The sequence below is a fragment of the Methylotenera versatilis 7 genome, assembly GCF_000799165.1.
GTDB lineage: Bacteria > Pseudomonadota > Gammaproteobacteria > Burkholderiales > Methylophilaceae > Methylotenera_A > Methylotenera_A versatilis_A.
Genome location: NZ_JUGF01000002.1, coordinates 461,373 through 922,745, shown reverse-complemented (window position 1 = coordinate 922,745; position 461,373 = coordinate 461,373). Strand labels below are relative to the sequence as shown.

The following is a 461,373-nucleotide window of genomic DNA, read 5'->3' as shown; positions in this document are numbered from 1 at the left end:
TTACTATGCAATAGCTGTAAACCGATTTCATCGTCTTCAGAAATTTTATGCGATAGTGAGCTGGTGATGGATAAATTGCTATATCCATCATCATCTTTAAGATTTGGATTATTTGTTTTTAGTGCAGAAAATCCATCGGTATCTTGACTGCTGATACCAAATGCAAAGCTAGTATCATTAATTGTGCCATGAACACCAGCTTCCGCTGTTTTTGTATCATAAGTTCCATAGCCTACACTCGCATAAAACTGTGGTTTACCACTACCTTTTTTAGTGAAAATTTGAATGACGCCGCCAATGGCATCTTGGCCATATAAACTTGCTGCTGGGCCACGTAAGATTTCTATCCTATCAATCAGCGCAACTGGCAAATTTTCAAATGCAGTGGTACCAGTTGTTGCAGAATTAAATCTAACGCCATCAACTAAAACCAATACATGGCTAGTATTTGTACCTCGCATAAAAATACCAGAACTCTTACCTGCTCCACCAGTGTTAGTAATTTCAATACCAGGCTGAGTCTGTAAAATCTCGACTAAAGAAGACTGGCCAGCACGCTCAATTTGAGCACGGTCAATGACAGAAACATCTGCAAGCGTTTTGCTCAATGATTCGCTTGTACGGCTTGCCGTGACAATGGTGTCATCTAAAGAAGCGGCTTCATCCGCAAATGTAGAGGCATTAAATGCCACACTGGCTAAACTAGCACTTACTAGACTAGCGATAATAGATTGTTTCATGATGGTGATATCCCTGTTTATCACGCGACCCCGCGTGCTTTTTATAATGAGGAATACCGGAAATGTTTGAATAAATCAGAACGAAGTTGCAAAAAATTAATACTAATTTTGACTGCAAATTGTGTCTTGATTACCGTCACCCCGCGGTATTTCCTAACGAGTTTGTTGTAGGCCGGTCTCCGGGCTTGTGAGGAATGATTTGCGCCTTCCCAAGTTAAATTCACCCAGTGGCTTCATTTGCAAAACTACACTCACTTACCGTTGCGGGGGCAGCATAAGCATTGTTTTAGTATTAAATAATTAAAACCAAACGCACTTATTTCCCAGTTTCACCCTTGTTAATTGATTATTAACTTCAGGCACCTATCAACTAAGCGCAATTATATCTTTAATTTTATTGTGCCTGTTATTTATTCAATTACGGCCTAGGTACTTGGCCTAGCCAGTTAAATGTTTACGCAACAAGCGTGTTAAAACATATTAAATTACTTTGAATAATGAACGTTAGCTATTGACTATAATGATTTTTTTCAATTATAGTGGGGCATGGATGCAGATTTAAAAAGATTAGAAGACAAAATCAATAAACTCGTTTCTTGGTGTACATCGTTGCGCGAAGAGAATGCACAACTGCGTAACGACCTATGCCAAGCACAGCAAAACTCAGATACCTTAAAGAATAATATGCTTTTAGCGAGTCAAAAACTTGAAGTCTTGCTTGCAACAATGCCCGCTGACTTGACATCCTCTGATGAAGAAACATTATGAGTGAAGCAAAATCAATCGATTTAACCATTATGGGACGCGAATTCACTGTCGCATGTACTGATGAAGAGCGCGCAGGTTTGCTTGAGGCCGTGCGTTATTTAGATAAGAAAATGCACGAGATTCGTGATACCGGCAAAATAATTGGTATTGAACGCATTGCGATTATGGCAGCCCTTAATTTATCGCACGAATTACTGCACACCAAGACTGGCGATGTTGACATCGGCGATTATAAGCGTAGGATTAGTCTCATGCAGAATCAAATCGATGAAGCAATAGCTGGTCAAACTAAGTTGCTATAAATCAGTTGATCAATTATTAGCTAGTCTGTTTTAATCAGTTATATTCATCCGTTCGTCACAAGTTAGTTTTAACATTTAACTTGTTTTCTGTGGTGTTGCTTGAGTCTTAAATTCCTTGAACTAGTTTTCGTTATAGGTTTCAGCTATTCAAGTCGCTGTGAGAGCGCTCTAAATTGGGATATCTTTTAAGATACCCTTGGCGAGTGTACCTAATGCGCTTTAGGTTGTTACCACTTGGACCTTTTTGGTTCAGGATAACGGCTCAGGCAACACCACAGAAAATAGGTTTTGTTTTTTAAAGCGAAATTTCCGCGTTGTTTTTCGCTTGGCGTACTACTTGTACTGCCTGCGCTCAAACGCCTTGAACTTTCGCTTTAAAACTCAAAACCATCAACTCTTTAAAAATTTTGTGAGCGTGAAAATCCATTCTGAGTATCTAAACTCAAGTTTTTAGCGCAGTTCGTGATATTTTAAATCAGCCAAGCTGACAATTTCCAGACATTTTTCGTGGCAAGCCTCTAACACCACTGGTGGTGCGAAACCTGCTTCACTGGCCTCTAACCAACGCGCTGCACAGACACACCAACGGTCACCCGCAACCAAACCTTCAAAGCCATACTCTGGTCTTGGTGTGCTCAAATCGTTACCACAGGAAATTGAAAAAGCTAAAAATTCATCTGTCATTTGTGCGCAAACAGTATGACTGCCTTCATCCTCATGGCCTGTTTCGCAACATCCGTTACGCGTGAAACCCGTTACAGGATCTAAACTACAGGTTTGCAGAGTTGTGCCTAGTACGTTTCGTGCCATGTTTCTTCCAAATTGATGAATTTCAATTATCATACCCAAAATTAATAGTTTACGTTTTAAATTAAGAAAGATGGATTGCAATGCGTTATTGGTTAATGAAGTCAGAGCCTGCAGATGTATCGATTGACGATTTGGCAGCGAAGCCGAATCAAACGGTGGATTGGTATGGTGTACGTAATTACCAAGCGCGTAATTTTATGCGTGACCAAATGCAGATTGGCGATGGTGTACTGTTTTATCACTCCAATTGCGAGACGCCAGGTATTGCAGGTATCGCAGAAGTCAGTAGTTTGGCTTATCCAGATCGCTTACAATTTATCAAAGGTCACAAGTATTTTGACGAGAAAGCCACACAAGAAACACCGCGCTGGTTTAATGTTGATGTAAAGCTGGTGCGAAAAACACGCCTGCTCAGTCTCAAAGAATTACGCGAAACGCCAAAGTTAGCCGATATGCGGATTCTGCAACGCGGGAATAGACTATCGATTACACCAGTAGATCCGAGAGATTGGTTGTTTATTTTGGATTTGTTAAAAGATTAACCATATTAAGATGATGAGTTTTATTCTTAAGTAAACATTAAATCCTAATCCAATTAAAAAGCCCGCATTCGCGGGCTTTTTAATGATCAAGCAAAATATGAATACTAAGGCTGATCTAAACTGCCCATCGCTTTAGGATAAGTCACCAAACCCCAAGGCATACCTTTTACTTCAATCTGTTTGGTTACTTCCAGCTTGTCTGCATCAATCACATAAACTGCGTCTGATTTTCCACAAGCCAACAGAATCTGTTTGTCGTCTGGCGTAAAACTAAAGTGCCAGCAGCGATTACCTGTTGGGATTTCTTTAATTTTTTCATACGTTTTTGCATCGAATACTTGTAGCAATTTAGCTTTATTGGTGGCAACAAAAATACGCTCACCTTTTTTGTCATAAGCAATGCCGTAAGGTGTTTCTGCCGTATCTACGGTACGCACTAAATTATAGTCTTTGTCCAGCACCATAAATTTGTTGCCATATTCTAATGTGGCCAAATAGGTTGTGCCATCTGGCGATACTTTAATACCACGTGGGCGGTCACCCAGTTCATGTGTTTTGATCGTTTTAACCAACTCACCCGTTTCAATATTATGTACTGTCACCGTGTTATCGGCTTCATTGGTAATCACGAGTTGTTTGCCATCAGCTGAAAATTCAATACCTTCTGTTTCCGGTCCGCCAGTTATTTCGCGTACTTTTTCACCTTTGGTTAGGTCGATCACAGCAATTTTTGCTGGAATCAATTCATCATCATCGTCGTCATCTTCTTCTACTTTAGCTTTTTCACCCGGTTTTGGCGGAGGCCCACCTTTCGAACTAGGCTCGGATGAGACATAAGCAAAATTGCCACTAACACGTACAAATTCCGGATTTTTACCCACTTTAATTTGCTGTAACACTTCACCGGTAGCGGTATCAACCACAGAAACACTTTCATTCTCACGTGTAGCTACAATCAATTTTTTACCGTCATCTGTCACACCCAAGCCACGTGGCGATTCAGCTTTAATATCAAGTTGCTTGACCACTTGCAACGTAGCTAAATCAATCACACTCACAGCCGCATCCTGGCTGGTTACGTAGGCTAAACCAGCAGGTGCCGCCTGTGCGGGCTCATCTAACTTAGACTCGGTCTCTGGCGCTTTCTCTTTGCTACAGGCACTAACACCCGCAATTAAAGCAATGAGAATCAGGCTGATACGCGTTTTATTAAAGGCTGATGTTAATTTCATTCAAAATCTCCAAAATTTGACTTAGGTATGTATCACTATTAATAACAAGCAAAAACTATACTCATTAGTATATACTTTAAAGCTCAATAAAAACAAATGCTTATTTTTATCTAAAACCAGAACTGGCTGAATACAACCAATATGGTGGTGGTTGAACCAATTAAGTCCGCACTAATGATTACCCCAAAAACAGCTTATACGCAGGATTCTGCGTCTCATCCCAGTATGGATAATCCAAGGCCTGTAAAAATGTAGAAAACTCCTGTAATTGGTTCGGCGGTACTTGCATGCCCACAAGTACACGTCCATTATCGGCACCATGATTGCGATAATGGAATAAACTGATATTCCAATCGTGCCCCATCGTATCTAAAAATTTCAAAAGTGCACCTGGCTTCTCAGGAAATTCAAATCTATACAACACTTCATTTTCCGCCTGAGGCGCATGTCCACCAACCAAATGCCGCAAATGCAATTTTGCAACTTCATTGTCGGTTAAGTCCAATACGGGTAAGCCATGTGTCTGTAAATCCTGCACCAATTGTACAGATTCAAGGGGGTCAGCAATCGCCACGCCCACAAAAATATGTGCCGCGACCGGGTCAGAATAACGATAATTAAATTCAGTGATATTGCGGTCACCCAGCAAGCGACAGAATGTCTTAAATGCGCCAGCCTTTTCAGGTATCGTCACCGCCAATACCGCCTCACGCTTTTCACCAATTTCTGCACGTTCCGCAATAAAACGTAAACGGTCAAAGTTCATATTGGCGCCGGAAGCAATAGCAACCAGTGTTTTGCCAGTAAGATTATTGCGCTTGGCGTATTCTTTAATGCCAGCCGTGGCTAATGCACCCGCTGGTTCTAAAATACTGCGTGTATCTTCAAACACATCTTTTACCGCCGCGCATATTGCATCGTTATCGACCACAATCATTTCATCTACAAACTGTTGGCACAACTCAAAAGTATGCTCGCCCACCTGCTTAACCGCCGCGCCATCAGCAAATAGTCCCACTTGATCCAACATCACGCGCTTGCCCTGTTTAAGCGATTCTGACATCGCTTCCGCATCACTGGCCTCTACACCAATCACTTTTATTTCCGGGCGTAGCGCTTTTATATATGCTGCGATACCCGCAATTAAACCGCCACCGCCCACACAGCAAAAAATAGCCTCTATTGGCTCCGGGTGGCTTTGCAGAATCTCCATCGCAATCGTACCCTGCCCGGCAATCACATCCGGGTCGTCATAAGGATGCACAAAAGTGAGGCCTTCGGATTGCTCTAAGGTTAAGGCATGCACGTAAGCGTCGGAATAACTATCACCGAATAGCACGACTTCTGCGCCCCTACTTTTAACCGCATCAATCTTAATTAATGGCGTAGTAGTCGGCATGACAATCACTGCGCGACAACCCAATTTTTGTGCACTCAAAGCAACGCCTTGTGCATGGTTTCCCGCACTGGCCGCAATAACACCGCGCGCCAACACTTCCGCAGGCAAACTCGCCATTTTGTTGTATGCACCGCGCAACTTGAACGAGAACACAGGCTGCATATCCTCGCGTTTTAGCAATACACGGTTATGGATACGTGCAGATAAGTTGGGTTGAAACTCTAATGGTGTTTTTTTAGCCACATCGTAAACGTGGGAATTTTCTATTTTCTGTCTGTAATTTATCGTCATGCGCAGTTTTTAGTAATGTCTAAACGTGTGTTTATTAGGATTATCTTTATTATAAAACGCGCTATTTAGAAATTAAGTAGCGCAGTGTATGATAGTGAGTTGTTTGTATTATAAAGAAATTATTAGGGATTTACGAAAATGGCATTCACACAAGACGAATTAAAACAACAAGTAGCAAAAGCAGCAGTTGAATATGTAAAAAGCGGCATTATTGGTGTGGGTACAGGCTCAACCGCCAACTTTTTTATTGAAGAATTAGCAAAGGTTAAACATAAAATTGATGGCGCCGTAGCCAGCAGTGAAGCCACTGCACAACGTTTACGCGGCCATGGCATTGAAGTATTTGATTTAAACAGCGTAGATAGTTTAGATATTTATGTAGATGGCGCAGATGAAATTACGGAACATTTGCATATGTTAAAAGGAGGCGGCGGTGCATTAACGCGCGAAAAAATCGTGGCGGCCGTGGCTAAACAATTTATTTGTATTTGCGATGCCAGCAAATACGTACCGGTTTTGGGCAAATTTCCACTACCAATAGAAGTGCTGCCAATGGCTAAAAGTCATGTTGCGCGTGAATTGGTTAAATTAGGTGGCCAGCCTCAATTGCGTGACTTCACAACGGACAACGGCAACCTCATTTTAGATGTGCATGGTTTAACTATTAGCGATCCGATTGCCTTTGAAGCCAAAGTAAATCAAATTGTAGGTGTAGTAACCAACGGTCTGTTTGCTGCGCGCCCTGCGAATGTATTGCTTTTAGCCACGGCAGACGGTGTTGTGACTTATAAAAAATAATACTTTTAATATATTAATATCCAATCATATTACTGTCACAATTGTTAACTACCATTAGCGTGGATAATATTTAGCAATGAATAAGGATAGCAGACATGCAATTTGAACATACCTCTAAACAATACGATGCCGAACTGGAATCCGTTCGCGCTAAAGTGCTTGAAATGGGCGGCTTGGTTGAGCAGCAAATTGTTAACGCATTAGAAGCATTAACCAAAGCAGATATTAAACTCGCCAAAGAGGTTATGGATAACGATGCGCGCGTTAATACCCTTGAAGTGCAAATTGATGAGGACTGTAGCCATATTATCGCTCGCCGTCAGCCGGCGGCAGGCGATTTACGCATGGTTATGATGATAGTAAAAACCATCACCGATTTAGAACGTATTGGTGATGAGGCGACAAAAATTGCCCGTACCGCACAACGTATTTTTGATGAAGATCGCATGTACAAGCCGCGTTTTACTGAAATCAAAGCGATGGTTAAAATCGTACGTGAAATGCTGCGTACATCATTAGACGCATTTGCACGCTTGGATGTAAGCCAAACGGTAGAAGTGGCAAAACAGGATGAGTTGGTCGATGAGCAATTTCGTGCCGCGATGCGTCAATTGGTGATGTACATGCTGGAAGATCCGCGTACGATTTCCATGTCATTAGAAGTATTGTTTGTGGCAAAAGCGATTGAGCGTATCGGCGACCATGCTAAAAATATCGCTGAATATGTGGTGTATATGGTGAAAGGCAAAGATGTTCGCCATAGCAGCCTGCAAGAAATGGAACGTGAGACCTTAGAGCCTTAAGCGTTATTTCTGCTGGCAATCTCAGGTTAGTGAGCTGTTTAATAAAAAAGCACCTTTATCAGGTGCTTTTTTATTTATTTACGCTTACTCAATCACGCCACACAACATGCGCTTCCCGCCACCACCCAATGGTTTAGGATGATCGGAATGATTGTCTCCACCCGCGTGAATCATGAGTGATTTTTTTGATAAGTCTGTCAATTTAAGTCGTGGTGCCAATACTGGCTGATTAGCTACGCCATCGGCATTCACAAAGAGTGGCGGCAAATCACCTAGATGCCCATCACCCCAAGGATAATCATGTTTAGCTGTTTTCTGTGGATCCAAATGCCCACCCGCGGCCAAACCAGCTACTTTTTGCCCGTCTTTTTCCAGAGCATTACAACTGGGATTTTCATGCACATGAAAACCATATGACCCAGGTTTTAATCCTGCAAGATCAGGTGTAAAAACCAATCCATATTCAGATTCAGTCACCACTACTTGACCAGCTTTTGCACCAACAGCGGATTCATCAATAAAGTTGACTGGGATAGTAAGGTTATTTCCGGCTACTGATAAAGTCGAGTAAGAAAAAAACAATATTAATGTGTGTAGCTTCTTCATGTAGGTTCCTATTTTTATAAATACTTCAGCTTCGGCTGTGAAATGTGAAAAACGTTCTGTTTCTTAAAACAATTAAGTATCCAACCAATACATGCCAAGCGGCGGAATGCTTAACATTGAAGTGGATAAATCAATGATGTCATCTGAAAGCAGATTTTTTACCACAGCATGTGACAATAAGCCAAGCTTACGTAAACCGTCAATATCGCATGATTGTTCTGCGTGGTCAAAGTTACAAATCACTAGCACGCGCGGATATCTTCCTGCACCATCAAACCGCACAAAACAAAACAGGTGTGGATTATCCAATGCAATTAACTCACGATTATTATGATCTGCAAATGCGGTAATTTCTTTTCTAGTTACAATCATCTTTTTTAGACCAGAAAAGATGCGCTGTTCAACAGTGCCTTTTTCGTTGCGCAGCTCACTTCGCTGCCAATTCATTATTTGGCGGTGAATCCAGCGATTATCGTTTTTTTTATACTCATCCTTTAAATACGCTCTATCGTTTAACGTGCCAATCGCATCACCATAATAAATCAACGGTATGCCACCAAAAGCCAATATAACGCCATGTAGTAGCAAGATGGTGTCAATACTGCGTTGAATTGCATCGGCATCATTTTGTTCAATTGCCGCTTCTAATCCTGCCAGCGAGGCGAGCGAACCTGCAATACGTGCATCGCCATTCTTAATATTAGTACCAAAGGCAATACCCTTAGCGGTAGAGCTTGCAGATTGCCCTGTGTAATAATTCAGTAAAAACTGACGGTGCAATGCAGGGTCATACCCAGCGAGGCGAATGTCATTATCATCAAATCCCAAGCCAATATCATCATGGCAGCGCACATAGTTAAGCCAGGTTGCACGTTCTAATTTATCTGGAATTGACCTAATGGCACGATTTAGTAGCAGGGCATTTTTTGTGGCTACGGCCTCCCACAGCAGCGCCATTAATGTCGCGTTATAAGCAATTTCGCACTCTTTGGCGTTAATCGCATCTTCGCCAAAATACTTAATCACTTCAATTGGTGCAACAATCGCCTCGGCAATAAATAAGACGCCGGGCGCGGTTACCTGGCAACAATCTTTCATCAATTGTAATATCCAGTGTGCTTCGCGCTCATTCTGGCAGGTACTGCCGATTTTCTTCCATAAAAAAGCAACTGCATCCAGCCGGATAATATCCGCACCGTGATTAGCCCAATATAAAATGATGTCTACCATTTCAATAAAAACGGCGGGGTTTTGATAATTTAAATCCCACTGATAATCATTGAAAACGGTCATCACCCATTTGCCCATTTCCGCGTTCCATGTAAAGTTACCCGGCGCATTTTCCGGGAATACTTCAGGCATGGTTTCCTCATACAAATCGGGCATACTACGGTCATCAAAAACATAGTAATAATCTTGGTATTTTTTATCCCCTGCTATCGCTTGAAGCGCCCAAGCATGTTCATCAGACGTGTGATTCACCACCACATCCAGCACTAGCAATGTATCGCGTTTTTTAAGATTAACTGCCAGCGCATCCAGATCTTCAACCGTACCGATTTCTGCATTGATATTTCTAAAGTCGCGCACCGCATATCCGCCGTCACTCTTACCTTTGGGGCAATCTAAAATCGGCATGATGTGCAGCATATTGATACCAAGCTCTTGCAGGTAGCCCAGCCTTTTATCCAAGCCTTTTAGATTTCCGGAAAATTCTCTGCAATAAATTGCATAGCCTACCCATTGCTGACTTAAAAACCAGTTATGGTTTTTTTCGCGCGCCAGATCAAGCTGACGCAAATCTTCTGAGCGTGCGATATATGAGCGCGTGAGTATTTTAACTAACTGATGTAGTTGTAATTTGAAGTCGTCACGATGACCGTACAATTGATGGAATAGCGAATAAATCGCATAAAAGTTCGCACCTAATCGCGTATAAAAATACTGCAGGTTTTTATCTTTAATTTCCGCTTCAATTTCGGTCAGAATGTCGTTTAACAACGAATGTGAAACTTGCTCATACATAGCCTTATGCCTTATTTCACCACAATAGAAGCCTGTAAGCCATAATGCGCCAGGCCTTCTAGAATACCCGCCGCATAATGTTGCGAGGCAAAATAGATATGCTCGCTGTGGCGCAATCTTTCTAACTCCTGACTATAGTTACCCACCACAATCGCACGCGTATCGCCAATCAACATTTCAAAATCGTTACCAGAATCTCCCGCCACTACAAAGTTTTCCAGCGGCAGGCCCCATTTATAAGACAGATAACGAACGGCATGACCTTTAGAAGCGCGCACCGGCAATATATCTAAAAACTCCTCATGTGAGTAAATCAGTTGAGCGTGCAAGTTGTATTGACGCAGATGGTTTTTAATTTCACTCAAAGGCGGCATTACCGCTGGTTTTGCGATATAGCTTAATTTAAATTCACGCTGATTCTCTGGTGCTTGTAAAGTCAATCCCGGGAAATGGGCTAACGCTTTTTCAAGTGCATCTTTTCGCCACATGTACCGAATATGCGCTGACCAGCCAGTATCTGGCACTAATTTTTTACCATAATGAATCTCAGAACCGACAGAAGTAATCAGCACATCCGGTATGTTAACCTGATTTTTTTTAAGGATTTCCACAGCACTTTCAAGCGATCTCCCCGTCGCTACACCAAAAACACAGCGCGCTTTATTCTTATCTATCCAGCCTGTTAAATCTTTTAGCGATTTTTTATTACCCACCAGCGTATTATCAATATCACTAATAAGCGCCATGCTGGCCAGCGGTATACGCGATTTTTCCGTGTTTGAGATTTCTGCGTTTAAATTTAAAGCCTGTTGACGACGCAAACGTTTTTGATCGCGACGTAACAATCGGCTGACTTCTTTCATATATTTATCCACATGCGCAGCCCAACTATAATGCCGCCAAACTCCAGCCAAGCCACTAGTAGCCGATTTGCGCCAGCGTTTTTTATCTGCTAATACGGACAATAAACCATCCGCAATCGCGCTACTGTCCAACGTATCTACAATCACCCCATTGCGGCAATTGTCCAATATATCGCGCGGGCCGCCATCATCTGGCGCCACGAAAGGTAAACCACTTGCGGCGGCCTCAATCAAGGTTAGGCCAAACGGCTCTGTAAAAGCCGGGTTAACAAATACGCCGCGACGCCTTGCCGCCAAGCGATACAATTCGGGCACATCTTCTTGCGCGACGAATTTTGGAATTGCCACTTTCCCCCATAAATCATAGCGATCTAAATCGAACAATAATTGCGTCATGACCTTTCGCTGCGATTCTTCTAAACCTCTGATATCTTCGCGCTCGCCCGCCACAATCAATAAATTAGCTGCCGCCTGCAACGCCGGGCTATTGCCATACGCTTCAATTAAACCGTGTATGTTTTTGCGATCATCTGGCCTGCTCATGGCAAAGATAAGTGGTTTTTCAGGGTCCGCTAAATAACCATCAATTTTTTGCTGTATCGGTGTTTCTTGTTTCAATCGACCAGGCGGAAAGAATCTTGACGTATCCGTGCCTGGCGGAATCACGCTAAAACGTGATTGGTTAAAATTATTGTACATGCCATATTGCTGCTCAATCTCTTGCTTGGTGCTGGTCACAATCAATGAGGCATGCTGAATAATATCTTCTTCAATGGCAATGCGGCGTTCAAAATTAAATTGCTTTTCAATGGCAGATGCTTTTCTGCCACTTGCCATTAAACGATCTCGTTTAGGGTGCCCAAGTGAATGACCAGTATGTATTTGCGGTATACCAAGTAGCAATGATAATTGCTGCCCGACATAGCCGGCATCCGCATAATGCGTATGGATTAAATCGGGGATCCTGGCCTGCTGCCTTAGAAAATGTAATGCTTTATCAACCACTTGATCTAAATGTGGCCACAACACTTCTTTTCTTAAATAGCGTTTCGGCCCGCAGCGCAATCGTATAATGCGCGCGCCTGGGTCCAGTGGTTCTTCTGTTGCGGCATATTCCGCAGAAATGTTCTTATCTTCAATTAATCTGGTGAGCAGGTCGACTTTATCCACGCTTTTATGTTTTGCCAGCGCACGCGCCAATTCCACCACATAAGTGACCTGTCCGCCTGTATCGGCATCTTTCCCCAGCTCCAAATCATTCGCACGAATCAATCCATGCATGCTAATCATCAGCACGTAAATAGGATTTTCAGACTTTTCCTGTTGTTTATTCAAATTATGATTAACTATAGATTCCAATGATTAACAAAAGGCGTGTAAAAACCAGTATCTGTTGGCGCACCGCCACGAATGCTGCAAACTGCACCAGCAAATTCATTCGCACGGTTAATCATAGTGGCATGATCCCAATTTAGTATGTTCGCTACCATACAGACAGATGAAAATGCATCACCTGCACCAACCGAGTCTATAAATGGAGCTTGCATGCTAGATACAGCTGTGGTTTCAATGATATTCTCATCTGCCAGCACCCAGGCACCTTGCGCACCTGCGGTGACAATCACTTGTTTAATGCCAAATTCAGTCGCTAATTGTTTGGCTTTATCATGCAGGCTTGCGGCATCCATTTTGAAATACTTAGCAATAATAGCTAACTCTACTTCATTCATCTTAACGATATCACTGCGCAAAATAGAGCGTTTTATCATATGCTTATTGTAAAAGGGCGCCCGCAGGTTAACGTCTAGAAAGCGCGGGCATTTGCCATCTTCTAAAAACTTATCCAGCGCCAGACGAGAGGGCATACTACGTTGTGCCAGGGTGCCAAAATAAACCATTTCCGGCTTCAGTGACATGGTCACCATATGCGTAATACCGGCGTGGATATGGTCATACGCCTGGTCTTCCAATATATCAAACTGATGCCCGTCACTGCTCATTTCTACTTTGACTTGCCCTGTCGGATACTTGGCATCGATTTGCAGGCCGGATACATCCATTTTTAATCGCTGCATTTCTTGCAAAAACTGTTTACGCAAGGCGTCTTGGCCAGTTCTGGTAATCATCACCGGATGCATACCAAATGCCTGTAAATGGCGCGCCACATTAAATGGTGCGCCACCAAGAACTGTTTGATCAGGGAAAATATCCGCTAATACTTCGCCAAATACGCCAATGACTTTTTTTGACTTGGCATGTATTTCATTTAATGACAATGTCGTTCCTTTGTTAAGTGATATGGAATTGGTTAAGGCATGGCTTGAGCCTTGCACTCCATTTAATGCTTATTAATGCTTTGTATTTAAAGCAGATTCAACTACTCAATGCTACAAATCGGTCAATGGAATTAAGCCCGCATTAACATCCTTGCTGTTAATTTGCAGCGACAGCAAGGCTAAGCTTTGCGTTAAATTTTCCAGCACATCTGCATCTAAACGATCAAGCGCGTCTCGTAACACGCCTCTAGGTGATGGCGGTGCGTTTTTGATAATGGCCAACCCCTGCTCTGTGAGCGACAGACGCACAACGCGCTGATCCGTTGTTTCGCGCTTTTTGACAATCAGCATTTTTTTAACCAGTTTTTCAATTAAGTTACTTGCTGTCGATTGATGAATCGCTAAGTTAGTTGCTAGCTCAGACACTTTTAAATCTGGCGCTTTATGCAACTCGTATAGCACCCAAAGCTGAGAGTTGCTAATGCCGCAAGCAGACTCCGTATCGCTTGAATGTTTCTTAACCGAGCTAAAAATCACCCGAAAATGCTGTAATGAAGCATTAGCTAATTTGGCCTGTAATTCCTGATTTACTAAAAGTGCTGGTTTTTCTGTCATATTCTTAAGTTAAGTAAAAAGTTAGTTAATACGATTAAAACGCGCAAAACTGAAAATGAGTGTACGCCACCAATTACATTTGTACAAATATATTTTGTATAAATGTAATTGACCTTATTCATAATTTTCTAATCCATTTAAATAAAAAAAGTTATCGCCTCAGAAAGCAAAAAACCATACTAAGACTAGTATGGTTTTTTTACGCTACACCTACTCAATTAATTATTTTGGGGCGGCATATATTATTGCGGCACATAACCACTCGCCGTATCGGCACCGTCACCAAAAAAGTATTTCTCCGTTTGCTCGCTTAAATATTTACGCGCTGCCGGATCTGCCAAGCTAAGGCGATTTTCATTCACTAGCATGGTCTGTTGTTTTAGCCATGCCGCCCAAGCTTCTTTAGAAACTTGCTGATAAATACGTTTGCCCAACTCACCTGGATAAGGAGGAAAATCCATGCCCTCCAGCTCTTTACCTAATTTAATACATTGTACTGTGCGTGCCATCTGCAAACCTTTTTAGATTAATTAACTTGAAACAAAACAATATGATAACGCATGTTAAAATAATCCGATTAATTTTAATGAATGTTATTGCGCAATGAAAATAGACCCGACTAATTCAAACCAATCGTCAAACCAAGCGCATACTGAAAGTCCTTTTAAAGGCAAAACCGGTTTGCGCCGCCTGTTCAATGCATTTGGTTATTCACTGGATGGCTTTAAAGCCGCATATAAACATGAAGATGCTTTTAGGCAAGAAGTGTTACTGGCAGCGATATTCATTCCACTGGCATTTTATTTAGAACAAGCGGCTTTAAATCGTGCTTTAATGATAGGCAGTGTTTTACTGGTGTTGATTGTAGAGTTATTGAATTCAGCAATTGAAGCCGTTGTTGATCGCGTTTCCATCGAACGCCACGAACTGGCCAAACGCGCGAAAGATATTGGCAGTGCGGCCGTGTTTATTGCACTGGCAAATGTAGTGATTATTTGGTGCTTAATCCTGATTAACTAGGTTTTCATATCAATCCAGTACCAAATAATTTTCAGCAATTATTCTTTAAAATGCCAGCCATGGTTACCATAGCCGTCATCTCTGTACTCTAATAAAGTTAACCAACCTGCCGCTACTGAAATAAAAAATACCAACCCTAATACAATATATTTCACTGGACTTATATTTACCCTAACTTAATTGAAGTTACTTTATTGATTTTTTAAAAAATCATTTGGTTCAGTTAGCTAGCGTTAAAAATCCCCACGCAAGCCAATTAACAGTGACCGCTGACCTGCTGGCGAAATGTCTTTTAAGAACGATGTATGCTCACGAATCTCATCATTGAGCAGATTATTGGCTTTGGCAAACAATTCCAGATTAAGCTTGGTCGGCAATTTATACGCCACTAAAGCGCTCACATTGGTGTAGCTATCGGTTGCCAATTCATTTTCAGCTGTATTGTCTTGTTTAAAGGCGTGCAATGCATCCAGCCTGATACTAAAGCGATTTAGCTGATATTGCAGGCCAGCGCCTAGTCGTAGCGGCGAGATACGTGGCAGATATTCATTTGTACGCTTTTCTTTAGCATGCACATAATCACCGCGAATCGTTAAATCCAGATTATTGGCAACGTTGAATTTACCTTCTGCCTCCAACCCTTTGAATACCGCTGGCACCGCTCTGAATTGCGCCACAGGTAGATTCTCAACTGGCTCAATTTCACCCGTATCAAAAAGCCCGATGAAATTATTAAATCGTGTGTAATAAGCGCCTAGACTGAATGAATTTTTACCTTGTTTCCAACGAATCTGCGCATCGATACCATTCGATTTTTCGACATCAAAATTACTATTACCCAACTCAAATTGACCTGTCGCGATATGCGCGCCATTGGCATATAACTCAAAATAACTCGGCACGCGCTCGTTGTGCGATAAATTGCCGGTTAACGACCATTGCTCGTTCAAACTGTACAAGCCACCTAGCGCAAAGCTGTTTGGATTAAAGCTGTTATTTTGGCCTATGCCAAAATTGGCATTGTCTTTTGAATCAACCGATGTATGGCCTAAACGACCGCCAAAAGTGATTTTATGCTGTGTTTTTTCATTATTACCTATCGGCAACTCTTCATACAGATATAAAGCATGACTTTGTGAGTTAACACCCGGCACAAACGCCTCTTCGCCCAATGCTTCAAAATTAGTATTGCTGAACTGATAACCAATAACGCCGTTCAAATTGCCTAAGCCGGTTTGAATTGGCGCATGCCCAGCCTCAAATGAACCTTCAACGCCACGATTTTTAAAAGTCGTACCAACTTCGCCATCTTCTAATTCGACATGTTCATAATCGGTATGCGCCATGCGAAATTTCACGCGATTAATCACATTTCCCAAGTCAGTAAACTCACTCGCTACATCCCAGCGGTCACTTTTCATATCAATGCGCACAGCTTCTTCCGCCACAGTGCCATAGTTATTATTCATAGTGGAATACGAAATACCAGCGTAGCCGTTATCAAATGTCAGCGATGCACCCAAAGCACCGCCATCGCCGTCTGAGCTACTATTCACCAGCTTGCCACGATTTTCGCGTGGTGTGCCATCCGCTTCACTTTTACGTTTTGATACAGCAAAACCGTCAATATCCAGATCATCCGTTTTACGCTTGTACACATCCGCGTGAATCGCAAACTGTCCATTACCCAGGTCTACAACCGCCGCACCGTTTCGCGTATTATCCGGCCCACCAAAACGTGTTTCGGCACGTCCAGTAATTCCATCTAACTGCTCTTTAGGAATACGATGATCAATCGCATTCACCACGCCGCCAACAGCACTGCCGCCATATAGTAGTGCGGCTGGTCCGCGCACCACATCAATTTGTTCAATAATCAGCGGGTCTACACTCACGGCATGGTCAAAACTTAACGATGAAGCATCTAAAATACCGACACCGTTTTGCATGATGCGCACACGTTCTGCGTCTAAACCGCGAATCACCGGACGTGAGGCATTCGGCCCAAATTGAGTCGCCGTCACACCAGGAATACCATTTAACGTTTCGCCAATTGTGCCTTCACGCCTAAGGCTTAGTTCGCGCCCATTCAGCACGCTCACTGGCACAATCAACTCATCAGAATCGACGCCTAAAGGATTGCCAGTAATCGCCACTGGCGCTATTTCAATATTGGTTTCTTCAGCGAATGCATTGCTGGTAAATAATGCTGCAAGCGCCAAAATAATAGGTTTACATGCAAATGCCTTACGCATTTGCGATTGATTGATGTCGTACATGGAAATTCCTCAAAAAATAGTAATAGCCAGCAACAAGTTGCTGGAACATGAATATTTATGAGGTTTGAGGTGGCGCGCGCGCAGCGTAATGCTGGCTGGTGGTGTTGAAAAAATTGGCTTTTAGACTAATTACAGCAATTGAAACTGCTTGCTGTAAAACAAAAACATAAGCTTGCGAACTCAAGCCATTATCAATACCTGCATGACTAATGCACTGCTCACATTGATGATTCGGAGTATTTTTATCCTGCTGTGTTTGTTGCGTTAAATCGGCAAAATGACTAATTTCATGCGTTGCAATGCCCATTTGCGTGAAAGCAAATAGCACAACTAAGCTTAAATGAACAAAAATCCTATGCAACATAGTTGCAATACTAGCAGAAAATAAGGTTAAAAAATAATTAAGTTTAAAAAAAGGCCGCTAAAGCGGCCTTTTAAACACACATAAATTGACCTAATTAGCGAATTAATTAGCAACGTTCCACACTTGTGACTGCGTTAGCCATTTACCATCAGCACCTTTAATCAAGACACTTGTTGTGATTCCACCAAAAGCCGGCACTTTGCCATTAGCCTCTGCTCCGTTAGCACTCCATTTAGATATTTGGTAAATCATATTGCCAGAACCGCCCACATTAACGACTTCTAGCGTATGGTTGTGCACACCATTTGCAACAAAACTCTTGAATAGACTCTCAATTTCAGTTCTGCCAACCAGAACCTTTCCATCTCCAGGAGATAGTGTTGCATTTTCTACATATTGGTTTGACAACGCTTTTGCATTGCCAGTGTTGAGCGCTTGATTCCAAGCTGTGTTTGCTGATTCAACAATTGATTTAATGTTGCTATCCCCAGCCACTGCACTAGTCGACAACCCCAAAGTTAATAGCAAAGACACACATGTACTACTTAACAAGTTTTTCATTTTAAAATTTCTCCTAATTAAACTGTGTAAATAACAACCCTAAAAAATATTGGCTTTAATTCAATAATCTTTAAAACCAAATTGATTAGCATCATTATAGTTAGCTAACTAACTATGTCAATATAATAAACTAGATTCCTTTAGATTTTCTTAACATACGCCATCATTTTATTAATCACCAGGTAACAAACTGTACATAAATTTCAGGCTAAAAATAAAAAAGCCCAAGGTTCTCCAAGGGCTTTTTCATACAATGTCTTAATTATTAACTTACAACAAATTTTAAGCGTAATTTTTTTCTGCGAAATCCCAATTGGCCAGCGAAGCCAAAAACGCTTCTACAAATTTAGGGCGTGCGTTGCGATAATCAATGTAATATGCATGTTCCCACACATCAATTGTTAACAGTGCTTTGTCGCCTGTTGTTAATGGCGTACCTGCTGCGCCCATGTTCACGATATCCACGCTGCCATCCGCCTTTTTAACTAGCCATGTCCAACCAGAGCCGAAATTACCAACCGCTGAAGCCTGAAAAGCTTTCTTAAATTCATCAAAACTGCCCCATTTTTTGTTGATTGCATCGGCTAATGCGCCTGTAGGAGCGCCGCCGCCATTTGGCTTCAAGCTGTTCCAAAAAAATGTGTGGTTCCAAATTTGCGCAGAATTGTTATAAATGCCGCCAGATGATTTTTTAATAATTTCTTCAAGACTGCTGTTTTCAAACTCAGTGCCTTTAATCAAATTATTCAAGTTGGTCACATAGGTTTGGTGATGTTTGCCATAGTGAAAATCCAGCGTTTCTTCTGAAATATGCGGTACAAGCGCATTTCTAGCGTAGGGTAAAGCCGGTAGTGTATGTTCCATTTTGTTTTCCTAACATTGGTTAATGGTTTGTGATTATTAATTTATATAACGTACATTAATATATATTGGGTGCTAAACGTACATTTAAACTGCAAATTTAAATAAAATTTAAATAAAATTTGAATTAATTGCTAATTATTTGGCGAGTTTCTTTTTAGCTCTTGGATGCGCGGCATCATATATTTTGCTTAAGTGCTGAAAATCTAAATGCGTATACACTTGCGTGGTGCTAATGTTGGCGTGACCAAGCATTTCCTGTACGGCGCGCAAATCTCCGCTGGATTGCAGCACATGTGTAGCAAAACTGTGCCGCAGCATATGCGGATGCACCGATGAATGAATACCTTGTTTGATCGCCCACTCTTTGATGCGATATTGAATATTACGTGCCGAAATCCGCTTGCCTTGCAAGCCAATAAAGACAGGTTTATCAGCTAGCTCACTCACCACATTGGGGCGTACTGCCAACCAGCTTTGTATGGCTTTGATGGCAAAATCACCTAGTGGCACAATGCGCGTTTTATTGCCTTTACCTGTTACCGTTACCGTGCCTTCTACAAAATCCAGCGCGCTCATATTCAAATTAACCAACTCACTCAAACGTAAACCAGACGAATAAAATAGCTCTAAGATGGCATGGTCGCGGGCACTTAATACACTATCTTCTTCAATATTCACCAGTTTAACGGTTTGCTCAATGGATAAAGCTTGCGGCAAAGTTTTTGCCGATTTTGGCGCACGCAAACCTAATACAGGGTTTTGGGTATAGCCATGATCACGAATCAGATAATTAAAAAATCCACGCCAGCAAGATAACAGTCGGGCGATACTTTTTCCACCCAAGCCTTTGCTGTGTAAACCCGCGACAAAACGCCTGATATGGGTGTTTTGCAATTCGCTTAATTTGGTCAGTTCGCTTGCTTGAATCAATTGCGCCAAATCTCTGGCGTAATTTTGCCGCGTCAATGCACTTAAACCACGCTCAAAATTTAAAAAATCAAGATATTGCTCAACCAAGCTTTTAGAAGCTGGTTTTTCTTCAGAAATTTCCATTAAGTTTTGAACAGCCATTGGTTTTCTATACCAGCGCCAAATCTAAAATATCTTAGTCAGTAGTATCCATTATGCAAAATCAAGCTGTCTTGATAATGCAGCGCTCACAAGTTCACCTATCTTATTTAAGAAATCTGTGCCCATGCCTTCATAAAAACGATTTTCGCTATCACTAGCCAATGCTAGAAATCCAAACAATTGCGCATGGCGTAAGGGAATGATAGCAAGCGTGATGGATGGGTCTATGAACCAATCCTCCCCCACAATCGCAGGCGGCTTACCGCAATAAGGTTTAGCCAATGCAGCAACCCAGGTTTTAATCATTTCAGAAGTCTCGCTGAACACTAGATTTGCTTTGCTAGATTGCTCCAATGGCTGCACCCAAACGCGCAGACAAGTGTCACTTAAGTCAAAAAGCTCAGGCAAATCATGACTAATTAACTGCTCAATCGCATCGAAACTTTTTGCCTGGTGCAAACGCACATTAAAAGCATGCACTTTATTCGCAGAGGCATCATTTTGTTGTGCATTCAAAACCAATTCAGAGAATCTGCCCTCAAGCGCGCTAATTTTGTCACGCTGCGCCAATTGCTGACGCTCTGCCAATGAAATCGTGCCGTTACCGTGCGGGCTTGGTAGGTGAATATCCGCTAGTAATGCAGCGTTTTCTTCAAAAAATTCAGGGTGATTTTTTAAATAGGCTTTGATTTCGTCTAAATTTATTTCTTCTAACATGCAATATTCCCTAAATTAACCATTAACTTTAATAAAAACCTTAAATCTCAACCTGTCCTTCGAACACAAACTCTGCCGGCCCAGTCATCATCACTGGCTCAGCTTCTCCAGGCCAGGCAATATTTAGTTTTCCACCACGCGTATTCACCGAAACTGGTGATTGCAAAAGCCCCGAAGCAATACCGCTGACCGCTGCGGCGCAAGCACCTGTGCCGCAAGAAAGCGTTTCGCCGCTACCACGTTCGTACACGCGCAGATTGATTTCATGCGGATTCACAATTTGCATAAATCCCGCGTTAACCCGTTGTGGAAAACTCGCATGCGCTTCAATTTGTGGTCCAAAGGTCGCCACATTTGCAGTTTCTACATCATCCACCAAAGTGACTGCATGTGGATTACCCATTGAAACGGCCGAAATCATGATTGTTTCTGACTGTAACTGCAATGCATACTGCACTTGCCGATTTTCCACAGCAAAAGGAATACGTGCTGGCTCAAAAACAGGGGCACCCATATTCACCGTCACTTGGCCATCTGATTGTAATTGCAGCACAATCACGCCGCTAGCTGTTTCAACTTTAATGTGTTGCTTTTGCGTTAAACCTTTTTTAGTGACATATCTGGCAAAACAACGTGCGCCGTTGCCACACTGCTCCACTTCCCCGCCATCTGCGTTAAAAATACGGTATTTAAAATCCACATCTGCTGATGTGCTTTTTTCAACCATCAATAATTGATCGCAACCAACGCCAAAATAGCGATTGGCTATTTTTTTGATTTGGCTGGAACTAAGCGCGATACTTTCTGAATAGCCATCAATGACGACAAAATCATTACCCGCACCTTGCATTTTTGTGAACTTTAGTAGCATTTTTACCTCAATTAGTTACTCATATTCTACCAAATTTGAGTGTTTACAAGTGGTTAACCATGTACAATCCGTAATCCAACAGTGATTAACAATATTTGCTTTAGCCTTTAGTCGATATTGTTTTCTCTTTTATAAATATTTAAGTTTTCAAGGCGCACTCATGAACGAATACCTTTTTACCTCAGAATCTGTTTCTGAAGGCCATCCGGACAAACTCGCAGACCAAGTATCTGACAGCATTTTAGATGCTATTTTAGAACAAGATCCAACCGCCCGAGTGGCTGCTGAAACTTTAGCTAATACTGGCTTGGTCGTATTAGCAGGCGAAATCACCACTACAGCCAACGTTGATTATATTAAAGTCGCACGTGAAACGATTAAACGTATTGGTTATGACAATACAGAATACGGTATCGACTATAAAGGTTGCGCCGTATTAGTTGCTTATGACAAACAATCGCCAGACATCGCACAAGGTGTAGATGGCGCACAAGACGACCCATTAGACCAAGGTGCAGGCGACCAAGGCTTAATGTTTGGTTATGCGGTTGATGAAACGCCACAACTCATGCCGTTACCGATTTGGTTAAGTCACCGCCTAATGGAGCGTCAAGCACAATTACGTAAAGATGGCCGTTTGCCATGGCTGCGTCCTGATGCGAAATCACAGGTGACCGTGCAATATGTAGACGGTAAACCATACAAAATTGATACGGTTCTGGTATCTACACAACACTCGCCAGAAATCAGTCTGGAAGATATTCGTGAAGCGACGATTGAAGAGATTATCAAACCGATGTTGCCTAAAGAGTTAATCAAAGGTGATATCAAGTTTTTAGTGAACCCAACCGGTCGTTTTGTCATCGGTGGCCCACAAGGCGATTGCGGTTTAACAGGCCGTAAAATCATTGTCGATACATACGGCGGTGCAGCACCTCATGGCGGCGGCGCCTTCTCAGGTAAAGATCCTTCAAAAGTAGACCGTAGCGCGGCTTATGCTGGTCGCTATGTTGCAAAAAACATTGTGGCTGCCGGCTTGGCATCACGTTGTTTGGTGCAAGTCAGTTACGCGATTGGTGTTGCACAACCCACTTCTGTGATGGTAGAAACTTATGGCACAGGCAAAGTTTCGAACGAAGTATTAACCCAATTAGTACGTGAACATTTTGACTTACGTCCTAAAGGCATTGTGAAGATGTTAGATTTACTACGCCCAATCTACACAAAAACGGCAGCTTATGGGCATTTTGGTCGAGATGAACCTGAGTTTACATGGGAAGCGACAGATAAAGCAGCTGCATTAAAAGCTGCCGCAGGTCTGTAATGCCAATTTTATGAATGAAATCATTGCTTTGCGGAACAATTTCTTTACATGGGCAATGATTTCATTATAATGGCAACCTAATTTTTAGTAGTAATTGATAACCGAGGAACGTTGCGAGGTTTGTTTCATGCAAACCCCAGGCTCGGTTTACAAGTTAAGTCAAAATATTGGTTAACTTGTAACGGCGTTCACCTAATTTAAACCGTGCCAGACACGGGATTTGGGTGAACAAAAACCGTTACAGTTGCAAACTTTATCGGTTCGTTCTCAGCCCCTCCCTTCTGGTCACACTTCAAGGAATTGAAAAATGAATACTGTGACTACAGATTTTAAACATATAGCCCAAGACTATGTGATTGCTGATATTAATTTAGCTACATTCGGTCGTAAAGAAATCGCTATCGCTGAAACAGAAATGCCAGGTTTAATGGCTATTCGCGAAGAGTACGCAAGTGCACAACCACTCAAAGGCGCGCGCATCACTGGCTCGCTACACATGACCATTCAAACTGCTGTACTGATTGAAACGCTTAAAGATTTGGGCGCGGATGTACGTTGGGCATCATGCAATATTTACTCTACCCAAGACCACGCTGCGGCTGCGATTGCGGCTGGCGGCACACCAGTTTTCGCGGTAAAAGGCGAAACACTGACTGAATACTGGGATTATACCCACCGCATTTTTGAATGGACTGATGGCGGCTATAGCAACATGATTCTGGATGATGGCGGCGATGCGACATTATTGCTGCATCTTGGTACACGCGCAGAAAAAGATTTATCTGTGATTGCCAATCCAACTTCAGAAGAAGAAATCTGCTTGTTCGATGCAATTAAAGCCAAATTAAAAACAGACCCAACTTGGTACTCAACACGTTTGGCCAAAATTATTGGCGTGACGGAAGAAACCACCACCGGCGTGCATCGCTTGTATCAGATGCATAAAGAAGGCAAACTGGCTTTTCCTGCAATCAATGTTAATGACTCAGTAACAAAATCAAAATTCGACAATCTATACGGCTGTCGTGAGTCTTTAGTGGATGCAATCAAACGCGCGACCGATGTAATGGTTGCAGGTAAAGTAGCGATAGTGGCTGGTTATGGTGATGTAGGTAAAGGCTCTGCGCAAGCATTGCGTGCCTTATCCGCACAAGTATGGGTAACAGAAGTTGATCCAATCTGCGCATTACAAGCAGCGATGGAAGGTTATCGTGTCGTTACAATGGATTATGCTTGTGAGCATGGCGATATTTTTGTCACTGCAACAGGCAATTACCACGTGATTACGCATGATCATATGGCAAAAATGAAAGATCAGGCGATTGTGTGTAATATTGGCCATTTCGATAATGAGATTGACGTTGCTTCACTTGAAAAATATGAATGGGACGAAATCAAGCCACAAGTAGATCACGTGATTTTTCCAAATGGCAAAAAAATTATTCTATTGGCAAAAGGTCGTTTGGTGAATTTAGGCTGCGGTACAGGTCACCCTTCATACGTGATGAGCTCAAGCTTTGCTAATCAAACTATTGCGCAAATTGAGTTGTTTACGCGTCAAGCGGATTATCCAGTTGGTGTTTATGTGTTACCTAAACATTTGGATGAGAAAGTAGCTGTATTACAATTGAAAAAATTGAATGCGCAGCTAACAAGATTATCTGAAACACAAGCAGCTTATATTGGCGTTTCGCAAGATGGTCCTTTTAAGCCTGATACTTATCGTTATTAAGTTTTAAATTTATTTAATTAAAGAAAAAGGAAGCAGACACATGAAATTACTGATTGGATGGTTGTTAAATGCTTTGGCTTTATTAGCCGTAGCGTACTTTGTACCAGGCATTCATGTGTCTAGCTTTATGTATGCCCTCATTGCGGCAGCGGTCATTGGTTTAGCCAATATATTGATTAAACCCATTTTATTGATACTCACACTACCAGTCACTATTCTCACGTTGGGTTTATTTATTTTCGTGATTAATGGATTGATGTTCTGGCTGGCGGGTTATTTTTTACAGGGATTTGATGTAAAAACAATTACTGCTGGCATTATTGGTGCGATTGTTTACAGCATTATTTCGTGGATACTGAGTGCAGTTGTGGTTGATAAAAAATAATAAAGATAACGTAAAAGATGAAGCAAAATATCCCATTAAGTTTTGAGTTTTTCCCGCCCAAAACGGCGGAGGGCATTGCCAATTTGCGTGAAACACGCACACAACTGGCCAAATTTAACCCTGAATTCTTTTCAGTCACCTTTGGCGCTGGCGGCTCTACAACTGATCGCACCAAAGAAACCGTGTTTGAAATTCAAGCAGAGGGCTACCAAGCAGCGCCGCATATTTCCTGTATTTCATCCAGCAAAGAGGAGATTCGCACTCTGCTCTCAGCTTACAAAGCTAAAGGCATTAAGCGTTTAGTTACTCTGCGCGGTGACGTGCCATCTGGCGAAGTCAGCGTGGGTGATTTTAAATATGCCAATGAACTGGTGAGTTTTATCAGGCAAGAAGCGGGAGATTGGTTTCATCTTGAAGTTGCCGCCTATCCCGAATTTCATCCGGAAGCCTTATCGGCCGCCAAAGATATGGCCAACTTTAAACGCAAAGTAGACGCTGGTGCAGATTCCGCCATTACACAGTATTTTTACAATGCAGACGCATATTTTAGATTTGTGGACAGTTGTGAAGCAGATGGCATTACGATACCGATCGTGCCAGGCATTATGCCCATTTATAACTACACGCAATTAGCTCGATTTTCGGGTATTTGCGGCGCAGAAATTCCACGTTGGCTGCGCTTGCGTTTAGAAGCTTATGCAGATGATATGCCGTCCTTACGGGCGTTAGGTATAGATGTGGTGAGTGAACTATGTGAAACTTTACTGAGCTGGGGAGTGCCAAGCTTGCATTTCTACACGCTTAATCAGGCAGGTATTATTTCTAAAATTATTGAGAATCTAGATAAAAAATAACGCTAGAAAATATATTGATATAGCTGAAAAAAATGAGCAGATTGAATATTCAACTTGCTCATTTTTTTTAATCTTAAAACATTATATTAGCTTTAGAAGCTAAATTGATTAGTGAATAGCCAATCCGCGCGGATTAAATAAGGCATCTTCTACAAATAAATAATCTTTTTCGCGACCTTCGTTCCACAGCGCAATCATCGAAATCCAACGCATCTCTTCTACTGTAATCACTTGTTGTTTCAGCGCCATTGCACGATCAATGATTAAATCGCGTTCCATATCGTTAATCACATTCGCCTGCTGTAGAAATAAAATAAATCCGATACTTTCAGTATTGATTTTCTTTAGCTCCATATCGGAAAATACACGCAAGCCAGAGTGTTTATGAGCATAATGAGGTGCAGGTTCGGTTAATCTTGATTTCATTTCTGCATACCAATCAAACGCGCCAGTAATATCAGACGAGTCAAATCCAGCAGCTGAAAGCTCCTGCTCCATCACATCACTATCCAGCGCTGTATGATGCGAAAAATAATTTTCAAACATGAACACTAACACTTCAAACATAGCATCTCCTCGCTATCAATTTGGAATCTATTTATTGCTGGTGTTTAGATCAAACGTTGATATTTTCCACCGCTCAAGGTCGTTACTTTGCCTTCCAGTTCCATTACCATAAGCATGGCTGAAAGTGTCTCGGTCGTCAATCCAGAAACGGTTAATATCGTTTCAAAATCAATTGCATCAAAACCCATGCAAACCAGAACTGTATTGGGTTCCGATGCGTTTCGCTCTGTTTCTGCCGTTAGCCCCATTGGGCTAATATCTGGCAGTAGATTTTTCAGTTCTTCTACAATATCTTCGGTATTTTCAACTAGTTTCGCACCATGCTTAATCAGTTGATGACAACCTTTTGCAACAGGAGAGTGAATAGAGCCAGGGATGGCAAATACTTCACGCCCCTGCTCTGCGGCCATGCGTGCGGTAATCAAAGAGCCACTATCCACATTAGCCTCCACAACCAAGCAACCCAAACTTAAGCCGCTGATAATGCGATTTCTGCGTGGGAAATTTTGTGCTTTTGAGGGCGTACCTAATGGAAATTCTGACAAAATCAAGCCTCGTTCGGCAATTTTATGCGCCAAATCGCGATGCCTAGCGGGATACACGATATCCAAGCCTGTTCCGACCACTGCAATTGTAGCGCCATTTGCTTTTATCGCACCACGATGCGCCGCTGCGTCAATCCCCAATGCCATTCCACTCACCACACATAAACCGTAATTGCACAGACTGGCGGCAAAATCTTCTGCATTTTTCTCGCCCTGTGGCGTGCTGTTTCGGCTGCCAACTATCGCGATAGACGGATGATTGAGCCAGCGCAAATCACCAATCGCATAGAGCACTGCAGGTGGATTAGTGATTTCCAGTAAACATTGAGGGTAAGTTTCGTCGGCAAGAGTGACGATGTGTGTATCGTCTTTGTGTAGCCAGTCAAGCGTGGGTTGAATCAATTCCACGTCGACTCCGCTTGAAATCTTCTGGGCAACATCGTCATCGACTACTTCGCGCAGCTGGTGAACTTTGGCACTGAAAATCGCTTCTGGTGAGCCAAACTTTGCTAACAGCTGGCAAATACCTGCATTGCCTAGCCCATGGATAAAATGGAGAGAAACCCAAAGAGCAACATCATTTTCTTGAATGTTGTCCTTGGTTAACATGACTTATAGCCAACACTCTTAAGGCGTATGGACAGAGTCTGCCGTGTAAATCGCATCTGTCGTATTCATGATAAGACCATAAGACACACGATCAAATGTTCTAAAAATCATCATTAAACCAACACGCTCATCTGGCAGCTTAATTTGACCCGGCTGCAAAGCTGGCTTGTCTTGGGAGGATACTTTTTCAATATCTGACTTTTTATATTCCGGGTCTTTGATAATTCGCCCATAACGACTAATGGCCAAAACATGGCCTTCTTCCAAGCCATCATTTTTACCGCGATTAATCGAGACAACCGTATTGGGGCCGCCTTCAGCAACGCCGCCATAAATACGCATGATACGTCCTGAAATTTGTGCCTCTGGTGCATGCGGCACAAAGCTACTTTTAAACTCGTCAGGAGAAACAACCAGTCGATCTTTAGTGAAAATCTCTTCTTTAGCTCGTACAATATCGCCTGTTGCCGGCTCACCAAACCGTGCAATATCCACATCACCCAAATAAATCGCTTCTGTGCCCAGCACTTCATTGGTATCAGGATCTCGCAGCACTTCACCTGGGCGGTAAATATTCCAATGCGTACCTTCACCGTCGTTAATATTATTAACATAAACGCGGGTACCTGGACTTAAAATAACTCGGTTATCTTGGCCTGCAATAATGCGCGGAGCAGTATCCAATTTGCCATTTTCAATAAGCAAAGGCTGGCTTAAAAAAGGCTCAATCACATTGGGTGCAATCGTAAAAATAGCTTCTTTTTCCAACGCTTCTTCACGTATGCCCGGCTGTAGCGTCACTGTTTCACGCAGTAATTTCAGTTGCGGCGAACCACTACTTGTATCTAACACCACCACATCGCCAGGGTAAATTAAATGTGGATTTTTAATCTGTTCGCGATTCATGCGCCAGACTTTTGGCCACTGCCAAGGATCTTTCAAGAACTGGCCTGAAATGCCCCATAATGTGTCGCCTTTTACCACCACATGGCGTTCAGGATGGTTTTTCTGTAGCTGAATTTCATCAGCATTTACATTCAAGCTTAAGCAAGCAAGCACAAGCAGCGTTATAATGCGTTTATTCATTGCATGACCTCGGTCAAGATAGCGGCTAAAATAAGGAATTGCATCCGCGAAATTGCATTAAATTTATCACGTAATTCATTCAACAATCAAGCCTTTTTGCAAACAATGAAGCTTTTCACAAAACAGGCTGTTGATATAAGGCAACACTTTTAATATTTAACGATTATGGCACTACTGAATATACTTAATTACCCGGATCCGCGCTTACATACGGTGGCCAAACCAATCAAAGAGGTGAATGCGAAGATTCGCCTATTAATAGATGATATGGCAGATACGATGTATGACGCACCCGGTATCGGCTTGGCAGCGACTCAAGTTAACGAGCACATTCAACTCATTGTGATTGACACCAGCAAGGAACAAAACCAGCTGCAAGTATTTATTAACCCTAAAATCGTGGCAAAAAGTGGCTCGCAAGATTATGAAGAAGGTTGTTTATCCGTACCAGGCGTTTATGAAAATGTCACCCGCGCCGAGAAAATCACGGTGGAAGCACTGGATAAACAAGGCAATCCTTTTAAACTAGTGGCTGACGGCCTGTTAAGTGTGTGCATTCAACATGAAATGGATCATCTGCTGGGTAAAGTATTTGTAGAATACTTATCGCCTTTAAAACGCAACCGCATTAAAACCAAAATGGTTAAATTGCTGCGCGATAGATAGTACTTTAAAACCCTATGAAAATTATTTTTGCTGGAACGCCTGAGTTCGCAGTCCCTGCTCTCGCGGCTTTAATTGATGCTGGACATGAAATTGTCATGGTACTGACTCAACCAGACCGCCCTGCCGGACGTGGCATGCAGCTTAAAGCCAGCCCTGTGAAACAGCTGGCGTTAAGCCACAATCTGGCTATCTTCCAGCCCACGTCGCTCAAACCAATTGAAGTGCAGGCGCAAATTGCTGCAACGCAAGCTGACGTTATGATAGTTGCCGCATATGGCTTGATTATTCCTACCAGCGTTCTGCAAATGCCTAAACTTGGTTGTTACAACATACATGCATCTCTTTTACCGCGTTGGCGCGGTGCGGCACCGATTCATCGCGCACTCTTAGCTGGTGATACAGAAACTGGCGTCACCATTATGGAAGTGGTACCAGCCTTAGATGCAGGCGCAATGATAAGCAAAGGTATTGTGCCGATTACGGATAATGACACCACGCAAAGCCTGCATGACAAACTCGCAACAATTGGTGCTGAGTTAATGGTTAAAGCGATGCAAAATTTAGCTGTAAATGGTGTATTAACCAGCACAATCCAAGACGAAAGCTTGGTCACCTACGCGCACAAATTAGAAAAAGCCGAGTCCGCAATCGATTGGCATAAAAGTGCGATTGAAATTTCTCGCCAAGTGCGCGGCTTTAACCCTTTCCCTGTCGCTACTGCACAATTCAGAAATGAGACTTGTCGTATTTGGTTTGCAAAAGCAATCGTCAACAACATTAATAAAAACAGCGCTGGCGAAATTGTTAGCCTAGAAGGTGGGATTAATGTCTCTTGCGGTGATGGAACTTTACAGATCAGTGAGTTACAAATGCCAGGTGGAAAACGCCAGACTGCTCAACAATTTGCGCAAGGCCAACATCTAAAAATCGGCGAATTTTTTAGTTAACCACCAACGCAACATTTCTGGCTAAATTAATGCGCACAGCTTGAACTTAAAGTAAGTCGGCTGCATATTAGCAGTAGTTATTAAATCACAATCTACATATATTATTTAAAATGCATTTGTAATCGTTAGGAGATTCATATGTTTGGCAATTGGTTAAAAACCTCAATCTTAATGGCTGCCATTGTTGCCTTATTTGGCACAGTGGGTGCGGCATTTGGTGGCGGAACAGGCATGCTAATCGCGCTTTTATTTGCTGCCGGCATGAATATTTACGCTTATTGGTTTTCGGACAAAGCCGTGCTAAAAATGTATGGCGCGCAAGAAATTTCACCCGATAATAATTATGGCAATGGACAATTTCGCAATTACTATAATATGGTGAAAGAGTTGGCGCAAAATGCTGAACTACCCATGCCAAAAGTGTATGTGATGAACGAAAATCAGCCTAATGCATTTGCAACGGGCCGCAATCCTGAAAATGCGGCTGTAGCAGCTACAGCCGGCATTATGCAAATTTTAAACGAGCGCGAATTGCGCGGCGTGATGGCGCATGAACTTGCACATATCAAACATCGCGACACACTTATTTCAACCATATCCGCCACCATGGCTGGTGCAATCGCCTCAATCGCGCAGTTCGGTATGTTCTTCGGCGGCGGGAATAGAGATGGTGAACGTGGCAGCCCAATCATTGGCATACTCATGATGTTTTTGGCACCACTGGCTGCCAGTCTTATTCAAATGGCCATTTCACGCGGCCGCGAATTTGAGGCCGACAAAATGGGCGCGCAAATTAGCAAAGACCCAAAAGCCTTAGCCAGCGCGTTAGAAAAAATTCACAACTACGCGCATAAAATCCCTAACGAAACCGCAGAGGCGCATCCAGAAACCGGGCAAATGATGATCATTAACCCACTTTCTGGTGTATCGTTTGACAGCTTGTTTAGCACACATCCAAAAACTGAAGAGCGCGTTGCTAGATTGATGGCAATGAGCAATTCTTATTAATTAAATCCACAGATCGTTTAGATGCTTGATGACTGCCCATGTATGATTAATACCCAATGAAATCCATACGCCCTAATTTAAAGTATTAATCAAGAAAGCCACTTTGTACATTTCCCAACAAATCGCCGCGATTGCAATCTCTCAAGTTTTATCTGGCCGCAATCTTACCCTGGCGTTGCCAGATGCACTTTCCAGCTACCCGAATGCAACGCCGCAACAGCGCGGCGCGGCGGCAGATTTAAGTTACGGCACCTTGCGTTTTTATGGCGAAGTAAACGCTTACTTAGTTAAATTACTTGAAAAACCCTTAAGTAATGAACATATTACTGCGCTTTTACTGGTGGCAATTTACCAGTTACTACATGATAAAGCGGATGATTTCACAGTGGTAAATCAGGCAGTTGAAGCCGCGAGTTATGCAAAACCGCGCTGGGCAAAAGGCTTGGTGAATGGTGTTTTGCGCAATTTTTTACGGCAGAAAATAGTGTTAAGTCAGCAAGTTCAAGCTGATACAAAAAATAATGAAGTCGCACTTTACTCCTATCCACAGTGGTGGATTAATAAACTTAAAAAGCAATACCCTTCAACATGGCAAAATATTTTGACCACAGGTAACGCGCACCCGCCAATGACGTTACGCGTGAATGTGCAAAAAACCAGTGCGAAAGAATACGTGCAATTACTGGCAAGGCAAGATATTGTAGCCAGTCAAGTGGGTAAGTACGCGGTGATTTTAGAGCAACCAATTCCTGTTGAAAAAATACCAGGTTTTGCAGATGGTGTGGTTTCTGTACAAGATTATGGCGCGCAATTAGCAGCAGGTTTACTGGATTTGAAAAGCGGCATGACGGTATTAGATGCCTGTTGCGCACCTGGTGGCAAAACAGGTCATATTTTGGAATTGGCAGACATTAAGCTAACCGCGCTAGATAATGATGCCAGCCGCTTAAACCGCGTGGAAAGTAATTTAAACCGACTGAATTTAAATGCTGATTTGCAATTAGGCGATGCGGCTCAGTGGCAAGCTGACCAGCCTTTTGAACGTATTCTAGCCGATGTCCCATGCACCGCATCGGGCATTGTGCGGCGGCATGTGGATATTAAATGGTTGCGTCGTGAGTCGGATATTGCATCGTTTTGCGCGCAACAGTCCTTAATTTTGGCGAACTTGTGGCAATTATTAGCAAAAGGCGGTAAATTACTCTATGTGACCTGTTCGATTTTTAATGAAGAAAATCAACAACAAATTGACAATTTTTTACTGAAAAACCATGATGCAACTCAATTGCCATTAACGCTGAACAATGAAAACCATCAAAACATTCAGCTTGAACAGGGCCAACTTATTCCAAACCATCAACATGATGGTCTTTTTTACGCACTGCTTCAAAAAACCTAACCTCAAAAAATTTAGCCGCTACGCGCGCTCCAGTATTGTTTTTTTATTGTTAAATACGGCTTCGGTCGCCTTCGCGGCCAGTAGCATTAACATTAATTATGCTGAGTTGCAGCCATTAGATGATTCTTACGCATTATCAGCCGATATTGATATCGACTTTGATAATGCAATTGAAGAGGCTGTTAATAAAGGCGTACCACTACATTTTTTAATTGAATTTCAAGTGGTTAAACCATGGAAATATTGGTTTGATGATGAAATCGTCACTGTTAGCAGAAGCGTTACGTTGAGTTACCATGCATTGAGCCGACAATATTTGGTGAATCACGGTGAACACCAAAAGTCGTTTGAAACACTGGACGAAGCCAAAGATGCGCTTATGCAAATAAACAATTGGAAAGTGATGGATAAATCGCTCATCGAAAAAAGTGAAGCTTATAACGCCGCTTTATTGGTGCGCTTAGATCAATCCAAACTACCGAAAGCGATTCAGGTAGATGCAATTGGATCAGAAAAATGGAACTTAACCTCTCAAAAATACGAATGGGCTTTAAAAGAGGCCAATAGTAAAGAGTTGATTAATCTTAAAGAGTCGAGTGTTAAAGATCTCAAATAACGATGTTGCAAATTAGCTGATGAGATATATTGTATTTGTAAGTGTGGCGTTGGGTGTAGTACTGCTGTACTTACTTTCGCTAGCCAGTGCCAATACTGCTGCCTCAAACGATTACTACAAAATCCTGCTCTACCTTAATATCGCTTTAGCTGGTGTTTTGATTGTGCTGATTGTCATTCAACTGTGGCATTTGTACAAAAAAATCAAAAGTGGGGTGATGGGTAGTCGCTTGACTTTGCGCTTACTGGGCACATTTGCCTTGATGGCGATTATTCCCGGCATGATTGTATATTTGGTGAGCGTGAACTTTTTAACGCGCTCAATCGAATCATGGTTTAACGTCAAAGTAGAGTCCGCGCTAGATGGCGGCCTAAGTTTAGGCCAGCGCGCTTTAGATATCATGCTGCAGGATGTGGAAGAAAAAGCAGAGAATATGGCACTCACACTGGCTTTTCAGCCATCGCGCAGCCACTACAGCTTATTGAATGATTTACGCGACAAATCGGGTATTCAAGATGCTGCATTACTGACGCCGCAAGGCCGTATTATTTCAGTCTCAAGCGGCGACCCGAATAGCTTCCTGCCAGAATTACCCAGTATTCCACAACTACGCCAAGCGCAAAATCGCGTGTATGGAAAAATTGAGCCTATCCCTAACAAAGGTTTATATTTGCGTGTATTAGCACCTGTTAATGTACAAGAATTAGCCGGCGAAACCCGCATTTTGCAATTATTGCAGCCTGTGCCAAAATCATTATCTAACACTGCAGAGGCCGTGCAAGACGTTTATCGCGATTATCAGGAACTGTCTTACAGTCGCAATTCACTTAAAGATGTTTTTGCACTGACGCTGACATTAGTGCTGATGCTAGCGATGTTATCAGCATTGGCAATTGCGTTTGTATTAAGCCGCCGCATCACGCAACCGTTGACCGTATTAGCAGAAGGCACGCGCGCTATTGCCAGCGGCGATTACAGCACCATGTTGCCGGAGCATGGTAAAGATGAGTTGGGTGTATTGGTGAAATCGTTTAACAGCATGACACGCCAGTTAGATGATGCCACCAAAGCCACAGAGCGAAATCGTGTGCGCGTAGAAGCGGCGCGTAGCTATTTGGCGACTATTCTGGCGCATTTATCTTCCGGCGTTCTGGCGATTAATGAAAAAGGCGAACTGCGCACTTTTAACCTGACAGCCAGCACGATTCTAGGTTTGAATCTTGCGATGTTTGAAAATCAGCAATTTACTAAAATAAGTGAAAGCAATATTTCTTTAGGTGAATTTATTAGTTTGGTGAAATCACACTTTGAACTGACCAAAACAGATGAGTTAGCAAAAACGGAACTCACCCGCCAAATTGAAATCGTTAAACCGCAAGGCAAGCAATTACTGCTGGTTCGCGCCACTCGCCTGCCTAACAACCCCAGTGCTGGCAGCAATGATAATGGCTTTGTGGTGGTATTTGACGATGTGACTACGATGGTGCAAGCACAGCGTGATGCAGCTTGGGGTGAAGTTGCGCGCAGGTTGGCACATGAAATTAAAAACCCACTCACGCCTATTCAGCTATCGGCCGAACGTTTGCAACACAAATTGAGCAGCAAATTAAATACAGATGACGCCAGCATGCTGCAACGCGCCACGGATACCATTGTTAACCAGGTAAGCGCCATGAAAACCATGGTGAATGAATTCAGTGAATATGCCCGCTCGCCTTCGGCAAATTTAAGCAAATTGAACATCAATGCATTGATTAAAGATGTATCGATGCTGTACGAGAATGGTCGTGATGAAAACACGAACGACCATCCCAGCGTTAAAATGACTTATGACTTAATGCCAAACATGCCGGATATTTTGGGTGACGCAACAATGCTGCGACAGGTATTACACAATTTAATGCAAAATGCACAGGATGCACTTGTGACATCTGAAGAGGCCTTACCCATTCAAAATCCTGAAATTTTAGTTCAAACCAGTTTTAACGAATCTACGATTAAACTGATGATTAAAGACAATGGACTAGGTTTTCCCGCAAAAATAATCTCTCACGCTTATGAGCCTTATGTCACCACAAAAGTGCATGGTACTGGCTTAGGCTTGGCCATTGTCAAGAAAATGGTAGACGAGCATGCTGGTCAAATTAAAATTGAAAATAGTACTTCTGGTGGCGCCTGCGTAACGATTCTGCTGCCTATTATTCAGGAAACTAAAAAACAACCAGCAGATGACAAACTCGCACATAAGCCAACAAGTAAAAACATGAATGACAATAAACGCAAAAAACAAGTAAGGGAAAATTAAGCATGACATCACGGCATATTTTAGTGGTGGATGACGAAATAGGCATTCGCGAATTATTAAGAGACATTTTAGAGGACGAAGGCCATCACATTACACTGGCAGACAATGCTCAGGCGGCCAGGGACGCGCGTTTAAAACAACGACCAGACTTAGTTCTATTAGACATTTGGATGCCTGACTGCGATGGCATCAGCTTGCTTAAGGAATGGGGCAACGCTGGCCTGTTAACTATGCCAGTAGTGATGATGTCTGGCCATGGCACGATTGATACTGCGGTCGAGGCTACCCGCATCGGCGCGTTTGATTTTTTAGAGAAGCCAATTGCTCTACAAAAATTACTCAAAACAGTAGCCACCGCCTTAAAACACGCAGAAAACCTGCCAAAAACGGAAATGAACTTGGCCAGCTTTGGCAAAAGCTTAGTCATTAATGAGCTAAAACAGCGCTTAGAGCAAATATCCCGTACAAAAAATGCATTACTACTCATCGGCAAAAAAGGCGGCAGCGTAGAACTTTGCGCACGTTTTTTACACACCACTGGTACGCCTTGGCTTAGTTTAATTGAATATGAAAAACTTGCCAGCGCACCGCTAGAGATTTTAGAGCAAACGCGAGAAGGTGTTCTGTACATTGATGAAGTTTCTGCGTTAAACAAGTCTGAGCAAAAAGGCCTGCAATTACTTTTAAGCAAAGCAGACAAATATCAAGTACGCGTGGTTTGTGCCAGCGCATTCAGCTTGCCTCAACTCACTGATAACGCACAGTTTGATTACACCTTGATGCAAACTTTATCTCAAAGCACGTTAAAAGTGCCGGCACTGAACGATCACAAAGAGGATATTCCCGATTTGGCCACCGCCATGGCTAGCTTGCTGGTGGAAACATCTGGTGCTGATTACAAAAGCTTTGATATCGCCGCATTGAACGCATTAAGAAATGCGGAATGGCCAGGCGATTTAGCCGAGTTGGAAGCGGTTGTGCAAAATGCCATGTTAAGTAGTTTGACGGATAAAATTACCCTCAACGACGTAAACCGCGTGCTGGAACAATTTACCACTAGCGAAGTAGATCAGACCAGTCACTCGCCATCGTTTCCAATTGAATTGATTCAACCTTTACGCGAAGCGCGTGATGATTTTGAACGTTATTACTTTCAATATCACATGAAACTCATCAATAACAATATGAGTAAATTGGCCGAGATTTCTGGCTTGGAACGCACACATTTGTACCGAAAATTAAAGCAGCTAGGCATTAAAATTAAAGGATAAGAATTTATACGTTATTGTTTTGGCTTAAAGTGTTACTAAATTTACACATAGTAGCTATCAGATTGCGTCAAGCGCGGGGAAAAGCTGGGTGTACTGGCAGGTATTGATGAGTTTTCTGCTGGCCCAAGAATCAATCAATATGAGCGTGGCAAGCATGCGCCCGATGTTTACATGGCAGAAAGATTGGCGCGCGTGCTAAATGTGCCAGCAGCTTATATGTACTGTGAAAATGAAGTTTTAGCTGCGATTATTTTAGAATTAGGTACGCTCAATAAAGATACCAGAATAAATATATTACAGCAGGTAAAAAACTTAAATCAAAGCAGTTAAACTAAGCTTAACCCAGCGTTAAAATCACAGGCGTATGATCTGATGGGCGTTCTAATTTGCGTGGAGCCTTATCAATGACGCAGGTTTGACAAAGTGGTTTTAACGCATCGCTGACCAGAATATGGTCAATCCGCATGCCAAAATTACGCCTGAACCCCATCATGCGGTAATCCCACCAGGTAAAACTTTTTTCAGCTTGCTCAAACAATCTAAAACTATCATGCAGCCCAAGATTGGTTAACCGTTGAAACGCTTCGCGTTCTTTAGGGCTGACCAGAACCTGCCCCACCCATGCGGCTGGATCATGGCAATCACGATCTTCCGGCGCGATATTGTAATCGCCTAACAACACCAGATTGGGATATTTTTTGAGTTCATCAGCAAGCCAAATCGTTAATGCATCCAGCCAGCGCATTTTATAGTCGTACTTGTCTGAATCCACTGCTTGACCATTGACGATATACACGCAAATAACGCGAATATCGTTTATTGTCGCGCTAATCACCCGTTGCTGCGCATCCTCAAAATTGAAAATACCACGCTCAACATCAGTCATGTCGTGGCGACTTAGAATCGCCACACCATTGTAGGTTTTTTGCCCCGCATGCACGGATTGATAGCCGGCAGCGACTAATTCAGCATAGGGGAACTTGCTATCTTCCTGCTTGGTTTCCTGAATACACAAGACATCGACAGGATTTTCCCGCAACCAATCCAATACATGCGGCAAACGCACATTCAGCGAGTTGACATTCCAAGTTGCTAGTTTCACAGGCTTATCTCAATATAAATAACAGTTTTTTCATTTTAACACGCGTTAAAAACTGGCTTCATTTTAGTATTAACTAATTTAATAAACCGCTTGTTAGAGACATCGTTTAGCTTATGTTAAAGTGCTGGCTTTTTTGGGTATTAAAAAAAGTGATTAAAGCTGCAATATTTGATATGGACGGGCTACTGATTGATTCGGAGCGCGTCATCATGCAAGCCTGCATCGCCGCCGCCCGCGAGATAGGTATTACCTATACCCAAACAGAATATGCAGAGCTGATTGGCCGTGCAGGGCCTGATTCTACGCGCAGGATGATTGAGCAATTAAACGGCGTGGAAAATTTTAACAGCGTGATGCAAGGGTTAGATGCACGACTAGCTGAGCATAACCATCATTTTCCGCTAAAACCTGGCGCGCTGGATTTACTTCAATATTATCAGGCAAATAATATTATCTGCAGCGTAGCATCCTCTTCACCTACTAATCATATTAACCACCGCTTAAGCCAAGTAGGTGTATTGGATTTTTTCAGTCATGTGACCAGCGGACAAGAAGTAATGCATGGCAAACCTAACCCTGATATTTACCTGCTTGCCGTCGAAAAACTGGGCTTAAATGTATCTGAATGTATTGCATTTGAAGACAGCGAAACTGGTGCCCGTGCCGCAATTGCCGCAGGCTTAAAAGTAGTGGTGGTACCAGATTTACAGCAACCAAGTAACCATGTGAAAACACATTGCCATCAGGTGGTTATCAGCTTAAAGGATTGGTTAAGCAGCGTTAACAACTGAATCGAATGGCTTAAGCAACCACACATGTTCAGTGGCTGGACATGTGCCTTTTAAACCGCCTTCTACTGGCTCACTAGCTAAAAGTGTTAAGTCATAGCGGGCCTGATAATGGGTTTTCACTTCATCGGCACCAACAGAAAATGGTGGTCCTGCATGCAGGCTTTCATCATACTCAAAGCAAATCAATAACTGCGGAGCTAGTTGAGTCAGCTTAATTAAATGATCTGAATATTTTTTGCGCATTTCAACTGGCAAAGCAACCAATGCCGCCCTATCATATATCACGTCCACTTTGCCTAGCATGCTGGGCGTCACATCAAAAATATCCCCAACAAATAGATCAATATCAGGTGCGCTGTAATGCGTTATTGTATTTTTTTGAGTGATTTTTGGCGTTAAGTTAAGGCTACGAAATAAATCCTCAATCGCAATCGCACTTAATTCCGCGCCTGCTATTTGATAACCTTGTGCCAATAACCAAGCAATATCCAAACTTTTACCGCACAAAGGTAAAAAGATGCGTGAACCTTGTTTTAGATTAAGTGCGAAAAAATGTTTAACCAGTAAGGGATTGGCTGCAGGCAAATGAAAGCCTATCTGGTTTTTCTCCCATTTTTGGTGCCAGAAATTTGCTTGCATATTAGAACTTTTCTATGATGATAATTTGTTTTACAGATGCGGAATAGGCAAACAAAAAGGTGGATTACACGACGTTAACCCACCCTACAAGTTTAGGTAGTCATTCCATTGTGACGCAATAATGCATCCAAACTCGGCTCTCTACCTCTAAACGCCACAAATGATTCCATGGCTGGACGACTTCCGCCTTTGGCCAACACTTCATTTTTAAAGCGACTGCCTGCTTCTACCGATAGTGTGCCCATTTCTTCAAACAGGCTATAGGCATCGGCAGATAATACTTCTGCCCATTTGTAACTGTAATAACCTGCCGCGTAGCCACCTGCAAAAATATGGCTAAAGCTGTTAGGAAAGCGATTCCATTTTGGCGGCCTTACAACAGCTACTTCGTCGCGCACTTGTTCGATTAAATCTAAAGCAGTCTGCTTACCATTGGGATCAAATTCGCCATGCAAACGCATATCAAATAATGAGAACTCAATCTGACGCACGGTTTGCATGCCAGCCTGGAAATTTTTGGCGGCAACCATTTTGTCGAACAATTCGCGTGGTAATTGCGCGCCAGTTTCTACATGGGCGGTCATATGGCGCAGCACTTCCCATTCCCAACAGAAATTTTCCATAAACTGGCTAGGTAATTCCACCGCATCCCATTCCACGCCTTTAATACCGGATACACTGTAATCGTCCACTTGCGTGAGCATATGGTGCAAGCCGTGACCGAATTCGTGGAACATGGTGATGACTTCATCATGCGTGAACAAGGCTGGCTTACCACCAACCGGTGCAGAGAAATTGCAGGTTAAATAAGCCACGGGCAATTCTATGCCGTTAGCTTTTTTGCGGCGCGTGATACATTCATCCATCCAGGCACCGCCACGCTTGTTGTTGCGGGCATATAAATCCAGATAAAAGTAGGCGATTGGTTTGTTTTGGGCATCTGAGATTGCATAAAACGCAGCGTCGGCATGCCAAAGTGGCGCTTCAGCTTTGCGCACTTGTACGCCAAATATGGTTTCAACTACTTTGAATAAGCCAGCCAGCACTTTGCTTTCTGGGAAGTATTGTTTCACTTCCTGGTCTGAGAACGCATATTTTTCTTCACGCAACTTTTCACTCACATAAGCCACATCCCACGCTTGCAAATCGTTAATACCTAATTTCTTGGCATAAGCCAAAAGCTCCCGCATGTCTTTTTCTGCATAAGGTTTAGCGCGCTTGGCAAGCGTGTCTAAAAAGTCGGTAACTTGTTTTGGCGTATCCGCCATTTTGGTGGCGAGTGAAAGCTCAGCATAGTTTTTAAAACCCAGCATACGCGCTTCTTCCTGCTTGAGCTTTAGAATATCGCTAATCAGTGCAGTATTATCCCATTCGGGTTTGCTGAGTTCTGACGCACGCGTGGCATAAGCACGATATAAAGTTTCGCGCAAAGCGCGATTGTCGGCATATTGCAAAACTGGCATGTAGGATGGAAAGTGCAGGCTGAATTGATAGCCCTCTTTACCATCTGCTTTTGCAGATTCCGCGGCTGCTTCAATCGCATCTTCTGGCAAACCTGCTAAGTCAGCCACATTTTCAACGATATATTTAAAATCGTTGGTGTTGTCTAGGATGTTTTCTTCAAACTTAGCGCCTAGTTTAGAAAGCTCTTCACTCACAGCTTTGAAGCGGGCTTTTTCATTTGCAGGCAATTCAGCACCGCCTAATTTAAAATCGCGTACTTCATGGTTGATAATCGTTTGCTGCGTGGGTGTTAATTTTGCAAAATCACCACCCGATTGAATTGCCTTAAATTTCGCATATAAGCGCTCATCTTGTGAAATATCGCTACCATAATCGGTTAACTTCGCTAAATTTTCATTGTAGGCTTCGCGCAGTTCAGGGCTGTTTACCACCGCATTCATATGACCAACCTGACTCCAGGCGCGACCAAGCTTTTCACTATGATCTTCCAGCTTCAGTGCAAAATTTTCCCACGTAGGCACCTCAGTGCTGGTAGCAAGCTGCTCAACCAAAGCCCGACCTTCTGCAATTAAACTATCGATAGCAGGACTGATGTGCTCTGGTTTGACTTCATCAAATTTGGGTAAACCAGCGACATATAACAACGGATTTGACACGGATACTTCCTTTACTTTTTAGCTTCACTTTTGGTGTTAAGTGTTTTTAAAACTAGTTAATCAATCTTAAACATAATGGGTAACGATATGTTTCACCCTTACTGGTAGATATGGCGGCGATTATGCAAAAAACAACGTTGAATATCCAAACAAGCGGAATCAAAATAAATCCGATTAATACCCACACCAAAATGCCTGCAACAAATTGGGCAATTAGCATGGTAATTTGAAAGTTCAGCGCTTCTTTGGCTTGATCACTCAAATAAGCACTGTCATCTTTTTTAAGAATCCACACGATCAGCGAAGGAATAAAAGAAAAAACCGTACCGCCAAGGTGGGTCACGGTAGCAATATTTTTATCGTCATTACTTGGCGGCAAGCGGTCAGATACAATAACTTCTGTGGACATATTTGATTCCTATTAATGGTTAATGCAGATTAAACTGGGCAACCTTTAGTTCAATTTTTTCAATATCCGTATGGTTTAACACTTTACGTGCGTGAAGATTCAGAACAGACACTTCACTGTGCAATACTTGCTGTTTAACACTTAAAATATTGCTGGGATGCATGGAAAACTGGCGCAAACCCATGCCAATTAACAATTGCGTTAATTTAGCGTCACCCGCCATTTCACCGCATACTGAAACCGGCTTACCTAATCTTTCACCTGCTTTAATCGTCATTGAAATCAGCTTTAACACCGCTGGGTGCAACGCATTATAAAGATGTGCTACCGCATCATCCGTACGGTCAATCGCCAGCGTATATTGAATCAAATCGTTAGTGCCTATCGACATAAAATCCAGTTCCTTGGCGAACGCTTCAGCATTAATCGCTGCTGCAGGCACTTCAATCATACCGCCTAATGTAATATTTTCATCAAAAGGCATATCCTGTTTGCGCAAACTTTCTTTTGCGCGCTCTAGCAACAATTTAGTTTGGCGCAATTCCGACAAAGTAGACAGCATCGGAATTAATATTTTGATATGTCCAAAATGCGAAGCACGTAGAATTGCACGCAATTGTGTGAGAAAAATTTGTGGTTCACTTAAGCATAAACGCACCGCGCGCAGGCCCAACGCAGGGTTAGCGCAACTGCTCACCGTATCGGGATTCATCTGTTTATCTGCGCCTAAATCTAGCGTGCGAATGGTGACCGGCATGCCTTTCATGGCCTCTGTCACTTGCTTATAAGCCAGAAACTGCTCTTCCTCATCAGGCATTCCACGCTTGTTCATAAACAAAAACTCAGTGCGATATAAACCAATGCCCGTTGCGCCAGAAGCTTTTACTGCAACCACATCTTCTGGCACCTCAATATTTGCGTGCAACTCAACCACTGTGCCGCAAATCGTCACCGCTTTGGTGGCTTTAATGCGTTGTAATTTTTGCTGCTCTAATTCCCACTGCTCTTGGCGCAGCTTATATTCGGCCAGAACTTCTTTGCTTGGGTTAACAATCACCACACCCAAACTACCGTCTACAATAATTAACTCATTGTCGTTAATTAAATCCCGGGCACGCTGCAAAGCTAGAATAGACGGGATATTCAAGCTACGCGCTAAGATCGCCGTGTGTGAGGTTGCCCCGCCAACATCAGTTATAAATGCCGCAAAATGGTGTTGTTTAAATTGAATCGCATCTGCTGGCGAAATATCATGTGCCACTAAAATAGTGGCATTTTCTTGCTGCTTAACAGTCTGTTGTTTAGTTGACGATTGATTGGGCGCTTGATTGGGATGACCCAACAAAACTTTAATCACACGCTCTACAACTTGCACGACATCTTGCTTACGTTCACGCAAGTATTCATCTTCAATCGCATCAAACTGCTCAACAATGCCATCCATCTGCTGCTTAATAGCCCACTCGGCGTTACACTGCTCTTTGCGGATAATTTCTTTAGGAATCTCTGATAGCGATTTATCTGCCAGCATCATGAGATGCGTGTTGATAAATGCACCAATCTCAGCAGGTGCATTTTTCGATAATGACTCACGGATCGCTTCTAAATCTTTTTTTACCGTATGAATTGCGGTATTAAAACGTGCGATTTCATCGTCTATTAAATGCTTGGGTAACTGATAATGCACCACCTCAAGCAGTGCATTAGAGACCAGATGTGCTCGCCCAATGGCGATACCACTGGATACACCAATACCGTGAATACTGAAACTGGATTGTTGGTTTTCCTGTTTCGGCAAGGTTATTCACCCTCGCCAAAGTAGTCATTAATTAAAGTCTGCAAGGCAGTGATTGCTATACTTTCATCTGCGCCGTCGGCTTCTAAAGTAATGGTTGAGCCTTTACCAGCAGCCAGCATCATCACACCCATAATGCTTTTGGCATTTACGCGACGGCCGTTTTTTTCTACCCAAATTTCGCTGCCAAACTGACTGGCGGTTTGGGTTAATTTACTGCTGGCACGCGCGTGCAAACCCAGTTTATTGATTATTGTTATTTCTTGTTTAATCATTTTTTTCTCACTAGGTTTTGATTATTTTCGACTTGCTACATGATAATGTTCACAACTGACCTCAGTAAAGCGCACCACGCCTTCACGCCCGCCACTAATGGCTTTTTCCATGCACATTTTGATGGCGCATTCTCGATAATTGAGTACGCGCACCAACATGGGCAGATTAACTCCCGCCACACCTTCTACCACATCGGGCGTTAGCAATTTAAGCACCATATTGCATGGCGTCGCGCCATACATATCTGACAACACCAAAACACCATCGCCAGTATTCAGCTTTTTAACCAACTCCTGTGCTTGCGGCAACAAAACACTTGGGTCATCATTGGTTGCCACTTCCAAAGCTTCCAATTGTGGCGGGCGTTTGCCCAGCACATGGCTAGCACAGTGAATCAAGCTTTCACCCAAATTGCCATGCGCAATAATTAAAAGTCCAATCATATTACTTTTCTACTTTCTGACGCGTTAATCTAAGCGTTCATTCAATCATTGCTAATCAAGCTCGCGGTGCCGAATAATTACTTGCTGTTTCTGCTGTTTAAAATAGCTGCTTAATTGCTCTACAAAATACACAGACCGATGTTGTCCGCCTGTGCAACCAATTGCTACCGTTAAATAACTACGATGATCTTGATTAAAACTAGGTAGCCATTTTTCTACATAATGCTGAATATCCGCCAGCATTTCAACGACTGCGGGTTGTTTTGCCAAAAACATTTGCACGGCGGCATCCTTGCCCGTTAATGGCTTTAAATCAGCATCATAATGAGGGTTTGGCAAACTGCGTACATCAAACACAAAGTCTGCGTCTAGCGGAATACCGTTTTTAAAACCGAAGGAAGTAAACAGTAAAACCAATCCCCTGTTGCTTGCATCGCCAGCATTATAGTTATCTTGCTTCAGCAAATCACGTATATGGTTGCGTAATGCGTTGGCACTTAAGTTACTAGTATCGATGTGATGGCCAAGCTCAGCAACACCGGCCAGCAACTCACGTTCATTCGCAATACTTTCAGGCAATGTCGTGCTTTCGTTACTTAACGGATGCTTACGGCGCGTTTCAGAAAAACGCTTTACCAAGGTTTCGACGGCAGACTCTAAAAACCAAACCTGTACTTGATTACCAGCAGATTTCAGGCTCTCAATAGCCTTTGGCAGCGCCTCTAATGCGGCACTGCGGCTATCGATACTAATGGCGATTTTGCTGTGATTGGTCGCATTAAGATGTTGCGAAATCTGTGGCAACAAAGTGGCGGGCAAGTTATCGATGCAATAAAAACTGCTGTCTTCTAGTGCTCGCAGCACAATGCTTTTGCCTGAGCCAGAAAGGCCTGTCACGATAATAATCTGCATTACTCTGCCTGCTTACCTGTTGATTTTGGATTTGCTATTTGACGATCCGTCTGTTCTAAACTGGCTTTTTGCATCATTTGTCTTTGACGCTGGCTAAATTGTTTGGTTGCATTAATGCCTCTTAACAGAAGCATATGGTTACGCACGGCGACTTCGAGCAATACCGCAATATTGCGGCCTGCGGCAATCGGTATATTCACTTTTGGAATCTCTACATCTAACACTCGCTCATATTGAGTTTTAGCACTGAGCCTATCCAGTTTGAGTGGATTTAACGCATCCGCAAACTCCAACTGAATAATCAGATCTAACGGTTTCGTTGGTTTCACTGCATTATCACCAAAAAGTGCGCGAATATTCAGGATTCCCAGTCCACGCACCTCTAGAAAATCTTGTAATAGTGCTGGGCAACGACCTTCAATCCGTTCGGGCGATATTTTAAAAAAATCGACAATATCATCGGCCACCAAACGATGTCCGCGCGTAATCAGCTCTAACGCCAATTCGCTTTTACCAATGGCTGCATTACCTTTAATCAGCACGCCAAAACCTTGCACCTCTATAAAAACACCGTGCAAGCTAATGGTTTCCGCCATGGCAAGTTTCAAATAATGGCTTAATAAATCCATTAACTGCGGGCTTTGCATGGTGGAGGTGAATAATGGAATACAGTGGCTGTTTGCCGCTGAAATCAATTCTTTAGGTGGTTTTTCACCATTTGCAACAACGACTGCAGCTAGATCGGTTGCGTATAAATTGGTAATTGCCTGCTGCATCGCAATGATGCTCAGGCTGTTTAAATAGTCCATCTCAGCGCACCCCAATACCTGCACCCGATTAGGATGCACGAAATTAAGATGTCCAATTAAAGCCAAAGATGGCTTAGTGACTTTTTCGGAATTAAGTTGGTTATTACCGCCATCAAGCCCTGCAATCCAACGGAGTTTAAGCTTGAGGCGGGTTTCCTTGAATAACTCGGCTACGTTAATTTGAGCCATGATTAAAAATTAAACTTTCGTTGCAATACGTTGTTGCTCATAAAAGATTTTCGCTTACATTTAAACACATGCGGTGCTGTCATTTTTCATGTGCACCTCGTCTGGCTTAGAAACTTTAATTTAATATTGATAAGTTAGTTAAGAGTTTGACTTTCGTCAGTCGTTTGATGTTGCCCTATATCTTGATGTTTTAAAGCGCCATTGGTTTTATGATGGCTGCCTTGTTTTTCTTTGTGTTTGAGAACTTGACGGTCTAGTTTGTCCGTCAGCATATCAATCGCGCTATACATATTCTCATCGATGCACTCGGCATGTAAATCATTGCCGGGTACGTGTAATGTAGCCTCTACTTTTTGAGCGAGCTTTTCTACACTCATGGTAACTTTTACGTCAATCACATGATCGAAGTGATTGCGAATTCTAACGAGTTTGCTTTGCACATATTCACGCATTGCAGGAGTAATTTCTAAGTGATGCCCAGTTAATTGTAAATTCATGACTTGCTCCTTATTGAAATTGTTCTTTAAGTAAAGCTTGCCAATAAGTAGCACTTCTTTACTCATCGAACAATTTCAGTGTACACCTTTGGTTATTTTTTGCGAGGTGGTTTGGGCAGTTTGTTCAGAATATTTTGTAAAGCTTTTGTAAAAAACGACTATAGCGATTTGCGTAGATTCGCCGGCGGAATATTGAGAGACTCACGATATTTGGCGATAGTACGCCGTGCAACGATAATGCCTTGTTTTGCCAAAACCTCGGTAATCTGGTTATCTGACAAGGGTTTTTTAGGCGCCTCTTCAGCTACTAATTGTTTAATCAGCGCACGAATTGCAGTGGCCGATGCCGAGCCGCCAGCATCGGTTGATACATGGCTGCCAAAGAAATATTTCAGCTCGAATACGCCACGCGGAGTGAGCATGTACTTATGCGTCGTCACGCGCGAAATAGTGGATTCGTGCAACTCAAGTTCATCTGCAATTTCACGCAACACTAACGGACGCATGGCAATTTCACCATGCTCAAAGAAGTTGCGCTGACGGTCTACAATGGCTTGGCTAACGCGCAGGATGGTTGAAAAACGCTGCTGGATATTTTTAATCATCCATTTGGCTTCCTGCATTTGCGTTTGCAAATATTGATTCGAGTTTTCGCGATTGCGCTTCAATATATCGGCGTACAGTTGGTTAATACGCAACTTAGGAATCACGCCATCATTTAATGTAGCAATCCAAATGCCTTTTACCTTTTTAACCAGCACTTCATGCTGGATAAAGTGATCGCGACTTAATTGCGCAAAATCACTACCCGGACGCGGATTCTGTTGCTTGATTAAAGTCTGAGCACCTTTTAAAGCAACATCATCACAACTTAGCAGCTTGCGTAATTTAGCAAAATCCTTATTAGCCAATACCGCCAAATGATGTTGGACAATAGCTTTGGCAAGGTTTAGAAATTCGGTTTCTTTTGGCAGCGCGTTTAACTGCAATAATAAACATTCTTGTAAATTAGTAGCGCCCAAACCTGGTGGGTCTAAATGCTGAATCAACTTAAGCGCAGTTTCTAGTTCTAACAATTCAATTTCAAGTTCAGGCGGCAGTAAATCCGCCATGTCGGCTAACGACTCTTCTAAATATCCATCCTCGTTAATACTATCAATCAGCAACTGCACCAGCGTTTGATCACGATCAGACAAGGGCATTAACTTAAGCTGGCTTAATAGATGCTCGCGCAAACTTGCAGAAACTATTTCTTGACGCGTGTAGTCACCATCATCATCGTCACTATTATTCTGGCGCCCACCTTCATCCCAGTTACTCGAACTGCCATACTCTTCGTGATTATCATCAAAATCAGCTGCTGAAAAATCCTCTCCCGCGCTAGTTATTTCCTGCGGCGCATCATTCGACTCCGGACTTTCTTGAGAGGTAGCATTGCCGATTTCTTGATAATCTAAACTGTTAAAAGCATCCGGCTCATCAACATCGGCGGCTTGTTTACCATCCGCATCCAAAGGGTCATGATCATTATTCTGTTGCACAGCGTTATCATCAAAGCCTGCATCTACATCGCCATCTTCACCGTCAACCAACTCCAATAGCGGATTCTCCTGCAAAATCACATCCAGCTCTTGGTTTAGTTCAAGGCTAGATAATTGCAGCAAGCGAATAGATTGTTGCAACTGTGGCGTTAATGCCAGATTCTGCGAAATTCTAAGTTGTAAATTTTGCTTCATATAATACTTTGAGGCTACAGCCTAAAATCTTTCCCTAGATACACTTCTCGTACCGCTTCATTATTCACAATCTCGGCAGGATGACCAGACGCAAACACTGTACCGTCATTGACGATATAGGCACGATCACAGATACCCAAAGTCTCACGCACGTTATGGTCGGTGATTAATACGCCAATATTTTTACTGCTTAAAAAACGAATAATTTTTTGAATATCCAGTACGGCAATCGGGTCAATGCCGGCAAAAGGCTCATCCAGTAAAATAAAACTGGGGTTGGTTGCTAGACAGCGTGCAATCTCAACCCGACGACGCTCGCCACCTGACAAGCTAATTGCTGTGCTATTGCGGATATGTACGATATGCAACTCTTGTAACAACGACTCAAGCTGCGCATGCCTTTCTTCTTCGGTTAAATCTTGTAACTCTAGAACGGCCAATATGTTTTCGGTTACCGTTAGCTTGCGAAAAATAGATGGCTCTTGCGGCAGATAAGCCAGCCCCATACGAGCGCGGGTATGAATCGGCATACGGCTTAAATCGTTACCGTTCAGTAAAATACGCCCTGCGTCCAACATCACTAGCCCGACAATCATATAAAAGCTAGTCGTCTTGCCCGCTCCATTTGGGCCAAGCAAACCAACTACTTCGCCGCTGTTAATCTGCAGCGATATATCTTGTACCACCGTGCGTGTTTTATAGGATTTTCGTAGATGCTCTACAACGAGTTCGCTCATTTTCTGATGGTTTTATTCTGTTGATTTAGTTTCAGCTTCAGGTTTAGTGCTAGACCTTAAAGCTTTGTCCACGCTGGGTGGCGGGTTTGTATTAATCTGTATTCCAGACGACTTATCGGTTGGATTAGTAGCGGGATTAGTCGCAGGTTTGTTTTTAGGCTGAATAATGGCTTTTACACGTCCACTTGATGGGCCGCCACTTTCTGATTTCGCACCACCAATCACTTCAGCATATTCAGCATTGGCATCATAACTAATGTAATCGCCATGCACGATATCTTCGCCACGTTTTACCCATGCGCGCGTATACAACTGCACCTTGTCCATGCGACCGTCATATTCAATACGTTGCCCGGCGCCTTCCATGTACTCATTTCTACCCTCGCGTTTTTGTTTAAAAGTAGTAGGGTTGCCAGTTGATGTACTGTGCTGAAATCCTTCTTTGTCTTCACGCACAATCAGCTTATCTGCGCGAATGATTAATGTACCCTGCGTTAAAATCACTCTGCCGGTATAGGTGCTGGTTTTTTTAGCATCATTCACCGTCACCGTATCCGCTTCAAGCTCAATCGGCTTATCGCGGTCTGCCGATTCCGCCATTGCATTTAAGCTGACAAACAAGCTTAAGCAAAGACTCATCATTAACGCACTATTCAGCGTATTTTTAAATACGCTGATGCGAATAAAATTACTCATTGTTTCTCCGCGATTTCATTTTTAATTGTTACTTTTTTGCTTTATTTTGAGCTGCTTTGGTTTTCACATCAGTCGATTTTTTGGTGCTTATTTTACTGGTTTTTACAGGATTAACTGTTGTTTTTATAGGCGTTTTTAAAGCGCTATTACTCTTAAAATTTTTGGGCTGAGCACTTGGCGGCCGCTCATAATGCACTTTCACCCGGTTCAACAAAGTCATGGTTTGCGCTTTTTTGTCGTAAATCATGCCAGTACCAGTAATCACGGTTTTTGGTGCTTGTGTAATCGTTACTGGCGCGTCAGTTTTCACTAAATCCTGCTTGGGCAAAATCAATAACTTTTCAGTTAATAATTGCATTTCACCCTTACCCTCAAACGCTTGGCGCACCACCTTAACATTGTCGACCAATTCCACTTGCTCACCATTACTCGAAATATAGCCACGCAAACCTTCAATTTGCGTGTACGGCTTATCGGCCGTATATTGCGTAAAACGCGGCCGTTGCAACACGGTGCTATCATCATCCGGATAATGCACCATTTCCGTTGCCGCCAATATATATTTCACTTTCCCTAACACATCTGTTTGCGTAGTCACAAAATTGTGCATGGTGTAATCAGGATCATGCCTGTTACTACCATCAATTTTGGGACCTTGTTGCTCTACCGTCTGGTTAATCCAGAATGTCAGCAAAGCCAGCAATACAGCTAGCGCCAACGGAAAAAACAAAGCAGAACGAGTTAACATGCTATTGATTAACGATAATCATCAAGTGACTAACAAGCATTATCAAGCAAAAAACGGCGCCATTTGCTCGTCCAACGTGCCTTGTGCCTGCATAACCAACTCGCATAATTCGCGTACAGCACCACGCCCGCCTCCTCTTTGCGTGGTGTAATGCGCACGCGTCTTAACTGAATCTGGTGCAGTTGGCACGGTTACGGCCAGTCCACATCGCAACATTGGCGGCACATCTACTACGTCATCACCCATAAATGCAGCTTCTTCAGCCGTAATATTCAACTTGGCGATTAAGTCATTAAATGCGGCCAATTTGTCTTCTACGCCTTGATAAAAATGCGCAATACCAGTACTTTCTGAACGCTTTTTCACCACATCCGAAGTGCGCCCGGTAATAATCGCCATCTGCACACCAGTTTTTTTGAGCAATTTCATACCCAAACCATCATGTGAATTAAAGGTTTTATATTCCTGGCCATCATCGCCAATAGTCAAACCGCCATCAGTCATCACACCATCCACATCAAAAATCACGACTTTAATTTTTTTTGCGCGCGCTAAAACTTCAGGCGATACATTGGTGGCAAATCCAGACACATTAAATTCAGACATTAAACTACTTTCGCTTTCAATAAATCGTGCATATTAAATGCACCTACAAGTTTACCTGCATCATCAATCACTAGCAGGCCATTAATTTTTTTCACTTCCATCAATTCAACGGCTTCTACCGCCAGTTGATTCAGGCTAATTGTGTTCGGATTGGTATGCATCACATCCATTATTTTGGCGGTATTTGCATGCGTGCCGCTGGCAAAGGCACGACGTAAATCGCCATCGGTAAAAACACCAATCGGCTTATTGTGGGCATCAACAACCGCAGTTAGCCCAAGTCCTTTTTGCGTCATTTCAGTCAGCGCAACGGACAACATTGCTTCTGCAGCAACAGCTGGAATGGCATCACCAACGCGCATCACGTCTTTTACACGTGTCAGCAGTTTTCTGCCAATACTTCCGCCGGGGTGCGAGCGAGCGAAATCTTCAGCAGTAAAATCACGGCAATTTAACACACAGACCGCTAACGCATCACCCAAAGCCAATGCAGCTGTTGTACTGGCTGTAGGCGACAAGCCTAACGGACAGGCTTCTTGCGTTACTTCCGCACTTAAATGTACATCTGACTCTTTAGCCAAGGTTGAATCAGGTGCGCCTGTAATACTGATTACTTTTGCGCCCAAACGTTTGATGGTAGGCAAAATATTTAGTAGCTCATCGCTTTCGCCAGAATTTGAAAGCGCAATCACCACATCACCATCGGTAATCATGCCAAGGTCGCCATGGCTGGCCTCTGCTGGATGCATAAAAAATGCGGGCGTGCCAGTGCTGGCAAGGGTGGCTGCAATCTTGCCACCAATGTGTCCAGATTTACCCATACCGCTCACCACAACACGGCCTTTGCATTGTAGAATAAGTTTTACCGCCGCTTCAAAATTAACGTCTAAGCGATTAGCCAACAGTGTAATCTCATGCGCTTCTATAGCCAGCACATTGCGCGCTAGCTGCAAAGTTGTGTGCTGATTAGATACTTGCGGCGCGTGACCACGGTCTGATTGCAGTAATGTAGGTGACATAATTGGTTAGTATAAAAGGGAAATCGCGACTAATAAAGTAAAATAGCCTGTTTTCGCGTAAATACAGTAAAAGTAGGCACAATTTTTGCCTGACTATATTAAATAAACCGTGCTAAAGAGGTTCTTAGTTTTTCTTAATAATATGAATAAAGCCATTTGATAAAAAGCTAAATGTTTGATTCCTTACCCAACGTATTATTGTTACTCACTAGCTCAGTGTTGGCTGTTGCGCTTTTTCGCGCATTACGCATGCCTGCCCTGTTGGCCTATTTTTTTGTCGGCGTGGTATTTGGCCCTTACGCACTCAATTTACTGCCTGATACCATCAGTGGTCGCCATGTAGCCGAGTTTGGTATCGTATTTTTAATGTTTAGTATTGGCTTAGAGTTTAGCTTACCCAAGTTATATGCCATGCGCAAAACCCTGTTTGGCTTAGGTGGCGCACAAGTCATTATTACAATGGGTGTAGCGATATTGGCAGGCTGGCTGGCCGGATTAAGTTTGCCAACCGCGTTTGTCATTGGTGGCGCATTAACCATGTCATCTACTGCGATTGTGTCCAAAATATTAATTGAGCGTGTGGACCTAAATTCACGTCACGGTCGCTTAAGTATCGGCATTCTGCTGTTTCAAGATTTAGCCGTTATTCCTATTTTGGTGCTCATTCCCGCACTTGGTGCGCAATCAGGTGATTTTGGCACAACCTTAGCTTTATCACTCATAAAAACCGTTGTATTGCTATTTGTATTGTTTAAATTTGGCAAAACCATTGTGAGCTATTGGTTTAGCATCGTTGCACGACAACATTCGCGCGAATTATTTGTCATGAACGTGCTAATGGTCACGTTGTTATTGGCTTTTGCCACAAAATTGGCCGGTTTATCGTATGCACTGGGCGCTTTCATCGCTGGCATGCTTATTTCTGAAACACGCTATCGCTACCAAGTAGAATCAGACATTGCATCTTTCCGCGACATCTTACTCGGCCTGTTTTTTATTACTGTTGGCATGTTGCTTGATTTCCATCAACTCATTAGTCACGCTGGCTTAGTGCTGGCATTATTGGTCGGCTTTGTCTTATTTAAAGGCATAGTTATCGCTGTTTTAAGCCGATTGTTTGGGTTTGAATTAGGCGTAGGCATCCGCACAGGTGTTGTATTAGCGCAAGCAGGTGAGTTTAGCTTTGTGATTTTAGCCTTAGGTTTAGAGCAAAAGTTAATTGGCGGAGATGAGCTGCAAGTGGTACTGGCAGCCTCACTTTTATCCATGGTAATCGCGCCGTTTATCATTCAATACAATGGCCGTATCGCACGCAAGCTAGTTAAAAGCTACACGCGCAACAGTGGACAAGTGGTGGATGAAATTGTCAGCGTCACCAAAAATCTTAAAGACCATGTGATTATTTGTGGTTATGGTCGTAGCGGCCAATATTTGGGTCGTTTTTTAAAAGAGGAAAACATCCCTTTTATCGCGCTGGATATTGATCCAACCCGCGTACACGATGCAGCACAAGCCGGGCAACATGTGATGTATGGCGATGCAAGCCGTCGCCTTGTGCTGGAGGCCGCTGGTAGTGAGCGAGCTAAAGCCCTTATCGTTAGTTATTCTGATATGCGTGCATCATTGAAGGTGTTGCACATCGTAAAAGAAAATTACCCAAACTTACCCGTTATTGTACGCACCTATGATGATGCAGACATTGATGCGTTTAGAGATGCCGGCGCCACCGAAGTCGTGCCTGAGGTGCTGGAGGGCAGTTTAATGTTGGCTTCACATGCATTGGTATTATTGGGCATTCCATTAAATCGCGTGGTTAAGCGTATTCGTTTATTCCGCGAAGAGCGCTACAAAATGTTTCAAGGCTATTTTCATGGCATATCCGACCTTTCCACTGAAGCCACCGAAGCACATCAAATTAGATTGCATTCCGTTGAAGTGACCAAAGAAGCTTTTATGACAAATATGCATCTAGATCAAATTGATTTCGTCAGCTTTAATGTAGAGTTGCAACACATACGCCGACCCAATATGCTGGAAGACATTCTACCGCGCCCCGACATTGTGATTGATGTAGGCGATATATTGGTATTATTGGGCAGGCCTGCAGACTTAAGTAGTGCCGAAAAATTCTTATTAACCGGTCGCTAACTCATTCAATATTAGGCATAAAAATTGATTAACAAAAAAGTAATTGTTGTAGGCGGCGGCATTGTAGGCTGCCTGACGGCGTTAGAACTAATTGAGCGCGGCTGTAAAGTAACATTAGTCGAACGCAATGTAGTCGCCAGCCAGACATCGGGCGAATCATCATGGGCGGGTGCCGGCATTCTATTTCCGCTGTTGCCTTGGATGTATAAAGACGCAGTCAATCAACTAGCAATTGAAGGCGCGGCAATCTATCAAAAACTTTGTGAGTACTTACTCACAAAAACAGGAATTGACCCTGAACATTTGGTATGTGGTATGCAGATTCAGCATCCATTCGATGAAAATCAAGCGATTGCCTGGTGTGAAAAAAATGCCATTCCTTACCAAAAAAATGCATTTGGTTTATTCTTACCCAATGTGGCGCAGGCTCGCCCACCGCAGTTACTGAAAGCATTACGCCAAGCTTTGTTGCAAAGTGGCGTTACATTATTAGAGCGCACAGAATTAAAGCCACTTAATCCTGCTGAACTAGAAAATGGCCATTTAAATACTTGGCAAACCACTGCAGATGAAACATTGATAGCAGATCAATTTGTCGTCACATCTGGCGCATGGAGCTTTGAGCTATTAAAAAACACAGGGCAAGACCTCAACGTTAAACCCATGCGCGGCCAGATTTTACTGTACCAACAAACAGGCGAAAAACTAGCGCACATTGTTTACGCGAATGGCTTTTACCTTGTACCAAGAAAAGATGGCTTACTGCTTGCCGGCAGCACACTAGAAGACGTCGGTTTTGATAAAAACACGACTGAGGCTGTAAAAAAAGAGATGCAAACAAAAGCTGAAAACATCTTACCCAGCTTAAAGCATGCCCCCATACTCAAACACTGGAGCGGTTTGCGGCCAGGCACACCAGATAACCTGCCGACTATTGCTGCACACCCAAGTATTAAAAACCTGTTTTTAAATACCGGACACTTTCGTTACGGTCTCACCATGGCGCCCGCCAGTGCGCGACGGATTGCGGCAATAATGTGTGACGATCTGCCAGAAACAAAGATTTAGGTTTAGTCTAGATTTAGCGTTAACTGCAAACCGCACAGGCATGGTCACGCGATAACTTAATGGTGCGCCACTGCATACTCAACGTATCTAATAACAGCAAACGGCCCTGTAAGCTTTCACCCAAATGCATGATTAACTTTAAGGCTTCAGCCGCCTGAGCTGTGCCTATCATGCCCACCAGCGGCGCAAACACGCCATTATCAGCACAACGCATTTCGGCATCACTGCCAACATCCGGATACAGACAGTGATAACAAGGGCTAGATGCATTTCTAAAATCAAATACCGTTATTTGCCCCTCAAATCCAATCGCGGCACCTGAAACCAATGGCTTTTTAAGCTTTAAACACACCCGATTAAGCGCATAACGCGTGGCAAAATTATCACTGCAATCAATCACCACATCTACATTTTCTGCCAATTGCGCAAATTCAACTTCTGTCGATTTTTGTTGAATGGTTTGTACCACAATATCAGGGTTAATCGCATCGATTGCATGCTGCGCCGAAACGGCTTTATTTACGCCAACACTTTGCGTCGTGTGAATAATCTGCCGCTGCAAATTGGTTAAGTCCACCACGTCAAAATCGCAAAGCGTCAGCTTGCCTACGCCACTAGCAGCCAAATACAACGCAACAGGCGCACCTAAACCACCTGCGCCCACAATCAATGCATGGCTATTCACTATCTTTTCTTGCCCCTCATAACCAATTTGAGGCAATAAAATATGGCGGCTGTAACGTAGAAGTTGGTTGTCGTTCATGATTAATGCAACTGTCCCGCTTGTATCATTGCGTTATAAAGTACGTATGGCGAAATCCAAGTGACTATATGGTCAAACTCGTTTGGGGCAGCAGTAATGTCATGAGCCACAAATATATTATCGATATTTGCAATGGCATTAAGATTTTCTGTTTCATCAGCACCGCCAACTGCCTGCTGTCCAGTTGCCCCAATTGAGTAAATTACTGCTACTGCGGTGCTGATAAGATTCACAGTTGCAGTACAGTTATTTGCAGATGCACAAACCCGCAGATTTGGCGTTAATGCTGTAATTCCTAAATCACTCATACCATTGTTTGTCGTAAAAGCACTTGTATTTGCATTGGTGACGGCATATCTAATGCGATTGCCCCACGCATCTATAGCAAATCCTTGCGGGTCAGTTGGCGAAATTCCTAATGTCACTCCAGGTAAAAACCCTGATTGGTGTATACAAATGCCGCTACCATTTGGATTCGAGTTGCCCGTATCATCAGGGAACGTAGCTGTACCATTATTTGTCGCAGGGCATGGCAATCTGCCATTTGCTTGTGCAAAACCCAATAGAGCTTGTTTAGCATTATCTAGTGTATTAATTGTCTGCGCTTGTGCTGCTTGTTCACGCTGCGCACGCAATGGCAACAATAATGCAGATAAAATTAAACCAAAAATGACCAATACGATTGCCATTTCCACTAGAGTAAATCCACTTTGTATATTTTTTCTAAAACTCATGGAATTGTCACTAACTGATCTGTATTTAATAAGGTTTTAGGCTGTGTTATTTGGTATATAGAATCTTGCGTGCCATTACTTATCTGTAAATTTACACTTTCAGAGCTACTTAAGTAGCCAGATATACTACAAGAATTGTTTGGATTAGCTAAAGAGCCTGCCACAATTGCATTAATATTAGAATTAAGTCCTACACTAATTTTTGGTGGCGAAGTACTTGTCTCACATGTTGATGAAGAGGCACAGTCAATTGATACGGCATAAACAATATACTTTTCCCATTGATTCGCCAGAAACCAAACGGGTAAGAGTCCGCCTATCATTTCATCACTATTGCATGCTCCCAATGTAAAACCACCATCTGCATCATTGGGGCAAGTGATTATGCCACTTTCATTAGTACAAGACCCGGTCGGATTCGTAAAAGTACCTGTGGTAGAAAATTTATTTTTCCCCTCCACCACCACTGCCCTACATATCCCACAAGCATTACATTCGAACTCGTTAACACCAGCAGCGTTTTTACACGCACCCACTCCACTACAAGTACATGTTTTAGTATCAGCAGGATTAACAGAGCATGCCCCCGTAGGACTGTTTACAGGTAAACCGTCTGCTACAAATGCACCACTGTTTCTAGTAAATGATATTTCACTGACGATACTAAAGTTACATCGACAAGTTTTATCTTCAGTGCAACTGCAAATATGGTCAGCAGGAGCAACTACAGGGAGCAGGCCTCTGTAATTGCCTTGCACACATTGATTTTGATTGGCTGTTAAGCCTAATCCTGCTGCAAATGGATAGTAATTATTTACCTTATAAAAAGCAGTTAGCTTATTTTTGGCTTCTTCTAAAACTCTTTTCTCTAATGCATACATCAATTCATCAATAGTGATATACACCAATCTATCGTTTACATCCTCGCCTTTTCTGTTGAGAACAAAATCTTCATCCGCAGCAACATAATTACTATTACTATAAGTTACTGAGTCTATTTTAAAAGTATCTAGATAATTATCAACACTCGCAGCCCCTGTTCTATTTTGAACTCCAATTGCTGCACTAGGCGCAATAATGACTGCGGCAACACGATTGGAGACTAATACGCCATTAGCATCTAACACTTTCATCCAAGGATAATTTGGAGATGTAATTATTGAAGGATTGATAATTGGATTTGATGTTGGTGCATCATATTTGTGTACCAAATTGCGAGAAACAGCATACATTAAAGCATTGCCACTACCATCCTTAACATCTATCCCAAGCCCTGTTTGCGGGCTAACGCAAGGATTGGTTTGTCCATAAATTGGCAATTGCCCAATTAATAAACTATATGAAAATGGCGAAACAGGTGAGGGACAATCGCTTCTACCATCATAATTTCCATCGCCATTTCTATCTGGGAATGGCATTTGGCCGGGGTTAGCTGTGTTACTTACCGCCCAAGCAATCAACGCCTGCTTAGCCTCATTCAAAGCAAGATATGTTTTTTTATCTTGCTCTATTCTTAATCTATCTGGGTCATAAGCTTTTAACAAATAAACAGTCGCAGCCAAGGCGATAATAAACGCCATTAAAATTAATGTGGCACCGGTTTGTTTCACTTTTAAAGTAGCAATGCGCATACATTAATATTCAGCATCGCCAATTGTGCCATCTATTGTTCCACTATCACCCTGTGCACCATGGCTTCTGGCTTCACTTACACGGTTATTTTCCGGGTCATAAACTTGGCCTGCTTTTAGGGTTAAGCGTTTGCCGTTGGCGGGTAGCTTGATGGGGATGCGGTTGCCGTTTGCTGGCAATTTACCCACCTGTACGTCTTGATTAGCCGAATTTTCTTGCATGGCCTGGTCGTTAATCCATATCGTGCCTTGTTTACCATCGCTGCGCTTTACATAGCCTTGCATATTAATTGCACTAGGTAATGCGCGCGCTTCGGGTTCTGCTTGCTGTACCGATGTTTCTGGCTGGATAGCAATATTTAGTTTTTTGGTCTGGCGCAAATAATTTAGTGCGCTGCGTTCTGCTGGCGTGCTAAACAGGCGGCCAATGGGTTCTGCTGCACGACTTATTTGTGCAAAAGGCATTACTAAAAAAACCAGCATTAAAAATGTAATGACTCTCATCATAATGCCCCCGTTAGTTGCGGATCACGCAGGGTCAACCAATCAATCTCACAAACCGCTTTTAAATTGGCGCTGATAGTTTTGGTATTCATCACGGCGCCAATTGGGCGTGTAATTTCGCAATCACGCACAATAAATGGCGTAGTCTGTTCTTGCAAGCCATCTAATAACGCCAGCAAATCACCTTCATGTAGCATATCCAAACTCAGCTTCATGACGGATCGATTCAGTTTAAAATTACCCAAATTTAACAAAAAGTTTGGCTTATAATTTTCTTGTAAACCAATGCTGTAATCAATGCTGAACAGTTTGTGTTGCGCATGAATTTGACGCAGATTTTCTATCCATTCAATACGCCGCTCTTCGCCAATAAACCCGCTTGCTAACAAATCATTGTAAATGGGTAAATACTGCGTAATGGTTTCTTTTTCCAAACCAGAGGATTGATATTTTTGCCGCGCTTGATTCAGCAGATTTTGCTGTGATTGCAAAGCAAGTGCATTTTTTTGTCGATACTGGTCGGCAAAGCTGATTAACAAGCCGATTAATATCAAAGCTGCGCCCAAACCTAATATCGGGTTACGCAATTTGCGCCAATCCTGTCTGGATATGCTCATGACAAGCCTCCATTAATCGGAGCATTAATAGTAGGCAAACTTACATCAGGCGTTATGACATTATTTTTTAACACAATTTTTAACTTAAATGCCGCAGGTGGACGTTCCGTGGTATTTTCATCGGTTGTGCTGCCTTGCAAATTAGCAAGCGAGCTAACATTAACCGGCTCTTGCAATATCACCACATAATCAACGGCGGGATTCTCACGTAGCTTACTCACAAATTGGCTCACGGTATTCAGCGCAGCACGATAATCACCTGTAAAGCCTTTAATGTCGGCATTCACAAAGCCAATTTGCAATAAATTGGTTGGATCATTATTGGTATTGATTACCTGTCCAGATGGATTTGCAACCGCACTATCACTGCTGGCCTCATCTTTTACATCATCAGTGGCACTACGCACCCAGCGTATTCTGTTTAGTGTAATTTCTGGCAAGGCCTCACAGGCACCACTTAAAATTTGCATCAATTGCGCGGGCGTTTGGCTATTTTTTTTAATGACTTGCACCAGCTCTGCCGCCACTTTCAATTCAGTGCTGGGTATTGGCGTGGCTGGGAAGTTCTGTGCCACTTCGTTATATAAATGCTGTTGTTGTGCTGTTTGTGCGGCAATGTCTTGCAATTGATTTTTTTGTTTTTTGCCTTGCCACAGATAAAACCCAGCTACCAACACGCCAACAATCACAATAATCGCCGTCGCGATTTGCAGAATACGGCGAGTATTATTTAAGTTATGAATTTTGCTGTAAGCGGCTGGTGCCAAATTATCTGGTACATGACCATTGGCCAATAGCTGCATATGCAACAGTTCTGGGTTAGTTTTAACCAGCGAAGTATCAATGCGTATATTTTTGGCATAAGCCAAAATATCCACCGTTTTACACTCTAAACCCTGATCGTGGCTGATACTTTTTGCAATTTCATGATGCGAATTATCCAGCGCCGGCAGCACCATTTGCAGTGCAGTTTCGCTGCTGATTAAACGCTGGCTCATTAAATAAAGCCGCGTCTTTTCAGTTTCTACCAAATAAAAATACGCTAACTGGTTTGGTTTAACATCCGTCATTGGCACCAGACGGCTCATACGCAGGCGTCCATTGTGTAGATAGGTTTGGCGAAAACCTGATGGCAATTGCTCACACAGCAAAATATGCGGTGCCATTAGTTTCATTTGACGCACCACGACTTGGCTAATCATCGGCAGCAAATAAACGCCAACTAAGGGTGACTGATTTGCTTGAATGACATCCAGCCAACCCTGTAATGAGTCGGCGTTACTTAATGCGACAAATAAAAAGTTGTCATCTTTGCGTTTCTCGGTACTGCGATTAATAAAATGCGCCGCACGAAACACGCTGCTGCGATTAAATTGGTTCAGTTTGCGCTCAATGATTTCAGTGCGTGCACGCCCTGTGGTATGCGGCAAACTTTCTAGACGGTAATCTTCCTCAACCGCATCGACGATTAAATAAATATTAGTATTCGGTTGCTGTGCCAAATACTCGCTAAAGGCGGTGTAATCTTGATCTATATTATTAAAAACAGCGTAACTTTGCAGTTTGGTGCCATGCCAAACCCCAGCAGTTAAGCTGCGATTATTGGCACATAAGATTAATTTTTTAGCACTATTCAGCATAATTTGTAGGTTAATATGTTTAGCTAAGTTTTACAGCTTCATCTTACTGAAAGAATCATAAACAGGGCCTAACACTGAAACCATAATAAACGCCAGAATCAGACCTAAAATCACCGTTAAAGCTGGCTCCAATAATTTAAGCATTTTTTGCATTAACTCGTTCACATCTCTATCGTAAAAATAACTGATATTCAGCAACGACTTATCCAACGCACCCGTACTTTCGCCCACTTTAATCATACGCACCACTAAAGGCGGAAATAAACCTGCGTTGTGAAAGCTTTCAGACATGCTATCACCCGCATTGATTTGTGCATGCGCGCGGCTTAATGCATCGGCAATCACGCGGTTTCCGACAATCTTTTCGCAGGTTTTAATTGCCTGCAAAATAGGGATTCCCGTTTGATACATCAACGCAAAGTAACGTGCAAAACGCGCCATAATGATTTTGTGTAAGATTTCACCAGTAACTGGCAGCTTAAGTTTAAGGTAATCAAAACGATAACGTGCCTCTGCACTTTGTTTAACGTAAGAAACCGCTCCCACAGCCAGCACCAGCGGCACGGTTAAAATCAGCCACCAATACTGCACAAATGCGTTCGAAATAAAAATTAAAATTCGCGTATTCAATGGCAGCTCCTGGCCTAGGCTATGTAAAAACTTCACCATTTCCGGCACTAAATACACCATTAAAAACGTCACTGCTGCCAGCACAACCACTAGCACAAATAAGGGATAAGCCAACAGCCGCTTGGTTTGGCTTAACAACTCATCCTGCCATTTGAGCGTATTGGATAAATTATCAAAAACCGTAGGCAATTGCCCGGTTTGTTCGCCAGCAGCAACTAAGTTCACAAACACTTCATTAAATACTTCAGGGTGCTCAGCCAAGGCTTGTGAAAGCATTTTCCCGCCCTCTACCTCACCTGCAATGGCGCCCAGTACTTTCTGAAAATAAGGGTTTTGCGTACTTTCACGTAAATCGTTCAAGCCTTCTAATATTGGCACACCAGCACTGGTTAACTGTTCCAGTTGAAAGCAAAACATGACTAAATCACGATTGCTGACTCTGTTTTTTGCAAAAGCATTGTTTGATTTGGCACAGGTTCTAAACGTGATTAAATCTAACCCCATGCGCTCCAGTCGCAGCTCTAGATCGACTTCGTTTAGTGCGTCGATTTGGCCTTGCGCATGCCGACCAGTTTGATCAATTGCTTTGTAATTAAACGTTGCCACGATGCGACACTACAGACCAAGCCGCGCAGTTAGATCAATCACGCGCATCACTTCATCGATGCTGGTGTAGCCTTCCAAAATACGCCGTACACCGTCATCTGCCAAGGTGGTAAAGCCTTTTTCTAAAGCCATTTTGCGCAATTCATCCAAATGCGCGCGACGCGCAATTAACGAATCCATATCAGCATCAATGCGCAATAACTCCAAAATGGCCATCCTGCCGCGATAGCCCGTTTGGTTACAGCGCTTGCACCCTTTATGCCTATAAATCTGAATTGCTTCGTTACGTTTTACGCCCAGTATTTTACGCTGCTCATCGGTCGGTTTAACGGGCTCTTTGCACTGTGGGCAAAGTACACGCACCAGCCTTTGCGCCACTACACCAATAATATTGCCCGCCATAATGTCGGGCGAAATACCAATATCGGTCAAGCGTGGGAAAGCGCCCAGTGCAGAATTGGTATGTAGCGTACTGAATACCTGATGGCCTGTCATCGCTGCGCGAAAAGCCATGGTGGCAGTGTCTTGATCGCGAATTTCACCTACCAGAATAATGTCAGGATCTTGGCGCATAATGGAACGAATACCGTTGGCAAAGTCGACTTTATTGACTTCCGCTACTGAAGTCTGCCGCATCATGGTGACCGGATATTCCACCGGATCTTCCAACGTCATGATATTCACCGTCTCATCATTCAAATGGGATAGTAATGAATACAGCGTTGTCGTTTTACCGCTACCAGTTGGCCCAGTGACCACAACGATGCCTTCAGGTCGCGTCATCATTAATTTTAATTGCGCCAAGGTGCTAGTACGCAAACCCATGCGCTCCAGCGGAATAATCGATTTTTCGCGATCCAGCACGCGTAAAACGATATTTTCACCATGAATGGTCGGATGAGTTGACACCCTAAAATCAATTGGCCGACCACACAAGTTCATGTTCAAACGACCATCTTGTGGCGAACGTGTTTCGGCAATATCCATACCTGAAATAACCTTCAAACGCACCGCGATACCAGGCCAATAGCTTTTGTGAATACTACGTACCTGCTGCAGCACGCCATCAATACGGTACCTGATGCGTAAGAAAGCGAACTCTGGCTCAAAGTGAATATCCGACGCTGTGCGTTTGACCGCATCCATTAATAGTGCACCAACCAAGCGCACCACTGGTTGCGTATACTCATCACCATCCGCAGTTAGGCTTTGATAGTCAATTTCGCCCGTCTCAATCTCGCGCAAGATACCATCTACAGAAAGCTCATAGCCATAAAACTGGTCAATGTGTTCTTCTAATTGCGCCTCTGCAGCCATTACAGGTTTCAGTTGAATCTGCCCGCCCAGCATCGCGCGCAACTGGTCTAAAGCCACCACATTGAACATATCCGCCATCGCCACAATCATGGTTTTGGTCACATCCTCATAGGCAACTGGCAATAAGTGATAACGCCTTGAAAAATCCTCTGGCACCATTCTTAACGCATCGTTATCGGCGACTACAGTGCTTAAATCGATACTTTCCTGCCCAATCGTGTGTGCGACTAAATCTCGCACCATGCTTTCAGACACAAAACCCAAGCGCACTAATTGGCGGCCTAGCGGAATATTATTCTGCTCTTGCTCAATCAAAGCGATACGCAGCTGATCCTGACTAATCAGGCCTTGCTGCATCATCAGTTCGCCCAAGCGTAATTTGCGACGTGGCTCTGTCATCGCTGAAATCCGTTGTTATGTAATGTGTTCATCATCATTGTTGTCATGTTTTTATTGTTGATATTCATTTATTGAATCGCTGCAATGCGCGCTTCTAATGCATTTTTGTCAATATTTGAGCTGCCTGACTGTGCAAGCTGCAATGCTCGCTGATAATAAGGCAATGCTAATTTCGGCTTACCCATTTGATCCAAACTCACCGCTAAATTAAACGCATTATCGGCATTGGCATTTAATCCATAAGCATCAAAATAAGCTTGCTGCGCAGCAGGCCATTGATTTAAATCGGCATAAAAATGCCCCAACGCAGCGTGCAAATTCGCATCATCCGGTTGCTTTGCCAGCATACTTTTAATGCGGCTTTCATTACCGGCCACATCGTTCTGTGGTTGGCTATTCAGGATAAAAGCCGCTGCCAAAGCGTTTCTAGGCTCAACTTCCAATACTTTCGCATACCAACCATTGGCGTCAGCTACGCGACCTTGCCTTTGTGCAATCGCACCTAAACCAAGCAAGGCATCGACATTATGCAGATCGCGCTGCAAAACTTGCCTATAAAGCTTGCTGGCAACTGCATCATCACCTGCGTTATATGCATTAAAAGCATCCATCAAAACAGGGTTCACGCCAGCTTGCGGCCTGGTTTTAGATATTTGAATGGACGCACTTTTAGAAGCGATTTCTTCCACTTCAACCGTCTTCGAAATATTTCGTTTAGACTGACTTAATGGATTGCTGGGTGTTTTTTCAACCAGCATTTCATTTAGCACCGATTCATTTTCAGCTAAACTTTCATCCTTAAATACTGCTGATTTTGCGGCATTTTTAACAGATTTTTCAGCCCGTGCCGTATTTTCATTTGTTTCAGGCACTATCGGTGCAGCCAGCTTCTCAACTTCTACGGCAGGCTTATCAGGCAATACCTTAGTAGACTCTATAGGCTGGGTTGTTGCATTGTCTGTGAATGGTTCTGGCGACACTACCGGATGTTTTGCAATCGCAAAATCTGGTGCACGATCCATAAACAGATAAAAATAGGCAGCGATCGCCAGTAAAACACACAAGCCACCAGCCGCAATTAACGCCAATATCGTATTCCGGTTATTCGATTCAATACGTTTGGCTGAAAATACATTGGCAGCACTTTTTGCATTAGCCTTGCTGGTTGTAGAGGTTCGACTAGCTGTCGCTACGCCTTGCAGCTCGGCATTCGCCGCTGAAGTACCAGCAGGACTCTCTGCCTCAAAACGCTTAACTTTATTAGATATGGGCGACAGCTCCATTTCTAACGCATTTACTACGGCCAATTTTTCCGCTGCAGAATTTTGAACATCACTTTCTAAGGCAAGAGGTTTGCGTTTTACTGTGGAACCGGGGCTGGTTTCCAGCGATTTATCTGCCTGTGCCTGCTCGATTTTAGTCGCTTGGACTTGTGTCTCTTTCGCTTTAGCCTCTTGTGCTTTATCGAGCGCTTTAATCAGTAAACTCATTGATTAATCTACCTGCAAACATCCACAAATCAATTCGCTTCTTCCAGCACATTTTGCAATTGCTGTGCCGGCAGATATTGTTTATAGCTTTGCAACTCATCGCTTTCCAAACTGGCGTTAGAGATAACGGTCGGCCGCAAAAAAATCACCAATTCTGTTTTACGATTTAGATCGTCGCGACCTTTAAAAATATTGCCTACGCCAGGTACATCCATCAGACCAGGCACCCCGTCCGTATTACGTTGTATCTCATCTTGCATCAACCCCCCAAGTACCGCAGTATTTCCGCTACTTATTTGTAACATAGACTCCATTTCACGCACTTGTATCTCTGGAATTAAACTAACTATCTGTTCACCTTGTTTAACACCAGTCTGATATACCAACTGTGGGTTTGGGTCTTGCTTTCCAGGGCCAATAGTCCTTGATATGGTCGGTCTTACATTTATATTGACCATACTAGAGTCGCTGATTTGTGGTGTGACGCTCATCACCACACCAACAGGCACGGTATTAGGCGTTGTAGTGAATGATTGTAGGTTTGTGCCTGACACTCCACTGGCAGACTGTGAAATCTGTGCCTGTATTGTAAAGTAGACGATGTTATCCACCACCTTGAGTACTGCTGTCTGGTTGTTTAATACCATTAATTTAGGACTTGATAAAACCTTAGTATCCCCAAACTGCTTCAATAGTGTTACAGATGCCGCCAAATTACCAAGAGAACTCATTTGGTTAATATACCCAACCGCAATTCCAGCACCAGCAGTTGAACCAGGCCCTATACTTGGCCCTAACGCCTGGTTAAAGGTAAATCCGTCACTACTAGTTCCACGATTACCAAAACGACTCCAGTCAATTCCAGCTTGGTAACTATCATTTAAACGTACTTCAACAATGGTGGCCTCAATTAAGACCTGTTTTTTAGCGCTACCAATCACTTTATCAATAAACTCCTGCACTTTTTCATGCTGTTTATTGGTGGCTCTAACACTAATCACACCCGTTTCCGGGTTAGCAATTACGTTTGCAGCAAACAAAGTTTTATATTCTGAACGCTGCTGATTGCGTTCTTCTGTTGTCGCCCTGGCTGCTTCTGCCAAAGATGTTGCCGCAGGCGTTGTTGCCGCGCTGGGTTCTGGCACACTGCCAAAACGCGACACAATCACCTCTTTGTCCGTTTCTGCCAGCAGTTCCTTCAGGTTTTGTATTAACGACTCCCATAAATGGTTTTTAGAGGTGCTATCGACAGAAGTGCTTGAACTGTTTTTTGCACCGTTGCCAGAAGTACTGGTTGTTGTATTACTGCCATTTGCGCCAGTGCTAGCACTCTGGCCTGTGCTGGAAATTTCAGCCGCCGCGCCAATAAAGCCTTTGGTATCACGATTCATATTGACGTAATCCACTTTATAAATTCGTAAAACAGGCTGATCAGGAGAGATGTAGAGCACATTGCCATCCATTTTGTAAGTCAAATCGACTTGTTTCGCTAAGCGCTCTAAAATGGCTGGTAAGGTTTGATCCACCGCATTTAGGGTTACACGGCCTTGGATGGATGGATGGATATCAATATTCAGCTTGCTTTCACGCGCCAGCGCGAACAGGATTTCCTTCACTGGCACTTCATTCACCACAACGCTGTAGGTTTGTACTTTGGTCGTTTGTTTTGGTATTGGTAATTGCGGGCTATTGCGAACAAGTTTTGGTATTGGTGCAGTATTCACTACATTGTCAGGCGCATTTTGATTGGTATTTTGTGGCGTTAATCCGCCATCAATATGACCTTTGGATAGTGGTACTTTTGATTCATGCGCGCAGCCAACCACAACGAAACAAATGGCAAACAACAAGCCTGATTTCACTCGTTTAAATTTACTGTTTTGATTAAGCACGACGTGCTTGCTCCCTAATAATTGCGTACGCTATGTGTTATCGCATAAGTTGCGTTAAATTGCAATACTAAGTCATTGAATTTTTTGTAAATTTTAATTATTAAAGTCGCCAAACTATGGCGTTTGTTGTATTTCTTTCTGTATGCCTGCAATTGTACGTAATTGAGGGCGATTTTTTTGTATTTCCTCTGGCAGTTTTTTCAGTGCTTGCGAAGCCTCAAAACGGTTAGCAAAACTACCGTATAACACGCTTAAGAATGGCTGATTATTTACCTTGGTGCGATACACATAAATATTATCCAGCTCAATTTTCTGGCTTAAATTGATTAAATCCGCGGTTAATTGCGTTTCACTATTGGCGCCCATCAACTGAATGCTCACCGTAGTGGCGGGCTGATTAACCAGCCAGTTTGATGTGATATTTAATCGGCGGTTTAGAATGTCATTTTGTGCACTCACTGTTGAATCTAAAACTGCTGCGTTTGCAGGTGCTATCACAGCAGTTGCTGACACTTGTGGTTTTGTTACAGAGCTATTTGTTACAGAACTAGTAGCCGGATCTTGGGTTGAAGCTGGTGAGTTAACAATGTTTGCAGATTGCGACGCGGCTGATGATTGCTGCAATAGATGACTGACTAAATAGCCCAGAGCTAGCCCGACTAGCAATAACGCCGCCCACATCCATATTTGGGATTTTTTTGCCGTTAACTTGGACTGCTCCAAGCCAAACTCACTATCCTTAATGGCCGCACGCACTTGTTTTGGCGTAACTTGATACAGATTATCCGCAAACGTAGCCAGCAAAGCTTTGTCTGCCAGAATATTGACGCGCCTGACCAAGCCTTGCGCAGATGCTGCAATGGCATTAACTGCCGATTTTGTGAATAAATGCGGGCCAAAATAACCTGCGGCACGCAGTCTGAATATGAGGTACTCGCCGATTTCTTTAGGCTCTAGTGGTGCCAAATTAAAGCTATGCGTAATGCGCTCGCGCAATTGGCGAATCTGCGTTTGATTCAAGTTTTCATCTAGTTCCGGCTGGCCAAACAACACGATTTGCAGCAGTTTGTCATGCTTGGTTTCTAAATTTGAAAGCAGTCTAATTTCTTCCAAAGTCGCCAACGGCATACCTTGCGCTTCTTCCACAAAAATCACCACTTGTTTTCCGGCTGTATGACGTGCCAGCAAATGGCTTTGCAGAACCTGCATCACTTTTAAACGGTCTGCATTTTTGGGTAATTTTAATTGCAGCTCAAATGCAATGGCGTGCAAAATATCTTCTGGCGCCACACTGGGATTAGCCAGATAAATGCTCTCAATTTTCTCAGGCAGCATGGTTTGCAGCATGCGACACAACATGGTTTTGCCGCTACCGACTTCGCCCACAACTTTAACAATGCCTTCACCATTGATAATCGCATAAATCAAAGCATCTAGAACCGCACCACGCTTACCGCCAGTGTAGAAAACTTCGGTATTGGGGGTGATTTTAAATGGCGGTTCTTTTAAACCAAAATGGGCGTAATACATGGCTTCTTTAGAAAATTGACAAAATGCTTAGTTTGAGATGAAGTGCTAGGCGGATTGCGCGCAGAAAGCGAGATAGTACAAGTACGTACAGCGAGCTTTCGAGCACAGTCCAACAACGCAATTCGCTCAAAATAAGCATTTTAATCTCATTTTTCTTCTTGCAACTGAATGCGGCTATACAACGTCGTCCGATTAATGCCCAACATTTTAGCGGCCTGGCTTAAATTACCGTGTGTGATTTTCATTGCAGCTTCCACGTAGGCTTTTTCCCAGGATTTTAAAACCTGATCTAAATTAACGTTGGCTTCATTTTGCAAATGTTGCAGTGCATAGCCCGATAAATCGCCATTATTGCTAATGGTTGGCACGCCATCAATCTCGTTTTGACGAGACAAATCCAACTCAGCAGAAAGTTGTACCTCATTAACCGTTAATCCCGCATATTTTGCAATCAGGCGAATAATGATATTGCGTAATTCACGCACATTGCCAGGAAAGTGATAGCTTTGCCAGCGCACTTGCGCTTTTGCATCTAACTTAAACGATTGCTGTCCTGTTTCGCGCGCATAAAAATCATTAAAATGTTGCAATAGAATCAAGCTATCCTCAGCCAGATCGCGCAACGGCGGGACTTTAACCGCAAACACACTTAAGCGATGATATAAATCAGACCTGAAATTACCCGCACGTACTTCTGCGCGGAGGTCTCGGTTAGTAGCCGCCACCACGCGCGCTTTACTTTTGCGCACCTGTGTTTCACCCACGCGCGTATATTCGCCATTCTCTAGCACACGCAGCAGTTTTGCCTGCATTTCCAGCGGCAATTCGCCAATTTCATCTAGGAAAAGCGTGCCTTCATTCACATCTTCAAAGTAGCCAGCATTGGCATTTGCTGCACCCGTAAACGCGCCTTTGGCATGCCCAAATAAAATAGATTCTGCCAACATGGGCGAAATAGCGGCGCAATTAATGGATAAATATGGTTGTTTTACACGTTTACTAAAGCGATGAAAGTTGCTTGCGACGCGCTCTTTACCAGAGCCTGATTCACCTTCAATCAATACCGGGAAAGGCGAATCGGCAAACTGGCGAATCTGCGTGATTAATGTTTGCATAGGTAAGCTTTCACCTATCATGCCACCATTTTTGTCTTCTGCTTGTTTGGTTTGCGCTTGCTCAGTCAACTCAACGCTTTGCACTTTTAATGAGTTTAAAAGTAGCTCTTTTAGTTTATCTACGTCACATGGCTTAGGAATAAAATCCAGCGCGCCTAAAGCTAGCGCGTGTTTCACGTTCACATCATCACTTTGGCCAGAAAGCACATGGATTTTCATGCTGGGTGAATGCGCTAGCAACTCACCAATCATCTTAAAACCTTCATCTGGTTTGTGTTGTGATGGTGGCAAGCCTAAATCGACCAAGGCCAAAGCAGGCGGCTCATCGAGTTGCCTAAGCAAACTTTTAGCTTGCGCGCGCGAATCTGCCACGCATACTTCAAAGTGTTTGCTTAATACAAAGTGCAGAGTATCGGTAATGAGGGGATCATCATCGATAATCATGAGCACAGGACGAAGCTCAGCCATTAATTTATCCTTATAATTGAAACGTTTAGTGATTTTTTATTAAGGATACTATAACCGTTAAAAAGCTGGTTATCAATGTCAGTGTGCCTTAAGCTCAATTAAGTGCAACAAATGCACTTAATTGAGCACCTAGGACATACGCTGGCGTATGAACAGACTATTAACGCGCAGAATATCGGCTTAATTTAAGTCTGTCGACGTGCTAATGCATTCGGAATGAAAGTAGCGACAATCAATAATGCCACCAGTAACAAATATATCCAACGAATTGAATAGGCAGTTACAAAACTCGCCGCAGGTTTTTGTTGTTGTACGAATTGATAAAATTCTGGCGTATTTTTTCCCTCCACGTATTGCGCCTTGATTTCTGTAGCCAACTCTTCAAGATGCTCAGCCTCAAGCTTGGATAAATATTGATCATATTCCGCAGAAGCGACTACAGGATCCGGATCATCTAAACTCGTATCAGTGTAGTTAACACCGCCGCCAGCGGTATTATTTTCCCCAGAAGGCCAGAACCCTATCCATTTATTCGCTGAATTAAAGCGCGGCACAGCCACATGTTTATCACCACCAACACCAACAAATACGGTATGTTTACCAATCTGCACGCCATCTAAATTTTGCCGAATGGTGACGTTTAACTTTGGCGCTTCGTCACCATCGGTAAAAAGTAATAACTTTGCTGGCACGTTAAGTGAGTCAAACAAATGCGCAGCAGCACGCACGCCAACAGTCAACCGGCTATCGCCTTTCCAGGCCATACGCCATTCGATATGCGCTATCGTATCGTTGATCACATCATAGTTTGCACACACTTCTAAAGGCGTGATGAGCAATGCGACATTGTCAGAGGCAAAAACGCCCACGCTGATATATGTACCACAGGGTGAAGTTTCCACAATTTTTGTCATGAGATGACGCGTGTAAGCCATGCGACTGACATTTTTATTGTTCAACTGAACATCTTCCGCATTCATACTTTGCGAAACATCAGCTATCAGCAAATAGTTATGCACTTCTTGCTTCAGCTGTATTTCTGGCTTAATTAAAGCAAGCAGCAATAGAATTGCCGCGATAACATAAAAAGCCGTTTCATAATTTTCCTTCAATATCATCAACAGCTTATTCATGGCAATCCTATTGGCAAGTTGCTTAATTCCATCGTCGATTGTTCTTTTGCCGGGATTTTTGTATTTTGTGCCAGCATTGAATGCAACAGGCTTAAATTAAATTTAGCTGCGCCCAATGTAGGCTCAAGACGCAATGATTGCTCATAGGCCATTTTGGCTTGCGAGTAAGCATATCGCGCTTCATCTTGAAACGAACCATCATCATTCACCCGTCGCACCAAACCCGAGATAAACAAATTATTGGCCACATTGAATTGAATCTTTGCCTGCTCACTTTTTGCAGGGTTGGTTTCCAGCAATTGCCCATACGTTTGCACCGCATGCTTGTAGCCTTGCTTAGCGCCCTGATCATAAGCCGCTGCAAATTTTTGCTGATATGGAAAATCGTTATCGGCTATTTGCTGATTGGCTAAAATTGCCTGATTCACCTTACCAATTTTTCCACATTGGTAAGCTTCATAAGCCGTGCCAAAAGCTCCCACTGTTAATAAAAAACCAAACAAAAGATTACTGCTTTTTATGCGCCTTGCCATGAATGCACCCTTAAATTCTTAATCACTAATATGAATAGACTCAGCACGAATGCCAGCATGATTAAATCCTTAGAATAATCATGTCCAGGAATGGTAATCGCGTACTGAATAGAATTTTTCTCTTTAGCATCAATATATTGCAATGCAGCCTGCAATGTGGTCGGATCTTCCGCCTCAAACGCTTTATATTTGATTTTGAGACCGCTAAAATATTTGTCTAAATCAATGCCCGGAACTTCCCCTTCTCTAAACTTCTGTTTAGTGAAAATGCTCACTTCATCTGGCTCATGCAACACAATCCAATATAGATTCAATTTCTTTTCGGTCAATTGCTCGGCAATTTTTTGCTTAACACGTGGGCTCAACTTGCCTGCACCATCGGACAATAAAATGATGGCTCTGGAACCAGAACTTTGAATCTGATCGAACATGGCAATACCCGCTGTTACGCCTGCACCAATATTCGTTTGATTAAGCGCAGAACCGGTAGAGGCATTAATCCCCGCCAGAATCGCATTGCGATTGGTGGTAATTTTAGTGCTGTATAACGCCGAGTTTGTAAAAGCCACCACGCCCATCATGTCGTCTGGTCGCGACTGAATAAACTCCGTAATAAGTCGTCTTGCTGCGGCCGACTTAATTTCTGCCGCCACGCCACTTGTAGACTGTCCCGCAAAGGGTTTATCCATACTCACGCTGCGGTCTATCACCAATACAGTTTGCGCACCTTTACCCACTTTTTGCACCTGTTTATCAGCACTACGCGGTGATGCGAGTGCCAAGAAAATACTCAGTAACAACAAGCTGATAATTGCCTTAATTAGCGTGTTAACTATGTCGGAAAATCGATCTTGCGGAGCGATTTCCAACCATGAATAGAGTTGTCCTTGATGGCTTTTAAGCCAGAATGGAACCAGCGCTAACGGTAGTAATATTAGAAACCAAGGTTGTAGCAAAACCATTAAACACCTCGCTCACAATCACGCAGATGACGACTTAACACAATCAAATGCGTCATTGATTTACCACTATTCTGATTTTCATCGCTAAACAATGATTGGTTTGAGCGTTCAAAAAAAGCTTCTATTTCTGCTTTAAATTTGACAAACGCAGGGTGTGCTATTAAAAAACCATCCAGTTGGTTTACAAATAAATTACCGCCATTGACTTGGTTAAAAGCATGGTGCACATAAGTCAGCGCTTGTTTTTCGCCAGCCGGATTGTGCGGTAGTTTTTTCAATTTGCGATGCGCTGTTGCAAATGCGCCGTTCATAAATGGTAACCAGCGTTTATCTGCATTGATATAGACCAATCCAATCAACCCTGCCAGCAACATCGCCAACGATATCCATAAACGCTGATGATGGCCGCTCACATCTATTAGCGTAGGTTTAAATTGAGGCTGCATATTCTCTTTTGCATTGGTAATGCCTTTAGGTACAAGCGGTGAAAACCAAAATTTCCATGCAGGTAAATTGACTGATAAGGCTTGCTGTCCACCTGTAAGCGCCAGTTTTTCTGCAGGTAGTTGCATCACAGCTGGCACAAATTGCGCAGCAAATACCTGGTAGCGCATATCAACAATATAACGAGTCACTTGCTTGCTCGTGGATGTCGTTACTTGAATCTCTCGCAACTCAATACCGTTTTGACTAGAGCCCTTCATCGGCAGGGTTTCTGTCGATAACTGATAGGGCGATTCAACTTCCAGCTCAATCTGGCGCGTTAATATAGCGCCCACTTGAATATTGTTGCTGTGTGTTGGGTTGCTGATTTTTATAATTTTGGCTGCGGTTATTTCTGTATCCTGTGCGATTGCAGTCAGCACAAAAGCCAGCAAGCCAAAGGACATAATCCATTGCATCATTAATTTTTTCATCATTTTTTAAATAAACTCACTTAAATGCCTGCTAGCTAAACTGCTCAAAATAGCGCGATATGGTTTCAGCGTTATAGGTATCGCGGATATAAATGGCTTGACAGTCAAACCTAGCAAACAAAGCCTCCAATGCCTGCTTGCGCTCAACAAACGCCTGTTCAAACTGCACACGCACCGCTTCCCTAAAGAAGATGCTGCGGCTTAAGCCGGTTTCCGGATCAATCATGTTGCCGAAACCAAATTTGGGCAGCTTTTTATATTCGTGTTCATCCCATAAGACTATCGGCACAATCTGATGCGCTGACATAGCATTAAAGGCCTGTTCGATCAGATGTATCGGCATATGGAAATCCGATATCCAGAACACCAGACCTTTGTGCTGGCTCAGGTACTGCGGCACTTCCAGGATGCCTTCAGCACTGATGCGTAACTTTTGGTAGTTGGTGAGTTGCTCGATCAGCTCAAAGGATTGGTGGACGTGATGACTTAACGGTAAGGTGAGCTCTTCTATCACTTGTTCGTTATAGGCAATAAAGCTGAATAGGTCACTCATCTCAAAGGCGGAGTAGGCAATGGAGGCTGCGATTTCTTTGGCAATATCCAGTTTTCTGGTTCTGCCCTTGAACTGCATGGAACTGGAACAATCGCATACGGCAAAAATCGGTGTGGTGTTGTCTTGGTTGAACAGCTTTACCTGTATTTGTTCATATGGGTCGCGCAAGGTCTGGCGCAAATCGATGCGCCGCACATCCGGATGGTCTACCAGCGACAGGTTGCCTCTGTACTCAAACCCCAGGCCGCGTTGCGATCCGCGGTGGTCGCCGGAATGCACGCTGCTGGACTTCCAGGGGATCTGGTAGGTAAATGGTTTTGCGTAGGCCGGAATCATGCGGCTTTAGCGAGTGCTGGCACTGCAACAGTATTCAGGATTTGTGTCGTGAACTCACGTGCCAGTTGTGTTCTGCGGTTTTCATACATGGCGTTAAATACCAGGCGATGTGCGATCAGCTCATGGAACACGGCGTGAATGTCTTCTGGGTACAGACTATCGCGGTTTTGCAGCCATGCATTGACGCGGGCCGCTTTCAGCAGCATGCCCATGCCTCTTGGGCTGGCACCGGTGTGAATCAGTCTGTTCACATCGACGCTGTCCATTTTGATGCCATATTTTTCTGGGGATTGAGTGGATTCCCATAAGTCCAGTGCGTAGTCTTCCATGGTGCTGCTGGCTTTGATATGGCTTTGCAGAATGTCAGAGAAGTTATTCAGTTGATCAAACTGCAAGACATTGGATTCCACTTGTTTGGTCAGGTTTTCTGCATGCTGGAACTTGAGGTTGAACATGAGGGATTTTCTGAGTTCGCGATCGGCTGGGATATCAATGGGGATTTCCATCATAAAGCGGTCACGTGCAGCAGAAGGGATTTCAAAAGTTTCGTTTTTTTCGACCTGGTTACGGTCGGCAAATACCACCATGTGCGGTAAACGATACTCCCTTTTAAAGGCGCTGATATGGCGTTCTGCCATGACACGGAGCATCAAGGCATGCACTTGTGGTCTGGCACGGTTGATTTCATTAAAGAAGAAAACGGATAGATTCTCACCGGCGCGTAGTAGCGGGCCTTCGTCGATCTTGGGGCGGCCGTCTTCACCTAAGTAGGTGTGATAGATCAGGTCGTTCGGCATCAGGTCTACCGTGCCTTCGATACGTTCGTAAGCACCACCGATACAGCGGGCGATGGATTGCAGCAAGGTGGTCTTGCCAACCCCGACGCCACCTTCCAGCAATACGTGGCCACGCGCAAAGATGGCAGTGTTCATGAGGCGAATGGCTTTGTCCTGGCCGACGATGACTTTCTTGACTTCACTCTCTAACTTCAACGCGTGACTGCGCCAGTCTGTGAGTTGATGATCTAATGGTGGTGACATAGAACTCCTTCCGTTACTCAAATTGCTCTGGTTAATTGCACTACCAGAGGACTCAATCAAGTTCATTAAATAAAATTAGCAAGCCTTGTTGTACAAATAATTTCACTTCTTGTAACAAACCGTTATAGGAATGTAACAGAATGTAACTATCCTACAATCCTCCAGATTGAATAACTTTAGTGGTCCAGCAAAATTTACAATATACTTGTATATAGATAGTCCAGATTTGTATCTTAGTCATTCGAGAACATCATGCTACGTTCATGGAACTTAAATTTAACCATCACCCAAACCTCAGGGGTGTCCGTATATTTGCAGATTGCTCAACAGATTATGGATGAGATTCAAAGGGGACGTCTAACGCCCTCTACCACCATGCCGGGGACCAGAGAACTGGCAGAACAACTCAAGGTCAATAGAAAAACCATTGTGCTGGCTTATGATGAACTGATTGCTCAGGGCTGGCTGACAACAGAAAGTCGTCGAGGTACATTTGTTTCTGCTAACCTTCCCCGCTTTACGATTGCACCCACAAATAATCAGTTAACAGTCGAATCGCACATACCAACCAGCAACGCAACTCTGTCGCTTACCGACTATCACCCACCATCGCAGCATCTAATTGATTTTAATGACGGCATTCCCGATACACGCCTCATTCCCTTTGAGATTCTTTCCCGAGCGTTTCGCCACGCATTACTGTCACCCACTAAAAATAATAAATTAGGTTATGGCGACCCTAAAGGCATGCTTGCTTTACGACAAGCGATCGTCACCATGCTTAATCTGGAAAGAGGACTTAACGTCAATATTGATCAAATTTGCATCGCACGCGGTAGTCAAATGGGCATCTTCTTGGCGGCCAGAGCGTTGATTAAGCCAAACGATTATGTCGTTGTTGAGAATCTGAGCTATCCGCCTGCACGCGAGGCATTTAGAACGTGCGGCGCAAAAATTCTTACCGTAGGTTTAGACAAGCAGGGGATTGATGTTATAGCGCTTGAAAAGCTGTGTAAAAAACATGCCATCCGTGCGATTTATGTAACACCGCACCATCAATTTCCAACCACTGTGATGATGACGGCTGAACGCAGATTAAAGCTATTAATGCTAGCAGAGCAGTATGGTTTTTTCATCGTTGAAGATGATTATGATCATGAGTTCCACTTTTCACACCACCCTGTATTCCCGCTTGCAAGTACCAATCATCATAATCACGTGATCTATGTAGGCTCACTTTCTAAAGTGCTTGCTCCCGGCCTACGTGTGGGCTACTTGGTAGCCTCCAAAGAATTTATTAACCAATGCGCAAATGAGGTGATGATTATTGATCGGCAAGGCAACTCCATCACCGAACTAGCCGTTGCCGAACTGATGGCCTCTGGCGAAATTAAACGGCATATCCGCAGAACATTTAAAATTTACAACGAACGCCGAAACCTATTAATAGAGATGATTCACACGCATTTAAGGGAATTTGTGAATTTTGATGCGCCCAATGGCGGTCTGGCTATTTGGTTACGCTTAAATGCCGGCATTGATATTAATGACTTGGTAAACGCCACTTTACTTGAACAAGTACGAATTCTACCGGGCGCCACATTTTCAGAACCTGCTGAGGAGATTCAGGCAATCAGACTTGGTTTTGGTAGTTTAGATATTACCGAACTGGAAACTGGGATACTAAGATTGAAAAAAGCTTTTACAAAACGATAAGGCGAAATTACCGTTCATCATGTATTGAAAAACGCAAATAGAACGCTATTTGGTTTGAGTTTTTATAATCGTCATTTTTTAGAAAAGTTGGATGGGGTGGCTGATGGGGCTCGAACCCACGACAACAGGAATCACAACCCCAGACTAAAAATAAACTAAGCCATTGAATTTTATTATTTTTCTACTAATTTTTCGTCTAATTTAAATTGGAATTTAGATAAGCAGCTCTTCTTTCAAATTGACTTTTATGACTAAATATTAGACAAATTATTAAATAGGTTTAAAAATACTTTGCGGATTTTCCGAGTTTAATCGACCATAAAATTCGATCAAATATTTATCAGTCATTCCTGCAATAAAATCGCAAATTACCCTTCTTTTTTCTGTTTCATTTGGCGCCTTGTCATACCACTCTTTAAAATCATTTGGTAGCAAATTTGAACCTGCATTACTATTCAATGTTTCGAAAGTTTCCTTTACGATTCTAAATCCTCTATATTCGGCGACTTTCAATCTATTTGACTCAATAAATTTAACATACGTATAATTTTTCAAAACCTCTACTAAAGGAAAAATATCATCCGAAAATCTCACTTCTGAAAATACTGGATTTTCTTCATTCCAAATTACTTCGACACCGTTTATAAATTTGTCAACAAGGCCTGAGGTTAATTCACTGCGGTAGTATCCGTTCGAAGCTACTAAATTGGAAGCGGCATATGCCTCAACCCCTTTCCTAGCTACTCGAAGATACATGTCTCTGTCATTAGCTGCACCCCTAATCTCATCCAATATAGAATCAGATTCAAAAAGACCAGTATCAAAAAACAACACTAACAAACTTATGACTACATCTTCAAGATCAAACTTCACAGTAGTTCTTTTTGTAACAATTTCTGCTATTCGAAGCATAAAATGCTGATCTAAAGTATCAGAAAGTATCTCCATGGGAGATAAAAATCCTGCTTTTAATGAATCCTCTAAATCATAAGTTGAATAAGCGATATCATCTGCTACGTCCATTATTTGGCATTCAATGGTTTTGAAATCGCCCTTATATTTCTGCTTGCCAATTACATTTTTTTTAATTTTCTTTACTATTTCTTCTTCACTGCTGTAATAACCTTTACAGATACCATCTTTTTTTCGATCACTATTATTAATAGGAATTTTCTGATCATATTTGAGTATTGATGCAAGTGTTCTATATGTTAGATTTAGTCCTAGTCTAGTATCTTTATTTCCCCGGCCTGAATAAGGTTCTACATATTCACCTTTTTTTTCCAATCTTGTAATAATTCTTAATGTCTGTGCATTTCCTTCAAATCCCCCATGATCTTTCATACACTCATCTAATGCCAACTCACCATTATGTCCAAATGGTGGATGTCCTAAATCGTGAGTTAATCCTGCAAAGGCGACCAAATCTAAGTCAATTAAGTCCTTCTTACTCTTCCCAATAAATTTAGTAGAGTTTATTCTCATAGCTATTGATTTAGCTATTTGAGCTACTTCTAAAGAGTGAGTAAGTCGATTCCTAAAAAAATCTGACTCAGCACCTGCAAAAAGTTGAGTTTTACCTTGCAGGCGTCTAAATGCTGGGGAGTGAATGAGTCTAGCGTAATCTCTCCAAAAAGGAGGCCTTAGTTCGAGCTCTTCTTTTTTTGTGACTACGCTCTGTTGGCGATTATAGTCGTCCAAACTGTACAACATATAATAATTGCTAAGCAGGTTGTTTTATGGATGTATTACGTGTGTTCGAGTTAGGGACTACTTGTCCAGCTCTAGAAGCCTTTACAAGAAAAGTTTCATATATTTGATCAAGTGACTGAGATTGCTTTTCTATAGTTTTATTTGCTAGAACAAACGCATTCAAAGAATTAATTCTTTCTTTTTTCATTATGTTTTTCTTTCAAATATTTAAATTCATTTATATAAAAATCTCAACTAAGATAAAGATTGAGATCTTTTTTCTTACTTCATAGTAATTCATAAGAAAAAGTTTAGCAAGTTAGGGGTTGCTCAAATCCCCTCTTATAACTATAGTTATATTTAGTCAGCGGAGTTAAAAATGAGTAACAAATCCAACACACCACCCGACTCAGAAGATCCAGTCTTAAAGCCAATTACCAGACCTCATAGCGCTTCCGAAAAATTTGTAATTGGAATTAGCGATAGAGTACTTCCGAATAAGGCACCTAATGCACAAAGCTTTGCAACCCTCTCACCTGAACAAAAGGAGCAAATAGAGCAGATAGAAAAACGCGCTATCGTACAATTTGTAGGTATGTTGGATGAGCTCGAATCTGCATTAGGGATGTTGCGAATGGGGCACCATATGGGTTGGAAGGTGTTATATATGATTCATAGCAAAAAAACGATTCGTAAGTATGAAGAAATTTTAGATATCAAAATTCGTGACATTTTTCCTGATGAAGGGCCAAGTGCAGGTCGCTCCGTTGGTTTGGGCATTGCTAAAAAATTCTCTAATTTCTGGAAAGTAGTATCTGGAGAGACAGAATTGACCAAAGAAGAGAAGGAAAATCGAAGGAAAATTGAATAAGAGTAAAATAAATTACTAAGGGAGCTTGACGCTCCCTTTTTTATTGTCTATCCTGTGAGGGAACATTAAACATCCTCACATGAAAAACAAAGACCAAAATATTATTGCTTTTAATGAAACCGCGTTCGGCTCGGTAATTGGGACGGATGCGCCAGCACCGCCCCAATTGCCGAACGAAGGCGGAACAGCAACGCCTCAAACATCTACGAACTTGGAGTTTTCAGATGTCCCCCGTCTGGTAACACGGGGGGAAAGTTTAAATAATGAGAACTACCAAAATGATGGTGAAAGTTTAGAAGTTGTTTCACGAGGTGGTAAAGCTGTAGTAATTACCACTGCACTACCTGTTTTAGATATCAATCCAGAATCCGCAATAGTTGATTTTTTGAATTGCTCTTTTAATTTAGAAAAAATTAGTATTCAAGATTTCTTTTCAACCCTGCTTCCATTACTTGGCTATGCATTCGCCCCAGCCATCGACAGGGGTAAAGGTCTTTACGGCTATAAGCACTCTTTTCAACTTGGACAAACAGCAGGAATATTTGCTTATGGTGGAAATCGAGGTACAGGCTTTTTAAGCCTATCGGGTGAATGTTGCCATCGCATTGGTAATTGGCCACGTTTGGTTGATTTCTTACAAAATGATTTGGATGCTCACATTACAAGATGGGATGGTGCATATGATGATTTTGAAGGTAAGCATTCCGTAAACAATGCTCTAAGAATGTATCAAGAAGGGCTATTTAGTAGCGGTGGTAGAAAACCATTAATGGATCAGGCAGGCAATTGGATTGAGCCAGATGGTAGAGGTAGGACTCTTTATATTGGTGCAAGTGAAAACGGCAAAATGGCACGGATATATGAAAAAGGAATGCAGTTAAAAATTCCATTTCATCCTTGGGTTAGATGGGAAGTTCAACTTGGAAATCGTGATCGAATTATTCCATGGGAAGCAGTTTTACAACCTGGTCGGTATTTAGCTGGAACTTACATCAATGCACTCAGTTGGATTTCTGACACGCAAACAAGAATACGCACATTAAAAACCACTGCCTCGTTAGGATATGAAAGCCTTAATCATTATCTTAAACAATCGTACGGTAAACATATTGATGTAATGATGAATAAAGAAGGAAGTGCTGAAAAAGTTATTGCACTCATAAGAAGAGATGGATTCCCTAAACGGTTAGATTTACCAGAATTAGCTGGTTATGGACGAGTGCTTCCATGAGCATATTGTCATTATTATTTTTAACTCAGGATGAGTTGAAAGAACTCACTGATCTTAAAAACCCAAGTGCTCAAATTAGGTGGTTAATAAATCACTCATATCCATTTGAAACTGGCGCATCAGGCAAACCTAAAGTACTTCGTTCATTACTTGTGGAGCGTCTCAGGTCATCACCTTCTGACAAAGTATCCAACGAACCAAATTTTGATGCAATTAGATAGCGAGATATAAATGGGCAGACGTCGCAAAAATAATTTCAATCTACCACCTAGGATGTATCTAAAGCATGGTGCTTACTATTATGTTTCAAGAGAAAATAAATGGATTAGGTTATCAGATGATAAATCAATTGCATTTTCTAAATGGGCAGAGATTGAGGGAGAATCGCCAGTTATCACTGGTTCTGAAAAACCTTTAGCTGGATCAATGGGTGCATTAATTGATAAATATATGATTGAAATAGCACCTAAAAAAGCTAAATCTACTTATTCAGGGAATTTAACTGAAGCAAAAAATCTCAAGATAGTATTTGATAAAACATTAGTTTTAGCAGTTAGGCCAATGCACATAGCTAAATATTTAGATCTCCGCGGGATTAAAGCACCAATTAGGGCAAATAGAGAAATTTCTTTACTCTCACATATATTCAGCTATGCAATGCGTTGGGGTCAAATTGATAGAAACCCTTGCCTAGGCGTAGCTAAACATCCTGAAAAAGGTCGTGATCGTTATATAACTGATCAAGAATTTGAAAGTGTAAAAATTTTAGCCAGTGAGCTCATAGCAATTGTTATGGATTTTGCCTACATAACAGCAATGAGAAAAGGCGATATTCTTAAACTTAGGCTAGATCAAATTACTGATGAGGGAGTATGGATTAAACAATCCAAAACAGGCACAAAACAACTGTATGAATGGACAACTGGCCTAAATGAGGTTGTGGCTAAAGCAAAGGCATTAAAACGGCCTATACGAGGTTTATATCTCTTTTGCACTCGTCAAGGTCAGCCTTACTCAGATGCAGGCTTTAAAGCAATGTGGAATAGAGTTCAGATTAAATGGCGCGAATCAGGCGGTAATCGTTTTACTTTTCATGACATTAGGGCAAAATCATTAACCGATGCAAAAAGACTTGGCTTAGACGCACAAAGTTTAGCTGGTCATTCTAGTGCCGCCATGACTGAGCACTATATAAAACAACGAGATTACACCCGAGTTAAAGGACTTAAATAGTGAAAGATATTAGTGCGGAGGACTTAGCAGAAATTCGAAATATACAAATGTTATTGGGTCGCAACGTATTGATCTTTCAAAACGTTGAGCACATCCTTAAACTTATTCATCAGTTCAAAGAGGGTAAAGGGACGTTTGAGAATTTGCATAATCGAAAAAAAAAGATTGATGAATTATCATTAGGCAGATTAACTGATGAAACCTACTTAAAAAAAATAGATTCAAAATTTAATAAAGAAGAGAGCGATCAGTACTATTTTTCTTACAATTCTCTTCCAGATAATGAAGCTTTAAATACTACAATTAAATTTTTTAACGATATTAATGATGATAGAAACTTCATAATTCACAACTTTTGTAAAAGATGGCATCTTGATCACAAAGATCATCGAGTGGAAGCCAAAAATTGGCTGGTTAAACAATACGATGATGTATTAGCAAATAGGGCTGTATTGATTGATGTAATGCAAATGATCGTATCAAGAACATTAATGATGAATGAGTTTGTAAACTCAAGTGAGGGCGTTAAAGCTTTAGAGGAGTTAGAAATAGCTAGTAATTATGAAGGTATAACGTTCGCTATATCACCATAACCTAGAGTTTATTAGACAATTGTCTAATAAATTACAAAAAATAGGGACTAGAAATATTCGTAGGTGTTTGAATTTTATGGGGTGGCTGATGGGGCTCGAACCCACGACAACAGGAATCACAATCCTGGACTCTACCAACTGAGCTACAGCCACCATTGAAACAAAGCTATTGAAACCAAAACTGGCCTGCCCGACAGGAATCGAACCTGTAACCCCCAGCTTAGAAGGCTGGTGCTCTATCCGGTTGAGCTACGGGCAGATGGTTACACGTCTGAAACACAAACATTTAAAGGGAAGACCACTTTATTTTTACTGCTAAAGTAATTGGTCGGCGTGGAGAGATTCGAACTCCCGACATCCTGCTCCCAAAGCAGGCGCGCTACCAGGCTACGCTACACGCCGAAGAGGCAGAAATATAGCGCAATACCGCCTTTTGGTCAATTCGAATATGTTAAAATCAGCATTTATTTTTAATAATTGTTGAATTTATACGTATGACAGCACAAATTATCAATGGTAAGGCTATTTCCCAAGCGTTGCTGAATGACATAAAAGCCAAAATCACTACACGTTTAAGTACAGGTAAACGCGCACCTTGTTTAGCAGTTGTACTGGTAGGCGCAGATCCAGCCTCACATATTTACGTGCGCAACAAGCGTTTAGCGAGCGAAAAAGCCGGGATCAAATCCATCGTGCATGAATTGCCTGCAACGATCGGCGAAGTCGAATTATTTGCACTAATAGACAATCTCAACAATGATCCAAATATCGACGGCATTTTGGTGCAATCACCATTGCCAGCGCAAATATCGGATGAAAAAATTATAGAACGCATTCATGTTGATAAAGACGTCGACGGTTTTCATCCTTACAACATTGGCCGTCTAGCCGTGCGCCAGCCGACATTACGCTCTTGCACGCCTTTTGGCGTGATTAAGATGCTACAGGCCAGCAAAATTGATTTAATGGGCTTAGATGCGGTTATTGTGGGTGTTTCTAACCATGTAGGACGACCAATGGCACTTGAATTATTATTAGCCGGCTGCACAACTACCAGTTGCCATCGCCATACTAAAAATTTGGCCGATAATATTAAACGTGCAGATTTAATTGTCGCTGCTGCAGGCAAACCAGGGCTTATTAAAGGTGAGTGGGTTAAACCTGGCGCAATTGTGATTGATATTGGCATTAACCGCTTGGATGATGGCACTATTTGTGGCGATGTGGATTTCGAAGCAGCAAAACAGCGTGCCAGCTACATTACACCGGTGCCAGGCGGCGTGGGACCAATGACGGTAGCGACGCTAATGGAAAACACATTATTGGCTTTAGAGTTAAGTGAGAAGCGGGCTAATCATCATTAAAAATCAATTTTTTGCATATATAGTGCAATAGGTGTACACTCGCGCGATTGAAAATTTCACACATTTATCATTCTAATTTTTTCAAGTAACTGATTTTATTATAAAAACTAGCTGGATAAACTATGGCAGAAACCCTTACTAAAACATTCACTCCTTATCAGCCAAAACCTGATGAGGAATACATGAATAAAAATCAACTCAATCATTTTCGCGCTATTTTAAATAACTGGAAATCTGATTTAAGTCACGATATCGACAAAACTGTGCACACAATGCAGGACGAAGTGACCATGTTTGCCGATCCAAATGACCGTGCCAGCCAGGAATCAGACATGGCTTTAGAGTTACGCAACCGCGACCGCGAACGTAAGCTAATTAAAAAAATTGACGAAACATTGCGCAATATTGATGCAGACGAATACGGTTATTGTGAAGGTTGTGGTGTAGAAATTGGTTTAAAACGCTTAGAAGCGCGCCCTACTGCTACACTGTGCATTGATTGCAAAACTTTGGATGAAATGCGTGAAAGACAAGTTGCCAAATAGTTAAGTCTTTTAAATTAACTAAAAGCATGAATAACAAAAAGCCCGCTTTCGCGGGCTTTTTGCTTACTAAGACTGCTCTAATTACTGCGCTGGTTCCTCTTTTGCTGGCGCCTCGATCAAAGCCTTCATGCTTAAACGCACTTTACCTTTGTCATCGATTTCCACTACTTTTACTTTAACGATATCGCCTTCTTTTACAAAGTCACTTACCGCATTTACACGTTGGTGAGCGATTTGTGAGATGTGTACCAAACCATCTTTGCCTGGCAACAAGCTAACCACTGCACCAAAGTCCAACAACTTAACCACTGGACCTTCATAAATTTGGCCTACTTCAACCTCTGCCGTGATTTGTGCAATACGGCGCTGCGCTTCTTCGCCTTCTTGGGCATTGGTACAGGCAATTTTTACGGTACCATCTTCTTCAATATCAATACTGGTATTGGTTTCCTTAGTTAACGCTTGAATCACTGCGCCGCCTTTACCAATCACATCGCGAATTTTATCTGGATTGATTTTCATGGTGATAATACGTGGTGCAAATGCCGACATTTCAGTATTCACAGCGCTCATCGAAGATTGCATGATGCCTAAAATATGCGCACGACCTTCTTTAGCTTGCGCCAATGCCACTTGCATGATTTGTGCAGTAATGCCGGTAATTTTAATGTCCATTTGCAGCGCAGTGATACCATCTTCTGTACCGGCTACTTTAAAGTCCATATCGCCTAGATGATCTTCATCACCCAAGATATCGGTTAATACTGCAACGCGATTACCTTCTTTAATTAAGCCCATCGCAATACCTGCCACGTGATTTTTAAGCGGTACGCCTGCATCCATCATGGCTAATGAACCGCCACAGACTGAAGCCATTGAACTAGAACCGTTTGATTCAGTAATCTCCGACACGATACGCACGGTATAACCAAACTCTTCTGCTGTTGGCAAAGTCGCGGCTAATGCGCGTTTTGCTAAGCGGCCGTGACCAATCTCACGACGTTTTGGTGTACCAACGCGACCCGTTTCACCTGTCGCATACGGAGGCATGTTGTAATGCAACATAAAGCGATCTTTAAACTCACCTTGCAGTGCATCAATCACTTGCTCATCACGACCTGTACCTAAAGTCACAACCACTAAAGCCTGTGTTTCACCGCGTGTAAATAATGCAGAACCATGCGTGCGCGGCAATACGCCAGTGCGCACAGTGATTGGACGCACGGTGCGTGTATCACGACCATCGATACGTGGTTCGCCATTCAAGATTTGGCTACGGACAGTTTTGGCTTCTAAATTAAAGAACTCGGTTTTAATTTTGTTGGCTTCATCTGTTGATGTGCTTTCAGTGATCAACTCACCTAAAACACGATTTTTAATTTCGTCTAATTTAGCTGAACGCGCGCCTTTTGCTTTGATTTGGAAAGCCGCATTCACATCTGCCGCAGCCAAATCAGCCACTTTTGCGATCAGTGCTGTATCCGGCTCTGGAGCAACCCAATCCCAAGCGTCTTTACCTGCTTCAGCAGATAATTCGTTAATCAGTTTAATCACGGCTTGCATTTGCTCGTGGCCATAAACAACCGCGCCCAGCATTACTTCTTCTGACAGCTCTTTCGCTTCAGATTCCACCATCATCACAGCAGTTTCAGTTGCAGCAACCACTAAATCCAGATCGGTTACTTCTAATTGTGCTTTGGTAGGATTTAATACATATGCACCATCAATATAGCCAACGCGCGCTGCACCTAATGGGCCAAAAAATGGAATGCCTGACAATGACATTGCCGCTGACGCACCAATAATGGCTGGAATATCTGCATCGATTTCTGGATCTGATGACATGACCGTCGCAACGATTTGCACTTCATTATAGAAAGCTTCTGGAAATAAAGGGCGTAATGGGCGATCGATTAAACGGCTTGTCAGCGTTTCTTTTTCGGAAGGACGACCTTCGCGCTTGAAGAAACCACCTGGAATCTTGCCTGCTGCATAGGTTTTTTCCATGTAATCCACTGTTAATGGAAAGAAATCCTGACCTGCTTTTACTTCATGTTTACCAACTACTGTCACCAAAACAACGGTATCACCGTAACTTACCAACACTGCGCCATCTGCTTGACGCGCGATTTCACCCGTTTCAATCGTGAGCTCATGCGCCCCGTATTGAATACTTTTTTTAACTTTATTAAACATTAGACTTCCTTTTCTATTCTATGCTTTTCAATTCAATTAATTGCTATTCACTACCCAATAGCAATCGTCTCTAATAACAAATATATGTGATAAATGTATAAAACAAAAAAGCCGACGCATATCACCATGCAATCGGCCTTTCTTAATTATAAAAATGAACCCAGAATTAACAAATTAAACGTTAAAAAACTTGGTATTTTTATAACAATTACTTACGTAAGCTTAAACGCTCAATCAACGTTTGATAACGGCTTACATCTCTACTTTTCAAATAATCTAACAAACGACGACGTTGACTCACCATTGCTAACAAACCGCGGCGTGAGTGATTGTCTTTTTTGTTTGCTTTAAAATGCTCGGTTAAATAAGTAATACGGTTAGTTAAAAGCGCTACTTGCACTTCCGGGCTACCTGTATCACCTGGAGCACGTTGATAATCTGCTACGATTTTTGCGGTATCTACTGCTGTAATTGCCATCTTTTTTCCTTTGAGTTAGCGTCAATGTAAAAACAGGTCTTTTAAATTGAACCCGCAAATACATTCATTTACGATTAATCCAACATGATAACGTGATTAACCCTTTTTAACAAGCGCTTTATACACTGCAAGCCATTCATTCAATTACACTTTTTAATTATTTTGTCATGATTAAAAAGTGGCTACTAATCCAGTGATTAATTGTCTGAGCGCTTAACAAGCCTTTTAGGTGCAACTTTTCCATCGTCCTGCAAAAAACCTAAACCTAGAAATTGGCCCTGCTCATCATAAAGTCTCAAATCATCGCCCACAGACAAATTCTGACGCGTGCTTCCAGACAACCAAACAGCCTGACCTTGCATAACAAAATGCACAGCATCCGCATTTAAAATAACTTTAGCCAAAGTTTCTATCGCTGAGTCAACTGGCAACAGCAGGGCATCACGACTCTCTTGTGGCAGCGCTTCTAATTGCTCAATTGTCATTGCTTGTGACAATAAATAGCCGGCAGTTTCTATACGGCGCAAACCGCTTAAATGTGCGCCGCAGCCAAGTGCCGCACCAATATCTTCTGCCAATGTGCGGATATAAGTACCCTTGCTGCAGCTAACCGTAATTTCCGCAATATCACCACCATCAAACGCATTAACTACAATACTTTGTATGGTAATTAACCGTGTTTTACGCTCAATATTCACGCCTTCTCTGGCGTACTCGTACAGCGCCTTGCCCTCATGCTTCAAAGCCGAATACATGGGAGGCATTTGGCTTATTTCACCCAAAAACTGCTTGCAGGCAGCCTCAAGCTGGGGCTTGGTAAGGCTTACCGGTGCGGTCGTTAACACTTCGCCTTCCGCATCACCCGTAGTTGTGGTGGCTCCCAACTTAATTGTTGCAAAATAGGTTTTATCCGCATCCGTTACATATTGGGCAAACTTGGTCGCCTCGCCCAAACAGATTGGTAGCAAACCAGTCGCCAGTGGATCAAGTGTACCGGTGTGGCCCGCCTTCGTAGCGGAAAAAAGCCATTTTACTTTTTGTAATGCTTGGTTAGATGAAAAGCCGAGTGGCTTATCGAGTAATAAAACGCCATTAATGGCGCGTTTCGTGCGTTTGAATTGCAAAATTAAAGGATATTTTAATCTGAGTTTTTATCTGTAGCGCGCGCAGCATCAATCAGCTGCGCCATTTTCATGCCATTATCGATAGAAGCATCATACACAAAATGCAACTGTGGCACAGTGCGCAATAGCATGCGTTTGGCTACTTGTGTGCGCAAAAAACCCGCCGACTTTTCCAATCCTTGCTGAATACTATCGCTGGCTTTTGCGGCAGTATAAAAAATTTTCGCATGTGCCATATCGCCAGTCACCTCAACCTGCGTGATTGTCACCATGCCAACGCGCGGATCTTTTACCTCAAACTGTAATAAGTCAGCCAATTCGCGCTGCATCTGTTCTGCAACGCGAGTTGCTCTTGAAAATTCTTTTGCCATTATAGCGTTCTTGCCACTTCTACCATTTCATAAACCTCAAGTATGTCACCCACTTCAATGTCATTATAATTTTTCAATGACAAGCCGCACTCAAAGTTGTTTTTCACTTCTTTTACATCGTCTTTAAAGCGCTTCAACGAATCTAATTCGCCGGTGTGAATAATCACGTTAGCACGCAATACGCGCACGCGTGAGTTGCGCTTGATCATGCCATCCTGCACATAACAACCCGCAATTGAACCCACTTTTGAAATACGGAATACTTCGCGAATCTCTACCGTACCAATCATGCTTTCTTTTTGCTCTGGTTTCAGCATGCCACCTAAAGCTGCTTTTACTTCGTCAACCGCTTCATAAATAATATTGTAATAACGTACATCAACGCCCAAGCTGTCAATCAATTTACGTGATCCAGCATCGGCACGCACGTTAAAACCAATCAGTACAGCACCAGAAGCGGCACTTAAGTTCACATCAGATTCAGAAATCGCACCGACACCCGTGTGGATAATATGCACCTTCACTTCAGCGGTTGATAGTTTTTGCAAACTGGTTGCCAAAGCTTCGTAAGAACCTTGCACATCTGATTTAATAATCAGATTTAATGTTTGCACTTCGCCTTCGGCCATTTGGTCAAACATATTTTCAAGTTTGGCCGCTTGCTGTTTAGCAAGCTTGGTATCACGGAATTTGCCTGCGCGGAAGTTAGCGATTTCACGTGCTTTACGCTCGTCATTCAATACAATCACTTCTTCGCCCGCACTTGGTACGTCAGATAAACCTAAAATTTCAACCGGAATCGACGGGCCAGCTTCTTTGATATCATTGCCGGACTCATCAAGCATGGCGCGCACTTTACCAAATGTGCTGCCTGCTAGAATCATATCGCCACGTTTTAATGTGCCTGACTGCACCAATACTGTGGTAACTGGACCACGACCTTTATCAAGTCTACCTTCAATCACCAGGCCTTTAGCTGGCGTATTTTTTGGTGCTTGCAGCTCTAAAATTTCAGCTTGCAGCAATACGGCCTCTAATAGCTCATCAATGCCTTTACCTGTTTTGGCTGATACTTCGCGGAACATGACTTCACCACCAAAATCTTCAGGAACCACTTCTTGTGCAACCAGCTCCATCTTCACACGTTCTGGGGCTGCATCCGGTTTATCAATTTTGTTAATCGCAACAACTAGGGGGACACCTGCAGCCTTAGCATGATGAATCGCTTCAATGGTTTGTGGCATGACTCCGTCATCCGCAGACACTACTAAAATGACAATATCGGTTGCTTTGGCACCACGTGCACGCATCGCGGTAAAAGCTTCATGGCCTGGCGTATCTAGGAAAGTCACCATGCCACGTGGCGTTTCCACATGGTAAGCACCAATGTGCTGCGTAATGCCGCCAGCCTCGCCTGTAGCCACTCGGCTACGGCGAATATAATCTAGTAACGACGTTTTACCGTGATCCACATGACCCATTACTGTTACAACTGGTGGACGAGTTTCCATAACAGCTTGCGCATGTTCGGCTTCCTCTAAGAATACTTCAGGATCGTTCGATGCAGCTGCCGAGGCTTTATGACCCATTTCTTCCACTAAAATAATCGCGGTTTCCTGATCCAGAACCTGATTAATCGTCACCATCATGCCCATGGTCATGAGCTTTTTAATCACTTCGCCTGATTTAACCGCCATTTTGTGAGCCAAATCAGCAACTGTAATCGTTTCCGGCACCAACACTTCATAAACGATTGCCTCAGTCGGTACTGTAAATGCATGTTCTGCATCATCATCGTGATGTGATCTATTTTTACCTTTTGGTGAACGCCAATTAGAGCCTGTAGTAACTGCACCACGTGTTTTCAAGCCACGTTTTTTATTCTCAGCATCAGTCCACTCTTTATTATTGCCTTTAACTTTTTTAGCATCTTTCGCCGCTGCAGGTTTTGCATCAGCGCCCGGCTTGGCAACAGGTTTATGTAGCGTGCCTTCTGATAATTTAGCGGCCTTCACTTTCGCCGCTTCTGCTTCGGCCAGCCTTCTTGCCTCTTCATCTAGACGACGCTGTACAAGCTCTTGTTTTCTACGTACATCTTCCGCTTGCATCGCAGCTAATGTGGCATGCCGTTTAGCTTCTAGCTCACGGATCGCAATCTGTTCAGGAGTTAATACTTGTTTTCTGAGCGTCGTTGGTTTTACAGCGGGTACTTCTTCCACGACTGCCTCTGCTTTTACCTCAACCGGCACTTCAACTTCAACGAAAGGTGGCTCCTCTGGCGCGACAACTTCTTCAACAACGGGCTCAACAACTACTGGCTCAACCGCTTCCGGCACAACAATCAGCTCTTCTACTGGCAGTTCCTCTTGTGGCGCAACCACTTGCACCAACTCCTCTGGCTCATCGCGACGCTCCAACACACGTTTTTTACGCACTTCCACTTGAATTGTGCGCGCACGGCCAGAACTATCGGTTTTTTTAATCTCCGTATTCGATTTGCGTGTCAGCGTGATTTTATTTTTTGGCGCTTGCTCTGCACCATGCTCTTTACGCAAAAAATCCAATAGCGCAGTTTTATCGGCTTCTTCCAATTTATCTTCCAAGGCCGACTTAACGACGCCAGCACTTTTAAGCTGATCTAGCAACAAAGCGGTTGGCAGCCCTAGCTCTGCGGCGAATTGTGCAACGGTTGTTTGTGCCATTTACTGCTCCAATCTTTCTATTTTCTACTACACTCAATATTTCTCTACTACTAGCTCAACGTCTTGCCATCGACTTAATCACTTAAATATATAATTTAGTGATTAACAACCAAAATTATTAATCACTAGTTTATTTAAATCACAGATCACTCAAACCAAGGTGCACGTGCTGTCATAATTAAGTTTTTAGCGCGTTCTGCATCCATACCAGTCATCTCGACTAGCTCATCAACTGCTAGCTCAGCTAAATCATCCATCGCAGAAATACCTTTAGAGGCCAATAAATGTGCGGTTGCATCATCCATGCCTTCCATTGCTAGCAAATCTTCAGCCGCCTCTTCTACTTTCTCTTCTTTTGCGATAGCTTCAGTGAGTAAAGCTGCGCGTGCACGCGAACGCAATTCGTTAATCGTGTCCTCATCAAACGCATCAATCTCAGCCATTTCAGCCAATGGTACGTAAGCAATTTCTTCTAACGTGCTGAAGCCTTCTTGTACCAAGATGTCGGCAACCTCTTCATCCACATCCAATTTTTCCATAAATAATTGGCTGACATTTGCATACTCGGTTTGATTTTTCTCAGCCGCCTGCTCTTCAGTCAAGATATTTAACGTCCAGCCAGTTAGCTCTGATGCCAAGCGTACATTTTGTCCGCCACGACCAATGGCTAAAGCCAATTGCTCTTCATTTACCACCACGTCCATGCTATGCGCATCTTCATCGACAACGATAGATGAAACTTCCGCAGGTGCCATCGCGTTAATAACAAATTGTGCTGGCTCCATACTCCACAATATAATATCTACGCGCTCACCAGCCAACTCGCCTGTCACCGCTTGCACACGTGAACCGCGCATACCGACGCAAGTACCCACCGGATCCAAACGCTGATCATTGGTTTTGACTGCAATTTTAGATCGCAAACCAGGATCTCGCGCAGCAGCACGAATTTCCAGCAAGCCCTCTTCAATTTCCGGCACTTCCAATTCAAATAAGCGCTTCAAAAAGTCTGGTGCAATACGCGATAAAATCAATTGTGGGCCACGGCCGCCACGCTCAATACGAGACAGATAGGCACGCACGCGATCACCAACACGTAAATTCTCTTTTGGAATCATCGCTTCACGCGGCAATAAACATTCGATGCGACCTACTTCAATAATCGCACTGCCTTTTTCCATACGCTTAATCACGCCGGTGACCAAATTCTCATTGCGGCTTAAAAAGTCTTCTAGAATTTGTTCACGTTCAGCTTCACGTACTTTTTGCAAAATAACCTGTTTAGCTGCCTGCGCGCCAATACGACCAAATTCAATTGATTCCAATGGCTCTTCATAATAGTCGCCAATAGCGCGGCCTTTAGCATGCTCGCTCTCTTCGTCAAACTGATAAGCAGAGTTTTCCAGCAAATCATACTCCACATATTGCCAGCGTCTAAAGGTTTCATACGCACCACTTTCGCGGTCAATTGTCACGCGGATATCTGCATCGTCATGATGTTTTTTCTTGGTAGCTGATGCCAAAGCTAACTCTAAAGCTGTAAAAATCACCTCTTTACTCACGTTTTTTTCGTGAGCTAAAGCATCTACCAGTAATAAAATTTCACGACTCATCACAATCTCCAACTCTTATATATTCTAATTTACCGTCACTATTTACCTCACATTAAATGTGAGGCGACAAAACACTAAAACAGCCTAAAACTCAGGGCTTAAACGTGCCTTATCGATGTTACTTAAAGCCAATTTATACACATTACCTTCAAAATCCATCAAAACATTGCCATCCTCAACACCCTTTAAAATACCCAAGAATGTTTTACGTGGCAGAGCACTTTTAGCCGCGTTAGCGCTTTCATCTTTAACACCGATACGCAATTTGATTTGCGCGCGCTCACCCGCAAAGCGTACAAAATCTTTTTCTTTTTTAAGTACACGATCCATTCCCGCCGAAGAAATCTCCAATCGATCATAATCAATCTCATGATCCACGGTTAATACATTCCCCAACTGATTGCTCACCAACACGCAATCATCAATATTGACACTATCCTTGATATCTATCGGGTTAAGTTTATCAATGAACACACGCAACAATTTACCGCGATTCGAGATTTCAAGATCAACCAACTCAAAACCTAGCTGAGTGACCGTTTTATCTATTAAGCCATGCAAATCTTGCATTACCGCACTTCCTTAAACGCTACATACCGAGCAGAAACAAAAAATGGGCACAAAGCCCACCAAATTATTGCTATATTATACCAATTAATTCAAGTAATTGGAATGACTCTTACACGCACGCCACATCCTTAACATCTCTAATAAAGTCACATTCGACAGAAAGCAGCTAACCAATCAACCGCCACCCCTGAATGTGCCGCTCCAAACGAATAAACCCTCACGAGGAGGGTTTATCGTCAATCATCTCACGATGATTTAGTGTAAATAGCTTGGCAGTGACCTACTTTCGCATGCAAAAAGCATACTATCATTGGCGCTGGTTCGTTTCACGGCCCTGTTCGAGATGGGAAGGGGTGGGTCCAAACCGCTATGGCCGCCAAGCATAACTGGTTTCTCGTGCGTCGCTAATCTTCATTAGCTGTTCACAAGCGATTATGCTGTGTTGCCGTCTCATTTTCATGAGGCGTCTGTAACAAATTGGAAGAAGTAAAGTTTTAATGGTATTGATTACATTATCTTGCTTTAGAACAAACCGTTAATCTTGGATACATTCAAGTATTAAGGTTATAGGATCAAGCCTCACGAGCAATTAGTAACGGTCAGCTTAATGCATTACTGCACTTCCACATCCGTCCTATCAACGTCCTGGTCTCGAACGACTCTTTAGGGGGGTTAAACCCCCGGGAAATCTCATCTCAAGGCGAGTTTCACGCTTAGATGCTTTCAGCGTTTATCTCTTCCGCACTTAGCTACCCAGCTATACCATTGGCATGATAACTGGTCCACCAGCGGTGCGTCCACTCCGGTCCTCTCGTACTAGGAGCAGGTCCCTTCAAATTTCCAGCGCCCACGGCAGATAGGGACCAAACTGTCTCACGACGTTTTAAACCCAGCTCACGTACCACTTTAAATGGCGAACAGCCATACCCTTGGGACCGGCTACAGCCCCAGGATGTGATGAGCCGACATCGAGGTGCCAAACTCCCCCGTCGATATGAACTCTTGGGAGGAATCAGCCTGTTATCCCCAGAGTACCTTTTATCCGTTGAGCGATGGCCCTTCCATACAGAACCACCGGATCACTATGACCTGCTTTCGCACCTGCTCGACCTGTCCGTCTCGCAGTCAAGCAACCTTATGCCATTGCACTATCAGTACGATTTCCGACCGTACCTAGGTTACCTTCGCACTCCTCCGTTACTCTTTGGGAGGAGACCGCCCCAGTCAAACTGCCCACCATACACGGTCCCCAGTCCAGATTATGGACCTAGGTTAGAACCTCAACAACATCAGGGTGGTATTTCAAGGTTGACTCCACGAAATCTAGCGACTCCGCTTCAACGTCTCCCACCTATCCTACACAAATCTTGTCAAAGTCCAATGTAAAGCTACAGTAAAGGTTCATGGGGTCTTTCCGTCTAGCCGCGGGTAGATTGCATCTTCACAAACATTTCAACTTCGCTGAGTCCCGAGAGGAGACAGTGTGGCCATCGTTACGCCATTCGTGCGGGTCGGAACTTACCCGACAAGGAATTTCGCTACCTTAGGACCGTTATAGTTACGGCCGCCGTTTACTGGGACTTCAATCAAGAGCTTGCACCCCATCATTTAATCTTCCAGCACCGGGCAGGCGTCACACCCTATACGTCCACTTTCGTGTTTGCAGAGTGCTGTGTTTTTATTAAACAGTCGCAGCCACCTTTTCACTGCAACCCCATCACGCTTCAAGAGCAAGTCTCTACACGTTACCGGGGCGCACCTTCTCCCGAAGTTACGGTGCTAATTTGCCGAGTTCCTTCTCCCGGGTTCTCTCAAGCGCCTTAGAATTCTCATCCTACCCACCTGTGTCGGTTTGCGGTACGGTCTTATACAACTGAAGCTTAGTGGCTTTTCTTGGAAGCATGGTATCAATCACTTCGTCTACAAGTAGACTCGTTATCACGCCTCGGCATTGATTCTCCGGATTTGCCTAAAGAATCTGCCTACACGCTTGAACCGGGACATCCAACACCCGGCTGACCTAACCTTCTCCGTCCCCACATCGCATTGTATAGAGGTACAGGAATATTAACCTGTTTCCCATCAGCTACGCATCTCTGCCTCACCTTAGGGGCCGACTCACCCTACGCCGATGAACGTTGCGTAGGAAACCTTGGGTTTTCGGCGAGGGAGCTTTTCACTCCCTTTATCGCTACTCATGTCAGCATTCGCACTTCTGATACCTCCAGCATTCCTCACAGAACACCTTCGCAGGCCTACAGAACGCTCTCCTACCATGCACCTAATAAATTAGGGCATCCGAAGCTTCGGTTACGTGCTTAGCCCCGTTACATCTTCCGCGCAGGACGACTCGACCAGTGAGCTATTACGCTTTCTTTAAATGATGGCTGCTTCTAAGCCAACATCCTGGCTGTCTATGCCTTCCCACTTCGTTTTCCACTTAGCACGTCATTTGGGACCTTAGCTGTCGGTCTGGGTTGTTTCCCTCTTGACCACGGACGTTAGCACCCATGGTCTGTCTCCCGTAATTGCATTTCTCAGTATTCGGAGTTTGCAATGAGTTGGTAAGTTCTTATGAACCCCCTAGTCATAACAGTGCTCTACCCCCGAGAATGATATACGAGGCACTACCTAAATAGTTTTCGGAGAGAACCAGCTATTTCCAAGTTTGTTTAGCCTTTCACCCCTATCCACAGCTCATCCCCAAATTTTTCAACATTTGTGGGTTCGGACCTCCAGTACCTGTTACGGCACCTTCATCCTGGCCATGGATAGATCACTTGGTTTCGGGTCTACACCCAGCAACTAGACGCCCTATTCGGACTCGCTTTCGCTACGCCTCCCCTATCGGTTAAGCTTGCTACTGAATGTAAGTCGCTGACCCATTATACAAAAGGTACGCAGTCACGGAACAAGTCCGCTCCCACTGTTTGTATGCATACGGTTTCAGGATCTATTTCACTCCCCTCCCGGGGTTCTTTTCGCCTTTCCCTCACGGTACTGGTTCACTATCGGTCGATTACGAGTATTTAGCCTTGGAGGATGGTCCCCCCATGTTCAGACAAGGTTTCTCGTGCCCCGCCCTACTTGTCGTTACCCTAGTTCCACACACGGGATTTCGTATAAGGGGCTATCACCCTCTATGGCCGGACTTTCCATTCCGTTCTACTATCGCATATGCTAAAAATAACAGGCTGTTCCATGTTCGCTCGCCACTACTTACGGAATCTCGGTTGATTTCTTTTCCTCGAGCTACTTAGATGTTTCAGTTCACTCGGTTCGCCACCATCTCCCTATATATTCAGGAGCGGTTACCCTTGCGGGTGGGTTTCCCCATTCGGACATTTCCGGATCAAAGCTTATTTGCCAGCTCCCCGAAACTTTACGCAGGCTATCACGTCCTTCATCGCCTGTAATCGCCAAGGCATCCACCATATGCACTTATTCACTTGATCCTATAACGTTAACACCTGAACCCTTTTTAAATCCAGATATCATCATGCATGAGAACATGCGTTATAGTTTTTTCTAAAGCTACTTCGTTAATGCTGCAAGGTTGTACAACATTAACTGGTTTTTTGTTTCATTTATTTCTTGGTTATTTCATGTTGTAACCGATATTACTATCAATTACGACACTATCTAACTGGAACTAAACGAAGCAAAATATTTCGATTTTGCAATCAATTACTACCCATTTTGAATACACACATATCATCACAATAATGTGCATTCACTTTACTTCTTCCATTTTGTTAAAGATCAGTCTAGTTAAAAACTAGAAGTAAACACTCATTGTTAAATGCTTGCTTCTAATTTCTTAGCTTACTTACAACATCAAAATTGTTTGGTGGAGGATAACGGGATCGAACCGTTGACCCCCTGCTTGCAAAGCAGGTGCTCTCCCAGCTGAGCTAATCCCCCATTTGAGGTTTAATCTGGTGGGTCTGGATGGACTCGAACCATCGACCCCCGCCTTATCAAGACGGTGCTCTAACCAGCTGAGCTACAGACCCTGTTAAGGTAGCAATCACATTGCTGCTTTTGCTATGTTGGCCAATCTTTTTTGATGTTGCTACTGCCGAACGACTGATAAGTGTGAATGTTTGCAACCAAGGTTTGTTCTCTAGAAAGGAGGTGATCCAGCCGCACCTTCCGATACGGCTACCTTGTTACGACTTCACCCCAGTCATGAATACTACCGTGGTAAGCGCCCCCCTTACGGTTAGACTACCTACTTCTGGTAAAACCCACTCCCATGGTGTGACGGGCGGTGTGTACAAGGCCCGGGAACGTATTCACCGCGACATGCTGATCCGCGATTACTAGCGATTCCGACTTCATGCAGGCGAGTTGCAGCCTGCAATCCGGACTACGATCGGCTTTCTGGGATTAGCTCCCCCTCGCGGGTTGGCGACCCTCTGTACCGACCATTGTATTACGTGTGAAGCCCTGGCCATAAGGGCCATGAGGACTTGACGTCATCCCCACCTTCCTCCGGTTTGTCACCGGCAGTCCCAATAAAGTGCCCAACTAAATGATGGCAATTATTGGCAAGGGTTGCGCTCGTTGCGGGACTTAACCCAACATCTCACGACACGAGCTGACGACAGCCATGCAGCACCTGTGTTACGGCTCTCTTTCGAGCACCCATCCATCTCTGGAAAGTTCCGTACATGTCAAGGCCAGGTAAGGTTTTTCGCGTTGCATCGAATTAATCCACATAATCCACCGCTTGTGCGGGCCCCCGTCAATTCATTTGAGTTTTAATCTTGCGATCGTACTCCCCAGGCGGTCTACTTCACGCGTTAGCTGCGTTACTCATGGATTTTACTCCACCAACAACTAGTAGACATCGTTTAGGGCGTGGACTACCAGGGTATCTAATCCTGTTTGCTCCCCACGCTTTCGTGCATGAGCGTCAATATTATCCCAGGGGGCTGCCTTCGCCATTGGTATTCCTCCACATCTCTACGCATTTCACTGCTACACGTGGAATTCTACCCCCCTCTGACATATTCTAGTCTTGTAGTTTCAAACGCAGTTCCTAAGTTGAGCTCAGGGATTTCACATCTGACTTACAAAACAGCCTGCGCACGCTTTACGCCCAGTAATTCCGATTAACGCTCGCACCCTACGTATTACCGCGGCTGCTGGCACGTAGTTAGCCGGTGCTTCTTATCAAGGTACCGTCATAATCATCCTATGTTAGAGGATAATCTTTCTTCCCTTGCGAAAGAGCTTTACAACCCGAAGGCCTTCTTCACTCACGCGGAATGGCTGGATCAGGCTTGCGCCCATTGTCCAAAATTCCCCACTGCTGCCTCCCGTAGGAGTCTGGACCGTGTCTCAGTTCCAGTGTGGCTGGTCGTCCTCTCAGACCAGCTACTGATCGTCGCCTTGGTGAGCTTTTACCTCACCAACTAGCTAATCAGATATCGGCCGCTCCATTAACGCCAGGCCCGAAGGTCCCTAGCTTTCCCCCGTAGGGCGTATGCGGTATTAGCCAACCTTTCGATTAGTTATCCCCCATTATTGGATACGTTCCGATATATTACTCACCCGTTCGCCACTCGCCACCAGGAGCAAGCTCCCGTGCTGCCGTTCGACTTGCATGTGTAAAGCATTCCGCCAGCGTTCAATCTGAGCCATGATCAAACTCTTCAGTTTAATGTATGACTATTACTTTTTCCTCTTTCGAGGTGGTATTCGCTTTTTGCTTTGCAACCCAATCATGTCTTAGAGAAATTCTAAGTATGTGTTGAGCTGTTTTTCTCAAATTCATTGTCAAGGTTTGTGTACTGCTTATTTATTGCTAAATAAGCCTTATTACATACTTGTCATAAATTTAAGTGTAAGCATTTGTTATCTTGAGTATTGACTTAAACCAAACAACAAAACATTCAAGGCCGAAGCCAAGCATTCGTTGCGTCTAAGTCAATGTGTCTTGACCACAAACACCCACACTTATCAGTCGTTCAGTTTGTTAAAGAGCTTTTTATCCACTACAAAAAGTGAGTCACTTTTGAGCTTTTCGTTTCACGCTTTGCGTTAACGAGGTGCGCATTATACAGAGCATTTATGCCACGTCAACACTAATTTTAAAGATTGCCAATTAATATTAACGGTGTATTTTAGTGCGGCTTTTTTACTACTTTTCGTTAACGGTTATCTGTAACGAGGTGCGCATTATACAGAGCATTTAAGCCACGTCAACACTAATTTTTAAAGACTTCTAATTAATATTAACGGTGTATTTTAGTGCGACTTTTTTATTGCTTTTCGTTAACGGTTGTCTGTAACGAGGTGCGCATTCTACAGAGGCTTAAATTTTGGTCAAGCCCTATTTCACGAAGTTACAAAATTGTTACAATCCAATGAAGATATTGATCAATACTGCCAATTAAACCAGATTAATCCTGGCAAATTTGCGCTTACCTACTTGCGCAATAACGGAAACACCTTTATCGATCTGCAAATTTTTATCCAACACCTTTTCACTATCCAGCTTTACACCACCCTGATCAATCGCACGATTCGCTTCGGATGTACTTTCGACCAAGCCAGCTAGTTTAAGTAATTGTGCAATACCAATACTTGCACCATCAATATTCACAATTACTTCCGGCACTTCGTCCGGCACACCGCCTTTGGCGCGCGTTTGAAAATCGTTCAGCGCTTTTTCAGCATCCGCTTGGCTATGAAAGCGCGCCACGATTTCCTGCGCGAATCTCACTTTAATATTACGCGGGTTTTCACCTGCAGCTACGGCGGCTTTCCATTGCTGAACAGTTTCTAGCGATTCAAACGATAGCAACTCTATATAGCGCCACATTAATTCATCACTAACAGACATAAGCTTGGCGAAAATAATTTCGGGTGGTTCATTAATACCAATATAGTTATTGAGTGATTTGGACATTTTATTTACGCCGTCCAAACCCTCTAGTAACGGCATCGTCAGTACGCATTGCTGGCTTTGGCCAGCTTGTTTCTGTAACTCACGCCCCATTAACAGATTGAATTTTTGATCGGTACCGCCCAATTCAACGTCCGCTTTAAGCGCGACCGAATCGTAACCTTGCAGTAATGGATACATAAATTCGTGTATCGCAATTGGCTGATTGCCTTTGAAACGCTTGGAAAAGTCATCGCGCTCTAACATGCGGGCAACGGTTAGACTGGAAGCCAGCCTTAACATACCTGCCGCACCTAAATCGGTTAACCAGGCAGAGTTGAACACAATGTCGGTTTTATCTTTATCCAAAATTTTAAATACCTGTTCGGCATAGGACTGCGCATTTTCTGCCACCTGCTCTTTTGTTAAAGGCGGACGCGTGACACTTTTGCCAGTTGGGTCGCCGATCATGCCGGTAAAATCCCCAATCAAAAACAGTATGTGATGGCCCAGATCCTGAAAATGCCGTAATTTGTTGATCAATACGGTATGGCCCAGATGCAAGTCTGGTGCAGTAGGATCAAAGCCAGCTTTAATGCGTAAGGGCGTTCCTTTTTTTAACTTTTCAACTAATTCATGTTCAATTAACAACTCGTCACAGCCGCGTTTAATGATGGCTAATGATTGATTAAGATTTATATCAATACTGGTATTCACGGCATTTTCCAATGGTTAAAAGGTGGCTGTCCTACAAACTGTTACTTTTTATTACAAGAAAAATTCTGTTACTATGCTTTTTCGATTCCAAGCAAGAGGCTTTGCTATCCAAGCTTTTAAGCAGTTTTAGTTACTTTTTATGTCGCAATTTTTTAACAGAAACAAGCAGAAATTTAAGCCTGCTATTTTAACGCAAAACTTATTACAGGGCTTGCGTAAAATAAAATTACGCTGGGCCGCAGTCTTATTATTACTACCTTTTTTTGCCGTCATCGCGGCTTTTGGTACAGCATCGCCGAATCAGCCACGTTACGTTAAATCTGAAATAGTGACCGAAGGTGTTACTCTGCCGCTAGCGGTACATAACGTAGATCGCAATGAAGAGTTCTGGCAAATCGACCAAGTGCGGCGCGACGATACTTTAGGTAGCTTATTTAGACGCATGTCGGTACGTGATGAAGATGCCATTAAATTTTTGACGATTTCACCGGATGCGCGCGCGATTAACACACGATTAATTCCTGGCCACTCATTGGAAATTAAAACCAATTTGGACGGCAAACTGCTGCATTTAGAATACGAAGTAGATAATGAAACTATCTTGGTAGCCGGCTTAACGCCCGCAGGATACCAAGTAGCCACTCAAAAGTTAATTCTGCAAAATCACCAAATTTTAAAATCGGCCACTATTGTTAATTCGCTATTCGGCGCGACGGATGATGCCGGCATACCTGACCAAGTTGCCTTACAAATCGCCGATATATTTTCCAGTGATATCGATTTTTATAATGATTTAAGGTCTGGTGACCATTTCAATGTGGTGTATGAGGCTTTTTATAACGCTGGCGAGATGATGAAAGTTGGCAATGTATTAGCCGTTGAGTTTGTCAATAAAGGCAAAAAATACCAGGCGATTCATTTTGGTGATGCTGAAGGCAAGTTTGCTTACTACACGCCCGAAGGCAAAAGTTTGCATAAGTCCTTTTTACGTTCACCGCTGGAATTTACACGCATCAGCTCATCATTCAGCACTGGGCGCTACCATCCTATTTTAAATCGCATCAAAGCGCACAAAGGTGTCGATATGGCGGCGCCATCTGGCACGCGCATTAAGGCTTCCGGCAATGGCGTAGTCGACTTTGTCGGACGCAAAGGCGGATATGGCAATGTGATTGTGCTCAAACATGAAAACGGCATCAGCACCGTTTATGGACATTTATCAGGCTTCGCAGCGGGCTTACGTAGAGGCATGCGTGTAGCGCAAGGAGATATTATCGGCTTTGTCGGCATGACAGGCTTGGCCACTGGTCCGCATTTGCATTACGAGTTTCTGGTGAATAAAGTACATCGAGACCCAATGACTGTGGCGTTGCCGATGAGCGTGCCAATAGATGGCCAGTATAAAAAAGCTTTCGATGAACAAAGTTTGAATTTGATGGCGCAGATTGAAATGCTAAACCGTCGACAAACAGCCAGCACGGATTAAACATGGTTAAAGCACAACTTTTCATCGGCATTATGTCCGGCACCAGTTTAGACGGCATTGACGTTGCACTTTGCGATTTAAAGGATGACACATGCCAAGTCATCTCAACGCATTTTTTGGCGTATCCGCAAGCATTAAAAACTCAATTGTTACAGCTACATACCGCCGCTGACAACGAGTTAGAAACAACGGCCTTAACGGCAAATAAGCTCGCATTTTTATATGCAGAGGCGGTTAACGCTTTACTAACCAAGCAAAACTTACAGGCAAATCAAGTCACGGCAGTCGGCTGCCATGGCCAGACCATACGCCACAGGCCGGAGCTCGGATTTACTTTGCAAATTGGCAATGCGGCCTTACTGGCAGAACTCAGCAACATTACGGTGGTATCTGATTTTAGAAGTCGCGATATTGCAGCTGGTGGTCAAGGCGCGCCGTTAGTGCCGGCATTTCATCAGGCGGTATTTGGTTCCAAACAAAGCAATCGTGCGCTTATTAACATAGGCGGCATTGCCAATATTACCTATTTGGCAAAAAATAATGACGATTTAAACTCAGGGAAAGTTTTGGGCTTTGATTCCGGCCCAGGCAATATGTTGCTGGATGCATGGATAAAACGACATCTGGATAAAGATTACGACGCAAACGGTGAGTGGGCGGCTTCAGGCGAAATTATTCAGCCATTATTATCACAAATGCTGGCTGAACCCTATTTTGCGTTACAAGCGCCAAAAAGCACTGGCCGCGATTTGTTTAACGATGCCTGGTTGATGCAATATTTAGAGAATACGGATTACAGACCCCAAGATGTAGCGCATACACTGGTTGCACTTACCGCACACACCATTCATGAGGCACTTACCCGATATTGTGGAGATGTTGATGCGGTTTATTTGTGCGGCGGCGGCGCTCACAACACCTTGCTCATTCAACATTTAAAAACAATGTTAGCCAATACACAGCCTTCGGCTGTACTAGCAACTACGGCAGAATTAGGCGTAGGTGTAGATTGGGTTGAGGCCGCAGCCTTTGCCTGGCTTGCCAAACAAAGCATCAGCCACAAACCCGGCAACTTGCCAGCCGTCACAGGCGCAAAAGGCTTGCGTGTGCTGGGTGCAATTTATTCTGCCTAAGGACTTTATACCTTTGGTATTATTGCTGCTTGATTAAACGAACCAAAATGCCTAATAAAGATTGATTATGACTACAAAACCAACCAAAGCCACCATCACCTTTGACAACGGCGCAACTCCTATCGACTTACCGGTACTTTCTGGTAATTTGGGTAATGACGTAATAGATATACGCAACCTTGGTAAACACGGCGTCTTTACTTACGACCCAGGCTTTATGTCTACTGCCGCCTGCCAATCCAATATTACCTACATTGATGGCGAAAATGGCCTGCTCTACCATCGCGGTTATCCTATTGAGCAATTGGCAGAGCACTGTAACTTTTTAGAGGTGTCTTATCTATTAATGCATGGCGAACTACCAAATGCCGTGCAGAAAACGGAATTTACCGACCGAATCAGCGGCCACACCATGTTGCACGATCAACTTAGCAACATATTCCGCGGCTTTCGGCGCGACGCGCACCCAATGGCAGTCATGATTGGCGTTGTCGGTTCAATGTCAGCCTTCTATTTTGACTCGATGGATGTATACAACCCACAACACCGTATCGCATCTGCTTATCGTTTATTGGCAAAAGTACCCACCATTGCCGCTTGGTGCTACAAATACAATTTGGGACAACCATTTATGTACCCAAAAAACAATCTAAATTACGCTGAAAACTTTATGCACATGATGTTTGCCACACCATGTGAAGAATATGTACCAAATCCAGTACTAGCAAAAGCGTTTGAGAAGATTCTAATTCTGCATGCCGACCATGAACAAAACGCTTCCACCTCCACCGTTAGACTCGTTGGTTCAAGTGGCGCGAATCCTTTCGCCAGCGTGGCTGCGGGTATTGCATCGCTTTGGGGACCAGCACATGGCGGCGCCAATGAAGCAACCTTAAAAATGCTGGAAGAAATGGGCGATGTATCGCGCATTGGTGAATTTATTCAGCGCGCCAAAGACAAATCCGACACTTTCCGCCTAATGGGCTTTGGGCACAGGGTTTATCGCAATATGGATCCACGCGCCGCCATTATGCGCGACACTTGCCATGAAGTTTTAGAAGAGCTTGGATTACAAGATGACCCACTATTTAAATTGGCAATGGAACTAGAAAAAATCGCACTTGAAGACGAGTATTTCGTCTCACGCCAACTGTATCCAAACGTCGATTTTTACAGCGGCATTGTCATGCGCGCCATGGGTATCCCAAACAGCATGTTCACAGCTATCTTCGCCCTAGCCCGTACTGCCGGCTGGGTAGCACAATGGAGTGAAATGAATGCCGACCCTGAACATAAAATCGGACGCCCAAGGCAATTGTATAGAGGTGAGGATAGACGTGAGTTTGTACCAATTGAAAAGCGCTAACGTTTAGAAATTACCAAAACCGTCTTAATTACCTTGTTAAATACATCCAAAGTGACGTATCTATATCTGGAAAATGGATTAATTAGCTCGCAAAGCCCAATTTTTGCAATGCTTTGTATATTTTTTCATTCACTTTTGAGTAGCCAGTCGCGTTTGGATGTATTTGGTCAGCCTTCAAACTTCTATCTGATAACACCTTTGAAAATACATCAGCAATTAATGGCGTAGCCGTTTCTTTAGCAATCGCTTCATACATAGGATGGTCAGCTAAATTTCCAACCGCGGCTCTTAAGGCGTTAAATTCTGGAATGGCCACCAAAATTGTTTTAACGTTTTGTGCTTTGGCTAACAATAAAATGGCTTTTAAATTAGCTTCCGTTTGGTTTTGTGGTAGCTGGTGCAGAAAATCGTTACCGCCTAGCTCAACAATTAATAATTGTGGCTGATATTCGGTTAACAAATCGGGCAAACGCTCTAAACCAGCTGCCGATGTATCCCCGGGAACTCCTTTGTTAACAATTTGCCAGCCAGTGGTTTTAGCTAATAAAGTTGGATAATCTTCACCATCTTTAGCACCAGTTCCATAACTTAGACTATCGCCCAGAATAAGCACAGTCGCGTCTTTTGGCACAGCTGTGTATTTTGCATTCTCACTACAAGCAGCGATTAATGTCGCGAATAAAATGCACAGCACCAAATAATATTTCTTCATTGAATAACCCTTTAAAAACTAAAAAGCCAAGCAAAACGCTTGGCTTTTTATATAACACTACACATTAACTATTAAGCATTAAACCGAGAATGACGATCCACAACCACAAGTAGAAGTCGCTTGCGGGTTACGAATCACAAACTGCGAACCTTGCAAGCTGTCTTGGTAATCAATCTCCGCGCCCATTAAATATTGCAAACTCATGGGGTCGATTAATAAAGTAACGCTATCTTTTTCCACTTGAGTGTCATCGTCGTTTACTTCTTCTTCAAACGTAAAGCCGTATTGGAAGCCAGAACAACCGCCACCGCTAACAAATACACGCAGTTTCAAATCAGGACTGCCCTCTTCCTCAATTAATTCTTTGACTTTTTTTGCAGCATTATCAGTAAATACCAACGGAGTTGGCATTTCTACATCAGGTAAATCGGTCACTGCATTCATATTTTGCTCCTTAAACTTCACAATACTGCTTTGCTTAACCAAATTAAGCCACGGCATTTAATACTATTGATTCAACCACTATAGAACATTATTGGGGATTAATGTTCAGTTTTACAAGTGATTAACCATTTAATGTTCTAACTACAATTCAATTTAAAGCATTTCGTCTGCTGCTGCACCATCGGCCATATAAACCAGCTTGCCTTCTATCACCGCGCCAGTATGCATTTCCAGGGATTTGTAATATAAATCACCAATAATGCGCGCTTTGGTTTGCAACTCAATAAACTGGCTGGCTTTTACTGGGCCGACCACTTTGCCGTTAAGCACAATTTTTGACGCATTCACTGCACCTTCGATACTGCCATGCTCACTCACGATAATGGTACTAGGCGCGCCATTTTGTTCACTAACGTTGCCACGAATTGCGCCATCTACACGCAAACCACCGCTAAAATATAAGTCACCCTCAATACGCGTATCTACACCCACTAGTGTGTCGATACGGTTATCAATTTTATTCGCTTTCTTGAAAAACATGTAATTCCCCGCTCGCTTAAGGCTTATCCATTATCTAATTAGCCATTGGCACCAAATCAGTAGGACACTATTTTAATCTTTTACCGTTCAGCATATTTTTGTAAAAGAATAAATCCTCTTTAGTTTTAAGGCTCTCATCTTGAACGGTTGCAAGCTCTTTGGCAAGGTTATTATTGGTTGCCAGCTCTATTTGCAGTGCACGTTGCGCACCAACTAACTTAGCTTGCAGCGCTCTGTTTTCCAACATAACCTGTTCATATTTTTGACGAATACTTTTATTTTCCCCGCCTTGAAATATCCAGTAAGCCGAGGAAAACCCCACGATAACAAATAATACAGCTAACAATACTTGAAAATACCACGGTCTTTTTGAACGCACCGCGACTTGTTTGGCAGTTAAGCCGAAATGGCGACGGATTTTACGGCGAACGGGCTTCATAACGTTTTCAACTTAAGGCAAAAGCGGCACGACCTGCAAACCGGAATCTTCTTCCAAGCCAAACATAATATTCATGTTTTGTATTGCCTGACCCGCTGCACCTTTTACCAAGTTATCTTGTACCACAACGATGGTTAAATAACCTGAGTCCGCTTGCTGATGCAAAGCCATGCGTAACTGATTAGCACCGCGCACTGAGCGCGTTTCTGGCAAGCTGCCAGCTGGCATCACATCCACAAATGACTCACTGGCATAACGTTTTTCATATAATGCCTGCAAATCAACCAGTTTAGCCGAATCAGACAATTTGACATAAATGGTTGAAAGCATGCCACGTATCATTGGAATAAGGTGTGGCACAAAGATGAAATCTATTTTTGCACCCGCCGCCAGTTGCGTCATTTGCGCGTGAATTTCTGGGTGGTGCCTATGCCCTGCCACGCCATACGCTTTCATGTTATCGCTTGATTCTGCAAACAGCGTTGATACTTCTGCTTTTCTACCCGCGCCTGACACGCCAGACTTAGCATCCGCAATAATCGGTGCAGAAAAATCAATGAATCCAAGCTCTAGTAGAGGCACTAATCCCAGCAAAACCGTTGTCGGGTAACATCCTGGATTGCCAATTACTTTTGCGGTTTTAATTTGATCGCGATAAAGCTCTGGAATACCGTAGACCGCAGTGCCTAAAATATCTGGGCAGCTATGTGGCATTTTGTACCATTTTTCAAAAACAGCAGTATCTTGCAATCTAAAATCTGCGGCCAAATCAATGATTTTTACATTGGCTTTTAGTAACGCTTGCGCTTGGCTCATCGCCACGCCATGTGGTGTAGCAAAAAATACGACATCGCAGGCAGTTAAGTCAGCCGTTGCTGGGTCAGAAAAAGTTAGATCAACAAACCCACGTAAACTGGGAAACATGTCTGCCACCGGCAAACCTGCCTCACCACGCGAAGTGATTGTTGTTAATTCTGCATGCGGGTGAATGGTTAAAAGACGCAGCAACTCTACACCTGTATAACCCGTACCACCAACAATGCCTACTTTTAACTTTTGATTTGCCATATGCCTTACAACCAAAATGATACTCTAAAAAACTTAACCTTAAATGAAAAAGGCCGCTAACGCGACCTTTTTTAACTCTTGACGCCTAAATAAAGCGAAAGCTGAATTAGCGTTTAGAGAATTGTTTACGACGACGCGCTTTGCGTAGACCAACTTTTTTACGTTCTACTTCACGTGCATCACGTGTCACGAAGCCAGCATGTGACAATGCGCTTTTAAGCGCAGCATCGTAATCGATCAAGGCACGCGTAATGCCATGACGTACCGCACCAGCTTGACCAGATTCACCACCGCCGATTACGTTAACCATAATATCGAAACTAGCTGTGTTGTTTGTTAACTCTAGCGGCTGACGCAAAATCATACGTGAAGTTACACGTGAGAAATATTCATCAACAGGCTTATCGTTCACAACGATATTGCCTTTACCTGATTTCAAGAACACGCGCGCTACTGAACTTTTGCGGCGGCCTGTACCATAATTGTATTTACCAATCATCTTTATTTACCCTGTCTCTTAACTATTAAATAGTCAATGCTTTTGGTTGTTGTGCAGCATGCTCATGCTTATCGCCAGCATAAACTTTCATTTTTTTAATCATTGCGTAGCCTAAAGGACCTTTTGGCAACATACCTTTTACTGCTTTTTCTAAAGCACGACCTGGGAAACGGTCTTGCATTTTAGAGAAAGTAGTAGTGCTGATGCCGCCTGGATAACCAGAGTGACTATGGTATTGTTTGTCAGTCGCTTTTGCGCCTGTTACTTTAATTTTGTCAGCATTAATCACTACGATGTAATCGCCAGTATCTACGTGTGGCGTGTAAATGGTTTTATGCTTGCCACGTAAACGGTGCGCTACAGCACTTGCCAAGCGACCCAACACCAAATCGGTTGCATCAATCACAAACCAATCGCGTTGTACTTCGTGCGATTTTGCAGAAAATGTTTTTCCAGAAAAAATATTCATCGTATAACTACCCAGTTCAGTATTAAGCCATAGCTTATAAAATCAAGAGGGCGGATTATATGCTTTTGCTTATCCGCTTGTCAATTACAAAAAATGATTAATTAGCCTAATTTTACAGTTAATGCTTACTATAAAGTTTTAGCCCGTTATTTAAGCAGAATAATTGGGGCTGTTATTTTGAATTGGCACACAGATTTCCTAGCCAAAACATATCCGAACGCAGTCGGAAGAGCAGGCAATTATATACTACTTAGCAAGCTCAAAAAGATACAAAAGTACCCGAACTGCCTGAAAAATTATTTCAATTTATCTTGGCTGATATAAATAATTGAATACAAACTTCTATTAAATCAAGCTTAGTGTTTGAAATAATATTCAAATACCAAGCCGATAAAAATGGCTAGGCCAATCCAGTTATTCGCTAAAAACGCTTTAAAGCAGTCGGTTTTATGGCGCTTTTGTATTAATTTATATTCCCACAACATCAGCAAAAATGCGGCAATAAGACCAGCATAATAATATTGCCCATAACCCATTAACTGACCAATATAAATCAATAAACCCAACATGGCGGCATAGCATGCCATCACCGCAATCACATCATATTTGCCAAAAAAAATGGCGGAAGACTTGATACCGATTTTTAAATCGTCATTGCGATCAACCATCGCATACTGTGTATCGTAAGCGATCGCCCATAATACATTTGCGACCAGTAATAGCCAGGCTAATGGCGCAAGATAATCATTCACAGCGGCAAATGCCATCGGGATACCAAAACCGAATGCCACGCCCAAATATGCCTGCGGAATCGCCAGAAAACGTTTGGTGTAAGGATAAGTTGCCGCTAAAAACAAGGCAGCGAACGACAATAAAATAGTGGTTTTGTTAAACAGCGACACCAGACAAAATGCCAATAAGCTCAATCCAGCAGCTAACAAATAGGCTTCTTTAACGCTCACTTCGCCAGTCGCCAACGGTCGATTTTTCGTACGCTCCACTAAGCCATCATATTTGCGGTCTGCAATGTCATTCATCACACAGCCTGCGCTACGCATTAATACCGTACCTGTCACAAAAATAAGCAGAACAATCCAATCTGGCTTGCCGCGACTGGCGATCCACAAAGCCCAAAGCGTCGGCCATAACAGCAGCAAAATGCCAATCGGCTTATCCAGACGCATTAAACGTTCGTAAGCATCTAGTTTCTTGGTTAACGTTTTTATATTTTTGCTTGAATTCATTTTGAAAGATTGGGTAAAAACACTTCGGTAACCAAAATAGTAGCGCAATTCAGCCTAAAAACCGAACGTCGCGCCCACAAACAAGCTGGTTTATCTGTGAGATGCTGCACTGCTTTTTGGTATAAAACTTGGTGCGGGGAAAGTTTTTTATAACTAAGTGGTGCACGTTTCACCTTAGGGTTGGTAAATAAAGCCGTACCTAATGGCTTATTACCCAGTCTGCCAAGCGCATTCCATGAGCCGCGTAGACTTGCTCTCGGCAACACGCTATGCGCAAATACAACGGGTTGACCGCCACCAAACAATAATACTTCACGTATTAAAGCAACCTTACGCGCAGGCACATGCAATAAAGTGGCTTCATCTACAATTGGCTTAGCAAAAATCATCGCAACAGGTCGCACTTTAAAATCCGAATAACGTTGCTGCAAACTTGAAGTTAATGAACCATGATCAATTAGCCAGGGTTTTAATTGCCCAGACAATATTGGTCTGTTTAGCCAATTAACTTTTCTTATAGGAAATGTTGCTAGCGTTACGTTGACTAACATTTGATTCAAACTTTCACCAGCTCATCTGCGTGACTCATCCATCTCTGCAAATGTGCATCTACCGCTTGCGGGTAATCGCTGATTAACTTATCCGCTATTTTTTTTGCAGCTTGTAGCAAATCCACATCTCGTTCTAAATCCGCGATTTTTAGCATCGGCACACCGCTTTGGCGGGTGCCTAGAAATTCGCCAGGGCCGCGCAAATGCAGATCTGCCTGAGCGATGGCAAAGCCGTCGTTACTTTCGTATATCACTTTTAATCGCGCCCGTGCTGTCTCACTTAACTTGTTTTGATAGAGCAAAATGCAGGTACTTTTGGCCGCACCGCGCCCTACCCGACCACGTAGCTGATGCAATTGACTTAGGCCGGAACGTTCTGCGTGCTCAATCACCATTAAACTGGCGTTAGGTACATCCACGCCTACTTCTATCACGGTGGTAGCCACTAGCAATTGCGTTTCGTTTTTACTGAATGCTTGCATCACCGCCTGCTTCTCGGCAGGTTTCATGCGGCCATGTACCAAACCAATTTTCAGCTCTGGAAAGCTTTCTTGCATATGCGCAAACGTATCATTGGCGGTTTGCAATTGCAGCGCTTCTGACTCTTCAATCAATGGGCAAACCCAATAAGCCTGACTACCAGCCAAACAGGCCTCACGTACGCGTTGCAGAATTTCATCACGTCGCTCATCGGATACCAGTTTGGTAACAATTGGCGTGCGGCCTGGTGGTAGCTCATCAATCACGGAAACATCTAAGTCAGCAAAATAACTCATGGATAATGTACGCGGAATGGGCGTGGCGGACATCATTAACTGATGTGGTTCCGGCTCACCTTTTTTGCGCAAAGCCAAACGTTGCTGTACACCAAAGCGGTGCTGCTCATCAATAATGGCTAAACCTAATTTTTTAAATATGACCGCATCCTGAAATAAAGCATGCGTACCAATAGCTAGCTGGGCATGACCGCTAGCGATATCAGCCAATGCTGCTTCGCGCTCTTTCTTGCTTTGGCTGCCTGTTAGCCATGCAATATTAATGTTAAGCGGTTTAAACCAAGTTTCAAATTTTTTAAAATGCTGTTCGGCTAAAATCTCTGTGGGTGCCATTAGCGCCACTTGCCAGCTATGCTCAATCGCTTGTAAAGCAGCCATACACGCCACAATGGTTTTGCCGCTGCCAACATCGCCTTGCAGCAAACGCTGCATTGGATGCGGCTGAGTCAAATCATGACTGATTTCTGTGACGACTTTTTTTTGTGCATTGGTTAAATCAAAAGGCAAATTTCCAAGCAATCGTTGAGCCAATGTTTTGGATATCGCAATAGCGGGCGCATTAATACTGCGTCTTTTAGCATAGTGTTTGCGCATGGAAAGCTGCTGCGCCAGCAATTCATCATAGGCCAAACGGCGCCATTCTGGCGTTGCGTGATTTTCCAGTGCCGTTAAATCAGCATCGGGCGCAGGATGATGCAAAGCCTGAATACTGGTTGCAAAACTGGGCAAATGACCACTATTAAAATCGAGATTTTTATAAACGCCTGCTGGCAAAGTTTCATCTAGTGCATTTTGCTGAATCGCCAATGCAATCGCTTTACGGATTGTGGGTTGCGTTAAACCCGCCGTAGTCGGATAAATAGGGGTAAGTGTTTCAGCCACTTTTGTGCTTTCACCTGCAACTTTGCATTGTGGGTGCACCATCTCATAACCGAAAAAACCATGCCGCACTTCACCATAGACGCGTAATTTTGAGCCTTCTTTCAATGCAGCGATTTGACTAGGGTAAAAGTGCAAAAAACGTAATGTTAACTGCCCGCTAGCATCATCAATTCGTGCAATTAAGGCTTTGCGCGGTTTATAAGTCACTTCTGCGTGGGTGATTTCGCCTTCTATTTGCACAGTATCGCCAAGGCGCAAATCGCGTATGGTGGTGATGCGCGTTTCGTCCATATAACGTAACGGCAAATGTAGCAATAAACCTTGAAGGTTTGAAATGCCAAGCTTTTGCAGATTGGCGACAAGCGGTTTTGAGAAAGCCTTGATTTCAGCTAGTGTGGTCATAGATTTACTAAGCGCGGGCATGCCCAAAGATAAAGCACTTACTGAATGCGGTTTTCTGAATTGCCGCCTTTTACTCGATTAATGCGCACAACATTGGGAATTTTACGTAAATTACGCATCAAGCCTGCCAAATGCACGCGATCACTCACTTGCACCGTAAAGTTCACGTTGGAATACTGACTGCCATCCGGCTCTTCAACACTGACGTTATCAATATTAGCACCAGCCTCTGAAATACCGGCAGCAATTTTAGCCAGCATACCGCGCTCATTTGCAACCACAATGCGCACATTGACTTTAAACAGTTTTTTATTGTCAGGATCCCACTCCACATCGAGCCATTTATCAGGGTCTAGCTTGAATTTAGCTACCGTTGGGCAATCATGCGTGTGGATAATTAAGCCCTTTTCTTTATTGATAAAGCCTAAAATTGGATCGCCAGGTATTGGCGTGCAACACTGCGCAAATTGCACTGCCATACCTTCAGAGCCGCGAATAGTAATGATATCGAGTGGTTTTTTGGTTTTAGAATTCTCATCATTAGTTAGCTCCTGACCGATAGCGACTAATTGATGCGCCACCATCAGGCTCATGCGCTTGCCCAAACCAATTTCTGCCAGAATTTCCGCTTTATTTTTAGCGCCATAATCACGCATGACTTTTTGCCATTGCTTGTCGCTGATCAAGCTGGTATCTACATGCAAGGCACGCAAAGCCAGATTTAGCATGCGCTCGCCCAAATGCGCCGATTCAGATACTTGTACGGTTTTTAAATAATGCCGAATATGTGAACGCGCTTTGCCAGTCACTACATAATTGAGCCAAGCTGGATTGGGTTTGGCTAAAGCAGCGGTGATGATTTCCACTTGATCACCATTGCGCATTTCAGCACGCAGCGGCGCGAGCTCGTTGTTAATTTTAACCGCCACACAACTATTACCCACGTCGGTATGTACCGCATAGGCAAAATCTACCGCAGTAGAGCCGCGCGGCAAGGCCAGAATATTGCCTTTTGGCGTAAATACATAGACTTCATCAGGGAATAAATCCACTTTGAAATGTTCCAGAAATTCAAAACTGTCTTCACTTTCAGTTTGAATCTCTAATAAACGCTGCAACCATTGATGCGTTTGCTGTTGCAAGGCAGTTAAATTCGCATCCGAGGTTTTGTACATCCAGTGTGCAGCAACACCAGCATCAGCCACATTATGCATTTGCTCACTACGAATTTGCACCTCAATTGGCGTACCAAAAGGGCCAAATAGAGTGGTATGCAATGACTGATAGCCATTGGCCTTGGGAATGGCAATATAGTCTTTAAACTTACCGGGAATAGGTTTATAAAGCGCATGTAAATGACCCAAGGCCAAATAACAATTTGCCATGTCTTTAACCAAAATCCTGAAGCCATAAATGTCATGAATTTGCTCTAGCGCAACGCCTTTGCTGACCATTTTACGATACACGCTATACAGATGCTTTTGGCGACCTTTAACATCAGCCTCAATCTGCACTTCTTCTAAACGCTGTTTAATTGCATCTAAGATTTTGGCAATAACTTCTTTACGATTTCCACGCGCGACCATGATGGCTTTAGACAGCACACGATGGCGCATGGGATATAGATATTGAAAACTTAAGTCTTCCAACTCCTGATAAATGACATTGAGCCCAAGCCGATTGGCGATAGGCGCATAGATTTCCAAGGTTTCACGTGCGATGCGCTTTTGTTTCTCAGGTCGCATCGATTCCAGCGTTTGCATGTTATGCAATCTATCAGCTAGCTTCACCAGAATCACACGTACATCCTGGCTCATCGCCAGCAGCATTTTGCGGAAATTTTCGGCCTGTGCTTGCGCGGCGCTTTGCAGCTCAATTTTATCCAGCTTGGTTAAACCATCCACCAAGATGCCAACCTGCTTGCCAAACTGTTCCGCAATTTCCGATACTGACACGCCAGTGTCTTCCACCACATCATGTAATAAAGCGGCGAGTACGGTTGGTAAATCTAAATGCAGCTTGGCTAGAATACATGCAACGGCGACAGGGTGCGTAATATACGGCTCACCCGTTTTGCGCGTTTGGCCTTCATGCGCTTTCGCTGCATAGCGGTAAGCCGCCCACACTTGTTCAATGTCGGCTGGGCTAAAATATTCTTTTAATAATAAGGTAAGTTGTGAGGTTTCAGAATCTGCCGGCAATAAACTAGGCTCGGCAGATTGAAATGTGTCGACTGTGTTTTTATGAATGCCGTTTTTGGTTGCAGATTTTGGCATTGAGTTACATGCTTACCGCTTAAATGCTTAAGAATGTGTACGAGTTAGAATTTCTACGCCCACTTTACCCGCTGCAATTTCACGCAAAGCTAATACCGTTGGCTTATCTTTTTGGCCAGAAGTATGCACAAGTTGATCTGACCCATTAGCCAATTGACGCGCACGATAAGCCGCAACCAAGGTTAATTGAAAACGGTTCGGAATTTTGTCTAAACAATCATCTACTGTAATACGTGCCATGATTTTTACCTTCTTAAGTTATGTTTTAATTAAGCTTTAACTAAATAAAGCTTTAAATGTTGAATATTTAAATAATGCCGGCTGAAATTTAGGTTAATTGTTTAACCAGTGCAGCGTAACGCTGTAATTGTGATTGCGTTTCTAATCTGCAAGTACGAATAATCGCCATTAAATCTTGCAAAGCCACATCGAAATTATCGTTGATTGTAACATAATCGAACTCGACCACATGGCTCATTTCTTCGCGCGCGGCAGCAACGCGCTTATTAATCACCTCGACACTATCTTGACCTCGATTATTCAGTCTAAATTCCAAGGTTTCGACCGATGGCGGCAAGATAAAAATACCGATACTATCCGGATAAATCTCGCGCACTTGCGCAGCGCCCTGCCAGTCAATCTCTAGAATCACATCGTAACCAGCCTGCAAAGCGCTATCTACAGAAGCTTGCGATGTACCGTACTTTGCGCCGTGTACATCCGCACTTTCTAAAAAACCACCGTTATTTAAAATGCTTAAAAATTGCGCGTCATTCACAAAATGATAATGCACGCCATTTTCTTCGCCGACTCTTGGCGCGCGCGTTGTGTGTGAAATAGAAAGCTTCACTTGCGCATCATGCGTCAATATCGACTTAACCAAACTGGTTTTTCCTGCGCCAGAGGCTGCTGTGACGATAAAAAGATTACCTGGAACCTGATTTAATACCATGCTTAATGTCATGCTTTAACACCAATCTGGGCTTGGTAGCGCGGAAAAAACTTCTTTTAGTCCAGCGCCCCAGCCTTGCCTCACTTTTGAATAATATGGATCTGCTTCTGCAATGCGCTGCTTGCAGTCTGCATGCAGACTATCAACGCGATAAATTAATAAATCGATTGGTGCAGCGACGGAAACATTGCTGCGAATCGTAGAATCGAATGAGATCAGCAAACACTTTACCGCATCCATAATATCGGTATCGTAATGCACAACGCGGTCGATAATTGGTTTACCGTATTTGGTTTCGCCGATTTGGAAATAAGGTGTTTCATTGCAGGTCTCAATAAAATTGCCTGCCGAATACACATTAAATAGCCGTGGCTTTTCGCCTTTGATTTGGCCGCCAATTAAAATACTGGCATTAAATTCAATTTGGTGGCTTTTAAAGTGCTCACCTTCTTGCTCGAAAGTAGCGCGTAATTCAGCGCCAACCAAACTGGCTGCTTCAAACATACTTTCAACATTATGTAAGTGCCTACTATTTTCTTCTGCATTGCTGATTTTTAAACGCAACGCGCTAATCACGGATTGTGTAATCGCCAGATTACCCGATGTCATTAACACAATCACGCGCTCATTTTTCACTTCAAAGATATGCATTTTGGGTGAAATAGCGACTTGGTCGATACCCGCATTAGTCCGTGTATCGGACGCAAAAACCAAACCTTGCTCTAATGATAAACCGACACAATATGTCATGATAATGGTGAAAATACAGAAGTTTACGAAAAGCGAATCATACCATTTTTGAATAATTGCTTGGGTTATTGCTGCGCGTGCTGAGCTTGTTGTATCAACTGCGCTTGCTTGAGTAGTTCAATTTGATTCATTTTATGTTTTTGATGAATGGGCGCACCTGCTTGATTCACCACCACGCTAGTGGCCATGCCTTCTACGCCGCCACCGGAACGCATACCCGTGACAGGACTGGCAGTGCGATAATCTAAACCTGTGGCCAAACGCACATAGGTTTCGCCCGCGTGGCAGCCGTTGGATACATCGATACTTTGCCAAGCGTTATCAAACCATACATCCACCCAGGCATGACTTTGCATCAAGCTGCCATCTTGGGTAAATAAGTATCCGCTCACATAGCGCGCTGGATAACCCAAACTGCGGCAACAGGCAATAAAGACATGAGAGTGATCCTGACAAACGCCCTGCTCCAGCCTGAACGCCTCAACCGCAGTCGTCGTGACTTCCGTTGCGCCTGGAATATAACCCACTTTTTGCACCAACGCATGCATCAAGTCATCAATCGGTTTTTGCTTGAATGCCATGGCAAAATCTTTAATTGACGCGTCGGCTAATGTTAACGGCGTATCACGTAAATAAATGGTGAGTGGTAATGTCTGCTCTTGCGAATAATCGTTAACGCCTGTTTCCACCTCTCCCACAACCGTCACGCTTAACTCAGTATGCGGCGTATCAACCACCAAGGTATGTGTGGTATTACCAAAAGCATCTTCAAACTCATGCATTTGGCCTTGCACTTTGATATCCCAATATTTAACGTGCTGGCCAAAACCACTTTGCGGCGTCAGTCGCAGTTGCTGAATCGTATAATTGACCGGCGTGGTATAAACGTATTGAGTATGGTGTTCGATAGTAAGGCGCATAATAAATTGCTTTTAACTGGGATTAATACTTAAAAAAGCCCGTTGGATTTCGGCACCTAATATATTGTTGGAGTCAATAAAGTCGCTTAAAAATTCATGCAATCCTTGCTGGAAAATATCCTGCATTTTTCCATAACGCAATCTCGCATGTAGCTCGCCAGAAAGTCTTCTACACTCGGTATGGCGACTGCCCGAAAGCTGATCTAATATCGGACTAATCTCATCTAAACAAGCATGCAGCGAGCGCGGCATATCGCGTCTTAATACCAGCAACTCCGCCACGCGCCACGGCACAATCGTGTCACTGAATATTTTTTGGTACGCCTGAAACGCAGAAACAGAGCGCAATACCGCGCTCCACTCGTAATAATCCACCGCGCCGCCCACTTCTTCTTGCTCGGGCAATAACAAATGATATTTCACATCCAATAAGCGCGCGGTGTTATCGGCACGCTCGATAAACGTACCTAAGCGCACAAAGCTAAACGCGTCGTCGCGCAACATGGTGCCAAAGCAAACGCCTCTAAATAAATGTGAGCGCGCTTTTACCCAATCGCAAAACTCGCGCAAGCCATTTTTGGCTAAATCCTGTCCGTTAAATTGTTGAAACTCAATCCATAGTGCATTGATGTTCTCCCAAGTTTCCGAGGTCATTGCCACGCGCACAGCCCGTGCATTCTCGCGCGCATTGCGTAATGCGGTATAAATACTAGAAGGATTATTCGGATCCATCGCCAGATAATGAATCACATTGGCGGCGTTAATGTCGCCATATTCCGCTTCATATTCGTCTACATTGCCAGATATTTCCAGCGCTGGTAGCCAAAGCGCAGCTTCACTTTCTGCTGCATTTGGCACCAATGACATGCTGTAAGTCACTTCCAGCACGCGCCCCATGTTCTCTGCACGCTCGATGTAGCGCGCCATCCAATATAAATGATCAGCGGTTCGACTTAACATACGGACTCTGCCTTGGCATTTTTCACCTGTTTTTGAGTGTTAAGTTCCGTTTCGCCAACTGCATGTCCTGCGACTTTTTGGACATTTTTAGGTGTTAAGTCTGTTGGCGCTAATAAATCACTTTCCAGCACCCATGTATCTTTAGTGCCACCGCCTTGCGATGAGTTCACCACTAGCGAGCCTTCTTTTAGTGCTACACGGCACAATGCGCCCGGTACCAACGTGACCGTTTTACCCGACAATACAAACGGTCGCAAATCCACATGGCGCGGCGCAATGCCCGCCTCGACCAAGGTTGGACAAGTAGAAAGTGCTAATGTCGGTTGCGCAATATAGTTTGAAGGCTTGGATAAAATACGTAACCTGAATTCTTCAATCTCTTTTTTAGTAGCAGCTGGCCCAACCAACATGCCGTAGCCGCCAGAGCCTTGCACTTCTTTGACGACTAATTCATGCAGATGCTCTAAGGTATATTGCAGTTCGTCTTCTTTGCTCAATTGGTAAGTCGGCACATTCTCCAGCAAAGGCTCTTCGCCCAGATAAAACTTAATCATCTCAGGCACGTAAATATAAGTCGCTTTGTCATCAGCCACGCCTGTACCCACCGCATTTGCTAGCGTCACGCCGCCATTTCTGTAAACAGAAAGCAAGCCCGGCACGCCCAACATAGAATCGGCGTTAAATACCAGCGGATCGATATAATCGTCATCAATCCGTCTATAAATAACATCAACCCGTTGCGGACCTTGCGTGGTGCGCATGTACACCGCATTGTTGCGCACAAATAAATCCTGGCCTTCCACTAGCTCAATCCCCATCTGCTGGGCGATAAAAGCATGCTCAAAATACGCACTGTTATAAGCGCCTGGCGAGAGCAATACCACTACCGGATCATGCACACCGATTTGCGCAACCGCGCGTAGGTTTTTCAACAAGACTTGCGGATAATGGTCGACTGGCGCAATGGGATAACGGCGAAATAAGTCGGGGAATAGCCGCATCATCATTTTGCGATCTTCCAACATGTATGACACGCCAGACGGCGTACGCAAATTGTCTTCCAGCACATAAAATTGCGATTCTGAAGTACGCACTAAATCGATACCCGCAATGTGTGCGTATATCTGATTCGGCACATCTACACCGAACATTTCTGGGCGATATTGGCTGTTGGCTAAAATACTGGTCGGTACAATGCCCGCCTTAATAATTTCTTGGCCATGATAAATATCATGCAAAAACATATTCAAGGCACGCACGCGTTGAATGGCACCTGCAGATAGTTTTGACCATTCTGTTGCGGATATTAAGCGCGGAATCACATCAAACGGAATCAGCCGCTCAGAGCCATCTTCCTCACCATACACATTAAACGTAATGCCCACGCGGCGGAATAGTAACTCCGCTTCTTGGCGTTTACTTTCCAGCTGATGATGCGAAATATCTTTTAACCAATCCTGATAAGCCGCATAAATATGTCGCACGCGATTCTCATCTGGAGCAGTCATATCCAACTGCATTTCATCAAAAAACGATTGAAGCGATTTTTGCATAATTTAAATCTTTGCTTAATGTAAAAGACTTATTAATATGAAAGCTTATGCAAGGCGTATGCCAGTTAATTTTTACAATAAAATCAACCAGTTAAAAAACAACCATTTCATGATTCAAAAATATGCACGGATTTAGTGCGTGAGAAAAGTGGATATTCAAGCGCACGCGACAGATTAGTGCGTGCTTTAAGGGTTTAATTTATTGCGGTTAGGTTTAAAAATTTACTCTTAAAGATTTATTCAATATTTTGAATCTGTTCGCGCATCTGCTCAATCAACACTTTCAACTCCATTGAAATTTGACTGGTTTCAATCGCTACCGATTTTGAACCAAGCGTATTCGCTTCGCGATTCATTTCCTGCATTAAAAAATCCAGGCGTTTACCAACCGCACCGCCCGCCTGCAAAATACGCTTTACTTCCGAAATGTGCGACGTTAGTCGTGAAAGCTCTTCATCCACATCGATACGTTGTGCATACAGCACGATTTCCTGACGAATACGATCATCGTCATGGCTATTCGTCGCTTCATGCAACTTAACACTTAATTTTGCCTGATATTGAGCAATTAAATTGGGCATCATGGGTTTCACTTTGGTCACATGCTGCTCAACTTGCTGCAATCTATCCAAAATAATTGCTTTTAATTTTGCACCTTCACGCTCACGCGCATCAATCAAACTTTGCAAAACCTGGTTCAGCGACTGCTTAAAATCCGCTTCCAATGCATCGTTATCCATCGCATCGGCCATCATCACACCCGGCATGCGCAATATATCCAGCATATTAACCGGTTGCGTATGTGGAAAATATTGGGCGGCAGTTTTCGCACTTTCTGCAATCTGCTGCAAAACAGTATGATTCAACTGTGGCGCTGCATCTGCACCAGCTTCACGCATCATGTTCATGCGAATATCGACTTTTCCACGCCCCAGTTTAGCCTGCACCAATTCGCGAGCAGTCGCTTCAAACTGGCGTAAATTATCATCCAACTTAAGCTGTAACTCTAAATAGCGATGGTTTACCGAGCGGCACTCCAACAACAAAACGCCATTTTTAGTATTGCTTTCAAGTGCAGCGTATCCGGTCATGCTTAATATCATATGATGGCTCTTATATTTAATGTCTAGAATTAGTTTCTATTTCTAGAAGTCGTGCGTTAATGTAATTTCTTAAAGTAATTTATGACAATTGTAACAAACAACCATGATTTAATTATGATTTAATGCATATTGTGTGCGAGAATCTAGTTAATTTCTGTATCATAGAATATGATTCTATTCATGCATTTAGGTTAATCCATTCCAAACCTTGATATTTTAATTGATTAAATGGCGACACTTAAGAACTTATCTCTGCCTATCGGCTATATCCTTCAAGACTACATTATTACCCGAGTCTTAAGTACTGGCGGCTTTAGCTTTGTGTATCTTGCCCAGGATATGAACAAAAATATCGTGGCGATTAAAGAATATATGCCCACCGGTTTAGCCTTGCGCGAGGATGGCGCAACCGTATTGCTGGGCAACGATGATGATGCCGCCACATTCAAACATGGCCTCAAATGTTTTTTTGAGGAAGGTCTGGCATTAGCCAAAATTGACCATAAAAATATCGTACGCGTGCTGAATTTTTTCAGAGAAAACAATACCGTTTACATGGTGATGCAGTATGAACGCGGCAAATCCTTGCAAGACTTTATTCTGTCGCAGCCCGAACCTGTGAATGAAAGATTTGTGCGCCGTGTGTTTGGTGAGCTGTTAAATGGCCTACGTGAAGTGCATACACAGAAATTGCTACACTTGGACATTAAGCCTGCCAACATTTACATTCGCCTAGATGGCTCACCGGTATTGCTCGACTTTGGTTCTGCGCGCCAAACACTGACCCAAACGCAATCTAAATTATCACCCAGCTATACACCAGGATTTGCACCGCCGGAGCAATATTTTGAACGTAAACAATTAGGCCCCTGGAGCGATATTTACAGTGTGGGCGCCAGCATGTATTCGTGCTTGGCAAGGTCTGCACCGATGGCTGCCAATCAACGCAGCAAAAAAGATTTTTTAGCGCCAGCCACCAAAGTGGGTAAAGGTATTTACACGCAAGAGTTGCTGCAAATTATTGATAATTGCTTAAAATTAGACTACATGGAACGGCCGCAAAGCGTGTTCTCGCTACAGAAAACATTATTTGAAACAGTGCCGCCGTTAGTCATTCCCAAACCCAGTTTGGCTAAAAAAATAAAAGATGTTTTAAACAGGCCGCTTTAGGATATTGATTAACATTTAAAACATCACTATTTGAATAAAAACTGCTTAAATAAAAACCACCACTTAAATGAAATTTTCTATTTACCAAAATAGCCGCCAGGGGCCGAGAAATTATAACCAAGACCGCTTGGCTTATTCTTACAGCAAAGATGCCTTGTTGCTGGTGCTGGCCGATGGTATGGGTGGCCATCGCAATGGTGAAGTGGCCGCGCATTTGGCGGTTAAAACATTAACCGACGCTTTTCAACGTTTAGCCGTGCCTTTTTTAAGTAGCCCCGCCAAGTTCTTAATCGATCACATCCAGCAAGTGCACGACATGATTGATAACGTGACGCAAAGTGAGGAGTTAATCGAATCGCCACGTACAACCATTGTGGTCGCCATTATCCAGCGTGGATTTTTGTATTGCGCGCACGTGGGCGACTCTCGCTTGTATCACTTCCGTGATGGTCATTTGCTGTTCCGCACGGAAGATCATTCTGTTGTGCAATCTTTGTACAAAAAAGGCATGATCACCAAAGAAGAAATGGCGACGCATCCTTATAAAAATAAGGTGTATAACTGCTTAGGCGGTGAAACGCAGCCAAAAATCGATTTATCTGACCGCTTTGAATTGTTAGAAGGCGACACCATTCTGTTGTGTACCGATGGCGTTTGGGGCGTGTTAAGCGATCAACAAATTAAAGACATTATTCAGCAAAACATCGTGATTGCGGATGCCACCAACAGGTTGATGGATAGCGCCGAATTTGCCAGCGACGAACGTGGTGATAATATGAGCGCCATCGGTTTGCAATGGGGTGACAGGCAACAAAGTAGTGACGCAGTTTCTACACAACTGATGCCTTTGGGCGAAACCACTACCATCATGAATACCGTGCAACAACATATACATGATGATATGAATCTGAACGATCTTTCTGATGACGATATTGAAAACACCATCGCAGAAATTCAAAATGCTTTAAATAAAACCCAGCAAAAACCAAAAATTTAATTTCAAACTAGGATTAAGTTAAATCAAACCAAGACTCAACTTAAAGTTAGTCTGCTCGTGCTTTTGTCGCCAAACAAGTTTTAAGCGCATCTCAATATCGCATGGCTTATAATGTGCCTTTATTTAACGCACATTTTTTAAAGCCATTATCATGCAATCAACAACCCGCCCCAGCCAGCGCGCCACTAATCAGTTGCGTAGCGTAGAAATTATCCGCCATTACACCAAACATGCCGAAGGTTCGGTATTGGTTAAATTTGGTGACACGCATGTGCTTTGTACCGCCAGCGTGGAAGAAAGAGTGCCTGGATTTTTAAAAGGTAAAAATCAAGGCTGGGTAACCGCAGAATATGGCATGCTGCCACGCTCAACCGGCAGCCGCATGGATAGGGAAGCCGCAAAAGGCAAGCAATCCGGCCGCACACAAGAAATTCAACGTTTGATCGGCAGGAGTTTGCGCGCGATTATTGATCTGGAAAAACTCGGTGAGCGCAGCGTTCACATTGATTGTGACGTGATTCAGGCAGATGGCGGTACGCGCACAGCCAGTATTACGGGTGCTTATGTCGCTTTGCATGATGCTATCTCTACGCTTTTAACCAGCGGGAAAATCACTGAGAACCCACTTAAACAAGCTGTAGCGGCGATTTCAGTGGGCGTTTACAAAGGCTTACCTGTATTGGATTTAGATTATATTGAAGACTCTGACTGCGATACCGATATGAATGTAGTGATGACAGCGGATGGTGGTTTTGTAGAGATTCAGGGCACTGCAGAAGGCGAACCTTTTGCGCGCGACACCATGAACAGCATGCTGGACTTGGCTGCCAGCGGCATTGGTGAATTGCTGACTTTACAGAAAACCGCCTTGGCACGCTAATTAAAACGACAATATTGGCGTAGGAAAATTGATACCGATGAACAAACTCGTTATTGCATCGAACAACCAAGGTAAATTGCGTGAGATTCAAGCGTTATTAACCCTGCTTAATATTGAAGTATTGCCACAAGCCAGCTTGAATATTAGCGAAGCAGATGAACCGCATTTCACCTTTATCGAAAATGCCTTGGCCAAAGCGCGACATGCCAGCTTACATAGTGGCTTAGCTGCACTAGCAGATGATTCAGGCCTGTGTGTTGAAGGGTTGCAAGGGAGGCCTGGTGTTTATTCAGCACGCTTTGCCGATATGATTAACCCTGATGGGTGTGCCGAAACAAACGCGGACAAAATAAACCGCGATGAAAAAAATAATCTGGCCTTATTAAGCGCACTGGCAGGCCAAAGTAACCGCAGCGCTTATTATTACTGCGCGTTAGTATTGGTGCGCCGGCACGACGATCCTCAACCCATCATTGCAGAAGGCATTTGGTCAGGTGAAATTTTAACAGCACCAAGAGGGTCAAATGGCTTCGGCTATGACCCTTTGTTTCTGGATTTGAGTCACCACAAAACCGGCGCAGAGTTAAGCCCTGACATCAAAAACAAAATCAGTCATCGTGGCCAAGCGTTGCAACAATTAATGATTAAAATCAAGGCATTAAAAGTATGAAAAATCTACCAATATGGTTACGAGATGATGGTAGCATAGTCTCTTGCACCGAAAAAATCAAAGTCATGCGCGAAAATTTTGAAGAGATTCAACAGATCGCCCAAGATGCATTTGAAGATGGTTTACTGCTAGAAGTATCCGAAGCGCAGATGCGTGAAGCCCTGCATCAACTCGTCAATCAGTTAATTAACCCTTATCAAAAAACTAAAGCGGCCCTTGAAAAAAGTTATACCAATTAAAGCGGACACACTTTTCAATACGAAAACTGAGCCAATCAATAGCACTTCGCCACTTTTAGGCCAGGCAACATTATCCGGTCTGGCCAATCCGCCGCCTTTATCGCTGTATATTCATATTCCTTGGTGTGTTAAAAAATGCCCGTACTGCGATTTTAATTCGCATGAGTCACGCACTGATATACCTGAAAAGCGTTATGTAGCGGCGTTAATTGCCGATTTAGAGCAATCCGTGCCGCGCATTTACGGGCGCAAAATCAGAAGCGTATTTTTTGGTGGTGGTACACCGAGTTTATTTTCTGCTGAATCAATCGACGAAATTTTAAGCACGGTGCGCATGTTAACGCCGCTGGAATATGGCGCAGAAATCACACTGGAGGCCAATCCCGGCACTGTGGAAACCAGCCGTTTCGCAGGTTATAAAGAGGCAGGTATCAATCGCATTTCACTGGGTATTCAAAGCTTTAATGCTGATTATTTAAAAGCACTCGGTCGCATTCATGATGATAAGCAAGCCATTACAGCGGCCGAACTGGCACTGAGTACCTTTGAACGCGTGAATCTGGATGTGATGTATGCATTACCAAATCAGACGCTTGAGCATGCGCTAAATGACACGCGCCAAGCCATCGCGCTGAACCCGGATCATCTATCGTTTTATCATTTAACGTTAGAGCCCAATACGCCGTTTCATCGCACACCACCTAGTTTGCCAGATGATGACTTGAGCGCAGACATGCAGGAACAGATTGAAGCTTTATTGGCTGAACATGGTTACGAGCATTATGAAACATCGGCTTTCTGCAAGCCAAACTCTCACGCAAGGCACAATATGAATTATTGGCAATTTGGCGATTATTTGGGCATTGGCGCAGGCGCCCACAGCAAGCTAAGTTATCACGATAAAATCACCCGCGAAACGCGACACAAACATCCAAAAGCATTTATGGAAAATGCTGAAGCTAGCAACGCTGTGGATAATAGTTGGCTGATTCCGCAAGCGGATTTAGGTTTTGAATTTATGATGAACGCACTCAGGTTAACGAGCGGTTTTGAAACAAAGCTTTTTCAAGAGCGTACGGGTAAATCCATACAAAGCATTAATTTAGGGATAAAAACTGCTTTAGAAAAAAAATTAATCCAGCAGGATTTGCAGCGAATAACACCGACTTTATTAGGCCAACGTTACTTAAACGATTTATTAGCGTTGTTTTTATAAGCGTTTAATTAATCAAACGTTTTACGCGTATCCAGCAATGCAATCAGCATTAAAATTTCATCCAGCACGGCTTGGCTAAAACCTTCTCTATCGCCATCACGATTATCCGTAATCAAGCTTTCCAGATACACTTTCGCCAAATCGCTAGGCCAAACTGCATCCAGCTTTTCCATGATATGCGGAAATTCCTCTAAGTCTTGCGGCACCACAATTGCAGCGCTGGTCTCGTACCATACTGGCGTCATCACATTAAAAGTGCGATGCAGGCTTTGCGCGTAATGTTCAAAATCTTCTTTTAAACCTAACGTTCTGAATATCTCAAGCAAATATAGCCAATGATTAATAGAGTTTTTTGGCTGTGTTTCGATGATTAACTTTAAGTGATCAATCGCATCTTGCGTGCGATTAATACTCATCAGCAATTTCGCTTCTTCTAAAGTTGAAACCGCCTTAGCTTGCTCATCGCGCATTTGCGTATTCATAAAACGCTTGGTTGAATCTTGTGGCTGCTGCTCAGCTACATACTCAGCTTCGGCAGCCACGGCCTCTTGTTCCGTGTCTTGCCATTGCCCGCCTAAATCCGTCAAAGTGTCATCCATAATCGGCACCGACTCGCTAAAACGGGTCACCACACGCTGGCGATATTTTAAAAGGAAGTTAGCAGCTAGCACCAATAAAGCAAGCAAAGCTAGCGCAGCCAATAACCCATACTTCAGTAAATTAGATGGCGATTCTTCTACTTTTTCTGTTGCTAGAACTGCTGACACTGGCGATTGTTGCGTCAATGGCTTCACTTGCTTCGTGACAGTATTAACGCTATTTACCTTGTTTCCATTGGCACTATCATCATTCAGATTTTTAAATGATTTTTTAGCTGATAGCGTGTTAGCGACCTCTTGCGTTTCTGGCTCTGACGATTGGATATTGTCTGTTAAACCAGTTGTAGCGGCCTGCTTATCAGGCATACTCAATGTTTTATCCAACATCAGTTTCAAATAACTTAATTTTGCTTGCAAAACGCTTATTTGGGCATGTAAGCGCTCTAATTCCGCTTTCAAAAGATCATTCTTGCTTAGTAATAACTCGTACTCTTGTGCTAATAGCGCGGGCAAGCTACCCGTCGATTTTTCCATGCCATAACTCATGCTCAGATCTGGGCTGGCCGTCTTTGCACGATGGGAAGTATTAGCAGCTTGCCTGCTTTTTGATAGCGATTTAAGTGTGGGAATCGTTAATAAAGTTGGTGTTTCAAAAACCATGGATGGTTTAAGTTTTGGTTCGATCTCTGCGTTTAACTGTAAAGTTTTAGCAATAAATAAACGCTGCATTGCCTTATTGTTAGGATAAAACGCGCGTGCAACATCATTCAGGCTTTCGCCAGGTATTGCTGTCCATGACAAGCTATTCCCTGTATCACTAGCTGTTGATGAATTAATGCTATCTGCAGCTAGCGCATCGTCGCCCACGCCGTCTAACGCGCCATCAACCGCGCTCACGTTGCTTACAAAAGTGAGCGCAATCAGCAGAGTTAAAAACAGTTTCAGTTTCAAGATAGCCTTAATCATTCACTAATTGAATATTTGGCGCGCCCGTTCAATCGCTTTTTTCACCTGTACTGGCGCAGTTCCGCCAATATGGTTACGGCTCGCCAACGAACCTTCCAGCGTTAATACAGCATACACATCTTCTTGAATTAACGCATTAAATTGCTGTAAATCAGCCAAAGGCAAATCGGCTAAATCACATTTTTTTTGCACCGCATGTTTTACAGCCAAAGCCACCGCTTCATGTGCGTCTCTAAACGGCAAGCCTTTTTTCACCAGATAATCAGCCAGATCGGTAGCTGTTGCAAAACCTTCCAACGCCGCCTGACGCATATTGGCTTTATTCACGTCCACGCCGCGCAACATATCTGCATAGATTGCCAGCGTAATTAAAATCGTATCGGCAGTATCAAAAAGCGGCTCTTTGTCTTCTTGATTATCTTTGTTATATGCCAGCGGCTGACCTTTCATCAAGGTTAACAAGGCAACCAAATGCCCATTCACACGCCCGGTTTTACCACGTACCAATTCTGGCACATCGGGGTTTTTCTTTTGCGGCATAATCGATGAACCAGTACAAAAACGGTCTGCAATATCCACAAAGGCGAACCTTGGTGAGGACCATAAAATCAGCTCTTCAGAAAAACGCGATAAATGCGTCATTAACAATGCGCTGGCGGCGGTAAATTCAATGGCAAAATCGCGATCGGAAACCGCGTCTAGTGAGTTTTCACAAACTCCATCAAAGCCCAGACTTTTAGCGACCATTTCGCGATTAATCGGATAGCTAGTGCCAGCCAAAGCGGCTGCACCCAATGGCAGGCGATTGATGCGCTTACGGCAATCAACAAAACGTTCTGCATCACGTTTTAACATCTCAAAATAAGCCAGTAAATGATGGCCAAATGTCACTGGTTGTGCGACTTGCAAATGTGTAAACCCTGGCATGATCGTGTCAGCATGCTGCTCAGCCAGATCGACAATACTCAATTGCAGCTTTTTAATAGCCACTAAAATATCATCGACTGTAGCACGCAACCAAAGCCGAACATCGGTTGCCACCTGGTCGTTACGGCTTCTGCCAGTATGTAAGCGCTTACCTGCATCACCGATTTTATCAGTTAAGCGTTTTTCAATATTTAAATGTACATCTTCTAAATCCAGCAACCACTCAAAACTACCCGCCTGAATCTCAGTCAGAATTTCAGCCAAGCCTTTTTCAATTTTAGCAACGTCATCCAAACTAATAATGCCTTGTGCGCCCAACATCTGTGCATGCGCAATGGAGCCTGCAATATCAAACTCAGCCAAGCGCTTGTCAAAATCAACCGAAGCCGTGTATTTTTTAACCAGTTCTGCGACTGGTTCGTTAAAACGGCCTGACCATGCAGTTGATTTTTTATTTAATGAGTTGTCTTGCACTGGTTTGTCTTGCACAAATAGCTACTTTCTTGTAATTGTTTAGCAAACTTAATGTTGAAGCCGCTTGCTTTAAATTGTGAAAAATTTCTTTAATAATAATATACTTATGGCAATATTATAACGAACTATACGCCGTGCGCAAAAATAGCCGTTTACCCAATTTACATAACCTTGGCATTCACCTGCGCATTTTGCTGATTGTGAACCTGTTAGCCGCCATCACCGCGGTTTTATTCAGCAAACAACTCAACGATTTTTTACCTTTACTAGCCGAATTATCCGCTGTCGTACAGCCGATTTTACTGCTCAGCATGTTAAGCCTGTACGCACTTTTCCCTTTAATCAATAAATGGCATTACTGGCAAGGTATTGTAGCCATTTTATTGTTAGAAATCGGTCTGACTTTTTTAGTATTTACATTTTTTAATCAACTCTTTCTATTCGAAACAATTCCCAATACTTATCGTGCTTGCCTGTTGAGCGCGATTGTCACTGGCATTGTCTTTTACTACTTTCATTTACAACAACGCGCCTATTCGCCCGCAATCGCAGAGGCACGTTTACAAGCGTTGCAAGCGCGTATTCGTCCGCATTTTTTGTTTAACAGCATCAATGCTGTGTTATCGTTAATTCGTAGCCAGCCAAAACGTGCTGAAGCCGCGTTGGAAGATATGGCGGATTTATTTCGCGTCTTAATGGCAGACAATCGCGATTTAGTGCCATTAGCGCAAGAAATCGCTTTATGCCGTCAATATTTAGCTTTAGAAAAACTACGTTTGGAAGAGCGCCTAAAAGTCACCTGGCAAATTGATGATATGCCACCGGATGCATTGATTCCGCCCTTGATTTTGCAACCACTACTGGAAAATGCGGTGTACCACGGCATAGAGCCTATGACTGACGGCGGCGAAATTATTGTCACGATTTATACCCGACACAAAGAATTGCACATCAGCATCAACAATCCTTATGCTGCACAGAATCAACATCTTACTGGTAACAAGATGGCTTTAAAGAATATTAAAGAACGCTTGAGTTTGCATTTTGATTTAGAAGCCGCGTTAAGAACAACCGCTAAACAGAATCGTTATGATGTACATATTCGCTTGCCCTTGACGCGTTAACTTAATATAAAAAATCTACTAAAAAGTTGCACAAAAAAACATGTTAACTATTTTAATTGCTGATGACGAAGCACCTGCGCGCAATCGCCTGCGGGATTTACTGGGTAATATTGCTGAAATGCATATTGTCGCCGAAGCCAAAAATGGCAAGCAAGCCATTGATTTGGCCATACAAACCAAACCGGATTTAATGCTATTGGACATCCGCATGCCGTTAATGGATGGCATTGAAGCGGCACAACATGCGCAGAAACTGGAACCAAAACCGCACATTATTTTTACCACGGCATTTGATGCCTATGCGATTAAAGCATTTGATTTAAACGCGATTGATTATTTGCTGAAACCAATTCGTTTAGAACGTCTGCAAACAGCGATTGATAAAGCACAAGCACTAAAACCCAAACAGATTGAAGCCTTAAAACCGCTGCAAAAAATACGCAGCCACTTTAGTATTCATGAGCGGGGTCGCGTTATCTTAATACCTGTTGAGCAAGTGATTTACCTGCGCGCAGAACTGAAATACATCACGGTGCGCACGGTTGAACGTGAATATCTGATTGAAGAATCGCTCACCCATCTGGAAACCGAATTTGGTGAGCGATTTTTACGTTTGCATCGCAACTGCCTAGTTGCGCCGTTATTTATTACCGGCTATGAGAAACGACTGAATGAAGCTAACGAAGAACGCTGGGTTGCCTTATTAAAAGGCGTCTCCGAAACCGTCGCCATCAGTCGTCGCCAACAACATCTTGTCCGTGAAACTTAACACCTGAAACAAGATGAATATTCACTGTCGCGTTATTGTTGTTTCTTTTTAGCTTCAGCCTCTGCAATCACTTTCGCCGCCCATTCGCGGCCACCCAAACCAAAAGCCAGTGCGAGTGCCAAAAAGAAAGCGCCGAAAACGATCACAAATAATGAGTGAATCAGTTGCAGGCCAATGCCTAATTGCTCAAGCGCAACAAATATCGCCAAAATCTGAATGCCGTATTCAGCCGATGTACTAATGGTTAAAGCGTTGCTGAATTTAATGCTGTAAAGCCATGCAAATACCAGACGGTTCACAAAACGTGCTAATAAAGTACCGAAAATCAACACTAAAATCGCCACGATAATGTGTGGTAGATAGCTCGCTAATTGTTGCAATAGAACTGCGACTTCACTCAAACCCAAGGCATTTGCGCCAGTGATCACAAATAATAGAATCACCAACCAATACACGACTTGGCTAATAATGCCGCTTAAAGTCACATTCAAACTGCCATGACTCATAAAGGATTCCAGGCCAGATTTTTGCGCGAATTTGTCAAATTGTGTCAACACTAAAAGGCGTTTTACAGCCGCTCTGGCTAGCTTAGCAATCAACCATCCGAAAAATAAAATCACGACAACCGCTAGTAATTTCGGCACGAAGTGAATCAGTTGCACCCAAAATTCATTCAGTGAATTGACGAAAGTGTCTAATTGATATTGCATGAGCTTCTCCTTAAAAACGTTTTAAAACAGTTGATTAATCTAACAAATCAATCAATTTTATAAATTAAAATCTGTCATTAAAATCCATTGCTACCACTAAATTGGCATCAATTATCTTTTTTAGCTTAACCCAAAAAACACAATTTTGTACATCCATTCGCAAACTAAAAGACATGCTAAAATTCCTGTTATGAAAAATCAACCCGCAAAACTCGTGATTGCCTCACGCGAAAGTGCGCTGGCAATGTGGCAAGCCAAGCACATTCAAGCCAAACTACAAAAACTATATCCTAGCTGTGACGTGACTATTCTGGGTATGACCACCACCGGCGACCAAATATTAGATTCGCCTTTGGCGCGCATTGGTGGCAAAGGTTTATTTGTAAAAGAGCTTGAAAATGCGTTGGCAGACGGCAGTGCAGATTTGGCCGTGCACAGCATGAAAGATGTGCCCATGAACCTACCAGAAGGCTTTGTCATAGCCGCGACAGGTGAACGGGAAGATCCGCGTGATGCCTTTGTATCAAACCACTTTAATTCGCTAGAAGATTTACCTGCTGGCAGCGTTGTCGGCACATCCAGCTTGCGTCGCCAAAGCCAGATTCAAGCACGTTTTCCTGATTTAAAAATTGAATCCCTACGCGGCAATGTGCAAACACGGTTGCGAAAATTAGACGAAGGCCAATATGCAGCCATTATCTTGGCGGCAGCAGGTTTAATCAGGCTAGAGTTAGGTGACAGAATTCGTCAATTTATTTCAGCAGAGCTGAGTATTCCGGCGGTGGGTCAAGGCGCACTGGGCATTGAGATTAATGCGAACCGTCCCGATTTGATCGACATATTAGCGCCGTTAAACCATATTGATACGCAATTATGTGTAGAAGCGGAGCGTGGCATGAGTCGCGCCTTGGCAGGCAGTTGCACGGTGCCGTTGGGTGCTTATGCAGTGCGTGATGGTCATAACATCAACATCACAGGTTTTGTCGCTAGTGTAGATGGCCAACAGATTTTGCGCGAAAAAGTCAGTGGCAGTGCGGATAATGCTGAAGCACTGGGCAAACAATTAGCCACTAAGTTGGTTGCTCAAGGCGCTGATAAGATTTTGGCTGCGCTGGATCATATTAAGTAATTTTTTCAGCATGGCGGATCAATTGTTTACTGGTAAATCGCTCACGGGTATTGGCATCGCCATCACCCGCCCTCTCGACCAAGCAAAAAAATTGAGCGCATTAATCAGCGATGCAGGCGGCACTCCCTTTTTGTATCCACTGATTGAAATTACACCGCTTAGCGATTACAGCCAGTTTGAATCTGTAATAAATGAAGTTAAGCAATACGACTGGGGCATTTTTATCAGCAGCAATGCCGTGCAAAATAGCATGCCACGCTTGCTGAAAAAAGGCATTCCGCCCTCCTTAAAGTTTGCTGCCATTGGCCCTGTTACTGCCGCTGAATTACAAAGCTTTGGCGTTGACCATATACTCGCTCCAGCAAATCGTTTTGATTCTGAGTCTTTACTCGCGCTGCCTGAGATGCACGCTATGCAAGGTAAAAAAGTGATGTTATTCCGCGGAGTTGGCGGACGCGATGTATTAGCAGAAACGCTTAAAGCGCGCGGTGCAACCGTTACTTTTGCAGAGTGTTATCAACGCATTAATCCGCAAACTAATTGCAATTTACTGGCACAGCTTTGGGCTGACAAAAAACTACATGGCGTTGTAGTCACCAGCAGTGAAGCCATGCGTCATTTGCTAGATTTAGCAGGCGATTCCGAGTGGTTAAAAAATGTGACTTTATTTGTCAATCATGCACGGATTGCAGAATTGCCATCGCAACTTGGCTTAAAAGTTAAAGTTGCGGATACACCAGGCGATATAGGAATGCTGGACAATATCACAGACTGAACTAATTTATATTGCAGCTATTTTTGGCGCAGGATTAGCAAACGTAAATGCATCGCTAAAAAATTCATCTGCCTCCAAACCTTGTTGCACAAAGCTTTGATGCGCAATATCCACCATGCCCGGCGCACCGCAGGCGTAGGCTTGATAGCCGCTTAAATCACCAAAATCATCTAATACAGCTTGATGCACAAGCCCGGTTCTGCCCTGCCAATCGTCATTTTCTACCGGTTCAGACAATATTGGAATATAGCGAATATTAGGAATGAGCTCTGCCCATTTTTCGCATAAGTCATGCATATATAAATCGCGCAATTGCCGCGCACCACGATATAGAATAATTTCTCGGTTGATATTGTGATACAGCATATGTTCTATCATGCCTTTTACTGGTGCAAAACCTGTGCCGCCAGCGACAAAAATAATCGGCTTGTTTGAATCCTCGCGCAAGAAAAAACTACCGAATGGCGCCTCTAACCTTAAGATGGCTTTTTCTACCAATTCATTTGCGGCATATTCACTAAACTGGCCACCTGGTATAACGCGAATATGTAGCTGCAAAAAATCGCTATCATGCGGTGCGCTGGCAATTGAAAAAGCACGGCGTTTGCCATCTTTTAAAATAAATTCAATATACTGACCAGCTTTAAATTGTAAGCGCTCACTTGCTGGCAATTGAAGGTGCAACGCAATCACATCGTGTGCGATCTGTTCTTTTTTTGCCACGCGCGCTGGTAATATTCGTGGTTTAATACCTGCCAAACCACCCACTTCACGGCACTCAATCGTTAAATCCTCCAATGGTCTCGCGCAACACAAAAGTGCCGTTCCGGCTGCCAATTCAGCATCCGTCATCGCGCTATCCTGGTAATCGTCATGCATGACTTTGCCGGTAATAACCTCGGCTTTGCAGGCGCCACATGCGCCGTTTCGGCAACCGTAGGGTAAATTGATGCCTGCCTCGATTGCTGCTTCCAACACGGTTTGACTTGGGCGCACATCAAATGTGTGACCACTGTTCTTAATGGTGACTTTACTCATTTTTATCGTACTTTTTTAAGATTACTTTTTGTCATTATCATCGTGCACATGCGTGTACTCACCTTCAATCACGTCATCATTGGCGGCGCGATTATTGGGCGTTTGTTGATATTGCGGTTGTTGAAATGGCTGTTCATATTGGTTAGCAGTGGTATTTACATTTGGTTTGCCAATGGGTATTAACAATAGAATCACCGCAATTATGTCCGTGATGACTCCAGGAATAATTAACAGTACGCCAGCGATCATATTACGCGCACTGCCTAACATGGTTTTAACTGGATTGCCGCCAGCTGCCAGGCTTTGCATCATTTTGGCGGTTAACAATAGTTTTTCGCCACGAATTAATTGTAAGCCCAAGAAACCAACCACGACTAAATAAAACAATAACCACCAACCGTATTCATCTGCAAGGTTAACCAGCAGAATTATCTCGAGAAATGGAAAAGCGAGTAAAATTAAACCTAGTATAAAACGCATATTAACGAACTTTCTGACCAATTGATTACACTAATTGGGGGTTAAATAAAGCATTTACAACCGCTGACGTTAACATTGAATAGATTAAATATGCATGCATCTTGTGCAGCGGAGCTTATTTGAAACACCTATTAAACATCATTGTAATCGCTTTTATGGCAACGCTAACACTGCCATTATTGCATGCCGGCGAAAGTAGCTCTGTTGGCAGAAGTGCTTTTATAGAAGAAGCTCAAGAGGATGAGTTTTTATCACCCGATGTGGCTTTTAAACTAGATTTAAGCGTCATCGATGCTGAAAATTTGAATGCTGATTTCAAAACAGTGCCTGGCTACTATCTATACAAAGACCGTATTAAGTTTGTTATAAAAGACGCCAATACAGGCAAAATTCAAGCGGTAAATTTACCTGCTGGCGAAATTAAAGATGATCCTAATTTTGGCAAACAAGAGGTCTATCACCATGATTTTGATGCAAAAATACAGTTAAGTGCCGCCAACAATCCCGTTATCCAGGCCACATATCAAGGCTGTAGCGAAAAAGGCTTATGCTATGCCCCTGTCACAAAAATAATTGAAATTGCACTACCAAAGAATGGCAACAACGTTTCTGACATTGCTGTTTCTAACGCAGATGAGGATAAAACGACTCAAGCATTAAAAGGCGGCAATTTATGGCTAATTATTGGCGTGTTTTTTATCGCAGGCTTATTGCTCTCCTTCACGCCCTGCGTATTACCGATGATTCCGATTCTATCCAGCATCATTGTCGGCAGCCAAGCCAAACGCACTCAACCCAGCAAATTACACGCTTTCAGCTTATCAGTGGCTTACGTATTGGGCATGGCATTGAGCTACACACTGGCCGGCATCGCCGCAGGTTTATCCGGCAACTTACTCAGCCAATCATTACAGACTCCGTGGGCACTTGGCGCAACAGCACTCATTTTTGTCGCGCTGGCTTTTTCAATGTTTGGTTTTTACGAACTTAAATTACCCGCGGCATTTGAAAACAAAATATTAGGTGCCAGCCAAAAATTAAAAGGCGGCGAGTTTTTAGGTGTTTTTGTGATGGGCATTTTATCTGCGCTTATTGTTAGCCCATGCGTCGCCGCACCACTGGCTGGCGCCCTCATTTATATCGGCCAGACCAACAATGTGCTTTTAGGCGGCGTCGGCTTATTCGCGCTGGCCATCGGCATGGGTGTGCCCTTGTTATTGATTGGCGCATCTGCCGGTAGCTTGCTACCAAAAACAGGTAGCTGGATGACGGTTGTACGTAACTTTTTCGGCGTGTTAATGTTGGCAATGGCGGCTTATTTGGTATGGCCTGTTTTGCCTGCAAGCGTTACCGCACCGGTCAATCAATTGCTCGGCAACTCAGCTGAGCACAACCTGCCATTTACTCGCATTAAAAATACTGCAGAATTAGATTCTGCCATCCAAGCGGCTAATGGAAAAATCGTCATGCTGGATTTTTATGCGGATTGGTGTGTGGCCTGCAAAGAAATGGAAAGATTTACTTTTAGCGACACTAAAGTAAAAACCGCATTAAAAGATGCCGTTTTATTACAAGCTGACGTGACTGAAAATAATACAGCGGATCAGGCTCTACTTAAACGCTTTGGGCTATTTGGTCCGCCTGGCATTATCTTTTTTGATATAGCGGGCAACGAAATTAAACCAAAAGTCATTGGCTATAAAAATACCAATGATTTCTTAAAAATACTTAATAAAGTGAATCAACCTTAATGCGCCATTTTTTCAACAAAATTAAAACGCCCATCTTTTACCTCATATTAATGATGACGCTCGGCTTTGCCATTCGTTACTTTTTTCTCAATACACAAGTTGAAGATGGCGGCAAACAATCGACTCAAGTTTTATTTGCGGCCAATTTTCCTGATGAAAACGGTCACCCACAAGCATTAGAAAAGTATGCCGGCAAAACTGTGATACTTAACTTTTGGGCAAGCTGGTGCGAACCATGCCGCGAAGAAATGCCAGAGTTATCGCAATTACATACCGAATACAAAGACCGCAATGTGGTCGTATTAGGCATGGCGATCGAAGACGTTGCCGCGATTAACGGTTTTTTAAAGGAAACTAAAGTCAGTTATCCATTATTTGCGGCCGATATGCAAGGCATGGAAATCGCTAGCAGCCTGGGCAATAACAAAGGCGTACTGCCTTTTACCGTTATCATCAAATCAGATGGTACATTAGCCAAAACTTATTTTGGACGTGTGACTAAGCCATTATTAGAGCAAACTTTAAAAACTTTAATGTAAAATTGTATTAACTTTCACATACAATTCATTATAAGAAATTCCATATTCTATTCAACCACTTATGCGGTTTTTAAGGCTTAAGTTCGCTTAACTACTGCGAATTTGCTGGACAAAAGTGTTCAAGTTCGGCAAACTTGGCGACATGAAATTTTGCAAAAATGCGTCAATGCGTCAACTATCAACACTAGAATTAAAGGCAGCTCGATAATGGCTGCTCGTTCTGTATTGGTATTGCATGGTCCAAATTTAAATTTATTAGGCTTGCGAGAACCAGAACATTACGGCAACTTAACACTTGATGCCATTAACAATGCTTTAAACTCATTAGCGCAACAAGCAACTATTAGTTTAGAAACATTTCAAAGCAATTCAGAGGCAGAAATTGTCGCTAAAATACAGTCATTAGCGGTTAAAACCGTCGATTTTGTCATTATCAACCCGGCTGCGTTCACACATACTTCAATTGCCATTCGCGATGCACTCTCTGCGATTAAAACACCGTTTATTGAAGTACACTTATCTAATGTGTTTGCGCGGGAAAGTTTTAGGCATCACTCTTATTTTAGCGATATTGCCGTTGGTGTGATTAGTGGCTTAGGTGCAGATAGTTATGTGGCTGCACTCAATTACGCAATCAATCAATTTAACAAACAGCCAGCTTAATTTCTCTATTAAGCCATTATTTTTCTAAAAAAACTCTTATAAATAGATTATCTCCGAGGTTATTATGGATTTACGTAAACTTAAAAAACTGATTGATTTGGTAGAAGAGTCTGGCATTTCAGAGCTAGAACTAACCGAAGGTGAAGAGAAAGTGCGCATTAGCCGTGCGCTTATGCCGAATCAAGCGCCTATGATGCAATATATGGCAGCGCCGCAGACTGCGCCGGTTGCACAAACCGTTCCTGTACCTTCAGCGGCGACTCCCGTGATTGCTGAAGTAGAAGGTCATGTTGTTAAATCCCCGATGGTTGGTACGTTTTACCGCTCATCCTCACCTGACGCTAAACCATTTGTTGATGTCGGCACCAAAGTCGCTGTCGGCGATACACTCTGTATCATTGAAGCGATGAAGTTACTGAACGAAATTGAAAGTGATGTTGCTGGCGTGGTGAAGAAAATATTATTAGAAAATGGCCAGCCCGTAGAGTACGGTGAACCGCTTTTCATTATTGAATAGCTTAGATTCAACACAAGTGGTTAAGACTGATTGGTTAATTAAATATGTTTGAAAAAATATTAATTGCAAACCGTGGCGAGATTGCGCTACGAGTACAACGCGCCTGTCGCGAATTGGGCATTAAAACAGTTGCGGTACATTCTGTTGCCGATAAAGAAGCTAAATACGTTAAGTTGGCAGATGAGTCCGTATGTATTGGCCCTGCCGCTTCTAATTTAAGCTATTTAAATATTCCTGCAGTGATTAGTGCAGCAGAAGTGACCGATGCACAGGCTATTCATCCTGGTTATGGGTTTTTATCGGAAAATGCAGATTTTGCAGAACGCGTAGAACAAAGCGGCTTTGTGTTTATTGGCCCACGCGCTGAAACCATTCGCCTAATGGGCGACAAAGTATCCGCCAAAAATGCAATGAAAGCGGCTGGTGTTCCCTGTGTGCCTGGTTCTGACGGCGCCTTGCCAGATGACCCAATAGAAATTATCAAAACCGCCAAAAGAGTAGGCTACCCAGTTATTATTAAAGCGGCTGGCGGCGGAGGCGGACGAGGCATGCGTGTTGTTCACACGGAAGCGGCACTGATTAACGCCGTGAATATGACAAAAGCCGAAGCACAAGCAGCTTTTGGCAATCCCATGGTTTACATGGAAAAGTTTTTAGAAAATCCGCGCCATATCGAAATCCAAATTCTGGCTGATCAGCATGGCAATGCGGTATTTCTGGGCGATCGCGATTGCTCAATGCAACGCCGTCATCAAAAAATTATTGAAGAAGCACCTTCACCGCTTTTAAGCCCCAGAATTCGCGATAAAATCGGCGAGCGCTGCGCTGAAGCCTGTCGAAAAATTAAATACCGTGGCGCAGGTACTTTTGAGTTTTTGTACGAAAATGGTGAGTTTTATTTCATTGAAATGAACACGCGCCTACAAGTTGAACATACGGTAACCGAAATGATTACTGGCATTGACTTAGTGCAACAGCAAATTTTTGTTGCTGCTGGTGAAAAATTAAAATTCCGCCAAAAAGATATTGAGTTGCGTGGTCACGCTATTGAGTGTCGCATTAATGCCGAGGACCCGTACAGCTTTGTACCATCGCCAGGCAAGTTGACTACGTTTCATATGCCAGGTGGTCCAGGTGTGCGTATTGATACTCACGCGTATGCTGGTTATACCGTGCCGCCGCATTACGATTCGATGATCTGTAAACTGGTTACGCATGGCGCAACTCGAGAACAAGCCATTGCACGTATGCGCATCGCTTTATCTGAAATGTTAGTTGATGGCATTAAAACCAATATTCCTTTGCATGCAGATTTAATGGCCGATGCCGCGTTTCATTTAGGCGGCACTAGCATCCATTATCTGGAGCAAAAATTGGGGATTAGCCATAAGTAGTCCATCTGTTTTAATCTGTAACAACTTAACCTGTAAAAATACATAATGGCGTGGCTACTACTCAAAATTCAAGCAAATGAACATAATGCTGATGCGATAAGCGACGCACTAATGGACTTGGGCGCGCTATCTTGCAGTATTGAAGATGCCAATGCCGAAACACAAGCTGAACAAGCATTATTTGGTGAGCCTGGCGACCCGCCACCTGGTATTTGGCAACAAAATATCGTCACCGCCATGTTTGATGAATCAGTCAATGTTACGGAAATAATCCAGCAGTTAAGCACTACAACTGCAGGCCAAAACTATCAATACAGCACTGAAATGATTGCCGAGCAAGATTGGGTGCGCTCTACGCAAGCGCAATTTGACCCGATTAAAATCACCGATAAACTTTGGATCGTGCCGACTTGGCACCAGTCCACTTGGCAGGAAACGGCTAATCAAGAAGCGATTAATATTGTATTAGACCCTGGCCTAGCGTTCGGCACAGGTAGCCACCCTACTACGCATCTATGCTTGGAATGGCTGACAAAAACCATGCCGAGCCAAAGCGTATTGGACTATGGCTGCGGATCAGGCATTCTGGCCATTGCAGCAAAAAAACTGGGCGCGCAGCAAGTTGTCGGTGTTGATATTGATACTCAAGCGATTGTGGCAAGTCGTTACAATGCGCAACAGAATCAAGTCGATGCAGCGTTTTTTGATGCAGATACCTTTAGCCATGAAACCTTTGATGTGGTTGTGGCTAATATTTTATCCAGCGCACTCATGGTCTTGGCACCAGCACTTGCAAAATACTGCAAAACAGGTGGAAAATTAGCATTATCCGGCATATTAGAAACCCAGACTGACGCATTGATTGAACGTTATAGTGAATGGTTTACCATGGATGCGCCGCATCAGCGAGATGCCTGGGTATTGCTAACCGGCACAAAAAAATGAATTACATTACCGCTTGCCCTGCTTGCGAAACACAATTTCTGATCACGAAAGAGCACTTAAAAGCCTATCGTGGCAAAGTGCAATGCGGTAATTGCAACCATATTTTTAATGCCAAGAATCGCTTAACCGAAGTCTCTGAAGACTTTCAAAATGCAGAAGAACACGCTGAAGCTCATACGAGCTCTGAAATCGAATCAGATGAAATCGTTACAAGCGCCTCCGATATTGAATCTACTCCCAGCGAATCTATAACGACAGAATTATCATCCAGCGGCGACGAAAAGCCGATTAATGAGAAATTAAATGTCGTATTGGAAGCTGTACCCGATTTATCCGACTTAACATCAGCCGATTCTGCACCACCAGACTTAGACTCTGCTGAAACAACGCGTGATTCATATATCAGCAAGCCTATTACAGAAACGATTTCAGAAAATGATATTGATATCGAATCGATTCGTGCGCCTATCTTAATAGAAGACTTAACTGCCGATCCGAAATTCCAGCTGACCAAACCAAAACGTAATGTCTGGCTGTTAGTCGCAATCTGTTTGTTGTTAATTGTCGCAATCTTGCAAAGTACTTATTTTTCACGCTCAAAGATTGCAGCTAATTACCCTCAATTCAAGCCTTATTTGGTGCAAGCTTGTGAATATTTACGCTGTAAAATTAATTTGCCGCAACAGTTGGATTTACTCACTATCGATGATTCAGATATGCAAGAAAGTCAGGATTATCAAGATGTGATTGCTTTTTCTAGCCTGGTCATCAATAACGCCAATTATGTCCAAGCTTATCCTAATATTGAACTCACGCTAACCGATGCTGAAGATAAACCTGTATTAAGAAAACTGGTTAAGCCGCAAGAATATTTGCAAGCTAGCACTGATGCCGCAAAAGGTCTTGCGGCACACGAAGAAGAGCGTATTAAACTGATGATTAATGTACACAATTTATCCGTTGCGGGCTATCGCGTGCTACTTACTTACTAAGTTTTCTTAAATCGTATTCTTTACGCACTTAAGCAATCATCTTCATGTAATCAGAGCGGATTGCTTTAATCGCATCTACAATCTTTTCTACCGTTTCTAAACGCACAAAACTTTTACGCCAGGCAATTGCAATGCGCCTGGTTGGTGCCGGACTGGCAAATGGAATTACTTTAATCAATGGATTGTTATAACGCTCCGCTGTAGCAGAACAAGGCAGAACCGTGATGCCTAAATTTGAAGCGACCATATTGCGAATCGTTTCTAAGGAGTTACCCTGCAAAACCTCGCCTTTACGCGACAATTCCGGACAAGCTTGCGTCACCTGATTACTAAAGCAATGTCCACTATTCAATAACAAAACTTTTTCATCAGACAACTCTTCTGGATTAATATGTTTGCGCGTCGCCCAGTGATGATCGCTTGGCACCACTACATCAAACTCTTCGTCATATAAGGCTTTATATTGCAAGCCTGGCACATCAAATGGCAATGCAATAATCGCTACATCTATTACGCCATTACGCAGTTGCGCTTCAAGATTCGCCGTTAAATTTTCCTCTACCTCCAATGGCATTTCTGGTGCCGTTTGACGTAATATCGGGATAATTTCTGGCAATAAATAAGGCCCAACAGAATGAATCATACCCAGTTTCAATGCACCTTTTAGTTGATTTTTACCCAATTCTGCCAACTGCTTGATACGCGCAGCTTCTTCTAGCACGCGCGATGCTTGCTCAATAATTTGCGCCCCGATTTCAGTTGGCGTGACGTCGCTACGGCTACGCTCAAATATCATCACATTCAACTCTTCCTCTAACTTCTTAATCCCCAAGCTCAACGCAGGTTGCGTGACAAAACACTTCTCGGCCGCACGCCTGAAATTACGCTCTTGCGCCACCGCCATTACAAATTTAAGTTCGATTAAGGTCATTTTTTGCCATTGAATTAGTAAAGCAGATTAGTAAAATTTATCGTCATCAAGAATCTTACATTGATTAATTTTATTTATCAATAACATCAAAATTGACAATTATACAAATTAACAAAGCCTCCCTAGAATACGATCCATGTCATCAATACTTTATTGATACAAGATTAAAAAGGTTAATACAAGGACGAAAAAGGAGCGCAACATGCTAAACCCTGCATTAAATCAAAACAGCCAACTGCTCATTGATCTGCTGGCAACCTACGCACTGGCATATTAATTCAGGCAAAAATTAACCACTCAAAACAATCTATTTCTATCTTTTGTGATCAAGGAGAGCAGTATGAGTAAAACAACATTAACTACTTCGGCAGGTGCGCCAGTCGCAGACGACAACAACAGCATCTCAGTCGGCGCACGCGGCCCGTTAACTTTTGATAATCATTATTTATTTGAAAAATTGGCACACTTCAACCGTGAGCGTATTCCAGAACGCGTTGTGCATGCACGCGGCACGGCGGCTTACGGCACATTCACGGTCACTAAAAGTTTAAGTGATTACACCTTTGCAAACTTCTTGCAAACGGTAGGCAGTCAAACTGAAGTATTCTTACGCTTTTCAACGGTAGGCGGTGGTCAAGACTCTAACGATTACGCTCGCGACCCACGTGGCTTTGCGGTGAAATTTTATACCAATGAAGGTAACTGGGACATGGTGGGCAACAATACACCGGTATTCTTTTTAAATGATCCAATCAAGTTTCCAGACTTTATCCACAGCCAGAAAAAAGACGCGCGCACCAACCTACCTAACTCAGCCAACGCATTTGAGTTTTGGGCAAATCACCCACAATCATTGCACCAAATGACCATCCTGATGTCAGACCGCGGCATTCCATTGTCATATCGCAACGTTCATGGTTTTAGCAGCCACACATTGAGTTTTTACAATGCCCAAGGTAAACGCTCTTGGGTGAAATGGCACTTCAAAACCAATCAAGGCATTAAAACATTAACCAATGAAGAAGCCGCAAAAATGCCTGTTAACGGTGCACAGAAAGATTTGGTCGATGCGATTGATCGCGGAGAATTTCCAAGCTGGACGGTAAAAGTACAAATTATGAGCGAGGCTGATGCGCGCACTTATGGCATTAATCCTTTTGACTTAACGAAAGTATGGCCGCACAAAGACTATCCTTTAATTGAGATTGGTCAATTGGAATTAAACAAAAACGTACGCAACTATTTTGCTGAAACAGAGCAAGTAGCGTTTGCCCCAAGTAACTTTGTACCGGGCATTAACGCAAGTCCAGACAAAATGTTACAAGGCCGTCTATTGGCGTATCAAGATGCACATCGCTATAGAATTGGTGCAAATGTGAACCAAATTCCGGTGAATGCTGCAAAATGCCCAGTCAATCATTACCAGCGTGATGGTGCTTTTTCTGGCATGGGTTGCCCCGTTGGCCATTCAAGCGACGAAGCAAGCTATACCAACGCAGCACACACAATCAGCGCGGCTAACTTTTTCCCTAACGATAGAGCCAGCGATGGTGCGCCAGTTACAACGCCGCACGTTGCACCACCGCTTATGCCAGTATTGGGGGATGCCTGGATTGGCTATCACAATCAAGATGCTGAAGACTACTACACGCAAGCAGGTAATTTATTCCGCATCATGAACGATAATCAAAAAGCGCAATTATTCGGCAATATTGCAGGCGGCTTATCAACCGCTAGTGCAAGTATTCAAGAACGCATGTTGGCACAGTTCGCAAAAGCAGATCCCGCATATGCAGAAGGCGTTAAACAGGCACTTGCTGCGGCATAATATAATGGGCAGGTATTAAATTAATCGCCCGCACAAAGCGGGCATTTTCTAATGTAAGTCTTAAAACTTATGGCCGACTAATGAAATAATTAACATCAATGATTGGAGTATTTCTATGAAAACTTGGATATGCCTCATGTGCGGTTTCATTTATGAAGAAGAAAAAGGCTGGCCAGAAGAAGGCATCGCCCCTGGCACGCGCTGGGAAGATGTACCAGCCGACTGGTTATGTCCAGAATGTGGGGCCAGCAAAGCCACGTTTCAAATGGTTGAATTGTAATGAAAAACTTATGCTGTCCTGAAATTTAACGCACCAAGTTATTGAGGTTTTTTTAAATTCCGCTAAAATATTCCCCACAAAATTAGTCGTTAATTATTTAGCGTAATACTTTTAAATCAATCGTAAATTTAAATCGGAGAGTATTTTGGAATTTGTTGGCGCAATTGGTATTTATTATTTGTTAACTGTATTGGTGGTTATTAGTGCGTTTTTGTATGTTTGTGTTAAAAAAGTTAAATAAATAAAAAAGGCCTTAAATGGCCTTTTTCAATTTTAAATCCTGTTTAAACTCCCATTAATTAAAACCGCGTAATTTTGAAGCGGCAAGCGATGCAGCAGCCGTTCTTGTTTCAACACCTAGCTTTTCAAAAACGTGTTCTAAATGCTTGTTAATAGTTCGTGGGCTACTGCTTAATATATCGCCAATATCACGGCTGGTTTTACCTTTAATCGCCCAATAAAGCACTTCGGATTCGCGCTTTGTCAGCTTGAAAGTCAACATTAACGCTTCTATCTGCGCCGTATCTGACTCCTCTCTCAATACAATAACCCACTGTTCATCACTGCTGATATCAGCCGGGCTAAAACCCAAACGCTTGGTGCTTTGAATAATTGTCATCGCCTGTAAAGTTTTGCCTGAAGCATCTGCTTTGTAAGCAGATACAATCCAATTTAATATCGGCTCTGGCGTCACAAACTCACTTGTCTCATTTTCTGGAAAAAAGTAACTTTGCAGCCATTGCCGTGCCAATGGCGTCTGCCAGACAATTTTCCCGTTTTGCGGTGTAATGGCAATAGCAGCCTGACCAAAGGCATCCAATGCACCGCGTGCCTGATGCATCTGACGCGAAGTCTTTAAATGTGCTGCGATCCTGGCTATCACCTCAGTGGTGCGGATTGGCTTGGTGACATAATCAGTACCACCTGCTTGAAACGCCGCTACCACATGTTCCGACTCGGTCAGGCCAGTCATAAAAATCACCGGAATATGACTGGTTTTGGCATTTAATTTTAATTTGCGACAGACTTCAAAACCGTCCATCTCTGGCATCATCGCGTCTAACAAAATAATTTCTGGCTGAGCGGCTTCTGCCCGCTCAATTGCCACTTGACCGTTATTGGCGATTAGAACGGTGTAGCCGGACTCATCCAGTGCATCGTGCAAAATGGCTAAATTATCCATCACATCGTCCACAATCAGTACAACGGATGATTGATGTCGATTTAAATCGGGTTTGCTCATGCTCTAATTTCTTGTATAAAATTTTTCATAATATCGATCTGAAACTGGCTGGAGAATTTTCGCATCAGCTCTACAAAAGCGGAATAAACAGGGTCAATTAAAAGAATTTCGTCCAGCTTGCCATTAATGCCTTTTATGTAACCAAGATTAATCAATGCCAACAGCTCGGTCAGGATTTTTTCTGGCGGCATAATCATTTTGCTGTGATCAACAATACTTTCTTGGTTTTGTAATAAATTTTCCACCATGCTCGTGTCGGTTATCCACTCCAAGTTCAATCGATTGCCCAGCCAATTTAATAATTCTTCAACATTCACCGGCTTGACGATAAAGTCATCGCTAGCTATTCCCGCTGAATTTTCAAGATTCTTGTCATATGCATTTGCAGAAACAATACCAATCGGAATGGGCGACTGGTGTACTTTACGAATGACATAAGCCGCTTCCCAGCCATCCATTACCGGCATCGCCAAGTCCATTAGGATAACATCTGGGTTAAATGCTTCATAAATATCCAGACACTCTTGCCCTGTGGCTGCCTGCGCCATCTCAAAACCCAGCGGCGCCAATATATTCACTAACAATTCCCTATCCACTTGCTCATTATCCACCACCAACACCTTTCGTCTGGCACCTAGATATGTCACACGATTGGCAAAAACGTTGCTGTCAATTTCTTCTAAATGATGCACCTGCGATAGGAATAGTCTAATTTGGAAAGTAGTTCCTCTGCCAATTTCGCTGGTGAAATTCAACTCGCCGCCCATTAATTCGGTCAGTAATTTACTAATGGTTAAGCCAAGTCCGGTGCCGCCAATATTGATTTGGTTCGCCGCGCTACCGCGTGAAAATGGCTCAAATATTTTGTTATATTCTGCACGAGAAATACCAGGACCTGTGTCTTGGACCTCTATATAAGCAATCTCGCGCACATATCGCACGCGGAAAGTAATGCTACCTGTCTTGGTAAACTTAACGGCATTACCCAGAATATTGATTAAAATCTGCGTTAATCGCTTTTGATCGGCTTTAACGACAGTAGGCAATTCACCAATTGCTTCATACTTAAAATCCAGACCTTTATTGCGTGCCTGCAACTCAAACATGCTGACGATTTGGCTGATAAATTCGGGGAATTTAATCGGCTTGATATCAAACGTCAGCTTTCCGCTTTCAATCAACGCAATATCCAGCGTTCCTTCAATTAACGATAGTAAGTGCTCACCGCTGCGCCGCACCACTTTAATGGCATGTTTGCGATGCAGAGGGATAGAGCTGTCGTTATCCAACAATTGGGCATAACCCAAAATACTATTGAGTGGCGTTCTGAGCTCATGGCTAATGCCCGTGATATAGCGACTTTTCGCCTGATTAGCTTGTTCTGCAAGGTGCCTCGCCAACTGTAATTCATTATCGGTTTGTTTATGCAAATCGATCTCACGCAATAAAAGCCCTGTTTGGCGATTCGATTCCTCTTGGGCTACGCGGCGGCTTTCTGTGGTTAGCACCAGCCACCACGCAATGATGCCGCTGGCAAAAACCAGCGAAGCAAATACTTTTAAATAACCCGCTCGCAATTGCGGCAGCAAGGCGGAAGCGCTTTCTTCCAGCGTGATGGTTTCATGGAAATAAATCAAACCGAGTAATACGCCAAAAAAAGCCAATGCGATAAACATCAATAAAAGGTAATGCGCAACGCCGCCTTTAAGATGCGGCCACACCCATTCTGGAAAGATAAATTTATTGGCACTTAACCATTGTTGCGACAAACGTGCCTCCGGCTTACAGGCGTCATTACAGCGTGCGTCTAAACAGCAGCATAATGAGCAAATGGCGCCTTGGTAAGCTGGGCAGTGTGCCATATCATCCGTTTCATATTCTCGCTCGCAAATCACACATTTTTGCGTACGCGTTTTTGCAGGAAAGCTATATTGCTTGCGCGCGACGTAATACTTGCCCTTGGTTAACCATGCGATAAATGGCGACGTGACCAATGCGGTTATCAGCGCAATGAAGGAAGAAAATGCTTTGGCTTCTTCTCCAAATATGCCAGAAAATGCTGCAATCGATACAACAGACGCCAGAAACATCGCACCCACACCAACAGGATTAATATCGTACAAATAAGCACGCCGAAACTCGATACCTTTTGGACTTAATCCCAGTGGTTTATTAATGACTAAATCAGCAACAACGGCGGTGATCCAGGCGATTGCAATATTGGAATAAAGCCCTAGTACCTGTTCAATGGCTTTAAAAACGTCCAATTCCATCAGCATAATAGCGATTAGCGCATTAAAGACTACCCATACCACGCGACCGGGATGACTATGCGTCAGGCGTGCAAAAAAGTTAGACCATGCCAGCGAACCTGCATAGGCATTGGTCATATTCACTTTCACCTGTGAGATCACCACAAACAAAGTGGTCACCGCCAAGGCGATTTCATATGAATTAAAAGCATAGCCAAACCCCACCAGATACATATGTGTGGGATTTACCGCCTGTTCAAACGACATATCGCTTTGAATAACCAGATACGCCAACAGCACGCCACCAAGCATTTTTGCCATACCCAGAAAAATCCAACCGGGGCCAGCCATTAATACGCCAAAATTCCAGCGCCAACGATTTTGGGGCGTTTTTTCTGGCATAAAGCGTAAAAAATCCACTTGTTCACCAATTTGGGGAATTAATGCCACACCAACCGCAGTTGCTGCACCAAACATGAGCAGATTAAATTCACCAGAATTTCCAGAAACACCGGCAAATGACAATAATTTAGAAATTATCTGTGGATCATGATGCAACACTGCAATAAACGGCATGCACATCAAAATCAACCAAATTGGTTGCGTAATCATTTGAATACGACTAATCAACGTGACGCCATGCGTGACCAAAGGGATGACAATCAGCGCGCTAATCAGGTAACCGATATAGAGCGGCATATGAAAATACAGCTCAAGCGCGTAAGCCATAATCGCTGCTTCCAGCGAAAATAGGATAAAGGTAAACGACGCGTAAATAAACGATGAAATGGTGGAACCGATATAACCAAAACCTGCACCACGCGTAAGCAAATCCATGTCTAGGCCATATTTGGCGGCATAGTAGCTAATGGGCAGGCCTGTTGAAAAGATAATCATGCCGACTGATAAAATCGCCCAAAGCGCGTTGACCACGCCATAATTAACCGCGATTGTGCCGCCAATTGCTTCCAGTACTAAGAATGAAATCGCGCCTAAAGCGGTATTTGAAACACGCAGAATCGACCATTTACGGAATGAGCGTGGTGTGAATCGAAGTGCGTAATCTTCGATGCTTTCATTTGCTACCCACGTGTTGTAATCACGGCGAATTTTAACGATGCGCTGTGTGGGTTCGGTATTTTCCGATACGTTTGAAGCCAGGTTTGCTGTCGTCAACTCATCATTCCTACTATTTAAGTAAATTAATTTTGCCTAATAACAGGTTGTGATGAGCAATAACTATGCCTTTAATCAATAGATCAATAATTTAGCCTTGATATCGTAATAAAGTATGGCGAAAAAATATGTACGTCATTTGACGTATAAACAGCATTCAATCAGATTGCAACCAGCATATATCCGCCCACCAGCGCAATGCCCCAAGCCAGCAGCGATTGAATCCAGTTTGCTAAATTCAATCGACGTGAAGCCAGCATCAAACCAATCGCATGCAATAAAGCTGTGGCCATTAACATGCCGCCCAATGCCGCATAGCTTTGCTGTGAGTGCAATTCAACGCCATGTGCCATGCCGTGAAATACTGCAAAAATCGCCACAATACCGATACGGCTGATGGCTGGAATAGGTAAGTTAATCGCCAGTAATAATCCCATCGCCATCACACTGGCAGCGATTGCGGTTTCTACACCAGAAAAAGTGATGCCTGCTAAACCCAATATTGCACCTAAAGTCATGCTTGTAAGGAATGTAAGCGGCAATTGCCAGCGTGCTTTGCCGCCCAGCTTGCTGGCCCAGATACCAATCGCCAGCATGACCAAGAGATGATCCCAGCCGGTTAACGGGTGTATAAAACCGGCATAAGCACTATCTAAACTCGTACCCACTAATTCATGCCCAGGATGTGCGATTGCCAAGCTAGAAAACCCCACTAGCAAACTGGTTAACACTATTTTCTTCATACTTTAACTCCTAAATGATGCACTAAAATTTAATCCTGCCTCAGGCTTAGTCATGCATTAACCCCTGTTTTTTGATAAATTGCACAATCTCTTCTAGGCCTTGCCCAGTTTTTAAATTGGTAAAAATAAATGGCCGCTCGCCACGCATTTTTTTCGCATCCCTGTCCATCACTTCCAACGATGCACCAACCATGGGCGCCAAGTCTATTTTATTGATAATCAGCAAATCCGATTTTGTGATGCCCGGCCCGCCTTTACGCGGTATCTTTTCGCCTGCTGCCACATCGATCACATAGATCGTCAAATCGGATAATTCCGGGCTGAAAGTGGCGGCTAAGTTATCACCGCCACTTTCAACAAACACGATATCCAAACCGACAAAACGTTTGCAAAGTTGTGCAACCGCTTCCAGATTCATCGATGCGTCTTCGCGAATCGCAGTATGCGGGCAACCGCCCGTTTCTACACCGATAATACGTTCTGGTGCCAGTGCTTCGTTGCGTGTTAAAAATTCCGCGTCTTCTTTGGTGTAAATGTCATTGGTCACCACGGCGATATTCAGCTCTTCGCGTAAACGTTTGCAAAGTGATAATGTAAGTGCTGTTTTGCCCGAGCCAACCGGGCCACCGATGCCAACACGTAGCGGCTCTACTGAGGATTGATTGAGATTTCCTTGTGATAGTTCTGCAGGTTGATTCATTCTGTTTATGACCTAAATAAGCGGCTATATTGTGTTTCGTGGCGGCACCCAGCAATGCTAAGTCCCGGCGTAAAGTTACTGATTTCAGCATATTCTAACTGCATCGCATCAGTAACGATTTCAGGCAAAAAGGCGCCTAATTCCAGTAATATTTTTTGCCCCGCAACCTGCCCAAGTGGCACGGTTTTCATGGCGGCACTGACCTGATTCTCTACCCATGACCATGCGTAAGCCTGCAACATATCTTGCGCTGAAATTGACCATAAATGTGTAATACCCGCGTAAACGGTTGGAAAGGCAGGGTTAACTAATTCGTTAATCTTAAACATAAAATCTGCTGGCAAGCTGCCTAAATCATTCAGTAAACGGCATAATGAATAGCCCATTTGCCGCGTTTCCGCCAAGGCTTCGCTGGTATCGCGCCCTGCTTGGAAATACGTATCCCACTCTTTTACAGCTGCAATGTCATTCAATTGCCATGCCTGATATTGCCGATATAGCACAGGCAACTCATACCTGCCCTGATAAATCATCAGCGCATCACTGATCCAAGTTTTGGCGCTTGCTAAATCGATCACTTCACCACATTCAATCGCCCATTCAAGCCCTTGCGAATAACTATAAGCACCCACAGGTAACATTGGGCTAGCCAATTGCAGCAAGCGACTTAACGCAATATTTGAGGCAATATTTTGTGGTTTAATGTTTTGCATTTGCATATTTAGCTAACCATGTCACCGCAATCGCGCAGAAGGTAACCTGGATAAATTATCATCGTCATCGTGATGCTTGTGTCCACCGCCATAAGCACCCGCTTCAGGCTCAAATGGTGCAAGCTGGTCAACCGTTATCATGCCAAGACCGATTAGCATTTCTTTCAACACATGGTCTTGCTCTAAGCGCAGCCAGCCATCGCCGACTTGCAAAGGCACATGTCGATTACCCAAGTGATATGCCGCGCACATTAACGCTTGCTGCGTTTCAGCCCTGACATCCGTCACAGGTTGTTCCGCCGCTACAATTTGCACTATTTTTCCATCTTCCGCCTTAAGCAAATCGCCGCCGCGCAATATGGTGCCACGGTCTAGCATTAACGCCGCTTCAATGCCTGATTTCAAGGTCACACGCAAGCGGCTTTTTTGCCGCAAATCAAATGGCAAGACCAAATAGTCATCGATTGGATGAGCGGTCTTGTCTAACAAACGCCGCGTAATATTGAGCATGGCTAATCTTAAAAAAACTTAAAACAGGAAATAACGTTGCGCCATCGGCAAAATACTGGCGGGCTCGCAAGCCAATAAAATGCCATCCGCGCGCACAATATAAGTTTCCGGGTCTACATCAATATTTGGCATCCAGCCATTATGGATCATATCGGCTTTTCTCACCGTGCGTGTGCCACGAACTGGTACTAATCTTTTGTTTAAACCAAGCGCCTGGACCGCCGGATTTTTCAATCCCGCCTGCGATACAAATGTGACGGAAGTTTTTAAACCGCCCCCATAAGCACCAAACATAGGGCGATAATGCACAGGCTGCGGCGTTGGGATAGACGCATTTGGGTCGCCCATTGCCGCTGCCGCGATCATGCCACCTTTTAAAATGATAGACGGTTTTACGCCAAAAAAGGCCGGGCGCCAAAGCACTAAATCGGCCAGCTTACCCACTTCAATAGAGCCTACTGTGTCAGCAATACCATGCGTTAACGCAGGATTAATCGTATATTTAGCGATATAACGTTTGACACGGAAATTGTCATTACGGGCAGAATCTTCTGCTAATGCGCCGCGCTGTACTTTCATTTTATGTGCTGTTTGCCAGGTGCGAATCACCACCTCACCCACACGACCCATTGCCTGCGAGTCAGATGACATCATCGAAAAAGCACCCAAGTCGTGCAAAATATCTTCTGCCGCAATGGTTTCGCGGCGAATGCGGCTTTCCGCAAAAGCGATATCTTCTGCAATCGCAGGGTCCAGATGGTGACAAACCATCAGCATATCCAGATGTTCATCGATGGTATTAACCGTGAATGGCCGCGTTGGATTGGTGGATGACGGCAACACATTGGCATAGCCAGCGGCCTTGATGATATCTGGTGCATGCCCGCCGCCTGCACCTTCGGTATGAAAAGTATGAATAGTGCGATCTTTAAATGCGGCAAGTGTGGTTTCCACAAAGCCCGACTCATTCAAAGTATCCGAATGAATCGCCACTTGCACATCCATTTCCTCGGCCACATTCAAGCAGTTATCAATGGCGGCTGGCGTTGTGCCCCAATCTTCATGCAATTTAAGGCCAATCACGCCAGCTTCAACCTGTTCCCGCAGCGGTTCTGGCAAGCTGACGTTGCCTTTGCCTAAAAAACCCAAATTCATGGGAAAAGCATCTGCTGCTTGTAACATGCAATGAATATGCCATGGGCCTGGCGTACAAGTTGTGGCAAAAGTGCCAGTCGCTGGACCTGTGCCGCCGCCCAGCATGGTCGTCACGCCAGACATCAGCGCTTCTTCTATTTGTTGCGGGCAGATAAAGTGAATGTGCGAATCGATACCACCCGCTGTCACAATCATGCCCTCACCGGCGATAATTTCGGTACCAGCACCGATTGGGATGGTCACTGCTGGCTGAATATCCGGGTTGCCTGCTTTGCCGATGGCTGAAATACGCCCATTTTTGAGGCCGATATCCGCTTTAACGATGCCCCAATGGTCGATAATCAATGCATTGGTGATAACGGTATCCGCCACATCTTTGGCGCACAACTGACTTTGCCCCATGCCGTCACGAATCACCTTGCCGCCGCCGAATTTCACTTCCTCACCGTAGATTGTGTAGTCTTTTTCTACTTCAATCCATAAATCGGTATCTGCTAAGCGCATTCTATCACCAGTGGTTGGCCCGAACATTTCCGCATAGGCGCGTTTATCGATACTGACACTCATTTCAATGCACCCATCACTTTTCCTGAAAAACCATACACTTTGCGCTCACCGCTTAAAGCCACTAATTGCACAGTACGCGTTTGGCCTGGCTCAAAACGCACAGCTGTGCCAGCGGCGATATCCAGCCTGAATCCATAGGCACGTTTTCGCTCAAAAGTTAAAGCTTCATTTGTCTCAAAAAAATGAAAATGTGAGCCGACCTGTATCGGCCTGTCGCCCGTATTCGCCACATCTATCGTAATCGATTCACGTCCTACGTTGAGACTGATTTCGCCCGCTTCGATGAGCATTTCGCCTGGAATCATTTTTACCTCTAAGGAATTGGATGATGAACGGTGACTAGTTTTGTCCCGTCGGGAAATGTCGCTTCAATTTGAATATCAGGAATCATTTCCGCGATACCTTCCATCACATCCTCGCGCGTCAACAAAGTGGCGCCATAACCCATCAAATATGCCACGGTTTGACCATCTCGCGCGCCTTCCATAATAGCGGCAGAAATATAAGCGATGGCTTCTGGATAATTCAATTTCAGGCCGCGCGCTTTGCGTCTTTCTGCCAGCAGGCCAGCGGTAAAAATCAATAGCTTATCTTTTTCTCTAGGGGTTAATTCCATTGTCTTTTAACTTTATTGAGTTTAATTTTAGGTATTCCAAATGCGTGGTCTTGCGGCTGAGCGGCTTGCGTACCACGGTCGTAATATCTGCCAAAGCCCTTCAAAATAGTGCCTTGCTGATTGTGCTGACATACCAATATAACGTGCTGAAAAAACTTCTGACAGCGCACTTACGCCAAATTTAGCTTTACTATCTGATGCACTATCACTTTCAAATTGTTGGCATTTCGCGAACAACTCTGTTGGTACAGCACCCGCAGCAACCACAAAACTGGCACTCACAACATTGCCGCCCAAACCAATTGCTGAATGAAAAAATCGGTCATTGGCTTGTAAATATGCACTTTCCTGCCAAATCGTTTTATCTGCGCGCTTAATCACTAATTTTTGATTCAATTTGCCTGTCAGCCAACTTTCACCTTTTGCCTGCCTGCCAAAACACAAAATTTCCCAGCCAGCATAACAAGCCTCTTGACCTAAGTTAATGTCAGCTGAAAAATTGACTATTGAGTCATCAAACAAAATATTTTCCTGCGGTAACCACTCTAAACTGGATTTTTCAGCTAAATCAAACTGCAAATGCTGGCTGGCCGCTGCGCCGTTCGCTTTGTACCATTTACCTGCACCTGGCGTTGTCAGCAAGGCGCTGGCATTGGTTTGCACATTCACATTCAGTATTAATTCATCACCGCCCGCAACACCGCCCGGCGGATGAATGATAATGCCATGACACAGCGCATCACCTTCTGGATACAGCGTTTTCTGTATCACTAACGGGCCATTATGTTGCCTTTTTGCCAGATAACTACGGCCATCTTTCGCAGCAAAATCCAGTGTTAACGTGGCTAACCAGTGGACAGGTTTTACCCCAGCCAAATCATTACCCAAGCCAATTTGTGCGTTTGTAGCAGGCACTGAAAAATCATCATCCATGACTTTATGATGCCACAAAATACTTGAATAACCGCATCAATTAAACCGACAAATATCCTTTAATTTTGGCAGCATCCACTTCGCCACGTTTGTCTTCATGAATGAATTTGCCTTTATCAATCACGATAATACGGTCGGCAACTTCCATGGTAAAACTTAACACTTGTTCAGACACAATAATGGTAATTTCACGCATTTTTCGAATCTCGTTTAATACTTTTGCGATATCTTTAATAATCGACGGCTGTATACCTTCAGTAGGTTCATCCAATAGCAACACTTTAGGATTCGTCACCAAAGCACGGGCAATCGCCAATTGCTGTTGCTGACCGCCAGAAAGATTGCCGCCTTTACGGTGGCGCATATCATACAGCACTGGAAACAGCGCAAAAATATCTTCGGGAATCTCGCGTGTTTTGGATTTCTCTAATCCGGTTTCGATATTCTCTTGCACGGTCATACTAGGGAAAATCATGCGGCCCTGTGGCACATAAGCCAAACCTTTAGCCACGCGCTCATAACTATCCGCGCCTTGCAGGTTTTCACCGTCTACCACTGCCTTGCTGCTTTTACTCGGCAAGATACCCATTAGCGATTTAAACAGCGTCGTTTTACCCATGCCATTGCGTCCCATAATCGCCAGTGTTTCATTTTTTTCTGCCTTAAAATTCAAGCCATGAATCACTTGGCTTTGGCCATAACTGACTTGTAGATTTTCAATTTCAATCATATTTATTCCCTTCAATCCGAGCAATATCAACTACGTTAATGAGCTGTGTTTTATGCCATAAGCCTAATGACCCAGATACACTTCAATGACTTTTTCATCTGCCTGCACTTTGTCCATCGCACCTTCTGCCAGAATCTTGCCTTGATGCAAGACGGTGACTTTATGGGCGATTTTTTTCACAAACTCCATATCATGTTCAATCACAATCACGGAGCGGTTTTTGCAGATCTTATTCAATAAATCAGCCGTTTGGTCGCGCTCTTTCGCACTCATGCCAGCGACTGGCTCATCCAACATTAACAGTTCTGGATCCTGCATCAGCAACATACCGATTTCCAGCCACTGTTTTTGGCCATGACTCAATAGTGCAGCTTCCATCTCCAAAAAGTCCGTTAACATGATTTCTTCGGCAATCTTTTTTACCTGAGAAACCACTGCTTCCGAGCGTTTGAAAAACAAGCTGCCCCAAACGCCACGCCCTTTTGGATAGGAAACTTCTAAGTTTTGATAGACCGATAAATTCTCATAGATAGAAGGGGTTTGGAATTTACGCCCTACTCCAGCTCGCACGATTTCATGCTCTGATAATTTAGTCAGCTCAGTATTCCTAAACTTAATAGAACCTGAAGTCGATTTGGTTTTACCGCAAATCAGGTCTAAAACCGTTGTCTTTCCTGCGCCATTCGGGCCAATCACCACACGTAACTCGTTTTTATCGATATACATGGTCAGGTTATCAACCGCTTTAAAGCCATCAAACGATACCGTTAAGTCTTCAATCGCTAGGACAAAGTCTGTGTTGCTCATGCTTTTGCTCCCATCTCTTTAATCTCGTTTGTAGGCACTACGTCCGCTGCTTTCTCTGGTTGCGCATCAGAAAACTTGCGTAAAAATTTAATTTTCTTAGCGTACTTTTCATAGATTCCAGCTAATCCATTGGGGAAAAACATCACCACAGTGATAAATAAGCCCCCCATCAGGAACAACCATAATTCAGGATAAGTTTCCGAGAACACGGTTTTACCGTAGTTAACCAATAATGTGCCGTAAACCGCGCCAATCAGCGACATACGACCACCAACCGCGCAGAAGATCACCATTTCAATGGATGGCACGATGCCGACAAATGACGGTGACATAAAGCCAACTTGCAGTGTGAACATCGCGCCGCCGACTGCTGAAATCATGGCTGCTACACAGAAGATGAATATTTTGAAATTAGAAACATCGTAACCAGAGAAGCGTACCCGCTCTTCTTTATCGCGCATGGCTAATAGCAACATACCGAATTTACTATTCAAGATATATTTCGACAGCAAGATCGAGCCGATCAACAAGATGCCATTGACATAATAAAGAATGTATTTTGCGCTATCGGTGCGCGTATCCCAGCCCATAACAGTTTTAAGGTCTGTAATACCGTTAACTCCGCCTGTTAGGCCTTGTTGACCAACGATTAAGATACTTAGAATCAACGCAATCGCTTGCGTAATAATCGCAAAATATACACCACCCACGCGACGCTTAAACATGGCAAAACCAATGAAGTAAGCAAACAAAGCAGGTATCACTAATATCGCCAATATGGTTAAGGGCAGGCTTTGGAAAGGATGCCAAAACCAAGGTAACTCGGTGATTTGGTTCCAATCCATAAAATCTGGAATACCTGGCGTGGTTTGGATTTTGGTCGTAATCGGATCTGAGGCTTCTAGCTTCATGAACATCGCCATGCCGTAGCCGCCTAAGCCGAAGAATATACCTTGGCCTAAACTTAAAATACCACCGTTACCCCACAACAACACTAAACTCACAGCCACAAAAGCGTAGGTTAAGTATTTGCCCACCAGATTTAATCTGAATATATCGACGCCAAGTGGCAATACGACAAATATCAAGGCGGCTAACAATGCGAGTCCGATTGCGCCCTGCTTACCGCCAACTAATTTACTTAAGGATGCATTCATGTTCATTCTCCCGTTTATTTGCGCAGCTATTATTTACGAAGTTTGGAAGCAAACAAGCCTTCTGGCTTCATCATCAATATGCCGACAATCACTAGCAAAGTAGTCACCTTGCCCATTGAACTGGTCATAAAGAATTGAAGGATGGACTGTGCTTGTGCGATACCGAAAGCGGATGCGATCGTACCCATTAAGCTGGCTGCGCCACCAAATACCACGACCATAAAGCTATCTACAATATAAAGCGTACCTGTGGTTGGGCCTGTTGAAGCGATCGTGGTAAACGCTGCACCAGCAACACCAGCAATGCCGCAACCTAAAGCGAATGTGACGCGATCTACTTTTTTGGTATTGATACCAACCGCACCTGCCATCACGCGATTTTGCACAGTGGCGCGTACTCTTAAACCCCAACGTGAGCGATACATAAAGATATAAACGCCTGCGGTTACCAGCAATGCCAGCACCATCACAAAAACACCGTTAATCGGAATATCAATATCGGGGGTTGGTTTAAATGAGCCTAACATCCATTCTGGAAGTTCAGCACTCATCTCTTTCGCGCCAAAACTGGAACGAAACGCCTGTTGCATCACCAAGCTCAAACCCCATGTTGCCAATAAGGTATCTAAGGGCCGCTTGTAGAGATGCCGAATCATTATGAATTCAACAAAATATCCCAGTGCAAAGGCTAAGATAAACGCCAACACGATGGCAATGAGAAAGTAATAATTTACAAATCCATAAGTGGCTGCCACTTTTGACAGCATCACTGTTGTATACGCGCCTATGGTCATAAACTCACCATGCGCCATATTAATCACGCCCATTTGGCCGAAAATAATGGCAAGACCTAATGCCATGAGTAGCAGCACTGTAAACATGCTCAGGCCAGAAAACCCCTGCATGATCATAATATTGCCGATATCACCCATTGAATAACCAAACATATGGCCTCCTACTTAATTACTACTAAAAAATAATGTTGCTGATACGCTTACTTATTTGCAGACTGCGGCAGCCTATTTTTTAAGCTACCGCGTCTTTTTAAATCACTACTAGACTATTGATAACCTTTTGGGAACGGATCTGGTTTGATGTAGCCAGAGGTGTAAACAACCTTAGCTTGACCATCTTTTTGCCATTGACCGATACGCAATTTGGTTGTTAAGTGGTGATTTTTTTCCACTGTCACAGGACCTTCTGGCGCATCTTTTAACTCGTAACCAGGTAATGCGGCTTGTACTTTATCTACATCAAAACTACCAGCACGCTCAACAGCTGCTTTGTATAACCATGGGCCCAAGTAAGCGGCTTGTGTAACGTCACCGATTACAGATTTAGCACCCCATTTTTTCTTAAATTCGGCTACAAATTTCTTGTTAGCTGGATTGTCTTGCGATTGGAAGTATTTCATCGCTGAGTAGAAGCCAGCTAAGTTTTCACCGCCAATGCCCAACACTTCATCTTCTGTCACTGAAATGGTTAACATGGTTTGTTTAGTAGAGTTTAAACCCGCTGCATTTAGCTGTTTAAACCAGGCAACGTTACTGCCACCCACAACCGCTGCATAAATCACGTCAGGTTTTTTCAGTTTGATTTTGTTAATCACAGAACCAAATTGTGTATCGCCCAACGCAATGTATTCTTCACCAACCACTGAGCCTTTTAGGTTTTTCTCAATATGTTTACGGGCGATTTTCATTGAAGTACGTGGCCAGATGTAATCAGAACCGATCAAGTAAAAAGTTTTGGCTTTTTTCTCTTTAGCAATCCAATCTAAACCGGCGATAACCTGTTGCGTAGCTTCCTGACCTGTGTAGAACACGTTTTTAGATTGTTCTAAACCTTCATAGAATGTTGGATAAAACAGTAAACCGTTTTCTTTTTCAAACACTGGCAATACCGCTTTACGTGAAGCAGATGTCCAGCAACCCATGACGGCAGCCACTTTGTCTGATGCCAGTAATTTCTTCGCTTTTTCAGCAAATGTTGGCCAGTCTGAAGCGCCATCTTCTTGAATCACTTCAATCTTGCGACCCAAAATACCGCCCATGGCATTGATTTGATCAATGGCTAATTTTTCAGCCTGAATCGAACCTGTTTCACTGATTGCCATCGTGCCTGTCGCTGAGTGCAGAATACCGACTTTTACAGTCGTATCCGTTACAGCTAAGCCAGTCGTATTCACTTTTGCTGTTGGAAAATCTGCAGCAAATGCGTTAGTTGTAATTAAGCCAGCGGCTAGTAATGCGCCGACTAAGGCACCACCCGCTTTCATAAAGCCACGTCTATTCAAAGTACTCATTACGATCTCCTAATATTAAAAAAATACAACTTTTACTTCAAAATCAAACGGAACTACTTAACCTGCTAAACACTTCAAAACTTACTTTTCCCATCAATTTATTGATTAACTCACCCAATTAATTAGTGCGATAACATCCAAGGTCTTGCTGTCTTTTTGGTTTGCATTTGCAAAGCCGCCTTACCTGTTTCCTGGTTCACTTTTGTGCTTGTTTTGCAGGTATGTGATCCCGCACAACCGCAACTTGAACGTTTAGCTACTTTTGGATCATGCGCAGATTTTTCATTTCGCTCATGTGCCACACGCTGTGTTTTATCCATTACCGCCAAGCGAGGCGCAGACATAATGCGCGGGCTTTCGCAACCACATTCATCACAAAATGCTGGCTCACTAGACTCACTCATTTTTCTAAGCGCAGTAAAAACACCGCAGGTATCACATCCATATTCATAAACTGGCATCCCGAAACTCCTTATTTGCTTTTGGCTTAGCTGGTTTTAGCCGTATCAACGCCTTGTTTCACCATCACTTTTGGTCCATCCGCATTTGGCTTCATATCGAAGTCAAATATCTCGGTTGGTAACCACAAAGTGGCACAGGCGTTAGGAATATCCACAATGCCGCTGATATGGCCTTCGATTGGTGCAGTGCCTAAAATTGATAAAGCTTGCGCACCGGTGTAACCAAATTTCTTCATGTACTCAATGGCATTTAAACAAGCTTGGCGATAAGCTTCGTTGACATCCAAATAAAGCTGCTTGCCTTGCTCATTAACTGAGATACCTTCAAAAATGATGTAGTCTTTATAAGTTGGTGTGAGCACACTCGGTTCGAAGATTGGGTTTTTAACGCCATATTTCTTCACGCCGTCTTTGATTAAACTGACTTTGATATCCAAGTAGCCGGCCATCTCAATGGCACCACAGAATGTGATTTCGCCATCGCCTTGTGAGAAGTGCAGGTCACCCATTGAAAGGCCACCATCTTTTACATAAACAGGGAAATAAACTTTTGAGCCTTTGGTCAGATTTTTGATATCGCAATTACCACCATGCTCACGTGGCGGCACAGTACGTGCACCTTCTGAAGCAGCTTTTGCAGCTGCATCACCAGTCATTTTTCCCATTACAGCTGACTTCTGATTTGGCGGTAATGCTAAACCTGGAACGCGCTCAGGGTCGGTTGCAATCAAATCACCCTCACGTTTATTCCATGTTTCTAATAACTCTTTTGAAGGCAAGCAGCCAATTAAACCTGGATGCATAATGCCGGCGAACCTCACATTGGGTACATGGCGTGAAGTGGTATAAATACCGTGGAAATCCCAAATTGATTTACGCGCTTCCGGATATTGATCGACTAAGAAACCACCACCATTTTCTTTAGCGAAAATACCGTTAAAACCCCACTGCTGCTCTTCAAATGTGCCAACGTCTAGAATCTCAACCACCATCAAATCGCCTGGTTCTGCACCTTCAACACCGATTGGGCCGCTTAGATAATGCACTTGCGTCAAATCTACATCGCGCACATCGTTGGCACTGTCGTTATTGCCAATCTGGCCGCCAGTCCAATCCATACATTCCACACGAAATTCGTCGCCCGGTTTAACCATGGCGATTATGGGTAAATCTGGGTGCCAACGGTTATGAATCTGACCATCTTGTTCCCAAGGCTTTTTGTCTAAATCTAACTTAACGAGTGTTTTCATTTACTTGCTCCTACTTAATTTCAGTTATTTTCAACAGTTACAATCAACAGTAAGTTTCCTCACGCTTTAAAAACCGCTATGTTTAAGGTTTTTAAAGTATTTCAAAGAAGACTCGCGGTTAATAATCCAATGAGTTTTTCTATATGCTTAGATTAGTGATGCAGAGGGATGATTGAAATACGTCAAAGTGCGTAGTTGATTGTTGCGATTTAATGCTTGAACTGTGTTAATTTCAGAGTGAACATTCATTTATAAGGTAGCAAAATGCATCTAGAAAACGAATCCATAGCACCAATGCTAAAACCTCGTAAAAGCGTCCAGAAAGCCTGTATTTATATACTTTCCTTTCTATCATTCTGTACGGCTTTGGAAGCGGTAGCGGCTGATTGGACGTCTATCAGCAAGACAAAACAGGAGGAAATGCTAGTGGATATGGATTCTTATAATGAGTCTGCAGGCATGCCTTATATCACCACAAAAACACTATTTTTAAAGCCACAGAACTACCGCAAAAATGCGCTTAAATTTATTTATTCGGAAAGTCATTCCACTACCCAATTTAATTGCGCGCTGCACACGTTTAAAACTAACGCTATGCAGTTTTTTGATGCTAATAAAAAATTAGTTGGCAGCGAAATAGGTGACGATTTTTTTAAGCCAGTTGCTGCTAACTCAAAAGATGCCGCACTTGAAAGCCTTGTTTGCCAAGTACATAAAATGGTTGGCGGAAATTAACCAGATAAAGTTAACCAATTAAATGGGTTAACTTTTCAAATAGTACAAACGCTAAAGCCCAAACGTAACTTTGGGCTTTAGGTGTGTAGTTAAAACTTATTAGCGGTACATCTTCTAGAACTGGAATTGCAATGCAACGTTGATTGCGTTGATAGAATCGGCATCAGACACTTTTGTTTTTGAGATAGCCGCAGTTATTAAAGCGTTATAGGGCTCCATAACGTAATTGGTACCAATCTCATATTTTTTTGTCTCACCTGCAAGTGCAACAGACCCACCAGGTGTGAATGAAGTGGTCGCGTCTGAATCAAACTTTTGGTAGCGAACGAATGGCATAAATTGACCCCAGCCAGCTTTTGCATTGAATAAATAAGCCGCGCCAGCTGAATATGCCTTACCTTGTTCACTTAAAAAGATATCGTCGGTATCGTAATCATAGTAAGCCGCTTCTGCTGAGAATGTACCTGGTCCTACATTTTTCTTCTCTAGTAAAAAGTCCACGCTGTATGAAGTGTAATCACCTGCAGCACCTGGCACGGCAACCACGCCATCTTTTTTGCTGCGGCCGGCAATACCTATGGCTAAAATATCTTTCGCACCAAAGTAGTTACCTGTGCCGTAATAACCCGGTTCTGCATCCCAAAAGTCATATTGCAAGCGGCCTGCATACATTAATTTATCTTTAGTACCTTGCGTTTCTGATAATGCCGTAATGCCTGGGCTAAATCTAAAAATGTTATCGCCTTCAAACGCACCAAATGAATAAGCTAATTTGCTATCTAACGTACTGCCAACAAGCGCAACACCTTCATCACGGCCAATAATACCGCCGTTCCAGCCATAGCGAGAAGCGATGTTAGACCAATAACCACCGCCCATTGAGTAATAAGGTCCCGCCATATTGGCACGATCACTAGGGGATAAGAATCGACCCGCCCATATCGCGATATCTTCTGTTAATTGAAATTGCACATTAGCGTCAATCACTTCAATTGAGCCGCCGCTGCCAGATTTTTCTGTGTTCAGCATACCTTTAATGTATTTGTTTAATGAACCAGACACATATAAACGTGCACTATCCAAAGAGAAATCGTTTGAGCGGTCACTACCATTTGCCGCTGCATCTTCTACACTGCTGTAGCTACCAATTGCGCCAAAACCAACACTGATATATTTATCCTCACCAAATGTAATGGTTCCAGCCGCCTGTGCCTGAATCGCTGAAATACTCAGTGTCGCTAATACTGCTGATGTGAGTAAACTTTTTTTAAAAATTAAATTCATTTCCATGCCCCTATAGATTGATAAACAGTTGTAAATACTTAATACAGATACTTAGCTAGCGCATCCCGCAATTCGGATGCATTTGTCATGTGGCTAGATTAGCGATAGGTAGGGGCGAATTAAATACGTCATATTGCGTAGTCAATTCCAGGGGGATTAGTCGTATATTGTAGTCACTTTAAATTGACGTTTTTACGTAGAAAATGGGTGTATTAAGATGTTAACTACAAGAAAAAATGTATGGCTGATGGCAATCACAATTGCGCTGACTGCTTGTGGTGAGTTTTCATATAAACGCGGTGCAAACGTTGCCCAGCTTGAAAATACCAGACAAACCTGCCAAGCCAAAAGCAGCGACGTTGCCATTGAAAAATGTATGGAAGACAGCGGCTGGACGATTCAAAAACTGGACTCTTTTGAAATATTCACAGAAACATCCGTTGAAGATGAATCGCAAAATGATGTTCAAGCAACAGAAGTTGCCAGCAACTTGGACAGTGAAAATACAGAAAAAAGTAGCGCTTCTCAGGTAGTTGTTGCAGATAAACCACAACAATCTAACAACACCAATACAAGCAAAGCCAAAACAAAGGCAGCGCCATCTAATCCGCTTGATACACATGTAGTGAGTTCTTGGTGGAAAACGGGCGTAAAACCAGATGCGTTTAAAACAGACAGTAATATGTGCGTAGAAAAATTAGGTGAAATACATAAACCGGAAGGTAAAACTCAAACCGTCACCGTCGGCTTTATCACCTGTATGAATGAAAAAGGCTGGAAAGCACTTAAAAAATTGACCAAGTAGAACTATTTACTGGCGTGGCTTTTTAAGTGCTATGAATATCTTAATCTGATTGTTTCTTTGCCACGTTGACTTGATCGCCATTTTTAACACCATCAGGCGGGTTTTCAATCACTTGATCCGTAGCATCTACACCGGAATGCAGTTCGATGGTTTTACCAAGGTCACGCGCGATGGCAATCGTTTTCAGGATCACTTTGTTATCTGCACCCACGGTTGCAACACGCAGGCCCGCTTGGTCAAAGATCAATGCGCTGGCAGGCACGTTAAGTGCGGTCTTATTACTCGGCAAATCCAGGCTGACATTGGCATAACCACCTGGCAGTAACTCGCCTGCTGCGTTATCCACAGCCAATTGCACTAAGGTTGTGCCTGAAGCAACATTGATAGAACCTGAAGTCGACTTTACCGTAGCCGTGTAGATTTTATCTGGATATTCCGGCACGGTAATTTTTGCCTTGGTACCTTGCTTAATGCTGCCAACATAATTCTGCGGCACATTTACATATAAGCGTAATTGTCGCGTATCGGAAATCTCAAACAGCGGCAACTCAGCACCCCCGCCAGCATTGATCAAGGCACCAGTATCCGTATTGCGTGCAGTTACCGACCCATCAAAAGGCGCAACAATACGCGTGTAACTTTTTAATGCGAGAATACGGTTAACATTCGCTTCTGCTGCTTTGACCATGGCTTTTTTGCTGGTGTAATCCCCTGCTTTTTCATCCGCTTCCTGTTTTGAAATAGATTGTGTTGCCAGCATTTCCTGCCAGCGTGTGGCAGTGGTTTCAGCCAAATCGACATTGGCCTGTGCACTGGCTAAATCCGCCTTTGCCTGCAGTAATTGCTGATCTAAATCAGGGGTTTCAATTTCAGCCAATAACTGCCCAGCTTTTACTTGAGTACCAATATCTGCTTTCCAGCTTTTCAGATAACCACTCACGCGTGCATAAATAGGTGCGCGGGCGTAAGCTTCAAAACGACCTGGCAACTCAAGGCTGACACCTTCATCGGCACTAGTTGGCAGCCCCACACTGACTGTTGGTATAGCTTGCTTGTCTGTCCATTCCTTTAAGTTATTATGGTTGTTAGCGCGTGTAGTCACGCCTATCACTACAACAGCAATGGCGACAATAACTGCCACAATACCGCTGACGCGCAAGAGTCTAGAGGGTTTGTGATTAGACTGCATGAAATTCTCCAGTTGTATTGGATATAGTTTGTTTTTGATAACGTCTATGTACAATGCTGAACACGACGGGGACGAAAAGCAGGGTGGCAATCGTGGCAAAAATCAAGCCGCCAATCACAGCGCGACCTAATGGCGCGTTCTGCTCGCCGCCTTCGCCTAAACCTAAGGCCATAGGCGCCATACCAATAATCATTGCCAGCGCCGTCATTAATACCGGGCGGAAACGTACAAAACCCGCATCAATCGCGGCGGCAGTGGCATCGCCCAATTGCGCCAGTCGCTCACGGGCAAAGCTGATGACCAATACACTGTTGGCAGTCGCTACGCCCATGCACATGATGGCACCTGTTAAAGCCGGAACAGATAACGGCGTATAGGTTACAAACAACATCCATACGATACCTGCCAGAGCCGCAGGCAATGCCGTAATAATCACAAATGGGTCACTCCATGACTGGAAGTTAACCACTATCAGCAGGTAAATTAACACGATGGCGCCAAGCAATCCATACAGCAAACCAGAGAAAGCACTATTCATGGTTTTGACTTGGCCTAATAGTGCGACAGTCGCACCTTTTGGTACTTGGTCGGCCGTGTCTGCAATAATCTGACGAATATCTTTAGCCACAGCACCTAAATCACGGTCTTGTGTCGTTGCATTGATTTGTACCATCGCCTGAATATCATATTGGCTGACCACCGCGTTGCCTGTGCCACGCTTGAAAGTTGCCAGCGCACCTAATGTTTGTGGTGCACCGCCAACACTGCTGATAGGTATGCTAGCTAAAGAATTTAAGCTATCAAGACGATATTGCGGTGTTTGCAGCACGATAGGATAAGACACGCCATTGGCTGGATTCAACCAGAAAGTAGGCGCAACTTGCGAACTACCCGCCAAGTTGACGACCAGACTATTGGTCACATCCCTAGTGCTAATACCCATTTCTTGTGAACGGGTGCGATCAACATTAATATCAAACACTGGCCTAGCGCGTGATTGCTGGATGCGGGCATCGGCCACACCTGGAACCAAGCGAATTTTTTCCAGCAACTTGTTGGCATAATCAAAGTTATCATTAAGCTTGCCGCCACGTATCTGTAAATCAATCGGCGCGGGGGAGCCAAAATTCAATATCTGGCTGACGATATCAGCTGGAGGGAACGAAAATGTCGTGCCTGGAAACTGCTGTGGCAATACTTCGCGCAGTTTACGCACATAATCAGCAGTTGGTGCGTGATCTTTTTTAAGTGCAATCTGTATGTCGCCATCCTGCGCACCAATCAAACCGGTATTGTTGTAAGTCATGTTGATACTACTGATTGGTATGCCAATATTATCGACAATCGTGATAATTTCTTCGGGCGGAATTACCTTTTTAATCGCCGATTGTATGAGTGCAAAGCGCGCAGCAGTATCTTCTACACGAGTGCCAACAGGCACGCGTGCGTGTATCAGTATCTGTCCACTATCAACTGCTGGGAAAAAGTTTTGACCAAGAAATGGAATCAGCAAGAATGACAGCATGATTACCGCTAAAAAACCCGTTATAAAAACTCGCCGATGCGCAACCGCCATTTCCAATATGTCTTTGTAACCTGCGCGAAAACGCTCAAAACGTGCTTCAAAACCACGCTGAAAATGCACGAACGGATTATTTGTCGGTGTGGTTACCGTACCATGTTCATCTTTATGTGGCGCATGTTTTTTGAGCAGATAATTTGCCATGGTTGGCACTAGCGTACGCGACAATATGAACGAACTTACCATCGCGAACATCACGGCTTCCGCCATCGGTACAAACAAGAAGCGTGAAACACCTTCCAAGAAGAACATCGGCACAAATACGATACAAATACACAATAACGACACAAATGCCGGCGTCACGATTTGCGCTGCACCATCCAAAATGGATTCTTCAACTTCCTTGCCTTGCTCCAAATGCCAGTTGATATTCTCAATCGTCACCGTGGCATCATCGACCAATATACCAACGGCAAGCGCCAAACCACCCAAGGTCATGATGTTGAGCGTTTCGCCAATAGCAGAAAGGCCCATGATGGCGCCCAAGATGGATAGCGGTATTGAGATAGCAATAATCACGGTAGAGCGCCAGCTACCCAAAAACAGCAATATCATCAAGCTAGTGAGTGCTGCAGCCAAAACTCCTTCATAGGCGACGCCGCTAATAGCAGCACGTACGAATAACGATTGGTCATTAATCGGTGTTGCTACTAAATTATCAGGCAGGCTAGGCTTGATTTCTTCAAGTTTATCTTTAATGCCAGAAACGATATCAAGCGTAGAAATTGCACCATTTTTAAGCACGGACATCAATACCGAGCGACTACCATCCACATGCACGATATTAGTCTGTGGCGGATTACCGTCACGCACTTGCGCAACATCGCGAATATAAACCGTTGCGCCATTGACGACTTTAACGGGCAGATTACCTAAATCTTCAATCGCAGAGGCTGAATTATTAAGGTTTAACGTATATTCAAAACTACCTATCTTTTGCGTACCGACAGGCAATATCAGATTGTGTGCCGCCAAGGCATTAGCGACGTCTTGCGCAGATAGCTCCCGCGCCTGAAGAGCTGATGGGTCAAGGTCAATCTGTACCTGACGACTTTTACCGCCAAAAGGATATGGCACCCCAGCGCCAGGCACAGTCACTAAACGTAAACGAACGGCATTTAGACCCAAATCAGCCAGATTCTGCTCGGTCAAACCCTTACCAGACAGGGCAATCTGCAAAATTGGAACCGTGGAAGCGCTGTAGTTCAAAATGAGTGGCGGCGTTGTGCCTGCTGGCATTTGACGCGTCACAACTTGTGAAATAGCCGTTACCTGAGCATTTGCAGTAGCAATATCCACACCCGGCTGGAAGAATATTTTGACGATACCAAAACCGGTATAGGAGTTAGCTTCAATATGTTCGATGTCATTCACTGTAGTAGTGAGGCTTCGCTGGTACAGCGTAGTGATACGCCCTGCCATGTCATCTGCCGGCAATCCGGCATACTGCCATGCTACCGCAATCACCGGAATACGAATCTCAGGGAAAATATCCACCGGGCTTCGCAGCGCAGCCAGTGTGCCTGCGATGAGCATCAACAATGCCATCACCACAAACGTATACGGGCGCTTTAAAGCAATACTAACTACGTTGAACATATCAACCTTTTAATTTTTTTGGCAAACCAAGAGGATATTCATTTGAATAAAGTAAATTAAAATTCCGCAACCATTATCAATGACGCAGATTTTTTGATTAATGAATTGCATGCGTACGCTTTGTACGTAAGTTTTAAATTGTAACCTATCGATTATAAAACGATATTTAAGATTATTAGTTGGGCATTATGACTGCAGCATGACTATTAATATTTTTGACTAGCAGGGTTGATATGCAAAATGTTGATTAGTTCTATATCTCCAGATAACTTAGCAAAATAAAATACTCTTCTCCTAGTAGTTAATAGCATTTGCCACGCAAATTGCTTAAATTTGTGCATTATTCTCACCATTAACATGCCATTACAGCCAATTGTAAAAATAAATAATTAATGTCATGATGACCAGAGAGATTGACGGGTAAAACTACTCAAAAGGAAAATAATGGATTTACAACTGAATAAAAAAACAGCCTTGATAACGGGCTCAACCGCCGGTATTGGTTTAGAGATTGCACGTAGCCTGGCGATAGAAGGCGCAGATGTTATTGTGACAGGTCGTAATCAAACGAAACTCGATGAGTCTGTGCAATCCATTCAATCATCAGGTGGAAAAAGTGTGCGCGGTATTCTGGCAGATATTACTAGCGAAAATGGCATGCAATTAATACTTAAGGAAGTCAGTCATGTCGATATCTTAATCAATAATCTGGGCATTTACGAAAGCAAACCATTTGCTGACATTACAGATGCAGATTGGCTGAAGTTTTTCGATGTCAATGTGATGAGTGGTGTACGTCTATCACGCGCCTACTTTCCGGGTATGTTAGAGCGTAACTGGGGGCGCATTATTTTTATTTCCAGCGAGTCCGCCCTTATGATTCCAGCCGATATGATTCACTACGCCACAACCAAAACCGCCCAACTTTCTATTGCTCGCGGTTTGGCCAATCTCACCAAAGGTACAGGCGTCACGGTTAACTCTGTACTGCCAGGACCAACTCGCTCTGAAGGAATTTTTGACTTTTTACGTAGCGTGGCAAGCGATCCAAACGCGTCTGAACAAGAGATTGAAGCTGAATTCTTTGCAAAACACCGATCTGCCTCACTATTGCAGCGCTTGATTGAACCTGAAGAGATCGCCAGTACTGTGGCGTATCTTGCAAGCCCATTATCGGCTGCAACAAACGGATCGGCCATTCATGTTGAAGGTGGTTTAATTAATACAATCATTTAGCTAGAATTGAATATTTAGGCTGCTTGTGCTTTCTCTGAACCATAATTCGCAAAATCCAAGCCACTTGGATTTTGGAAAACTCTTAGCTCAAAATGGTTAATAATGGCAAAAAGATGATCGAAAATATCGGACTGAATGGATTCATACTCTGCCCACTTGGTTGTTTTTGTAAAGCAGTAAACCTCGATTGGTAAGCCATTTGGCGTTGGGTTAAGTTGACGCACTAACAATGTCATGTCTTGATGAATGTTCTGATGGTTGCGTAAATATAGCTCTACGTAAGCGCGAAAATTACCGATATTGGTCATTTTTCGTGCGTTAACTTGCTCAAGTCCTTTATCGGCTAGTTTTTTATTCCACTCTTCCAGTTCAGTCGATTTTTTGCTAATAAAATCTTTAAGCACACCGAAAGACTGCATTTTTACCAGCGTATCCGCATCAATAAATTGAATACTATTTTGGTCGATATAAAGCGTTCTTTTAATTCTGCGCCCACCTGACTCCTGCATGCCACGCCAGTTTTTAAAAGATTCAGATATCAACTTCTTGGTCGGAATGGTTGTAATCGTTTTGTCCCAGTTTTGTACTTTAACGGTGTGAAGCGCAACATCAATCACATCACCATCTGCATTTAACTGAGGCATTTCTATCCAGTCTCCTACTCGCACAATATCATTTGAGTTTATTTGAATGCTTGCCACTAAAGATAAGATAGTGTCTTGAAAAATCAACATTAAAACTGCCGCCATGGCACCAACACCAGACAATAAGATAACGGGTGAGCGATCGATTAGCGTTGCAACGATTAAAATCGTCGCAATGATGATTACCACTAGTTTAGCAACCTGTATGTAGCCTTTGATTGGGTGAAGATGCGCATCTGGCCGCTTTAGATATAAGCTATTACCAACATTCAATGCATCATTTGCTGCAAGTGCGATGGTCAGTACGATAAAAGCATTCGCAATATTTTGAATGATTGTATCGATGACATCAGGGACTCCTGGAATAAAAGGAATGCCGATGGCAATAACGATAGCGGGAAGGATATTTGCTATACGTTTAATCAGCTTATTGCCAGAACGTACGTTCTCAAGTGAGATAACACTCAGTAGATTGAATGCTAATTTAACTAACAAAACTTTAACGACAGAATTGACGAACCAGGCAATTAATAACAGCAAGCCAGCATAAATAAAGGTTTGTAACACTGCATGATTTACCAGCCATTCGGCGGTTAAATTTAGGTCATTCATCATTAACTAAATATTCTCTTTTTAAAATTAAAATAAAGTGTAATCACTATGAGTGACTTGGATTGTGGGGAATGGTTTAATTTAAAATTTAATCATCCTTACAATCTACTCTCGTTTTCTTGTTACAAGACCTGCCAGAACTCAACATGCTAATGTTAAGTAAAGGGCTATGAAAGGAAGATACGGCGTCACGCCGCAAGTGCACGCGAAGATGACAACTCAGATGGACACAGGCATTTCAAGATTAAGGCTAAAATCTGAAAGGCTATTCGGATTATGAATAATTTACGCTTTTTAATGGGTTAAGTTTTTGGTTAAGTACCGTTTTCCAGTAGTGATAAATACAGTCGCTCGACCTTTTCACGCGCCCAAGGTGTTTTACGTAAAAACTTAAGGCTCGATTTAATGCTTGGGTCGTTCATAAAGCAATTCACGGGTATGCGTTCAGCTAAACCATCCCAGCCGTAATGGTCAAATAAAGCGGTGACTATGGCCTCCAGTGTGAGGCCGTGTAAAGGATTATTGCGTTGTTCGGAATGAGTGGTCATCAATATCCATCACTTAACTGCCAGTTGTAATAACGGTCATTTTTGTATAGTTCAAGCATATCGGTTTATTCAATATCCCAGTACGGTTCAGCGCCAAAACGCTCTATTAGAAAATCAATTAACACGCGAATTTTCAACGGCAGATTCCGCTTTGGCAGATATAGCGCGTAGACATGTTGATACACAGGAATATATTCTGACAACACCGATCTGAGGCGCTTAGCCTGAATATCCTTACCGATAATAAAAGTGGGTAATAATGCCAATCCAAATCCACCCAGCACAACTTGCGATAAAGCTTCATCATCATTGATACGCAATCTGCCTGAAACCGGCACAGAAACTTCACCACCTGGCCCATTAAAACGCCATAGGCCTTTATCACCAGAATGAATGTAATCCAGACAGTTGTGCGTCATTAAATCCTGCGGCAAAAGCGGTATGCCGAACTTTTCAAAATATTCTGGAGTTGCACATAATTTACGGCGAATAGGTGCTAATTTTCTGGCGATTAAAGTCTGTGGCAAATCGCTCGCTACACAGATAATCACGTCATAACCCTCTTCTGCCAAATCGACTATCCGATCCGTGATAGTCATATCAATACTGAGTTCAGGATAAACGTGCATAAAATCTGCTATCGCCGGTGCAATATGCAACGTGCCGAATGCAACTGATGTGGCTACTTTAAGCACCCCGCGCGGTTGAGCATTCAGGCTATCAATCATTTCACGTGCTTCATCTGCCTCATTGCTAATGCGGGAGCAATGATCAAAAAATACCCTGCCAACCTCAGTCAAACTGATATGCCGCGTGCTTCGATTAAGCAAACTAGCATCCAGTGTACGCTCTAGTTTTGCAACAGCTTTGCTGACGGATGATCGGGAAACACCAAGTTTTCTGGCTGCGGCAGAAAAACTTTGCTCGTTTACCACATGCGCAAAAATAACCATTAAATTTAAATCGTACATCTGCCTATTGTAGGGCTATTGTCTCCCCATAGGAAACAATTATGTTCGATTGGACGGACTAATTTAATCTAGGTAAATACACTATTATTCACCGCTGGCCATATCAATAATATGGCGGATTCTTTGTGTGCGGAATGGATACAACTATGAAAACAATGGAAACTGAAGATTTAATCATCTCTGATACTGACTATAGCCGTTTGTTTAGGCTAGATAAAAATGGATTACTGGGTGACGAGTTGAGTCGGGCTATAGTGGTGCCAGCAGACCAGGTACCGTTAAATGTCGTCAGAATGAATTCGCGTGTTGTCTATATGGATGAAAGTAATGGCGTAAGCCGCGAGGTGGAATTGGTGTTTCCAGAAGAAGCCGATTTAGCTCACGGAAAAATTTCCATACTTTCACCCGTGGGTTCAGCACTATTGGGTCTTAAAGAAGGACAAACAATCGACTGGTCTTTTCCAAACGACCCTTCCAGACGTCTAAAAGTTGTGAGTGTTGCTAATAGTTAATACTTATTGGAGTTGTGTGCCCTATCATTGCAGTACCTGATAATCCTCCCCTTATACGGGCAAAATGAATGGATGAGTTGTATAAAAAGCCGGCATTGCCGGCTTTTTTATTACACATAAACTACTTGATTGGTAATGGAATCAGCTTTCCTGCTTTCATGTCTGGCATCAGGATATATTTACCATCGGCAGACAATGAAATATCTGCTGCAGATTGATGACCTTCTGTTAACAATTGTGGTGTAGATTTAGGTTCACTTAACTGCCAAACCTTACCGTTTGCCCAATCGCTGACATATAGAATGCCATTTGCATCTCTGATTAATCCATCTGCACCACCAAAACCACTATTCAGCAACGTGGCTTTTGATTTCGGTTTGCTGGATACACCATCAAACGTCACTTGAAACAACTTGCCAGTACCAAAGTCGGCAACCAATAGTTTATTGGGGCCATCCATCAACAAACCATTAGGACGTTTAATACCTGATTTATCGTTGATGATCTGAATAACTTTACCCGCAGGTGTGATTTTATAGATTGCCCCATGTTTGCCATTATCATCACCACTGTCTGACACATACACATTACCTAAGCCGTCAATTTCAATATCATTCAGAAAGATAGGTGTGTTTTGAAAATCCGTTGATTTAGCGATGACAGTCTTTTTACCATCCAGATCGATACGAACTACCTGATTTACATCGGCCACGTACAGTTGGTTGTTAAAAAGATCGATACCTTTAGGATCATTTAAGCCCTCCGCTAAAGTTTTAGTTGTGCCGTCTGTATTCAGAATAGTAACCTTGCCATCTCCATTTGTACCAAAGCCACCAATTTCGGTGATGAAAATGCGGCCATCCGGATGAGCAATAGACGATTCTGGCATCTGCAGACCAGTCAATGTCTTGGGCGAAATGCCAGATGTGTTCAGCACAGTTGGTGCCGATTTCTCACCATAACTCACACGATAAATGACGTCATTGTAGTCATCAGACAGCAGTAACGAGCCATCTGGCAGTTGTAATACATCAGTTGGGCGGCCCCATATTTCGCCATTATCCAACCAACCATCAATAAATACTTCGCTACCTTTTACTTGATGATTTTCATCAAAGATGACGCGCATTAATTGATAGCCAACCGGTTTGGAGCGATTCCATGAACCATGCTGGGCAACAATGGCATTATTCTGGTATTCGGTAGGAAATTGGTTGCCGGTATAGAACTTAAAACCTAAGTTGGCGCTGTGCGCCTGGAATTCAGTAGCTGGGTAAGTCACATTCTTGGGAGGTGTTTTATCTTTCCATTCAGCCTGTCTAGCGCTTCCGCCCGCATAGAATGGGAAACCAAAATGCATATCCTTTTTAGGTGCAGCATTTAATTCATCATGAGGAATATCGTCACCCATCATATCCACACCATTGTCAGTAAAGTGCAGCGTGTTGGTTCCAGGCTGAAAGTCCATACCAACAGAGTTACGCACACCTTTGGCGAAGGTTTCCACATTGCTACCATCCGGATTCATACGAATGATGCTTGCTTCTATACCTTGAGGATTACAGATATTGCACGGCGCCCCGATTGTTACGTAGAGCTTATTATCAGGTCCAAATGTAATATAGCGCCAGCCGTGATGGGCTTTATCTGGAAGCTGGTCATAGATGACCTCGCGCATTTGGCTAAATGGAAGATTTAAATCAAAGTCAGGCGCCGCATATCTTGTAATGCGGTTTTGCTCTGCAACATATAAATTACCATTGTACATAGCGACGCCGTTGGCAACTTTCAGGTCATCCATCATTGTTACAACGCCGTCTGCCTTACGATCCTTGTTTTTATCGACTACAGCATAAATTTTGTTTCCACGCGTGCCCACATATACGTTGCCATTCGTACCAAGCGCCATTTGTCTTGCACCAGGCACTTCAGCATAAATCTCCACCTTAAAACCCGGTGGCATATGAAGCTTGCTTAAATTTGCTTCTACATCTGCTATTCCAGCAACACTGGAAATTGCATGCAATCCCAATGTTGCAAGGATTAACGCATTCATTACTTTGTATCTGGTTTGCATAGTGACCTCTTTCTAAAATGAATAAATACTCTTTAGCAATACTGCTTCTCATCCGTACTGGTGGTTTAGAACTGGTAATCAGTTTAGTTTTCCAGCAACAAGAACAAAATGCCTAAAATTCTTTATATATTGCCTAATCCTATTTCAATATAGACATTAAATATAAAATAATGCCTAATATAATGCATATTTATAACAGTATTAAATCGGAAAAAACCATGACATGCCAGCAGTCCATGATTGACCTGCTTCTGAAACTTGCCCCAAATGAGGGATATACTCTATCTATCTTGGATGGTGTCAAGCTGATGCGCTCCAACAGATACATACCAAGAATGCCCGTTCTATATGAGCCTTGTATTGTCGTTGTCTTGCAGGGAAGAAAAATGGGATACCTTGGCAATCAGGCTTTCCAATATTGCCCGCAACAATTTTTGGTTCTGTCGTTACCTTTGCCTTTTGAAAGCGAGACTTTTGGAACTGCGGAAAGGCCCATGCTGGCAATTTCTATCCGCATTAACCTTGCAGTCGTCGCTGAATTGGTTCTGTCCCTGGATTCAAATAATCTACAATCCGAATTGCCACAATTGGGCATGGTGTCTACCGCCGTGGATGACAAACTGTCTGATGCTGTTATCAGATTGCTTGAAGTGCTTGCCTCGCCGCAGGAATGCGAAATACTAGGCCCTTCTATTATGCGGGAAATTTACTACCGCGTGCTCACGGGTAAACAAGGCGCCGCCATTCGTGAAACGTTAATGCATCAAAGCCATTTCAGTAAAATTGGCAAAGCGTTGAAACGCATACATGCCGATTTTGCAGGTGAGCTAGATGTGGCAACTTTGGCCAAAGAAGCCAATATGAGTGTAGCTGCTTTTCATGCTAATTTTAAAGCGCTCACCGCCACATCACCCATGCAATATCTTAAAACTGCGCGGCTTCACAAGGCGCGACTGCACATGATGCAAGATGGCATGAGTGCATCAACAGCATCCAGAAAAGTCGGATATGAGAGCATTTCCCAATTCAGCAGAGAGTTTAAACGGTTCTTTGGCCGTACGCCCATGAACGAAGTGGCCGAGATGAAACATTCACTAATTGAAATGCCATCTGAAAATTCAGCCAAATACGTTACTGTGAATTAGTACAAAAAGAAAAAGGGCTATTTGTTTTAAATAGCCCTTTTCAACAAAGTTTAGTTTTTGGGAAAGTCTAGAAATTAATGAAGAAGCTTTAGAAACTTCGTTTAATATATCCGATTAAACGGTCATTGCCTGTTTCCCAATTGTTAGCATCTACATACCACCCATCATCAGCGTTAGTTGTAGTGTAATTTAAACCAGCATTCCAGCCAGCACTACTGCCAATTGCAAAATCTTTATTAAGACCAACCAGCCAATCCACATAATTAGCCTTAGAGTAGTTATGTACGACCTGACGGCCAACATGTAATGCTAAATTAATATCTGCAAAAGGCAGTTTGTAATTAACATTCAGCTCAGTATAACCAGATCCGCGTGAACCACCATTTCCGCCATAGTTATCGTTAATACCGAAGAAATTAGACACCGTGTAAGAATGCTTCAGCGTGAAATGTTTATAGGTTAATGCTGCGTTTAATTCCGTTGTATTAGGTGAAGCACCCTTGTCACCAGTGTTGGAAACTGGGCGATAGTTATCGGGGTAGAAGTAATGCATGAAGCCGACGTTCAAGTCCAATTGATCGGCAAGCGTATGTACATACCCACCATAAATATCCAGTTCGATGGTGTTACCGTAGAGCGCTTGTTTATTAACGTTTGTTGCCCAAGTACCTAAATATAAACCGCTGCTATGAGAGTAGTCGATACCACCCTGCACTGCACTGCGTTCTCTTGCCAGAGAAATACCGCGGTATGTATAGTCGGTGAAAAAGCCGATATTGGTTGTTAAGGTGTGCGGCGAGGCTGCTGTTGCATCTTCAACAGCATAAGCTACCGGCATCATAACGCTAAACGCTGAAGCCAATATAGCTGTCAGCATTGATGATTTGAATAGATGTTTCATGGCTCCCTTTTGTTACTCCAATAAGAAATTACTTAAATAGTATTAATTCCGTAAAGCAACCGCATTGCTAGCTAATTAAGCCAACTTACAATCTATGCCTACCTACACACGGTATCTTCAGAATTACTTTTGTATAAACGCCAGAATGATTATGTCTGCGTGCAAAACACCTCGTTATACAAAAACGGCAACACCTGCAATGTTTTTCAACAAAACTTACTGGTAATGCCGATTTTTATCATCATGCTGTAACAGTCGAACTTAGAATAAAGCTGCAAAATAAGTAAAAATAAAATTTTTAACAATCTAAAATCTGGAGTTTTATATGCGCAATCAATCAGTTTTAACATTTATACTGGCAGCCTCTCTTGGCTTTACTGCACAGTCAGCACTTGCTGACGGTGCCATTCTTGCCGAAAAGGCTAACTGTCTAACGTGCCACACCGTTGAAAAACGAAATGTAGGCCCAGCATTCAAAGAGGTAGCTGCTGTATACAAAGGTCAAGATGTCGAAGATAAATTGATCAACAAAATCAAAAAAGGCGGTCGCGGCAACTGGGGTATACTGCCTATGCCTCCTAACGAAGGAAAATTAACAGACGATGAATTCAGAGAAGTTGTACGCTGGATCAGGTCTCTGTAAATCAGCCTGTCAAAACCGTTTTTCTCTCAGCGGGGCAAGCCTCGCTTTTTAATTTGTAAAACCAAAAAGTAGTAATACCTAGGTCATCGTAAGCAGGCAATAATGACTTCGTGTGTACGTATAAGAGCTAAAATCAAATGGGTAAAATATAAATTTCAGACTGGCTTGGCTCGCAATATGCGATGATTGGATTTGCTTATCAGTGCGCGAGCATCAACCACATCAAAATGCTGCAATCAACTTTTTACAATCGGAATGCCGCGAAAAGATACTCCACGGTGCATATCCAGCTTCATGGCAAGTGCGCCGCTATTACACTTATCTAAACACGCGCCGCAGCGGGTACAATCACTATCGGTCACCGTCATGGCTTTCTGGGCAACCAAAGGCGCCAGCACATGCGGTTCAGGACAGACCTTGATACAGTCAGAACAGCCTGAACAAGCATCAATTTTCAGCGCCGTAATACGTAGTCTGCCATAACGACCTAACCATTTGTAAAAAGCTCCCACAGGACAAAGATGCCCGCACCAGCCACGGCGGGATACAAGAAAATCGAACAGGAATAATGCTGCAAGAAACGTCACCCCGGCTGCGGATGTCCACATGAGTTCGCGCTGGAACAGCGTAATCGGGTTAATCATCTCCCAGGCGAGGGTTCCGGTGACCACAGACAGCACAAGCGCCATCACCAGCAGCACTGACCTCAACTCTCGTGACAGTGTCAGATTACCCTTTATTTTCAATTTCTGCCGCAGCCAGTGCGCGGCATCAGTCAGCATATTGATGGGGCAGACCCAACTGCAATAAATGCGGCCACCGAAAAAAGCATAAAAACCGGCGACGATTGCTGCACCGATCAGTGCGGTCTTAGCCAGAGGTGCTCCAGCAAGCAAGGATTGCAACAGCACGAACGGGTCGGTAAGTGGCACATTCCAGAACCAGAGACTGGAAGATAGATTGCCGTGAGCGATACGCCCTACTTCCGGAATATCGACAACGAAAGCGAGCACGATAAGAATTTGCAATGTGCGACGTATCAACAACCAGCGCCGACTTTTCAAACCTGAAACCATGCGTCGAAATAATCCAGCCATCACCATACTCCACGCCCGGCAGCATTAGCGCCGGAAACACCCAGTCCTAGTTCGCGCGGCAGCACGCGTATCGCCGCTTCGGACAGCACACAGTGTTTCTCGCAGGTTCCACAACCGGTACACTTGTCGGGGTTTACAGTCGGAATCTGCAGCAAACCACGCTCATTCTGTATCGGCTTCAGCGAGATTGCCTCACCGCGGATGGGGCATACACGCACACATACACTGCAGGTCAACCCTTTATAATTGAGGCAGTTTTCGTGATCAACAAGCACCGCCACCCCCATATCAGCCTTACGGATATCGGTCAGCAGCGGATCAAGCGCCCCGGTTGGGCAGGCTTTCACACAGGGAATATCAGTACACATGCGGCAAGGGTCCTGACGTGCCACAAAGAACGGGGTGCCTAATGGCGCCGGATCAGCCCAGCTTGCCAGCTTGAGTATGTCGTAGGGACAATCTTTCACACATAAGCCACAGCGGATGCAGGTCGAATCAAACTCCTTCTCCGGCAATGCGCCAGGCGGCCTGAGGATTTTGGCAGCGCGTGCAGGCCGTGAAAAGATCGCCGCCTGTGCGACAACCGTGCCAAGAACTGCGACCCCCATATGACGAAATACACGTTTGAAGACTTTTCTGCGCATAGGCTCTTCCACATCAGGCCTAACAGTTGCTAACTCTTTTGCGGTTGTATGCTTCGTCATAACTTCCTCCATACTTAACTTAATATTGCAGTCGCCACCGATTGTTCGTTAATTATTAGTCCTGTATCATCATTTCTGCGCGTATCACCGGATGAATCCAACACCGAAACAGATACTCGCCCTCAGCATCATCCGGTACAGTCCAGCTCACAGTGTCACCAGGAATTTGAATTTCAAGATTGACAACAGTACCGTCAGGATAAGTCACATAAAGTGCATGTGTAATATTCGAACGATTTTCAATCTCGATACGATCTTTGCGTTTTGGCACAAATGACCATGCTTCAAGCTCGTGATGAGACAACGTCATCTGGTGTATCTTTGCGCCAGGAGCCAGCGGCGTGACAATGCCCTGAGTCGCTCTGGAAGGATAAATTTTACTTGAAGCATCATTTGCTGTAGCTTCATGCTCAGTTGCGCTATAAGCAGTCGGGCATACGCTCAGCATCATTGCTGCTATCAAGGCTGCAACGCACGAATGCGGTCGTAGCAAACTGACAGGAAGAAAACTGCCAGTTTGTTTTACATTTACAGCCAAACGTCTTAACCAATCTGAAACCCACTTCATCGCAACACTCTTCATTTTCTCTGTACACATACTCACTCCGGCATCCATGGATAATCCACCTTCAATGGGCCGCCATCCAGCGTCTTGATAAACTCAACCAAGGCTAACCTTTCTTCGTCGGAGATTTCAAATGGCTTCATTTCCAGCGAACGGCTCTTACGCTCGATGCCACCCTTCTCATAGTGCTTGATGACTTCCTCAAGACTAAACATGGAGCCGTCATGCATGTATGGGCCATTAATCGGCAAATCCCGCAGCGATGGGGTCTTGAATGCATGCTGCATGAGCGTTACTTGTGGCGGCACCTTCGCACCTCTGCCGATGTCTTCGCTACGCAACCCGATATCGTGGAAGCTGTCATCGGTAAATCGCCAGGATTTGTGGCAGGCAACACATTTCGCTTTGTTTTCAAACAACGTAAAGCCACGTTTGGCTGATGCGCTGATAGCAGTTTCATCCCCGGCTACCCAGCGGTCAAAGGGGGAAATATTGGAAACCAGTGTGCGCTGAAAACTAGCCAGCGCTTGGGTAATACGCTTCTGATTAACATCGGCATCACCAAATGCCTGTGCAAACAGCGGGCGATAGCCTTGAATAGGTTGCAGGCGGGCAATCACGCCTGGCATATCAAAGTTCATTTCATGAGGTGTGGTAATCGGTAATACAGCCTGTGCTTCAAGTGAACTGGCTCGCCCATCCCACATCAAAGCAGTCAGCCAGGCACTATTGAGTACGGTGGGTGTGCGACGTGCATTTACAATGTTTTCTGCACCCAATGGACGCAAACGCCCATCACTCCAGCGTTTATCTGGCGCATGGCAGCTAGCGCAGGACATTTTTCCATCGCGTGATAATCGCGCATCAAAAAACAGAGTTTTGCCTAGTGTTGCTTTTTCCACAGTCAATGGATTGGAAGATGGCGACAGGATGCCATCCGGGCGGCGATATGCATCTTTCGGTGCAGCATCCCCCGCCGCCCAACTGACCCCTGCCGCTGTCAGCATCGACAGCGTAAGAAGCAGGCCCATAAAGCGCAATGCGGGCCTAGTTCTCACTTCCATCTTAGCTAGCCTTACCAACTACTGGTGAAATGGTGCAGTGATATGTCATATCGTCATTCTCAGCACCGAAACACCATACGATATCGTTGTTGAACTCTGGACGATAAACTGGCAATTCGCCATGTGTATTGAAGCAGCCGCAACGAGTAGCCGTTTGTTTACCACAGCAGTCACGATACGCAATCAGATAGGTCTGACCATCACCTGGATTGTAGCAGCTAGCAACCCATGAGCTTGGCGATAGGGTTGAACCTGGTGGGCATGAAGTCAAGCTGCCGCCATTACAGTCACAGACTTGACCGTCAATAGAGCAATGACGCCAGTAGTCACAAGCCTGTGGATCTGTATCCTGAGGTTTCCAACCACCTTCTCGTGTCATATTGCCAACACTAGCTGCCTGTGCTTCACCAAGACCGAGACGAGCACGACGATCAACTGGTAACAAAGGCAACAGTGCTGAACCAGCTAAAAACATACCTACTTTACCGATAAAGCTACGGCGACCAGTGTAATTGGCGGTAGTGCGTGCCAGTTTTTCAATGGTAGAGTCAAATCTTTTATTGTCTTTCATTTTGTTTTCCTTATCCTAAATATTCCAACTTTTGGACTAAATTAATGAACACCTTTGTTTTGGTCTTCTTGCAGTAACGGAGTCGTGCTGTGCTTCATGAAACTTTGTAAAGTTGAGTGACCCTCACGTACTGTTTCAAATAAGCTTTCAACATGCTCACGTGTATTACACAGGCCTTTGCCAAGGATCACGCCATCTGCGTCGAGCAACACGCCATAAGGAACTTTAGAAATCTGATAACGCATACCGATTTCAGCTGAAACAACATAGCGCTCATTTTGCAGCGGATGATTACGCAGGAACTCAAGGTGTTCAGCGCGTGTACCATCACTGATCAGCACTACATCCGTCCCTTCTGTAGCAGCCACTGAACGAATAATCGGCAGCAACTTAGCGCAGATGGGGCAGCTTGGACCAGTAAACATCAACAGGCTTGGACGATTTGGTGTAAGCGCACGACCTACAGTAATCGGCGCACCCTCAAATGTCGTCAGACTGAACACTGGTGAGCGCTCTCCGATTTCAGGCCCGTTATCGAGCAACATCGCCCCCAACGGAGCTGAACGCTCATGCAACAGACCGATTTGTCGAATCACGCCAAGCATCAATGCTGCCAGGCTTAAAAATGCGCACCACAACAACACATTCGATGCAATAATAAATCCAGTATTCATTTCCATTCTCCTATATATAAACTAACTTTTTTTGGCACGGGCTTCGGGCAATCCAACGATCACATCCGCAGCAAGATAAAGCATCGCAAACATCGCAGCAGCCGCTACACCCATCAGTACTGATTCCAATGTCATTACTGACAAATTAACCGGTACATTAGCGATAAAAAGGCTTACTGCCGCAAGTGCAAGGGCACGCATTACGTGAAACATGCCGATGCGACTCACACTCGCCGGACGACGTACGCAACCACAGTCAATGTAAGTACGACCGCGTCCAACGTTGATAGCAAGTGCCATTGCAAACATCATGAAAAGGCCTGCCGCTACCCACGCAGCCACCTCGCGCATTGGCGGCACCAGCAATGCTATGGCGCTGCCAAGCTCCAACCAGGGTAGAAGCTTCGCGAAAGGCACGACCATGAAGGAAGGGAGCAGCCGGTAGTTGGCAACCACACCCTGAAACTCATCTGCATTGCGGATTTTTGGAATCGCAGCCGCAGCCAGAATAAGTGCCAGAAAAAGTGAGGCAAACACCGGAACAATCGGGTCATTAATTAGCCAGTTCATGTTTTACTCACTTATCCATCGTAATAATCATTTGAGGCGCTTTACCAATCTCATCCATTGATGCCAATTGCTTGCCACCAACCGCATCAAATGTATACACGGATTTATCCTCAAGTGAAGCAGCGATCAGAGTAGGATTTTTGTCTTGAGTCACAGCGATAGAATCAATGTTATGCTTCATATCGATACGACGCAGACGCTTGCCAGTTGTCGCATCAGCAACCACTACAAAACGGCTAGCCGTTTTATGTGTCCATTTGGCACGCTTATCCGAGAGCAGATAGATTTCGTTACGTTCCTTGTGCATAGCAACTGGTTGCCAGCCTCCTGGAGCCCACTTCTCTTTCTTCTCCTTGTCGCTGAAAATCTCGATTGGTTTTAGAAACTCAGCTCCCGATTCAGACAATTTAGCCTGGAAGATTTTACCTTCGTAGGTTGGCCACACTAAACGACCAGCTGAGTTTGAGTAGTACGGATTGTTGTGCAAATACTCGTTCTCAGCATGAAATACTTTAGTATTTTTTTGCTTAGAATTGCCCTGATTGTCATAACTTACCTGCAACATTGAACCATCGCGACAGTGCATGAAGAAGTTTTGTTTGGCAGCTGGAAAAATATGGTAGCAATCAGGTACTTCCATCGTTTTCACATATTTTTTCTGCTCCAAATCAACCAATCCAACCCCTGATGTTGGCGAGAATTGCTGAACCAGCATGTGTTTGTCATCAGTACTAAACGCTGCAAAACGCTCAATCACACCTGTCAAGAAACGGATTTCAGGAATATCAATATCTGCAATTGGATCTAAGGTTTGAGCATCATGTAACCTGACATAGTCATCGCGCTTACCGTGCGCAATCCGATCGTAAGTTGTATTAGAAATACCTACAAACTTACCTGTAGAACTTGTCATCACATGCGGCAGTTTTCCGCCATCGATCATGCCATGCAGTTGAAGCTTATTGTTATTGGCATCAAATACAAAAGTTTGAGAAGTCACGTTGAAGTGACCAGGATCAACAACGTAAAAACGCTTAAGGTCACTTGGCGGCGCTTTTGAAATTGTCAAATTGTCAATCTTGAGGCTGCCAACTGTGGCAAGTTGTTTTGGCACTGCTTTTTGAGCTTCAGCAAACGCGGGTTGCGCTGCTACCAACAAAGCGGCGATTGCCAGTTTGCCTGCAAGGCGAGTTTTCAGTCCGCGCTGCTCGCTTGTTGTTTGATTATTTAAAGTAATCATATTTTCTCCACACATTATTAAAATTTTAAAAAATGCACTTCCGAACAAATACCAACGGCAATCACAGAACCAACAGCGTTAAAGCTGCAGCACCGATTGAAAGCAGGAGGAACCCATCCACTTCAACAGCACGTTCTTGCCAACGTGCTAACCAGGCTTGTGCAGACTGATTGCTTACTGGCAGGAAATTAATCGCAACTGGTAAGCAGCGACCGATGTTGAAGATGGCAATGATGGTGATGGCAGTTGTAACATCGCCGCTGAACAGTGCTGCGCCAGTCACGATATAGAGCATCGGCGTCTGCACATAAGTAAGATAGTTCATACCCAATGCAAAACCGTACAATAGACCAATCACCCATGAACGGAAGCGGTAACGTGCGTCATGAGGAACCTGTGCACGGCGTTGCGGATATGGCATCTTCATAAATCCAAACTGATGCAAACCATAGCCAATGCCCAATACGGAGAGACCCGCCACCATATAATTAAAAGGTAGTTGCTCAAACAGGAGCCAGCCTGCCAGACCCAGTGCACCACCCAGAACAACTGCGCCAACTGCATAACCCAGCGCATGTGTTAAAAAGGTTGGTGTCCAGCGCGCTACTGATCCGAATGTGTAGCGACCGGAAGGACGCAACAGACTCAGACTGGAATAGCCACATGGCGACCAGGTTGACAGAAAGCCACCTATTAAGGCGAGCACTACAAACATCGAAGTGATTGCACTTGTAACAGTCATTTGCGATTCGAGTAGATTTCCGCCAACAACGCCTGCTGCGAGAGCAGTCGCCATTGTCAAAAATCGCTTCGTTACTGAGCGCGGTTCAGCAAAACTGATTGCGTCAGGTACGCATGCAACGCCGGCACTACCTTGGGGTGACTGGCGATAGCCACCAGACCCTGTACCTATTTTCATGATATCCTCCTAAGGCCATTTGGCCAGTTGTTGATTAAAGTAAAACAATTAATACGATTCCAATATAGTTACAATTCTGTTACGACCGTAGCAATAATCGGCAACCATTTGCAGTGCAGGCGCAGCTCTTGCCGATTTTTACTATCCGCGTTCAATTTCGGCCCAAGCTAGCAATACTTATGGTTTCTATATACTTGAATAAAAAAAGCCGCACCTTGGGGATGCGGCTAAAGGTTAGGCAGTGTTAACCGTTGGAGATGCCTAAATCAAATGCTCGTGGTAAATTGAAAAGTTTACATCCTGATGATCTTTAACCCTTTCAATTCAAAATTACCAATCGCGTTGGTGTCTAGTACGATCCTGCATGAAATTCGATAGAACGAACTATAGCTACCACGACCCGGCAATCGTAGCAATAATCGGCATATATTGAGACGTCACCACTACTGTTGCCAATTCTTGCTATGACCTTTCGCTTAAGACTTACGCTGTCAAGATCCATACTATGAAGTAATAAAGCCGTGCCTTTTAAGCACGGCTAAATTTAGGTGGTATTATTTTTGGGAGAGGCCTAAATCAAATACTCTTGAAAAACTAAAATATTTATATCTTATTCTCATGAAAGTTTATAAGGCGTAATATCACAGTGTTGATACGAGTTCCGTAGCAATAATCGTCATATATTTCATAGAGTTAGAAGTACGCTACAACTATTGCCGATTTTTGCTACTCTGCTTTTTCATGATGGACTATAGTTACATTCAGTTACAATTTATTTACATTTTCCCGTGTGCAATTTTTGCTTATACAGATGCCATCGCACGCGGATATACATAAATATACATACTATAGAAAAATAGATCAGACCTTTCAACGCCGCATATCAAAAATATGCTGGATATCAGCATCAGACGAAAGGTCTGGCAAGAGGAGAAGCATCTTGAGTTTTCAAGAAGAGTTTTTGGGCACATCCCCTCTGGGCAGCCCTAAAATACATTTAGTTCAGCGTACAACAACCGATGTTCTAGAACAAGCGGAAGCACTGCCATTTTGGACGCAGGACTATACTCAGCTAAGCAAAGGAACGTTTTCTGGCGCTCTAAACAGTGTCACTTATAAGGGTGTGCAGGTCTTTCGCGAGACGATGAACCGCGCCGTTGACCAGATCGCTGCCGCACCAGCAGATGCTTATGTTATCGGATTGCCAACAGTCATCGAAGGCAACGCTACCTGGGGGCTGCTTCCTGTCAAAGAAAATTCTCTGATCACGCTGGACAAGAATGCCGAACTGATTTTCCGCACCTCGAATTTATCGGAAATAACGGCAGTAGTCATCACAGCGCAACGGCTGGAAGACTACGCCGCGCAAGTCGAGTGGATTGACCTGCGCAAAACCATGGAAAAGGTTAAGCCCGTGGAGTTGATATCCCCTGAGGTTATAACGCGACTGCAAACCTCTCTGGCAGGCGGTATGCGTTATATGTCGGAAATTCGCGACACCGCCGACATACACCAAATGTGGCGTCACTTTGAAGATGAGTTGATGGCCACCTGTCTGCAGGCGCTGCTGCAGGCTAACAATAGCCCAAGCCAAAATTACGATCACCGCATTCATCGCTATATTGTCAACCGCGTGCACGACTTGACTCTATCGAGCTCGGGCTACCCATTAACGATAGAGGAACTGTGTATTAGCCTGCGCATCAGCCGACGCACTCTGAATCACGCATTTATTAGAGTGCTCGGCATTACACCGATTGCATACATGCGTAATGTGCGTCTCCATAGAATACGTGCAGAGCTGCAATCTGCACCGCATCAGGTCAGATACATCGCCAGCGTGGCTGCCAAATGGGGCTTCTGGCACATGAGTCTTTTCTCACGCTATTACCGCGAGCTTTTCGGAGAAACTCCACTTGAGACACTATCTCGCTCGCGTATCGGTGAAAGACACTGATTAAGATTCATCCTGCCACAAACATTAGAAATCAAAAGATAACAGATAGTAATTATTTATATTCATGTCTTTGGCAATATCAACGAACTGCCAAGGTCAAAATTAGGAGATTGTGTAATGGGTTCATTTAGTATCTGGCACTGGTTGATCGTACTGGTAATCGTGGCGTTGGTTTTTGGCACCAAGAAACTTCGCAACATTGGCAGTGACGTTGGTGGCGCAGTCAAGGGCTTCAAAGAAGCTGTCAATGAAGGTAAAGTTAGCCCTGCACTTGAACACGAAGCCTACGAACACACAATAGAAAACAACATTGATCACAAGATCAAGCAGTAACTCAGGCTACAGGACGAAACTTATTCATGTTTGATATCGCCTTTTCAGAGCTGATCGTGGTCGGCATAGTGGCACTGATCGTCATCGGCCCTGAAAAACTACCTAAACTCGCGCGTACCGCAGGTCTGCTGATGGGCCGGGCACAACGCTACGTTAATGACATAAAATCAGATATCAGCAACGAACTACGCTTTGAAGAGATTCAGAAACTCCAAAATGAGATACTCAAAAATACTCAGGCAGGATCGACACAATACCAGGTTGGGCAGGTTATAAAGCATGAAATGGAACAGGCTGTATCGCCAAAATACCAAGTAGGTCAAGTCATCCACCATGAAGGGGAGCATCAGGAAAAGGTTAACACTGAAGAGGTACTATCTATCCCTACTACAGATATAACGAAGCCATCGCCAATCAAGGTGAGCACGCTAAATTGAACATATCTGACAACTTTATTTCACATCTGATTGAGTTACGAAATCGTCTGATGCGTATCTTCATTTGCTTATTACTGGTGATGATTGCACTATTCCCGTTTGCAAACGATATATACCACATGCTTGCTATGCCAATGCTAAAAAGTCTGCCAGCAGGTGGGCAGATGATAGCCACAGGTGTGGTCACCCCGTTCTTCGTCCCCATGAAAGTCGCATTATTGACGGCCTTCATGATTTCCCTCCCTTATAGCCTTTACCAGATCTGGGCTTTTGTCGCTCCAGGGCTTTTTACGCATGAACGCCGCCTGATTGGACCAATGGTATTTGCGAGCACCCTACTTTTTTTATGCGGCATGGTGTTTGCCTATTGTCTGGTATTGCCGGTCGTGTTTGGCTTCATCGCGCAAACTGCACCTGAAGGAGTGGCAGTGATGACAGATATTAGCAAATACCTCGACTTTGCAATGGGACTATTTATCGCTTTCGGACTAGCGTTTGAAGTGCCTGTCGCTGTGGTAGTGCTAGTGACAGCTAATATTGTAAGCGTTGCAGCATTACGTGAGGCTCGCCCTTACGTAGTAGTCGGCGCCTTCGTACTAGGAGCAATCTTCACTCCGCCCGATATCGTATCTCAGTTTATGCTGGCCATACCTTTACTAGTATTATATGAAGCTGGAATTTTGGTAGCTAATGTGATGCAACATTACCGCAGCGGAAACTCTTCAGTAAAAAGCAGCCAATTTCATCCTCTTGATGAGCAAAAATTTTAGGAGGTTTGGACCTCACCCGCTTCAATATGGTATCGAACAACGTTACTACACAACTTCTTTTGGACATGAAAAAAGATTGATCAACTCCGTAACTCCACTCTAGACTCAATAAAAAGCTAAAGGCTCCTACAGGAGCCTTTAGCTTTCTTAAATTTAGAGTTTTGAGAAAATCTAAATTATTTGGAAAATTCCAGAAATCAGCTGGAACCTATTCACAATTAAACATCTAAGTTACCCGCTCGCAACGCATTACTTTCAATAAATGCACGTCTTGGTTCAACATTGTCGCCCATTAATGTAGTGAAAATCTCATCGGCTGCAATAGCATCATCAATTTGTACTTTTAACAGACGACGCACGGTTGGATCCATCGTGGTTTCCCATAGCTGTTCTGGATTCATCTCACCCAAACCTTTATAGCGTTGGATGTTAAGTGTGTTTCTTGCTTCACCCAGCAACCAGTCCAAGGCTTGCTTAAATGTGCTTACCGCTTGCTCTTTGTCGTTACGCTTAATAGTAGCATCTGTGCCAATCAGGCCTTGCAGCAAAATAGATGTTTTATTAATTTGTCTGTAATCGCCACTACTTAAAAATTCGGCATCAATTACGCAACATTGCAAATTACCATGTACGTATTTGTTCACTTCCAAGCGATATGCATTGGATTCTGCATCAAATGCAACAATTACTTCGCTGCCAATCGCACCTAAAATCGGCCGCAATTGCTCAGCCACTTTATTGGCATTGGCTTCATCGCTTAAATTAATATCACCCACATCTTGAATCGCGCGCAATACGCTTTCGTCATACAGTGCAGCGATGCGGCGGATTACTGCTTCAGTTAACACCATTTGCTTTGCAATTTCTGCCAACGGTTCGCCAGTTAATACACCGGCAGCGGTTTTGGTATCCAGCTCTGCGCCTTTTAAAGCAGAATTTAACAGGTAAATATCTAACTCCTGCTGATCCTTTAGGTAACGTTCATCTTTACCCTGTTTCACTTTGTACAATGGCGGCTGCGCGATATAAATATGACCGCGTTCTACCAATTCTGTCATTTGGCGATAGAAAAACGTCAGCAACAATGTCCGGATATGCGCACCATCAACGTCCGCATCGGTCATGATGATAATGCGATGGTAACGCAGTTTTTCAACATTAAAATCCGCCTTGCCAATACTGGTTCCAAGTGCGGTAATTAATGTAGCGATTTCCTGTGAGCCTAGTAATTTATCAAAACGCGCTTTCTCAACGTTTAGGATTTTACCTTTAAGCGGCAAAATAGCCTGGTTTTTACGGTCACGTCCCTGTTTGGCCGAACCGCCCGCAGAGTCACCCTCGACAAGGTACAATTCGCATTTTGCCGGATCACGTTCCTGACAGTCAGCCAACTTGCCTGGTAGACCCATTGTGTCCATCACGCCTTTTCGACGCGTGATTTCACGCGCTTTACGTGCCGCTTCACGTGCACGTGCTGCTTCTACGATTTTACCGCAGATGATTTTTGCATCCGCTGGATTTTCAGCCAAAAACTCAGCTAATTTAGCTGAAACGACTTCAGATACAACAGGCTGTACTTCACTAGAAACGAGTTTATCTTTGGTTTGTGATGAGAATTTAGGGTCGGGCACTTTAACCGATAACACACAAGTAATACCTTCACGCATATCATCGCCAGTAGTTTCTACTTTTGCTTTTTTAGCTATTTCGGATTGTTCAATATACTGATTCAACGTGCGCGTCATCGCGTTTCGTAAGCCCGTTAAATGCGTGCCGCCATCGCGTTGCGGTATATTATTAGTAAAGCATTGTACGGTTTCTGAGTAGCTATCGTTCCACTGCATCGCTACCTCAATAATCATGCCGTCTTTTTCGCCGCTGGCGTAAAACGTTTTAGGATGCATGACTGTTTTGCTGCGATTAATATATTCAACAAAAGATTTTATACCGCCGGCGTGAGCGAAATTTTCACTTTTACCCGTGCGTTGATCAATTAACTCAATTTTCACACCATCATTCAAAAACGATAGCTCGCGAATGCGCTTAGCTAAAATTTCAAAGTGATATTCCACCAATACAAACGTTTCGATAGAGGCTAAAAAGTGTACTTCGGTACCTTTTTTATCGGTTTTACCAGTTAAGGCGAGCGGCGCCATCGGCACGCCACGCTGAAATTCCATTTGATGTACTTGACCATTGCGATAAATCTTTAAGCGCAACCAGTCTGAAAGCGCATTAACCACCGAAACACCCACACCATGCAAACCACCTGATACTTTGTAAGAGTTTTGGTCAAACTTACCGCCCGCATGCAGTTCCGTCATGACGATTTCTGCTGCGGATCGTTTCGGATCATGCTTATCATCATCTTTGATATCGGTTGGAATACCGCGTCCGTTATCTGAGATGCTAATTGAATTATCTGGGTGGATAATTACTTTAATATCGTCACAATGACCTGCTAAAGCTTCGTCAATCGCATTATCCAGCACCTCAAACACCATATGATGCAAACCAGAGCCATCTGACGTATCGCCAATGTACATACCCGGGCGTTTACGTACCGCATCTAGGCCTTCCAAAATCTTAATGCTGTCTGAATTGTATTCTGGTTGTGCTTTTGGGGTATTAACCATACTATTTTCTTCACTCTTTATTAACGGGTTTACTACTTACTTTTAATGCTTGATTCACGTGAAACTTTTATCAGTTAAATGCGCATTGGCATCACAACATATTTATAGTTTTGATCATTTGGTACGGTAATCAGGCAGCTGCTATTTGCATCTGCAAATGAAAAATTAATATTCTCATCGCTGACATTATTCAATACATCAATCAAATAAGTCACATTAAAACCAATATCCAAACCATCTTGTGCATATTCAATTTCCAGCTCTTCTTCTGCCTCTTCTTGCTCGGTATTAGTACTAATTAATTTTAGATTATTATTACTTAATACCATACGAATGCCGCGGTATTTTTCATTCGATAAAATAGAGGCACGTTGCATGGCCGTTAATACAGCTAAGCGATTCACACTAAATGTATTTTGATGGCCAGTAGGAATCACACGGTGATAATCCGGAAATTTACCATCAATCACTTTGGAGATTAAGCGTATATCACTAAAAGAAAAATTAACCTGGCCTGCATTTACTTCAACCACTACTTCTTCTTCTGAATCATTTAGTAATTTAATCAGTTCTATCACGGTTTTACGCGGGACTATTACATCAGTCTTATCATAGCTTTGGTTAAGTTTGATAGAGCTGAAACTCAAACGATGACCATCTGTACCCACTACATTTAAATTATCTTCAATCACTTCCAATAACAACCCATTCAAATAATAGCGAATGTCTTGTTGCGCCATGGCAAATTCAACTTGCTTAAACAACTTCTTTAATGCGATTTGACTAATAGTAATATTAACACCTTGTCCTGAGGTTTTTGTCATCACTGGATAATCAGCTGCAGGAAGTGTTTGTAAATTAAACCGGCTTTTTCCTGCCTTTACTGTCATGCGACTATCATTGGTAACCATGTCGATATCGGCAGACTCTGGTAATGAGCGGCAAATATCCAAGAATTTCTTCGCTGAAATGGTGGTTGATAATTCACCACTGAAGTTATTTTCAACATTTAAGGAGATTTGCATTTCTAAATCGGTTGCAGTTAATTGCAATTGGTTATTTTTAGCTTCCAGCAGTAAATTTGAAAGTATCGGTAGTGTATGACGTCTTTCTACAATACTGGTGACATTCATTAATGGTTTTAGCAAAGTTTCACGATTTATTTTAATTTGCATGGTTTAAATTCCTAAGGTAATACCCGTTTTTTTAAATAGTTTAGTTTTATATAAATGATATATAAAAAAATAATAGTAATAATAATGTAGCGTTTTTCTGTGTATATCTTTTAAAGATGTTTTAAATCAAATAGTTAAATACTTTTTTATACTGTTTATAACTTTACTTACTACTGTGTATTAATTGTGTATTAAAAAGCCAGTTTAGCAAAATCAGGTTTTATTCTTATTTTACCCACAAGCTAAAAGCACACTTATCCACAATGCTACATCACATTTTAATCACGGATCACCTGTGTTAAAAAACCTAAATCCCGTGCGATGGTTTGATCATTCAAGCGCAATTGTTCGATTTCATCGCAGGCATGCATTACCGTTGTGTGATGACGACTACCGAAAGCTTCCCCAATTTCAGGAAAACTATGATTGGTTAACTCGCGTGCCAAACTCATGGCAATTTGTCTGGGTCTGGCAAAATTACGCGAACGTTTTTTGCTGTACATTTCCCCTACTTTTATCTTGTAATAATCAGCAACGGTTTTTTGGATATTCTCAATAGTAATTTGCCGGCCACGCACCGCAATTAAATCACGTAGCGCATCTTTGGCTAGATGTATGTCAATAGCATGACCCGTAAAGTTCGCCATCGCTACAATCCTATTTAAAGCGCCTTCCAGCTCACGTACGCTAGACCGTATTTGTTTCGCTACAAAAAAAGCCACATCTTCCGAAATATGTACTTTAGATTCTTCCGCTTTTTTAAGCAAAATCGCGACACGCATCTCTAATTCTGGCGGTTCCACCGCAACCGTTAAACCCCAACTAAAACGTGTACGCAGCCGTTCATCTACATCGGCAATTTCTTTTGGATACGTATCACAAGTAATAACTATCTGTTTTTTCTCTTCAATTAACGTATTAAACGCATAGAAAAACTCTTCTTGTGTGCGGTTTTTCTTGGCAAAAAACTGAATATCATCAATTAACAATAAATCCAGTGAGTGATATTGCCGCTTGAATTCATCAAAGGCTTTATTTTCATACGCCTTGACTACATCAGATACATAGCGCTCCGCATGTAGGTAACGAATATTGGCATCCGGTTTTTGTTGTTTTAATTGGTTACCAATAGCTTGTAGTAAATGGGTTTTACCTAAACCCACGCCACCGTAAATAAACAGCGGGTTATATGATTGACCTGGATTATCTGCCACCTGGATTGCTGCAGCGCGCGCAAGCTGGTTGGCACGACCCGTGACATAGTTATCAAAATTAAAACTGCTGTTTAATCCGGACGCACGCTCTGCAGTACGCGGGTTAGCAGTCTTAATTGTTACGCTTGTTGATTCACTAGCTTTCTGTAAGCCAGCTCTTTGCAAAACCGAGGGACGAGTTATTTCGCTTAAGTTTTGAGTGGGATTTTTTCTAGGGTTATTCTTCTCTGTATTTTCAGGCTTTGATTGACTAATGCAAAGCTCAACAGTGAAGTTATCGGGTAATAATTCTGCGGCAATCGATTCAATTTTATTTAAAAAACGATCTTTTACCCATTGCTGCACAAATTTATTCGGCGCAAGCACGCGAATAGCATTGCTTCCAGGCGCGGTTTCAATTAACTCGGTTTGCAGGGGTTTAATCCAGGTGTTAAATTGCTGTGTAGATAATTCTTGTTCAAAACGACTAAGGCAAGTAGGCCAAAAATTATGCATCTGTTCTTTGTCCTCCCAAACGTTAGTATTGTTAATATTATTTTAAATTAAGGGGTAGCTAATCAATACCCATCATTAATTAACCGCTATTTTTATCTCGATATTTAATGAAGAAACACTAGGGTAAAAATCATACATTAAGCTTTCTATTTTAGCTGGTTTAGCCTTACTTATCCACAGGCAATTAGCTTGATTATTAAACTAAATATAGGTTGACATATCTATACGGAATCGTGTTTAATAGAGGGCTTTGTTGCATATTGCTTTTGCGGAGAATTAAATGAAACGTACTTACCAACCTTCTAAAACACGTCGTGCACGTACGCATGGTTTTTTAGTGCGCATGAAAACTAAAGGTGGTCGTGCTGTTATTGCAGCGCGTCGTGCTAAAGGTCGTTCGCGCCTAGGTCTTTAATTATTAACGTTAATTACCTGTTATTGAAGGTGATTAACGGTTGATGATAAAAATGGTCATGTTTAGTTTGCCTAAACAAGCCAAGCTAATTAAAACGGATGATTTTTCATCCGTTTTTAATTTGCGTAAACGAATTGCTTCACCTTATTTGGTAATGCGCTTTAAGCCGAACCTGTTAAATAGGCCGCGTTTGGGTTTGATTGTGGCAAAAAAAACGGCAAAATTGGCCGTTAAACGAAATTATATGCGGCGTGTCTTACGTGAGCTGTTTAGATTAAATCAGCATAACTTGCCGTCAATTGATTTGGTGATTCAAGCACAAAAAACGTTTGAAAAGACAGATTTTAATCAGGTGAAGCAAGAGTTTGAGCAATTAATGTTGAAGTTGATTGCAAAAAATACAGAAAATAGCAGTAAAAACACAGTAAAAACAGATGTATAGCAATAAATACCGCTGTAATTATAGAATGTATAACCATGACACGATTTTTGATCGCATGTATTCGCTTGTATCAAGTCGCATTAAGCCCGTTTTTTGGGCAACAATGCCGATTCCATCCAACTTGTTCACATTATGCGATTGCCTGTATACAAAAACATGGCGCATTAAGTGGTAGCATTTTAACCATCAAGCGTTTAGCACGTTGCCATCCCTGGCATGCTGGTGGCAGTGACCCAGTACCTTAATATTTAACAATACTCGTTTATGATGATGATTAACATTTCTAATCTTTGTAACAGACGAATTAATTAACTGATCGATTATAAAACCTATGGATACACGCCGTTTAATTTTATTTGTCATTTTTTCTTTCTCAATCATGATGTTGTGGGATGCGTGGCAGCAAAAAAATGCGCCTGTCATTGATCCGCAAGTAACTGTTCAAACAGCGCCTAACGCCAATGGCGTGGCAGCAGGCAGCGCAACCGGTGTAACGCAAACCAATGTAAATGATGGTAGCTTTAAATTGGCTACAGGCCAACGCGTTAAGGTTAAAACGGATTTATTTGAAGCTGAAATCGATACTATAGGCGGTGATCTGCGGCGCTTAGTGCTGAATCAGCACGCTGCATCTGACACTAAAAATGGCCATTTTGTATTAATGGATGACGCATTTAAACCAATGTTTTATGTCGCGCAATCGGGTTTGATGGGCGCGGATTTACCGAATCATAAATCACAGTTTACAAGTACCGCCAGCGACTACAGTTTAGCTGATGGCCAAGATACGCAGGAGGTGCGCCTTTCTTGGGCGGAAAATGGTGTTAGCGTTGATAAAATCTATACTTTCCACCGCAACAGCTATGTCATTGATGTACGTTTTCAAATTAACAACGCTAGCGCAACCGCGATTACGCCTTCTGCGTATTACCAAATTGTGCATGATAGTGAATCGAATCAAGGCTCTATGATGATGCCGACTTTCACCGGTGGTGCGTATTTTACGGAAGCCGATAAATTCAAAAAGATTAAGTTTAACGAAATGGCAAAGGCCGATTTATCTAAAACTACTAAAGATGGCTGGGTCGGTTTGGTACAACACTACTTTGCCAGTGCGTGGATTCCAAAAACAGGCGTTGAGCGCGAGTTTTATACAAAAAAACTATCCGATAATATTTATGCGGTGGGTGTTGTAACCCCGAATGCAAGTATTGCAGCCGGTACTACAACTGAAATAGGCGCTCAATTATTTGCAGGGCCGCAAGTTGAGGAAGTATTAACTAAAGCTGCGCCAGGCTTGGAATACACGGTGGATTATGGTTGGTTAACCATTATTGCTAAACCATTATTCTGGGTATTATCGAAAATTCATGGCTTGGTGAATAATTGGGGTGTAGCGATTATTTTGCTCACGATTCTGATTAAAGCGGTATTTTTTCCACTTTCAGCAGCTAGCTATAAATCGATGGCGCAAATGCGCGAATTGGCGCCACGCTTACAAAGTATGAAAGAAAAGTTTGGCGACGATAAACAAAAAATGCAGCAAGCCATGCTTGAAATGTATCGTACCGAAAAAATCAACCCAATGGGCGGCTGTTTGCCAATCCTTGTGCAGATCCCTGTTTTTATTGCACTTTATTGGGTATTACTCGCATCTGTTGAGTTGCGCCATGCGCCATTCTTTGGCTGGATTCAAGATTTATCCGCGACTGATCCGTGGTTTATTTTGCCGATTTTGATGGGCGCTACCATGATTATTCAAACCTATTTAAACCCTGCACCGACTGACCCGCTGCAAGCAAAAATAATGAAAATCATGCCGGTGGTATTTAGTGTGTTCTTCTTCTTCTTCCCTGCCGGTTTGGTGTTGTATTGGTTGGTGAACAATATATTGTCTATCGCGCAACAATGGTATGTGAACAAAACCATTCACGCGGCCGCACTTGCCAAAAAAGGCATCAAAAAATAGGCGTTATTCAAATCGCCAGCTTTAATTGTCGGTGAAACGTATGTTAATTCCCAATGACACTATTGCCGCTATTGCCACAGCCAGTGGCGCTGGCGGCATTGGGGTTGTGCGTGTTTCCGGTCCGTTAAGCCAATCCATTGCCACACGCATTCTGGGCGCATGCCCTGCCCCGCGCCATGCGGCGTATTTACCGTTTTACGACGAATATCAACAGTTAATCGATCGTGGCATCGCGATTTATTATCAAAACCCACACTCCTATACTGGTGAAGATGTCTTGGAGTTGCAAGCGCACGGTGGCACTGCGTTGATGCAGTTGCTGTTAGCGCGCTGTATTCAATTGGGTGCGCGTCAAGCAGAACCAGGCGAATTTACCAAACGTGCATACCTGAATGACAAAATTGATTTAGCGCAAGCTGAGGCAGTTGCCGATGTGATTAACGCTACAACGGTTGAAGCAGCGCGTAGCGCGGTACGCTCGTTATCAGGCGAATTTTCAAACAGTATTAATTCGGTATTAACCAAGCTGATTAATTTGCGCATGTATGTAGAAGCTTGTTTAGATTTTCCCGAAGAAGAAATCGATTTTATTACCCAAGGAAAAGTGGCTGAAAAACTAGCTACAATTATTTTGGAATTAAAATCCGTGTTTGCAAAAGCTAAACAAGGCAGCTTGTTGCGTGAAGGTATGCACATTGTCTTGGTTGGTCAGCCAAATGTAGGAAAATCGAGTTTAATGAACCAATTGAGCGGCGAAGAGGTGGCGATTGTTACACCGATTGCTGGAACAACGCGTGATGCTATTAAAAGTTCTATACAAATCAATGGTTTACCATTGCACATTATTGATACAGCTGGATTGCGTGACACAGAAGATGAGGTAGAAAAAATTGGTATCGCTCGAACATATCAAGCGCTACAAAACGCGCAGGTCGCATTATTATTGGTGGATGCAGCTCATGGTATTGGGGATACAGAAAAAATCGTTTTAGACCGGTTACCGCAAGGAATCGGTAAAATTTGGGTGCATAATAAAATTGATGCGACCATGGAATCCGCAAAAATTACGGAAATTTCAGGTGAGATACATATTTACCTGTCTGCCAAAACCGGTGATGGTGTTTCTATACTAAAACAGCGTTTGCTGAGCATTGCGGGCTATCAACAAAATGCTGAAGGAGTTTTCATGGCGCGTGCGCGACATTTGAACGCATTGGCACAAGTGGATAATCACTTAAGTGCTGCAGCGGTACAAATTAATGCGGCAGAGTTGGTAGCGGAAGAGTTAAAGTTAGCGCAAGAAGCGTTGAGTGGTATTACTGGTGAATTTACACCAGATGATTTACTGGGTGAGATATTCAGCAAATTTTGCATAGGAAAATAAGTTTTGAACAAATAAAAAAGGCGCTTAAGGCGCCTTTTTTGATGCAAAAAAAGTATTAACTACTTAACAAAATTGCCTAATAAATTGTATTTTTCAGCTAACAAATAGTAGAAAACCAAGCGAGATTTAAATCGATCTTCTTTTACTTTTGCGCAGACTTCATCAATTGCAGCATCAAGCACAGCATCCGAGTGAGTAAGACCTAATTTCTTCTTTAAGAAATTCTCACGCACAGTCTGCTTTTCAGCAGCATCACCACAAGAAACATTGCGAGAATCTTGCTTAGATAAAACCAAAGCATATGTTCTTGCCATGCCCTGTAAAGCCGCTTCGTTGATTTTGGAGGTGTATTTTGCAAGTGTGTCTTTGTGTTCTTGAATATCTGCCATCATTTTCTCCTAAACTATTTGTAAAGATTTTATCTTAAGGATTAAGTTGCAAGGTTAACTGCACCTTTTAGTGATGTTGAGCAGTTAAGTATATTTAATCCATAATTAACCAGCCCATCACAAACGGTTATCGCGCCCTGCTTAAGTTCAGCGCATTAACATATTCGCCACCACCACTATAGGCGCGTAGTTGGCTGTGGTCAAGGGTTCCGTCTGTAAACGATTGTGAAGTGTTTCACGTGAAACACTAAATATTCTTAATCGGGCTACATTGAGTTTAGCCGTTTAATTTACTAAAACTACGCTGCATACTGTGTGCGACAATGCGTTGGTTGACTGTTAATCTTTAGTTGCGAGCTAATGTTTACATAAAAGTACTATTAAAAAATGGATCTAATTAAATTGTTTCACGTGAAACATGCTTAAAATGAGACGTTAACTGTTTTTATCTTGCTGTTTTTAAATGACTTGGCAAGCACTTTGCAGTAAAATCTAGACTTTACACAACTCATGCAGATTGAGTTGTTAACTTATTGAAGCGTAAGTAATATTTAAATGATTTTTCCGGATATTTTTGATGTAATTGTTGTAGGTGGTGGACATGCGGGCACCGAGGCTGCACTAGCCGCTGCACGCATGGGGCAAAAAACGCTTTTATTAAGCCACAACATTGAAACGTTAGGCCAAATGTCTTGCAACCCCAGTATTGGCGGCATTGGCAAAGGCCACTTGGTTAAAGAGATTGATGCGCTAGGTGGCGTGATGGCGCAGGCGACGGATATCGGCGGTATTCAGTTTCGTATTTTAAATTCATCCAAAGGCCCGGCGGTTCGCGCCACGCGCGCTCAGGCAGACCGTATTTTGTATAAAGCGGTCGTGCGCCACAAATTGGAAAATCAGCCTAATTTATGGTTATTTCAACAAGCGGTTGATGACATTATATTAGATGGTGATCGCGCCGCGGGCGTTGTGACGCAAATCGGTTTGCGGTTTAAATCTAAAAGCGTGGTGTTAACCGCAGGCACATTTTTGGGTGGTCTAATTCATGTGGGGCTGCAAAATTACAGTGCTGGCCGCGCAGGCGATCCGCCAGCGATTAGTTTGGCCGCGCGCTTACGCGAAATCGGTTTGCCGGCTGGCAGGTTGAAAACTGGTACGCCGCCGCGCATCGATGGCCGTACGATTGATTATTCCGTGATGCTTGAGCAACCGGGTGATGATCCTGCACCGGTATTCTCATTTATGGGCAATGTGGCGCAGCATCCGCAACAAGTGCCCTGCTGGATTACGCATACCAATGAGCGAACGCACGAAATTATTCGCAGTGGGTTGGATCGTTCACCGATGTACACAGGTGTGATTGAGGGTGTTGGCCCACGTTATTGTCCGAGTGTGGAAGACAAAATTCACCGTTTTGCCGATAAAGAATCCCATCAGATATTTTTAGAGCCTGAAGGTTTAACCACCAACGAAATTTATCCAAACGGTATTTCGACCAGTTTGCCGTTTGATATCCAGCTTGCGTTAGTGCGCTCTATTAAAGGGTTGGAAGGCGCGCATATTTTGCGCCCAGGCTATGCGATTGAATACGATTATTACGACCCGAGAAGCTTGAAGTCCAGTTTAGAAACAAAATCCGTACAAGGCTTATTTTTTGCGGGGCAGATTAATGGTACGACCGGATATGAGGAAGCGGCGGCACAAGGGTTGTTAGCCGGTGCAAACGCGGCTTTATATGTGCAAGGAAAAGAAAGCTGGTGCCCTGCTCGTGACGAAGCGTATTTGGGTGTGCTGGTAGATGACTTGATTACTACCGGCGTAACAGAGCCGTATCGGATGTTCACTTCGCGTGCGGAATATCGTCTGCAACTGAGGGAGGATAACGCTGATATGCGCTTAACTGCCAAGGGTCGTGAATTAGGTTTAGTGGATGATGCGCGTTGGGCGGCATTTGAGAAAAAACTGGAAGCAGTATCGCGTGAACAGGAGCGTTTGAGAAAAACGTTTGTACAAGTGGCAACAGATGATGTTTCACGTGAAACACAAGCTGCGATTTTGGGTAAGCCTTTAGAGCATGAATATAGTTTATTTGAATTGCTGCGCCGTCCGGAAGTAAGTTACGAAGGTATGTTAAGTTTGGGCAATATTCAATTGGGCGAATTAGACCCGGCAGTACGCGAGCAAGTGGAAATTGCTGCTAAATATCAAGGCTACATAACACGTCAGCAAGAAGAAATTGCCAAGCAAAAAGGCAGTGAAAATATTAAATTAATAGATTTAGATTATGCGGATGTGCATGGCCTAAGTATTGAAGCGCGGCAAAAATTAATACAACATAAACCGGAAACGATCGGTCAGGCTGGGCGTATTTCAGGCATCACGCCAGCAACAATATCTTTGCTATTGGTCTACTTAAAGCGCAAATATAAAAAACAGGCTAGCCAAACTAATATTGGCGCTGATAATCAAGCAGCATGAATCAGGCTGAATTATTGGCGCAAGGTATTGCAAGCATGGGCTTGCCTGTGCCTGTTGCGATGCAGGAAAAGCTACTGGCATATTTAAGTTTGTTGCACAAATGGAATAAGGTATACAACCTGACGGCGGTACGCGATCCGCTGGAAATGGTGATTTTGCATTTGCTGGATAGTTTAAGTGTGTTGCCGCATGTAAATAGTAAAAATTTATTAGATGTGGGCAGTGGCGGTGGCTTACCAGGAATTGTACTGGCGATATGCAAGCCGGAGCTGCAAGTGACGACGATTGATACGGTGCAAAAGAAAGCGATTTTTATGCGCCAGGTGAAAGGTGAGTTGAGCTTGGCTAATTTAACTGTAGTCCATGCGCGGGTGGAAAATTTTCAGCCAAGCGAGCCATTTGAATTGGTCATATCAAGAGCCTTTTCTGAAATCGCTTTGTTTATGCAGTTAACCAAGCATTTGATTAAAGAAAATGGACACTGGCTTGCCATGAAAGGCGTGATGCCATCAGGTGAATTGGAAGGCTTGCCTGTGCAACCGAGCAATATTATTCCGTTGAAAGTTGCGGGTTTGGATGCGGAGCGGCATTTGGTGGTGTTTGAAAATATACCCAACAATGTCGGGTTTTAAGAAATGCGATATTTAATAATAGTCAAAACATAGAATAGTTAAAGAACAATTGATGAAAATATTAGCGATTACTAATCAAAAAGGTGGTGTGGGTAAAACTACTACTTGTGTAAATTTAGCCGCCAGTTTGGCCGCTAATAAGCAAAAGGTGCTACTGGTGGATTTAGACCCGCAAGGCAATGCCAGCACAGGTAGTGGTATTGATAAAGCACATCTTGAATACAGTATTTATCATGTGTTGATTGGCGAAAAAACATTAAAAGAAGTTGTTGTTAAAAGCGAAAAAGGCGGCTTTGATATTGCGCCATCTAATCGTGAGTTGGCTGGTGCAGAAGTGGAGCTGGTAAATGAGTTGGCGCGTGAAATGCGTTTGAAGCAAGCCATTTCGGCGATTTCTGATTATGATTATGTGTTGCTCGATTGCCCCCCTGCCCTCAATTTGGTCACCGTCAATGCGCTCACTGCAGCCGATACCGTGATGATTCCGATGCAGTGTGAATATTATGCGTTGGAAGGTTTGTCGGATTTGGTGAACACGATTAAAAAAGTACGCGCACATTTAAATCCGAAATTAGAAATTGAAGGCTTGCTGCGCACCATGTTCGATAATCGTAATATGCTGGCAAGCCAAGTGTCGGCACAATTGGTTAGCCATTTTGGCGATAAAGTCTATAAAACGGTGATCCCGCGCAATATTCGTTTGGCCGAAGCCCCAAGTTATGGTTTGCCTGTGTTGATGTATGACAAATCTTCTAAAGGTGCTGTGGCCTATTTAGATTTAGCCAAGGAAATTATTCATAAAAATCAAAGCGTTAAGAATCCTGCAACGCAATTAAAGGGTGTGGTAAATGGTTAAACCAAAAGGTCTGGGGCGTGGATTGGATGCGCTATTGTCAAATGATAGCGAAGAGCTTGCACGTGGTGATGCGTTGATGATGTTGGGCGTTAACCAATTGCAGCCTGGTAAATATCAACCACGCTCTTATATGGATGACGCGGCATTACAAACTTTGGCCGATTCTATTCGCAATCAAGGCATTATGCAGCCGATTTTGGTGCGAAATGTGGGTGCGGATCAATACGAAATTATCGCAGGTGAGCGGCGTTGGCGCGCTTCGCAATTGGCTGGTTTGTCTGAAGTGCCGGTCCTGGTGCGTGAAATCGCGGATGAGTCCGCGCTGGCGATGGCGTTAATAGAGAATATTCAACGTGAAAATTTAAACCCATTAGAAGAAGCGCAAGGCATTAAGCGCTTGATCGATGAATTTGCCATGACGCACGAAAAAGCCGCTACTGCTGTTGGACGTTCACGTGCAGCGGTATCCAATTTGCTGCGATTACTATCCTTAAGTGCGCCTGTGCAAGCGATGTTAATGCACAACAAACTGGATATGGGGCATGCCCGAGCATTAATCGGTTTGGATGCGGCGCAACAAATTATGCTGGCAAATAAAATCGTGCAGCAAAATTTATCGGTGCGTGATGTTGAAAACTTGGTGAAAAAATTAGCTGAAGTTGACAAGGTTAAGCCACAGAAAACCACGGTCAATCATGACGTTTTAACCCTGCAAAACACATTGAGTGAAAAAATTGGCACCAGTGTGAATATTTCTGCAAAAGAAAACGGCTCGGGCATGCTTAAAATTAGCTACAACAATTTAGATCAGCTGGATGACATTATTAGTAAAATGATGCGCTAAGTGTTTCATTTTGCGTGAAACTTAATTGCAATACTTGCACTTACTGCTTGACTAAAAATGCGTAATAATTCAAAATCGCGGACTTTGCTGATAAGCCCATTTCAATCAAACTGAAATGACAAGAAAACGGAAATGACAGAAGAGCAAAATTCAAAGTCAGGCTTAACTACAAGCAGTAATAAAGTGTTTGGCAAAATGTTACAGTGGCAATTAAGTGCAACAGCCGTAGTGATGGTAATTGCGTTGATTGTTTCAGGTTTGCATGCAGGTATTTCAGCGTTGGCTGGCGGGCTGTCAGTGACAGTCGGTGCTTTTTTTGCTTCTAAAATTGCACAACGTAATAGTAATGAAGCCGCAACGATATTGGTTAATCTGCTGAAAGCAGAGGCCGTTAAAATTATTATTATTGTTGTGCTGCTATTTATTACGTTTAAGCTTTACAAGCAATTAGTGCCATTTGCGCTTATTGCGGGTTTGGCTGCTGCAGCACTATTTTCTGGTGCTGCAATGAGCAAGCTAGATAAAACAGAATTAGAAATATAGAAATTTTAATTTTTATACTTTAAATAAGTAACTTTAATAGGCGCCTCTTAACGAGGCCATTCGGATTGATATGGCTACAGAACACGCAGAACACGTACTCACCCCGTCAGAATATATTTCGCATCATTTAAGTTTTAATGCGCAATCAGTCGGCAATGGCAGTTTTTGGACATTGCATATTGATACTTTGATTACGTCAGTCATATTAGGTTTGTTGGTCATGGGTTTGGTCTGGTGGGTAGCCCGTGGCGCAACTGCTGGTGTGCCAACCAAACGTCAAGCTTTTGTTGAGTTGGTTTTTGGTTTTGTGGATGACCAAGTTAAAAATATTTTTCATGGTAACCGTCATAGCTTCATTGCTCCAACAGCGCTGACGGTTTTTTTATGGGTATTCGCAATGAATGCCATGGATTTCCTGCCAATTGATATCGTTGCAAAATTTACCCATGCTATTGGCTTTGACGCATGGCGCGCAGTACCGACTTCAGACATTAACACCACGTTTGCCTTAGCTTTATCAATCTGGATTTTGATGATTTTCTTCTCGATTAAAGTCAAGGGCTTTGGCGGTTGGATTCATGAGTTGTTTTACACGCCATTCGGCCATAAATTCTGGGTGCTACCACTGAATTTCTTGTTTAATTTAATCGAATATGTTTCGAAACCACTTTCACACTCCTTGCGTCTCTTCGGCAATATGTATGCGGGTGAAGTGATTTTCTTGCTACTGGGTATGTGGGCGGCTACGGGCTTGTCTGGTACGATTTTCGGTGCAGTTTTAGGTGCAGGCTGGTCAATTTTCCATATTTTAATTGTGGCATTGCAGGCTTTCATCTTTATGATGTTAACGGTTGTTTATTTAGCGATGGCGCACGAAAGTCATTAAATAATTAGTTTTAATTTGTTTTAGTAAGTCGTTTCGATAAGTAGTTTTAGAGTTGTTATAAAGTGCAGTTTAATTTTTGAGAGGGTAATAAAATGGAAGCATTAGCATTGATTCAAGCCTACACAGGCGTTGGTATTGGTTTAATTATTGGTTTAGGCGCTGCGGGTGCTTGTATCGGTATTGGTATTATGTGTGCAAGTTTCCTGGAAGGCGCAGCGCGTCAACCAGAAATGATTCCACAATTACAAGGTAAAGTATTCTTGCTATTAGGTCTTATCGATGCTTCTTTCATTATTGGTGTTGGTCTGGCTATGATGTTCGCGTTCGCTAACCCATTATTAAGCGTTGTTACAGCAGCAAATTAATTTTTTGAGTCAACTATTGACTCAAACTTTTATACACTGACTTAATTTAATTGGATTAAAAATGAACATTAACTTTACACTGATCGCACAAGCTATCGCATTTGCTGTGTTGATTTGGTTCACAGTGAAATTCGTTTGGCCGCCGCTATTAAAAGCGATTGAAACGCGCCAAAAAGAAATTGCTGACGGTTTGGCTGCAGCGCAAGAAGGCAGAAGCGCCTTGGAAGTAGCAGCTAAAAAATCAGAAGCAACACTTGCAGAAGCCAAACAAAAAGCCAGCGAGATTATTGGTCAGGCTGAAAAACGCGCGACACAAATCGTTGAAGAAGCTAAAGGCAATGCTAAAGCGGAAGGCGACCGTATTATTACGGGTGCAAAAGCTGAGATTGATCAAGAAGTAAACCGTGCTAAAGAAGGTTTACGTGCACAGGTTTCAGCATTGGCAATCGCTGGCGCTGAAAAAATCTTGCGTAAAGAGATTGATGGCAAAGCACATAGCGAAATGCTATCTAAACTAGCGGCGGAGCTATAAGTCATGGCTGAAATATCAACCATCGCACGGCCTTACGCAGTAGCGGCTTACAAGCTTGGTAAAGAGCAGAAATCGCTGGCTAAATGGTCTGAGATGTTAAGTTTTGCCACTGCTGTTTCTAACGATGCGCAAATGCAGGCTTACATCCAAGACCCAAAAGTAGTCGCGAGCGATTTACAAAAGACTTTTTTAAAAGTGTGTGGCGACAAACTCAATGAGCAGGGACAAAACCTGATTAAAGTGTTGGTTGAATACAATCGCATGTCTATATTGCCCGCTATCAGCAGTGCGTTTGAAGAGCTTAAAGCGCTTGATGAAGGCACGCTGGATGCGCAAATTATTGCAGCGGCTAAACCAAGCGCGGCAGAAGTTAAAGATTTAGTAAAACGCCTTGAAGCTAAGTTTGGTAAAAAGATTGAAGCCAATGTTTCTGTAGATGCAGAGCTTATTGGTGGCATTAAAATTATTGTTGGCGATACCGTGATAGACGCGTCCGTCAAAGGTCAGTTACAAAATTTAGCTTATACGCTTTCAGCTTAGGCGCGTGGTTAATTAAATAGCCAAAGAAAACTTTAGGAGTCAAAATGCAGTTATCTACATCAGAAATCAGTGAACTGATTAAAAGCAGATTAGAAAATTTTTCTACCTCAGCTGAAGCGCGTACTCAAGGTACAGTAATTTCAGTAACTGACGGTATCGTACGTATTCACGGTCTTTCAAACGTGATGGCCGGCGAGATGATCGAATTTCCAGGCAACACATTCGGTTTGGCGCTTAACCTCGAGCGTGATTCGGTTGGTGCAGTGGTTTTAGGTGATTACGAGCACATTACTGAAGGCGACACTGTTAAATGTACAGGTCGCATTTTAGAAGTGCCAGTAGGTCCAGAATTGATTGGCCGCGTAGTAAACGCGTTAGGTCAGCCGATTGATGGTAAAGGCCCAGTCAATGCAAAAATGACTGACAAGATTGAAAAAGTGGCACCAGGCGTGATTGCACGTAAATCAGTTTCACAACCAGTACAAACTGGTTTGAAATCAGTTGACTCTATGGTGCCAGTTGGCCGTGGTCAACGTGAATTGATTATTGGTGATCGCCAAACAGGTAAAACAGCGGTAGCGGTTGATGCGATCATCAACCAAAAAGGTCAGAACATGACTTGTATCTATGTTGCGATTGGCCAAAAGGCGTCTACAGTTGCTAACGTGGTACGTAAGCTGGAAGAAAACGGCGCGCTTGCTTACACCATCGTGGTTGCAGCAACAGCTTCTGATTCGGCTGCACTACAATTCTTAGCGCCATACGCTGGTTGTACAATGGGTGAGTACTTCCGTGACCGTGGTGAAGATGCATTGATCGTTTATGATGATTTGACTAAACAAGCGATTGCTTACCGTCAAATCTCATTGCTATTACGTCGTCCACCAGGCCGTGAAGCTTACCCAGGTGACGTGTTCTACATCCACTCACGTTTGTTAGAGCGTGCTGCGCGCGTAAACGAAGAGTATGTAGAAAAATTCACTAATGGTGCCGTAAAAGGTAAAACCGGTTCATTGACAGCATTGCCAGTGATTGAAACAGCGGCTGGCGACGTTTCAGCATTCGTTCCAACTAACGTGATTTCGATTACCGATGGTCAGATCTTCCTAGAGACAGATTTGTTCAACGCGGGTATTCGTCCAGCAATTAACGCGGGTATTTCAGTATCTCGCGTAGGTGGTGCTGCACAAACCAAAGTCATTAAAAAATTGGGCGGTGGCGTACGTTTAGCCTTAGCGCAATATCGTGAATTGGCCGCATTTGCGCAATTCGCTTCTGATTTGGATGAAGCAACACGTAAACAGCTAGATCGCGGTCGTATGTTTACTGAGTTGATGAAACAAGCGCAGTACGCACCATTAAGCGTTTCAAAAATGGCAATTACTTTGTTGGCAGCTAACAAAGGCTATTTCGATGATGTTCCAACCAATAAAGTATTGGCTTTTGAAAGCGCATTGCATGGCTTCATGGGTTCTAAATACGCTAAATTGATGGATGGCATCGAGTCTAGCAAAGACTTGGCTGGCGATAACGAAAAAGCGGTTGAAGCGGCAATTCAAGACTTCAAAGCAACGAACGCTTATTAATCTACTATTAGGTAAATAAAATGGCTGGTAGTAAAGAGATTAGAACCAAGATCAAGAGTGTAGAAAATACACGCAAGATCACCAAGGCGATGGAAATGGTGGCTGCTTCTAAAATGCGTAAAGCGCAAGATAGAATGCGTGCCTCACGCCCATATGCTGAGAAAATTCGTAACGTTGCAGCGCATTTGTCATTTGCAAACCCTGAGTACAAACACCCCTATTTGATTAAGCGTGATGTTGTGAAAAACATTGGTTTGATTGTGGTTAGTTCAGACAAAGGCTTATGTGGTGGTTTAAATACCAATATGTTGCGTTTGTCTGTTAACCAAATGAAAACTTGGGAAACTGAAGGCAAGGCAATCTCTGTTAGTGCGATTGGTAACAAAGGCTTTAGCTTTATGAACCGTGTAGGCGCGAATGTTAAATCGCACATCACAGGTTTGGGTGATGTTCCGCATTTAGAAGCTTTGATTGGTACGATCAAAGTGATGTTGGATGCTTATACTGCAGGTGAAATTGACCAGTTGTTTATCAGCTACACTAAGTTCATCAACACCATGAAGCAAGAACCAGTGATACAACAATTGTTACCATTGAGTGATGAGCATTTAGGTGCGCATCCTCATCATGACAAAGTTGAGCCTTTATCAACAAGCGGCGTCATCAAAGGCGCAGTTAAAGTAGGCATTGCAAAAGGTCATTGGGATTACATCTACGAGCCTGAAGCACAGCCAGTGATTGATGAGTTGATGGTGCGTTATATCGAGTCATTAGTGTACAACGCTGTGGCAGAGAACATGGCTTCAGAGCAGTCATCACGTATGGTGGCAATGAAATCAGCATCTGATAACGCAAAACAGGTGATTGGCGATTTGAAACTGGTTTACAACAAAGCCCGCCAGGCAGCAATTACCAAAGAGATCTCTGAAATTGTTGGTGGCGCTGCAGCGGTAGCTTAGCAATTGGGCGATACTAACCCCGTAGGGTGTTATGTAGAGACCAAATTGAAAAGCGCGTTAGCTTAATAGTTGAACGAATATAGAATTTAATTAAATCTGACTAAAAGAAGTTAGGAATAGAAAATGGCAAAAGCAAATCAAGTTAAAGAAGCCCAAGTAAAAATTGGTAAAGTTGTTCAATGTATTGGTGCTGTTGTGGACGTTGAGTTTCCACGTGACCAAATGCCGAACGTATTTGAAGCATTGATTATTGATGATGCAACAAGTCAAGCTGAGGCAGGCCTAACTTTGGAAGTTCAGCAACAATTGGGTGACGGCATTGTGCGTACCATTGCGATGGGCTCATCTGATGGTCTTGCACGTGGTACAGCATTTAAATCAACAGGCTCACAGATTACTGTGCCGGTTGGTGTAGGTACGCTAGGCCGTATTATGGACGTGTTGGGTCGCCCAATTGATGAGGCTGGCCCGATTGATTCTGATGAGCGTCGTCCAATTCACCAAAAAGCCCCTACTTTCGAAGAGCTATCACCTTCAGTTGACCTGTTAGAGACAGGTATTAAAGTGATTGACTTGGTTTGTCCGTTTGCTAAAGGCGGTAAAGTTGGTTTGTTCGGCGGTGCGGGTGTAGGTAAAACCGTTAACATGCTTGAGTTGATTAACAACATTGCAAAACAACACTCAGGTTTATCAGTGTTTGCAGGTGTAGGTGAGCGTACTCGTGAAGGTAATGACTTCTACCACGAGATGGCAGAAGCTGGTGTTATCAAGCTGGACAACATGAAAGAATCAAAAGTATCAATGGTGTTTGGTCAAATGAACGAACCACCAGGTAACCGTTTACGCGTGGCTTTGTCAGGTTTGACAATGGCTGAGAAATTCCGTGACGAAGGCCGTGACGTATTGTTCTTTGTGGATAACATCTATCGCTACACATTGGCCGGTACGGAAGTATCTGCATTGTTAGGCCGTATGCCTTCAGCTGTAGGTTACCAACCTACTCTAGCTGATGAAATGGGTCGTTTACAAGAGCGTATTACATCAACTAAAACAGGTTCTATTACTTCTATCCAAGCAGTTTATGTACCTGCGGATGACTTGACCGATCCATCACCAGCAACAACGTTCCAACATTTGGACTCAACAGTTGTGTTGTCACGTGACATTGCCTCTTTAGGTATCTACCCTGCGGTTGATCCATTGGATTCAAGCTCACGTCAATTAGACCCATTGGTTGTTGGTGAAGAGCATTACAGCGTAGCGCGTTCAGTACAACAAACCTTGCAACGCTATAAAGAATTACGCGACATTATTGCGATTTTGGGTATGGACGAATTATCAGCAGAAGATAAATTAGCTGTTGGCCGTGCACGTAAAATCCAACGTTTCTTGTCACAACCATTCCACGTAGCTGAAGTGTTTACTGGCGCGCCAGGTAAATATGTACCACTAAAAGAAACGATCAAAGGCTTTAAAGCCATTGTTGCTGGTGAGTATGATCATCTGCCAGAGCAAGCTTTCTACATGGTCGGTGGCATTGAAGAAGCGGTAGAGAAAGCCAAAACTTTAAACTAGTAGTTAGTAACTATAAGTTAGTTTATTGACAATAGTTTAAGGATAAATGATGGCAAATACTGTTCATATCGATGTAGTAAGCGCAGAAGAAAGCATATTCTCAGGTGAAGCTGAGTTTGTGGTTGCACCTGCCAGTGCTGGTGAAGTGGGTATCTACCCAAATCACGCACCAATGATTACAACTATCAAACCGGGTGCATTGCGTATTAAGCAAACTAATGAAGCTGAAGAAACGTTGATTTTTATCTCTGGTGGATTATTAGAGGTGCAGCCAGGTTTCATCACAGTGTTGGCGGATACGGCAGTACGTGGTCACGATTTAGATGAAGCAAAAGCAATTGCCGCTAAACTAGCTGCTGAAGAAGCGATGAAAAATCGCACTTCAGATATGGATTATGCGAAGGCACAAGCTGAATTGTCAGAAGCAATGGCACAAATTCATGCGATTGAACGTCTGCGTAAAACACACTAAGTCATGAAGCATTAGCGCTAAGCTAACATCAGCAAAAAGGCAGCTTAGGCTGCCTTTTTTGTTATACTTTATAATCACATGTCTAATCAAACCGCGCTTAATTAAAGCACATCAAAACCCTATAAAAATGATGAATCTATTAAACATAGTTATCCTTGCAGCGGGCAAAGGCACGCGCATGCATTCAAACAAGCCAAAAGTGTTGCACGAAATAGGCGGTAAGCTAATTTTGGCGCATGTGATTGATTGCGCAAAAGCCTTAAACCCGCAAAAGATCATTGTTGTATATGGCTATGGCGGCGAAACAGTGCGGGAGGCATTTGCACATGAGAATATAGACTGGGTGAGCCAGGCTGAACAATTAGGTACAGGTCACGCGGTTCAGCAGGCAGCGCCCTACTTGGATGCAGAAGCTAATAGTTTGATTATGCTGGGCGATGTGCCTTTGGTGGATGTGGAAACCTGTAAAAAACTAATTGAACGTGCCAATAATCAACTGGCGATTTTGTCCTTTAATAAGGCCGATCCAACCGGCTATGGCCGCATTGTTCGCAACAATCATCTAGTCACGGCAATCGTTGAACATAAAGATGCGACGGACGCGCAACGACAGATCACTGAAGTGAATACCGGCATAATGGCGATGCCGAATATTCATCTTAAAAATTGGTTAAGTCGTTTAAGTAATAACAATGCGCAGGGTGAGTATTATTTAACCGATATCGTTGAGCTTGCTGTTAAAGATAAAGTAGATGTCATCGCAGAAATTACACTGGATGAATGGTCCGTTACAGGTATTAACTCTAAAGTGGATTTAAGCCAGATTGAGCGCGTGTATCAAGTGCGTATTGCGCAACAATTATTACAACAAGGCGTCACGTTAAAAGACCCTGCCCGCCTGGATGTTCGCGGTGTGCTTAGCTGCGGTCGCGATGTGGAAATTGATGTGAATTGTGTATTTGAAGGCAATGTCACTTTAGGCGATAACGTAAAAATCGCCGCCAGTTGCGTGATTAAGAACGCAACTATTACGGCTGGTACACAAATTGCTGCTTTTACACATATTGATGACGCTGAAATTGGCGCAAATAGTCGCATTGGGCCATATGCGCGCTTACGGCCAGGCACTACACTGGCGGCAGATACGCACGTTGGCAACTTTGTAGAGCTTAAGAATGCGCAAGTGGATATTGGCAGCAAGATTAACCATTTAAGTTATGTAGGTGATAGCACGGTGGGCAAAAACGTCAATATTGGTGCAGGTACCATCACTTGTAATTACGATGGTGCGAATAAATTTAGAACCGTTATTGAAGATGGCGCATTTATTGGTTCCGATTCGCAGTTAATAGCACCTGTTACCATTGGCAAAAATGCCACGATTGCCGCCGGTTCAACGATTACAAAGAATGCGCCAGCAGATGCATTAACCTTTTGCCGCGCTAAAGAACAGAAAACGATTGCGGGCTGGAAGCGCCCAGTCAAAATAAAAAAAGATTAGCTCAGTTAACTTTGAAATTATTGCAGTAAATACAACATTCAGAATTTGAAAGAAACCATATGTGTGGAATTGTAGGCGCAGTTGCTAAACGAAATGTCGTATCAACGCTGATCGAAGGTTTAAGTCGGCTGGAGTATCGCGGTTACGATTCGGCTGGTATTGCGGTGCTCAATAACAATGGAATTGAACGCGTGCGTGCAGTTGGGCGCGTGTCTGCAATGACAGAAAAGGCAATCGACGCTAATTTGACGGGCTTGGTTGGCATCGGTCATACGCGCTGGGCAACGCATGGCGGTGTGACTGAAAATAATGCGCATCCGCATGTTTCACCCGCGCAGTCAAATCCAGAAATTGCCGTTGTACATAACGGCATTATTGAAAACCATGATGAGCAACGCACAAAATTAAAAGCACTTGGTTACGAGTTTCATTCGCAAACCGATACTGAAGTCATCGCGCATTTAATTCATTATTACTATACAAAATCGCCCGATCTATTGGCAGCCACTAAAGCAGCCATTGCTAAATTAACAGGCGCATTTGCTATCAGCGTAATTGCGGTGAACCAGCCTAATTTAATGGTGTGCGCGCGTTTAGGCTGCCCACTATTAGTTGGCTTGGGTAGCGATGAAAACTTTATCGCTTCAGACGTTTCTGCGGTGCTTTCTGTGACGCGCAGAGTGATTTATCTAGAGGATGGCGATGTTGCCACGTTAACAACCGATGCTGTCACCATTTACGGCAAAGATGGCGAATTAGCCACACGCAAAGTGCATACCAGTGATGTTTCCTTGGCCAGTTTAGAACTTGGCCCTTACAGCCACTTTATGCAAAAAGAAATCTATGAGCAGCCTGTTGCATTGAATGACACGATTGAGGCGCTAATCGACGATGGCGCGTTCAGGCCGGAACTGTTTGGCAAAAGTGCAGCAAAAGTATTTAATCAGTTAGATAGCATCCTGATATTGGCCGCAGGCACTAGCTATTACGCTGCATTAACAGCCAAGTATTGGTTAGAAGGCATTGCGAAGGTGCCCTGCAACGTTGAAATCGCCAGCGAATACCGCTATCGCGAATCGGTGCCGAATCCTAATCAACTTATCGTAACTATTTCACAATCGGGTGAAACCTTAGATACGATGGAGGCCCTGAAGCATGCGAAATCGTTAGGCCAAGCATTAAGCTTAAGTATTTGCAACGTACAGGAAAGTGCGATTCCACGCGCATCGCAATTGGTTTTCTACACGCGTGCAGGTGCGGAAATCGGTGTGGCATCTACCAAAGCATTCACCACGCAATTAGTCGCTTTATTTGTATTAGCCGCCACTTTGGCTAAACAAAAAGGCCTACTTAACACTCAAAAAGAGTCAGAATATTTAGGTGCACTACGTCAATTAGCCGGTAGCGTACAATTTGCGCTGAATCTAGAGCCACAGATCCGCGAATGGGCAAAACGCTTTGGCGACAAAGAACACGCGCTATTTCTAGGCCGTGGTGTGCACTACCCAATCGCCATGGAAGGCGCACTTAAGCTGAAAGAAATCTCATATATTCATGCAGAAGCTTACCCGGCAGGTGAGCTTAAACATGGCCCGTTGGCGCTGGTGGATAACAATATGCCAGTAGTCGTGATTGCGCCAAATGATGCCTTGCTGGAAAAAGTCAAATCTAACATGCAAGAAGTTAGAGCGCGTGGCGGCGAGCTGTTTGTGTTTGCTGACGCGGATAGTCACTTTACAGAGTCAGAAGGCGTGCATGTCATCCGCACTCCGCGCCATGTGGGCATACTCTCCCCTATTCTGCATACAATTCCAGTGCAATTGCTGGCGTATCATGCGGCGTTATTGAAGGGCACGGATGTGGATAAACCTAGGAATTTGGCTAAGAGTGTGACGGTCGAGTAAGGGGGAGATTGAAGTCCATGCCATCAGTATGTAATAAATAATGTTGGGTCTAGCAAATAAAGTTGTATCGTATCTGACTGACTACGAAAAGCTTCTTATTGGATTAAGCTTTCTTAACGAATTCAGATTTTAGCTTCATTGCGCCAATACCATCAATTTTACAATCAATGTCGTGATCGCCTTCTACAAGGCGAATGTTTTTAACCTTGGTGCCGACTTTGACGACTAAAGAAGAGCCCTTCACTTTGAGGTCCTTAATGACGGTGATTGTATCGCCGTCCTGCAGTATATTGCCATTCGCATCTCGGATTACTTTGACTTCCTCAGCGCTGACTGCATTCGTATCCATGCTCCACTCATGCGCACATTCAGGGCAAATATAAATATTGCCATCCTCATAAGTATATTCAGAATTGCATTGGGGGCAATTAGGTAAATTATTCATACATACTTCCTTAAATTTAAGATGTTAAAAGAATCAGTTTTTTTGAATCAGAAAAACAAAACCATCTTCGCTTTTATATTCACTTAGCAACTCGTATGGGTTGTTGGCTACTAAAGTTCTAATATTGTTAATCGAGCCTACTTTATTTGATATCAGCTTTAGAATCTGGCCCGAACTCATCGTATCCAAAGCGCTTTTGCTATGAACCATTGGCATTGGGCAATCCTCATCAGTCGCATCAAGTAATATGTCGTGCTTAACACTCATGGCAGTTTCCTTTATTGGGTTATTCAAAACTTCTGATTTATTACTTCAAATGATGCGAGTGAATTTGTGCGCTGATATTTAGACGACCAATTTCCGACTGCGTCAATAGCCGTGCTTTACCTGCGGCTAATATTGGCATCGGAGATAGACCTGTTTCATTTTCAAAATTGCGTAGAGCGCGAATAATTTCAACGGGATTTTCTTTTTGCATATCTGTTGATACAACAATGCAACGGTAACGGGTTGATTTAATTGCATGCAATGCATCGGAACAGGTATGGCAATACTCGGCCATTAGATTTCTCACAGCCATAAAAGCATCGATATCAAAAGGTTGATTTTGGGTATCCAGTATAACTAGCGCCTTATTAGTCATTAAAGTCCTTCATTCAGAGAGTTAATGTCATCTATTTTTGTTAACACATTATTTTTGCCAATTCGTCCGATCAGCCCCGCTACTTTTAGTTTTTCAAAAACATTGGGTCTTGCCTCGCTTAACACCAATCGAGTGTTATGTCGCCTGCAGGCATCTAATAAATCCCCAAGTGATTGCATGCCTGTGGCATCAATAAAAGGCACCCTGCCTAACCGCAATACAAGTATATCAGCATGTTTATGCGCACTTTCTAGCGCGCTTTCCAAGTGTTGTGCCGCTCCAAAGAAAAAAGGTCCTTCTATGCTAAATATCACTGTATTTGGTGGTGTTTTAAAATCAGTATTACCCGTCTCGGCAATAAGTTCTTTTTGTATTTGCTCTTCAACGACAACTGTTTCTGACATGCGCTTCATAAAAAGCAAGCAAGCTAAAAGCACGCCAATATTAACGGCAATTACCAGATCACCAAACACTGTGAGCAGGAAAGTGATAAGCAGTACCGCTATGTCCGACTTTGGTGCGGTAAGCACCATGTGAGAAAAACGATGTAACTCACTCATGTTATAAGCTACCACGAACAAAATAGCCGATAGTGCGCATAGCGGGATATGTGTGGCTAAAGGTGCAAGAACTAATATGATAATGAGTAGTGTGACTACGTGGACTAATCCGGCCAATGGGCTAGTACCGCCATTGCGAATGCTCGTAGCCGTGCGAGCGATGGCACCAGTAGAAGCAAAACCGCCAAACAACGGTGAAAAGACGTTGGCAATACCTTGACCCACCAACTCCTGATTAGAGTTATGCTTAGTACCAGCTATGCCATCAGCGACGACGGCTGAAAGCAGGGATTCAATTGCCCCCAACAGCGCGATTGTGAACGCAGGGCCAATCAATTTTAGTACGTCAGAAAATGTCATTGAGGGCATTTGAAAGTGTGGCAAGCTTTGTGGAATGCCACCGAACGCACTACCTATCGTGGCCACGCTGTCAAAATGAAAATACCATTGCACTATTGTTGCAACTACCATCGCTACGAGCGGTGAAGGGGTGCGCTTAAAGACCTTTGGTGACAATATAAGCACCGCAAGCGTCAATAATGCAAGTGCAGTGGTTTCAATGTTCAAGCTAGGTAGTGCTTGTATCAAATGCCAGAACTTTTCATGAAAATGCTCGGCCGCTATTGGCGTGATGCCGAAAAAATCTTTCCATTGACCAACAAAGATAATCACACCAATGCCGCTGGTAAAGCCAACAATCACTGGGTCAGGAATAAATTTGATAACCCCACCCAGTTTGGCAAGACCCATCAACATCAACATGACCCCCGCCATCAAGGTTGCCACTTGTAATCCTTGGATGCCATATTTAGCAGTGATGCCTGCCAATATCACAATAAATGCACCTGTTGGCCCAGCGATTTGTAATCTGCTACCACCGAATAAAGAAGTGAGTCCTCCAGCTACAATTGCTGTGTAAAGGCCTTGTTCAGGTTTGGCACCAGAAGCAATCGCAAAGGCCATTGCCAATGGCAGTGCCACAACACCAACAATCACACCCGCGAGTATATTGTTTAACCAATGCTCCTTGGATAGCAGGCCGGCATGTTTGGCTTCTAGTATTGCAATCATGTTAAAAGTTTGGTTTGCTGTTTGATGTTAATTATATTAACATAATATTAACATTAAATGAAAGATAGAATGCTTATGGAAAACCGTACCGCCCGTCTCACCCTTCTTATTGATCCCACTAAAAAACAGATCTTTGAGGAGATCTGCGCTAGGCGTGACATCACTTCATCACAAGTCATACGCCAGATGATTCGAGATTATGTGCAGCAATATGGCACACCTGAGCAGTTAGCACGCATTCCCATCCATGAATAGATCAAAAATGAGGCCGTCTATTGTGCTGGATCCCATTATTAGAGAAGCTGACTACCTTAAACCCATCAAGCTTTGGGAGACCGCTGGAAACATTGCGGTACGACAAACTGACATGCCTGAAGGCTTGGCGAGGTTATCTCTATCACTGGCAGTTAAACCAGATTATCGCGAACGTTGTATCGGCACTAAGTTAGTAAATGCTGCAGTAAATGCCATTAAAAAGGCATTCAAAAAATTCATTGCTTGGTTAAACGTGATAATTTAATTGCCCAGCAGTTTTGGGAAGCTTGTGGAGTTGAATTAAGAGAAGATGTATTTGATTATAGCTGTGCGGTATAAAACAGATTAATGCGCACTAAGAGTGCGAAATGGCTTGCTAAAGTAATACTTGGCGAGTTTCTGTAAGAAATTGATGAATTTGCAGTTCGATTTTTGGATCAGTCAGTTCAATAGGCCTCTTGCCATTCGGGCATGGCAGACTTGGTGTAGTGCCAAACAAACGACAAATTAAAGGGCGATCACCATATACCTCACAGCCATTTTTGCCAAGATATGGGCAACTATACTGCGCTAGAGCAACTTTATGTTCTGCTTCTGTTTTAATCGGCAGCTTTGCCACCTCTTCAGAAGAGGCAGTAACTGGGCCGCAACAGTCATGGCACCCAGGCACACACTCAAATGCAGGAATGTGTTTTCGGTAAAAGTGAATTATTTGACTGTTTTTAGTCAATTGACTGCTTTGTGTTCATTTTTAATTTAACCATTATTTGATTTTATCATGACTGAAATATGACTAATGCTACTGCTCGACTAAAAAGTTTTATAGAACAATTTAAAAAGCATCCACACAGAAATCGCATGATGAACCCTTTGTTTTTTTGAGAGAGTTAACTACTTTGGCTCAAAACATCCAATTGCATTACATAAAACAGCACAAAAAATACAGCAACGGTTAAATGCTCATATCAGACATTCTGAATGGGAGCCTGTGGCTAGGACTGCGTTTTGAACAGAAGTCTTCAAAAGCCAACTCAAAAATTGCGCCTAAAAAACGCGCCATCAAGACTTTCTGTGCTTGGGATGGTGAAATGTTGGTGTTCAATAACTGGGTACTCTAAGTGCAAAGCTGGAGAGTCTCAGAAATGGAATCCATTAACGCTATCGATATATGTCTTGTAAGTTTGTCAGATTACACGGTAAGTACGTGTTAGTAAGTGCTGGGTTCTTTTAAAATAATTGGCGTAATATCAAAGCTGCCACTATCATGGCTTACCAATATTTGCCTGTCTTGAATCGTTAAGCTTATTTGCATGCCTCTGTTGGCAATGCCAGCCAGCTCTTGCGTTTCTGGCAGGTTAATCACCGTTAAGTTGTTAATTTTCAATACGGCTTTGCTGTTTTGTGTCCACCACATATCGGCAATGCGTCCACCGTATAAAACGACAATAACTTGCTTGGCGCGTCCTGCCGCTTTGCGAATATCCTTTTCTGTCGGTAAGCCAACATCCATCCACAGCTCAATCGCACCAGTCAGATCTTTCTGCCATAGATCAGGTTCTTCGTCATCGCTTAAGCCTTTGCCAAAAATAAGCGTTTCGGTGGCATACAGCGCAAAACCAATCAGTCGCACCATCACGCGCTCATCGGTTTCTGACGGGTGTTTGGCCAGCGTTAAGCTATGTTGCGCGTAGTACTGCCTGTCCATATCGGCAATGTTCAGGTCAATTTTATAGATGGTAGATTTAAGTGCCATGATGATTGTTAAAGCCTATTTGAGTAGATGGCATTATACCCATACACGCACCTGCCCTGCTTACCGGTTAAGCCTGCTTTCTGTTAAGCTTTCATTCTTTCAAATTAGTAAGTGATTGCTATGGCTCAATATGTAATGTCTATGCTCCGCGTGAGCAAAATCGTGCCGCCAAAACGGCAAATCATCAAAGATATCTCTTTATCTTTTTTCCCGGGTGCAAAAATCGGTTTGCTGGGTTTAAATGGCTCCGGTAAATCGACTGTATTGCGCATTATGGCGAATGCCGATAAAGAGTTTGAAGGCGAAGTGCAATGGCAGCCGAATATGACGATTGGCTATTTGCCACAAGAACCGCAGCTTGACGCAGAAAAAACCGTGCGTGAAGAAGTAGAAAGCGGCATGGGTGAGGTGATGCAGGCGCAGGCAATGTTAGAGGCTGTATACGCGGCTTATACAGAGCCAGATGCCGATTTTGACAAACTGGCGGAAGAACAAGCCAAGTGGGAAAATATTATCGCTGCCAGCGGGTCAGATTTAAGCACACAGTTAGAGATTGCCGCTGATGCGCTGCGTTTACCGCCTTGGGATGCAAAAATCGGCCCATTATCTGGTGGTGAAAAACGCCGTGTAGCCTTGTGTAAATTGCTATTATCAAAACCCGATATGTTGCTGCTAGACGAGCCAACCAACCATCTGGATGCAGAATCTGTGGAATGGTTAGAGCAATTTTTAGTACGATTTACAGGTACAGTCGTAGCGGTAACGCATGATAGATACTTCCTTGATAATGCAGCCGAGTGGATTTTAGAGCTTGATCGCGGGCATGGTATCCCTTGGAAAGGCAATTACTCTAGCTGGTTAGACCAAAAACAAGCACGTTTGGCACTTGAGGAATCGCAAGAGTCATCACGCCGTAAAGCCTTAAACACGGAATTGGAATGGGTGCGCCAAAACCCGAAAGCACGTCAGGCCAAAAGTAAATCTCGTATCGCACGTTATGAAGAACTAGCCAGTGCCGAATACCAGAAACGTAACGAAACGCAGGAGATTTTTATTCCTGCCGGTGAGCGTTTGGGCGACCAAGTGATTGAATTTAATGGCGTAAGTAAAGCCTTTCAAGACCGTTTATTGATTGATAACTTGAGCTTCAGTATTCCAGCTGGCGCGATTGTCGGTATTATCGGCCCGAACGGCGCGGGTAAATCGACGCTATTTAAAATGATTACGGGTAAAGAGCAGCCAGATAGCGGCGAAGTGAAAATCGGCCAGACGGTCAAAATGGCTTATGTAGACCAAAGTCGTGATTCGTTAAGTGATGCCAAAACCGTATTTGATGAGATTTCAGGCGGTTCAGATATCTTAACGGTTGGTCGTTATGAGACGCCATCGCGCGCTTATATTGGTCGCTTCAACTTTAAAGGCGGCGACCAGCAAAAAATCGTTGGTCAACTTTCTGGCGGTGAACGCGGACGCTTGCACTTGGCTAAAACACTGATTTCCGGCGGCAATGTGTTACTACTAGATGAGCCATCAAACGACTTGGATGTGGAAACCCTGCGTGCGCTGGAAGATGCGTTGCTGGAGTTTGCAGGTTGTGTGTTGGTGATTTCCCATGATAGATGGTTCTTAGACCGTATCGCCACGCATATTTTGGCGGCAGAAGGTGAATCGCAATGGACATTCTTTAACGGTAATTATCAGGAATACGAAGCGGATAAACGCAAACGTTTGGGTGAAGAAGGCGCTAAACCTAAACGCATTCGTTATAAGCCAATTACTCGCTAGATTTAAGTATTAAACGATTACTTAACCTGCATGGTAATTGCAGTTGCTGAATAATAAAAAAGGCTAACAATGCGTTAGCCTTTTTTATTGGGCACATATTTGATTTTGCATTAGCTACTGCATTTAACCTCTTCACCTCTATTAAGACTGCTGACATTTACAGAAATTGCCTGTATTACATCTGCCACCGCTCCTTGCACGCCTTTTACAACAGCATCTACGTCGTTCCCTACCGTTTTGCTGATAGCGGCTTGGCACGATAGCGTACGCTTGTCAGCAGAACCTGCACCAGCATCTAGACGCGTAATTGTCCAGCCAAAATTGGCTTGTACCTGCTCACCTGGTGTAGCATTAAATTGCTGTAACCCAATGGCAATGCGATAAGTCGGCTGATTTTCTGTACGACCACCACGTGAAATATCTATAGCATTTAACTGGCTTGTGATGCCGCCGACAAAAGCATCCTGCAGTTCGTCATTGAATGATGAAGACCAGCGGTCCTGTTCCAGAATCTTCAGTTGAGAAGAGTTGTTGGTGGTAATCACTAGCTGTGGCCGTTTTAAGCGTTCTGACACCTTTACTGGTAAAACCTCAATGGCAATTGGCGCGTTGGTAGGCAAGTTTGCAGCTGGATTTTTTGCTGGGGTGTTATTGGCTAAGGTATAAAAACGCACGGTTGTTGTGGTTGTTGCGCAGGCGGTTAACATAGCCGTCAATACCAACATTAACACTGTATATTTGGTGAAATTCATCTGATTTTTTCCATTTACCTGTTACTTTTTCCATATAAAACGGCATTAATGCCTTTTGCGTGGGTTTAGTTGTTTAGACCTACTGATTATTTTTAAGGATTATCTAGCGCTTTACCGCGAATCAATGACTCAGGATGTTGCTCAAGATAATCGGTTAGTACTTTCATAGACGCTGCTGCGCGCGATAACTCTTGCAGAGTCTGCCGTAAATCTTGCTGCAATGGTGCATCTTCAGACAATGTGCGATCGGCATTGTCCAGCGTTTTTCGTACATCTTTCATGGCTGCGGCTACTTCTGGCGCAACATCCTGGTTTAATGTTTGCGCTAGTTTTTCCGCACTATTCAAGGTCTTATTCAATGTTGCCAATGATTTTTGCAAATCCTGACCAATCTGTTCAAACGGTACTTTGCTGAGTTTGGTAGCAATGGTGGAAATCTGCGTCTGCAACTCATCCAACCCGTTGGGGAGTGTTGGCAGTTCAATCTGTGCACTTTCTTGTATCGTCACCTTGGGCGCTTTCGGGAAGAAATCGAGTGCAATATAAAGTTGGCCAGTGAGCAAGTTACCAGTACGCAACTGCGCACGTAAGCCACGACTGACCATAAACTGAATTCGTTGCTGTTGTGTGTAAGGTGACTGAGCTTGATCTTTGGCAAACTTACGTCCCAACCTTGCTGGATAAATCTCAATAACCACAGGCATATCGAATTCACGGCGTTTAGGATCGTATTCAATGCCTACCGATTTAACCTCACCCAACACGACACCGCGGAAATCGACCGTTGCACCAGGTGTTAGACCGCGTACCGATTGATTAAAGTGTAGCACTGCGGTGAGGGAGCGACCATCTGGCTCTTGAAATGCCTGGCTTTGGTTCTGGGCTAATAAAAATGTCGTGCCTTCCTTGGACAGTGTGCCAGGGCTATCATCTATCGATTGAAATGCCAATCCACCCAGAATCACAGTAGCCAGCGATTGTGTATTCACTTTAAACCCGCCAGAATTGACTTGAATATCTAATCCGCTGGCATGCCAGAAACGTGTATTCGTACCAACGAATTTATCATATGGCGTATTAATAAAGACACGTAGCGTGACGCCCTTGCCGTCTGCATCCAGATCATATGCGGACACCTGACCAACTTTGATGCGGCGGTAGAATATAGGCGAACCTACATCCAGCGAGCCCAGGTCGTCTGCATGCAGCTTAAACTGCTTACCCGAAGCATCGCGCGTAACCGTGGGTTGCACTTCCAAGCCGGTAAATTTTTTGGTCGTGTCTTCTGAGGTTCCCGCATCTGCGCCGATATAGGCACCCGATAGTAAGGTACCTAACCCGGAAATGCCAGAAGCACCTAGTCTTGGCCTCACCACCCAAAAGTGCGTGTCTACGGCAGTGAAACTTTCAGCATTTTTGGATAATTGTACGCTTACCAACACTTGTGAGCGGTCTTTACTTAGCGTGATAGTCTGCACTTCACCAATATCAACTTCTTTGTATTTCACCTTGGTTTTACCCGCTTCTAAACCTTCAGCAGTACGGAATGAGATTGTGATAACTGGGCCGCGATCAACCAGAATTTTTACCATAAGCGCGATACCGATTATGGCGGCAAGAATTGGAATCAGCCACACCAGCGATGGTAACCAGTCACGTTGACGCTCACGCTTTGGTGAAGGGAAGCTGGCCGTAGAGTTTTGTTTAATTTCTTCTTCGCTCATTATGTGCTTTCTTGTGCTGCGGCAATGCCAGTACTGGTGATTTCAGATATTGCAATCTGTGGTGCATCGTTATGAGAAGTTTCAGTATCCCAAATCAGGCGCGGATCGAAGCTAATCGAAGCCAGCATGGTTAACACCACTACTGCGCCAAAAGCCACTATACCTATACCTGCGGTTATCTGGGCAAATCCTTGCAATTGCACTAAACCGACCAGCAATGAGACGACGAATACGTCCAGCATGGACCAGCGCCCAATCAGTTCTATCATACGATATAATTTAGCGCGTTCCAGTTGCCGCCAAGGGCTTTTCTGCTGCGCGCTGATGACCAATATAAACAATGATGCGAGTTTAAGCAAAGGTACCAGAAAGCTGGCGATAAAAACCACGGCCGCCAAGCCCCACTCTCCTGACACCCAGAAAAAGATAATGCCACTCAGAATGGTGTCCTGATGCGATTCAAAAAAGGTGCTCGTAATCATCACCGGCATCATATTGGCCGGAATATACATAATGCACGCTGCAATCAGCAGTGCCCAAGTGCGGTTAATACTATCGGGTTTACGCATATGCAGCGTGGCATTGCAGTGTCCACAACGTTCGCCCTGCTCTGCGCCTTTCCATAGTTTGCCGCACTGATGGCAAGATAACAAACCCATGCTGGTGGCAGTATTAAAATGCATGTTATCTGCAGTATCTTGCGTGGCAATGTTGCGATATGTCTTCAGCATGCTATTACTGTCCGGACTCTTCCAGTTGCCACAGATAACGCGGGTTGAACGACACCACAACGGTGAGCATAACGGTCAGCATACAGAATGCCCACAAGGCGATGCCGGGGATAATAGTTGCCATGTTGGATAGTTTGATGAGTGCAACTAGCACGCCTAGTAGAAACACTTCTACCATGCCCCAAGGCCGTAGCATCTGCATCACACGTATTAACAAGCTAAAACCAGGTCGATGACCAAGTGGGTTATCGGGATTTCTGGATGGCACTAATAGGTAGAACAAAATCAGCATCTGCATAAACGGAAACAAAATAGTCGTCGCCAGCACCAGCAATGCCACTATCGAAATACCTTCAGTAGCTAGTGATAAAACTGCGCCGATTAATGTTGTCTGGCTATGCAAACCTTGCAATTCCATTTCCACTATAGGGAAAGTATTGGCAATCACAAATATGATAAGACTGGCTATGGTTAATGGCAGCAGGTGATTGCGCCGCTGTTGGGCATTGCGATCCATCTCGGCACCGCAGCGCGTGCAGCGCGCAATTTCACCGTTAGCCAAAGATAGCTTTTGAAAAACAGCATCGCATTGCTCACAGGCAATCAGGTCGGATATTTCATGCATGGGCACAAGCTTAGGTTATTTTAGTCACGCTCTAGTTAAATCGTTCATACAAACTATAGCTTAGAAAAGTCATCGTTGCGAATGTTCGCGCAAAAGCATGGAAGGCATAATCGGCTAAGCCTTACACACGATAACTGGATTACAGCCAATCCCAGTCAAGTCGCGGCTTATGTGGCGCTTTTTTCATTGCCCAAACCCATAAAAATGGCGGGATAAAACGCATCAGTCTTGCGACAAATCCCATTTGCCAGGGGATGACTACAAAGCGGCGCTTGGCTGCAATGGCATTCACAAACTTGGTCGCGGCAATGTCTGCATCCATTAAAAATGGCATTTTATATTGATTAACATCCGTCATCGCAGTACGAATATAACCAGGTGCTATAGTCGTCACAGCAATATTTTGTGCGGCCATTTCTATCCGTAAACTTTCTAAATAACTAATGGCAGCGGCTTTGCTTGCGCTATAAGCGCCTGCACCCGGCAGGCCGCGTATGCCCGCCACGCTGGCAATACCAACTAATTGTGCAGTTTCACTGCTGTTTGCAGAGTTAAGCTTTGCGGCATTAATCATTGCTTTAATGAATGGCTGAAAAGTGTGCACCATGCCCATCACATTAATGTCCATCACGGCTTGAAAAGCGGGTATGTCCTCTCGGAGTTCTGTGAGCGTGCCGCGACTGACGCCTGCATTTGCAATGACAATATTGGGTGCGCCATATTGCTGTATAAAATCTTGCGCAGCTAATTGACATGCCAAACTGTCGCGAACATCCAAAGGGTAAATTCTACAGGTGGTATTGTATTGGCTTTGTAAATTATCAGCCAATTCTTGTAAGTGCTCACTTCGCCTAGCAGCGAGTCCAATTATGCAGCCGGTATGTTGATTGCGCTTTGCGTATTTATACGCCAATGCTTGGCCAATGCCGCTAGATGCACCTGTAATAAATATTTTTTGCATATTGGCGTTAAGTTTAGCGCATAAAGAACCCGCTGTGCGTGAACATCAGCGGGTTAGTGGTTAATGCAAAATTGGCCAATCTAGTTTTTAGATAGTAGCTTTATAACGCTTCTGACTTGGTAAATGCCCGAACTATTTTTTTGCAGCTGGTGCTTGGGTAGTTTGGCTGGCTTTTTGTTTACGTACATTTTCAATAATATAATCAGCCACTTTTAGTGCTTCTGCATTGCCGCCGCTGCTACTGCTGGATGTAATGAATTTACCATCAATAATCAGGCTTGGTACACCAGTTGCGCCAGATGCACGGAAGATTTGGGCAGCGCGATTTAAGTTGGTATTGATTGTGAATGATTTAAACGCTTGTTCTACCTTGATTTTATCCAAACCACCAGCTTTGGTAATCCAATCAATAGTCGCTTTCTCATCGGTTGGGTTTAACACTTTTTGTTTATGTATCGCATCAAACAATTGTGTATGTAATTTCTCTTGAACGCCCAACGTTTCCATCGCGAAATAAGCTTTTGCCATCGGCGCCCAGTCAGCACGTGGTAGTGCCGGCATGCGTTTAAAATAAACATCGGCTGGTAATTTTTTAACCCAAGCATTTAAAGGCGCTTCCATTTGGTAACAATGAATGCAGCCATACCAAAACACTTCCATCACTTCAATTTTGGCTGGTACGTCAGTGCTGATTTGTTGTGCGACCGCATCAAACTCTGCGCCTGGTTTTGGTTCGGCTGCAACAGAAGTGCTTAACAACAACATTAATATACTTAAAAACTTTTTCATGGATGGATCCTAATTTACTTTGAAATATTTAATTTAAAAATTTGATTATTTAACACAGTTAATTTTTGAGGCAATAAAGCAATTTTAACAACGCTTAATAAAGCTAAAAAGATGACAGATTATTATGACAAGTTATTGCGCTTTAGTTTCAGTATGCACCTTAATTAAATCGGTGTTAAAGCCGCCTGTGGTTAAATCGCCTCTAATCTTATTGATTTGATCAATATCACTCAACGGCCCAACGCGCACGCGATGCCAAACACCTTTTTCTGGAATGCTGGCCGTTTGCACTACCGCTTCAAAACCTTGCAAAGCCAATTTTGCTTTCATATTGTCTGCATCGGCTTCATTTTGAAATGCACCGATTTGTAAAAAGTAACTATCTTTTTTGACCGTTAATGCATTATCTTTTACTTCTTTCTCGGTTACCGTACTTTCGGTTTCCGGCAGAATGGTATAAAAATCGAATTGATCGTCGGTTTTCTTTTGGGTCGCTGCATCAGGGTTTTCTTCTGCCGGCAAAGCACTTTCGGTGGCTATTTTTTGTTTTGGCAGTTTTTCAGACAGCATGTCCTTGTTTGGTCTGGTTACCTTAGTGTCGCTGAAAGGGCTGTCAGAACCTTGAATGTACATGGTTAAGCCAACTGACAAACCAACACCCAGCAACAATCCAACTAACAAGCCTGTGAAAAATGGGCTGCCTTTGCTGCTGCTGTTTTTGCGTGCGGCAGGTTTATAATCTTTACTCATCTTGCATCCTTAATATGCCTTGTTTCTTAACATTGTTATAACGTTTATATTTAAATCTGCTTACATTTTATTCGGCGCGCTGACACCTAATAAATCTAAACCATTTTTCAGCACTTGCTGTGTTGCCGCGATTAACGCCATACGCGCCAATTTAGTCGACTCATCTTCTACTAAAAATTTTGTATCGTTATAGTAACTGTGCAAATCGGCTGCGCACTCTTTTAGATAATTAGCAATGGTATGCGGTGCCAGTTCGGTTGCGGCATCGCTCACCACTTCAGGATACTCACTCAAACGCTGCATCAATTTTGCCTCATTTGGCATGTTAAGTGGACTTAAATCGACTTGTTTTAGGCTGGCAATTTCACCGTTCCACTGTGTTAACACGCTATTAATGCGCGCATGCGCATATTGAATGTAATAGACAGGATTATCGTTGGTTTGTGCGCGTGCCAAGTCAATATCAAAGATTAATTGTGAATCGGCACGACGCGCTGCCAGAAAATATCGTGTTGCATCACAGCCGACCTCGTCGATTAAATCACGCAAAGTGACATAGCTGCCAGCACGTTTGGATAATTTGACCTCTTCGCCACCGCGCATCACGGTGACCATTTGGTGCAATACATAATCTGGCCAGGCGGCTGGAATGCCTACATCTAAAGCCTGTAAACCAGCCCTAACCCTAGTAATCGTGCTGTGATGATCGGCGCCCTGTTCATTAATCACACGTTTAAAGCCGCGCGCCCACTTGTCTTGATGATAAGCCACATCAGGCACAAAATAGGTATAACCGCCATCGCTTTTGCGCATCACGCGGTCTTTGTCATCGCCAAAGTCAGTGGTTTTGAGCCAAAGTGCATTGTCCTGCTCGTAAGTGTGACCACTCTTAATTAAATTTTGTACTGTATTTTCTACTTTTCCAGTGCTATACAACGCGCTTTCTAATGAAAATACATCAAACTTAATTTGAAAAGCTTTTAAATCCAAATCTTGCTCGTGCCGCAAATAAGCCACAGCAAATGCGCGTACAGATTCCGTATCATTCAAATCGCCGCTGGCGGTGACCTGCATGTCATCCGCCACTACTGTGTTTTTTGCCAAGTAAGCATTGGCAATATCGACAATATAATCGCCGCGATAGCCATTTTCAGGAAAGCTTGGGCCATCGACTGCGATGCCTTTCGCGCGCGCCAGCACCGAAATCACTAAATTATCAATTTGCGCACCAGCGTCATTGTAATAAAATTCACGTGTCACATTCCAGCCATTGGCATCCAGTAAACGTGCCAAACAATCGCCGACTGCTGCGCCGCGTCCGTGGCCTACATGCAAAGGCCCGGTTGGATTCGCAGATACAAACTCAACCTGTACTTTTGCATTTTCGCCGGCGTTATTGCGCCCGAATTGTGTGCCTTGCAGCAAAATCTCGCCGATGACGCTTTGTTTCGATTGCGCATTCAAAAAGAAATTGATAAATCCTGCGCCTGCGATTTCTGCTTTTGCGATATATTCGCTTTGTGGCAAGGCATTGATTAAACTGGTCGCTAATTCGCGCGGATTTTTGCGTAAAGATTTGGCGAGCACCATAGCCAAATTGCTGGAAAAGTCGCCATGCTCAGCTGATTTTGGACGCTCAAGCACAATATTGATTTCGGCAATATCTGCGCCTATGCTGTCAGCGGCGCTGGTAAGTAATTTGGTTAAATGGGCTTTCAAGGTCAGTTAAACTTTCAGAATAATCATCAAATAGTACTAAAAAACACTAAGCAAATAATGCAAAAGCAGTATTTTAACTCAAGCAGGATTATTAATCTAAGCTAGTCTTTAGACTGGCTAAATAAGCATATCAATATGCCGCCCATTATTTTAAATATTGCGTTGGATGTACCGTTAAATCGAACTTTCGATTATTTAAACGGCGATTTTGTCGCGCATGTTGGTAGCCGAGTTGTGGTTTCTTTTGCTGGGCGCAATTTGGTTGGTGTGGTGGTTGGCATCGCGCAAACATCCGATTATCCGATAGAAAAATTAAAGTCAGTTTCACATGTTTTTGATGACGTGGTGTTTGATAAGGATACGTTTAAATTGCTGCAGTTTTGCGCCAATTATTATCACTATCCGTTGGGGCAAGCTTTGATATCGGCGCTGCCATTGCGGTTGCGCCAAATTAAGCCGGCGGTTTCGCGTAAACAATTTGCTTACTCCTTGGCTGATGATGCGGACGTAAGTCAAATTCCAGCGCGCAAGGTCTTAATGCATCGCATCGTTGCGTTGTTGCGAGGCCAGCCAAATATGACCGAAGCAGAGCTTGGTTTGGTATCAACTGGCTGGCGCAAGGCTATTGCCGAGCTAGTGCAGTTAAATATGGTCAGCACACAAGAAGTGCTGGCAATTAAAGCCTCGATGCCCTCATCTGCAAATGCGCCACAATTAAATACTGAGCAAGAAAAAGTCATAAATTGTGTGTTAGCGCTTACTCACAAATTTAAGCCTTGGCTGCTATTTGGTATTACTGGTAGCGGAAAAACTGAAATCTACATTCAGGTTTTACAACAAATACTTAACCAAAAAAATGCCCAAGGAATTGGTGCACAGGTTTTGGTGTTGGTGCCAGAAATCAACTTAACGCCACAGTTGGAGGCACGTTTCAGAAGTCGCTTAAGTCAATTTTCCTTAGTTACGCTGCACAGTAATTTAAGTGAAAGTGAGCGTTTACAAAACTGGCTTGCCGCCAGTTCTGGCGCAGCAAAAATTGTGATTGGCACACGTTTAAGCGTATTTACGCCTATGCCGCATCTGAAAATGATTGTGATGGATGAAGAGCATGATAGCTCTTATAAACAGCAGGATGGCATGCGTTACCATGCACGCGATGTGGCGATGGTGCGTGCCAAACAGTTGAATATTCCCATTATTTTAGGCAGCGCTACACCTTCTTTAGAGACTTGGTTCAATGCAACAAGCGCGCCAGACGAAACGCATAAAAATGCACAAAAGCAGCAATATGGCTTATTAAGCCTTACGCAACGCGCGGTTGAAAATGCTGTTTTGCCGAATATATTTTGTGTCGATATTGCAAAATCTCCTACTGAAAATGGTTTGTCGCCTCTGCTCATCAAGGCTTTGCGCGAACGCTTAAGCAAAGGCGAGCAAAGTCTGTTATTTATTAATCGGCGTGGTTATGCGCCCGTTTTGCACTGCAATGCCTGCCAATGGGTTGCGCCTTGTACGCGTTGTTCTGCAAGGCTGGTGGTGCATTTAAGCCAAAAAAGACTGAAATGCCATCACTGCGGGCATGAGCAAAAAATTCCTGTGCAATGCCCAAGTTGTGGCAATGCCGATATGCGGCCAATTGGGCAGGCGACGCAAAGATTGGAGCAAACGCTGCAAGCTTTGCTGCCCGCCGCCAGAATTGCGCGAGTGGATCGTGACAGCATGCGTAATAAAAACGCACTGACGGATTTGTTAACCCAAGTGCACAATCAGGAAATTGATATTTTGGTTGGTACACAAATGTTGGCTAAAGGACATGATTTTCCAAATTTGACTTTAGTTGGCGTGATTGATACTGACAGTGCGTTATACAGCCACGATTTTCGTGCTGGAGAGCGCTTATTTGCCCAATTGATGCAAGTCGCTGGTCGTGCTGGTCGCGCTGAAAAGGCTGGTGAAGTATTGATACAAACTGCATTTCCTCAGCATGCACTTTTTCACACTTTGCGTGCGCAGGATTATGTCAGTTTCGCCAATGAGTGCTTGCAAGAGCGGCAAATTATGCAGTTTCCTCCGGTGAGTTTTTTTGCACTTCTGCGGGCAGAAGCCAATGATTATGCGCAAGTGCAGCAATTTCTCAATCAAGCTATTAATATTGCGCGACTGCTTAAGAGTGAAGTGATGATTTATGATCCGATACGTCCACAAATGGAGCGTTTGAAAGGTTTGGAGCGTGCGCAGTTATTATTGCAGGCAAATAGTCGTGTTGCCTTACAGCGTTTGCTTAAAATGTGGATGCCACAAATTAGCGCCTTGCCACTGGCTGCAAAAATCCGCTGGAGTCTGGATATTGATCCGTTAGAGTTTTAAGACTCTATTTATGGTTCAATCTGCATCTGCTGCAAAAACGCAGTAAAATGACGCTTTAGCTAAATGACTATATTTGCGGCTGTAGTTCAATGGTAGAACGCTAGCTTCCCAAGCTTGATACACGAGTTCGATTCTCGCCAGCCGCTCCAAGAAAGAGTGTAATGACACCAACTCCACCAACCGTTTTAACGTTTGCTGCCACAGACCCCAGCGGTGGCGCAGGTTTACAGGCAGATATACTGGCTTTGGCCAGTATTGGCTGCCATCCGCTGTCAGTAGTAACAGGTATTACCGTGCAAGATACAGTCGGTGTTGAAAGCGTGATGGCGCTAGATTCTGATTGGATTAATGATCAGGCGCGCACGATTTTGGAAGATGTGCAGGTGTCTGCATTTAAGTTAGGTTTGCTAGGCAGCGTAGAAAATATTGCGGTAATCGCTGAAATTATGGCGGATTATCCTGATGTGCCGTTGTTGATTGATCCAATTTTAACGTCTGGTCGTGGTGACGAGCTGGCAAATGAAGAAATGCAGGCAGCGATGACTGAGTTGCTGTTCCCCCAAGCCACATTAATTACGCCGAATAGCATAGAGGCTCGCCGTTTAGCGTTTTACGATGAGGGCGATGAGGTTCAGAATACTTCACTTGAAGAAGCGGCGCAGCGCCTATTGGAATTGGGTACGGAATACGTGTTAATTACTGGCACGCACGAGCGTAGTACAGATGTTGTCAATTCGCTTTACGGCACAAGTCCATCTGGTGCAAGTGGACTGATTAGAGCCTACCATTGGGAACGGCTTGCCGGTAGTTATCATGGTTCTGGTTGTACATTAACCAGCGCAATTGCGGCGTGTTTGGCACATGGCTTGAGTATGGAAGAGGCGATTCAAGAGGCGCAAGAGTACACTTGGCAAACGCTCAAAAATGCTTTCCGTCCAGGCATGGGGCAATTTATCCCTGACCGCTTTTTTTGGGCGCGTGACGATGATACGGACGCAGATGAAAAAGTCCCATTTATTCAGCATTAACGGACTTTATGCGATTACGCCTGATATTGGCGATACCGATTTGCTGATTAAAAAAGTAGAGGCGGCCTTGCAAGGCGGTATTGATATTTTGCAATATCGCAATAAACAAGCCAGTCATCAGCTACTAACCCAACAGGCGAGTGCCCTATTGCCTTTGTGCAGGCGGTTTAATGTGCCGCTAATTATTAATGATTCTGTAGAATTATGTTTAGCCTTAGATGCAGATGGTGTGCATTTGGGTGCAGATGACGGCAATTTGACAGAAGTTAGAATCAGAATAGGCGCTAATAAAATATTAGGTGCTTCTTGTTACAACCGTTTTGATCTGGCATTAACTGCACAAAATCAAGGTGCAGATTATGTGGCATTTGGTGCTTGTTTTGCTTCTAACACCAAGCCAAATGCGCCTGTGGCAGATTTGAGCTTGTTTAAGCGCGCACGAGCTGAATTAAATGTTCCAAGTGTCGCCATCGGTGGTATTGATTTGCAAAATGCGTCGCAAGCCATACAGGCAGGTGCAGATGCAATTGCCCTTATTCAAGCCATTTTTAGTGCGGATGACGTAAAATCTACCTCTCAACAATTTTCACAATTATTTAAGCATTAAATTATGACTTCACTTAATCCCAATATTTCTCAAAATAAAAGTCTATTTGAAAAATCACAACTGCTTATCCCGGGCGGTGTTAATTCACCTGTGCGTGCGTTTCGCTCTGTAGGTGGTACGCCGGTATTCTTTAAAAAGGGGTTGGGCTCAAAGCTGTGGGATGTTGATGGCAAAGAGTATATCGACTACATCAATTCCTGGGGTCCGATGATTGTTGGGCATGCACATCCGGAAGTGGTTGCTGCGGTGCAAGCTGCTGCGGCTAATAGTCTTTCGTTTGGAGCGCCAACAGGGCTTGAGCTTGAAATGGCGGCGCTGATTAACAAGCTTGTGCCAAGTATGGAGCAAGTGCGTTTAAACAGCAGTGGAACAGAAGCGACAATGAGCGCAATCCGCGTGGCGCGTGGCTTTACAGGCCGCGACACAATTGTGAAGTTTGAGGGTTGCTATCATGGCCATTCCGATGGTCTGCTGGTAAAAGCAGGTTCTGGTTTATTGACGTTTGGCGAGCCAGATTCTGGCGGCGTACCAGCGAGTGTGGCCGCTCACACTTTGACGCTGGAATATAACAATACGCAGCAATTACAAGAGTTATTTGATAAGCGCGGCGATGAAATTGCCTGTGTGATTATTGAACCTGTGGTTGGCAATATGAACTTAATCGTGCCGACAAATGAGTTTTTACAAACCTTGCGCGCGCTGTGTACTAAGCATGGTGCAATACTTATTTTTGATGAGGTGATGACTGGGTTTAGGGTGCATTTGGGCGGCGCGCAGGCTTTGTATAACATCAAGCCGGATATGACTACATTAGGTAAAGTGATTGGCGGTGGCTTGCCTGTTGGTGCATTTGGTGGACGTAAAGATATTATGAGCGTATTGGCGCCGTTGGGTAAAGTGTACCAGGCCGGTACTTTGTCTGGTAACCCTGTAGCAGTAACGGCTGGTTTGGCAACGCTTAAGTTAATTCAAGCGCCAGATTTCCACGCTAAATTAACTGCGCAAACTAAAAAACTAATGGATGGTTTGAAGCAGGCTGCAAAACAGGCTGGCGTTACTTTTAATGCGCAAAATGTGGGTGGTATGTTTGGCTTGTATTTCAGTGAAGCTTGTCCGACCAGTTATGCAGAGATTATGCAAAATAACAACAAAGACCATTTCAATCGCTTTTTCCACAGCATGTTGGATAGGGGTATTTACTTAGGCCCTTCTGCATTTGAGGCGGGCTTTGTTTCTGCGGCACATTCCGATGCTGATATCGCCTATACGATTGAGGTTGCTAAGAAAGCTTTTGCAGCTTTGTAGGTTTACTTAACGCATTTAATGCGTCATTTGCAGTCTGGAGCCCTGCTCTGTTTGATTTGACTTCATTGTGCGATTAACCGCTTCAATGTGATCAAGTTGCAGACTGGCCTTCATCATAATGTTGGCAACACGCTGTATCACATCCGGACTAAGGCGCAGTGAAATTGCGCCAATCTCGAGCTCGACCACATTGCAATCCGGGCAATAAGTTAAGCAGACGCCCAGGCTATTCGCCAATATAATTTTTTCGCAAAAAGTTTCTTTCATCTTAAGCTCCTTAAAGTTTATATTAGAGAAATAACGCATCAGTTACAAATGATAATCATTCTCATTTGCATTGTCAAATTATTTTTAGTTTTTAAGGCGTTTTTTCTATTAAAACTGCCATCAATTTGCGCTTAAGCGATTGAACTTGAAAGCATTAAACGGTATTATTGAAGGTTCCGCTAAATGTTTTGATACAGAGTTATTAGGCAAAAAATATGCAATCCGCGAAGACAGTAAAGACTGAAGCCATGAATACTAAAATTGAAGTTTCGGCGACTAATAGCACGGTGCCCAATAGTCTGGCACCAATAAATCAGGGTTTATACAATTCGGCAAACGAAAAAGACGCCTGTGGTGTGGGTTTTGTTGCGCACATTAAAGGCAAGAAAAGCCATGAAATTGTACAAAAAGGTTTGGAGCTACTTACCAACCTAACGCATCGTGGAGCAACTGGTTACGACCCCAAATTGGGTGATGGTGCTGGATTGTTAATGCAAATGCCAGATGCGTTTATGCGTAAACAAGCTGCCAAGCTGAATATCAATCTGCCGGATGCAGGTCAATACGCAGTCGGTAATGTGTTTTTACCGCAAGTTGCAAAAGCTCGTGAAGCTTGTGAAGCGCTAATCACAAAAATCATTGCAGAAGAAAATCAAACTTTTTTAGGTTGGCGTGATGTGCCGGTAAATAATAGTAATATCGCTCAAGCTGCACGCGATGTTGAGCCGACCATGCATCAAGTGATTATCGCAAGCACAGTTTCAGATCAAAATGTGTTTGAACGTAAATTGTTTGTTATCCGTAAGCGTATCGAGCATGCTGTACGTGAATTGAACTTAAGTGACAAAGCCGCTTTTTACATACCTTCACTGTCTTCACGCACCATTGTTTACAAAGGTATGTTGCTGGCAAACGAAGTGGGCGTTTATTACACAGACTTAAACGATGAAAGTGTCGTTTCAGCGTTAGCGCTAGTGCACCAGCGCTTTTCAACTAATACCTTCCCTGCTTGGGATTTAGCGCATCCATTCCGCATGATTGCGCACAATGGTGAAATCAATACCGTGCAAGGTAACGTGAATTGGATGGCAGCACGTCACGAAACCATGAAGTCGAGCGTGATTGGTGAGGATTTGGAGAAACTTTGGCCGTTAATCGCAGAAGGTCAATCAGATTCAGCCTGTTTTGATAACTGTCTAGAGTTGTTAGTCGCTGGTGGATATTCATTACCACACGCAATGATGATGTTGATTCCTGAAGCTTGGGGTGCTAAAGACGGCGCAGGCCAATACCTGATGGATGAAGAGCGTCGTGCTTTCTATGAGTATCATGCGGCATTGATGGAGCCATGGGATGGTCCAGCAGCAGTAGCATTTACCGATGGCCGTATGATTGGTGCAACATTGGATCGCAACGGTCTACGTCCTGCACGCTATCTAGTGACAGACGACGATATTGTGATGATGGCGTCTGAAATGGGTGTGCTGACATTCCCACAAGAAAAAATTGTCAAGAAATGGCGTTTAGAACCAGGCAAAATGTTGCTGATTGATACCGAGCAAGGCCGTATCATTGGCGATGCTGAAGTGAAAAATGCGCTAGCTACCGCTAAACCTTATAAGCAATGGATTGAAAAAACACGCTACTTTTTGAGTGATATGTCAAAAGTAGAGGGCAAGCTAGAAATGGCTGCCAGCTTATTGGATACACAGCAAGCATTTGGTTACACGCAAGAAGACATCAAATTTGTCATGGCGCCAATGGTGGCAAATGGTGAAGAAGGTGCAGGATCAATGGGTAATGACGCTGCATTACCAGTACTATCAGCCAAACCAAAACTACTGTACAACTATTTCAAACAGTTATTTGCACAGGTGACGAACCCACCAATCGATCCAATTCGCGAAGAGTTGGTCATGTCGTTGGTGACATTTATTGGCCCTAAGCCAAACTTGTTAGGCGTGGATGAAACGACTCCACCAATGCGTTTGGAAGCTGCACAACCAGTCTTAATGTTAGACGAGTTAGAGCAATTGAAAGCCATTGCAACACTTACGCACAGCCAATATAAATCCTTAGTGCTAGACATTACGTACCCTGCAGTATTAGGCAAAGATGGCATGGCTGCCGCGGTAGCGAATATCGCAAGCGCAGCAGAAAACGCAGTGCGTGACGGATTTAATATCCTAATTCTGTCAGACAGAAATATTAGCGCAGACCGTTTGGCGATTCCTGCATTGCTGGCTTGTTCTGCAACACATGAGCATTTAGTGAAGCACGGACTAAGAACCAGTACTGGTTTGGTAATAGATACAGGTTCTGCGCGCGAAGTACATCATTTTGCATTGCTTGCCGGTTACGGTGCCGAAGCGGTTTGTCCGTGGCTAGCATTTGAAACCATTAATCATATGGCGAATAATCAATCAAATAGCAAAGCCAGTGCCGAAGGCGCCAAAAAATTCGTAAAAGCCATTGGTAAGGGCTTGTACAAAGTCATGTCGAAAATGGGCATTTCTACTTATCAATCTTACTGTGGCGCACAAATTTTTGAAGCAATTGGCTTAAACACGGCGTTTGTAGATAAGTATTTTACTGGCACAGCGACTAATATTGAAGGTATAGGCTTAGATCAAGTAGCGGAAGAGGCAGAGCGTTTGCATGTCAGTGCTTTTGGCGATGATCCTGTACTGGCTAATAGCCTTGATGCAGGTGGTGAGTACGCATTCCGTGTGCGTGGCGAAGAACATATGTGGACGCCAGACTCCATTGCGAAATTACAACATGCAACACGTACTAACTCTGCAACGACTTATAAAGAATATGCCGCGTTAATTAACGACCAAACGCGCCGTCATATGACTTTGCGTGGTTTGTTTGAAATTAAATCAGCTGGCAAAGCAATCCCACTAGATTCCGTTGAGCCGGCCAAAGAAATCGTTAAACGCTTTGCCACCGGTGCGATGTCTTTAGGTTCGATCTCAACCGAAGCACACGCTACATTGGCAATCGCAATGAACCGAATTGGCGGTAAATCGAATACGGGTGAAGGCGGCGAAGACGCGAAACGTTTCATTCCAGTAGCCAGCGATACCACAATGGCGAATGTGATAGGCGCCAAAAATATTGAACGCGATATTCCACTCAAAACCGGCGATTCAATGCGCTCACGTATTAAACAGGTGGCGTCTGGTCGTTTTGGCGTAACTGCTGAGTACCTAGCTTCTGCCGACCAGATTCAAATCAAAATGGCACAAGGAGCTAAGCCGGGCGAAGGCGGTCAATTGCCTGGTCATAAGGTTTCAGAATATATCGCGAAACTGCGTTTTTCTGTACCAGGCGTCGGTTTGATTTCACCGCCACCACATCATGATATTTATTCAATTGAAGATTTAGCCCAATTGATTCATGACCTTAAAAATGCCAACCCTAAAGCCTCTATTTCGGTAAAACTGGTTTCTGAAACCGGTATCGGTACCGTCGCGGCAGGTGTGGCAAAAGCTAAATCAGACCATATTGTGGTCGCTGGTCATGATGGTGGTACGGGCGCATCGCCAATCTCATCCGTGAAGCATGCGGGTACGCCGTGGGAATTAGGCCTGGCTGAAACACAGCAGACTTTAGTGCTAAATCAACTGCGTGGCCGTGTAATTGTGCAAGTTGATGGCCAAATGAAAACAGGCCGCGATGTGCTGATTGGTGCCTTATTGGGTGCTGATGAGTTTGGCTTCGCAACTGCGCCGTTAGTGGTTGAAGGCTGTATCATGATGCGTAAATGTCATCTGAATACCTGCCCTGTCGGCGTGGCTACGCAAGACCCGGAATTGCGTAAACGCTTTACTGGGCAACCTGAGCATGTGGTGAATTACTTCTTCTTTGTGGCTGAAGAAGTGCGTGAGTTGATGGCTTCGATCGGTATTGCCAAGCTTGATGATTTGATTGGTCGTGCAGACTTGCTTGATATGCAGGCAGGTATTGATCACTGGAAAATCAACGGTTTAGACTTTAGTAAAATATTCCATCTACCAGAAATGCCAGCTAGCGTTTCACGCAAAAATAATGATGTACAAGATCACGGTTTGATTAATGCACTTGATAACAAGTTAATTACGCTTGCCAATGATGCGCTAGATTCAGGCAAAAAAGTGGTGTTAGATATTCCAATCACGAATACGAATCGTACGGTTGGAACCATGCTGTCGAATCAGGTCGCTACGCGCTATGGTAATGCTGGCTTGCCTAATGACACGATTCATGTCAATTTTACCGGCACATCCGGCCAAAGTTTTGCGGCATTTCTGGCCAAAGGTATTACATTTGAATTGACAGGTGAAGGCAACGATTACGTCGGCAAAGGTTTGTGTGGCGGACGCATCGTTATTAAGCCACCAGTTGCATTCCGTGGTATTGCGCATGAAAATATTATCATCGGCAATACTGTGATGTATGGCGCGACTACAGGTGAAAGCTACTTCAGGGGCATTGCAGGTGAGCGTTTCTGTGTGCGTAACTCAGGCGCTTCTGCCGTTGTTGAAGGCGTAGGCAACCATGGCTGCGAATACATGACAGGCGGCACAGTGGTTGTTTTAGGCGTAACCGGCCAAAACTTTGCTGCAGGGATGAGCGGCGGCGTGGCTTATGTATATGACGAAGATGGTTTGTTTGCCAAACGTTGCAATATGAGCATGGTTTCGTTAGAAAAAGTAGAAAGCGCAGAATCTAGTGTGGGTAAGATACATCACCTAGATCAGCCAGATGAAATCACACTGAAAACATTGATTGAAAATCACGCAAAATACACAGGCAGCGTGCGTGCTACCAGCATATTGGCAGACTGGACAAACTATAGAGCGAAGTTTGTAAAAGTGATGCCGAATGAATATAAGCGTGCGTTGATTGAACTCGCAGAAGATAAAGCATTAGTTGCGGCTTAAGGGAAAAGACTTTTAATATGGGTAAAGTTACTGGATTTATGGAATACGAAAGACTGGCAGAAGCAAATCTGCCAGTCGTCGATCGTGTTAAAAATTACAAAGAATTTGTACTGCATTTAACGGATGATCAAGCCAAGCAACAAGGTGCACGCTGTATGGATTGCGGTATTCCGTTCTGTACGACCGGTTGTCCAGTCAATAATATTATTCCGGACTGGAATGACTTGGTTTATAGCCAAGATTGGCGTGGCGCGATTGATGTGTTGCATTCCACCAATAATTTTCCAGAGTTTACTGGCCGTATTTGCCCGGCACCTTGCGAAGCGGCTTGTACCTTAAACATTAATGCTGATCCAGTTGGCATTAAATCCATTGAACACGCGATTATCGATAAGGCGTGGGAAAACGATTGGGTTACCCCACAAGTTCCAAATCATAAAACAGGTAAAAAAATCGCTATCGTTGGCTCAGGCCCTGCCGGTTTGGCTGCTGCACAACAATTGGCACGTGTTGGTCATGACGTTGTTGTATTAGAAAAAAATAGTCGTATCGGTGGTTTGTTACGTTACGGTATTCCTGATTTCAAAATGGAAAAATTCCACATTGACCGCCGCATGACGCAGATGGAAGCGGAAGGCGTGGAGTTTCGCGTAAATCAACATGTGGGCGCAAACGTTCAGGCTGATGCTTTATTAGCAGAGTTCGATGCGGTGATTTTAGCTGGCGGTGCTGAACAACCACGTGATTTGCCGGTGCCAGGCCGTAAATTAGACGGTGTGATGTACGCGATGGATTTTTTAACGCCGCAAAATAAAGTGGTGGCTGGTGATACTGTGCCTAACCAAGTGATGGCGACTAATAAAAACGTGGTGGTCATCGGTGGTGGCGATACAGGTTCTGATTGTGTGGGTACATCCAACCGTCACGGTGCATTAAGTATTACGCAATTCGAATTAATGCCACAGCCGCCAGAAAAAGAAAACAAAGAGTTAGTTTGGCCAAATTGGCCACTCAAAATGCGCACTTCAAGCTCACATGAGGAAGGCGCAAACCGTGATTGGTCTATTACGACTAAAGAATTAATTGGCGAAAACGGTAAAGTGACTCACTTAAAAGGCTGTAAAGTCGAGTGGAAAGACGGCAAAATGTCTGAGGTTGCTGGCACTGAGTTTACGATTAAAGCAGACTTAGTATTGTTAGCCATGGGCTTTGTGTCACCAGTACAAAAGCTATTGGATGTGTTTGGTGTAGAAAAAGATAACCGCGGAAATGCCAAAGCGACAACGGAAGGCTTGGACAGCTACAAGACTAGCAAAGCAAAAGTGTTTGCTGCAGGCGATGTGCGCCGTGGACAATCATTGGTAGTTTGGGCGATTCGTGAGGGTCGTCAAGCTGCCAAAGCAGTGGATGAGTTCTTAATGGGTTCTTCTACACTACCCCGCTAAGTGCCATACTAAATTCGAATTTAGTTAAGTGAATTAAAAAACAAAGGATGCAAAGTAAAACTGCTTTGTGTCCTTTTTTATTAGACTGTCAATTAGGTAGCAAATCATGAGTCAATTGCAAAACGATACGTTCTTAAAAGCGCTGATGCGCCAACCCACAGACTACACGCCTGTGTGGATGATGCGCCAGGCTGGTCGATACTTGCCAGAATATAAGCAAAGTCGTAAAACCGCTGGTAGCTTTTTACAGTTATGTAAAAGCCCAGATTTTGCGACTGAAGTGACTTTGCAACCGCTAAACCGTTATCCCTTATTAGATGCTTCCATTCTATTTTCAGACATTCTCACCGTGCCAGATGCAATGGGTTTGGGCCTGTATTTTGAGGAGGGCGAAGGCCCAAAATTCGAGCGCACTTTGCGTGAAGAGGCTGATATTAAAAAATTAAGCGTGCCTGATATGGCGAGCCTGCAATACGTGTTTGATGCCGTCAGCCAAATTCGACAAGCATTGAATGGTCGTGTACCTTTAATCGGTTTTTCAGGCAGCCCATGGACGCTAGCGACTTATATGGTTGAAGGAAGAGGCGGCACGGATTTCTTAACTATCAAAAAAATGGCCTACGCCAGACCTGATTTATTGCACCATATTTTGGAAACCACTGCACAAACGGTTATTCAATACCTCAACGCACAAATTGCCGCAGGCGCACAAGCCGTGATGATATTTGATTCATGGGGTGGCGCGCTCTCACACAATGCATATAAAGAATTCTCGCTGAATTATATGCACAAGATCGTGACAGGTTTAACTAAAAATAATGAAGGCCGTAAAGTTCCCAGCGTTGTATTCACTAAAGGTGGCGCCTTATGGCTTGAGGCGCAAGCTGAGATCGGCGCAGATGCTTTAGGTTTAGATTGGACTGTGGACATTGGCCAAGCTAGAAAAAGAGTTGGCGACAAAGTTGCCTTACAAGGTAATCTGGATCCAGCGATTTTGCTATCAACACCAGAAGCGATTGAAAAGGAAGTGGCTAATATCTTAGCTAGTTATGGACATGGTAGTGGCCATGTATTCAATCTAGGTCACGGCATCACGCAATGGACACCACCTGAAAACGCCGCAGCGATGTTAGCCTCTGTACGTGAACATAGTAGGCAATATCATCAATAAACAAAAAGCCCGCACTTGCGGGCTTTTTTGTAGTTAATTTATTGTTAAGTATTTAGAGTGACATACGTTTAAGCGTGTCATCTTTATCAATCAACTTATGTTTAAGTGCGCCGGCGATGTGCAGAAACAGTGCGACTAAAATAATGATGGCAATGATTTCGTGTGCTTCTTTGAAAATATCGCGCAAACCTGCATCATCCAGACCTTTAATAAAAGGTAATCCAAACCATTTCACGCCATATTTGCTGGAAACGGCGGTAATTAATCCGCTTAATGGCATGGCAATCATTAATAAATAAAGCAGGTGATGCGTACCTGTTGCTAGTTTACGCTCCCAAGCTTTGTAAGTAGCGAGTAGCGCAGGTGGTTTGTGGGTGATGCGCCATAAAATGCGAATAATGATTAAACCGAATAGCGTAATACCAATGGATTTATGCAGATTAAAGTAAAACGTACGCGGGCTGGCTTCTTCATTAAGCTGCCAAGTGTAAATGCCCCAGTCGAATAAGTCATACGCCATTTGTTTAGGGCCTTCTTTTGGTAAATCAGTCATATACCAGCCCAAAGCAAACATGCCTAGAATGGCGATAGCGATTAGCCAATGCAGTATTACAGCGGTTTTGGTATAGCGTGATGCATTATTCGTCATACAGATCTTCCATTTATTTAATTAAGCGTCTGTGTGACAACTATCACACCCAAACGTTGTATGAGCTATTATCATGGGAAAAAATCCTTACTGCAACACTTTCAGAAAGTAGCTAAAAATGCGTGCAAATAAGCCGTTAATATTGAATCAATTTTTGCTGTTAATGTGTAGTTTTCTGGCTTTAATAAGCTGCGTTCAAGCGGATGTTAAACCGAATAACTTTGCGATTGAAGATGTTGGCAATGGTATTTATGTACATCACGGGCAACATTTAGATATCGATGAAGGCTATCAGGGCGATATTTGCAATATTAGCTTTATGGTGGGTGAGCGTGGTGTGGCGGTAATTGATACGGGTGGTAGTTTGAAAGTGGGCAAGCAATTGCGCGGGGCGATTAAGCAAGTAACTGACAAGCCCATTTTGTACGTGATAAATACACATGTACATCCAGACCATATTTTTGGCAACGCGGCTTTTGTACAAGATAAACCGCAATTTGTCGGGCATGCCAAGTTAGGTGCTGCCATGCAATTACGCCAGGAAGCGTACGATAAATTAAATATTAGATACTTAGGTGCAGATGCTGAAGGCAGCGAAGTTGTTAAGCCAACTTTGTTGGTTAAAGCGCCAATGGATTTGGATTTAGGCGGACGAACATTAAAAGTGACGCCCTATCCCAATGCGCATACCGATACAGACATTTCAGTACTTGATTCAAAAACGGGCACCTTATTTACCGGCGATTTGTTATTTATAGAGCGTACTCCCGTGATTGAGGGCGATATTAAGGGACTGATTGCGGCGATTGATGTGCTTAAAACTTACCCAGTTAAACAAGTGGTTCCGGGTCATGGGCCAGTTGCAAAAGATTGGATAGCCGCTTTAAATAATGAACAACGCTATTTAAATACCTTGTTAACGGATATACGCGCAAATATCAAAAATGGTGGTGATATGGGCAAGGCGATGGATACTGCTGCTGCAAGCGAAAAAGACAAATGGCTGTTATTTGAAATAGCGAATCGACGAAATGTAAATACGCTGTATCCAGCTTTAGAATGGGAATAAAAAAGCGGCTGTAGAGCCGCTTTTTTATATTGCATTATCTAAAATATTAACAGTAGATTAAGATTTTTTCAGGTTATCTAAGCTGAAAGCTGTTACTGGATTCAAAGCAAGTAATAACAAACCGCCTGCAATTGCCCAATAATGTAGTACAGGTAAATGTAACAATAGTGAGATGATGATTGCATAAATCGCCATCAATATTGCAAAAAATTTGGTTTTAAAACCTAAGAATAAAGCTAAGCCACCGACCAACTGTACCAATATAATCAATGGTGCGAAAATCCCGGGTAAGCCTAAACTGCCCAAACCTGCCTGATATTGTTGATAGCCATCAGGGTTACTGAAAAAACCAATAATCAGCATTACAATTTGTAATAAGAAAACCTGAGCGAGTAAAATGCGCGCAAGAGTAGATAAATAACGTTGCATATAGACCTTTAACGAATTGGATGATAAAAATTTAACCTGAATCATGCACGGAACACGCTGAACGTGCAAGTCGTAGCGATTATCTAAGGACAAAATCTTGCAGTTACCATCAGAAAATATCACCTCTAAAAATGCTTAAACAAGTGATTATCCAACAAGTCACTTGGCAGCAAGCAGAAGCTTACTTGCGCGAAGTAAGAACGAGCGTATTTATTGAAGAGCAGTTTGTAGTACCAGAATTTGAGTGGGACGAGATTGATTCTAGCGCCGTACACTTATTGGCGATGCATGAAAATCAAGCGATTGGTTGTCTGCGGATTATTCATTATGCAAAAATCGGCCGTATGGCGGTGTTAAAACCCTGGCGCGGCTTGGGTGTAGGTAAAATGCTCTTGAGCGAAGCGATTATAATCTGCGCTTTATATGGTAGCAAACAGATCGATTTATCGGCACAAACGCACGCAATCCATTTTTATCAGCAAGCTGGTTTTCAGGTGATTAGTGACGAATACACCGATGTGCAGATTCCACATGTTGATATGCGGTTAAGCTTAGATTAGCCGCATATGAAGATTAATTGATGGTAATGCCAAGCATTTGCTAAAATACACTTTTAACGTTTTATCACTAAATCATCAGAGAGAATTTTATGTCAAAAATTATTTTTAAAGCAGGCGAAGCCACTGTATTTACCGAAGGTAAAGACGTAACCGCGGCAATGCCAGAAATTTTAATCGGCGCTGTTGATGGCCCTGTAGGCCAAGCATTCGCCAATCTAATGGCGCAAAGCAAAGGTCATACTGCCATGTTTGCAGTGCGTGATATTAACCAATTGGTCCGTCCAGTTTGTATGACTGTGCCAAAAGTAACGTTAAAAGGCAGCACCGATGTTGGCTTGTTTGGTGGTGTGGTGCAAGCGGCAACAGCAGATGCGATTTTAGATAGCGTGATTGAAGGCGTTATTCCGAAAGATCAAGTGAATGAATTATGTATTATCAGCTTGGTATGGATTGATCCAGGTTGTATCGCCTTGGAAAAAGAAGGCAAATTAGACAAAGCGGATATGTACAAAAACAACTATGACGCGACAAAATTAGCTATTAAACGTGCATTAAATGATGAGCCAAGCATTGATGAGTTGATTGCTAATCGTCACAAAATCAAACACTGTATGTGGGAAGATTCTTGGGATCAAAAATAAGCGCGATTGTCAAAATGCGTATTTAATTATTAATGTGTAAAAACGATATTCGGGAGCACTATTATGACTGAACGCAACGTATGTATGGAAGCTTTCGAGCGACTTTGTGCCGATGTCAATACAGACAAAAAATCCGCAATCGATCAATCGGATTATTGGTTATTTGAATTGGGATTCCGTTCGGCAATTGAAGAGTTATTATCGATTGCCGATGCGGGTTCGCAAGCTAGACAATTTGTTTCGCCGCGATTTCAAATGCTGGCAGATAGAATCCTAGGATCTCGCCCACATTAATATTGAGTTAAATAAAAAAGCCGATTAATTCGGCTTTTTTATTGGTCGTTGTTATTGATTATAGTTATTAGGCATTCTTATTAGTTAACGCATTAATTGACATTAAAATAGTACGAATAGGTGTGGGAATCGCCGCTGCAATGGCTTCTTCAAGCGGTAGCCAGATTTTTACCGCTTGATTTACTTGTGGAATCAACTGGTCAATATAGATAAGCTGCGGTGTAATATGCAGCTTAAAATGTGTAAATACATGTGTTAACGGTTTTAGCGCGCTAGAGTTTTGTAAAGTGACTCCATCAATGTTTGCACCTTCTGTCACTTCCGGCAAACTCCATAAACCACCCCAGATGCCGCTGGGCGGACGTTTTTCAAGCATCACGGTATTTTGGTGAATCAGTACCAGCATGGTCACACTTTTTTCAGGGATGGTTTTACGCGGTTTTGGCGTTGGTAAGCTTTTAACAAGATTCAACGCTAACGCTTCACAACTATGGTTCACCGGGCAAATGGTACATCTTGGTTTTGTGCGTGTACAAAGTGTGGCGCCTAAATCCATTAGGCCTTGTGTATAGGCGATAGCATCTGACTCTTTATTGGCGTCATTTGGATTCTCGCGTTCTGCAATCTGCCATAATTGTTGCGCTACTTTTGGCGCACCTGTGTAGCCAGACACATTGAAATGCCTTGCAAAAACGCGCTTAACATTGCCATCTAATATAGGTTGCGGCAAATTGAGTGCAAAAGTAGAAATCGCTGCAGCAGTGGAGCGACCGATGCCAGACAGGCTTTGAATATCATCGAAATGGCTTGGAAAAACACCATTAAAATCATCCATTATTTTTTGTGCAGCGGCATGTAAATTACGCGCACGTGAGTAATAACCAAGACCACTCCAATATTGCAAAACCTCTTCTTGCGTTGCCGCTGCCAAGATTTTAATACTAGGAAAGCGTTGCATAAATTTAGCGTAATAGCCAATAACTGCAGTCACTTGAGTTTGCTGCAACATGATTTCCGATACCCATATCGCATAAGGGTCAATCGTGTTCTGCCAAGGCAGATCGTGACGACCGTGCAATTTTTGCCAGTCAATGATACGTTGCGAAAATTGAGTCATGTGAATTTAAAAAGTGATTGTTTTGCTTTTTTTGTTGTTTTCTAGCAATATCGTATATGACAGCTAGCCAAATAAGGATTAAAAAATGAAACAAGTGTTAATGATGCTATTTTGTGTATGTTTAGTTGGGGCATGCAGGTCGATACCGCCAGGACACGATCCACGTGGACCCGGTAATAGCGAGAACGCACCAGGCCATAATAAACATGGCGACGGCCCTGGTAACAGTGAAAATGCGCCCGGGCAAAACAAAAAATACTAAAACGACATACTTTTTAAATACGTTTGAATATGGTTTAAAGCGATAGCCATTATTCAACTTTTGAATAGTACAATATCTAAAAATTGAGCAGTTTTTTCAACGCTTTTTCTTTCGCTTCTTCTTTTAAAGATTTAGGTTCTTCAGCTGGTTTAGCTGGTGTTGCTTCAGTGCCTGTAGCCGCTGCATCAGCTGGTTTTTTCTTATTCAGCAAACCCTTAAGTGCTTCTGCTTTATCGCCGCCATTTATGAGCTCTTTTACCGCAGCACCTTTTTCGCCACCCACTTTATCCAGCAATTTAGATTGCGCTAAAGCTGTGCCGATTGCCGCGAAATCCATGCCATATTTGGGGCTGGCAAATGAGCCAGAGATTTTCACAGGGATGGAAATGCCGCTTAACTCATCTAGGTCTGCCCCACCCTGGCCTTTAAGTGATTTCACGATAGTGGGTTTGGCAAGGTAGTTAATGGTTTCGTTACCAATATCAATGTCACCACGGCTGTCACCTTTTGCCAGGCGTAACACCGGTGCTTTCATGGCTAAATCTTCATTGTGTGCAACACCATTTTTAATGGTAAAAGTCGCGGTTAATTCACTGAAATCGGTTTTTTTGGATTTGTCGGCATTCGCTTCTTTGGTTTTTAAAAAGTTTACTTTGCTTTTGATATCGCGAATGTTGCCTGCAATATCCACACCTTTTACCGCGCCATCTGCTAAATTAAGCGCAGCATTGCCGCCCAAGCCTTTTTTCAATGCATTCACACTGGCGCCTTGCGTAGTTACATCTACATTTACACTACCCGTGCCGCTCAACATATCGTTATTAATAGCGTCCACCATTAAGGGGCCAATCGCAATATTTTTCATGTTCTGTTGAAACGTAATCACTGGTGTCGCGCGTGCATCCACTTTCAGTAGGCCGCTCATACTACCTTGATATAAGTTGGCAGAAAAAGGTGACAAAGTTGCCACGCCACCATTAGCTTTAAGCCCTATATTTACATTTTGAGTTTTTACATTGGCCAGTTTTAATTTACCAATTTTGGCCTCGCCCGAGGCATTAAGCTTTTTTAATGCACTCAGGTCAATCGGCGTATCTGCTACGTTTTTGCTTGCGGTTTCAGTTTTAGCAGAAGTTTCATCTTTGGTGATATATCTATCGGCGTCTAGCTGGTCGATATTGATCGCAAAATTAAAGGCTGGATTGCTAAACTGGCTAATACCCAAATTCGCGTTAATCTGGCTATCGTCAACCTTGGCACTCAATGGATTTAGACTTAACTTTTCGCCATCGGCTTTTAGATTAATATTGATATTACTGGCTTTGGTTTTGCCATATTTAAGGCTACCAACGCGTATCGAACCGTTTGCATTCAAAGCTTTTAGCGCGCTTAAATCCAACGGTTTGTCGCTGGCTGCTTTACTGGCGCTAGATGTGTTTTTGCTACCAGCATCAGCCGTCACATATTTATCGACGTCCACTTGGTCCACATCTAAATTGAATGTATATAAAGGCCTGTCAAACTGACTGATGCCCAAGCTGCCTTTGATCTGGCTATTATCCACTTTGACATTCAGACCGTTTAAGCTGAGTTTTTGACCGTCAGCTTTGATGCCGACATTTAAGCCAGAAACACGGTATTTATCATAAATAATGCTGTCGACATTTAATTTACCGTCTAGCAATAGGTTTTTAAGCGCGGATAAATCAGTTGGTTTGCTATTGGCTTTTGCCGTAGTGCTAGCCTTGTTTTCGCTGAATTTTGGCAACAGTTTATTTAAATCCAATTTATCGGCATTCAAGTTAAATTTGATATTGGGTGTTTTGAAGCTCGCTACATCCACATCGCCAACCAGTTTGGTTTCAGCAATATTCAAATTAAATTGACTGTTAATTAGCTCTTTTTTAATGTCTGCGTGTGCGCTCAAATTGAAAGCTCCGCTCATGCTGCCATTAGGCAAACTAGGGTCTTTTACATCTAATTTACCCACCAATTTTGGAATATCAAATATTAAATTTTCAATATTGCCGCTAAAAGGCGATGCAAATGTGCCAGTTACCGTGCGCTTGTCTTGCACCATAGATAAATCACCAGTGATACCGCTACTTTGCAAAGCATTAGGTGAGCCTTTCATATCGGCAAGCACCATGTTGGCTTTCAAGTTTCCATCGGCTTTTTCTTGGCTGAAGCTAATAGCGACTTTTTTGCTATTCACCTCATCTTTTAAAATGCTAATCGCTGGCGCGCTTAAATTCACACTTTGTGTACTGCCATCAAATTTGCCAGACGCAACCAACTGCAATCCATCTACCAAAAATTCCAATTGCTCGGTTTTTGCATCTACGTTGCCAGTCGCCTTAATATCCATATCTGTGCCGCCCAGCATGTCGCCTTTAATACGGCTATCCAAATCCTTTACCTGAAAATGCTTGGTTTCTGGATCTACCAAAAAATTACCTTTTAAGTTCACATTAGCCGCAATTGCAGGTTGATTGGCGGTTAAGACAAAATCAGTTTTTAAGTCAATTGGTTCAGCCAAAGCAATATGGCCAGATTGCATATTAAATTTTGAAACGCTGTATTTTGCACCAGAAGCTTCATCACTGTATTTCACTTCAGAATTAGTGACATTCACGCCATCGATATCAAATTTAATGGTTTCAGATTCGGTATCGTCTTTGCTCAGTAAATCATCAAAGTTGGTGGTGCCATCTTTATATTTGATGATATTAGCTTTTGCGCCATCGACATAAACCGTATCAACCACCAATTGCTTTCTAAGTAGTGGCAGCACAGACAATGCCACCTTAACGCTATTTACAGAAGCAAACTCTGTTTCGGATTTATGTTCAGAAATAGATAGCTTGCCCAAATTCGCACCGATTTTTGGCCAAAAGCTCAGCTTAATATCACCGTCAATATGTAGCGTGCGCTCTTTTTTTTCTTTCACCAGCTTGATAATGTCGTCTTTGTAATCGTTAGGATTAAAAGTCGCGGCAAAATAGGCAACAATTAGCAAAGCCAATGAAACGATGCCAGCAAAACCGTAAAGCGCATATTTAATGAATTTGTTCATCATATTTCTCGTTTCAAGCTAGATAAAATCACCAGATTTAAATGCATGGTTTACGTTAAAACCGTTTGGTTTTTCGGTTAATTGGTTAAATCACCAAAAATACCATAATACAGCTACACCAAAAACAATGCGATACCATGCAAATGGCACAAAATTATGCGTTTGCACAAAGCGAATTAAAAACTTAACAGCAACTAAAGCCGATAAAAATGCCGTTACAAAACCAACAGCAAAAATGATTAAATCGTCCGCATTTAACAAATGCCAGCTTTTAAGCAAATCATAGCCAGTGGCGGCAAACATAATGGGAATCGCTAGAAAGAATGAGAATTCCGTTGCTACGGTGCGGTTTAGTCCAAAAATCATGCCACCTAAAATAGTCGCACCAGCGCGCGAAACGCCAGGCACTAATGCTAAGGCTTGGGCAAAGCCAATTTGCAGTGCTTGCTTGCTAGATATGTCATCTATGCTTTGTGCGGACGTTTTAAGTGGTAATTTTTCAATCAGCAAAATAGCAAAACCGCCGACTATTAAAGCAATAGCTACCGTAAATGGTGAAAATAAATATTCTTTAATAACGCCATGAAAAGCCAAGCCCAGCAAAGCGGCGGGTAAAAAGGCGATTAATAAGTTACGTACAAAGTGCTGCGCATTGGCCTCTTTGGTGAGTGTTGTAACGGTGTTTATTAAGCGTTGTTTAAACGCCCAGCACACCGCTAAAATAGCGCCTAGTTGAATGATGATTTCAAAAACATCGCGCTTTTCTTTGCTTAAAAATCCTAAAATATCACCTACGATAATCAAATGACCTGTGCTACTGACGGGTAAGAATTCGGTTGCGCCTTCAACCAAACCCATGATGACGGTTTTTAAAAGTAGTATTAAATCCATAATTTGATGTTTTTCGATTAGTTGAATTTCATTTTATCAGGTTTGCAAAATTATAAAGGGTGCGCTCGCACCCTTTAAGTTGATCATTTGTGACGGAGTAGTACTTGCCGTTATCTCAACATACCTAAAACTGTTGATAATAAATTACCGGATTCCGCAGGCGCTTCGCCATTTGGTGTTAATTTATCGACCAAAGTCGGTAAATGTTCTGCAATTTGTGCACTAAGTGTTTCTGCATTAATACCAAATTTTGCCGCCATATCTGCAATGGCGCCATTACCCAAAACGCTAGAAATCTGTTCGGCAGTGATGGATATATTTCCCCCATTTCCTACCCATGAAGCGGCCGTTTCACCCAAGCCATTTTCTCTGAATTTTTCCAGAATACCGTTTAAACCACCGTTTTGGTTAAATAAATCCATAGCCACTTGCGCCATATTGCCTTGCTCACCACCTAATTTTCCCAGCACACTGCCAGCAATGCTATCAAGTAACCCCATTATTTACCCTCCAAAATTAAAATAATAAAAACGCACTTTAATACTTAAATAGCATAACTTAAAAACGTTCGTCACTGCGTAGATAACGCCATTGGCCGGGCGGCAATTTACCTAAATTTACACTGCCGATTCGTACGCGTTTTAGGCCGACGACAAACAAGCCGACCATTTCACACATACGGCGAATCTGACGTTTTTTACCTTCGCGTAAAACGAATCTTAATTGGTCTTCATTCTGCCAACTTACTTTGGCTGGCTGGAGTTTTTCACCATCCAGACTTAAGCCATGGTTTAAGCGTTGCAAATCGGCATCGCTCAATTCGCCTTCCACACGTACCAGATATTCTTTCTCTACAGTGGAGTCTTCACCAATCAAATGACGCGCGACTCTGCCATCCTGAGTGAGCACTAACAAACCTGTAGAGTCAATATCTAAGCGGCCTGCTGGTGCAAGTCCATGTAAAAATCCACGTTGGAATTCTTTGGCATTATAACTATTTAAATCTGGGTCATCCATCCATTCGTTATCTGGGTGAACCAGCACAATTGCAGGCTGATAACCATCTTCCGCCTGCCCACTCACATAACCAACCGGCTTGTGCAGCAATATCGTCACCTGTTCAGCTTGTTGTTCATAAGCATAACCGCTAATCACAATTTCAGCATCGGGCTTAATGCGTGTGCCTAGCGTTTCCATAATTTCGCCGTCTACTTTCACCCAGCCATTCACAATCCATTCATCTGCTTCGCGGCGTGAACAAATACCACGCTCTGCCATCACTTTAGAAAGGCGCGGCATTTCTACATTGACAGGTGATGACTTATAAGCCGCTTTAGCCGCAGCGCCATATTGTGGTGTGGCAACTGCATCATAACCATCGCGCACCTTGCCACCACGGCGCGGTGCTTGGCGATATTGCGGCTCATTTTTATCAGGGCGCGGCGTAATGCGCGTATCAACACCGGCTGGCTTATGTTGTTTTGGTGGCGCTTGATTAAATTCTCTAGAGTTAAAATCGTCAGATGTTTCAGCCCTTAACTCACTTCTTAACGGTCTATTTTCATTCGGCTTATTGTAAGCAGGCCTATTTTCAGTAGGCTTGCTGTAATTAGCTTTATTGTCATTAGAATGGCTTGAACCAGCCTGATCTGCAAAAGGCTCACCATGCGCTTTACCATCAAAGCGATGATTACGTTGACGCGCGCTATCAGTTTTTGGAGAATTAACTGGCTTAGCGACATCAATATTATCTTTAATCACAGGCTTAGGCGGCGTCTGAGTTCTATCGCGCTTAGCAGGGTCGACGCGACGCACAGGCGTTTTACTCGCCGATGACGTTTCGCTAGGTTTTTTTGTGATTTTAATAGTGGCCAAAATAGTCTGCAGTTGTTTAATTTATAAGGCTATTTTAACAAATTAATGCGGCAAGTTTTTATTTATTAACTGCAAGAATTTTGAGTTATTTAGTTTTCAATTTATAGTCTGAATTTGTAATGTATTACAGTCTCACGTTACCTAAACGGGAATGCTCAGTTTTTAGCTAGGGATAAAAAATGAAAATTATTTTAATTATTTCAATATTATTAACTCTATCGGGCTGTCAGAAAATTGAATCATTAATAACTGGCAAAATTTATTTAAGCTGTGAAGGAAGCATTAAATCATCCGAGTCACACAACGTTTATTCATACCAAGACGAATGGACTGAACAGGCAATCATATCGGTAGTTTTAGACAGAAACAATGTAAAAATTAATAATACTAGTAGTTTCGTTCCTAATACACTAACAGTTTGCTCTAACAATGAGTTAATTAAATTTAACTCATATAATTGCGGAAACATTTGGGATGAATATAATAAGTTGATTAAAAAGAACTATACAGATGAGCAGGCAAAGTACTACACCGTGAATGGTCACCGAACTTTTGGTGACTATGACAAGGTTATTAAAAAACTGACAGTGATTACTAAACGAGAATCCTTAGATGGTTTGAATGAATCATCTTTTGGTGAATTTTTTTGTAAGGAAATTGATATATAAGTTTTTCAGTTTATTGGAGTTAACATGGACATTCTCTACAAATTTTTCGATATTAGCCCTGCACCTGATTTTTATCAGGAAAGCGGCAAATGGTCTGAACGCGTTTTTATTACTTTACATCACGATGATAATGTTCGAACGAATGTTTATTTAGGTAAAAAACTATTCGATTCTAAAGAGGAAGCTGAATTAAATTCAATTGAATTCGGTAAGCAAATAATAGATGGTAAATTTCCCAATCTTTCGCTAAAAGGACTTCTCTAGCATTAAAACACTATCCCAGTGTCCGATTTAGTGAGATGTTTAAGACTTGAATAATAAAGAAGCCAGCAAAAGCTGGCTTCTTTGTTTGGGAAATGACTTCCTAATTGTGCTACTTAACACAAAAAATGATTAAACTTTTTGGTAAACCTCACTACCTTTTTTCACAAACTCAATCGACTTCTCTTGCATACCTTGTTTCAACGCCTCTTCTTCAGAAATATTCAAAGTGGCTGCGTAGTCACGTACATCTTGTGTGATTTTCATGGAGCAGAAATGTGGGCCGCACATTGAGCAGAAGTGCGCTTGTTTCGCGCCTTCTTGCGGCAATGTTTCATCGTGGAATTCTTTGGCTTTTTCTGGATCAAGACCCAAGTTAAATTGGTCATCCCAACGGAATTCGAAACGTGCTTTTGATAGCGCGTTATCACGAATCTGCGCGCCAGGATGGCCTTTTGCCAAGTCAGCCGCATGCGCTGCAATTTTGTAAGTGATGATACCAACGCGCACATCTTCTTTGTCTGGCAAGCCTAAATGTTCTTTTGGCGTTACATAGCAAAGCATTGCACAGCCGTACCAGCCAATCATGGCGGCGCCGATACCAGAAGTAATATGGTCATAACCCGGTGCGATATCTGTAGTTAATGGGCCTAACGTGTAGAAAGGTGCTTCACCGCAATGTTCTAATTGCAGCTCCATATTTTCTTTGATCAAATGCATGGGCACGTGGCCTGGGCCTTCGATCATACATTGCACATCATGCTTCCAGGCGATTTGGGTTAACTCACCTAGTGTTTTTAACTCAGCAAATTGCGCTTCATCGTTGGCGTCGTAGATTGAGCCTGGACGTAAGCCATCACCCAAACTAAAGGCAACGTCGTACTGCTTCATGATTTCGCAAATATCTTCAAAATGTTCGTACAAGAACGATTCTTTATGATGCGCTAAGCACCATTTCGCCATGATAGAACCGCCGCGTGACACGATGCCTGTCATACGTTTTGCGGTCATTGGAATATAAGCTAAACGAACGCCAGCATGAATCGTGAAGTAATCTACGCCCTGCTCAGCTTGCTCAATCAATGTATCACGGAAGATTTCCCAAGTCAGGTCTTCAGCTTTGCCGTTCACTTTTTCTAACGCTTGGTAAATTGGCACAGTACCGATTGGCACTGGTGAGTTACGGATAATCCATTCGCGCGTTTCGTGGATGTTTTTACCGGTGGAAAGATCCATCACGGTATCGCCGCCCCAGCGTGTGCCCCACACCATTTTCTCCACTTCTTCTGAGATTGAAGAACCCAGTGCTGAGTTACCAATGTTAGCGTTAATCTTAACTAAAAAATTGCGTCCAATAATCATTGGCTCAATTTCAGGATGGTTGATGTTTAGCGGGATAATTGCGCGGCCGAGGGCCACTTCAGAACGTACAAATTCTGGTGTGATGACTGGCGGAATGCTCGCACCAAAGTCGTGACCTTTATGCTGTTTCTGTAGCAATTCGCTCATGTTTTCGCGACGTTGATTCTCGCGAATCGCAATGTATTCCATCTCTGGCGTGATAATGCCTTTGCGTGCGTAGTGCATTTGGCTGACGTTTGCACCTGCTTTTGCACGTAGTGGTTTACGCGTCAAATTAAAACGCATGGCGGCTAGCTCTGGATCGGTTTTGCGTTGCTGGCCAAATTCTGAACTTGGGCCGTCCAATTGTTCAACATCACCGCGTTCTGCAATCCAGGCTGCACGTAAAGCAGGTAAACCATTGCGAATATCTACGCTTACATTGGGATCTGTGTACACACCAGAAGTGTCGTACACCATGACAGGTGGGTTTTTTTCCGCGCCAAATTGAGATGGCGTATCACTTAGTGAAATTTCACGGAACGGTACTTGAATATCAGGGCGTGAGCCCTGAATATAAACTTTGCGTGAGTTGGCAAAAGGTTTTTTAGTCTCTGGATCAATTTCGGCAGTTTCGCCTGAAAATTTCGCGAGATTTTTGTGCAGATTTTTGTCGGTGGCGTTCATGGAGCGTTCCTATGTGTTTGTTCAAACATCAGGAAGCAAAAGCGCTTCCTGATGCAGATTGGCAGGAAAGCATCAAGATGCTTTTCTACTTTAATTTTGCAGAAAAGCAACAACCACGCTTTCCTACGGCGGCATTACCCGCATCAGGTTCAAAGGGTAATTCTCACTGGCTTATTTTCTTAAATAAAACAGACCCCTAGCAATGCTCGCAATGTACGCGAAAACAGTTAAAAAGGCAAGAAATGCCTTTAATTTGGCAATGAGCAACAGGTCTGTCATCACAACAAAAAATATAGGTTTTTTTAATAAAAAATGTTATAAATGCCACAGTCGTTCACACAAAATATTATGTAGGTAATTATGATACTCATCGCCCTTTATTACGCGCTAGCTATTGCTGTATTGACACTACATTTTACTGGCCACTTAGAGCGCTGGAATATGGAGTGGCTGGTGTTTGTGTTTGCAGTGACTGTTTTCCCAGCAGTGCTTTATTTGTAAGCGCCCAAATTTTAATTAACTTAAAGCTTAGTCAGCCGCTTAGATTTTTCTAATTGCTTGGTTTTCTCATTTGTCACTTGCGCCAGCTCAATCTGGCGTTACTTTCCGCCAAAAACTTAACACGTTACTGAAGTTTCAAATAAATTTCATCTATATCATTGACATAAAATACTTAACATTGTTAAATTAACGTTGTTAAGTAAATTGTTCTAAATTATGCCACCAAAGCCCAAAACACAGCTTGAACGACAGCAATTACGCAGCTTAATTATAGATGCGGCGCGCGAGCTATTTGTCTCGCGCGGAGCAGAAGCGGTGACGATGCGTGAGATTGCTAAACGTATCGGATATTCTGCCACCAGTATTTATTTGCATTTTGCCGATAAGGAAGCCTTAATTCGAGCCATTTGCGATACGGATTTTTTAGCGCTTGCCCATGCCTTAAAAAGTAATTTAAGCATTAGTGACCCTGTTGAGCGCATGTTGGCCTTTGGGTGGGCGTATGCGCAATTTGGCTTAAACTATCCGAACCACTATCGTATGATGTTCATGACAGAACATCCACTCAGCGATCCTAAATTATCTGCGCTGCAACAAAATAACGCTGAACAAGATGCATATTTTCAGTTAAAAACCATTGTGAACGACGTTTTTTTGGCGGGTAAATTTAAGCCGGATTTAACGGATCCTGAACTGATAGCACAAACTATCTGGGCGGGTATGCATGGGGTATGTGCCCTGCAAATTAGCATGGCAAATGATGTGTGGGTGAATTGGCGTGATATTGAAGCGCGTTTGCAGATGATGCAGTTAGCATTAGTGCGCGGTATGCTAAAGGAACCATTGGAGTAGATAGCCATAATAAATAGTACATAGTTCGACGAAAAAATACTCAATAATTAAGACGATAAATAACAAAACAAATAATAAAAGAAAGCTAAGTATGCAGTCAAAAATAGTCAGTTTAATGATGTTAAGTCTGTTGCTTGTCGGTTGTGAGAAACCTGCTGAACCACTCGCGCCGCCGCGGCCGGCTTTGGTTGTTGTGGCTGGGGAAATGGCTTTAAATGAGGCTATGGTGCTGGTTGGCGAAGTTAAATCGCGTTATGAGTCAAGCCTTGCCTTTAGGATTAACGGTAAGATAATTGAGCGTAAAGTAGATGTTGGGCAACAGGTAAAAACGGGCCAAGTAATTGCACGTTTAGATGCGGCTGATACCAAGTTAACTGCTGCCGCTGCCTTGGCCGATGTGCGTGTCGCTGAGGCGAATCACTCATTGGCGCAAGCAGAAGTAGAGCGCCAGCGTAGTTTGTTTAATAAAAAATTTATTTCGGCTTCTGCTTTAGATCTGCGTGAAGCAGAATTGAAAACCTCTGCAGCACGCTTGCAACAAGTGAAAGCACAGGCCGCCCTTTCCAACAATCAATCGCACTATACCGCCTTAATCGCAGATAGGGACGGTGTCGTAACGCAAATTCGTGCGGAACCCGGCCAGTTTGTAATTGCCGGTGAAGCCATTGCGCAAATTGTGGATACTCGGAAAGTTGAGGTGTTGGTTGCAGTACCTGAATCGCGCATGGCGAATTTGAAGTTGGGCGATGCGGTGACGATTAAGCTTTGGGTAAACCAAGAAAATAATACTCAAGAAATTAATAGCCAAGAAAATACTCAAGACAAAAACAGTCAGAAAATCTATTCAGGAAAAGTACGCGAAATTGCACCTGCCGCCAACTCAGCCACGCGCGCTTTTGATGTGCGTGTAACAGTAATTGATGCGGATGATGCGATTAAGTTTGGTATGACAGCTGGTGTCAGTTTTGCAGAAAAAGATGTGTCAGAAAGCATTGTGATTCCATCCACTGCATTAACAAAATTGAATGGTAAAAGTAGTGTTTGGGTGATTGATCGCCTCAATAACCAGATTGGTATTGCACATTCGCGTGCGGTAACAGCAGGGCAATATACAGAAGATGGTGTGAAAATTCTCAGCGGCTTGCGCGCGGGTGAGTTAGTGGCGATTGCTGGTGTGCATACATTAATCAACGGCCAGAAAGTAAAGCCTGTACAAGAATCCCGTTTTAAGGGATTTGGTCATGAGTGAAGCGAAAGAGCAGCACCAAGAACAAACAGCAGGTTTTAACTTATCCAGATGGGCGCTGAATCACCAAACGCTGGTGTTGTATCTCATGTTGATGTTGACGTTTTCCGGATTGCTGGCTTACAGCAAATTAGGCCAATCTGAAGATCCGCCATTTACGTTCAAGGTCATGCTAATCCACACTACCTGGCCAGGTTCAAGTGCCATTGAAGTTGAGCAGCAAATCACCGACAAGCTGGAAAAGAAATTGCAGGAAGTTCCGCATCTGGATTACACCAATAGCTATTCACGTCCTGGTGAGTCCATGATCTTTGTCGTGATAAAAGACGATACACTTTCAAAAGAGATTCCCAATATCTGGTATCAAGTGCGCAAGAAGGTGGGCGATATCCGTTCCACCTTACCGCAAAATATTGAAAGTTTGACGTTTAATGATGAGTTTAGCGATGTGTACGGCAGCATGTACGCGTTAACAGGCGATGGTTTTGATAATTTTGGCTTAAAAAAACAAGCAGAAAACATTCGCGCTGAGTTACTCAGAACAAAAGATGTGGCCAAAGTAGATTTCTTTGGTGAGCAAAAACAGCGCATTTATATTGAGCTTTCAAACGCCAAGCTTTCTACATTAGGCATTAGCTCGCCTACGCTCATTAATCTTCTGCGCACCCAGAATGCAGTCGTTAAAAGTGGTACCTTTGATTCGCCTGACGAACGCATTCGTATCGAAGTGTCAGGTCGTTTCAGCACATTAGAAGATTTACGTGAGTTAAGGCTGCGTGCCAATAACCAAGATTTTAAATTGAGTGACGTAGCGCGCGTTTATCGTGGTTATGAAGACCCTCCCAAAGATTCTGCGCGCTACAACGGTCAAGAAACCCTGTTACTGGGCGTGAGCATGCGTGAAGGCGGCGATGTGATTGCACTGGGTCATGCGCTGGATAAAAAAATTGCACATATTCAGCAAAATTTACCCGTAGGTTTAAGTTTTGAAACGGTGAGTTCGCAACCCAAAATAGTAGCGCGTTCTGTCAATGATTTTGTGATGTCATTGGTTGAGGCGCTGGTGATTGTGCTGGGTGTTAGTCTTATATCGCTTGGGTTGCGCACGGGCATTGTGGTGGCGATTACCATTCCTGTGGTGTTGGCTGCCACATTTTTAGTAATGAATTTGTTTGATATTGGCTTGCATAAAATCTCACTCGGTGCATTAATTCTGGCACTTGGACTATTGGTAGATGACGCAATTATTGCAGTAGAGATGATGTCATCTAAAATGGAACAGGGCATGGAAAGAGCAAAAGCCGCCGCATTTGCTTATACCTCTACTGCCATGCCAATGCTGACCGGCACATTGGTGACTGTCGCGGGCTTCCTGCCCATAGCAACGGCGGCTTCAAGCACGGGCGAATATACGCGATCAATCTTTCAGGTTTCTGCCATTGCGCTGATTATTTCTTGGGTAGCGGCGGTGATTTTTGTACCGTACTTGGGCTACCACTTATTGCCGGATTATGCACAAAAGCCAAAGCCGTCGAAACTGGCAACATGGTTTAAAACGCGATTTAATTTGGCTGATAAAACTACAGATAATCATCATCACGATATTTACAACACGACGTTTTACACTGCATTTCGCCAGTTGGTGACGGCGTGTGTGCGTTACCGTAAAACGGTTATTGCCATCACTTTGCTGTTATTTGTGCTTTCCATTGCGGGTTTTGGCAAAGTGCAGCAGCAGTTTTTCCCAGACTCCACTCGCTTGGAGCTGATGGTGGATTTACGCATGACCGAAGGTGCATCGTATCAGGCAACTAACAGCGAGGTTAAAAAATTAGAAACCTGGTTGCGCGACTGGAATAACAAAAATAAAGGCATCGATAATTTTGTGGCTTATATTGGTACGGGCAGCCCACGTTATTATTTGCCGTTGGATATTCAATTGGCACATCGGGGTTTTGCGCAGTTTGTGATTTTGAGTAAAGATTTGCAAACTCGTGAGGCGCTACGCAAAGACTTATTAAGTTTGTTTGAGAATGGTTTTCCTGCCTTAAGAGCCTCTGTACTGCGTTTGGAAAATGGCCCGCCGGTTGGATTCCCTGTGCAATTTAGAGTTGCCGGAAATGATATTGAAAAAATTCGTACAGTTTCGCATCAAATTGCCGATTTAATGCGCGCAAATAATCACTTAACCAATGTACAACTGAATTGGGAAGAGCCAAGCAAGGTGATTAAAGTGACGGTAGACCAAGCGAAAGCGCGTTTGTTGGGGATTAGCTCGACGGATATTGCCAATGTGTTAAATGCCGCCATTAGTGAGCTTTATATCACTGAATTCAGAGAAGGCAATGAACGTATTGATTTAGTCGCACGTGGGGCGGAACTTGAACATAAGCAATTATCGCGACTGCCTAATTTAATGATTAATACGCAAAGAAATCAATTGGCGGTGCCACTTTCGCAAGTGGCCACGATTTCATCGGAATTTGAAGAGGGTGTGATTTGGCGACGTAATCGTGTGCCATCCATTATCGTACGTGCGCATTTGCGTGGCAATTTACAAGCGCCAGTGGTTTCTGCTCAAATTGAAGAGAAGCTCACTGCAATAAAAGCCGATTTGCCGTTGGGCGTGACGATTGACACGGGGGGAGCGGTAGAAGAATCGGCAAAAGGTGGCGCGTCAGTCGCTAAAGGTGCTCCCTTATTCTTAGTGGCTGTATTAACTTTGCTGATGTTGCAACTGCAAAGTTTCTCACGCGTATTTTTAGTGTTGCTTACCGCACCTTTGGGCTTGATTGGAGTCACAATAGCATTGTTAATATTTGATAAGCCATTCGGTTTTGTGGCAATGCTGGGCACAATCGCCTTATCCGGCATGATCATGCGCAACTCGGTGATACTGGTTGACCAAATAGAGCAGGATAAGGCCAATGGAATGGATGCGTGGAATGCGATTATCGAATCAACCATCCGTCGCTTTAGGCCGATTATATTAACCGCTGCGGCGGCAATATTAGCGATGATACCGTTAACCAGAAGTGTATTCTTTGGCCCAATGGCAGTTGCGATTATGGGTGGTTTGGCGGTGGCTACGCTGCTGACGGTGCTTTTTTTGCCCGCATTATATGCGGCATGGTTTAGAGTGAAAGCACCAAAATTAAGTTGAAATCCGTTTAATAAACATAACTAAAATGGCTTAAGTAGTTAAGTTATAATGCAATTAAATAAATATGAGTGCCTAAAATGATGCAAGAAACAACGTTAACTGAAACCGCGAATTCCAATCTGCCTCACGACGCCGCGAGTTTTAATATGGCTCGCGAAGTCGCGAGGTTTAACATGATAGAACAGCAGGTTCGCACATGGGAGGTGCTGGATCCAGTTGTGCTGGCGCTGTTAAATGATATCCCGCGCGAAAATTTTGTTGCGGCTGAATATCAGGGTTTAGCCTTTGCCGATATTGAAATTCCTATCGGTGCGAATCAACTGATGCTCAGCCCCAAGCTGGAAGGCCGAATCTTACAGGCGCTGAATGTACAAAACACACATCAGGTTCTGCATATTGGCACGGGCAGCGGTTATATGACTGCGCTATTGGCGAGTTTAGCCAAACACGTTGTTTCTGTGGATATTCATGCTGAATTGAGTGCTAAAGCGGCCAAAAACTTAACACAGAATAATATTCAAAATGTGACTTTGCTAGTGGCGGATGCGGCGTTTGGTTTACCCGATAAAGCTCCGTTTGATTTGATTGTCTACACAGCTTCGTCGCCAGTTGAGCCCGTTGGTGTTCGTAATCAATTGGCGATTGGCGGTGTGATGTTTATTGTATTAGGCACGGCGCCCGCCATGCAGGCTACATTGATTCAGCGTTTATCAGAAACCAGTTTTAGACAGGATGTATTGTTTGAAACCTGTATTTCTGAGTTGGTTAATGCCCCGCAAGCAAAAACTTTTGAGTTTTAACATGCGCTTTAAGAACCTTGTTTTAGCTTTGTCGGCGCTGGCTTCGTTGCTGCCAATGGGCTTGCAGGCACAGGACAGCGTGCTTAACTTAATGGATGTTTATCATCAGGCTTTAGCTAATGATCCAGTGCTGGCATCTGCATTAAGTGCCAATAAAGCCGCACAGGAAATCATTGAGCAAGGCAAAGCTTTGTATCGCCCCACTGTCAATTTTAATGCGGGTGTTACCAGTACGCGCAGTAATATTGAGTTTAATAATGTCACTTCAACCTTTCCGCGCGTTCCGGGGAAAACTACTTTTGAAGGATATAACTACGGCATTCAAGCGAACCAGCCCATTTATCGTAAACAAAATCTGGTACAAATGGAGCAAAGCTACACGCAAGTAAGCATTGCCGATAAACAATATCATTTAAGTCAACAAGACCTTATTTTACGCACCACGCAGGCTTATTTTAATGTGCTGATCGCACAAGATAAGATTGAGCTGATTAAGGCGCAAAAAACAGCGACTTTAGGCCAATTAGAGCAAGCCAAAATGACGTTTGAAGTGGGAAGCGCGACTATTACGGATGTGAACGAGGCGCAAGCGCGCTTCGATTTAATCGTGGCGCAAGAAATCGCGGCGATTAATGAACTGCAAATAGCGCAACATGAAATTGAAGCGATTACCGGTGTTTTACCCACCACGCTTGCCACGGTAAAAAGTGATATTCAAGTGAACCAGATTGATCAGAATGTGAAGAATTGGCAACAAGTCGCCATGGAAAATAATTTGAATATCGCTATTCAACAAGACACGCTTAAATTTGCAGAGCAGGAAGTTGAGCGCAACAATGCGGCGCATTTACCTACATTGGATGCGGTAGCGGCATATACCGATAATTACAATAATGGTGGTTTGAATGGCTATGGCAGTGAGTTAACGAATGCGGTGATTGGCCTGCAATTACAAATTCCTTTGTATCAAGGCGGCGCGATCAGTTCACGTACACGGCAAGCGGTGCTCAATAAACAAAAGGCATTAGATGATGTTGCCATTGCACGTCGTCAAACCGATTTAGAGACCCAGCGCGCATTTTTAAACTTAAATAGCAGTATCGCGCAAACTAAAGCATTAGAGCAGGCATTGATCAGTAGCCAAAGCCAACTCGATTCGACTACGCTGGGCTACGAAGTCGGCGTGCGAATCAGTGTTGATGTGTTAAATGCACAACAACAATTATTCTCTGCCAAGCGAGATTTACTGCAAGCGCGTTACAATTATTTGGTGAATATCATTCGTTTGAAATCGGCTACAGGTCTTGTGGCTGAATCTGATTTGCAAGATATTAATCAACAGTTAATAGGTAATTAGCATGAGCCAACTCGCACAACAGGCATTAAGTCAGCTGGTTATTGTGGATATGCAAGTCAAATTGGCGAGTGTGATGGCGCTTGAGTCAATGCAATTAACGATTAAAAATTGCAGCATATTGGCACAAGCTGCGCATTTGCTGTCTGTGCCACTCATCGTTACAGAGCAGTATCCACAGGGTTTAGGATCAACATTGCCTGAAATCCAGCAACATTCAACCCATATAAAACCAGTCGTAAAGACTACTTTTTCGGCAAGCGGTGAACCCAGATTTAAGCAGCAATTGCACCGCGATCAATCGCAAATAGTTTTGGCGGGTATGGAAGCGCATATTTGTGTTTTACAAACAGCGTTGTCGCTTCAACAAATGGGTAAGCAGGTGTTTGTGGTAGAAGACGCGATTATTTCGCGTAGCTCAGCAAATAAGGCTAATGCAATTAAGCGCCTGCGTGAGGCCGGCTGCGTTATTACTAATACGGAATCTGTCTTGTTTGAGTGGTTGGGTAACGCGAATCACCCTGCGTTTAAAGAAGTTTCTAAACTGATTCGCTAACTACTTTAAGATTATTGATTAATCACAACAGTAGATTTATTTCTATGAAGCCTTTAAATACGTTGCAATCAGCTGCATTACTCTGGCCGTTGTGCCAGTTGACGCTTGGCTAAAACGTAAACTCGCTTGTTGCATTTTTTCGCGTTTTTCCGCATGGTTTTGCAAGTATTGAAGCCTGTCCCGCAAATACTCTACATTTTTTACTTGTATCGCAGCCCCTGCCCGCACCGCATTTCTGCTGGCTTCAGCAAAATTATGGGTATATTTTCCGATTAAGATAGGCTTGCCCATGCTAGCCGCCTCAATCAAATTCTGCCCACCAAATTTAAGTAGGCTACCGCCAACAAAAGTGAAGTCGCAGGCGGCGTAGTAACTAAAAAGCTCGCCCATGCTGTCGCCTAAAATGACTTGTACATTTTCATTGATTGGCGCTGTTAACTCACTGCGCCGCTGGTAGCTAAAGCCAGCGTGTTTGATTAATGTTTCCACTTCATCAAAACGTTGTGGATGGCGCGGCACGATGATGGTGAGCAGATTTAAATCTTTGGCCGCTTCTAGTATTAAGGCTTCCTCACCTTCGCGCGTGCTGGCAGCTAAAAAAATGATGCGCTCATTATTAGCAATAAATAAATGGCGCAGTTTTAACCCTTTTTCTACAGCATCGGCTGGCGGTTTGACATCAAACTTTAAGTTGCCAGAAACCGTCACATTTAACGCGCCTAACATTTGTAGGCGTGTTGCATCATCCGTAGTTTGCGCAGCGACTGCGTTTAAGCTTTGCAGGCCATTCGTTACTAAGCGGCCTAATTTTGCATAACCTTTAGCGGATTTCTCTGAAAGACGTGCGTTTAATAACAGCAATGGAATATCACGTTTTTTGCACGCGGCGATTAAATTAAACCAAAGCTCGGTTTCCATTAATAAACCGATTTTGGGCTGGAAATGCTTCAAAAAACGGCTCACTGCAAACGGCAAATCGTAAGGCAGATAAACGCGCTGAACGCTGTCAGCAAATAATTGCTCGCTGGTGTCACGCCCTGTAGGTGTTGTGTGTGAAAGTAAAATCTGGTGATTAGGATATGTAAGCAACAACGCTTTTATTAATGGTTCCGCGGCGCGTGTTTCGCCCACTGAAACACAATGCAACCAAATAACAGGTTTAATGCTCTTAAATTGGTAGAAGCCAAAACGTTCTTGCCAATGCTGGCGATAAGCCGGCTGCTTAATGCCGCGCCACCATAATTTAAGCGGTACAAATGGCAGCACTAAGTAAAGTAATGTGGAATATAAAAAACGGCTCATGGCGCATTTTCGCATAAAGCACTGTTGAAAAACTAGCGCTGTTACTTTAACGACCATTGTTTAATACGCAAGCGCGCAATACACAAACCGTTTATTTAAGCGAGAAATTTATTTTTTTAAATTTAATGTGGTGTGAGTAATTACTCACCTTAACTCAATGCAAATACTGGCCTTGTATCTGTATAAATGCACACCAAAACGGTGCGAAATTAACAGTAAAATTAGTATTGACGTACACAAAATAAAGGCCTAAATTTCTACTCAAGACACAATATGTTGTGTTAAGGCACATTTTTTACACAAAAACTATGTGATTCTTAATAAAAATCACATAGTTAGCATTCATTCAGGTTAAAGCGCTATAAGTTAGACACTGGGTTAGAGATAAATTTGGGGAGTACGCCATGTTAAAGGCAGTAGAAGCAGCAAAAAAAATAGACGAAAATATGCAAATCGAGACCGCAAAGGAAATCCCTATTCAATCGGTTTCGTTAGATATTTGGGATAAAAAATATCGATTAAAAGCCAAAAATGGCGACCATGTTGATCAAAACATGGATGATTCATACTCACGCGTTGCGCGCGCGTTGGCCGATGTAGAAACAACGGATGATAAACGTCATGAATGGCATGAAAAATTTCTATGGGCATTGCGCCGTGGTGCGATTCCCGCTGGACGAATTACTTCTAACGCTGGCGCACTAGAGCATAAACCAGCTACTTCAACCATCAATTGTACGGTGTCTGGCGTGGTAGAAGACAGTATGGACAATATTCTAGGCAAAGTGCATGAAGCGGGTTTAACGCTGAAAGCGGGTTGCGGTATCGGTTACGAGTTCTCAACACTGCGTCCAAAAGGCGCATTCGTAGCGGGCGCAGGCGCTTACACCAGCGGCCCATTATCTTTCATGGATATCTACGACAAGATGTGTTTCACCGTATCTAGCGCTGGTGGGCGCCGTGGTGCGCAAATGGCAACGTTTGATATTTCACACCCTGATGTGACTGATTTCATTAAAGCGAAACGCGAAAATGGTCGTTTACGCCAATTTAACTTGAGCTGCTTAATTACAAAAGAGTTCATGGAAGCGGTAAAAGCGGATGCTGAGTGGAAGCTTGCTTTCCCGGTGACGGAAAAAGAAGCGATTATTGACGGCTTGAATGTAAACGATGAAACGCATGTGGTGTGGCGCGAGTGGCCCGTTAAAGGTAAATACTTAACGCAAGACCATGGTTTAGACGCAGGTAAAGTCGCTTGCCGCGTATACAAAACTATCAAGGCACGCCGCTTGTGGGATGTAATCATGTCCAGCACCTATGATTTTGCTGAGCCAGGTTTTATCCTGATTGACCGTGTGAACGAAATGAACAACAACTGGTTCTGCGAAAACATCCGTGCGACCAATCCATGCGGTGAGCAACCATTACCACCTTATGGCGCGTGTTTATTAGGTTCAGTTAACCTGACTAAATTCGTGAAAAAACCATTTACGGATGAAGCTTATTTTGACTGGGCAGAATACCGCGATGTGGTAGCGATTTTCACACGTATGCTGGATAACGTGGTTGAAATCAATGGCTTACCATTGCAACAACAACGCGACGAGATTGCACGTAAACGCCGTCACGGCATGGGTTATTTGGGGTTGGGTTCATCACTCACCATGATGAAAATGAAATACGGTGAGGAAGAGTCAATCAAGTTCACTGAAGAAGTCACCCGCGTAATGGCAGAAGTAGGCTGGGAAATTGGCGTGCAATTAGCGGATGAAAAAGGCGCTGCGCCTATTATGGAAGAAAAATTCGAAGTCACTGCAGATATGCTAGCGAAGCGCCCGGAAATGGCGGCAGACGGCATAAAAGTGGGCAGTAAAGTGGCTGGAAAAGTGTTATTGGGCAAATACAGCCGCTACATGCAGCAGTTCCCAGAAGGCTTGCGTAACCAAATCGCTACTAAAGGTGTGCGTTTCACGCACCATAGCTCAATCGCGCCAACTGGTACGATTTCGCTTTCACTGGCCAATAACGCCAGTAACGGTATCGAGCCATCTTTTGCGCATCACTATGCACGCAACGTGATTCGTGAAGGTAAAAAATCTAAAGAGAAAGTCGATGTATTCTCTTATGAATTATTGGCCTATCGCGAGTTAATCAACCCGAAAGCGATGCCATTCAGCGATAAAGAAGATGAAAAGTTACCAGATTATTTCCTGGACTCTTCTACCATCATGGCGAAAGCGCATGTGGATATTCAAGCCGCGTCACAAAAATGGATTGATAGCTCTATCTCAAAAACCATCAACGTGCCAACTGACTATGATTTTGAAGATTTCAAAAGCATCTATCTTTACGCTTACGATAAAGGCTTAAAAGGTTGTACCACTTTCAGATTTAACCCAGAAGCATTCCAAGGTGTGCTGGTTACTGAAAAAGATCTGGAAAATACCACTTACAAATTCACGCTGGAAGACGGCACTGAGTTAGAAGTAAAAGGTAATGAAGAGATTGAATACGATGGCGAGATTCATAGTGCCGCGAATTTATATGATGCATTAAAAGAAGGCTATTACGGTAAATTCTAAATTTAGATATTTAAAACTGCTTAGTTTGTGAATACGTTGTTGCGTTTGAATTTTCAATCCTCATGTACTGCTTGTACATTCCGGTTAAAAATTCAAACGCGCCTAGTCTTCACTGCACGCGCGAAGTTTTAAATCATCTAAATTAAAATGAAAAAATTGTGAGGGCATTAGCCCGCAAGGAGAACAAATTGGCAGTTAAAATCGAGAAAAAAATCACTGGCTATGCGCTAGTGAGTGAAGAAGACAAAACAAAAACCGCAGAGCTTAAAGAAGCGAATGCGAAAATCGTACAACTGGGCGAGCCGCTAGACCGCCCAGAAAAAATCACCGGCAGCACTTATAAAGTAAAAACGCCAGTTACGGAGCATGCTCTTTATATCACTATTAACGATGTGGTGATGAACGAAGGCACGTCACAAGAGCACCGCCGCCCGTTCGAGATTTTCATCAACTCTAAAAACATGGATCACTTTCAATGGATTGTCGCCCTTACTCGCGTGATGTCTGCCGTGTTCCGCAAAGGGGGCGATATCACTTTCTTGGTAGAAGAACTGAAAAGCGTATTTGAACCAAGTGGCGGCTACTTTAAAAAAGGTGGCAAATTTGTACCAAGCTTGGTGGCAGAGATTGGCGAAGTAGTAGAGCAACATCTGCAAGAAATCGGCATGCTTAAAAAGCCAGGTTTAGATCAACATCAACAAAAATTGGTCAATGAGAAAAAAGCAGAATACTTAGAAAAGCATGCGAAATCTGGCGAAGAAATGAACACCGAAGGCTTTCCAAAAGGTGCGCAACTTTGCAATAAGTGCCAGACTAAAGCCAGCATCATTATGGATGGTTGTTTGACTTGCTTGAATTGCGGGGAGAGTAAGTGCGGTTAATAAAAAGGAGCTTCACGCTCCTTTTTTGTTTTCATTAGGCTGTTTAATTACGGATATCTTTTAATTAAAGAGTAGGAATGTCTAGGCCCATATTAGACATTCATAGTTTGCCTTAAACACTGGTCAAACGCATTCGGTCAATTTTCTCAATAACCGCCTGATAGAGATCATGGTCAGAGTCGGGGTTATTGCGGTCTGGATGGTGGGCACTACGAATCTTCTTCAATTGAGTCACATCGTCTGGCAAGTCATGTACCTTGGTAACGCGATCACCGTTTTTTGCCATTACACGCTGAAGTTCAGCTTCTGCGGCTTCGCGTGTGTCATATAGTATCTTGCTACCCAGGCGCCAGTTATTCTGGTTTTTGCGAGGGGATAGCTTTTCCTTACCATCAAACCAGAACCATTTTCCGGTATCAAGATCTTGTTCAAAATGAATGGTTGTAATGGCATAGGTAAAAACGGGCGGTTCGATTTCATTGGCTAATAGATTGATGATCTTGCCGACAGTCTCTACTGCTATAAGGTAATATGCACCTGACGCATGTGGACTGAACGCGCTACTGAGGGTTGGTGCATGCGTGTTGCCGTTACTTGCTGAATTCATTTCAGCCATGCGGGCAAGCGCTCTGCGTTGTGCGTTGGTCACGGGTATTGCTCCTTAAATATGTAAATAAACACGCAAAGTCAGTAAATACGCCATCTTTTGCAGTTTTCTGTTTGACCTGAATAAACTTGTGCTTTATTGTCGTACCACTCCCTTTAATAGGGTTTCATAAAACCAACTACCAAGTAGAGGAAATACAGATGGCTGCAGCAGAAAAGAAAGTAATTGTCGGCAAAACAGAATTAGTTGAATTATTGGCTACTAATGGCCGAAGCAAGAAAGAAGCGCAAGAAGCTTTGAATGATGTGTTGGCTGCTATCACTGATACATTAGCAAAAGGCAATGATTTGAACATCATAGGCTTCGGTAAATTCAAAGTAACGCATAAACCCGCTTACGATGGCCGTAATCCTGCAAATGGTGAAACATTGAAAATTGCTGCAAGTAACCGCGTTAGCTTTTCAGTTGGTGCATCACTTAAATCTGCAGTCAATAAATAGGCAGTATTATACAGGTTGAAAAGCCCTCATAGCAGGGCTTTTATTCCAGATATTCAGCATTGCATATTACACACCTGCAATGCTCGTCGATGTGAGAGTCAATATAGAGACAAAACAACAGCTAATTGGATTTTAGTCGAAGCGGATCTTAATGGGAATATGCGGTGATGAGCGTCAGCTATGGGCCGAGCTATACCAATTCAGTAAATAGACAATAAACGGCCCAAAGCTGGCACTAAACGTGTTAATTACCCCTCATTCTTACTAATCATTAAATTGTATTGATCTAAGGTAATCTGACCACTATTTTCAACGGCTTTTTTATCAATTGGAAGCAGGCATTCGTAAACCGAATCTAATCTTTTCCACTGAGCTAATCGTGGAGTGCTATTTCTGCCCGGTGTATAAGGGGATTGCGATACTTTCTTATAAGTATGTATATATCTAGGGCAGTTAACCCAAATGTCTGTTGGTTTTATTCTAATTAGAAATTCTGCTTCTGGGAATATTTGCAAATCTGGCTGCTCATCAATCAGGGCGACCCCTTGAACGCGCAATCTGCGGGGTGTTTCAAAGTCGATAAATAACAATCCAACCTTCCCATTTTTTACTAAGTTACCGACGGAAAGAAACATTCCATTTCCGTCATAGTTAGAAAAAATAAGCTCATTATCTATTACTTTTATAAAACCTACAGGGCCGCCTTTATACGAAACCGTGGGCTCTCCTCTTGAGTTCAAAGTAGATAAAAAGAACATATCCCGAGTTGAAATAAACTCAATTTCTGCATTGGTAAAAACATCATGAACAATCAGTTCTTCTTGCTTATCCGCAAGCGCCCCAGTCCCGAATTTATCCTGTATGGCGCGATGCTCAGGTAAGTAAAATTTGCTATTTTTCATAAAGAAGTCCATCTGCATATTGGCTTGGCTTTTTTTCTGCAACCATTGCAAACAATTCATTGACCCGCTGCTTCTCTTTATTACTCTGTGGGATCAGAAACGCAAGTGCAACATAAACAAACACATTAACAACCAATGCTACTGCGCCTGACGTTAGCCCATAAGCCCAAGGCAAGTTTCCGTGATAAACAAGCTCTAAAATAACAGCAACGATAAAACCAATCGACATGCTAGCAATAGCACCATATTTATTACCGCGCTTCCAAAATATACCCAGAAACTGCGGTATCGCTAATTGAATGATGCCCTGATAGGCAAGCACGCCTAGTGTAAATAAAGACGGAAGCTCCAGACACGACAACCAAGATGCCAGTATTGTCAGCAATAACATGCCAAATTTAGAGAAAATGATGAGTTGCTTCGTATTTAATTTGAAATAATTGCCAATCAGGTCATTTGCAATTTGCGAACCAGTCGCCTGAATGTTGCCATCGATATGCCCCATTGTAGCGGCCAAAAGTACAACACCTGCAAGACCTAGTAAAACCAACCCACCAGCTTCTTGCGAAACAATGAACCAGACATCGTTTGGGTTTTGATTTACGGATGCCAATGCGCCTGAAAGCATGCCAAAAATCAGCAGTGATGCACAGAAGATAAGAGATAAAGGCACAGCCAAAGCAGCAGATTTTTTGAGACTTTTAACGCCATTGGAAGTGAAAAGTCTTACAAAAATATAAGGCCAGCACCAACCGCCTAAGGCACCAGTTAATACCAAGCTAAATAAGTATAGAGAGCCTTCTTTAGAATCCGGACCAGGTATCGAAAGCTTGGCAGGTTCAAGAGTGGCAAATGAAATATCTTTGACCACGACAAGCCAAACTATTAGACCTATCAGCATTGCCGTGCCTAATATATAAGCCACGATACCTTGATAAAAATCGGATATCACAACGCCTTTCATCCCAATGCGCACTGTCCATATCTGTCTGATTGCAATCACAATCACACCGAAAACCACCGCTTGTGTAAAGGTCATATTTCCCAGTGAGATGTAACGAAACATTTCCCCAAGCGCTTGCATACCTAAGACCAGCCAAGGGATGCCGGAAATGATGCCAATAATCGCGGTAATCGTTCTGATGTGTGTGGAGTTGTACCTTAAAGCAAAAAGGTCCGGCTGCGTTTTCAGGTCAAATACTTTGCCCCACGTCCATACTGGTTTTGCCATTAAATACATCAGTATCACTGTCAGTAAGCTATACGTCAGTACATAAAAAGAGATGATGCCACTTGCCGCTGCCATGCCACCAAATGCGGTAAACATAGCGCCTGGATACCAGGTATTAAGAAACGACATTGCCTGATAGCGAGCCCCGAAGGATCTATCTCCCACCGCGTAATTGGTGAAAGACTTATCGTCAACCTTAATGCGCTGCAGGATAACGATTAAGCCCGCAAAAAATACCAGCATGATTGCGAATGTGATGAGCATTATTGCAACTCCTCACTGTTTGACTCTTCCCAATAGGCATACAGAATACTTAATGTAACGGAGATACTGATAGACATGAAATATATAAATGACGCTGGCAATCCCAGTACAAAAGCCTGACTCTTACCTACAGTCCAGTACAAAGGCGGATAAAGGCAAACAAACAAGTTAATCAGAAACCAGGCTCTGACAATGTGATGATGAGAGATATTCGGCATTACATTTCCTTTTATAATTTCTATATCTACTATTCAGTCATTTACTTTTAATAATCATTTAGACAATGCTTAAATATGTTATTAAAATGAATAAATATAGTCAATTTAAGGGGGAAAATAAATGACCGATAATCGGTTAATATTCTTAGCGGGAAACTATTGTGACCAAGTCTAAACTTAAAGTACTTTCGAGCGATAAAGCTGGCAGCCTGCCTCGTGCCGCTATTATCCTGAGCGCAATAGCTAGAGGCTCTAGAAAAGGAAGTTTATTGACGGAACTGATCACGCGGGAATCCTTACCTCGCACTACCGTTGTTAGATCATTAGATGCGCTGATTGAGCTTGGTTGGGTGGTGAAAGATCAGCAAAGTAACCGATTTAACCTAGGGCCAGGCCTTGCGGCACTAGGCTATTCTGCCATTGCACGCAACCCATTAGAGCGTACCGCGGAAACGGAGCTAGGTTTACTGGCCGAGAAATTGAATCAAGTGGTTTATTTAACTGTAAGAATTGGCTTGGACATGGTATGTATAGGCAAATATGAAAGTAAATCTCAAATTCAAATTGGCACGGGAGGTGTAGGTTTACGCGGGCCATTTGGTATGTCACAAAGCTGTTTAGGTATTATGGCTCGCATGCCCGCAACAGAAGTCTATGAAATCATCGAAGCCAATTTACCCAGATACCATCGTATAGAGGGATTTGATGAAACCGGCTTTAGGGAAAGCGTTAAAGCTGCGTTGAAAAATGGTTTTGGAACTTATGACAACATCATCCTTGATAGGACAACGAGTGGCATTGGCGTCGCAATTGTAGATGCATCAGATTATCCAATAGCCGCAATCGGCACGACATTTTTAACAGGATGGTTATCCGAACAACAAAGGCAACATTGCATTTTAGAGTTAAAAAAATCAGCCAAAATAATCGAAGATTTATTGTTTAAGGTTTGAATTAATGAGTGATGCTTTAGTTCTCTCATTGTGTGAGTTCCATAGTTACCAGGATCGAGACCTATCTGCTCTACCCAATGATTATCTAAATGAAGTATCAGTTATCGGCCCAAAGCAGCCACTCGCTCTTCAGTAAAATGTTTTATGCAAACCTTAGCAAAACAAACACTGTAACTTGTAAATTTTAAATAAAAAAATCCCTCTCGATTAAGAGAGGGAACCCTTAGTATCAAACCCCTTTGGAGAAAAATTTGATATAAGAAACTGTGTACAGGTTAACTATTACTGTTAATCCTGCTTTTAAATTTACAAGCTGAATACGTTCAAATTACCAGCTCCAGGAGCAGCGTTGTGTTGAGTTAGTTCTTTATAACCACCAGCAGCACCCAGTGCATCTGTGTCATTAGTCAAACCAAGGTTCATCGCCACACCAGCCCAGCCACCGATACCTGATAGCACGCCTACGTATTGCTTGCCTTTGTTGCCGTATGTGAATGCATTACCAATCACGCCAGAACCTACTTGGAATTTCCAAAGTTCTTTACCTGATTGTGCGTCAACTGCTTTGAACCAACGGTCTAGTGTGCCGTAGAACACTAGGTTTGAAGCCGTCGTTAAAGCGCCGCCCCAAGCAGAGAATTTCTCTTTGTTGTACCAAACTTTTTTGTTGGTCATTGGATCATATGCAGCAAAACCACCCATCACGCCGTCAGGACCAGCAAACATGGTTAATGTCGCACCAACCCATGGTTGACCAGCAACGTATTTAGACTCTACCGGTTCGTATGTCATACATACGTGGTTCAATGGAGAATACATCAAACCAGTTTTTGGTGAGTAAGCCGCTGGTTGTTGGTCTTTAGTACCCAATGCAGCCGGGCAGATGCCTTTAGCATTGTAGTCTTGGTGAGTTGAGTATTTAGCGTCTTTATGTGGTATGCCTGTTTTCAAGTCCACATGCGTAGCCCAGTTAACGAATGGATGTACTTTTTCTGCAGCAACCAACGTACCTGTACCGGCAACGAATGTATACGCAAAACCGTTACGGTCATGGTGCCATGCGTATGTTTTGCCACCTTTGTCAAACAAGATTACTTCGTTAATACCATCGTAATCCCACTCGTCATGTGGCGTCATTTGATAACCCCATCTAGCCATACCGGTATCTAAGTCCCGGGCAAAAATAGTCATAGACCATTTGTTGTCGCCTGGACGGACATCTGGGTTCCAAACTGAAGGGTTGGCAGTACCGTAATAAATTAAATTAGTTTTAGCATCATATGGCCACCAGCCCCAGATTGAAGCACCACCATGTTGCCAGCCATCTTTAACTGCCTGTGGTTTCAACCATGTGCGTACGCCTAGTTCTTTTTCGCCAACTTTTAGTTGGTCGGCTGGAATTGCTTTGAACGAGCCGCCAATTTTGTTACCGCCGTTTACGTCTTGATAAACTGATAAAGCACTATATGCAGGATTTTCTTTATTAAAATCCGCACCTAGTAAGATGTCACTATCTGGGCCTGTATGGTATGCACGCCAAGCCAATGAACCATCTTTAATGTTATATGCGCTGAAATAACAACGTACACCAAACTCTGCACCTGAACAACCGGTTAAAACTTTATCTTTCACAATGTGTGGAGCGTTTGTATTTGATGCGCCAATTTTAGGATCTAAAACTTTAACATCCCAAACTTTTTCACCACTTTTAGCATTAAGAGCAACTAGGGTGCCATCTGCTTGTTGTAAGAATATTTTACCATCGCCATAACCAAGACCACGGTTTACTACATCGCAGCACATAATTGCTTGTACTGACGGGTCTTGTTTTGGGAAATAGGACCAAACGATTTTTTGGTTATCGTTTAAATCTAATGCGTATACGTTGTTTGGGAATGCTGTGTGGACATACAGCATGTTGCCAATAACCACTGGTGAGCCTTCATGGCCACGGTTTACACCGGTTGAGAATGTCCAGGCAGCTTTAAGATTTTTTACGTTAGCTTTATTAATCTGAGCTAGTTTACTATAGCCTTGGTTGTCGTGCTGACCACGTGGATGCGCCCAGTTATTCGGATCTTTCATTGCCGCTTCTTGATCTGCTGCTGCAAGAGCTACCATCGGCATGGCCAATGCTACGCTTGCAACCAATCCTAAAGCTAAGTTAACTTTTTTAATTTTCATGATTATCTCCATTTAGTTCAAAAGAATTCTTTAAATTCGCTAGATGCTTAAAGCTTGAATCAAAGAACTTCAATTACTTGCCTATTAAATGAAATTCCTTGCCATCATAAACAGGACGGACATGTCTGTCTCTATTAATAGTAAACGTAGTTTAGGACAGATCTGTATCGTTTGGCAAGCGTTTATTTACAATTTGTTACAAAGGAGTTGCATTTAGATATAACTTATTGATTAATAATATATTTAAAAATATATAAAATTAATCAAAAAATTATTTTTGACGTGAAGCCTTGATAATAATTAATGCAGCACTTTTAGCTCGAGATGCAGCGCCTGAGCCTGGTGACATTTTTTCTACTAATGAGGCGCCTTCAAAGAGCATCGTAAGCTGAAGCCCCAAAGACATAGGATCCTTAACCTTTGCTTCTTCAGCGATAACACAGAGGAAGCTTTGTAATTCTTTGGCTAGAACAGTGGAAAATTGATTTACAGGGTGATTTGGATCGGGAAATTCGATAGTCGCTATATGAAAAGGTAAACTTCTGTATTCAGGTGTTGATATCCATTCTTCTAGCAAGTCACATAGCTGAGTTAACTTGTCATTTTTCTTGGCTTCCTGACTGACGAGTCCAGATTTTAGCCAATCAAAAAATGTATCTGCCTTGTTTCTTAAAAATGCAATGATCAAAAGATCTTTACTTGGGAAATGTCTATACAAAGTAGATTTTGCAACACCAGTTTCCGCAATGATTGTATCAATACCGGACGCATTAATTCCTCGCGACTCGAATAACATCGCAGCAGTTCCAAGAATTTTAGACTTCATATCTACAGTGACCACTTGCTTCTCTATTTATTCACCGGTATCAATCGGGATGTCAATGGCGTGTAGTCGCAGTTTACGCGCGTAAGTGCTTTTTGTAAATTTGACAGTTCTTCTAAAGCAATCTTCCCCGTATTTATAAAATTTAGAAAGGCAGCTCTTTGGTCAGCAGGTAGCATCGCTGCTTGCGGAAATTGACAGGTAGTCTTGTCCATATGCGCTTTTAATGAATAAAAATGACTGGGAATATAGGGATTCAGAACGGGCTCTGGCAAAGGAATTAACTCGTTGAAATGTAGAGCTGGTGAATTACTTGAACGATGGTCAGTGTTATATTTTGTACCTGCAAACCAAAGTAATGCTCCAATTGATAAAAAAACCAAACTGAGAAAAGTGTATTTAAAACTATTAAATTTATTGTTTTTCTTAATTAAAGACTTGATACTTAAATTGGCTAAATACCAAGGATCCGTAAAAGATCCATGTTTAGCATCCAGCTTTAGTGCGCCGATGATTAAAAATAATATTTGCTCAGTGACCTCTATTGCGTTGAGATATTTTAATTTTCTAACCTCTTCAAAAATCAAACCTCTTAAAGAGTTAACATCTTCAGAGTCAAGATTCTCAGCTAATTTGCGCAATGCTTCATACCTATCGGGATTGCCACTTAGTTTGGACAAAATGTCCGCAAAGCTCGAAATACGATCGATAGGATTATTACCGCTCGCAGCAATAGCGCTTTTTAGTTCAATAGATTGTAGTAATTTACTTGTCATCAAATGTTTAAAATCAACGTAATCAGGGTAAAGGCCATTCGGAATGAGGAGCTACTAAAACTGCGTACTGCATAATTAATTCTTTTCGCTTTAACTTTATAGCATATATCAGTTTTTAAAATGCAGCGAATATCAGCGCCCACTTTGGGGCGCCTATGCTTTTTACTGAGGCGGAAGAGTGCGGCTTATACATAAGCTGGGACTTGCGATAACCAATCTCATCTCGCGCATGCTTGCGGCAAAGATCTTCTAGCGTTAATTTCAATGCCATCAATTTTTGCCGCATTTACATATTAAGTTTTACTCAAACAAAGATAAGTAAACATCAAAGAGCACGTCTTTTATTTCTGAAATCTTATCTTGTAGTGCATGAATATTGTGTTGCATAGAATTTTGACCGAACTTTAATTTCGAATAGATGAACATATCAACCTCAATTCATGATTTAAAGTTGTACTTAATGTGACATGGCATGCACAAATAATGCGTAAGCAATCCAAAGAAAACCGATGGTGGTAAGCATAAAACTAACTGCAGTAAATACTTTCCATTTCATTTTAGACCAAAACTCTGTGTCAAATGCCGCGATAGTAAATATTGTGGGGTTAGTGAAGCCGCCAATAGCTAAACACCAACAAGCGATTGTCGGCAATTCAATTCCCGTTCCATAAAATCCAAGCCCAAATAACGCCATTAATGCGTAGTCTACGTGTGCTCTGATTAAAGTTTTATAGTCAATGACGAACGCATCAACACCGTTGATTGGAAACCACTTTGCGAATGTCATCAGCCAAGCTGAGGAAATCAATGCAACAACACAGGCAACAGCACCGAACAATAATACTTCCATGTCTTTCTCCCTATTTGTAATTGAAATAATTTGTTACAAATTAATTGTACAGACAGGTCTGTTCATTTGCAATAAGTTTTATCTTTGCTTGCACTCCTCCAAAATAACTTCAATCATCTGGCTGGTTACTTTATTCCAAACCTTTCCGTTCGTCGTAAGCCTGATGTTGGGACCAATTTCACACATCATCATGCAGCTAGATTTCATTACATGTATATCCACGTTCATTAGTTTTGATTTTTGTTGTAATTCCATCAGGATTTCTAAACTGCCGTTATTTGCACAACATTCAGGATTAGGCGCATATCGTTTTTGCATACAGACAAGCAGTGTTGGGGGCAATTTTTTATTAGAAAGATCCATTGGCAATCGTCCTTTAAATGGCAAACAATTATAAGCAGACAGGTCTGTATCTTTTTAATATATACCTATTCCCGCATATAGTGCAAGTTAACAACATTCTTATGGTCAATATGTATAAATAGGCGGCTATATTCAAAATACAATTTAACTTAAACGAGACAAGGGTGCGGCCAGATTTATTTAGAGATAATCGCTGTTTTGAGGAAATCAAAAACTCTCTAATCATCGTAGAGTGCTGCATTGAAGCGCAACCAAGGCGATGGCTCTTGATAGGGTCTAAATAAGTTATCTGGTGTCAGCATGATGTTTTCTTATGAGGCTAATGTGGCAATTTCAGCAGCATTCTGTCCTGCTGGGAGTTGTGCCCAGATAAACATACCAGCCAGCTGGCTCTGCATGTATTTATAAATCGCATTCCTTTAATCGATGTATGACTTGCACATGCTTATCCTGTAACTATCTATAGATCCAAAATTAGAAACTTGTATGAAACTTTACGAACACCCTGAAAATTCAATAGCGCAGTCAATTCAAGAGGGCGTACTTTGCCCCGGTGATAAGCTTCCGTCGGTTAGGCAAACGAGTACCAATCGTGACATGAGTTCTTCTACAGTTTTGCAGGCATATTGCTTGTTGGAAGCAAAGGGGCTAATTAGCGCGCGAACGTTCCGGATATGTTGTAGGAGCTGACCCACCAATCGCATTGCCAGAAGACATTAAAATTCTGGTGGATAATCGTGTAAAGGACTATGAAACGGTGGTGATTGGTAGTGGTGTTTTGGAATTTGCGCTATCACTCAAAGGAGCTGATTTACTTAAACTGCTTGCTTATACCAATCAGGGTGAATTTACAAACATACAATCCTAAAATTGTAGTTACAACTTTAATCTTAACATCAGATTTCTTGCGGAAAATCGATGAATCGCAAGTTCCAGTCCAAAGTGATGTGCGGCATTAGCACTAACTATTTTACTGAACACTGACCGCCAGGCCTCTAAAATAAATTCGAAACTTAATGTATTTCGCGCTCGCTAACCCATTACATCAATCGACTTTGAGTCTTAGCTATCTGCCCACATTCTGAGCAAGTTATGATAGATCCCCGTAAGGCTGACAACCTCAAAATCTTTGCCTCCCCTGTCAATGGTAAGTTTTTGTATAGATTTATCTAATTGAAATAATAACGTGCGATGCGCATCATCCCGCACCATGCTTTGCATCCAGAAAAAAGAAGATATCCGTGTGCCGCTAACAACTGGCGTAACATGGTGCAAACTACTAGATGGATAAAGCACCATAGAGCCGGCTGCCAACTTCACCTCTTGTGATCCAAAGACGTCTTCAATTGTTAACACCCCACCTTCATATTCATCCGGTTCAGAGAAAAACAATGTGGCCGATAAGTCACTACGGATGCGGAAGTTCGTTCCACGTAGTTGGCGTATTGCATTATCTACATGTGTATCAAATGCTTGCCCAGTCTCATAGCGGTTAAATAAAGGTGGAAACACTTTAAGCGGCAAAGCAGCTGAAATAAATAGTGCATTTAAACCCAAAGCATCTTGAATAACATCGCCAATCTGCCTAGCCGCAGGCGAACCTTCCGGTAACTGCATGTTATTTTTGGCCAGTGCAGACAGCGTGCCGGAAGTTACATTTCCATCCACCCATTCTGCTTCACACATCAACTGCCTGCATTGCTGTATTTGTTGTTTGGTTAATACATTAGGTATTTCAATTAGCATATAAACTCCACGTTCTTAAGAAATAACAAAACCCCCATAGCATTTTATCTATGAGGGTTTTATTGTACAAAGCATTTAAAACGATACTAATTCATGCAAACATTAGAATTTCATGTTTAGTGTAAGGAAGGACAAACGACCCGGTGCAACTGTTGCAAAATGACGTGTATACGTTTGGTTAAAATAACGTTTATCTGTCAGGTTTTGTAAGTTAAGTTGCAAACTGAATCTCGGATCAATTTCATACGTAGCCATTGCATCCCAACGTACATATGAAGGCACGAATAATTTGTTACCTGGATCAGCGAAGACTTTATCTACATAGAATGCTCCACCACCAACCGCCAGTTTAGGTAATAATTTATATGTTGTCCAAATACTTGCACTATTTTTAGCAACGCCAGGCATATCATTACCTTTGTTTAGTGCAGCACCTAAATCACGGTGACTTCCTAATGCGCTACCAGCTTTAGCTTGCTCACTATTTAAATGCGTATAGCCTGCAAAAATGTCCCACTTATCTGTAATTTTGCCAGCAGCACCAAACTCAACACCTTTTACGTCAAATTCACCTGCATTTCCGTAACTACCATCGGCAAGCAGCACTCTGGCATCTGATTTGTTCGTATAAAACGCTGCTGCAGTCAATGAAAGTCCTTCAAGAACATCCCATTTTGTACCAACCTCAAAATTCTTAGTACGCTCTGGCTTTAAGTCTTCCAATGCCGCAGAAAGGTTGTTACCATTTTCCTGATTACCATCACCATTGGATAATCCGACTGGCGTGGACGAAGTACCATAAGATGCATAGATGCTTGCATTTGGTTGTACTTTGTAAACAACACCTGCCTGATAATTGAAAAAGCCATGATCTGCACTCGCTGAATTATTTTCTACTCTAAATTTGTCGTAGCGCACACCGCCATTCACTAACCACTCCTTGTTTAGTTCAATACTATCAAAAACATAAACAGAGGTATTTTTACTAGTTGTGGTGCTTGTTGGGCGACTGCTGAAAGAAGTAGTCCCATTCCATGGGTCATTTGGATTAGGGTTCTGGAAATTAGCGTTTGGATTTACACCTACAATTGATGCTGTAAACTGATCAGTTTCTTCCTTACTAAACTCTACCCCAGTATTTACTTGATGCTTGATCCCCCCTGTAGAAAACGAGATGGAAATATCCGTTAAGTTGGCAATTGAGGTTGTTTCTGCCTTACGACCTTGACCAGTACGGGGAGCAATATTCGCTGCCTGATTGGCAATGCTTGGCAATGTGCGGGTAACGATATATTCATTACTGGTTTCGCCATAACGTGTTGTATTCCGCAATACCACATTATCGTCAAATGCATGCTTAAGCTCAAAAGTACCAATATCTGCACCTGTTTCTTGGTAATCTCGTCCTTTCAAGCCATAGAAATTATCTTTGCTCACACTCACAGGCTGGCTTTTTACATTGCCGCTGTTATCACGATATGGCAGGCCACGATCAGGCATATCATCTGTTTCTAGGTGATACCAGCTTAAGGTAGCTGACGTTGGCGAATTTAAACCTAATGTGATTGAAGGCGCAAATCCCCATCTTTGGGTATCAACAGAATCTCGTCCAGGAATGTCGGCATCATGTGTCATAGCCACTAAACGAATTGCAGCATTGTCACCAAGCATATAGTTGGCATCTACCGTGGCACGACGATAACTATCCGTGCCTAAACCAATTGAGCCTGTCGTAAAGTTATCTGCCTTGGCTTTTTTTGTCACAACATTAATACTGCCGCCTGCCGATCCACGACCATCAAATGCACCACTTGGGCCTTTTAGAACCTCTAGCTGTTCAATTGCAAAGACCTCACGTTGCTGAGAACCCAAATCGCGCATACCATCAACAAATATTGCACTTTGCGCGTCAAAACCACGAATAAATGGACGATCGCCAATAGGACCGCCACCTTCACCAGTGCCAAAAGTGATGCCAGGAGCAGTACGTAATGCATCTTGGAACGAGTTTGCCCCACTGTCTTTAATGACTTTTTCAGTGATAACAGTGATGGATTTAGGTGTATCAATTAAAGGTGCAGTAAATTTTTGATTTGCAGATTTATCTACCTTATAAGCATTGTCTTTTTTTGCTTCCACTTTAACTTCAGGTAGAGATGGTGTTGGCTCTTCAGCAAACGCCATACCACCAAAAGCCATTGTTAATGCTGATACCAGAGGCTTAATTAAAAAACCTCCTTTAGAACGATTTGTTTTTTTCATGCTTTACCTTTATTACTAAGTTAAAAAATATATTTTTCGAATATCTGGCCAAAATTTCCTAAGAAATTGCCATATGCAAATTTCTTCAGGTATCAATGTGGTGAACCACTGGCTTGCTTAAAACAAATAACTCAATATATGTACTGAGCTTTCTTGCTGGCTGGGCTCACCGAAAGCTTAAAATGTAGTTACATGACCGAATATCTTTTCATTGATAATTTAAACTTGCACTCGCTCAATGAAATTAGAGATCATGCTAGATACTTAATCTGTATCTATGTGTACATGTTTTGTAAATACAAATGAGAATAATTATCAGGCGTGATAATGCTTGAGTCCCTGTGTAGGGATTGTTAGTTTTGTGTGAAATTAATGTGAAATTTACAAATGAACTGTAAAACGTGTACCGGTAGGTTGAAGAGACTCGACGGTCACTTTCCAACCCTGATGTGTGCAGATACGTTGAACCAAAGAAAGCCCCAGGCCAAGGCCATCACCATCAGAACTTCCCCGAACAAACGGTTCAAATATTCTTTTATGGTCTTCTAAAGGAATTCCAATCCCTGTATCTTCAATTGAAAATTGATTATCTTCTAATATGATTAACACTTTGCCTTGGTGGGTGTACAGCAAAGCATTTTTTATTAAATTGCTCATTACTATCTCTACGAAAACCGCATTGAAATTCGAGCCGAAGATTTCGGCTCGCTGCACTATGCCAAGCTCAAGCTTTTTAAGCTTGAACTCTGGTTCCCATTGATTTAGCAATTTTTTAGAGGCATCCAGCAAACTTACTTTTTCGAGAACGTCAGTCTCTTTTTCTTTGGCTCGAGCCAAGGTTAAAAATGTTTGTACCAACCGCTGCATTGCTTGACTTGAACGCTGAATCTTAAAGGCAAGCTCATACTGTTTTGAATTTGGCGTAAGTTGCTTAAGTAAAATCTCACTGGATGAAGATGACACCATTAGTGCTGTACGGAACTCATGGCTCACATCACTAGTGAATAATCTTTCTCTAAGTAGTGCCTCATTAAGTTGAAGTAACGTTTTGTCGAAAGCCTCAGCAAGTTGGCCAACTTCATCGTTTGCATATCTTCCGACTAATGGCTCAAAAGTAGTTAATTCTGCTGTAGGATTTCTAGCTAAAACCTCTCTTGCTAACTGAACAATTGGAGATATGAGTTGATTTGATAAAAGCCATCCGACAAAGCCAGCTAAAAAAACACTCAATATAAAACCGACGAACGTCCATTTAAATACATTCATTTCGTAGGCTTCATAAACAGTTTTATTCATTACAACCATATAATCATGCCCATCGATTATTTTTCTGTATACAAATAATGCCTCATGATTACTCACAGTCTCAGACAAGCCAAACTTAACGTTTTGGTACTCAACTGGAATCGGGATTGACGTTGCATCTGAATAGTAATGCGTAGTAGCACTATTCAAGAAAGGGTCTGTAGCAGGAGGCTTAATCCTAGAGTAATTGGTTAGCCTCTCATTTAGCTCTCTTGTAATAGTATGTGCTTCAGTGACACGAAAAATCTCTACTACTGCGATTGCAAAAATACTCCCAATAATTAGGGTAAGAATGACAAAAGAAAATATTATTCTAGTTTTTAGCGGGCTTTTAAAAATCATTAGACTCAGCCACTGAATATCCGGTACCTCTGACTGTATGTATTAATGGCTTTCCAAAAGGCTTATCAACAATAAGTCTGAGTTGGTGAATATGACTTCTTAAGCTATCACTATCTGGTAGAGAATCACCCCATAGTGCTTTTTCTAGAAACTCTCTTTTTACAATCGCAGGGCTACGTTGCATCAGTATTTCTAGTAACTTTTTGCCAATAGGGTTTATTTTCAAAGGGACATTTTCACGATAGACATGCAGAGTATCCAAATCAAATCTGAGCGTATCAATAGCTAATACTTTTTTGGCATTCCCATTTGATCTGCGAACAATGGATTCCATTCTTGCTAATAATTCAGATAATGCAAATGGTTTTAACAGGTAATCATCCGCGCCTAGTTTCAGACCCTTCAACTTATCGTCCAATGCATCTTTAGCCGTCAGTATGATAATCGGCGTTAGAATGTACGCCTCGCGCAACCTTTGGCAAAGCTGAAAACCATCTATGCCTGGCAACATAACGTCCAGCACTATAATGTCAAAAGGTTGAGTGGCCGCCAAATGCAAGCCAGATAAGCCATCTTGTGCGCAATCCACAGTGTGGTTTTCAGAGATGAGAAAATCCATCACATTCGTTAAAATGTCTTTATTATCTTCAACAATTAAAATATGCATAATAAAACTCGCAGGAATATTTGGCTGACTGTTTTAAAAAATCATATCAGTTGTCATGTAAGTTTAAGTTATTTCCTATCCGCACTACATAATCAATTAAAATTTACTCATATTTGTATCAAGGTAATAATGCATGGGTGTACGGCCCAGTATGTTGCTTGTGAATTATGATCAAATTATAGGTTACAGGAATGTTTATACAAGCAACCGCTATTGAACCATCTCACGCGAAAATTCTAACTGGTCTTAGTCACCGTGTTGGCTCGCGCCGCATGCAACTTTCTGTAGCTGTCGATCAGGCGGTGGTGCCTGTCTAGCCCTTCTAATTTGAGACTGGTTGGCGTCAAGCCGAAGAAGCGCACGCTTCCGTCCACTGAGCCGATTACTGCATCCATTCTTGCATCGCCAAACATGCGGCGGAAGTTGACCTCATAGTCTTCAAGTTCCAACTCGTCATTCAGCAGCACTTCCAGCACCACATTCAAGGCCTGGTAAAATAATCCACGCTCAAGTGTGTTGTCGTTATATTGCAGGAAAGTCCCTACCAGCTCATGAGTCTCATCAAATTGCTGCAAGGCGAGATGAATCAGCAATTTCAACTCCAATACGGTAAGCTGACCCCAGTCCGTATTTTCATCAAATTGGATACCGATTAAGTTGGCAATATCGCCGTAATCATCCAACTCGTTATTTTCCAGGCGATCCAACAGCGCTTCCAGGCTGGTATCGTCCAGTGTGTGCAGGTTCAAAACATCCGCGCGGAACAAAAGCGCCTTGTTGGTGTTATCCCAAACCAGATCTTCCACCGGATAAATTTCCGAGTAACCCGGCACCAGGATGCGGCAAGCGGTTGCACCCAGCTGGTCATATACGGCCACATAAGCCTCTTTGCCTATGTCAGCTAGCATGCCAAACATAGTTGCGGCTTCTTCGGCATTAGCGTTTTCGCCCTGGCCGGAGAAATCCCATTCGACAAATTCGTAATCCGATTTGGCACTGAAAAAGCGCCATGACACAATGCCACTGGAATCAATAAAGTGTTCGACAAAATTATTCGGCTCGGTCACCGCTTCGCTGGCAAAGGTCGGTTGCGGCAAATCGTTGAGACCTTCAAAACTGCGACCTTGCAGCAATTCGGTCAGACTGCGCTCCAGCGCGACTTCCAGTTTCGGGTGTGCACCGAAGGAGGCAAACACACCGCCGGTGCGCGGGTTCATCAAGGTGATGCACATCACCGGATACATCCCACCCAGCGACGCATCTTTTACCAGTACCGGAAAACCCTGTTCTTCCAGTCCTTTAATACCAGCCACCACGCCAGGATATTTCGCCAATACCTCCTGCGGCACATCCGGCAAGGCGATTTCACCTTCGATAATTTCGCGTTTGACCGCCCGTTCAAAAATTTCAGACAGGCACTGTACCTGCGCTTCTACCAGCGTATTGCCCGCACTCATGCCATTGCTGACGTAAAGATTTTCGATCAGGTTGGATGGAAAATAAACGATTTCGCCGTCCGACTGGCGCACATATGGCAGCGAGCAGATACCGCGCGCCGCATTGCCGGAATTGGTATCAATCAGGTGCGAAGCGCGCAGCTCGCCATCAGGGTTGTAGATTCCCAACGTGTACTCATCCAGAATCTCTTTTGGCAACGCATCTTTACGGCCCGGCTTAAACCAGCGCTCGTTCGGGTAATGCACGAACTCGGCATTGGCGATGTCTTCGCCCCAGTACGATCCAGCATAAAAATGGTTGTTACTCAGTCGCTCGATATATTCGCCCAGAGCCGACGCCAGCGCGCTTTCCTTGGTTGATCCTTTTCCGTTAGTAAAGCACATTGGCGAATGTGCATCGCGGATATGCAGCGACCACACATTGGGCACAATATTGCGCCACGACGCGATTTCAATCTTAATACCCAAGCTCGCCAGCAGGCCGGTCATATTGGCGATGGTTTGTTCCAGCGGCAAATCTTTGCCAGTGATGTAAGTGCACGACTCGGCAGATGGATTCACCATCAGCAAGGCCTGCGCATCTTCGTCCAGATTCGCTACTTCTTCGATGATGAAATCTGGCCCGGCTTGCACTACTTTCTTCACAGTACAGCGGTCAATCGAGCGCAAAATCCCCTGGCGATCTTTGTCGGAGATATCCGCCGGCAACTCGACCTGAATCTTGAAAATCTGCTTATAGCGATTTTCCGGATCAACCACATTGTTGTGCGACAGGCGGATATTGTCGGTAGGAATATTGCGAGTACTGCAGTACAACTTTACAAAATAAGCTGCACACAAGGCCGATGAAGCCAAAAAGTAATCGAAAGGACCAGGTGCCGAACCATCGCCTTTATAGCGGATAGGCTGGTCGGCAATCACTGTGAAGTCATCGAACTTGGCTTCAAGACGTAGCTTATCGAGAAAGTTGACCTTAATTTCCATGGGGATAATTCCAAGAGTACTGAAAAATAGCATGCTGCAAAAAATGCTGTGGGCACTATTATCCCTCACAACGCTGATGCCGTGTAATACATTGATACTTTGCATAAACCTTAACGAATAAGGATTAATTGCCAGGAAATTTTCTGGGGTGCTAGTAGACGCTCCCTAAGGAATCACTTGCTGAAAACAGATTCTATCCATGAGACAAAATTAAAACGTCAAATACTCAGGATTGATTCTGAATTTATCTATTGCAAATGTTAGTAATCATTCGTATTTGATGACAATCTACAACCTGTCATAGATTTTCGCAGTAATTTCATACGATCTAAGGCGTGCAGCGTGTGCGTAAATCTGCGAAGTAATCATTAACTCATCTGCCTCTGTCTTAGCAATAAAAGTCTTTATTTCATCCAATATCTTTTCTTCAGCACCTATAGCTGAGCATGAAAGTATCTGATTAAGTAATGCACGTTCCGCTCCGCCAATTTGATTCCAATAATCAGCTATAGGTGGAGGTAGCGTTGAAGGATGACCGCTTCGTAAGTTGATAAATGCCTGTTGCATTGAAGATGCAAGTAGATGTGCTTCTTCATCGGTGTCAGCTGCAAACACATTGAACCCTAGCATGACATAAGGCTTTGTTAAATATTGTGATGGGCGAAATGTTTCACGGTATATTTCTATTGCCTGCATCATCTGGGCGGGTGCGAAATGCGAGGCAAATGCGTAGGGCAATCCCATTGCGGCCGCGAGCTGTGCACCATAGAGACTTGAACCCAGAATCCAGATAGGCACATTAAGGCCTGTGCCAGGTACTGCCTTCACTAATCCTTTGGGATCATTTGAAAAGTAGTCCATCAACTCCATAACATCTTGCGGAAATGCATCCGCATCCGATGCCAAATTGCGGCGTAAAGCATGTGCTGTCACCTGGTCTGAACCAGGCGCGCGGCCTAAACCTAAATCAATGCGCCCAGGAAATAGCGACTCTAGCGTGCCAAATTGTTCTGCAATCACTAAAGGGGAGTGATTAGGCAGCATAATGCCACCCGCACCAACGCGGATAGTAGTTGTACCCGCCGCAACATGGCCAATTAGCACTGACGTAGCGGCGCTGGCAATGCCCGGCATACCGTGATGCTCGGCCAGCCAATAGCGATTAAACCCCCATTGCTCAGCATGCTGAGCAAGATCCAATGTGTTTCTGAATGACTGAGCGGCGTTACTGCCTTCTGCAATTGGGGATAGGTCAAGAACGGAGAATAGAGGCATCGTATTGTCTTTAGTGGGTGTCATGGACTGTAATCGGCACGGTTTTCTTGTTTGTTACACAACCCATCACATGAATACTTAGTGTAAAAAGGTGAGGATTAAATTAAAAGTTGCAATGGCAGCAATACAAATGGTCGCGCCTGCTAACCAGAGTGTACGTACGCGATTTAGCTCGATTTTCTTGATTAACTGGGCGTTTTGCTCGGCGAGCTCTTTAATGAGTTCTGATGACGCAAGCATTTGCCCGTGCAAATCAGACCAAGCAGATTCAACCGCAGTCAGTCTTTCTTGCAATGCGTCTATTGTATGCGTTTCAGAAGATAGAGTGACTTGATTAGCTTCTACTTCAATTTTCGGCGCTGTAGGTTTTGTGCCGATAGCAACCCATAATTTCCTTGCGCCTTCCGCAATTTGAGGTGCATTGCGAACCACATCTGTCCAAGGGACGGTTTTTAGTATTGTCAGCCAACCAATAGCCATAACGACCTTTCTAGATAAAGAATAATCTAAGAGTTTAGACGTTAATATAAAGTTAAGATACCAGTAAAAGTTAAGACACCAGCTGGTATGAATTATTCATTAATAAGTTATTTTAAGGCGCAAATGAATTGGACAGTTCGGTTCTGGTTCTAGTGGAATCTAGCTGTTTGTCACAATTGTATAGATAAAGATTGCTATCAAAATTATTTATCTTCTGCCAAGATTCACTATGAAATAACGTTAATACCAGATAGTCTTACAAGCATTTTTTATAAACGCCAGCTAATTTTAATATCAATAAAGTACTTCCTATCAATAGGCTGATACCAATGTGCAATTACCAAACTTTAGTCAATACGCTACACGCTTTTGAAGCGCAGGCAAAACAAGGCCCAGTAACGCTGGGCGAATTAATCGATAGTCTTGATGAAGCGGCTTACGCATTTATCGCCATCATTCTGGTATTACCTTTTATGCAGCCACTTCCACTTGGCCCAGTGTCGGTAGCGGGTGGCTTGACGTTTGCCGTGCTGGGATTGCAATTGCTGAGGGGGCATGAATCGCCCGTGCTGCCAAAACGTGTGCGCGAATTAGCGCTACAGGAAAAAATATTGCGACTGATGATTAAGGTAGGTCTGAAAATCATTGGCCTGTGTCGCAAAATTACTAAGCCAAGAATGCAGCATTTGGTGAGTGGCAAAACAGGGCGGCGCGTGAGTGGGTGGATTTTGCTCGCAAGCGGCTTGTTAATGGCCATTCCATTCCCCATTCCGCTGCCGTTTAATAACACACTCCCAGGTTTGGCTATTTTGTTTTACTGTATTGGCGAGCTTGAAGATGATGGGCTGATGGTGTTTTTCTCTTTATTTTGGTTAGTGATAACCGTGCTGTATTTCACGGCCTATTTTGTATCTATCTGGTTTTTTGGTCAGCAGGCGATCAATTACTTTACGCTCTAATTTTCTGAGCCGTCTCAAGCCAATATTTAACCAAATTTATAGCTCAATAATTTAAAAGATGAAAGTCGCCAAGATAATATATATTGTCTTGGCGACTTTTTGGATTACTTGTCAGCAGTTAAGTGGTTATAGCTGGTAAACAGGTTTTTATAGTCAGGAATATGTTTAGAGAACAATTCACCTAAACCTTCTATATCATTGCGCCAATCTCTGTGTAATTCACACGCCGCGCCAAACCATGTCATTAATTGAGCACCTGCGGATGACATACGATCCCAAGCCGCTTGGCGGGTTAACTCATTAAAGGTGCCTGATGCATCGGTGATGACAAAAACCTCAAAGCCTTCTTCCAGAGCGGAAAGTGTTGGAAACGCTACACACACTTCAGTCACCACACCAGCAATAATCAATTGCTTTTTACCCGTCGCTTTAATAGCTTTTACAAAATCTTCGTTATCCCAAGCGTTAATATTGCCAGGGCGAGCGATGTAAGGCGCATCAGGAAATTGCGCTTTAAATTCTGGAATCAACGGGCCATTCGGGCCGGTTTCAAAACTAGTGGTTAGGATAGTCGGCAGTTTAAAATATTCCGCCATGTCGCCTAACGCCAGCACATTGTTCATGAGTTTATCGGGTTCAATATCACGAACAAGCGATAACAAGCCTGCTTGATGATCAACCAATAATACGGCTGCATTGTTTTTGTCTAGACGAACGTAAGGTTTAGTCATGGTAATTTCTCCTAATAAAATGAGTATTCAAAAAATATTAGTAAGGTAAATCGAATAAAAGTAATTCAACTGCGTGTGCATTGGTAAATTCAACTAGAGATTCGTCAGTGATTTTCAAAGCATCCCCAGTTTTCAAAGCGACACCGTTTACATCCACTTGTCCGCGAATCACGTGCACATAGCCAGTACGACCTGTCGCCAAAGTATGTTCTACCTGATCTGACTCGCCCAGAATAGCCGCATAAATTCTGGCATCTTGGTGAATGAGTACACTGCCATCTTTACCGTCAGATGAGGCGATTAAGCGTAGATTGCCGACTTTAGAAGCAGTATCAAAGTGTTTTTCTTCATAGCTAGGCGCGATACCTTTTACATTTGGCTCAATCCATATCTGTAAAAAATGTACACGCTCAGTACTCGAGTGATTAAATTCACTATGACGCACGCCAGTGCCGGCACTCATTCTTTGCACATCGCCGTAGCGAATCACTGAGCCAGTACCAATACTGTCTTTATGCTCCAGCGCACCACTTAATACGTATGAAATGATTTCCATATCGTTGTGACCGTGTGTGCCAAAACCTTTGGCTGGCTGTACGCGATCTTCATTAATCACTAAAAGTGGACCAAAGCCCATTTCTTCTGGGTTGTAAAATTGACCAAATGAAAATGAATGATTGGATTGCAACCAGCCATGGTCTGCAGCACCGCGACTACTATTTTTATGTACTTTTAACATGGTTAACTCCTATTCAATTTATTTGTAAACGATTGGTGATATTTATATGCGATAATTTTGCACATCATTTACATCACATCAATCTTGTCTCTTAAGCATGATTCTTATAACGTGAGTGCAGTATGAACCGAGATTAACTGAATGAAAAACGGAAAAATTATCAACCTATCATCGAAAAAATAGAATGTTTAGAATCACATTAGATGCATTGCTGATATTGGATGCGATTGATCGACTGGGATCATTTGCAGCGGCAGGCACTGCGCTGCATAAAGTGCCTTCTACTATTTCATATACAGTCAGTAAGTTAGAGCAAGATTTAGGCGTGCAGGTGTTTGTGCGTTTAGGCCCTAAAGTAACCATTACTAAAGCCGGCAGCGAGCTATTAAATGAAGGGCGTCATTTACTTAAGGCTGCGGAAGATCTGGAGCATCGCGTCAGGCGCGTTGCTTTGGGCTGGGAAACTGAGTTAACCATTGGTATGGATTCATTGTTTTCACCTTCTGCACTGGTTCAAGATATTACCGAATTCTGCAAGGTTGCAGACCTCACACGGCTCAGATTTTCTCAAGAAACACTATCCGGAACTTGGGAAGCACTCATGGATAGGCGCGTAGATTTGCTGATTGGCGCAGCTGGTGAAGGTCCTTCTGGCGGAGGCTATAATTCTTATGAGATCGGAACAGTTGAGTTTGTATTCGCGGTGTCGCCAGAACATCCGTTAGCCAACGTTGAGCATCCGCTAGGTAAATCGGATTTCAACCATTATCTCGCCATTAGTGTCAGCGATTCCGTGCGAAAAATGCCGCCAAGGACTGTGGGCTTGTTATTCGGGCAAAATACTTTGGCTTTACCCACTATGCATAGTAAATATGAGTTTCAATTGGCAGGCGTCGGATTTGGATTTCTACCAGAGCCATTGGCGCGCCAAGCAATTTTAAGCGGGCTGTTACTTGAAAAACGGGTCGAAGAGCCTAGACAGCCAGAGCCTTTTTATCTTGCATGGCGCACCGAAGATAATGGGGCGGGATTGAAGTGGTGGATAGAGAAGATGAAAAGCCCAGATTTATTAGAAAGATTGTGGGCTGCGGTTAATAAGTAAAAAGTGTAAGTATTCACTCAATTGGGTAACTGATTAACTAAATAACCATTTATGTACTAGTTACATGATGTGAAATCACAACGGAAGCAGTTTGTTCGGAGTCTGCTATGACTTAAACATAAGCTGGATGGCTTGCCAGTGCTTGTTATATACATTGTAAATCTATGCATGCAATCTCGCATTTAACTGGTCGATCACTTCTGCCCAATCTGCATCCTTCAAGATTTCTTCACGTAAAAATGCGGCTTGCGCTGGTGTCCAAAATGGCGCTTCTGAAAGTGCCAAGTTGCCTGCCAAATGGTTGTGCGTTTGGATGAAGCTTTGTATTGCCGAATCTTCTGATGGCAAGCCAAGCTGGGCAAAGAGGTTGTTAAGCGTGTGAGTTGAAGATTCCATGTATGCCCTCGATTCTGAAATTGCAGTTTTCCGCGTAATTGATTATACATCTGGCATTCTGCGTTTAATTCATACTTAATCTATATTTAACTTAAGTATTCAAACGCTGGAATAGAATGGTGTTCCTGTATATATTACAGCAAGTAATTTGGTTTTGTGGGCACGGTTGCCAGGGTTCGGCTAGAATCAGATAACTGGACTGGACACCGTTTCACGGATTTTTTGAATGTATTAAAAGTGGATAGGCAGTGGAAAGTCATGAACAATATTTCATTTACATAACTAGGTTTAGTTAATCCAATTTCGGAGGCAAAAATATGGCATCTTTATACTCGGCAGAACACCGCGCACTTCAGGAAGAATTCAATACAACCAAGCTGGCGGAGTTGTTGGATAACGGCTGGATTCATGAAACGATTTCGGAAGAAGAAAAGAAATTTATCAGCACGCGAGATATGTTTTTTCTTTCTACTGTTGATCCGGACGGCATGCCCACGGTTTCATACAAAGGCGGCGGTATTGGCTTTATCAGAGTGCTGGATGACAGCACGCTGGTGTTCCCGGGTTTTGATGGTAACGGCATGTTCTATTCCGTTGGCAATATCGATGCACAGGGCAAGGTCGGTCTGCTTTTTATCGACTTTGAAACGCCGCACAGAGTGCGTGTACAAGGCACGGCAAAGTTGGTGCGTGAGCATGCGTTAATGGCTGAATATACCGAAGCTAAATATTTGATTATGGTGACGGTGACAAAAATATGGGTGAATTGCCCACGCTATATCCATAAATACCAGAAAATCGATCAATCAAAATATGTGCCTGAACCGTGCAAAGTGACGCCGATTCCCACCTGGAAACGACTGGATATCGTGCAGGATGCGATTACGCCAGAAGAAAAAGCCATCGCGGAATCGCAGGGACTGATAGAAATTGAAGAGTACGAAGCAAAAGTGAAGCGCGGTGAAGGTTAATAAATAAGTGGTCGGCATTTTATTAGCAGCAGGTTTTTCGCGCCGATTCGGTTCGGTAGATAAGCTTTTACAGCTATTGCCAGATGGCCGACCAATCGCATTGGCGTCTGCCGAGCATTTGATTCAAGCGATTCCAGACAGTATTGCAGTGCTTAGGATAGAAAACAAGGCGCTGGCGACGTTACTGATTAATACGGGTTTAAAGGTGATTTTTTGTAATGAACATGAGCAGGAAATGGCCGATAGTTTGACTGCCACTATTCGCTACTCATCCAGCTTTGAGGCGGCAAAAGATGGTTTTGTGATTACGTTGGCGGATATGCCTTACATTAAACCTGAAACTATCCGTGCGGTGGCGAATAAAGTGGCTGAAGGCGCTTCAATCGTGATGCCAACCTATCAAAACCAGCGTGGGCATCCTGTTGGTTTTTCTGCAAAATTCCGCAATGAGTTAGAAAGCCTGCAAGGTGATGAAGGCGCGCGTTCCATTATTAAACGCTATTCCAATGAGGTGGAATTATTGGCAATAGATGACGCTGGGATTCTAGCGGATATTGATACACCTGCAGATTTATCTCACATAAAGTAAAAGTTAGGCCTGACAGCGAATCTCGCTCATATCACTGATAAAACCCGTGCCCATTTTCAGTTGTTGTGCCCTTACCTGAATAAGCTCGGCAAGGATAGCAATAGCGATTTCAGCTGGCGTGCGGCTACCAATCTGCAAGCCCACAGGTCCGCGCATGGTAGAAATCTCTAACTCATTCAGGTCAAACATGCGCAAACGCTCACGCCGCTTTTCCTGATTTTTATGTGAGCCAAGTGCTCCGACATAAAACGCATCCGACTTGAGTGCTTCAAGCAAAGCCATATCATCCAGTTTAGGGTCATGTGTCACCGCAACAATCGCTGTATGTGCATCCGCATTGATTTCTAGCACCACATCATCGGGCATGCCTTCAATCCATGTCACGCCTTCCACATGCCATTCATCACGAATCTCCTGGCGTGGTTCGCAAATCAGCACATCAAAATCCAGTACTTGTGCCATGCTCGCCAGCATGGAACCCAATTGATTTGCACCAATAATCAGCAAACGCCATTGCGGCCCAAAGTAAGTATGAAACCAATCGCCATCGATTTTTGGCAAACCTTCAGGCAAAACCTGCATTAACTTGATGTGCCCCGTATTCAAATTCACAGAGCGTTTGATCAGTTTTCTATCCTGCAAACTATTAAGTAGCGGTTGTAGTTGTTCTGCAGCATTCAGCGGTTCAACAAATATCTGCAAGCGACCGCCGCAGGGAATACGAAAGCGTTGCGCGTCGTCTCGACTGATGCCGTATTCCATAATAGTTGGCGTTTTGGGCAATGTTTTATCACGTGCTTTATCGGCTAAGTCATCTTCTATGCAGCCACCAGAAACTGAGCCGATTAAATGCCCATCTTCGCGCACGACCAAAATCGCGCCGGGCAAACGCGGGGCTGAGCCCCATGTTTGCACAACAGTGAACAGATGCGCTTTATAGCCGCTTTCCAGCCATTCCAGCGCACGGGTTAACACTTCTAAATCAGCAGATTTCATAATATTCTAAAAATCTAAGCTAATTGGTTCCCAATCGGCAAGGTGCGAATACGTTTGCCCGTTGCCGCAAAAATCGCATTGGTCACCGCAGGTGCCACTGGAGGTAAGCCTGGTTCGCCCACACCGCCCATTTTTTCAGTGCTTTGCACAATATACACTTCAACTTTAGGCATATTGCCCATACGCATCACTTGGTAATCGTGGAAGTTAGATTGCTCGACCATGCCATCTTTAAAAGTGATTTCGCTTTGCATGGCTGCGCCCAAGCCAAACGAAACGGATGATTCCATTTGCGCTTTCAGCGAGTCCGGGTTCACCGCGAGGCCGCAATCGATGGCAGAAACCATGCGATGCACTTTGACTTCACCTTCATTTACAGAAACTTCTGCAATCTGTGCCACAAAACTGCCGAACGATTCGTGCACTGCGATACCGCGGAATACACCTTTAGCCAGTGGTTTATTCCAATCCGCTTTTTCAGCGGCTAAATTCAGTGCCGCCAAATGTCGTGGATGATCTTTTAACAACGCACGGCGATATTCCAGCGGATCTTTTTTCGCGGTATGGGCAAGCTCATCAATCAGGCTTTCCATCACAAACGCAGTGTGGCTATGGCCAACCGAACGCCACCAGAGTACAGGTATCTTAGTTTTGGCAGTGTGCAAACTTATTTGATAGTTCGGAATGTTTTTTAAATAAGGTGAATCCGCAGTGCCTTCTACAGAAGTCGCATCAACGCCATCTTTGATTTGAAATGCTTCAAACGGTGTGCCTAACATAATGGATTGACCGACAGCCACATGCTCCCATGCAGATGGCATGCCATTTGTATCCAAAGCTATTTTGGCTTTGTGTACAAACATGGGGCGATAGTAGCCGCCTTTCACATCATCTTCACGGCTCCATACCGTTTTGACTGGCACGCCTGCAGCCTTAGCTACCTGCACGGCTTCAGATACAAAATCAGCCTGAGGGTTAGCGCGACGACCAAAACCGCCGCCGAGAAATACCGTATGAATTTTGACCTGCTCAGGTTTTAAGCCCAGTATTTTTGCTGCTGCCAATTGGTCTGTACCTTGCATTTGCGTGCCGGTCCAAATCTCACAAATATCCTTTTCAATTTTGACTGAGCAGTTCAGCGGCTCCATTGGCGCGTGTGCCAAATAAGGCAATGCGTATTCCGCCTCAACAAATTGATTTGTTTTAGCCATAGCGCTTTTATTATCGCCAGCTTTTGCTGCGATTAACCCAGTTGTTGCGGCCAGTTTTTTGTATTCTGCCAACAATGCTTTTGAATCAAGACTGGCGTTTTCGCCTAAGTTCCAATCCACTTTCAGCGCTTCACGGCCTGTTTTCGCCGCCCAATAATTATCTGCAATTACCGCTACGCCCGTGGACACTTGTACAACTTGGCGTACGCCTTTTATTTGTTTGGCAGCAGTTGCATCGAATGTTTTAACTGTTCCGCCAATCACTGGAGAACGTGCAACCATCGCCGTCATCAGGCCATCAAACTGAATGTCTTGGCCAAAGATGGCTGTGCCATTTATCTTTTCAGGCCCATCCAGACGTTTGGTGGCTTTGCCAATAATCTTCCAATCTTTAGGTTCTTTTAAAGTGATTGTTTTTGGCGTTTCCAGTTTGGCAGCAGCTTCTGCTAAATCGCCATAACTGATTTTGTTATCACCGCTGATAACATAGCCATTTTCAGTTTTAAGGCTATCAGCAGAAGCACCTAATTTCTCGGCCGCTGCGCTGATTAAGAGTGCGCGCGTTAAAGCACCAGCTTGACGATAACGGTCGAATTCAGACCAAGTGGTAGAAGAGCCGCCAGTAATTTGCAGACCATAAGCGGTATGAACATATTCCGGTGCAGCAGAAGCATGTTCCACTTTGATTTTGCTCCAGTCCGCATCCAGCTCTTCGGCAATCAGCATGGGTAATGTTGTCCAAATGCTCTGCCCCATCTCGCTATGCGCCAGCATAACGGTAATCGTGTTATCCGTACCAATACGCAAAAATGCATTTGGTGCGGGTAATTTTGCCGCGTCTGGAGCTGTCTCTGCCACAGAACCGGGCATTAAAAAGCGCTTGGCGTGCGGAATGGTGAACGCAATTACTAATCCGCCAACTACCAGCGCGCCAGCTTTAATAAAAGTACGTCTTGAAATATTTAACGGTGTATTTTTTAAGGGTGCATTCATGGCCGGCTCCTTAAGCTAACTTGCTTGCAGCATTGTGTATGGCGGCGCGAATGCGCGGATAAGTACCGCAACGGCAGATATTGCCGCTCATCGCTGCATCAATATCGGCGTCAGTCGGTTTTTTATTGGTAGTCAGCAAAGCTGTGGCCGACATGATTTGACCAGATTGGCAGTAGCCACATTGCACGACATCAATTTCACCCCACGCGGCTTGCACAGCTTGGCCAACTTTGTCGTTTTGCATATCTTCAATCGTGGTGATATTTTTACCAGCTGCCGCGCTAATTGGCGTGATGCACGAACGTATCGCTTGCCCATCCAGATGCACAGTGCAAGCCCCACATTGCGCCATGCCACAGCCAAACTTGGTACCAGTCAGATGCGCTACATCTCTTAATGCCCATAAAATCGGCATGTCATCCGGCACATCAAGCTGTTGTTCCTTGCCATTAATATTCAAAGTGATCATGATGAACTGCTCCTTGATTTTTGTTACTTTTAGTTTTTTTATTAGATGTTTTATCTCTAAAATAATTTAATTTAACAATTACTTAGACCATAAACTATTTTAAATTCAAGCAACATAATCGCATAGTGTTAATAGTCATAGTGTGGAGTAATATGGAATTGTAGATTCCATATTATGGATTAATGGTGATATGCAAAGTTATATTAGAAGCTAGGTGAGATTAGTTCTTTGATGGCGTGTATTTTAAGTTAAGATATTTACCCATGTATTTAGCTCAATTACTCAATCTGCCGACACCATAGAACGCATGCAAACAAATCCTAAAGCCATTCCGTTTCCTACTAGTAACATGCTGGCCATCATGCTGGCGGGTTTAGCCATGCTTGGCCCATTTTCAGTAGATACTTATTTGCCCGCTTTCCCTGCAATTGAAGCTTCATTGGGCACAAGCTTAATCCATGTGCAGCAAACGCTGACGGCGTATATGTTTTCGTTTGCCATTATGATTTTGTGGCATGGCTCGCTATCCGATGCATTTGGTCGGCGCAACATCGTTTTGATGTCATTGGCAGTGTTTGCGGTGGCGACTTTAGGTTGTGCGGCATCGCATACGGTAGAATATTTATGGGCATTCCGTATGCTGCAAGGTCTATCCGCAGGCGCTGGTGTGGTCGTTGGCCGGGCGATTATTCGCGACACTTATTCAGACGTGCCCGCAGCACGACTGTTATCGCTAGTGACCATGATCTTTGCCATTGCACCTGCTATCGCCCCCATTTTTGGCGGTTGGATTGTGAAGTTGTATGATTGGCGCACGATTTTTTTAACGTTGTTTGTATATACGGCTTTGTTGCTCTGGTATTGCTATAAAAAACTGCCAGAAACGTTGCCGGTAGAAAAGCGCACGCCGTTTAATCCACAGTTTTTGGCGTCTAGTTACAAGCAAGTATTTCGTTCACCATTATTTCAGTTAAAAGCCGGGGCAATCGCATTTAATTTTGCTGGTTTGTTTTTGTATGTTGCAGCCGCGCCAGTATTTATTACCAAACACTTAGGATTGGGGCCAGATCAATTCGCCTGGCAGTTTATTCCAGCGGTTGGCGGTATCTTTTTAGGCGCACTAACGGCTAATCGATTGGCTGGTAAATTATCTGTCGGGAAAATAATGTTTATCGGTTATGTGCTGCTAATAGGCGCGTCGCTGGTGAATGTGTTGTACCACCTGTTTTATCCACCAGCGATTCCCTGGTCGGTGATGCCGCTATTCTTTTACACGCTTGGCATGTCGCTTGTTGCGCCATCGCTTACATTGCTGGTGATGGATTTGTTTCCCAACATTCGTGGTACGGTGGCTTCTTGCCAGTCATTCACACAAACCATGTTGGGCGCAGTGGTGGCAGGGGTAGTTGCACCATTTCTGATGCATTCCGTTTTATGGCTTGCCCTTGGCCAGCTTGCTTTTGCGGTCATCGGGCTTTGTTTATGGTTAGGTGGGCGCGCATATCACTATGCGCAGTTAGCACCGGATAAAGTCATTAATGCCTGGGAAACCATAGACTAGCTTTGCAATGTTGCTGCAATTACCGCGCTATATGGCTTGGTAGGCCGGCCTATCAATCGGCTAAGTTGGTGGCTGTTATCAAACAAGCCGCCTTTAGATGCGCCGATATCAGAGTCTGCAAGTAACGCTGCGAATGCTTTTGGCAGCCCGGCCCTCTCCAACGTTGCTGTAAATTCATCTTGTGAAAGATTGACATAACTCACCGTTTTGCCTGATTGCTTTGCAATCTCATTGGCGAATTCTGCCAAGGTATATACATCGTCACCGGCAAGCTCGTAAATCGTACCTGATTTAATGGGGCTTAATAATACTGTTGCTGCCGCTGCTGCATAATCTTCTCGAGCAGCTGAGGCGATCTTGCCATCTCCTGCGCCACCAATTAATGCGTTATGCGCCAATGCAGCAGGAATGCTGGCTGTATAGTTTTCCGTGTACCAGCCATTGCGTAGCAATACAAATGGAACGCCAGAGGCTTTCAGTGCTTGTTCCGTCTCCAAATGCTCACTGGCTAGAGCGAGTGGGGAGGTGTCGGCTTTAAGCAGGCTTGTGTAGGCAATCACCTTAACGCCTGCTTGTTTTGCTGCCGCAATAACCGCGAGATGCTGAGGAGTCCTGCTACCGACTTCGCTGGATGATATCAGCAATAGTTTTTCAGCTCCTTTAAAGGCATTGGTTAAAGTCTCGGGTTGGTTGTAGTCAGCTTGTCTGACCTGTACGCCAAGGCCTGCTAGATCTTTAGCTTTTTCTGGATTACGTACCGCTGCGATGATTTCAGATGCAGGTATTTTTTCTAGTAGAAACTGAATGACAAATCTGCCTAACTGGCCAGAAGCTCCTGTAACAGCAATCATATTGATCTCCTTAATATTGGATGGAAGTGATAAGATAGCTTATTAACTTACTAAAAGTAAGTACGCACAAAAAGGTAAGTATGAAGGTAAATGAGAATATCGAAAATCCCTCTGCGTTATTGCCACTAGCGTTACGATTACAGCGTGGCGAATTATTAGCGGCGGAATGCCCTTCCCGAAGCGTACTGAAGCACGTAACAAGCCAGTGGGGAGTGCTTGTTCTAATTGTCTTGCTCGAAGGTACAGCGCGCTTCAGCCAGATTCGCAAAAAAGTGAATGGGGTAAGTGAGAAGATGCTAGCCCAAACTTTACAGAGCCTGGAGTCGGATGGATTTTTAAATCGTCAGTCTTTTCCTGTAGTGCCACCCCATGTTGAGTATAGCCTGACACCGATGGGTGAAGAGGTAGCGGCTCACATCAATACACTTGCCGATTGGATTGAAAGCAATTTACCCAGAATCATGGATGCAAGAATTAATACGGACTTTAATCCTATTAAATCCGTGCGGGAAATTATTTAGAGACTAGGGATTGCCCTAAGAATGTATGTTTTTTGCACATAAATATGCGGTTTGGTGTCAATGTGACGCTGAAATAAGACGGATTAAGATTTGAGGCTTTTTAAATCAATTTTCTTTAGGCGTATGATGATTGTAAGACTGTTAATACAGTGAGTTTTAAGTTTTTTGGAATGAAAAAATGACAGGTACAACACAAAATAATGAACCGGACAGTACTGTTTATAAAGCGTTGTTAGAGTCCACCAAGGCGATTCCTTGGAAATTGGATTGGAGCACCATGCGTTTCGCCTATATTGGTCCGCAGATAGAAAGATTGCTCGGTTGGTCACAATCCAGTTGGGCGACATCGCAGGATTGGGTTGATCGGATGCATCCGGATGATAAGGAGTGGGTAGCAGCGTACTGCATTTCTAAATCAAAAGACGGGGTTGATCATGAGGCGGATTATCGCGCACTCACCAAAGATGGTCGTTATGTCTGGATTCGCGATGTGGTGCATGTGATTCGCGATAAAAATGGCGAAGTTGAGTCACTGGTCGGCTTTATGTTCGATATCAGTGAGCGCAAGGAAACCGAAGAAAAGTTAATTACTTTGCAGAAAAAACTGGAAGAATTTTCCTTTAAAGACGGATTAACCGGGGTGGCGAATCGCCGTATGTTTGATTCGATTATGGAGGTAGAGTGGCTGAACGCGCGCCGCAATTATCAGCCGCTTTCAGTCCTTATGTTAGATATTGACTACTTTAAACAATATAACGATCACTATGGACATATTCAGGGTGACGATTGTTTAAAACGTGTCGCACAGGTTTTAAGCGCCGCGGCCAGACGCTCGCGCGATTTTTGTGCACGTTTTGGTGGCGAAGAGTTTGTACTTGTGTTGCCTGAAACAGATGAAGACGATGCAAAAAAAGTGGCAGAACGTTGTCATCAGTTAATTTTTAAAGCGCAAATTTTGCATGCAAAATCAGAAGTAAGCCAAATTCTGACGGTTAGTATCGGCGTTGGTACTGTTATCCCACAGACAGATGAAGGCGCGCTGACCTTTATTCATGAAGTCGATAGGCGGCTTTATCAGGCAAAACAAAAAGGCCGAAACTGTGTTGTTAGCAGCCATTAAGCAATTGTTAATCTTTATTGATTCTTAAAAAATCGGGTTTGCCAAGCTCTACACCGTTATGTCGCAAGATGTTATATGCAGTGGCAGCATGAAAATACACGTTTGGCATTACCCATTTAAGTAAATAATCTTGCCCTGTAAATTTAAGTTCAATTTTACGCACAGTAACGGTAATGTCACGCATATCGGCATCGACTAACTGTTCAGGCTGAATGGATGCGATAAAATCCAGTGTTTTAGTGATGCGTGCGTATAGCTCTGCAAAAGTCGTTTCCGTGTCTTCATATTTCGGTATCTCAACACCCGCTAGTCTGGCCGCCGCACCTTTACTCATATCCGTGGCAATTTGTACCTGGCGTATTAACGGGTACATATCAGGAAAAAGTCGCGCGTTAAGTAAAACATCGTGTTCGATTTTCTTTGCATCTGCATATTCTTCGCCTTTTTTTAGAATATGGCTTAAGTTTTTTAAAGTGCGGCTAAGTGGTGATATGGTTGCATCAAACATGGATAACATGGCGAACTCCTGAAAATTGGGATGAAAATATCGGGCTATTTTAGTCTTAATTTTCAACCTGATACGAGTCCTCTGACATTAAGCACTTTTATGATGCAGTTTAAATTAAACTATTAGCCGTGATAAATTCTCAGACGGATTGATCACAAATGGCTTAATATTTATACACTTAATGAGTTGGAATTTACTTGCAGCCTCTTCATGAATTATTGATTCAGCGCACCCCAAAAATTGGCGTGACCAAGCTATTAACCAGCATTAATGTGTTGGTTTTTATTGCCATGCTCTTTGGTGGCGCGGGATTTTGGCATTCGACCAATAATGGCATACAGCTAAATTGGGGTGCTAATTTTGGCCCGGCAACTCAAGACGGTGAATGGTGGCGACTGGGCACGGCCATGTTTCTGCATTTTGGCGCAGTGCATCTGGCGTTAAATAGTTTTGCACTGTGGGATTCTGGTCAGTTGGTTGAGCGTATGTACGGGCATTGGCGTTTTCTCTGCATTTATCTAATCAGTGGTTTATGCGGTAATTTGCTTTCGCTCGTCGTACAAGGCAACTCAGCGGTTTCTGGTGGCGCATCGGGTGCGATTTTTGGTATCTATGGTGCAGCGTTTATCTTTTTGTGGCGTGAACGTGCAGCAATTTCTACGCGTGAATTTCGCTGGTTATTTGGCGGCGGCTTAGCTTTTTCTGCATTAACCATTGTGTTAGGTTTTATTATTCCTGGCATTGATAACGCAGCACACATTGGCGGCTTTGTGACGGGTATATTGGCGAGTATCGTTCTCTCTCAAGCTATCACTGCGCGAACTATGCCAATTAAATACAGTTTAAGTGCCGCCGCGATAATGGTTTTTGCAACTGTTGTGCTGATTAAACTAATTCCTGCACCCACCTATAAATGGAGTGATGAATTGTTAGTGCGTAGTCAAATTAATGAATTTTTATATCAAGATCAGGCAATTAATCGCTCGTGGCTAGAAATTCAGCATGAAGGCAAGCAAGGTAAATCGACCTTGGATGAACTGGCAGGCAAAATCGATTATTTGATTAGTGAGCCTTATGAAGAAAGTTTTGAAAAGCTATCAAAACTGCCGAATGACCCAGCCTTGCCTTCTGCCGCACAATTGGAAAATATTCTGCACTACACAGAAAAACGTAAAGCAGAATCTAAAGCATTGGCAGAAAAATTGAGAGATCAACCTTTTAGCAGTCAAACAATCATGAATCAGCAACCGCCAGCCTCAAAATAGCTTATCTGTAAATAATTGCCCTATATTTCTATATCAGCCTATGATGACTCACACATATTAATTTTGGAGACTCATCATGGCCAAAGGTCAAATTAAAAGTAACAAAGAAGCGAAAAAACCTAAAAAAAGTAAAGAAGTCGTGGTGCCAGTGCATTCAATTATTCCAATGAAATCGAGTACACCTGCTAAAAAATAACTAATTACTCATACAAGTGATGCGTCATCTGAATTTTTAGTAAGTCTTTGCCGCTTTTGATAGTTATCATAATCAGCTGCGATTGGAGTGGGTTTCTACAAACAGATTCAGCAGCTTTTGTGACTGAGGCGAAGAGTGCTGTAACAGCAAGTGAGGTGGTAGAGTTGGCGTTAAAAAACTGGCCTACTAATTAGCTTAAAACTATTGGATTTGATGTAACTCTAAATCACGCAGTTTGGGTGCCAGTTTTGCGGTAACGCCAACTACTGATAAGGTCATTAATCCGCCAAAGATAACCGATGGCACTAAACCCAGCAAGCGCGCGGAAAGTCCTGATTCAAACGCGCCGAGCTCATTTGAAGAGCCGATAAAAATCCCGTTAATCGCCGAAACACGGCCACGCATGCCGTCTGGCGTCACAAGCTGCATAATGGTTTGGCGCATGACAACAGAAATGCCATCGGTAACGCCAGAAAACAGTAGTAGTGCAAATGCCACCCAGAAGCTGGTTGCCAATCCAAAACCGATGATACTTAAGCCAAAACCCGCCACTGCGCATAATAACCAGCGGCCTGCATGGTGATTAATGGGGTGACGCGTTAGCCATAACCCGGTGACAATAGCACCAACTGCTGGCGCGGCACGCAATATGCCCAAGCCTTCAGGGCCGATTTTGTAAATATCCTGAATAAATGCTGGCAACATGGCAACCGCACCGCCAAAAAGTACAGCAAACATATCCAATGACAATGCACCCAGCATAATTTGATTGCTAAATACAAAATTAAGTCCTTGTTTAATGCTGGTGAAAACCGGTATTTCACTTAGCGCTTTAGGTTCTTTCACTTTGATTGACAACATGGTGATGGCCGCACCAAAACACAGTAAAGTCGCCAGCGCATAGGCGGCTGTTTTGCCTGCAAAGCCAATCGTCAAACCGCCAATCGCCGGGCCCAATACCAAACCCGTTTGAAAAATACTGCTACTGATGCCTATTGCCTTACCGAACGATTCGCGTGGCAAAATAATCGCGAAAAGCGAGTTGACACTGGGTGCGATAAACGCACGCGCAAAGCCTGTGAAGGCAATCGAGCCATAAATCCAATAACTGGTATTGCCATTGATTAAACCCTGCGTCACCAAGGTCAGAGTAAGTGCGTTCAGGCACAGCATGGCTGCTGCAAATACGCCAAACAATCGGCGTGAATAATAATGATCGACCGCATGGCCAGCAAAGAGTGCACAAGCAAAATACGGAATGACCTCAGCCAAACCCACCAAACCTAGTGATAACGTATCGTGTGTGATTTCGTAAATATGCCAGCCCACGGCGACTGCCATGATTTGATATGCCAGTACGATTTGGATACGAAAAGCGAGTAATTTGCTGAAAGCGAAGTTTTGTTGGGTGAATAATTGCTGCATATATTGCTATTTTAATGGCTAATACATGGTTTTCTTCAATATTTTTTATTCAGCTACCTTTCCAACAGCTGAGTTTTGTGCGCTTTCAACAAAATATTTCCCTCTGGCAATGCTGAGTGGTGCGTGCTAAAGTTGGCTCGTTAGTGCTGTGAATAAGGTAGTAAGCATGATGTTGTTAATGAACGAGCAGCCTTGTGCCGATGAGTCGTCGTTGACCCAGTGCGACTCTACCGCTATAGATTGGGCGCACTAACCTTCTAAGTTTTTTACCTTTTAAGCTTTTTTGATTTTTTCTTTTAAATTCCACTTTGATTGTCAACGCGGTTACTAAAGCTCACGTTAAGCCGTGATGGCTATTGCGTGTTTAACGATTTCTATCGTTAATATAATTTGTGTAAACGCGCGTAGCTTTGCTGGAGTATCTTTCTAATCAGCGAATTTGTTGGTGTTTAAGCGCAGTTTAAACTTGGCGCTTAAACAAGATTGCTCATATTTAAAATCTACGTATCAACTTTAAGGAATTTTATGAAAAAAGTATTATTGGCAACATTATTTGCATTGTCAGTTTCAAATGTCGCTTATGCAGATGATCTTATCGACTCTGCAATTGCAGACGGCTCATTAAAAACATTTGTTACCGCAGTTAAAGCAGCAGGCTTGGAGGCAGAGTTAAAAGGCGCAGGTCCATTTACCGTTTTTGCACCAAACGATGACGCATTCGCAAAGATTCCTAAAGCTAAACTAGACACTTTATTGAAAGATAAAGCAGCGTTAGCTAAATTGTTGAATGCACACATTGTTGCAGCGAAAATTACTGCTGCCGATGTGCAGGCGGGCAAAGTAAAATCTATCGAAGGTCATGAATTGAAATTAGATGTGTCTGCTGGCATTAAAGTGGACAATGCTTCAGCTGTTGGTGGTGGCGATGTTAAAGCCGACAATGGTGAAATTCATATTATCGATACCGTATTATTGCAAGAAGCGACTGATAAAAAGAAAGTCAGCAAAAAATAATAAGTAAGCAATTAGCATTATAAAAAAGCAGATGCAGATTAATATCACATCCGCTTTTTTATTGAGCAAGACGATATTAGCAATAACTTGTTTTACTAACAAAGAGCTTGTAAATAACTAAGTTTGCGAATCAAAAAAACCGTAAACGTATTAAGGTTTTGGTACACGCCACAAATACCAACTGGCGATTGTTCTGTGCGGACTCCAGGCCTGAGCGATTTCAATCATTTCCTTGCGTTTAGGGGAAACATCCAATTTCTTTAGTCTTTTGTAGCCTTCCACTACACCAAAGTCGTCTGCCGGCAAAATGTCTCTGCGTTCCATGGTGAAGATTAGCAGCATTTCAACTGTCCAGCGCCCAATACCTTTCAGTTCGCTCAAGCGTTGAATTAATACTTCATCGGTCATTGCGTCAGCATCATTGCGACTAGGCACAAGGCCACTTAGTGCGCCCTCTGCGATACCCTTAATCGTTTCAATCTTACGTCCGGAAAATCCGCAGGTACGCAGCGTATCGAACTCAGTTGCTAATAATTGACTGGGTGCAGGAAAAACGTCGCCATAAACATGCAGAAAGCGTTTAATAATGGCATCGCCCGCCTTACCATGTAATTGCTGATAAGCCACCGCGCGTACAAGTGCCTCATAAGGTTCGCGTTCAGGTTTGGATTCAAAAGTGCATAAGCCAACAGTGGCAACTAACTGCGCCCAATCTTTATCTAAACCAGATAAGAAGTCCATTGCGGCTTGAAAATTATTTTGCATGGTTTGATTATAAACACAAATTCTTTAAGCCATTCACCGAATTCAATCGCAAGACTCGGAGTGTTGCATTGTGCAAGCCTTGGTAAAGTATGGTCTTCTATGTGTATGATGAATGAAACGACAATGAACCAATCAGCTAAAAATACGCAAGTTAACGCCGTTCAAAACGATTCGCGTTGGGCGAAAATTCAGGCGCGTGATATCAGCGCAGACGGTACCTTTTATTATTCTGTGAGCACAACGGGCATCTATTGCAAACCATCCTGCGGTGCGCGCCAACCGCGTCCGGAGCATGTGGCTTTTTATGCAAGTTGTGCAGAAGCTGAGTTGGCAGGCTTTCGTGCATGTAAGCGGTGCAAGCCTGGTCAGCCTGATTTAGCGCAAAGCCATGCACTGCTAATTGCCGAGAGTTGCCGTTTAATTGAAAGTTCTGACGAAAATCTTAACCTTGAAGTCTTGGCAGAAAAATCTGGTTTAAGTCTTTATCATTTCCATCGCATATTTAAGTCTGTGACTGGATTAACGCCAAAAGCTTATTCAGCGGCAAATCGTGCTAAAAAAGTACGTGATGTCTTAGGAAAAAATATCAGCGTGACCGATGCGATTTTTGAAGCAGGTTATAACGCCAATAGCCGCTTTTATGAGAAATCAACCCAAGTGCTGGGTATGACACCAACAAGTTACAAAACAGGTGGTGCAAATGTCACGATTAAATTTGCGATTGGTGAATGTTCACTAGGAGAGGTTTTAGTGGCAAGTAGCGAGCGCGGTGTGTGTGCGATATTTTTGGGGGATGATGCAACCCAGTTGGTGAATGATTTGCAAGATGCTTTTCCCCGAGCAGAACTGATAGGCGCAGACCGTGACTATGAAGCACTGGTAGCTAAAGTGGTGTGCTTTGTTGAGATGCCTGCTTTAGGTTTAGGGCTGCCGCTGGATATTAAAGGCACTGCTTTTCAGCAGCGCGTTTGGCAGGCGCTACAAAAAATTCCAGCAGGATTAACCGTTAGCTATAGCGATATTGCAGAACGGATAGGTGCGCCAAAATCGGTGCGTGCAGTAGCCAGCGCCTGTGCAGCAAATACGCTGGCCGTGGCGATTCCATGTCACCGTGTAGTGCGAATTGACGGGTCTTTGTCTGGTTATCGTTGGGGTGTAGAGCGCAAATGCGCTTTGTTGGATTTGGAAAAGAAAAGCTGATGGATCTATTTACTGATCAGCAGCCAACAGTGCAACAAATTGTAAAAGATGCCTATCTGTTAAAAAGTTTCGCGCTACGCAATCAGACACAACTATTGGCAGATTTAACACAATTACTTGAGGCGTCACCGTTACGTAATATGGTTACTCCTGGCGGCTTCAGCATGTCTGTGGCGATGAGTAATTGTGGTGAATTAGGTTGGGTGAGCGATAGAAAGGGCTATCGCTATGCCACGCATGATCCATTGACTGATAAGCCTTGGCCGGCGATGCCGAACTCTTTCAGAACATTGGCGCAACAGTCTGCCAGTGCGGTTGGATATGAAAATTTCCATCCGGATGCGTGCTTAATCAATCAATATAAAGTGGGCGCGCGGATGAGTTTGCATCAGGACAAGAATGAGCTGGATTTTAACCAACCGATTGTTTCTGTTTCATTGGGTTTGCCAGCGATTTTTCAGTTTGGCGGATTTGAACGTGCTGATAAAACGGTGAGCTTGTTACTGGAACACGGTGACGTAGTAGTTTGGGGAGGCGAATCAAGGTTGCGGTTTCATGGCATTTTGCCAGTAAAAGCCGGCCAAAATACAGCGTTGAATTGCAGAATTAACTTAACGTTTCGCAGAGCAGGAAAGTAGCAGGTTTGAAATAAAATACACAACGGCAATGCGTAATTAATGCGCTGTAAATTGCGCGTTAATTACGCAAGCAGTAAACGCCAACACGCTAAATTCCCAGCGCATAATCATCAAAGCCGCCGTAACTTTCCTCGACTTCCTGGCCTTTAAATTTCAAACTTGTTTCAATGCCCGTTTCGCTAAACTCATCAAATTCATCGCCTGCAAAATCATCGGAGCGTAGCTCTAAATTCTGCATATTGGCTGAAAGCGCAGTTTCTGTACGTTTTTTCCGACCCATTTAAATACTCCTTTTTTCTATCATTCATTACAAACCAAGAGCGGTATGCAATTAATGATAAGCAGGAGTTATGCCAATTGGATTTTATAAATTAATGCTAGTTAAGTGCTTTAATATTAAGGCATACAAGGCAGTTGGCATATTTTAAAGGCTGACTAAAAGTGACTTATATATATTTCAGGTGCTACTTTTTGGATAAAAGTGTTCAAAAATGCACAAATTTATAAACCAATTTTGGCTTTAATGCGTACCCATGCTTGCGTTAGCGCATTGCCATCTAATTTATAATGTTTGTGCAGCGGTTTTTTCACTTCCCAACTGGCGGTCATGCCTGCTGGAAAAGTCACTAAATCACCTTTGCCAAAAGTCACTGGCGCACCGCCCGTTGGTGTAATCACGCATTCACCTTCTAAGATATAGGCGATTTCTTGCTCTGGGAATACCCAAGGAAATACAGAAACTTCTTTTTGCCATGTTGGCCATTTGCTGACACCTAAAGTATCTAAATGCGCTTGGCTTGGATTTTTCTCTACTTTGATTTGACTCATGTTAATTTCTTTATGTGTTTTAAGATAAGGTTATTCTATCTCATCACGCCTCAATTGTTACGCAAGCAGGCTTAGTTTAAAAGCATCGGTTTAAACCGCTTAAGTAGGTTTAGATAGTAAAATGGCGGTTAATTGTTTTAATTACAGTAGATTGCTATGCGCATTAGTTTAGATGAAGCGGTTGCCAAATTACAAAATGGCGAAGTTGTCGCGATTCCAACCGAGACGGTTTACGGTTTGGCGGCGGACGCAACAAACGAATCTGCTTTGCGTCAAATTTATGCCATCAAACAGCGTCCTGCAGATAATCCCTTGATTGTGCATATTGGTCATATTAATCAGGTGAATGAGTGGGCAGCAGAATTTCCACCTTTAGCACAAAAGCTGGCAAGTGCGTTTTGGCCTGGTCCTTTTACATTGGTGCTGCCAGCAAAAGATGATGTTTCCAGTATTGTAAGAGCAGGCGAGCCAACAGTTGCATTACGCATTCCTAGTCATCCACTTGCCTTGCAATTGCTCAAACAAAGCGGTTTGGGTTTGGCTGCACCTTCTGCCAATAAATATACACAATTAAGCCCAACAACCGCAGTACATGTTGGAACTGGTTTGGGTGAATGTATTCCTGTGTTAGATGGCGGTGCATGCCAAGTGGGAATCGAATCGACCATTGTCAGTGTGATAAATAATGATTGGCAGTTATTACGCCATGGCATGATTGCTGAAGCTGAAATTACTGCGATTGCAGGTAAACCAGCGTTGGCCGGCTTAGAAAATCAGCCAAAAGCGCCCGGTCAACATTTGTTGCATTATTCACCCAAAACACCGATTAAACTTTTTGATAGTGCTGAAGCCTTGATGCGCTATCAGCAAATCAGTAAGCAGACATGCGCGGTCTTGTTAATTGATGATGGCTCAACAAATAAACTGTTAACTACTAAACCTATGAAGCCTCAACCAGTAAAACCTCAAATAGTGCAATTACCCAAAAATCCTGCAATCGTTGCAGAACAATTATATGGCGTTCTGCATCATTTAGATACGCTAAATGTGGCGCAATTATTAGTGCAATTGCCACCTGATAGGCCAGAATGGTTGGCTATTTTAGATCGCCTGACCCGTGCAGCGCATCATCCTTAACTCTTGTTTTGACATCAGAAAAAGCGTAACTTAATTCATTCTTCAGCAGTATTTAAGTGGTTTTTCTAACCAATTTTTATACAAAAGGAGCATGAGATGACTTGTTATGTTGATGGATTTGTTATTCCTGTACCTACGGCACGCATTGATGACTATCGTTTAATGGCCGAAAAAGCAGCAAAAATCTGGAAAGAGCATGGCGCGCTGGATTATTGGGAGTGCGTGGGTGACGATATGCAGGCGGAAGGCACAATGTCATTCACTCAGCTTGCCAATACAGAGCCGGATGAGACGGTTGTATTTTCATGGGTGATATTTGAATCTAAAGCCGCAAGAGATGCGGCTAATGCAAAAATATTTGCAGACCCGCGCATGAAAGACATGATGGATATGTCAAATCCAATTTTTGACTGTAAACGTATGGCTTATGGCGGCTTTAAGCAGTTAGTGCATGCTTGAGCAGGTGGCTTTCAGTGGTGATTATTTTTTTAACGCTTCGGTAAACTCAGCATCCAAATCTAAGTCGATTGCCTTAAGCGCAACACGGGTTTTTTCAACTTCGCTGGCATTGCCATTGCGATTCGCCATTAAACCCAATGCAATCAAGGTTGCCGGATGGTTCGGGTGCAGCTTTAGTACTTGCTCATAATATTGATTCGCCTTATTGGCATTGCCTAAATTATCTTCTGCAGTAGCCAGGTAATACAAAGCTTCTGCGTTGCTGGGTTCTTTTGCCAGCCACGCGGCCGCTACGGTTTTTAGTTCTGCCCAATACCCATTTTGATATGGCAATACCACTCGCATAAAATACGGGCGGTTTTCATCTAACGCGTCCCAAAAAGGCGCGTCACTGGTTTTCATGGAAGTGGTTTCGCTGGACTCTGGTGCAGCCAGCAGTGCTTTTACCCACTTAACCGGAACGCTGTAATAATAAGCGCTGCGGCCAGGGCTTTTAAACGTGCTGATGGCGATCAGTTTGCCATCGTTATCAAATACCGGGCTGCCGCTTGAGCCCATGACAAATGAGGCGTCGCTGCGCACTACGCTGCTGTCATCTAATGGATACAGTGCTTTGATTTTACCAAAGGTGACTAACGGTTTTGGCGTACCGCCAGGGAAGCCGATGGAAAACATGGCTTGCTCGTATTTTAAGTGTTCAGAATCACCTAACTCAACGGGCGTAAGTTCAGCGTATTGAAAGCGCAAGATACATAAATCGTGCTTCCAATCGGCTTTTAAGCTAACAGGCGTATAACTGTCACCAAATTTTGTGATTGTTGCACCGATTGCATTGGCTAAAACATGGCAGTTGGTTGCGACTAAATCTTTGCCAACCACCACGCCTGTTCCTACGCCATGACCGCCTGTTTTGGTTGCTACATGTACTTTAATTACCGATGCTTTGAGCTTGTAGGTAAGCTCGGAACTGGGTTCCGCAATCGAAATTTGACAAAAAAACAATCCTAAAACTGTTAATGCTAGGCGCATAGAACAACTTTCTATTTTAGTCGGTATTTAAATCGACAGTATTTAAAAGTAATAATTCAGCTTTATTTAAAAAACATATTACGCTTATTAATCAAAATTTTGCGTGAATATGACTATAAACCCCTGTAAAATATTGATTCTAGAAAATTTAAGTTTTGGAACAGAATAATGCAAATTAAAACGCATATTGTCGATTTAAATACCCCAACTGGCGTGATGCGTACTTACGTACATCGTCCAATTCATGCAAAAAAAGTCCCTGCTATTTTATTTTATTCTGAGATTTTTCAGCAAACTGGACCTATTGAACGCGCTGCGCGTTTTATGGCGGGCCAAGGCTACGCGGTATTGGTGCCAGAGGTATTTCATGAACTTAATCCAATTGGTACCGTCCTAGGTTACGATGACGCTGGCCGCGATAAAGGCAATGCCGATAAAGCCGCTAAAGATGTGCAAGGTTACGACACTGATAATCGCGCCATGATTGAATATTTAAATACCCAGGATTGGTACAGTGGCAATTTAGGCGCAATGGGTTTTTGTATTGGCGGGCATTTAGCGTTTCGCGCCGCATTGCAGCCGGAAGTAAAAGCCACCGCCTGTTTTTATGCGACTGATTTACATACGAATATCATCCCTAACAAACCGAATCAACACAGCATGGACAGGCTGGCTGATATTAAAGGCGAGTTGATGATGATTTGGGGTAAGCAAGATAATCACATTCCGACTGCCGGGCGTGTATTGGTAAACCAAAAGTTATCAGAAGCTAATTTGAATTTCACATGGCACGAATTCAATGGCCAGCATGCATTTATGCGCGATGAAGGTGAACGTTATGATCCGCAATTGGCCATGACAGGATATCAATTGGCCATACAGATGTTTGGTAATGTTTTGTAAGTTTAACGCAACGAGGCGTTAAAGTTTTGGTAGTAAAAGTTGTTTAAGTAAAAGTAGCAAATTAAGAAAAGGTGTACTTGTTAAAGAGTTTACTTGAGACGATAGCCACAAGCTTCTCGTTTCTTTTTTTAGTTTAAATTACCCATTTAATTAATTTTTGAGAATGATATGACCACCACGAAAAATGCTGATATTGGCCTAGTTGGCCTTGCTGTCATGGGGCAAAATTTGGCCCTGAATATTGCCGATCACGGCTACACCATTGCGGTTTATAACCGTGATCCTAAAAAGATGGAAAACTTCGTCGAAGAATGTAAAAAAAATGAGCCTTCACATGAAAATGTTATCGGCCATGAAGATTTAGCTTCTTTTGTGTTAAGCATTAAACGCCCACGCAAAATCATCTTATTGGTTAAAGCGGGTAGCGCAACAGACGTTACCATTAATGCATTACTACCATTCCTGGAGCAAGGCGATATCATTATCGACGGCGGTAACTCATTGTGGACAGATACCATTCGTCGTGAAAAAGAATTGGCCGCTAAAGGCATCGAGTTTATTGGTTCAGGCGTATCAGGTGGCGAAACAGGCGCACGTTTTGGTCCATCATTAATGCCATCAGGCACACGTAAAGCATGGTCTAGCTTAGAGCCAATCTGGCGCGACATCGCTGCTAAAGTAGATGCGGTAACAGGCGAGCCATTAGAAGGCGGCGCACCTGGCAAACCAGTTGAAGGCGGTTTTTCATGTGCTGAATACATCGGCCCAGACGGTGCTGGTCACTATGTAAAAATGGTGCATAACGGTATTGAATATATCGATATGCAATTGATTTGCGAAGCTTACTGGTTAATGAAAAACTTGTTAGGCATGCCAGCGGATGAAATCGGTAAAGTATTTGCTGAGTGGAACAAAGGCGAATTATCCAGCTTCTTGATTGAAATCACTGCGGATATCCTGCAACAAAAAGACCCTGCGGGCAAAGGTTTCTTGGTAGATCAAATCTTGGATACTGCTGGTCAAAAAGGTACTGGTCAGTGGACCGCAGCGAATGCGCTTGAATTAGGCGCGCCAGCGAATGCGATTGCAGCCGCGGTTTATGCGCGTGCACTTTCTAGCTTAAAAGAAGAGCGCGTTGAAGCAAGCAAAATCTTAAAAGGCCCAGTGTTAGTAAAAGAAACAGACAAAGCAGCGATTATCGAAGCGATTAAGAATGCACTGTATTGCTCAAAAATCTGTGCTTATGCGCAGGGCTTCCAACTGATGGATAAAGCACAAGTGGCTTACAACTGGAAACTGAACTTCGGTGAAATCGCTCAAATCTGGCGCGGCGGTTGTATCATCCGCGCACGTTTCTTGCAAAAAATCACTGATGCTTACGCATTAAACTCACGTTTGAAAAACTTGATGCTAGACCCGTATTTCACAAACTCTATGAACGACGGTCAAGCAGGTTGGCGTAAAGTGATTGCCCTGGCAGTCACCAACGGTATTCCAGCACAAGGTTTTGCAGCAGCGCTAGCTTATTACGATGGCTACCGCAGTGCAGATTTGCCTGCAAACCTATTGCAAGGTCAGCGTGATTACTTTGGCGCGCATACTTATGAGCGTAAAGATCAGCCACGTGGTCAGTTCTATCACTTGGATTGGCCAGAAGCGGGTCGTCCGCAATTGGCGATTGAGTAATTGCCGGTAGAGTTGTAAATAAAAATCAGATGATGGGTTGCTGTAAAAAGCGACCCATTATTCGATAAGTATTTTAAGAGTTACTACGGTTTAAAGTGTTACACGCAATCACTGTAAGCTTCCAAAAGTCGTTTCAGTTTAGGTCTTTGTAAGCTTAAGATATTCGCTTCTTGAACTTTTACCTTGTCGGATTTTTGACTTAATGGTGGCTCGTAGATGTCGTTTAATAGCGGTGGTATTGAAACAGGTTTTACATTTTGCGCTTGCATTATTAGGTTTCCTTTTGGGAGTTAAAACAACAGAAATTTTGTTTCCGTTACATATGAATGCAATTTATCAAAAAAATTCACTAAGTGTATAAATTAATTCAATAAATCAAGAAAATCATGACTGTTTTGTAATTAACGCGCCAAAGCTGTTGCGGAATACACGAACAATAGTGATTAAATTATTCATAGTAATTTATCGCCATACTCAGATATGGCGACTGACTGTCAAGAAACTAAGCTTTAATTCAACGATGCATGTAAAAATGGTTAAATGATGAATATATTAATTAATGGAAATGTTAAAGTTTTCGATACTTCTGAGATGACGGTCGCGTCTTTGGTTGTCGCTTTAGAGTTAACAGGCAAGCGTTTAGCGATTGAGAAGAATGGTGAAATAGTGCCACGTAGTCAGTTTGCCGATGTGTTATTGCAAGATGGGGATAAGCTGGAAATCGTTGGCGCCGTGGGTGGCGGTTAACACGAAGAGCCGTCCAGAATAAAGTTTAGGTTTGTCGCAATTCAATTTAAAAGTTAATTAGGTCCGTAAATAAGCATGACAGAACAGCTCATTATTGCAGGAAAATCCTACCACTCACGTTTGCTGGTTGGTACGGGTAAATATAAAGATTTTACCGAAACGCGCGCGGCGATTGACGCGAGCGGCGCGCAGATTGTCACGGTAGCGATTCGGCGCACCAATATTGGCCAAACCGCGGGTGAGCCATCATTATTAGAATACCTGCCGCCAGAAGAATTTACTTATTTGCCTAATACTGCCGGCTGTTATTCAGCGGATGACGCAGTGCGTACTTTGCGTCTGGCACGCGAGTTATTGGATGGTCACAAGTTGGTTAAGCTGGAAGTCTTGGGTGATCCAAACACCTTGTATCCTAATGTGATTGAAACGATTGCGGCCGCTAAAATACTGGTAAAAGATGGTTTTGATGTCATGGTCTATACCTCGGATGACCCCATTATCGCTAAACAATTAGAAGATATCGGCTGTTGCGCAGTAATGCCATTGGCTTCATTAATCGGTTCTGGAATGGGTATTTTAAACCCATGGAATTTACAAATTATTATTGAAAATGCAAAAATCCCGGTGTTGGTGGATGCCGGTGTCGGTAGTGCAGCAGACGCTGCGATAGCCATGGAGCTTGGTTGCGCTGGTGTGTTGATGAACACTGCGATTGCCGCAGCACGCGACCCGGTGATGATGGCGGGTGCAATGAAAAAGGCGATTGAAGCGGGTCGCGAGTCTTATCTTGCAGGCAGAATGCCTAAAAAACTATATTCAGCCAGCCCTAGTTCGCCAACAGCGGGTTTGATTAGCTAAGTATGACCACTCAAACGCAGTATGCATTTTCAGTTTCTGTGCAAACGACCTATTTGCCGGATCAATCGAATGCAGAGGAAAGTAAATTCGCTTTCGCTTATACAGTCACTATTACCAACACCGGCACGGTTGCTGCGCAATTAATCAGCCGACATTGGATCATTACGGATAGTAATGATGATGTTCAGGAAGTAAAAGGCTTGGGCGTGGTTGGCGCACAACCATTGTTGAACCCGAATCAACAGTTTGAATATACCAGTGGCACTGTACTCAATACACAAGAAGGCAGAATGCACGGCAGCTATTTAATAGTGGCGGTTGATGGCACTCAGTTTGAGGCCATCATTGAGCCTTTCTTATTAACACAGCCAAGAGTGCTGCATTAGGCAATTATTCATGCAACGCTTATTCGTCGTTATTTTGTTGAGTTTGTTAACGGTTTCTTGTGCCAATAAAAATAGTAAACCATCGGTGACAAAGCCGAATGCGCCTGATTGCAATTGTGTACATGACCAAGCGCCAATTCAATTGCCGCCAAGCACACAGCCAGTCGAACCAAAATCCGCAGAGATTAAGCCTGATACTAAAACTGTGGCGGATTATAGTCTGCTTAAACCAGCAAAATGGGAAGACGTTGACGGCTTAATGGAGGACGATTTAAGTGCTGCATGGGGTGCATGGCTGCAAAGCTGCAGCACATTAAAGAACAAGCCGCAGTGGCAATCCGCTTGTAATGCAGCTAAAGCGCTTTTAAAGCCCAATAATGCAACGATCATCGATTACTTAACCACGCAGTTCGATGTATATACTGCGACTAATATAGATGGCGGTAATACAGGCTTGGTGACTGGTTATTATGAGCCTTTGCTGCAAGGTAGCCGCAAGCAATCCGCCCAATATCCTTATCCCTTATATAAGCAACCCAATGATATTGTTACCGTCGAATTGGCCGATGTTTATCCAGAGCTTAAATTTAAACGTATACGCGGCAAGTTGGTAGAGGCTAAACAAGGTGATAAAAAAACTGGCCAATTAAAATTAATCCCGTATCTGACGCGCGCTGAGATCGAAACCAATCCATCGCCATTGGCAGGCAATGAGGTTGTATGGATTAATGATATTATTGATGTGTTTTTCTTGCAGATTCAGGGTTCTGGGCTAGTGAACCTAGATAATGGACAACAAGTACATGTCGGTTACGCGGATCAAAATGGACATCCATATAACTCGATTGGACGTTTATTGATTGAGCGCGGTGAGTTAACTGCCGACCAAGCTTCCATGCAAGGCATTAAAAATTGGGCGCGCAACAATTTGGATAAGCTACGCGATTTATTAAATAGCAATCCAAGCTATGTGTTCTTTAGAGAGTTACCAGCAGGCTTGCCAGGTCCGCTTGGTGCACTTGGTGTGCCAATTACGGCAGAGCGTAGTGTGGCTATTGACCCCAAATATGTGCCTTTGGGTGCGCCCATATTTTTATCCTCTACACAACCGAATAGTACAAAACCCTTGAAACGTTTGATGATGGCACAAGACACTGGTGGCGCGATTAAAGGTGGTGTGCGTGCAGATTTCTTTTGGGGTGCAGGAGATGCCGCAGGTAAACAAGCTGGTGCCATGAAGCAGCAAGGCAAGGTTTGGGTGTTTTTACCTAAAGGTTTTGTATTGCCTAAATAAGTTTTAGCTTAATAGCCAGATTTTATTACAAAGTTCTACGACCTGTACTCTATTGCCAAACGTAGGTATCCATCGCCAGAATGCCGTAAGTAGTTTCTGGCCGATAATGAATTGGCTTACCCCTTGCAGCACCCAGTGCTACAAATAGTGGCAGTAAGTGATCTTCTGATGGGTGCGCGCGCAAGCCATATTGACTTTGAGTGCGATAATTAATTAGTGCCTCTGTGTCGTTAAGTGCGATTTTCTCGCCCATCCAATCAGCAAATTTACTCACATAGTCCAACGCTTCTACATCAATTTTCGCACTAAAAAAATCGTTTAAATTGTGCGTAATCGCGCCGCTACAGATAATCATTATGTTGTCATCTTGTAGTGCGCTGATTGCTTGCCCCAAAGCGTAATGCGCGCTTGGCGCTTGCAAACCTTGTGTGTAAAGGCGCTGTTCAGAACTTTGAATTGATAACTGAGTCACAGGAATATCCGCATCCGGGAACATTAACCTCAGTGGAACCCATGCGCCATGATCCAAACCACGGTTTTCTTGCTGGATTGTAATGCCTGCATTTTCGAGCAAACGTGTGGTTTTTGTGGCCAACATGGGTGAGCCGTTGGCCGGATATTGAATATCATAAAGAGGTTTCGGAAAGCCTCTGAAGTCATGGATTGTTTCTGGCATAACTGCATTGCTCACTGTAGCTATTGGCGTATCCCAATGCGCCGACACAACCAAAATAGCATCTGGCCGAGGTAGTGACGTGCCTAATGTTGATAGTAGTTTGCCAGTTTCACCAGGCTCAATCGCCAAAGTAGGTGCGCCGTGCGAGATAAATAGTGTGGTCATGTTCGTTTCTGTACCTAAAAATATCTATATGCAGATTGTAGCCAATTGATTGACGAATTTTATGTATGTTGGTTACATATTTTTAATAGATGGAAGAAACAAAAGATATTGCAGAGTAAATAGAAGGTTAATAAAAATTAGGCAATAAAAAAGGGTGCTTTAAGCACCCTTTTTTGTAGAACGAACAAAATTATTTGTTCATTACGTACATTGTCACTTCGAAACCGAAGCGCATTTCAGTAGCAGCTGGTGTTGTCCACATAATAATTCTCCTTAGGTTAAATTCGTCTGCTTTCACAACTGCATAACGTGAATTAATACTACGCTTAGCTCAAAATAAACTGCTATCTAAACTGCGTAAAACTATCTCATGATTTTCATTAGATTAAAGTTGTTAAGTATTACCTTTAATGCGTTTCATCAGACGTTTTATGCCTTTGCGTCCAATCGTGCGTTTTAATGAGACTTTGAAATCGTATAACTGAAATTGCAAACGATGTTGCCAGGTAAACTGCATGCCAGAAAGACCTAGATATATTTGCATAAAACGTATACGCCCCGCCCAATGCAGTTTGTGGCAGGCGCGTGTAAGGTCAGCAATTCTTAAGTTAACAGCGATGCCGTGGTTATAACTGTGGATACGCGCGGTATCAATTAACGAAAAGCTTAATTGCTTATTATGGTCAATATTCACCAAAATATTACCGCCAGATAAATCCCTAAAATGAATGCCTCGATTGTGCATGGCGTGACAATAGATAGCCAGCTGTGTGTATACCGACTCAGGTTTTAGGCCAAGAAAATCAAACTCACCCTTAGCATAAGCGGCAAATATTTGTCCAATATTGGCATCTGCTTGTACAAATTCACACAGGTAAAAATTCTGTTTAAGTGTGGTATCACCTATTTTCTCAAAATAAGCCACAGGATGTGCGGTCGCGATGCCGCGTCGCATCAGTTCCATTGCGCCATTCCAGCTGCGTTTGGCTTTGCTAGGCTTAAAGCGATCTAAAAACGCTTTATGCGGATACATTTTGACGGGTTGTTTAATGGTTAATTCTTTAGCAGCTTCATGTGTCGCGCTGATATTTCTAGGGTCAGGCACCGCCCAAATGGCATTACGCGCATGACGCAATGCGCTGTCTTTATTTGGCGCAATCAAATTAATTGGATGTAGTTTGTGCATTAACAATTGGGCATCAGCCGTATTTTTGGCTAATACCAAACCTTGCCAGTCAACGTCTTTAAATGCAAAGTATTGCAAATCTGCAACATGCGCATGAATCGCAACATCTTTGGCCAATTGTGCATTTACTATCGTAGGCGCACCATTATTCCAGATTAAATAAATAGGCGACTCCGTGATGAGGTTCGGATGTTGAGTGAAAGTATCGCCGTCACGATGCAGTACTTTTGCCGTTTGCAAGGTCTCTGTTGAATAAATATCGCTTAGAAGTGCGGTTTTACCATTAATTGTCCATGCCGCATGAATATGCAAACCGTTTTGTGCAAAATGGTGAATCTCTAGACCATTTGCAGTGGTAATCGGTGCGATATAACGTGTGCCCTGTATTAAATTCGCTACCGTTTTTACTGCACTAAAGCTAGGATGATGTTGATAGTTCTCCAACGCACCATCGGTATTTTTGTAATAAGCCACGCGTTCTAAATCGGGATAATCCGCTTCAGTTAAAGCATCAGTAATTAAGCCTTCACGCTGGCAAATGAGTGCACCCCAATTGACATGAGTCAAGCTACCCGAAGCGGCCAATAGTAGAAAATAGCGTGCGGCATAATCCGCTTGTTTTTGTAAGCCATCTGGCAAAAGACGTTGAATGCGATAGATTGCCCAAAATGCAGCTGAGGACACGGAATCTTTAATACCAAAATCACGGCCAATTTTCTGTAATAAACGCGCTTTTTTAATCAGGTTATACTTAAAAATGCGTGCCCACTGATATTTAAAAATACGATGATCAAAGCGCTCTGGTTCGGTTGTACGTTCAGAAAATAAATTGTCGCTGTGAATGTCGGGTAATTGATGCAGGTTTCTAAATGTCTTAAGCAAACTAATATTATAAAACGGCTCAAAGTCCTGAATATTCGGGCCGATTAAAGTGACGCCGTGCACTTTAATCTCAGTGTGTGCAATTGCCCAGGCATGTAAAAAACCATCCAGCGTATAACCAGCCCACCGCTTGCGATTAATGGTATTTCCAATTTCAATGGCTTGAATCTGGCTACCAAATACGTCTAATACCTCACTTAAAAACTGTCGCCAAATGGCTTGTTCAGTTTTTAAGTGCATATTTTTTGCTGCATCAAATGGCTGTAGCAGATGTAAGGTAATGGCTAATTTTTCTGCGATCAATCGGCGCAAAAAACGCGTGTTATCGCGCGTTAAGTCACCATACGTCATGTCTAAACGGACACGTTTAATGCCCAATGCTTGCAATTGTTGAACAATGTAATCATCCGTTGCAGGATTCGCATTAGAGGCTACGCATACACCAATAAAATCGTGGGGGATGTCGTGCTGCTCAATAGGTAAATGTCCATTTTTAATACGCAAACCGCCGCGCAGAATATAGCTTAATCCATCGCGGATGACTTGCTTTGTGAGCATGGATGCTTGTTTAACGCTCATTCTGGTAAGTGGTAGCGTTGTTCGCTATACAGTAAGGCCGGCAATAGTGAATTGGCTAACGCGCGCTGCTCAATTTCTTGTGCATCAGCTGGTGGCGCAGTTTCATTCAGATGTTTGCTTTTTGCATCATATACGCCGTGCGCTGGCGGTTTACCTTCGCGCAACACTACAACATTATTAGAGTCAGCCGTTTGCTGCATCCACGCAAAATTAGAGTTATATTGCATCATCGCGCGGCCTAAGTAGTCAGCAGGTTCGCTGGATAAATCACGACCTGTCATCGGGTGTTGGCCGCTGATACCCATTAGTGACAATACCGTCACTGGTAAATCAATTTGGCTGACAATGCTTTTAATGCTTTGAGGCTTAATATCGGCACCTAAAATCAAGCCTGGGATATGAAAGTGCTCAATCGGCACCAGCGTATTGCCGCGAACACGGACATCGTGATCTGCCACGATTAAAAATAGCGTATCTTTCCAATAAGGGCTTTTTTTGGCTTTCTCAAAAAACTGCCCCATCGCATAATCGGCATATTTAACTGCATTGTTATCGGTACCTTTTGGTTGTTCATACAGTTCAATACGACCATCAGGAAACTCAAAAGGTGCGTGGTTAGAAGATGAAAACGCTAGTGTGAAAAATGGCTTGCCGCTGGCGTGATGTGCCATCAATTGCTCATGTGTTTTGTTGAGCAAGTCCTCATCAGATGCTCCCCAGCTGCCCATAAACACAGGGTTTTTATAATCTTTCTGATCGGTAATCTGATTAAAGCCGTTACCCAGAAAAAAGCTGCGCATATTATCAAAATGCGATTCGCCGCCATAGATAAACTCCGCGTTATAGCCTTGTTTAGTTAATAGACTGGCTAAGGTGAAGAAGTTTTTTTGGCTAAGAGATAGCTTAACCGTGCTTTCTGAAGGTGTTGGCTGAAAACCAGCCGTCACCGCCTCAATGCCGCGTACCGAACGGGTGCCAGTGGCATACAACTGTTCAAACCAGATACCTTCCCTTTTTAATTTTTCTAAATTCGGTGTGACAGGTTTACCACCCAGTGATTCCACAAAACCTGCGCCCAGACTTTCCTGCAAGATAATCACTAAATTAAGCGGTTTTTCACGTTTGGCGGAAGGTGTGAGTGTTTTTAAAGTAGGGATTTCGCTATCGGTCGCGCCAGTGAGTTTGAAGATTTCTGCTCTATCCATTTTGCCGTAAATTTGGCTGGATTTGCTTTCGTGCTGTAAATCGTAAATGGCATAAATGACAGAGTAGCCTGAATTTAATATCAGGCTATTCACCATGCTGTCTTGCGTAATGGCGAATAATGCGGGATTGGCTGGGCGATGGCCAACGGTAGAGCGTATGGCAAAAGCCGTGAGCAAAAATATAAGTGGCCAAATTAACCATATTTTTGTGTTGGACCAACTGGGTTTTGCTTGCAACCAAGGACGCATAAAATGGCGCATCAGCCATATCGCTAACACTACAAAACCAATGCTGGCGAACACATGGATTTTAAAACCGCCCCATAACATCTTCACTACTTCATTAGGGTATTTCAGATATTCTACAAATAAGCGATTCGGCCGCACGTCATATTCTGCAATAAATCCAGGCGTTGCAGCTTCTAGAAATACCAGTAAAACAATGGCGGCAATTACCCAAATATAAGTGAATCTTTGCCATATTCTAAATAAGCTTTTAATGGCTAAAAGTGGCGCTGTTAACAGTGGAATTAAGCTTAATAAACAGAGCTGAATAATGTCGACACGGATGCCTTGCAATAAAATTTCAGCTAATTTTCCTGTGGAATCTACACGGTCAAACTTCCATAGTATTAAGCCCAAACGCGAAACAGAAAGGATGATTAATCCTAATAAAAGCATCGCGATTAAGGGCGCAAACGGCCCGAGTTTGTTGGAAACTCGCCAAATAGCTTGTTGAAATTTCTGCGCTAAATTTTTTAATGACTGAATAAACATGCGTGGTTTGAAGTAGTGGGTCCAGTAAAGGAATGATTATAGCTAGAAACCGCCAGCAGGTTGTAGATTTAAGTGAATGCGTTAATACAGGGTAAATACTTAAACTATGTGTTTGATCCATAACTTAAAGGTATCAATATATTCAGGCTGGCGAATACATAAGTAAATGGTCACTACCGCGTTTAACAAGGCAGTTGCTAGAAATAATTGAGGAATATTTAAACCTTGCTGAAATAGTAACAATGAAAATCCAGCCGATATCACCATAAATAAAGCATTCATGATGTTATTTGCTGCAATCACGCGCGATTGAAAGCCTTTCTGCGCGCGCGTTTGGATTAACACGTATAAGGGCACGATGTAAAAGCCGCCAAATAAGCCGATGAACATCACGTCTGCCAGTAAACGCCAGTGACTGAATATGCCAATAAAGCTTTGATAGTTTTGTACTATTGGGCTACCTGCGGCATGGATGTTACTGCTGGAAAAGTACAAATCTGTGCCAAAAATGCTTAAGCCGATTGCGCCAAATACGACTAGGCCAAGTTCTACACGGCCTTTTGACAGCTTTTCGCATAATAGCGAGCCAATACCGATGCCAAGCGAAAATATACTTAGCAATAAAATAAAAACGCTTTCGTCGCCATGCAGCACATTTTTGGCCAGATTCGGAAATTGCGCCAGTAATGTCGCGCCGTAAAACCAAAACCATGAAATCGCAATAATGCCTAACCAGATGGTTTGCTGAGACCATATTAATTTTATGCTGCGGTAAGTTTCTGTAATGGGATTCCAGTTGATTTTTAAGTTGGCATCCGCCGCTGGCGAGTTTGGTATGTCGCGACTTGTCCAGTAACCCAGCGCTGCAATCAGCAGAATGCTGATGCTGGTGAATAATTCATGCTGCGATATGCTGCCTAACCATGCGCCTAAAACCTGGCCAAGCAAAATAGCAATAAAAGTGCCCATCTCTACCATGCCATTGCCGCCGATTAATTCATGCTGTTTTAAGTGCTGCGGTAAATATGAATATTTGATTGGTCCAAACAAGGTGGAGTGCATACCCATCATGAACAGGGCAATGGACAATAACCAAATGTTATGCAGATAAAAACCACTGCTGGCGAATAACATAATGGCGATTTCAAATAACTTAACTAAGCGGATGACGGAAGATTTTTCATATTTATCGGCGATTTGCCCTGCGGTGGCAGAAAATAAAAAAAACGGCAAAATAAACACACCTGGCAGCAAAGTTGTTAATGTGCCGCCATCGATACTGCTTAAACTCACGGTATGAAATGCGACTAAGGTGATAAGCGCGGTTTTAAAGACGTTGTCGTTAAATGCGCCTAAAAACTGGGTAAAGAAAAAAGGTCGAAAACGCTGTTGCGATAATAAGTCAAATTGATTGCTCATTTGTTACTTTCTGATTAATTTTCTTTAGCTTAAAAAGTCTGTTTTATTAATTGCTAATGGATTTGGAAAAGAAAATTACGCTGATTCCGCCATTTGTTTCAGCGTCACATAATCCGTTTTACCGGTACCTAATACGGGTAATTCCGTTATTTGTACAATTTTGCGCGCAACGGCAATTTCGGGCAGTTTTAAGTTTTTAGCCACTATTTGTAAATCTTCGCGTTTTAATGCCAGGTCGGTGGTGAATAAAATAATGGTTTCGCCGCGTTGCACGTCTGTTTGCGTGCTGGCCGCATGTTGGTGTTCTGGCGCGGCGGTGCTGGCGATTTTTTCTACTACTTCCAATGACACCATTTCGCCGGCTATTTTGGCAAAGCGTTTAACACGGCCTTTAATGTGGATAAAACCCTGCGCGTCTACTTTGACAATATCACCTGTGTTGTACCAGCCTGTGCCGAAGTCACTGCTTGGTGGTTGTAAGACGGCAGGCGCGTCAAATAAATAATAGCCCATCATCACGTTTTCACCGCGCACATGCAGTAAACCGCCATCCTCTATGCCGGGCACAGTTTCTAGCTTGTGTTCCATGCCTGGCAAAAATTGGCCAACAGTGCCGTTTAAGTTAGCCATCGATGTGTTGGCAGAAACAACTGGTGCGCATTCTGTTGTGCCGTAGCCTTCCAATATGCGAATACCAAATTTATCGGCGTAAGTTTTGCGCACTTCCTCATTGAGTTTTTCAGCACCGGCAATCACAAGGCGCAATTTATAAAAATCGTATGGATGGGCAAATTTGGCGTAATTGCCTAAAAAAGTGCTGGTTGAAAATAACACAGTACAGCCGCGGTCATAAATCACTTCTGGAATCACCTTATATTGTAATGGCGATGGAAATATTAACGTTTTAATACCATTAAAAATCGGCAAAAGTGTACCTGTGAAGCCAAATGCGTGAAAAAATGGCAGCACCATCATAAATTTGTCGCTCGGGTTAAAATCAAGTATAGCCATGATCTGTGCGATATTGGCCAAAATAGTTTGATGCGAGTGTACGACGCCTTTAGGTTTGCCTTCACTGCCCGATGTAAACAAGATGACTGCCGGTTGGTCTGGTTGGCCAATCTCCATTGCCACGCGCGGATAATGTAGTGCGTAACCCATTAACCAAGCGCGATCCAGCACATTGAATTGAGCGCGCAAGTCTTCTAAATAGACAATGTTTAAGTTTTCTAAATGCGCGATTTCATTTTCTAATTTAGCGGCTTCAATAAATTTGCGTGAACTAATGACGGTTTTAACGTTAGCAGCAATACAGGCATTTTGCATACCAGCGCTGCCAGATGTGTAATTAAGCAACGCGGGAATACGGTTAAATGCACTCATGCCTAAAATCAGTGCAACCGTATTGGTGACGTTGGGCATTAACACACCGACGGCTTCATTTTTCGCGCTGACTTTACAGGCGATTCGACCTAGCGCCAAACTTTTTTTGAGTAAAGCCTGATAAGTTTCTTCAACTTCGTTCATGTCTTCAATGAGTTTATAGCTGCCATCAAATTTATTCATCGCATCCAAAAACGCCTCAAAAAGTGTGCGGCTTTTTTGTGATTGAAACAGCATGTGCTGCATGACATTGCGCATACCTTCGCCAGCAATACGGCGTCGCTGCTTGGAAGATAAAACTGTGTGGTGGTGCGCTATCGGAGTTTCGATGTGGGTAGTCGGTAAAATCGTGAGCGTGACTTTGGGGAAGATTTTGCGCGGATGTCCGTTGGATAATCGCCCAAAATAGGATTCGGCCGCGCCATCTACGCGTACCGGCAAAATGGTCGCGCCGGTTTTTGCTGCGACGAAACCAGGGCCATCGTAGACTTTCATGAGCGCGCCCGTTAAGGTGATGCGACCTTCCGGAAAAATCACCACGTTTTGACCAGCATCTAGTAATTGGATGACTTTTTTCATAGCCAAAGGAGATGACGGATCAACTGCCAAATAAGGTGTTAAGCGCAAAAATTGCCTGAACCACCCATTTTTTAATACCGTGGTATGCACGACAAAAGTCGCTTTGACCGGTAAAAATAAGCCCAGTAAAAAACCATCTAAAAACGATTCATGGTTAGCCACAATTAACAGGCGATTGGTTTGTGGCACGTTTTCTAAACCACGTACTTTGACTCGAAATAGTATTTTACTAACAGATCTTAGTAATGTGGCCAGCATCTTCTCTCCAAACTTTTCTATTTTCATTACGCTTTATTCTTAGAATTTTTATCAGTAGCTGGGCAGTATTTTGCCATTCATTTGAAATGATTAGGGTTTTTTCATTTTCGTTAATATTAATTGAAATTAGGATGAATTCTAAAAACAGGCTCCGACTATCGGATATCTTGTTATTGGACACCTAGCCACAAATAAAAAACGGACACCTAAGTGTCCGTTTTTTATGATGACCAGTGATTTAAATAATCAAGTCACTGATGATGCTTATTAATAATGATAAGCACGTTCGCCATGTTCAGTTGTATCTAAGCCTTCACGCTCTGATTCTTCTGATACACGTAAGCCAACTACAATATCTACGATTTTATAGAGAATATAGCTAATCACAGTTGCCCAAACAATTGTCACACCTACTGCAATTGCTTGTGTAGTTACTTGGCTAGACATCGTAATGCCTTCTGCATAACCAACACCACCCAAACCAGCGCTCATAAACACGCCTGTACCGATAGCACCGATGATACCTGCAACACCATGAATACCAAATACATCTAAAGAGTCGTCATAACCAAGTTTGCTTTTCAAGCTAGTAACAGCCCAGAAACTGACAATACTTGCGATAACACCTAAGACGATTGCACCCATTGGGCCTACAAAGCCGCATGCCGGTGTAATAGCAACCAAGCCAGAAACTGCACCTGAAGCTGCACCTAACATTGAAGGCTTGCCTTTTGCAAACCATTCTACGAACATCCAAGCCATCACTGCAGCAGCTGTTGCAACTTGTGTATTAATTAAAGCTAATCCAGCAGTTCCGTCAGCGGCCAACTCGCTACCGACGTTAAAGCCGAACCACCCCACCCACAGTAATGCTGCACCAATCATTGTCATCACCATGCTGTGAGGAGTCATTGCTTCTTTGCCGTAGCCAATACGTTTGCCTAATAGAATTGCACCGATCAATGCCGCAACACCTGCATTAATGTGAACAACTGTACCGCCTGCAAAGTCTTTAGCACCAAGCTCTGCCAAGATGCCGCCGCCCCAAACCATATGCGCTACTGGGAGATATACAAAAGTTACCCATAATGCGATAAACAATAGCACCGCAGAAAATTTGATGCGCTCGGCAAAACCACCCACAATCAATGCTGGTGTAATACATGCGAATGTTAATTGGAATGTGATAAAGACATATTCAGGAATCACGCCATTAAGAGAATCTGGAGTAACACCTAATAAAAATGCTTTACTAAATCCACCAATGTAGCCATTTAAACTACCGCCATCTGTAAATGCCAGGCTATAACCATATACAACCCAAATCACAGAAACCATCGCAGTAATTGCAAATACTTGCATGAGTACTGATAGCATGTTTTTAGCACGTACTAGGCCACCATAGAATAATGCCAGGCCAGGAATAATCATTAGCAACACTAATACCGTTGCCATAATCATCCAACTCGTGCTGCCAGAGTCCAATGTGGCTGGCGCTTCAGCAGCTTCTGCTGGAGCTGCTGCATCTTCGGTAACCACTTCAGATGTTGTTTCAACCGTTGTAGTTTCTACTGTAGTGTTTGCGCCATCAGTTACTGTTTCCACAGTCGTCACAGATGCATCAGGTAAATCTTCTGCAAAACTACTCGTGCTCACTGCGCCTATGCTGACTAGGGCAACTAGCGATAAAACAGATAATAATTTTTTCATTTTATATGCCCCTTATAGCGCTTCAGGCCCGGTTTCACCGGTACGGATGCGATAAACTTGTTCTAGATTGAAGACAAAAATCTTGCCATCACCAATTTTTCCAGTAGCGGCTGCTTTTTCAATCGCGTCCACCACCTGGTCTAGCATGTCATCTTTAATAGCGATTTCAAGCTTCACTTTTGGTAAAAAATCGACGACATATTCTGCGCCGCGGTATAGCTCAGTATGGCCTTTTTGGCGGCCAAATCCTTTCACTTCAGTAACGGTAATGCCTTGCACGCCAATGGCAGACAAAGCTTCACGAACCTCGTCAAGCTTAAACGGCTTGATAATTGCGGATACAAATTTCATGAGTGCCTCCTAGTGTAAAGTAATCATGCGACAGGAAATTTCAATTCAAAATTTTCTGTCGCATTTTTACAGGTAATACGTACTAAAAATTTAGAACGTTTTTTGAACAAATACTGTGAATTGGTCATCACCGATGTTGTCGCCAAGTATTGTGTAAGCAGCGTCACGGGCGTTGGTGGTGGTGTAATAAGCACCAACGTTTACACCGTTGCTCCAAGATTTAGTTGCCCCAAGTTTCCAGTCTGTGTAATCACCTACATCATTACCGGAGCCTTTAAACTCTTGTCTGCCAACGTGACCATTGATAGTAAAACCTGTCTCACCGATTGGATAGTTAGCATTCAGTTCTGCATACCAGCTACCGTCAGCATTTTTAAGACCAAATGCGCCATCAGAAGCTACCACTGAAAGTTTTGCTGCTAACCATTCATAACTCAAACTGCCGTAAACTTCAGTCGTCTCAGCAGATTTTACACCTGGATTTTTGCTACCTGGGTAAATATATTGTAGAACACCCACGTTGTAACCAACACCTGTGTCACCAATAGTATTTGCGAAACCACCATAAATGTCCAACTCTAGACTAGAGCTTTTATAGGCGTCAGCATCAGATAACCAGCTGATGTTAGTGGCCCATGAGCCTAGATAAAAACCACTGGAGTGCGAGTAATCAATACCGCCTTGCAAAGCAGGGTCTTGGTCTGTTTGCGTTAAACCACGGAAAATGTATTGGCTATATAGACCGACGTTGTAAGTGACGGTATGTGGTGATGCAGGTTCAGCTGCTGCAGCCGGCGCAACCGTTTCTTCAGCGTAAGAAAATGTTGGTACTGCAAGTACGCTTAGTACAGCGATTGATAATAATGAATGACGCATTGTGTATCCCCTAACGTTGTTGTAAAAAATTAAATCGTTTTAACCACGATAATACCTAGCAAGGCGCGTGCCATAAAAATTATCAATAAAATCAATGTGTTATATATTTTTGTTCTAAGCTTAAAATTATTAACCATATACAAAAATCTGTTAAACTGCACCAAAATAGCGAGAAAACATTATGCTGAATTCATCACAATTTCAAGATTTATCAAATAAAATCAAAGACATAGTAAATTCATCTCCTTTGGCTGATGTCGACAAAAACATTCATGCACTAATTAAGGGCGCGCTCACCAAAATGGAGCTAGTCACGCGTGAAGAGTTTGATGTGCAAGTTGAGGTGCTGCGGCATGCTCGCGAGCAACTGGACAGCTTGGAAGTAAAGCTTGCTGCGCTAGAAGAGCAGATGCTAAAAGAACAGACTAAACAGAAATGAATCTAGCCGTTTTGCACAGCCGCGCCTTAAATGGCATGGATGCGCCAGAAGTGGTTGTCGAGGTTCATCTTGCTAACGGATTACCCAGCTTTACCATTGTCGGACTGCCCGAAGCCGAAGTGAAAGAAAGTAAGGATCGGGTGCGAGCAGCCATTCAAACCGCACAGTTCGAATTTCCTGCGCGGCGCATCACAGTTAACCTTGCCCCTGCAGATTTGCCTAAAGAGAGTGGGCGTTATGATTTGCCTATTGCGTTAGGTATTTTGGCGGCCAGTGGGCAGATTCCGACAGAGCCACTAAGCCGTTATGAAATTGCAGGTGAGTTAGCGTTAACGGGCGAACTGCGACCAATACGCGGTGCGCTGGCGATGACTTACCAGATGGTTCAAAAAAGCACCAAAACCAAGCGTGCGTTTATTCTGCCTCAATCCAGTGCAGAAGAAGCAAGTTTGGTAAAAGATGCGATTATTTATCCCGCCAATACATTATTGGAAGTGTGCGCACACTTAAGCGGACATACAATCATTCAGCAGTATCAATCAAACACACTGACACAGCAAAATCATTACCCAGATTTTAATGAGGTAAAAGGCCAATCGCAGGCTAAACGTGCATTGGAAATTGCCGCAGCTGGTGGACACAGTGTACTAATGAGCGGGCCGCCAGGCACGGGCAAGAGCATGTTAGCAAGCCGTTTTGCGGGTATTTTGCCCAGTATGACCGAGCAAGAGGCTTTAGAAAGTGCTGCGATACAATCCCTTAATGGTGGTTATAAATTAGAAAATTGGAAGCGCAGGCCCTTTAGGTCACCGCACCATACGGCTTCTGGTGTAGCGCTGGTGGGCGGCGGTGGCATTCCGCGGCCAGGGGAAATTTCCCTTGCGCATCATGGCGTATTGTTTTTGGATGAATTAATTTTTTGACTTTTTGAACATTTCTGTCTATAAAGGAGATTCTGTAACAACTACAAGTAGTTATGACAGATAATCAGGTCTTATTTAGACGGACAATTCTCAATATCTCACATGCGTATAATGATTATCCGTATGTTGCAATTGAAAAGGATGCTTTGCGACTTATAAATAGTGCAAAGCTGTCACTACCTAAACATTTTCAAATCAGTGCCATACCCACAGCATTACGCGCCTTCGAATGCTATCTTCAAATTACAGATCAAAAGATAAGCTGCAACTCATTTAAAAAAAATTCATTTACGCAAGTATGTGAAGGATTTATAGGTGCAATCCACAGCACTGAATTTATCAATATAGGGCAATCAAGGAAGACGGAAATAAGCAAAGTTTTTTTATGCCTCGTAAAATCTATTTCTTGTTTTGAAGTAAAAAATGCGCTGGACAAAATACAAATCCAAAATACAAGGATAATGCTTAATTTCGATTCATATATTTCAAAATACCTAGACTACCCCAAGGATGAACATAAAATTTGGCTATGGCAAGGATGGCCACTAGAAGGCAAAAGCTCAGGAATTGTTTGGGCTCATTTATATCCTATGTACAGTCGACTAGGGAGAAAATTTACTGAAAATTTTTATGAGATTTGTAAAGTCTATATGCGAGGGCGCAGAAGACATTCAATGGGGTTTTTAACGCCATTATCACAATTCATTTTTACCTATCCACACAAACTAGATGGAAATAGTTTTAAGGACCAAAGCTTTGTGAATGGGTTTTTAAGACAATTTATGGAATATTATTTTCGCACTAAGTATGCAAATGGAGATGGTGCAAAAATCTCAACTTTAATAGCATTGTGGAGGAGAGAATTTAGGTTTTTTATTGAAGAATATTTGATGAAAGATGGATTGTTTGCTAGGACGACTGCTGCAATACCTATGCCACCAATAAGAAGGGTTTTAGCGTCCAATACAAATATTAAAAAAAATGAAAATGGCGAGTTAGTCCGCGTTAAGTTACTAACCAACATCCCATTGAATATAACTGACGATGAGGCAATCAATTTAATATTCTCCCAAGTTAATACAGATTTTAATATTGCCCTAGATTGGGGAAGATACTTATCAAATAGTGTTTATACGAATTATAAAAATCGGCTTAAGCTAGCTTCAACTGGTGTAGTAAGACACTATCAAGTAGGAGAGAAATTGAATCATGGATCTCGTGGTAGAGTTAGTCTCAAAAACGATCCAAAGTATCTGCAAAATGCAGCGGCAACATTACAAGAAAATATCCACATAGCAAACACCTATGAAGCTAATCGTCTCCTAGGAAGTCCTTTAGATGACTTAGCCAAGCAATTGGGGATGCCAGTTACAGGGGCTTTGCTTGGTCATTGTATGGTGCTTGTAGCAAACCATCCGCAAATAACACCATCATTTTTAGAAAATTTCCAACTTTTTGACAAAAATGGCAAATTAGTTGGCTATATTAATTCTGATGAGCGTAACAAGCTTATTGGTTTCAAGTACCGCCGTGGCTCTAAACTCGCCGAACAAGTAATTATATTAAACGATGAAACAAGCCAAATTGTTGAACAATTAATTGAAATTACAACATCACTCAGAGAATTCCTAAAGGCGAAGCATGATGATGCATGGCGTTATCTTTTATTAACCTGTAAACAAGGATTTTGTTACCCTGCACGTATAAAAAAAATGGCGACTGAAACATCTGAACCCATTCGGGAACAAAAATTAGTTGAATCGTTGAGTCATGTTACATCACTTAGTTTAGCTGAGAGGGAAAGCTTCGTAAGACAATTTAGTTTGTCGTCATTAAGAGCAAGTGCTGGCGTACTAGTTTATTTTAAAACCCGTAGTGTCAGTGAAATGGCAAAAGCTTTGGGACATGCGAAGTTTGATCCTAAACTTATTCAAAGATATTTACCGGCTCCATTATTAGCTTTTTTTGAAGAGCGCTGGATACGTATATTTCAAACAGGCATTATTCTAGAGGCACTTAAAGATAGTCCGTATAGATTGACAGCAAGTGGATTTAAGAGCTTTGAAGAAATGGATATTTTCTTAAAAAATCATATTTTCAAACCGTTATATATTCCAGATACGAAAAAAAATTCATCTGAAAATAAAGACCTCAGCGAGGTAATTTTTGGTCTTGATTGCGATGTTTTGAGTATCTTATTGAGCATTCAAAATATCGCCGAAGACACTTCAAAAAAACTTACAGAAAAAACTAAGTATTGGATAGAAATAAGTAAACAATTAATACGATATATAGAATCAGAACAATTTAATAGACCCGATTTACAGTTGTTTTTGGAGACTGCTCGGAAGGCTATTAACCCCAAAATTATGGATGTTCTTTTTTTTGCAAAAAATTAGTCAAGAGGATCAGGACTTTTTTGATCACTTATCTGCTGATCGAATGGAAATGTATCGCTCACCACCATGGTTAGAAAGTTTATTCGTAGATGATGTGTGGTCATGTAATTTTGGTTTAGTCGGTAGCACAATCATTAATTTTAATGTGGAACTTGAAGATGCATCTCTACTAACCTCCCAACAAAACGCACCACTTCTGAATGTTTTTAAGCTTTGGCTTTGCATACAAACTCACCCTGATACCACTTCAAGAAAAAAATGTTCATTAGGTACCTCTTATAATTCAATTCGACGCACCCTGTATCTAATAGATTATTTATTACTTAACTCGGTTAAATTTCAATTATCTAAATATGGATTAGAAAACATATCAACCAATGATATTCATGTATTCATGCATGATTTGGCTTCATCAAATGAAACATCGACTAGTGTTTATAAGTGGTTCGAAAAATTAACGCAATTTTTAAAGGTAGGCATATCAACCCACGATAAAAGAATTTTAGATTTGGAAATAGAGAAATCTCCTGCGATTCGAGAAAATATACCAGAAGAATGTGAATGTGATCTTAAGCTAACTCCAACAGAAATAGTTTATGCGAGAGCGTGGCTAAAGTATGCGGGAGTGTACCATTCCAAAGCTAAAGAAGGCTTTAGATCTGGGCCGAATACAAAAAACCTTAGTAAAATAATATATAAAAATACTTTAATCGGGCATGCTTTTAAGCCTGTACCAAATGAGCTGCTATTGGTGCCCATGGAGTTGTATTACAAAGAGTTTACTTCTGCTCCCCTCAGAGACGAATCAGATTCCCGTCTATCAAGTAGGGAGATGTCCCGATACAAAAAATCTTTTCAATCACTCGCATTACTAACATCAGCAGGTCTTGAAATTCCTTCACAAATCATTGATGCGGTTTCAAATTATAAATCTGAATCTTTTTTTGATTTGAAACCAACACGCCATTACAAGACGCTTCCTTCAGATGTGGTTTTATCATCAGTTCGTGCGGCATTAGAATTTCTACTTGAGTACGGTGAAGAAATAACAGAGAGCGCTTTGCGAGTCATTAAACAATCGAAAAAGCTGAAACAAAGTTTAGTAGTGTTTAATTCTAAACAGGATATATCACCTTTTTTGACTCCTAAAATAAAGGCCTTGGGAGTTAAGTATTGGTCTTTGAATTTGCGTCTAAATTACGTTGAGAGAAATTCATTTAATCCTGAAAGTCTTCGACCATCAAGCCAGGAAATGTTTACGAGACTGCGTAAAAATGAAGGTCTATATGAGTTGATGAGAATAATGTATGGAGCTGCCCAAGTATGTATCGGTTGCCTTTCTGCTCGGCGTCAAGGGGAACTTAAGGATTTGATTTCTGGTAAATGCTTGGATGCATCTAATACACGTTTGATATTTTTTAATCGAAAAACTGGATACGATTCAATGAGGGAAAAGGAGGCTCGGCCTATTCCACCGGTGGCGGTTAAACTGATTAAAATGCTAGAAAACTTTCAGAATGGATTAGTTGAAATAGGAGCATATAGAAAACATACGAACCTTTTCTTATATCCTGATCTTTATTGGGCCGAAGTAACGATTTTACGCAGCCCAAAATATAACTCATCTTTAGATATATTTTGCGATTATATCGAAACCAAAAAGAATACAAATGGATGTAGATATTATTTGCGTCAGCATCAACTGAGAAGATTTTTTGCAATGACATTTTTCTGGGGAAACTCCTTCGGAGGTATGGCAACACTAAGATGGTTTTTAGGGCATACGGATATAGAACATCTTTATAGCTATATTACGGAAATAACCCCAGGAGATGTCTTACGCTCTGTGAAGACTGAATATGCGATTGAGCAAGTAATATCTAAATCACCAAATGCGGAATCACTAACTAATTTGATTGAATCACGATTTCAGACTAGGAATTTTTCTATACTTGATAGTCAAGAGTTGGATGATTATATTGAAGAATTGCTATTGGATGAGGCTATTCAAATAGAGCCTGAATTTTTTGTTACGTCTGAAGGACAATCTTACAGAATTTTGATAAAGGTTTCAGATAGGAGAGTAAATGCGAATTACTGATAAGCGTGTAATTAAGAACTCTTCTTCAGTCAGAGCGCTAAGAACTCTGCTAGTTGAAGTGATGGAAAATCCTAAACTATTTGTGGAAAACAAAGAGCTTATTTCATCACTTAAATGCCAAGGTAAACTTTCTAAATTTGAAGATGCAAATAAAGGCATTACAAAATCTTCGTTGAATACCTTGAAAAGAATTTCTGATGAAATACTTGTCGGTGGTTTCTCGGCTTTAAATCAATTGCGAATAGAAGCTTTATATCTCATTGAAAAAGAGATGGTTGATAGAAAAAAATCCTATCAACTTACGAAACATGATTTAAAAAATCAGATTTCAGAAAAAGAGGCTTACATCCTAAAATTAAAAGAAGAATTGCTAATTCTAACTATGATTGTTGAGAAACTTATTTTTCAGGGAAAAAACTATGCTTTAAAAACTCAAAATCCATCTTTAATTGCCTTGTGCGGAAAAGAGCAAAGAGAAATTCTAGAAATGCTATCTTTCAGCCAAAGTCAAGAAAACACAAATATTAGAGACTTGCGTGCGTGATTAGAGCAGGTAAAAAGCTTTATCAACTGTCATCTAGAGAATTTAGACTTCCTATTTATGTTAATAATGGCCAAGTAATTACCGAAGCTGCAGACGATATTCCCCTTTTGAGTTGGCCAGATGGTGGTTGGTGTTTTGAAGGTAATTTTTATATGCTTGATCTCTACTACAGAGGCCTATCTCGCATTAATAAGGGAGGAACACTGCTAGCTTATGCAACAAACATAAGTCATCTATTACGCTTTTGTTTTTTTAATAAAATAAATTTAATAGACCTCAGTGATAATCAATTCATTTTATTTATAAAGTTATTGCAAGGCGAAAAATTACATTCAAAATCAGAAATTAGCATTAGAGATGCAAACACTGTAATTGCTATTGGTAGAAACTGTTTAGATTTCTTGAATTATATTGGCAAACTAAATTTTCAACCAAACTTCATCGCTTCTCAAGGGCAAATCAGAGCAGAATTGAAAGTCTCAGTAGGAAATTCGGCGTCATTAAGTTCACAATCAAAAATCAATAAAACATATTGGCACCACCGCTCTTTCCCAACCCCAGACCCCAAAGTCAAACGCCTTCCAATCAGTACAGACGCTATAAAAAAATTATGGGGTATCGTTCAAAGTTCAAGTAAAAGTATATTTGTTCGAAAAAGACGATATGTGATGTTGAAGTTATTGGAAATAACTGGGGGTAGAAGATCTGAAATAGCTTTATTGAAAATAAAGGATATCTTAAATGCTTCGGAGATGACTACGCCGTTCCTAAAAATTAGAACCTTGAAAAAACGAGGAGGTATTGAGGTTTATCGTGAAATTCCAATCGCTAGACATGACATTGCATATTTAATAGAGTTCGTAGAGAAAAATAGACAACGAGTAATACGAACAACATGTGGAAAAAGTAATGACGAAGGGTACTTACTAGTTAACGAAAATACAGGAAAAAAAATACAGGCAAATACAGTAACGCAAGAAGTTTCAATTTTAGCGAAAGCAGCAGGCTTGAAAGAAAAGATTTGCCCTCATATGTTTCGTCATCGGTTTATTACAAAGCTTTTCGTGGCATTAATTGAGCAGCATAACTTTGAAAATCTTGAAGATTTTCGTCGAGCTTTATTAGACAAAGAGGCATTGAAACAAAAAGTTCAACAATGGACCGGACATTCGAACCTAGATTCGTTAGATATTTATATTCATCTGGCCTTTGATGAGGTAACTACATTTAAGAAAACTTACAATGTTGTTCAAACTATGCAGATAATTGAATCATTCAAACACACGTTAGACCAAATCGAAGGTGAATTGTTTAATGGGGTTCCGCCTAAATTAGTAGTGGAGAATCTAAAAAATCTTGTTGATGCTCTTCAAAACGATTTGAAAGTGTCAAATGAGATATTAATCATCTCTGAGCAATCAATCCTTAATGATTAGTGATATTCGCAGAAATAATAGCAATAAAAATTCCATCAAAAATAACATAACTAGACTTCACCCGTTTTGATAATCATCATAATGTCAGAGTTGAAACAAATTAAAGCCTCGTGAATGAACGCTGGATTTACAGTTGATGCTCAGACAATATCACTTGATATTCCTTCTAGAAAATTAAATTTCACTACTCCCTCTAAGCCTTCCTAATACTCGTTCCAAACCTTGCCACTGACTTCATTAATCATACTACGTAGAGTTCGATTCATTGGGTAACCCAATAATTTCACTTAGTTGGTGAAGTACAAACTAAATTCAGAAAAGGAAATTAAGATGAGTAAAAATTCAAACAGCGGTAAATCTACAGGCTCTAGCAGTCATGCAACGCCAGCTGGTTCAGGGGGATGGCCCAGCAAAGTACCAAATGTCCCATCTGGTAATAATCGTTATAGCGCACCTCCAAGCAAGAAATAATTAGTTATTTAGGGAAGGTTTCATACCTTCTCCAATAATCTGTTTGCTGTGATATTCAAACCAATACGGATAACGATTTTCAAACCATGTTTCTGTAGTTTTAAATCCAAAGGGCATATCGGGCCAGGGTCGATAACTATCTTTCAAAAGCTCTGTAGTTGCTGCTGTGTTCATTACTTTTTGAATGTACTGGATTTGATACCCAATAAAATTTAAACACTTCGTTCCGTAATAACGCATCCAAATATCTTTTGCCACAGGGTCATCAAAAAAAGCCTCTAACAAACTCTTCAAAGCTTTTTCTGATGGCATGTGGGTTCCATTACTCCACCTCTTTAAAAGTGACTCATCTAACGTCAATTTCGAGGCCTTTTTAGCATTTAAAATTGCACTAATTGTTGGCAAATCGATTTGTCTTTTAATCCACTTAAAGAATAAGGCGGTCGGGTTTTTATCTTCTGTGAGCGTTGTAGGCAACACATCTAATACCAATGAATTCGATATAGCCAAAGAGTGACAAGTATGAGCATCATATCCAGCAAGTCGACTTAGGATTACCTCAAGTGCTACCATGCCTCTTAACGGTAAAAGTGCGTCTAAACTGTTTCGTTTATGTAATATATCGATTGCTTCAGGCCATAACAGCAAACAAACTAGCGGGCTTTCCATCAACAAGGCTAAAGCTTCATCATATTTACGCTCATGAAACAATATTAAAGATTGATGCGTAGATCGCTCTACCCCTATGCAAAACTTTAATGGCTGAGGCCACTGTTCTTCATGTAGTTTGGCTCCTAATGCAAACACCTCCCAAACTCCCATTTTACTGAAAATTTCACGCACTTCTGTATCTCCGCTAAGAGCATCCACGATGCACTTTGGAAGATCGAGTATTGCGGCCATATCATGAGTGGCTCGTAATATCCTGCTCTCATCATTTGGGTTCTGAATGCGCTTATATAAAGATTCATAGCCAGCTTCTTTCATCATGCCACTTATTGATGTGCCCGATAATTTTAGAATAACGTTGGGATTAACAAGAAATAATGAACTTAGATTTAAAGGTTTTTTTCTGCCGCCAATAGGATTGTAAAATTTAATGGTCATAATTTTTTGAAGATTGCTTCAGCAGCAAATCTAGCGAGTGCGTCTTGTTGCTTTTCAAGTGACTCCAAACTGATTCCGTCTAAACCATCAGCATACATCGGGCCGCCCACGTCATAATCATACTCAGACCCATTTTCATGGATTGCATAATGATGATCTATGGTTAAATCATTATCAAGTAACTGAGATAAGTAGATCCAAGTCCAGCAACGCGTTAAGTCTTTACTATCAAAACTCTCAATCAACTCACGCATTGCCTCTATATTTCCTGCCTCTGCTGCGACTGTTAGCCAGTGATGTTGGTCTTTGTAACGGCCCAAGTTGTGAGCAATTTCAGCCACTCTCATCGGGTCAGCCGTCACATTTTGATAGTCACCTTCAAAGAAAGTAGCATCATCAAACTTTTCTGCCAGATCCAACAATGCCAAATCGCACCCTAACAATGCCGCTTTACGAAGGTGATATTCGTATTTGTTTCCGTTAGCTAGATGCTCTTTATATTCCAGTGCCCAAGTTTTTTCGATGCCACTCAATTGGCGGCCAGCTTGCATTTGCTGATACCAATATTCACTTCCTATTTGACTGTCATCCTCTTCAGAATCGGCACAATGAAGCGCTAAGCAGTAATTTGCCCATGCATTTGTATCAGCCGCAATGAGTTGATCTAAATCATCATCAATAAAGTGATTGTATTCGCTAAGCCTAACTGCCAGCTCAGAAAACGTGAGCGTACCCAGCCCTTCTTCCTCAAGAATTGCCACCAACTCTCCGGCTGGGAATGCTTGATATCCAAGTGAATTTGCTTTTTGCAGAATAGAATTCTGATTAACTGTAGTTAGACCATCTAAGTTGGTTAGTATGGCAACTCTTTTAAGAGATGCATAACTATTGAAGCCAAATGCAGCTGCTAACAACTCATAAACATGAGTAAGCTTAACAGGTGGATTTGTGAGGTCTTTAAGTCTTTGGTGTGCTGAATACACTGTGTTCTTGATTGTCATGATTAAACTACCTTTATAAATATGGACTCTGGGTAGCGCACACGTTTAAAACCCCAGTGTCGATTTATAGGGTTAGTTTTACATCATTTAATCAAGTAGTTTGAAGTGCCGATTTTTACTCGTGTGCAAGTATGGCTGGCGCCTTATTCAGATAATAGCTCACGTTCATTATATTTGTCTAGAATTGTTATTTGGATAATCGGGCTATATATATTTTGAGCTGATTGAATGAAAATTCACGTAAGATTCAGTAAAAATCAAAAATGAATTATGATTTGCAAAACATGACAATTACTAATCACAAAACTCGTACCAAGCATAAAGGATTTACCTTGGTAGAGATGGCTATCGTGCTGGTCATTATCGGCTTATTACTGAGTGCTATTGTTGGGGTAGGTAACGCTCAAATTCAGCAAGCCAGAATATCTGCCACTAAGCAGAAAGAAGATTTGATTAGAATAGCGATAATTAACTACATCACTCGAAATAATCGCCTACCGTGTCCAGCGGTACCTACAATTGCCGAAGGAGCCGTAGGCTACGGTGTAGAAGCGCCACTTTTTGGAACTTGCACAGGTACTGTAATCAATGGCGCTGTATCGACCGGTATTGTTCCGTGGTCAAGTCTTGGTTTGACTGATGAGAATGCAACTGATGGCTATTACAATCGTTTCACCTATCAAGTTACCCTAACAGCCACCAATACCAATGCACAAACAATTGCAGGTCTAAAAGGCGCAATATCCACTTTCTCAAGGTTGCCTTTAGCGGGTAATCAGTCCAATGACTGCACACCTGTTGGTGGTAACTATAATCCGTGTTCAGCAGTAGCTATCATTGTTTCCCATGGCAATAACGGTACTGGCTCATATGGCAGAGATGGCACACAAAAAGCTTTGCCTGTAGGTGCTGACGAAACTGAAAATACCAATAATGATAGTCGTTTCTTGATCAAGGATTATGCTGAAAACACCAACAATCCTTTTGATGACATCTTATTGCCACTAAGTACCTCTGATTTAATTACCCCTTTGACCGTACACGGATCATTGCAAGATTATCGTTCTAAAATAAACGATGATGTATCAAAAATTAAAAATGCTGTTATAGCGAGATCAATATTAACTAGGTCAGGCTCTGCAGGATCTTATAACTATACAATTCCAAATAATTTACCTTCTTTACCAGCAAATACATTAATGGATCCATGGGGCTTAAATTATGTATATGCTAACTTAAGTATCACATCTATCAACATGTCTACTGATGCTAGCCTTAACGCTTTTATTATTACAACTTATGGCCCAGATGGTTTATCAGGTGGTAACGATGATTTGCAATATGTAATTACTGTAAATGAACTTCAAGATGCTTTCAGTAAAGTCGGCTGGTAACAAATTTTAGGGAATAATATGTCTGAAAAATTTAGAGTTATTAAATCCAGAATTGGCCGCTCGATACCATTAGCGCCTGTCTTTATTGCAATATTTTCGTTTATTGCAATGTTTTCACCTGCCGCTTGGCAAAGTGGCTTAATAATGTATTTTGCATTTGGAATAATCGGACTTAGCTTTGTTTGCGCTTACAGCGTAACCATGTTTGTAGATGCTTATTTTCAGGACAATAACAGAGCATAACTGTCGGACTCAGTTATTGGTTTTAAATTAAAAAGTGTCTTTCCTTAAAAAACTCATAGACATCTAGCGGATATGCACACCACATTCAAGTGGGTGTAGCTAAATCAGACGTTAGGACATAATGAAACTTGCGAAAAAGTTGGCCTCCGCGCCGCCAAAAAGAGCAAGACAAAAACCGTGAAAAACTGCTTGAGCTCAAAACTCAACTAAAAGCTTTGAAGGATAAACTCAACGCAACACAGAGTGAAGAATTGCGAACAATACTTCTCAAGGAAACTGCGTCCCTAGAAAAGATTATGAAGAAAGTACCTCGTACAAAGCGACATTGGTCACCTATTCTTCCTAGCTCATTTGAGGGAGATAAAAAATGAGCGTACGCTCATAGCTTTCAGTCAAGCGGAACGCTCCGCTGCCAATTCGGCTAAGCGAACATAGCTCTAATGTTAACGACTGCTTTGCCGAACGCTGTCATAGCTGAGCGTCAACTACCGGTCTTGAATTCAACTGGTCGATGCAACACACTAAAAACTGCGTAAGCAGAAGGAGTGTTGCACATGAAACAACGTCCCAGAATCTATTACACGGATACCCAGAAAGCTTTAATGTGGGATCGCTGGCAAAAAGGAGAGTCTCTCCAGCAGATTGCCCAGTTATTTGATCGAAATCACTCCTCAATACAGCGCATTTTGGCTTTGACTGGCGGTATACGACCGCCACAACGGACTCGATCCAAATTAGCGCTGACTTTAGCTAATCGCGAAGAGATTTCGCGTGGCCTAGCGACCGGTCAGTCGATTCGTTCTATCGCTAGGCATCTCGGGCGCCATCCATCTACCATTAGCCGAGAGGTTAAACGTAACGGTGGCTCTGAATGTTACCGTTCTAGCCTAGCTGATCGAGCTACTTGGGATCGAGCCAATCGCCCCAAGACCTGTAAATTGGTGGAGAATAAAGTCTTGGCGCACCTCGTGGCAAGCAAGCTTCAATTGCAGTGGTCGCCACAGCAGATTGCTGGTTGGCTAAAACACAATTATCTAGGTGACGAGAACGATCAGGTGTCTCACGAAACTATTTATCGTAGCCTCTTTATCCAAGCCCGTGGTGCCTTGAAGAAGGAGTTGGTGCAGCATTTACGACGAACGCGAATCATGCGCCGTTCGCGTCATCACACCCAGAAGAGTGAGAATCACGGGAGGATTAAAGATGCGGTATCCATTAGAGAGCGGCCAGTCGAAATCGAGGATCGGGCAGTACCAGGTCACTGGGAAGGCGATCTCTTGTTTGGGAATGCTAATAGCCAAATCGCAACGCTAGTTGAACGCCAGACGCGTTATGTCATGCTGGTAAAGGTCGCTGGCAAAGATACTGAGACTGTCGTCAATGCACTCATCAAGCACGCACATAAGTTGCCACAGGAACTTTATCAATCGTTAACTTGGGACCGAGGTAAAGAAATGGCAGCCCACAAGCGCTTTACCTTGGCAACGGATGTTCAGGTTTACTTCTGCGATCCACGGCACCCTTGGCAACGCGGTTCTAATGAAAATACGAATGGTCTATTAAGGCAATACTTCCCTAAGGGAATGAGTTTAGCCAACTACTCGCAAGCTAAACTCAATGCAGTAGCAAGGAAATTAAATGAGCGCCCTAGAAAAACATTAAACTATGAAACACCGGCAGAAAGATTTGCCCAATCTGTTGCATCGACCGGTTGAATTCAAGGCCCATAGCGGACACTCATACAATCTCGCCACACAATCTATTTCCATTTAAGTTATCCACAAAAGACTTACATCAAAAATGATGTGAATAAAGATGACTCCTCTATAACTAATCAATTTGTTATTTTGGTTAACAGATAGTTAGTACTCAATGCGCAATATATCAACTGTAAATTAATATTAAACACACCTTGCAAGCTGAGCTTATAAGTTAATATTCTAAATATCATTGTTTAAATAACAAAAAGGTAGACAGTATGAATCGATCGTATAGAAGTGTTTGGAATGCAGCACTCGGTGCTTGGGTGGCAGTGTCGGAAATCGCGAACGCTAACGGCAAGCGTTGTAGTTCAGCCGTGTGCGCCGCAACGCTTCTTTCGGGAGTTGTGTTCGCGTCGGCATCGCCGGCAAGGGCTGCTGACTATGTCGCATCCAACGAAGCCGAATTGCGTCAAGCGATTGTCGACGCGAATGCCAATGGCGATGCAAGTTCGACGATTACGCTCATTGCCAACATCACGATCACCGATCCAACAGCGTTCACCGCAATCAGCAAGTCGCTGACGATCGACACCGCGACATTTTCTGTGTCGGGCGCAGTCGCTACCGGTACGGCTGCCGGAACCAGTCTGTCGTTTCTTGGCGGACCTTTGGTGGTCAGTGGAGCGATGAACGGCGGCAACGCTGCTGCTATCTCCAGCAACGCCACGGGCGGTGCGGGCCTGGCCCTGAATGGCGGCAGCCTTGACAACAGCGCCACCGTCATCGGTGGCGCGGGCGGATTCACTCAGCGTAGCGTTCATGGGACTGCAGGTGTCGGCGGCAGCGGAGCAGCCCTGACCAACAGCACACTCGTCAACAGGGGAGCCCTCATTGGAGGGCTCGGGGGGCAGATGAACAATCAAGGTAGCTCTGGCAGCGGAGCCAGTCGCTCTTCGGGCGGCGGCGGTACTGGCCTTGTGATGACCGGCGGCAGTCTCGACAACCTGGGCGTCGTTCGCGGTGGGGAGGGAGGCAGCAACATCAATAGTCCTTCTGGCGCGGATAACAGCTGGGGTGGTGGTGGTGGTACGGGGGCAGCGCTGACCGGCGGCACCCATTCCAACAGCGGCAACATCGTCGGCGGCACCGGCGGGCGCGGCGCCAATCAGGGCGGCTCGGCAGGCGCAGGTCCAGGTGGTACTGGTCTCACTCTTCGGGGCGATGCTGGGCTGATCAATCGGACAGGAGCCATCATTACCGGCGGCCAAGGCACCGTCAGCCTTCCCGGCGGCGGGCCGGCTAGTACTGGCGGCGCCGGCGCGAATGTTTCAGGCGCCACCTTGGAGAACTATGGCACGATCACCGGCGGCAGTAGTGGCAGTACCGCCGTCAATGGTGGTGTGGGCGTGGTGGGTGCGGGTAGCGCTGTCATCATCAACGATGGCAATATTATAGGTGGAACTCGATCTAACGGACTTCTCAATACCACCGCCGTCTCGTTCAGCGGCGGTAATAACCTGCTGGAATTACGCTCCAATTCGTCGATTATCGGCAATGTTCTTGGCGGAGCAACAGATACACTGGCGCTGGGCGGTAGCACCAACGCCAGCTTTGATGTGGCGCAAATTGGCGCGGCTGTGCAGTACAGGGGTTTTGGTGCCTATCACAAGCTTGGTTCTAGCACTTGGACATTGACTGGTACGACGACTGCGGTGACTCCTTGGACTCTGTACGAGGGAATTCTCTCTGTGTCAGCAGACGGCAATCTCGGTGCGGCGTCTGGTGGACTAACCTTCAATGGTGGCACACTGGAAGTCACCGGTACTGCGTATAGTGGCACCAGCCGTGCTATGACGATGGCTACTGGCGGGGGCGGTATCGACATCGATGATGCCGCGAACATTTTCACCATCAGTTCTGTCATCACTGGCGCGGGTGGATTGACCAAGCTTGGCGATGGTACACTGGTGTTCACCGCGGACAACACTTACGCAGGTGGCACGACAATCGCTGCAGGTACCCTACAATTAGGTAATGGCGGTACGGCGGGTGGTATCGTCTCCGGATCATTGCTCAACAACGGTGCTCTGGTAATCAATCGCTCAAATGATATGGCGATTGCAGGTGACATATCTGGTAGTGGTTCGGTGGCGCAGGTTGGCAGTGGTGTCACCACACTCAGCGGCACTAACACATACACCGGTGGTACTACAATCACCGCAGGCACCTTGCAATTAGGGAATGGCGGAACTACTGGCAGCATCGTCGGTGATGTCGCCAACGATGGCACACTCATCTTCAACCGTTCGAATCAGTACGACTATGCTGGAATCATATCTGGCTTAGGCAAAATCAACCAAAACGGCTCAGGCTTAACTATGCTGACTGGTAACAGCAGCGGCTTTACCGGCACCACCAATGTCAACGCTGGCACACTTTCCGTGAACGGCATCTTGGGCGGCACGATGAATGTCAATGGCGGACGCCTGCAAGGCACAGGGCAAGTCGGCGACACCACAAACTTTGCTGGCGGTACCATCGCACCCGGCAACTCCATCGGCACACTGCTGGTAGCAGGTAACTACACGGGCAGCGGTGGTGTACTGGAGATGGAAGCCGTACTGGCTGGCAGCGGTTCACCAGCTGATCGCTTGCTCATTACCGGCAATGCCACTGGCAATACAATAGTCAATGTCATCAACACTGGCGGTTCTGGCGCAGGGACTGGCACAAGCAACACTGATGGCATCTCCATTATCCAAGTAGGTGGTACCAGCTCAGTAAGTACATTCCAACTGGCAGGTGGCTACGCTGCCGTTGGCGCATTCCAGTACACATTAAACGCATTCGATCCTACTGCTTCTGCAGCAGGTGAGATTGATCCTTTATTGGGTGCCGTCCCATTCTGGGATTACCGTTTACAGTCACTAATTGATAGCAGCGGCAAACCCGTTGCAGTACCACAGGTTGCAGGCTATCAAGCCATGCCAACTGGCGCAGTGCGCTATGGCGCATCTCTGCTTGATTCTGTACACAAACGACTGGGAGAACTTCGTGAAACAGCCACCCAGCAGAATAAAATCGGCAACACAGAACGCAGTAAAGAAGTCTTCTTAAGAACGCAAGGTTCCAGCAATGATGTCTCAGGCAACAGTGCATCAGGCTACGATCAAGACATCTGGTACGTGCAGGCGGGCGGCAATCTGTTTGGGCGTGATATGGCCGATGGTGCTGAACTACGCATCGGCGGCGCCTTAAGCATTGGTGGCTCCAAACTGAATGCTGATGAATCCAGTGCCAAGGTTGATCTACGTGGTACGACACTCGCACTTACCTCAACCTACCAAGCCGCTACTGGTTGGTATCTAGATGCGGTAGCACAGGGCACGCGCTACACCTCCGAAATAACCACCAGCCAACGCGGTGAAACTGGCGACCCAAAAGGCTGGGGCTGGGGACTGTCACTGGAAGGCGGCTATCCATTTGATATGGGCAACGGCTTAATCTTAGAGCCACAAGCACAACTGACTTACCAACGCATCCGTTTTGACAAATTTACAGATGTCGACCGCATTGATGTCGACTTAAATGGTGGGGAAAGCTTACGTGGGCGATTTGGCGGACGTATGCTGAAAACCATCACCACTAACATTGACAGACAGTGGACACCTTATATTGAAGCTAACCTGTTACATGAATTCCTCAGCGATGGCAGCATCACTGCTAGCAATGTCAGATTTGATTCGGAATCAATGGGTACTAGTCTGCAATTGGGTGGCGGTCTGAATGCCCGACTTGGACTCAACTCATCTGTCTTTGCCAGCCTGAGTTACGAGAAAGGTTTGACCAGTGCTTCTGCAGATGTTTGGGGAGGCAATGTAGGCGTGCGGGTTGATTTTTAATTAATTGGTTCCGCTGATTAGATGCTAGTTAAAAGCCCCTTGATTGGGGCTTTTTTATAGGTATTACTATAATTATTAAATTGAGATGAGTGGCTGCTTTGGGCCGAAATATACGACATCAAGCGACCCAAAGCAGACATTTATAGTTTAAATATTAAGGTGCAATCAAATATCCCGATGCAAGAAGATTAAGAGTGTTCTTGCAAACTTTCACTAAACTGTAAGTCGTATGCATCTACGACACTGAAGGTGTGTAACCATAAACATTTTAAGAGTTTGACCTTTTAAAACCTTTTCAACACATAGATGTTCAACTCAATTTGGTAAAAGTTTAAGTAAATAATCAGTGAATGAACAAATGTTAAAACTTCCCACGTAATGACAACATAAAGTTTCGCGGCTCGCCGTACATATTTCCTTGATCTAGTAAATTGAAGCGCGAATAATATGTCTTATCGAACACATTATTCAAAGTCGCAGCGACCGTCCAGTTCTCATCAATACGGTATGCAGCACGCGCATTCCAAAGCGCATATCCTCCCTGTTCCATTCGATTGCCATTGAGTACTCGGTAGAAAGATGTTTGAGCATTGACGCCACCACCTATACTCCATTTATTAAGTTCCCCTGGTAATTGATAGGTGGTCCATAAACGAAAAATATGTTCAGGTACCCAAGCCGTCAACGGTTCGCCCTCGTTAATGCTTGGTGCCCCAGTGATGGTTCTATCGCGAACGTATTTTGTCGTGTTGAAGGTATAACCGGCAAATAAATTCCAGTTCTGAGTAAGCGCGCCGCTCACTTCGGCTTCAAATCCCTGGCTTTGCGTTTCACCGCCAGCAACGTAACATGCTAATCCATTACATGCTGTTGGACTTGTATTGATGGTGTCGCGCTGAGCGACGTTCTTACGATCAATATGAAAAATAGCAAAAGATGTATTAAGCAGATTATTAAACAATTCACCTTTCAAGCCAACTTCGTAATTCACGCCAGTGATTGGTTCAAGACGCTGACCATTGAACATGAAACTGTTTTGCACTTGGAATACATCAGCATAACTAGCGTATGCCGACCAAGTTTTATTCAAGTCTACAACTAATCCTGCAAAAGGGGTAATTGCTTGATCGCTATAGTTGCTTACAACCCTGTTTGTCATAAGATTCTGCTGTTTAAACTTCCAGTGACTGTCGCGCGCGCCTAAAATCAAACTGACTGGATCAGCAATTTTAAGGCGTAACGTGCCGTATACCCCGGTCTGTATCGTGTTTTGTTCGTTGGCACCGTTGGTAGATGCTGGCGTGATAGGTTCCGGTACTGCACGCGGATCATAATTAAAAATATCCACTGGCCTATAGGGCGCAGGATACAGACTGACGATGTCGGACTGATACCGGTGCTCTGACCGATTCATGCCCAGCACGACTTCATGCCGTTGTCCGAGCGCTTCGAAACTGCCACTTAAGACCGCATCCAGACCCTGACGCTCAACTTCGGCCTTAACTGCGTTTCCGCGTTGAAAAGAACCCGATTTAGTTACGGGGTCGATAGCACCGAGAAGAAAACCAATCTTTGAATCGGTTTCCGATAAGGTTCGTGTTGCGCCAGTTTTGAGTTTCCAATCACTCCCAAAACGATGTTCCATCTCTCCAAAAAGTTCGGTATTTTCGGCTTCTTCTCGGTTCCATGCAGCACCAAGGAATGTTGAGCGTGGTAATTTAAGGTTTGCACCATCGTTATATCGAGGCATATTCGTACCGTTCATTGGCACACCAGTCAGATCTTGATGGCTAGCACCAAAAGTGAACCGCGTTTGGTTTGAAAAATCGTACTCAATCACACCATACATGAGCGTTTTCTTTTGCTCAGCGATGTCATAAAAGAAATCGCGATCTTCCTGTACTACAACCCCACGAGCGCGTAATGATCCGTCCGCATTCAGTAACGCACTCCCGTCAATCTCCACTCGCATATTATTCCATGAGCCATAGGTTGTATTTACGTTGAATTGATTTTCTAATGTTGGACGCTTGCGAGTGAGCCCAATCACCGCTCCTGGCGTGCCCGCACCATTCAGTAATCCTGCTGAGCCACGTAGCACTTCGACATGATCATAGATTGCCAAATCGGGTGTGTCAAAGCCATAATTATTAGTCGGCAAGGCAAGTGGGACACCATCAATTTGGACATTGGTAACTAAAAATCCACGCGCAAAAAGGCTCGAAGATCGGTTCGAAGTGTTATTCACTGTAATACCGGTGGATTGCCCAAGTGCAGCATCCAGATTGGTCAGATTTTGATCCTGCAAACGCTGCTGGGTAATCACACTTACCGATTGTGGCGTTTGCCGGATTGATTGTGGAATTTTGCTGCCAACAGTAAGCCTCGGCGATGTGTAGGAATTGCTTCCTTCAGTAACGGTAGATATCTCAGAAACGCCTTTCACATTGATCATTGGCAAGTGCTGCAGTTGCTCAGCATCTGCATCAATATCGTCTCTTCGTGCTGGTTGATTGTTGTCTGTTAACGTTCCTTGAGAGTCTTGTCCTAATGGATGCTGACCCTCAATTGGTTGCGCGCTTTGGGCGTACGCCGTACTGGCGAAAGTTGAAAAAATAGTGAATGCGAGCGATAGGCTCACCGAGTATCCAACGGAATAATTTGATTTCATAATTGCAATCTAAGTAAAGCCATGTCCAAGCAAAGTGACATGACGCAAGTAGTGATAAGCGTAGCGTGCATTTAAGAGCTACGAAGATTGTGAAGGCAACCAGATTGGCTGCGTTAGACGATTGCTGTGGGCGGGTCGCACCCTGAAGAATAGGCAAGCCAGAGACTGGAGAGTAGCTCGCAGCGAGAAGCAGCGTAATGTAACGATGCCATCTCATGGGAAGAGATGTGCAACTCTAATGAAATGAATACTTGAAAAAGGTGAGTATACGCGTAGCAAAATGCGCAGGCTTCGGTATCTATAAAGTCCTGATGAGCATTTACTGGCAAGTCAGAAGCCATTAAAAGCGAATGATCTGCAGTTTCACTGCCTACATGCATCGCTTCATGCATAGGAAGGCCAATTGTAGAGTTGAACCCGACAACAATTAGCAGCAACCACAGCGTTAGACGACGATAAAACATCAACTCAACAATCAAGTACGAAAGAATCGTGAGTATATGCAACACTGTTGCATAAATCAATGTGATCTCATCATAATTTAAATACGACTAATATCTCATTAGATAAAATCCGTGGTCTCTTCTGGTTAGATTAACCACGTATTCTCAATTAATTGGTCAACGACGACCAGACTGTTGTTTTAAGCTAACAGAATACGCAGATGAGAACACTTCGGGCCGTTATTGTCTTTTACTGAACTTATGTAAATATGTCCGAGACATACGTCAGATGTATAAACTTCCAATAAACGCAACTCTTCAATTACAATTAAACTAATCTTTGTCCATTACATATGGATATTCCAATACAGAGACTATAGGTCCCTATATTAACTAGTAAGTATCTCTTGTGTAGTACATCAACCTTTAGGTAACACAGCATGTCATCCTTCTCAGATACCAAGGCAATTGCCAATTACGCAGAAAACGCGATCCGACGTGTACCCGGCTTGAATGACTTACATCGTATGTCAGCCCTACTATTGGCTGAGCGCACACCACCGAATGGGCGCGTGTTGGTGGTTGGTGCTGGCGGGGGCATGGAACTTAAGTTCTTCGCACAGTCGAACCCGAGCTGGCAATTTGATGGCGTTGATCCCTCCACCGAAATGTTGAGTCTTGCGAGGACGGTTCTTGGACCGCTGGCCTCTCGCGTTCAACTACATCAAGGTTATGCCGAAGCAGCTCCTCAGGGCCCGTTCGATGCGGCGTCTTGTCTATTGACGCTGCACTTCACTACAGAAACTGAACGCTTGAGAACATTGTGTGAAATTCATGCACGATTGAAGCCTGGCGGAGTTTTTGTGGCAATGCATTACAGCATTCCAGATAATCCTGCCGAGCGTGAACTATGGTTGTCTAGATGTGCTGCGTTTGCCATATCATCTGGAGTAGATTCTGAGCAGGCTAGAGCGGCAGCGGCGGCAATTGGTAAACAATTACCCATTCTTACGCCAGAGCAAGATGAAGAACTCATGCGAAAAGCTGGCTTCTCCAACATTAATATCTTCTACGTAGGCCTAGCATTTCGCGGATGGGTAGCGTATGCCTGAGTTCAATTACCGCCTGACAATACGTCTTTTACACTACTGCTGATGACCGTCCGCTTTGGGCCGAACTCGGACATATATTTATTCAAAACAAAAAAAGCCCTTTCGGGCTTTTTTATTAATTCTCTAAAAATATGATAATTTGGGAATTATTCAGACTTTTAAGAGAACCTACAACTGGGAAACTACATAATTTGTAGGTTCTCTTTTATATCAATATTCCAACATCACGAAATCAATGAGTTACCTGTATAGTAAAGAGACATTCATGTAAATTTGTCTCAATTTTCTAGATAATCCTACTGCGAATTATAGAAATACATTTGTTATAAATCTTTATCCAAGCCTCGTGATCATCTTGAAGATTCTTTACCACCGAATAAACAAGTTTATCGTCGATTGCACGTGGGTTTCCATGAATAAATTCATTTCTCTTTTTTTGAACATTAGTAATGTGGGGAATCAAGTGTTCATAACCTAAAATTTTAAGGTCATTATAGTAAGTAGAATCAAAAACAACTTTATAAAATTTATCTAAGCGAACACCTATTGAAGAATATCTATTTAACGTGTCCTTTGATAAAGACTCAGGTACTCCATCTAATCCTATTTTTAAAAGACGTTCAATTCTAGTTTCAAAATATGTCCAATAAAGTAAAACAACAGAGGCCTTAGTCGACATTTCTCTAAGCATTGGGAAAGCCTCAAGTTCATTATCACTTGTTGAACGAGTCCATTCACGCTGCATCATTTGTATAAATATATAATCCTCATACTGTCCTTCACCACCGGGAAGTGCAACTGAAATAATTACTTTCTTCCCACTTTTTAAAATTATTTCTTCTGACTCTAAGCTTGGTGGTGGCTGTTGACAGACGAAACAACAAACATCTAAAGTACGAATAGCCTTACAGTCACAGAGAACGTAACCACTCCAAAGCGCGGTCCATGATGCATTCCCTGGAAGAGACTCGAACCACAGATTTTTTTCTTTAGAAGATATTGGCATAATTTACTTAATAAACTGTGGCGTTTTCATTCTTTTGATGCCCCTTGACAGCTATCTATTGTTTTCGCTAATGCCATATTTATAGCGAAAATACAATAACTCAATCATATTCCACAATGAAGCTATAAAGCTAAAAGCCCCAAGTGCTAAAGCTCCAAATCCAAAATACCTACCTACTGTATATGTAAAATACTTGAACCCATCTGTGGGCAACATTACTTCTAATGGAGAAATTAGTATTGATACGACTAAAAATATCATTGCTATAGCCGTGTAAACTAAAATATTTCTCTCATATGCTCTATGTTGATTTACTAATTCATCACGACTTCTGTCCCATAAACTCGCAATACTAAATACCCCATTCAAAATCCATTCTAAAACTTTCATAACTAACTCCTTTATTTGTTATTAATTGATTAATCCCAAGTACACCAAATCACTTTTCCATCCTTAAGTACAAAATGGCTCTTACAACTCACCTTGCGATGCACAGATGGTCTCAATGTAGGCTGCTTCCTTTTATTTAAACTGACTTGCCACCTAGGTTTACCTTTGGTATCTAATGTCAGCTGAATTAGATCACCACACTTACATGGGCATAACATCGCTGCTTGCCAAAATTCGTTATTCTCACCTACTAAATACAACACATTTTTCTCGTAGGTATCGGGAAGGTCCTCACATGGAACGGCTCTATATTCTGTATCATCACTAAATAAATTAGTGATCCACCTAACCACTTTTTTAAGTTTATTTTTTATCATTTTGAAGATCCTGTATTCCTAACAAAGGTTGTTGGTCACCCAAACCAACCCATTTTGAGAATATTTGACACGCATTACCATCTTCCATATCTATGCTAGCTTCAGGATCACTAATGACTACTCTTCGCTGCGCATATTTAGAATTTGGCTCAACTCTGTAAGGATGAATTCTTGCTAAAAATTCATTAAAGGCCATTGATGCTATTTGCATGTTGACTGATATGACCGCGGGCTGATCAACTCGTACACCTCTAATATAGCCTTGTTTAGCACGCTCTTCATATAACGCTGGTGTATGTCTTTTCATCATTGCGGCGTCTAAATCTGCTGATGTATAAAGACCTCTGCTTAGTAGGCTTGAACCACCTGGTTTAATATAGTTGATTACACCATTGATACTTTCCACGCCACCTTGACCATCAGCATCGATTCTTACACCCATATCGATGTAAGGTATCAGGTAATAGCTAGCTATTTTATTGAGTATATGCCGACCATCCACTGAATCCATACATCCAAATATCACATCACATTGCGACAACTCTTTAATTACATCAACGGTGATTAAGTCTGCTTGATATGTATTAACCTGTGTGTCTAAATTCATTGCTTTAATGGCTGCGGCAAGTACATCTACCTTAGCTGCTTTATTTTCTGCATCTTGCCATGTGCTGTTTAGTATACGATTTAAATTTTTATGGTCTATTGTTTCAGGGTCTACAATAGTTAATTGTCCAAAATGATTTCTAGCAGACTGCTCAATAGTAATACTGCCGGTACCTGAGCAACCGACTACGCCAGCATGTAAACGACGTGTGACTGAATAAGTACCATCGCCAAATGTTTGTACGATGCGAACAGCATGTTCGGGCACATCTAGTTTTGTTTCTTCACTAAACCAATATTTAATATCATCGCCTACAGCACGAATACTTCTTAACGGACTACCTAGCCCACTTGGCCAGATTGATCGTCCAATTAGCTCACCGTCTGGCATCATAATTAAACTTGCCATCGGCTCATCTGTATCTAGCCAGCCATATATAGATTCAAATAACTGTTTATCCGACACGTCATCCGCACCAGAAAATTTGCGATAGCCGCCTGGGTGACTATGTATTTTGATAATGCTTAATCCCTTGTTCATTGCTTTTTCTAAGGCATGCACAATCACATCAGGATTCCACGTTACGCGGTCTGGTTTGCGAATTCGACAAGCCTCGTATGGAATTTCATGCACTTCTTGTATTAATAAGGTGCTAGATGATTTATGTGAAGAGCGGCCACATACTGCTATTGCGACCGCTTCACACCCATCACCAGGGAAAAGATGTTTTTTAATCTGCTCATGCTGAGCAGCTGTCATTGCCACTGATACCTGATGATGTTGGCTTATCATTTCAGTAACTCCTGATTTAGCCAATCTGCAACTAAGGTCATATGTGTACTTAAACTATCTTCGCCTATACGCCAAGCACTTGTTGATGTTCGATGGCGTGACCATTGCTGCCAGTTTTTACCGTCAAATGCTAGCGGACTTAATGCACCAATTAACTTGCCATCCGCACGTGACAGTGCGGGATAGAAATAAGCCATATCGATTTGTGTATCAGGATAGCCTGGCGATAAGTAGACAAATACACTTGCTTTGTCCACGTTGTAACCTTTGGGTATTGGGAAGCCATGAATCAGCACTCTACGCACACCCGCTTCAACTACGCTTTCGTAGGGTAGATTCAAAGATTTCAGATACGTAATGTCATCTTGTATCAGCTCAAAATCATGTCGCATTAAATCGGCCTCGCCTTCAGTCACTTCGTTGGGTATTGTCATAAACCGTTCAGTGCCTGGCGCTGTAAAATCTACTATTTCGTCTAACCCAATGGTGGTTACTTGGCTTTTAATTTTTTGCCGTAAAATAAATTGCTCAGGCTTTTTACCATCCAAAGTTAATATTTCTCTACCTGTCATTTTGTGTACTGACACGGTGTATTGAGTTTTATCGACTCTAATCTTGTAATTGCGGCCTTTTGGTACTTGTTTGCCTTCTTTTGCATAAATTTCAATATCTATAACTTCAATAGCGCTGTTCATTTCTTTTCCTTTGTTATGCCTTTAAAAGGCGTTTTATCAGTAGTTTTAACATCCATAAATTGACCTGTTTCTTTGTCACGCTTCACCCAATGACCTGAAGGGGTCTGTGTTTGAGAACGATCTTTCACTGCGCCATTACGATGCCCATCACCGCTTGGTGGATTTGTAGCCATAAATACCTTCTTTCTCACTATTGTGATTTAGATTAATAATTGCTAAAATGCAATTGTGAGTACATTATATTTTTTGCTAAATAGACTGTCAATTGCTATTTAGCAATTTTTATTAAAAAATTAAGGAGACTTGTTTGAATACTGAAAACAAGGGGTTTAACTGCATGGCTTTTTACGAGGCCATTAATACAACTCGTGAAGTACGGAAATTAAATTGGAAACAAGTTTCTACGGAAACTTCCGTAGGAGCATCTACATTAACTAGAATGGCTCAAAATAGACGGCCTGATGCAGATAGTTTGGCATCTTTAGCGGCTTGGTCAGGACTGAATCCTGCAGATTTTGTTGAATCTAATAATAAGGTCTCTAGACCAGAACCATTAGTAATGATTTCGACTTATCTAAGATCCGATCCTAATTTAACAGCGCAAGGCGCAATTGCTTTGGAAGAAATCTTAAAAGCAGCATACAAACAGTTTTCTAAATAATAATGAGCTTAAGAAGAGGCTTCAAAAGTGAAGCTAACCAAATAGCTAGGCAAATTCGTGATGAGTTGGGATTGAAATATTTTGACCCACTCAATCCGTTAGAATTGGCTAGTTACCTTGAAATTAAAGTAATTCCTATTAGTAACTTTGGTGAAGACGCGCCAGCAGCAATTAAGCATTTTAAATTTGATGGTAAATATGAATTTTCTGCTGCAACTATTTTTTCAGGTACAGAAAGATTGATACTGCACAATGACTCTCATACTGCAGGACGACAATCTAGCAACATATCCCATGAATTGTCGCATAGCCTATTACATCATCCTAAAGCTGCACCGTTAAATGATTTGGGATGTAGAAACTGGGATAATACTATTGAATCTGAAGCAGATTGGTTAGGTGGAGCATTGTTGATTTCGGAAGAAGCTGCACTTAAAATTGCTCGTGAAAACTTGCCTTTGAGAGCTGCAGCGAATTTATATGGAGTTACTGAACAAATGATTAGATTTAGATTGAATGTAACAGGATCTAAACAGCGAGTCAGCAAAGTGGTGATGCCTTAGCAAGTCATTCAAAAGGCTTAAAAATAGTAGGGTTTGCAATTTTATCAAAAAGCATTTTTACCGACTCGCTAATTTGAGTATGAATAGACACTATTGGATTAAGTAACTCCAGATACTGCTTTAAAGCAGTATCGTAAACAACAATAGCTACAACAATTGCGCCTTGCTCAATATCTGTAGCATCAAAGAGTACATCAAGTTTATTTACGCCGCTATCAATTCCAGTAGCACGCCATAAATATTTTGGCATATTAATTAATAAAGCATTTTGCTTAGTTTTTTTATCTAATAACTTTAATTTCGAAATTTCCCTTTTAACTTCATTCACATCTGTTAGATAAATATCCCACTCCAACCTTGTGGATATAGGCATTAAGGCATTTACTCTGAGCGCATCAAGCACAACATCAAATTCGGCAATCTTATTAAAAACAATTTGATAAGGAATCCTGATTTTATGATAGAGCGGTATTACCAACATAAAGGGGTCTGCGAGAACTCCGCCTCTATTGCCAGTAGAATCCATCCAGTCTGTTTTTAATCGATTCTCCGGAGAAAATACCATTTTTGCGAATGGTCCTATTTGGTCATCATGCACATAAATTTTATCAATTCTTGAAGCAGCAATAAGAATTCCATTGTTATAAGGAATTGGGTTAGCGTGACCTAAGCTGTAACCAGTAATGGCTACAGCATGCTTACCCAAGTCTTGAGGATTGCCAACTATAGATTCATCTATAAGACTTATGCCTAATAAAGCTGGGATCTTAGCTTTCAAATAGGCATATGCAGTAGTTTTGATCACAAACTCGTTTGAAGCCCCCACAAGATATGGCTCCATTCCTACAGACCGTACACCGTGGGCAATTTGCGTTGGTGTTAACCCACTATGGTGGAGACTTCGAGCATCATGCGGCACTAAACCAGCATCGGGAATATGTAATGATGCAGCTTTGGTAATTTCTACTGGAGATGGAATTGAATGATGGAAAATTTTTCCGCTACCTTGAAAAACAGACCATAAAGCACTGGTAGCACAAGCAGCGACAACTTTATCTTGCTCTTGATAAGCTAAAGAATTTACCGTCAAAGGAAGACCAAATAAATTCGAGCTGTATTTATGTAAAGTTGGGAAATGACGCCTATTACCATCATCGGGATATGTTTTAAAACATGTTCGACCAACAATCGTTTGAGGAAGTGGCTTCAGTACCATGAAGCCTAAATAATTACTATCTAACTGCTTTCCTAACCGTCCTTGAGGGGAATTCAAAATTACTGTTTTAAATTGTGTCGAGTTAAAAGAATTGCTAAAAAAATGAAGCCTGCTAGTTGTTCGTCGATATCTATTAAAACATCTTACATAGTAGCCTGCATAATCTTCAAGGTAATCATGATCAATATATCTGGATTCTAAAACAATAGTTTTAGCTCCAAGATCATTAAGATACTCATAACAGTATTTAAGGTGCTGATTTTCTAAGAGATTTTTTGATGCTGTGCCATCTGAAGATGTACCCCTTATAAGGGACAACATTTCATCAAAGGTAAAGGAAACTACCTTATAAGGCGATTTGACAGACAACAGACGTGCCTAAAGAGTCACTGGCTCATATAGTGACTCAGGTTTCAATTCTCTTGCCTTTTCTAATGCGTAAGACATTTGTTTGACTTCTTCAAAAGCCTGAGAAAGCTTATCTTTTCCAGCTTTTGATTGAAGCCAAGTTTGTGCCGTTTTAGTTAGATCGTTATCCATTTTAACTTTCATGTAAAGTACCCTTTAATTATTAAAGTCACTATTTAAAAAACCTTAGCAACATGTAAAACTTGGGTTTACAAAACAATTATAAAAATGTGACTTAATAGATAGTAAAAAGTTTAATTATCATGATGATGCAATTAAAACTTAAGTTCCTAAATGTAAAGAAAATTACATGTAGGAACTTAAGCATGCGTATTATGAACTGATATTAAAAATCCGCAATAGCTCTGTAATAGAAACTATCAATTTTCACAATAATCAAGGAGTTTGATAATTTTAAATCTTTAATCAATTTACAAAGTAGCTATCGTCTTTCAGTAATTAGAGCATATTCATAATAAAACATCTAAGTGATCTTCACGGATTTTACAAGATACCATGAATTAACTAAGTGCTTATTTTAGCGATGGCTTCATGTGACTTTTTGCGAGTGTCATGTGTTTTATGACGATACACTTTTTAACTTGCTCAATTTCTAGCAACTTACCTTCAACCCACCCAACTTTATGTCAACTACTAAATGTAGTGGTGTATTTAAAAAAGTTACTTGAGAATTTATCCAACCTAGAATTTCAATCATGTGTCATTGCTATCTAATTTCGAGAAATCGCTAATCTTGACTGACCCTTCAGGGAAGCGTGCAACAATATTCAATTGGCCGCCCATTGCTTCAATATGGCTGCGCAATACTGAGAGGTATATGTCAGTACGCTTTTCCAGCTTCATGATTGCTGGCAGCTGCATATGTAAAACTTCAGCAAGCATTTTCTGTGAAAGCCAGCGTGCATAGCGAAATTTATGGAGTGGTATCTCAGTCAAAAGCTGCTTGGCTTTAATTTCAGCATGAGTCCGGGCTTTTGGTTTCATGCTAGCGCGAAGCTCTGAGAATTTTTTAGGCTCTTTACTATTTTGCATTTTTAACTACTCTCCGTTCGACGGGATTTTATCAACATCAACTGCCTTAAAAGCGCTCATTGTGGTGCTTTCCTTAGCGTTAAGCGCGATGATTTGGAGTTAGGTTTTTTTATGATGATACATTTTTCAACTTGTTCAATTTCTAGCAACTCACCTTCAACCCATCCAACTTTGGCTAGAAGTTCGTCAGGTAATTCGATCAATGCATCGCCAGATTCATCGCCTGCATCAATAAGTGTAAGTTTCCAGACTTTATTTGATTCCATATCGGCTCTGTTTCTTAAATATAAAAGTACGTTGTACAACCTGAGGTTAAGCTCATTTAGCTTTAATCAAGTTGTAAAAGAATTGAAATGTAATGTCTCATTAATTAAAACTTCTAAATTTCAACTATCAACGCCGGATTAAAATTTAGGTTCTCTTCTACACCTCTGTGTACATATCCTCGCGGATTACAAACTACCCTTGTTCCATTTGTGGTGTAATTAAAAGAATCGTGCGTATGCCCATGAATCCAAAGCTTACTGTAACCAAGTAGTTCATCAAGATTGCTGGCAAAACAGGCACTTAAGATATCGCTGCGGTATCTTTCCGATACTGACTGCATAGATGGCAAATGATGTGTAATAACCACTGTTTTGGCAATATCATCGACTGTCGTTAATTTTGACTTTAACCAGCCCACACTTTTGTTACACAAGGCAATTGCATCATTTAGTGAAAATGTATCATCACCCTCAATAATCATCCGAAAATCATTGAGCCCTTGCTTTCCAGCGCTTATCGCCTTATCTCTAAGCTCCGCTCCAAATAGATTGAAGTCCGTCCATAACGTTGCACCTAAAAATCTCACACCATCAATCACGACTTCATCGTTATCCAGGAAATGCACGTCCGTATCTTCAGCAGCGTCTCTGAGTAACTGTATTACCGCATTACGCTCACCTCCATAAAATTCATGGTTGCCCGCAACATAGATAACTTCGGTGTTTGGCCAAGTCTCTCTCGCCCAGTAGATGCCTAGATCTTTTTTCCAGATATCGCCTGCCAAAATTACAACATCCACTTCTGCAAAGGGCGGTGTAAAACTGGCAAACTCCAAATGCAAGTCACTTAAGATTAATATTTTCATAAAAATGGTTTTTCATATCCAATTAGTATTCTTTAAAAACATGAAATTTATACAATTCATCATCTTTAAAGATGGCTTCATTAAAGCCTTTTTCGCCAGTTTTTAACATTACATCGTATAGAACATAACTCAGCATGCTGCGTGGCAAATTAAAATTTCTTTTGAATGCTATAACTGGCCATCCTTCGGTTCTGGCTTTATCTGCCCATCGCAGGCACGCCCCAGCCATATAGTTCATTGTATGAAAGTCGTTAGCTTGGTTGCGTGCTTTAAAATCCGAGGAGGCTGTTGCTCCACACCATATAATTCTGTAACACTGTGCGACAGAGTGATCCCGCAACAAATTTAGTAACATATTGTTGATTGCAATTCCATTTGTATAAGGCAGCCCTCGATCACCTAAGCAAAACTCGTAAAACTCTTGGCATTCAGCAAGTGCCAACTCCAATCTTAAAGAGTCCACTTCATGACACCAGTATTCAGGCCATTCGCCACTTAAGCCACAGTTTTCAATTTGTGAAATAAGCAACTCAGAATTAACACAATTGAGTTTCCAATTCACGTCTAACAGATTAAATGAATCAATTTTTCCATCATATATATTAAATGCTCTAGTACTGGAGTTAGAAGAAGGGCAAATTATTTCCCTATCCAAAAGATAGACCAACTTTTCTTTAAACAAACTACTGCGTGGGGTGTATGGGAGTTGGGGTTTTATGATTGATCCGTAAGTACCATCTTCATTGAGGTGACAAGTTCTAACAAGTGCAAGAAGCGCGATTGCAGCTTCAAGTGAAATGTCCTGAGCATTAGAAACCAATGGCTTTGTTGAGAAGGATCTACAGAACTCTTCGATTAAAACCTTCATTGCTACCTGATGAGTTGCTTCCAATTCATTTTTTATTCTCAGGCAATAGTCGCAGCGGCAGTTTCGAAAATCGACATGTTCGCATTGTGAACATTTCACAGCATCTCTTGCGAATTTCATCTTAAATCTTGATTTTAATCTAGTAGCTATAGGTGAACCGCATGCACGACACTTATTCTTAGAGTGAATGGCATGCGGTAGTAGTTTGTAAAAAGCTGTTGGCAAACACTGAATATTAAATTCAGTTAGCAAAGTAGCTATTTTTTCGCCTTGGTAATAACGGCTTAATAATGCATTAAGCCGCATTTCAGAGAGGTGAGAAAGCCGCTCATCCAATATATATTTACCCATAATTAAAGGCGGTCAGAACAAAGATATTAAGTAAATAATATGCCTAATAAGCGCGAATGTCACTCATAGGACGTGTCCTTATAGTGCATCAATTCATACGATTAGCGCTATGGTTAATCGCGAATTTACAGTTGAAAATGACCCGCGTATTCTTTTTGGTAAAAGACTGGCAAAAATTCGTAAAGAATTGGGCTGGACACAAGAAGGACTTGCTATTGAAAGCGGAATTGCTCGTAGTTATTTGAGTGGCATCGAGAGAGGTAAAAGAAATATAGCGTTAATAAATATATATAAGTTAGCTCAAACTTTAAAAATACCAGTTAAGGAATTGGTGGATATCTAATTATGCTGACTCTGTAATCATTTATTGACGGTTTTATATTGTTCGAAAATTGGTGTGAGTATTCAAAATACACGTAATGCTAGTAATGTAAATGAGCTATAAGTTATAGACAACATTATTTGTAAATATGGGTAAAAAGCAAAATGCCAGAGTTTGATCGCAAAGTATTAGAGGTGCTGCGTGAACCATTAGAAAGTGGGCATATCACCATCTCACGTGCAGCGCGCCAGGCAGATTTTCCTGCGTCTTTTCAATTACTGGCGGCGATGAATCCTTGTCCATGTGGTTATTTAGGGCACTTTAATAATAAGTGTCGCTGCACGCCGGATAGTATTGCGCGTTATCGCAGCAAAATTTCAGGGCCATTATTAGATCGTATCGATTTGTTAATCGAAGTACCTGCATTAAAAGAGACTGAGTTAACGACTGCGCAGGCGGCAGAAAACAGTGATGCCATTCGCACGCGCGTAGAAAAAGCGCGAGATAGTCAATTACAACGACAAGGTAAAGCGAACTTCAGCTTGGGTAGCTTGGAAATAGACGCGTATTGTCAGCCCGATGACGCTGGTTTGACGCTGCTAAAAACCGCTATTTCGCGCTTAAATCTATCTGCGCGTGCTTATCATCGCATTTTAAAAGTGGCCAGAACAATCGCGGACCTATCAGGAGATGTGGCGATTAAACCTGCTCAAATTGCAGAGGCTATCCAATACAGGCGTGGCGTTGATTAATACGGCGTTAACTTAATGCTGCAGTAAAGCGTACCGTAAATAACGATCCTAAACCTTCACCTTTGCTGTCGATGGACACCGTAGCTGAATGTCTTTCAGCAATTTCCTGCACAATGGTTAAGCCTAAACCGCAGCCGGTCTGTTGCGTACCAAGTACACGATAAAACCGCTCAAAAACTAAATCTTGCTGGTCAGGTGCGATGCCGATGCCATCGTCCTGCACATAAAGTAAGATATCGTTGGCTTCCCGCTTTATCCCCACCGTGATATTGCCGCCATTGGCTGTATACAAAATGGCATTTTCAATTAAATTATTCATTAACTCGCGCAATAAAACCGCATTGCCTTTAATCAATAAGTTTTTATCGGCCGCGATAAAACCTAAATCAATATTCTTTTCTAAGGCAGCCACCACCCAATCCGCTGTGGTTAATTGGGCTAATTGACTAAAATCCAGGGTTTCCGTTTCCAGGAAAACACTGCCACTGGGTTCTGCTTTGGTTAGACTTAATAATTGACTGACTAAATGCGATAGATTGCCACTGGCGACATTGATTTGATTTAAAGCATGTGCAATTTTGTCGGGACTTTGCTCTCTTAATGCCAATTCTGCCTGGGTTTTTAAACCTGCCAGCGGCGTTCTTAATTGGTGTGATGCATCAGCAATAAAGCGTTGCTGTTTGGCGATATTATTGGCAACCTTGGCCAGTAAATCGTTAAAGCTTTCTAATAGCGGCTTTAACTCTGTCGGCGCAGCTGAATGATCGACAGGGCTCAAATCATTGCTATTGCGTGTGATTAATTCTGTTTTTAGTTTTTCTAACGGCATTAAGCCGCGTTTAATGCCAAAAAACAGTAAAGCGCCAACCAGCAGGCCAATCAATAATTGCGGCAACAGCATGCTTAAAATAATCTCATCCGCCATTTGCATACGTTTTTGTTGTGTTTCGCCTACCAAAATATAAATATCTTTTTGATTGTTTTGTGCTTTTGGTAACGCATAAATAATGACTCTTAAATCCTCATTATTTAAACTGGTTTCGTAATAAAAAAATCTATCTGCGGCAGGGTATTTTTTTGGCAATGGTAAGCTGGTATGCGTAGAAACCAAATCGCCATTTGGTCCGATAATACGAAAATACACATCATCGTCTTCATCAAACTCTAGTAAATCCCTGGCAATTTTCGGCAAATGTACCTGGATTTCCGGCGTTTCGGTATCCACTTGCCCAGCCAAAGCCAGCGCGGTGCGGTATAAAGATTTATCGTAAACTTGATTGGTAAAATGATTGGCTAAAAAATAGCCAGCGATTATGGAGATAAAAATCAGCGGCAATAACAACAATAATAGCCATCTAAAAAGTTGATTTTTTAGGGAGTTTTGCGGGAAATGTCGTTTAAAGTTAAACAAGTGGATGTCTTAATTTTTTAAGATTTAAGTTTTTAGCTCAATATTTAAACTGGATGTTTCTTCACTTGCTGTTTTTTCTCTAGCAAATAGCCCAAGCCGCGGATGGTGCGAATATTAATATCGGTATGCTCTAATTTTTTGCGCAAGCGATGTAAATAAACTTCCAATGCATTGTCGCTAATGTCAGCATCAAAATTACACAGCTTATCCAGCATTTGTTCTTTGCTGGCCACTTTTCCGGCTTTCAGCATTAATACTTCTAACACCGCCAATTCGCGTGCCGATAAATTTAAACTGACTTGATTATAGATGGCGACGCGATTGGTCATATCAAACGTTAAGCCGCCAATGCTAGTGACGGCGCTGCTGCCTGACTGGCCACGCCTGATCAAGGCGCGCACCCGTGCTTCTAGCTCTGCCAAGTTAAATGGCTTGCTTAAGTAATCATCCGCGCCTAAATCTAAACCGATGACACGATTATCAACATTATCGTTAGCCGTTAAAATTAGCACTGGTGTTTTGCTGCCGCGTGAACGCAGGCGTTTTAACACATCAAATCCGCCTAATTTGGGCAAGCCTAAATCCAGCACTACCAGGTCAAATGCCTGATACGCCAAAATGCTGTCTGCATCCGCGCCATTGCTGGCTACGTCAATCGCATAGCCAGATTGGATGAGCGAATTCTTTAGCCCATCGGCCAATACCGAATCATCTTCTACAATAAATATGCGCATGTCTCATTATGCAATTTAAAAACGTCAGTTAAAGCATCCGTAAAAATAAATTATTTAAATTAAACATCGTAAGGTTGCTGTAAGTTTGGCTGAGTATAGTTTGATTCACAGGCAGCAGTTATACCGTTAGCTTGAGAAGTAAATACCTTGATACATGATTACCTTAACGTGAAGAAATTAATTTAAGAACTTTGATTTAACCACCTTAGTTTTAACAGTTTTAAATGTAGTAGAAAATTAATATTAATGGATTAGGAGATTCGCATGAATAAATTTTTATCAGTATTAGCAGTAGGTTTAGTTGCAAGTTCTTTAAGTGCAGGCGCAATGGCTGCAGATGCAGCAAAACCAGCAGATGCTGCAGCAAATAAAGCGCCAGCGGCATCAGTCGTTAAAAAAGATACCGGCGTTAAGGCTTCGCTTAAAAAAGTGTTACCGGATACTAAAAAAGAAGCTAAGTAGTTCTGGCTAAATATCCAACAAGCAATTTTTAAGTAACCAACTTATTTGATGTAAAGGAAATAAAATGAACAAGCTATTATCAGTATTATTAACAGGCCTTTTTGCAGCAACTTTAAGCATGGGCGCAATGGCAGCAGACGCAGCAAAACCAGCAGGTGAAGCGGCTTCAGCAGCGACTTCAACAACATCAGCACCAGACGCTAAAGCGCCAGCGAAAGCAGTGCATAAATCTCATAAAAAACATGAGGGTCAAAAAGCAAAATAAGCGCCTAAAGTAAAACGTTTCATTTCATATCTCCCCGGATATAAAAAAGCGATGCTTTGCATCGCTTTTTTATTTGTACGTACCAACTCCACATTCAGATGCTCCTAAGATATTCAGCATATTCATTGCCTTACAACATGTTAAAATAAAGGCTAAACAATGTTCTAAAGCATTTTTGAAAGCGTGCATGCAACCCAAAAACATTAGCCCTGTAGAAACCAAACTCCGCAATCTACTTAAACAGCGCATTCTTATTTTAGATGGCGCAATGGGGACGATGATTCAGCAGTACAAACTGTCAGAAGCCGATTACAGAGGTGAGCGATTTAAGGATTTTGCCGCACCTGCAGGTGAGCGCGAGTTGTTTGTCAAAGGTAACAATGAGTTGCTGTCACTCACGCAGCCGCAGGTGATTCAAGAAATACATGAGCAGTATTTAGCCGCCGGCGCGGATGTGATTGAAACCAATACCTTTGGCGCAACCTCTGTGGCGCAGGATGATTATCACATGGCGCATTTGGTACATGAGATGAATGTGGAGTCTGCCAAGTTGGCCAAAGCCGCTTGTCTAAAACACAGCACGCCCGATAAACCGCGTTTTGTGGCGGGTGCTTTAGGCCCAACACCAAAGACTGCCAGTATTTCGCCTGATGTGAATGACCCTGCTGCACGTAACGTGAGTTTTGATCAGTTAGTCAGCGCTTACTTAGAGCAGGTGCGCGGCCTGGTAGAGGGTGGTGCAGATATTCTCATGGTAGAAACCATCTTTGATACGCTCAACTGCAAAGCCGCTTTATTTGCGATTGATACCTTCTTTGAAGAGGTCGGCTATACCATGCCGTTGATGATTTCAGGCACTGTGACGGATGCATCCGGCCGTATTCTATCGGGTCAAACGGTTACCGCATTTTGGCATTCGATCCGCCATGTAAATCCACTTACAGTTGGACTTAACTGTGCTTTGGGTGCAACGTTAATGCGCCCTTATGTGGAAGAGCTGTCAAAAATTGCAGACACTTTTGTGTGTATCTATCCAAATGCGGGTTTGCCGAATCCGATGTCTGACACAGGTTTTGATGAAACGCCCGATGTCACTTCCAGTTTATTGAAAGAGTTCGCCAATAGCGGTTTTTTAAATATGGCCGGTGGTTGTTGTGGAACGACACCAGCGCACATTAACGCGATTTATAATGAAATCAAAACGTTAACGCCGCGTGCAGTGCCAAGCTTTGAGCCTGTCACCAAACTATCCGGCTTAGAGCCATTTATCATTGATGAAAATTCGCTGTATGTGAACGTAGGTGAGCGCACCAATGTGACTGGCTCAAAAGCCTTTGCACGGCTGATTATCAATGAGCAGTATGACGAAGCGCTCAGTGTGGCGCGCCAGCAGGTAGAAAACGGCGCACAAGTCATCGACATCAATATGGATGAAGGCATGTTGGATGCCGTTAAAGCCATGACGCACTTTTTGAATTTAATCGCAAGTGAGCCTGACATCGCCCGTGTGCCGATTATGATCGACTCCAGTAAATGGAGTGTGATTGAGGCTGGCTTGAAATGTGTGCAAGGTAAGGCCATTGTTAACTCCATCTCAATGAAAGAAGGCGAAGACGAATTCTTACGTCAAGCCAAACTCTGCCGTCGCTATGGCGCGGCCGTAATTGTGATGGCCTTTGATGAAAAAGGCCAAGCCGATACTTATGCCCGTAAAATCGAAATCTGCAAACGTGCTTACGATTTATTAGTCAGCACCGGTTTTCCGCCAGAAGATATTATTTTTGACCCGAATATTTTCGCCATAGCCACGGGTATTGAGGAACACAATAATTACGCCGTGGATTTTATTGAGGCGACGCGCTGGATTAAGCAGAATCTGCCACATGCCAAAATTTCAGGCGGTGTTTCCAATGTGAGTTTTAGTTTCCGCGGCAATGACCCTGCGCGCGAGGCGGTGCATACCGTATTTTTATATCATGCCATCAAAGCCGGTATGACGATGGGCATTGTCAATGCGGGCATGATGGGCGTTTATGATGACTTAGCGCCAGAGCTGAAGCAGCGTGTAGAAGATGTGGTTTTAAACCATATTATTGATCCCGACAATTTGCTTGTGCCTACCGAGCGCTTAATCGAAATTGCCGGCACATTAGTGGCAGGCGGAAAGAAAGCAGCAGAAACGCTGGAGTGGCGCGGTACGCCTGAAAACCCAGTGCCAGTTGAAAAACGCTTAAGCTACGCCATGGTGCACGGTATTACCGATTTTATCGTGCAAGATACCGAAGAAGCGCGTGCTGCGGTTGAGGCAAGTGGTGGTCGCCCGATTCATGTGATTGAAGGTCCGTTGATGGATGGCATGAACGTGGTGGGTGATTTGTTTGGGCAAGGTAAAATGTTCCTGCCGCAAGTCGTGAAATCTGCGCGCGTGATGAAAACGGCCGTCGCACATTTAATCCCGTTTATTGAGGCGGAAAAAGCTGCTGATCAAGCTAGAACCGGCATAGTAGCTAAGCCAAAAGGCAAAATCGTCATTGCTACAGTTAAAGGCGATGTGCATGACATCGGCAAAAATATTGTAAGCGTGGTGTTGCAATGTAACAATTTCGAAGTGGTGAATATGGGCGTGATGGTGCCAGCGGCGGAGATTTTAGCCATGGCGAAAGCAGAAAATGCCGATATTATTGGCTTAAGCGGGTTAATCACACCTTCATTGGAAGAAATGGCTCATATCGCTAAAGAAATGCAGCGTGACCCGCATTTTAGCGAAGCAAAAACGCCTTTACTCATTGGCGGTGCAACCACTTCGCGTGCGCACACCGCGGTAAAAATCGCCCCGCATTACGATGGCCCGATTGTCTATGTGCCAGATGCTTCACGATCAGTCACGGTGATGCAGAATTTACTTACGCCAGAAACGCGTGGTGCTTATTTGGCTGCAATACAGGCCGATTATGAAAAAGCACGTACTCAGCATGCCAACAAAAAAGGCGTGCCGCTATTAACCATTGCAGATGCCAGAAAAAACAAAATGCAGCTTTCATTTGCAGGCGAATTTGCACCTGTAAAGCCCAAATTCATCGGCCGCCGCGTATTTAAAAATATCGATTTGAACCTCATCGCTCAATATATCGACTGGGGGCCATTCTTTCAAACTTGGGATCTAGCGGGCTTTTACCCAGCGATTTTAACGGATGAAGTTGTCGGTGAAGCTGCGACTAAAGTGTTTGCAGAAGGCAAAGCTATGTTGAAGAAAATCATCGATGGCCGCTGGTTAACAGCCAATGGCGTGATTGCGTTGATGCCTGCCAATACCGTGAATGATGACGATATTGAAATCTATACCGATGAAACGCGCAGCCAAGTTGCATTTACTTATTACGGTATGCGCCAGCAAAGTGTCAAGCCAGTCATTGATGGTGTGCCTAGACCTAATCAGTGTTTGAGTGATTTTATTGCGCCAAAAGGAACAGATGATTACATCGGTTTGTTTGCAGTCACAGGCGGACTAGGTACTGAGAAAATAGAAAAGCGTTTCGCAGATGCTAACGATGATTTCAGCGGCATTATGTTTAAAGCCTTGGCCGATCGCTTTGCCGAAGCGTTTGCCGAATATATGCATGAACGTGTGCGTACCGATTTCTGGGGCTATGCAGCAGATGAGAAATTAGACATAACCGCGTTGGTTAAAGAGCAATATCAAGGTATCCGGCCTGCTCCTGGTTACCCAGCCTGTCCAGATCACACGGTAAAACCCGATTTGTTTAACTTGCTGCAAGCAGAAGAAATCGGTATGCAACTTACGGAATCGTTTGCTATGTTGCCTGCTGCCGCCGTTTCAGGTTTCTACTTTGCACACAAAGAAGCCAGATACTTTAGTGTGGATAAAATCGGCATGGACCAGTTAGAAGACATGGCTAAACGTAGAAGCTTGCCGAAAGAATATTTGGAGCGCTGGTTAAGTCCTAATTTAGGTTAAATCCTTAAGTTATTTAACAGTTAAAATCATATTATGCACATTCACATTTTAGGTATTTGCGGTACATTCATGGGCGGTATTGCGGTGCTGGCCAAGCAGGCTGGGCATCGCGTAACAGGTTGCGATGCCAATGTATATCCGCCAATGAGTACGCAACTGCAGGCGCAGGGCATTGAGTTAATAGAAGGGTTTGACCCAAATCAGACTAAGCTGAACCCTGATATCTATGTGATTGGCAATGTGGTATCGCGCGGCAATCCATTGATGGAAGAGATTCTGAATCTTGGTTTGCCTTATATTTCTGGCCCGCAATGGCTGGCAGAGAATGTGTTACAAGGTAAATGGGTGTTGGCAGTGGCTGGTACACATGGCAAAACTACTACCAGTTCGATGTTGGCGTGGATATTAGAATGTGCTGGTTTGGCACCAGGCTTTTTAATTGGTGGTGTGCCACAAAATTTTGATGTTTCGGCACGGTTGCCGCAAGCGCCCAAACAAGATAACAACAGTCTCTCGCCATTTTTTGTGATTGAAGCAGATGAATACGACACCGCATTTTTTGATAAGCGCTCAAAATTCGTACATTACCGCCCACGCACTGCTGTGCTAAATAATCTGGAATTTGACCATGCCGATATTTTTGATGATTTGGCAGCGATTGAAAAACAGTTTCATCATTTGGTCAGAACGGTTCCGCAACAAGGTTTAGTAGTCGCCAATGGTAAAGAATCAAGTTTGAATCGTGTGATTGAAAAAGGCTGCTGGACGCCTGTTGAAAAGTTTGGCACGGATGCAGATTGGCAAGCTGAAAATGCAGCAGGCGATGGCAGTTTTGATGTTGTTTATCAAGGCAAGCCGCAAGGTCGTGTGAACTGGGATTTATTAGGTGAACATAATCGCATGAATGCACTGGCAAGCATTGCTGCAGCGCGGCATGTTGGCGTTTCTACAGAAGTGAGTATTGCCGCATTAACCGAATTTAAAAACGTCAAACGTCGCATGGAAATTAAAGGCACAGTGAATAATGTCACCGTTTATGATGACTTTGCGCATCACCCCACTGCGATTGAAACGACGGTGGCGGGTTTACGCGCTAAAGTTGGCGATTTTAAATCAACAGGCGCGCGGATATTAGCAGTGCTTGAGCCCAGAAGTAACACCATGAAATTGGGTGTAATGAAAGAGGCATTGCCAGCCAGCTTAAAAGAAGCTGACTTGGTATTTTGTTATGGTGCAAACTTGGGTTGGGATGCCGCAGCCGCATTAAAACCGATTGCGCACAAAGCGCAGACATTTGATGATTTAACCTTGCTGGTACAAGCAATTGGCGATGCGGCAAAACAAGGCGACCATGTTTTGGTTATGAGCAATGGCGGTTTTGGTGGCGTGCATCAAAAAATTCTGGATGTGCTGAATGTTACTAAGTCTTAAGCAAGTAAATCTTTAGCGGGAAATAAAATTTGAATGCGGTGCTGAAACAATCTGAATTGGCAGTTAAATCGACAAAGATGCGTCGCTTGACGACTTTTAGTGCACTTGGCGTGGCCATTGTTATTTCTCTAATCGTACATGCGGTGATATTAACCATTCATTTTGAGCCGGAAATTAAAAAACTCGTTAATAAATTACCCGCATTAGATGTCGTGTTGGTGAACGCCAAAACCAAGAAAGTGCCAGAAAAAGCAGAGTTGTTAGCACAAGCGAATTTGGATCGTGGTGGCAATACGGATGCTGACCGGCAAATGAAAACAGCATTGCCAGCACCTAATCAAAAAACCACAGAAGTGAAATTAAGGCCAAGTGCGGATGCACATAGCGCTGCAAAAGCGGCAAAGCTAAAAGCGCAGGAAGCGCGTGAGCAAAAACGTGTGGATACTTTAGAAAAACAAGCACAAGAATTATTAACCCAATTAAATGCCACAAAAAAAGTAGAGTCGAATCCCACGCAAGATGCCGCCTCAGCAGACCCTGAGCAAGGCGACCAAAAAGCGGTTGCAAAATCACTGAATCGTGCCGATTTAATCGCAGCGAGTATTGAAATTGACCGTTTAGAAGCGCAAATCGCCAAACAACAAGATGAGTATCAAAAGCGGCCCAAAAGAAGATTTATTGGTGCACGTACTAAAGAAGCCAGCGATGCGATGTATCTGGAAGCGTGGCGGCAAAAAGTGGAGCGCATCGGCAATATGAATTATCCGGAAGCGGCGCGCAATCAAAAAATATATGGGCAATTGCGTATGACCGTATCCATTAAGTCAGATGGAAGTATAGAAAAGATCGAGATTGATAAAAGTTCAGGCTCCAAAGTACTGGATGAAGCTGCTAAGAATATTGTTAACTTGGCTGCGCCTTATGCCAAATTTACAGAGGAAATGAAAAGAAATACCGATATTTTGGGTATTACCAGAACGTGGACTTTTACACAGGAAGACGAATTGGCCACGCAATAATTTGCAGCAAAAAGAGCTTAATTATGAATAATCACTTTAAACACCATGTCTTTTTTTGCCTGAATCAGCGACCAGATGGTGAATCTTGTTGTCAGGATAAAGGTGCAGAAGCGGCGTTTGATTATATGAAATCGCGCGTAAAAAAACTCGGTTTAAATGGCGAAGGGAAAGTGCGTATTAACCGTGCCGGCTGTTTTGACCGCTGTGAGCTTGGGCCGTTATTAGTAGTTTATCCGCAAGCAATCTGGTATACATTTGTGGACAATGAAGATATTGAAGAAATTATTGAAGGCCATTTAATCAACGGCAATGTGGTGAATCGATTAGTAGTTGAATAAAGTTTTAACGACTAATCAACCTTTTAAAGCGCATTCAATATGCGCTTTAATTTTGCCAGTTAATTCTTGTTTGGCTGCGTCGTTCAACATAAATGGCTGACCTTCCCGCACCGCTTCACCCCAATGGGAGTTGGGAAAATGCTTGTCATTTTCAAAACGCGGAATCACATGCCAATGTACATGTGGCGTTTTGTTACCTAAGCTAGCAAGATTGATTTTATCGGCCTGCGTGACTTCCCTTAGTGCCAATTCAACCGCAAAAACTGTTTTCATCATTCTTGCCCGTTGCTGTGGTGCTAAATCAGTCATTTCTTTGATGTGATCAAGCAATTCAACTCGGCAATAAGCAGGGTAATTTGCATCATTTAACAGCACCACGCGGCAAAAATCGTCTTGCCACAGAATATCGTGTGGGCTTGCACTACATAAATCACAAACGCTCATTTATGAAGCTGCCAACATCCGGTCCAAGGTTAACTTAGCTAATTTTGCATCGTGTTCTGGCACTTTAATCTGATTGACGATTTTACCTTCAGCCAGATTCTCCAGTGTCCAAGCCAAATGTTGCGGGTCGATACGCGCCATGGTAGAGCATTCGCAAACCACGTGACTCATAAATTGTACCAACTTACCCTGTGGCTTCATTTGTTCGGCTAAACGATTGACCAAGTTTAACTCGGTGCCGACTAACCATTTGGTGTTTGGTGGCGCTTCACTCACGGTTTTTAAAATATATTCGGTAGAACCCACATAGTCTGAGTTCAGGCATACTTCAAATGGCGCTTCAGGGTGTGAAATCACAATGCCATCAGGATGGTCGGCACGGAATTTGGTAATGTTTTGCAACCTGAACATTTGGTGAACGGCGCAATGGCCTTTCCACAGCAGAATCTTGGCATTCTTGATTTCTTCAACGGTTAAGCCGCCCATGGGCTGATCAGGATCCCAAATCGGCATTTGTTCTAATGGAATACCCATTTTATGGCCAGACCAGCGACCTAGATTCTGGTCAGGGAAAAACAGCACTTTTTCGCGCTGTGCAAAACTCCACTCTAAGATTTTTGGTGCGTTTGTGCTGGTACAAACGATGCCGCCATGTTCACCACAAAATGCTTTTAAATCGGCCGCCGAGTTAATGTAGGTAACGGGTGTAATGGTTTCATCGAAATCGAGCACTTTGCTCAGTTCGCGATAGCTGCGCTCAACCTTGGCTAAATTAGCCATATCCGCCATGCTGCAGCCCGCAGCCAAGTCTGGCAATACAACGATTTGTTCTGGGCGGCTTAATATATCGGCTACTTCCGCCATAAAATGCACACCTAAAAATACAATAAATTCGGCATCTAGATCTTCGCAATAGCGCGATAATTTGAGTGAGTCACCTGTGAAATCGGCGTGGCGGTATACCGCCTCATTCTGATAATGATGACCTAGAATCACCAAGCGTTTGCCGAGTTTGTTGCGTGCGGCAATGATGCGACGCTGGCAGTCGGCATCGTCTACTGCCTGATATTTTTCAAATTTTATGGTTGCTGTTTGCATATGGGTTTGAGCTTGTCACACTTGAAAGGTTTATTTTATAACTTTATTTTTTATAAAGCTAACGGGATGGTTTATAAAACGATTTACAAAGCTAGGTGATGCCGTTCGCCTAATTTCTTGAGCGCATCAATATTTGTCCAGGAAAAAACGCGAGTGGCTGCTTCACGCCAATCTACCCACTCATAGCGAGTATGCTCATCAGGTGCGAGTTTAATCGGCATGATTTTTGGTAGTTCTAGGCCAAACAAATGTTCAATATTTTCCACCACGCCAGGCGCATAGCGATACCGCCAATGCGGATATATTTCATAAGTGTTGCTTGTATGCCAATCTTGTAAATCGTATTGATTGGTATCCAGCCCAGTTTCTTCCAGCACTTCGCGAATCGCCGCCTGCTTCGGTGTTTCATCACCTTCTACACTGCCCGTGACCGATTGCCAAAAGCCCGTCTTATCCGTGCGTTCCATAATTAATACTTGTAAGTCTTGAGTATGAATCAGTACAAGTGCCGAAATAGGGGTTTTGAACACAGTGAATAAATCTTTTTTCGAATTGCTTAGGACTATTATTTGCGGGTAATGGTTGCGTTGGTTAAGTTCTTAGGCAACTGAAACACCACACTTTCAATTACACCCTGCAACTCCGTTACGTCCGCCGCGCTTAAGGCTTGTAGTTTAGCAATCACCTCTTTCACTAAAACCTCAGGTGCCGATGCACCAGCAGATACGCCAATTTTCTTCTTGCCCATCAACCATTCCGCCTTTAAATAACTGGCGTTATCCACCATGTACGCTTCAACACCTTGATTTTGTGCAACCTCTCTTAAGCGGTTGGAGTTTGAGCTGTTGGGTGAACCTACCACAATCACTAAGTCACAATCTTTCGCCATGATTTTGACCGCATCTTGACGGTTTTGCGTGGCATAGCAAATATCATCGCTTTTTGGTGATTGAATCGTCGGAAATCTAGCTTTGAGTGCATCAATGACTAATGCTGCATCATCCATTGAAAGCGTGGTTTGTGTCACAAAAGCTAATTTTTCAGCATTTTTAACGGTTAAGTTCAGCACATCTTCGGGCGTTTCCACCAAATACATGCCATTGCCGGCGGAGGTTTCTGCATGATCGTGATCATGCACATCTGGGTCGCCTTCAACCTGACCCCCCTCAACTTGACCCATAGTACCTTCTACCTCTGGATGGCCTTTGTGCCCAATCATGATGATTTCCAACCCCGCCTGGCGCATTTTGGCGACTTCAATATGCACTTTTGTCACTAACGGACAAGTGGCATCAAACGCCGTTAATCCGCGTGATTCAGCCTCTTTTCTAACCGCTTTTGATACGCCGTGCGCACTAAAAATCACGGTGCTGCCAGTCGGTATTTTGTCTAATTCATTGACAAAAATAGCGCCTTTGGCACGCAGGCCATCTACAACAAATTTGTTGTGTACCACTTCGTTACGCACATAGATCGGCGCACCAAATTTTTCTAAAGCCTGTTCGACAATAATAATTGCGCGATCAACACCCGCACAGAATCCACGCGGATTGGCTAAAACGATACTAGCTGGTGCAGCTTGTTTTGTAAGGGCTTCACTCATAATTCAAATGGTTCACTGCTTGTGATTAGTTAGTCATTATAATTCGGTATAATGGCACAAATTTTCACTTAAACGTCTATCAAACCTAGGCATGCAAACACAGACATGAAAAATACTGCGACATTACTGATTACCTGCCCAGATGCTAAAGGCATCGTGGCGGCTATTGCTGATTTTTTATATCAGCATAATGCCAATATTTTACACGCAGACCAGCACCAAGATGCAGAAAATAATCTATTTTTAATGCGTGTGGAATGGGATGTAGCGAATTTTAATTTGGCTGAAACTGCTTTTGAGCAAGCGTTTCAACCCGTTGCCAGCAAATTTAATATGCAGTGGCAGCTCAAACTTTCGCAGCATAAAACGCGGGTAGCAATTATGGTTTCGCAATATGACCATTGTTTAGCCGATTTGTTGCATCGCCATAAAAGTGGCGAATTAGCCTGTGAAATACCGTTAATCATCAGTAATCACCGCGATACTGAAGCTTTGGTGAAATTTTACGGTATCGATTTTCACTATATTGAAGTGAATAAAGACAATAAACCAGTGGCCGAAGCGGCGCAGTTTAAATTATTTGAAGATTACAACATTGATTTAATCGTGCTGGCGCGTTATATGCAGATTTTGTCACCGGATTTTGTAGCACGTTATCCGCAAAAGATTATTAACATTCATCACTCATTTTTGCCTGCGTTTATCGGGGCTAGGCCTTACCATCGAGCGTTTGAACGCGGTGTTAAGTTGATTGGTGCGACTGGTCATTATGTGACAGAAGTACTGGATGAAGGCCCGATTATCGAGCAGGATATTGATCGTATTTCGCATCGCGACCAAGTGGAAGATCTGATTCAAAAAGGACGCGATCTAGAGCGCATCGTGTTAAGTAAAGCCGTGCGCTGGCACATTGAAAACCGTATTTTATTGTATGCGAATAAAACGGTTATTTTTGATTAAAACTAATTGGTTAAGTATTTTAAATAATATAAAACTTAACACTTAAAAAGTCACAGAAAAAGCGAGGACTGATTCCTCGCTTTTTTGTTATATCAATCGTATTGAGTTAAGGTAATAATTGCTCTAGCGCAAATAAATCCGAGATTTTCTCGCGCTGGCGAATCAGGTGTATTTTATTGTCATCCACCATTACCTCAGCCGCACGACCACGTGTATTGTAGTTACTCGCCATACTCATGCCATAAGCGCCAGCGGATTTGATAGCAAGTAAGTCACCCTCTGCTAAGTTAAATACACGGTCATGGCCTAAAAAATCGCCACTTTCACAAACTGGCCCTACTATCTCATAAGTATCTGTCTCGCCTACACGCGGATTCACCGCGACAATTTCGTGATAAGCATCATATAAAGCCGGACGCATCAAATCGTTCATCGCGGCATCGACGATAGCAAAGTTTTTACTTTCGGTATGTTTTAAATATTCTACTTTTGTCAGTAGCACACCCGCGTTGCCTACTAAAGCGCGGCCCGGCTCAAACAGCACTTTGACATTTTTATGCGCCAATTTAGCCAAAATGGCTTTGGCGTAAGCTTCAAATTCCGGTGGTGTTTCATCAGAATAAGTGATGCCAATACCACCGCCCACATCAATGTGTGTAATCGGTATGTTTTTGGCGGCAAGCGCATCCACTAAGCCTAAAATCAAATCAAGCGCCTCAATAAACGGTGCTAACTCAGTGATTTGCGAGCCGATATGGCAATCAACGCCGTGTACCGCAATATTCGGCATGGCTGCAGCTTGTTCATACACCGCAAGCGCATCTTCAAACGCTACGCCAAATTTATTATTCTTTAAACCAGTAGAAATATAAGGGTGCGTTTTTGCGTCTACATTCGGGTTAACTCGCAACGAAACGGGCGCGATTTTGCCCATTTCACCAGCTACCTGGTTTAATCGCACCAACTCGCTGGCTGACTCCACATTAAAGCAAAAAATACCTGCGTTTAATGCTGCGCGCATTTCATCCGCGCTTTTGCCTACGCCAGAAAAAACAATCTTTTGCGGATCGCCACCGGCAGCTAGAACACGCGCTAACTCACCGCCAGAAACAATATCAAACCCCGCGCCCAATTTCGCGAATAAATTCAAAATGGCAATATTGGGGTTGGCTTTTACGGCAAAACACACCAGGTGATTGGTGCCCGCTAAACCCGCTTTAAAATTGTTAAATGCTTGCGTCAGAGCAGATTTGGAATACACATAACAGGGCGTATCAAACTGCGTGGCAATTTGGCTTAAGGCCACATTTTCGGCATGTAAACTGCCATTTTTAAAATCAAATATTTTCACAATTAATTAGTAATCTTTAACGGTTGGTGGAGGCAGAGGTGCTTTTTTATTGCTTGGCGCAGGTGAATCTTGTGAGGCCGGTTGCTCAACTTTTTGCGGATAACGTTGCTCAGGAATATACAAGGGACCTTTAGTGCCGCAAGCCATTAAAGTGCTACAAATTGCGCAAAGCAATATATATACAGCTAAATTACTATTAGATTTAAGCATTAAAGCTCCTCATTACTTAACGCAAATACATAAAAACGCATTTTAGCATTAATGTGCATAGACAGCAGGTTGCGGTTTATGTGGTCAGTGTGTAACGTCATTCAATTGCCGTTTGTGCTACCAATTTTACCGATTATCGGATACTGCTCGCATAGTGATTTTGACTTTGGCATGATGCAACTAAGCAAAAAAGGGTATTAATGATGAACACTATAAAACGTTTGCAAAAAGGCTTCACGCTAGTTGAGATTATGATTGTGGTGGCGATTATTGGGATTTTAGCTTCGATTGCGATTCCATCCTATCAAGATTATGTGAAGCGTGCGCGCGCTTCAGCAGCAACGGGTGCATTGGCGGATATGCGTATTAAAATGGAACAGTATTATCAAGATAATCGCACGTATGTTGATGGACCATGTACACCTGCTACTGGTACAGACACGACTTATTTTGCCTTCGCCTGTTCGGCTGCAGGCACCGCGACAGCTTATACCCTAACCGCAACAGGCAGTGGGGTTATGGCTGGATATATTTACAATATTAATCAAAATAATGCTAAATCTTCATCATTTAATAGTGCATGTTGGTCACTTAAACCGAGCGGTTCTTGCTAGAGATGTTTAAATCTAAACAGACAGGATTTACGTTAATAGAGTTAATGGTTGTTGTTGCTGTTATTGGTATAACAGCGTCGGTAGCCGCTCCTAGTTATCGTGCCTGGATACAGAACACTAAAGTGCGCACCGCAGCTGAATCGATATTGAATGGAATACAAAAAGCACGTTCCGAGGCACTAATGCGTAATACACCAGTAAAGTTTACGTTGGGAGTTAATTCTGCTTGGACAGTTGAGTGTGTGACGCCTGCCGCTAGAGCATGCAGTGATTTATCTGGGGGCGTGGTGGAAAGTCGGAGCAGTAATGATGGAGGTACTGCATCGGCAGTAATTACACCAACACCAGGAGGTGCTAACAATGTTACCTTTACTGGTTTAGGCGTTAAGTCGACTGCTGCAAATCAACTTACTGAAGTTGAGGTGAGTTTTGCTGGTGCTGATCGTAAGTTAAATATTACGCTGGGCGCAGGTGGCAATGTACGCTTGTGCGATCCTAGCGCAAAAAGTACTGACCCACGTAAATGTTAATGAATCATTTTTTTCATTTGGCATCCTCGCAATTTCAGGCTTGCAAGGTGCCATGATGAAGAATACGGCAGAAGCAACTTACAGGGCTGAAGCCTCATATGTGGTGCAACAACGGTTAGGGATGATGTTGTCTACACCATATGGTTTAGGTGGTAATAATACGATGCCTGTGGCAAATTTACCTAGTGGCATATTAACCACCAAATTACTTTCTGATGGGCGATTTAAGTTTCTAGTTACGTGGCAAGTGCCAGGTGAGTCTCAGCACTCATACGAAGCTGTCACTTCTATCTTTACGGCGAGATAGTAATGACGACAAAAAAAATAACTAATCAACAGGGTTTTAGCTTGATTGAGCTGATGGTGGGTCTGGTAATAGGTTTGATTGCTACGTTAGTCATTATGCAGACTTTTTCTGCATTTGAAGGTACTAAACGTAGTACAACAGGTATTTCTGATGCTCAAACCAATGGTAATATTGGCTTGTATATGATTCAGCGTGAGCTACAGTTTTCAGGTTATGGAATTCCATTGGCTAGTGGCACTTTGCCTGTAATCACATCGCTAACAGCAGCTAATACTTATCAATTCGAAGATTATACGGATAAAACGCCTGAAGAAGTTGAGGCGTTACGAGCAGCAAAATTAGCTGCTTACAATGACAAAATTGCTGCAGACACCTTAACAGTATCCCGTGGTGTGAATTACTCCGCACTTAAGTGTGATAGTGCGTTGTCATCAGACGTTATTAATTTAGATACAGATATCACCTCAACTAGGCCAAATGCCACCAGTATTATGAGAGACATTATTACACCAGTTACCATTACAAATGGTGTTAATAGTGACACTATAGTCATACGTTACGGCACTACCAGCCGTGGCGCAATGTCTACTAACATCGTTACTTTAGCTGGCAGTAATTATGTTGGTGTAGATAACAATATGGGTTGCTTGGTGGGTGATGTGGTGCTGGTGACCAGAAATGGACCAGGCACTAGTTGCTTTGCTACGAGAGTCACGGCACTGACAGCTACAAATGGAATCAGTGTCTTATCCAATACAAGCATGGCGCAAGATGATAAGTTTGCCTGTTTGGGGCAGATTAAAGCGGTAACTTTTGATGTCAACTCGAATCAACTGAGAAAAAGTAATCCTGCCACTAATGTGCAAGAACCTGTGTTAAATGAGATTGTAAGTCTGCAAGCACAGTATGGCGTAGCCACAACACCTAATAGTGAAATCATCACAAGCTGGCAAGATGCTACAGGCAGTTTTGCCCCAACGGCAATGACCCTAAATGATCGCAATCGTATTAAAGCCGTGCGTATTGCTGTTGTTGCTAGAAATAACCTGCTAGAAAAGGAAACGGTCACTCAGCTTTGTTCAGGTAGTGCTGCTGGACCTGCTAGATTGTGCGTGTTTGGATCTGATTTAAATTTATCGGGAGCATTAGGTGCTGACTGGACAAGTTATCGTTATCGCGTTTATGAGGTGATTGTGCCATTAAGAAATATGTTGGCTGCAAGCCCGCAACTATAAAAAGTCATAAATATGAATTCAAGAAATGATGAAAGGTCGTTATTTATGATAAATAAAACTATTTTTAGTCAAGTAGCGATAGTTAAAAATCGCCCGCTTTTAAGGCGGCAAAAAGGTTTAGTTCTATTTATTGCGCTAATTGCCTTAGTTGCAATGTCGCTGGCTGCCGCTGCTTTGATTCGGTCTGTAGATAGCGGTGTGTTGGTGGCGGGTAATTTGGCATTTAAACAGTCAGCAATTATGTCAGCAGAAACTGGTATTGCAAGAGCTTATAGATTTATTAATGACAATGATGAAGCGGCGCTATTTGTACCAACCACTGGTTATTATGCGAATTTTGATGGCGTGCTTTTAGAAAGCAGTGCTTCACTTAACGCTGCTGCCACATGGAACAACTCTATAAAAGTGGACAATGATATTGCGGATAAAAGTGGTAATGAAACACGCTTAATTTTACAGCGCATGTGCCGAAATCCAGGGGCTAAAGATAAAGAAAACTGTTTAGTAGGCACGGGTAATTCGACCGCTAACTCCATGGCCGGTAAAAGCGAAGGCGGTACTAATTCGTATTGCCAGACCTGTAAAAATCCTGAAGACGCGGTGGTATATCGTGCCACTGTTCGGGTGACTGGCCCTAAAAATACAGTTAGCTACTTACAAGCATTTATTTATTAATTTTAATGATATTGACTAAACTGAATCAGGAGTCATACATGACATCCCCTAATAAAACCCATACTTTTCACAAATATCTACAAGTCTTTTGCGTGATGGTGTTTGCCTTGAATGTTAATTATAGCCATGCTGCGCTTACCGATTTAGGCACTGCTCCGCTGGTAAGTGCGACAACAGGCGATGTGTTACCCAACCTGATGTATATATTAGATGACTCGGGCAGTATGGGTTGGGACTATATGCCAGATTATGTGAATGACAGTAATAAATGTAAGGGGCAAACTGCAACATTTAAAAATGCACGCGACTTCACTTCGAGTTGTGCCTTCGGTGACCCTCCTTATAATGCAAATGCCTTCAATACTATTTATTACGATCCTAATACTACTTATAACCCAGCTAAAAATTCGGATGGTAGTGACCGAAATGCAATGACATCTGGCAATACTGCCGGTTGGACATCTGTACCTAATGATGCCTTGACCAACACAGGCGGTAGCGCGCGATTAGTACCAAATGCAGGACTAACTGATGGTTACCGAGATCGTGTGTGGTGCAACAAGACATCAGGCGTTACACAGGCCGATCTAAACAATCCGTTAGTTTGTAAAAAGAACAGCCAATATATTTACCCCAATTACACTGGTACACAAAGTCAATCATACAATCAGCCCTACAATGCATATGGATATCCTTACTATTACAAGGTGGCGGTAGGTGAATATTGTACGAATAAAAATCTGACGAGTTGTACCGAGTCAGCAACGCCAACTGGAGCCTATATATTTCCTGCCAAAGTGCGCTGGTGTACTTCTGCCGCTAATGTACAATCTGGTACTGGGTGTCAGGGAAAATACTCGGAAACATCAAGTCACACACTTGCGCGCTGGTCGGCTGTTAAGTCCAGTAGTGTGGGTAGTATTCAGTTACTGCCAGAAACAACGGGTTGTGGTGCTGCCAATCAGCCTTCATGCGTTTCACCTTCGCCATTAACGATTAGCAATATTACGATTGATGGTGTGAGGATAATTCCATTATCTCCCAGCCCAGCACTTACTATTGCGAATACGACTTCTGCAGCTCAAAGAGCTACTCTGGCACAGGCTATTGCAACAGCCATATCAGCTGAAGAAGGCACCACAGGTTTTAGGGCAAATGCAAATGGTGATTTAGTAGAGTTAGTATCTACCGGCACTACTACTGGCACGATAGTCGTGACCACTGCATCACCACAGCCAACAGCCGTCCAGCCAGGTACTAAGTCAGTAGGCACATTAACCATTACTGCTGCCAGAACCACTAGTAGCGTCACAGGTATTACAGTGGGCTCCACCCAAATTTTAGGCACGACTATTAACGTGGCTGGTGGTACAGATAACTCAGCTAATCGAAATGCACTTGCAAATGCACTGGTAGCACAAATTAATAGTTATGTATCCGCTCCTGACTTTACTGCTTCTTCTAATGGAGCAAATAATCCTGTTATTACCATTACAGCAGTGAATAATAGCGCAGCTACTAATGGGACATTGTCGATTACCGAAAGTGATACAAATAATCGATTGAATTTTACAAAAACAAATATGGCAGGTGGTTCTAACGATACTATCAAGACTTACACAATTCCTAATACACTCACCCAGTTTGCTAATACAGCAGTTGTTACCACATTTCAACGCGTGGATATTGAGCCTGGGTTAACTTTTGAAAAAGCGCCCAGCCGCACAGACTGTCCAGGTACAGTGTGTACTTATGATGAAGAGATGACGAATTTTGCTAATTGGTATAGTTACTATCGTACCCGTATGCAAATGATGAAAACATCTACCAGTCTTGCGTTTCAGTCAATTGATACGCGTTTTCGAGTAGGTTTTATTACGATTAATAGTACAAGTGCTAAGTATTTGCCAGTGGCTAAATTCGACACGGCACAGAAAGCTAATTGGTACGATTTATTATTAAAAACAAATGCAAGTGGAGGCACGCCATTAAGGCGAGCTCTATCAACCGTGGGTAGGATTTATGCAGGTAAAGGTGCTGTAGGGAACTCTGCGGATCCTGTGCAATTTTCCTGCCAACAGAACTTCTCTATTTTGACCACGGATGGATATTGGAATGGTGATGGCGGGTTACAGTTAAATGGATCTACAGCCATCGGTAATATGGATGGAAGTGGTACGGTAAGACCTATGTTTGAGGGACCTACAGCAAGCAGTAATAGTTTGGCAGATGCGACTAAATATTACTATGACACGGATTTACGCACATCTGCATTAAACAATTGTACAGGTAGTACAAGACCAAATGGTACGACAGGTGATGTGTGTGAAAACAATGTGTTTGTTACCACAACAGATAATAATATAAAGCAACATATGACAACCTTTACTTTAGGTTTGGGTGTTGATGCCTCACTTACTTATACAACGGATTATAAAACAGCCACACAAGGTGATTTTTATGAGCTGAAACAAGGCACACTAAACTGGCCTGTTCCATCAGCAGACTCACAAACTGCAGTTGATGATTTATGGCATGCGGCAGTGAATGGACAAGGTACTTACTTTAGTGCAAAAAATCCTAATCAATTAGCTACATCACTCAGTGATGCATTGAGTTCGATTCAAGCTAAAGTGGGTGCGGGTGCTGCTGCGGCGACTAGTACACTTAATCCTGTTTCTGGTGATAATTTTACCTATGTTGCAAGTTATACCAGCGTGAAGTGGATTGGTAATTTAGAGGCTAGAACCATTAATACTGATACTGGTAAAGTGAGTGAGGATGCAACGTGGTGCGTCGAAAATGTGGTGGCCGATACTTGTGCCGCACCTAGCAGTGTTGTTGCAACATCAATTGGTAATAGCACTGTTTATCAGTGTGTGACACCAAGTGCAACGACAGCAACCTGTGGTGCGCCAGGCGTATTGGATGGCACTAATTGTAAAGTAGAGATTTCTACTTCTTGCGCAGGTACGATGCAGAATTTCGTGAGTAATACAACTGACACAAGAAACATTTATATGAATGTTTCTGGTACTTTAGGAAGTTTTAATACAGCTAATTTGACCACAGCGGGCAAAGCCGGCAATTTTAATAATGCATTCCTGGCAAACAATTTGAGTCAATGGAGTACGCTAACAGCAGACCAGCGCCCCTTAGTTAATACTACAACTCTGATTAATTTTTTGCGTGGCAATAATGGTTATGAGGATCGTGCTAGTAACGTAGAAGGCAGCGTTGATACTCGACTTTATAGATTCCGTGAATCTGTTTTAGGTGACTTGGTGCATTCAACACCAGTTTATGTAGGTAGCCCTAAAGCTAATTTTGCAGATCCAGGTTATGGTCCCGCTAGTACAGTTGGCTCATTTAAAACAACACAAGCAACACGTGCCGGTACTGTATATATAGGCGCCAATGACGGTATGCTGCATGCCATTGATGCGGTTACAGGTGAAGAGCGCTGGGCTTATGTGCCAACGATGGTGCTGAATAATATGTGGAAACTTGCCGATAAAAACTACGGCAATGGCGTAAGTCACACTTATTATCTTGATGGTGATATTGTTGTTAATGATATTTGTATTTCCAGTTGCATTTCTCCTACCAGTGCAGTTTGGAGGACGATACTGGTAGCCGGTTTGAATGGTGGCGGTGAAGGGTATTTCGCGCTAGATATTACTAGTCCAAATTCACCACTGTTATTATGGGAATTTGATAATACTGATGATAGCGATATTGGTTTTACGTATGGCAATCCCATTATTACCAAAAAATCAGATGGTACTTGGGTCGTTCTAATTACCTCTGGCTATAACAATATAAGTGGTAACAATCCTGGTAAAGGCTTCCTGTACGTAATAAATGCAGCTACAGGTGCAACAATAACTAAATATGCTACAGGAGCTGGTACTAGTACTACACCAAGTGGTTTAGCCCAAATTAATGCCTATGTGATGGATGCAGAAAGCAATAATGAGGCTAAATTTGTTTATAGTGGTGATTTGCTAGGAAATCTCTGGCGTTTTGATATTAATGTGGCACAGTCAGGCACAAATCCATTTAAGGTTGCTGTGCTTAAAGATCCCGGTGGTAATACGCAACCAATAACGGTGCGTCCAGAATTAGCTGAAATTAGCGGTAAGCGTATATTGTATGTGGGTACTGGTAAATATTTAGGTACTAGCGACTTAACTGACACTCAACAGCAATCCATATATGCCATTAGTGATGACTCCACTTCACTCGTCACCTTGGATAATCCACGTACTAGTTCAACAATGGTCAATCAAGTGCTGGTTAACGATACGGCTACAGCGACTAGACATGTTCAAGCACCTGCTAAACAAGTGAGTTTTGCAACGGGTAGGGGTTGGTATATTGATTTTCCCGATAGTGGTGAACGTCAAAGTGTGCCTGCGCAGCTTGTGTTTGGCACGCTGTTGTTGCCTACAACAGTGCCATCTAACACCGTTTGCTCACCTGGCGGTTATGGTTGGCTTAATTTCTTAGATTACAGAACAGGTGCATCAGTAGCGGGTAATGTGGTTGCAAGCAAAACAAATGCACCAATTGTGGGTATGAACATATTGTATGTGAAAGGTAAACCAGTGGTTAATCTTGTCACTGCTGATAATCCTACCCCACAATTTCCTCCTCAACAGCCAGAGTTTCCAATTGATGGTGCTTCTGGATTCACGAATCATCGCGTGATTTGGCGTGAATTGATTGATGAACAATAAGTTTTTGTGCGAAAGATAGTAATCAAAAAGCCGCTTTAAGCGGCTTTTTTGTAAATGCAATACATTATAGAAATAGATTTGATAATATGAATTTTTTAATGGCTTAAATATTAGAGATGATTAAAAATAGGAGTTAGGGAAGTAATTATTAAGTGCGGCATGGCATAAGTCGAAACTAAATTTTTAATCTGTTGAAGCCAGCTTTAGATATTGGGTAACATTGATTTTTTTAGTTAAAGTTGACCTTTTGTGCCTTGTTGGAGTCTGCCCAAGTAACACGCTTAGCCATAGATGGGCTGATGACGATTTTTTCATTGGATTCAATCACTAAGTAATTTTCTACCCCCATCTCTTTTGCTGCTTGACTGCGCGTATTTGGTTTTGCGATAAAGATCGGTTTTGCTGCTACATCTGACAGCACACCAGCATTCACTTGTGGCGGAACCAATACGGTAACGGCTTGCACGTCTTCTGTGGGATAGCCAGTTGCGGGGTCGATAATATGATTGTAGCGTTTACCTTTCAGTTCAAAATAGCGCTGGTAATCGCCTAAGGTGGCAATGGCCCAGCCACTTTCTAAATCAAGCGCGGCAATGGCATTTGGTTTGCGAGGGTGTTGAATGCTGACGCGCCATGGGTTATTGCCCCGTTTACCAAGCGCTATCATATTGCCGCCGATATTAATCAGGGCGTTTTTAACGCCGTGTTCACGCAAAAATACTAATGTTGCATCTAGCGCATAACCTTTTATATAGTCATCCAAGTCTAATCGAACACTTGGGTTGGTGCTGGAAGCTTTGCCGTTTTTGACAACAATATCCACCATTTGTGGGTTGCTTTTAACTAAGTTTTTTATTTTATCGTCATCAATTTTGATGGGCTTAATTTCATCTTTGTGAAATCCCCAAACGTTCATTAATCCGCCAATTGCTGGGTTAAAAGCGCCCTTTGATTGAATAGAAAGCGACGTAGCATCAGAAATAATCGCGGCGACATCTGGTTTGATGGACACTGGCAAATTGCCGTTTTTAAAGGCGTGATTAAGCGCGCTAATTTCGCTTGGGCGCCAAGCATGTAAACGATTATGTAAATCTTGAAAGTTGCGAATGATTTCACTGGCTAAAGCTGCCGCATCCTCTTCTGGTTCACCATAAATCGTGATGTCGACCAAGGTGCCAAATACATAACTTTGCGTATGATGAATGGGTTCTGGTTTGCTACAGCTTGATAGCAAAAAGCTAAAAATCAGAATGAGGAGTAAGCGCATAGTCGCTACTATAGCGCGACTTGATTCGGGCGAGCAAATGCTAAAGTTTAATCAGAAATGCCTTCAAGTGTATCCATGAAAACCTGTGCGGGATTGCAATTTGTTTGCGTCGCAATTTCTACCATGCCGGTGGGGCTAGTGACATTAATCTCCGTTAAGTAATCACCAATCACATCAAGGCCGACTAAAAATAAACCAGCATTTTTAAGCGTTTTACCCACAGTGGTGGCAATTTCCAAGTCGCGTTTAGTCAATGCTTGCGCAACGCCAGTGCCGCCCGCTGCCAGGTTCCCACGTGTCTCGCCAGCTTTTGGAATGCGTGCCAAGGCAAATGGTAGTGGCTCGCCATTAATCACGATAATGCGTTTATCGCCTTGCAAAATCGCGGGCAAATAACGCTGAACCATCACGGTTTGTGTGCCGAATTGGGTTGAAATTTCTAAAACAACGCCGATGTTAGGGTCAGATTCGGTTAGTCTGAATATGCCGGTGCCGCCCATGCCGTCCAGCGGTTTAATAATAATATCTTGATGCTGACTTAAGAATGCGCGAATCAAATCGTTATTTGCGGTAACCAAAAATTCAGGGGTAAATTGCGGGAATTTTGCGGTGGATAATTTTTCGTTCCAGCTGCGTACCGTGCTTGGATTATTGATGACGCGTGCACCTTGGTTTACAGCTAATTCTAATAAATAAGTGCTGTATAAATATTCATTATCAAACGGCGGATCTTTGCGCATTAAAATCGCATCAAATTCCTTAGGTAGTACCGTATGGTTAACGCCTAATTTAAACCAAGTTTCACTTGTTGTTGCATTTCCAGTATCTGCGAAGTTAAATACTTTGGCTTGAATATGTACAACTTCATTCTGTAGAAACACATCGTGCTGTTCGCAAACAAATAATGTATGCCCGCGAGCTGCGGCCTCGCGCATAATGGCAATGCTGGTGTCTTTATAGCTTTTTAGGCTAGTTAATGGATCAAGAATGAAAAGCAGTTTCATATCGTTAATTATGTTTGTTGTTAATTGAGCGGGTCAGTTTCTTGCAACTCAATTGCTGCTGCCAACAAGGCCAGGCGAGCAACCACACCATAGGCATAAAAACGATTTGGTACCGTATCCGGTGCGCCCGCACAGTCTGGCAAGGTACAGGGTTTTTCAAACGCTAGCGGCACAAAATGTGAGCCAGGCGCATTTAAGTTTTCATTGGCGCCGCGCTCAGTATGTACACGGTAAAAACCACCAATCACAAAGTGATCCATCATGTACACCACAGGCTCTGCTACCGCATCGTTAATATTTTCAAATGTGTACACGCCTTCTTGAATAATCACTTCACTGACTTGTTGACCTTCTTTTATCACAGACATTTTATTGCGCGCTTTGCGATTTAAGTCACGCACATCGTCTGGTGATTTAACTGTCATAATACCCATGCCATAAGTGCCAGCATCGGCTTTCACAATCACAAATGGCTCTTGTGTAACGCCATATTCGGCATATTTTGTTCTAATTTTTGCGAGCAACTCTTCTACTTTGGCAGCTAAGCATTCCTCACCAGTGCGTGCATGAAAATCAATTTCACCGCAGGTTTCAAAATAAGGATTCAACAACCACTCATCAATATCTAAAAGTTTTGAAAATTCAGCAACAACGCGGTTATATGCTTCAAAATGAGTAGATTTTCGTCTAACGTGCCAACCTGCATGTAATGGCGGAATTAAATCTTGTTCAAGATTTTTAAGGATATCTGGTATGCCGCCCGATAAATCATTGTTTAGTAAAATCGCACAGCTATCAAAATCGCCCAATTCCGGGTTGATTAATTTAATACGGTTTGCAACACGCACTACTGGTTCAAGTAATAGTTTTTGACCATCATGCGCTTCAAGTATTGTTGGCTCTGTTATGTCAGGCGAAATGCTGCCGATGCGCACATCTAAACCAGCGGCTTTCATAATATTCACAAGCTCAACCACATTACGTAGATAGTAAGTGTTGCGTGTATGATTTTCTGGAATGATCATCAAGCGATGCGCTTCTGGGCAGATTTTTTCTACCGCAACCTGCGCAGCCTGCACGCTTAAACTTAAAAATTCTGGATTCAGATTATTAAATCCACCCGGGAACAGATTTGTATCTACTGGAGCTAACTTGAAGCCAGAATTGCGTAAATCCACCGAAGCGTAAAAGGGTGAAGCATATTCTAACCATTGTGAGCGGAACCAATGCTCGATTTTCGGCATGTCTTGAAGCATGCGCGTTTCTAAGCTAAGCAGTGGGCCGCTGAGTGCAGTTGTTAAATGTGGAACCATGAAAAATCCCTAACGATATGATTGGCTTGTAAATGCTAGATAACCGATTGCGTTTGCGTTGCTTGTGTACTGTGTTGCGCTTGCAAATCGGCGTGATAGCTACTTCTTACCATGGGGCCGCTAGCTGCATTATTAAAGCCCATGTCATCGGCTTTTTGTTTTAAATCGTCAAAAATAGCCGGTTCCACATAACGCATTACCGGTAAATGGTGTACGCTTGGTTGTAAATATTGGCCCAATGTGAGCATGCTAACCTGATGCGCGCGCAAGTCTTGCATCACTTGTAGAATCTCGTCATCCGTTTCACCCAAGCCAAGCATCAGGCCTGATTTGGTCGGAATATGCGGGTACATTTCAGAAAATGTTTTAAGCAAACTAAGTGAGTTTTGATAATCTGAACCGGGCCGTGCCTGCTTGTATAAACGTGGCACCGTTTCCAGATTATGGTTCATTACATCAGGCGGCGCTTTACGTAAGATTTCTAGCGCGACATCAAGTCGTCCGCGAAAATCCGGCACTAGAATTTCAATTTTGATATCGGGTGATGCTTCACGAACAGCATGGATGCAATCGACAAAATGTTGTGCCCCACCATCTTTTAGATCATCGCGATCAACGGAAGTGATGACTACATATTTCAAGCGCATTTGTGCGATAGTGCGAGCTAAATTGGCTGGTTCATTCACATCCGGCGGCAGCGGTTTGCCATGCGCGACATCGCAGAAAGGGCAGCGACGTGTGCAAATGTCACCTAAAATCATAAACGTAGCTGTACCGCCGCTGAAGCATTCACCGATGTTAGGGCAACTGGCCTCTTCACATACCGTGTGTAAATTGTTTTCACGCAAAATCTGTTTAATCTCTTGAAAGCGCGTGCTATCTGGCACTTTCATGCGTATCCAGTCAGGTTTACGCAACATGGGCATAGGGATGATTTTGATGGGAATACGTGCCGTTTTCTCCGCATCAATCTGCTTAACACCTGCAATTTTTTTCGGCGCAGCACTATTCATCACTGGGTTGTTAATGATCGTTTCAGACATGAGTTAATTTTTCTTTAAGTAATTGCAATAAAGCGGTACCTAATTGTTGTGATGTTTGGTTAACGCCTAAATCCTTCGTTTGTGTCATTTGCAAGCCAGCATAGCCACAAGGATCAATCGCGGAAAATGGCAATAAATCCATATCCACATTTAAACTTAAGCCATGATAACAGCAATTATTTTTTAATCTTAGTCCTAGTGAAGCGATTTTTTTTTGCTGGTTATCAACAGTCACATACACGCCAGGTGCATCGTTTTTGGTTGCGCTTTCAATTTGATGTGCACCCAGCAATTCAATGATGCTGGTTTCGATTAACTGCACCAATTGGCGCACATTCAAATGGTGGCGACTTAAGTCTAATAGGCAGTAAATAATCACCTGCCCAACGCCATGATAAGTGATTTTGCCGCCACGATCGACATACACAACCGGTATGTCATTTTCAGGCAAGCGTACGTTTTTGCGGTTTAAGCCCAGCGTGTAAACGCTGTCATGCTCGGTTAACCATAGTTCATCTGCTGTTTCGGCGGTGCGATTGGCGGTAAAGGCTTGCATCGCAGCCAGTGTCGTTTGGTAGTCGGTGCGGCCTAGATCGTGGATAACGATATCAGAGAATGCCAAAGCAGGATTTGATAATTGCATCGTTCCAATAAGGTTATTACAGCACAACTTTCACCATCGGGTGGCTGGTTAAGGCGCGATAAATATCATCCAACTGCGGTTTTGAAGTGACATGAACAGTACAGGTAAGGCTGATGTATTTGCCACCAGAGCTACCACGCATTTCAATGTTGGCTACATCAAAATCGGGAATTAATTGCCGTATTGCTTTAACCACTTCATCGGTAAAATCCGCATGGGTTTCACCCATCACCTTAATAGGAAAATCACAGGGAAATTCGATTAAGGTTTCAGGGCTATTCACTACAACATTTGGGTTTGGTAAATCTTCTGCCATTTTTTCGGTTAACTATTTAGTTATTGCAACATTAAACGAATACTGTCGGCAACTCTGCCAAAGAATCCTGCTTGTTCAACTGATCTAGCCGCCAGTAATTTTTGTTCATTGATGATTTTTCCATCCAGGGTAAAAGTGATTTTACCAATCACTTGTCCTGCTTTAATTGGTGCAATCAATGGTTGTTGGCTAGTCATGTTGGCTTTTACTTTTGCATAATCGCCTTTTGGTAAAGTGAGATAAAAGTCTTTGGCAACTGTAGCCGCAACTGTTTTATCTTGGCCTTTAAAGACGCGCAAGCTATTAATTGCTTGGGCTTGTTTATAAACCAAAGTAGATTCGTAAAATTGAAAACCATAATTAAGCAATTTTTGGCTCTCGCTGGCACGCATAGATTCACTTACAGCACCTAGTAATATAGAAACTAAACGCGTATCACCTCGTTTTGATGATGAAACTAAACAATAGCCAGCACTTTCAGTATGTCCAGTTTTCATGCCGTCGACGTTGGGATCCAGCCACAGTAGGCGGTTGCGATTTGGTTGTTTAATCTTGTTGTAGGTATATTCTTTAACAGAGTAAAGGCGGCGATATTCCAGCGGAAAATCCCGAATCAAGGCGGAGGCTAAAATCGCTAAATCATTCGCTGTGGTGTAATGGTTGCTGTCCGGTAATCCTGTTGCATTTGTATAATGCGTATTTTTCATGCCCAGTTTTGCCGCTTGTTTATTCATCATGTCGGCAAATTGCTCCTCCGCACCGGCAACACCTTCAGCCAACGCAATCGATGAGTCATTACCCGATTGAATAATCGTGCCATGTAAAAGCTCATCTACTGTCACCGGTTTATTCGGTTCAATAAACATTTTAGAACCTTCCACTTTCCAGGCTTTTTCTGAGACTGGCAATGTTTGATCTAATTTTAAATGTCCTTGCTGAATAGCGCTAAACACAACATATGCTGTCATGATTTTGGTCAACGATGCTGGCTCAACCCGTGCATCTTTTTCGTGCGATGCAATGATCGTACCGCTATTAAAATCTTGCAGTAAGTACGCTTTTACAGCCAAGGTCGGAGGGGGCGCAATTTGTGCGGCAAGCCCGGCTGTGCTTGAAAAAAATAAAATGCTGAAAAGTGATAAATATAATGAAATACGCATGGTTTGGATTAATTAGTTTCTGAGTTAAATGTTTTCTAAGTGTTAAGTAGATTTATATTGATAGGCTTATTAATAGAATCTACTGATTGACAATAATAGCGGACAAATTAAGCTGCTTACGAACTTTAGCAGCGACCGAATCAGCATCAGATTTGTTATCGTAAGGGCCTAGTTTCAGGCGATAAAGACCGTTATTATACACGCTGTTAATACCTGTATTTGGTGCAATTTCCAATGACTGAATTCTTTTGGTGAGTAACTCAGCATTTGCTTCATTCTTAAATGCACCAGCCTGCACAAAGTATTGAATTATCACAGGGGTTGTATTGGTGACTGATGTGCTGCTAACAGATGCACTTGTTGCGATATCGGTTGTTTGAGTGCTAGCTGGTTTTGGCTGCTCTGGGTTTAACTGAACAGGAGATGCAGTTATAGGTGTCGCTTGCGTGTAACTTGCCGCATTTTTCGGGTCTATCGCTTCAACTTCTACCAATGTGCTGCCTGCAGATGCAAAACGTAATTGATAAGCTGCAGCATAAGACAAATCAATAATGCGATTGCCTTTAAATGGGCCTCTGTCATTCACACGCACAATCACAAAGCGGCCATTGGCAGGATTTGTCACTTTGGCGTAACTTGGCAATGGTAAAGTGGTGTGTGCAGCGGACATGCTATACATGTCATATACCTCTCCACTCGATGTTTTTTGGCCGTGGTAGCGCTTACCATACCATGATGCTACGCCTTGCTCTTTGTAGGGCTGCCAGCTTGTCATGGGCTTGTAAGTTGTGCCTAATGCTTTATAAGGTTTATTGGCGCGCGCAAGGTATGGTTCATTTTTAGGTATTGCATTTGGAATGCTATCAATATCTTTGGGTGGATTGTCACCAGGACCATCATCCAGATAGTAGCCGCCACCACTTGGTTGTGGTGTGGTTTGTGAGCTTGTCGTTGGTTTGTTTGCAGGGGATGGTGCCGAAGGTTTAACTGTTTTTGACCCGCCACATGCAACCAAAAAAGCCGTACATAGCAGAATTAACAGTGCGTTTTTTTTCATTAATAGCTGTCCTTAAATATCTATTCTTTAATTATTTAGCCAGAGGCAACCAATTTTTTATGCGTACGTATACTCATTAAAATACCAAAGCAGGCAAATAGCGACACCATTGATGTACCGCCATAGCTTATCAAAGGTAACGGCACACCAACCACAGGCAATATGCCACTAACCATACCGATGTTGACAAATGCGTAGGTAAAAAATGTGAACGTAATGCTACCTGCTAGTAGTCGGCTAAAAGTACTTTGCGCCTGACCAGCGATGACTATGCCGCGTACGATGATTAAACTGAATAGAATTAACAGCAATAAGTTCCCGATTAAGCCAAACTCTTCGCCAAATACTGCAAAAATAAAATCAGTTGTGCGCTCTGGCAGAAAATCCAGTTGTGATTGTGTGCCATTAAGCCAGCCTTTACCTGTTACGCCGCCTGAGCCGAGTGCAATGGTTGCTTGTATGGTGTGATAGCCTGCGCCTAACGGATCTTGCGTGGGGTCAATTAAAATTTCGATTCTGCGGCGTTGATAATCGTGCAGCATTGACCAAAAAACGGGCGCCATCGCACCAATACTAACGGCACCACCAAGCAGGAATTTCCAGCTTAACCCTGCCAAAAACAATACATAAAAACCAGAGGCGGTAATCATCAGTGAAGTGCCTAAATCGGGCTGCTTCATAATTAATATAACAGGTGTCGCCAATAACGCGGCGGCAATAATAAAATCTCTAATACGCGGACTGGCTTCGCGTCTTGCAAAAAACCAGGCCAGCATCATTGGTGCGGCAATCCGCATGATTTCAGAAGGCTGAATTGTAGTAAAGCCTAAGTTTAACCAGCGCCGTGCACCGTGACTAATATCGCCAAATAAAGCAACGCCAATTAATAATAAAACGCCTAGAATATAAGCGGGCACTGCAACGCGCTCTAGTAATTGTGGCTGAATGTTGGCAGCAAACCACATGGCAACCAGTGCCACGCCAATGTTAATAAGCTGCGCGCTCACACGATTAAAGCTCTGGCCGGATGCGCTATACAGCACAAATAAACCAACTAGCAATGTGAATAACAGGCAACTGATTAAGAACGAATCGATATGCTTAAAAATGCCTTGTATTAGTTTGCTAAACATACAAACCTTTAATGCTAATCTCAGTCATGATGCTCTTCTTCCTCTGGAATTTGCAGTGGATTTGCAGTGAGCGAATTAGTGCTATTTGCACTAGTGATAGGCTGGGCATCTTTAGGCGCTTCAACAGCGGGTAATTTGCCCAATAAATAATAGTCCATTACTTTTCGCGCTATTGGCCCAGCGGTAGAGCCGCCATGCCTGCCGTTTTCAACGATCACCGCCACGGCAATGGTTGGATTTTCTGCTGGGGCATAGGCGATAAACAAGGCATGGTCGAGATGCCGTTCATTCATTAATTTTTCGTTATATCTTTCATTTTGTTTAATGCCAATGACTTGTGCAGTACCCGTTTTTGCGGCAATGCTGTAACCCGCATTTGCACCAACAGCCACAGCCGTGCCGCCAGGTAGTGTGACGTCAACCATGCCTTGTCTGACAATTTCTAAATTCTCGTCTTTTAACACAATCTTATCGTTAATCGCATGAACAACTTCTGCGCGGACTTTCGTTTTAGTATTGGTGATCGCTGAAACTAAATGCGGGCGCATGGCCACGCCTTTGTTGGCTAAAATAGCAGTCGCCTGTGCCAGTTGCATGGGCGTTGCCAGCGTATAACCTTGACCAATTCCCACGATAACCGTTTCACCTTTGTACCAAGGCTGTTTAAAACGCCGTTGTTTCCATTCTGGTGTAGGTAGTAAACCATCGACTTCGCCAGCAATATCGATACCGCTTTTCCGACCAAAACCAAAATGTCTGACAAAGTCGGTCAGTTTTTCAATCCCCAGCTCCATCGCCAAGCCATAAAAAAAGGTATCACAGGAAATGGTTATGGCACGTTGCATATCCACAACGCCATGGCCGCTCGGCTTCCAGTCACGATAGCGGTGTGTGCTATTTGGCAGCGTAAAATAACCATTGTCATTAATACTAAATGGCGGTTGGCGTTTGTCTGCTTCAAGGCCTGCCAAAGCAACAAAAGGTTTGAAAGTTGAACCTGGCGGATAAATGCCGCGTAAAGGCCGATTAATCAGCGGTTTATCCAATGATTCGTTGAGTAATTTCCAGTTTTCAACATCAATGCCGTCCACAAACAAATTGGGGTCAAATGTAGGCATGCTCACAAACGCCAACACTTCACCGGTATTGGGCTGGATGGCAACTAATGCACCGCGATGTTCACCAAAAGCCGTTTCTGCAATCTCCTGCAATTTAATATCGGCTGCCAATACTAAATCGTTCCCAGAAACGGGTGCGGTGCTGGAAAGTACGCGCACAGCCTTGCCGTCCGCATCGATTTCTACTTGCTGGAAACCAGTGGTGCCATGTAGCTCTGCTTCATAAGATTGCTCTATACCGCTTTTGCCGATGTGATCGGAGCCTTTGTAATTAGACAGAACTCCACGTTCAGCTAATTTCAGCTGATCCTTATCATTAATGCGACCGATATAACCGATCATGTGTGCGCCCATTTTGCCCTGAGGGTAATGGCGGAATAGACGTGATTTAATTTCAACGCCGGGGAAGCGGTAGCGATTGGCCGCGAATCTGGCGGCTTCTCCCTCATTCAAGTGTGTGCGTAATGGCACACTTTCAAAAACATGGCTTTGCGCTTTAAGTTTTTTAAAACGTTTCAGGTCTACGCTGCTCACTTCCACTAACTGCGCCAATTCTGCAATAGTTGCGTCTAGATCCTTTATTTTTGAAGGCGTGATTTCTAGCGTATAGACAAAGAAATTATGGGCTAAAACAACACCATTCCTGTCAGTGATTAAGCCGCGATTGGGCGCAATGGGTACGACTGAAATACGATTGTTTTCTGCCAGTGTTTGGTAATGATCGTAGCGATTAATCTGTAAAAAATAAAATCGCGCAGCCAGAATGCTAAAAGCAATCAGCGCGAATAATCCCAGAACTGTTAAGCGTAACCTAAAATTATGCAGCTCATTGTGATGGTTTTTAAGTTCGTTACTGTAAGCCATATGTAGCGCAAAAAAACATCAAGATTTAGGGCGCGTTAATGCGCCAAATAGCAATATCATCAACTGCCACAACAATAAGCCTGAGATAACCGGCCAAAAATAGTGCAAGCCAGGATTGTCGTTACCTTCAAACAGTTTCAGCAACAGCATGACTAGGCGCTCGATAACCAGTAATGCAAACACATAACCAGCAAGTTGCAATGGGTTAAATAGTACCAATCTGCGCTGGAAACTTAAGCCCATAAAAGCCACCAAAGTAAAGCTTAACGCATGCTGGCCCAGTAAACTGCCCGTTGCCAAATCAACTAATATGCCTACAAACCAAGCCGTGCCAATATTGCATAAATGAGGAGCGCGCAACACCCAATACAGCGTGACGATTAACATGAAATCAGGGCGAAAAATAATGCCTTGTCCAACCCACGGAAAAAGTTGGCACACTAATGCAATTAATAAGGTAAGGTAAACAACAACAATATTAGTCGGGCGCATTGGGCTTAACCTTATTGTTGGGTTTAATATTGTCAGTAGGTGCAATTATCCTATTCGGCTGGATAGGGTTGTTGCGTTTAGTTGGTGTCGGCACAGCTGCGCCCGCTTTCACTTTTGCTGCATCTGGTGTTTTGGCGCTAGTTGGCGTACTTGCAATCGGCAATGCTTCTTTAGTCATCGGTAGCTCTAAAACCAGTAACTGTAAGTGGTTACTGACTTCGGCTACTGGCGTACTAATGATTTTGGCAAAAGGTGAGTCTGGATCTTGCAATATCTGCGTGACTTTTGCCACCGCTAAACCTGCAGGATAAATACCATCGATACCCGAAGTCACCAGTGTGTCGCCTACTTTAATATCTACATTGGTGGGCAAATAAGGAATATCCAGCTTGTTGTTGCCTTCGCCGAATGCAATGGCGCGCAATTGATTGCGTTCAATCTGAATTGGGATAGACAGCGCTTTATCGGTAATCAGTGTGACTTCGCTACTAAATGGAAACACGCGTGTTACCTGACCAAGCACGCCTTTGGAGTCAACCACTGCCTGACCAGCTTTAATTGTGTGCTGGCTACCTCGATTAATGACCACGACCCGACTAAACGGATCACGTCCTGTGTGTGAAATCTCACCCAAAACAGCTTTAGGTTGAATAGGGATGTCGCCATTCAGAAGGCTACGCAAATGTGCATTCTCAGCTTCAACGGTATTTAATCGCTGTAATCTGACTTGATGCTCAAATGCCTGTTGCTTGAGTGCGTAGTTTTCTTGCACCATCTGGTTGTGTGCGGAAAAGTAATTGCTCACATCGCGTATCCAGTTGCTTGGCGCATTGGCGGCCATTTCCAGAGGATGCAGTGCTGCAATGAACCCCTGACGTACCTGTGAAAGATAATTTAAGCGCGCGTCAATTGCCATCAGGCTAATAGACAGCGCGCAAAAAAATACCGTGCGTGAAAATGCACTGGCACCGCGGACGAAAAAAGCTGGGGTTTGTTGGGGATCTAACTTTTGATGAACGCCTTTAAGCATACCAGCACGAGTAGTTGATTAATGACGATAAATTACTCATTCGCAAATACGTTGCCTAATTTATCCATTTCTTCCAATGCTCGGCCACAGCCACGTGCAACGCAAGTCAGTGGATCTTCTGCCACAATCACAGGTAAGCCCGTTTCTTCTACCAGCAAGCGATCCAGATCACGCAACAATGCGCCGCCACCAGTAAGTACCATACCTTTTTCGGCAATATCGGCACCTAGTTCAGGTGGTGTTTGCTCTAATGCGCCTTTTACTGCGCCAACAATTGAATTAAGCGGCTCGGTTAATGCTTCTAAAATCTCATTGCTGGAAATCGTAAATTTGCGCGGTAAGCCTTCAGCCAGATTACGACCAGTCACTTCCATTTCCAGTACTTCAGAACCTGGGAAAGCAGAGCCGATTCTTTTCTTAATCGCTTCAGCGGTTGGTTCGGAAATTTGCATGCCATAATTGCGGCGAATGTAGTCAATAATCGCTTGATCAAATTTATCGCCGCCAACGCGTTCCGATTTAGCGTACACAATGCCGCCTAAAGAAATCACGCCAACTTCCGTTGTGCCACCACCAATATCCACCACCATTGAGCCTGTCGCTTCGGCTACTGGCATGTCAGCACCAATCGCAGCTGCCATTGGCTCTTCAATTAAAAATACTTGCTTAGCGCCTGCACGTTCGGCAGATTCTTTAATGGCGCGGCGTTCTACTTGAGTAGAGCCGACTGGAACGCAAATAATAATACGTGGGCTGGGTGAAAGCCAGCGTGATTCATGTGCTTTGCGGATGAAATATTTGAGCATTTGCTCAGTAATGGTGAAGTCGGCAATCACACCATCTTTCATCGGGCGAATCGCCTGAATGTTCGCTGGTGCACGACCAAGCATGCCTTTGGCGTCTGAACCGACTGCCAGCAATACTTTTTTGCCGTTTGGACCACCTTCAGTACGAATCGCCACAACAGACGGCTCATTTAGTACGATGCCTCTGCCGCGTGCGTAGATTAAAGTGTTTGCAGTACCTAAATCGATGGCTAAATCATTTGAAAAATAGCTGTTTATAAAACCTAACATATTGTTTGTCCTGTGTTTTTGGATCGTGGCGTACCAGTCGCCTATGCAACTTAAAGCATGCTTTGAAATCAAGGTATAATAACGTAAATTACAGCTAAAATTAAGCTGTAATTGAAGTTTATTATGGCAGTTTGTGACAAACAAACGTCAAAACTTTATAAATGATATTTAAAATAATTCCCTAAATTTTCAAATTGAACAGTTGTCATGGCTCTTAACATCACCGATATTAAACGGATTGCGCATTTGGCACGCTTAGAAATTAGCGAACAAGAAGCCAATCAAACACTCACAAAACTCACAGGTATTTTAGGCTTAATTGAGCAGATGCAGGCGGTTGATACCACAGGCATCACGCCGATGTCGCATTCGCAAGATGTGGTGCAGCGCTTAAGAGAAGATATCGTGACTAAAACCAATCAGCGTGAGGAGTTTCAAGCCAATGCACCTGTTCTGGGTAATGGCTCAACTGAAAAGGCGACTGATAACGGCTTGTATCTCGTACCAAAAGTGATCGAATAGACTAAATAAAATGATAAATAGTAGTTTAAAAAAACTAAGCCAAATGTTGGCTAGCAAAGAAATCTCCAGCGTGGAATTAACACAGATGTTTTTAAATCGTATCGCGCAATACAATCCCGTTATTAATGCTTATATTGCGTTGGATTCGGATAAAACGTTGGCTCAGGCAAGCGCAGCTGATGTGCGCATTGCAAACGGCACCGCTGAGCCATTAACCGGTATTCCATTCGCCCAGAAAGATATTTTTTGTGCCAAAGGCTGGCAAACCACCTGTGGTTCTAAAATGTTGGCGGATTTTATTGCACCTTACGATGCGCATGTGATTACACAATTTGACACCGCGGGTGCGGTTAACTTGGGTAAAACCAATATGGATGAATTCGCCATGGGTTCTTCTAATGAAACCAGTTATTTTGGCGGCGTAAAAAATCCCTGGGATTTTGACCGTGTGCCGGGTGGCAGTTCAGGCGGTTCTGCTGCTGCTGTAGCTGCACGTTTATGTGCGGCAGCAACTGGCACCGATACTGGCGGCTCAATCCGTCAGCCCGCAAGCTTGTGTGGTTTTACTGGCTTAAAACCCACTTACGGTTTGGTTTCACGTTACGGCATGATTGCGTTTGCCTCTAGTTTGGACCAAGCTGGCCCGATGGCAAAAAGTGCAGAAGATTGCGCTTTAATGATGAATGTGATGACAGGCTTTGATGAGCGCGATTCCACCAGTTTGAATCGCCCTAAAGAGGACTACACGCGTGGCTTAAATAATATGCAAGGTGAGCAGCCGCTTAAAGGTTTGCGTATCGGTTTACCTAAAGAGTATTTTGCCGATGGCTTGGACGCCAATGTGGCTAAAGTCGTGCAGGAGGCGATTGCTGAATATCGCAAACTAGGCGCAGAAACAGTGAATATTTCGCTGCCAAACAGCCAATTATCCATTCCGGTTTATTATGTACTTGCGCCAGCCGAAGCCAGCTCTAACTTATCGCGTTACGATGGTGTGCGCTATGGTCACCGTGCGGCGGAATATGACGATTTAATGGATATGTACATGAAAAGCCGCGCAGAAGGCTTTGGTGCGGAAGTAAAACGCCGTATTTTAATTGGTACTTATGTATTAAGTGCCGGTTATTACGATGCCTATTATTTAAAAGCTCAACAAATTCGCCGCTTAATTGCCGATGACTTTACACAAGCTTTTAAACAGTGTGACGTGATTATGGGCCCCACCGCACCTTCAACCGCATTTAAAGCGGGCGAGAAGGCCGACGATCCTGTGGCTATGTATTTGCAAGACGTTTACACCATTGCCACAAATTTGGCAGGTTTGCCGGGCATGAGTATTCCAGCGGGTTTCAGTCCAAGTGCTGATGGAAAATCTTTACCTGTAGGCTTGCAATTAATGGGTAATTATTTTGATGAAGCGCGCATGTTAGACGTGGCGCATGCTTATCAACAAGTGACTGATTGGCACACCAGAACACCAGACTTAACGGCTTTTGAGGGCAACAAATAATGGAATGGGAAGTCGTTATTGGGTTGGAAACCCACACCCAACTGAAAACCAATACTAAGATTTTTAGTGGTGCATCGATTAAATATGGTGCAGAACCAAACACGCAAGCGGATGAAGTCAGTATTGCTTTGCCGGGAGTATTGCCGGTTTTAAATAAACAAGCGGTGGAATGTGCCATTAAGTTTGGCCTAGCCATCAATGCTGAAATCGCGCCAAGGTCTGTATTTAGTCGCAAAAATTACTTTTACCCGGATTTGCCCAAAGGTTACCAGATTAGTCAGTTTGAGCTACCTGTGGTTGGCAAAGGTGCGGTGACGATACAAGTGCCAGCTAATGGCAAAAATGCCGCTTATGAAAAAGTGATCAACATCACGCGCGCGCATCTGGAGGAAGATGCAGGCAAGTCGTTGCATGGTGCAGTCGAAGGCATGAGTGGCATTGACTTAAACCGTGCAGGAACGCCATTGCTGGAAATTGTGACCGAACCGGATATGCGCAGCGCAGCGGAAGCGGTGGCTTATGCCAAGAAACTGCACGAACTGGTGCAGTGGATTGATATTTGTGACGGTAACATGCAAGAAGGTAGCTTTCGTTGTGATGTAAACGTATCGGTGCGCCCAAAAGGACAAGAGAAATTCGGCACGCGGCGCGAGATTAAGAATCTCAACTCATTCAAGTTTATGACGCAAGCGATTGAGTACGAAACGCGCTGGCAAATTGAAACGCTGGAAGATGGCGGCACGATTCAACAAGCGACGGTATTATTTAACCCGGATACGGGCGAAACAAGAGCCATGCGCTCTAAAGAAGAAGCGAACGATTACCGCTATTTTCCAGACCCTGATTTGTTGCCGTTAGAAGTAACTGCTGCTGATAAAGCGCGTGTGCAAGCGACAATGCCAGAGTTGCCACAAGCAATGAAAACCAGATTTGAAGCGGATTATGGCTTAAGTGCTTACGATGCTGCAGCACTGACGGCAAGCCGTGATATTGCAGATTTCTTTACTGCAACGGTAAATGCCGGCGCAGAAGCCAAGCCAGTTGCAAACTGGGTGATGGGTGCCGTATCAGCAAAGCTGAATGCAGAAGATAGAACTATTCATGATTCACCAATCGCACCAGCACAGCTTGCGCAGTTATTAAAGCGCGTTGCAGACAATACCATTTCAAATAATGCTGCAAAACAAGTATTTGAAATCATGTGGATAAGCGACAAGAGTTCAGCAGAAAGTGACGTGGATGCCATTATTGCAGCCAAAGGATTGAAGCAGGAATCTGACAGCGGAGCGATTGAAGCAATTATTGATGAAGTGCTGGTAGCTAATCAAGCCATGGTTGAAGAATTTAAAGCGGGTAAGGAAAAAGCATTTAACGCACTCATTGGTCAAGCCATGAAAGCCAGTAAAGGCAAGGCAAATCCAGCGCAAGTGAATGAAATTTTAAAGAAAAAGCTGACGGCTAATTAAATTGTACTGCTGAACCAAGTTGTGAAATATTAGGTTGTGAAATATTAAGTCGTAATATCGGGTTAAGTTGTCGTGTTTTAGTTTGTGATACTTAACCTGATTTTTACAGCAATTTTTGCTATTGTGCGTTCAGATTAGCCGCCATCACTGGTTTATTTGGATTAAAAGCCGGCTGCTAAAGCTGGTTGCTCTAAAGTTTGTTGCTTAAGTGCAATAAATCGATTTTTTTCTTCAGCATAACGTTTGCGCGTCGCCTCTATGTTTTGTTTGCGTTGTGCGATTTGCTTATTAATGCGGCTTAATTCAAATTGCGATTGCTTTAACTTTTCAGCCAGATTATCAGGAATAGGGTTATCTTTTGCCTGAAAGGCTTGAGCCATTTTTTTGTTATGTGCAACTCTGTTTGCTGCATTTTGTTTATTTTGTGCGAGTGACTGTAAAGCCGCATGATCCATTTGCAGATTGCGCTCGCAAGCTAAATCAATTTCTTCCGGCTTGGTATAAGACGCGAGCAAGACTTTGTCAGCACGCTCTTGTGCTAATTTCTCCTGCTCTTTTTGTTGGTCTAGAATTTCGGTTTTTTTGTCGACCCTAATATTCTGCTTAATCACAATGCCGTTATTGCGCATTTCAGTATTGTTGCGACCCGCTTCTTGAGAGGGTAATTTGTCGCCATAATGGGTAATACCATCACTATCGACCCATTTCACGATTTTATTGGTATCCGCTATGGCAGAAAAAGATAATAGGCTAAAGCCTGTACTTAACAGCAAAATAAAGGTAATTTTTCGCACCATTTTATTCAGTCATTTTAATTAATCATCAAGTTACGCCATATTGTTGGCGATACGCTTGAACATTAAGCAAATGCTGTGCCATATCATTTTTGTGTTCAATGAACTGTAGTAAATCGGTTAAATTTGCGATGGCGCAAACGGGTAAATGATGCTGCTTTTGCACCTCTTGCACGGCTGATAAGTTGCTCAAGCCCTTTTCCTGGCGATCCAGTGCAATGGCTACGCCACAAGGAGTTGCGCCATGCTGTGTAATTAAATCCACCGATTCGCGCACCGACGTGCCTGCTGAAATCACGTCATCGATGATTAAAACACGACCTTTTAACGGGCTGCCAACAATGACACCGCCCTCGCCGTGGTCTTTGGCTTCTTTACGATTGTAAGTATAGGGCAGATTGTGACCATTTTTGGCAAAAGCGATGGCAATTGCCGCAGCTAAAGTGATGCCTTTATAGGCTGGCCCATACAGCATATCAAACTGTATGCCGGATTTTTGTATACTCTCGTAGTAGAATTCGCCTAGTTTTAATAAGCTTTCGCCGTCATTAAACAAGCCGGCATTAAAAAAATAAGGGCTTAAACGGCCGGCTTTGGTTTTAAATTCACCAAATTTTAATACCTGCTTTTGAATTGAAAAAGCGATAAACTCTTGGCTTAAATTCTGGCTTAGGTTTTTCGGGCTGGTCTGGTGTTGGTTGTTAGTCATCATTTATTCATTTGGGAAAGTCAATAATGCGCATTATAACTGCGAATCTGAACGGAATCCGCTCAGCGGCCAACAAGGGTTTTTTTGCTTGGCTGCAAACACAGCAAGCCGATGTGATTTGCTTACAGGAAGTAAAAGCACAAGCAGCGGATATGACCGCAGAAATGCTGGCACCGGCGGGTTATTTGGGCTATTTTCACTATGCTGAGAAAAAAGGTTACAGCGGCGTTGGCATTTACTGTAAAACCAAACCAGATAATGTGGTGGAAGGATTAGGCATTGCGGATATCGATAGCGAAGGCCGTTATATTGAAGCCAGTTTCGGAAACTTGAGTGTCATTTCTTTATATTTGCCCAGCGGTTCCAGTGGCGAAGAGCGTCAAGCATTTAAATTTAGCGTGCTTGCGCGCATTATGCCGCATCTGGAAGCTTTGAAAAATAGCGGGCGCGATGTGGTGGTATGTGGTGATTGGAATATTGCACATCAGGAAATCGATTTGAAGAATTACAAAGGCAATAAAAAGAATTCAGGTTTCTTACCGGAAGAGCGTGCTTGGTTGACGGATTTATTTGGACGTGTGGGCTGGGTGGATGTGTATCGTATACTACATCCTAATACGACTGAAGAGTGTTATACGTGGTGGAGTAATCGTGGTGCGGCTTATGAGAAGAATGTGGGTTGGCGACTGGATTATCAAGTCGCCACGCCAGAATTTGCGCTAAAGGCGACACAAGTATCCATTTATAAAGCGCAAAAGTTCAGCGATCATGCACCGTTAATCATTGATTATGCAGAATAATGACCAGGTAAATTTGGCTTAAATAGGCTTGTTTAGAATAATGCCTGTATTACCTTCGTTATTTTTTTCATTCCAGGGTGCGATTTTAATGAGTAATAACATACCCGGAATCGCCAGCATAAAGCAGGCAATGAAAAAATTGAACCAGCCAAGATTTTCGACCATATAACCAGTTGCCGCATTGGCAAAAGTACGTGGCACGGCCGCCAGACTGGTGAATAGTGCAAATTGTGTGGCGGTGTAAAGTGGGTGCGTGGTTTGCGCAATATAGGCAACAAATGCAGCAGTACCAAGGCCAACGCCAAACGCTTCCACACCAATGATGATACCCAGCCATAACAAGCTATGGCCTACCGTTGCTAAGTAAGCAAAACCTAAAATGGCAACCATTTGCACTATGCCAAATAACCATAATGCGCGGTTAATGCCCAATTTAAACATCCATATGCCGCCCAACAGGCCACCAATCACACTGGGCCACAAGCCTGCATTTTTGGCGATTAAACCAATCTCGGTTTTACTAAAACCCATATCCAGATAAAAGGGTGTCGCTAATGCAGTTGCCATACTGTCACCCAGTTTGTACAAGAAAATAAACGCCAAGATCAATAATGCAGTTTTTAAACCATTGCGGTTAATAAATTCGTAAAAAGGCTCAACAACAGCAGCTCTTAATGTTCTCGGTGTACCCAGTTTTAGTAGCGGTTCTTTGACTAAGATTGTCATGAAAATACCGGGCAACATAAACAGTGCTGTGATGAAAAATACACTTTGCCAAGTGAGATGATCAGCCAATATCAGCGATACGGAACCCGGCACCAAGCCCGCGATTTTATACGCGTTCACATGAATCACATTACCCATGCCTAATTCAATATCAGGCAGTATTTCACGCCTGTAAGCATCCACTGCAATATCCTGACAAGCGCTAAAAAATGCAACAGTAGTGGCAAGGTAAGCGATAGTCCATATATCTAATTTTGGATTAAACGCGCCAAATAAAGGTATAGATACAAGCAATAGCACTTGTGAGATAAGCATCCAGCCACGTCTGCGACCTAGCGGAGGAATATAGCGATCGAATAACGGCGCCCAAAGAAACTTCCATGTAAACGGCAGGCTGATAAGCGCAAACAAACCAATGGATTTTAAGTCTACGCCTTCTGATCTTAGCCACGCAGGTAATAAGCTGATTAAAATAAACAGCGGTAAACCGGAGCTGAATCCAGTAAAAATGCAGATCAGCATGCGTTTATTAAAGAGTGTATTTTTGAGGGATTGAGTCATTTAAATGATGATGAACTTAGATAGTTTAAGCAATTTAGGTGCTAACAATATCACATTGATTGGCGGTAAGTGGCTTATTGCGTGTTATTATTTTTTTGAAACTTTTTGACAGTAAATGCATCAGTTTTATATATAGTTCAATTGTTTGCCTTCAATTTTCGTATTTGTCTGGTTCTAGCTTACCTGATACAAAAACTCATTTTAGAAAAAGGAGTGTGCATGCGTTTTGCAAAGCCACTGTCATCCATTGTTTCAGCCCCCATTATTTTAAGCACATTAATATTTAGCTATAATGCATCGGCAGATGAGATACGGCTAAAAAATGGCGATGTATTAACAGGAACTATTGTTAAAAAAGAAACAGATAAGCTGATTATTAATACCAGTTATGCTGGCGATATCAGCATCACATGGTCTGAAATCAGCAGCTTAAACTCCCAAGAGCCCGTTCAAGTTTACTTGGCTGATGAATCCAGTTTGACCGGCGTGATTGAAAAGTCAGCATCGGGGCATGCAAAAATTGGCAATTCAGATATCGATTTAGCTGAGTTAACTTATATTAATCCCGGTCCGGAAGTTTCAGGTATTGGTGTGGTTTGGTCAGGCAACATCAATTTGGGCGGCGCAATTACACAAGGCAATACGGATACCAGTTTGATACGTGCAGATGGCGAGGCGATTGCTCGGACCAAGAAAAACCGATTCACAGTTGGTGGTGTGGTGAATCGAGCCAAAAGTAGTAATGTTGATACAGAATACAACAGTCGCGGCTATGTGAAATACGATAAATTTTTAACGAAGAAATGGTATTTATACACGAATGCAACATTAGAAAATGACCGTTTCAGAGACATTAACTTGCGGTCTGCTACTGGTGTTGGTAGCGGTTATCAAATTTATGAGCAGGATGATCTGAACTTAGCGATTGAGGGCGGTATTAACTACATTAATGTGGATTATGATGTTGCCAGAGACGAAAATTACGCCAGTGGGCGCTGGGCATTACGATACGATCAAAAGCCAATGTCTGGTGATATACAGTTTTTCCATCAGCATGAAGTGTTATTTGGACTGGAAAAAACTGGCAACACTTTGATTTTTTCCAAAACAGGTTTGCGTGTTCCTATTGCAAAAAACTTGAATGCTTCTACGCAAATTAATCTGGATTACAACAGCCAGCCTGTTGAAAACGGGGAAAAGTTAGATAAAACGCTCTTGTTTAGCTTAGGTTACGGCTGGTAAATAATGGTTGAAGGTTAATTTAACTTAACCTTTTTTTAATCGATACATCGCCAAATTACCCAATAAATTAGGCATAAAGTTTATTTCTTGACCCTCGGTAATCACTTTACGTTCTATTACGGTAATTTTGTGATCTTTACAAAATTGATCAAAGTCATTAATCGTGCAAAGGTGTACGTTGGGCGTGTCATACCATTGATAAGGTAAAGTTTTTGAGACTGGCATGCTGCCATTGGTGATCTGCATACGGTTACGCCAGTAACCAAAATTAGGAAAAGTGACAATAATCTCATGCCCCACACGCAGCATTTCCTGTACGATTTCTTCTGTATTATGCATGGCCTGCAAGGTTTGCGAGAGAATGACTGTATCAAATGACTGGTCTTCAAAGCCCGATAAACCAGCTTCCAAGTCCATTTGAATCACATTAGTACCATTTTGGATGCATGCTAGCCAATTGGCATCATCTTTCTCAACACCGTATCCCTTGGTTTCTAAACTGCTACGTAAAAATTGTAATAATGTGCCATCGCCACAACCTAAATCCAGCACCTTTGAGCCAAAACCAATCCAGCCAGCAATAATCGCAAAATCTTGGCGGTATTTTAAATTGAAATTTGTAGTATTTACATTATTTTGAATGGTATTTGCCATGTTTACACCTCAATATTTTGTAAATAGGCACGTAAAATGGCATGGTAATGCGTGTCTCGCATTAGGAAGGCATCGTGTCCATGTGCAGCAGTGACTTCCGCGTAACTGACTGTCAGCTCGTTATCCAGTAAAGCCTTCACAATTTCACGAGAGCGGGCGGGTGAGAAACGCCAATCGCTGGTAAACGAGACAACCAAAAATTGTGCTTTTACATTTTTGAGTGCTGCACTCAAGTCGCCATCATATTCAAGCGCAGGGTCGTAGTAATCCAACGCACGCGTCATGCGCAAGTAGGTATTGGCATCAAACTCACCGGCAAACTTATCGCCTTGATAACGCAGGTATGATTCCATCTCAAACTCCACATCAAAGCCGTATTTCAGTGTGTCTTTAAGTTTGCGGCCGAATTTTTCACCCATTGCATCGTCACTTAAATACGTGATGTGCCCAAGCATACGCGCAATGCGTAAACCACGTTTTGGCACAGTGTGATGTGCGTAATAATCGCCAGCATAAAATTCTGGGTCGGTCATAATAGCCTGACGAGCAACTTCATTAAAGGCAATATTTTGTGCGGTTAAATTAGGTGCAGATGCGATTACAAGTGCGTGCTTAACGCGTTCTGGGTAAGCAATTGACCATTGCAAGGCTTGCATGCCGCCTAAACTGCCGCCGATAATAGCGGCTAGCGTTTTAATGCCTAGATAATCCAACAGGCGCGTTTGTGAAACGACCCAGTCTTCCACGGTGACAATCGGGAAGTCTGCGCCAAAAGGTTTATTGGTTGTGGGATTAATGCTGGAAGGTCCGCTGCTACCGTGACAGCCGCCTAAATTGTTCAGCCCAATGACAAAAAATTTATTGGTGTCTAAGGGTTTGTTGGGGCCAACCAGATTATCCCACCAGCCGGCATTTTTATCTGTCTCTGCATATCTACCTGCCACATGATGGTTGCCGGAAAGTGCGTGGCAAATCATCACTGCGTTACTTTTATCGACGTTTAACGTGCCGTAAGTTTCGTAAGCCAGATGAAACTGCGGCAAAATCTCGCCGCTTTTTAATTGCAACGGTTCATTAAAATATGCAGTTTGAGCGGCGACTATTCCAATAGAACTGGTATCAGTAATACTGGTGTTAGTAATATGAGTGCCTGCAGAGTTATTTTTAACCATGTCGTAATTATACTATGTGTTAAGTAGCAGCCAATACCCCATTAAGCGAGTGTTTAGTGCTAGTAGAGCGTGTTATATCTGGCCAATTGTGACGCGATTGACTCCACTTAAATCCAGTACATGGCTAACTTCATTAAAACCTGCTTGCTTTAATAATGACGCAACATGCCCTACCTGGTTATAGCCATGTTCCAGCATTAACCAGCCGCCAGCATTTAAATGTTGCGGCGCATGGTTAATGATTTGACGAATATCATCTAAACCATCACAACCAGAAGCAAGCGCAGAAAGCGGCTCAAAACGTAAATCACCTTGCTGTAAGTGTGCGTCACTGCCTTCAATATAAGGCGGATTGCTCACGATTAAATCGAATCTTTGGCCATTTAGTGCACTTAACCAATCACTTAATATAAATTGCACATTGCTGATATTTAAGCTTTTGGCATTTTCAGTGGCGACATTTAATGCGGCTTGGCTGATATCAACCGCAATAACGTTTGCCAGCGGACGGTTTTTGGCAATGGCTAATGCAACTGCGCCAGTGCCAGTACCAAGGTCTAGAATAGTTTTTTTCTGATGTATGTTTTGTGTTTGCGATGTATGCAAAGGAATTTTACTGAGTGCAGCCTCTACCAGCGTTTCAGTATCTGGTCTTGGAATTAAGGTATCAGGCGTGACTTTTAAATGTAAGCCGTAAAATTCACGGTAACCTAAAATATAAGCAATCGGCTCGCCGTTTAAGCGACGATTTAATAGTGCTTGAAATGCCTCATTAATATTGCTTTGTGCCACATCATTTTCATGCGTAATTAGCCATGCACGATCTTTATTCAATACATGTAGCAGTAAGAGTTGTGCTTCAAATTTAGCCTCAGATGCTGTTAAATCTAGAAGCGTATTTAGCTTAGTTTGGCTCGTTTGAATCAGTTGACTGAACGTATTGGATTGCATGATAAAGATTGTAAGTTGATTTCTGGTTTTAATTGATAAGCTAAATGTATTGAAAGAGCAAATAAAAACGGCAACCTAAGTTGCCGTTTTTACTTTATTAATCTAACTTAAACAGGCTAAGCCTGCATTAAACTAGAAGAATAAGATAGCGCCTAAAGAAATTGTTTTTGCTTTAGCATCTACACTGCCTGCACCAGCTAAATCAACATCACGTTTAGATTGTGAGTACTCAGCAACCAAGTTTAGGTGTTTTGTAAGTGGGTGGTAAGCACCAACTGTCCACATTGAGTCTTCAATGTCATTGAATCCATCAACAGAGTTACCATCTAAAGTTGATTGGCCGTATGAAACGCCCAATTTAGTACCCACTTGTGGAAGTGTGTATGTACCTTGAACGTACCATTGGTCTGAATCACGTGATTTACCAGTTACATCAAAACCATCAAATAATTGAATTGTTTGACCGATACCATCACCTTTACCGTAGTAACCGGTTAAGCCAAAGCCAGCTAAATTAACAGTTGCACCTAAATCCCATGCTGTGGCACGATCAGAACCACCGGAAGCTAGGCCTTCTACTTTTTGTGTAATACCAGAAACCCAAACTTTACCACCTACATCACCAGCCCACTCGTATGAAGCTTTACCTTCGTATGCTGATTGTGAACCACTACGCTCTGTACTAATATCGCTAATGCCAAAGCCGCTATCAACAGCATTCCAGCCTTGTGTAACACCAGCTGTGAAGCTGAAGCCATTCCAGTTTGGTGATGTGTAAGCAACTTGTGATTTCCAGTCAGCATACATAAAACCTGTACCGATACGACCCAGTGTTGTAGTACCGCCAGCTAATGAACCAGCACCACCACCAACGCCTAACAATGTCATGTCGTTCAAGATAGCATCAGAAGCATAGATACCCAAATCTTTACCTAGCTTGATAGAACCCCATGATTTGTCGCCAAATGTCAAGAATGCTTGACGGTTTTCATTAGCACTACCGCCGCTTAGGCCTTGTGTTTGTGAAGCGCCTGGGTTGATGCTGATTGTGAAAGCAACATCTAAATCGTTTTGGCGTGTTTTACCAGAAACTGATAGGTAGTTAGGTAGCAAACCAGTTGTAATATTGTTTGAACTTTTAGCATTGCCATCACCTAAACCTAATGGGCCAGTACCAAGAGATGGTGAGTCACCGCTGAAATTTGTGTGTGTGTAGTAAGCGTTTACAACACCGCCGATGTCTAATGTCCAATCGCCAGCTGGAATTGTGATACCAGCGTTAGCGCTTGAAGCACCAGCTAATAGAGCTGCTGCAACTGCTAAATTTAATTTTGTTTTCATATGAATCTCCAAAAAATGTTTCTTAGAATTTATTGCCAAATCGCCCTTATTTTTATTGCTATTTTGTTGCCAAAATCACTATAAAAACAAGAAAACTTGTAAACGCTCTCAATAAAACGAACTACATTTATTTACTAAGAAGGTGTAGCTAGTATGCCAAATATGCTGTTTGGTGGGCAAGGTTTATGTGGCTTTTTGGGTCAGTTATGTGTTGTTGTTGTTTTAATACAACACTATTGTGAGTGATTAGTGAGATATCAGTGTTTAGTGCTTGATTTATAAGGCTTGGTATTAATTGGATGATTGCTTAATATTTAATTTATTGCGTTTTAGTGAAAATATTTTTTGATAAAACAAATAGAGTGCAACGCAAATCTGCAATAAAAATCGCAGCTACAAATACTCTTCTACCGTAAATAATCGACGGTGTTCACGGATAGCGAATCGATCTGTCATGCCGGCAATATAATCGGATACCGCACGTGCTTTGTCTGACTCCGCATTGATTTGATGCTCTGGTGGCATTAAGCTTGTATCGTTGAAAAAGACTTCAAATAACTCTCGGATGATGCGCATTGCTTTGGCGCTCATACGATTGACTTTATAGTGATGGTATAAATTTTTACGTAAAAATTGTTTGAGCGCGTGATTTTTTTTCGTTACATCAGGACTGAAACTAATTAAGTAAGGCGCTTGGCGGATATCTTGTATCGTTTTTGGTGCGTGCTTGGCAATGTTTTGCGCACTGGTATGGCATAAATCGACGACTAGAATATTAATCATGCGACGAACGGTTTCGTGAATTAATCGCTTATCTTCAAGTTTAGGATATTTAGTTTTAACGATTTCCAGCTGCGAATTAAAAAGCTCAACTTCTTGCAGTTGCTCAATGGTGATTAGTCCTGATCGCAAGCCATCGTCGATATCATGATTGTTATAGGCAATTTCATCGGCAAAATTGGTTAACTGGGCTTCTAAGCTGGGATGGGTTTTATCAATAAATCGCTGGCCAACGTCGCCCAGTTGCTTGGCATTTTTAATTGAGCAATGTTTTAAAATGCCTTCGCGCAGTTCAAAGGTTAAATTTAAGCCATCAAATTCCGCATAACGCTGTTCTAATTTATCTACCACGCGTAATGATTGTAAATTGTGTTCAAAACCGCCGTAATCTCGCATGCAATCATTCAGTGCATCTTGGCCTGCGTGACCAAATGGCGTGTGGCCTAAATCATGCGCAAGCGCAATGGCTTCTGTCAGGTCTTCATGCAGGTTAAGTGTACGTGCAATGCCACGGGCAATCTGTGCGACTTCCAGGCTGTGCGTTAAACGGGTGCGAAATAAATCACCTTCATGATTCACAAAAACTTGGGTTTTATATTCTAAGCGGCGAAAAGCGGTGGAGTGGATGATACGATCGCGATCGCGTTGAAAAGCGTTGCGCAGAGGGGAAGGCGGTTCTTCAAAGCGTCTGCCAAGAGTGGTTTCTGGGTTTGCAGCGTAAGAAGCGAGCGTATTCATAGTTTTAGGTTAATGATAGTGTTTCGTTTAATTTATCTGCATCGTAATCACTGGTAATCACTGCTTTACCGATGCCTTGTTGCAGTACTAATCTGATTTTTCCATCAGCCACTTTTTTGTCGCTGGCCATTAAATCCAAATATCTATCTGCACCTAATTTTGGTGCCTGCAGGGGCAGGTTGGAAATGGATAGTAGTTGATAAATACGCGTAAATTCATCTGCATTTAACCAGCCCAGGCGGCGCGATAAATCTGCCGCCATGATGGTTCCCGCAGCGACGGCTTCGCCATGTAACCAAACGCCGTATCCCATCGCATTTTCAATTGCATGACCAAATGTGTGGCCGAGATTAAGCAAGGCGCGCTCACCTGTTTCGTGTTCGTCTGCTGCAACGACTTCGGCTTTATTTTGGCATGAGCGGTAAATGGCGTAACTAATGGCTTCTTCATCTAATGCAAGAAGTTTGGCGATATTAATTTCCAGCCAGTCAAAAAAATCTGCATCACGAATCAGACCGTATTTAATGACCTCAGCTAATCCAGCAGACAGTTCGCGCGGAGGCAGCGTTTTTAACGTGTTGATATCAGCCAATACTAATTTGGGTTGATAAAACGCGCCAATCATGTTTTTGCCAAGTGGGTGATTGATGCCGGTTTTTCCACCTACACTGGAATCTACCTGCGAAAGTAAGGTGGTAGGAATTTGAATAAATGGTACGCCGCGCAAATAAGTGGCGGCTGCATAACCAGTTAAGTCGCCAATTACACCGCCACCTAAAGCGATCAGCGTTGTGCTGCGCTCGCAACGATTTTTGAGTAAGGCATCATAAATAAGATTAAGTGTCTCTGTGTTTTTGTAGGCCTCACCATCTGGCAAAACGATCTCAATCACTGTTATATCAGCATCGCGTAGCGTTTTAGTTAATTTATCTAAATACAAAGGCGCAATGGTTGTATTGGTGACAATCGCTACACTTTTGCGCTTTAGGTATGGCAAAATCAAATCGGCTTGATTAAGTAGATTGCTACCAATCTGGATAGGATAAGAACGACTGTCGAGTGCTACATTTAAAGTTTGCATTGTGCTGAGTTGTTGTGATTAATCATGAGTTTTTAAATTGGAGGTTTGAAAATTATTCGTGAAGTTTTAGATCCAGTGCGGATTCTATTTTAGCGATAATGCTACTCACGGGTTGATTGCCAGTATCAATAACGTGCGTCGCGATTTCGGTATACAAGGGATTACGTTCAGCATACAGTTGTTCTAGCTTGGCACGAATATCCACATTTTGTAAAAGTGGTCTATGTTTATCATTGCGTGTTCTGTGCCATAGCTCATTCACATTGGCGCGCAAATAAATTACTGTACCGTAAGTGCTCAGCAATTCCCGGTTTTCTGCTGCAATCACAGCGCCGCCACCTGTTGCCATGACAATATTATCTAGCCCCGTAAGCTCTTGAATGACAGTAGTTTCACGTTTACGAAATCCTGCTTCGCCTTCAAGTTCAAAAATGACCGGTATTTTAACGCCAGTGCGTTTTTCGATTTCTACATCGGTATCGTAAAAATGCTTGTTTAAATGCTTGGCTAATATTTTACCAATGGTGGTTTTGCCCGCACCCATCAAGCCAATAAAGAAAATGTTGTTCACTTCTGCCACAATATTTTTGCCGTTGAATTTTTACGAAAAAAATGCCTATCACAATGAATGATAGGCATTTTAAGGCAAAGTGCGTCTTCTGTCAGTTAAGTTAACTTGATTATTATCTTAGGCCTAAACTTTCATCCATGATTTTAGGTGTGATAAAGATTAATAGCTCTGTTTTGTCGTCCTGTTTGGTTCTGCGTTTGAAGGCGTTTCCAATAATTGGAATGTCACCAAAGAAAGGAACTTTGCTCACGTCATTACGTTCAGTTTGCTCATAAATGCCGCCAAGTACGGCTGTTTCGCCATTAGACACTAAAACTTGTGTGGTGACTTTTTGTGTGTCAATGGATGGTGTTCCAAAGAATACTACACCGACTTTCTCTTTTTTAACTTCTAAATCCATGATGATTTTATCGTCAGGCGTAATCTGTGGTGTAACCTCTAAACTTAGCACCGCTTCTTTGAATGATACGTTGGTAGCACCACTGCTAGAAGCTTGTAAATAAGGTATTTCAGTGCCTTGTGAAATTTTGGCTTTTTGCTGATTGGCGGTGGTAACGCGTGGGCTAGATACAATTTTGCCGCGGTTATCAGTTTCTAATGCAGTCAACTCTAAGTTGAGTAACAAACCAGCTGGTAATCTAAATAAGCTAAAAGCAATACTGCCTGCTGGACTTGCTACTGGTAAGTTTGAATTTAAGCCTCCTGTACTAATAGCACCAGCTGCACCTGTTGAATTTGTGGCAGATGTCGAATCTAAACTCCCGCCAATAGCGATAGAGTTTTGACCGGGCGTTGCTTGATGTTGAATGCCAAATCTGGCGCCCAAGCTTTTGCCAAACTTCTCATCGGCCAGTACCAGTCTTGATTCAATCATGACCTGTTTAACGGGAATGTCAGTTTTATTAATAATGCCTTGAATCTCTTCTAATTTTTTTGCTGTGTCCTGTATAAACAAGGTATTAGTGCGGGGATCCCATACCGCGCTACCGCGTTTAGATAGGATGCTTTTGTTTTGGCCACCGCTACCGCCACTAGATTCGCCGCCGCCAGTTAAAATATTTTTAAATGCCTCGGCTTTTTGATATTTAAGCGTGAATACTTCCGTGCGTAGTGGTTCCAAATCTTCAATTGCTTGACTGGCTTCTAATTGTGATTTTTCTTTGGCAGCGACTTCTTCCGCAGGGGCAACCATAATGACGTTGCCTGTTTTGCGCATACTTAAGCCTTTATTTTTCATGATGATATCCATGGCTTGATCCCATGGCACATCTTTCAATCTTAATGTCAGATTTCCTGTCACTGTGTCGCTGGTAATAATGTTTAAACCTGTGAAATCAGCGATAACTTGTAATACTGAACGCACTTCAATATTTTGAAAGTTAAGCGATAATTTCTCACCCGCATAACCAGGTTTAGATCCCCTGACTAATTTATCCGGATCTTCAATCACTTGACGCACATCGATAATGAATTTCTTGTCTGCTTGATAGGCAGACTGTTCCCAATTGCCTTTTGGCTCGATTGAGATGCGGCCATTTTTACCTTGTTTTATCGTATCAATATATAAAACTGGGGTATTAAAGTTAATCACATTTAATCGACGTTGCAGGTCAGAAGGGACGTCTGTATTGATAAAGTCAACAATGATTAACTTACCTTTTTGCTTGATATTAATACCTGAATTTGCATCCGATAAATCCACAATAATGCGACCTTCACCATTTTTGCCACGTGAAAAGTCTACATTGGTAATTGCGTGTGCTTGATTGGTGGCGCGAGCTTCAGCAAAACGAGTTTCGGTTGTTGTGCTACCTGCACTAGCTTCACTACCTTGTAGTGTGATGATGACATCTTTACCATTTAACACAGTGTTGTAACCTACATTTTTAGTTAGATTCAGTACAACGCGCGTACGGTCTTTAGCCTGTGCAAATGAAACACTTTTTAATGCGCCTTGCTCGTTAGCAATATTGTTTTTATTTAAGCCGTTAGCCGTTTTAGGGAAATCCAGTGCGATTCGTGCAGGGCTATTTAAAGTGAATCCGGCAGGTGGATTGGCAAGCGGTTCTTGCATTTGCAAGCGTATGCTAACGCGACCGCCTGACAGGGCAGAAAAATCAATGTTTTCAATTTTATTGGTGTATAAACTTTCATCATTAGTTGCTGCCACTGCACTATTAATAAAGCTTAGGCCTAAGCTTGAGGATAATAGTAGCGATACTGCAAAAATTTTTGTCATCGTTTTAAACATGTTCATCCCTGTCATTTATTCTTGCAAATTAATACTTGCGGTGCGCTCTGTCCAGTCACCAGTTAGATCATCCTGCACAATTTCTTTGAGAGCAATATCGCTTTCGTTGATGGCAGTCACTAAACCATAGTTAGGCCCTAAATAATTACCCACTTTAACTTGTTGTATCGTGTTGTCGGGTGTTTTAATTAGCGCATAAGTGAGCTTGTTTTTACTCATGGATCCTACATATTTCAAACTTTCTAATGGGTAGGATTCTAGCGCTTCTTTAGGGCGGCTGGTATTTGGCTGCAAAGTGCCGCTTTTGCTGGCGGCTTTGCGCGGCTTAAACGGATCGGCCAAAGTGCCATCAGCATTGTATTGCAGTGGTGAGTAAGGTAAAACTTCTGGTAAAGGTTCTACGCCTTTACTCATGTCATTTGCTGCATTTTGCATAAACTTATCTAAATCATCGCCGTCACTGCCACTACAAGCAACAAGCGCTAAAGTTAATGCCGAAATAGGCAGTAGCTTTAATAGAAGGCCGGGGTTTAATGAAAGGCTTGTGCGGCTCATTTATTTACTCCCCTTCTTCTCAGCGGCTTTTTTGGCTGCGATTTCTGAAGAGTCCAAATAACGATAGGTTTTCGCAATGGCCTCAAGCATCAGTAAGCCATCTTTACTATCTTTATTCAGTGGGGCAATAGCCATATCGTTTAATGTCACAATTCTGGATAGTTTTGAAATATCGGTCGCAAACGCACCAATGTCATGATAACTGCCTTTAATTTTAATTTGAATCGGCATTTCCGCATAGAAGTCTGCGATGCTTTCTTGTCCGGGTTTAAACAGCTCAAATTCCAGACCACGCCCGAGGCCAGCTTGGTTAATGTCGGTTAACAAGCCATCCATTTGCGATTTATCTGGCAATTGCTTAAGCAGTGCTCCAAAGGTTTTTTCAATATCAACCATTTGTTGTTTATACGCATCAATTTTGATGGCTTGGCCTTTTTTAGTCGTAAACACCTGGCGCAGTTCTTGTTCCTTTGCTTCTGCTTGCGTGAACTCATCCATTTCAGGACTCCACAAAAACCAGTAGCCCAGTGCAACTAAAACTAAAAATATAAATCCTAACAACACCAACTTAACGGGCATTGGCAAGCTGCCTGCATTTTTAAGGTCTATATTATTAAAATCATCTAATTTCATGTGGCTTATTTCCCTTTGATTTTATTTTTATTGGGTGCTTCTTCGGCTTTTTGAACCTTAAGAGATACATTTAGCGTAAAGTCGTTTTGCTTGATACCATTTAGAGTCATGGCTTTAATTTCAATGAGATTAGGCGATTCCATCCAGTTCGAGACGCTTAAGTTGCGTACCAAAGTGGCGACGCGCGCATTGGTATCAGCAACACCTTCTAAGGTAATTAGATTACCTTGTTGCTTAATACTTTTTAAATATAAACCTTCAGGTAGTTGTCTTGATAGCTCATCCAGAATCACTACAGATTGGCTGCGATTCGTTTGCAAATTCTCAACGATTTGTTTGCGTTCCAGCACGTTGCTAATTTGGTCTTTCAAATCTTTAATGTCGGCAATTTCTTTATCTAACTGGACAATCGCTTGCTCTAGCCGACCATTTCTTTCAATTTGAGAGTCTTTTTTTGCACTCAGGTATGTCCAGCCCATAAAGACAACGGCACCAGCGACCACAGCGGCCATTAGCGCCATCAATCCAAATTGGCGCTGACGTTCTGCGCGTTTTAGTTGGCGATGTGGTAATAGGTTAATACGCATCATATTAATTTACTCCACGCATTGCTAAGCCACAGGCAATCAATAATGCAGGCGCATCAATTGCTGCTTGCTGCTGCTTCACCTTGGTGGCGAGCGACATGGACTGAAACGGATTTGCCACAATCGTATTCACTTGGGTACGATCCTGCACCATGATGTCTATTGCAGGGATTGCTGCACAGCCGCCTGCCAAGACCAAATGATCAACGCGATTGTATTGAGTGGAGCTGGTAAAAAACTGCAATGCCCTGGCCACTTCAGTAGAAAGTGATTGCATAAAAGGTTGTAATACCTCGTGTTCGTAGCTTTCTGGCAAGCCACCCTTGCGTTTCGCAATTTCGGCTTCTTCAGCAGATAGACCAAAACGACGTTGAATTTCCTGTGTGAGTTGTGTGCCGCCAAAAGCTTGTTCGCGTACATAGATTGACACATTATCATGCAGCACATTGATGTGCATCATGGCTGCGCCAATATCGATAATCATGATTGTTTGGTCTTTACCTTTATTCGGTATTTGATTGGCGACTAAAGTGTAAGCGGCTTCTGTAGCGTAAGTGTCTACATCCATAACAATCACTTTTAAGCCGGCGTCCTCTGCGGCTGCAACGCGGTCTTCGATTTTTTCTTTTCTAGCTGCGGCAATTAATACTTCTACTTCATCTGGGCTATTTGCTGCTGTACCAATGACTTGAAAGTCAATGTTCACTTCTTCTAACGGAAAGGGAATGTATTGATTGGCTTCCGCTTCTACCTGTACTTCCATGTCTTCTTCACGTAAGTCGGCAGACATCATGACTTTTTTAGTGATGACAGCTGCAGAGGGTAATGCGAGTGCGGTACGTTTTTCACGTGAGCCTAAGAGCTTCCAAGCCAATTTCACTGCATCTGAAACTTGTTCTAAACCGGAAATGTTGCCATCCACAATTGCATCTTTGGGAATGGCAGCAATAGAGTAGGCTTCAAGACGATAGGAACCTTTGCCTGTAGACGAGAGTTCTACCATTTTGACAGCCGAAGTACTAATGTCTACACCGATGAGTGGAGGAGTACTTTCATTGAAAAAATCGAATTTCAAATTAGAATTCTCTTTCTATATTCATAGGTTACGCACAATAGTGATAATTTACATTAAATCCTAGCAACAAGTTTACGGCCTGTAAAGTAAATTTTGATTTTAAATTTATTCTAAGCGCACTATTATTAAGCCTGTGCCATTTTTAATACAAGTTTAATAATTAGCCAATTTATGCATGATTAAACCACCCCTAGAATCTTCATTAAAATGCACTTCGGGGTTTTGGTTAATTCCCATTAGCTTATATACTATAAGTTGTAATTTAACTGGTAATGATTCAATTCGTTAAAACATCTTTATGGCTCTAAAAAATATAGCTCCAAAAAAATGGTGGCACTTTTTAATATTATTTATCGTGGTTGGTGGGTTAACAATATCGGCAATGGCAGCGCTTGCCATCACGCTCATTTACCCAACTTTGCCATCTTTAGAAACACTAACAGATTATCGCCCGAAGCTTCCGCTACGTGTCTATACAGCGGATGGTTTTTTAATTAGTGAGTTTGGTGAAGAACGTCGTGCTTTTGTCAGCATTGATAAAGTGCCGAAGAACTTGAAGAATGCAGTATTGGCGATTGAAGACCGACGATTTTATCAACACGGCGGTGTTGATACCAAAGGCGTGCTGCGAGCCATCAAAAATAACATCACAGGCGTCAGCCATGAGGGTGCTAGTACTATCACCATGCAGGTTGCTAAAAACTTTTTTACCACCCCAGGTAAAAAACGCACGATGATCATCAAAATTAAAGAAGCGCTTTTAGCTTTAAAAATTGAGAAAACCTTAACTAAAGATCAAATTTTCGAGCTTTATTTAAATCAAATTTACTTGGGTCAACGTTCATACGGGTTTGCAGCGGCGTCTCAAATGTATTTCGGAAAACCTTTATCCAAGCTGACATTGGCTGAATCCGCATTGCTTGCAGGTTTGCCAAAAGCGCCTTCTGGCTATAATCCATTCATTAACCCTAAGCGTGCAACGGATAGGCAGCATGAGGTTTTACGTGATATGCGTCGATATGATTTTATTGATGAGGCTGACTTTAATGAGGCAATAGAACAGAAGTTAACCTTTAAAGCGTCTAAATTAGCGCGTGATTTAGAGGCTGACTATGTGGCAGAAATTGTGCGGCAAAGTTTGTATGAGCGTTATCAAGATGATATTTATAGCAGTGGTTTGAAGGTGTACACCACCATCAACAAAGCCGATCAAGAGGCTGCAAACGTTGCTATTCTGCAAGGGATTCTGGAGTATCAGCGTCGCAATGGATATCAAAAGGCCGAGAAAACCATTGACTTAAACAAACTGAAATCCACGGATCTAGCCGAAGGCTTGCAAATTGCATTAGAGGATATCGAAGAATACAAAGGTTTTGTGCCAGCGATTGTGACTGAGGTTTCACCGAAGCTGGTAAAGGTATTTAGTAAGAGAGGCGCTAGCCTTGAAATCAGCGGCGAGGGTTTAAGTTTGTTGCAAAAAAACTTGGCTGATAAAGATATTACAAAACATAAAATCAAACCTGGTTCTGTTGTGCGCGTGATTAAAAGCCAGGATAGCTGGCATATTGTGCAACTGCCGGAAGTGGAAGCTGCTTTAGTAGCGCTTGACCCAGAAAATGGTGCGATTACTGCTCTGGTTGGCGGTTTCGATTTTAATAAAAATAAATTTAATCATGTGACGCAAGCATGGCGGCAACCCGGCTCTAGCTTCAAGCCATTTGTTTATTCGGCCGCTTTAGAAAAGGGATTTACACCTGCAACCATTGTAGAAGATACGCCACTTTCAATGTCATCAAGCGAACTGGGCGGTAGCAAAGCTTGGGAGCCTAAAAACTATGATGGCACCTATTCTGGCCCAATGCGTTTGCGCACGGCATTAACCAAATCAAAAAATATGGTGTCAATTCGCGTACTGCAGCAAATTGGGCCGCGATATGCGCAAGACTACATTACAAAATTTGGTTTTTCTCGTAAGGATCATCCTGCCTATTTGACGATGGCATTAGGTGCGGGTACGACAACGCCCTGGAGTATGGCCAATGGCTATGCAGTATTTGCCAATGGTGGATTTCGTATTAAGCCACATCTGATTAGTAAAATAACGGATAGCAAGGGCAAAGTTGTCGAAGAAATACACTATCCACGTGCCAATCAAGATGCACCAAGAGTAATTGACAGTCGAAACGCATTTTTGATGACTTCTATGATGCGCGATGTAGTGCAAAGAGGTACTGCAACAAGAGCCAAACAGCTTGGACGCCAAGATTTGGCAGGTAAAACAGGTACGACGAATGATCAGGTAGATGCATGGTTTGCAGGCTATAACCCTAAACAGGTAGCTGTGGTGTGGATTGGATACGATAAGCCACGCTCGCTAGGCCGCGTTGAAACAGGTGGTAAGGCGGCCTTGCCTATTTGGATTCGTTACATGGACACCGCGCTAAAAGGCGTGCCTGAGAAACCACTGCAAGTGCCTGATGGCGTGATGGTTGTGCGAGTGGATGCAGAAACCGGTGTGCTGGTTGATCAGGATGAAGAGGGAATCGATGAGTATTTTTATCACGAAAATCCACCACCATCAGTAGAAACATTGCTGCCGCCAATGTTAGAGCCTGGAGAGTCAGAGTTCCCTGATAGCCTGATTCAAAATCCGATGCAACCGCAATCTGCGCCAGTAACACCAAGTGCACCGATTACACAAGAACCACAGGATGGATTTTCTGGTGCTGGCACCAATAGGCAGGTTAGTCCTGCTCCAGTAAATGCGACTTCAACAGCTAATGTAAACTCAAATGCAAAACCTACTTCTAAACCTAATGAGGTTGCTAAACCCACAAGAAAACCAGCCAGTAGTACTAATTCGGCTGCAAACATTTTAAATCCATCAGGCTACTAAAAGATTTTTTACATAAATTGCTAGCATATTAAAGACTTATGGCGCGCGAAAATTTAGAACATATGCGGCAATTGATTGCCCAGTCGGCCGCACGCATGATGGCAGAGGATGGTATTTCTGACTTCTCCTATGCCAAGAAAAAAGCAGGCCGACAAGTTGGCGCAACCGACAACAGCGTATTGCCATCCAATGCCGAAATTGAGGCGGAACTCAAACTCTATAACGCACTGTATTTAAGTGATGAGCAGCCAGAGAATCTACGGAACTTGCGTAAAAATGCATTATTTACCATGCAGATGCTGGAAAAATTCAATCCGCATCTAACTGGTAGTGTGCTGGATGGAACAGCCAGCGCAGGTTCTGAAACGCACATTCATTTGTTTGCTGATAGTTTAAAAGAGCTGGAAATGTTCTTGCTTAACTTGGATATTCCATTCGAAACCAATGAAAAATCGTATCGCATCATGAACGATGGCAAACGTGACAAAAAAGGCGATAACCGTAAAAAAGTGCCGCTGTTTACCTTGGAAATGGATACTGGCTTGATTAAACTAAGCGTGTTTGAGGTAGATGATATGCGTGTTTCGACTAAGCGTGCGGCAGATGGTGTAAATGCGGAGCGGGCGGATATTGAGAGTGTTAAAGAGTTGTTGAATCAAGTTTAATTGTTATTAGGTGTTCATTCTCAAATAATTGATTTGAAAACTATGATTGCAAATAACCGCATAGATGAGGTTTAGCGCGAATTCTTCTCATGATGGACAACGTGCTCGAAAGTTAGATTCGGCTTGGCGAGAGCAGTTCGTAAAAAAGACGGATTTAGATTTACCTCAGAAAGTCTCGAGCGCAGGAACCATCGGAACTCGAGCCGGCTACCACTTTCAATACCAAAATGTGAATGATTGGAAACGTGTAACGCTGAATCTGGCTTCAAGTGCGCTAGAAAGTATAAGCCAACTTCATGATTTGCCTTGGATTGATGTTCAAAGAAGTTCTCCACTACATAGAGTAGTTCACCGCACTAAACTATTTCATCAAGCTCTTCCATCACTTCCCGGACGACAGCTGAAGCTGCATTTCTCCTGGCTCAACTCGTCCGCTTGGTAGAGCCCAGATTGCATCGTCCTCCACTCGATGAAGCAAGACTAAATCATCTTGTAAGATGATTGCTGCGGCTCGAAGATTGAATCGTTGTTCGGCTATGTTGAAGGAAATCATTTGTATTAACGTGAAATATACATCAAAAATTCTTTACTATTAACCATCTTGCGGCATCCATCGCATAGTAAGTCAAAATCCCATCCGCACCAGCGCGTTTAAACGCTAATAAGCTTTCCATCACGCAAGCTTTTTCATCTAACCAACCATTTTGTGATGCTGCTTTAAGCATGGCGTATTCGCCGCTCACTTGATAAGCAAATGTCGGTACGCCGAACTCATCTTTTACGCGGCGCACGATGTCTAAGTAAGGCAAACCTGGTTTGACCATCACCATATCTGCACCTTCAGCAATATCCAGCGCAACTTCCTGCATGGCTTCGTCTGAGTTTGCTGGATCCATTTGGTAGGTATATTTGTTGCCAGTGCCTAAATTGCCAGCCGAGCCGACTGCGTCGCGGAAAGGCCCATAAAAGGCGGAGGCGTATTTGGCAGAATATGCCATGATTTTAGTGTGGATATTGTGCGTACTTTCGAGTGCCTCGCGGATTTGTCCAACGCGGCCATCCATCATATCGCTGGGGGCAACAATATCTGCGCCTGCTTGTGCATGTGAAATGGCTTGTTTCACCAAAACTTCTATCGTTTCATCGTTAAGTACGTAGCCAGTGTCATCAATCAAGCCATCTTGACCATGTGTAGTGTAAGGGTCTAAAGCCACGTCTGTCATAACGCCCAATTGTGGGTAAGCAGTTTTGAGTGCTTTTACGGTGCGTTGAACCAAGCCATTTGCGTTAAATGCTTCGGCTGCATCCAGACTTTTAAATTTGCTATCAACCACTGGAAAGAGGGCCAGCAATGGAATGCCGAGCGCGACGCATTCACCGGCGGTTTTCAATAGTAAATCAATACTTTGACGTTTTACGCCGGGCATTGAAGCCACTTCTTCCACGCGATTTTCACCATCCAGTACAAACACTGGGTAGATTAAATCATTGGTTGTGAGTACATTTTCGCGCATCAAACGGCGTGAAAATTCATCTTTACGCATACGACGCGGGCGGGAATAAGGGTAGCTCATTTTTTCAATCCTTTTACTGTAGATTCATGCTTAAGTAATTTACTCTTAAGCAAATACCTTTGCTAATTCAGCGCCCGGGTCGTCTTGACGCATAAACGCTTCGCCAACCAGGAAAGTATGCACGTTATTTTTACGCATTAGCGCAACATCATCGCTGGTAAAAATACCTGACTCGGTGACAACTATTTTATCTGTTGGGATACGCGTTAATAATTCCAGCGTGGTATTTAAAGTCACATCAAACGTGCGTAGATTGCGGTTGTTAATACCTAATAATGGTGTATTTAATTGCAGTGCCAAATCCAACTCTTCGCCATTGTGCACTTCTACCAGAACTGCCATGCCTAGACTATGCGCTATCTGCTCCAGTTCGCGCATTTTGGCTAAATCAATCGCCGCGGCAATCAGTAAAATGCAATCCGCGCCCATGGCGCGCGCTTCGTACACTTGATACGCGTCAATCATAAAATCTTTACGCAATACAGGCAGCTTACAAGCGGCACGTGCCTGTTTTAAGTATTCTGGCGAACCTTGAAAATAGTCAATGTCAGTGAGTACTGACAAACAGGCTGCGCCGCCTTGCTCGTAACTTTTGGCGATTTCTGCAGGGTTGAAATCTGCGCGTATCACGCCTTTTGAAGGGCTGGCTTTTTTAATTTCTGCAATGACGGCTGATTGGCGATTAGCGATTTTTGCACGAATACTCGCCACAAAGTCGCGCGCAGGTGATGCGTTCAATGCTTCCTCCTGTACGGTTGAAAGTGGCTTAAGGTTTTTTGCCGTTGCGACTTCGTCGACTTTTGTAGCGATAATTTTATTAAGGATATCTGACATGATTAATGCGTCTTTTTGTAAGTTACTTTAGTTAAGTTAAACTATTGATAAGTTTGACCATTATGCTGCAGCCAGCCAGCGGCATGACTACCTTGTGGATCGTGATGCGTCCAGTGCAGTACACCGCCTTTTTTGTTCCATTCATATTCGCCATAAAAACTGACCACATCGCCCGCGTTCAAATTTTCGACACGCTTAGCCAAGTCAATATTATGTGCCACCAGCAAGCTGATGCCATTATCCAGCTTTAAGATAAAGCGCTGATGGCGTGGTGGATTAGTATCATCTTCAAGCACCTTAACGACTTTTCCGCTGGCTTCAACCTGCAGGTTGCTGGACTGATTTTCAAATGCCTTACGAATAACTTGTTCGCCGCCGTTGGCAAGGCCTTGCTGTACATACTGACTGGCCCTGTCAGATATTAGTTCGCTATCAACGCCAGTGCTATGGGAGTGATAAACGGTATAGCCTACCGCGATGGCGATGATTAGCAAGAGTCGCATCATAGACTATTACTTAACACTTTTAATTGCTCAAGTTTTTTCAGGGCGGCACCTGAATCAATTGACAGCGCTGCCATCGTGATGCCTTCTTGGTGACTGTCTGCAATGCCTGCCACATAAATCGCAGCGCCTGCATTCAGCAATACGATATCCCGCGCCGGGCCAGTCTTACCACTTAATACATCCAGCACCATGACCTTGGATTCCTCAGCATTTTCGACATGGATAGCGTTGTGCTCATGCAACGGCATGCCAAATTGCTTTGGGTTGATGACATACTCGCGCACTTCACCGTCTTTCAGTTCTGCGACATAAGTGTCACCACTAAAGGATATTTCATCCATTTCGTCAGCGCTGTGTACGATCATGACGTGATTGCTACCTAGTCTGTGTAAGGCATGTGCCAGCAACGGCACCAGATCGCGATGGAATACGCCCATCACTTGCCGTTTAGCGCCAGCCGGGTTAGTAAGTGGACCCAAAAGATTAAATAATGTACGCACGCCTAACTCGCGACGAACCGGACCAGCGTGCTTCATTGCCGCGTGGTGATTTGGCGCGAACATAAAGCCTATGCCGACATCATCAATACAACGCGCTACCTGTTCGGGTTGCAGCTGGATGTTGACACCCAGTGCCTCCAGCACATCTGCACTGCCGGTTTTGGAAGACGCGGCACGGTTGCCGTGCTTGGCTATTCTTGCTTGAGCACCTGCCGCCACAAATGCGGAGCAGGTGGATACGTTAAATGCCTTATTGGCTGCTCCGCCAGTACCGCAGGTATCAACCAAATTGACGCTATCCTGCACGCTGACTTTGGATACGAGTTCACGCATCACTTGTGCGGCGGCGGCGATCTCGTCTACTGTTTCAACTTTTACGCGCAAACCTATTAATAAGCCAGCAATCTGCGCAGGCGTAAAGTCGCCACGCATTACCTGACGCATCAGCGATAGCATTTCCTCGTGCGTAAAGTTCTCGTGTTGTATCAGCTTCTGCAGGGCAGCTTTAATCGACATGTCCATTAATATGCTTTCAAAAAGTTATTTAATAGATCATGACCATGTTCGGTGAGAATGGACTCTGGGTGAAACTGCACGCCTTCAATGGGCAACGTTTTATGGCGAACCCCCATAATCTCACCATCTTCAGTCCAGGCGGTAATTTCTAAGCAATCTGGCAAGGTTTCACGCTCAATAACTAATGAGTGATACCGCGTTGCGGTAAATGGATTGGGCAAGTCTTTAAATACGCCAATATTGTGATGATGAACAAGTGATGTTTTGCCGTGCATGAGTTGTTTAGCATGCACAATCTTGCCGCCAAATGCCTGACCAATGCTTTGATGGCCTAAACATACGCCTAATAAAGGAATTTTGCCTGCAAACGCATTAATCAATGGCACGCTAATACCCGCTTCATTTGGCGTGCATGGCCCGGGGGAGATGACGATTTTTTCAGGCTTTAATTCAGCCACTTTGGCTAAATCAATTTCATCGTTACGATACACTTGTACGTCTTGCCCCAGCTCGCCCAAATACTGCACCAAGTTGTAGGTGAAAGAATCGTAGTTATCAATCATGAGTAACATATTTGCTCTTTAATTTTATTCAATTTAATTTAAGGTTAAATACTGCGTAATGTTTGTTATTGCTTATGTTCATCAAAGATGTTTATCTGGCTTCAACCATTCTTTCAAATTCTGCAGAATCAATCGGCTTGCTGAAATAATAACCCTGAAAGAAATCGCAACCGAATTCTTTTAACATTTCAAACTGTTCTAACTGCTCAACGCCTTCTGCCACAATATTGCATTGAATAGTCTTGCCGATGGCCAATATCATTTGAATAATCGCAGCGTCATTCGAATCAGTTAATACATCGTTGACGAATGATTGGTCGATTTTAATCTGTGTTACCGGCAGCTTTTTAAGATAAACCAAGGATGAGTTACCCATGCCGAAATCATCCAGGGCAATTCTTATCCCAATATCTTTTAAAATATTCATCTTATTAATCACGTCATCAATATTGTCGATGACGGCTGTTTCGGTTAACTCCAACTTAAGAAAATCAGGATTAATGCCTGTGTGGGCGATAATATCTTGCAACTCTTGTATGAAGTGAATATATAAGAACTGTTTGGCGCTGATATTCACCGAAATTTTGATTTTACTTAATTTGGGCGAGTTTTCCCATTTTTTAAGTTGTTGGCATGCTTGCAGTAACACCCAATAGCCAATTTTAATAATCTGGTTATTTCTTTCGGCTATTGGGATGAATTCCGCTGGAGTAATATTGCCAAGTATAGGATGCATCCATCTGAGTAAAACCTCAGCAGCGATAATATGTTGATTCGCATCAACCATACATTGATAATGAATATAGAATTCGTTTTCTTTTAATGCTTCGTGCAATGATGATTCAATTATCAGATTTCTTTGAAGGTGATCCTGGGTGATTTGATCATAAAATCGATAGGTATTCCGACCTGCTGCTTTGGATTGATACATTGCCGTATCAGCATGCCTTAAATGGTCTTCAAAGCTGAATTCGTCACTATTGAAGAGTGTTAATCCTAAGCTTGCTGTGGTATTAAACTCGAACATTTCAAGTTGATAGTTCTTATTTAGTTCTAGCAAGAGTTTTTGCGCGACCTCATTTGCTTGCATGTACGCAATGTTTTCATCAGTGTCTAGGTTCTCGATGATGATGATAAACTCATCACCACTTAAGCGTGCCACTGTGTCACCTTCTCTAATGGTCTGCTGAATGCGATTGGCAACTTCGATGAGTAAATGGTCGCCAGCATCATGGCCTTTGGTATCGTTCAGCAATTTAAAGTGATCGAGATCAATAAAAATAAGCGCACAAAACGTTCTAGCCCGCTTACTGGTGACAGCCGCGCGTTGAAAACGATCTATTAGCAGACGTCTATTCGGTAAACCTGTTAATGCATCGTAATAAGCAAAATTTTCGATTTCGCGCTGCGCTTTTCTTTGCAGCGATATATCGCGTATGAAGCCTGTTACTAAAGTCTGGCCATTATTCTTCAAAGAAGCGAGCGAAAGTTCTACTGGAAACTCAGAGCCATCAGCACGCATTGCGCTCAATTCCACACGTCTATCAAATATATTCTTTTGACCAGTTAACACAAACTGCTGATGCTTTTTGCTATGTGCTTGACGTAATGCGGGCGGAACCATGACCTCTGCCAGCGATTTCCCGATTACTTGTTGTTTCGTATAGCCAAAAATGCGTTCTGCCGCAGGGTTAAATTCAGTTAGCGCACCTTTTTCGTCAATGGTGACAATGCCATCTAAAGCGCCGTTAATCACGGCACGCAGCTGTATGTCATTATTCCGCAGCGCACTTTCCGCTAAATTGCGTTCTGATTGCAATACAGAAATCAGCAGCATCATTACCACTAAAGTAATCATGAACATCCATAACGTGAATAATCCCTGATCTATATAGGCACTGTAAAAAGCACCGTAGCCTTGCGAAGTTGACCATACGGCGATACCGGATAAGGTAATCACAACAAACGAGCCACCAACAATACCAAAGTTCATGGATGCCCAAATGAGAACCGGTAAGATTAGAAGTAATGACAGCATGAATTTTCTATTCAGACTTGGCACCAATGCTGCAAGCATAAATTCGCACAGCGCAAATATAATTAGCCACGCTATAAATTGATAAACTTGTTTTGCATTAACGCGCAAACTGGCTTTATGGATATTAAGAACCAGTGGCAAGGCAAGTAGCACGCCCACAGTGTCACCTACCCACCAAAAAGACCATGTGCTTCTTAAGTTATCTGCCGAGATTAAATCGCTGATATATAAAAAAAATGTTCCGCCTGTAGCGGATATCAACATGCCCAATGCGGAAGCAGTAATGATGAGAGCGATATCTCTTTGCCTGGTTAAACTGCGATTGAACTGAAATTGATTGAGTAAATATGCCGTTGCTAATGGTGCGAGCGTATTGGTGCAGGCAACGGCAAGTGCTGATATAAACGGCACGCCGAGTGATACTTCTATAAAGGTGGCTGCGCTAAAAATAGCGGGCAAGCTGAGGTAGCCCCAGCGCATAATCGCACCTGCAGCGATGCCCGTTGGCAGCCAAATGGGGGTGATGATTGATTCTTTGTACGGTACCATCAGTCCGAGTTTAGCCGTCACATAGTAGGCTAATGCTACCAGCACAAATTTGGCGATAACTGAATTGATATGTGTGAACATACTTATACCTTGACGTTCATTCTCTCCGACACGCCTTAATTAAGATCAAGTCCTGCTTGTACCAATTCTGCCGCACGTAACACAGCCCGTGCTTTATTTTGCGTTTCAGTCCATTCGCTTTGCGGTACAGAATCTGCCACGATACCTGCACCTGCCTGCACATATAACCTATTATTTTTAATGACACCTGTTCTAATGCCAATGGCAACATCCATGTCGCCATTAAAACCCAAATAGCCCACAGCACCTGCATAAATGCCGCGTTTACTTGGCTCTAGTTCATCAATAATTTCCATTGCCCGTACTTTTGGTGCGCCAGAAACTGTGCCGGCCGGAAACGTGGCTTTAATTACATCAATTGCATCCATGCCCGGTTTCAGCTGGCCTTCTACGTTGCTGACAATATGCATGACGTGTGAGTAACGCTCGATCATCATATTGTCTGTCACTTTAACTGAACCCGTGATTGCAACGCGGCCAACATCATTACGGCCCAAATCCATTAACTGGACATGCTCTGCACGCTCTTTTGGATCCGCTAACAGTTCTACTGATAATGCTAAATCCTGTTCGCGCGTTGCACCGCGCGGGCGCGTTCCTGCAATTGGGCGCGAGGTGACGACCCCATTATCTAAACGCACTAGAATTTCAGGCGAGGCACCCACCACATGATGATTGCCCATATCATAATAAAACATATAAGGTGATGGGTTTAAGCTGCGCAAGGCGCGATAAAGCGATAACGGCGGTGCAGTGAATTCCTGTGACATGCGCTGGCTTAACACCACTTGCATAATGTCACCATCGATAATATAACTTTGTGCTTTTTTAACCGCAGCTTTAAAGTTTTCTTCGCCAAATTCAGAAGTTGCTTGTGTGCTAGTGCTAGCACTGGCAGTTGGAATATCCGCCGTTTTACGCAGCATTTGTATCAGCTCGCTTAAACGATTACGCGCTTTTTCATATGCATTGGCATCAGTGGGATTGGCGTACACAATAAAATACAGTTTGCCGCTTAAGTTATCCACCACCGCGATTTCTTCAGAAACCATCAGTAACACATCAGGTGTACCAATTGCATCGGGTTTAGATGTCTTGGCCAAGCGTTTTTCAATATAGCGAATAGTTTCATAACCGAAATAACCCGCTAAGCCACCTGTAAAACGCGGTAATCCTGCATAAGGCGGCGTTTTAAATCGTGCTTGGAAAGATTTGACAAAATCGAGCGGATTCACATTTTCGTGCGATTCTACAACGGCATTATTCTCAATCACTTGCACATCAAAACCATGCGCTTCAATACGTATTTTGGCTGGTAAGCCAATAATTGAATAGCGGCCAAAGCGTTCACCGCCTTGCACACTTTCTAATAAATAAGAAAATGGCTGATTGGCTAGTTTGAGATAAAGTGAAAGTGGTGTATCAAGATCCGCAAATGTTTCCAGAACAAGTGGAATGCGGTTATAACCTTGCGCGGCAAGCGCGTTGAATTCGGCTTGGTTAATGGTCGTTACTGCAGGCGTAATCATATGTCTTCCTAATCATTTTTCTACTGTTTTTATAGCGTTAAGTTAATGCGTAACGCAATGTCATTATTGTGGCGAATCCAGGCGGAAGCTCGATTTCAATCTAGCGTTTCGCCAATTATTCGCTTCGCCAATAAGGGCGCCAATAGTGAAAATGATTGTTTCGAAAAGTCATATTTATTAATTCATTAAAATTTTAGTTAACCCGCTTAAATCGTCAATTATTGCATCTACCATCGTTACCTCAATCGGTATGCCTTGATTGTAACCGTAAGACATGGTAACAATCGGACACCCCGCGGCTCGTGCTGCCGCAATATCAGTGTTTGAATCACCTACTAATAAAGCGTTTGTTGTTAATACACCCAATTTTGCACAAATATATTGCAGTTGCATAGGGTCTGGCTTCTTTTTTGGCAAACTATCACCAGAAACAACCAATTCAAAAAAATCGATTAATCCGCTTGCCTGTAATAAAGGCAGCGTAAATCTTTCCGGTTTGTTGGTCACGCAGGCCATCTTAAAATCTTTGGACTTAACCGCTCGCAGGCCAGAAATGACGCCATGGTATGGCAAACTTTTTGTGACATTGTTGGCATAATGTACAAAAAAAGCCGCTTGTGCTTGCTCTAGTAATGTTGCATCAGATTCATCATGTAAATTATCTGTTAAACAACGCTTAATCAGTGCATCTACACCTGCGCCAATGTAGTCAGTTATTCGGCTGATGGGTAATTTATTTAAGCCCAAATCAGTCAGTGCCAAGTTCATAGCTTCTGCAATTTGCGGCGCGGTATCGATCAGCGTACCGTCAAGGTCAAACATCACCAGCTTGACCTTGAATTGCTTATCCGCCGTTTTTTGCAAATGTATTACTTTAAGCTAGAAAATTAAACGGTCGCTAAAGCCGCACGCATTTCGCCTACGATCGTGTTGTAACGATTTTTGTCAGAGTCCAATGGTTTGCTGAAAATGGCAGAGCCTGCAACAAATGTATCAGCGCCTGCGCGTGCAATTTCTGCAATATTTTGAGCGTTTACGCCGCCGTCCACTTCTAACCAGATTTCACGGCCTGTTTGTGCGGTGTAAGCATCGATTTTTGCACGTGCTAAACGTAGTTTGTTTAAGGTTTCCGGAATGAATTTCTGGCCGCCAAAACCAGGGTTAACCGACATTAATAACACCATATCGACTTTATCCAATACATGGTCTAAATAATGCAGCGGTGTTGCCGGATTGAATACCAAGCCAGATTTACAGCCTAAATCGCGAATCATCGCTAGTGAGCGGTCGATATGTTTAGAGGCTTCCGGATGGAATGTAATAATGTTCGCGCCTGCTTTGGCAAAGTCTGGAATGATACGATCCACTGGCTCTACCATTAAATGTACATCAATAATACCGCCAACGCGCGCTGCAGTTTCACGAATCGCTTCGCACACCAATGGCCCGATGGTTAAGTTTGGCACATAGTGATTATCCATGACATCAAAGTGCACTAAGTCTGTGCCCGATGTAATCACATCGTCGATTTCCTGACCAAGCTTGGCAAAGTTAGCGGATAAAATACTTGGGGCGATTCTAAAAGTTTTACTCATGGCTATAATTTCCTAACAAGTCATCTAAATTAATGGCTAAAGCGTTATTTTAACGCCATTTTACGCTTTTAAGAAATGCGCTTTTCTTTAAGATAACTTGCTTAACATAAGCTGATACTTCAAAATTACATAATGCAGCTTTATACAATTGGTGTTAACCACACCACTGCCCCTATTTCCATTCGTGAGCATGTCGCGTTTAATCCAGATGTTTTGCGTCATGCACTCAGCGATTTAACCGCGCAGAACGTGGCTGAGGCGGCGATTTTGTCTACTTGTAACCGCACGGAAATCTACGTGCAGACCAACACGCCAGAACCAATCGTCAATTGGTTGGCCAATTATCATCGTTTAGATTTCAATAATATTCAGCCCTATACTTATACCTTGAGCAATCAGGAAGCGGTAAAACATGCGTTTCGCGTGGCATCTGGTTTAGATAGCATGGTGTTAGGCGAGCCGCAAATTCTGGGGCAGTTCAAGCAATCCGTTAAAATCGCGCAAGATGCCGGTACTTTAGGAACGCTTTTACATAAATTGTTTCAGCGCACATTTGAAGTCGCCAAAGAGGTGCGCACCAATACTGACATCGGTGGCAGTTCCATTTCAATGGCAGCCGCTACGATTAAGCTAGCACAGCGAATATTTGGTGACATCAGCCAGCAGAAAATATTGTTTATTGGTGCTGGCGAGATGATAGAGCTGTGCGCAGATCATTTTGCCGCGCAAAAGCCAAAATCCATGACCATTGCGAATCGCACGATTGAGCGCGGCTTGCAACTGGCCAATAAAGTTGGTGGTCATGCGATTCTGCTAAATGATTTGCCGGGGTATTTTTCTGAATTCGATATTGTCATTACCAGTACCGCCAGCCAATTGCCGATTGTGGGCTTGGGTATGGTAGAGCGTGCAATTAAAACACGCCGTCATCGCCCGATGTTTATGGTGGATTTAGCTGTTCCACGTGATATTGAGCCGGAAGTCGCACAGTTGGACGATGTTTTTTTGTATACCGTGGATGATTTGGCACAAGTGGTGGCGGATGGCATGGAAAATCGTCAGGAAGCAGCGGTTAATGCGGAATTAATCGTAGCCGCGCGCGTTGAAGGCTTTATGCAATGGTTTAAAAAACGTGATGCGGTTCCGACCATTAAAGCCTTGCGCGACCAAGCCGAAGCAGTACGAAAGACTGAACTGGGGAAAGCACTTAAGCTGATTCAAAAGGGGGAAAGTGCCGAGGTTGTTTTGGAGGCGCTCAGTAATGCCTTAACCAATAAATTTTTGCACGCCCCTAGTCATTTACTCAATCAAACGCACGGCGATGAACACGCAAGGATTGAACAAATCGTCCGCCAGCTTTACCAAATTAAACACTAAAAGAAGTATTGAATGAAACCCGGTATATTATGAAACCTAGCATGATTAGAAAGCTCGCCACTTTAAGCGAGCGTTTAGAAGAAATAAACCGCCTGATGAGTAGTGAGGGCGTGACCAATAATATGGATGCCTACAGAAAGCTTACGCAGGAGCACGCGGAGATTACACCGATTGTTGAGCAGTATCACGCATTTGAACAGGCTGAGGCAGATATTGCCGAAGCACAGCAAATGTTAAGTGATCCTGATATGAAGGAGTTTGCCCAAGAAGAAATCGATGCAGGCAAAATCAAGCTGGAAACGGTTGAAATGGAATTGCAGAAACTATTGCTGCCTAAAGACCCCAATGACGACAAAAATATCTTCCTGGAGATCCGTGCAGGCACTGGCGGCGATGAATCTGGTTTGTTTGCAGGCGATTTATACCGTATGTATTCGCGCTACGCAGAACGTCAAAAGTGGCGCGTGGAAATCATGTCTGCCAACGAAGGTGAGATGGGCGGCTACAAGGAAATCATCGCTAAAATTGAAGGTTACGGTGCGTATTCTAAATTGAAATTCGAAAGTGGCGGTCACCGCGTACAACGTGTGCCTGACACTGAAACGCAAGGTCGTATCCATACATCCGCTTGCACAGTTGCTGTTCTGCCAGAAGCTGACGAAATTGATGATGTGGTCATTAATCCAGCCGATATTCGTATCGATACTTATCGGGCATCAGGTGCTGGTGGGCAACATATTAATAAAACCGATTCTGCTGTGCGTATTACGCATAATCCAACAGGTATTGTGGTGGAATGTCAGGAAGGTCGTAGCCAGCATGCGAATAAAGCTCAGGCGATGGCTGTACTTGCTGCACGCATTAAATCTAAACAAGTGGATGCGCAAAATAGTGCAATCGCTAGTGAGCGTAAAAGCCTAATTGGCTCTGGCGATAGAAGTGAGCGCATTCGTACCTACAACTATCCGCAAGGCCGCATCACCGATCATCGCATCAACTTAACGTTGTATAAGATTGATGCGATTACCGAAGGTGATATGGATGAGTTGATTAGTGCGTTATCTGCAGAACATCAGGCAGATTTGCTGGCGAGCTTGGGTGAAGATAATTAACTTAAATCATCAGAAGACTATTTAAATCATGGCTGTTAAATCTCATGTAGATGCAAATTATCGTTTTATTGCGGCATATCAAGAAATCAATGTTCGTATCGCACAACGTCAACAAGCACTGACCTTATATGTTATGTTAACGGTCAGTTTGCTGGCAGCAATTGTTGCATTAAAACCCTCTGCAGGCAGCAACACACTGCCAATTGAATGGCTAGTTTTAGGATTTTCAGTCGCGTCTATTTGCTTGGTTTTTCTGAATGTAATGGCTGAGCGGGCAATTGCAAATCTTCGGCGTTTTCTCTATGAGCTGGAAAAACTGGATAGCGCAAATGAAAGCTTACCTAGCTATCATGCAGATCCAGAATGGACGCTTGTCGCCAACAAAGCCAGACGATTCCATTTGTTTGCCGCTGCCGTGTTAGTGGCTGGGGGAAACGCAATTGGTATGGGAGCAACTATTGCTATCTATCCAGAACGAATTGCCGCCTATCCGGTGATCATTTGGGTTAATTTAAGTGTTGCTTTGATTTCCATTATCGCTTTACTTATTATCCCTAGATGGAGCTTTAGAACTACATAAACTTAATGCACAGTTACAGTGATTTTTTAAGTTTTCTATTCTTTAATATCCAGCTCCTGAATCTTCCGCGTTAGAGTGTTGCGCCCCATACCAAGTTGATTGGCCGCTTCAATACGACGGCCATCGGTATGTTGCAGGGCTTTAATAATCATCACGCGCTCAAAATCTTTGGTGCGCGCTTCCAGTACATTTTGCTCGCCACGATTCAATGCGTCAGATACCTCTTGCGCCAAGGCTTCTTGCCATGAGCTCGCACTGATGGTTTTGCTGGTGTCCTCTTTTAATTCTGGCGGTAAATCTACAACGTCCACGCTTTGACCCGGCGCCATCACGGTTAACCAGTGGCATACATTTTCCAGTTGGCGAACGTTGCCGCTCCAGTTAACTGCGGTTAGATAGCGCAGCGCAGCGGCCGATAGCTGTTTCGGCTCTACACCCAGCTGAATCGCACTTTGCGTTAAAAAATGTTTTGTCAAATGTGGTATATCTTCGCGACGTTCGCGCAGTGGTGGGAGCCGCAAGCGAATGACATTTAAACGGTGGAATAAGTCTTCGCGGAACAAGCCTAGCTTCACACGCTCTTCTAAATCCTGATGGGTAGCGGCAATCACGCGCACGTTGACTTTGATTGGTTGGTGGCCGCCCACCCGATAAAATTGGCCGTCACTTAACACGCGCAATAGACGAGTTTGTAAATCGGCTGGCATATCGCCAATCTCGTCTAAAAATAATGTACCGTTATCCGCTTGCTCAAAACGTCCACGGCGCGAGGCTGCTGCGCCTGTGAATGCGCCACGTTCATGGCCGAATAATTCAGACTCTAATAAGTCTTTTGGAATTGCTGCGGTATTAATGGCGATAAATGGTTTTTCTGCACGCGGACTGTGTTTGTGCAATGCGCTGGCGACCAACTCTTTACCACTGCCCGATTCACCATTGATTAACACTGTTGCGTGTGAGCGACTTAACCTGCCAATGGCCCGAAAAACCTCTTGCATGGCTGGTGCTTGACCAATGATTTCAGGTGTTTCTTCCAAAGCTACCGTTTCAACGGCTTGGCGCATGCTTTCTTCTACTGCGCGCTTAATCACGTCAATGGCTTGATCGACATCGAAAGGTTTGGCTAGATATTCAAATGCACCGCCTTGAAAAGCTGCTACTGCGCTCTCTAAGTCAGAATAGGCTGTCATGATGATGACTGGAATTTCAGGATAACGCTGTTTGATCTCACTTAAAAAATCCAAGCCAGAACCGTTTGGCATGCGGATATCACTGACCACAACTTGTGGCTGTTCGCGGTTTAAAGCGTTAAGTGCTTCGGCGACAGAAGAAAAAGTTTTGAACTCTAAATCTGTACGTGCTAAGGCTTTTTCGAACACCCAGCGAATCGATTTATCATCGTCTAAAATCCAAATTGGTTTCATATTTCTCTCATAAAATTGTTTAACTCTTTTACTTTAGGCCTTATTCAATCAATGATCACTGCACAATATTGGCATATTTCATTGCCGATGTTTCAACGGGCAGTAATATCGTAAAGCAGGTTTTACCAGGCTGACTTTCGCAATCAATCATGCCATGGTGTTGTGTCACAAAAGTCTGTGCCAGAGCAAGCCCCAAACCGCTTCCACCTTCACGCCCAGTCACCAGCGGATAAAAAATCTTATCCTTTATATCGGCAGAGATGCCGGGTCCATTATCAATAATTTGTAATTTGATTGCGACTCGATAACGTTTTTTTGCTAAGGTCACTTGGCGTTCGGCACGTGTTTTTAAAACTATCTCGGCATCGCTTGTGCCATTAGATTGCATCGCCTGTACGGCATTGCGTGCAATATTCAACACAGCTTGAATCAGTTTTTCGCGATCACCAATCAAATCGGGCAAACTGGTATCATAATCGCGGCGCACTTTGATGTTGTTGGGTGATTCTGCCAACAATAAGCTACGCACGCGTTCTAATACTTCATGAATATTGGTTGGCTCATATTTGGGTACACGATGCGGCACCAGCAATCTGTCCATCAAGCTTTGCAGTCTATCCGCTTCTTTGATAATGACCTGCGTATATTCGCGCAAACTTGGGTTAGGTAACTCATGTTCCAACAATTGCGCTGCACCGCGTAAACCACCAAGCGGGTTACGGATTTCATGTGCTAAATTACGTAATAATTCAGAGTTGGCTTGTTGCTGAATCAGCATACGCTCTTCACGCGCTATGCGTAATTGCTGATCCATCTGCTGGAATTCTAGTAACAGACTTGCTTGGCTCATTTCAACTGGTGTTACCGTGCAGGTGACTGCAAATGATTGTTGGCGCACGGTGGTAATGGCAAACTCATGTTCGCGATAAGGGCTATCATTTTTAACCGCATTATCAATGGCCAACTGTAATATTTCGCAATGCAAAAATACTTCTGAAATATAACTGCCGGATATTTGCGTTGCGCTTAAGGCAAATAAAATTTCAGTGCTGGGATTTGCATAGACCACTTGATGTGATTGATTCAGCAGTATCACCGCAGTGGCGAGGTGTTCTAAACCAGAAAAGCCTGAGGGAATATTCTGAACCATGAGTTAAATACTACAGCAATTAAATAATTGCTTGTATATAAGCAAGAGCTAAGCCAGCTTTAAATACGTTTTAAAAAAATTAATTAATGGCGTTAATTTCTTTGGTCAGTAACTCAATGTTGCGTTGATGAACATCAACATCGTCTTTTAAAGCTTTCATTTTTTCTTCGAATTTCGCAACGTTGCGGAAGGTTTTGCCATTGGCAGCTTTGTAAACTTCGGGTTTGGATTCACCTTCAGCATATGCCTCTTTCGCCTTGGCAAGAGCCTGTTTTTCAGCCTCAAGCTCAGCTTGTAAAATATCTTTACGTTTGCCGTCACGCTGATTTTGTGTGCCTGCATCTACTTTAGGGAAGTTTGCGGGAGTTGCTGTCTTTGCTTGCGGAGCGCGGTTTGTCGAGCGGTTAGCTTCGCTACCACCACTGCCAAAATTAGTGTCCGCAGGCTCTAAATCTAGTTTCTTGGCGCCTTTGAGTTTTACGTTTGAATACGTAACACGACCTTCAGAATCTACATGTTTATAGATTTCAGCATGCACTAAATTAGGCACGATTAATGTCGATAAAATAATGCTTAAAAGTGATAGTTGTTTATTCATGGCAATAGTTTAGATGAGACTGTTGTAGTTAGCAACGAGCTATTTGTGATTGTGGTTGACTGTGGTTTTTTGTGAGGTATGGCCACTGTAAATTGTGATTGCGGTTAAAAAATAATAAAGGGCGACCGAAGTCGCCCTTTATTGGTGCATGCATTAATTAACAGCTATGTTGGATTAACAACTGTAGTACAGATCAAACTCAACTGGATGTGGAGTTTGGCGTAATTTAGTCACTTCTTCCATTTTTAATGCAATGTAAGAGTCGATCCAATCCTCAGAGAACACGCCACCACGAGTTAAGAACTCGCGATCTTTATCCAAATACTCTAACGCTTGCTCCAGTGAAGTGCAGACTGTTGGGATTAATGCATCTTCTTCTGGAGGTAGATGGTACAAATCTTTAGTTGCTGGCTCACCTGGGTGAATTTTGTTTTGTACGCCATCAAGACCTGCCATTAGCAATGCAGAGAATGCCAGGTATGGGTTAGCAATCGGATCTGGGAAACGCGCTTCAACACGGCGGGCTTTATCAGAATGTACAAATGGAATACGGATAGCAGCAGAACGGTTTTTAGCAGAGTAAGCTAATTTTACCGGTGCTTCATAGTGTGGAACCAAGCGTTTATATGAGTTAGTGCCAGGGTTCGTAATAGCATTTAATGCACGCGCATGTTTGATAATGCCGCCGATGTAATATAAAGCAAATTCACTGAGGCCGGCATAACCGTCGCCAGCAAATAGGTTCTTGCCATCTTTCCATACAGATTGGTGTACGTGCATACCAGAACCGTTATCGCCAAACATTGGTTTAGGCATGAAAGTAGCTGTTTTGCCATACGCATGTGCAGTATTTAACACCACATATTTTAAGATTTGTGTCCAATCAGCGCGTTGCGTTAATGTGGCAAACTTAGTACCAATCTCACATTGGCCAGCCGTGGCAACCTCATGGTGATGCACTTCAACAGGCACGCCCATCGCTTCTAACGTCATGCACATTGCAGAGCGTACATCGTGTAATGAATCGACTGGTGGCACTGGGAAATAACCACCTTTAACGCCAGGGCGGTGACCAGTATTACCACCTTCAAATTTCTCACCAGATGACCATGCGGCCTCTTCGGAGTTGATTTTAACTGAGCTGCCACTCATATCAACTGACCAGTTGATTGAATCGAAAATAAAGAATTCTGGCTCCGGACCAAAGTAAGCCGTGTCGCCCAAGCCGCTTGATTTTAAATACGCTTCTGCGCGTTTTGCTAATGAACGCGGGTCGCGATCGTAACCTTTACCGTCTGTTGGATCAACAACGTCACAGGTTAAAATCAATGTAGGTTCGTCCATAAATGGATCGATGTTTGCCGTTGATGCGTCAGGCATTAATTGCATGTCAGAAGCTTGAATGCCTTTCCAACCAGCAATTGAAGAGCCATCAAATGCATGACCTTCGGTAAATTTATCTTCGTTAAAGGCAGAAACAGGCACCGTAACGTGTTGTTCTTTACCGCGAGTGTCAGTAAAACGAAAATCGACAAATTTGATGTCGTTTTCTTTTACCATTTTCATTACATTTGCAACCGACATTGCTCTCTCCTAGAATTGAAATAACAGATTTAAATAATGTGTAACGCGTGGCGATTAACTGCATAACTTTTAACGAGGTATTCTAGCAGGAAGTGTGCCAGCAAAAAATAGCTATAAATGGCTTTGTATCATTCACTTAGCAAATAGGCATAAAATAGCGCGCACAGAAAAAGCGCATTTAAACTAAAACTGCACCGTTTTGGTGCTTAAGTACTTGCTGCCTAAGTGGTCAGTTTTTCGCGCTATAATTTATTTTAAATTAACGATGTTGGAGCAAGCGATGCAAAGTACTGATGATGTGTTAAGAGCGGCAAAAAATCGGGCAGCAGAAAAAAAACTGCCATATTCAGGTGAGTTAACTCCCCAAGAGGCTTTTGTACTATTGCAACAAGGGTCTGCTTTATTAGTGGATGTGCGCAGTCAAGCCGAGCTTGACTTGGTTGGTCGCGTGCCTGATGCGATGCATATTGAGTGGGCTTTTTACCCTGGCATGGTTGCAAATGCAGCGTTTGGTCAGCAATTGCAAGCGCAAATTAAGCCTAATCAAACCATTATATTTATGTGCCGTACGGGAGGCCGCAGCCACAATGCGGCCGTGTTGGCGCAGCAATTAGGATATAGTCATGTATTCAATATGGCGGAAGGCTTTGAAGGCGAGGCTAACGCACAAAAACAACGCACTTTGATTAATGGCTGGAAACAGGCTGGTTTGCCTTGGAATAATTAGAGGTTATTTTTTGAGATTAATAAAGTATGACCGATAAATATGCCAAGCCCGTACTAAATATTGACCACTATGCGGTCGTGGGCAATCCAATTGCACACAGCAAATCACCGCTGATTCATAGCGCGTTTGCAAAACAGACCAACCAAGAGATGAGCTATGAACGTATTCTTGCGCCTTTAGATAGTTTTGAAGCAACGATTAAAGAGTTGGTTGCGCAAGGTTATAAAGGCGTGAATGTGACAGTGCCATTTAAGTTTAAGGCGTTTAATCTTTGTGACATGTTCACCGAACGTGCTCAAGCCGCTGGCGCAGTGAATACTTTAACGTTTAAAGATGGCCGAATTAGCGGTGATAATACTGACGGTGCAGGATTGGTCCGGGATATGACGCATAACTTAAAACATATTCTGCATAATAAACGCACCCTGCTACTGGGAGCAGGTGGTGCCGCAGAAGGTGTATTACACCCTTTATTGGCTTGCGAGTTAGATGGTTTAGTGATTGCGAATCGCACCATTGAGAAGGCAGAACGTATGATTAGCCGACAAGTCGGAGCATTGAATCAATTAAGTGCCAGCACGTACGCAGACTTAAACAATCCATTCGATATTATTATCAATGCTACTTCAGCAGGATTAACCGATACGGAATTACCTATTCCCAACATGGTTTTTGCTAAAGATTGTTTGGCTTACGACATGATGTACGGCCGCGAAACACCATTCATGACACAAGCGCGCGCAAACGGCGCACAAGTTGCAGATGGTTTGGGCATGTTGGTCGAGCAAGCCGCTGAGGCATTTTACATTTGGCGCGGAGTAAGGCCTGATACTAAGCCCGTTATTGAGATGATGAGAGCGCTTTAATTGCTAAGGTGGTTATTTAATAATAAAAAAAATGCCAGTCCATTGGGTTTTGGCGGCTATTTTAAACGAATATTATTTTTATTTTTTGCATGGCTAGTCTTATATCAGCTATGGATTTTTTTACATATCTGCTGGTGGATTAAGTTTAATCCAAGCTCAACCTCCTTTATGCAAGACAGGCTAGAGATTATTCAAGAAACTCAACCAGATGCCGAGCTTAAGTATAAATGGGTGGATTACGCCAGAATCTCCAATCACCTTAAGCGTGCCGTGATTGCCAGCGAAGATGCAAAATTTAATGATCACGAAGGGTTTGATTGGGAAGGTATCGAAAAAGCCTACGAAAAGAACTTAAAAAAAGGCAAAATTGTCGGTGGCGGCTCAACTATCAGCCAGCAACTTGCCAAGAACCTATTTCTATCCAGTGGCCGCACGCCATGGCGCAAAGCGGAAGAAGCTGTTATCACCTTAATGCTGGAAAAAATGCTCACCAAACGTCGAATCCTAGAAATTTATTTAAACGTAATTGAATGGGGTAACGGTGTTTTCGGCGCAGAAGCGGCTGCAAAACATTACTTTAAAACCAGCGCAGGTGGTTTGGGTAAAACCCAATCTGCCAAATTAGCCGCGATGATCCCCAACCCACGGTTTTACGATAACCACCGCAACACGCGCTATTTAAATCGTCGTACCGCAACCATACAGGCAAGAATGCGTTTTGTTGAAGTGCCTTAGGTAGCTCCATAAGAGGTGCTTTGAATTTATTAATAGGGAGATTAATATGGATTGGCAAATCATCGTGGCGATATTATTAATTTCTGCCGGTATTGCTGGCACAATATTGCCCATGTTGCCGGGCACGCCATTGGTTTTTGCGGGCTTACTACTGATTGCTTGGCATGGCGGATTCGATCAAGTGAGTGTTTTTACGATGGTGATGATAGGCACTGTCGCTGTTATAGCTTGGGCGGTAGATTTCTTTGCCTCAGTCTTCACTGCCAAAAAAGCTGGTGCTAGCAAATATGCACTATGGGGTGCCGCCATAGGTGCCTTGCTTGGCATAATGGGCGGTGTTGCTGGGCTCATTATTGGCCCAGCCATAGGTGCAATTATTGGCGAGTTGATTACACATAAAGATGCAACTAAAGCCACGACTGTTGGCATTGCCGCTGGATTGGGTTTTGTGTTGGCACTGGCAATAAAAATTGTGTTAGTGCTAACAATGCTCGCTGTGTTTGCTTATGCTTACTATAAGTAGTTGTTTTGCAATTGATTAAGTAATCTGGCATCCATTCTGTTATGTAAGAACTAATTCAATCACGCATTATCCAAGCATCGTTTTCAAGTATTTTCCTGTATAGCTTTGCTTATTATCAGCTAAAGCCTCTGGTGTACCCACTCCTACCACCATGCCGCCGCCATCGCCGCCTTCAGGTCCCATGTCTATTAGCCAGTCGGCAGTTTTAATCACATCTAAGTTATGCTCAATAATCACAATTGTGTTGCCCGCATCGCGTAAGCGGTGGATCACATCCAATAACAATTGAATATCCGCAAAATGCAGGCCAGTGGTTGGTTCATCTAGAATATACAAGGTGCGGCCTGTGTCACGTTTGCTCAACTCAAGTGAAAGTTTCACGCGTTGTGCTTCACCTCCGCTTAGCGTAGTCGCAGATTGCCCCAGTGTGATGTAGCCCAGGCCGACATCTAGCAAGGTTTTGAGTTTGCGCGAAATCACGGGTTGCGCGATAAAGAAGTCGTGTGCTTGTTCGACTGTCATCTCTAACACTTCACGAATATTTTTGCCTTTAAAATTAATTTCTAAGGTTTCACGGTTATAGCGTTGGCCTTTGCACACGTCGCATGGTACGTAAACATCGGGTAAAAAGTGCATTTCAACGCGAATCACGCCATCACCCTGGCAAGCTTCACAACGCCCACCTTTAACGTTAAACGAGTATCTACCTGGTCCGTAGCCACGTGCACGGCTTTCTGGTACGCCTGCAAATAAATCGCGAATAGGTGTAAATAAGCCGGTGTAAGTAGCAGGGTTTGAACGCGGCGTACGGCCAATCGGGCTTTGGTCTACATCGACTACTTTGTCAAAAAATGCCAAACCATCGATTTCGCTAAATGGTGCAGGTTCTGCATTACTGCCATATAAATGCTGTGCAACTACGCGGTATAAAGTATCGTTGATCAGCGTTGATTTGCCTGAGCCAGACACGCCTGTCACGCAGGTGAGCAAACCAACAGGAATTTCTACCGACACATCGCGTAGATTATTGCCCGTGGCGTTTGAAAGTTTTAACCAGCGTGCAGGGTCTGGTTTTGTACGGACTTTTTTATATTCGATTTGTTTTTTGCCACTTAAATATTGGCCGGTTAAAGATTTTGGATTAGCTAAAATCTCGGCTGGTGTGCCTTCTGCCACAATCTGTCCGCCATGTTCGCCAGCGCCTGGACCAATATCCACCACATAATCGGCTTCTAAAATCGCATCATGGTCATGTTCAACCACAATCACGCTATTGCCAATATCACGCAGGCGTTTTAGCGTTTCCAGCAGTCTGTCATTATCACGTTGATGCAGGCCAATACTTGGCTCATCCAATACATACATCACACCGGTCAAGCCGCTACCGATTTGGCTGGCCAAGCGAATGCGCTGCGCTTCGCCGCCAGAGAGCGTTTCGGCTGAGCGAGAAAGTGATAAATATTCCAAGCCAACATTGGTTAAAAATTTAAGGCGATTTTCAATTTCTTTGACTATCTTGTCCGCAATCGCCAGTTTTGCGCCTTCTAATTGTAAGGATTCAAAAAAATTTAGCGCTATTTTAAGTGGCACTTCACACACTTGATGAATGTTCTGGCCACCTACTTTGACATGGCGTGCTTCGCGGCGTAAGCGAGTGCCGCTGCATTCTGGGCAAGCCTGATTGTTTAAGTATTTAGATAATTCTTCACGTACCGCCGTAGAGTCGCTTTCACGATAGCGGCGTTGTAAATTATTTAAAATTCCTTCAAAAGTATGTGTTTTGCCAAAGAATGTACCGCGCTCATTTAAATATTTGAACGCAATCACTTCACGACCAGAGCCATTTAGCAATACATCTTGAACTGCTTCTGGCAATTCTTCAAAGGCCATTTCCAAGTCAAAGTTATAGTGCGCTGCCAAACTTTGCAGCATTTGAAAATAAAATTGATTGCGTTTGTCCCAGCCCTTAATCGCGCCGCTTGCTAGCGAAAGCGTAGGGAATGCCACCACGCGTTTGGGATCAAAAAAGCTGATATTGCCCAAGCCATCGCATTTGGGGCAAGCACCCATCGGATTGTTAAACGAGAATAAACGCGGCTCTAATTCTGCTAGTGAGTAGTCACACACAGGGCATGAAAATTTGGCTGAGAATAGATGTTCTTTATCAGTATCCATTTCAACAGCGATAGCTTTGCCTTCTGCCAGGCGTAATGCGGTTTCGAATGATTCGGCGATACGCTGTTTTAAATCTGCCTTTACCTTAATGCGGTCAATCACCACATCAACAGAATGCTTCACTGTCTTCGTTAATTTCGGTAAATCATCTATTTCATAAATCTTGCCATCCACACGCAAACGTACAAAGCCTTGTGCCTTTAATTGATCAAACAAATCCAGTTGCTCGCCTTTGCGATTTGAAACTACTGGTGCCAATATCATCAGTTTGGTTTCTTCTGGCAGTTGTAAAACGCTGTCTACCATCTGCGAAACGGTTTGTGCTTCTAATTTGATATGGTGATCCGGGCATTCTGGGTCGCCAGCACGTGCATATAAAAGACGCAGATAATCGTGAATCTCGGTTACTGTACCAACGGTTGAGCGCGGGTTATGCGAAGTGGATTTTTGCTCAATTGAAATCGCCGGCGATAAGCCTTCAATCAAATCAACATCGGGTTTATCCATGCGCGCCAAAAACTGGCGGGCATATGCAGACAAGGATTCTACATAGCGTCGCTGACCTTCTGCATACAATGTATCAAACGCCAAACTAGATTTTCCAGAGCCTGAAAGCCCGGTAATAACCACCAATTTATTGCGCGGAATATCCAGCGAAACGTTTTTAAGATTGTGGGTGCGCGCACCACGGATTTTGATATATTCCATCTAGCTTTATCGAAAATTAAGGCAACCTGTTAATATACGCAATTATTGTGTTTTCAGCTAAATTATTCTGCTTCAAAAATAGGTTTTCATGCAAATTTCCGACAAAATGACGCGAACTGAATTGCGTTCTACCATCAGCTTGGCCTCAATTTATGGTTTGCGCATGTTGGGCATGTTTTTAATTTTACCCATTTTTGCGGTATATGCTGAAACATTAAAAGGCGGCAGCAATCATACGTTGATCGGCTTGGCGCTTGGCGCATACGGCTTAACACAGGTTTTACTGCAATTGCCTTTCGGTATCGCTTCCGATAAATATGGCCGCAAAAGACTCATTTATATCGGTTTGATTTTATTTATTATCGGTAGCGTGATTGCCGCATTGGCGACCGATATTTACATGGTGATTATTGGCCGTGCAATTCAGGGGGCTGGGGCGGTTTCTGCTGTTGTCACCGCATTAGTTGCCGATTTAACGCGGGAAGAACATCGCACTAAAGCGATGGCGATGATTGGCGGAACGATTGGCATCACATTTGCGCTATCGCTTGTGGCTGGACCATTGCTGAATCAATGGATTGGTGTATCCGGAATCTTCTGGATGACAGCAGTCTTGTCATTATTGGCTATTTTGGTAGTTAAGTATTACGTGCCAGATCCAGTCGCCAGCCATTTTCACTCAGATGCGCAAACTGCACCAAGCAAAATGAAAGCAGTGCTAAAAGATAAACAATTATTGCGTTTAAATTTTGGTACTTTTTCATTACATGCCGCGCAAATGGCGATGTTTATTGTGGTGCCGTTTGCCTTGACTGAAACCAGCGGCATGAGTGTCAATTCACATTGGCAAATTTATTTGCCAGTATTGGTCGTTTCATTTGTGCTGATGTTGCCAGCGATTATTATTGGTGAAAAACGCGCGAAATTAAAATTGGTATTTATCGGCGCTGTGGCTTTAATGTTAGTGGCGCAATTGATGTTTGCGAACACTATTCATCATTTCTGGGGCGTTGTTGTTTCGTTGCTGATTTATTTCACCGCTTTTAATATTTTAGAAGCGTCGTTGCCGTCATTAATTTCAAAAATGGCACCTGCCGCTTCCAAAGGCACGGCGATGGGCATTCACAGTACAGCGCAATCATTTGGCGTATTTTTAGGTGCAGTGGTGGGCGGGTATCTATCACATCGCTTTGATTATTCTGCCGTATTTATTTTTTGCTCAATATTAATTGGCATCTGGTTACTGTTGACTTTTGGAATGAAAACACCACCCGCTGTACGCACAAAGATGTATCATTTGAACTCATTTGATGAGTCGCAAGCACTTGCATTAGCCAATAAAGTTGCGCAGATGGAGGGTGTGTATGAAGCAGTCGCAATCGCCCAAGAGGACATGCTGATAGTGAAAGTGAACAATCAGCAAAGTGTTGAGCGCCAAACGTTAATAGAGCAGAATATTTTAAAATTGATAGGGAGCAGATAATGGCATCAGTCAACAAAGTGATTTTAGTGGGTAATTTAGGGCGCGACCCGGAAGTGCGCTATATGCCGAACGGCGAAGCGGTGGCTAACTTTAGTATCGCCACGACTGAAAACTGGAAAGATAAATCAGGCGTTAAACAGGAAAAAACCGAATGGCACAATATTGTGATGTATCGCAAATTAGCCGAAATCGCAGGCGAATACCTTAAAAAAGGCCGCCCAGTTTATGTAGAGGGCCGTTTACAAACGCGTAAATGGGAAAAAGATGGCGTAACCCGTTATAGCACCGAAATTATTGCAGACAGCATGCAAATGCTAGGTGGCCGCGATGGCGGTGGTAATGCGAGTTATGATGGTGGCATGGATCAAGGTGGCGGACAAGATGAGTTTAACCAAGCGCCGTCACGTCAATCAGCACCAGCAAGTCAGCCTGCTGCTAAACCTGCAGCAACGCAAACTGGTGGTGGTAATTTTGATGATTTTGAGGACGATATTCCTTTTTAGAATTTACCCTAAGTGAATAGGTAAACAAAAAACTATTGATGCACATCAGTTATAATTTTACTTTCAACTAAAACGTTAATTTATAAGCCAAAATCATGCCGATTTATGATTTCCAATGTACCAGTTGTGGTCACAAGCTAGAGTTATTGCGCAAAATAAGCGATTCAAGCACCACAGTATGTCCTAATTGCAATCAAGAAACCTTTTCTAAAATGCTTTCTGCACCTAGTTTTCAACTAAGTGGTAGTGGCTGGTATGCGACTGATTTTAAAGATAAAAAGGTAAGTAAGTCGTCTTCAAGTGAATCTGCAGAATCAACGACCAAAACCGATGCGTCCACTGCCTGCCAAACCGGTTGTGCCTGTCATTAATCCAATCCATTGAATTAACATGAAAAAATACTTTATTACTGGCTTGCTGGTGTTGGTGCCGTTGTTTATCACCATTTGGGTGGTGGCGACGCTCATTCAGACCATGGACCAAAGCTTGCTATTGCTGCCGGAAGCTTGGCAGCCTGAAAATGTATTTGGTTTTAATATGCCTGGCTTGGGTGCAATTCTCACTTTGCTGATTATTTTTGTTACAGGCCTTATTGCCACCAATATCTTTGGCCAACAATTAATTGCTTTGTGGGAAAATTTACTTTCGCGCGTACCGTTCGTAAAAAGCATTTATTCCAGTGTCAAGCAAGTGTCTGATACTTTGTTTTCAGATTCTGGCAATGCGTTTCGCAAGGCTTTATTAATTCAATATCCACGCCAAGGCAGTTGGACGATTGCTTTCTTAACTGGCGTGCCTGGTGGCGATGTGAGTAATCATCTGGTGGGGGATTATGTCAGTGTTTACGTGCCCACTACGCCAAACCCGACTTCTGGCTTTTTTCTGATGCTGCCCAAGGCGGATGTGATTGAGCTGGATATGAGCGTGGACGAAGCTTTAAAATACATTATCAGCATGGGTACCGTAACGCCAAAAGACCGCAAAACACGAGAATTACCGCTTTAATTTTTATCTAATCAACAGACTTAACATTATTTTTGAACGAAATTTATTTTATGACTATGCGTACACATTATTGCGGCCACTTAAACCGCAGCCACGTCGGCCAAACTGTTAGTTTATGCGGCTGGGCGCATCGCCGTCGCGATCATGGTGGTGTGATTTTTATCGATTTGCGTGACCGTGAAGGTATGGCACAAATCGTGGTCAACCCAGATACGCAAGCTGCGTTTGCGATTGCCGAAAGTGTGCGCAGTGAATATGTACTTAAAGTGACATGTGTTGTACGCGCGCGTCCAGAAGGCGCAGTGAATGCTAACTTATCTACTGGTGAAGTAGAAATGATTGCGACTGAAATCGAGATTTTAAACGCATCGCTTACGCCGCCATTTATGTTAGATGACGAAAACCTGACTGAAACCGTAAGACTTGAACATCGCTACATCGATCTACGCCGTCCAGCGATGCAGAAAAATATGATGTTGCGTTATCGCGTGGCTAAAACTTTGCGCGATTATTTAGATGTTAATGGTTTTATTGAAGTGGAAACGCCGATGTTAACGCGCAGTACGCCAGAAGGCGCGCGTGATTATCTAGTACCAAGCCGCGTACATGCCGGCCAGTTTTTTGCATTGCCGCAATCGCCGCAATTATTCAAACAATTGCTAATGGTGTCAGGTTTTGACCGTTATTTCCAAATCACTAAATGCTTCCGCGATGAAGACTTGCGCGCAGATCGTCAGCCGGAATTCACCCAAGTGGATATTGAGACTTCATTTTTGAGTGAAAACGAGATTATGGACATTGTCGAAGAAATGATTCGACAAATGCTTAAATCGGTGCAGAACGTGGATTTGCCAGCTAAATTCCCGCGTATGCCATTCAGTGAAGCAATGAATCGATATGGTTCAGATAAGCCTGATATGCGCGTGACTTTAGAAATCACAGAGCTTTCAGATGTGATGAAAGATGTAGATTTTAAAGTATTCGCAGGCGCAGCTAATATGGCTGGCGGCCGAGTGGCAGCTTTACGCGTACCAAATGGCGCGGCGATTGCAAGAAGTGAAATCGATGCTTATACCGAATTCGTCAAAATTTACGGCGCAAAAGGTTTGGCATATATCAAAATAAACGACATTACTAAATTAAATGAAGAAGGCCTGCAAAGCCCAATCGTTAAAAACATTCACGTTACAGCACTGCAAGCGATTATCGACCGCACCGGTGCACAAAATGGCGACATTGTCTTCTTCGGCGCAGATAAAACCAAAGTGGTTAACGAAGCACTAGGTGCATTACGCTTAAAAGTCGGGCACGATAAAGGCCATGTAGATGGTCGCGCATGGGCGCCATTGTGGGTGGTGGATTTCCCAATGTTTGAACATGATGAAGAAAACGACCGCTGGGTAGCATTGCATCACCCGTTTACCGCACCAAAAGATGGTCACGAGGACTTGTTAACTTCTAATCCAGGTGCTGCCCTTTCAAAAGCCTACGATATGGTATTAAACGGCTGGGAAGTGGGCGGCGGTTCAGTGCGTATTCATAAACAGGATGTGCAATCCAAAGTATTCGACGCACTAAAAATCAGCAAAGAGGAAGCACAAGAGAAGTTCGGTTTCTTGCTGGATGCCTTGCAATACGGCGCACCTCCGCATGGCGGCCTGGCCTTCGGTTTAGACCGTCTGGTAACATTGATGGCTGGCGCAGAGTCTATCCGTGATGTGATTGCCTTCCCAAAAACCCAGCGCGCGCAATGTTTAATGACCAATGCGCCGAATGAGGTGGATGAGAAGCAATTGAGAGAATTGCATATTCGCGTTCGCACTCAAAATCCAGCGGCTTAGAAAATGAATAAGTTACCTTCTTTTGATGAGTTGATGATTCCACTAGTCGGTGCGTTAAATGAGCTTGGTGGTTCGGGTTCAATTGAAGAGATTTATTCAAAAGTCATAGAGATAACTAAATTTTCAGAGAATATACTTAATCAACTCCATGACCCAGAAAAAAGCAGCCAAACAGAAATTGGTTATAGATTGGCATGGGCAAGAACTTATTTAAAAAAATTCGGTTTTCTTGAAAACTCTAGCAGAGGTGTTTGGGCTTTAACAGAAAAAGCGCGTAATAATCCAGTATTTAGTCCTCTTGAAGTCGTTACGTATGTTAGAGGCTTAGATAAAATACAACAAAATAATGAACAATTGCAAATCAATGATGTTTTAATTGAAGCTGTTGAAGAGGCCTCATGGAAGCAACAGCTTTCAGTCGTACTTACGCAAAAACTAGACCCGTCAGCTTTTGAGCGGCTTATTCAAAGACTTTTAAGAGAGTCAGGTTTTGTTCAGGTTGAGGTCACTGGAAAAACAGGTGATGGCGGCATAGATGGTAAAGGCATTGCTCGAATTAATGGTTTTATGAGTTTTCACGTGTTATTTCAATGTAAGCGCTATAAGGGTTCAGTAGGGGCAAGTGAAATTAGAGATTTTCGTGGGGCGATGGTAGGCAGGGCTGACAAAGGTCTTTTTATTACCACAGGAACATTCACGGCTGCAGCACTTAAAGAAGCCACCAGAGACGGTGCTCCACCAATTGATTTGGTTGATGGTGATGAGTTAGCTGACAAGCTTAGAGAGCTTGAATTAGGAATGAAGATTGAGCTTGTTGAAAAGATAACTATTGATGAATCTTGGTTCGAAAGTATATAAATAAAATGCCACTTACCGAAATCAACCACGTTAATTTCCGCACTGACCGCGAGACCATGTTTAAGCTGCGTGATTTTTATTGCGATATTCTTGGCTTAACGGTAGGTAAACGTGTGGCGAGTACTACTTATGGTTATTGGCTGTATATTGGCAATAACGATGTGGTGCATCTGGCGGAATATAAAACCGCCACGCCGCCACAACTCAATGTGCATGGTACTTATGATCATGTGTCTTTTACCTGCACTGATATGCCTGCAATGGAAGCGCACTTAACCAAAAATAATGTGCCATTCACCACACGTATTCTGGCTAATGGCGTGCGGCAGATTAATTTAAAAGACCCGGCGGGTAATGGCGTGGAACTGAATTTTGAAGAATTTTGGAATCCTGATTATGTCATGCGACCTTCTGGCGATCCGAACCAATAATCAATTGTGTGATGTCGGTCACATACAGCAATTTGAATAAAACTTAAATTACGTTTTCTAATCCAAACTATCAACCAAGCGTTATTGCCAGTAATGTAGTGCGCAAGTCGTATTGCAAATATGGGGAATGTAAAAATGAACAAGTTATTCAATAATAATTTTTTAAAGCATACCCTGAGATGCACTATTCTATTGGTTTTCAGTCTGCCTGTTTTTGCTGAATCCAACCCAGAATTATGGCCTGTGATGAAAGAAGCGTTTTTTGCAAAACGCGATATGCAAGAAGTGACTTTTATGAAGATTGATGCGCCACGCCGTGCTGAAAGTGGCGCGCAGGTGCCCGTGACGTATACGATTGATAATGCAGCAGCGAATGGTGTGGCCATTAAAAAGGTGTATGTTTTCGTAGATTCAAATCCTATTCCACTAACTGCGACTTATCATTTAACGGATGCACTGGGCGATTTTCATTTATCGACACGGATTCGTTTTGAGACTGACGGTTTTGTGCGCTTGGTGGGCGAAACAGCGGACGGAAAATTGTATTTAGCTTCACGTGAAGTACGTGCAGCTGGCGGTTGTGGTGGTGCGGTAGAGAATGACGAAGTGGCAATCCGGGCAGTGGCGGGTAAAATTAAAATGAATGTAGAAACGCCAGCAAAATTTGGCGCGGCAACGCCAGCTACATTTAATATCAAACACGTGATGCGCACTGGCTTGCAGCGCGATTTGGTTTCGCAAGGATATGTACCGGCTTTTTATATTAAAAAAACCGAATTTACTTACAATGGTAAACCTGTGATGACAGTAGATGTGGGCGTTGGCACAGCGGAAGATCCTTATTTTAAATTTAATTTTGTACCAAAAGAGCCGGGTAAATTAGAAGTGCTGGCGACTGATAATGAGGGGAAAAGCTTTACACATGTGGTTGAAGTGAAAAGTTAACCATCAAAATTGCATGTAAAGCCCTGGTTAAAAGGCTTCTTTTGAGAAGCCTTTTTTATGCCAAAAAATGATTAATGTCATCTGTGTTAATAGCTTGCAGTGCTAAAATTGACGCAGTAATAGGAAAATTAAGGAACAAAATATGAAAAGCTATCGTAAAGAACTTTGGTTTAATCCGCCAACACGCGTGGCATTTATTCGTATCACCGAGCAGATTAACGAATGCTTGCGAGAAAGTGGTGTACGCGAAGGTTTGGTTTTGGTGAATGCCATGCATATTACTGCCAGCGTGTTTATTAATGACGATGAGCGTGGATTGCATCACGATTACACGCAATGGCTTGAGCGTCTTGCGCCGCATGAACCAATCAGCAACTATCGGCATAACGATACGGGCGAAGATAACGCCGATGCGCACATGAAGCGCCAGATTATGGGGCGTGAGGTGGTGGTGGCGATTACCGAAGGCCGCTTGGATTTTGGGCCTTGGGAACAGATATTTTATGGCGAGTTTGACGGCAGACGTAAAAAGCGCGTGCTGGTTAAGATTATTGGCGACTAGGCTTGGTTAAATAAAAAAGGGAGCAATTGCTCCCTTTTTGAAATGACTTAATTCTGGCTTATTTATTCATGACGTACATAGTCACTTCAAAACCAAAACGCATTTCTGTAGCTGCTGGTGTTGTCCACATGATAAATCTCCTTTTAAAATTAAGTACACATTCAAATTCACAACAAACATAAATAAAATTCTTTAATTCGTTGCTTGTTTGTATGACTGCATTATGCGCGCGGTGTTTAGTTAAATACCTACAGTTTGGCATTAACTCCACTTACGTATTTTCATGAGCCTAGTGTCATTAATTAGGTTAGAAATCTTAAGTTTTAGCCACAAATATATTGCTCTAGCTCTTTGATTAAGCGTTGCTGATAGGCAATTGTCTCTTTCACCAAATCGCCCAGCGACAACATGCCTAGTATCATTTTGTCATGCATCACCGGCAAATGGCGAATACGCTTTTCACTCATCATGCTCAGTGTTGCTTCAACTAAATCGTTAGGTTGACCTGTAATTACCTTTTGCGTCATGACCTCCGCTACTTGGGTCGTTTTGGATGAGCGGCCTTTTAATACCACTTCGCGCGCGTAATCCCGTTCTGAGAAAATACCGACTAATCTGCCATCTTGTACCACAGCTAAGGCGCCGATCTTATACTCAGCCAGGATAACTAACGCATCAAAGACAGGGCGATTGGGCGCGATGCTAATGATCTCTTTATGCTTCTTATCGTTTAACACTTGTTGTAAAGTTTTCATGTTCTTCTCCAGCGAGTTAGCTGTTTAAATATACTCCGATAAATAATTTAGCCAATATCTAAGGCCATAAATAAATCAATAACAATAAAGTTGTTGACATAGTTAGCTAGCTAACTATAATATATCTAACTATGCTGCAATTACGAGACCTTCCAACACCCGAAATATTAGACAAGTTCGCTGACCGTTATCCTGATGCGGATGTGACGGCGATATCTGGCTTTTTATATTTGCTGCGTGTGGCGACTGATTTATCACTTGCATTGGATGCGTGCTTAAGTAAACACGATTTATTGCAAGGGCGTTGGTGGGTGCTAATTTTGTTAATGCGCGAAGAGTCAGGAATTTCTACGCCATCCATTTTGGCAGACAAGTTAGGTGTAAAGCGCGCAAGCATGACTGGATTGTTGGACGGCTTAGAACAGCATGGTTTGGTGACCAGAGTATTTGCCAAAGAAGATAGACGTAGCGTAAAAATACAATTAACCAGCGCAGGACAGGCGAAATTGGACGTAGTGATGCCGGATTACTATCGGCGTTTAAGACAGTGTATGCAGGCTTTAGATGAAGACAAGCGCGTGCAGCTTCAGCAGTTATTAGGAATAATCCATAAAGGTATTCCTGCACTTATTTAACCCCAAGTTAATATCAATATTTTTGAAAAGAGAGTAATCAAATGAGCAATATTCAAGCAGAAATAACAGCAATCAACGCAAAGTTTGA

General features: G+C 43.1%; 439 protein-coding genes, 6 tRNA genes, 3 rRNA genes, 3 pseudogenes and 3 riboswitches (2 of these 454 running past the window's edge). Of the genes and pseudogenes, 188 read left to right on the top strand and 263 right to left on the bottom strand.

The annotated features are described in order from the left end of the window. Positions 1-740, bottom strand: partial view of a TonB-dependent receptor domain-containing protein gene (locus K370_RS08430; RefSeq protein WP_047540816.1) — the 5' portion only. It extends 1,156 nt beyond the left edge of the window; 740 of the gene's 1,896 nt are visible here — the first part of the coding sequence; its start codon is at positions 738-740; its stop codon lies beyond the left edge, outside the window. Between the two features lie 152 nt (positions 741-892). Next, a riboswitch (cobalamin riboswitch) is annotated at positions 893-1,122 on the bottom strand. Between the two features lie 164 nt (positions 1,123-1,286). Between K370_RS08430 and K370_RS08425 the strand changes: the two genes are divergently transcribed. Together K370_RS08425 and K370_RS08420 are read left to right on the top strand one after the other, a co-directional pair. Then, a complete protein-coding gene (locus tag K370_RS08425) occupies positions 1,287-1,508 on the top strand; it encodes a hypothetical protein (RefSeq protein WP_047540813.1) in 222 nt (73 codons plus the stop codon). Next, entirely contained in the window at positions 1,505-1,810 is a 306-nt protein-coding gene (locus tag K370_RS08420) for a cell division protein ZapA (RefSeq protein WP_047540810.1), read from the top strand. The genes K370_RS08425 and K370_RS08420 overlap by 4 nt, the downstream gene beginning before the upstream one ends. Positions 1,811-2,260: 450 nt before the next feature. Here K370_RS08420 and K370_RS08415 read toward each other — a convergent pair whose 3' ends face one another. Continuing rightward, entirely contained in the window at positions 2,261-2,620 is a 360-nt protein-coding gene (locus K370_RS08415; RefSeq protein ID WP_047541846.1) for a DUF2237 family protein, read from the bottom strand. Positions 2,621-2,700: 80 nt separating this feature from the next. On the opposite strand from K370_RS08415, the gene K370_RS08410 reads away from it, so the two are divergent. Continuing rightward, a complete protein-coding gene (locus K370_RS08410) occupies positions 2,701-3,162 on the top strand; it encodes an EVE domain-containing protein (protein WP_047540807.1) in 462 nt (153 codons plus the stop codon). A 104-nt stretch (positions 3,163-3,266) separates the two neighbouring features. Here the strand turns inward: K370_RS08410 and K370_RS08405 are convergent, their stop codons facing one another. Beyond that, entirely contained in the window at positions 3,267-4,394 is a 1,128-nt protein-coding gene (locus K370_RS08405; RefSeq protein ID WP_047540805.1) for a beta-propeller fold lactonase family protein, read from the bottom strand. 178 nt (positions 4,395-4,572) lie between these two features. Further along, on the bottom strand, positions 4,573-6,084 hold the full coding sequence (gene ilvA, locus K370_RS08400; RefSeq protein ID WP_047540802.1) for a threonine ammonia-lyase, biosynthetic: 1,512 nt from the start codon (positions 6,082-6,084) through the stop codon (positions 4,573-4,575). Between the two features lie 138 nt (positions 6,085-6,222). Between ilvA and rpiA the strand changes: the two genes are divergently transcribed. Next, positions 6,223-6,882: a ribose-5-phosphate isomerase RpiA gene (rpiA, locus tag K370_RS08395; protein WP_047540800.1), complete on the top strand. Its 660-nt coding sequence runs from the start codon at positions 6,223-6,225 to the stop codon at positions 6,880-6,882. 95 nt (positions 6,883-6,977) lie between these two features. After that, a complete protein-coding gene (phoU, locus tag K370_RS08390) occupies positions 6,978-7,685 on the top strand; it encodes a phosphate signaling complex protein PhoU (RefSeq protein ID WP_047540798.1) in 708 nt (235 codons plus the stop codon). An 84-nt stretch (positions 7,686-7,769) separates the two neighbouring features. On the opposite strand, the gene sodC is transcribed toward phoU, so the two are convergent. The 6 genes from sodC to K370_RS08360 all read right to left on the bottom strand — a co-directional run bounded on the left by sodC (position 7,770) and on the right by K370_RS08360 (position 14,579). After that, positions 7,770-8,291, bottom strand: a complete 522-nt coding sequence (gene sodC, locus K370_RS08385; RefSeq protein WP_047540795.1) for a superoxide dismutase family protein — start codon at positions 8,289-8,291, stop codon at positions 7,770-7,772. Between the two features lie 72 nt (positions 8,292-8,363). Beyond that, positions 8,364-10,316 (bottom strand): alpha-amylase family protein, encoded by a 1,953-nt coding sequence (locus K370_RS08380; protein WP_047540792.1) that lies wholly within the window; start codon positions 10,314-10,316, stop codon positions 8,364-8,366. 11 nt (positions 10,317-10,327) lie between these two features. Next, on the bottom strand, positions 10,328-12,469 hold the full coding sequence (locus K370_RS08375; RefSeq protein WP_200883509.1) for an HAD-IIB family hydrolase: 2,142 nt from the start codon (positions 12,467-12,469) through the stop codon (positions 10,328-10,330). A gap of 56 nt (positions 12,470-12,525) precedes the next feature. Next, positions 12,526-13,455: a carbohydrate kinase family protein gene (locus K370_RS08370; protein ID WP_047541840.1), complete on the bottom strand. Its 930-nt coding sequence runs from the start codon at positions 13,453-13,455 to the stop codon at positions 12,526-12,528. A gap of 111 nt (positions 13,456-13,566) precedes the next feature. Then, the gene (locus tag K370_RS08365; RefSeq protein WP_047540782.1) at positions 13,567-14,070 is read right to left on the bottom strand and encodes a MarR family winged helix-turn-helix transcriptional regulator; all 504 of its coding nucleotides are present in this window, start codon (positions 14,068-14,070) and stop codon (positions 13,567-13,569) included. A gap of 242 nt (positions 14,071-14,312) precedes the next feature. Continuing rightward, positions 14,313-14,579 (bottom strand): oxidative damage protection protein, encoded by a 267-nt coding sequence (locus tag K370_RS08360; protein WP_047540780.1) that lies wholly within the window; start codon positions 14,577-14,579, stop codon positions 14,313-14,315. Positions 14,580-14,673: 94 nt separating this feature from the next. On the opposite strand from K370_RS08360, the gene K370_RS08355 reads away from it, so the two are divergent. After that, complete coding sequence (locus K370_RS08355) at positions 14,674-15,090, top strand: diacylglycerol kinase (protein WP_047540779.1); 417 nt, start codon at positions 14,674-14,676, stop codon at positions 15,088-15,090. A gap of 233 nt (positions 15,091-15,323) precedes the next feature. Here K370_RS08355 and K370_RS08350 read toward each other — a convergent pair whose 3' ends face one another. The 7 genes from K370_RS08350 to dapF all read right to left on the bottom strand — a co-directional run bounded on the left by K370_RS08350 (position 15,324) and on the right by dapF (position 21,817). Further along, on the bottom strand, positions 15,324-17,369 hold the full coding sequence (locus K370_RS08350; protein ID WP_047540776.1) for a TonB-dependent receptor: 2,046 nt from the start codon (positions 17,367-17,369) through the stop codon (positions 15,324-15,326). 55 nt (positions 17,370-17,424) lie between these two features. Further along, positions 17,425-17,733 (bottom strand): hypothetical protein, encoded by a 309-nt coding sequence (locus K370_RS08345; RefSeq protein ID WP_235272724.1) that lies wholly within the window; start codon positions 17,731-17,733, stop codon positions 17,425-17,427. A 102-nt stretch (positions 17,734-17,835) separates the two neighbouring features. Continuing rightward, the gene (locus K370_RS08340; RefSeq protein WP_047540773.1) at positions 17,836-18,294 is read right to left on the bottom strand and encodes a YybH family protein; all 459 of its coding nucleotides are present in this window, start codon (positions 18,292-18,294) and stop codon (positions 17,836-17,838) included. Positions 18,295-18,576: 282 nt separating this feature from the next. Further along, entirely contained in the window at positions 18,577-19,158 is a 582-nt protein-coding gene (locus K370_RS08335; RefSeq protein WP_047540770.1) for a superoxide dismutase, read from the bottom strand. A gap of 135 nt (positions 19,159-19,293) precedes the next feature. Further along, positions 19,294-20,229, bottom strand: a complete 936-nt coding sequence (gene xerC / locus K370_RS08330) for a tyrosine recombinase XerC (RefSeq protein WP_047540767.1) — start codon at positions 20,227-20,229, stop codon at positions 19,294-19,296. A 51-nt stretch (positions 20,230-20,280) separates the two neighbouring features. After that, complete coding sequence (locus tag K370_RS08325; protein ID WP_047540764.1) at positions 20,281-20,946, bottom strand: DUF484 family protein; 666 nt, start codon at positions 20,944-20,946, stop codon at positions 20,281-20,283. A 40-nt stretch (positions 20,947-20,986) separates the two neighbouring features. Next, positions 20,987-21,817 carry a diaminopimelate epimerase gene (gene dapF / locus K370_RS08320; RefSeq protein ID WP_047540762.1) on the bottom strand — a complete coding sequence of 277 codons (831 nt, stop codon included), beginning with the start codon at positions 21,815-21,817 and terminating at the stop codon, positions 20,987-20,989. Positions 21,818-21,977: 160 nt separating this feature from the next. On the opposite strand from dapF, the gene metK reads away from it, so the two are divergent. The 4 genes from metK (at position 21,978) to metF (ending at position 26,112) form a co-directional block, all read left to right on the top strand. Continuing rightward, entirely contained in the window at positions 21,978-23,141 is a 1,164-nt protein-coding gene (gene metK, locus K370_RS08315) for a methionine adenosyltransferase (protein ID WP_047540760.1), read from the top strand. 97 nt (positions 23,142-23,238) lie between these two features. Further along, a riboswitch (S-adenosyl-L-homocysteine riboswitch) is annotated at positions 23,239-23,338 on the top strand. Positions 23,339-23,448: 110 nt separating this feature from the next. Beyond that, positions 23,449-24,873, top strand: coding sequence for an adenosylhomocysteinase (ahcY, locus tag K370_RS08310; protein WP_047540756.1), 1,425 nt, complete (start codon positions 23,449-23,451; stop codon positions 24,871-24,873). Between the two features lie 40 nt (positions 24,874-24,913). Further along, positions 24,914-25,258 (top strand): phage holin family protein, encoded by a 345-nt coding sequence (locus K370_RS08305; protein ID WP_047540753.1) that lies wholly within the window; start codon positions 24,914-24,916, stop codon positions 25,256-25,258. A 17-nt stretch (positions 25,259-25,275) separates the two neighbouring features. After that, positions 25,276-26,112 carry a methylenetetrahydrofolate reductase [NAD(P)H] gene (metF, locus tag K370_RS08300; protein WP_047540751.1) on the top strand — a complete coding sequence of 279 codons (837 nt, stop codon included), beginning with the start codon at positions 25,276-25,278 and terminating at the stop codon, positions 26,110-26,112. A gap of 108 nt (positions 26,113-26,220) precedes the next feature. Here the strand turns inward: metF and K370_RS08295 are convergent, their stop codons facing one another. The 3 genes from K370_RS08295 to K370_RS08285 are packed head-to-tail and all read right to left on the bottom strand — an operon-like array spanning position 26,221 to position 28,919. After that, positions 26,221-26,679, bottom strand: a complete 459-nt coding sequence (locus K370_RS08295; protein ID WP_047540749.1) for a DUF494 family protein — start codon at positions 26,677-26,679, stop codon at positions 26,221-26,223. A 44-nt stretch (positions 26,680-26,723) separates the two neighbouring features. Next, the gene (dprA, locus tag K370_RS08290) at positions 26,724-27,833 is read right to left on the bottom strand and encodes a DNA-processing protein DprA (protein ID WP_047540747.1); all 1,110 of its coding nucleotides are present in this window, start codon (positions 27,831-27,833) and stop codon (positions 26,724-26,726) included. Between the two features lie 18 nt (positions 27,834-27,851). Then, positions 27,852-28,919, bottom strand: a complete 1,068-nt coding sequence (locus K370_RS08285; protein ID WP_047540744.1) for a LysM peptidoglycan-binding domain-containing protein — start codon at positions 28,917-28,919, stop codon at positions 27,852-27,854. Positions 28,920-29,084: 165 nt separating this feature from the next. Between K370_RS08285 and def the strand changes: the two genes are divergently transcribed. The 8 genes from def to K370_RS12120 all read left to right on the top strand — a co-directional run bounded on the left by def (position 29,085) and on the right by K370_RS12120 (position 37,461). Further along, entirely contained in the window at positions 29,085-29,585 is a 501-nt protein-coding gene (gene def, locus K370_RS08280; protein ID WP_047540741.1) for a peptide deformylase, read from the top strand. 14 nt (positions 29,586-29,599) lie between these two features. Beyond that, positions 29,600-30,532, top strand: coding sequence for a methionyl-tRNA formyltransferase (gene fmt / locus K370_RS08275; protein WP_047540737.1), 933 nt, complete (start codon positions 29,600-29,602; stop codon positions 30,530-30,532). Positions 30,533-30,670: 138 nt separating this feature from the next. Continuing rightward, positions 30,671-31,540, top strand: coding sequence for a zinc metalloprotease HtpX (gene htpX / locus K370_RS08270; RefSeq protein ID WP_047540735.1), 870 nt, complete (start codon positions 30,671-30,673; stop codon positions 31,538-31,540). A 103-nt stretch (positions 31,541-31,643) separates the two neighbouring features. Then, entirely contained in the window at positions 31,644-32,939 is a 1,296-nt protein-coding gene (gene rsmB, locus K370_RS08265) for a 16S rRNA (cytosine(967)-C(5))-methyltransferase RsmB (protein ID WP_047540732.1), read from the top strand. Then, the gene (locus tag K370_RS08260; RefSeq protein ID WP_052185209.1) at positions 32,902-33,555 is read left to right on the top strand and encodes a DUF4390 domain-containing protein; all 654 of its coding nucleotides are present in this window, start codon (positions 32,902-32,904) and stop codon (positions 33,553-33,555) included. Before rsmB ends, K370_RS08260 begins: the two co-directional genes overlap by 38 nt. Before the next feature lie 19 nt (positions 33,556-33,574). Then, positions 33,575-35,860, top strand: a complete 2,286-nt coding sequence (locus K370_RS08255; protein WP_235272723.1) for a sensor histidine kinase — start codon at positions 33,575-33,577, stop codon at positions 35,858-35,860. Between the two features lie 2 nt (positions 35,861-35,862). Beyond that, positions 35,863-37,131, top strand: a complete 1,269-nt coding sequence (locus K370_RS08250) for a sigma-54-dependent transcriptional regulator (protein ID WP_047540729.1) — start codon at positions 35,863-35,865, stop codon at positions 37,129-37,131. A gap of 84 nt (positions 37,132-37,215) precedes the next feature. Beyond that, positions 37,216-37,461: a helix-turn-helix domain-containing protein gene (locus K370_RS12120; protein ID WP_200883507.1), complete on the top strand. Its 246-nt coding sequence runs from the start codon at positions 37,216-37,218 to the stop codon at positions 37,459-37,461. Between the two features lie 7 nt (positions 37,462-37,468). On the opposite strand, the gene xth is transcribed toward K370_RS12120, so the two are convergent. Further along, on the bottom strand, positions 37,469-38,233 hold the full coding sequence (xth, locus tag K370_RS08240; RefSeq protein ID WP_047540726.1) for an exodeoxyribonuclease III: 765 nt from the start codon (positions 38,231-38,233) through the stop codon (positions 37,469-37,471). 149 nt (positions 38,234-38,382) lie between these two features. Here xth and K370_RS08235 point away from each other — a divergent pair, with 149 nt between their 5' ends. Next, the gene (locus K370_RS08235; protein WP_419177396.1) at positions 38,383-39,024 is read left to right on the top strand and encodes an HAD family hydrolase; all 642 of its coding nucleotides are present in this window, start codon (positions 38,383-38,385) and stop codon (positions 39,022-39,024) included. Here K370_RS08235 and tmpT read toward each other — a convergent pair. The 15 genes from tmpT to K370_RS08160 form a co-directional block, all read right to left on the bottom strand. Further along, complete coding sequence (gene tmpT / locus K370_RS08230) at positions 39,004-39,663, bottom strand: thiopurine S-methyltransferase (protein ID WP_047540721.1); 660 nt, start codon at positions 39,661-39,663, stop codon at positions 39,004-39,006. The genes K370_RS08235 and tmpT overlap by 21 nt on opposite strands. Positions 39,664-39,755: 92 nt before the next feature. Then, positions 39,756-41,783 carry a M3 family metallopeptidase gene (locus K370_RS08225; protein WP_047540718.1) on the bottom strand — a complete coding sequence of 676 codons (2,028 nt, stop codon included), beginning with the start codon at positions 41,781-41,783 and terminating at the stop codon, positions 39,756-39,758. Positions 41,784-41,835: 52 nt separating this feature from the next. Beyond that, entirely contained in the window at positions 41,836-42,192 is a 357-nt protein-coding gene (locus tag K370_RS08220) for a DUF4870 domain-containing protein (protein ID WP_047540716.1), read from the bottom strand. Between the two features lie 19 nt (positions 42,193-42,211). Further along, positions 42,212-43,990, bottom strand: coding sequence for a phosphoenolpyruvate--protein phosphotransferase (gene ptsP / locus K370_RS08215; RefSeq protein WP_047540713.1), 1,779 nt, complete (start codon positions 43,988-43,990; stop codon positions 42,212-42,214). Positions 43,991-43,992: 2 nt separating this feature from the next. Next, on the bottom strand, positions 43,993-44,262 hold the full coding sequence (locus K370_RS08210) for an HPr family phosphocarrier protein (RefSeq protein ID WP_047540710.1): 270 nt from the start codon (positions 44,260-44,262) through the stop codon (positions 43,993-43,995). A 21-nt stretch (positions 44,263-44,283) separates the two neighbouring features. Continuing rightward, positions 44,284-44,706 carry a PTS sugar transporter subunit IIA gene (locus K370_RS08205; RefSeq protein WP_047540707.1) on the bottom strand — a complete coding sequence of 141 codons (423 nt, stop codon included), beginning with the start codon at positions 44,704-44,706 and terminating at the stop codon, positions 44,284-44,286. A gap of 51 nt (positions 44,707-44,757) precedes the next feature. Beyond that, positions 44,758-45,618, bottom strand: coding sequence for an RNase adapter RapZ (gene rapZ, locus K370_RS08200; RefSeq protein ID WP_047540704.1), 861 nt, complete (start codon positions 45,616-45,618; stop codon positions 44,758-44,760). Then, on the bottom strand, positions 45,618-46,616 hold the full coding sequence (hprK, locus tag K370_RS08195; protein WP_047540701.1) for an HPr(Ser) kinase/phosphatase: 999 nt from the start codon (positions 46,614-46,616) through the stop codon (positions 45,618-45,620). Before hprK ends, rapZ begins: the two co-directional genes overlap by 1 nt. A gap of 134 nt (positions 46,617-46,750) precedes the next feature. Continuing rightward, a complete protein-coding gene (gene hpf, locus K370_RS08190) occupies positions 46,751-47,113 on the bottom strand; it encodes a ribosome hibernation-promoting factor, HPF/YfiA family (protein ID WP_047541826.1) in 363 nt (120 codons plus the stop codon). 158 nt (positions 47,114-47,271) lie between these two features. Further along, the gene (locus K370_RS08185; RefSeq protein ID WP_047540698.1) at positions 47,272-48,849 is read right to left on the bottom strand and encodes an RNA polymerase factor sigma-54; all 1,578 of its coding nucleotides are present in this window, start codon (positions 48,847-48,849) and stop codon (positions 47,272-47,274) included. Positions 48,850-48,863: 14 nt separating this feature from the next. Continuing rightward, positions 48,864-49,586, bottom strand: a complete 723-nt coding sequence (gene lptB / locus K370_RS08180) for an LPS export ABC transporter ATP-binding protein (protein ID WP_047540695.1) — start codon at positions 49,584-49,586, stop codon at positions 48,864-48,866. Between the two features lie 12 nt (positions 49,587-49,598). Continuing rightward, positions 49,599-50,225, bottom strand: coding sequence for a lipopolysaccharide transport periplasmic protein LptA (gene lptA / locus K370_RS08175; RefSeq protein WP_047541824.1), 627 nt, complete (start codon positions 50,223-50,225; stop codon positions 49,599-49,601). A gap of 85 nt (positions 50,226-50,310) precedes the next feature. Next, entirely contained in the window at positions 50,311-51,030 is a 720-nt protein-coding gene (lptC, locus tag K370_RS08170) for an LPS export ABC transporter periplasmic protein LptC (RefSeq protein WP_047540692.1), read from the bottom strand. A gap of 42 nt (positions 51,031-51,072) precedes the next feature. After that, entirely contained in the window at positions 51,073-51,636 is a 564-nt protein-coding gene (locus tag K370_RS08165; protein WP_047540689.1) for a KdsC family phosphatase, read from the bottom strand. Continuing rightward, on the bottom strand, positions 51,636-52,655 hold the full coding sequence (locus K370_RS08160; protein WP_047540687.1) for a KpsF/GutQ family sugar-phosphate isomerase: 1,020 nt from the start codon (positions 52,653-52,655) through the stop codon (positions 51,636-51,638). Before K370_RS08160 ends, K370_RS08165 begins: the two co-directional genes overlap by 1 nt. Positions 52,656-52,826: 171 nt before the next feature. Between K370_RS08160 and K370_RS08155 the strand changes: the two genes are divergently transcribed. Continuing rightward, positions 52,827-54,803, top strand: a complete 1,977-nt coding sequence (locus K370_RS08155) for a monovalent cation:proton antiporter family protein (RefSeq protein ID WP_047540683.1) — start codon at positions 52,827-52,829, stop codon at positions 54,801-54,803. Between the two features lie 24 nt (positions 54,804-54,827). After that, positions 54,828-55,871 (top strand): NAD(P)/FAD-dependent oxidoreductase, encoded by a 1,044-nt coding sequence (locus tag K370_RS08150; protein ID WP_047540680.1) that lies wholly within the window; start codon positions 54,828-54,830, stop codon positions 55,869-55,871. A 19-nt stretch (positions 55,872-55,890) separates the two neighbouring features. On the opposite strand, the gene K370_RS08145 is transcribed toward K370_RS08150, so the two are convergent. From K370_RS08145 to K370_RS08060, 18 genes are all read right to left on the bottom strand, one after another. Continuing rightward, positions 55,891-56,634: a HesA/MoeB/ThiF family protein gene (locus K370_RS08145; protein WP_047540677.1), complete on the bottom strand. Its 744-nt coding sequence runs from the start codon at positions 56,632-56,634 to the stop codon at positions 55,891-55,893. Between the two features lie 2 nt (positions 56,635-56,636). Further along, a complete protein-coding gene (locus K370_RS08140; protein WP_047540676.1) occupies positions 56,637-57,368 on the bottom strand; it encodes a type II secretion system protein in 732 nt (243 codons plus the stop codon). Further along, entirely contained in the window at positions 57,365-58,999 is a 1,635-nt protein-coding gene (locus K370_RS08135) for a hypothetical protein (RefSeq protein ID WP_047540673.1), read from the bottom strand. Before K370_RS08135 ends, K370_RS08140 begins: the two co-directional genes overlap by 4 nt. Positions 59,000-59,002: 3 nt before the next feature. Next, positions 59,003-59,506 carry a hypothetical protein gene (locus K370_RS08130; RefSeq protein ID WP_235272722.1) on the bottom strand — a complete coding sequence of 168 codons (504 nt, stop codon included), beginning with the start codon at positions 59,504-59,506 and terminating at the stop codon, positions 59,003-59,005. Continuing rightward, positions 59,503-60,120 carry a hypothetical protein gene (locus K370_RS08125; RefSeq protein ID WP_047540666.1) on the bottom strand — a complete coding sequence of 206 codons (618 nt, stop codon included), beginning with the start codon at positions 60,118-60,120 and terminating at the stop codon, positions 59,503-59,505. The genes K370_RS08130 and K370_RS08125 overlap by 4 nt, the downstream gene beginning before the upstream one ends. After that, positions 60,117-61,760, bottom strand: coding sequence for a hypothetical protein (locus K370_RS08120; protein ID WP_047540664.1), 1,644 nt, complete (start codon positions 61,758-61,760; stop codon positions 60,117-60,119). Before K370_RS08120 ends, K370_RS08125 begins: the two co-directional genes overlap by 4 nt. Before the next feature lie 30 nt (positions 61,761-61,790). Further along, entirely contained in the window at positions 61,791-62,996 is a 1,206-nt protein-coding gene (locus K370_RS08115; RefSeq protein WP_047540662.1) for a type II secretion system F family protein, read from the bottom strand. 9 nt (positions 62,997-63,005) lie between these two features. After that, a complete protein-coding gene (locus tag K370_RS08110; RefSeq protein WP_047540659.1) occupies positions 63,006-64,712 on the bottom strand; it encodes a GspE/PulE family protein in 1,707 nt (568 codons plus the stop codon). A 68-nt stretch (positions 64,713-64,780) separates the two neighbouring features. Then, positions 64,781-66,202, bottom strand: coding sequence for a hypothetical protein (locus K370_RS08105; RefSeq protein WP_088177656.1), 1,422 nt, complete (start codon positions 66,200-66,202; stop codon positions 64,781-64,783). Positions 66,203-66,231: 29 nt separating this feature from the next. Further along, complete coding sequence (gene mshL / locus K370_RS08100) at positions 66,232-68,094, bottom strand: pilus (MSHA type) biogenesis protein MshL (RefSeq protein WP_419177395.1); 1,863 nt, start codon at positions 68,092-68,094, stop codon at positions 66,232-66,234. A gap of 114 nt (positions 68,095-68,208) precedes the next feature. Further along, positions 68,209-69,624 (bottom strand): AAA family ATPase, encoded by a 1,416-nt coding sequence (locus K370_RS08095; RefSeq protein ID WP_047540657.1) that lies wholly within the window; start codon positions 69,622-69,624, stop codon positions 68,209-68,211. Positions 69,625-69,770: 146 nt separating this feature from the next. Then, entirely contained in the window at positions 69,771-71,207 is a 1,437-nt protein-coding gene (locus tag K370_RS08090) for a sigma-54-dependent transcriptional regulator (RefSeq protein WP_047540654.1), read from the bottom strand. Between the two features lie 185 nt (positions 71,208-71,392). Continuing rightward, positions 71,393-72,340 carry a vWA domain-containing protein gene (locus K370_RS08085; RefSeq protein WP_047540651.1) on the bottom strand — a complete coding sequence of 316 codons (948 nt, stop codon included), beginning with the start codon at positions 72,338-72,340 and terminating at the stop codon, positions 71,393-71,395. Further along, positions 72,337-72,873: a hypothetical protein gene (locus K370_RS08080; protein WP_047540649.1), complete on the bottom strand. Its 537-nt coding sequence runs from the start codon at positions 72,871-72,873 to the stop codon at positions 72,337-72,339. Before K370_RS08080 ends, K370_RS08085 begins: the two co-directional genes overlap by 4 nt. Beyond that, positions 72,858-73,835: a vWA domain-containing protein gene (locus K370_RS08075; RefSeq protein ID WP_047540646.1), complete on the bottom strand. Its 978-nt coding sequence runs from the start codon at positions 73,833-73,835 to the stop codon at positions 72,858-72,860. Before K370_RS08075 ends, K370_RS08080 begins: the two co-directional genes overlap by 16 nt. Continuing rightward, positions 73,835-74,755 (bottom strand): nonribosomal peptide synthetase MxaA, encoded by a 921-nt coding sequence (locus tag K370_RS08070; RefSeq protein WP_235272721.1) that lies wholly within the window; start codon positions 74,753-74,755, stop codon positions 73,835-73,837. The genes K370_RS08075 and K370_RS08070 overlap by 1 nt, the downstream gene beginning before the upstream one ends. A gap of 28 nt (positions 74,756-74,783) precedes the next feature. Next, the gene (locus K370_RS08065; protein ID WP_047540640.1) at positions 74,784-75,641 is read right to left on the bottom strand and encodes a DUF58 domain-containing protein; all 858 of its coding nucleotides are present in this window, start codon (positions 75,639-75,641) and stop codon (positions 74,784-74,786) included. Continuing rightward, complete coding sequence (locus K370_RS08060; protein ID WP_047540638.1) at positions 75,638-76,681, bottom strand: AAA family ATPase; 1,044 nt, start codon at positions 76,679-76,681, stop codon at positions 75,638-75,640. Before K370_RS08060 ends, K370_RS08065 begins: the two co-directional genes overlap by 4 nt. 252 nt (positions 76,682-76,933) lie before the next feature. On the opposite strand from K370_RS08060, the gene K370_RS08055 reads away from it, so the two are divergent. Continuing rightward, on the top strand, positions 76,934-78,397 hold the full coding sequence (locus K370_RS08055; protein WP_047540636.1) for a PLP-dependent aminotransferase family protein: 1,464 nt from the start codon (positions 76,934-76,936) through the stop codon (positions 78,395-78,397). A 270-nt stretch (positions 78,398-78,667) separates the two neighbouring features. Here the strand turns inward: K370_RS08055 and dgt are convergent, their stop codons facing one another. Then, positions 78,668-80,110 carry a dGTP triphosphohydrolase gene (gene dgt / locus K370_RS08050; protein WP_047540634.1) on the bottom strand — a complete coding sequence of 481 codons (1,443 nt, stop codon included), beginning with the start codon at positions 80,108-80,110 and terminating at the stop codon, positions 78,668-78,670. 358 nt (positions 80,111-80,468) lie between these two features. Here dgt and K370_RS11865 point away from each other — a divergent pair, with 358 nt between their 5' ends. The 5 genes from K370_RS11865 to K370_RS08025 all read left to right on the top strand — a co-directional run bounded on the left by K370_RS11865 (position 80,469) and on the right by K370_RS08025 (position 84,017). Next, positions 80,469-80,960, top strand: coding sequence for a hypothetical protein (locus K370_RS11865; protein WP_052185207.1), 492 nt, complete (start codon positions 80,469-80,471; stop codon positions 80,958-80,960). A gap of 79 nt (positions 80,961-81,039) precedes the next feature. Continuing rightward, positions 81,040-82,191, top strand: coding sequence for a replication initiation factor domain-containing protein (locus K370_RS08040; RefSeq protein WP_047540633.1), 1,152 nt, complete (start codon positions 81,040-81,042; stop codon positions 82,189-82,191). Then, a complete protein-coding gene (locus K370_RS08035; RefSeq protein WP_047540631.1) occupies positions 82,188-82,412 on the top strand; it encodes a DUF4224 domain-containing protein in 225 nt (74 codons plus the stop codon). The genes K370_RS08040 and K370_RS08035 overlap by 4 nt, the downstream gene beginning before the upstream one ends. 10 nt (positions 82,413-82,422) lie before the next feature. Continuing rightward, a complete protein-coding gene (locus tag K370_RS08030; RefSeq protein WP_047540628.1) occupies positions 82,423-83,424 on the top strand; it encodes a tyrosine-type recombinase/integrase in 1,002 nt (333 codons plus the stop codon). Continuing rightward, entirely contained in the window at positions 83,424-84,017 is a 594-nt protein-coding gene (locus K370_RS08025; RefSeq protein WP_047540626.1) for a hypothetical protein, read from the top strand. The genes K370_RS08030 and K370_RS08025 overlap by 1 nt, the downstream gene beginning before the upstream one ends. Positions 84,018-84,094: 77 nt before the next feature. On the opposite strand, the gene K370_RS08020 is transcribed toward K370_RS08025, so the two are convergent. The 3 genes from K370_RS08020 to K370_RS08010 all read right to left on the bottom strand — a co-directional run bounded on the left by K370_RS08020 (position 84,095) and on the right by K370_RS08010 (position 84,419). Continuing rightward, positions 84,095-84,170, bottom strand: a tRNA-His gene (locus K370_RS08020). 29 nt (positions 84,171-84,199) lie between these two features. Beyond that, a tRNA-Arg gene (locus K370_RS08015) sits at positions 84,200-84,276 on the bottom strand. 66 nt (positions 84,277-84,342) lie between these two features. Continuing rightward, positions 84,343-84,419 (bottom strand) — tRNA-Pro (locus K370_RS08010). A 92-nt stretch (positions 84,420-84,511) separates the two neighbouring features. Here K370_RS08010 and folD point away from each other — a divergent pair. Together folD and dksA are read left to right on the top strand one after the other, a co-directional pair. Then, a complete protein-coding gene (gene folD, locus K370_RS08005) occupies positions 84,512-85,381 on the top strand; it encodes a bifunctional methylenetetrahydrofolate dehydrogenase/methenyltetrahydrofolate cyclohydrolase FolD (RefSeq protein ID WP_047540624.1) in 870 nt (289 codons plus the stop codon). Between the two features lie 122 nt (positions 85,382-85,503). Then, complete coding sequence (dksA, locus tag K370_RS08000) at positions 85,504-85,926, top strand: RNA polymerase-binding protein DksA (RefSeq protein WP_047540621.1); 423 nt, start codon at positions 85,504-85,506, stop codon at positions 85,924-85,926. 81 nt (positions 85,927-86,007) lie between these two features. Here dksA and pnp read toward each other — a convergent pair whose 3' ends face one another. The 13 genes from pnp to tyrS form a co-directional block, all read right to left on the bottom strand. Further along, the gene (gene pnp / locus K370_RS07995) at positions 86,008-88,122 is read right to left on the bottom strand and encodes a polyribonucleotide nucleotidyltransferase (RefSeq protein ID WP_047540618.1); all 2,115 of its coding nucleotides are present in this window, start codon (positions 88,120-88,122) and stop codon (positions 86,008-86,010) included. A gap of 208 nt (positions 88,123-88,330) precedes the next feature. Then, positions 88,331-88,600 carry a 30S ribosomal protein S15 gene (gene rpsO, locus K370_RS07990; RefSeq protein ID WP_047540615.1) on the bottom strand — a complete coding sequence of 90 codons (270 nt, stop codon included), beginning with the start codon at positions 88,598-88,600 and terminating at the stop codon, positions 88,331-88,333. Positions 88,601-88,797: 197 nt separating this feature from the next. Continuing rightward, entirely contained in the window at positions 88,798-89,724 is a 927-nt protein-coding gene (gene truB, locus K370_RS07985) for a tRNA pseudouridine(55) synthase TruB (RefSeq protein WP_047540612.1), read from the bottom strand. A 14-nt stretch (positions 89,725-89,738) separates the two neighbouring features. Continuing rightward, positions 89,739-90,095: a 30S ribosome-binding factor RbfA gene (gene rbfA / locus K370_RS07980; protein WP_047540609.1), complete on the bottom strand. Its 357-nt coding sequence runs from the start codon at positions 90,093-90,095 to the stop codon at positions 89,739-89,741. After that, positions 90,095-92,797 (bottom strand): translation initiation factor IF-2, encoded by a 2,703-nt coding sequence (gene infB / locus K370_RS07975; protein ID WP_047540607.1) that lies wholly within the window; start codon positions 92,795-92,797, stop codon positions 90,095-90,097. The genes rbfA and infB overlap by 1 nt, the downstream gene beginning before the upstream one ends. Before the next feature lie 146 nt (positions 92,798-92,943). Further along, positions 92,944-94,410, bottom strand: a complete 1,467-nt coding sequence (nusA, locus tag K370_RS07970; RefSeq protein WP_047540605.1) for a transcription termination factor NusA — start codon at positions 94,408-94,410, stop codon at positions 92,944-92,946. Between the two features lie 84 nt (positions 94,411-94,494). Further along, a complete protein-coding gene (rimP, locus tag K370_RS07965; RefSeq protein ID WP_047540603.1) occupies positions 94,495-94,980 on the bottom strand; it encodes a ribosome maturation factor RimP in 486 nt (161 codons plus the stop codon). Positions 94,981-95,247: 267 nt separating this feature from the next. Further along, positions 95,248-95,361, bottom strand: a 5S ribosomal RNA gene (gene rrf / locus K370_RS07960). 187 nt (positions 95,362-95,548) lie between these two features. Next, a 23S ribosomal RNA gene (locus K370_RS07955) occupies positions 95,549-98,435 on the bottom strand. Positions 98,436-98,828: 393 nt separating this feature from the next. Next, positions 98,829-98,904: transfer RNA gene (locus tag K370_RS07950), tRNA-Ala, on the bottom strand. Between the two features lie 15 nt (positions 98,905-98,919). Then, a tRNA-Ile gene (locus tag K370_RS07945) sits at positions 98,920-98,996 on the bottom strand. Positions 98,997-99,110: 114 nt separating this feature from the next. Next, positions 99,111-100,650: ribosomal RNA gene (locus K370_RS07940) — 16S ribosomal RNA — on the bottom strand. The 16S, 23S and 5S rRNA genes sit together here with 2 tRNA genes alongside, the layout of an rRNA operon. Before the next feature lie 733 nt (positions 100,651-101,383). Next, on the bottom strand, positions 101,384-102,607 hold the full coding sequence (tyrS, locus tag K370_RS07935; protein ID WP_047540602.1) for a tyrosine--tRNA ligase: 1,224 nt from the start codon (positions 102,605-102,607) through the stop codon (positions 101,384-101,386). A gap of 127 nt (positions 102,608-102,734) precedes the next feature. Here tyrS and K370_RS07930 point away from each other — a divergent pair, with 127 nt between their 5' ends. The 3 genes from K370_RS07930 (at position 102,735) to gltA (ending at position 106,580) form a co-directional block, all read left to right on the top strand. Then, positions 102,735-104,081 carry a M23 family metallopeptidase gene (locus tag K370_RS07930; RefSeq protein ID WP_047540599.1) on the top strand — a complete coding sequence of 449 codons (1,347 nt, stop codon included), beginning with the start codon at positions 102,735-102,737 and terminating at the stop codon, positions 104,079-104,081. A gap of 2 nt (positions 104,082-104,083) precedes the next feature. Continuing rightward, on the top strand, positions 104,084-105,214 hold the full coding sequence (locus tag K370_RS07925; RefSeq protein WP_047540597.1) for an anhydro-N-acetylmuramic acid kinase: 1,131 nt from the start codon (positions 104,084-104,086) through the stop codon (positions 105,212-105,214). Between the two features lie 67 nt (positions 105,215-105,281). Then, a complete protein-coding gene (gene gltA / locus K370_RS07920; protein ID WP_047540594.1) occupies positions 105,282-106,580 on the top strand; it encodes a citrate synthase in 1,299 nt (432 codons plus the stop codon). A gap of 82 nt (positions 106,581-106,662) precedes the next feature. Here the strand turns inward: gltA and K370_RS07915 are convergent, their stop codons facing one another. The 18 genes from K370_RS07915 to K370_RS07830 form a co-directional block, all read right to left on the bottom strand. Then, positions 106,663-107,292 (bottom strand): arylesterase, encoded by a 630-nt coding sequence (locus K370_RS07915; protein WP_047540591.1) that lies wholly within the window; start codon positions 107,290-107,292, stop codon positions 106,663-106,665. A gap of 78 nt (positions 107,293-107,370) precedes the next feature. Further along, on the bottom strand, positions 107,371-107,736 hold the full coding sequence (erpA, locus tag K370_RS07910) for an iron-sulfur cluster insertion protein ErpA (RefSeq protein WP_047541813.1): 366 nt from the start codon (positions 107,734-107,736) through the stop codon (positions 107,371-107,373). Positions 107,737-107,889: 153 nt separating this feature from the next. After that, a complete protein-coding gene (locus K370_RS07905) occupies positions 107,890-108,276 on the bottom strand; it encodes a bactofilin family protein (protein WP_047540590.1) in 387 nt (128 codons plus the stop codon). Positions 108,277-108,343: 67 nt separating this feature from the next. Next, the gene (locus tag K370_RS07900) at positions 108,344-108,715 is read right to left on the bottom strand and encodes a hypothetical protein (protein ID WP_047540588.1); all 372 of its coding nucleotides are present in this window, start codon (positions 108,713-108,715) and stop codon (positions 108,344-108,346) included. A 12-nt stretch (positions 108,716-108,727) separates the two neighbouring features. Next, on the bottom strand, positions 108,728-109,783 hold the full coding sequence (argC, locus tag K370_RS07895) for an N-acetyl-gamma-glutamyl-phosphate reductase (protein WP_047540586.1): 1,056 nt from the start codon (positions 109,781-109,783) through the stop codon (positions 108,728-108,730). Positions 109,784-109,889: 106 nt separating this feature from the next. Further along, positions 109,890-110,282 (bottom strand): 30S ribosomal protein S9, encoded by a 393-nt coding sequence (rpsI, locus tag K370_RS07890; protein WP_047540584.1) that lies wholly within the window; start codon positions 110,280-110,282, stop codon positions 109,890-109,892. Positions 110,283-110,307: 25 nt separating this feature from the next. Further along, positions 110,308-110,751, bottom strand: coding sequence for a 50S ribosomal protein L13 (gene rplM, locus K370_RS07885; RefSeq protein ID WP_047540581.1), 444 nt, complete (start codon positions 110,749-110,751; stop codon positions 110,308-110,310). Positions 110,752-111,107: 356 nt separating this feature from the next. After that, positions 111,108-111,995: a 4-hydroxybenzoate octaprenyltransferase gene (gene ubiA, locus K370_RS07880; RefSeq protein WP_047540577.1), complete on the bottom strand. Its 888-nt coding sequence runs from the start codon at positions 111,993-111,995 to the stop codon at positions 111,108-111,110. Next, positions 111,992-112,546, bottom strand: coding sequence for a chorismate lyase (locus K370_RS07875; RefSeq protein ID WP_052185205.1), 555 nt, complete (start codon positions 112,544-112,546; stop codon positions 111,992-111,994). Before K370_RS07875 ends, ubiA begins: the two co-directional genes overlap by 4 nt. Positions 112,547-112,551: 5 nt before the next feature. Continuing rightward, on the bottom strand, positions 112,552-114,606 hold the full coding sequence (gene recG, locus K370_RS07870; RefSeq protein ID WP_200883470.1) for an ATP-dependent DNA helicase RecG: 2,055 nt from the start codon (positions 114,604-114,606) through the stop codon (positions 112,552-112,554). 38 nt (positions 114,607-114,644) lie between these two features. Continuing rightward, entirely contained in the window at positions 114,645-116,882 is a 2,238-nt protein-coding gene (locus tag K370_RS07865; RefSeq protein ID WP_047540572.1) for a RelA/SpoT family protein, read from the bottom strand. Between the two features lie 27 nt (positions 116,883-116,909). Then, positions 116,910-117,122 (bottom strand): DNA-directed RNA polymerase subunit omega, encoded by a 213-nt coding sequence (gene rpoZ / locus K370_RS07860; RefSeq protein WP_047540569.1) that lies wholly within the window; start codon positions 117,120-117,122, stop codon positions 116,910-116,912. Positions 117,123-117,210: 88 nt separating this feature from the next. After that, positions 117,211-117,846: a guanylate kinase gene (gene gmk / locus K370_RS07855; RefSeq protein WP_047540566.1), complete on the bottom strand. Its 636-nt coding sequence runs from the start codon at positions 117,844-117,846 to the stop codon at positions 117,211-117,213. Positions 117,847-117,849: 3 nt separating this feature from the next. Beyond that, positions 117,850-118,584, bottom strand: coding sequence for a proteasome-type protease (locus K370_RS07850; RefSeq protein ID WP_047540563.1), 735 nt, complete (start codon positions 118,582-118,584; stop codon positions 117,850-117,852). Between the two features lie 65 nt (positions 118,585-118,649). After that, the gene (locus tag K370_RS07845) at positions 118,650-119,504 is read right to left on the bottom strand and encodes a transglutaminase family protein (RefSeq protein WP_047540560.1); all 855 of its coding nucleotides are present in this window, start codon (positions 119,502-119,504) and stop codon (positions 118,650-118,652) included. Positions 119,505-119,516: 12 nt separating this feature from the next. After that, entirely contained in the window at positions 119,517-120,464 is a 948-nt protein-coding gene (locus K370_RS07840) for an alpha-E domain-containing protein (protein ID WP_047540557.1), read from the bottom strand. Then, positions 120,458-122,017, bottom strand: a complete 1,560-nt coding sequence (locus K370_RS07835; RefSeq protein ID WP_047540555.1) for a circularly permuted type 2 ATP-grasp protein — start codon at positions 122,015-122,017, stop codon at positions 120,458-120,460. The genes K370_RS07840 and K370_RS07835 overlap by 7 nt, the downstream gene beginning before the upstream one ends. 236 nt (positions 122,018-122,253) lie before the next feature. Further along, a complete protein-coding gene (locus tag K370_RS07830; RefSeq protein WP_047540552.1) occupies positions 122,254-123,120 on the bottom strand; it encodes a YicC/YloC family endoribonuclease in 867 nt (288 codons plus the stop codon). A gap of 228 nt (positions 123,121-123,348) precedes the next feature. On the opposite strand from K370_RS07830, the gene K370_RS07825 reads away from it, so the two are divergent. From K370_RS07825 to hemW, 6 genes are all read left to right on the top strand, one after another. Continuing rightward, positions 123,349-124,290 (top strand): serine/threonine protein kinase, encoded by a 942-nt coding sequence (locus K370_RS07825; RefSeq protein WP_047540549.1) that lies wholly within the window; start codon positions 123,349-123,351, stop codon positions 124,288-124,290. Between the two features lie 67 nt (positions 124,291-124,357). Beyond that, entirely contained in the window at positions 124,358-125,287 is a 930-nt protein-coding gene (locus K370_RS07820) for a PP2C family protein-serine/threonine phosphatase (RefSeq protein ID WP_047540547.1), read from the top strand. Positions 125,288-125,438: 151 nt separating this feature from the next. After that, positions 125,439-126,167 carry a ribonuclease PH gene (gene rph / locus K370_RS07815; protein ID WP_047540545.1) on the top strand — a complete coding sequence of 243 codons (729 nt, stop codon included), beginning with the start codon at positions 125,439-125,441 and terminating at the stop codon, positions 126,165-126,167. A gap of 37 nt (positions 126,168-126,204) precedes the next feature. Further along, positions 126,205-126,837, top strand: coding sequence for an RdgB/HAM1 family non-canonical purine NTP pyrophosphatase (rdgB, locus tag K370_RS07810; protein ID WP_047540543.1), 633 nt, complete (start codon positions 126,205-126,207; stop codon positions 126,835-126,837). Beyond that, positions 126,834-127,076, top strand: a complete 243-nt coding sequence (locus K370_RS07805) for a hypothetical protein (RefSeq protein WP_047540540.1) — start codon at positions 126,834-126,836, stop codon at positions 127,074-127,076. Before rdgB ends, K370_RS07805 begins: the two co-directional genes overlap by 4 nt. After that, positions 127,054-128,292, top strand: coding sequence for a radical SAM family heme chaperone HemW (gene hemW / locus K370_RS07800; protein ID WP_047540537.1), 1,239 nt, complete (start codon positions 127,054-127,056; stop codon positions 128,290-128,292). The genes K370_RS07805 and hemW overlap by 23 nt, the downstream gene beginning before the upstream one ends. Positions 128,293-128,300: 8 nt before the next feature. Here the strand turns inward: hemW and K370_RS07795 are convergent, their stop codons facing one another. Together K370_RS07795 and argH are read right to left on the bottom strand one after the other, a co-directional pair. Next, positions 128,301-129,842 (bottom strand): FimV family protein, encoded by a 1,542-nt coding sequence (locus tag K370_RS07795; protein WP_047541809.1) that lies wholly within the window; start codon positions 129,840-129,842, stop codon positions 128,301-128,303. An 18-nt stretch (positions 129,843-129,860) separates the two neighbouring features. Beyond that, positions 129,861-131,273, bottom strand: coding sequence for an argininosuccinate lyase (gene argH / locus K370_RS07790; RefSeq protein WP_047540534.1), 1,413 nt, complete (start codon positions 131,271-131,273; stop codon positions 129,861-129,863). A gap of 119 nt (positions 131,274-131,392) precedes the next feature. Here argH and K370_RS07785 point away from each other — a divergent pair, with 119 nt between their 5' ends. Together K370_RS07785 and K370_RS07780 are read left to right on the top strand one after the other, a co-directional pair. Continuing rightward, positions 131,393-132,382 carry a sensor histidine kinase gene (locus K370_RS07785; RefSeq protein WP_047540531.1) on the top strand — a complete coding sequence of 330 codons (990 nt, stop codon included), beginning with the start codon at positions 131,393-131,395 and terminating at the stop codon, positions 132,380-132,382. Between the two features lie 40 nt (positions 132,383-132,422). After that, positions 132,423-133,151 (top strand): LytR/AlgR family response regulator transcription factor, encoded by a 729-nt coding sequence (locus K370_RS07780; protein WP_047540529.1) that lies wholly within the window; start codon positions 132,423-132,425, stop codon positions 133,149-133,151. 32 nt (positions 133,152-133,183) lie between these two features. Here the strand turns inward: K370_RS07780 and K370_RS07775 are convergent, their stop codons facing one another. Further along, the gene (locus K370_RS07775; protein WP_047540526.1) at positions 133,184-133,861 is read right to left on the bottom strand and encodes a mechanosensitive ion channel family protein; all 678 of its coding nucleotides are present in this window, start codon (positions 133,859-133,861) and stop codon (positions 133,184-133,186) included. A 190-nt stretch (positions 133,862-134,051) separates the two neighbouring features. On the opposite strand from K370_RS07775, the gene hemC reads away from it, so the two are divergent. Then, positions 134,052-134,990: a hydroxymethylbilane synthase gene (gene hemC / locus K370_RS07770; protein ID WP_047541806.1), complete on the top strand. Its 939-nt coding sequence runs from the start codon at positions 134,052-134,054 to the stop codon at positions 134,988-134,990. Between the two features lie 10 nt (positions 134,991-135,000). Continuing rightward, positions 135,001-135,765, top strand: coding sequence for a uroporphyrinogen-III synthase (locus K370_RS07765; RefSeq protein WP_047540524.1), 765 nt, complete (start codon positions 135,001-135,003; stop codon positions 135,763-135,765). A 6-nt stretch (positions 135,766-135,771) separates the two neighbouring features. Here K370_RS07765 and K370_RS07760 read toward each other — a convergent pair whose 3' ends face one another. After that, the gene (locus tag K370_RS07760; protein WP_047540521.1) at positions 135,772-136,803 is read right to left on the bottom strand and encodes a CDP-6-deoxy-delta-3,4-glucoseen reductase; all 1,032 of its coding nucleotides are present in this window, start codon (positions 136,801-136,803) and stop codon (positions 135,772-135,774) included. 21 nt (positions 136,804-136,824) lie between these two features. Continuing rightward, a complete protein-coding gene (locus K370_RS07755; RefSeq protein ID WP_047540519.1) occupies positions 136,825-137,283 on the bottom strand; it encodes an FxsA family protein in 459 nt (152 codons plus the stop codon). 155 nt (positions 137,284-137,438) lie between these two features. Here K370_RS07755 and dsbD point away from each other — a divergent pair, with 155 nt between their 5' ends. From dsbD to K370_RS07720, 7 genes are all read left to right on the top strand, one after another. Continuing rightward, positions 137,439-139,034 carry a protein-disulfide reductase DsbD gene (dsbD, locus tag K370_RS07750; RefSeq protein ID WP_235272720.1) on the top strand — a complete coding sequence of 532 codons (1,596 nt, stop codon included), beginning with the start codon at positions 137,439-137,441 and terminating at the stop codon, positions 139,032-139,034. Continuing rightward, complete coding sequence (locus K370_RS07745; RefSeq protein WP_235272719.1) at positions 139,034-139,573, top strand: TlpA family protein disulfide reductase; 540 nt, start codon at positions 139,034-139,036, stop codon at positions 139,571-139,573. Before dsbD ends, K370_RS07745 begins: the two co-directional genes overlap by 1 nt. Positions 139,574-139,780: 207 nt before the next feature. Then, positions 139,781-140,236 carry a type II 3-dehydroquinate dehydratase gene (gene aroQ / locus K370_RS07740; protein WP_047541803.1) on the top strand — a complete coding sequence of 152 codons (456 nt, stop codon included), beginning with the start codon at positions 139,781-139,783 and terminating at the stop codon, positions 140,234-140,236. Between the two features lie 64 nt (positions 140,237-140,300). After that, positions 140,301-140,753 (top strand): acetyl-CoA carboxylase biotin carboxyl carrier protein, encoded by a 453-nt coding sequence (accB, locus tag K370_RS07735; RefSeq protein ID WP_047540515.1) that lies wholly within the window; start codon positions 140,301-140,303, stop codon positions 140,751-140,753. A 44-nt stretch (positions 140,754-140,797) separates the two neighbouring features. Beyond that, positions 140,798-142,147, top strand: a complete 1,350-nt coding sequence (gene accC / locus K370_RS07730; RefSeq protein ID WP_047540513.1) for an acetyl-CoA carboxylase biotin carboxylase subunit — start codon at positions 140,798-140,800, stop codon at positions 142,145-142,147. A gap of 45 nt (positions 142,148-142,192) precedes the next feature. Further along, positions 142,193-143,092, top strand: coding sequence for a 50S ribosomal protein L11 methyltransferase (gene prmA / locus K370_RS07725; RefSeq protein WP_047540510.1), 900 nt, complete (start codon positions 142,193-142,195; stop codon positions 143,090-143,092). Further along, positions 143,089-144,084: a zinc-ribbon and DUF3426 domain-containing protein gene (locus K370_RS07720; RefSeq protein ID WP_047540508.1), complete on the top strand. Its 996-nt coding sequence runs from the start codon at positions 143,089-143,091 to the stop codon at positions 144,082-144,084. The genes prmA and K370_RS07720 overlap by 4 nt, the downstream gene beginning before the upstream one ends. A 28-nt stretch (positions 144,085-144,112) precedes the next feature. Here K370_RS07720 and K370_RS07715 read toward each other — a convergent pair whose 3' ends face one another. Continuing rightward, positions 144,113-145,015: a hydrogen peroxide-inducible genes activator gene (locus tag K370_RS07715; protein WP_047540505.1), complete on the bottom strand. Its 903-nt coding sequence runs from the start codon at positions 145,013-145,015 to the stop codon at positions 144,113-144,115. Between the two features lie 340 nt (positions 145,016-145,355). Between K370_RS07715 and K370_RS07710 the strand changes: the two genes are divergently transcribed. After that, positions 145,356-146,843, top strand: coding sequence for a catalase (locus tag K370_RS07710; protein WP_047540502.1), 1,488 nt, complete (start codon positions 145,356-145,358; stop codon positions 146,841-146,843). A gap of 115 nt (positions 146,844-146,958) precedes the next feature. After that, positions 146,959-147,123, top strand: a complete 165-nt coding sequence (locus K370_RS07705) for a rubredoxin (protein ID WP_047540499.1) — start codon at positions 146,959-146,961, stop codon at positions 147,121-147,123. Between the two features lie 295 nt (positions 147,124-147,418). Here K370_RS07705 and K370_RS07700 read toward each other — a convergent pair whose 3' ends face one another. From K370_RS07700 to fmdA, 17 genes are all read right to left on the bottom strand, one after another. Beyond that, on the bottom strand, positions 147,419-148,366 hold the full coding sequence (locus tag K370_RS07700) for a response regulator transcription factor (RefSeq protein ID WP_047540496.1): 948 nt from the start codon (positions 148,364-148,366) through the stop codon (positions 147,419-147,421). Beyond that, entirely contained in the window at positions 148,363-151,794 is a 3,432-nt protein-coding gene (locus tag K370_RS07695; protein WP_047540493.1) for an ATP-binding protein, read from the bottom strand. Before K370_RS07695 ends, K370_RS07700 begins: the two co-directional genes overlap by 4 nt. Positions 151,795-151,955: 161 nt before the next feature. After that, positions 151,956-152,537, bottom strand: coding sequence for a HupE/UreJ family protein (locus K370_RS07690; protein WP_047540491.1), 582 nt, complete (start codon positions 152,535-152,537; stop codon positions 151,956-151,958). Positions 152,538-152,583: 46 nt separating this feature from the next. Beyond that, positions 152,584-153,237: an urease accessory protein UreG gene (ureG, locus tag K370_RS07685; RefSeq protein ID WP_047540488.1), complete on the bottom strand. Its 654-nt coding sequence runs from the start codon at positions 153,235-153,237 to the stop codon at positions 152,584-152,586. A 5-nt stretch (positions 153,238-153,242) separates the two neighbouring features. Further along, the gene (locus K370_RS07680; RefSeq protein WP_047540484.1) at positions 153,243-153,956 is read right to left on the bottom strand and encodes an urease accessory protein UreF; all 714 of its coding nucleotides are present in this window, start codon (positions 153,954-153,956) and stop codon (positions 153,243-153,245) included. Between the two features lie 15 nt (positions 153,957-153,971). After that, complete coding sequence (gene ureE, locus K370_RS07675; protein WP_047540482.1) at positions 153,972-154,460, bottom strand: urease accessory protein UreE; 489 nt, start codon at positions 154,458-154,460, stop codon at positions 153,972-153,974. Positions 154,461-154,478: 18 nt separating this feature from the next. After that, entirely contained in the window at positions 154,479-156,182 is a 1,704-nt protein-coding gene (gene ureC / locus K370_RS07670) for an urease subunit alpha (protein WP_047540480.1), read from the bottom strand. Next, entirely contained in the window at positions 156,179-156,487 is a 309-nt protein-coding gene (locus K370_RS07665; protein WP_020167139.1) for an urease subunit beta, read from the bottom strand. Before K370_RS07665 ends, ureC begins: the two co-directional genes overlap by 4 nt. Before the next feature lie 8 nt (positions 156,488-156,495). Next, entirely contained in the window at positions 156,496-156,798 is a 303-nt protein-coding gene (gene ureA, locus K370_RS07660; protein ID WP_020167140.1) for an urease subunit gamma, read from the bottom strand. Positions 156,799-156,825: 27 nt separating this feature from the next. After that, complete coding sequence (locus tag K370_RS07655; protein ID WP_047540478.1) at positions 156,826-157,731, bottom strand: urease accessory protein UreD; 906 nt, start codon at positions 157,729-157,731, stop codon at positions 156,826-156,828. A 40-nt stretch (positions 157,732-157,771) separates the two neighbouring features. After that, the gene (gene urtE, locus K370_RS07650) at positions 157,772-158,461 is read right to left on the bottom strand and encodes an urea ABC transporter ATP-binding subunit UrtE (RefSeq protein ID WP_047540475.1); all 690 of its coding nucleotides are present in this window, start codon (positions 158,459-158,461) and stop codon (positions 157,772-157,774) included. Positions 158,462-158,524: 63 nt separating this feature from the next. Continuing rightward, entirely contained in the window at positions 158,525-159,268 is a 744-nt protein-coding gene (gene urtD / locus K370_RS07645; protein ID WP_047540472.1) for an urea ABC transporter ATP-binding protein UrtD, read from the bottom strand. Further along, positions 159,265-160,425: an urea ABC transporter permease subunit UrtC gene (gene urtC, locus K370_RS07640; RefSeq protein ID WP_047540469.1), complete on the bottom strand. Its 1,161-nt coding sequence runs from the start codon at positions 160,423-160,425 to the stop codon at positions 159,265-159,267. Before urtC ends, urtD begins: the two co-directional genes overlap by 4 nt. A 29-nt stretch (positions 160,426-160,454) precedes the next feature. Continuing rightward, a complete protein-coding gene (gene urtB, locus K370_RS07635; RefSeq protein WP_020167145.1) occupies positions 160,455-161,372 on the bottom strand; it encodes an urea ABC transporter permease subunit UrtB in 918 nt (305 codons plus the stop codon). A 113-nt stretch (positions 161,373-161,485) separates the two neighbouring features. Beyond that, positions 161,486-162,730, bottom strand: a complete 1,245-nt coding sequence (urtA, locus tag K370_RS07630) for an urea ABC transporter substrate-binding protein (protein WP_047540465.1) — start codon at positions 162,728-162,730, stop codon at positions 161,486-161,488. Positions 162,731-162,852: 122 nt separating this feature from the next. Next, complete coding sequence (locus K370_RS07625; protein WP_047540462.1) at positions 162,853-163,191, bottom strand: FmdB family zinc ribbon protein; 339 nt, start codon at positions 163,189-163,191, stop codon at positions 162,853-162,855. Between the two features lie 26 nt (positions 163,192-163,217). Then, positions 163,218-164,441, bottom strand: coding sequence for a formamidase (gene fmdA, locus K370_RS07620; RefSeq protein WP_047540459.1), 1,224 nt, complete (start codon positions 164,439-164,441; stop codon positions 163,218-163,220). A 264-nt stretch (positions 164,442-164,705) separates the two neighbouring features. Between fmdA and K370_RS07615 the strand changes: the two genes are divergently transcribed. Continuing rightward, positions 164,706-165,176 (top strand): surface-adhesin E family protein, encoded by a 471-nt coding sequence (locus tag K370_RS07615; RefSeq protein WP_047540457.1) that lies wholly within the window; start codon positions 164,706-164,708, stop codon positions 165,174-165,176. 114 nt (positions 165,177-165,290) lie between these two features. Here K370_RS07615 and K370_RS07610 read toward each other — a convergent pair whose 3' ends face one another. Further along, a complete protein-coding gene (locus K370_RS07610) occupies positions 165,291-166,460 on the bottom strand; it encodes a hypothetical protein (protein WP_047541800.1) in 1,170 nt (389 codons plus the stop codon). A 217-nt stretch (positions 166,461-166,677) separates the two neighbouring features. On the opposite strand from K370_RS07610, the gene K370_RS07605 reads away from it, so the two are divergent. After that, entirely contained in the window at positions 166,678-167,265 is a 588-nt protein-coding gene (locus K370_RS07605; RefSeq protein WP_047540455.1) for a hypothetical protein, read from the top strand. 40 nt (positions 167,266-167,305) lie between these two features. On the opposite strand, the gene K370_RS07600 is transcribed toward K370_RS07605, so the two are convergent. After that, positions 167,306-168,454, bottom strand: a complete 1,149-nt coding sequence (locus tag K370_RS07600) for an efflux RND transporter periplasmic adaptor subunit (RefSeq protein ID WP_047540452.1) — start codon at positions 168,452-168,454, stop codon at positions 167,306-167,308. Continuing rightward, the gene (locus K370_RS07595; protein WP_047540449.1) at positions 168,444-171,635 is read right to left on the bottom strand and encodes an efflux RND transporter permease subunit; all 3,192 of its coding nucleotides are present in this window, start codon (positions 171,633-171,635) and stop codon (positions 168,444-168,446) included. The genes K370_RS07600 and K370_RS07595 overlap by 11 nt, the downstream gene beginning before the upstream one ends. A 444-nt stretch (positions 171,636-172,079) precedes the next feature. On the opposite strand from K370_RS07595, the gene K370_RS07590 reads away from it, so the two are divergent. Then, complete coding sequence (locus K370_RS07590) at positions 172,080-172,871, top strand: SDR family NAD(P)-dependent oxidoreductase (RefSeq protein ID WP_047540446.1); 792 nt, start codon at positions 172,080-172,082, stop codon at positions 172,869-172,871. Between the two features lie 14 nt (positions 172,872-172,885). Here K370_RS07590 and K370_RS07585 read toward each other — a convergent pair whose 3' ends face one another. The 3 genes from K370_RS07585 to K370_RS07575 all read right to left on the bottom strand — a co-directional run bounded on the left by K370_RS07585 (position 172,886) and on the right by K370_RS07575 (position 175,646). Then, positions 172,886-174,130 carry a mechanosensitive ion channel family protein gene (locus K370_RS07585; RefSeq protein ID WP_052185203.1) on the bottom strand — a complete coding sequence of 415 codons (1,245 nt, stop codon included), beginning with the start codon at positions 174,128-174,130 and terminating at the stop codon, positions 172,886-172,888. A gap of 311 nt (positions 174,131-174,441) precedes the next feature. After that, complete coding sequence (locus K370_RS07580; RefSeq protein WP_047540443.1) at positions 174,442-174,675, bottom strand: VF530 family DNA-binding protein; 234 nt, start codon at positions 174,673-174,675, stop codon at positions 174,442-174,444. Between the two features lie 65 nt (positions 174,676-174,740). Continuing rightward, positions 174,741-175,646, bottom strand: coding sequence for a LysR family transcriptional regulator (locus K370_RS07575; protein ID WP_047540441.1), 906 nt, complete (start codon positions 175,644-175,646; stop codon positions 174,741-174,743). Between the two features lie 146 nt (positions 175,647-175,792). Here K370_RS07575 and rnk point away from each other — a divergent pair, with 146 nt between their 5' ends. Then, positions 175,793-176,158, top strand: a complete 366-nt coding sequence (rnk, locus tag K370_RS07570) for a nucleoside diphosphate kinase regulator (protein ID WP_327036978.1) — start codon at positions 175,793-175,795, stop codon at positions 176,156-176,158. Between the two features lie 121 nt (positions 176,159-176,279). Here the strand turns inward: rnk and K370_RS07565 are convergent, their stop codons facing one another. Continuing rightward, positions 176,280-178,235, bottom strand: a complete 1,956-nt coding sequence (locus K370_RS07565) for an SMP-30/gluconolactonase/LRE family protein (RefSeq protein ID WP_047540438.1) — start codon at positions 178,233-178,235, stop codon at positions 176,280-176,282. A 218-nt stretch (positions 178,236-178,453) separates the two neighbouring features. On the opposite strand from K370_RS07565, the gene K370_RS07560 reads away from it, so the two are divergent. After that, positions 178,454-179,380, top strand: coding sequence for an AraC family transcriptional regulator (locus tag K370_RS07560; protein WP_047541794.1), 927 nt, complete (start codon positions 178,454-178,456; stop codon positions 179,378-179,380). Positions 179,381-179,468: 88 nt separating this feature from the next. On the opposite strand, the gene K370_RS07555 is transcribed toward K370_RS07560, so the two are convergent. Further along, complete coding sequence (locus K370_RS07555; RefSeq protein WP_047540436.1) at positions 179,469-180,281, bottom strand: TorF family putative porin; 813 nt, start codon at positions 180,279-180,281, stop codon at positions 179,469-179,471. 325 nt (positions 180,282-180,606) lie between these two features. Between K370_RS07555 and K370_RS07550 the strand changes: the two genes are divergently transcribed. Beyond that, positions 180,607-180,924, top strand: coding sequence for a c-type cytochrome (locus K370_RS07550; protein ID WP_047540434.1), 318 nt, complete (start codon positions 180,607-180,609; stop codon positions 180,922-180,924). Between the two features lie 236 nt (positions 180,925-181,160). Here K370_RS07550 and napH read toward each other — a convergent pair whose 3' ends face one another. The 9 genes from napH to K370_RS07505 form a co-directional block, all read right to left on the bottom strand. Continuing rightward, the gene (gene napH, locus K370_RS07545) at positions 181,161-182,021 is read right to left on the bottom strand and encodes a quinol dehydrogenase ferredoxin subunit NapH (protein WP_235272718.1); all 861 of its coding nucleotides are present in this window, start codon (positions 182,019-182,021) and stop codon (positions 181,161-181,163) included. Then, a complete protein-coding gene (gene napG / locus K370_RS07540; protein ID WP_047541791.1) occupies positions 182,021-182,725 on the bottom strand; it encodes a ferredoxin-type protein NapG in 705 nt (234 codons plus the stop codon). The genes napH and napG overlap by 1 nt, the downstream gene beginning before the upstream one ends. 55 nt (positions 182,726-182,780) lie before the next feature. Next, positions 182,781-183,341 carry a hypothetical protein gene (locus tag K370_RS07535; protein WP_235272717.1) on the bottom strand — a complete coding sequence of 187 codons (561 nt, stop codon included), beginning with the start codon at positions 183,339-183,341 and terminating at the stop codon, positions 182,781-182,783. Beyond that, positions 183,326-184,354, bottom strand: a complete 1,029-nt coding sequence (gene mauG, locus K370_RS07530) for a tryptophan tryptophylquinone biosynthesis enzyme MauG (RefSeq protein WP_081977183.1) — start codon at positions 184,352-184,354, stop codon at positions 183,326-183,328. The genes K370_RS07535 and mauG overlap by 16 nt, the downstream gene beginning before the upstream one ends. Position 184,355: 1 nt before the next feature. After that, positions 184,356-184,925: a methylamine dehydrogenase (amicyanin) small subunit gene (mauA, locus tag K370_RS07525; protein ID WP_047540427.1), complete on the bottom strand. Its 570-nt coding sequence runs from the start codon at positions 184,923-184,925 to the stop codon at positions 184,356-184,358. 41 nt (positions 184,926-184,966) lie between these two features. Beyond that, the gene (mauD, locus tag K370_RS07520; RefSeq protein WP_047541787.1) at positions 184,967-185,599 is read right to left on the bottom strand and encodes a methylamine dehydrogenase accessory protein MauD; all 633 of its coding nucleotides are present in this window, start codon (positions 185,597-185,599) and stop codon (positions 184,967-184,969) included. Between the two features lie 21 nt (positions 185,600-185,620). Continuing rightward, a complete protein-coding gene (locus K370_RS07515; protein ID WP_047540424.1) occupies positions 185,621-186,169 on the bottom strand; it encodes a MauE/DoxX family redox-associated membrane protein in 549 nt (182 codons plus the stop codon). A gap of 7 nt (positions 186,170-186,176) precedes the next feature. Continuing rightward, complete coding sequence (gene mauB, locus K370_RS07510; RefSeq protein WP_052185202.1) at positions 186,177-187,409, bottom strand: methylamine dehydrogenase (amicyanin) large subunit; 1,233 nt, start codon at positions 187,407-187,409, stop codon at positions 186,177-186,179. 61 nt (positions 187,410-187,470) lie between these two features. Then, positions 187,471-188,328, bottom strand: a complete 858-nt coding sequence (locus K370_RS07505) for a methylamine utilization protein MauF (RefSeq protein WP_047540420.1) — start codon at positions 188,326-188,328, stop codon at positions 187,471-187,473. 940 nt (positions 188,329-189,268) lie between these two features. On the opposite strand from K370_RS07505, the gene K370_RS07500 reads away from it, so the two are divergent. From K370_RS07500 to tatC, 4 genes are all read left to right on the top strand, one after another. Then, positions 189,269-190,285 (top strand): helix-turn-helix domain-containing protein, encoded by a 1,017-nt coding sequence (locus tag K370_RS07500; RefSeq protein ID WP_047540418.1) that lies wholly within the window; start codon positions 189,269-189,271, stop codon positions 190,283-190,285. A gap of 117 nt (positions 190,286-190,402) precedes the next feature. Beyond that, complete coding sequence (gene tatA / locus K370_RS07495; protein ID WP_047540416.1) at positions 190,403-190,618, top strand: Sec-independent protein translocase subunit TatA; 216 nt, start codon at positions 190,403-190,405, stop codon at positions 190,616-190,618. 26 nt (positions 190,619-190,644) lie between these two features. Then, positions 190,645-191,055, top strand: a complete 411-nt coding sequence (gene tatB / locus K370_RS12115; protein WP_047540413.1) for a Sec-independent protein translocase protein TatB — start codon at positions 190,645-190,647, stop codon at positions 191,053-191,055. A gap of 50 nt (positions 191,056-191,105) precedes the next feature. Then, a complete protein-coding gene (tatC, locus tag K370_RS07485; protein ID WP_052185201.1) occupies positions 191,106-191,825 on the top strand; it encodes a twin-arginine translocase subunit TatC in 720 nt (239 codons plus the stop codon). 218 nt (positions 191,826-192,043) lie between these two features. Here the strand turns inward: tatC and gyrB are convergent, their stop codons facing one another. From gyrB to dnaA, 3 genes are all read right to left on the bottom strand, one after another. Continuing rightward, positions 192,044-194,461 carry a DNA topoisomerase (ATP-hydrolyzing) subunit B gene (gene gyrB / locus K370_RS07480; RefSeq protein ID WP_047540407.1) on the bottom strand — a complete coding sequence of 806 codons (2,418 nt, stop codon included), beginning with the start codon at positions 194,459-194,461 and terminating at the stop codon, positions 192,044-192,046. A 74-nt stretch (positions 194,462-194,535) separates the two neighbouring features. After that, positions 194,536-195,636 (bottom strand): DNA polymerase III subunit beta, encoded by a 1,101-nt coding sequence (gene dnaN, locus K370_RS07475; protein ID WP_047540405.1) that lies wholly within the window; start codon positions 195,634-195,636, stop codon positions 194,536-194,538. Between the two features lie 278 nt (positions 195,637-195,914). Beyond that, positions 195,915-197,345 carry a chromosomal replication initiator protein DnaA gene (gene dnaA, locus K370_RS07470; protein ID WP_047540402.1) on the bottom strand — a complete coding sequence of 477 codons (1,431 nt, stop codon included), beginning with the start codon at positions 197,343-197,345 and terminating at the stop codon, positions 195,915-195,917. Between the two features lie 280 nt (positions 197,346-197,625). On the opposite strand from dnaA, the gene rpmH reads away from it, so the two are divergent. The 5 genes from rpmH (at position 197,626) to mnmE (ending at position 201,555) form a co-directional block, all read left to right on the top strand. Further along, positions 197,626-197,760, top strand: a complete 135-nt coding sequence (gene rpmH, locus K370_RS07465) for a 50S ribosomal protein L34 (protein WP_015833284.1) — start codon at positions 197,626-197,628, stop codon at positions 197,758-197,760. 52 nt (positions 197,761-197,812) lie between these two features. Continuing rightward, a complete protein-coding gene (gene rnpA, locus K370_RS07460; protein ID WP_047540395.1) occupies positions 197,813-198,202 on the top strand; it encodes a ribonuclease P protein component in 390 nt (129 codons plus the stop codon). A gap of 35 nt (positions 198,203-198,237) precedes the next feature. Further along, the gene (gene yidD / locus K370_RS07455; protein WP_052185200.1) at positions 198,238-198,447 is read left to right on the top strand and encodes a membrane protein insertion efficiency factor YidD; all 210 of its coding nucleotides are present in this window, start codon (positions 198,238-198,240) and stop codon (positions 198,445-198,447) included. 86 nt (positions 198,448-198,533) lie between these two features. Next, positions 198,534-200,171 (top strand): membrane protein insertase YidC, encoded by a 1,638-nt coding sequence (gene yidC, locus K370_RS07450; RefSeq protein WP_047540391.1) that lies wholly within the window; start codon positions 198,534-198,536, stop codon positions 200,169-200,171. Positions 200,172-200,211: 40 nt separating this feature from the next. Continuing rightward, positions 200,212-201,555: a tRNA uridine-5-carboxymethylaminomethyl(34) synthesis GTPase MnmE gene (gene mnmE / locus K370_RS07445; RefSeq protein WP_047540388.1), complete on the top strand. Its 1,344-nt coding sequence runs from the start codon at positions 200,212-200,214 to the stop codon at positions 201,553-201,555. A 59-nt stretch (positions 201,556-201,614) separates the two neighbouring features. Here the strand turns inward: mnmE and K370_RS07440 are convergent, their stop codons facing one another. Beyond that, entirely contained in the window at positions 201,615-201,947 is a 333-nt protein-coding gene (locus K370_RS07440) for a DUF2853 family protein (protein WP_081977182.1), read from the bottom strand. 552 nt (positions 201,948-202,499) lie between these two features. On the opposite strand from K370_RS07440, the gene mnmG reads away from it, so the two are divergent. The 15 genes from mnmG to glmS all read left to right on the top strand — a co-directional run bounded on the left by mnmG (position 202,500) and on the right by glmS (position 217,617). After that, positions 202,500-204,422 (top strand): tRNA uridine-5-carboxymethylaminomethyl(34) synthesis enzyme MnmG, encoded by a 1,923-nt coding sequence (gene mnmG / locus K370_RS07435; RefSeq protein WP_047540385.1) that lies wholly within the window; start codon positions 202,500-202,502, stop codon positions 204,420-204,422. Beyond that, positions 204,419-205,054 carry a 16S rRNA (guanine(527)-N(7))-methyltransferase RsmG gene (gene rsmG / locus K370_RS07430; RefSeq protein WP_047540382.1) on the top strand — a complete coding sequence of 212 codons (636 nt, stop codon included), beginning with the start codon at positions 204,419-204,421 and terminating at the stop codon, positions 205,052-205,054. Before mnmG ends, rsmG begins: the two co-directional genes overlap by 4 nt. Positions 205,055-205,106: 52 nt before the next feature. Beyond that, a complete protein-coding gene (locus K370_RS07425; protein WP_047540379.1) occupies positions 205,107-205,910 on the top strand; it encodes a ParA family protein in 804 nt (267 codons plus the stop codon). Beyond that, entirely contained in the window at positions 205,903-206,754 is an 852-nt protein-coding gene (locus K370_RS07420) for a ParB/RepB/Spo0J family partition protein (RefSeq protein WP_047540376.1), read from the top strand. Before K370_RS07425 ends, K370_RS07420 begins: the two co-directional genes overlap by 8 nt. 132 nt (positions 206,755-206,886) lie before the next feature. Further along, positions 206,887-207,297: an ATP synthase subunit I gene (locus K370_RS07415; protein ID WP_047540373.1), complete on the top strand. Its 411-nt coding sequence runs from the start codon at positions 206,887-206,889 to the stop codon at positions 207,295-207,297. Positions 207,298-207,367: 70 nt separating this feature from the next. Beyond that, positions 207,368-208,183, top strand: a complete 816-nt coding sequence (gene atpB, locus K370_RS07410) for a F0F1 ATP synthase subunit A (protein ID WP_047540371.1) — start codon at positions 207,368-207,370, stop codon at positions 208,181-208,183. A 92-nt stretch (positions 208,184-208,275) separates the two neighbouring features. Next, positions 208,276-208,548 (top strand): F0F1 ATP synthase subunit C, encoded by a 273-nt coding sequence (atpE, locus tag K370_RS07405; protein ID WP_047540369.1) that lies wholly within the window; start codon positions 208,276-208,278, stop codon positions 208,546-208,548. Positions 208,549-208,609: 61 nt separating this feature from the next. Then, on the top strand, positions 208,610-209,080 hold the full coding sequence (locus K370_RS07400; RefSeq protein WP_020167217.1) for a F0F1 ATP synthase subunit B: 471 nt from the start codon (positions 208,610-208,612) through the stop codon (positions 209,078-209,080). Between the two features lie 3 nt (positions 209,081-209,083). Next, positions 209,084-209,620, top strand: a complete 537-nt coding sequence (locus tag K370_RS07395; RefSeq protein WP_047540365.1) for a F0F1 ATP synthase subunit delta — start codon at positions 209,084-209,086, stop codon at positions 209,618-209,620. Between the two features lie 44 nt (positions 209,621-209,664). Beyond that, positions 209,665-211,206, top strand: coding sequence for a F0F1 ATP synthase subunit alpha (atpA, locus tag K370_RS07390; protein ID WP_047540361.1), 1,542 nt, complete (start codon positions 209,665-209,667; stop codon positions 211,204-211,206). Between the two features lie 20 nt (positions 211,207-211,226). Continuing rightward, entirely contained in the window at positions 211,227-212,165 is a 939-nt protein-coding gene (gene atpG, locus K370_RS07385) for a F0F1 ATP synthase subunit gamma (protein WP_047540357.1), read from the top strand. A 123-nt stretch (positions 212,166-212,288) separates the two neighbouring features. Then, positions 212,289-213,740: a F0F1 ATP synthase subunit beta gene (gene atpD, locus K370_RS07380; RefSeq protein WP_047540354.1), complete on the top strand. Its 1,452-nt coding sequence runs from the start codon at positions 212,289-212,291 to the stop codon at positions 213,738-213,740. Between the two features lie 49 nt (positions 213,741-213,789). Next, a complete protein-coding gene (locus tag K370_RS07375) occupies positions 213,790-214,212 on the top strand; it encodes a F0F1 ATP synthase subunit epsilon (protein WP_047540351.1) in 423 nt (140 codons plus the stop codon). A gap of 130 nt (positions 214,213-214,342) precedes the next feature. After that, positions 214,343-215,713, top strand: a complete 1,371-nt coding sequence (gene glmU / locus K370_RS07370) for a bifunctional UDP-N-acetylglucosamine diphosphorylase/glucosamine-1-phosphate N-acetyltransferase GlmU (RefSeq protein ID WP_047541783.1) — start codon at positions 214,343-214,345, stop codon at positions 215,711-215,713. Positions 215,714-215,772: 59 nt separating this feature from the next. After that, on the top strand, positions 215,773-217,617 hold the full coding sequence (gene glmS, locus K370_RS07365; protein ID WP_047540349.1) for a glutamine--fructose-6-phosphate transaminase (isomerizing): 1,845 nt from the start codon (positions 215,773-215,775) through the stop codon (positions 217,615-217,617). 103 nt (positions 217,618-217,720) lie between these two features. Here the strand turns inward: glmS and K370_RS07360 are convergent, their stop codons facing one another. The 4 genes from K370_RS07360 to K370_RS07345 are packed head-to-tail and all read right to left on the bottom strand — an operon-like array spanning position 217,721 to position 220,336. Beyond that, on the bottom strand, positions 217,721-218,062 hold the full coding sequence (locus tag K370_RS07360) for a zinc ribbon domain-containing protein YjdM (RefSeq protein ID WP_047540347.1): 342 nt from the start codon (positions 218,060-218,062) through the stop codon (positions 217,721-217,723). Positions 218,063-218,095: 33 nt separating this feature from the next. After that, on the bottom strand, positions 218,096-218,329 hold the full coding sequence (locus tag K370_RS07355; RefSeq protein ID WP_047540345.1) for a sulfurtransferase TusA family protein: 234 nt from the start codon (positions 218,327-218,329) through the stop codon (positions 218,096-218,098). A 40-nt stretch (positions 218,330-218,369) separates the two neighbouring features. Next, positions 218,370-218,705 carry a hypothetical protein gene (locus K370_RS07350; RefSeq protein ID WP_047540343.1) on the bottom strand — a complete coding sequence of 112 codons (336 nt, stop codon included), beginning with the start codon at positions 218,703-218,705 and terminating at the stop codon, positions 218,370-218,372. After that, the gene (locus tag K370_RS07345) at positions 218,705-220,336 is read right to left on the bottom strand and encodes a SulP family inorganic anion transporter (protein ID WP_047540341.1); all 1,632 of its coding nucleotides are present in this window, start codon (positions 220,334-220,336) and stop codon (positions 218,705-218,707) included. The genes K370_RS07350 and K370_RS07345 overlap by 1 nt, the downstream gene beginning before the upstream one ends. A 75-nt stretch (positions 220,337-220,411) precedes the next feature. On the opposite strand from K370_RS07345, the gene K370_RS07340 reads away from it, so the two are divergent. Then, the gene (locus K370_RS07340) at positions 220,412-220,591 is read left to right on the top strand and encodes a ribbon-helix-helix protein, CopG family (RefSeq protein WP_047541781.1); all 180 of its coding nucleotides are present in this window, start codon (positions 220,412-220,414) and stop codon (positions 220,589-220,591) included. Then, the gene (locus tag K370_RS07335; RefSeq protein ID WP_047540338.1) at positions 220,584-220,856 is read left to right on the top strand and encodes a hypothetical protein; all 273 of its coding nucleotides are present in this window, start codon (positions 220,584-220,586) and stop codon (positions 220,854-220,856) included. The genes K370_RS07340 and K370_RS07335 overlap by 8 nt, the downstream gene beginning before the upstream one ends. A gap of 111 nt (positions 220,857-220,967) precedes the next feature. Here K370_RS07335 and K370_RS07330 read toward each other — a convergent pair whose 3' ends face one another. Then, the gene (locus tag K370_RS07330) at positions 220,968-221,321 is read right to left on the bottom strand and encodes a YkgJ family cysteine cluster protein (RefSeq protein ID WP_047540335.1); all 354 of its coding nucleotides are present in this window, start codon (positions 221,319-221,321) and stop codon (positions 220,968-220,970) included. Positions 221,322-221,547: 226 nt separating this feature from the next. Between K370_RS07330 and K370_RS12235 the strand changes: the two genes are divergently transcribed. Next, positions 221,548-221,709, top strand: a complete 162-nt coding sequence (locus tag K370_RS12235; RefSeq protein WP_160255839.1) for a hypothetical protein — start codon at positions 221,548-221,550, stop codon at positions 221,707-221,709. A gap of 89 nt (positions 221,710-221,798) precedes the next feature. Here the strand turns inward: K370_RS12235 and K370_RS07325 are convergent, their stop codons facing one another. Continuing rightward, complete coding sequence (locus K370_RS07325) at positions 221,799-222,344, bottom strand: YaeQ family protein (RefSeq protein ID WP_047540332.1); 546 nt, start codon at positions 222,342-222,344, stop codon at positions 221,799-221,801. 120 nt (positions 222,345-222,464) lie between these two features. On the opposite strand from K370_RS07325, the gene ettA reads away from it, so the two are divergent. After that, positions 222,465-224,129, top strand: a complete 1,665-nt coding sequence (ettA, locus tag K370_RS07320; RefSeq protein WP_047540329.1) for an energy-dependent translational throttle protein EttA — start codon at positions 222,465-222,467, stop codon at positions 224,127-224,129. A 110-nt stretch (positions 224,130-224,239) separates the two neighbouring features. Here ettA and K370_RS07315 read toward each other — a convergent pair whose 3' ends face one another. The 8 genes from K370_RS07315 to argS form a co-directional block, all read right to left on the bottom strand. Continuing rightward, positions 224,240-224,881, bottom strand: a complete 642-nt coding sequence (locus tag K370_RS07315; protein ID WP_047540327.1) for a PqiC family protein — start codon at positions 224,879-224,881, stop codon at positions 224,240-224,242. A gap of 92 nt (positions 224,882-224,973) precedes the next feature. After that, positions 224,974-226,605: an intermembrane transport protein PqiB gene (locus K370_RS07310; RefSeq protein ID WP_047540324.1), complete on the bottom strand. Its 1,632-nt coding sequence runs from the start codon at positions 226,603-226,605 to the stop codon at positions 224,974-224,976. Further along, complete coding sequence (locus tag K370_RS07305; RefSeq protein ID WP_052185199.1) at positions 226,605-227,336, bottom strand: paraquat-inducible protein A; 732 nt, start codon at positions 227,334-227,336, stop codon at positions 226,605-226,607. The genes K370_RS07310 and K370_RS07305 overlap by 1 nt, the downstream gene beginning before the upstream one ends. 4 nt (positions 227,337-227,340) lie before the next feature. After that, positions 227,341-227,961 carry a paraquat-inducible protein A gene (locus K370_RS07300; RefSeq protein WP_047541776.1) on the bottom strand — a complete coding sequence of 207 codons (621 nt, stop codon included), beginning with the start codon at positions 227,959-227,961 and terminating at the stop codon, positions 227,341-227,343. A gap of 139 nt (positions 227,962-228,100) precedes the next feature. Next, entirely contained in the window at positions 228,101-228,922 is an 822-nt protein-coding gene (locus K370_RS07295) for an SDR family oxidoreductase (protein ID WP_047540321.1), read from the bottom strand. Between the two features lie 132 nt (positions 228,923-229,054). Next, entirely contained in the window at positions 229,055-229,711 is a 657-nt protein-coding gene (locus tag K370_RS07290) for a thiol:disulfide interchange protein DsbA/DsbL (protein ID WP_047540319.1), read from the bottom strand. Between the two features lie 132 nt (positions 229,712-229,843). After that, a complete protein-coding gene (locus K370_RS07285) occupies positions 229,844-230,461 on the bottom strand; it encodes an SPOR domain-containing protein (protein ID WP_047540316.1) in 618 nt (205 codons plus the stop codon). Positions 230,462-230,521: 60 nt separating this feature from the next. Continuing rightward, positions 230,522-232,180 carry an arginine--tRNA ligase gene (argS, locus tag K370_RS07280; protein ID WP_047540313.1) on the bottom strand — a complete coding sequence of 553 codons (1,659 nt, stop codon included), beginning with the start codon at positions 232,178-232,180 and terminating at the stop codon, positions 230,522-230,524. Positions 232,181-232,315: 135 nt separating this feature from the next. Between argS and K370_RS07275 the strand changes: the two genes are divergently transcribed. The 5 genes from K370_RS07275 to hemL all read left to right on the top strand — a co-directional run bounded on the left by K370_RS07275 (position 232,316) and on the right by hemL (position 237,487). Continuing rightward, the gene (locus K370_RS07275) at positions 232,316-234,547 is read left to right on the top strand and encodes a primosomal protein N' (RefSeq protein WP_047540309.1); all 2,232 of its coding nucleotides are present in this window, start codon (positions 232,316-232,318) and stop codon (positions 234,545-234,547) included. A gap of 75 nt (positions 234,548-234,622) precedes the next feature. After that, a tRNA-Gly gene (locus K370_RS07270) sits at positions 234,623-234,696 on the top strand. Positions 234,697-234,708: 12 nt separating this feature from the next. Then, positions 234,709-235,575: a bifunctional hydroxymethylpyrimidine kinase/phosphomethylpyrimidine kinase gene (thiD, locus tag K370_RS07265; RefSeq protein ID WP_047540302.1), complete on the top strand. Its 867-nt coding sequence runs from the start codon at positions 234,709-234,711 to the stop codon at positions 235,573-235,575. Further along, a complete protein-coding gene (thiE, locus tag K370_RS07260) occupies positions 235,547-236,182 on the top strand; it encodes a thiamine phosphate synthase (RefSeq protein ID WP_047540300.1) in 636 nt (211 codons plus the stop codon). The genes thiD and thiE overlap by 29 nt, the downstream gene beginning before the upstream one ends. A 3-nt stretch (positions 236,183-236,185) precedes the next feature. Further along, positions 236,186-237,487, top strand: a complete 1,302-nt coding sequence (hemL, locus tag K370_RS07255) for a glutamate-1-semialdehyde 2,1-aminomutase (RefSeq protein WP_047540298.1) — start codon at positions 236,186-236,188, stop codon at positions 237,485-237,487. A 15-nt stretch (positions 237,488-237,502) separates the two neighbouring features. Here hemL and K370_RS07250 read toward each other — a convergent pair whose 3' ends face one another. Continuing rightward, on the bottom strand, positions 237,503-237,754 hold the full coding sequence (locus K370_RS07250; RefSeq protein WP_047540296.1) for a hypothetical protein: 252 nt from the start codon (positions 237,752-237,754) through the stop codon (positions 237,503-237,505). A 215-nt stretch (positions 237,755-237,969) separates the two neighbouring features. Between K370_RS07250 and K370_RS07245 the strand changes: the two genes are divergently transcribed. The 3 genes from K370_RS07245 to hemE all read left to right on the top strand — a co-directional run bounded on the left by K370_RS07245 (position 237,970) and on the right by hemE (position 245,301). Then, entirely contained in the window at positions 237,970-242,685 is a 4,716-nt protein-coding gene (locus tag K370_RS07245) for a glutamate synthase-related protein (protein ID WP_047540294.1), read from the top strand. Between the two features lie 17 nt (positions 242,686-242,702). Beyond that, positions 242,703-244,130, top strand: coding sequence for a glutamate synthase subunit beta (locus K370_RS07240; protein WP_047540292.1), 1,428 nt, complete (start codon positions 242,703-242,705; stop codon positions 244,128-244,130). 106 nt (positions 244,131-244,236) lie between these two features. Next, positions 244,237-245,301 (top strand): uroporphyrinogen decarboxylase, encoded by a 1,065-nt coding sequence (gene hemE, locus K370_RS07235; RefSeq protein WP_047540289.1) that lies wholly within the window; start codon positions 244,237-244,239, stop codon positions 245,299-245,301. Between the two features lie 52 nt (positions 245,302-245,353). Here the strand turns inward: hemE and K370_RS07230 are convergent, their stop codons facing one another. Next, positions 245,354-245,950, bottom strand: coding sequence for a cytochrome b (locus tag K370_RS07230; protein WP_047540286.1), 597 nt, complete (start codon positions 245,948-245,950; stop codon positions 245,354-245,356). Between the two features lie 118 nt (positions 245,951-246,068). On the opposite strand from K370_RS07230, the gene K370_RS07225 reads away from it, so the two are divergent. Further along, entirely contained in the window at positions 246,069-247,019 is a 951-nt protein-coding gene (locus tag K370_RS07225; RefSeq protein WP_235272716.1) for a quinoprotein relay system zinc metallohydrolase 2, read from the top strand. 57 nt (positions 247,020-247,076) lie between these two features. On the opposite strand, the gene K370_RS07220 is transcribed toward K370_RS07225, so the two are convergent. Further along, a complete protein-coding gene (locus K370_RS07220; protein ID WP_047540282.1) occupies positions 247,077-247,448 on the bottom strand; it encodes a DoxX family protein in 372 nt (123 codons plus the stop codon). Positions 247,449-247,579: 131 nt separating this feature from the next. On the opposite strand from K370_RS07220, the gene K370_RS07215 reads away from it, so the two are divergent. From K370_RS07215 to K370_RS07205, 3 genes are all read left to right on the top strand, one after another. Beyond that, entirely contained in the window at positions 247,580-248,008 is a 429-nt protein-coding gene (locus K370_RS07215) for a GNAT family N-acetyltransferase (protein ID WP_047540279.1), read from the top strand. 89 nt (positions 248,009-248,097) lie between these two features. Continuing rightward, positions 248,098-248,649, top strand: coding sequence for a formaldehyde-activating enzyme (gene fae, locus K370_RS07210; protein ID WP_047540276.1), 552 nt, complete (start codon positions 248,098-248,100; stop codon positions 248,647-248,649). A 63-nt stretch (positions 248,650-248,712) separates the two neighbouring features. Continuing rightward, positions 248,713-248,943 (top strand): hypothetical protein, encoded by a 231-nt coding sequence (locus tag K370_RS07205; protein WP_047540273.1) that lies wholly within the window; start codon positions 248,713-248,715, stop codon positions 248,941-248,943. Positions 248,944-249,010: 67 nt separating this feature from the next. Here the strand turns inward: K370_RS07205 and mutY are convergent, their stop codons facing one another. Further along, positions 249,011-250,060: an A/G-specific adenine glycosylase gene (gene mutY, locus K370_RS07200; RefSeq protein WP_047540270.1), complete on the bottom strand. Its 1,050-nt coding sequence runs from the start codon at positions 250,058-250,060 to the stop codon at positions 249,011-249,013. An 85-nt stretch (positions 250,061-250,145) separates the two neighbouring features. Here mutY and K370_RS12290 point away from each other — a divergent pair, with 85 nt between their 5' ends. Then, positions 250,146-250,322, top strand: a complete 177-nt coding sequence (locus K370_RS12290) for a hypothetical protein (RefSeq protein ID WP_200883466.1) — start codon at positions 250,146-250,148, stop codon at positions 250,320-250,322. A gap of 76 nt (positions 250,323-250,398) precedes the next feature. Here the strand turns inward: K370_RS12290 and K370_RS07195 are convergent, their stop codons facing one another. The 4 genes from K370_RS07195 to K370_RS07180 all read right to left on the bottom strand — a co-directional run bounded on the left by K370_RS07195 (position 250,399) and on the right by K370_RS07180 (position 256,164). After that, entirely contained in the window at positions 250,399-253,398 is a 3,000-nt protein-coding gene (locus K370_RS07195; RefSeq protein ID WP_047541771.1) for an AsmA family protein, read from the bottom strand. A 90-nt stretch (positions 253,399-253,488) separates the two neighbouring features. Continuing rightward, positions 253,489-254,289, bottom strand: a complete 801-nt coding sequence (locus tag K370_RS07190) for an undecaprenyl-diphosphate phosphatase (protein ID WP_047540267.1) — start codon at positions 254,287-254,289, stop codon at positions 253,489-253,491. Positions 254,290-254,399: 110 nt separating this feature from the next. Then, positions 254,400-254,789: a YidB family protein gene (locus K370_RS07185; RefSeq protein ID WP_047540264.1), complete on the bottom strand. Its 390-nt coding sequence runs from the start codon at positions 254,787-254,789 to the stop codon at positions 254,400-254,402. A 58-nt stretch (positions 254,790-254,847) separates the two neighbouring features. Continuing rightward, a complete protein-coding gene (locus K370_RS07180) occupies positions 254,848-256,164 on the bottom strand; it encodes a pseudouridine synthase (protein ID WP_200883464.1) in 1,317 nt (438 codons plus the stop codon). A 179-nt stretch (positions 256,165-256,343) separates the two neighbouring features. Here K370_RS07180 and K370_RS07175 point away from each other — a divergent pair, with 179 nt between their 5' ends. After that, positions 256,344-256,832: a hypothetical protein gene (locus K370_RS07175; RefSeq protein ID WP_047540258.1), complete on the top strand. Its 489-nt coding sequence runs from the start codon at positions 256,344-256,346 to the stop codon at positions 256,830-256,832. A gap of 24 nt (positions 256,833-256,856) precedes the next feature. Next, the gene (locus K370_RS07170) at positions 256,857-257,096 is read left to right on the top strand and encodes a CV_2116 domain-containing protein (protein ID WP_047540255.1); all 240 of its coding nucleotides are present in this window, start codon (positions 256,857-256,859) and stop codon (positions 257,094-257,096) included. A 129-nt stretch (positions 257,097-257,225) separates the two neighbouring features. Here the strand turns inward: K370_RS07170 and thiC are convergent, their stop codons facing one another. Next, on the bottom strand, positions 257,226-259,121 hold the full coding sequence (gene thiC / locus K370_RS07165) for a phosphomethylpyrimidine synthase ThiC (RefSeq protein WP_047540252.1): 1,896 nt from the start codon (positions 259,119-259,121) through the stop codon (positions 257,226-257,228). A gap of 103 nt (positions 259,122-259,224) precedes the next feature. Then, a riboswitch (TPP riboswitch) is annotated at positions 259,225-259,329 on the bottom strand. A 152-nt stretch (positions 259,330-259,481) separates the two neighbouring features. On the opposite strand from thiC, the gene K370_RS12285 reads away from it, so the two are divergent. The 7 genes from K370_RS12285 to K370_RS07130 all read left to right on the top strand — a co-directional run bounded on the left by K370_RS12285 (position 259,482) and on the right by K370_RS07130 (position 267,593). After that, the gene (locus tag K370_RS12285) at positions 259,482-259,622 is read left to right on the top strand and encodes a hypothetical protein (RefSeq protein ID WP_200883462.1); all 141 of its coding nucleotides are present in this window, start codon (positions 259,482-259,484) and stop codon (positions 259,620-259,622) included. Between the two features lie 216 nt (positions 259,623-259,838). Beyond that, complete coding sequence (locus K370_RS07155) at positions 259,839-260,474, top strand: TetR/AcrR family transcriptional regulator (protein WP_047540248.1); 636 nt, start codon at positions 259,839-259,841, stop codon at positions 260,472-260,474. Positions 260,475-260,565: 91 nt separating this feature from the next. Continuing rightward, the gene (locus K370_RS07150) at positions 260,566-261,723 is read left to right on the top strand and encodes an efflux RND transporter periplasmic adaptor subunit (RefSeq protein WP_047540243.1); all 1,158 of its coding nucleotides are present in this window, start codon (positions 260,566-260,568) and stop codon (positions 261,721-261,723) included. Continuing rightward, positions 261,716-264,883: an efflux RND transporter permease subunit gene (locus K370_RS07145; protein ID WP_047540241.1), complete on the top strand. Its 3,168-nt coding sequence runs from the start codon at positions 261,716-261,718 to the stop codon at positions 264,881-264,883. Before K370_RS07150 ends, K370_RS07145 begins: the two co-directional genes overlap by 8 nt. Before the next feature lie 77 nt (positions 264,884-264,960). Further along, positions 264,961-265,683 carry a protein-L-isoaspartate O-methyltransferase family protein gene (locus K370_RS07140; RefSeq protein WP_081977181.1) on the top strand — a complete coding sequence of 241 codons (723 nt, stop codon included), beginning with the start codon at positions 264,961-264,963 and terminating at the stop codon, positions 265,681-265,683. A 1-nt stretch (position 265,684) separates the two neighbouring features. Beyond that, a complete protein-coding gene (locus tag K370_RS07135) occupies positions 265,685-267,040 on the top strand; it encodes a TolC family outer membrane protein (RefSeq protein WP_235272714.1) in 1,356 nt (451 codons plus the stop codon). 1 nt (position 267,041) lies between these two features. Continuing rightward, positions 267,042-267,593 (top strand): isochorismatase family protein, encoded by a 552-nt coding sequence (locus K370_RS07130; protein WP_047540236.1) that lies wholly within the window; start codon positions 267,042-267,044, stop codon positions 267,591-267,593. A gap of 42 nt (positions 267,594-267,635) precedes the next feature. Here the strand turns inward: K370_RS07130 and waaA are convergent, their stop codons facing one another. Beyond that, positions 267,636-268,895 (bottom strand): lipid IV(A) 3-deoxy-D-manno-octulosonic acid transferase, encoded by a 1,260-nt coding sequence (gene waaA / locus K370_RS07125; RefSeq protein ID WP_047540233.1) that lies wholly within the window; start codon positions 268,893-268,895, stop codon positions 267,636-267,638. 404 nt (positions 268,896-269,299) lie between these two features. On the opposite strand from waaA, the gene K370_RS07120 reads away from it, so the two are divergent. Both K370_RS07120 and K370_RS07115 read left to right on the top strand, forming a co-directional pair. After that, entirely contained in the window at positions 269,300-271,477 is a 2,178-nt protein-coding gene (locus tag K370_RS07120) for an adenosylcobalamin-dependent ribonucleoside-diphosphate reductase (RefSeq protein WP_047540231.1), read from the top strand. 188 nt (positions 271,478-271,665) lie between these two features. Further along, the gene (locus tag K370_RS07115) at positions 271,666-272,358 is read left to right on the top strand and encodes an NrdJb (protein WP_047541767.1); all 693 of its coding nucleotides are present in this window, start codon (positions 271,666-271,668) and stop codon (positions 272,356-272,358) included. A gap of 112 nt (positions 272,359-272,470) precedes the next feature. Here K370_RS07115 and K370_RS07110 read toward each other — a convergent pair whose 3' ends face one another. Beyond that, positions 272,471-273,007 (bottom strand): hypothetical protein, encoded by a 537-nt coding sequence (locus K370_RS07110; protein ID WP_047540230.1) that lies wholly within the window; start codon positions 273,005-273,007, stop codon positions 272,471-272,473. 158 nt (positions 273,008-273,165) lie between these two features. Between K370_RS07110 and K370_RS07105 the strand changes: the two genes are divergently transcribed. Next, positions 273,166-273,465, top strand: coding sequence for an HU family DNA-binding protein (locus K370_RS07105; protein ID WP_047540225.1), 300 nt, complete (start codon positions 273,166-273,168; stop codon positions 273,463-273,465). Between the two features lie 248 nt (positions 273,466-273,713). Here the strand turns inward: K370_RS07105 and K370_RS07100 are convergent, their stop codons facing one another. From K370_RS07100 to K370_RS12110, 3 genes are read right to left on the bottom strand one after another with little or no spacing between them, the layout of a single operon-like run. After that, complete coding sequence (locus K370_RS07100; protein ID WP_047541764.1) at positions 273,714-274,367, bottom strand: pyridoxamine 5'-phosphate oxidase family protein; 654 nt, start codon at positions 274,365-274,367, stop codon at positions 273,714-273,716. Continuing rightward, positions 274,357-275,862 (bottom strand): sodium:solute symporter family protein, encoded by a 1,506-nt coding sequence (locus tag K370_RS07095; RefSeq protein ID WP_235272713.1) that lies wholly within the window; start codon positions 275,860-275,862, stop codon positions 274,357-274,359. Before K370_RS07095 ends, K370_RS07100 begins: the two co-directional genes overlap by 11 nt. Then, complete coding sequence (locus K370_RS12110; protein WP_081977180.1) at positions 275,862-276,080, bottom strand: hypothetical protein; 219 nt, start codon at positions 276,078-276,080, stop codon at positions 275,862-275,864. The genes K370_RS07095 and K370_RS12110 overlap by 1 nt, the downstream gene beginning before the upstream one ends. 161 nt (positions 276,081-276,241) lie before the next feature. On the opposite strand from K370_RS12110, the gene K370_RS07090 reads away from it, so the two are divergent. Next, entirely contained in the window at positions 276,242-277,033 is a 792-nt protein-coding gene (locus K370_RS07090) for an IclR family transcriptional regulator (protein WP_047540220.1), read from the top strand. A gap of 306 nt (positions 277,034-277,339) precedes the next feature. On the opposite strand, the gene K370_RS07085 is transcribed toward K370_RS07090, so the two are convergent. From K370_RS07085 to K370_RS07065, 5 genes are all read right to left on the bottom strand, one after another. Beyond that, complete coding sequence (locus K370_RS07085) at positions 277,340-279,217, bottom strand: methanol/ethanol family PQQ-dependent dehydrogenase (RefSeq protein ID WP_047540217.1); 1,878 nt, start codon at positions 279,215-279,217, stop codon at positions 277,340-277,342. Positions 279,218-279,488: 271 nt separating this feature from the next. Continuing rightward, positions 279,489-280,058: a TetR/AcrR family transcriptional regulator gene (locus tag K370_RS07080; RefSeq protein ID WP_327036977.1), complete on the bottom strand. Its 570-nt coding sequence runs from the start codon at positions 280,056-280,058 to the stop codon at positions 279,489-279,491. 8 nt (positions 280,059-280,066) lie between these two features. After that, positions 280,067-280,816: a hypothetical protein gene (locus K370_RS07075; protein WP_047540213.1), complete on the bottom strand. Its 750-nt coding sequence runs from the start codon at positions 280,814-280,816 to the stop codon at positions 280,067-280,069. A gap of 457 nt (positions 280,817-281,273) precedes the next feature. Then, the gene (locus tag K370_RS07070) at positions 281,274-281,666 is read right to left on the bottom strand and encodes a hypothetical protein (protein WP_047540210.1); all 393 of its coding nucleotides are present in this window, start codon (positions 281,664-281,666) and stop codon (positions 281,274-281,276) included. A 78-nt stretch (positions 281,667-281,744) separates the two neighbouring features. Continuing rightward, complete coding sequence (locus tag K370_RS07065; RefSeq protein WP_047540207.1) at positions 281,745-282,029, bottom strand: (2Fe-2S) ferredoxin domain-containing protein; 285 nt, start codon at positions 282,027-282,029, stop codon at positions 281,745-281,747. 486 nt (positions 282,030-282,515) lie between these two features. Between K370_RS07065 and K370_RS12280 the strand changes: the two genes are divergently transcribed. Further along, a complete protein-coding gene (locus K370_RS12280; protein ID WP_235272712.1) occupies positions 282,516-282,719 on the top strand; it encodes a GntR family transcriptional regulator in 204 nt (67 codons plus the stop codon). 13 nt (positions 282,720-282,732) lie between these two features. Then, a complete protein-coding gene (locus tag K370_RS12160) occupies positions 282,733-282,897 on the top strand; it encodes a YbaK/EbsC family protein (protein ID WP_235272711.1) in 165 nt (54 codons plus the stop codon). A gap of 194 nt (positions 282,898-283,091) precedes the next feature. Here K370_RS12160 and K370_RS07055 read toward each other — a convergent pair whose 3' ends face one another. From K370_RS07055 to K370_RS07025, 7 genes are all read right to left on the bottom strand, one after another. Further along, positions 283,092-283,775, bottom strand: coding sequence for a Fe2+-dependent dioxygenase (locus K370_RS07055; protein ID WP_047540205.1), 684 nt, complete (start codon positions 283,773-283,775; stop codon positions 283,092-283,094). Between the two features lie 102 nt (positions 283,776-283,877). Then, positions 283,878-286,037, bottom strand: coding sequence for a TonB-dependent receptor (locus K370_RS07050; RefSeq protein ID WP_052185197.1), 2,160 nt, complete (start codon positions 286,035-286,037; stop codon positions 283,878-283,880). 381 nt (positions 286,038-286,418) lie between these two features. Continuing rightward, positions 286,419-287,684, bottom strand: a complete 1,266-nt coding sequence (locus K370_RS07045; RefSeq protein ID WP_047540203.1) for a sensor histidine kinase — start codon at positions 287,682-287,684, stop codon at positions 286,419-286,421. After that, the gene (locus K370_RS07040; RefSeq protein WP_047540201.1) at positions 287,674-288,351 is read right to left on the bottom strand and encodes a response regulator transcription factor; all 678 of its coding nucleotides are present in this window, start codon (positions 288,349-288,351) and stop codon (positions 287,674-287,676) included. The genes K370_RS07045 and K370_RS07040 overlap by 11 nt, the downstream gene beginning before the upstream one ends. Positions 288,352-288,587: 236 nt before the next feature. Beyond that, positions 288,588-290,792 (bottom strand): OsmC domain/YcaO domain-containing protein, encoded by a 2,205-nt coding sequence (locus K370_RS07035; protein WP_047541758.1) that lies wholly within the window; start codon positions 290,790-290,792, stop codon positions 288,588-288,590. A gap of 288 nt (positions 290,793-291,080) precedes the next feature. Further along, positions 291,081-292,091 (bottom strand): LLM class flavin-dependent oxidoreductase, encoded by a 1,011-nt coding sequence (locus K370_RS07030; protein ID WP_047540199.1) that lies wholly within the window; start codon positions 292,089-292,091, stop codon positions 291,081-291,083. A gap of 54 nt (positions 292,092-292,145) precedes the next feature. Beyond that, positions 292,146-292,547, bottom strand: coding sequence for a hypothetical protein (locus K370_RS07025; protein WP_047540197.1), 402 nt, complete (start codon positions 292,545-292,547; stop codon positions 292,146-292,148). 329 nt (positions 292,548-292,876) lie between these two features. Between K370_RS07025 and K370_RS07020 the strand changes: the two genes are divergently transcribed. Further along, positions 292,877-293,506: an exopolysaccharide biosynthesis protein gene (locus K370_RS07020; RefSeq protein ID WP_047540193.1), complete on the top strand. Its 630-nt coding sequence runs from the start codon at positions 292,877-292,879 to the stop codon at positions 293,504-293,506. Positions 293,507-293,610: 104 nt separating this feature from the next. On the opposite strand, the gene ycaC is transcribed toward K370_RS07020, so the two are convergent. Beyond that, entirely contained in the window at positions 293,611-294,237 is a 627-nt protein-coding gene (ycaC, locus tag K370_RS07015; protein ID WP_047540189.1) for an isochorismate family cysteine hydrolase YcaC, read from the bottom strand. Between the two features lie 37 nt (positions 294,238-294,274). Continuing rightward, positions 294,275-294,976: a pirin family protein gene (locus tag K370_RS07010; RefSeq protein ID WP_047540187.1), complete on the bottom strand. Its 702-nt coding sequence runs from the start codon at positions 294,974-294,976 to the stop codon at positions 294,275-294,277. Positions 294,977-295,160: 184 nt separating this feature from the next. On the opposite strand from K370_RS07010, the gene K370_RS07005 reads away from it, so the two are divergent. Beyond that, positions 295,161-296,078, top strand: coding sequence for a LysR substrate-binding domain-containing protein (locus K370_RS07005; protein ID WP_047540184.1), 918 nt, complete (start codon positions 295,161-295,163; stop codon positions 296,076-296,078). A gap of 162 nt (positions 296,079-296,240) precedes the next feature. Here the strand turns inward: K370_RS07005 and K370_RS07000 are convergent, their stop codons facing one another. Continuing rightward, positions 296,241-296,474: a DUF2789 domain-containing protein gene (locus K370_RS07000; protein ID WP_047540181.1), complete on the bottom strand. Its 234-nt coding sequence runs from the start codon at positions 296,472-296,474 to the stop codon at positions 296,241-296,243. Positions 296,475-296,630: 156 nt separating this feature from the next. On the opposite strand from K370_RS07000, the gene K370_RS12100 reads away from it, so the two are divergent. Genes K370_RS12100 through K370_RS06990 form a run of 3 tightly spaced genes read left to right on the top strand, consistent with a single transcriptional unit; the run spans position 296,631 to position 298,034 of the window. Further along, positions 296,631-296,756 carry a nuclear transport factor 2 family protein gene (locus tag K370_RS12100; RefSeq protein WP_235272710.1) on the top strand — a complete coding sequence of 42 codons (126 nt, stop codon included), beginning with the start codon at positions 296,631-296,633 and terminating at the stop codon, positions 296,754-296,756. Between the two features lie 35 nt (positions 296,757-296,791). Then, positions 296,792-297,445, top strand: coding sequence for a pyridoxamine 5'-phosphate oxidase family protein (locus K370_RS06995; RefSeq protein ID WP_047540179.1), 654 nt, complete (start codon positions 296,792-296,794; stop codon positions 297,443-297,445). Between the two features lie 7 nt (positions 297,446-297,452). Continuing rightward, positions 297,453-298,034, top strand: a complete 582-nt coding sequence (locus K370_RS06990) for a nucleotidyltransferase family protein (RefSeq protein WP_047540178.1) — start codon at positions 297,453-297,455, stop codon at positions 298,032-298,034. A 3-nt stretch (positions 298,035-298,037) separates the two neighbouring features. Here the strand turns inward: K370_RS06990 and K370_RS06985 are convergent, their stop codons facing one another. From K370_RS06985 to K370_RS06975, 3 genes are read right to left on the bottom strand one after another with little or no spacing between them, the layout of a single operon-like run. Beyond that, the gene (locus tag K370_RS06985; RefSeq protein WP_047540176.1) at positions 298,038-299,030 is read right to left on the bottom strand and encodes an XdhC family protein; all 993 of its coding nucleotides are present in this window, start codon (positions 299,028-299,030) and stop codon (positions 298,038-298,040) included. 14 nt (positions 299,031-299,044) lie between these two features. Next, a complete protein-coding gene (locus K370_RS06980) occupies positions 299,045-301,234 on the bottom strand; it encodes a xanthine dehydrogenase family protein molybdopterin-binding subunit (RefSeq protein WP_047540174.1) in 2,190 nt (729 codons plus the stop codon). Between the two features lie 10 nt (positions 301,235-301,244). After that, on the bottom strand, positions 301,245-301,703 hold the full coding sequence (locus K370_RS06975; protein WP_047540172.1) for a (2Fe-2S)-binding protein: 459 nt from the start codon (positions 301,701-301,703) through the stop codon (positions 301,245-301,247). Positions 301,704-302,010: 307 nt separating this feature from the next. Between K370_RS06975 and K370_RS06970 the strand changes: the two genes are divergently transcribed. After that, a complete protein-coding gene (locus tag K370_RS06970; protein WP_047540170.1) occupies positions 302,011-303,264 on the top strand; it encodes a multidrug effflux MFS transporter in 1,254 nt (417 codons plus the stop codon). On the opposite strand, the gene K370_RS06965 is transcribed toward K370_RS06970, so the two are convergent. After that, positions 303,261-304,115 (bottom strand): SDR family oxidoreductase, encoded by an 855-nt coding sequence (locus tag K370_RS06965; RefSeq protein WP_047540168.1) that lies wholly within the window; start codon positions 304,113-304,115, stop codon positions 303,261-303,263. The genes K370_RS06970 and K370_RS06965 overlap by 4 nt on opposite strands. A gap of 212 nt (positions 304,116-304,327) precedes the next feature. Between K370_RS06965 and K370_RS06960 the strand changes: the two genes are divergently transcribed. Further along, positions 304,328-304,636: a winged helix-turn-helix transcriptional regulator gene (locus K370_RS06960; RefSeq protein ID WP_327036976.1), complete on the top strand. Its 309-nt coding sequence runs from the start codon at positions 304,328-304,330 to the stop codon at positions 304,634-304,636. Between the two features lie 178 nt (positions 304,637-304,814). After that, on the top strand, positions 304,815-305,756 hold the full coding sequence (locus K370_RS06955) for a GGDEF domain-containing protein (RefSeq protein ID WP_047540164.1): 942 nt from the start codon (positions 304,815-304,817) through the stop codon (positions 305,754-305,756). A 7-nt stretch (positions 305,757-305,763) separates the two neighbouring features. Here K370_RS06955 and K370_RS06950 read toward each other — a convergent pair whose 3' ends face one another. Then, on the bottom strand, positions 305,764-306,273 hold the full coding sequence (locus tag K370_RS06950; RefSeq protein WP_047540161.1) for a DUF1993 domain-containing protein: 510 nt from the start codon (positions 306,271-306,273) through the stop codon (positions 305,764-305,766). Positions 306,274-306,461: 188 nt separating this feature from the next. Between K370_RS06950 and K370_RS06945 the strand changes: the two genes are divergently transcribed. Next, a complete protein-coding gene (locus K370_RS06945) occupies positions 306,462-307,529 on the top strand; it encodes a rhomboid family intramembrane serine protease (protein WP_047540159.1) in 1,068 nt (355 codons plus the stop codon). Positions 307,530-307,926: 397 nt separating this feature from the next. Here the strand turns inward: K370_RS06945 and K370_RS06940 are convergent, their stop codons facing one another. Further along, positions 307,927-309,150 carry an MFS transporter gene (locus tag K370_RS06940; protein ID WP_047540157.1) on the bottom strand — a complete coding sequence of 408 codons (1,224 nt, stop codon included), beginning with the start codon at positions 309,148-309,150 and terminating at the stop codon, positions 307,927-307,929. Between the two features lie 525 nt (positions 309,151-309,675). Between K370_RS06940 and K370_RS06935 the strand changes: the two genes are divergently transcribed. Beyond that, positions 309,676-310,164, top strand: a complete 489-nt coding sequence (locus K370_RS06935; protein ID WP_047540155.1) for a fasciclin domain-containing protein — start codon at positions 309,676-309,678, stop codon at positions 310,162-310,164. Between the two features lie 150 nt (positions 310,165-310,314). On the opposite strand, the gene K370_RS06930 is transcribed toward K370_RS06935, so the two are convergent. Next, a complete protein-coding gene (locus K370_RS06930; protein ID WP_047540152.1) occupies positions 310,315-310,929 on the bottom strand; it encodes a DNA-3-methyladenine glycosylase family protein in 615 nt (204 codons plus the stop codon). A gap of 123 nt (positions 310,930-311,052) precedes the next feature. Between K370_RS06930 and ada the strand changes: the two genes are divergently transcribed. Further along, a complete protein-coding gene (gene ada, locus K370_RS06925; RefSeq protein WP_047541754.1) occupies positions 311,053-312,129 on the top strand; it encodes a bifunctional DNA-binding transcriptional regulator/O6-methylguanine-DNA methyltransferase Ada in 1,077 nt (358 codons plus the stop codon). After that, complete coding sequence (gene alkB / locus K370_RS06920; protein ID WP_200883460.1) at positions 312,129-312,767, top strand: DNA oxidative demethylase AlkB; 639 nt, start codon at positions 312,129-312,131, stop codon at positions 312,765-312,767. Before ada ends, alkB begins: the two co-directional genes overlap by 1 nt. Positions 312,768-312,855: 88 nt before the next feature. Here alkB and K370_RS06915 read toward each other — a convergent pair whose 3' ends face one another. Together K370_RS06915 and K370_RS06910 are read right to left on the bottom strand one after the other, a co-directional pair. Then, a complete protein-coding gene (locus K370_RS06915; protein WP_047540150.1) occupies positions 312,856-313,047 on the bottom strand; it encodes a hypothetical protein in 192 nt (63 codons plus the stop codon). A 221-nt stretch (positions 313,048-313,268) separates the two neighbouring features. Then, positions 313,269-313,595: a cupin domain-containing protein gene (locus tag K370_RS06910; RefSeq protein ID WP_047540148.1), complete on the bottom strand. Its 327-nt coding sequence runs from the start codon at positions 313,593-313,595 to the stop codon at positions 313,269-313,271. A 156-nt stretch (positions 313,596-313,751) separates the two neighbouring features. Here K370_RS06910 and K370_RS06905 point away from each other — a divergent pair, with 156 nt between their 5' ends. After that, positions 313,752-314,732, top strand: a complete 981-nt coding sequence (locus K370_RS06905) for an L-threonylcarbamoyladenylate synthase (protein ID WP_047540146.1) — start codon at positions 313,752-313,754, stop codon at positions 314,730-314,732. 96 nt (positions 314,733-314,828) lie between these two features. After that, the gene (locus K370_RS06900) at positions 314,829-315,191 is read left to right on the top strand and encodes a DUF1428 domain-containing protein (RefSeq protein ID WP_047540144.1); all 363 of its coding nucleotides are present in this window, start codon (positions 314,829-314,831) and stop codon (positions 315,189-315,191) included. A 21-nt stretch (positions 315,192-315,212) separates the two neighbouring features. Here K370_RS06900 and K370_RS06895 read toward each other — a convergent pair whose 3' ends face one another. After that, positions 315,213-316,220 (bottom strand): S1 family peptidase, encoded by a 1,008-nt coding sequence (locus K370_RS06895; protein WP_047540142.1) that lies wholly within the window; start codon positions 316,218-316,220, stop codon positions 315,213-315,215. A gap of 168 nt (positions 316,221-316,388) precedes the next feature. Here K370_RS06895 and K370_RS06890 point away from each other — a divergent pair, with 168 nt between their 5' ends. Both K370_RS06890 and gndA read left to right on the top strand, forming a co-directional pair. Continuing rightward, complete coding sequence (locus K370_RS06890; RefSeq protein ID WP_047540139.1) at positions 316,389-317,123, top strand: dienelactone hydrolase family protein; 735 nt, start codon at positions 316,389-316,391, stop codon at positions 317,121-317,123. A gap of 168 nt (positions 317,124-317,291) precedes the next feature. Continuing rightward, complete coding sequence (gene gndA / locus K370_RS06885; RefSeq protein ID WP_047540137.1) at positions 317,292-318,809, top strand: NADP-dependent phosphogluconate dehydrogenase; 1,518 nt, start codon at positions 317,292-317,294, stop codon at positions 318,807-318,809. Between the two features lie 98 nt (positions 318,810-318,907). On the opposite strand, the gene K370_RS12275 is transcribed toward gndA, so the two are convergent. Continuing rightward, positions 318,908-319,078, bottom strand: coding sequence for a hypothetical protein (locus tag K370_RS12275; protein WP_200883458.1), 171 nt, complete (start codon positions 319,076-319,078; stop codon positions 318,908-318,910). A gap of 274 nt (positions 319,079-319,352) precedes the next feature. On the opposite strand from K370_RS12275, the gene thiS reads away from it, so the two are divergent. The 4 genes from thiS to K370_RS06865 all read left to right on the top strand — a co-directional run bounded on the left by thiS (position 319,353) and on the right by K370_RS06865 (position 322,094). Next, positions 319,353-319,556, top strand: coding sequence for a sulfur carrier protein ThiS (gene thiS / locus K370_RS06880; RefSeq protein WP_047541750.1), 204 nt, complete (start codon positions 319,353-319,355; stop codon positions 319,554-319,556). A 75-nt stretch (positions 319,557-319,631) separates the two neighbouring features. Next, a complete protein-coding gene (locus K370_RS06875) occupies positions 319,632-320,414 on the top strand; it encodes a thiazole synthase (RefSeq protein ID WP_047540134.1) in 783 nt (260 codons plus the stop codon). 2 nt (positions 320,415-320,416) lie between these two features. Continuing rightward, positions 320,417-320,800 carry a Co2+/Mg2+ efflux protein ApaG gene (apaG, locus tag K370_RS06870; protein ID WP_047540132.1) on the top strand — a complete coding sequence of 128 codons (384 nt, stop codon included), beginning with the start codon at positions 320,417-320,419 and terminating at the stop codon, positions 320,798-320,800. A 10-nt stretch (positions 320,801-320,810) separates the two neighbouring features. Continuing rightward, positions 320,811-322,094 carry a murein transglycosylase A gene (locus K370_RS06865; protein ID WP_047540131.1) on the top strand — a complete coding sequence of 428 codons (1,284 nt, stop codon included), beginning with the start codon at positions 320,811-320,813 and terminating at the stop codon, positions 322,092-322,094. A gap of 49 nt (positions 322,095-322,143) precedes the next feature. On the opposite strand, the gene K370_RS06860 is transcribed toward K370_RS06865, so the two are convergent. From K370_RS06860 to K370_RS06825, 9 genes are all read right to left on the bottom strand, one after another. Then, a complete protein-coding gene (locus K370_RS06860) occupies positions 322,144-322,935 on the bottom strand; it encodes a DODA-type extradiol aromatic ring-opening family dioxygenase (RefSeq protein WP_047540129.1) in 792 nt (263 codons plus the stop codon). A gap of 190 nt (positions 322,936-323,125) precedes the next feature. After that, positions 323,126-323,197: a pyrroloquinoline quinone precursor peptide PqqA gene (pqqA, locus tag K370_RS12095; RefSeq protein WP_012777389.1), complete on the bottom strand. Its 72-nt coding sequence runs from the start codon at positions 323,195-323,197 to the stop codon at positions 323,126-323,128. A 132-nt stretch (positions 323,198-323,329) separates the two neighbouring features. Beyond that, on the bottom strand, positions 323,330-325,561 hold the full coding sequence (locus K370_RS06855) for a lipopolysaccharide kinase InaA family protein (protein WP_235272709.1): 2,232 nt from the start codon (positions 325,559-325,561) through the stop codon (positions 323,330-323,332). Positions 325,562-325,578: 17 nt separating this feature from the next. Beyond that, the gene (locus tag K370_RS06850) at positions 325,579-327,564 is read right to left on the bottom strand and encodes an LTA synthase family protein (protein ID WP_047540125.1); all 1,986 of its coding nucleotides are present in this window, start codon (positions 327,562-327,564) and stop codon (positions 325,579-325,581) included. A 99-nt stretch (positions 327,565-327,663) separates the two neighbouring features. Then, positions 327,664-328,983: an MFS transporter gene (locus tag K370_RS06845; RefSeq protein WP_047540123.1), complete on the bottom strand. Its 1,320-nt coding sequence runs from the start codon at positions 328,981-328,983 to the stop codon at positions 327,664-327,666. Positions 328,984-329,058: 75 nt separating this feature from the next. Then, positions 329,059-331,203: a bifunctional acyl-ACP--phospholipid O-acyltransferase/long-chain-fatty-acid--ACP ligase gene (gene aas / locus K370_RS06840; RefSeq protein WP_047540121.1), complete on the bottom strand. Its 2,145-nt coding sequence runs from the start codon at positions 331,201-331,203 to the stop codon at positions 329,059-329,061. Between the two features lie 267 nt (positions 331,204-331,470). Continuing rightward, positions 331,471-332,913, bottom strand: a complete 1,443-nt coding sequence (locus K370_RS06835; RefSeq protein WP_047540119.1) for an ammonium transporter — start codon at positions 332,911-332,913, stop codon at positions 331,471-331,473. A gap of 12 nt (positions 332,914-332,925) precedes the next feature. Further along, positions 332,926-333,264, bottom strand: coding sequence for a P-II family nitrogen regulator (gene glnK / locus K370_RS06830; RefSeq protein WP_047540117.1), 339 nt, complete (start codon positions 333,262-333,264; stop codon positions 332,926-332,928). Between the two features lie 90 nt (positions 333,265-333,354). After that, the gene (locus K370_RS06825) at positions 333,355-334,140 is read right to left on the bottom strand and encodes a TorF family putative porin (RefSeq protein ID WP_047540114.1); all 786 of its coding nucleotides are present in this window, start codon (positions 334,138-334,140) and stop codon (positions 333,355-333,357) included. A gap of 181 nt (positions 334,141-334,321) precedes the next feature. Here K370_RS06825 and K370_RS06820 point away from each other — a divergent pair, with 181 nt between their 5' ends. The 7 genes and pseudogenes from K370_RS06820 (at position 334,322) to K370_RS12230 (ending at position 342,453) form a co-directional block, all read left to right on the top strand. After that, positions 334,322-334,579 (top strand): accessory factor UbiK family protein, encoded by a 258-nt coding sequence (locus K370_RS06820; RefSeq protein WP_047540112.1) that lies wholly within the window; start codon positions 334,322-334,324, stop codon positions 334,577-334,579. Beyond that, positions 334,576-335,493, top strand: a pseudogene (locus K370_RS06815) (YifB family Mg chelatase-like AAA ATPase); the annotation flags it as partial. The gene K370_RS06820 and the pseudogene K370_RS06815, both read left to right, overlap by 4 nt. A 62-nt stretch (positions 335,494-335,555) precedes the next feature. Further along, entirely contained in the window at positions 335,556-337,901 is a 2,346-nt protein-coding gene (locus tag K370_RS06810) for a hypothetical protein (RefSeq protein WP_047540111.1), read from the top strand. Continuing rightward, on the top strand, positions 337,888-340,002 hold the full coding sequence (locus tag K370_RS06805; protein WP_152603144.1) for a hypothetical protein: 2,115 nt from the start codon (positions 337,888-337,890) through the stop codon (positions 340,000-340,002). Before K370_RS06810 ends, K370_RS06805 begins: the two co-directional genes overlap by 14 nt. Further along, the gene (locus K370_RS06800; RefSeq protein ID WP_047540107.1) at positions 339,989-340,546 is read left to right on the top strand and encodes a hypothetical protein; all 558 of its coding nucleotides are present in this window, start codon (positions 339,989-339,991) and stop codon (positions 340,544-340,546) included. Before K370_RS06805 ends, K370_RS06800 begins: the two co-directional genes overlap by 14 nt. Continuing rightward, positions 340,543-341,982 carry a tyrosine-type recombinase/integrase gene (locus K370_RS06795; RefSeq protein WP_235272708.1) on the top strand — a complete coding sequence of 480 codons (1,440 nt, stop codon included), beginning with the start codon at positions 340,543-340,545 and terminating at the stop codon, positions 341,980-341,982. The genes K370_RS06800 and K370_RS06795 overlap by 4 nt, the downstream gene beginning before the upstream one ends. 330 nt (positions 341,983-342,312) lie before the next feature. Then, positions 342,313-342,453, top strand: coding sequence for a hypothetical protein (locus K370_RS12230; RefSeq protein ID WP_160255838.1), 141 nt, complete (start codon positions 342,313-342,315; stop codon positions 342,451-342,453). Here K370_RS12230 and K370_RS06790 read toward each other — a convergent pair whose 3' ends face one another. Further along, complete coding sequence (locus tag K370_RS06790; protein WP_047540105.1) at positions 342,454-343,560, bottom strand: hypothetical protein; 1,107 nt, start codon at positions 343,558-343,560, stop codon at positions 342,454-342,456. Continuing rightward, positions 343,557-344,561 (bottom strand): hypothetical protein, encoded by a 1,005-nt coding sequence (locus K370_RS06785; RefSeq protein ID WP_047540103.1) that lies wholly within the window; start codon positions 344,559-344,561, stop codon positions 343,557-343,559. Before K370_RS06785 ends, K370_RS06790 begins: the two co-directional genes overlap by 4 nt. A 263-nt stretch (positions 344,562-344,824) precedes the next feature. Here K370_RS06785 and K370_RS06780 point away from each other — a divergent pair, with 263 nt between their 5' ends. The 5 genes and pseudogenes from K370_RS06780 to K370_RS06760 all read left to right on the top strand — a co-directional run bounded on the left by K370_RS06780 (position 344,825) and on the right by K370_RS06760 (position 351,803). Beyond that, the gene (locus K370_RS06780; RefSeq protein ID WP_047540101.1) at positions 344,825-345,955 is read left to right on the top strand and encodes a prepilin-type N-terminal cleavage/methylation domain-containing protein; all 1,131 of its coding nucleotides are present in this window, start codon (positions 344,825-344,827) and stop codon (positions 345,953-345,955) included. Between the two features lie 18 nt (positions 345,956-345,973). Further along, positions 345,974-346,198, top strand: a complete 225-nt coding sequence (locus tag K370_RS06775; RefSeq protein WP_047540099.1) for a hypothetical protein — start codon at positions 345,974-345,976, stop codon at positions 346,196-346,198. 554 nt (positions 346,199-346,752) lie between these two features. Further along, positions 346,753-347,913, top strand: coding sequence for an IS30 family transposase (locus tag K370_RS06765; protein ID WP_047540095.1), 1,161 nt, complete (start codon positions 346,753-346,755; stop codon positions 347,911-347,913). A gap of 263 nt (positions 347,914-348,176) precedes the next feature. After that, positions 348,177-348,308: pseudogene (locus K370_RS12400) on the top strand (ESPR domain-containing protein); the annotation flags it as partial. A 264-nt stretch (positions 348,309-348,572) separates the two neighbouring features. Next, complete coding sequence (locus K370_RS06760; RefSeq protein ID WP_419177401.1) at positions 348,573-351,803, top strand: autotransporter outer membrane beta-barrel domain-containing protein; 3,231 nt, start codon at positions 348,573-348,575, stop codon at positions 351,801-351,803. Positions 351,804-352,164: 361 nt separating this feature from the next. On the opposite strand, the gene K370_RS06755 is transcribed toward K370_RS06760, so the two are convergent. Continuing rightward, positions 352,165-354,474 carry a TonB-dependent siderophore receptor gene (locus tag K370_RS06755; protein WP_052185196.1) on the bottom strand — a complete coding sequence of 770 codons (2,310 nt, stop codon included), beginning with the start codon at positions 354,472-354,474 and terminating at the stop codon, positions 352,165-352,167. Positions 354,475-355,357: 883 nt separating this feature from the next. Here K370_RS06755 and K370_RS06750 point away from each other — a divergent pair. Continuing rightward, complete coding sequence (locus K370_RS06750) at positions 355,358-356,029, top strand: class I SAM-dependent methyltransferase (RefSeq protein WP_047540091.1); 672 nt, start codon at positions 355,358-355,360, stop codon at positions 356,027-356,029. A gap of 286 nt (positions 356,030-356,315) precedes the next feature. Here K370_RS06750 and K370_RS06745 read toward each other — a convergent pair whose 3' ends face one another. The 6 genes from K370_RS06745 to K370_RS12265 form a co-directional block, all read right to left on the bottom strand. Continuing rightward, positions 356,316-357,035 (bottom strand): hypothetical protein, encoded by a 720-nt coding sequence (locus K370_RS06745; protein ID WP_047540089.1) that lies wholly within the window; start codon positions 357,033-357,035, stop codon positions 356,316-356,318. Between the two features lie 51 nt (positions 357,036-357,086). Next, positions 357,087-357,425: a hypothetical protein gene (locus K370_RS06740; RefSeq protein ID WP_047540087.1), complete on the bottom strand. Its 339-nt coding sequence runs from the start codon at positions 357,423-357,425 to the stop codon at positions 357,087-357,089. A gap of 29 nt (positions 357,426-357,454) precedes the next feature. Then, complete coding sequence (locus tag K370_RS12395; RefSeq protein ID WP_419177400.1) at positions 357,455-357,643, bottom strand: DUF6527 family protein; 189 nt, start codon at positions 357,641-357,643, stop codon at positions 357,455-357,457. A gap of 145 nt (positions 357,644-357,788) precedes the next feature. Continuing rightward, positions 357,789-359,201: a ThiF family adenylyltransferase gene (locus tag K370_RS06730; protein WP_047540085.1), complete on the bottom strand. Its 1,413-nt coding sequence runs from the start codon at positions 359,199-359,201 to the stop codon at positions 357,789-357,791. Continuing rightward, positions 359,198-359,896 (bottom strand): multiubiquitin domain-containing protein, encoded by a 699-nt coding sequence (locus K370_RS12270; protein ID WP_200883457.1) that lies wholly within the window; start codon positions 359,894-359,896, stop codon positions 359,198-359,200. The genes K370_RS06730 and K370_RS12270 overlap by 4 nt, the downstream gene beginning before the upstream one ends. After that, positions 359,893-360,069 (bottom strand): hypothetical protein, encoded by a 177-nt coding sequence (locus tag K370_RS12265; protein WP_200883455.1) that lies wholly within the window; start codon positions 360,067-360,069, stop codon positions 359,893-359,895. The genes K370_RS12270 and K370_RS12265 overlap by 4 nt, the downstream gene beginning before the upstream one ends. Positions 360,070-360,203: 134 nt before the next feature. Here K370_RS12265 and K370_RS06720 point away from each other — a divergent pair, with 134 nt between their 5' ends. Beyond that, positions 360,204-360,557 carry a hypothetical protein gene (locus tag K370_RS06720; protein ID WP_200883453.1) on the top strand — a complete coding sequence of 118 codons (354 nt, stop codon included), beginning with the start codon at positions 360,204-360,206 and terminating at the stop codon, positions 360,555-360,557. A gap of 2 nt (positions 360,558-360,559) precedes the next feature. Further along, positions 360,560-361,120 carry an ImmA/IrrE family metallo-endopeptidase gene (locus tag K370_RS06715; protein ID WP_047540080.1) on the top strand — a complete coding sequence of 187 codons (561 nt, stop codon included), beginning with the start codon at positions 360,560-360,562 and terminating at the stop codon, positions 361,118-361,120. 4 nt (positions 361,121-361,124) lie between these two features. Here K370_RS06715 and K370_RS06710 read toward each other — a convergent pair whose 3' ends face one another. From K370_RS06710 to K370_RS11850, 6 genes are all read right to left on the bottom strand, one after another. After that, positions 361,125-362,705, bottom strand: coding sequence for a hypothetical protein (locus K370_RS06710; RefSeq protein WP_152603143.1), 1,581 nt, complete (start codon positions 362,703-362,705; stop codon positions 361,125-361,127). A 9-nt stretch (positions 362,706-362,714) separates the two neighbouring features. Next, positions 362,715-362,888: a hypothetical protein gene (locus K370_RS12225; protein WP_160255837.1), complete on the bottom strand. Its 174-nt coding sequence runs from the start codon at positions 362,886-362,888 to the stop codon at positions 362,715-362,717. A 570-nt stretch (positions 362,889-363,458) separates the two neighbouring features. Next, positions 363,459-363,797, bottom strand: a complete 339-nt coding sequence (locus tag K370_RS06705) for an XRE family transcriptional regulator (RefSeq protein WP_047540074.1) — start codon at positions 363,795-363,797, stop codon at positions 363,459-363,461. Between the two features lie 56 nt (positions 363,798-363,853). Next, positions 363,854-364,063: a hypothetical protein gene (locus K370_RS06700; RefSeq protein WP_047540072.1), complete on the bottom strand. Its 210-nt coding sequence runs from the start codon at positions 364,061-364,063 to the stop codon at positions 363,854-363,856. A 113-nt stretch (positions 364,064-364,176) separates the two neighbouring features. Then, on the bottom strand, positions 364,177-364,929 hold the full coding sequence (locus K370_RS06695; RefSeq protein WP_047540070.1) for a metallophosphoesterase family protein: 753 nt from the start codon (positions 364,927-364,929) through the stop codon (positions 364,177-364,179). 22 nt (positions 364,930-364,951) lie between these two features. Further along, positions 364,952-366,148: a hypothetical protein gene (locus K370_RS11850; protein ID WP_052185194.1), complete on the bottom strand. Its 1,197-nt coding sequence runs from the start codon at positions 366,146-366,148 to the stop codon at positions 364,952-364,954. Between the two features lie 109 nt (positions 366,149-366,257). Here K370_RS11850 and K370_RS06685 point away from each other — a divergent pair, with 109 nt between their 5' ends. Further along, the gene (locus tag K370_RS06685; protein ID WP_047540068.1) at positions 366,258-366,491 is read left to right on the top strand and encodes a helix-turn-helix domain-containing protein; all 234 of its coding nucleotides are present in this window, start codon (positions 366,258-366,260) and stop codon (positions 366,489-366,491) included. Between the two features lie 140 nt (positions 366,492-366,631). Next, a pseudogene (locus K370_RS06680) lies at positions 366,632-367,222 on the top strand (ATP-binding protein); the annotation flags it as partial. 7 nt (positions 367,223-367,229) lie between these two features. Here the strand turns inward: K370_RS06680 and K370_RS06675 are convergent. Together K370_RS06675 and K370_RS06670 are read right to left on the bottom strand one after the other, a co-directional pair. After that, positions 367,230-368,633 carry a sensor histidine kinase gene (locus K370_RS06675; protein ID WP_047540066.1) on the bottom strand — a complete coding sequence of 468 codons (1,404 nt, stop codon included), beginning with the start codon at positions 368,631-368,633 and terminating at the stop codon, positions 367,230-367,232. A gap of 44 nt (positions 368,634-368,677) precedes the next feature. After that, entirely contained in the window at positions 368,678-369,367 is a 690-nt protein-coding gene (locus K370_RS06670; RefSeq protein ID WP_047540063.1) for a response regulator transcription factor, read from the bottom strand. Between the two features lie 264 nt (positions 369,368-369,631). Here K370_RS06670 and K370_RS06665 point away from each other — a divergent pair, with 264 nt between their 5' ends. The 6 genes from K370_RS06665 (at position 369,632) to K370_RS06640 (ending at position 376,858) form a co-directional block, all read left to right on the top strand. Beyond that, the gene (locus K370_RS06665; protein ID WP_047540061.1) at positions 369,632-369,829 is read left to right on the top strand and encodes a hypothetical protein; all 198 of its coding nucleotides are present in this window, start codon (positions 369,632-369,634) and stop codon (positions 369,827-369,829) included. A gap of 64 nt (positions 369,830-369,893) precedes the next feature. Next, complete coding sequence (locus tag K370_RS06660; protein WP_047540059.1) at positions 369,894-370,094, top strand: hypothetical protein; 201 nt, start codon at positions 369,894-369,896, stop codon at positions 370,092-370,094. Between the two features lie 187 nt (positions 370,095-370,281). Further along, positions 370,282-374,070, top strand: coding sequence for a methionine synthase (metH, locus tag K370_RS06655; protein ID WP_047540055.1), 3,789 nt, complete (start codon positions 370,282-370,284; stop codon positions 374,068-374,070). 33 nt (positions 374,071-374,103) lie between these two features. Continuing rightward, positions 374,104-375,501: a UDP-N-acetylmuramate:L-alanyl-gamma-D-glutamyl-meso-diaminopimelate ligase gene (gene mpl, locus K370_RS06650; RefSeq protein WP_047540054.1), complete on the top strand. Its 1,398-nt coding sequence runs from the start codon at positions 374,104-374,106 to the stop codon at positions 375,499-375,501. Positions 375,502-375,578: 77 nt separating this feature from the next. After that, on the top strand, positions 375,579-376,520 hold the full coding sequence (locus tag K370_RS06645) for an energy transducer TonB (RefSeq protein WP_235272745.1): 942 nt from the start codon (positions 375,579-375,581) through the stop codon (positions 376,518-376,520). Positions 376,521-376,543: 23 nt separating this feature from the next. Further along, positions 376,544-376,858: a (2Fe-2S) ferredoxin domain-containing protein gene (locus tag K370_RS06640; RefSeq protein WP_047540051.1), complete on the top strand. Its 315-nt coding sequence runs from the start codon at positions 376,544-376,546 to the stop codon at positions 376,856-376,858. 15 nt (positions 376,859-376,873) lie between these two features. Here the strand turns inward: K370_RS06640 and K370_RS06635 are convergent, their stop codons facing one another. The 4 genes from K370_RS06635 to ispH all read right to left on the bottom strand — a co-directional run bounded on the left by K370_RS06635 (position 376,874) and on the right by ispH (position 380,003). Then, entirely contained in the window at positions 376,874-377,302 is a 429-nt protein-coding gene (locus K370_RS06635; RefSeq protein WP_047540050.1) for an HIT family protein, read from the bottom strand. Next, complete coding sequence (gene nadA, locus K370_RS06630) at positions 377,303-378,400, bottom strand: quinolinate synthase NadA (RefSeq protein ID WP_047540049.1); 1,098 nt, start codon at positions 378,398-378,400, stop codon at positions 377,303-377,305. Positions 378,401-378,483: 83 nt separating this feature from the next. Continuing rightward, complete coding sequence (gene nudB / locus K370_RS06625; RefSeq protein WP_047540047.1) at positions 378,484-378,930, bottom strand: dihydroneopterin triphosphate diphosphatase; 447 nt, start codon at positions 378,928-378,930, stop codon at positions 378,484-378,486. Positions 378,931-378,965: 35 nt separating this feature from the next. After that, the gene (ispH, locus tag K370_RS06620; protein WP_047540045.1) at positions 378,966-380,003 is read right to left on the bottom strand and encodes a 4-hydroxy-3-methylbut-2-enyl diphosphate reductase; all 1,038 of its coding nucleotides are present in this window, start codon (positions 380,001-380,003) and stop codon (positions 378,966-378,968) included. Between the two features lie 105 nt (positions 380,004-380,108). Here ispH and purU point away from each other — a divergent pair, with 105 nt between their 5' ends. Then, positions 380,109-380,963, top strand: coding sequence for a formyltetrahydrofolate deformylase (purU, locus tag K370_RS06615; RefSeq protein WP_047540043.1), 855 nt, complete (start codon positions 380,109-380,111; stop codon positions 380,961-380,963). A gap of 106 nt (positions 380,964-381,069) precedes the next feature. Here purU and lysA read toward each other — a convergent pair whose 3' ends face one another. Both lysA and lptM read right to left on the bottom strand, forming a co-directional pair. Continuing rightward, positions 381,070-382,314, bottom strand: coding sequence for a diaminopimelate decarboxylase (lysA, locus tag K370_RS06610; RefSeq protein WP_047540041.1), 1,245 nt, complete (start codon positions 382,312-382,314; stop codon positions 381,070-381,072). Positions 382,315-382,320: 6 nt separating this feature from the next. Continuing rightward, entirely contained in the window at positions 382,321-382,524 is a 204-nt protein-coding gene (gene lptM / locus K370_RS06605) for an LPS translocon maturation chaperone LptM (protein WP_047540039.1), read from the bottom strand. Positions 382,525-382,724: 200 nt separating this feature from the next. Between lptM and K370_RS06600 the strand changes: the two genes are divergently transcribed. The 6 genes from K370_RS06600 to K370_RS06575 are packed head-to-tail and all read left to right on the top strand — an operon-like array spanning position 382,725 to position 390,627. Beyond that, entirely contained in the window at positions 382,725-383,138 is a 414-nt protein-coding gene (locus K370_RS06600) for a type IV pilin protein (protein ID WP_327036975.1), read from the top strand. 2 nt (positions 383,139-383,140) lie between these two features. Then, positions 383,141-383,668, top strand: coding sequence for a GspH/FimT family pseudopilin (locus K370_RS06595; protein WP_047540036.1), 528 nt, complete (start codon positions 383,141-383,143; stop codon positions 383,666-383,668). A gap of 52 nt (positions 383,669-383,720) precedes the next feature. Further along, entirely contained in the window at positions 383,721-383,975 is a 255-nt protein-coding gene (locus K370_RS06590; RefSeq protein WP_152603142.1) for a hypothetical protein, read from the top strand. 2 nt (positions 383,976-383,977) lie between these two features. Beyond that, on the top strand, positions 383,978-385,210 hold the full coding sequence (locus K370_RS06585; RefSeq protein ID WP_047540034.1) for a PilW family protein: 1,233 nt from the start codon (positions 383,978-383,980) through the stop codon (positions 385,208-385,210). A gap of 45 nt (positions 385,211-385,255) precedes the next feature. Beyond that, entirely contained in the window at positions 385,256-385,885 is a 630-nt protein-coding gene (locus tag K370_RS06580; RefSeq protein ID WP_047540032.1) for a pilus assembly PilX family protein, read from the top strand. Between the two features lie 38 nt (positions 385,886-385,923). Continuing rightward, positions 385,924-390,627: a pilus assembly protein gene (locus tag K370_RS06575; protein ID WP_160255836.1), complete on the top strand. Its 4,704-nt coding sequence runs from the start codon at positions 385,924-385,926 to the stop codon at positions 390,625-390,627. 229 nt (positions 390,628-390,856) lie between these two features. Here the strand turns inward: K370_RS06575 and K370_RS06570 are convergent, their stop codons facing one another. The 13 genes from K370_RS06570 to K370_RS06510 form a co-directional block, all read right to left on the bottom strand. Next, positions 390,857-391,894, bottom strand: a complete 1,038-nt coding sequence (locus tag K370_RS06570; RefSeq protein WP_047540030.1) for an FAD:protein FMN transferase — start codon at positions 391,892-391,894, stop codon at positions 390,857-390,859. 47 nt (positions 391,895-391,941) lie between these two features. Continuing rightward, entirely contained in the window at positions 391,942-392,898 is a 957-nt protein-coding gene (gshB, locus tag K370_RS06565) for a glutathione synthase (protein ID WP_047540028.1), read from the bottom strand. Between the two features lie 20 nt (positions 392,899-392,918). Further along, positions 392,919-394,211 (bottom strand): glutamate--cysteine ligase, encoded by a 1,293-nt coding sequence (gshA, locus tag K370_RS06560; RefSeq protein WP_047540026.1) that lies wholly within the window; start codon positions 394,209-394,211, stop codon positions 392,919-392,921. Between the two features lie 35 nt (positions 394,212-394,246). Further along, positions 394,247-395,254 (bottom strand): lipoyl synthase, encoded by a 1,008-nt coding sequence (gene lipA, locus K370_RS06555; protein WP_047540024.1) that lies wholly within the window; start codon positions 395,252-395,254, stop codon positions 394,247-394,249. Continuing rightward, positions 395,247-395,897: a lipoyl(octanoyl) transferase LipB gene (lipB, locus tag K370_RS06550; RefSeq protein ID WP_052185191.1), complete on the bottom strand. Its 651-nt coding sequence runs from the start codon at positions 395,895-395,897 to the stop codon at positions 395,247-395,249. The genes lipA and lipB overlap by 8 nt, the downstream gene beginning before the upstream one ends. 16 nt (positions 395,898-395,913) lie before the next feature. After that, positions 395,914-396,213: a YbeD family protein gene (locus K370_RS06545; RefSeq protein ID WP_047540022.1), complete on the bottom strand. Its 300-nt coding sequence runs from the start codon at positions 396,211-396,213 to the stop codon at positions 395,914-395,916. Positions 396,214-396,233: 20 nt separating this feature from the next. Further along, positions 396,234-397,373 carry a D-alanyl-D-alanine carboxypeptidase family protein gene (locus K370_RS06540; RefSeq protein ID WP_047540020.1) on the bottom strand — a complete coding sequence of 380 codons (1,140 nt, stop codon included), beginning with the start codon at positions 397,371-397,373 and terminating at the stop codon, positions 396,234-396,236. Between the two features lie 79 nt (positions 397,374-397,452). Beyond that, positions 397,453-398,430, bottom strand: a complete 978-nt coding sequence (locus tag K370_RS06535; protein WP_047540018.1) for a septal ring lytic transglycosylase RlpA family protein — start codon at positions 398,428-398,430, stop codon at positions 397,453-397,455. Between the two features lie 35 nt (positions 398,431-398,465). After that, positions 398,466-399,563 (bottom strand): rod shape-determining protein RodA, encoded by a 1,098-nt coding sequence (rodA, locus tag K370_RS06530; RefSeq protein ID WP_047540016.1) that lies wholly within the window; start codon positions 399,561-399,563, stop codon positions 398,466-398,468. A 20-nt stretch (positions 399,564-399,583) separates the two neighbouring features. Further along, positions 399,584-401,545, bottom strand: a complete 1,962-nt coding sequence (gene mrdA / locus K370_RS06525) for a penicillin-binding protein 2 (RefSeq protein WP_047540014.1) — start codon at positions 401,543-401,545, stop codon at positions 399,584-399,586. 18 nt (positions 401,546-401,563) lie between these two features. Next, the gene (gene mreD, locus K370_RS06520; protein ID WP_047540013.1) at positions 401,564-402,037 is read right to left on the bottom strand and encodes a rod shape-determining protein MreD; all 474 of its coding nucleotides are present in this window, start codon (positions 402,035-402,037) and stop codon (positions 401,564-401,566) included. Further along, positions 402,024-403,067 (bottom strand): rod shape-determining protein MreC, encoded by a 1,044-nt coding sequence (mreC, locus tag K370_RS06515; RefSeq protein ID WP_047540011.1) that lies wholly within the window; start codon positions 403,065-403,067, stop codon positions 402,024-402,026. The genes mreD and mreC overlap by 14 nt, the downstream gene beginning before the upstream one ends. A gap of 32 nt (positions 403,068-403,099) precedes the next feature. Continuing rightward, positions 403,100-404,143: a rod shape-determining protein gene (locus K370_RS06510; RefSeq protein WP_047541730.1), complete on the bottom strand. Its 1,044-nt coding sequence runs from the start codon at positions 404,141-404,143 to the stop codon at positions 403,100-403,102. Positions 404,144-404,350: 207 nt separating this feature from the next. On the opposite strand from K370_RS06510, the gene gatC reads away from it, so the two are divergent. The 3 genes from gatC to gatB are packed head-to-tail and all read left to right on the top strand — an operon-like array spanning position 404,351 to position 407,641. After that, positions 404,351-404,665, top strand: a complete 315-nt coding sequence (gatC, locus tag K370_RS06505) for an Asp-tRNA(Asn)/Glu-tRNA(Gln) amidotransferase subunit GatC (protein WP_047540008.1) — start codon at positions 404,351-404,353, stop codon at positions 404,663-404,665. Between the two features lie 10 nt (positions 404,666-404,675). Then, complete coding sequence (gene gatA, locus K370_RS06500) at positions 404,676-406,175, top strand: Asp-tRNA(Asn)/Glu-tRNA(Gln) amidotransferase subunit GatA (RefSeq protein ID WP_047540006.1); 1,500 nt, start codon at positions 404,676-404,678, stop codon at positions 406,173-406,175. Beyond that, entirely contained in the window at positions 406,175-407,641 is a 1,467-nt protein-coding gene (gatB, locus tag K370_RS06495; protein WP_047540005.1) for an Asp-tRNA(Asn)/Glu-tRNA(Gln) amidotransferase subunit GatB, read from the top strand. The genes gatA and gatB overlap by 1 nt, the downstream gene beginning before the upstream one ends. Before the next feature lie 161 nt (positions 407,642-407,802). Here the strand turns inward: gatB and K370_RS06490 are convergent, their stop codons facing one another. Then, positions 407,803-408,438 carry a DUF4124 domain-containing protein gene (locus K370_RS06490; RefSeq protein ID WP_235272707.1) on the bottom strand — a complete coding sequence of 212 codons (636 nt, stop codon included), beginning with the start codon at positions 408,436-408,438 and terminating at the stop codon, positions 407,803-407,805. 25 nt (positions 408,439-408,463) lie between these two features. Continuing rightward, complete coding sequence (gene pyrE / locus K370_RS06485) at positions 408,464-409,147, bottom strand: orotate phosphoribosyltransferase (RefSeq protein WP_235272706.1); 684 nt, start codon at positions 409,145-409,147, stop codon at positions 408,464-408,466. A gap of 23 nt (positions 409,148-409,170) precedes the next feature. Between pyrE and K370_RS06480 the strand changes: the two genes are divergently transcribed. Continuing rightward, on the top strand, positions 409,171-409,944 hold the full coding sequence (locus K370_RS06480; protein ID WP_047540002.1) for an exodeoxyribonuclease III: 774 nt from the start codon (positions 409,171-409,173) through the stop codon (positions 409,942-409,944). Between the two features lie 18 nt (positions 409,945-409,962). Here K370_RS06480 and K370_RS06475 read toward each other — a convergent pair whose 3' ends face one another. Then, the gene (locus K370_RS06475) at positions 409,963-411,231 is read right to left on the bottom strand and encodes an AmpG family muropeptide MFS transporter (protein WP_047540000.1); all 1,269 of its coding nucleotides are present in this window, start codon (positions 411,229-411,231) and stop codon (positions 409,963-409,965) included. 219 nt (positions 411,232-411,450) lie between these two features. Here K370_RS06475 and K370_RS06470 point away from each other — a divergent pair, with 219 nt between their 5' ends. Then, entirely contained in the window at positions 411,451-412,473 is a 1,023-nt protein-coding gene (locus K370_RS06470) for a DUF481 domain-containing protein (protein ID WP_047539998.1), read from the top strand. A gap of 24 nt (positions 412,474-412,497) precedes the next feature. Here the strand turns inward: K370_RS06470 and metW are convergent, their stop codons facing one another. From metW to K370_RS06410, 12 genes are all read right to left on the bottom strand, one after another. Further along, positions 412,498-413,127 carry a methionine biosynthesis protein MetW gene (metW, locus tag K370_RS06465; RefSeq protein ID WP_047539996.1) on the bottom strand — a complete coding sequence of 210 codons (630 nt, stop codon included), beginning with the start codon at positions 413,125-413,127 and terminating at the stop codon, positions 412,498-412,500. A gap of 2 nt (positions 413,128-413,129) precedes the next feature. Then, the gene (metX, locus tag K370_RS06460) at positions 413,130-414,299 is read right to left on the bottom strand and encodes a homoserine O-succinyltransferase MetX (RefSeq protein WP_419177394.1); all 1,170 of its coding nucleotides are present in this window, start codon (positions 414,297-414,299) and stop codon (positions 413,130-413,132) included. 72 nt (positions 414,300-414,371) lie between these two features. Next, positions 414,372-415,250 carry a peptide chain release factor N(5)-glutamine methyltransferase gene (gene prmC, locus K370_RS06455; RefSeq protein WP_047539994.1) on the bottom strand — a complete coding sequence of 293 codons (879 nt, stop codon included), beginning with the start codon at positions 415,248-415,250 and terminating at the stop codon, positions 414,372-414,374. Positions 415,251-415,382: 132 nt separating this feature from the next. After that, a complete protein-coding gene (locus K370_RS06450; RefSeq protein WP_047539992.1) occupies positions 415,383-416,591 on the bottom strand; it encodes a porin in 1,209 nt (402 codons plus the stop codon). Between the two features lie 393 nt (positions 416,592-416,984). Continuing rightward, positions 416,985-418,109, bottom strand: coding sequence for a deoxyguanosinetriphosphate triphosphohydrolase (locus K370_RS06445; protein ID WP_047539991.1), 1,125 nt, complete (start codon positions 418,107-418,109; stop codon positions 416,985-416,987). A 4-nt stretch (positions 418,110-418,113) separates the two neighbouring features. Further along, a complete protein-coding gene (gene aroB, locus K370_RS06440) occupies positions 418,114-419,190 on the bottom strand; it encodes a 3-dehydroquinate synthase (RefSeq protein ID WP_047539990.1) in 1,077 nt (358 codons plus the stop codon). Between the two features lie 52 nt (positions 419,191-419,242). Beyond that, positions 419,243-419,770: a shikimate kinase AroK gene (aroK, locus tag K370_RS06435; protein WP_081977176.1), complete on the bottom strand. Its 528-nt coding sequence runs from the start codon at positions 419,768-419,770 to the stop codon at positions 419,243-419,245. Between the two features lie 103 nt (positions 419,771-419,873). Next, on the bottom strand, positions 419,874-422,027 hold the full coding sequence (pilQ, locus tag K370_RS06430; protein ID WP_047539986.1) for a type IV pilus secretin PilQ: 2,154 nt from the start codon (positions 422,025-422,027) through the stop codon (positions 419,874-419,876). After that, complete coding sequence (locus K370_RS06425; protein WP_047539984.1) at positions 422,028-422,567, bottom strand: pilus assembly protein PilP; 540 nt, start codon at positions 422,565-422,567, stop codon at positions 422,028-422,030. It abuts the gene before it with no gap. Then, on the bottom strand, positions 422,568-423,200 hold the full coding sequence (locus K370_RS06420) for a type 4a pilus biogenesis protein PilO (protein ID WP_047539982.1): 633 nt from the start codon (positions 423,198-423,200) through the stop codon (positions 422,568-422,570). A gap of 5 nt (positions 423,201-423,205) precedes the next feature. Beyond that, positions 423,206-423,790 (bottom strand): PilN domain-containing protein, encoded by a 585-nt coding sequence (locus K370_RS06415; RefSeq protein ID WP_047539981.1) that lies wholly within the window; start codon positions 423,788-423,790, stop codon positions 423,206-423,208. Position 423,791: 1 nt separating this feature from the next. After that, positions 423,792-424,862, bottom strand: a complete 1,071-nt coding sequence (locus K370_RS06410) for a pilus assembly protein PilM (protein ID WP_047539979.1) — start codon at positions 424,860-424,862, stop codon at positions 423,792-423,794. A 298-nt stretch (positions 424,863-425,160) separates the two neighbouring features. Here K370_RS06410 and K370_RS06405 point away from each other — a divergent pair, with 298 nt between their 5' ends. Then, complete coding sequence (locus K370_RS06405; protein ID WP_235272704.1) at positions 425,161-427,758, top strand: penicillin-binding protein 1A; 2,598 nt, start codon at positions 425,161-425,163, stop codon at positions 427,756-427,758. Between the two features lie 38 nt (positions 427,759-427,796). Next, positions 427,797-428,423, top strand: coding sequence for a hypothetical protein (locus K370_RS06400; protein WP_047539978.1), 627 nt, complete (start codon positions 427,797-427,799; stop codon positions 428,421-428,423). A 575-nt stretch (positions 428,424-428,998) separates the two neighbouring features. Here the strand turns inward: K370_RS06400 and hemB are convergent. The 9 genes from hemB to rpe all read right to left on the bottom strand — a co-directional run bounded on the left by hemB (position 428,999) and on the right by rpe (position 438,708). Then, the gene (hemB, locus tag K370_RS06390) at positions 428,999-429,997 is read right to left on the bottom strand and encodes a porphobilinogen synthase (protein ID WP_047539976.1); all 999 of its coding nucleotides are present in this window, start codon (positions 429,995-429,997) and stop codon (positions 428,999-429,001) included. A gap of 45 nt (positions 429,998-430,042) precedes the next feature. After that, on the bottom strand, positions 430,043-430,831 hold the full coding sequence (gene trpC / locus K370_RS06385) for an indole-3-glycerol phosphate synthase TrpC (RefSeq protein ID WP_047539972.1): 789 nt from the start codon (positions 430,829-430,831) through the stop codon (positions 430,043-430,045). Between the two features lie 41 nt (positions 430,832-430,872). After that, the gene (locus tag K370_RS06380; RefSeq protein ID WP_047539970.1) at positions 430,873-431,337 is read right to left on the bottom strand and encodes a DUF3465 domain-containing protein; all 465 of its coding nucleotides are present in this window, start codon (positions 431,335-431,337) and stop codon (positions 430,873-430,875) included. Further along, on the bottom strand, positions 431,334-432,359 hold the full coding sequence (gene trpD, locus K370_RS06375) for an anthranilate phosphoribosyltransferase (RefSeq protein ID WP_047539968.1): 1,026 nt from the start codon (positions 432,357-432,359) through the stop codon (positions 431,334-431,336). Before trpD ends, K370_RS06380 begins: the two co-directional genes overlap by 4 nt. Next, positions 432,359-432,925, bottom strand: coding sequence for an aminodeoxychorismate/anthranilate synthase component II (pabA, locus tag K370_RS06370; protein ID WP_047539966.1), 567 nt, complete (start codon positions 432,923-432,925; stop codon positions 432,359-432,361). Before pabA ends, trpD begins: the two co-directional genes overlap by 1 nt. An 82-nt stretch (positions 432,926-433,007) precedes the next feature. After that, positions 433,008-435,584, bottom strand: coding sequence for an EAL domain-containing protein (locus K370_RS06365; RefSeq protein ID WP_047539964.1), 2,577 nt, complete (start codon positions 435,582-435,584; stop codon positions 433,008-433,010). A gap of 35 nt (positions 435,585-435,619) precedes the next feature. After that, the gene (gene trpE / locus K370_RS06360) at positions 435,620-437,113 is read right to left on the bottom strand and encodes an anthranilate synthase component I (RefSeq protein WP_047539962.1); all 1,494 of its coding nucleotides are present in this window, start codon (positions 437,111-437,113) and stop codon (positions 435,620-435,622) included. A 177-nt stretch (positions 437,114-437,290) separates the two neighbouring features. Continuing rightward, positions 437,291-437,977, bottom strand: a complete 687-nt coding sequence (locus K370_RS06355) for a phosphoglycolate phosphatase (protein ID WP_081977175.1) — start codon at positions 437,975-437,977, stop codon at positions 437,291-437,293. 23 nt (positions 437,978-438,000) lie between these two features. Then, positions 438,001-438,708, bottom strand: coding sequence for a ribulose-phosphate 3-epimerase (gene rpe / locus K370_RS06350; protein ID WP_047539960.1), 708 nt, complete (start codon positions 438,706-438,708; stop codon positions 438,001-438,003). Between the two features lie 132 nt (positions 438,709-438,840). Here rpe and hemA point away from each other — a divergent pair, with 132 nt between their 5' ends. The 3 genes from hemA to K370_RS06335 are packed head-to-tail and all read left to right on the top strand — an operon-like array spanning position 438,841 to position 441,777. Further along, entirely contained in the window at positions 438,841-440,085 is a 1,245-nt protein-coding gene (hemA, locus tag K370_RS06345) for a glutamyl-tRNA reductase (RefSeq protein ID WP_047539958.1), read from the top strand. Positions 440,086-440,114: 29 nt separating this feature from the next. Next, positions 440,115-441,197, top strand: coding sequence for a peptide chain release factor 1 (gene prfA, locus K370_RS06340; protein ID WP_047539956.1), 1,083 nt, complete (start codon positions 440,115-440,117; stop codon positions 441,195-441,197). 28 nt (positions 441,198-441,225) lie between these two features. After that, the gene (locus tag K370_RS06335) at positions 441,226-441,777 is read left to right on the top strand and encodes a hypothetical protein (RefSeq protein ID WP_047539954.1); all 552 of its coding nucleotides are present in this window, start codon (positions 441,226-441,228) and stop codon (positions 441,775-441,777) included. A gap of 35 nt (positions 441,778-441,812) precedes the next feature. On the opposite strand, the gene ntrC is transcribed toward K370_RS06335, so the two are convergent. From ntrC to glnA, 4 genes are all read right to left on the bottom strand, one after another. Beyond that, positions 441,813-443,201: a nitrogen regulation protein NR(I) gene (gene ntrC, locus K370_RS06330; protein WP_047539952.1), complete on the bottom strand. Its 1,389-nt coding sequence runs from the start codon at positions 443,199-443,201 to the stop codon at positions 441,813-441,815. A 55-nt stretch (positions 443,202-443,256) separates the two neighbouring features. After that, positions 443,257-444,351 carry a nitrogen regulation protein NR(II) gene (gene glnL / locus K370_RS06325; protein WP_047539950.1) on the bottom strand — a complete coding sequence of 365 codons (1,095 nt, stop codon included), beginning with the start codon at positions 444,349-444,351 and terminating at the stop codon, positions 443,257-443,259. Positions 444,352-444,430: 79 nt separating this feature from the next. Beyond that, positions 444,431-444,949 (bottom strand): DUF4124 domain-containing protein, encoded by a 519-nt coding sequence (locus tag K370_RS06320; RefSeq protein WP_047539948.1) that lies wholly within the window; start codon positions 444,947-444,949, stop codon positions 444,431-444,433. A gap of 174 nt (positions 444,950-445,123) precedes the next feature. Continuing rightward, positions 445,124-446,533, bottom strand: coding sequence for a type I glutamate--ammonia ligase (glnA, locus tag K370_RS06315; RefSeq protein WP_047539946.1), 1,410 nt, complete (start codon positions 446,531-446,533; stop codon positions 445,124-445,126). A 280-nt stretch (positions 446,534-446,813) separates the two neighbouring features. Here glnA and K370_RS06310 point away from each other — a divergent pair, with 280 nt between their 5' ends. The 4 genes from K370_RS06310 to K370_RS06295 are packed head-to-tail and all read left to right on the top strand — an operon-like array spanning position 446,814 to position 449,384. Next, positions 446,814-447,260: a rhodanese-like domain-containing protein gene (locus tag K370_RS06310; RefSeq protein ID WP_047541722.1), complete on the top strand. Its 447-nt coding sequence runs from the start codon at positions 446,814-446,816 to the stop codon at positions 447,258-447,260. 26 nt (positions 447,261-447,286) lie between these two features. Next, on the top strand, positions 447,287-448,126 hold the full coding sequence (gene aroE / locus K370_RS06305; RefSeq protein WP_047539944.1) for a shikimate dehydrogenase: 840 nt from the start codon (positions 447,287-447,289) through the stop codon (positions 448,124-448,126). Continuing rightward, complete coding sequence (gene mtgA, locus K370_RS06300) at positions 448,127-448,861, top strand: monofunctional biosynthetic peptidoglycan transglycosylase (protein WP_081977174.1); 735 nt, start codon at positions 448,127-448,129, stop codon at positions 448,859-448,861. It abuts the gene before it with no gap. A gap of 46 nt (positions 448,862-448,907) precedes the next feature. Beyond that, positions 448,908-449,384, top strand: coding sequence for a DUF456 domain-containing protein (locus K370_RS06295; protein ID WP_047539942.1), 477 nt, complete (start codon positions 448,908-448,910; stop codon positions 449,382-449,384). 66 nt (positions 449,385-449,450) lie between these two features. Here K370_RS06295 and uvrA read toward each other — a convergent pair whose 3' ends face one another. Then, positions 449,451-452,267, bottom strand: a complete 2,817-nt coding sequence (gene uvrA / locus K370_RS06290; RefSeq protein WP_047539940.1) for an excinuclease ABC subunit UvrA — start codon at positions 452,265-452,267, stop codon at positions 449,451-449,453. Between the two features lie 88 nt (positions 452,268-452,355). Here uvrA and K370_RS06285 point away from each other — a divergent pair, with 88 nt between their 5' ends. The 9 genes from K370_RS06285 (at position 452,356) to K370_RS06245 (ending at position 459,895) form a co-directional block, all read left to right on the top strand. After that, on the top strand, positions 452,356-453,750 hold the full coding sequence (locus tag K370_RS06285) for an MFS transporter (RefSeq protein ID WP_047539939.1): 1,395 nt from the start codon (positions 452,356-452,358) through the stop codon (positions 453,748-453,750). Then, a complete protein-coding gene (ssb, locus tag K370_RS06280; RefSeq protein ID WP_047539936.1) occupies positions 453,750-454,253 on the top strand; it encodes a single-stranded DNA-binding protein in 504 nt (167 codons plus the stop codon). The genes K370_RS06285 and ssb overlap by 1 nt, the downstream gene beginning before the upstream one ends. A gap of 95 nt (positions 454,254-454,348) precedes the next feature. Next, the gene (locus K370_RS06275) at positions 454,349-454,624 is read left to right on the top strand and encodes an FmdB family zinc ribbon protein (protein WP_047539934.1); all 276 of its coding nucleotides are present in this window, start codon (positions 454,349-454,351) and stop codon (positions 454,622-454,624) included. Positions 454,625-454,643: 19 nt separating this feature from the next. Further along, entirely contained in the window at positions 454,644-455,258 is a 615-nt protein-coding gene (locus K370_RS06270; protein ID WP_047539932.1) for a DUF502 domain-containing protein, read from the top strand. A 56-nt stretch (positions 455,259-455,314) separates the two neighbouring features. Continuing rightward, entirely contained in the window at positions 455,315-457,099 is a 1,785-nt protein-coding gene (gene aspS / locus K370_RS06265) for an aspartate--tRNA ligase (protein ID WP_200883497.1), read from the top strand. A gap of 3 nt (positions 457,100-457,102) precedes the next feature. Beyond that, positions 457,103-457,957: a restriction endonuclease gene (locus tag K370_RS06260; protein ID WP_047539928.1), complete on the top strand. Its 855-nt coding sequence runs from the start codon at positions 457,103-457,105 to the stop codon at positions 457,955-457,957. Between the two features lie 5 nt (positions 457,958-457,962). Then, on the top strand, positions 457,963-458,388 hold the full coding sequence (locus K370_RS06255; RefSeq protein WP_047539926.1) for a VOC family protein: 426 nt from the start codon (positions 457,963-457,965) through the stop codon (positions 458,386-458,388). 135 nt (positions 458,389-458,523) lie between these two features. After that, positions 458,524-459,333, top strand: coding sequence for a quinoprotein dehydrogenase-associated SoxYZ-like carrier (locus K370_RS06250; RefSeq protein WP_052185190.1), 810 nt, complete (start codon positions 458,524-458,526; stop codon positions 459,331-459,333). 142 nt (positions 459,334-459,475) lie between these two features. Then, positions 459,476-459,895 carry a secondary thiamine-phosphate synthase enzyme YjbQ gene (locus K370_RS06245; RefSeq protein WP_047539924.1) on the top strand — a complete coding sequence of 140 codons (420 nt, stop codon included), beginning with the start codon at positions 459,476-459,478 and terminating at the stop codon, positions 459,893-459,895. Positions 459,896-459,953: 58 nt separating this feature from the next. On the opposite strand, the gene pqqA (K370_RS12085) is transcribed toward K370_RS06245, so the two are convergent. Continuing rightward, positions 459,954-460,025, bottom strand: coding sequence for a pyrroloquinoline quinone precursor peptide PqqA (gene pqqA, locus K370_RS12085; RefSeq protein WP_012777389.1), 72 nt, complete (start codon positions 460,023-460,025; stop codon positions 459,954-459,956). 193 nt (positions 460,026-460,218) lie between these two features. Further along, entirely contained in the window at positions 460,219-460,650 is a 432-nt protein-coding gene (locus tag K370_RS06240; RefSeq protein ID WP_047539922.1) for a CBS domain-containing protein, read from the bottom strand. 131 nt (positions 460,651-460,781) lie between these two features. Here K370_RS06240 and K370_RS06235 point away from each other — a divergent pair, with 131 nt between their 5' ends. Continuing rightward, positions 460,782-461,285, top strand: a complete 504-nt coding sequence (locus K370_RS06235; protein ID WP_047539920.1) for a MarR family winged helix-turn-helix transcriptional regulator — start codon at positions 460,782-460,784, stop codon at positions 461,283-461,285. Positions 461,286-461,326: 41 nt separating this feature from the next. Beyond that, positions 461,327-461,373, top strand: the start of a protein-coding gene (locus tag K370_RS06230) for a YybH family protein (protein WP_047539918.1). 331 nt of this gene lie beyond the right edge of the window; 47 of the gene's 378 nt are visible here — the first part of the coding sequence; its start codon is at positions 461,327-461,329; its stop codon lies beyond the right edge, outside the window.

What these genes read in the sequence shown, in the direction of transcription:
- K370_RS06740 (WP_047540087.1), bottom strand. Translation starts at nt 357,425, where the DNA reads ATGAAAGTTTTAGAATGGATTTTGAATGGGGTATTTAGTATTGCGAGT.
- K370_RS07595 (WP_047540449.1), bottom strand. Translation starts at nt 171,635, where the DNA reads ATGTTCAACGTAGTTAGTATTGCTTTAAAGCGCCCGTATACGTTTGTG.
- K370_RS08355 (WP_047540779.1), top strand. Translation starts at nt 14,674, where the DNA reads ATGAAAATAGACCCGACTAATTCAAACCAATCGTCAAACCAAGCGCAT.
- K370_RS08155 (WP_047540683.1), top strand. Translation starts at nt 52,827, where the DNA reads ATGTTTGATTCCTTACCCAACGTATTATTGTTACTCACTAGCTCAGTG.
- atpB (WP_047540371.1), top strand. Translation starts at nt 207,368, where the DNA reads ATGGCTACAGAACACGCAGAACACGTACTCACCCCGTCAGAATATATT.
- K370_RS06755 (WP_052185196.1), bottom strand. Translation starts at nt 354,474, where the DNA reads ATGAAATCAAATTATTCCGTTGGATACTCGGTGAGCCTATCGCTCGCA.
- aroE (WP_047539944.1), top strand. Translation starts at nt 447,287, where the DNA reads ATGACCGATAAATATGCCAAGCCCGTACTAAATATTGACCACTATGCG.
- K370_RS06860 (WP_047540129.1), bottom strand. Translation starts at nt 322,935, where the DNA reads ATGACCACACTATTTATCTCGCACGGCGCACCTACTTTGGCGATTGAG.
- K370_RS06950 (WP_047540161.1), bottom strand. Translation starts at nt 306,273, where the DNA reads ATGTTATCCATGTTTGATGCAACCATATCACCACTTAGCCGCACTTTA.
- tatA (WP_047540416.1), top strand. Translation starts at nt 190,403, where the DNA reads ATGGGTTCATTTAGTATCTGGCACTGGTTGATCGTACTGGTAATCGTG.
- K370_RS07550 (WP_047540434.1), top strand. Translation starts at nt 180,607, where the DNA reads ATGCGCAATCAATCAGTTTTAACATTTATACTGGCAGCCTCTCTTGGC.
- K370_RS08165 (WP_047540689.1), bottom strand. Translation starts at nt 51,636, where the DNA reads ATGTCTGAATTTAATGTGTCTGGATTTGCCACCAATGTATCGCCTGAA.
- rbfA (WP_047540609.1), bottom strand. Translation starts at nt 90,095, where the DNA reads ATGGCAAAAGAATTTTCAAGAGCAACTCGCGTTGCAGAACAGATGCAG.
- alkB (WP_200883460.1), top strand. Translation starts at nt 312,129, where the DNA reads ATGGATCTATTTACTGATCAGCAGCCAACAGTGCAACAAATTGTAAAA.
- K370_RS06905 (WP_047540146.1), top strand. Translation starts at nt 313,752, where the DNA reads ATGCGCATTAGTTTAGATGAAGCGGTTGCCAAATTACAAAATGGCGAA.
- prmC (WP_047539994.1), bottom strand. Translation starts at nt 415,250, where the DNA reads ATGCAATCCAATACGTTCAGTCAACTGATTCAAACGAGCCAAACTAAG.
- K370_RS07030 (WP_047540199.1), bottom strand. Translation starts at nt 292,091, where the DNA reads ATGACACCCACTAAAGACAATACGATGCCTCTATTCTCCGTTCTTGAC.
- K370_RS07710 (WP_047540502.1), top strand. Translation starts at nt 145,356, where the DNA reads ATGAGTAAAACAACATTAACTACTTCGGCAGGTGCGCCAGTCGCAGAC.
- K370_RS08340 (WP_047540773.1), bottom strand. Translation starts at nt 18,294, where the DNA reads ATGAAAAACTTGTTAAGTAGTACATGTGTGTCTTTGCTATTAACTTTG.
- gyrB (WP_047540407.1), bottom strand. Translation starts at nt 194,461, where the DNA reads ATGGTTAATACCCCAAAAGCACAACCAGAATACAATTCAGACAGCATT.
- K370_RS07560 (WP_047541794.1), top strand. Translation starts at nt 178,454, where the DNA reads ATGACATGCCAGCAGTCCATGATTGACCTGCTTCTGAAACTTGCCCCA.
- K370_RS07310 (WP_047540324.1), bottom strand. Translation starts at nt 226,605, where the DNA reads ATGAGCGAAGAAGAAATTAAACAAAACTCTACGGCCAGCTTCCCTTCA.
- glmU (WP_047541783.1), top strand. Translation starts at nt 214,343, where the DNA reads ATGAATCTATTAAACATAGTTATCCTTGCAGCGGGCAAAGGCACGCGC.
- K370_RS07835 (WP_047540555.1), bottom strand. Translation starts at nt 122,017, where the DNA reads ATGCAAAAATCGCTTCAATCGTTTTTTGATGAAATGCAGTTGGATATG.
- K370_RS06935 (WP_047540155.1), top strand. Translation starts at nt 309,676, where the DNA reads ATGAAAAAAGTATTATTGGCAACATTATTTGCATTGTCAGTTTCAAAT.
- K370_RS08335 (WP_047540770.1), bottom strand. Translation starts at nt 19,158, where the DNA reads ATGGAACATACACTACCGGCTTTACCCTACGCTAGAAATGCGCTTGTA.
- K370_RS08410 (WP_047540807.1), top strand. Translation starts at nt 2,701, where the DNA reads ATGCGTTATTGGTTAATGAAGTCAGAGCCTGCAGATGTATCGATTGAC.
- K370_RS07350 (WP_047540343.1), bottom strand. Translation starts at nt 218,705, where the DNA reads ATGACTAATAAGGCGCTAGTTATACTGGATACCCAAAATCAACCTTTT.
- K370_RS07830 (WP_047540552.1), bottom strand. Translation starts at nt 123,120, where the DNA reads ATGATATTAAGCATGACCGGATACGCTGCACTTGAAAGCAATACTAAA.
- thiS (WP_047541750.1), top strand. Translation starts at nt 319,353, where the DNA reads ATGAATATATTAATTAATGGAAATGTTAAAGTTTTCGATACTTCTGAG.
- K370_RS06255 (WP_047539926.1), top strand. Translation starts at nt 457,963, where the DNA reads ATGCCACTTACCGAAATCAACCACGTTAATTTCCGCACTGACCGCGAG.
- K370_RS07775 (WP_047540526.1), bottom strand. Translation starts at nt 133,861, where the DNA reads ATGCAATATCAATTAGACACTTTCGTCAATTCACTGAATGAATTTTGG.
- K370_RS06320 (WP_047539948.1), bottom strand. Translation starts at nt 444,949, where the DNA reads ATGAATAAACAACTATCACTTTTAAGCATTATTTTATCGACATTAATC.
- K370_RS07765 (WP_047540524.1), top strand. Translation starts at nt 135,001, where the DNA reads ATGGCGGATCAATTGTTTACTGGTAAATCGCTCACGGGTATTGGCATC.
- K370_RS12285 (WP_200883462.1), top strand. Translation starts at nt 259,482, where the DNA reads ATGATACTCATCGCCCTTTATTACGCGCTAGCTATTGCTGTATTGACA.
- K370_RS06780 (WP_047540101.1), top strand. Translation starts at nt 344,825, where the DNA reads ATGAATTATGATTTGCAAAACATGACAATTACTAATCACAAAACTCGT.
- K370_RS06365 (WP_047539964.1), bottom strand. Translation starts at nt 435,584, where the DNA reads ATGTTCACACATATCAATTCAGTTATCGCCAAATTTGTGCTGGTAGCA.
- K370_RS06970 (WP_047540170.1), top strand. Translation starts at nt 302,011, where the DNA reads ATGCAAACAAATCCTAAAGCCATTCCGTTTCCTACTAGTAACATGCTG.
- K370_RS08040 (WP_047540633.1), top strand. Translation starts at nt 81,040, where the DNA reads ATGAAAAACAAAGACCAAAATATTATTGCTTTTAATGAAACCGCGTTC.
- metH (WP_047540055.1), top strand. Translation starts at nt 370,282, where the DNA reads ATGCAACCCAAAAACATTAGCCCTGTAGAAACCAAACTCCGCAATCTA.
- K370_RS06800 (WP_047540107.1), top strand. Translation starts at nt 339,989, where the DNA reads ATGCGAATTACTGATAAGCGTGTAATTAAGAACTCTTCTTCAGTCAGA.
- aroQ (WP_047541803.1), top strand. Translation starts at nt 139,781, where the DNA reads ATGGCTGCTCGTTCTGTATTGGTATTGCATGGTCCAAATTTAAATTTA.
- K370_RS07605 (WP_047540455.1), top strand. Translation starts at nt 166,678, where the DNA reads ATGTTAACTACAAGAAAAAATGTATGGCTGATGGCAATCACAATTGCG.
- folD (WP_047540624.1), top strand. Translation starts at nt 84,512, where the DNA reads ATGACAGCACAAATTATCAATGGTAAGGCTATTTCCCAAGCGTTGCTG.
- K370_RS08065 (WP_047540640.1), bottom strand. Translation starts at nt 75,641, where the DNA reads ATGATTCCGGCCTACGCAAAACCATTTACCTACCAGATCCCCTGGAAG.
- K370_RS06420 (WP_047539982.1), bottom strand. Translation starts at nt 423,200, where the DNA reads ATGAAATTAGATGATTTTAATAATATAGACCTTAAAAATGCAGGCAGC.
- K370_RS07585 (WP_052185203.1), bottom strand. Translation starts at nt 174,130, where the DNA reads ATGATGAATGACCTAAATTTAACCGCCGAATGGCTGGTAAATCATGCA.
- mauB (WP_052185202.1), bottom strand. Translation starts at nt 187,409, where the DNA reads ATGATTACTTTAAATAATCAAACAACAAGCGAGCAGCGCGGACTGAAA.
- K370_RS07355 (WP_047540345.1), bottom strand. Translation starts at nt 218,329, where the DNA reads ATGAGTGTTAAGCACGACATATTACTTGATGCGACTGATGAGGATTGC.
- K370_RS08285 (WP_047540744.1), bottom strand. Translation starts at nt 28,919, where the DNA reads ATGAATAAACGCATTATAACGCTGCTTGTGCTTGCTTGCTTAAGCTTG.
- def (WP_047540741.1), top strand. Translation starts at nt 29,085, where the DNA reads ATGGCACTACTGAATATACTTAATTACCCGGATCCGCGCTTACATACG.
- K370_RS06590 (WP_152603142.1), top strand. Translation starts at nt 383,721, where the DNA reads ATGATGAAGAATACGGCAGAAGCAACTTACAGGGCTGAAGCCTCATAT.
- K370_RS08415 (WP_047541846.1), bottom strand. Translation starts at nt 2,620, where the DNA reads ATGGCACGAAACGTACTAGGCACAACTCTGCAAACCTGTAGTTTAGAT.
- K370_RS06310 (WP_047541722.1), top strand. Translation starts at nt 446,814, where the DNA reads ATGCAAAGTACTGATGATGTGTTAAGAGCGGCAAAAAATCGGGCAGCA.
- K370_RS08030 (WP_047540628.1), top strand. Translation starts at nt 82,423, where the DNA reads ATGGGCAGACGTCGCAAAAATAATTTCAATCTACCACCTAGGATGTAT.
- K370_RS08105 (WP_088177656.1), bottom strand. Translation starts at nt 66,202, where the DNA reads ATGAGTTTACTGATTAAAGCGCTCGATAAAGCACAAGAGGCTAAAGCG.
- ahcY (WP_047540756.1), top strand. Translation starts at nt 23,449, where the DNA reads ATGAATACTGTGACTACAGATTTTAAACATATAGCCCAAGACTATGTG.
- K370_RS08380 (WP_047540792.1), bottom strand. Translation starts at nt 10,316, where the DNA reads ATGTATGAGCAAGTTTCACATTCGTTGTTAAACGACATTCTGACCGAA.
- thiD (WP_047540302.1), top strand. Translation starts at nt 234,709, where the DNA reads ATGACACCAACTCCACCAACCGTTTTAACGTTTGCTGCCACAGACCCC.
- K370_RS08260 (WP_052185209.1), top strand. Translation starts at nt 32,902, where the DNA reads ATGATGGTCTTTTTTACGCACTGCTTCAAAAAACCTAACCTCAAAAAA.
- gatB (WP_047540005.1), top strand. Translation starts at nt 406,175, where the DNA reads ATGGAATGGGAAGTCGTTATTGGGTTGGAAACCCACACCCAACTGAAA.
- glnA (WP_047539946.1), bottom strand. Translation starts at nt 446,533, where the DNA reads ATGTCGGTTGCAAATGTAATGAAAATGGTAAAAGAAAACGACATCAAA.
- waaA (WP_047540233.1), bottom strand. Translation starts at nt 268,895, where the DNA reads ATGAGCCGTTTTTTATATTCCACATTACTTTACTTAGTGCTGCCATTT.
- K370_RS06640 (WP_047540051.1), top strand. Translation starts at nt 376,544, where the DNA reads ATGAATAATCACTTTAAACACCATGTCTTTTTTTGCCTGAATCAGCGA.
- hemE (WP_047540289.1), top strand. Translation starts at nt 244,237, where the DNA reads ATGAGTCAATTGCAAAACGATACGTTCTTAAAAGCGCTGATGCGCCAA.
- K370_RS07175 (WP_047540258.1), top strand. Translation starts at nt 256,344, where the DNA reads ATGAAAATTATTTTAATTATTTCAATATTATTAACTCTATCGGGCTGT.
- K370_RS07185 (WP_047540264.1), bottom strand. Translation starts at nt 254,789, where the DNA reads ATGGGGTTACTTGATAGCATTGCTGGCAGTGTGCTGGGAAAATTAGGT.
- K370_RS06700 (WP_047540072.1), bottom strand. Translation starts at nt 364,063, where the DNA reads ATGGAATCAAATAAAGTCTGGAAACTTACACTTATTGATGCAGGCGAT.
- K370_RS08035 (WP_047540631.1), top strand. Translation starts at nt 82,188, where the DNA reads ATGAGCATATTGTCATTATTATTTTTAACTCAGGATGAGTTGAAAGAA.
- K370_RS07705 (WP_047540499.1), top strand. Translation starts at nt 146,959, where the DNA reads ATGAAAACTTGGATATGCCTCATGTGCGGTTTCATTTATGAAGAAGAA.
- K370_RS06335 (WP_047539954.1), top strand. Translation starts at nt 441,226, where the DNA reads ATGGCTGTTAAATCTCATGTAGATGCAAATTATCGTTTTATTGCGGCA.
- K370_RS12290 (WP_200883466.1), top strand. Translation starts at nt 250,146, where the DNA reads ATGAAACAAGTGTTAATGATGCTATTTTGTGTATGTTTAGTTGGGGCA.
- K370_RS07425 (WP_047540379.1), top strand. Translation starts at nt 205,107, where the DNA reads ATGAAAATATTAGCGATTACTAATCAAAAAGGTGGTGTGGGTAAAACT.
- K370_RS08145 (WP_047540677.1), bottom strand. Translation starts at nt 56,634, where the DNA reads ATGAACGACAACCAACTTCTACGTTACAGCCGCCATATTTTATTGCCT.
- rsmG (WP_047540382.1), top strand. Translation starts at nt 204,419, where the DNA reads ATGAATCAGGCTGAATTATTGGCGCAAGGTATTGCAAGCATGGGCTTG.
- rnk (WP_327036978.1), top strand. Translation starts at nt 175,793, where the DNA reads ATGAAAACAATGGAAACTGAAGATTTAATCATCTCTGATACTGACTAT.
- K370_RS08420 (WP_047540810.1), top strand. Translation starts at nt 1,505, where the DNA reads ATGAGTGAAGCAAAATCAATCGATTTAACCATTATGGGACGCGAATTC.
- K370_RS06275 (WP_047539934.1), top strand. Translation starts at nt 454,349, where the DNA reads ATGCCGATTTATGATTTCCAATGTACCAGTTGTGGTCACAAGCTAGAG.
- K370_RS06980 (WP_047540174.1), bottom strand. Translation starts at nt 301,234, where the DNA reads ATGAATGCACCCTTAAAAAATACACCGTTAAATATTTCAAGACGTACT.
- rpiA (WP_047540800.1), top strand. Translation starts at nt 6,223, where the DNA reads ATGGCATTCACACAAGACGAATTAAAACAACAAGTAGCAAAAGCAGCA.
- K370_RS08325 (WP_047540764.1), bottom strand. Translation starts at nt 20,946, where the DNA reads ATGTTAGAAGAAATAAATTTAGACGAAATCAAAGCCTATTTAAAAAAT.
- K370_RS07900 (WP_047540588.1), bottom strand. Translation starts at nt 108,715, where the DNA reads ATGAAGCCCGTTCGCCGTAAAATCCGTCGCCATTTCGGCTTAACTGCC.
- dprA (WP_047540747.1), bottom strand. Translation starts at nt 27,833, where the DNA reads ATGTTAACCAAGGACAACATTCAAGAAAATGATGTTGCTCTTTGGGTT.
- K370_RS06425 (WP_047539984.1), bottom strand. Translation starts at nt 422,567, where the DNA reads ATGAGCCGCACAAGCCTTTCATTAAACCCCGGCCTTCTATTAAAGCTA.
- K370_RS07100 (WP_047541764.1), bottom strand. Translation starts at nt 274,367, where the DNA reads ATGAAAAATAGCAAATTTTACTTACCTGAGCATCGCGCCATACAGGAT.
- tatC (WP_052185201.1), top strand. Translation starts at nt 191,106, where the DNA reads ATGCGTATCTTCATTTGCTTATTACTGGTGATGATTGCACTATTCCCG.
- atpA (WP_047540361.1), top strand. Translation starts at nt 209,665, where the DNA reads ATGCAGTTATCTACATCAGAAATCAGTGAACTGATTAAAAGCAGATTA.
- K370_RS06955 (WP_047540164.1), top strand. Translation starts at nt 304,815, where the DNA reads ATGACAGGTACAACACAAAATAATGAACCGGACAGTACTGTTTATAAA.
- K370_RS07420 (WP_047540376.1), top strand. Translation starts at nt 205,903, where the DNA reads ATGGTTAAACCAAAAGGTCTGGGGCGTGGATTGGATGCGCTATTGTCA.
- pyrE (WP_235272706.1), bottom strand. Translation starts at nt 409,147, where the DNA reads ATGATGACTAACAACCAACACCAGACCAGCCCGAAAAACCTAAGCCAG.
- K370_RS07275 (WP_047540309.1), top strand. Translation starts at nt 232,316, where the DNA reads ATGCCGCCCATTATTTTAAATATTGCGTTGGATGTACCGTTAAATCGA.
- ureC (WP_047540480.1), bottom strand. Translation starts at nt 156,182, where the DNA reads ATGAGTGTCAGTATCGATAAACGCGCCTATGCGGAAATGTTCGGGCCA.
- K370_RS08110 (WP_047540659.1), bottom strand. Translation starts at nt 64,712, where the DNA reads ATGACAGAGCCACGTCGCAAATTACGCTTGGGCGAACTGATGATGCAG.
- glnL (WP_047539950.1), bottom strand. Translation starts at nt 444,351, where the DNA reads ATGGTTCAGAATATTCCCTCAGGCTTTTCTGGTTTAGAACACCTCGCC.
- dnaA (WP_047540402.1), bottom strand. Translation starts at nt 197,345, where the DNA reads ATGCATAATTTTTGGCCTACTTGCCTTAGTCGTTTTGAACAAGAATTA.
- K370_RS07070 (WP_047540210.1), bottom strand. Translation starts at nt 281,666, where the DNA reads ATGGAAGTATTATTGTTCGGTGCTGTTGCCTGTGTTGTTGCATTGATT.
- K370_RS08130 (WP_235272722.1), bottom strand. Translation starts at nt 59,506, where the DNA reads ATGATGAGAGTCATTACATTTTTAATGCTGGTTTTTTTAGTAATGCCT.
- rpsI (WP_047540584.1), bottom strand. Translation starts at nt 110,282, where the DNA reads ATGATTGGTAAATACAATTATGGTACAGGCCGCCGCAAAAGTTCAGTA.
- K370_RS06855 (WP_235272709.1), bottom strand. Translation starts at nt 325,561, where the DNA reads ATGCTCACAAAGCAAGTCATCCGCGATGGATTAAGCTATATTCTGCGC.
- fmdA (WP_047540459.1), bottom strand. Translation starts at nt 164,441, where the DNA reads ATGAAAACACTCGTTAAGTTAGATTTAGACAAAAAGCCTTGGGAACAA.
- K370_RS07780 (WP_047540529.1), top strand. Translation starts at nt 132,423, where the DNA reads ATGTTAACTATTTTAATTGCTGATGACGAAGCACCTGCGCGCAATCGC.
- K370_RS07565 (WP_047540438.1), bottom strand. Translation starts at nt 178,235, where the DNA reads ATGCAAACCAGATACAAAGTAATGAATGCGTTAATCCTTGCAACATTG.
- K370_RS08220 (WP_047540716.1), bottom strand. Translation starts at nt 42,192, where the DNA reads ATGTCCACAGAAGTTATTGTATCTGACCGCTTGCCGCCAAGTAATGAC.
- K370_RS06400 (WP_047539978.1), top strand. Translation starts at nt 427,797, where the DNA reads ATGGCGCGCGAAAATTTAGAACATATGCGGCAATTGATTGCCCAGTCG.
- K370_RS06810 (WP_047540111.1), top strand. Translation starts at nt 335,556, where the DNA reads ATGACAGATAATCAGGTCTTATTTAGACGGACAATTCTCAATATCTCA.
- K370_RS07590 (WP_047540446.1), top strand. Translation starts at nt 172,080, where the DNA reads ATGGATTTACAACTGAATAAAAAAACAGCCTTGATAACGGGCTCAACC.
- K370_RS12265 (WP_200883455.1), bottom strand. Translation starts at nt 360,069, where the DNA reads ATGGCTACAAATCCACCAAGCGGTGATGGGCATCGTAATGGCGCAGTG.
- mreC (WP_047540011.1), bottom strand. Translation starts at nt 403,067, where the DNA reads ATGCTTAAAGGCGTTCATCAAAAGTTAGATCCCCAACAAACCCCAGCT.
- K370_RS07240 (WP_047540292.1), top strand. Translation starts at nt 242,703, where the DNA reads ATGGGTAAAGTTACTGGATTTATGGAATACGAAAGACTGGCAGAAGCA.
- ubiA (WP_047540577.1), bottom strand. Translation starts at nt 111,995, where the DNA reads ATGAATTCAAGCAAAAATATAAAAACGTTAACCAAGAAACTAGATGCT.
- K370_RS06900 (WP_047540144.1), top strand. Translation starts at nt 314,829, where the DNA reads ATGACTTGTTATGTTGATGGATTTGTTATTCCTGTACCTACGGCACGC.
- mauA (WP_047540427.1), bottom strand. Translation starts at nt 184,925, where the DNA reads ATGAAAGACAATAAAAGATTTGACTCTACCATTGAAAAACTGGCACGC.
- mpl (WP_047540054.1), top strand. Translation starts at nt 374,104, where the DNA reads ATGCACATTCACATTTTAGGTATTTGCGGTACATTCATGGGCGGTATT.
- fae (WP_047540276.1), top strand. Translation starts at nt 248,098, where the DNA reads ATGTCAAAAATTATTTTTAAAGCAGGCGAAGCCACTGTATTTACCGAA.
- K370_RS06895 (WP_047540142.1), bottom strand. Translation starts at nt 316,220, where the DNA reads ATGCGCCTAGCATTAACAGTTTTAGGATTGTTTTTTTGTCAAATTTCG.
- K370_RS07825 (WP_047540549.1), top strand. Translation starts at nt 123,349, where the DNA reads ATGGCGACACTTAAGAACTTATCTCTGCCTATCGGCTATATCCTTCAA.
- K370_RS08405 (WP_047540805.1), bottom strand. Translation starts at nt 4,394, where the DNA reads ATGAAATTAACATCAGCCTTTAATAAAACGCGTATCAGCCTGATTCTC.
- K370_RS06730 (WP_047540085.1), bottom strand. Translation starts at nt 359,201, where the DNA reads ATGATAAGCCAACATCATCAGGTATCAGTGGCAATGACAGCTGCTCAG.
- K370_RS08305 (WP_047540753.1), top strand. Translation starts at nt 24,914, where the DNA reads ATGAAATTACTGATTGGATGGTTGTTAAATGCTTTGGCTTTATTAGCC.
- K370_RS06705 (WP_047540074.1), bottom strand. Translation starts at nt 363,797, where the DNA reads ATGCAAAATAGTAAAGAGCCTAAAAAATTCTCAGAGCTTCGCGCTAGC.
- gshB (WP_047540028.1), bottom strand. Translation starts at nt 392,898, where the DNA reads ATGAAACTGCTTTTCATTCTTGATCCATTAACTAGCCTAAAAAGCTAT.
- rpe (WP_047539960.1), bottom strand. Translation starts at nt 438,708, where the DNA reads ATGAGTAAAACTTTTAGAATCGCCCCAAGTATTTTATCCGCTAACTTT.
- K370_RS06995 (WP_047540179.1), top strand. Translation starts at nt 296,792, where the DNA reads ATGGCATCTTTATACTCGGCAGAACACCGCGCACTTCAGGAAGAATTC.
- K370_RS08075 (WP_047540646.1), bottom strand. Translation starts at nt 73,835, where the DNA reads ATGGTTTTGCTACAACCTTGGTTTCTAATATTACTACCGTTAGCGCTG.
- K370_RS08185 (WP_047540698.1), bottom strand. Translation starts at nt 48,849, where the DNA reads ATGAAGCAAAATTTACAACTTAGAATTTCGCAGAATCTGGCATTAACG.
- mutY (WP_047540270.1), bottom strand. Translation starts at nt 250,060, where the DNA reads ATGACTCAATTTTCGCAACGTATCATTGACTGGCAAAAATTGCACGGT.
- K370_RS12275 (WP_200883458.1), bottom strand. Translation starts at nt 319,078, where the DNA reads ATGCAAGCGCAAAATGTAAAACCTGTTTCAATACCACCGCTATTAAAC.
- aroB (WP_047539990.1), bottom strand. Translation starts at nt 419,190, where the DNA reads ATGCAAACTTTAAATGTAGCACTCGACAGTCGTTCTTATCCTATCCAG.
- rplM (WP_047540581.1), bottom strand. Translation starts at nt 110,751, where the DNA reads ATGAATATTTTTTCTGGAAAAACATTTTCTGCAAAATCGCACGAAGTA.
- accC (WP_047540513.1), top strand. Translation starts at nt 140,798, where the DNA reads ATGTTTGAAAAAATATTAATTGCAAACCGTGGCGAGATTGCGCTACGA.
- K370_RS07045 (WP_047540203.1), bottom strand. Translation starts at nt 287,684, where the DNA reads ATGATTTTTAAAAGCCCGCTAAAAACTAGAATAATATTTTCTTTTGTC.
- rpsO (WP_047540615.1), bottom strand. Translation starts at nt 88,600, where the DNA reads ATGGCAATTACAGCAGTAGATACCGCAAAAATCGTAGCAGATTATCAA.
- argC (WP_047540586.1), bottom strand. Translation starts at nt 109,783, where the DNA reads ATGGCAAATCAAAAGTTAAAAGTAGGCATTGTTGGTGGTACGGGTTAT.
- atpD (WP_047540354.1), top strand. Translation starts at nt 212,289, where the DNA reads ATGGCAAAAGCAAATCAAGTTAAAGAAGCCCAAGTAAAAATTGGTAAA.
- trpD (WP_047539968.1), bottom strand. Translation starts at nt 432,359, where the DNA reads ATGGACATGTCGATTAAAGCTGCCCTGCAGAAGCTGATACAACACGAG.
- K370_RS07865 (WP_047540572.1), bottom strand. Translation starts at nt 116,882, where the DNA reads ATGCCAAAATCTGCAACCAAAAACGGCATTCATAAAAACACAGTCGAC.
- gatA (WP_047540006.1), top strand. Translation starts at nt 404,676, where the DNA reads ATGATAAATAGTAGTTTAAAAAAACTAAGCCAAATGTTGGCTAGCAAA.
- K370_RS07345 (WP_047540341.1), bottom strand. Translation starts at nt 220,336, where the DNA reads ATGATTGCAATACTAGAAGCCAAACATGCCGGCCTGCTATCCAAGGAG.
- gltA (WP_047540594.1), top strand. Translation starts at nt 105,282, where the DNA reads ATGACTACAAAACCAACCAAAGCCACCATCACCTTTGACAACGGCGCA.
- K370_RS07145 (WP_047540241.1), top strand. Translation starts at nt 261,716, where the DNA reads ATGAGTGAAGCGAAAGAGCAGCACCAAGAACAAACAGCAGGTTTTAAC.
- K370_RS08360 (WP_047540780.1), bottom strand. Translation starts at nt 14,579, where the DNA reads ATGGCACGCACAGTACAATGTATTAAATTAGGTAAAGAGCTGGAGGGC.
- metF (WP_047540751.1), top strand. Translation starts at nt 25,276, where the DNA reads ATGAAGCAAAATATCCCATTAAGTTTTGAGTTTTTCCCGCCCAAAACG.
- K370_RS06835 (WP_047540119.1), bottom strand. Translation starts at nt 332,913, where the DNA reads ATGAAAAAATTATTATCTGTTTTATCGCTAGTTGCCCTAGTCAGCATA.
- aspS (WP_200883497.1), top strand. Translation starts at nt 455,315, where the DNA reads ATGCGTACACATTATTGCGGCCACTTAAACCGCAGCCACGTCGGCCAA.
- thiE (WP_047540300.1), top strand. Translation starts at nt 235,547, where the DNA reads ATGAAAAAGTCCCATTTATTCAGCATTAACGGACTTTATGCGATTACG.
- K370_RS07040 (WP_047540201.1), bottom strand. Translation starts at nt 288,351, where the DNA reads ATGCATATTTTAATTGTTGAAGATAATAAAGACATTTTAACGAATGTG.
- K370_RS06535 (WP_047540018.1), bottom strand. Translation starts at nt 398,430, where the DNA reads ATGAAAAAAAACGCACTGTTAATTCTGCTATGTACGGCTTTTTTGGTT.
- ettA (WP_047540329.1), top strand. Translation starts at nt 222,465, where the DNA reads ATGGCTCAATATGTAATGTCTATGCTCCGCGTGAGCAAAATCGTGCCG.
- rapZ (WP_047540704.1), bottom strand. Translation starts at nt 45,618, where the DNA reads ATGCAGATTATTATCGTGACAGGCCTTTCTGGCTCAGGCAAAAGCATT.
- K370_RS06765 (WP_047540095.1), top strand. Translation starts at nt 346,753, where the DNA reads ATGAAACAACGTCCCAGAATCTATTACACGGATACCCAGAAAGCTTTA.
- K370_RS07135 (WP_235272714.1), top strand. Translation starts at nt 265,685, where the DNA reads ATGCGCTTTAAGAACCTTGTTTTAGCTTTGTCGGCGCTGGCTTCGTTG.
- K370_RS07760 (WP_047540521.1), bottom strand. Translation starts at nt 136,803, where the DNA reads ATGAGTAAAGTCACCATTAAGAACAGTGGTCACACATTTGATGTGCGC.
- K370_RS06865 (WP_047540131.1), top strand. Translation starts at nt 320,811, where the DNA reads ATGCAACGCTTATTCGTCGTTATTTTGTTGAGTTTGTTAACGGTTTCT.
- K370_RS08160 (WP_047540687.1), bottom strand. Translation starts at nt 52,655, where the DNA reads ATGTCACCTACATTACTGCAATCAGACCGTGGTCACGCGCCGCAAGTA.
- K370_RS06785 (WP_047540103.1), bottom strand. Translation starts at nt 344,561, where the DNA reads ATGACAATCAAGAACACAGTGTATTCAGCACACCAAAGACTTAAAGAC.
- K370_RS07515 (WP_047540424.1), bottom strand. Translation starts at nt 186,169, where the DNA reads ATGAACTGGCTAATTAATGACCCGATTGTTCCGGTGTTTGCCTCACTT.
- K370_RS07615 (WP_047540457.1), top strand. Translation starts at nt 164,706, where the DNA reads ATGCATCTAGAAAACGAATCCATAGCACCAATGCTAAAACCTCGTAAA.
- dksA (WP_047540621.1), top strand. Translation starts at nt 85,504, where the DNA reads ATGGCAGAAACCCTTACTAAAACATTCACTCCTTATCAGCCAAAACCT.
- K370_RS07020 (WP_047540193.1), top strand. Translation starts at nt 292,877, where the DNA reads ATGTGCAATTACCAAACTTTAGTCAATACGCTACACGCTTTTGAAGCG.
- ureG (WP_047540488.1), bottom strand. Translation starts at nt 153,237, where the DNA reads ATGAATCAACCTGCAGAACTATCACAAGGAAATCTCAATCAATCCTCA.
- rpmH (WP_015833284.1), top strand. Translation starts at nt 197,626, where the DNA reads ATGAAACGTACTTACCAACCTTCTAAAACACGTCGTGCACGTACGCAT.
- K370_RS07335 (WP_047540338.1), top strand. Translation starts at nt 220,584, where the DNA reads ATGAATAGATCAAAAATGAGGCCGTCTATTGTGCTGGATCCCATTATT.
- sodC (WP_047540795.1), bottom strand. Translation starts at nt 8,291, where the DNA reads ATGAAGAAGCTACACACATTAATATTGTTTTTTTCTTACTCGACTTTA.
- K370_RS07325 (WP_047540332.1), bottom strand. Translation starts at nt 222,344, where the DNA reads ATGGCACTTAAATCTACCATCTATAAAATTGACCTGAACATTGCCGAT.
- pilQ (WP_047539986.1), bottom strand. Translation starts at nt 422,027, where the DNA reads ATGACAGGGATGAACATGTTTAAAACGATGACAAAAATTTTTGCAGTA.
- K370_RS08250 (WP_047540729.1), top strand. Translation starts at nt 35,863, where the DNA reads ATGACATCACGGCATATTTTAGTGGTGGATGACGAAATAGGCATTCGC.
- K370_RS07340 (WP_047541781.1), top strand. Translation starts at nt 220,412, where the DNA reads ATGGAAAACCGTACCGCCCGTCTCACCCTTCTTATTGATCCCACTAAA.
- urtA (WP_047540465.1), bottom strand. Translation starts at nt 162,730, where the DNA reads ATGAGTACTTTGAATAGACGTGGCTTTATGAAAGCGGGTGGTGCCTTA.
- K370_RS07010 (WP_047540187.1), bottom strand. Translation starts at nt 294,976, where the DNA reads ATGTTAAAAGTACATAAAAATAGTAGTCGCGGTGCTGCAGACCATGGC.
- K370_RS06600 (WP_327036975.1), top strand. Translation starts at nt 382,725, where the DNA reads ATGATGAACACTATAAAACGTTTGCAAAAAGGCTTCACGCTAGTTGAG.
- K370_RS08210 (WP_047540710.1), bottom strand. Translation starts at nt 44,262, where the DNA reads ATGATTAAACAAGAAATAACAATAATCAATAAACTGGGTTTGCACGCG.
- napH (WP_235272718.1), bottom strand. Translation starts at nt 182,021, where the DNA reads ATGGCTGGATTATTTCGACGCATGGTTTCAGGTTTGAAAAGTCGGCGC.
- K370_RS07140 (WP_081977181.1), top strand. Translation starts at nt 264,961, where the DNA reads ATGATGCAAGAAACAACGTTAACTGAAACCGCGAATTCCAATCTGCCT.
- erpA (WP_047541813.1), bottom strand. Translation starts at nt 107,736, where the DNA reads ATGAATGCAGTGACCGATTTACCTGATGTAGAAATGCCAACTCCGTTG.
- K370_RS07665 (WP_020167139.1), bottom strand. Translation starts at nt 156,487, where the DNA reads ATGATTCCAGGCGAAATGCTCATCGAAGCGGGCGAAATCAGTCTCAAC.
- dsbD (WP_235272720.1), top strand. Translation starts at nt 137,439, where the DNA reads ATGGCAACGCTAACACTGCCATTATTGCATGCCGGCGAAAGTAGCTCT.
- K370_RS06575 (WP_160255836.1), top strand. Translation starts at nt 385,924, where the DNA reads ATGACATCCCCTAATAAAACCCATACTTTTCACAAATATCTACAAGTC.
- nadA (WP_047540049.1), bottom strand. Translation starts at nt 378,400, where the DNA reads ATGCAAACAGCAACCATAAAATTTGAAAAATATCAGGCAGTAGACGAT.
- pabA (WP_047539966.1), bottom strand. Translation starts at nt 432,925, where the DNA reads ATGTTACTCATGATTGATAACTACGATTCTTTCACCTACAACTTGGTG.
- K370_RS07155 (WP_047540248.1), top strand. Translation starts at nt 259,839, where the DNA reads ATGCCACCAAAGCCCAAAACACAGCTTGAACGACAGCAATTACGCAGC.
- urtE (WP_047540475.1), bottom strand. Translation starts at nt 158,461, where the DNA reads ATGATTGAAATTGAAAATCTACAAGTCAGTTATGGCCAAAGCCAAGTG.
- K370_RS06775 (WP_047540099.1), top strand. Translation starts at nt 345,974, where the DNA reads ATGTCTGAAAAATTTAGAGTTATTAAATCCAGAATTGGCCGCTCGATA.
- K370_RS06295 (WP_047539942.1), top strand. Translation starts at nt 448,908, where the DNA reads ATGGATTGGCAAATCATCGTGGCGATATTATTAATTTCTGCCGGTATT.
- K370_RS07375 (WP_047540351.1), top strand. Translation starts at nt 213,790, where the DNA reads ATGGCAAATACTGTTCATATCGATGTAGTAAGCGCAGAAGAAAGCATA.
- K370_RS07105 (WP_047540225.1), top strand. Translation starts at nt 273,166, where the DNA reads ATGGCTGCAGCAGAAAAGAAAGTAATTGTCGGCAAAACAGAATTAGTT.
- K370_RS07580 (WP_047540443.1), bottom strand. Translation starts at nt 174,675, where the DNA reads ATGACCACTCATTCCGAACAACGCAATAATCCTTTACACGGCCTCACA.
- K370_RS07850 (WP_047540563.1), bottom strand. Translation starts at nt 118,584, where the DNA reads ATGACATATTGTGTCGGTTTATCATTAGAGCAAGGTTTGGTTTTTGCG.
- fmt (WP_047540737.1), top strand. Translation starts at nt 29,600, where the DNA reads ATGAAAATTATTTTTGCTGGAACGCCTGAGTTCGCAGTCCCTGCTCTC.
- lptA (WP_047541824.1), bottom strand. Translation starts at nt 50,225, where the DNA reads ATGAGTCTTTGCTTAAGCTTGTTTGTCAGCTTAAATGCAATGGCGGAA.
- K370_RS07000 (WP_047540181.1), bottom strand. Translation starts at nt 296,474, where the DNA reads ATGGAATCTTCAACTCACACGCTTAACAACCTCTTTGCCCAGCTTGGC.
- K370_RS06715 (WP_047540080.1), top strand. Translation starts at nt 360,560, where the DNA reads ATGAGCTTAAGAAGAGGCTTCAAAAGTGAAGCTAACCAAATAGCTAGG.
- K370_RS06975 (WP_047540172.1), bottom strand. Translation starts at nt 301,703, where the DNA reads ATGATCACTTTGAATATTAATGGCAAGGAACAACAGCTTGATGTGCCG.
- K370_RS07075 (WP_047540213.1), bottom strand. Translation starts at nt 280,816, where the DNA reads ATGACAAGTAAATTACTACAATCTATTGAACTAAAAAGCGCTATTGCT.
- K370_RS07875 (WP_052185205.1), bottom strand. Translation starts at nt 112,546, where the DNA reads ATGTTAGTCAACGTAACGCTAGCAACATTTCCTATAAGAAAAGTTAAT.
- K370_RS06665 (WP_047540061.1), top strand. Translation starts at nt 369,632, where the DNA reads ATGAATAAATTTTTATCAGTATTAGCAGTAGGTTTAGTTGCAAGTTCT.
- K370_RS06475 (WP_047540000.1), bottom strand. Translation starts at nt 411,231, where the DNA reads ATGACTCAATCCCTCAAAAATACACTCTTTAATAAACGCATGCTGATC.
- K370_RS06685 (WP_047540068.1), top strand. Translation starts at nt 366,258, where the DNA reads ATGGTTAATCGCGAATTTACAGTTGAAAATGACCCGCGTATTCTTTTT.
- K370_RS07360 (WP_047540347.1), bottom strand. Translation starts at nt 218,062, where the DNA reads ATGAATAATTTACCTAATTGCCCCCAATGCAATTCTGAATATACTTAT.
- K370_RS08295 (WP_047540749.1), bottom strand. Translation starts at nt 26,679, where the DNA reads ATGTTTGAAGTGTTAGTGTTCATGTTTGAAAATTATTTTTCGCATCAT.
- ada (WP_047541754.1), top strand. Translation starts at nt 311,053, where the DNA reads ATGAACCAATCAGCTAAAAATACGCAAGTTAACGCCGTTCAAAACGAT.
- K370_RS07290 (WP_047540319.1), bottom strand. Translation starts at nt 229,711, where the DNA reads ATGAAAAAGTTTTTAAGTATATTAATGTTGTTGTTAAGCACTTCTGTT.
- K370_RS06820 (WP_047540112.1), top strand. Translation starts at nt 334,322, where the DNA reads ATGCTGAATTCATCACAATTTCAAGATTTATCAAATAAAATCAAAGAC.
- mauD (WP_047541787.1), bottom strand. Translation starts at nt 185,599, where the DNA reads ATGAATACTGGATTTATTATTGCATCGAATGTGTTGTTGTGGTGCGCA.
- atpE (WP_047540369.1), top strand. Translation starts at nt 208,276, where the DNA reads ATGGAAGCATTAGCATTGATTCAAGCCTACACAGGCGTTGGTATTGGT.
- K370_RS08060 (WP_047540638.1), bottom strand. Translation starts at nt 76,681, where the DNA reads ATGTCACCACCATTAGATCATCAACTCACAGACTGGCGCAGTCACGCG.
- gmk (WP_047540566.1), bottom strand. Translation starts at nt 117,846, where the DNA reads ATGACATTAAGCATGGTATTAAATCAGGTTCCAGGTAATCTTTTTATC.
- htpX (WP_047540735.1), top strand. Translation starts at nt 30,671, where the DNA reads ATGTTTGGCAATTGGTTAAAAACCTCAATCTTAATGGCTGCCATTGTT.
- K370_RS06790 (WP_047540105.1), bottom strand. Translation starts at nt 343,560, where the DNA reads ATGACCATTAAATTTTACAATCCTATTGGCGGCAGAAAAAAACCTTTA.
- K370_RS07555 (WP_047540436.1), bottom strand. Translation starts at nt 180,281, where the DNA reads ATGAAACATCTATTCAAATCATCAATGCTGACAGCTATATTGGCTTCA.
- K370_RS06745 (WP_047540089.1), bottom strand. Translation starts at nt 357,035, where the DNA reads ATGCCAATATCTTCTAAAGAAAAAAATCTGTGGTTCGAGTCTCTTCCA.
- K370_RS07915 (WP_047540591.1), bottom strand. Translation starts at nt 107,292, where the DNA reads ATGAAGAAATATTATTTGGTGCTGTGCATTTTATTCGCGACATTAATC.
- K370_RS07700 (WP_047540496.1), bottom strand. Translation starts at nt 148,366, where the DNA reads ATGAGCAAACCCGATTTAAATCGACATCAATCATCCGTTGTACTGATT.
- K370_RS07820 (WP_047540547.1), top strand. Translation starts at nt 124,358, where the DNA reads ATGAAATTTTCTATTTACCAAAATAGCCGCCAGGGGCCGAGAAATTAT.
- napG (WP_047541791.1), bottom strand. Translation starts at nt 182,725, where the DNA reads ATGACGAAGCATACAACCGCAAAAGAGTTAGCAACTGTTAGGCCTGAT.
- K370_RS06235 (WP_047539920.1), top strand. Translation starts at nt 460,782, where the DNA reads ATGCTGCAATTACGAGACCTTCCAACACCCGAAATATTAGACAAGTTC.
- ilvA (WP_047540802.1), bottom strand. Translation starts at nt 6,084, where the DNA reads ATGACGATAAATTACAGACAGAAAATAGAAAATTCCCACGTTTACGAT.
- ntrC (WP_047539952.1), bottom strand. Translation starts at nt 443,201, where the DNA reads ATGAAACCAATTTGGATTTTAGACGATGATAAATCGATTCGCTGGGTG.
- K370_RS12395 (WP_419177400.1), bottom strand. Translation starts at nt 357,643, where the DNA reads ATGTTATGCCCATGTAAGTGTGGTGATCTAATTCAGCTGACATTAGAT.
- yidD (WP_052185200.1), top strand. Translation starts at nt 198,238, where the DNA reads ATGACACGATTTTTGATCGCATGTATTCGCTTGTATCAAGTCGCATTA.
- K370_RS11865 (WP_052185207.1), top strand. Translation starts at nt 80,469, where the DNA reads ATGAGTAACAAATCCAACACACCACCCGACTCAGAAGATCCAGTCTTA.
- trpC (WP_047539972.1), bottom strand. Translation starts at nt 430,831, where the DNA reads ATGTCAGATATCCTTAATAAAATTATCGCTACAAAAGTCGACGAAGTC.
- K370_RS06405 (WP_235272704.1), top strand. Translation starts at nt 425,161, where the DNA reads ATGGCTCTAAAAAATATAGCTCCAAAAAAATGGTGGCACTTTTTAATA.
- K370_RS11850 (WP_052185194.1), bottom strand. Translation starts at nt 366,148, where the DNA reads ATGGGTAAATATATATTGGATGAGCGGCTTTCTCACCTCTCTGAAATG.
- K370_RS08070 (WP_235272721.1), bottom strand. Translation starts at nt 74,755, where the DNA reads ATGATGAAAAAATTAATGATGCAATGGATTATGTCCTTTGGCTTGCTG.
- dnaN (WP_047540405.1), bottom strand. Translation starts at nt 195,636, where the DNA reads ATGCAAATTAAAATAAATCGTGAAACTTTGCTAAAACCATTAATGAAT.
- phoU (WP_047540798.1), top strand. Translation starts at nt 6,978, where the DNA reads ATGCAATTTGAACATACCTCTAAACAATACGATGCCGAACTGGAATCC.
- K370_RS08345 (WP_235272724.1), bottom strand. Translation starts at nt 17,733, where the DNA reads ATGTTGCATAGGATTTTTGTTCATTTAAGCTTAGTTGTGCTATTTGCT.
- K370_RS07195 (WP_047541771.1), bottom strand. Translation starts at nt 253,398, where the DNA reads ATGAACAAATTCATTAAATATGCGCTTTACGGTTTTGCTGGCATCGTT.
- hemC (WP_047541806.1), top strand. Translation starts at nt 134,052, where the DNA reads ATGAAAAATCAACCCGCAAAACTCGTGATTGCCTCACGCGAAAGTGCG.
- K370_RS08255 (WP_235272723.1), top strand. Translation starts at nt 33,575, where the DNA reads ATGAGATATATTGTATTTGTAAGTGTGGCGTTGGGTGTAGTACTGCTG.
- nusA (WP_047540605.1), bottom strand. Translation starts at nt 94,410, where the DNA reads ATGAGTCGTGAAATTTTATTACTGGTAGATGCTTTAGCTCACGAAAAA.
- rodA (WP_047540016.1), bottom strand. Translation starts at nt 399,563, where the DNA reads ATGTTTAGCAAACTAATACAAGGCATTTTTAAGCATATCGATTCGTTC.
- K370_RS06470 (WP_047539998.1), top strand. Translation starts at nt 411,451, where the DNA reads ATGCGTTTTGCAAAGCCACTGTCATCCATTGTTTCAGCCCCCATTATT.
- K370_RS08095 (WP_047540657.1), bottom strand. Translation starts at nt 69,624, where the DNA reads ATGTATTACGCCCATTTTGGTTTAAAAGAACCGCCATTTAAAATCACC.
- tatB (WP_047540413.1), top strand. Translation starts at nt 190,645, where the DNA reads ATGTTTGATATCGCCTTTTCAGAGCTGATCGTGGTCGGCATAGTGGCA.
- K370_RS07930 (WP_047540599.1), top strand. Translation starts at nt 102,735, where the DNA reads ATGTCGCAATTTTTTAACAGAAACAAGCAGAAATTTAAGCCTGCTATT.
- K370_RS07655 (WP_047540478.1), bottom strand. Translation starts at nt 157,731, where the DNA reads ATGGATGATGATTTTTCAGTGCCTGCTACAAACGCACAAATTGGCTTG.
- K370_RS08055 (WP_047540636.1), top strand. Translation starts at nt 76,934, where the DNA reads ATGCTACGTTCATGGAACTTAAATTTAACCATCACCCAAACCTCAGGG.
- urtD (WP_047540472.1), bottom strand. Translation starts at nt 159,268, where the DNA reads ATGAGCAACACAGACTTTGTCCTAGCGATTGAAGACTTAACGGTATCG.
- K370_RS08140 (WP_047540676.1), bottom strand. Translation starts at nt 57,368, where the DNA reads ATGAGTTTTAGAAAAAATATACAAAGTGGATTTACTCTAGTGGAAATG.
- metK (WP_047540760.1), top strand. Translation starts at nt 21,978, where the DNA reads ATGAACGAATACCTTTTTACCTCAGAATCTGTTTCTGAAGGCCATCCG.
- infB (WP_047540607.1), bottom strand. Translation starts at nt 92,797, where the DNA reads ATGGCACAAACAACCGTTGCACAATTCGCCGCAGAGCTAGGGCTGCCA.
- K370_RS07625 (WP_047540462.1), bottom strand. Translation starts at nt 163,191, where the DNA reads ATGCCAGTTTATGAATATGGATGTGATACCTGCGGTGTTTTTACTGCG.
- K370_RS07805 (WP_047540540.1), top strand. Translation starts at nt 126,834, where the DNA reads ATGAAAAATCTACCAATATGGTTACGAGATGATGGTAGCATAGTCTCT.
- metX (WP_419177394.1), bottom strand. Translation starts at nt 414,299, where the DNA reads ATGGTTAAAAATAACTCTGCAGGCACTCATATTACTAACACCAGTATT.
- K370_RS06670 (WP_047540063.1), bottom strand. Translation starts at nt 369,367, where the DNA reads ATGCGCATATTTATTGTAGAAGATGATTCGGTATTGGCCGATGGGCTA.
- uvrA (WP_047539940.1), bottom strand. Translation starts at nt 452,267, where the DNA reads ATGGAATATATCAAAATCCGTGGTGCGCGCACCCACAATCTTAAAAAC.
- K370_RS06635 (WP_047540050.1), bottom strand. Translation starts at nt 377,302, where the DNA reads ATGAGCGTTTGTGATTTATGTAGTGCAAGCCCACACGATATTCTGTGG.
- K370_RS07305 (WP_052185199.1), bottom strand. Translation starts at nt 227,336, where the DNA reads ATGCTGAAGACATATCGCAACATTGCCACGCAAGATACTGCAGATAAC.
- K370_RS06570 (WP_047540030.1), bottom strand. Translation starts at nt 391,894, where the DNA reads ATGCGCTTACTCCTCATTCTGATTTTTAGCTTTTTGCTATCAAGCTGT.
- K370_RS06540 (WP_047540020.1), bottom strand. Translation starts at nt 397,373, where the DNA reads ATGCGTATTTCATTATATTTATCACTTTTCAGCATTTTATTTTTTTCA.
- K370_RS06965 (WP_047540168.1), bottom strand. Translation starts at nt 304,115, where the DNA reads ATGATTGCTGTTACAGGAGCTTCTGGCCAGTTAGGCAGATTTGTCATT.
- K370_RS07215 (WP_047540279.1), top strand. Translation starts at nt 247,580, where the DNA reads ATGCTTAAACAAGTGATTATCCAACAAGTCACTTGGCAGCAAGCAGAA.
- K370_RS07285 (WP_047540316.1), bottom strand. Translation starts at nt 230,461, where the DNA reads ATGAGTAAAGATTATAAACCTGCCGCACGCAAAAACAGCAGCAGCAAA.
- ispH (WP_047540045.1), bottom strand. Translation starts at nt 380,003, where the DNA reads ATGAGTGAAGCCCTTACAAAACAAGCTGCACCAGCTAGTATCGTTTTA.
- K370_RS07300 (WP_047541776.1), bottom strand. Translation starts at nt 227,961, where the DNA reads ATGCATGAAATATCCGACCTGATTGCCTGTGAGCAATGCGATGCTGTT.
- lptB (WP_047540695.1), bottom strand. Translation starts at nt 49,586, where the DNA reads ATGAGCGAACTCGTTGTAGAGCATCTACGAAAATCCTATAAAACACGC.
- mreD (WP_047540013.1), bottom strand. Translation starts at nt 402,037, where the DNA reads ATGCGCCCGACTAATATTGTTGTTGTTTACCTTACCTTATTAATTGCA.
- K370_RS06445 (WP_047539991.1), bottom strand. Translation starts at nt 418,109, where the DNA reads ATGAATACGCTCGCTTCTTACGCTGCAAACCCAGAAACCACTCTTGGC.
- lptC (WP_047540692.1), bottom strand. Translation starts at nt 51,030, where the DNA reads ATGTTAACTCGTTCTGCTTTGTTTTTTCCGTTGGCGCTAGCTGTATTG.
- glmS (WP_047540349.1), top strand. Translation starts at nt 215,773, where the DNA reads ATGTGTGGAATTGTAGGCGCAGTTGCTAAACGAAATGTCGTATCAACG.
- rimP (WP_047540603.1), bottom strand. Translation starts at nt 94,980, where the DNA reads ATGCAAGATTTGCATGGCTTAATAGATAAAACGGTCACTCAGCTAGGT.
- K370_RS06585 (WP_047540034.1), top strand. Translation starts at nt 383,978, where the DNA reads ATGACGACAAAAAAAATAACTAATCAACAGGGTTTTAGCTTGATTGAG.
- urtB (WP_020167145.1), bottom strand. Translation starts at nt 161,372, where the DNA reads ATGTTTGGTTATTCAATGGGTGATATCGGCAATATTATGATCATGCAG.
- K370_RS07720 (WP_047540508.1), top strand. Translation starts at nt 143,089, where the DNA reads ATGAATTACATTACCGCTTGCCCTGCTTGCGAAACACAATTTCTGATC.
- K370_RS08205 (WP_047540707.1), bottom strand. Translation starts at nt 44,706, where the DNA reads ATGATTGGACTTTTAATTATTGCGCATGGCAATTTGGGTGAAAGCTTG.
- trpE (WP_047539962.1), bottom strand. Translation starts at nt 437,113, where the DNA reads ATGATTACGCCTGCAGTAACGACCATTAACCAAGCCGAATTCAACGCG.
- K370_RS08090 (WP_047540654.1), bottom strand. Translation starts at nt 71,207, where the DNA reads ATGGCTGAGCTTCGTCCTGTGCTCATGATTATCGATGATGATCCCCTC.
- lptM (WP_047540039.1), bottom strand. Translation starts at nt 382,524, where the DNA reads ATGCTTAAATCTAATAGTAATTTAGCTGTATATATATTGCTTTGCGCA.
- K370_RS07025 (WP_047540197.1), bottom strand. Translation starts at nt 292,547, where the DNA reads ATGGCTATTGGTTGGCTGACAATACTAAAAACCGTCCCTTGGACAGAT.
- K370_RS07690 (WP_047540491.1), bottom strand. Translation starts at nt 152,537, where the DNA reads ATGAAGAAAATAGTGTTAACCAGTTTGCTAGTGGGGTTTTCTAGCTTG.
- K370_RS06245 (WP_047539924.1), top strand. Translation starts at nt 459,476, where the DNA reads ATGAAAAGCTATCGTAAAGAACTTTGGTTTAATCCGCCAACACGCGTG.
- K370_RS06270 (WP_047539932.1), top strand. Translation starts at nt 454,644, where the DNA reads ATGAAAAAATACTTTATTACTGGCTTGCTGGTGTTGGTGCCGTTGTTT.
- tmpT (WP_047540721.1), bottom strand. Translation starts at nt 39,663, where the DNA reads ATGCAAGCAAATTTCTGGCACCAAAAATGGGAGAAAAACCAGATAGGC.
- K370_RS08080 (WP_047540649.1), bottom strand. Translation starts at nt 72,873, where the DNA reads ATGGCAAGGCGCATAAAAAGCAGTAATCTTTTGTTTGGTTTTTTATTA.
- K370_RS12235 (WP_160255839.1), top strand. Translation starts at nt 221,548, where the DNA reads ATGCTCATATCAGACATTCTGAATGGGAGCCTGTGGCTAGGACTGCGT.
- K370_RS12110 (WP_081977180.1), bottom strand. Translation starts at nt 276,080, where the DNA reads ATGCCGAATATCTCTCATCATCACATTGTCAGAGCCTGGTTTCTGATT.
- ssb (WP_047539936.1), top strand. Translation starts at nt 453,750, where the DNA reads ATGGCATCAGTCAACAAAGTGATTTTAGTGGGTAATTTAGGGCGCGAC.
- K370_RS06890 (WP_047540139.1), top strand. Translation starts at nt 316,389, where the DNA reads ATGCAAATTAAAACGCATATTGTCGATTTAAATACCCCAACTGGCGTG.
- ureA (WP_020167140.1), bottom strand. Translation starts at nt 156,798, where the DNA reads ATGGAATTAACCCCTAGAGAAAAAGATAAGCTATTGATTTTTACCGCT.
- gshA (WP_047540026.1), bottom strand. Translation starts at nt 394,211, where the DNA reads ATGGTTCCACATTTAACAACTGCACTCAGCGGCCCACTGCTTAGCTTA.
- K370_RS07755 (WP_047540519.1), bottom strand. Translation starts at nt 137,283, where the DNA reads ATGCGTTTTATACTAGGTTTAATTTTACTCGCTTTTCCATTTCTCGAG.
- urtC (WP_047540469.1), bottom strand. Translation starts at nt 160,425, where the DNA reads ATGAATGCATCCTTAAGTAAATTAGTTGGCGGTAAGCAGGGCGCAATC.
- K370_RS07610 (WP_047541800.1), bottom strand. Translation starts at nt 166,460, where the DNA reads ATGAATTTAATTTTTAAAAAAAGTTTACTCACATCAGCAGTATTAGCG.
- rph (WP_047540545.1), top strand. Translation starts at nt 125,439, where the DNA reads ATGCAATCAACAACCCGCCCCAGCCAGCGCGCCACTAATCAGTTGCGT.
- K370_RS12230 (WP_160255838.1), top strand. Translation starts at nt 342,313, where the DNA reads ATGAGTAAAAATTCAAACAGCGGTAAATCTACAGGCTCTAGCAGTCAT.
- K370_RS07055 (WP_047540205.1), bottom strand. Translation starts at nt 283,775, where the DNA reads ATGCTAATTGAAATACCTAATGTATTAACCAAACAACAAATACAGCAA.
- K370_RS07440 (WP_081977182.1), bottom strand. Translation starts at nt 201,947, where the DNA reads ATGATGGCAGATATTCAAGAACACAAAGACACACTTGCAAAATACACC.
- K370_RS07250 (WP_047540296.1), bottom strand. Translation starts at nt 237,754, where the DNA reads ATGAAAGAAACTTTTTGCGAAAAAATTATATTGGCGAATAGCCTGGGC.
- K370_RS07095 (WP_235272713.1), bottom strand. Translation starts at nt 275,862, where the DNA reads ATGCTCATCACATTCGCAATCATGCTGGTATTTTTTGCGGGCTTAATC.
- K370_RS07035 (WP_047541758.1), bottom strand. Translation starts at nt 290,792, where the DNA reads ATGGAAATTAAGGTCAACTTTCTCGATAAGCTACGTCTTGAAGCCAAG.
- K370_RS07315 (WP_047540327.1), bottom strand. Translation starts at nt 224,881, where the DNA reads ATGAATTTCACCAAATATACAGTGTTAATGTTGGTATTGACGGCTATG.
- K370_RS12225 (WP_160255837.1), bottom strand. Translation starts at nt 362,888, where the DNA reads ATGAAAGTTAAAATGGATAACGATCTAACTAAAACGGCACAAACTTGG.
- K370_RS12270 (WP_200883457.1), bottom strand. Translation starts at nt 359,896, where the DNA reads ATGAACAGCGCTATTGAAGTTATAGATATTGAAATTTATGCAAAAGAA.
- K370_RS07205 (WP_047540273.1), top strand. Translation starts at nt 248,713, where the DNA reads ATGACTGAACGCAACGTATGTATGGAAGCTTTCGAGCGACTTTGTGCC.
- K370_RS06645 (WP_235272745.1), top strand. Translation starts at nt 375,579, where the DNA reads ATGCGTCGCTTGACGACTTTTAGTGCACTTGGCGTGGCCATTGTTATT.
- xerC (WP_047540767.1), bottom strand. Translation starts at nt 20,229, where the DNA reads ATGGCTGTTCAAAACTTAATGGAAATTTCTGAAGAAAAACCAGCTTCT.
- K370_RS07085 (WP_047540217.1), bottom strand. Translation starts at nt 279,217, where the DNA reads ATGAAAATTAAAAAAGTTAACTTAGCTTTAGGATTGGTTGCAAGCGTA.
- K370_RS06875 (WP_047540134.1), top strand. Translation starts at nt 319,632, where the DNA reads ATGACAGAACAGCTCATTATTGCAGGAAAATCCTACCACTCACGTTTG.
- K370_RS06490 (WP_235272707.1), bottom strand. Translation starts at nt 408,438, where the DNA reads ATGGTGCGAAAAATTACCTTTATTTTGCTGTTAAGTACAGGCTTTAGC.
- pnp (WP_047540618.1), bottom strand. Translation starts at nt 88,122, where the DNA reads ATGTTTAATAAAGTTAAAAAAAGTATTCAATACGGGGCGCATGAGCTC.
- K370_RS06250 (WP_052185190.1), top strand. Translation starts at nt 458,524, where the DNA reads ATGAACAAGTTATTCAATAATAATTTTTTAAAGCATACCCTGAGATGC.
- recG (WP_200883470.1), bottom strand. Translation starts at nt 114,606, where the DNA reads ATGACCACACTAGCTGAAATCAAGGCTTTCTCAAAACCGCTTGTCGCC.
- yidC (WP_047540391.1), top strand. Translation starts at nt 198,534, where the DNA reads ATGGATACACGCCGTTTAATTTTATTTGTCATTTTTTCTTTCTCAATC.
- K370_RS07120 (WP_047540231.1), top strand. Translation starts at nt 269,300, where the DNA reads ATGTTAAAGGCAGTAGAAGCAGCAAAAAAAATAGACGAAAATATGCAA.
- hprK (WP_047540701.1), bottom strand. Translation starts at nt 46,616, where the DNA reads ATGGCTCAAATTAACGTAGCCGAGTTATTCAAGGAAACCCGCCTCAAG.
- K370_RS07050 (WP_052185197.1), bottom strand. Translation starts at nt 286,037, where the DNA reads ATGAAAAAAACAAATCGTTCTAAAGGAGGTTTTTTAATTAAGCCTCTG.
- K370_RS06915 (WP_047540150.1), bottom strand. Translation starts at nt 313,047, where the DNA reads ATGGGTCGGAAAAAACGTACAGAAACTGCGCTTTCAGCCAATATGCAG.
- K370_RS08135 (WP_047540673.1), bottom strand. Translation starts at nt 58,999, where the DNA reads ATGCGCATTGCTACTTTAAAAGTGAAACAAACCGGTGCCACATTAATT.
- K370_RS07415 (WP_047540373.1), top strand. Translation starts at nt 206,887, where the DNA reads ATGACAGAAGAGCAAAATTCAAAGTCAGGCTTAACTACAAGCAGTAAT.
- K370_RS06545 (WP_047540022.1), bottom strand. Translation starts at nt 396,213, where the DNA reads ATGGCAGAAGATTTACCAAACCCAAATGTTGTAGTGAATAGCCCTGAA.
- K370_RS07225 (WP_235272716.1), top strand. Translation starts at nt 246,069, where the DNA reads ATGCGTGCAAATAAGCCGTTAATATTGAATCAATTTTTGCTGTTAATG.
- mauG (WP_081977183.1), bottom strand. Translation starts at nt 184,354, where the DNA reads ATGGAAGTGAGAACTAGGCCCGCATTGCGCTTTATGGGCCTGCTTCTT.
- K370_RS06750 (WP_047540091.1), top strand. Translation starts at nt 355,358, where the DNA reads ATGTCATCCTTCTCAGATACCAAGGCAATTGCCAATTACGCAGAAAAC.
- dapF (WP_047540762.1), bottom strand. Translation starts at nt 21,817, where the DNA reads ATGCTACTAAAGTTCACAAAAATGCAAGGTGCGGGTAATGATTTTGTC.
- K370_RS07220 (WP_047540282.1), bottom strand. Translation starts at nt 247,448, where the DNA reads ATGCAACGTTATTTATCTACTCTTGCGCGCATTTTACTCGCTCAGGTT.
- K370_RS06480 (WP_047540002.1), top strand. Translation starts at nt 409,171, where the DNA reads ATGCGCATTATAACTGCGAATCTGAACGGAATCCGCTCAGCGGCCAAC.
- K370_RS07065 (WP_047540207.1), bottom strand. Translation starts at nt 282,029, where the DNA reads ATGGATCTTTCTAATAAAAAATTGCCCCCAACACTGCTTGTCTGTATG.
- prfA (WP_047539956.1), top strand. Translation starts at nt 440,115, where the DNA reads ATGAAACCTAGCATGATTAGAAAGCTCGCCACTTTAAGCGAGCGTTTA.
- K370_RS07925 (WP_047540597.1), top strand. Translation starts at nt 104,084, where the DNA reads ATGGTTAAAGCACAACTTTTCATCGGCATTATGTCCGGCACCAGTTTA.
- K370_RS07840 (WP_047540557.1), bottom strand. Translation starts at nt 120,464, where the DNA reads ATGTTAAGTCGAACCGCTGATCATTTATATTGGATGGCGCGCTACATC.
- rnpA (WP_047540395.1), top strand. Translation starts at nt 197,813, where the DNA reads ATGGTCATGTTTAGTTTGCCTAAACAAGCCAAGCTAATTAAAACGGAT.
- purU (WP_047540043.1), top strand. Translation starts at nt 380,109, where the DNA reads ATGAAAAATACTGCGACATTACTGATTACCTGCCCAGATGCTAAAGGC.
- K370_RS07535 (WP_235272717.1), bottom strand. Translation starts at nt 183,341, where the DNA reads ATGGATGCCGGAGTGAGTATGTGTACAGAGAAAATGAAGAGTGTTGCG.
- K370_RS07295 (WP_047540321.1), bottom strand. Translation starts at nt 228,922, where the DNA reads ATGCAAAAAATATTTATTACAGGTGCATCTAGCGGCATTGGCCAAGCA.
- K370_RS06845 (WP_047540123.1), bottom strand. Translation starts at nt 328,983, where the DNA reads ATGAGCAATCAATTTGACTTATTATCGCAACAGCGTTTTCGACCTTTT.
- K370_RS06450 (WP_047539992.1), bottom strand. Translation starts at nt 416,591, where the DNA reads ATGAAAACAAAATTAAATTTAGCAGTTGCAGCAGCTCTATTAGCTGGT.
- K370_RS07600 (WP_047540452.1), bottom strand. Translation starts at nt 168,454, where the DNA reads ATGCAGTCTAATCACAAACCCTCTAGACTCTTGCGCGTCAGCGGTATT.
- K370_RS06695 (WP_047540070.1), bottom strand. Translation starts at nt 364,929, where the DNA reads ATGAAAATATTAATCTTAAGTGACTTGCATTTGGAGTTTGCCAGTTTT.
- K370_RS06910 (WP_047540148.1), bottom strand. Translation starts at nt 313,595, where the DNA reads ATGAGTCAAATCAAAGTAGAGAAAAATCCAAGCCAAGCGCATTTAGAT.
- K370_RS06415 (WP_047539981.1), bottom strand. Translation starts at nt 423,790, where the DNA reads ATGATGCGTATTAACCTATTACCACATCGCCAACTAAAACGCGCAGAA.
- accB (WP_047540515.1), top strand. Translation starts at nt 140,301, where the DNA reads ATGGATTTACGTAAACTTAAAAAACTGATTGATTTGGTAGAAGAGTCT.
- K370_RS07190 (WP_047540267.1), bottom strand. Translation starts at nt 254,289, where the DNA reads ATGGATTTAATACTACTTTTAAAAACCGTCATCATGGGTTTGGTTGAA.
- mnmG (WP_047540385.1), top strand. Translation starts at nt 202,500, where the DNA reads ATGATTTTTCCGGATATTTTTGATGTAATTGTTGTAGGTGGTGGACAT.
- K370_RS06930 (WP_047540152.1), bottom strand. Translation starts at nt 310,929, where the DNA reads ATGCAAAATAATTTTCAAGCCGCAATGGACTTCTTATCTGGTTTAGAT.
- glnK (WP_047540117.1), bottom strand. Translation starts at nt 333,264, where the DNA reads ATGAAATTTGTATCCGCAATTATCAAGCCGTTTAAGCTTGACGAGGTT.
- gatC (WP_047540008.1), top strand. Translation starts at nt 404,351, where the DNA reads ATGGCTCTTAACATCACCGATATTAAACGGATTGCGCATTTGGCACGC.
- K370_RS08120 (WP_047540664.1), bottom strand. Translation starts at nt 61,760, where the DNA reads ATGCTGAATAGTGCTAAAAAATTAATCTTATGTGCCAATAATCGCAGC.
- K370_RS08375 (WP_200883509.1), bottom strand. Translation starts at nt 12,469, where the DNA reads ATGATTAGCATGCATGGATTGATTCGTGCGAATGATTTGGAGCTGGGG.
- K370_RS06595 (WP_047540036.1), top strand. Translation starts at nt 383,141, where the DNA reads ATGTTTAAATCTAAACAGACAGGATTTACGTTAATAGAGTTAATGGTT.
- hemA (WP_047539958.1), top strand. Translation starts at nt 438,841, where the DNA reads ATGCAGCTTTATACAATTGGTGTTAACCACACCACTGCCCCTATTTCC.
- atpG (WP_047540357.1), top strand. Translation starts at nt 211,227, where the DNA reads ATGGCTGGTAGTAAAGAGATTAGAACCAAGATCAAGAGTGTAGAAAAT.
- lipA (WP_047540024.1), bottom strand. Translation starts at nt 395,254, where the DNA reads ATGTCTGAAACGATCATTAACAACCCAGTGATGAATAGTGCTGCGCCG.
- ycaC (WP_047540189.1), bottom strand. Translation starts at nt 294,237, where the DNA reads ATGACTAAACCTTACGTTCGTCTAGACAAAAACAATGCAGCCGTATTA.
- K370_RS07170 (WP_047540255.1), top strand. Translation starts at nt 256,857, where the DNA reads ATGGACATTCTCTACAAATTTTTCGATATTAGCCCTGCACCTGATTTT.
- K370_RS08365 (WP_047540782.1), bottom strand. Translation starts at nt 14,070, where the DNA reads ATGACAGAAAAACCAGCACTTTTAGTAAATCAGGAATTACAGGCCAAA.
- K370_RS07400 (WP_020167217.1), top strand. Translation starts at nt 208,610, where the DNA reads ATGAACATTAACTTTACACTGATCGCACAAGCTATCGCATTTGCTGTG.
- aas (WP_047540121.1), bottom strand. Translation starts at nt 331,203, where the DNA reads ATGCTGGCCACATTACTAAGATCTGTTAGTAAAATACTATTTCGAGTC.
- K370_RS07130 (WP_047540236.1), top strand. Translation starts at nt 267,042, where the DNA reads ATGAGCCAACTCGCACAACAGGCATTAAGTCAGCTGGTTATTGTGGAT.
- K370_RS06850 (WP_047540125.1), bottom strand. Translation starts at nt 327,564, where the DNA reads ATGTTTATTCAGTCATTAAAAAATTTAGCGCAGAAATTTCAACAAGCT.
- K370_RS07005 (WP_047540184.1), top strand. Translation starts at nt 295,161, where the DNA reads ATGTTTAGAATCACATTAGATGCATTGCTGATATTGGATGCGATTGAT.
- K370_RS06260 (WP_047539928.1), top strand. Translation starts at nt 457,103, where the DNA reads ATGAATAAGTTACCTTCTTTTGATGAGTTGATGATTCCACTAGTCGGT.
- K370_RS07845 (WP_047540560.1), bottom strand. Translation starts at nt 119,504, where the DNA reads ATGCGCCTTACTATCGAACACCATACTCAATACGTTTATACCACGCCG.
- K370_RS07150 (WP_047540243.1), top strand. Translation starts at nt 260,566, where the DNA reads ATGCAGTCAAAAATAGTCAGTTTAATGATGTTAAGTCTGTTGCTTGTC.
- K370_RS08350 (WP_047540776.1), bottom strand. Translation starts at nt 17,369, where the DNA reads ATGTACGACATCAATCAATCGCAAATGCGTAAGGCATTTGCATGTAAA.
- K370_RS07905 (WP_047540590.1), bottom strand. Translation starts at nt 108,276, where the DNA reads ATGTTTTTCAAGAAAGCGAATAAAATTGATAACCGTATCGACACACTA.
- rdgB (WP_047540543.1), top strand. Translation starts at nt 126,205, where the DNA reads ATGAACAAACTCGTTATTGCATCGAACAACCAAGGTAAATTGCGTGAG.
- apaG (WP_047540132.1), top strand. Translation starts at nt 320,417, where the DNA reads ATGACCACTCAAACGCAGTATGCATTTTCAGTTTCTGTGCAAACGACC.
- K370_RS06380 (WP_047539970.1), bottom strand. Translation starts at nt 431,337, where the DNA reads ATGATGCGACTCTTGCTAATCATCGCCATCGCGGTAGGCTATACCGTT.
- K370_RS08085 (WP_047540651.1), bottom strand. Translation starts at nt 72,340, where the DNA reads ATGAATAAGCTGTTGATGATATTGAAGGAAAATTATGAAACGGCTTTT.
- K370_RS06240 (WP_047539922.1), bottom strand. Translation starts at nt 460,650, where the DNA reads ATGAAAACTTTACAACAAGTGTTAAACGATAAGAAGCATAAAGAGATC.
- mnmE (WP_047540388.1), top strand. Translation starts at nt 200,212, where the DNA reads ATGTTAATTCCCAATGACACTATTGCCGCTATTGCCACAGCCAGTGGC.
- K370_RS08425 (WP_047540813.1), top strand. Translation starts at nt 1,287, where the DNA reads ATGGATGCAGATTTAAAAAGATTAGAAGACAAAATCAATAAACTCGTT.
- K370_RS07680 (WP_047540484.1), bottom strand. Translation starts at nt 153,956, where the DNA reads ATGCAAATGCAAAACATTAAACCACAAAATATTGCCTCAAATATTGCG.
- K370_RS07575 (WP_047540441.1), bottom strand. Translation starts at nt 175,646, where the DNA reads ATGTACGATTTAAATTTAATGGTTATTTTTGCGCATGTGGTAAACGAG.
- mrdA (WP_047540014.1), bottom strand. Translation starts at nt 401,545, where the DNA reads ATGGCTTACAGTAACGAACTTAAAAACCATCACAATGAGCTGCATAAT.
- K370_RS06985 (WP_047540176.1), bottom strand. Translation starts at nt 299,030, where the DNA reads ATGAAATCTGCTGATTTAGAAGTGTTAACCCGTGCGCTGGAATGGCTG.
- K370_RS08125 (WP_047540666.1), bottom strand. Translation starts at nt 60,120, where the DNA reads ATGAGCATATCCAGACAGGATTGGCGCAAATTGCGTAACCCGATATTA.
- K370_RS07745 (WP_235272719.1), top strand. Translation starts at nt 139,034, where the DNA reads ATGCGCCATTTTTTCAACAAAATTAAAACGCCCATCTTTTACCTCATA.
- prmA (WP_047540510.1), top strand. Translation starts at nt 142,193, where the DNA reads ATGGCGTGGCTACTACTCAAAATTCAAGCAAATGAACATAATGCTGAT.
- dgt (WP_047540634.1), bottom strand. Translation starts at nt 80,110, where the DNA reads ATGTTGTACAGTTTGGACGACTATAATCGCCAACAGAGCGTAGTCACA.
- K370_RS07505 (WP_047540420.1), bottom strand. Translation starts at nt 188,328, where the DNA reads ATGAAAATAGGTACAGGGTCTGGTGGCTATCGCCAGTCACCCCAAGGT.
- hemL (WP_047540298.1), top strand. Translation starts at nt 236,186, where the DNA reads ATGACTTCACTTAATCCCAATATTTCTCAAAATAAAAGTCTATTTGAA.
- gndA (WP_047540137.1), top strand. Translation starts at nt 317,292, where the DNA reads ATGACCACCACGAAAAATGCTGATATTGGCCTAGTTGGCCTTGCTGTC.
- rpoZ (WP_047540569.1), bottom strand. Translation starts at nt 117,122, where the DNA reads ATGGCACGTATTACAGTAGATGATTGTTTAGACAAAATTCCGAACCGT.
- K370_RS07395 (WP_047540365.1), top strand. Translation starts at nt 209,084, where the DNA reads ATGGCTGAAATATCAACCATCGCACGGCCTTACGCAGTAGCGGCTTAC.
- ureE (WP_047540482.1), bottom strand. Translation starts at nt 154,460, where the DNA reads ATGCTCAATATTACGCGGCGTTTGTTAGACAAGACCGCTCATCCAATC.
- K370_RS07230 (WP_047540286.1), bottom strand. Translation starts at nt 245,950, where the DNA reads ATGACGAATAATGCATCACGCTATACCAAAACCGCTGTAATACTGCAT.
- K370_RS12280 (WP_235272712.1), top strand. Translation starts at nt 282,516, where the DNA reads ATGAAACTTTACGAACACCCTGAAAATTCAATAGCGCAGTCAATTCAA.
- K370_RS06285 (WP_047539939.1), top strand. Translation starts at nt 452,356, where the DNA reads ATGCAAATTTCCGACAAAATGACGCGAACTGAATTGCGTTCTACCATC.
- K370_RS06660 (WP_047540059.1), top strand. Translation starts at nt 369,894, where the DNA reads ATGAACAAGCTATTATCAGTATTATTAACAGGCCTTTTTGCAGCAACT.
- K370_RS06825 (WP_047540114.1), bottom strand. Translation starts at nt 334,140, where the DNA reads ATGCGTCATTCATTATTATCAATCGCTGTACTAAGCGTACTTGCAGTA.
- metW (WP_047539996.1), bottom strand. Translation starts at nt 413,127, where the DNA reads ATGGCAAATACCATTCAAAATAATGTAAATACTACAAATTTCAATTTA.
- hemB (WP_047539976.1), bottom strand. Translation starts at nt 429,997, where the DNA reads ATGAGCTACCCTTATTCCCGCCCGCGTCGTATGCGTAAAGATGAATTT.
- lipB (WP_052185191.1), bottom strand. Translation starts at nt 395,897, where the DNA reads ATGCAATTATCAAATCCTGCTTTGGCATTCTCTGATATCGTTATCCAC.
- K370_RS07715 (WP_047540505.1), bottom strand. Translation starts at nt 145,015, where the DNA reads ATGACCTTAATCGAACTTAAATTTGTAATGGCGGTGGCGCAAGAGCGT.
- hpf (WP_047541826.1), bottom strand. Translation starts at nt 47,113, where the DNA reads ATGAATTTACAATTAACTGGGCATCACTTAGAAATTACTCCTGCAATG.
- K370_RS06940 (WP_047540157.1), bottom strand. Translation starts at nt 309,150, where the DNA reads ATGCAGCAATTATTCACCCAACAAAACTTCGCTTTCAGCAAATTACTC.
- K370_RS06510 (WP_047541730.1), bottom strand. Translation starts at nt 404,143, where the DNA reads ATGTTAGGTTTTATAAACAGCTATTTTTCAAATGATTTAGCCATCGAT.
- K370_RS07245 (WP_047540294.1), top strand. Translation starts at nt 237,970, where the DNA reads ATGCAATCCGCGAAGACAGTAAAGACTGAAGCCATGAATACTAAAATT.
- K370_RS06580 (WP_047540032.1), top strand. Translation starts at nt 385,256, where the DNA reads ATGATAAATAAAACTATTTTTAGTCAAGTAGCGATAGTTAAAAATCGC.
- thiC (WP_047540252.1), bottom strand. Translation starts at nt 259,121, where the DNA reads ATGAACGCCACCGACAAAAATCTGCACAAAAATCTCGCGAAATTTTCA.